Source organism: Streptosporangium sp. NPDC001559 (assembly GCF_042893955.1).
Classification (GTDB): Bacteria; Actinomycetota; Actinomycetes; order Streptosporangiales; family Streptosporangiaceae; genus Streptosporangium.
In genome coordinates, this window is the sequence record NZ_JBIAVG010000006.1 from 57,301 (window position 1) to 415,506 (window position 358,206).

The window sequence follows — 358,206 nt, forward strand, 5'->3', positions numbered from 1 at the left end:
CAGACCGTGGCCGTCGGCACCGACGAGGCCGAGGTCGCGCGCCGTGCCCAGGCCGCGGGCCAGGAGCCGGACACGCTGCGGGCCAGTGGCCTGGCGGGTACCCCGGCCGAGGTGGTCGCCAAGATCGGAGAGTTCGCCGAGCTGGGCGTCGAGCGGGTCTACCTGCAGGTCATGGACCTGTCGGACCTCGACCAGCTCGAACTGATCGCCGCCGAGGTCCTGCCCAGGGTGTAGACCGGGCGCCGGACGCCGGGCGTCCGGCGCGCGGGTAAAGACACGCGCAGCGGAAGGGCATATTCCACGATGTGTCCCTTATCCCTCCCGTATCTCTCCTTACTGTGGTGAGAACCCGACCATCAGGGGAGGCGCCGTGGAATTCGAGCGATTCGGCCGTGCAGCTCTGCGGGAGGTCGTCTCCATGCACGACGAACTGGGGGTGCTGTCGTTCTACGTGACCGCCTCCCCGCAGGAGGAGGCGGCGGTCAAACCCGCCTGGCGGATCCGCTTCGGCAACGAGCTGTCGGAGCTGCGGGAGCAGATGACGGCCGTCAGGGACAGGGAACGGCGGACGGCCCTGCTGAACCGGCTCGACGAGCTGGAGACGGACTTCGAGCAGCTGCTCGACCCGACGGAGTCAGGCCTGGGACGCGTCATGTTCGCGCCGGTCGGCGACGGCCGGGCGCGGTCGTTCTCCTTCCAGGTGCCGGTCGCCGACCAGATCGTCATGGAGTCGACGGCCTACGTGCGCCCGCTGGTCAACGCGGTCGAGGCCGCGCCTCCCGCGGGCTTCGTCGTGCTCTCCAGGGACGGCCTGAAGATGATCGACTACCGGTACGGCCTGACCGAGGAGCTGGGCGGTACCTCCTTCGAGATCCCCGTGGAGGAGTGGAAGCAGATGCGCGGCCCGGCCACCGCGGAGCTCGCCAGGTCGGCCGCGACGCACCGCGACAAGTTCGAACGCCGCGTCGAGGAGAACCTCACCCGGCAGCTGCGCGCCGCGGCTCCGGGAGTGGCCGAGGAGGCCAGGCGGCGCGGCTGGCAGACGGTCGTGCTCCTCGGCGACGTCCAGCTGACGGAGATCGTGGCGCCCCTGGTCGGCGGGGACGTCCTCCAGGTCGACGCGGTCGTCGACTCGCTGCCCCCGGCCAAGCTCGCCGAGTACGTCGAGCCGCAGCTGCGGGCCGCCCGTACCAGGCACGGCGTCGAGCTGACCGAGCGGGCCAGGGACGCCGCCCTGTCCGGCGGTCCCGGCGCCCTGGGTCTTGAGGCGACGCTCGGCGCGCTGAACGACAGCCGGGTGGCACAGCTGCTGCTGGACGAGTCCGCCGAGTGGGACGGCGGCCGTACGGAGGACGGGCGGCTCTACGCCCGGAGAGACGTCCCGCAGGGCCAATCGGGGGAGGAGGTCGTGCCCGATCCCACGATGGGGGAACGCATGATCGAACGCGCCCTCGACATCGACGCCGAGGTGATCGTGCTGGACGGAGAGGCCGCACAGGACCTCGCCGAGTCCGGCGGGGTGGCCGCGATCCTGCGCTGGTGAGCCCCGTACGGGCGGGCCACGAGGGAGCCGGGTGAGTCGCGCCGCCGGCGTGGGGGGCGGCGTGAGAGACTCAGAACAGGGATGTTTCCGCAGTTCAGGGCAGGTTCGGAAAGCGAGGGGGCATCGCGGGGCGGCCCGTTAGGCACGTGGGTTTCGGGGAAAGGACTGTCATGGTCGGTACCACCCCTTCGGGCACCCCCAAAGAGAACCTCGGGCACGTCGTCTTCATCACCGCCGCGGCCGCCATCGGTGGGTTCCTCTTCGGCTACGACAGCGCGGTCATCAACGGCGCCGTGACCGGCATCCAGAAGTACTTCCGGGTCGGCCCCGTCCAGATCGGGTTCGTCGTCGCGATCGCATTGCTCGGCTCGGCGCTGGGCGCGTGGATCGCCGGGCGCATCGCCGACCGCTGGGGACGTACCAGGACGATGCAGGTGGCCGCGTTGCTGTTCGCGGTCAGCTCCCTCGGTCAGGCGCTGCCGTTCGCGATCTGGGATCTGGCCCTGTGGCGGGTGCTCGCCGGTGTCGGCATCGGCATGGCCTCGGTGATCGGCCCCGCCTACATCGCCGAGGTCGCGCCGCCCGCCTACCGGGGGCGTCTGGGTTCCTTCCAGCAGCTCGCGATCGTGCTGGGCATCGCGGTCTCCCAGCTGGTCAACTTCGCGATCGCGCAGCTCGCCGGGGGAGACGTCAACAACAGGCTGCTCGGCCTGCAGGCCTGGCAGTGGATGCTGGGCGCCTGCCTGGTGCCCGCCCTGCTCTATCTGCTCTTCTCGACGATCATCCCCGAGTCGCCGAGGTTCCTCGTCGCCATCGGCAGGACGGAGATGGCGCGCCGGGTGCTCAAGGAGGTCGAGGGGGACAGGACCGACCTTGAGGACCGGCTCAAGGAGATCCAGGCCTCGCTGCGCCTGGAACACCGGCCCCGGCTCAGCGACCTGCGCGGCCCGGCGCTCGGCCTGCTGCCGATCGTCTGGATCGGCATCCTGCTCTCGGTGTTCCAGCAGTTCGTCGGGATCAACGTCATCTTCTACTACTCGGCGTCGTTGTGGCAGTCGGTCGGCATCAACCAGAGCGACTCGCTGCTGATCAGCTTCTCCACCTCGATCATCAACATCGTCGGCACGTTCATCGCCATCGCGCTGGTCGACAGGATCGGCCGCAGGCCCCTGCTGCTGATCGGTTCCGCGGGCATGGCGGTCGCGCTCGCCGTCGCCGCGTGGGCCTTCAGCGCGGGCGTCCACATCGGCGACACCGTACGGCTGCCGTCGGTGCAGGGCACCGTCGCCCTGGTCGCCGCGCACGTGTTCGTGCTGTTCTTCGCGCTGTCGTGGGGTGTCGTGGTCTGGGTGCTGCTGGGAGAGATGTTCCCCAACAGGATCAGGGCGGCCGCGCTGTCCGTGGCCGCCGCCGCCCAGTGGGTGGCCAACTGGCTGATCACCGTCTCGTTCCCGTCCCTGGCCGAGTGGAGCCTCGCGGGCGCCTACGTGGGATACGCCTTCTTCGCCGTGCTCTCCTTCGTCTTCGTGCTGTTCAAGGTGCGTGAGACCAAGGGCAGGAAACTGGAGGAGATGGGTTAGGTTCGTTCCGTGCCCCCGGTCCCGGAAACCCCGCCATCGGCGAAGCCGACGAAGTCGCCGCGGCCGACGAAGGCCGAGCTGGCCGCCGCGGCCGACCTGACCGTCGACGACGTGCTCGGCCCCTCGATCGAGGTGCTGTTCTGCGGCATCAACCCCGGTCTGTACTCCGCGGTGACCGGTCACCACTTCGCCAGGCCCGGCAACCGCTTCTGGCCGGCGCTGCACCTGTCGGGCTTCACCCCCAGGCTGCTGGCCCCCGCTCAGCAGTGGGAACTGCCCTCCTACGGCCTCGGGATCACCAACGTGGTCGCGCGGGCCACGGCCCAGGCGGCGGAGCTGTCCGCCGAGGAGTTCCGTGAGGGAGGGGTACGGCTGGCCGGGCTGGTCGCCGAGGTCAAGCCGAAGGTGCTGGCCGTCCTGGGCGTCACCGCCTACCGGACGGCCTTCGCCGAGCGCGGAGCGGTGATCGGGCCGCAGGACAGACGCATCGGCGAGACGGCCGTGTGGGTGCTGCCCAATCCCAGCGGGCTGAACGCCCACTGGACACTGGACCGGATAGCCGGGGAACTGCGGCTGTTGAGGGAGTCTCTGGCCTGACCCCTCCCTGGACGGAAGAGGTCAGGCCAGGGGATTCACCTGCGGCCGTGGCCCATCCGGTGGTGCCAGTGCTTGCGGTGCAACACGCCCGCCACGGCCATCACGATCCAGGCCAGGAACAGGATCTTGAAGACGCCGAACCCCATGATCGCCGTCAGGGCGACCACCCCGATCAGTACCGGTACGAACGCGGCCCCGCCCCGGTGGTGCCCCGGCCGGTGATGCCGGGTCGCGGCCCACCGCTGGGCGGTCAGCCGCTGTAGCGCCGCCTGCTTCCGCCACTGCTCGTTCCACTGTTGCTGCCACTGTTGCTGCCACTGACCGGAGTGGGACCAGCCGTGATGGGCGTGCCGGTGGAGTCTGCGGGCCTCACGCCACTGATTGCGCCACTGTCTGCGCCACTCCCGCTGGTCCCATGAGTGATGGTCCCACCGCTCCCCGTCGCCCTCCGCGACGGCGCCGGGGCCGCCGTTCTCGGTGGCGCCGAAGCCGTACATACCGGGCAGGTCGGGCAGGTCGGCGCCCGCGCGGGCCAGATCACGACCTGTGCGCGCCGTCATGATCACGTCGAGGCGTTCCTCGAACTCCTCGTGGTTCAGCCTGCCCTGCGCGTAGTGCTCACGCAGGGACTCCATGGCGGCTTCGCGTTCGGCGTCTCCGATGCGGAGATCGTCGGGAAACGTCATCGTGGGATCACTCCTCGCCGGGTTCGCCGTCTGCCAGGATCTGGTAGAGCTTGCGGCGCGTGTCGATCATGATCTGCCGGGCCTGGCGGATCTGCGCCTCACTGCCATTCTGCAAGACCTGGAAGAGGGCGACGGCTGACTGGCGGGCCAGATCCATCAGTTCCCAGGAACTCTCTCCGAGATCGGGGGTCATCTCCTCCCACGGCGCGCGCAACTCCTCCTGATGCTCGGCGACATAGGCCCTGCCCGCCTCGGTGAGCTGGAAGGACTTGCGCCCGTCGGTCTCCTCGGACAGGACGAGGCCCTCGTCGGTGAGCTGCTGGAGCGCCGGGTAGACCGCGCCGGGACTGGGCTTCCAGCCTCCCTGGCTGCGCTTGGCGATCTCCTGGATGATCTGGTAGCCGTTGCGCGGCTCCTCGGAGAGCAGCGCGAGGATCGCGGCGCGGACGTCGCCCCGCTTCGCCTTGCGCCCTCGCCCGAAGGGGCCGCCCCCGCCGAACGGGCCCCCTCGCCCGAACGGACCGCCCCTGCCGAAGTCCCAGGGGAAGGGGCCACCGGGGAACGGCCCGCCGCGGCGGCCACCGCGCTCCCTGTGCTCCCGGCGCTCTCCGTGCTCCCTGTGCTCCCTGTGCTCCCTGTGATGGTGCTCGTGCGGCCCGAAGGCGTGCGGGCCGTGCTCACGCGGGCCCGGGCCGCCGTGGTGCCAGGCGGTGGCCATGCCCCTGAAGACCTCCCTGGCGGCGCGCTTCATCTCGTGCCTGATCTCGTGCGGCACGGCCCCCGAGGCCCAGCCCCCCATCGCTTCCGCCGACATGTCGGTACCCCCTGTTCTCAGCGATCGTCCACCGACCGCTCTTGATGTGTCAAAGATATATCGAGAGCGTTCTAAGAACAACCCCTCGTTTCGCATCCCGGGCTTCGGGGCTACCCTGTAACCTTCTAAAGTGTTTTGGGGGTTAGCTGATGATGACTTACGCGGAACGGGCGCCGCGGCGCAACGAGACGGTGCTCATCGGTTTCACCGTCGCGACCAACCTCGCCGACGGGGTGGCCAAGATCGCGCTTCCCCTGCTCGCCGTCGAACTGACCGACTCACCCGGCCTGGTCGCCGGGGTCGGGCTGACCCTGACGCTGCCGTGGCTGCTGGCCTCCCTCCACGTGGGCGTGCTCGTCGACCGGGGCGACCGCAGACGCCTGGCCGCCCTGGCCAACCTGGTCAGGCTCGCGGTCGCGCTCGCCCTGCTGGCCGCGGTCACGGCGGAGGCGTTGACCCTGCCACTGCTCTACCTGTCGGGAGCCCTGATCGGCCTGGCCGAGGTCGTCGCGAACTCCGCGGTCGGCGCCCTGGTCCCCGCCGCGGTGCCCAGGCAACGGCTCGGCCGGGCCAACGCCTGGATCGCGGGCGCGGAGACCGTGGCGAACGAGTTCGCCGGGCCGGCCGTCGGCGGCCTGCTGGTCGGCGTCGGCGCGGCCTTCGCCCTCGGCTCCTCCGCCGGGGCCTTCGCGCTCGGAGCCGTACTGCTCGCCCTGCTCGCGGGCCGCTTCCGCGTCGCCCGCCCGGCCGGTACGGCCACGCGATCAAGCGGGGTGCGGGGGGAGATGGTCGAGGGGCTCGCCTTCCTGTGGCGGCACCGCCTGCTGCGCACGATGTCACTGACCATCGCGGTGCTCGTGGCCTGCTGGAGCGCCTGGCTGGCCCTGCTGCCCTCCTACGCCGTGCGGACCCTCGGCCTCGACCCCGCTGCGTACGGCCTGCTGCTCGGCTCGATCGGCGTCGGCGGCCTGGCCGGCGCGGTGCTCACGGCCCCGGTCAACCGCCTGCTCGGTGTGCGGTGGGCGCTGTTCCTCGACCTCGTCGGCACGATCCTGATGATGGTCGTCCCCGCGGTCCTTCCCCAGGCCTGGGCGGTGGGCGCGGCCGCGTTCCTGGGCGGCATGGGAGGCACTCTCTGGACGGTCAACAGCCGCACCCTGGCACAGCTGATCGTCCCCGATCACCTGCTGGGACGCTACTCGGCCGCCTCACGCCTGCTGAGCTGGGGAACCCTGCCCGTCGGTGCCGGGCTGGCCGGGCTGCTCGCCGAACTGGCGGGGGTGAGAGCCGCCTTCGCGGGCTTCGCCGTACTGGCCGTCGTGCCGGTCGTGCCCTTCCTGCTGACCGTCACCGAGGGCGAACTCTCGGCTGCGAGACGAGAAAGTGAGATAGATCACGTAATTCCCGGCTGAAATTGGAACAACTCCTGAGACCTGCACGTTACAAAGGACATAGACGGGATTCGTTCCGCGCCGGAAGGGCTGGGGGGTGCTTTCGGCACGGAACGGTCCCGTCTGTCGTTTGTGGAGAAACGGGCGGCCTGAGGGAGATCTTCCCCCGGGTCGCCCTTCTCATGCGTGGCGCCGCGCCCTTCTCGCGTCCGTTAGCCGTTCCCGGCCCCCGGGTAGAACGTCTGTGGAGATCTGCCCCCTGAAGATCGGACGGACCAAGGGGGAGGATCCGGATGGACATGATGCGCGCCGGGCTGCTGGCCGTACTCGTGGGGACCGCGGCCGTGGGAGCCACGCAGTACTCGAAACCGGGGCACGGCAGCTCCACCGGCTGGACGGTCGAACGGCAGGGGCCCCCGGCCGGTGAACACGCCGGAAGGCGGACCACCGGACGGACGAACCCGGGGGCCGGCCGACGCGGCTGGCGGTGGGGGCACGACCGGGGGAACAGGCGCTCCGCGGGCACCGAGTGGGCCGACGAGTGGCAGGCCGGGTGGTCGAGGAAACACCGGGCGGGGCGGAACACCCGGCGGGTCGGCGGGCTCGACGGGACACACGCCAGGGGCGGACCGCACGGGGGAACGCGCTCCAGGAGATGGACGTTCGAGGGCTCCGGCGGCCGGGCAGCCGCACGACGCGGCGGCCGGGGTGCCGGACGGTCCGCGGACCACGGATACGACCGTTCCCGGGGCGGCGAGCGGTCCGTCGGGGGCAACCGGTACTGGAGCGGTGACCGGCTCGGCCGGAGAAGCCACGGCGGGTATGACCGGGCCGGCGACCGGAACGGCGGGCGTCTCCCCGGCTGAGGCCCGGGGGATCACGACAGCCGTTCCCTGGACGAGGCCTCGGCGGATCACGCCGGGCGTTTCCTCGGGCAGGGCCTTCCGTGGGTCCGGGATCAGGGGCGGCGAGGGGCCTCTGGAAGACCCGCTGAGCGCCGGGCGGGCTTCCCTGTCGCCTGCCGGCGCACGTGGCCGGTACGGCCCTCATACGGACGGATCCGGGGGAGTGGCTTCAAGCCGCTCCGCCCGGCTCCGGCCATGCGTACGTTTCCCATCGAGCACTTACGGCCGACACGCCGACGGTGAAGAATGACTTGATCCTCTGTTTGGGCGGGCTTTGCCGTACAGTCGATCAAAGTGATCTTGATGGGAGTGTTTGGCCGATGATGGGGCACACGCACGCGCTGACGGGGGCGGTGGCGTGGCTGGGGGTGGCGCCGACACTGGCGGCCCTGCCGCTGCTCACCGAGTCCTCCAGGTTCATCGAGACCGGGGTCATGGTGCACGCGCTCACCCCGGCGGAGTTCATCGCCGGGACGCTGGTCTGCGCCGGGTCCGCGATGCTGCCGGACCTGGACCATCCGAGCGCGACGATCGCCCAGACCTTCGGGCCGGTCACCTGGGGGCTGAGCAAGGCGGTCTCGTGGCTGAGCGGGGGGCACCGGCACGCCACCCACTCGCTGCTGTTCGCGGTCGCCGTCGGGTTCGGGGCGCACTATCTGGCCAACACCTATCCGATCGGCAGGGACATCCTCGTCATACTGCTCATCGGCCTGGCGTTGCGGGCCATCGGCATCGGCGTCCCGGGTAAGAAGGTCGCCTCCGCGATGGTCAACATCGGCCTGACCTTCGGGCTGTTCGTGGTCTTCCGCAATGAGAACGTGGGGTACGCCTGGCTGGGGGTGGCGGTCGCGGTCGGCTGCCTGGTACACGTCGTGGGAGACTGCTGCACGGAGAAGGGCTGCCCGGTGCTGTGGCCGTTGCGTCAGCGCTGGCTGCTGCCCTGGAAGATAGGCATCAAGACGGGCCGTGCCTTCGAGCAGAAGTTCCTCGCCCCGGTGCTCTCCGTGGTCGTCCTGGGGTTGCTCTACTTCCGCCTCGTCCAGGCTTGACCCTACTCACGGGTAACTTGATATCGAGATACATGCCCATATATCTTGATATCGAGACAACCGCTGCAACCTGATGGCGGCCTGCTGGTTAGGCATACCTAACCGAATGAGGCGATCCGGCGGTGCGGCAGGATTCAGGTGCGCCCTTTTCGTGTGGGTGCTTCAGACAACACAGGGTGACAAGGGAGGCGAACCGTGTCCGCGAACAGCTTCGGCAGCCGTGACACGCTCCGCGTCGGAGACGCGGAATACGAGATCTACCGGCTGGACGCCGTCGAGGGGTCGGGGCGCCTCCCGTACAGCCTGAAGATCCTCTTGGAGAACCTGCTCCGCACCGAGGACGGCGCCAACATCACCGCCGACCACATCCAGGCCCTCGGCCAGTGGGACCCGACCGCCGCGCCCAGCGTGGAGATCCAGTTCACCCCGGCCCGCGTGATCATGCAGGACTTCACCGGTGTGCCCTGCGTCGTGGACCTGGCCACCATGCGTGAGGCCGTGCGCGAGCTCGGCGGCGACGCCGCCAGGATCAACCCGCTGGCCCCCGCGGAGATGGTCATCGACCACTCCGTGATCGTCGACTTCTTCGGCGGCCCCGACTCCTTCCAGCGCAACGTGGACCGGGAGTACGAGCGCAACCGCGAGCGCTACCAGTTCCTGCGCTGGGGCCAGACCGCCTTCGACGAGTTCAAGGTCGTCCCGCCGGGCACCGGCATCGTGCACCAGGTGAACATCGAGCACCTCGCCCGCGTCGTGATGATCCGCGACGGCAAGGCCTACCCGGACACCTGCGTCGGCACCGACTCCCACACCACCATGGAGAACGGCATCGGCGTTCTCGGCTGGGGCGTCGGCGGCATCGAGGCGGAGGCCGCGATGCTCGGCCAGCCGATCTCCATGCTCATCCCGCGTGTGGTCGGCTTCAAGCTCACCGGCAAGCTCCCCGCGGGCGCCACCGCGACCGACCTGGTCCTCACGATCACCGAGATGCTGCGCAAGCACGGCGTCGTCGGCAAGTTCGTCGAGTTCTACGGCGAGGGCGTCTCCAGCGTGCCGCTGGCCAACCGCGCCACCATCGGCAACATGAGCCCCGAGTTCGGCTCGACCTGCGCCATCTTCCCGATCGACGGCGAGACGGTCGGCTACCTGAGGCTCACCGGCCGCTCCGAGGAGCAGGTCGCGCTGGTCGAGGCCTACGCCAAGGCCCAGGGCCTGTGGCTCGACCCGTCCGCCCCCGAGCCGGTCTTCTCCGAGTACATCGAGCTCGACCTGGCCACGGTCGTCCCGTCGATCGCCGGCCCCAAGCGCCCGCAGGACCGCATCGCGCTGTCCGACGCCAAGCGGGCCTGGCGGGCGGCCGTCAAGGACTACGCCCCCAGCATCCAGGGACCGGTCGACGAGGCCTCCGCCGAGTCCTTCCCCGCCTCCGACTCCCCGGCGGTCGGCCACGACGGCAACGGCGACAAGCCGCACGCCGCCGGGCTCAACGGCGAGCGTCCGCACCGGCCCGTCGAGGTCACCCTCTCCGACGGCACGAGCTTTGAGATCGACCACGGCGTCGTCACGATCGCGGCCATCACCAGTTGCACCAACACCTCCAACCCGTACGTCATGATGGGCGCCGCCCTGCTGGCGAAGAACGCGGTGGACAAGGGCCTGACCCGCAAGCCGTGGGTGAAGACCTCCCTGGCCCCCGGCTCCCAGGTCGTGACCGGCTACTTCGAGCGCTCCGGGCTGCAGCCGTACCTCGACAAGATCGGGTTCAACCTGGTCGGCTACGGGTGCACCACCTGTATCGGCAACTCCGGCCCGCTGCAGGAGGAGATCTCCGCCGCCATCCAGGCCAACGACCTGGCGGTCACCGCGGTGCTGTCCGGCAACCGCAACTTCGAGGGCCGCATCAACCCCGACGTCAAGATGAACTACCTGGCCTCGCCGCCGCTGGTCGTCGCCTACGCCCTCGCGGGCACGATGGACATCGACCTGAACAACGAGCCGCTGGGCACCGGCGTGGACGGCGAGCCCGTCTTCCTCGCCGACATCTGGCCCTCGCCCGAGGACGTCTCCGCGGTCGTGGCCTCCTCCATCGACCAGGACATGTTCCTGCGCGACTACGCCGACGTGTTCAAGGGCGACGAGGCCTGGCAGTCGCTGCCGATCCCGACCGGCGACACCTTCGAGTGGGACCCGGCCTCGACCTACGTCCGCAAGGCCCCCTACTTCGACGGCATGCCGCAGGAGCCGGACCCCGTCACCGACATCACGGGTGCCAAGGTCCTGGCCAAGCTGGGTGACTCGGTCACCACCGACCACATCTCCCCGGCGGGCTCCATCAAGGTCGGCACCCCGGCCGCCGACTACCTCAAGGCCAACGGTGTCGAGGTCAAGGACTTCAACTCCTACGGCTCTCGCCGCGGCAACCACGAGGTGATGATCCGCGGCACCTTCGCCAACATCCGGCTGAAGAACCTGCTGCTGGACGGCGTCGAGGGCGGCTACACCCGCGACTTCACCGTCGAGGGCGGCCCGCAGGCCTTCATCTACGACGCCTCGGTCAACTACCAGGCCGCGGGCGTCCCGCTCGTCGTCCTGGCGGGCAAGGAGTACGGCTCGGGCTCCTCGCGTGACTGGGCGGCCAAGGGCACCGCGCTGCTCGGCGTCCGCGCCGTCATCGCCGAGTCCTACGAGCGCATCCACCGCTCCAACCTCATCGGCATGGGTGTGCTGCCGCTGCAGTTCCCCGAGGGCGAGACGGTCGACTCGCTGGGCCTGACCGGTGAGGAGACCTTCGACATCGTCGGTGTCGAGGAGCTCAACGGCGGCGGAATCCCGCAGACCGTGACGGTCAGGGCGGACGGCAAGGAGTTCCAGGCGGTCGTGCGCATCGACACGCCCGGAGAGGCCGACTACTACCGCCACGGCGGCATCATGCAGTACGTCCTGCGCTCCCTGATCGCCAAGTAACACCTGCCGAAAGGGCGGGTGAGACCTTCACGGGTCTCACCCGCCCTTTCCTCGTTCGCAAGGATCGTTCCCGCCGGACCCGTTTCTCGCCAAGGGGAGACCGTTCCCGAGGGTGATGGGGTGTTCACTAAGGGCTCTGACTGTTCCGGAAGTCTTCGGCTGTTCCAAGAGGCGAGGTCTCCTCGAAGAGGCGGTTTCGAAGGAGGCTTTCCCGAGCGGTTTCCCGTAGGGCTTTCCAGGGCTTCTCAAAGAGCGGAGCTTGCTCTCGAAAAGCGAGGTCGTTCGCGGAAGGAGTTGTCTCGAAGGCGGATTGTCGGGACAATCTTCTGAACGGGGAAGGGGAGTACCCTCACGCTGCCTGGTCGTCAATACGGCCAACGCCCGGTCAGGCAGGGTCCGCGCGGACCAGGGGAGACCTTCCGGCTACGTCGACGTGGCTGGAAGGAGAGGCATGCGCGGCCTGTACGTCCGGATGTTCGTCTCGCTGACGTTGCTCGGTGCGCTCTACGCGGTCCCGGTGGCCGTCACCCTGCGGTGCGGGGTTCCCTCACCCGTCGTCGCCGTACTGGCCGCGCTGACCGTCGCCCTGCAGTGGTTCGGCACCGAGCGGCTCGCCCGGCGGGTCGCGGGGGCCAGGTTCGTCGACGCCGAGCGCGAGCCCGAACTGCACGCGGTGCTCGACCGGCTCTGCGCGCTCAGCGGACTGCCCAAACCCCGTGTCGCCGTCAGCCTCGACCCCGTCCCCAACGCCTTCACCGTCGGCCGCTCCCGCAGGCACACCACCCTGATCGTCACCAGCGGGCTGCTGCGCGTCCTGGAACCCGACGAGCTCGCCGCGGCGCTGGCCCACGAGATCGCGCACATCCGTCACCGCGACGTCGCGGTGACGACGCTGGCCGGCTCGTTCGCCATCGCGCTGGCCTGGGCCGGACGCGGTCTCGGCGAACTGTTCGAGACAGGGCTGCCCATCGCGGTGGCCGGTGTCCTCATCGCCCTGGCCCAGCTTCCGCTGCGACCGCTCAGCCGTTACCGGGAACTGGCGGCCGACCGCGGCGCCGCCGTACAACTGGGCCGCCCCGCCCTGCTCGCCTCCATGCTCGTGAAGGTTCACACGACCCCGAGGCCGCAGACCCTTCGGCTCCCCGCTCTCGGCCTGGTGTCCTCCGGCCCGGGTCGTTCCATGTTGATCCAGCGGGTGAACGGTCTGAGATCCCTGGCCCGCGAGTGAAGCTTTTTCACCTTCTGGGGACGGCCCTACTGGTCACAGCATGATCGCGACTCTGACGTTCGCCTGATGGCGTAGAAAGCTCCTGGTAGACGGATTGATCACCACAACCAGACCCGTCACAACCAGGAGCCTCAGGTGCTGTTCTACCGTGCCGCGGTCGATGTGTCGCGTTCAACGCTGAACTACATGGCCGGGCTGATCCGTCGGCGGCGCAAGGCGATCGGATCGATCTGGCGGCGGCTGAATCCAGGACAACAAACCCTGCTCGCCCTGGTCTACCTGCGCAAAGGCGAGACGTTCAGCGAACTGGCCGCCGGGTTCGGAGTGTCGACGGCAACCGCCTGGCGCTCCGTGGAAGAGACGGTGAGGCTGCTGTCGGCGCGGTCTCCGAAACTCCGGCAGGCGGTACGCAAAGCTAAGAAGGACGGGCTGCACTATCTGGTGCTGGACGGCACGCTGATCCGCACCGACCGGGTGAAAGCCGACCGGCCGTACTTCTCCGGCAAGCACCGCGTGCACGGGATGAACGTCCAGGTCATCGTCACCCCGGACGGGACGATCCTGTGGACGTCCGGAGCGCTGCCCGGCAAGGCGCACGACCTGAGCGCCGCCCGGATCTGGGGCGTTCTGCGCGAGCTGGAGCGGGCCGGCATCGTCACGCTCGCCGACAAGGCCTATCAGGGGGCGGAAGGCCCGGTCATCACCCCGTACCGAGAGAGAAGCAAGCCAGAGTCCCAGAAGTGGGCCAACCGGTCACACGCCCACTTTCGAGGCCCGGGTGAGCGGGCGAATGCCCAGCTCAAGAGCTGGCGCATCCTCCGCAAGCTCCGCTGCAGCCCCAACAAGGCCGGGCACCTGTGCAAGGCCGTCGCCGTCCTGCAGGACCACCGGATCGTTCAATGATGAAAAGGTTCATGTGTCGGTCGGTACTGCGAGCATGACGAAATGATCGCGACCCCTGACAACTATGCCTGGTTCTCCTACGAGCGCTTCCCCGACCTGGCGGAGGCCTACTGCTTCACCTACGTCCGCGGCCTGACACCCGAGCAACTGGTGACCCGGCTCGGTGGCCGACCGGAGAATTTCACACCTATGACGCTCGATGAGCTGATCAAGGCTTCCTACTCCGGACCCGGCACCTATGGCACCTGGGACGACATGTTCTTCGGCGCCGTCGCCATCGGCGACTGGGTGTTCATCGTCGAACCCAACGGCGGGCTCGGCGCCGATGAAGCAATCATCACGTCGTTGTCGTCGGGAACCCGCCTCGTCTCCCACTTCCGCGACGTCGAAGGCGTCGAGTACTTCTACTGGATCGAAGACGGAGAGATCCGGTTCTGCTTCATTGCTGATGACGGTTACTCGGAAGAGGTACCGGACGAGGTCGCGGAGAGCATGCGGCGGATCGAATCCGACTACAGAGATCTCTACCCCAGCGAGTGGCCAGCGTTTCTCCTGGCCGAGCGTCTCACCGGAATCACGCTGACACCGGAGCTGCTGGAGGGGTCCACCTACCTGTGCGGAGCCGCTCCCGAACTGAGGTGAGCAGGATCCACCTCTATGGTCCCGCAGGCCGGCCGCAGCCGGTGGATCGCTCCTCTACAAGCTTCCTGTGAGATTCGCCGGGGCACCGTTCCGCGAGGACCTGCTGCACCGGACCATCAGGATGAAAAAGCTTCACTGTTCGGGCAGGCTGACCGCCGGACGGTTTCATCGCAGACATAAGCCGGGTCGTGGATACTGGGGATCCAGGGATGTCGTTAAGGCAGGCAGGGCTATGTCCAGGGAAGGGCTTTATTGAACATCAGAACGGTGCTGATGCCTACCGCGTCGAAGACGCGTATGAGAATGTGAGTCCTCGCCATGAGCGGTGACAGTACTGACCGGAAGGGGCGATCTGAGCTACACTATGCCGCCCTGGAAGGAGATTCAGGCAGGGTCTCGGAGCTTCTTGCAAGCGGTTTTGATCCGAATCTTGCAGATGGCGACGGCTTCACCCCGTTGCATATGGCGGTACAGGAGTGGCGTCTTGGTGCTGCTCGAGTTCTCCTCGAAAACGGGGCGGAAGTGGACTCTGTGACGCGGCATGGGAACACGCCCCTGGGTGACGCGGTATTCCAATCCCGTGGAAGAGGTGAGTTGATTAACCTCTTGAGGGGGTGGGGTGCCGATCCGTATCGAGAAAATAATTACGGTCAGACTCCCGTAGGGCTGGCCAAGCTGATCAATAATTATGACGTGGCGCAGTACTTCGCAGATCTATAGGCCGGAACCGGCGCCCCTTGCGATGGTTTCATCCGGGGCGCCGGACCTCGTTCGACGACCAGGTTGACGGAGTCACGCTGGAGGCGGAGCCGGGTGTCTCCCCAGAGACCCAGGAGGGTCCGGCCCATCAGGACCTGGTGAAGTCCTTTGGTCAGAATCTGGCCGGATGACGCTCCCGAGGCCGGACGGCGTCAGGCGACCTTGGCGGCCGGGGCGGTGAAGGTGTTGCAGGCGTCGGGGGAGTCGGCGGCGAAGCCCCGGCGGATCCAGTAGGCGATGTTGGCGTGTTTGCCGTGGGTGGCGTTGCCGATGGCGACCTTGATCATGTAGTTCAGGTCCCTCTTGCGGCGGCCGAGGGACATCCAGACGCTTCCGATGAAGGCGCCACCGAAGCACTCGGCCTGGAGCTCCAGTCTGCGGGTCGCGTCGAGCTTCGCCGCCTTGTTCCTGTACTTGCGGTTGAGATACGACGGCATGATCCCGGTGAGCTGCTGCACGTGGTGGCCGTACTCATGGGCGATCGTCGCGAACAGGAACAACTCCGTCTGCTCGGCGAGGATGCTCTGGTTGAGCAGAAAGGTGATCCTCTGGTTGTTCGGGCAGTAGACGGCCTGGGCGGTCCCGGGATACCTGCCGCAGCCGGTCTCCAGGTTCGTCCGGGTGGTGGTGACGAGCTTGGGCTTGGCGAAAGGGAAATTCGCCTCGGTCAGATGGTCTCCCCAGCCGGTGTTCAGGCAGTCGAGCAGGAACTCCAGGTCGACCCGGGCGGTGTCGAGGTCGTCGGGCTGGGTGGGCTGCTCGTCGCACGACTTGATCCTGAACTGCCCGCTGTCGTAGATCGGGTTGCTCTTCGTGGGGTCCTTGCCCACGGACGCCTGCGCGAAGGGGGCCGCGCCGGCCGTACCGGCGAACAGCAGGCTCGCCAGCACACCGGAAACAAGGGAGATGGCGGGGATACGCATGATCCCGAACCTTAATGGAGGTAAAGAGGAGGGTAAAGCGAAATGCCCCTGGTGGGTATGGTCTACGAAACGGGGGATATCGGATGTTAAGCCTGATAGACGGCTTGGGGATGGTTTAAAGACGGCCGAAAGCTGGGATAAGAGGCATCCGAAGAAGCTGGGGGAATAAAGCGAAAAATCCTGAAAGCGACAGAAGAGGCCAAGAAGGGAGGTCAGGAGACCGTGCCCGTGGAGGCGGACCAGGTGTTGCACGCCGACGGGGAACCCACCTCGAAGCCGCGCTGCATCCAGTAGGCCTGGCTGCGACCCCTCCCGTGGTCGTTCCTGATCCAGTTCTTGTGGCCGTTGGCCGTGACCCACTCGATGATCGAGTCCCAGTCGGCCTGTTCGACGGACAGGTCGGTGGAGACCTGACGGAGGAAGGCCGAGCCCAGGCAGTCGGCCTGCAGTTCGAGGCGGCGGGAGAAGGCGAGCTTGGTCGAGAGCCTAGCGTTCCAGACGCTCCTGCCGTAGTAGTCCATGACGCCCATGAGCTTCTGCACGTGGTGACCGTACTCGTGGGCCATGAACTGGGCGTGGTTGATCGGGTAGGGGTTGCTCAGCGCCTCGCGGAGCACACCGATGTAGATCGTGCGGTTGGTCGAGCAGTAGAACCCCGCGGCCTTGGCCGGCCACCGTCCGCACGGGCTGGTCACCTTGGTCGTGGTGGTGAAGCGCAGGGCCGGGCGGGAGAAGGGCAGACCGGCGGCGGTGAGCCGCGCCTTCCACACCCGGTCGAGACAACGGGTGATGCGGGTCATGAACATCCGGTACGAGGAGGCGCTTCCCTCACGGATTCCCCCCGCCGCGCATCGTGAGGACGAGGAGACGCCGCGCACCCGGTAGAGAGGGCTGGTCGTGGCGGCGGCACGCCCGGTGGGCGCCTCCCGCTGCGCGCCCCCGGAGACCCGGGAGGGCTGGGGAGACGGCTTGGCCGCCGGCGAGTCGGCAGCGGGGGTGCTGAGGTTCGTGGTGGCAGAGGCGGCCGTGGCGGGCTTGGCGCCACCGAGGGGGCCGGTGAAAGGACCGATGGGAGCGCACGCACTCACGGCGCCGACGATCACGAGCAGGAGAGATGCCGTGATCGCGGTGATGAGTGATGGTTGTTGCCCGGAGGGGGAAGTGCGCATGGTGAGGCAAAGAGTATTGCAAGTGTGGATAAAGTGTGCAGAATCGCCGTCCCCGGGGGAGGTGTCCGTCATGCGAACTAGACTCGGCTCTGACGCTGACCGACAGAGGGGATGATTCCGTGAGCGAGCGGACCGGACGGCCTGGCAGTCTGCTGGATTCGGTCAAGGGACCACGGGACCTGAAGGCGCTGGGGGCGGACGAGTTGCCCCGGCTCGCCGCGGAGATCCGGGATCTGCTGATCAGTTCGACGGCGCGTGGCGGCGGTCACCTGGGCCCCAACCTCGGTGTGGTCGAGCTGACGATCGCACTGCACCGGGTCTTCGACTCCCCGCGCGACCGCATCCTGTGGGACACCGGTCACCAGGCCTACGTCCACAAGATGCTCACGGGCAGGGCGGCGGGGTTCGACCGGCTCCGGCAGGAGGGCGGCCTGTCCGGCTACCCCAGCCAGGCCGAGTCCGAGCACGACGTCATCGAGAACTCGCACGCCTCGACCGCGCTGTCCTACGCCGACGGCCTGGCCAAGGCCCACCGGCTGCGCCGTGAGAACGACCGCACGGTCGTGGCGGTGATCGGCGATGGAGCGCTCACCGGCGGCATGGCGTGGGAGGCGCTCAACAACATCGCGGCCCACAAGGACCTGCCGCTGATCATCGTGGTCAACGACAACGGCCGCTCCTACTCGCCGACCATCGGCGGTCTCGCCTCGCACCTGGCCTCGCTGCGCGCCACTCAGCGCTACGAGGACATGCTGGAGTTCGTCAAGGACAACCTGGCGAAGGTGCCCGTGGTCGGCTCCCCGGTCTACGACGCGCTGCACGGCGTGAAGAAGGGCATCAAGGACGTCCTGGCCCCGCAGGTGATGTTCGAGGACCTCGGCCTGAAGTACATCGGCCTGGTCGACGGCCACGACGAGCAGGCCGTCGAGGCCGCGTTGCGCAAGGCCCGCGACTTCCGCCGCCCGGTCATCGTGCACGTCCTGACCAAGAAGGGCTTCGGCTACTCCTTCGCGGAGAACCACGACGAGGACCGCTTCCACTCGCCCAGCGCCTTCGACCCGCTGACCGGCGAGGAGAAGCCCAAGCCGCACGGCTGGACCAACGTCTTCAGTGAGGAGATCGTACGGCTGGCCGCGGAACGCCAGGACATCGTGGCCATCACCGCCGCGATGCTCGGCCCGGTCGGCCTGATCCCGTTCTCCGAGGCCTACCCCGAGCGCCTCTACGACGTCGGCATCGCCGAGCAGCACGCGCTGACCAGCGCGGCGGGCCTGGCCCTCGGCGGGCTGCACCCGGTCGTCGCGCTCTACTCGACCTTCCTCAACCGGGCCTTCGACCAGCTGCTCATGGACGTCGCCCTGCACCGCCTGCCGGTCACCGTCGTGCTCGACAGGGCGGGTGTGACCGGTGACGACGGCGCCAGCCACAACGGCATGTGGGACCTGTCGATCCTGCAGGTCGTCCCCGGCCTGTCGATCGCCGTGCCGCGTGACGAGCCGCGCCTGCGCGAGCTGCTGGCCGAGGCGGTCGCGATCGAGGACGGCCCGAGCGTGGTCCGCTACCCCAAGGGGCCGGTGTCCACGGAGATCGAGGCGGTCGGACGGCTCGGCGAGATGGACGTGCTGCGCCGGGGCCGGCAGGACGGCGACCCCGACGTGCTGCTGGTCTGCGTCGGCCCGATGGCCGAGCTGTGCGTCGAGGCGGCCGCGCTGCTCGACGCCCAGGGCATCTCGGCGACCGTGGTCGACCCGCGCTGGGTCAAGCCTCTCGACGAGGAGGCCCTGGTCAAGGCGGCCTCCGCGCACAAGCTGGTCGTGGTCGTCGAGGACAACGGCAGGGTCGGCGGCGTCGGCGACGCGGTGGCCAGGGTGCTGCGCGACGCCGACGTGGACGTCCCGGTCCGCACCCACGGCATCCCGCAGCGCTTCCTCGACCACGCGAAGCGGGCGAAGATCCTCGGCGACATCGGGCTGACCGCGCAGGACATCGCCCGTCAGATCACCGAGGCGGTCGCGCGGCGCTCTCCGGCCCTGGAGAACCAGCCGGCCCGCTGACCGCCGTCGCCTCGGCGGCCGGTGAGACGGCCGCCCTGGCGGTGCGGCTGCGCCGTACGATCACGAACAGGCCGACGGCCAGTACGGCGGCGCAGGCGGCGATCGGCACCAGCAGGTGCTGGTGCTCACGGGCGAAGGTGCCCGCCACGGAGCCGAGCGTCAGATAGGTCGTCACCCACAGGGCGCTGCCGGGAACCGCCCAGCGGATGAACCGCCTGTACGGCACGCCGAGGCTCCCCGCCAGGACCGGGGTCAGCCCGTTGACCAGCGGCAGGAAGTAGGAGGCGGCCAGGGCGGGGCCGCCTCCCTCGCTCCTGGCCACCCGCTCGGCCTTGCTCCAGCGGCGTTCGCCGATCCACCGGCCCGCCCTGCTGTGACGCACGCGCGAGCCGTACCGGCGGCCGATCAGCCAGCCGCCGGTCGAGCCGAGGAAACAGCCCACGACCCCGGCCAGCGCCGCGACCGCGATCTCGGCGGGGCCGGTCAGCGCGGTTCCCGCCACGACGATCGCGGCGTCCCCGGGGACCACGGTCCCGATCAGCAGGGAACCGTCCAGCGTGAGCAGCGCCAGCAGCACCGCGCCTACCAGAAATGGGTCCAGCTGGCCCAGTGTGTCCAAGAGCATGACCCCATGCTTCCTCTGGACGGGCAGGCGGACATCGGGATTTTCCCCTAAAGAACCCCGAGTATCACCGTTCAGCAACTGATCGGTTGGGCATGACTTGCTCCATAAAGGTGGGCGACTGTGGATGGTCAAGGAGGACCCCATGGGTGCGCAACGTGCCAGAGGAGTATTACGCGTAAAGTCGGTCGAGCAGTCGATCAGGGACACCGAGGCCCCCGAGCACCGGCTTCGCAAGGACCTCTCCGCGATCGACCTGACGGTCTTCGGGATCGGCGTCATCGTCGGCACCGGAATCTTCGTGCTCACCGGGCGGGTCGCCAGAGACCTGGCGGGACCCGCGGTCGCGTTGTCGTTCGTGGTGGCCGGGGTCGTCTGCGCGCTGGCCGCGCTCTGCTACGCGGAGTTCGCCTCGACCGTGCCCGTCGCCGGTTCGGCCTACACCTTCTCCTTCGCTACACTCGGCGAGTTCCCCGCCTGGATCATCGGCTGGGACCTGACGCTGGAGATGGCCCTGGCGGCCGCGGTCGTCGCGGTCGGCTGGTCGGGCTACCTGACGTCGTTGCTGACCTCCTACGGGATACATCTGCCCGACGCGATAGCGGGGGAGGGGGCGACCTTCAACCTGCCGGCCGCGTTGATCGTGTTGCTCCTCACCGCGGTCCTGGTCGCCGGGGTCAAGCTGTCGTCCCGGGTGAACCTGATCATCGTCGCGATCAAGATCGCCGTGGTGTTGCTGGTCATCGTCGCCGGGCTGTTCTTCCTCAACACGGAGAACTACACGCCGTTCGTCCCGCCGGCGCAGCAGACGCCCGCGGTCGAGGGCCTGGCCGCCCCGCTGATCCAGGTGTTGTTCGGGGTCACCCCGGTCGCCTTCGGCGTCTTCGGCGTCTTCGGCGCGGCGGCGATCGTGTTCTTCGCCTACATCGGCTTCGACATCGTCGCGACCGCCGCGGAGGAGACCCGCCGCCCGCAGCGCGACCTGCCGATCGGCATCATCGCCTCACTGGCCATCTGCACGGTCCTGTACGTCGCGGTCTCCCTGGTCGTCGTCGGCATGCAGCCGTACTCCACGCTCAGTGAGGCCGCGCCGCTCGCGGACGCCTTCAAGGCCGTCGGCCAGACCTGGGCTGCCACGCTCATCAGCGTCGGCGCGCTGGCCGGTCTCACCACCGTCGTGATGATCCTCATGCTCGGCCAGTCGCGGGTGCTGTTCGCGATGTCCCGCGACAACCTGCTGCCGCGGAGCCTGGCCAAGGTCCACCCCAGGTTCGGCACCCCGGCCAGGATCACGATCATCATGGGCGTCGTCGTGGCCGTGCTGGCGGGGCTGGTCCCGCTGTCCACGATCGCCGAGCTGGTCAACATCGGCACGCTCTTCGCGTTCGTGGTCGTCTCGATCGCGGTGGTCATCCTGCGCCGGACCCGCCCGGATCTGCCGCGTTCGTTCCGTACGCCGCTGGTTCCGCTGGTGCCGATCCTGTCGGTGCTGGCCTGCCTCTACCTGATGCTCAACCTGCCGGTGGAGACCTGGCTCAGGTTCGTGGTGTGGATGATCATCGGAGTCGTCATCTACGCCCTGTACGGCTACCGCCACAGCCGCGTCGCCCATTCGGCCGAGACCGGCTCGTAGCAGGTCAGAAGGAGAACACCGGGCCGGTGAGGGCCGTCATCTCACACCGATTGTCATAGGTGTGTGTGAAACGCACCGGCCTGCCCTCCCACCTCCCCGAGGCGCTCACGGCGTGCGCCACGTGCTCCCTGCCGCAGACCATGTCGACGTCGTAGGTCATCCTCGCCAGGTCGCCCCCGAACCTCCCGAGCATGCCGCAGGCGGTGGCGAAGGAGGGGCGGGAGGCGGCCCGGCCGCAGCGCAGCAGGACGCTCCTGGCGGGAGCGCCGCCGACCGACAGACTGAGCACGACCGTGGAGCCGGGGAGCGCCCCGGAGACCGCGCCGGAGAGTGAGGACGGCGCGGTCGCGGCGGCGAACGTCAGGACGGCGGACACGATCTTGACGGTTCTCATGCCATCCGTTGTTCCCGGTCACTCCCGCCCCCGGGCAAAGATCGGAACCGGATCGTCCCAAGGATCACCCGGCGGTGGCCGCCCCCGTGCGGGACGGCCACCGCGCGCGTCACGCCGGGACGGAGGCGACGCCGGGGGGAAGGAAACGGGGCTCGGCGACGCCCGTACGGTCGAGATAAGGGGTGACGCCGCCCAGGTGGAACGGCCAGCCCGCGCCGAGGATCATGCACAGGTCGATGTCCTGGGCCGCCGCGACCACGCCCTCGTCGAGCATGAGACGGATCTCCTCGGCCAGCGCGCGCAGGGCGCGAAGCCGTACCTCCTCCGCGGTCGAGGGGGAGGACCCGCCGGAGAAGAGGGCCGTGGCCTGCGGATCCAGCGACAGGTCGGGGGCGTAGACCCCCGGCCTGCCCTCGGCCACCAGCCGGGCGAGGTTCTCCGAGACGCCGTAGCGGGACGGGAAGGCGTCGTGCAGGGTCTCGGCGACGTGCAGCGCGACGGCGGGGCCGACGAGCTGGAGCAGCGTGAACGGGGTCATCGGCAGGCCGAGCCCGTCGAGCGCGTGGTCGGCGACCTCAAGCGGGGTGCCCTCGTCGACGGCGGCGATGATCTCGCCCATGAACCGGGTGAGCAGCCGGTTGACCACGAAGGCGGGCGCGTCCTTGACCAGCACCGACGACTTCTTCAGCGTCCTGCCGACGGTGAAGGCCGTGGCCAGGGTGGCGTCGTCGGTCTCCGCGGCCCGGACGATCTCCAGCAGCGGCATCATGGCGACCGGGTTGAAGAAGTGGAACCCGACGACCCGCTCCGGGTGCCGCAGGCCCTCGGCCATCTCGGTCACCGACAGGGAGGAGGTGTTGGTCGCCAGCACGCACTCGGCGGAGACGACCTCCTCGACCTCGGCGAACACCTTCCTCTTGACCCCGAGGTCCTCGAAGACCGCCTCGATCACGAAGTCGGCGTCGGCGAAGGCGTCCTTGGTCAGCGAGCCGGTCACCAGGCCCTTGAGCCGGTTGGCCTGGTCGGCGGACAGCCGGCCCTTGCCGAGCAGCTTGTCGATCTCGGCGTGCACGTGGCCGACGCCCCGCTCCAGCCTGTCCTGGTCCAGGTCGGTCAGCACGACCGGAACCTCGAGACGGCGGGCGAACAGCAGCGCCATCTGGGAGGCCATCAGGCCCGCGCCGACGACGCCGACCTTGGTGACCTTGCGGGCCAGCTCCCGGTCCGGGGCTCCGGCGGGCCGCTTGGCCCTGCGCTGCACCAGGTCGAAGGAGTACAGGCCCGCGCGCAGCTCGTCGCCCATGAGGAGGTCGGCCAGGGCCCGGTCCTCGGCGGCGAAACCCTCGTCGCGGGAGGCGGTACGGGCCAGTTCGATCAGGTCGAGGGCGCGGTAGGGGGCGGGGGAGGAGCCGCGCAGCTTCATGTCGACCAGGAAGCGGGCGTCGGCGAGGGTCTTGGACCAGTCGCCGGCGGTGTGGTCGGTCCGGGAGACGGTCGCCTCGCCGCGCAGCACCCGGGCCGCCCAGCGCAGCGACTCCTCAAGGAAGTCGGCGGGCTCGAACATCGCGTCGGCGACGCCCGCCTCGAAGGCCTCCCGGCCCTTGATCATGCGGTTCTGGGAGAGCGGGTTCTCGATGATCAGCTTGATCGCGGCGGCCGGGCCGACGAGGCGGGGAAGCAGCTGGGTGCCGCCCCAGCCGGGCACCAGGCCGAGGAAGCACTCGGGCAGCGCGACAGCCGTCACGCCGGAGGAGATGGTCCGGTAGGTGCAGTGCAGGGCGATCTCCAGGCCGCCGCCCATGGCCGCGCCGTTGACGAACGCGAACGACGGCACGTCCAGCTCGCCGAGGCGGCGGAACACCCGGTGGCCGAGCTCGCCGATCCGCAGCGCCTGCTCATGGCCGGTGATCACCGGGAGGCCCTTGAGGTCCGCGCCGACCGCGAAGATGAACGGCTTGCCGACGACGCCGACGGCCGCCAGGTCGTTCCTGGCCGCGACCGCGTCGAGCGCCTCGTCCAGAGACGCGAGCCCCGCCGGGCCGAAGGTGGACGGCTTGGTGTGGTCGAAGCCGTTGTCCAGGGTGATCAACGCCATGAGACCGGCGCCGTAGGGCAACTCGACGTCGTGGACGATCGCCTTCGTGACGACCTCGTCGGGGAACAGTTCTTCGAGGTTCTTTCCGTTGCCGGTCACTTCGTGCCCTCCCAGGCGAGGTTCTCCCAGACGACCGTTCCGCCCATGCCCATGCCGACGCACATCGTGGTCACGCCGTACCGTACGGCGGGGCGCTCGCCGAACTGACGAGCCAGCTGCGTCATCAGCCGTACCCCCGAGGAGGCCAGCGGGTGGCCGTAGGCGATGGCGCCGCCGTACGGGTTGACCCTGGGGTCGTCGTCGGCGATGCCGAAGTGTTCGAGGAAGGCCAGAACCTGCACGGCGAAGGCCTCATTGATCTCGAACAGGCCGATGTCGGAGACGGACAGCCCGGCCAGGCGCAGCGCGCGCTCGGTCGAAGGGATGGGGCCGATCCCCATGACCTCCGGATCGACACCGGCGAAGGCGTAGGAGACCAGGCGCATCCTGGCCGTCAGGCCCAGCTCCTCGGCGACGTCGGCGGCGGCCACGACGCAGCCGGTCGCCCCGTCGTTGACGCCGGAGGCGTTGCCCGCGGTGACCCGGCCGTGCGGGCGGAAGGGGGTCTTGAGCGGGGCCAGCCCGTCGAGGGTGGTGCCGGGGCGGGGAGCCTCGTCGGCGGTGGCCAGCCCCCAGCCCCGTTCGGCCGAGCGGGTCGCCACGGGGACGAGGTCGGGCTGGATGCGGCCGTCGGCGTAGGCCTTGGCGGCCTTCTCCTGGGAGGCGACGGCGAAGGCGTCCGCGCGTTCCCTGGTGATCGACGGGTAACGGTCGTGCAGGTTCTCCGCGGTCATGCCCATGACCAGGGCCGAGCCGTCCACGAGCCGCTCGGCGAGGAAGCGGGGATTGGGGTCGACGCCCTCGCCCATCGGGTGGCGGCCCATGTGCTCGACTCCTCCGGCGATGGCCACGTCGTAGGCGCCGAAGGCGATGCCCCCGGCGACCGAGGTCACCGCCGTCATGGCGCCCGCGCACATCCGGTCGATCGCGTAACCGGGCACCGTTTTGGGCAGCCCGGCCAGGACGGCGGCCGAACGACCAATGGTCAGGCCCTGGTCGCCGATCTGCGTGGTGGCCGCGATCGCCACCTCGTCGACGCGCTCGGGCGGCAGGTTCGGGTTGCGCCGCATCAGTTCGCGGATGACACGGATCACCAGGTCGTCTGCGCGTGTCTCGGCGTACAGACCCTTGGGGCCCGCCTTGCCGAAGGGCGTGCGCACACCGTCGACGAATACGACGTCACGAGACGAAGGCACGGGTTCGCTCCTCGTTGCTGGGTGGCTACCCGTCCATGCTACTCGTCGGTAACAACCTCTGGCACGACCGGGCGCGCCACGTCCCTGTCGCGGCGGACATCGAACGGATGCTGATATATCGGATTTCAAAATGAGATGACGATTGAGGGTATTTCTCGGAAATATCGATTAACCGGGAATTCGCTCCATGTTTGGGGTGGTAAAAGGCATCCGTCCGACGGGTTTTTCGGGTGTCGCCGCAGGTAGAGGTTCCTTTTTGGATGGTTGGCGGCATTATCCGCCTAATCGATATCCATATCATCGTCAAACACTGATATTTGTGTGGTTATTCTCGCTTGAGAAGTTCCGTCTGTTCCCGCCTCGCGAAGCCCAGACCTCCCACTGGCCGGGGCGGGAGACAGAAGGGGCCACTCGTGAGACGAGTCGTCACCGCGGCTCTCGCCGCTCTCACCGCCGTTCTCCTCACCTCCACCCTCACCACCGGTACGGCATGGGCCGTCCCGCCCGGCATCCCCTCGCCGTCCACCGCCTCCGCCAGGCTCGACGCGCTCACCGTGGAGAGCGAGTCGCACCAGGACACCTACAGTCGCACCCTCTTCCCGCACTGGATCACCATCAGCGGCACGTGCAACACCAGAGAGACCGTGCTCAAGCGGGACGGCTCCGACGTGGTCGTCAACTCCAGCTGCGCGGCGACCTCGGGAAGCTGGTACTCCCCCTACGACGGCGCCACCTGGACCGCCGCGAGCGACATCGACATCGACCACATGGTCCCGCTCGCCGAGGCGTGGCGGTCGGGGGCCTGGGCGTGGACCACCACCCAGCGGCAGGCCTTCGCCAACGACCTGGACGGTCCCCAGCTGTGGGCGGTCACCGACAACGTCAACCAGCAGAAGAGCGACCAGGACCCCTCGACCTGGCAGCCCTCCCTGCCCGGCTTCCGCTGCGCCTACGCCTCGGCCTGGATCCAGGTGAAGTGGACCTACGACCTGACCCTGCAGAGCTCGGAGAAGGCCGCCCTGCAGGACATGCTCTCCTCCTGCTGACCCCCTCCGGGTACGGCCGCCGCTCCGCAACGGGCGACGGCCGTACCGAGGGGGTCCCCGATCTCGACCGTGAAATCCGGACCTCCGGGGGCGTTTCTCGACCGCCGTTTCACTTTCGCCGGAAAAGCGGGCCTTGCTACCGTCCACCGCTTCGACAACCCTGTGAACGGATGCCCGTTCCAGATGCCGTGACAGCGAGGAACGCACGCGTGAAGTACATGCTGATGATCTACAACAATCCCGAAACCTGGGAAGTCCTGTCGAACGTGGAACAGGACGGTCTGATGGACGAGGCCAGGAAACTGGCGGCGGAACTGACCGCCTCGGGGGAGTGGGTCGGCGGGGACGCCCTGGCCGACAGGTCACGGGGCAGGACCGTCCGGGTGCGCGACGGGGACCCGATGATCACCGACGGGCCGTTCATCGAGGCGAAGGAACACCTGGCGGGTTACTGCGTGATCGACTGCGCCACCGAGGAACGCGCCCTGGAGATCGCCGCCCGCTGGCCCGACGCCAGGATCTGCGCGGTGGAGATCCGGCCGATCGAGCCCCCGGAATGACGGCGCCCGCACCGCCGCGCGGACGAGCCGATCGGACCGTCGAAAATGACGGCGCCCCTCGGGCCGTGACGGCCTGAATCAGCCGAGAACGGCCCCGAGGGGCACAGCCGTGCGAACGGCCTGGATCAGGCCTCGCCCTTGGTCTCAAGGCGGAGCAGAGCCTTGGCCATCGGGTGGGCGGTCAGTCCGATCTGCCACTCCCGCGCGCCCAGCTCGCGCAGCCGGGTCGCGACGGTCTCGTCGTCGATGACGGCCGGCGGCTCCCAGGTCAGGCGGCGGACGGCGTCCGGCTGGACGAGGTTCTCCGTCGGCATGTGGTGCTCGTCGGCGAGCGCGGCCACCACGGTCCGCGCGGCGGCCAGGCGCCGCGCGGCGGCCGGGTCACGGTCCATCCACCGGTTGGCGGGCGGCGGCCCGTCACCCGGCGCGCTCGGCTGCGGGAGCTGGGCCTCGGGCAGCGCGCGCGCCCTGCCGATCGCGGCCAGCCAGTCACGCAGGTGCCTGCGGGCACTACGGCCGGTGAACGGGGGGATCTCGGTGAGCGCCTTGGTGGTGCGGGGCTGTTCCAGGGCCGCGGTGACGATCGCCGCGTCGGGCAGGACCCGGCCGGGCGCGAGGTCGGAGTCCCTGGCCAGCCGGTCGCGGAGCGTCCACAGCTCCCTGACCACGGCGAGCCCGCGCAGCGAGCGGACCTTGTGGATGCCCGAGGTGCGCCGCCACGGGTCGGAGCGGGGCGCGGGGGACTTGTGCGCCAGCACCGCGGAGAACTCCTCCTGGGCCCAGGACAGCTTCCCGCTGGCGTCGAGTTCCTGGTAGAGGACGTCACGCAACTCGACCAGGACCTCGACGTCGAGCGCCGCGTAACGCAGCCAGTCCTCGGGCAGCGGCCGGGTCGACCAGTCGGCGGCCGAGTGGCCCTTCTCCAGCCTCAGGCCGAGGACGTTCTCCACCATCATCCCCAGGCCGACCCGTTCGTAGCCGAGCAGCCGCCCGGCCAGCTCGGTGTCGAACAGCTCCCGGGGATGGAAGTTCAGCTCGGCCAGACACGGCAGGTCCTGGGAGGCGGCGTGCAGCACGATCTCGGCGTCGGCGAGCGCCTCGTCGAGCCCGGACAGGTCGGGGCAGTGGGTCGGGTCGATCAGCGCGCTGCCCGCACCGGCGCGGCGCAGCTGTACCAGATAGGCACGTCCGCTGTAGCGGTACCCCGAGGCGCGTTCGGCGTCGACGGCGACCGGCCCGGTGCCCTCGGCGAAGGCGCGCACGACACGTGCGAGGTCGGCTTCGTCCTCGATGACGGGTGGGATTCCCTCTCGCGGCTCCAGCAGCGGAACGATGGTTGTCTCGTCGGTCACGTTCGGAAGGACTCCGGATCTTCGCGACGGCGTGGCGGCAGGCTCGCCACGTCGGGTGGCAGGGGTGGTATACCGGCCGCGAGGCACATCAGATCGCACCAGGCGGCGACATGGCCGGAGAGGTCCTCCTCCAGCGGAGACCAGGAGGCGCGCAGCTCCAGTTCCGTGGTCACCGGATCTCCGTCCTTGTTGCCGAAGCCCTCGGAAACCGCCTTGGTGACGGTGCCTCCGGCGGCGGCGTAGGCGACGCCGTGCGCGTCGAGTGACTCGGTGAGCCAGCTCCACGCGACGGGGCCGAGCAACGGATCCTCGGTGATCTCGGGTTCCATGTCGGCCCGGACGTAGGCGACCAGCCGGAACTGGCCGTCCCAGCCGCGCTGGCCGTCCGGGTCGAAGAGCATGATGAGGCGGCCGACCGCGAGTTCGTCGTCGTCGCGGTAGACCGACGCGCCGATGGCGGCCGAGTAGGGGGCGAGGCGCTGTGGCGCCGGGATGTCCTCCAGCTCGATCTCCGGTCTGACCTCGGTGGGGCGCATGCTGGCTGCCGCGCGCGTGAAGGCGGCGGGAGCGGGCGGCGCGTCACCGGCGGTCATACCGGAAGCGTAGGTCGGAACTGAACGCATGGGGACCACTGGGGTGTGTGTAGGAGCCATCGGGACCGATCAAGCCACTGCCGCCGCCCGGTGGGGGGCGGGCGCGTCCGCATAGTGGGGGAAGGCATGGGGGGGCTGCCCGGACACCCGCTCGTCGGCACAGGAAGCGCAGTGCTCACCGCGGTGCTCAGGTGAACTCCACATCGTGGACATCGCACAGGCCTTTCGTCGGGTCGTGGTCCGACGTTGGCACGTCGCGCCGACATTTCCGCGCAACGTGCTCGGCGTGTCCCGAAAGTGGTGCCGGAATGATGCCGCGCGGTGACTTGGCGAACATTTGGCTCAGCCGAGGGCTGGGCCAGGTTCGTCAATGGGAGGAACTGTACCCGGAAACATGATCGCTTCGCGCGGCCCGGGGCCTCCCGGGGCGCTCCGCTCCAGGATTCCAGCCGACGGGGCTGCGGACGAAGCGCTCGAAACAGGTGGAACCCTATCGTCATCATGACTTGAAGCTGTCTAGGTGTTGTTAGGTGTGATCTCATTTAATAACCGGTGATTTCATACCCAGAACGACGCTCAGCAGCCGTGAAGAACGGACCACGTCACCGGCATGGCACCCTGGTGGGGTGACTCCCGAGCTCGCCGACTCTCCGTTCCTGCGCGCATGCCGCCGCCAGCCCGTCTCCCGCACTCCCGTGTGGTTCATGCGGCAGGCCGGCCGTTCGCTGCCCGAGTACCGGGCGGTGCGCGGTGAGGTGCCCATGCTCACCGCCTGCGCGACCCCGGATCTGATCGTGGAGATCACCATGCAACCCGTGCGCCGCTACGGCGTCGACGCGGCGATCTTCTTCAGTGACATCGTGGTGCCGCTCAGGGCGATCGGGATCGACCTCGACATCAAGCCAGGCGTCGGCCCGGTCGTCGCGGAGCCGATCAGGGACGCCGCGGGGATCGGCAGGCTCCGCCCGATCGAGCCCGGAGACGTCTCCTACGTCACCGAGGCCGTCGGCGCCCTGACCGCCGAGCTGGGCTCGACCCCCCTCATCGGCTTCGCGGGCGCGCCGTTCACCCTGGCCTCGTACCTCATCGAGGGCGGTCCCTCCAAGAACCACGACCACACCAAGGCCATGATGTACGGCAGGCCCGACCTGTGGCACGCCCTGATGGAGCGGCTGACCGGCATCACCGTCGGCTTCCTGCGCGTCCAGGCGGACGCCGGGGTCTCGGCCGTACAGCTCTTCGACTCCTGGGTCGGCGCCGTGGCGCCCGACGACTACCGCGAGTTCGTCATGCCCTACACCACCCGGATCTTCGAGGGACTGGCCGACCTGAACATCCCGCGCATCCACTTCGGCGTCGGCACCGGTGAGCTGCTCGGGCTGCTCGGCGAGGCAGGGGCGGACGTGGTCGGCGTCGACTGGCGGGTCCCGCTCGACGAGGCCGCCAGGCGCGTCGGACCGGGCAGGGCGCTGCAGGGCAACCTCGACCCGGCGATCCTGCTGGCCCCGTGGGAGGTCGTCGAGCGCAGGGCCGCCGACATCCTGGCGCGCGGCGCCAAGGCCGAGGGGCACGTCTTCAACCTCGGCCACGGCGTGCTGCCCTCGACCGATCCCGACCAGCTCGCCCGCCTGACGGACTTCGTCCACGAGGCCTCGGCCCGCTGAGGCCGTCAGGCCTCCTCGGCCTCGGCCCGCTCGGCGGGTTCGGAGGGCTCGACCGGCTCCCGATCCGGTACGGCGGGCGCGGACCCGCCCCTGAACAGGCGCCGCAGGAGGACCACGGCCAGCCCGATCAGGCCCAGTACGGCCAGCCAGGGCAGCAGCGCGCCCAGGACGACGAGACCGATCCCGACGGCCGCGACGAGGGACCGCCAGCCGGAGCGCAGGCCACCGAGGAAACCGGGGGACTCCTCCTCCGGCTCCTCGACGGTGACCTCGGGACCGATCAGGTTCAGCGTCAGCGTCGCCATGCTCGTCTGCGAGGCGAGCGTCTTCTGCCGGGCCTGGAGGGATTCGAGGTCGGCCTCGCGCGCCGAGACCTCCCGTTCGACGTCCAGCACCTCACCGATCGTCTTGGCCTTCTTCATCAGGGAGCGCAGCGAGTCGAGCGCGGCCTGCGAGGACCGTAGCCGGCTCTCCACGTCGGCGACCTGCTCGGTGACGTCCTCGGTGTTCTGCTGCAGCGACTCACGCCTGCCCAGCTCCCCGCCCAGGCGCTGCAGCACCCCCGGGTAGGCCGAGGGCGGGACCTTGAAGGTCAGGCTGGTCGAGGCGCGGTCACCGTAGCCGGTGTCCGACTTCTCCGTGGACAGGTGGCCGCCCGCCGCGGTGACGATCCGCCGCGCCGTGTCGGCCGCGGCGACGACGTCCTTGGCGCGGACGGTCAGCTCGGCCGTGTAGATGATCGCCCGATCCTGCGCGACCAGCTTCACCTGTTCGTCCCGCTTGGGTGCGGCCTCCTTCCTCGGCCGGGGGGACGACTCGGCCATCGCCGGTGCGGCCTGGTTCTCGGCGGAGCCGCCCGAGTCCGGGATCGATCCCGTGCTCTGTCCGGCGCAGGAGGACAGGGACAGCGCGATGGCCGTCACGCACACGCCGTACGCGAGTTTTCTCATGCCCCTGGAGACGGTTCCGGCGGTGGCGCGGTTTTGCCGGAGGGATCACGATGGCATCACGTTCCGGTACGGCCCGCCACGGGACGGGGGAAACACGCGGGCGGCCATGGCGGGAGGTACGGTCAGGAGTCATGGAAGGCAACCGGTGCCATGTGGTGGTCGTCGGCGGGGGGATCGCGGGTCTGGCGGCCGCGTGGTACCTCAGGCAGGGCGGTGAGGGCGTCCGGGTGACCGTGCTCGACGGCGCCCGGCGGATCGGCGGCAAGCTGTTCGCCTCCGAGGTCGCGGGCGTCCAGGTGGACGCCGGGGCGGAGGCCATGCTCGCACGGCGCCCCGAGGGTAAGGCACTGGCCGAGGGCGTCGGCCTCGGAGGGGAGCTACGCGACCCCGCGACGACCCGGGCGGCCATCCTCAGCAGGGGCGCGCTGCGCGCCATGCCCGCGGGGCAGGTCATGGGTGTCCCCTCGGACCTGGCCGCGCTGGTCAGGTCGGGCGTGCTGAGCCCCGCCGGTCTCGCGCGTGTCCCGCTGGATCGCGTCCTGCCCGCCACCCTCGTCACGACCGACGTCTCCGTCGCCTCCTACATCCGGGCCAGGATGGGCGAGGAGGTGGTCGAGCGGCTGGTCGAGCCGATGCTCGGCGGCGTCTACGCGGGCCGGGCCGAGCGCCTGTCGCTTGAGGCGACGATGCCCGGGATCGCCGCGGCGGCCAGGTCGGAGCGGTCACTGCTCACCGCCGCCCGCGAGATCGTCACCGGGGCGCGGCAGGAGGGGCCGGTCTTCACCACGCTGCGCCGGGGCATGGGCTCCCTGCCCGCGGCCGTCGCCGAGGCCTCCGGCGCGGAGATCAGGACCGGTGTCACGGTCAGGGAGCTGCGCCGTACCGAGAGCGGCTGGCGTCTCGTCGCGGGGCCGGTGCCCGAGCCCGAGGTGATCGAGGCGGACGCCGTGGTCGTCGCGGTGCCCGCTCCGGCGGCCGGTCGCCTGCTCGCGGCCGAGGTGCCCGGGGCCGCGGCCGAGCTGGCCAGGATCGAGTACGCCAGCATGGCCGTCGTCACGCTCGCCTACCCCAGGGAGGCCTTCCCCGAGCCGCCGACCGGCAGCGGTTACCTGGTCCCGCCCGTCGAGCGGCGCGCGGTCAAGGCCGCCACGTTCAGCTCGGTCAAGTGGCCGCACCTGGCCGAGGCCGACCCCGATCTGATTATGCTGCGCTGCTCCGTCGGCCGCCTGGGCGAGGAGGCGCTGCTCCAGCGCGACGACGCCGAGCTGGTCGCCCTGGCGGTGGAGGAGATGGCCGAGGTCGCCGGGGCGCGCGGGCTGCCCCGCGACTCCAGGGTGACCCGCTGGGGCGGCTCCCTGCCGCAGTACGACGTCGGCCACCTCGACCGGGTGGCCCGCGTCCGCGCGGCCGTCGCCTCGCACCCCGGCCTGGCCGTGTGCGGCGCCGCCTACGACGGCCTCGGCGTCCCCGCCTGCGTGGCGACCGCCCGTACCGCGGCGGCCCGGATTCTGGACCACCTGGATCCGGCGGGACAATGGCATGGGAAAGCTGATTCGCTGACGAAGGGGTGAGGACGACGGACGGGAACCCGCGGCCGAAGGCACGCGACCTGAACCAGGTGATCCGCTACACCATGTGGTCGGTCTTCCGGCTGCGCGAGCGCTGCCCGGCCAACCGCGAGGGAATGGCCGACGAGGTCGAGGACCTGCTGGCCCAGGTGGCGGAGAAGGACGTGGTCACCCGGGGTCTGTACGACGTCGCCGGGTTCCGCGCGGACGCCGACTTCATGTTCTGGTGGCACGCGCCGTCCGCCGACGACCTGCAGGAGACCTACTCCAGGTTCCGCCGCACCGAGCTGGGGCGGCTGGCCGAGCCCGTCTGGTCGGTCATGGCGCTGCACCGGCCCGCCGAGTTCAACAAGTCGCACATCCCGGCCTTCCTCGCCGAGGAGGAGCCGCGCGGATACGTCTGCGTCTACCCGTTCGTCCGCTCCCTCGAGTGGTACCTCCTGGAGGACGCCGAGCGCCGCGCGATGCTGGCCGAGCACGGCAAGATGGCCCGGGAGTACCCCGACGTCAGGGCGAACACCGTCGCCTGCTTCGCGCTGAACGACTACGAGTGGATGCTCGCCTTCGAGGCCGACGAACTGCACCGCATCGTCGACCTCATGCGAACCCTGAGGGGAGCGCGGGCACGGCTGCACACCCGGGAGGAGATCCCCTTCTACACGGGCGTCCGCAAGCCGGCCGGAGAGCTGATCGCCGCGCTGCCGTAGTGGCGCCATGACACCGCCGCCGGGGGACGCCCGGGGAGAACGACGCCGTCTGTGAGGCCGAGGATGGAAACGGGCGGGAACCGCCGCAGGAGGAGCCGGAGCCGGTCCCGTCTCCCCGGGACGCTCCGGGCGCTGGTCGGGGCGGCCGCGCTGGTCGCGGCGCTGCTGGTGCTCGGCGGCTCGCTGCTGCGGCCGGGCGCGCGGACGCAGGAGCAGGAGATGGGGCGGGCGCTGGTGACCGCCCCCGTGGCGGCGCCCGCCGAGACGGGGGGTTCGGCGAAGGACCCTGGGAAGGCCGCTGAAAAGGCCGCGGCCGACAAGCCGGGTAAGGCGAAGAAGGGTCAGGAGGCCAAGGCCGGGGGGCTGTCCAAGCACACCGACAAACAGGCGCTGGCCTACTTCATCGAGCACAAGGCGACCAAGCGGCTGAAGGACATCCGGATCGTCGGCGGCTACCTGCGCATCTACACCGACCTTCCCGACTCCGCGAGCAACTCCAAGCAGGCCCTCAAGCTCTGCGAGACGGGTCGTGACTACCTCGTCGGAGAGGTCGGCGATCCGAACCCCGTGGTCTTCGTCCAGGCGAGGTTCGGCGAGAACGGCAACCCCGTCCTGGCGAACATCATCGGCTCCAAGGACCGTGACTGCCGCCTCACCTACCCCGAGCCGAAGTGACGACGGGTCATCTCACCCGGACCCTGGTCCTGCCGCAGACCCTGCAGCGCTGGGTGATCACCCGGCCAATGGTCTCGACGATCTCCCACCTGTGCCGGAGGTGCACGGTTGCTCCCTGAGCAAGAACACGTTGCGGAGGCGGTCGCGTACTTTGAGTTATGGTGCCGTGCCGTGCCGGGCGCCCGCGCTCTCCGTCGGGGATCACGTCGCGGGGCGCCGGGCGCCGGTTACTCGGCGGGTTCGAGCCGCAGGGACACGGAGTTGATGCAGTAACGGTCGTCGGTCGGGGTGCCGTAGCCCTCGCCGTGGAAGACGTGGCCGAGGTGGGAGTCGCAGGTCGCGCACCGGACCTCGACCCGGACCATGCCCAGTGAGCGGTCCTCGATCAGGGTCACCGCCTCCGACTGCGACGGCTCGTAGAAGCTGGGCCAGCCGCAGTGGCTGTCGAACTTGGTGTCCGAGCGGAACAGCTCGGCCCCGCAGGCCCGGCAGCTGTAGACGCCCTCGGTCTTGGTGTCGACGTACTCACCGGTGAAGGGGCGCTCGGTGCCCGCCTGGCGGAGCACGTGGAACTCCTCGGGAGAGAGCTGGACGCGCCATTCGGCGTCGCTCTTGACCACCTTTTCCATCCCTCAAGCCTATGCGCTCCCGGCGGTGTCCCCGGGTGGTTCCCGCCGTACACCCCTGGAGGAAAAATCTTGGGGGCGAAGCATCCATTTATGCCCGATTTGGCGTCTTTAGAGATGTGGGGGGTATTTCACCTTCCTGTTGAAGGGTGAGATCGTCCGCCCGGTCGTCCGAGGATCAACGGGACGGCCGAGAACGCCGCCGGCCGAGTGACGCGCCAGCGCTCGGACCGGAGAGCAGGCGGATGGTCACGTGGTCCGTCCCGTCGAGTACGCGGTCCCGCCGCCGCGGCGGCTCCGGGACGGACCCACCCCGCGACCCACTGCACGGAAGCGGGTCCCGGAAGGCCCACAAGGGGTACGGTCGGACGTATGCCGTCGCCGTACATCGAACTCACTGTCGAAGACAGGGTGATCAAGGTCACCAATCCCGACAAGGTCTACTTCCCCGAGATCGGGGTGACCAAGCGAGAGCTCGTCGAGTACTACGTGAGCGTGGGCGAGGGGGCGCTGCGCGCCCTCCGTGACCGCCCCACCCACCTCAGGCGCTACCCGGACGGGGTCGAGGGGGAGGAGATCTACCAGAAGCGGATGCCCGTCAAGCGGCCCGACTGGGTGCGCACGGCCACGGTCCGCTTCCCCAGCGGGCGCACCGCCGACGCGTTGTGCGTGACCGAGGTCGCCTCCCTGGCCTACTGCGCCAACCTGGGCACCATTGACTTCCACCCCTGGCAGGTGCGCTCCGGTGACACCGAGCACCCCGACGAACTGCGTGTCGACGTCGACCCGCAACCGGGAACGGGCTTCGCGGAGGCGCGGCAGGTGGCCTTCACGGTCCGCGACGTCCTCCAGGAGCTCGGCGTGACCGGCTTCGCCAAGACCTCGGGCGGCCGGGGCGTCCACGTGGCCGTGCGCATCGAGCCGCGCTGGGACTTCATCCAGGTGCGCCACGCCGGCATCGCCCTCGCCCGCGAGGTCGAGCGCCGGGTACCCCACCTGGCCACCACCGCCTGGTGGAAGGAGGAGCGGGGCGAGCGGATCTTCATCGACTACAACCAGAACGCCCGCGACCGGACCCTGGCCGCCGCCTACTCGGTGCGGGCCAGGCCCAACGCCCCGGTCTCGGCCCCGCTCACCTGGGAGGAACTGGCCGACGCGGACCCGCGCGACTTCGACATCCGTACGGTCCCGGCCCGCTTCGCCAAGCTGGGCGACGTGCACGCCGCGATCGACGACCAGGCCTTCTCGATCGAGCCACTGCTCGAATGGTACGAACGCGACGGCGCGCAGGACCTGCCCTATCCCCCCAACTATCCCAAGATGCCCGGCGAGCCGAAGCGGGTGCAGCCGAGCAAGGCGCGAGACTGATCCACCGGTCCCTCAGCGGGCCAGGATGTCGTCCAGGTCATAGGAGACGGGCTGTTCGAGCTGCTCGAACGTGCACGACTCCGGAGTCCGGTCGGGGCGCCAGCGGCGGAAGTGGGCGGTGTGCCGGAAACGCGTGCCCTCCATGTGGTCGTAGGCGACCTCGATCACCAGCTCGGGCCGCAGCGGCACGAACGACAGGTCCTTGGTCGCGCTCCACTTGGAGATCGCCCCGGGCAGGGACTCGGCGCTCCACGGGTGACCGTCCTGGCTCACGTACGGCGCCAGCTCCTCGACCAGCTCCGCCCTGCGCTTCATCGGGAAGGAGGCCGCGACGCCGACGTGCCTCAGGGCGCCCTCGGCGTCGTAGAGGCCGAGCAGCAGAGAGCCGACCACCGGCCCCGACTTGTGCTCGCGGTAGCCCGCGACCACGGCGTCCGCCGTGCGCTCGTGCCTGACCTTGAACATCACCCTCTTGTCCGGCTGGTACGGCAGGCCGCCGGGCTTGGCCACGATGCCGTCGAGCCCGGCGCCCTCGAACGTCTCGAACCACTCGGCCGCCCGCTCCTGCGAGGTGGTCACCGGCGTCAGCCGTATGCTCCGGCCCGCGTTGCCGAAGATCGACTCAAGGCGTGCCCTGCGCTCGGCGAAGGGGACCTCCATGAGGGACTCGTCGCCGAGGGCCAGCAGGTCGAAGGCGACGAACGAGGCGGGCGTCTGCTCGGCCAGAAGTCTCACCCGGGAGGCCGCGGGGTGGATGCGCTGCTGCAGGGCCTCGAAGTCGAGTGTCTGGCCGCCGCGGATGACGATCTCCCCGTCCACCACCACCCGCTCGGGCAGCTCCGCCCGCACCGCCTCCACCAGCTCGGGGAAGTAGCGGGTGAACGGCCGTTTGTTGCGGCTGCCGAGGTAGACCTCGTCGCCGTCGCGGAAGACGACGCACCGGTAGCCGTCCCACTTCGGCTCGTAGAGCATGGTGCCGTCCTGCGGCGGCAGGGACTTGACGGCCTTGGCCAGCATCGGCGCGACCGGGGGCCGCAGCGGCAGGTTCATGTCACTCCTCGTCGTCCGTTCGTCGGGCTAGCCTGACCTTTCTACCGGAGAGGACGGACATACCTGGTGAACAGGAAACCGTCCTCCTCCAGGACATGGGCCAGATCCAGCCGGACCGACGCCGGGGGACCGTTGAGGATGCGCGCCGCGGCGCCGCCGGTCAGCAGCGGGCTCACCGTCAGGCACAGCTCGTCGACCAGGTCGGCCTCGGCGAGCTGGGCGTTGACCTTGGGGCCGCCCTCGCACAGCACCCGCCCCAGGCCACGTGAGGCCAGCTCGGCCAGCGCCGCGGCCAGGTCGATCCGGTCGCCGCCGGCCACGATCACCTCGGCCACCTCGGCCGTCTCCTCACGCCGCTGCGCGGGAGCCGCCTCACAGGTGACCACGATCGTCCTGGCGTACGGCTCGGCCTCGGTGAACAGCGGGCTTCCGAGGTCCAGGTCGAGCAGCCGGGTGAGCACGGCCACCGGTGGCGCCGCGGGACGCCCCTCACGCAGGTGACGCCACGACTCCCGGGGCCTGGCGGGGCCGTACCCCTCGGCCCTGACCGTCGTGGCGCCTGCCAGGACGACGTCGGCCTGCCCGCGCAGCACCCCGAAGACCCGCCGGTCGCCACGGCCCGACAGCCCGCCGGACAGCCCGTCGAGCCAGGCGGCCCCGTCGGCGCTGGCCACCATGTTGAGCCGGACGCACCGTTCGCGGGGGTAGGCGTAGAGCCGGGCGAGATCGACCTCGTCGGAGGTGGCCGGGTGGATGAGACGCATCCCCCTACCTTCGCACAGGGGACCGTACGGCCCTCCCGCGAGAACGTTCGGTAACGGATTCGACACTTCCGGTGAAACCGGGGCGAGTGGCGTTACATGATGCGGCAAAAGAGACGGGGGAGGCAGTGTGGGGCTGGCCGCGATCGTGACGTGGTTGATCACCGCGATGTTCGGTATCCGCCTGTTGCGGCTGTGGCTGCTCCACGGCGGGCCGCGCAGCCAGGCGGCGAAGGTCACCCGTTTCCCCACCGCGCTGCTCTTCGCCCACCCGATGCTCGCCATGTCGGCCCTGAGCTGCTGGGGCGCCTACCTGGTCACCGACCGCCGGGCGCTGGCCTGGGTGGCGTTCGGGGCGCTCGCGCTGACGGCCCTGCTCGGCTTCACCATGTCCACCCGCTGGCTCGGCGGCGGCCGTCACGCCCGCGGCGCCGATCAGCGCCCGCCGGTCCTCACGATCCTGCTGCACCTTCTCGCGGGGCTGACCACCTTCGTCCTCATCCTGCTGTCCAGACCCTAGGGGCGGCGGCAGCGCAGGATCCTGATCGAGCGGGAGGTCACCGGGACGTGGGCGTCGGCGGGCCAGGGCCCCTCGTGGGAGGCCTCGTCGCCGCCCTCCCGCGCGGTGTCCAGCACGGACAGCCAGCGCGCGCCGTACCTGGCGTCGGGGACGGTGAAGGTCAGGTCCTCGTGGTGGCCGTTGATCAGCAGCAGGAACGAGTCGTCCACGATCGGCTCGCCACGCGGGCCGGGCTCGGTGATGGCCGAGCCGTTCAGGAAGACCGCCAGCGACTTGGCGTAGCCGGTGTGCCAGTCGGCGGCCGACATCTCCTCGCCCGAGGGGGTCAGCCAGACGATGTCGCGGGTGCCGTCCTCGGCCCTGCGACCGTGGAAGAACCGGCGCCGCCGGAAGACGGGGTGCTCGCGCCGCAGCTCGGAAAGGCCCCTGACGAAGTCCAGCAGCTCCTTGTCGGTCCCGGCCGGGGACCAGTCGATCCAGGAGATCTCGTTGTCCTGGCAGTAGGCGTTGTTGTTGCCGCCCTGGCTCCTGCCGAACTCGTCGCCGGCCAGCAGCATCGGCACGCCCTGCGAGACGAACAGGGTGGTCAGCAGGTTGCGGCGCTGGCGGCGGCGCAGGGAGGTGATCTCCGGGTCGTCGACCGGTCCCTCGGCGCCGCAGTTCCACGAGCGGTTGTCGTCGGTGCCGTCCCGGTTGTCCTCCCCGTTGGCCTCGTTGTGCTTGCGGTCGTAGGAGACCAGGTCGGTGAGGGGGAACCCGTCGTGGCAGGTGACGAAGTTGATGGAGGCGACGGGACGGCGCCCGGAGGTGGCGTACAGGTCGGCGGAACCGGTCAGCCGTGAGGCCAGCTCGGGCAGCGCCGAGCCGTTGCCGCGCCAGAAGTCGCGCACGCTGTCGCGGTACTTGCCGTTCCACTCGGTCCACAGCGGCGGGAAGTTACCGACCTGGTAGCCGCCGGGCCCCACGTCCCACGGCTCGGCGATCAGCTTCGCCTGGGAGATGACCGGATCCTGCTGGATCAGGTCGAAGAAGGCGCTCAGCCGGTCCACGTCGTGCAGCTCACGGGCCAGGGCGGAGGCCAGGTCGAACCGGAAGCCGTCCACGTGCATCTCCAGGACCCAGTAGCGCAGCGAGTCCATGATGAGCTGCAGCGCGTGCGGGGAGCGGACGTTGAGGGAGTTGCCGCAGCCGGTGTAGTCGAGGTAGTAGCGCCGGTCACCGTCGTGCAGCCGGTAGTAGGCCGCGTTGTCGATGCCGCGGAAACCCAGCGTCGGCCCCATGTGGTCGCCCTCGGCCGTGTGGTTGTAGACCACGTCCAGGATGACCTCGATCCCGGCGTCGTGCAGGGCTCGCACCATCGCCTTGAACTCCAGCACCTGCTCGCCGCGCTGCCCCGAGCTCGAGTAGTCGGCGTGCGGGGCCAGGTAGGCGATCGTGTTGTAGCCCCAGTAGTTCGTCAGTCCCCGGGCGACCATCGCGTGCTCGGGCACGAACTGGTGCACCGGCATCAGCTCGACCGCGGTGACGCCCAGGGTCAGCAGGTGGTCGATGACCGCCGGGTGCGCCAGGCCCGCGTAGGTGCCGCGCTGCTCGGGCGGCACCGCGGGGTGGCGCATGGTGAGCCCCCGCACATGCGCCTCGTAGATCACGGTCTGGTGGTACGGCGTGCGCGGCGGCCGGTCGTTTCCCCAGTCGAAGAACGGGTTGACCACCACGTTCTTCGGCATGAAGGGGGCGCTGTCGTCGTCGTTCCTGCTGGCCGGGTCGGTGAAGGGGTAGGAGAACAGCGACTCGTTCCACCTCAGTTCGCCCTCGACCGCCTTGGCGTAGGGGTCCAGCAGCAGCTTGGCGGGGTTACAGCGGTGGCCGCGCGAGGGGTCGTGGGGGCCGTGCACGCGGTAGCCGTACCGCTGGCCGGGGGCGACCCCGGGGAAGTAGCCGTGCCAGACGAAACCATCCACCTCGGGCAGGTCGACGCGCTCCTCACGGCCGTCGTCGTCGAACAGGCACAGCTCGACGCGCTCGGCGATCTCGGAGAACACCGAGAAGCCGGTGCCCGCGCCGTCCCACGTGCCGCCCAGGGGGTAAGGCTCTCCTGGCCAGATCTCGCGCATGCGGCCCTCAATCTCCCTCAGCTAGCCCTCGTGCGCACAGGTGCCGTCGCCTTCCTCACCCTGGTTCGGGGGGACACGAACGGTCGGACGCCCGGCCCCTCCTGAGGGGTGGCGGGGGCTCACAAGGTGTGCGGACTTTCCTCTGACGGTCTCGGCGGTCTCGGCCGGACGGTGGCCGTGAAAGAGGGACGGCCCGCCCGGCTGAATGGGGGTCGCCTGAGTGTACGCGCCCGGGGTCACCGGGTGGAACGCCTGGCCGCAAGGCTTTAACCTGCGCTTTTCCCGCCTCGCGGGGTGGGGACACAGGTCTTCCGGCCGTGCCGCTGAGGCGGGCACGGCCGGAAGACACGGTCGATCAGCCGACCAGTTCGGCGTTGAGGCTGATCGTGGTGCCGGAGAGGGCCTTGCTCACCGGGCAGTTCGCCTTGGCCGTCTCGGCGGCCTTCTGGAACTCCTCCGCCGACAGGCCCTCGACCTGACCGCGGACGGAGATGACGATCCCCGTGATGCCCTCGCCCGGCTGGAAGGTCACCTCGGCCTTGGTCTCCAGGGACTGCGGCGGGGTGCCCGCCTGGGCCAGGCCGTGGGACAGGGCCATCGAGAAGCAGGAGGAGTGCGCCGCAGCGATGAGCTCCTCAGGCGAGGTCTTGCCGTTGGCCTGCTCGGCCCTGGAGGGCCAGGACACGTCGAAGGTGCCCACCTTGGACGAGTCCAGCGAGACGGTGCCCGATCCGTCGAGGAGCGAGCCCTTCCACTGGGTCGTCGCGGTACGTGTCGTCGCCATGGCGATGTCCTTTCGATCACGAAGCGTTAACCAGGAACGACCCTACTCGCCGAGATCACGAGGCTTGTCCCCGGAGCCGTCCGTCGCCCCCGTTCCTGCGGCGATTCGATTACCCGGCGTTACTCTCCGGATGGAATCTGTAATCGATCCCTTGGTGGTGGACGTAAGAAACATGACGCCAGGTGGGGAAGGGGCGACCGTGCCGGAGGAGGACGAGGAGAAGTGGTTCGAGGAGATGTTCCGCGCCTTCTACGAGCCCGTCTGGGCCTACGCCGCGCGCCGGGTCGGCTTCACCGGGGCCGACGACGTCGCCTCGTGCACCTTCCAGACGGCCTGGCGCAAGAGGAACAGGATTCCCAGGGACGACGACCGCGCCGTCGTCGCCTGGCTGTACCGCGTCGCCTGGGGGCACGTGCGCAACGCCACCCGTGGCGAGGGGCGCAGACAGCGCCTCATGGCGCTGCTGAGACAGCTGCCACCGGAGCTGTCCGGTGACGGGACACACGACGAGGAAGAGGTCAGGACCGCGATGGAGACGGCCATGGCGCGCCTGCGCCCCAAGGACGGAGAGGTCCTCCGCCTGCACTACTGGGAGGACCTCGCGATCGATGAGATCGGCGGGGTTCTCGGTCTGACGCCGAACGCGGTCAGGGTACGGCTGTGCCGGGCCCGCATGAGGCTGGCGGACCTGCTGCGGGGCATGTGCCTGTGGTGCGAGGAGGCGGGCCGGTGAGGGCGCGGGGACGAGACCGGTTCCGCCAGCTCATGGTCCGCTGCAACCCCGTGCCCCCGCACGAGGCACGGCGGATGATGGGCGACGGGCAGGAGGAGGTCCTACGGAGGATCATGAGCGAGAGCGCCCCCCGGCGGGGGCGGGGCAGGGGATCGGTCCTGGTGGTGGCCCTGCTGGCGACGGCCGTCGCGGTGGCGGTCCTGCCGAGGGTCGTGCAGCGGGGCCAGCCGGGAGACCGGCAGGGGGCGGGGGAGGGCCCGCCGACGGGCGCCGCCGCCTCGCGCACCGGTCCGCCCATCACCGCGGACCTGGCGCGGATCGTCCACCTGTCGGCGGTCGAGCCGCTGCGCGGCCATCCGCTCCCGATGTCGTCCTTCCCCCGGGCCTCGGCCGGGCTGCTCGGCCTGGCCCGGCTCGCCGGTTCCCGCCCGGGCAGGCAGGAGGGGCCGTGGAGCTACGTCGAGACCGAGGAGTGGCTGCTGGCCACCAGCGTGACCCGGGACGGCACGACCTCGCGGATGACGCCGTGGGTCGTCAGCCGCTGGACGCCGCAGGACGATCGGGGCACCTACCACAGGACGCGCAGCCCCGGCAGGCCGTTCGGGGGCGGCTGGGCCGGCATCACGCCCACGGTCGACCAGTCGACGGCCGGCGAGGCCACCGGGGGCGGAGAGAACAGTGAGACCGGTGCCGCGGCGGACCTCGGCCCCAGGGCGGCCGCTCTGTCGCGCTCCGAGGAGGAACTGCGCGACCAGCTGCTCAGCGGTGAGCCGCGGGCGGGCATGACGCGCACGCACCGCCTGGTCAGGGCCGTCGAGGACCTGCACTCCCACGACGTGGTCGAGCCCGACCTCCGCGCGGCGCTGTGGCGGACGCTCGCCGCCCAGGACGACCTGCGGGACATCGGGCAGGTCAGGGACCGCAACGGCAGGCCGGGGCGGGCCTTCGGGTTCGAGGACGGGCCGCTGCTCGGGGTGTTCGTCGTCAGCTCGGCGACCGGGGGGCTGCTGGCGACCGAGCTGATCAGGCTCAGAGGCTCGGGGGAGCCGCGCCCGGCCGTCGAGGAGTACCGGACCTACCTCACCGCCCGGTGGGTCGCCGGTCCCGGCCGGACCTCATGACCGGCGGCGGCGCCGTACGGTGCGATCCCGCCCAAACCGTACGGCGCCGTCGCCCTCTCACCGGCCGGGGCACTCACGCAGGCTGGGATGGGCGTTGACCCAGTGCCGGTCGGCGACGCCCCGGAGATTGCCGTATCCCGACCCGCCGGGAAAACAGGCCCCCTCCTCGTCCCGGTTCCTCTTGACGAGGAAGACGAAGGGGCGGTCGTTCCTGAGGGACATGAAGAGGCCGATCCCGTCGACCCTCCTCGTACCCGGCACCTTGATGGCCTGCCGTGACCCCTCGTAGGCCCTGCGGTCGTAGAGGCAGACCGCGTTGCCGGGAACGCCGTCCTCGTCACAGTCGTGCTCGGCGCCGCGCCTGGCCGGGCCGCACGACGGAGGCCGGAAGGTGATCACCTCGGCGCCGTCGTCGTAGGAGACCGTGTCCGGCGGGACGAAACGCCCGCCTGGCGCCTTCGCGAGCTGTCCGGCCACCGCCTGTGCGACGTCGGCCTGACACGGGGAGGGACGTTCGACGGAGGGCGGTACCGGCGTGGCGGGCGGGCCGGTGAGCAGGCAGGAAAGCGCGCCGCACACCGCTCCCAGGGCTTTCAGGCTGGTCGTCATGTTCGATCCTTTTGGTGGGGGTGAAACCGGCCGTCTTCCGAGGGCGGGGACGGGCCGGAAACGACGCGTCCACCGGGGAGGGGCCGCTCTCGCGCCCTCGCGGATCAATGAATATCCGGCCGCCGCTCGTAATGAACTCCGCTGCGACGGACGTTTACCACCGGAGAGCAATTCTTTGTCAGGACGGAGCGCTTCGGATGAGGACCCCCGGATCGGCCCGCACGGGCCACCGCGATCCGCTGCCGCGGGACGGCAGCCGTGACTGCGGCGTGCTGGAACGGGTGATCCACCGGCGTTGGACGGGGACACCGCGCAGGGAACTCGTCGCCGCGATCGACGAACTGGCGAGCATGCCGGTCCACCTGGCGACCCGGCTGTCCGAGGACCTCGACGGGATCTGGCTCGGCGCCGACCTGCTGCCCGAGCCGCCGGAGCCGGACGACTCCTGCGACGCGCGGGTCGCCGCGGAGTCGGCGGGCATCCACATGGGACGCACGATCGTCGTCACCGGAGGGGCGCACTCGTCAGGCTCGCTGGTCCACCACATGATCGGTCACGCCCTGTGCCAGATGGACGAGATGGACCAAACCCCTGAGTGGCGCCGGATCATGCGCTTCTGCCGCCCCCTGCTGGTTCTCGATCGCTACCGCGACTGCCCGGCCGAGTGGTGGGCGGAGAGCTACGCGCTGTGCGCCGCCAACCGGCTCGACCGGCTGACCAGACTGCTCGCCGACGACGTCCAGAGCGCGGCGGCCGTCGCCGCCTACCACCAGAGACGCCAGGGATGGGTCAGATGACGGCCCGGCCGATGACGGCCTCCAGGTCGAGACCGGGTGGCAGGGTGCCGAGGGCACGGCCCCCCTCACCGGCCAGCCGGGAGGCGCAGAAGGCGTCGGCGACGGCCGCCGGCGCCAGCCGTACGAGCAGGGAACCCTGCAGGACCAGGGCCATGTCCTCGGCGAGGCGGCGGGCGCCCTCCTCGGCGGCGGAGGGGTCGCCGAGCGCGCCCAGCAGGCCGCGCAGCCGTACGACCGCCGCGTCGAGACGCCGGTCGGCCCCCTTGGCGAGCGCGACCTCCGTGAGGAACGCCTCGACGGCCTCCGGCTCACGCCCCAGGGCACGCAGCACGTCCAGTGCCGCGACGTTTCCCGAGCCCTCCCAGATGCCGTTGAGCGGTGACTCGCGCAGCAGCCTGGGCATCTGTGAGTCCTCGACGTAGCCGTTGCCGCCCAGGCACTCCATCGCCTCTGCCGCGTGGGCGGGGGCACGCTTGCACACCCAGTACTTTGCGACCGCCAGCGCGGTACGGCGCAGCGCCGCCTCCGCCCGGTCCCCGGCGACGGCCCGGTCGGTGGCCCCGGCGAGCCTGGTCATCAGCGTGGTCGCCGCCTCCGACTCCAGGACGAGGTCGGCCAGGACGTTGCGCATCAGCGGCTGGTCGGCCAGCCTCCTGCCGAAGGCGGCGCGGTGCGCGGCGTGGTGGACGGCCCTGACCGCGCCGTACCTCATCCCGGCGGCCGAGCCGATCACGCAGTCGAGCCGGGTCATGTTCACCATCTCCAGGATGGTCCGCACGCCCCGGCCCTCCTCGCCGACCGGCCAGGCGAACGCCCCCTCGTACTCCACCTCGGCGCTGGCGTTCGACCGGTTGCCCAGCTTGTCCTTCAACCGCACCAGACGCATGGCGTTACGGGTGCCGTCCGGCAGGACGCGGGGCAGCAGGAAGCACGACAGGCCTCCCGGCGCCTGGGCGAGCACCAGGAACGCGTCGCACATCGGGGCGGAGTTGAACCACTTGTGGCCGGTCAGCGCGTAGCCGCCGCCGGCGAGGGGCTCGGCCCTCGTGGTGCCCGCGCGGACGTCTGAGCCGCCCTGCTTCTCGGTCATCGCCATCCCGGCGAGCACCCCGCGCTTGCCCAGCGGCGGCCGGAGCCCGAAGTCGTAGCTCCTGGACGTCAGCAGCGGCTCCCACTCGGCGGCGAGGGAGGGGGCGTGGCGCAGCGCGGCGACCGAGGCGTAGGTCATCGAGATCGGGCAGCCGTGCCCCGCCTCGACCTGGCTCCAGAGGTAGAACCCGGCCGCGCGGGCCACGTGCGCGCCGGGCCTGGCGTCGGCCCAGGGCGCGGCGTGCAGGCCCTCTCCGACCGCGACGGCCATCAGTTCGTGCCAGGCGGGATGGAACTCGACCTCGTCGATCCGGTGGCCCCGGGCGTCGTGGGTGCGCAGGACCGGCGGATGCTCGTTGGCCAGCCGCCCCCACTCGGCGGCCCGCTCGGAGCCCGCGAGCACACCCAGAGCCCGCACCTCCCCCGTGGCCCAGCCCGCCCCCTCACGCTCGACGCCGGCCAGGAGGGCGGCGTCGTCGGACACGTCGTGCCCGACGAGCGGCGGAACCTGGTTGAAGACGTCGTGGGTCATCCAGTCAGGCCTCCTTGACCAGGTCACGCAGGTAGTCGTCGTCCTCGTCGCTCTCGGCGAGGACCCGCTCGACCCCCTGCTTGGCCCGCGGGTCGCCGCGCACCAGCAGGCCGCGCGTCGCCTCGGCCACCGTGCCCAGCTCCTCGTCGCCGAGTCGCGCAGCCAGCGCGTCGCGGATCGGCTCGCCGTCCTCGGACAGCCCGGCCAGGCCCATGGTCGCCCACTCGCGCACCTCCTCGTCGGGGTCCTCGCTCATCGAGATGAGCAGCGCGAGCCCCTCGGCGTGGCCGGGCGGCAGCACGGCGGCCAGCGCGGCCGGGTCGGCCTGGGTGCGGGTCCAGCCGGGGGCGGTGATGATCTCCAGCACCTCGGACAGGGAGCGGGGGTCGGCGTGGTGGCCGAGCGCGCCGAGCACCGAGCGCAGCACCCGTTCGTCGCCCTCGGTGGCCGCCATCCGCCGCAGGATCGGCAGGGTCCGGTCAAGGAAGGGCCGCTCGTCGTCGGTGAAGCCGAACTCGGCGAGCACGTCGACGCCGAACTCCCGCCTGCGCGGGTCCTCACTGACGCACAAGCGCGCCACGGCCTCGAACGTCTCCTCGTCCGCGCGCTTGCTCAGCGCGCCCGCGATCGTCCACCAGGTCTCCGCCTCCTCGTCGACGTCCCGGTACGGCAGCGCCCGCTCGACCAGCGCCTCGACGCCGGGAAGCTGACCGGTCGCCTCCTCCAGAAGGGTCGCGACGGCCGCGTGGCCGCGCTGGCAGCGCAGCTCGGCCAGCCGTTCCCCGTCCTGGCTCACGGCGGCGACGGTCACCAGATCGGTGCCGTCGGAGGCCCGGCTGCGGCCGACGACGAACTGGGAGTCCTCGGGGACCTGCTCGGTGAGCTGCTCGAGCAGTGCGCTCTCCAGCTGGGTGCCCAGCCAGTCGTAGGCGATGGCCAGCGGGGTGTCGCCCTCGCCGTCGGGCCTGTCGGCCTCTGCCCCGCGCTCCAGGAGCACCCGCGTCGCGCCGAGCGCCCCGCGCCTGGCGGCCAGGGTGAGCGCGGTCTCGCCGCTCTCGTTGGCCTCCTCCGGGTCGGCCCCGGCGTCCAGCAGCGCCGTGAGGGCCTCCTCCCGGCCGTTCGAGGCGGCCCAGAGCAGCGCGGTCCAGCCGTCCTCCTCCCTGGCCGAGGGGTCGGCTCCGGCGCGGAGCAGCGCCCCCACGGTCTCGACGCGGCCCAGGGCGGCGGCCGCGCACAGGGGCAGGCCCTCCTCCTCGCCGCCGCTGATCCTGCCGGGGTCGGCCCCGTGCGCCAGCAACGCCTCGACGATCGCCGTCCTACCGCTCGCGGCGGCGGCGTACAGCGCCGTGCTGTGCCCGGCCGCCTCAGGATCGGCGCCGAGGCCGTCCCGGAGCAGGTGCTCGACGCGCTCGACGTCACCGCGGGCGACCGCCTCAAGAAGTTCTTGGTACATGAGGGGACCCTAACCTGTTCCCGCCCTTCTCAGGGGCGGTCATGTCCTCCTCAGGGAGGAGTCGTTGACCGGACAACTCGCGATATGTTGTGAGTTATGAGCGATCCCGGTGCGATGCGAATCTCGGACGCCGAGCGGGAGGCCACCGTCGAGTGGCTACGTGTCGCCTCCGTCGAGGGGCGGCTGACGCTCGGGGAGCTGACCGAACGCACCGAGGCTGCCTACACCGCCGTCACCCAGGCCGAGCTGGCCGTCATCACCTCGGACCTGCCCGGCACGGGACGCTCGGCCCCGGCTCCCGCCCCCGCCTACGAGCCGCAGGGACGGCCCCCGGGAAGGGTGCGGAAGTGGTTCGTCGCGGTGATGAGCGAGTCGAAGCGCCGCGGCAAGTGGCGCATCGACCAGGGGCTCGGCGCCGTCGCCGTGATGGGCGGGGTCGTGCTCGACCTGCGCGAAGCCGAGGTCCGCACCGACGTGGTCGACATCGTCGTGACCGCGGTCATGGGCGAGGTGAAGATCATCGTGCCGGACGGCGTGGACGTCGAGCTGGACGGTATCGCGATCATGGGGGAGAAGAAGGTCAAGGTCAACGAGGCGCCGCCCGGCGTGAACGCGCCGCTGATCCGGGTCAAGGCGTACGTGCTCATGGGCGACCTCAAGGTGATCGGCGACTCCAGGACCAAACCCCTGAAGAAGCAGTGGGCCGCCTGGCGGGAGCAGTGGCGGGAGATGCGCGGAGAGCTCATGGGAGAGCAGCACGGGCCCCTGCCGCAGTCCTGGCAGCACGGTCCCGGCTCGCACGACCCGTACGGCCGGCACGGTTCGGACCGCCGCGACGACCGGCGCTAGCCTCCCTGCGCCGTTCCGTACGGCCGTGCAACGTTCCCGGGGGTCCGGACGGTAGTGATCGGTGAACATCACCGATCAGTGAGGACCATCGGATGCGAGACCGGGCCGACTTCGAAGGCTACGTCGCGCAACGCTCGGCCCGTCTGCTGCGCACCGCCTATCTGCTCTGCCGCGACTGGGGGCAGGCGGAGGACCTGACGCAGACGGCGCTGGCCAAGGCGTGGCTCGCCTGGCGCAGGGTGCGGGACGACCCCGACCCGTATGTGTACCGGATCCTGGCCAACACCCACGCGAGCTGGTGGCGCAGGAGATGGCGGTCGGAGGTCCCGACAGGGATCCTGCCGGAGAACGTCCTGGAGGACCCCTCGGACGGATTCGGCGTCCGCGAGGAACTCCGTACGGCGCTGGCCGCCCTGCCCGCCAAGCAGCGGGCGGTGCTGGTGCTGCGTTACTACGCGGACCTGCCGGACGGGCAGATCGCCGAGATCCTCGGCTGCTCGGCGGTCACCGTACGCAGCCAGGCCGCCAGGGCGCTGGCCAAGCTGCGCGTCGATCCCGCGGCCAGGGCCGCGGCCACCCTCGGGGAGCTGACATGACGAACATCGAATCCGAGCTGCGCGACCTGCTGCGACAGGACGCCGAGCGGTGGGAGGGCGCCGGGGGAGGCGTCACCGCCGCCCGGGTCCACGAGCGCGTCCGTAGGATCAGACGACGCAGGATCGGCCTGCTCGGCGGCGCCGCAGGGGCGGGGCTCGCCGTCGCCGCCACCCTGATCCCGCCGGCCACCGGGGCCCCCGGGACCACGGGCGGCACCTGGAACGGCGTCATGTCCGCGGCCTCCTCCTCACCCGGCTACGGGGTCGCCTTCAGGAGCAAGGTCGTCCTCGACAAGCGGTTCACCAGGATGGGCGAGCGCGTCGCCTTCGACATCCCCAGGAAGACGGACCGGGGCAACGCGACGGCGATGATCTCCTGCCCGCGCGGGAAGGAACTGCTCTACTGGGAGGACGGCGCCTACCGCAACGCCCTGCCATGCGCCGAATGGCTGCCCCACATCGACAAGAAGTACAGAAGCGGCGTCAACCTGACCGTGCGGCGGGGGTCGCGCTTCGAGGTCGCCGTGCTCCCGGCGGGTTCCGTCGCCAGGCTGGGCAGGACGCTCGTCACCGGGGAGGACGCGCGCCGGGTGCTCGACCTCGCGGACGGGGGGCGGGCCGACATGCGGTTCAGGGTCACCGACGCGTGGATCGAGCCCTGCGAGAGCGGGCCAGGCTGCACCTTCGCGGACGAGAGCACCCCTGAGCCCACGGTGACCGTGACCGTCACTCCCGGCCCCGTGAAGCCTTCGCCCACCGCCACCGTCACCGTCACTCCCGTCTATCCCGCCACGGGCGGAACGGGGTCAGGCGGTGGCTGAGCGCTCCAGCCCGCCCAGGGCCTGCTCGTAACGTTTGATTAACACGGTGGCCAGCTCGGGGGCGGCGCCGAGGACGTCCGCGACGACCTCGGCGCCAACGGCCAGCGTGTCACGGCGGATCTTGTCGGCGAAGTAGCCGGGAGCCAGCAGGTAGGGGGCCACGACCACCCGCGGGGCTCCCGCCCGCAGCAGCCGCACGACCTCCTCCTGCGGCGTCGGCTCCGCGGCCGTGGCGTAGGCGGCGGTCACCGACCACCAGCCCCGGCGCCGTCCCCACTGGGCGGCGACCCCGGCGACCGTCGCGTTGGCACTGCGGCTGCTCGACCCGGCCGAGACCAGCACGACCGCGGTCGAGGGGTCTCCGGCCTCGACACCCGCCTCGGCCAGACGCCGCTCAAGGGCGGTGACCAGCAGCGGGTGCGGGCCGAGCGTCGCGCCCCTGTGCACACGCAGCCTGGGGTTACGGGCCGTTGCCTCGGCCAGCGCGCCGGGGATGTCGACCCGGCTGTGGTAGGCCTCGGTGAGCAGCAGCGGCAGCACCGCCGCCTCGCCCAGCCCCGAGAGCGCCATGGCGAGCGTCGGCGGAGCGTGGTCGAGGTAGGCGGTGCGCACCGGGATCTCGGGGCGGGCGCGCCGTACGAGGTCAAGGAGTTCCTCGACCGTCGCGGCGGCGCGCGGGTCGCGGGACCCGTGCGCCACCGCGATCAGGGGCGGTGCCGACGTCACGCCACGCGGGCGCCACGTCACGGACGTCATAGATGCAGCCCGCATTCCGTCTTGCCCATCCCCGCCCAGCGGCCGCTGCGCGGGTCCTCGCCGGGCGCCACCTGACGGGTGCAGGGCGCGCAGCCGATCGAGGGGTAGTTGTCGTAGTGCAGCGGGTTGATCAGCACGCCGTTGTCGGCCATGTAGTTGTCGACGTCCTCCTGCGTCCAGCGGGCGATCGGATTGATCTTCACCATCTGGCGCTTGGCGTCCCACTCGACGACCTTGACCCCGGCGCGGGTGCTGGCCTCGTCACGGCGGATGCCGGAGATCCAGGAGAGGTACGGCTCGAGGGCGCGGTTGAGCGGCTCGACCTTGCGCAGGTAGCAGCACAGGTCGGGATTGCGCCCGAACAGGCGGGGACCGAGGTCGCGCTCCTGCTCGGCCACCGTCCTGGACGGCTTGACGTCGATCACGTTCACGTCGTAGACCTGCCGCACCGCGTCACGGGTGCCGATCGTCTCGGCGAAGTGGTAACCGGTGTCGATGAACAACACGTCGATCCCGGGCTTGACCCGGCTCACCAGGTCGATCAGCAGGGCGTCACTCATGGAGGAGGTGAGGCACAGCCGGTCGCCGAACGTGGCCGCCGCCCAGCGGATGATCTCAAGCGCGGAGGCGTCCTCAAGGAAACGGGCCGCCGACTCGACGATGTCCTGCAGGTCAAGCGTGCCGCGCTGCTGCCGTAATCCGACTTCGATGTCCACCAGGCTCATGACCGCACTCCGATTCCGAGAAACTTCAGCTTGAAGGCGCGGGCGCACGAACGGCAGTACCAGCCGCCGTCGCCCTCGTAGGGTTCGAGATCCTCTTCGCCGCAGTAGGGGCAGTGGAAGGGGACGGCCCGCTCACTCATCTCCGGCCCTCCCCGTACGGCAGGCCGGTCACTTGAGGTCCGCCTCGTCGGCCCGCTGGACCCACTCGGAGAAGGTCTCGCCCTCGTTTCGCTGCTTGTCGAAGTTGCGCACCACGCGCTCGACGTAGTCGGGAAGCTCCGTGGCCGTCGTCTTCAGGCCGCGGACCTTGCGGCCGAAGCCCGAGCTGACGCCCAGCGAGCCGCCCAGGTGGATCTGGTAGCCCTCGACCTGCTCGCCCTCGTCGTTGACGATGAGCTGGCCCTTGAGGCCGATGTCGGCGACCTGGACGCGCGCGCAGGAGTTCGGGCAGCCGTTGAGGTTGATCGTCAGCGGCTGCTTGAAGTCGGGAAGGCGCCTTTCGAGCTCGTCGATCAGGTTGGCGCCCGCCCCCTTGGTCTCGACGATCGCCAGCTTGCAGAACTCGATGCCCGTGCAGGCCATGGTCTGGCGGCGGAAGGTGGAGGGGTTGACCCGCAGGTCGTTCGCCTCCAGTTCGGCCACGATGCTGTCGACCTGGTCGGGGGCGACGTCGAGGATGACCATCTTCTGCTCGGCGGTGGTGTGCACCCGGCCCGAGCCGTGCCGCTCGGCGATGTCGGCGATCAGGTGCAGCATGTCCCCGCTGAGACGGCCGACCTTGGGGGCGAAGCCGACGTAGAAGTTGCCGTCCTTCTGCGGGAAGACACCCACGTGGTCTCTGCGCCCGTTGCGGGGCGGCTCGGGCGCGGGGCCGTCGGGAAGCGCGTGGCCGAGGTACTCGGTCTCCAGGATCTGCCTGAACTTCTCCGTGCCCCAGTCGCTGACCAGGAACTTCAACCGGGCCCTGTGCCGCAGGCGGCGGTAGCCGTAGTCACGGAAAATGCCGATCACACCGGCCCAGACCTCGCTGGCCTGCTCGGGGGTGACGAAGACGCCCAGGCGCTTGGCCAGCATCGGGTTGGTCGACAGGCCACCGCCGACCCACAGGTCGTAGCCCGCCTCACCCTTGTCGTTGACCACGCCGACGAAGGCCACGTCGTTGATCTCGTGCACCGTGCAGTGCGCCGGGCAGCCGCTCACCGCGGTCTTGAACTTGCGGGGCAGGTTGGAGTAGGCCGGGTCGCCGATGTACTTGTCGCGGATGTCCAGGACCGTCGGGGTGCCGTCCAGGACCTCCTCGGTGTCGATCCCGGCCAGCGGGCAGCCGAGGAAGGCGCGCGGGGTGTCGCCACAGGCCTCGGTCGTGGACAGGCCGACGGCTTCCAGGCGCTCCCAGATGTCGGGGACGGACTCGATCTCGATCCAGTGGAGCTGGATGTTCTGCCGGTCGGTGACGTCCGCGGTGCCCCGGCCGTAGAGGTTGGCGATGTCGGCGATGGTGCGCAGCTGCGCCAGGCTGAGCCTGCCGCCGTCGATCCGGACCCGCATCATGAAGTAGCGGTCGTCGAGCTCCTCCGGCTCCAGGATCGCGGTCTTGCCGCCGTCGATCCCGGGCCTGCGCTGGGTGTAGATCCCGTACCAGCGCATCCGGCCCCGCAGGTCGGCGGGGTCGATGGAGTCGAAGCCCTGCTTGGAGTAGACGTCGATGATGCGCTGGCGGACGTTGAGCCCGTCGTCGTTCTTCTTGAGCTCTTCGTTCTTGTTGAGCGGTTCGCGGTAACCGAGAGCCCACTGACCTTCGCCTCGCGGGCGCTTGTGGTGGCGGTTAGCCGGCCTGGCCGGGGTCGTCATGTGCGCGTCCTTTGTAAATCGGTGGAGTGATTTCCGGACACGCGCAGACGTTGCCTGCCGCCTCTTCATTGAGTGCGGGGGAGTGCCGCTCACAGAGCGATGACGTCTGTCACGCGCCCGAGCTGGATGAAATCAGCGGAGGGCGACGGTCAACGGACGTCACGACAGATGGCGCTGCGGACACGAAGCAGGTCGACGTGGCGTCGCACGACGAGCAATGGGTCCGCTGGCATGTCCATGACGATACCTTGGCGGCCCGAGATGTCCAATGCGGGGTCCGGAATCTGGACTTTCCGCACCCTGCTCTGGCGCCGTCCGCCCAGCCCTGGCGCGGCCGGGCCCACCGGGGTGGGAACAGCCGGAGATCACCCCTGTCTCAGCCAGTTCGTCGCGGGCTCCGCGGGAGGTTCCTCCTCCCGGTCCCGGCGGGTCTCCGGCTGGTGCTGGCAGTCGCACCACGAGCCGCCCCTGCACTCGCCGTGCCTGCGTTCCTTGCAGCTCGCGCAGATCACCTCTCCATTGTGCGGCGGCGCGGGGCGTAACCCGTGGAGCGGCACTCCGTCCGGATCAGGGGCTTTCCAGGGTTTCGCCAGGGCTGTGCCCGATGGAGCCGTCTGTCCGGTCATTGAGATGATCGGAACATGCGCACGTTGTTGAACGTCATCTGGCTGGTGTTCGCGGGGATCTGGCTGGCTCTCGGTTATGTCGTCGCGGGCGTCATCTGCTGTGTCCTGATCATCACGATCCCGTTCGGCATCGCCTCCTTCAGGATCGCCGCCTACGCGTTGTGGCCCTTCGGGCGGACCGTGGTGCGCGACCCCGAGGCGGGTTGCCTGTCGACCGTCGGGAACGTCATCTGGTGCGTCGTCGCCGGAATCTGGCTGGCCATCGGCCATGTGCTCACCTCGATCCCGCTGTTCCTGTCGATCGTCGGCATTCCGCTGGCCGTCGCGAACATCAAGCTGATTCCCGTCTCCCTGCTGCCGCTGGGCGCCCGGATCGTCGACGTGGACGACGCGGAGGCGTTCTACCGCAGGTGACGACGCGACCGCCCCGAGACTCGATCGTTGCCGCGTGAGCTCGTGATCAAGGGGCGCTGCGCATACCGTGGTGTGCCATGACCTCCACCGACGCGCCGGCGCGCAGGCGAGGGCCACGCAGGCGCGAGCCGGGCGCGGCCAGGGCACGGCTGCGCGCGGGCCTGTCCTGGGTGGGGGGAACGGACGCCTGGGCCCTGGCACGGGCGACCACCGGAGCGGGTGTCGCCTACCGCGTCACCGGGCTGGCGGGGGAGGCCGCCTTCTTCGCCCTGCTGTCGCTGCCGCCGTTCATGCTCGGCCTGATCGGCGTGCTCGGCCGCTTCACGCGGGTCTTCGGCCCCGAGACGGTCAAGGACGTCAGCGACTGGATCGAGACGCAGGCGCACCTGCTGTTCACCGACAACGCCGTCGACAAGGTCGTCTCCCCGCTCATCGACGACGTGCTGAAACCGGAGAACCAGGTCTCCCTCATCTCCCTGGGTTTCCTGCTGGCCCTGTGGTCGGGCTCACGGGCGCTGTTCGTCTACGTGGACCTGATCTCCCTGGCGTACGGCCTCGGGGAGGAACGCGGCATCATCCGCACCCGCCTGATGTCCTTCGGGCTCTACCTGGCGGGCCTGCTGATCGGGCTGCTGGTCATGCCGGTCCTCGTGCTCGGCCCGGTCGCGCTGCGCAGCGCCCTGCCCCCCGACTACGCGGGCCTGGTCACCGGCCTGTACTGGCCGGTCGTCGTCGCGGGCTCGGTGTTCTTCCTCACCCTCCTGTACCACGTGAGCGTCCCGGTGCGCACCCGCTGGTGGCGGGAGACGCCGGGGGCCGTGCTCGCGCTGATCATCTGGATCGCCTGCGCCGCCGTGCTGCGTGCGGTGCTGGCCGCCTGGTTCTCCCCCGTCTCCATCTACGGCTCCCTCGCCGCCCCCATCGCGGTCCTGCTGTGGCTGTACATCACCGCCCTGGCCGTGCTCATCGGCGCGACGCTCAACGCGGAGGTCGACAGGCTCTGGCCGGTCGACGGTGCGGGCCGCGCAGCGCGTGCGGGGTGAGCACGAAGGGTCCGCTATCGTCTAAAGCGCGACTGGCGCATTGGGTGGGAGCGACCACCGGGGAGCGAAAAGCGGAGGCCGTACGCCTGGGTCTTCGCAGGTTGTCAACGATGACAGGGGAGTGAAGGCGCCATGGGTTCTCTATCCGACGTCGATCCGCAGATCGCCGAGCTCATCAAGGCCGAGGAGCGCCGCCAGGCCGACACGGTGAAGCTGATCGCCTCGGAGAACTACGTCTCCAAGGCGGTCCTCGAGGCCACCGGCACCGTCCTCACCAACAAGTACTCCGAGGGGTACGCGGGCAAGCGCTACTACGAGGGCCAGCAGGTCATCGACCAGATCGAGACCCTCGCCGTCGACCGCGCCAAGTCCCTGTTCGGTGTGGAGCACGCCAACGTCCAGCCCTACTCGGGCTCGCCCGCCAACCTCGCCATCTACCTGGCCTTCCTGCAGCCCGGTGACACCGTCATGGGCATGGGCCTGCCGTTCGGCGGCCACCTGACCCACGGCTGGTCGGTCTCGGCGACCGGCAAGTGGTTCAACCCGGTCCGTTACGGCGTGCGCAAGGACACCGGCCGCGTGGACATGGACGAGGTCCGTGAGATCGCCCTCCGCGAGCGCCCCAAGCTGATCTTCTGCGGCGGCACCGCCATTCCGCGCACCATCGACTTCCCCGCCTTCGCGGAGATCGCCCGTGAGGTCGGCGCCGTGCTGGCCGCCGACATCGCCCACATCGCGGGCCTGGTCGCCGGTGGCGCCCACCCGTCGCCGGTCGGCCACGCCGACGTCATCTCGACCACGACCCACAAGACCCTGCGCGGTCCCCGTGGCGCGATGCTCATGGCCAGCTCCGACGAGCACGCCGTCGCGCTCAACAAGGCCGTCTTCCCCGGCCTGCAGGGCGGTCCGCACAACCACACCACCGCGGCCATCGCGGTCGCGCTGAAGGAGGCGGCGACCGACGACTTCAAGGACTACGCGCGTCAGGTCGTCCTGAACGCCCAGGCGCTGGCCGAGGAGCTCAAGAGCCGCGGCTTCGACCTGGTGTCCGGTGGCACGGACAACCACCTCATCCTGTTCGACCTGACCCCCAAGGGCATCGGCGGCAAGCCCGCCGCGCAGGCCCTGGACAAGGCCGGGCTTGAGACCAACTACAACACCGTGCCCTTCGACACGCGCAAGCCCTTCGACCCGTCCGGCATCCGCATCGGCACCGCGGGCGTGACCAGCCGCGGCATGGGCGTCACCGAGATGCGGCAGATCGGCGCCTGGATCGACCAGGTGGTCAGCGCCCTGGCCAAGGACGAGGACGAGGCCAAGCACGTCATCACCCGGGTGCACGGCGAGGTCCGTGAGCTGACGAGCCACTTCCCGGCCCCCGGCCTGTAGCCCGCACGAGAGAAAGCCCCGGAGCCCGTGGTTCCGGGGCTTTCGCACGCCGTACGGCCCTGCTTCTCCGGCTCGCCGGAAAAAGGTTTGCGCGTGATGGGGGAGATCGCGCTAATGTTCTGCGAGTGGGCGTTGTCGCGCCCGTGGGCGACGCCACCGCCGCAAGCGGTGGCCGAGAGATGAGGAGGTGAGGACATGCGGGTCTTCTTCTTCGGCATGCCTTCAGTCTTCCTCCGGGTGCCCGCCTAGCCGACTTCCTTCACCGGGCACCCGACCTTCCTCGAAAAGGGTGTACCCACGTTGTCAGCTTCACGTTTTCCCGTCTCGTCCGACCTTTCCGCGCTCGGCTGGGACGACTCCCACGCCGCCTCGCTGCCCGACGGGCTGATCCCCGCCAGGGTCGCGCGCGTCGACCGGGGGGCCGCCGAGATCCTGTGCCTCGAAGGCCACTTCCAGGCTCACTACGGCGCCTCCGTACGGCGGGCCGCCGCGGCCGACCCCGTCGCCCTGCCCTGCGTCGGGGACTGGGCCGGGCTCAGGAAACTCGCCGAGGGCCGTTACGAGCTCGAGGCACTGCTGCCCCGCCGTACGGCGTTCGTGCGCGGCGGCGTCGCCAGACTCTCGCGCGGCGGCCTGTCGGGCGACTCAAAGGGGCAGGTGCTCGCGGCCAACGTCGACGTCGTCTTCGTCGCCGAACCAGCCCTGCACGCCACGGACACCGCCGACCTCGGCCGGATCGAGCGGCTGCTCGCCCTGGCCTGGGAGAGCGGCGCCCATCCCGTCGTGCTCGTCACCAAGTCCGACCTCGCAGGGGCGAGCCTGTCCTTCCTGATGGAGGAGGTCGCCGCGGCGGCGCCCGGCGTCGAGGCGCACGCGATCTCCTCCATCACCGGCGAAGGGGTGGACATCGTGCGCGGGCACCTGGGCGGTACGCGCACCGCCGTCGTGCTCGGTGCCTCGGGCGCGGGCAAGTCCACCCTGGTCAACGCGCTGGCCGGCGCGGAGGTCATGGAGACCCAGCAGGTCAGGGCCGCCGACGGCCGGGGCCGTCACACCACGGTCCACCGCGAGCTCATCCCGTTGCGCGACGGCGGGCTCATCATCGACACCCCCGGTATCCGCCGTATAGGCCTGTACGACATGGGGGAGGGCGTCGACATGGTCTTCTCCGACATCGAGGAGCTGGCCGAGCGGTGCCGCTTCGCCGACTGCGGGCACGACAGCGAGCCGGGGTGCGCGGTGATCGCCGCCATCGAGGACGGCACGCTTCCCGAACGGCGGCTGGAGAGCTGGAACAAGCTCCAGCGCGAGGCCCTGTGGATGGCGTCGCGGACCGACGCGCGTCTTCGCAAGGAGATGCAGAGCCGGTGGAAGACCATCCACAAGGAGATGCGTAAGCCGGGGCGTAACCGTCCCTGATGCCCGGGTCGCCACAGGCCGTGACGAACGGGAAAGACCCGGGGCGGGAGGCCCCGCCCCGGGTCCGGCACGGCGCCGTGTGTTTCAGCGGACCGGAGACGGTCGCGTTCCTCCGGGCACCATGTCGGTCACCGTGGGTCGTGTTTCGTTGACCGAGAGTAGGCAAACCTTGTAGGTGTGATCGCCGGTTCGTATTCGGGAGCGCCCTCGCGGCGCCGCTGGACGATGCCGTGGGTCCTGCTCGCCGTCTGCCTCGGGCTCTGTCTCGGCTGGCAGCCGGGTGGCCTGGCGGGCCTGGTGGCCGAACGCCAGTGCGTCGAACGGGTGGAGGAGGCCCCGCACCCGGTCGACGACGCGCCCGTCTCGCCCCTGGCGCACGACACCGGGCGTGGACGTGAACCGCGCCTGCCCGCGCCTCGCCCCGCCGGGGACGCGCGGACGCCGCAGGGACGGGGGCCGGAGTGGAGCGGGAACCGGGAGGACCTTCCCGCCGCCCTGTCCGCCGGAGCCCGCAGGCTGATCATGATCGGTGTGTCTCGCATATAGGCCGACGTCCTGCCCACAGGCCAGTACGGAACCCATGCGAGAAGAGAGCACATGCGAGAGATCAACACTGTCGCCGAGGCCTGGGACTTCCAGTGCCTGCGTTGCCAGCACGTCTGGGGAGACCTCTACGAGACCTGCCACGCCGACGACGGGCGTCCGGTGGTGTGGCGCAGGAGGGGGATCATCACCACTCCGCCGTGGGTGGACCAGAGTTGCCCCGAATGCTCGGCGTCCCACGTCAAACCGCTGCCCTCGCGCGGGCACCGGGACACACCGAAGATTCCACCGCGGAACTGACCACCCGCGCGTATCCATCCCTTACACGACAACGTGTGATCTCGCAGGGGAATCAGCGAGATCACACGTCAGGGGGAAGCCGGGTGGAGGTACTTGCTCAGGCGACGGCGCTGATGCCGGCGCTGGCGGCGCGGCGCATGCGACGGCGACGCTCGGAGGCGCGCTCGTCCTCGTTCAGACCGCCCCAGGTGCCGTACTTCTCCGGACGGGACAGCGCGTAGTCCAGGCACTCCGCGCGGACCGGGCACTGGGCGCAGATCGCCTTGGCCTTCCGCTCGCGGATGTCACGCTCAGGCTGACGCTCCCCGTCAGGACCGAAGAAGAGCACGAGGTCCTCACCCCGGCACGCGGCGTCATCCTGCCAGCCCCAGCTGGGCCGGGGCCGGGCGGTCTGCCGACGTACCTGAGACATGAGAAAACCACCTTTTAGTGAGAGGTATTTCGGGTTGATGCCGCATTGGACGTTTCCGGCGTCCTTGGGTCCAACGCCTGGATAGGCCGTGATGTTCCCCAGGTCAGGTCAGGACGGGCGTGGCGTACCGCACAGGGGTGAGCCTGTCCAGCGCGACCAGCCGATAGGTAGTGATCTCCTCGGCGCAAGCCGTACCACATGGCGTCGTCAACGTCATGGGTTCAACCACTACCCGAAAACGAACGCCACTACCGCGCACAAATGCCTCGGTGGTGGCGCCGTCCGACCTGGAGGACTCCACGGCCACTCCGCCAACCGAGAGCTCGCCCGTGTGGGCGCGGACGAAATGCTCGGCGGCCTGCAGTGGCTCAGGGATGCCTGAACGTCCCCGGAAACGGTCGAGAGTGATCTCGCCGGACCGGTACGCATCGGCTGCCGCGATCGCAGCAGCCTGAGACATGCTGCCGTAGTAGAGGCCGTGTGGCAAGCACACAAGGTTGGCGGCGTAGCGATCGCCGCCAACATGTGATGTTTCCCATACTCTGTCCGGCAAAACCTTCGCCAGGGAACGAGCTAGGGGAAGTCCAATGCGGGCGCAGCACGCGTTGCGTTTGGCATGCGTGCAGACCAGAAAAACCGGCTCACTCACAAGTATGCAGGACTCCGGGACCACTCCGGCCATCAAGGCGTCCATGTCAAGATCGTCTGGACCTGCGATGACGCCCTCGGCGAGCCAGGGTTCGGCGGCGGTCGAGTCGGCGACCATGACGTGGATGCCGCCTTCCACGGGTCTGCGGCGTCCTGGGCGGCGGATGAGCTGGGGTCGGACACCGGCGGCGACGGCCCTGTCGACGAGGGCGCGCACCCCGGAGGGAAGGCGGCATTCCTCCAGGTGGGAGGCCCAGGGGCCGGGATGCTCGACCAGCAGCCAGAAGCGGGCCCCGACGGTGGCGCTCGCCAGAACGGGCAGGTCGCCGATATGGCAGCCCTCGGGATGCTCGCAACCCCTGAGTGTCATATCCGGAACGCTCCCCCCCGGCGACGTCTTCCCAATGCTTACTTAGGTAAGACTAACCTAAGGGTGTTGTGAGCGTGACGGAGGAGGAGCGGGGCGATCCCTGAGCGAATCGGACGTTCACTAAATCCTGCGGTGTCCCGCTGTCAATGGAAACCTCGAATAAAGCCGTTCCCCCGTGCGGGCGCCCACACCCCTGCTTCAATGGGCCCTGTCAACGGGCTCACACCGGCGGGCGGTCGTCCGCCGTCCCGAGCCGGCGGTCATGGGGTGGTGGTGGGCCACCGCTCCAGGTTCGCCGGGAGGGGCCCGTCGCCCCGAGTCTCCCCCAACCTCTTCTCCGTTCTTCTGTGATCTTTTCCGTGGTCTTTCCGTGATCCCAGGTGACCCCCGCGTGGGCGCACGGAAGTCGTCATACGGCGCCGCCGTTCAACGGTCGAGCGCCGCCCGCGCCGCGGGCAGGGCCACGGCCCTGTCCTCGGCGACCAGCCCGATACGGGTGCGGCGGTCGAGCAGGTCGTCGACGTCGAGGGCACCTTCGTGCCTGACGGCCCAGACCAGCTCGGCCCGGGTCACCCCGGTCGGCAGCGGTTCGGCCAGTGCCGGGTCCTCCCGTGTCAGTGCCTGTACCGCCGCCGCCTCACTCCCGTAACGCTCGGCCAGCCGTCCGGGTGTCCCGCTGTCCCCGGTCGCGCCGACCAGGGGCAGGCGGTCCGTACGGCTGCCGCCCGCCGGCAGGTCACGCAGCCGTACCGCCAGGTCGACCGCGTCCTGCGCCATCCGCCGGTAGGTGGTCAGCTTGCCCCCGGCGATCGTCACGACCCCGTCGCGGGAGACCGAGAGCGCGTGCCTCCTCGACAGGTCCGCGGTGCGTCCCTCGGCGTCGAGCAGCGGGCGCAGCCCGGCGTAGGCCCCGGCCACCTCCCGCCTGCCGATCGCCGTTCCGAGCACCGAGTTGAGCACGCCGAGCAGGAACGTCACGTCCTCCTCCGGGACCGAGGGCACGTCCGGCACCGGGCCTTCGACCGGCTCGTCGGTGAGCCCCACGTGAATCCTGCCGTCGGCCTGGGGAAGCACCAGGACGAACCGGTTGGCCTCGCCCGGGATGGGTACGTGCAGCCCGGCGGACAGGCCCGGCAGGGTCTCGGGACGCAGCACCAGATGGCTGCCGCGTGAGGGCCGCATCCGGACCTCGGGGACCAGTGTGCCCGCCCAGACGCCGGTCGCGTTGACGACCGCCCTGGCCCGGACCGTCAGGACCTGACCGGTCAGCTCGTCGCGGACCAGTGCTCCGTCCCCCGTCAGTTCGAGGGCCCGGCACCGGGTCAGGATCCTGGCCCCGTGCGCGGCGGCCGTCCTGGCCAGCGCGACGACGAGCCTGGCGTCGTCGGTCAGCCGCCCGTCCCAGGACAGCAGCGCGCCGCGCAGACCCCGGGACTCCAGGCCGGGCACCAGGCGCAGCGCCGTCCTCGCGGAGATCCTGGAGGGGCCGGGCAGCAGGCGCCTGGGCGTGCGCGCGGCGATCCGCAGCCCGTCGCCGAGCCGGTAGCCGGTCATCACCGTCGCCGCCCGGCCCCGGGAGACGGCCGGGGTGAGCGGCAGCAGGTACGGCTGCGCCCGTACCAGGTGGGGAGCGGTGCGGGTGAGCAGGACGCCGCGTTCGACGGCGCTCTCCCGCGCCACCCCGACCTGCCCCCTGGCCAGGTAGCGCAGGCCGCCGTGGACCATCTTCGAACTCCACCGCGAGGTGCCGGAGGCCAGGTCGCCCGCGTCGATCGCCGCGACGGACAGGCCCCGCGAGGCCGCGTCGAGCGCGGCGCCCGTCCCGGTGACGCCGAGTCCGACGACCAGCACGTCGACCACGAGGCCGGGTAGTCCGGCCAGTTCGCGGGCCCGCCGCGCCGCGTTGAGGGAGGAGTTCACGGCCGCAGATACCTTTCCAGGAGTTCGGTCAGCTCGGCGTCGAGGGCGTCCTCGGTGAGCGGGGCCAGCAGCACGGGGCCGGACAGCAGGAACGACTGGGCGGTGAGCACGACCGTCCCGGCCAGCCGCGCCGGGTCGCCGGGCCGTACGGTGCCCCGCTCCTGGCCCGTGGCGATGGCCGAGCCGACCAGCGAGAGCATCACCTCGTGGCTGGCGCCCCTGCGCCACAGCAGGTACGGCAGGAGCAGTTCGGGGTCCACCTCGACGATCTTGCGCCAGAGCGGGTGGCCGCGCAGCGCGCCGACGGTCGCGACCGCGGCGGTCACCGGGTCCTCGGTGGCGAAGCGGCCCGCGACGCGCAGCCACTCGCGGGTCATCAGGTCGGCGACCAGGGCGTGCACGTCGGGCCAGCGCCGGTAGATCGTCATGCGGGACAGCCCGGCCCTGCGGGCCACGTCGGTGAGCGTGGTCCGTCTGACGCCGACGGCGAGCACCACCTCCCTGGCCGCGTCGAGCACCGGGTCGGCGGATGTTCCGCCCTCTACGGGGTCATTGTGACGAATGGACGCCATATGTCACAGTGTAGAGGTGGACACTCCCAAGGAAACCGCCGAGCCCATGCTCTGGTCCGGATGGGGCGACCCCGCCGGGGCCGTCGAGCTGCCCGAGGCCGTACGGTCGCTGCTGCGCGACCTGCTGGGGGTGCGCGCGCCGAGCACCCCCGCCGTCGGGCTCGAAGAGGTGAGGCCGCCCGAGGCCGTGCTCGCGCCGTCCGTCCTCGACGAGCTGTGCGCGGCCGTCGGCGCCGAGCATGTCCGCTCCGACGACGAGAGCCGGATCCGGCACACCCGGGGCAAGTCGACCCCCGACCTGATCCGCCTGCGCGCCGGGGACGCCTCGCGGGCGCCGGACGCCGTGGTGCTGCCCGGCTCCCACGATGAGGTGCTCCGGGTGCTGCGGGTGTGCTCGGACCACCGGGTCGCGGTCGTCCCGTTCGGCGGGGGCACCTCGGTCGTCGGCGGTCTGAGCGCCGACGGGCACGGCTTCGCCGGGGTCGTCGCGCTGGACGTGGGCAGGCTCGACCGGCTCGTCTCCCTCGACACCGAGTCGATGGTCGCCGAGCTGGGGCCGGGGCTGCGGGGGGCCGAGGCCGAACGGCTTCTGGGCGAGCGCGGGCTCACCCTTGGGCACTTCCCCCAGTCGTTCGAGTACGCCACACTCGGCGGTTTCGCCGCGGCGAGGTCGAGCGGCCAGGCCTCCGCGGGCTACGGCGGGTTCGGCGACATGGTGGCCGGCATGACGGTCGCGACCCCGCGCGGCACCCTCGACCTCGGCCGCGCGCCCAGATCGGCGGCGGGCCCCGACCTGCGCCAGGTGATCCTCGGCTCGGAGGGCGTCTTCGGCGTGATCACCTCGCTCCGGCTCCGGGTACGGCGCGCGCCCACGGAACGCCACTACGAGGGATGGCGCTTCGCCTCCTTCTCCGAGGGCGCCGTGGCACTGCGGCGGCTGGCCCAGGACGGGCCGCTGCCGACCGTGCTCAGGCTCTCCGACGAGACCGAGACGATGATCGGGCTGGCCAAACCGGAGGAGATCGGCGAACCGGCGGCCGGGGCGGGCTGCCTGGTCGTCGCGGGCTACGAGGGCGGGCCGCCGGAGGCCGGGGAGACGCGGGAGCGGGCCGCCGCGGTGCTGTCCGAACTCGGCGGAACCTGCCTGGGAACCGAGCCGGGACAGGCGTGGGCGCGTGGCCGCTACGCGGCGCCGTACCTGCGGGACGCGTTGCTGGCGGAGGGGGCGACCGTGGAGACGCTGGAGACGGCGGGCTTCTGGGCCGTTCTGCCCGGGCTCTACGAGGCGGTGCGCACGGCGCTGACCGCCTCGCTCGGCGCGCCGCTGGTGATGTGCCACATCTCCCACGTGTACGCCACGGGCGCCTCGCTCTACTTCACGGTCGTCACGGCGCAGGAGGAGGACCCGGTGGCGCAGTGGGAGCGGGCCAAGCGCGTGGTGAGCGAGGTGATCGTGGCGGAGGGCGGCACGATCTCGCACCACCACGGGGTGGGACGCGACCACCGGGAGGCCTACGCGGTGGAGATCGGCGAGCTGGGCGGGGAGATCCTGCGCGGGATCAAGGAGCGGCTCGACCCGGAGGGGATTCTCAACCCCGGGGCGCTGATCCCCGACTCTTGATCTACAACGTAAAGGAGTCGGGTCGTCGTGATGGGCGGTTTCGCCACGAAACGGATGCGTCTCCGTAAGATCAACGCCAAGATATGACCATGGTCGATGTCGGGCGGGCCGCCAGGCGCGGGCGTGAGGTCTCCTCGCGGGTCTCCGAGGAGGGCGCGGGCTGGTCCTGCGCCCAGATGGGCACCTTCAGGGCCCTGGTGCCCGACAGGAAGACCTTCAGCTGGCTCAGCCCGCGCGTGCTGTGGAAGTCGAGGAACCAGGTGCTCGCCGGTCTGTTCGGCGACCCCTCGGGGCAGGCCAGGGCGCGCTGGGTCGCCGCGCAGCTCGAACGGGGGGTCGACCCCTCCCTCCGCGTCCCGATGGACGTCGGGCCCGAGTTCTCCTTCCTCCTCCTCGGGGACACCGGGGAGGGGGACCTGTCGCAGTACGCCGTCGTCCCCGGCATGCTCAAGATCGGGGCGGACACGGCCTTCGCGGTCATCGCCAGCGACGTGATCTATCCGGCGGGGGCGGGCGACGAGTACGAGGACAAGTTCTTCCGCCCCTACCAGGACTACCGGGCGCCGATCTACGCGGTCCCCGGCAACCACGACTGGTACGACGGGCTCGGCGGCTTCATGCGGGTGTTCTGTGAAGCGCCCGCGCTCGAACAGGAGCGGCGGCGCGGGTTCAGGATGTCGCCCTCGGGGGTGCGCGGCACGCTGTGGCGGGAGCCGGAGGCGATCGACGAGGTCCGCCTGACCGGCGCGCGCAAACTCAGGGCCCGCCCCGAGCAGCGTACGGCCCAGCCCGCGCAGCCGGGGCCGTACTGGGCGATGGAGACGCCGAGCCTGCTGATCGTCGGCGTCGACACCGGCATCCACGGCGACCTGGACCGGGAGCAGGGGCGCTGGCTGCGCGAGGTCTCCCGGGACCCGCGGCCCAAGGTCCTGATCACCGGCAAGCCGATCTACGTCCGCAACGACTACAAGCCGTCCAGGATCGAGGGCGGCGGGACGATCGACGACGTCGTCACCGACCCGGCCAACAACTACGTCGCGGCCATCGGCGGTGACGTGCACAACTACCAGCGCTTTCCGGTCAGGGTCGGCGACCGGACGATCCAGTACATCGTGGCGGGCGGTTCCGGGGCCTTCATGCACGCCACCCACACCACCCCCAGGATCACCGTCGGCGGGGTGAACGAGGACGACTACCGGTGCTACCCGCTGCGCGGCGACTCGCTGTCGTTCTACAGCAAGCTCTACAGCGAACGGCTGCGCATGCGCTGGCTCTACCTCACCCCGGAGGAGGGGCTGGCGCTGATGTCGCGGCAGATCGGCAACACCCCGCCGAGGGACATCGGGCCGGTCCCCATCACGCGCAGGATGCGCTGGGCGGCGCGGATCCTGGGCGGCTGGCCCATGCCGTTGCGGCTGCCCGTCGGCAAGACCTTCCACCGCTACCTGTCGGAGCTGTCCGACTGGGACACCCCGCCGTTCTTCAAAAGCTTCCTGCACGTGTCCGTGACCCCGGCCAGTCTGCGGATCCGCTGCTTCGCCGCGACCGGCTGCCTGCCGCAGGAGATGGAGCCGCCGCTTGAGGACGAGGTCGAGATCCCGCTCACCTGACGGGAAGCGCCTGGCCGGAAGTGTCGGTCCCGCGTGACAGGCTGGCCGGATGAACGTGGCAGTCGCCGCGGGGCCCGGCACCTCGGGGGTGCTGCGCCCCGACGGGCAGGGGTCCCGTACGGTCGCCGATCTGGCGGCGGCCGTACGGGAGCTTGAGACGGGGGCGGGGACGGCGACGCCCCGCTGGGTCTGGGCCGACACGCGGGAGGTCTACCCCGCGCTGTTGCGCGAGGGGGTGAGGCTGGGGCGCTGTCACGACCTGGCCCTCACCGAGGGGCTGCTGCTGGGCTACGAGGGGCGCCACGGCGAGCCTCGTTCGGCGCGGGCCGCGCACGCCAGGCTGCACGGCCTGCCGGTGCCCGAGGAGCACCCCGGGCCGCAGGCCAGGCAGGCGACGTTGTTCGACGAGGAGGCGCCCCCGCCGGACGCGGATCTGGTGGCCGAGGTCCACGCCGACCAGCTCAGGCGGATCGAGGCCCTTCCCGAGCCGGGACGGTTCCGGCTGCTGGTCGCCGCGGAGTCGGCGGGGGCGCTGGTCGCGGCCGAGATGGCCCACGAGGGCATGCCGTGGCGTCGTGACGCGCACGACGAGCTGCTGACCGGCCTGCTGGGGCCGCGTCCCGTGCACGGCATGCGCCCGGCCAGGCTCCAGGCTCTGGCCGACGAGGTCGCGCGGGCCTTCGGCGGCCCGTTCAACCCCGACTCCCCGCAGCAGATCGTCAAGGCGTTCAAGTCCGCCGGTCTGTCGGTGACCTCGACCAGGGCGCGGGAGATCAAGGAGGTCGACCATCCCGGGGTCGCGCCCCTGCTCGCCTACAAGGAACTGGCCAGAATCCACAGCTTCCACGGCTGGACCTGGGCCGACCAGTGGGTGCGCGAGAACCGCTTCAGGCCCGAGTACGTCGTGGCCGGGGTGGTCTCGGGGCGCTGGGCGACCAACGGCGGAGGGGCGTTGCAGATCCCCAAGGTGATGCGCAGGGTCGTGGTCGCCGACGAGGGCTGGACGCTGGTCGTCGCCGACGCCGCCCAGCTGGAGCCCCGGGTGCTGGCCGCGATGGCGGGCGACCGGGGCCTGGCGGCCGCGGCCGGGCAGATCGACCTCTACCAGGCGCTGGCCCGGGCGTTCGGCGGTGAACGCGACCACGCCAAGATCGCCCTGCTGTCGGCGATGTACGGCGGGACCAGCGGCGACGCGCCCAAGCTGCTGGCGGTGATGCGCCAGCGCTTCCCCAGGGCCTACCGGTTCGTCGAGGACGCCGCCAGGGCGGGGGAGGAGGGCAGGCTGGTCCGTTCCTGGCTGGGCCGTACCTCGCCGCCGCCCTCGGCGCGCTGGCGGGAGCTGGTCTCGGGGCCGGAGGGGGCCAGGGCGGCGCGTGACTGGGGACGTTTCACCCGCAACTTCGTGGTCCAGGCGACCGCGGCGGAGTGGGCGCTGGCGTTCATGGCCGTCCTGCGCGGCCTGCTGCCCCCTCCGGCGGCGCTGGTGTTCTTCCAGCACGACGAGGTGATGGTGCACTGTCCCGCCGAGCTGGGCCAGGAGGTGGTCGAGGCGGTCGGCAGGGCCGCGGAGGAGGCGACCGGGCTGCTGTTCGGGGACACGCCGGTGCGTTTCCCGATGCACGCCGTCGCCGTGCGCTGCTACGCCGACGCCAAGTGAACGGGCCGCAGGGCCAGCCAGGCGCCGGTGACGGTCACCATGACCGCGACGGCCGTACCGAGCACCCCGTAGGACAGGGTGCCGACGACCACTCCGGCGAGCGCCGCGCCCACCGCGCCGCAGACGTTCATCAGCAGGTCCGAAACGCCCTGTACGGCGGGGCGGTCTTCGAGCCGTACGGCCTCGCTGAGCATCGCGGAGCCGGAGATCAGCCCGCAGGACCAGCCGAGGCCGAGCAGCGTGAGCCCTGCCGCCACCCGGGCGACGTCGTGGGGTCCGGCCCCGCCCGCCAGGACCGCGGCGGCCAGCAGGAACCCCATGCCGAGCACGAGCACTCTGACCCGGCCGATCCGGTCGGCCAGCCAGCCGACCACCGGGGACAGGATGTACATGCCCGCGATGTGCAGGCTGAGCACGATGCCGATGACCGAGTAGTCCGCGCCGCCGTGGCCCAGGTGGACCGGCGTCATGGACATGATCGACACCATCGCCGTGTGGCTCACCGCGATCGCGGCCAGCGCCCGGGAGGCGCTTGGCTCCCGGCGAAGGGCCCGCCAGGCGGTGCGCGGTGTGCCGCCCCGCTTGGGGCCTCCCGTTTCCGGGGCCGCCGGGTTCTCCGCGGGGGCCAGGGAGCGGGCCAGGAGCAACGGGTCGGGGCGCAGACCGGCCAGGATGACGACCAGGGCGACGGCGAAGGCGATCAGGGAGAGCACGAAGGGGCCGGTGTCCGGTGCCAGGCCGAGGGAGCGGCCGAGGCGTTCCACGGGTTCGGCCAGGTTGGGGCCGGCGACGGAGCCGATCGTCGCGGCCCACACCACCCACGCCAGGTGCCGGGCGGTGTGCCCGGGCGGGGACAGGTCGGTCGCCGAGTAGCGGGAGGCCAGGCTGCCCGCGCTGGCGCTGCCGAACAGCACGAGGCCGCCGAGCAGCAGCGGCCACGACCGCACGGTGATGGCCGCGATGGTGATCACGCATCCCACCAGGGCGCAGCCGTAGGCGAGGGCCAGCCCGGCCCGCCGTCCGCCCCTGCCGGAGGTCCTGGCGGTCGGCAGCGCGAGCAGGGCGGCGCCGAGGACGGTCGCGGTCCCGGCGAGCCCGCTGATCGTCTCCGAGCCCGACAGCTGTGCGACGACCAGGGAGCTCAGGGAGAAGCCGACGGCGGTGCCGATCCCGCTGGCGATCTGCGCGGTGGACAGTACGACGAGCGTTCGCCGCTGCACCGTGGCTGTTTTCCGTGTTTCTTTATAGGAAATGGCGCTATTTGTGGGGGTTGCGGTCACAAATGGATTTTGTCATCACTTATAACGCTTTATCGGGCGGGATGGTGGGATCCGCTCAGGCGTTGGGCTGGAACGTCGAGAAGAAGACCCGCCGTGCCTGGGTGCCCCGGTCCCAGTCGAGATCCTGGGCGGTGAACGAGATCAGGTAGGCGTTCTGCCCGTCCACCGCGACATAGCGTGTCAAACCATGCATGGGGACGGCCCCGGGAGACTTGACGTAGGTGTACTCCCAGTCGGCCGCCCGCCATGAGCCGTACGGCACCGTCTCGACCCCGACCTCGGTGTACTCGTCCAGGTCGTCCTTGGTGATCCCGTCGAGCGCCGCGACCGGGTCGGTCACCGCGGTCTGGGAGACGACGACGCTCTGCCCGCTGTTCCTCGGCCCGTGGAAGGTCACGACCCCGTCGGCCTCACGCACCGTCCAGCCCCCGGGCAGAGCCGCCGAGACGCCCCCGGCGCCCAGCGTCCGGTAACCGCCGGGGATCTCGGCCCGGGACGGAGAAGGCGCGGCCGACGAGGGGGCCGAGGGAGCCGAGGCGGCCGGGGCGGGAGCCGCCTGCGGGGTGGCCGAACCGGGGAAGAACAGCAGGAACAGCACGGCGGCGACCGCGGCCAGCGCCGTGACCGCGCAGACCGCGATCAGCAGGGGAGCCGGACGGCCCCCGCGCATCCAGGGACCCTCGTTCACGGCCCTGCGCCGCGCGCTCCTGCGGCCGCCCGCCGCGGGAAGCCGTGTCCCGGCCAGGGTGTCCTCCTCGTCACGCCCGCGCGCCGAACGCCGCGCCGAGGCGGGAGGAGCCTCGGGAAGGTCGACGAAGGAACCACGCCCGAGACCGGAGGCCGGGCTGCGTAACGCGTCGTACCCGCGGCCGTGCCCCGTCTCCTGGCCGTCGGGGCGGGCGGTGGGGTGGCCGTCGGGGTGGACGGCCGGGACCCCGGAGGCGAGCCCGGGCGCGTCGTAGGGCACCCGGACGGGCCCGGAGGGGGTCTCGATGATCCGCGAAGGCAGTGGCCCCGTCGGCCCCGTCGGCCCCGTCGGCCCCGTCGGTCCCGGAGGCTGGGCGGGCGCGGACTGAGTGAACGAGGTCTGTGAGAACTGTGAGAACTGCGCGGGCTGCGGGGGCGCGGGCCGTACCGGGGTGAGGACCTCGGGCGCGGGCGGCACGGCGGGCAGCTGGTCGTGGGTCACGGAACCGTGGCTGCGCAGCACCCGGCCCAGCAGCTCGGAGACCTGCGTGGCGGTCATCCTGTCCGCCGGGTCCTTGCGGAGCAGACCCTCGATGACGGCGATCAGCGCCCCGGCCCGTTGCGGCCGGTTGGGCTCCTGGGTGAGGATCGCGCCGAGCACGGCCACCGCGTCCGGCCCCTCGTACGGCGGCCGCCCCTCGACCGCCGTGTACAGCGTCGCGCCGAAGGACCACAGGTCGGCGGCCTGGGTGATCGGCTTGCCGGACAGGCGCTCCGGCGGGATGTAGGCGGGCGAGCCCATCAGCAGGCCCGTCTGGGTGACCGAGACGTCGCCCTCTATCGCGGCGATGCCGAAGTCGGTGAGCACCACCCGGTCCGAGGTGAGCAGCACGTTGCCCGGCTTGATGTCGCGGTGCAGCACCCCGGCGCCGTGCGCGTGCCGCAGCGCGTCGAGCACCCGGACGGCGATCTCGGCGGCCTGCACGACCGGCAGCGGACCGTTGCGCCGTACGGCCTGCTCAAGGGACCAGGCGCGGACCAGCTCCATCACGATCCAGGGACGGCCGTCCTCCTCGACCACGTCGTGGACCGTGATGATCCCCGGGTGGCTGAGCCGGGCGGCCGAGCGCGCCTCGCGCAGCATGCGCCGGTGCGCGGCGTGCATGCCCTCCTCGTCCAGACCGGGCGGAAGGATCAACTCCTTGACCGCCACGTCACGGTCGAGCAGCACGTCGTGCGCGTGCCACACCACACCCATACCGCCCCGGCCGACCGGTGAGATCAGGCGGTAACGCCTGCCGACCAGCCTGCCCTGCGCCTCCGCCTCGGTCGTGCCGATGGTGTCGCCCTCCGAACCCATGGGGGGCACTCCCGGCAGACGATCGGTCGTCCTGCCTCGTCCCCGCAACCAACCCTATGCGCAAGGTTGGACACGATATCGGGATCGCGTCAGGCAACGGAAGTCGGCGGCCCGCCGGTGACGGCGACCTCGGCGACCTCGGCGAGCGCGGCCAGCGCGGAGGCGAAGGCCGAGACCGGTGGGGTCACCAGGCCCGCGCCGACCTGTCCCGTGCCCGCGACCCTGCCCGCGATGCCGGTGTTGACGACCGGCAGCAGGCCGGTCCTGGCGACCAGCGTCACGTCCACGCCGACCGGGGTGCCGCGGAAACCGAGCCCGGGGATCCGGTAGACCGGGTGTTCGGCGAGGGTGATCTCGTACATGGAGAGGGTCGCCTCCGTCGCGGCGGCCACCTCCCCGCCGACGAACCGGACGATCGCCGGGGCCGCCGCCATCGCGAAGCCGCCCAGGCCCGCCGTCTCGGTGATCGTGGAGTCACCGATGTCGGGGTTGGCGTCCCGCGGGCCGTACGCGCCGAGGTAGAGGCCGTCGGGTACGGCGGCGGGGCCGGTGAACCAGCGCTCGCCGAGTCCGGAGACCTGCACGCCGAAGTCGGTGCCGTTGCGGGCCATCGCCACGACGAGGCTGGAGCCGGGGACGTCCCTGGCGGCGTCCGCGCTCACCTTGCACGCCGCCATGGCCGCGTTGAGGAAGAAGTGGTCGTTGCCGCCGACGAAGCGCAGCACCTCGGCCGCGTGCAGGGGAGCCGTCTCGACCAGGCCGCAGGCCAGCTCCCGTACCAGCAGCGAGGTGGCGGCGCGGTTGCGGTTGTGCAGTTCATCGCCCATCTGCAGGGCCTGCGCCATCAGCGTTCCGAGGTCGAGCGGTCCGGCCGCCCGCAGCGTCTCGCGCAGCGCGGGGCCGAGCACCTCGCCCATCCAGCGCAGCCGCCGCAGCACCCCGTCGTCGTAGGCGCCGTAGCGCAGCACCCTGCCCAGGCCCTCGTTGAGCGAGCAGTAGGCGGTGCCGCCGTTCTCCGCGTCACGCACCTCGAACATCCACATGGACGGGCTGACCACGCCCGCCATCGGCCCGACCGCGCCCCGCCCGTGGCAGGGCTCAAGGCGGACATGTCCCTGTTCGAGCAGCCGCAGCGCCTCCTCGGCGTCCCCGGCCAGCCCTTCGAGCAGCACCGCCCCGGTGAGCGCGCCGCGCAGCGGTCCCGAGGCGCGTTCCCAGCAGATCGGCGGGCCCGCGTGCAGGAACGTGCCCGGAGGCAGGCCGAGGGCCTCACCCGCCCGCCGTACCCCGACGAGGTGAGGCCTGGCCGACGTCATGCGGCCGAGCGCCGTCTCGTTCGCGCGGGACCTGCGGGGGTCGGCCAGCACCCGTGCGACGTCGTCCCCGGTGCCCGGTAGCGGCGGGCGCCAGTCGACGGCCCTCCTCGGTACGGCCTGCGCGTCCAGCGCCTCTCCGAACACCTCGGCTCCGGCCGTGACCACCCTGGGTTCCCCGTAGAGGGCGGGCAGCAAAGCCGGAGTCGCCGGAGTCACCGCGCACCCGCCAGGAGGGCCGCCGCGTACCCGGCCGCGTGGGCGTTGGAGACGAAGACCGAGGCGCCAGCCGACCGCAGCGCCTCCGCCTGGGCGGTCAACCCCTGCGGGTCGTCGCGCGAGCCGACCAGCGCCACCACGACCGGCACGCCCCGGGCCACGGCCGAGGCGATCCCGGAGGCGAGCCCGGTGGCCGGATCGGGGTCGGCGGCGTGTCCGAGGACCACGTCGAGCAGCACGACGTCCCCTGGAGGCACCCGTGCGAGGGCCTCAAGGCGCAGGGAGGGATCGATCATCGGGTGCGCCCTGCCCCGGGTGTAGGCGTCGTCACCGAAGTCGGTGAACTCCCCGGTCCCGGCGACCGTCCTGGCCTCCGCGCACAGCGTGCCCCCCGAGTAGACGCCGCGCAGCGTCCCGGCGGGGCCCGCCCGCGGGCTCACGGGCGCGGGCCATGAGGGCCACACCGGGACCGGGACGCCCAGGGCCCGCAGTACGGCCTCCGCCGCCCGGGTCAGGTCGCCGGAGTCGCCGCCGGAACCGAGCAGTGCCGTCACCACCGGGGTGGACAGCGCCCTCGCGGCCCGCCGTACGGTCAGGCCGGTCTCGGGGGCGGGCGGTTTGGAGACCAGCACGATCAGCTCGGTGGCGGGATCGGCGTCGAGCGCCGCCAGGGCGCGCAGCGTGGACAGCCCGGCGACCTCGGCGGACAGGTCCCTGCCGCCGACGCCGAGCACGTGGCTGACCCCGACACCGGCCAGGTCCAGCAGGCAGGTCACCTGCTGGGCGCCCGTCCCCGAGGCGGCGACGACGCCGACGGGACCGGGCCGCAGCACGTTCGCGAAACCGAGACCCGCGCCGCAGATCACCGCGGTGCCGCAGTCAGGCCCCATGACCAGCGGGCCCAGCTCGGCCGCGCGCCTCTTGAGCAGCACCTCCTGCTCGACGGGGACGTTGTCGCTGAAGATCATCACCGAGAGGCCGGCCTCGATCGCGTCCATCGCCTCGGCGAACGCGTAGGGCCCCGGCACCGAGACCAGCGCCAGCGTGGCAGCACCCTCGCCGCCTCCACCGGCCCCGCGCAGCGCCGCCGAGCGCACGGTGCGCGCGGGCCGTTCCCCGCCGCCCTCCTGAACGGTTCGCGCGGTGAGGCCCGCGAGCAGCCGGTCCAGCTCGGCCCGCGCCGTCTCCAGGTCCTCTGGGCCCGCGCCGCGCAGCGCGACCAGCAGGTCGCCCTGTCCCGCCTCGGGCAGCGCGAAACCCAGCCCGGCGGCGAGGCCGAGGTTCAGTTCGGTGGCCATCGCCACCACCGCCACCTCGATCCCGGGCAGCGCCGACAGGGCCCCGCTGACCCGCATGAGGCTCACCGAGTCGTGGTAGACCCCGGGGCGCACCCGGACCAGGTCGGCGCTCAACGGCCCGCTCCCGCAAGCCCGGCCACCGCGGCGAGACCGGCGCGCACCCCCCACGCAAGGTCGGCTCCCGAGGTGTGGCCGATCTGGAACAGCCGGTGCAGCGCGGGTTCGAGCGCCTGCCGTCCGGCCAGGCCCCGCAGTACGGCCAGCACCTCCCCGCACGCCTCACCCCTGGCGGCGCAGTGCAGCAGCGCCGCGGAGATGGGCGTCGTCCGCTCACGGGCCTCGAAGGTGACCGCCGCGGCCAGCCAGTCGGCCAGCCACACGGCCCGGCCGACGCCCGAGGCGGTGCCGAGATGGCGCAGCGCGACCAGCAGCCCGGCGATCATGTCGTCTCCGCTCGGGGTGAGGCCGGGGCCGAGACCCACGAGCTGCTCGGCGGCCGTGACGCCGCGCAGCAGCGAACCCTCGGCGCACCCGAGCGCGAGCCGTACGGCGGCGTCGTTGCCCTGGAGGCCGGGGCGTCTCGGCGAACGCTCGCACAGTCCGGACAGCACCGGCAGCCAGGAGGCCAGCAGCGCGGGCTCGACGGGGCCGAGCGGCGGCGCCGCGTCCCACCAGCGGTGCGCCCGCAGGCCGAGGCCGCCGAGCTCGATGGAACCGTCACCGACCCACGCCTCCTCGCCCACGGAGACCCGGGGCATCGGGCCGTTGATCACCATCGCGTTGGGCAGCCGGACCGCGTCCCCGGAGAGCACCGCGACCACGTGGGGCTCCAGCTCCGTGCGGACCTCAAGGTAGATCCCGGCGGGGAAGGCCGCGAGCACCCGCGCGGGGCGGCGGGGCGACTCCAGCAGCGCGCGCAGGGCCGTGCTGGCCGCGCCCGTCGCGTGCGCCCGTACATGTCCTGGCTGGACGCCCCGGCCCCGCCGGGCCCTCGGACGCGCTCCGACGGTCATGAGCCCCCTCGCCTGCCTTTCACCGTGCCGTGCTGTGCCGTGCTGTGTCGCGGTCGTGCCGTCACCGTGCCGCGCGGCTGTGACCGGCCAGGACGCCCCCGTTCCACTGAGCCGACGGTAGAACGCCCGGCGAGCTCGCCGTACGGAGAAAGGTGCCAACAGAAACCCCAAAGGTTGGTTCTTCCTGACAGACGGCCTTATCGGTGACAATCACGTCATGGAACCTCCTGTACGGCTGGCGAGCACCGGAACCATCACCCACGGCGTGGCCGTAGGCGAGGTACTGGGCGTCTCGACACTCGCCGGGGCCAGGCTGCTGGCCGGAGGACGCGGCCTCGGCAGGATCGTGCAGCGGCTCAACGTCATGGAGGTTCCCGACATCCTCGCCTGGGTGAAGCCGAACGAGTTGCTGCTCACCACCGGCTACCCGCTGCGCAACACCCCGCAGTCACTCGACCGGCTGGTCAGCGACCTGGACGAACGCGGCCTGGCCGCGCTGGGCATCAAACTCGGCCGCTATCTGGACCGGCTGCCCGAGGAGATGGTCGAACAGGCCGACCGGCTCGGGTTCCCGCTCATCCAGCTTCCCGAGGACGTCGGCTTCGACGACATCCTCAACCAGGTCCTCACCGATATCCTCAACCGGCAGGCCGCGGCGCTGGCCAGGGCGGAGGAGGCGCATCGGGCGCTGGTCCAGGTCGTGCTCGCGGGCGGCGGGCTGGGCGAGGTGACCGAGGAGGTGGCCGGGCTGCTCGGCGCCGCAGTCGCCGTACTGGACGGGGCGGGGCAGATGCTGGCCGCGGCGGGCCCCGCCGAGCAGGTGGCGGGGCTGCGCGCGTCCGGAGCGCGGGACCGGGGGGAACACCTTTTCGTCCCCGTCGTCGCGGGCGGCCACCACCACGGGCGGATCGTCGCCTGCGCCCCGCCGAGGCCGGGGGAGAACGACATCGGCATCCTGGAGCGCGCGGCCACCGTGGCCGCGCTCGTGATCACCAGGCAGGAGGCGGTGAACGCCGTCGAGAGCAAGTACCGCGCCGACTTCCTGCGCGACGTGCTCACCGGCAGGGCGGGCAGCGCCGAACGGGTCGCCGCGCGGGCCAAGGCCTTCGGCTGGGATCTGCGGCGCCCGGTGACCGTCCTGGTCGCCGAACTCGACCCGGACGGCGACGAACGCGTCGCCCAGGACAGGCTGGTCACCTGCTGGACCAGCGCGATGCGCCGCCACGACGGGCACGGCGCGGTCGCGGGCTTCTCCCACGAGGTCGTCGCGGTCGTGGACGCCGCCGTGGACACCACCCGCCTGGCCAGGGACGCCGTCGCCGCGTTCGCCGAGTGCCTGCCCGCGACCTTCTCGACCGGCGCGAGCCGTACGGCCGCCGGGATCGAGGTCCTGCCGGAGGCGTACGGCCAGGCCGTGAAGGCCGCCAGGGTCGGCCGCCAGCTCCACGGCCCCGGCGCGGTCGCCCACTTCGACCAGCTGGGGGTCTACCGGCTGCTCTCCCTGGTCAGCGACACCGAGGAACTGCACGCCTTCGTCCGTGAGACCCTCGGCCCGCTCGCCTCCGACACCGACGCGGACAACGGCGATCTGCGCAGGACCCTGCAGGTGCTGCTGGAGACCAACCTCAACGTCGCGGAGACGGCCAGGCGGCTGCACTTCCACTACAACACCCTGCGCTACCGGATCGGCAAGCTGGAGCGGATGCTCGGCGACTTCACCGAGGACGCCCATCTGCGGCTGAACCTGACCCTGGCCCTGCATGTCCTGAGGATGCGCGGCATCTAGACTCACGGGCGTGGACGAGACCTTTGAGCTGGAAACCGACTACATCCCGTTGTGCGACCTGCTGAAGTACTGCGCCGTGACCGACACGGGCGGCCAGGCCAAGCACTTCATCGCCGAGGGCAACGTCACGGTCGACGGGCAGGTCGAGCTCCGCAAGACCTGCAAGATCCGCGCCGGACAGGTCGTCGCCGGGGACGGCTTCGAGATCCACGTGGTCGCCCCCGGCGGCTGACCGTCACGCCGGGCCGCTCCCCGAGGGGGACGGTACGGGGACCGGGGAGAGCCTGGCCGCGGACGTGCCGAGCCCGGAGGGCCTCCTGAACGCGGCGACCCCCGCCGGAGCCGGTGCCACCGGTGCCGCTGCCGGTGCGGCCGGAGCCGCCGAGGAGGGCACGTCGTGCGAGGCGGCGGCGGGGCGGAGGCGGAGCGCCGAGGTGCCCGGCCCCGAGGGCAGGAACCGGGAGATCACCGTCGCGGGCACCACCGCGGACACGGAGCCGTGGTGGTGGCGGCGCAGTTCGGCCTCGGTGTACCGCGCGCACCTGCGGTGCCACTCCAGGATTCCCGACATCCACTCCTTGAGGCCGTCGGCGTGCCGGGTGAGGACGCCGCGGACCTCGTCGCCGAGGTCGAACTCCTCGAACATCGCGGGCAGGTCCTCCTCGACGATGTGCTGGAACTGCCGCATCCGCGCCGTCATCAGGTCCGCCACGACGTCCCTGGCGGTCAGCCGGTCCACCTGGAGGAAGTTCTCCACGACCAGCACCATGTTGTGGACCTCACCCTCGAACTCGACCTCCTTCTGATAGGAGAACAGGTCGTTGGTGAAGGTCGCGTAGTCCTGGGCGGCGGTGTCCAGCTCACGCATGACCCTGGTGTGGTACAGCTCGGCGGGCACCAGGTCGTAGTGCGCGAGCTTGGCCAGGCTCATCGTCAGGCCGGAGCCGAACGTGTCGCGGCGCATCTCGACGTAGTCGACGGGGTCGGGGACCCGGTTGCCCGTCTGGTTGCCCAGCTCCCACAGCCAGCTGCTGGTCATCGCCTCGATCGCCGCGCGGAAGTCACGCCTGGCGGCCTCGTTCATCGGTGCGGCCGTACGGCGCCACAGGTCGGCCAGGCCCCGTTCGAGCGGGTTGAGCGGCTCGGGGACCGCGCCCAGGTCGATCGGCATGAACAGGCCGAGCCGTTCGTCGCAGAGCTTGGCCGCGACCAGGTCACGGGAGGAGCCGAAGACCACGGGGTAGTAGTCGTCGCCGTAGGTGCCCCAGGCCAGCCAGTCGGACGACAGGTTGAGCTGTTCGAGACTCGCGTCGGCGTGGATCATCGAGGCGCAGTGCGCCAGGTCGAAGAGCAGGAAACGCCGCTCGTCCCAGACGCAGCCCGCCTCGACTCCGGGGATCGCGTCGAACAGGCCGACCCGGCGCGCCCAGCCGACCGAGTCGCGGCGGGCGGCGTCCAGGTGGGGGCTGATGCGGACGGGATAGGGCATGTGGAAGTCGGGCAGCGGCAGGTGCCCGACCGGCTCGAAGGGCCGGTGGGACTGCTGGCGCGTCCTGCGGGCCAGACCCGGCGTCAGCGCCGCGGTCGGCAGCCGCGCGGCCGAGGTGCCCAGGCCGAGGGGTCCCCTGGAGACGCCGGGGGAGGTGACGGCCCCCTCGTTCATGTAGCGGCTCGACCTGGCGTGCCACTCGTGGCCGCCCGACTGCCAGTCCTGCAGGCCCTTGACGTACAGGCCGACCGCGACCTGCTCGTCCGGGGGCAGGGCGTGCTCGGCCAGCAGCGCCGGGATCTCGGCGAGCGCGGTGTCCTCGAACTGCAGCAGCCGTGAGGTCAGCAGTTCGTTGACCAGTTCGGCGGCCTCCTGGGTGGGGCAGTCGAGGAAGCGCTCGAAGACCAGGACCGCGTTGGAGTTCTCCCCCTCCTCACGGACCTCGCGCTGGTAGGAGAACAGGTCGTTGCGCAGGTGCACGGCGTCGGAGAAGGTGTCGCACAGCACGTGCAGCGGCCTGGTCCCGGCCAGGACGTCGGGGATCTCGGCGCCGACGGCGTACTCGACGAGGTTGGCCGACCAGGGCGCCCCGCCGACCCTGCGCCGCATCTGGATGTACTCGATGGGGTTGGCGATCCTGCCCTGGTCGATGTTGTTCAGCTCCCACATCGACTCGATCATCAGGTTGTGCGTGCTGGTGATGAACCGCCGCCGCCACCCGGACGACATCGAGGGGATCGTCCGCCTCCACAGGTCCTTCAGCCCGGCCTCCGCGGGGTTCTCCGGCTCGGGCGGCTCCTGGCCGTCCACGGTCATGAACAGTTCGAGCCGGTCGAGGTGCGCCTTGGCGCCGCGCAGGTCACGCGAGTGCTTGAAGTGCTCAAGGAAGTGGTCGTCGAAGAAGAACACCCAGACGTACCAGTCGGTGATCAGGTCCAGGGCGGGGCCGTCGCAGTCGGGGTGGGTGTAGGCGCACATCAGCGCGTAGTCCATCTTCGCCAGCGCCTGCTCGTCCCAGACAAGACCGCCACCGGGCTTGGGCGAGTCGAGCATGCCCATCTCGCGGGCCCAGGCGTTGCTGTGCGCGCGGGCACGTTCCAGATGCGGATTGAGCCTGGCGGGGTGCGGGATGTAGAAGCCGGGCAGCGTGAAAGCCTGCATGGGGGCGCGCCTACTCTTCTCTGGGGCCGATCAGGACGGTTCACTCAAAGTCGCGAAAGCGCCACTCACCGTACTGCATCACATGGTCGTACCGGGAGTTCTCTGACCAATCTCTCCAACCTCCCCATGATCACACAGCTGGGTTTCGCGCGTGGTGCCTACGGGAAACCCTCCGTAGACCCCCGCCCGTCCGTGGCGCGGGCCGCGACGACGGCATGGGAGTTCGCCGGAGGGAAGCCTGCGGGGCGGCCGCCGACCGACGGCCCGGTGAGAGGTGGGGCTTGATGGTTGCGAGGTGGACCAAACACGGGGACGGCAGGACCCTCGCGCCCGGTGAGGTCGTCAAACCGGACGAGCGGATGTCCTGGCCGCGCATGGTCGGCTTCGGCGCGCAGCACGTCGTGGCGATGTTCGGCGCGACGTTCGTCTTCCCGCTGGTCATGGGTCTCGACCCCAACATCGCCATCATGTTCTCCGGCGTCGCGACGATCATGTTCCTGCTCATCGTGAACGGCAGGATCCCCAGCTACCTCGGCACCAGCGCCTCCTTCGTCGGCGGGGTGCTCGCCATCAGGTCCCTGTACGGCGGGGACACGCCCGCGGCCGACGCGATCGTCACCGGCGCCGTCCTCGTCGTCGGGCTGGTGCTGGCCCTGGTCGGCCTCGCCGTACAGCGGCTGGGCGTGCGGGTCATCAACCAGGTCTTCCCGCCGGTCGTCACCGGCGCGGTCGTCATGCTGATCGGCTTCGGGCTGGCCTACGTGGTCGCCGACGTCTACTGGCCGCAGGACCAGTGGATCGCGCTGGTCACGATGACCGCGACCTTCCTTTTCCTCGTGGTCCTGCGGGGCTTCGCCGGCCGGATCGCCATCCTGCTCGGCCTGGTCCTCGGCTTCGCGCTGTCCTGGGCGGCCGACCGGGTCCTCGGGGACGTCACCGCCTACAACGCGGTGACCCAGCGGATCGACACCCACCCCAGGGTGAACCTCTCCGCGGTCGCCGACGCCGCCTGGGTGGGGTGGCCGGACACACACCTGCCGGACATCAGGGTCTCCGCCGTGCTGCTGGTGCTGCCCGCGGTGATCGCGCTCGTCGCGGAGAACGTCGGCCACGTCAAGGCCGTCGGCGAGATGACCCGCACCGACGTGGACCCCTACCTGGGCAGGGCCGTCGCGGCGGACGGCCTGGCCACCGCCGTCGCCAGCGCCTTCGGCGGCTCCCCGACGACCACCTACGCGGAGAACATCGGCGTCATGGCCGCGACCAGGGTCTACTCGACGGCCGCGTACTACATCGCGGCCCTCATCGCGATCCTGTTCGGCCTGTGCCCCAAGTTCGGCGCGCTGATCGCGGCGACCCCGGGCGGTGTGCTCGGCGGCATCACGGTGATCCTCTACGGCATGATCGGCCTGCTCGGCGCGAAGATCTGGGTGGAGAACCGCGTCGACTTCTCCGACCCGGTCAACATGGTGCCGATCGGGGCGGGGATCATCCTCGCCATCGGCCCGGTCAGGCACACCTTCGGCTCGGCCTTCACGCTTGAGGGCATCGCGCTGGGCACCGTGGTGGTCGTCGGCGGTTACCACCTGCTGCGGGTGCTGCGGCGCGGAGACCGGGCGGGCGGGGGAGCGACCGGCGGCCAGGACGGTGGAGGACAGGATGGCGGGGGAACGGGCGAGGGAAGGGCGGTCGGGTGAAGCCGCCCCCGTTCGACTACCACGCCCCCCGTTCCGTCGGCGAGGCGCTGGAGATCCTCGCCGCCGCAGGGCAGGAGGGCAAGGTCCTCGCCGGGGGGCAGAGCCTGATCCCGATGCTGAACATGCGCCTGACCCATCCCCGGCACGTCGTGGACGTCAACGGGCTCACCGAACTGGCCACCGTGGAGGCCGGGCCCGGCGGCGTCCTGGTCGGCGCGCTGGCCAGGCACGCGCAGGTCGAACACTCCGAGCCGGTCGCCGCAGTACAGCCCCTGCTGCGCAGGGCGCTCAGGCTGGTCGCCCACCCGGTGATCCGCAACCGGGGCACCGTGGTCGGCAGCCTGGCGCACGCCGACCCCGCCGCCGAACTGCCCGCCGTGCTGGCCCTGCTCGGCGGTTCGGTACGGCTGGCGAGCCCGGACGCGACCAGGGAGGTTCCCGCGGGCGCCTTCTTCACCGGTCCCCTCGAATCGGCGTTGCGGCCGGGAGAGCTGGCCGTCTCGGCGCTGTTCCCCGCCCTGGCGCCGCGTTCGGGCACGGCCTTCCACGAGGTGGCCAGGCGGCACGGCGACTACGCGGTGGCCGGGGTCGCCGCGCTGGTCGTCCTGGACGAGGACCTTCGGGTCGTCACGGCCAGGGCGGCGTGCGTGAGCGCCGGGCCGGTCCCGGTGGTCGTGGACGTCTCCGGGGCCTGCGGTCACCGCCCGTGGGGCTCGGCCGACTGGCGGGGCGCGGCGGCGGCCGTACGGGACGGGACGGAACCGGAGACCGACATCCACGCGAGCGCGGACTACCGGCGGCACCTGCTGGGGGTGCTGGCCGAACGGGCGCTGACAGAGGCGGCCCGGGAAGCGGCGCGGGAAGCGGGACGGAAGGCGGCGCGCGGGTGAGGGACATCGCGATCACCCTGACGGTCAACGGGGTCGTACGGCGGGTCACGGTGCCGGGGCGGCGGCTGCTGTCGGACTGCCTGCGGCACGACCTCGGGCTGACCGGCACGCACGTCGGATGCGAGCACGGCGTCTGCGGCTGCTGCACGGTGCTGTTCGACGGGCGGCCGGTGCGCTCGTGCCTGATGTTCGCGGCGAGCGCGGACGGGCACGAGGTGACGACCGTGGAGGGGCTCGCGGAGCCGGACGGCACGCTCTCCCCGGTGCAGCGGGCCTTCGCCGAGTGCCACGGCCTGCAGTGCGGGTTCTGCACGCCGGGGTTCCTGTGCACGGTCACCGCCCTGCTGCGTGACAACCCGGCACCGGGCGAGGAGGAGGTGATCGAGGGGCTCTCCGGCAACCTGTGCCGGTGCACCGGCTACCAGAACATCGTCAGAGCGGTCCACCGGGCCGCCGAGATCCTGGCGGAGGAGCGGTGACGACACGGCTGTTCGGGGAGCCGGTACAGCGCAGGGAGGACCCCAGGCTGCTGACCGGCCGGGGCCGCTACCTGGACGACATCGGCGAGGGCGCCTTCGAGGCGGCGTTCGTCAGGTCCCCGCACGCGCACGCCGTGATCCGCGACATAGACGTCTCGGCGGCGATCGACGTCGAGGGGCTGGTGGCGATCTACACCTGGGAGGACCTGCCCGCCCGGCTGGCCGAGCCGCTGCCGCTGCTGATCCCGCACCCGGCGCTGACCCACGGCCGCACCGCCCACCCGCTGGCGCGGGACGTCGTCAGGCACGTCGGCGAGCCCGTCGTGATGGTCGTCGCCCGCGACCGCTACCTCGCCGAGGACGTCTGCGCGCTGATCGAGGTCGACTACGAACCGCTCACGCCGGTCGTCGGCATCGAACGGGCGAGGCGCGCCGAGACGCTGGTCCACCGGGACGTGCCGGGCAACGTCGGCGCCCACCTGGTCCAGGAGGTGCGCTCGGCGACCGGCCTGGGCGCGCGGGAGGCGATCGAGGCGGCGCCGTACCGGCTGGAGTTCGGGCTGGACATCGAGCGCAGCGCCTCCACGCCCCTTGAGGGGCGCGGGGTGCACGCCCGCTGGGACGCCGGGGACCGGTCGCTGCGGGTGCATTCGAGCACCCAGACCTCCACCAGCGTCAGGATGGCGATCGCCGCCAAGCTCGACCTGCCGCTGCCCCAGGTCGAGGTGGTCGCCCCGGACGTGGGCGGCGGGTTCGGCGTCAAGATCGTGCACCCCTGGCCGGAGGAGGTGCTCGTCCCGTGGGCCGCCATGCTGCTCGGCCACGAGGTCAGATGGACCGAGGACAGGCGTGAGCACTTCGTCTCCTCGGCGCACGAGCGGGCCCAGACGCACCGTGTCCGGGTCGGCTTCGACGACCGGGGACGGGTGCTCGGGCTCGACGTGACGATCCTGCACGACCACGGCGCCTACACGCCGTACGGGATCATCGTGCCGATCATCACCTCGACCCAGCTTCCCGGCCCCTACAAGCTGGGCGCCTACCGGGTGGAGTTCTCCTCCCTCTACACCAACACCGTGCAGGTCACGCCGTACCGGGGGGCGGGGCGCCCACAGGCGGTCTTCTGCATGGAACGGACGATGGACCGCATCGCCCGGCACCTGGGCCTCGACCGTACGGCGGTGCGCGAGGCCAACTTCATCCAGCCGGAGGAGTTCCCCTACGACCAGGGCCTGACCTTCCAGGACGGCCGTCCGCTGATCTACGACAGCGGCGACTACCCGGCGTCGCTGCGCATGCTCAAGGAACTCGTCGGCTGGGACGACTTCCCCGCGCTGAGGGAACGGGCCGCGGGACAGGGACGCAGGCTCGGCATCGGCATCGGCTGCTACGTGGAGGGCACCGGGGTCGGGCCGTACGAGGGGGGTCACGTCCAGATCACCTCCGACGGCCGGGTGCACGTCTCGACCGGCCTCACCTCGCAGGGCCAGGGCCATGAGACGGTGTTCGCCCAGATCGCCGCCTCCGAGCTCGGTGTGCCGATCGAACGGGTCAGCGTGGTCACCGGCGACACCCGCAGGTTCGGTTACGCGGTCGGCACGTTCGCCTCGCGGGCGGCGGTGATGAGCGGCAACGCCATCGCCCTGGCCTGCGGGAAGGTCAGGGAGAAGGCGCTGCGGATCGCCTCGGACGCCCTGGAGGCCGACCCGGGCGACCTGGAGATCGTCGACGGCGTGGTGCGGGTCGTCGGCTCGCCGGGCACGGGTCTGCCACTGGCCACGGTCGCGGTGCTGTCCAACCCGCTGCGCTACGCCTTCGACGCGGAGGCGGGCCGGGCGACCCAGTTCGCGGGTACCCCGTCCCCGGACAGGCCGCCGGTCGCCGAGGGGGACGAACCGGGGCTTGAGGGCCGTGGCTACTACTCGCCGATCCGCTCGACCTTCGCCTCCGGCATGCACGCGGCGATCGTGGAGACCGACCCGCTGACCGCGGAGATCCGCATCCTGCGCTACGCCGTGGTCCACGACTGCGGCAACCTGATCAACCCGATGATCGTCGAGGGACAGATCCACGGCGGGGTCGCCCAGGGCGTCGGCGGCGCGCTGTACGAGCGGATGGTCTACGACGAGCACGGCCAGTTGCTGAACGCCTCGTTCATGGACTTCCTGATGCCGTACGCGACCGAGGTCCCCCATGTGGAGACCGCCCACCTGCGGACGCCGTCGCCGTTGAACCCGCTCGGCGTCAAGGGGGCGGGGGAGGCGGGGGTCATCCCGGTCTCCGCGGTGATCGCCTCCGCCGTCGAGGACGCGGAGGGCATCAGGATCGACAGGATGCCGATCTCCCCGTCGGAGCTGTTCGACCTGCGCCGCTCCACCGCCCCCGGTTTCTCCGGTCTCTCCGGCCGAGGGGCCGCTCAGACCGGCTCGGCGACCAGCCGCCTGCGGAACACCCAGTAGGACCAGGCCTGGTAGCCGAGCACGAAGGGCAGCGCGGCCAGGCCGATCCAGGTCAGCACGCCCAGCGTGTACGGCCCGGAGGCCGCCCCGGCGACGGTGAGGCCGGGCAGCGGGGCGGGCCACAGGGCGCCGAACAGGGCGACGCCGCCCAGCGCGAGCGAGGAGGCGGTCGCGGTGAACGCCCAGCCCTCCCTGCCCCGCCAGACCAGCGCGACCCCGGCGGCCAGGGCCGCCATCGCGGTCAGCGCGCAGACCCACAGCCACGGCGCGGCGGTCCAGTCGGCCACGGCCGTACGGGCCGCGGGGATGCCGGACAGGGCGACGACCGCGGCGGGCACCGCGACCGCGGAGACCGCCATCGCGGTACGGCGGGCCCTGGCCCGTACGGCTCCGGTCGTCTTGAGGGCGACGAAGACCGCGCCGTGCAGCGCGCAGACCGACAGCGAGAACACCCCGCCGACCAGCGCCGCCAGGGCGCTGCCGTGCAGCAGGTCGGCGAAGACGGCGCCCCACAGGAAGGCGGTCAGCCCGCTGCCGACCATGACGCCCAGGTCGCACCAGGCGCGGTCGGAGGCGTGCTGGACCTTGCCCCGCCACTCAAGGCCGACGCCGCGCACGATGAGCCCCGCCAGGATCAGCGTGAGCGGCAGGTAGAAGGTGCTGAGCATCCCGGCGTACCAGGCGGGGAAGGCGGCGAACATCGCGCCGACCGCGGTGATCAGCCAGACCTCGTTGCCGTCCCAGACGGGGCCGATCGTGCCGAGCACCTGCTTGCGCTCCGCCTCGTTCCTGGAGAGCACCGGGGCGAGCAGCCCGACTCCGAAGTCGAACCCCTCAAGGACGAAGTAGCCGGTCCACAGGAACGCGATGATCGCGAACCAGAAGGTGGTGAGTTCCATGATCTTGACGCCTCAGTACATCAGGGTCGGCTGGAGGTCGGCGGTCGCGTTCCCGCCCACGCCGGAGGGCACGTCCGGACGGCGCGCGGGAACGGGTTCTGGACCCGCCTTGACGTGCCGGACGATCAGTACGGCCTCGGCCAGCGCGAGCGCGCCGTACAGGGCGGTGAACAGGGCGAGGGAGACGGCGACCTGGCCGAGTCCGACGCCGGGGGAGACGCTGGCGGCGGTGAGCAGTTCGCCCTGGACGGTCCACGGCTGGCGGCCGATCTCGCTGAGCAGCCAGCCCGCGATGATCGCGAGGGTCGGCAGCGGCAGGGCCAGCAGGAACGCGCGGGCCAGCCACGAGGGCACCTCACGCGGCGGCCCCTCCCCGCGGCGTCCGCGGCGGCGCCCCCGGGTCAGCCACAGGCCGAGTACGGCCAGGCCGACCGTGGTCATCCCGAAGACGATCATCACGCGGAAGGACCAGAAGACCACCGGCAGGTTGGGGCGGTAGTCGGCCGGGCCGAACTGCTCGGTGAAGCGCTTCTGCAGGTCCTCGGTGCCCTGCACCACGGCCTGCGGGTCGTTGGTCGCCAGGAAGCTGAGCAGCATGGGCACCTCGACGCCCGGCACCGGGGAGAAGGGCGCTCCGGCGGTGTCGTGCCTGAGTCCCTCGGCGGCGGCGAGCTTCATCGGCTGCTGCTCGTACATCAGCTTGGCGGAGGTGTCGCCGCTGACCGCGACGACGGCTCCCGCGATCGCCGTCATGACCAGGGCCGCCCGTACGGGGGTCCGCCACATGTCCGCGCCACGCCGCACGGGCCTGGTGCGGTCGGGGTCGCGCCGTTCCCGCAGGACGCGGTATCCGCACACGGCCAGCACGAAACCGCCCGCCACCACGAACGACGCCGCCACCACGTGGGGCACCTGGGCGGTCGCGGTCGGGTTGGTCAGCACCGCCCACAGGTCCGTCATGCGGGCCTTGCCGTCCACGACCTCGTAGCCGACCGGGTGCTTCATCCAGGCGTTCGCGGCGAGGATGAAGTAGGCCGACAGGTTGGAGCCGATCACCGCGGCCCAGATGGTCGCCAGGTGGACCCGCTTGGGGAGCCGGTCCCAGCCGAAGATCCACAGGCCGAGGAAGGTCGACTCGAGGAAGAAGGCGAGCAGTGCCTCAAGGGCGAGCGGCGCGCCGAAGACGTCGCCGACGAAGACCGAGTACTCGCTCCAGTTCATCCCGAACTGGAACTCCTGCACGATGCCGGTGACCACGCCCATCGCGAAGTTGATCAGGAACAACTTCCCGAAGAACTTCGTCAACCTCAGGTAGTGCTCCTTGCCGGTACGGTGCCAGGCGGTCTGCAACCCGGCCACGAAGACACCGAGGCCGATCGTCAGAGGTACGAAAAGAAAGTGATAAACGGTGGTGACCCCGAACTGCCACCGTGCCAGGTCTAGTGCGTCCATCTTCCCCTCGCGGGCTGGAGCTCTACAACTCGTAGTTCTACTACTAGTAGTACTACAAGGCGTAGAGCATTGAGAGGGGTTGGCGCCGCGAGCACATGCGATCTCTGTCACATGGCCGGTGGGAGACCGCACATCTCCTCCGGACCAAGATCGTCCCCTCCGGCTCGCGGCGCCTGCTTTCCCCGTGCCACCGGGGCTCCGGGCCCCGGTCGTCCCGGCGGGCGAGGTGCGCGCCCCACCCGCCGGGGAGGGCTCGCGGGTCACCAGGTCCCGCGAGCACACGACCATCGTCGGTCACGTGACCCCCACGGGTCGTCAGCCGCCGGAATGACTCCGGCGTACGCCGGGCGGCGGACCCGCCTCCTCATCGAGACCGGGACGACCCTCCCCACACGGGTGACCGGGACCTGTTCCGCGGGTCGCCGGCCGGGTGGGCGTGACGGTCCCCGGAACAGGCCCTAACGCAGCGCGGCCTTCAGGTAGGCGTCCAGGTTGCCGAGCTCGAAGCCCCTGCGTTCGATCTTGTCGACCAGGATGCGGAAGTCCCGCGACAGGTTGGGCCTGAAGTGCATCAGCAGCACGTCTCCCGGGCGCAGCCTCTTGTCCGGCACCTGGTAGGCGATCTTCCCGCCGGGCTGCACGGTCGCGGTCCACAGCAGCAGGGCGTCGACGCCGCAGGACTTGGCGGCCTTGCGGGTCAGGGAGTTCTGGTTGCCGAACGGAGGGCGCAGGAGCGCCGGTTTTCCGCCCGTCTGCTTGCGGATCACCGTGGAGGCGCCGCAGATCTCGGCCCGCTGTCCCGCGTAGCCCAGCGTGGGCAGGTTCGGGTGGGTCAGGGTGTGGTTCTCGATCGGCACCCCCGCGTCGCGCAGGTCGCGCATGTAGCCCCACTTGCCCGCGCCGAGGAACCTGCCGCCCTGGGCGGTCGGGTCGGTCGCACCCCTGGCCTCGACGGCGTCGCGGGTGACGAAGGCCGTGATCGGGATCCGCCGGTCGCGGACCCGTGCGAGGAAGCCGGGGTCCTGCTCCCAGCCGTCGTCGATGGTGAGGAAGACCACCTTCCTGGTGGTCGGGATCGAACTGATCACCGGCGGCAGCCCGTCGGCGGGCCGGGGGATCCTGCCGACCTCCCCGGGCCTGGGCAGCGCGCCGGGCGGCCCCTGCGGGCGGGCCGGGGCCGTGGTGGGGGTCGTTCTCGCGGAGGGCTCCCCGGCGGCCCGCCCGGCCGTTCCCGGCCTCGTGTCGCCGCCGGTCCCCGCCGCGCATGCCGCGCTCGCCGCCAGGGCCGTGAACACGGCCGCCGTCCTGATCGCCCACGACGTCCCCGAAGTCATGGGGCACCATCCTGCCAGTAACAGAAGCCTCAACTGGCTGGTAAACCCCTGATCTCCCTGCGAAACCCCTCATAACCGGTGCACCAGGGGTGGGGTCAGCACTACCTTGATCCGGGGTGGCGGCGGGGGTCCGCGCCCCCGGCCACTGCCGCGATCCTGTGGCGGGTGCCACCCAGGCACTCCACAGATATAGGGGGAAGTGTGACCGAAACGACCACGCTCGGGAGCACCAGGGGCAGCGACTTCGCGCGCCTGTCGCGCCGCGTCACGGAGGCGGGGCTGATGAACCCACGGCCGGGTCACTACGTCCTGCGCCTGGGGATCGTCGGCGGTCTCTACGCCGTGGGCTGGGCGGCCTTCCTCACGGTCGGCGACTCCTGGTACCAGCTCCTCGTCGCGGTCTTCCTCGCCGTGGTGTTCGCCCAGGTCGCGCTGGTCGCCCACGACCTGGCCCACCGGCAGGTCCTGCGCGCCAGAAGCGCCGCGGAGGCCGCCGGCCTGGTCGCGGGCAACCTGGCGATCGGCATGAGTTACGGCTGGTGGATGGACAAGCACACCCGCCACCACGCCAACCCCAACCACGCCGACCACGATCCCGACGTCGCCCCGGACGCCCTGGTCTGGTCGAGGGAGCAGGCCGTCGAGAGCCGGGGCCTGGCCAGGCTGATCGGCGGATGGCAGGCCTACCTGTTCTTCCCGCTGCTCACCCTGGAGGGGTTCAACCTGCACGTCTCAAGCTTCAGGGCGCTGACCCGCCCCAGCCTGCGGCGCAGGGGGCTTGAGGCGGCACTGCTGGCCGTACACGTCGTGGCCTACCTCGGCGCGCTGTTCGCCGTGCTCTCCCCGGGCAGGGCGGTGGCCTTCCTGCTCGTGCACCAGGCGGTCTTCGGCGTCTACCTGGGCTGCACCTTCGCCCCCAACCACAAGGGGATGCCGATGCCGACCGACGAGGACGGGCTCGACTTCCTCAGGAAGCAGGTGCTGACCTCGCGCAACGTGCGCGGCGGTCGGGTGATCGACGTCCTGCTCGGCGGGCTGAACTACCAGATCGAGCACCACCTGTTCCCCGGCATGCCGGCCCCCAACCTGCGCCACGCCCAGCCGATCGTCAGGAGGTACTGCGCGGAACTGGGCATCCCCTACCTGGAGTGCGGCCTGATCGAGTCGTACGGCCAGGCCCTGCGGCACCTGCACGAGGCGGGTGAGCCGTTGCGGACGGGGAGGGCCTGACGGCCTATCGTGCTGGAGTGAAGGTCACAGGCAGTGCCGTACTCGGCATCGACAGAGAACGCGTGTGGTCCGCGCTGCAGAACCCGGCCGTGCTCGTACGGACGATCCCCGGCTGCGAGCGCCTTGAGGAGACGGGGCCCGGGGTCTACCGGATGACGGTCACCGCCGGGGTGGCCTCCGTCAAGGGGGTCTACCGGGGGGAGGTGGCCCTGCTCGACCCGCAGGCCCCGCACCGGTTCGTGCTCAGGGCCAGGGGCCAGGGCGCGCCGGGCACGGTGGAGGCGACCGTCGAGGTACGGCTCAGCGAGGTCGAGGACGGCACCCGGGTCGACTACGACGCAGAGGCCGTGGTGGGCGGCATGATCGGCGGCGTCGGCCAGCGGGTGCTCGGCTCGGTGGCGAAGAGGACGGCCGGTGACTTCTTCTCCGCCGTCGAGACCCACCTGTCCGGCACCCCCGTGCCCGCCCTTGGGGCCGTGCCCGAGGAGGTCCTTGAGGCCGCGACCGGGGAGCCCGCCCGGGTCTTCGAGCGGCCCGCCGTACGGCACCGCGAGAACGGTCCCGCCTGGCCGGTCCTGGCGGCGTTCGGCATGGGGGCGGGGGTCGCGCTCGGCAGCGCCGTGATCGGCTGGCTGCTCGGCCGGACCGGCAGAGGACGCTGACCCCGGGGGCGGACCGGGGATTGATCAGGGAGCGGTGAAGGCGGGGCGCTTTTCGGGTCAAGACGCCGGTGCGCCGGGCCAGGAAACATCCGGCTTCTGGGACTTTGGGCTGTGCCGACACGGTGCCGACGCTGTGCCGACCACGACGGTGCCCGGGGGAACATGGAGTCGCTGCTGATCCTGCACGCCGTCGCGGCGATGTGCGCCCCGGCGCTGGCCCGTTGTCTCGGGCGCGGCGCCTTCCCCGTGCTCGCCGTCGCACCCGCCTGCGGGTTCGCCTACACGCTGTGGATCGCCCTGACGGGCGTCCCCGCCGGGTCGAGCCACACCTGGGCGCCCGCCCTCGGACTCGACCTGGACTTCCGCGCCGACGCGCTCGGCGTGCTCATGATGGCGCTGGTCACCGGGGTCGGCGCGCTGGTGCTGGTCTACTGCTCGCGTTACTTCGACGCGGGCGAGGAGGGGCTCGGCCGGTTCGGCGGGGTCCTCGTCGCCTTCGCCGGGGCGATGCTCGGCCTGGTCGTCGCCGACAACCTGCTGCTGCTGTACGTGTTCTGGGAGCTGACCACGGTCTTCTCCTACCTGCTGATCGGCCAGGACCCGCGCAGCAGGCAGGCCCGCAGGGCGGCCACCCAGGCGCTGACCGTCACCGCCGCCGGAGGACTGGCCATGCTGGCCGGGATGGTCATCCTCGGCGAGAGCGCGGGCACCTACCGGATCTCGCGGATCGTCGCGGACCCGCCCTCCGGCGCGCTGGTCCCGGCGGCGGTCGTCCTGCTCCTGGCCGGGGCCCTGTCGAAGTCGGCGATCTTCCCGTTCAGCATGTGGCTGCCCGCCGCGATGGCGGCCCCGACCCCGGTCTCCGCCTACCTGCACGCCGCCGCGATGGTCAAGGCCGGGGTCTACCTGCTGGCCAGGTTCGGCCCCGCCTTCGGCACGCTGCCCGTCTGGCGGGCGGTCGCCGTACCCCTCGGTCTGCTCACCATGCTGCTGGCCGGATGGCGGGCGCTGCGCGAGTACGACATCAAACGGCTGCTCGCCTACGGCACGGTCAGCCAGCTCGGCTTCATGACGGCGCTGTTCGGCGCCGGGACCCGGGACACCGCGCTCGCGGGCGTGGCCATGCTGCTCGGGCACGCCCTGTTCAAGGCGTCGCTGTTCCTGGTCGTCGGCGTCGTCGACCACGCGACCGGCACCCGTGACCTGCGCGAGCTGAACGGCCTGTGGCGTTCGGCGCCGTGGCTGTGCGCGGTGGCCGCGGCCGCGACGGTCTCGATGGCCGGGATACCGCCGACGCTGGGGTTCGTCGGCAAGGAGGCGGCCTTCGAGTCGCTGCTGACCGGGCGGGCCGCCGACACCGTGGCGCTCGCGGTCGTCGTCGCCGGCTCCATGCTCACCGTCGCCTACAGCGCCAGGTTCCTGTGGGGGACCTTCGGCGGCGGACGCGGCCGCGCGCCGACCCCGGCGAGCCCCGCCGCCGCGGCGACCTTCACCCCGCCCGCGCTGCTGGCCGCACTGGGCGTGGTGCTCGCCCCCCTCGCCTCCCGGTACGACCGGGCGATGGAGGGCTACACCGGCACCTTCCCCGGCACCGGGCACGTCCACCTCGCGCTGTGGACCGGGGCGCTCACACCGCTGCTGCTGTCGGCCGCGGCCCTGTGCGGCGGGGCGCTGCTGTTCGCGGCGGGCGGGCTCGTCGAACGGGTGGGACGGGTACTGCGGCTCGTGGACTCGGGACGGGTCTACTGGGCGCTGATGCGGGGCCTGGAGCGCTTCTCCCTGCAGCTGACCGGGGTCACCCAGCGGGGCTCGCTGACCGACTACCTCATCATCGCGTTCGTCTCCGTCGCGGGCATCGGGGTCTTCGCCGCGCTGTACGGCCCCGCGCCGGACGTCCACCTCGACGTCGCCTCCTGGACCCGCCCGGAACAACCCCTGGTCGGGGCGCTGCTGGTGGCCACCGCCGTCCTCGCCCCGCGGATCCGCACGCACATCGTGCTCGCCCTGGTCGCGGGTCTGACCGGTTACGGCACGGCCCTGCTGTTCCTCGTCCACGGCTCACCCGACCTGGCGCTCACCCAGTTCCTCACCGAGACGCTGAGCCTGGTGGTCTTCGTGCTCGTGCTGCGCAGGCTCCCGCTCGGACCCAGGGAGGGCAGGCCCAGGGTGCCCCTCGGCGTACGGCTCGGCCTCGGCGCGGTCAGCGGTGTTGTCGTGACCGTCGCCGGGATGCTGGCCGTCTCCGCCCGCCAGGCGCCCCCCGTCGGGGCGCTGATCCCCGAGGCCGCCCGCAGAGCCGGGGCCTCGAACGCCGTCAGCGCGCTCCTGGTGGACATCCGGGCCTGGGACACCATGGGGGAGAGCTCCGTGCTCGTCGTCCTCACCCTCGGCGTCACCAGTCTGGTCTTCCTGCGCCGCCGCACCTACACGCTGGAACGCCCGTCGGGGGAACCCGGCCCCGAGCGGGGGCCGCACTGGCTGGCGGCCACGCTGCCGAAGGGGGAACGGGCCGCGGTCCTGGAGATCGTGGCCCGGCTGATCTTCCACACCGTGCTGCTCATCTCGGTCTTCCTGCTGTTCACCGGGCACAGCGCGGTCGGGGGCGGGTTCGCGGGAGGCATCGTGGCCGGGCTGGCGCTGGTGGTCCGCTACCTCGCGGGCGGACGTTACGAACTGGCCCTGGCCGTGCCCGCGCACGCCGGGGTGCTGATCGGCTTCGGCCTGCTGCTCTCGACGGTCACCGCCCTCGTCGGGCTGCTGTTCTCCGGGACCCCGCTGACCATGCTCGCGGCCGACGTGAAGGTCCCGCTGGTCGGCACGCTCCACCTGTCGACCGTGCTGCTGTTCGACGTCGGCGTCTACGCCGCGGTCGTCGGCATGGTCCAGGACTTCCTGCGCAGCCTGGGCGGCGAGCTCGACCGGCAGATCGAGGAGGAGGGCCGATGACCGTCTCGCTGGTGCCGTTCGTCGCCTCGGGCACGATGGTCGCGGCCGGGGTGGCGTTGCTGCTCGAACGCAGCCTGGTGCGCCTGCTCGTGGGTGTCATCCTGCTCGGCAACGGCGTCAACCTGCTGATCGTCCTGACGGGCGGCCCCGCGGGCGAGCCGCCGATCCTCGGCGTCTCCCCCGTCGAGCGGATGGCCGACCCGCTGCCGCAGGCCATGGTCCTCACCTCCCTGGTGATCACTCTGGGCGTCACCGCGTTCCTGCTGGCCATGGTCCACCGGTCCTGGCAGCTCACCGGCGGCGACGAGGTCCAGGACGACACCGAGGACCGCAGGGTACGGCTGCGCGCCCGCAGAGGGGAGCTGGCCAGGTCCGTGCTCGCCAGGCGAGAGGCCTACCGGCGCCTGGTCAGGCAGCAGCGGGCCGAGCTGGCCCGCCTCGACGAGGCCAGGCGCGAACGCGAACGCCGCGACGCGGAGGAGGCCTCGAAGGAGGGCGGCGGCGAGCGGGCCGCCAGGCTGCGCGCCGAGTTCGCCCGCAGGGAGCGGGAGCAGGCCGCGCGGGAGCGCAGGATCCGCAGGAGACTGCGCGAACGGCGCCGCCAGGCGCGCGCCGAGATGCGGGAGGCGATCAGGCAGGACAGGGAACGGCAGGCCAGGGCACAGGACCCGGAGCTGGAGGGGGACGACTGATGGCGCAGGCGGTGGAGGGGGTGGCACGCGAACTGGTCGCGGTGCCGGTACTGCTGCCGCTGTTCGCGGCCGGGCTCAAGCTCGCCATCGGCGGCAGGCCGCGCAGGCTCCAGGCGCTCATCAGCGTGGTCACGCTCACCGCGGTGCTCGTGGTCTCGGTGCTCCTGCTGGCCGCGGCCGACGGCGGCGGGCCGCTGGCCACGCACCTCGGCGGCTGGGCCGCCCCGGTCGGCATCGCCCTGGTCGCCGACCGCCTCTCCTCGCTGATGCTGGTGGTCTCCTCGGCGGTGACGCTGTGCGTGATGGTCTACTCGCTGGCGCAGGCCTACGCCGACCAGGAGTACGCCGCCCCGCTGGCGATCTTCCACCCGGCCTACCTGATCATGGTGGCGGGAGTCTCCGACGCCTTCCTCTCCGGTGACCTGTTCAACCTCTTCGTCGCCTTCGAGATGCTGCTCAGCGGCTCCTACGTGCTGCTCACCTTCGGCGGGACCGAGTCCCGCATCCGCGCGGGCGCCACCTACGTGGTGATCGGCCTGGCCTCCTCGCTGCTGTTCCTGGTCGGGATCGCGGTCTCCTACGGCGCGACGGGCACCGTGTCGATGGCCCAGCTCGCCGAACGGTTCCAGGTGCTGCCCGAGTACCTCAAGCTGCTGGTCGAGCTGACGCTCCTGCTGGTCTTCGTGGTCAAGGCCGCGATCTTCCCGATGTCGGCGTGGCTGCCCGACTCCTACCCGACCGCGCCCGCCCCCGCCACGGCCCTGTTCGCCGGGCTGCTCACCAAGGTCGGCATCTACTCCGTCATCAGGCTGGAGGCGCTGCTGTTCCCCGGCGGTCCGGTCAGCGTCCTGCTGATGTGGGCGGCGCTGCTGACGATGCTGGTCGGGATCTTCGGCGCCGTCGCCCAGACCGACATCAAACGGATGCTCTCCTTCACGCTGGTCAGCCACATCGGCTACATGGTCTTCGGGGTCGGGCTCTCGACCGCCGCGGGCATGTCGGGGGCGGTCTTCTACGTCGTCCACCACATCACCGTGCAGACCAGCCTGTTCCTGGTGACCGGGCTGATCGAGCGGCGCGCGGGCACCACCTCCCTGGACGACCTCGGCGGCCTGATGCGGCTGGCCCCGGTCATCGCGGTCCTCTTCTTCGTCCCCGCGATGAACCTGGCCGGCATCCCCCCGATGTCCGGCTTCCTGGGCAAGCTCAACCTCGTCCAGGCCGGGATCGCCGCCGGGGGAGCCCTGCCGCTCATCCTGGTGGCGGGCGGCCTGGTGACGAGCCTGCTCACCCTGTACGCCATGTCCACGGCCTGGAGCAAGGCGTTCTGGCGGGCTCCGGCCCCGGGTACGGCCGACCGGCCGGGAACCGTGCTGGAGAGTGAGGAGACCCCGCTCACCAGGGCGCCCGGCACCGAGGGGATCACCGGGCGGGAGATCGTCACCAGCGCCACCATGCCCGCGCCGATGCTGGGCGCGACCACGGCCCTGGTGGCGCTGGGCCTCTCCTACACCGTCCTCGCCGGGCCGCTGTCCGCCCTGACCGGCCGGACGGCCGAGGAACTGCTCGCCCGCGAGCCGTACATCTCGGCGGTCCTGGGGCGCGCGCGGTGAGGGCGGCGGGCGGGGGAGGACGGGTGCCGCGACTGCTGGGCAGACCGGTCCCGCCGGGCGAGGTGGTCTGGCTGACCGTGGTCTGGCTGCTGCTGTGGGGCGATCTGAGCGTGGGCAACGTGCTCGGCGGCCTGCTGGCCGCCACGGTCATCGTCTGGGCGCTGCCGCTGCCCATACTCGACTCCGGCGTCAGGATCCACCCGGTCGCGGCGGCCGTCTTCCTGGCCCGCTTCGCGGGCGACCTGGTGATGTCCAGCTTCAGGGTCGCCCTCTGGGCGCTGCGCCTGGGCGTCCAGCCGCCCGTCGAGGTGGTCACCGTACGGCTGCGCACCTCGTCGGAGGTGATGACCGTGCTGATCACGATCGCCCTGTCGGCGCTTCCCGGCAGCCTGGTCCTCGAGGCGCGCTTCGCGGACAGGCGACTGGTCCTGCACGTGCTCGGGGTCGAGGGGGACGTCCCCGCCACGGTCCAGGCCGACGTGACCCGTCTGGAGGGCGCCATCGTCGCGGCCTTCGGCACCTCACAGGACAGGGAGGAACTGCGGTGACGGCGGTGTACCTGACGGCGCTCGCGTTGCTCGGCTGCGCGGCGGCGCTGACGCTCACCAGGCTGGTGCGCGGCCCGTCCATGCTGGACAGGGCGGTCGCGCTCGACGTGCTCACCGCCGTGGTGATGTGCGGGATCGCGGCGGGGGCGACGGCCCTGGGCGCCTACTCCGCGCTGCCGGTGCTGCTGGTGCTGTCCCTCGTCGGGTTCGTCGGGTCGGTCTCGCTGGCCAGGTTCTTCTCCGGGCGGGCCCGGTGACCCCGCTCGAGGTGGCCGCGGCGGTGTGCGTGTTGCTCGGCGCCGCCTTCGCCCTGGCCGCCGGGGTGGGGATGTTCAGGTTCCACGGAACCCTGTCGCGCATGCACCCGGCGACCAAGCCCCAGGTGCTCGGTCTGCAACTGGTCCTGCTGGCCATGTGGCTGCGCCACCCCACCTGGACCGTCGCGGGGACGCTGCTGCTGACCGGGGTGTTCCAGGTGATCACCGCGACCGTCGCCGCCTACATGGTCGGCCGCGCGGCCCACAGGAACGCCTCCTCGGTCGGCGGTGACGGCGACGGCACAGCCATCCCGGGCGAGGACGCCGGTAGGTGAGCGACGGCGCGGAGCCCTCGCGCGGGGTTGGCTCCCGGCGTAATCTGACGCGTATGCGCGAGGAACGTGCGGAGGACGCCCGAACCGAGGCCAGAAGACTCGTTCGTGACCTTTTCGGAGCAGGGCAACCCGACGCCGTGACGCTGCTCGGCGAGGCGCGGGCCGTGCTCGGCGCCGAACGGGCCGCGCTCTGCGCGGACCTCGTCAGGGGGGTCGCGCTCACCCGCAGGTCGGCCGAGCTGGCGGCGCTCGCCGCGCTGCTGGTCGGCACCCGGGACCTCGGCGAGGAGTGGTGGTCGCGGTCCAGAGGGGAGAAACTGCCCTCCCCGGACGAGGTGCTGCGCACCGCGACCGCGATCGACCCGTGGACCGACCTGACCGTGCTGGAGATGCTCGCCGCCTGGATCGCCGACGACGCCGCGGACGAGCAGTGGGGGCGCCCCACGGCGGCGACCGACCTGAACTCCTGGCAGGCGGAGGACCGGATCGACCTGCCGGGGAACGTACGGCCCGGCGAACGGGTCCTGGTCTCCTTCGACGTCGGCGGCAGGCTCGACGCGGTCGTGGTCGCCCGTACGGACGACACCCTAGGCTCCAACCTGGACTTCCACTCGCTGCGCTACTCCCGTCCTGCGGAGGCGCAGTGGAGCTGGGGCGTCGCCGCGGGGCTCGGCCCGCACCGGCTCGCCGGTGAGGACCCCGACCCCTACGCGCAGCCGGTCGACCCCGCCGCCGCCGAGGTCCTGCGCGCCTGGGCGCTGCGCCACGGGGCGCACCCCGAGGACGTCGGCGAGGCCTGGCGGGACAGGGGCGACGTCGTCGCCGCGATCGAGCGGGCCGACTGGATGTGGCGCAGCGGCGAGTGGTTCGGCTGGTGGCGCGCCGCCGCCGCGCTGGCCGAGGGAGACAGGGACCGTCTCGCCGCCCGTCTTGAGGACATCGCCTCGGCCATCTGACCCTGTTCCCGGAATCAGTGGGGCTTCGCCCTGGTTGCAGCCTTCTGTGAAGGTTGAAATCTACTCGGACGTGGTCTGTCCCTGGTGCTACATCGGTCACACCCGCTTCGCCCGCGCCGTCGAGCGCTACCGGGCCACCGGCGGCGAGGTCGAGATCGGGCTACGGCCCTTCCAGCTCGCGCCGGACGCCGAGTCCACCGGGTCACCCCTGCTCACCTGGGCCGCGGCCAAGTTCGGCGGCCAGGAACGCGCGCGGCAGATGTTCGCCCACGTGACCCAGGTCGCCGCCCAGGACGGCCTTGAGATGCGCTTCGACCGCGCCGTCCACGCCAACACCCTCGACGCGCACCGGCTCATCCAGATCGCCGACGAGCAGGGCAGGGGGGAGGAGGCGCTGTACCGCCTGTTCGCCGCCCACTTCACCGACGGCCTCGACGTCGGCTCCCGCGAGGTCCTGGCCACGATCGCCGCGGACCTGGACGTCAAGGCCGACCTCGCCGGCCCCGGCGGGACGGAACAGGTGCGCCAGGAGCTGTCCAGGGCCCGCTCCCTGGGTGTCTCCTCAGTCCCGCTGTTCCTGTTCGAGGGCCAGTTCGCGGTCTCCGGCGCCCAGCCGGAGGACACGCTGTTCGCCGCTCTGGAGGAGGTCGCCGAACGGACCGGGCAGACCCCCGGGACGGAGAGGACCGGCGAGGCCTGCGACGACGGCCACTGCGCGATCTGACGTCCCGCCGGCGCCTGACGTCCCGCCGGATCCCGGCCGGACGTCAGGTGTCGCCGAGATCGCCCGCGCGGTAGTGGCGGCGGCAGAGCACCTGGTAGCGGATCGGCGCCTCACCCGTGTCGCCGATGACGACCTGCTCCCCGGTGCGCACCAGCCTGCCCCCGACCACGCGGGCGTTCAGCCGGCCGGGCCTGCCGCACCAGCACAACACCTCGACCTGCAGCCGGTTGATCTCGTCGGCCAGCTCGAACAGGCGCTGGGCGGCGGGGAACATCTGCGACCGGAAGTCCGAGGCCAGGCCGAAGGCGTAGACGTCGATGCCGAAGTCGTCGGTGAGGTCGGCCAGCTGCTCGATCTGCTCGACCGTGTAGAAGCACGCCTCGTCGCAGATCACGTAGTCGACGCGCCGCTGTCCGCGCACCAGCTCGACCAGGTCGAGACCGTCGACCACCTCGACGGCCTCGCTGCCCAGGCCGATCCTGCTGGTCACCCTGGCGTCGCCGGAACGGTCGTGCTTGGTCAGCACCAGACCGTGCCTGCCCTGACGCCGATGGTTGTAGTTCATCTGCAGGGCCAGTGTGGACTTGCCGCAGTCCATCGGGCCGAAGTAGAAGCGGAGCACCCCGTCCCTGGTTCCGGTGGGGACGGCGGAGAGCGCGGACGGTTCGGTCACAGGCGGCCAGCCTAGTGGTTCTTCGACGGGGGTTTGGGGGCGCGGTACACCGGTAAGGGAGTCAGGTCCCGCGCGACACCTTTCGATTGGCTTGTTCGTGTAAAGCGTGGGAGCCTCGTTGAGGCTCTAACGAGAAGTGGGAGAACCCGTGACGACCACCAAGAACTCCGCTCCGCCCGTCATCAAGTCACCCGCGGTGAGCACCTCCGCGGTTCCCCCGACGGCCCCGACCGGCGAGACCGTCGAGATCCCCGTCGCGCTCGCGGCGATGATGACCGAGGACGAGGCCGTGGCCGCCAAGGCCGAGGCGGCCCGCTGGCGCTACGGGTTCTACGTCGTGGTGACGGGCCTCGTCGTCATCCTGGTCGCCTTCGTGGTGATCGCCATGCGCGGCGGCGACTCGACCGCCCCGTTCGCCGGGCTCGTCGGCGTCTCCGGCGCGATCATCGGCGCCTACTTCGGCGTCCAGGTCGGCCAGTCGGGCAAGGACCGGGTCGAGGCCGAGCTGCGCCGTACGAGCGAGATGGCCATCCGGCTCGCGGCCAAGGTGCACGCCCACGACGCGGACTCGGTGATCGGCTCGACCATGGGCCCCCGCCGCCGCTGAGACCGGGTCCGTGCCCGGTGTCAGCTCTGGACGAGCGGCGGGCGCTCCGCCGGGGCGACCGCGTAGCCGGGCACGGACGGCCACCTGACCGTCAGCACGACCGACTCCTCCTCGGCGACCCAGGAGTGGTCGACGCCCCTGCCCCACACGACGTAGTCACCCTGGCGTTCGAGCAGGACGCTGCGGCCGGGCAGCTCCACACGGAAACGACCGCTGACGAGCACCAGGAGCGCCGTGCGCTCCTCGCCCCGCACCCACCGGGCCCGCCGGTCGCCGGGCGGGTGGACCCCCCACTTGATCTCCACGTCCTCGCTGTGCCGCGGGTCGCCGGCCTCCTTGAAGTGCCCCAGGATCCATCCCCGGTCCAGCGCCGCGTCCTCGCCCGCGTTGCCCGTGTAAACGCCGTCGTCCATGTGACCGGACGTTAGCAGCCGGGTCTTGCGCGGACGTTCACGGCGAGGTTGGCTGAGGGCATGCCCTCGATGATCACCGCGGTGCGTCACGGCCAGAGCGAGTCCAACGTGGCCTACGCCAGGGCGCAGGCGAGCGGGACGGCCGTCGTCCTGACCGGCGCCGACGAGGACGTCCCGCTCACCCCGCTCGGCAGACGGCAGGCGAGCGCCCTCGGCAGGCGCCTGGCGCGGGAGCGGGGGCCCGACGTGGTGTGGTGCTCGCCGTACCGGCGGGCCGTGCAGACCTGGGAGCTGGCCGCCGCCGAGCTGAGCGCCGTCCCCGAGGTGCGGTTCGACGCCAGGCTCGGCGACCGCCTGATGGGCGAGCTCGCGGGGATGAACCTGGCCGCCATCATGCGGCGCTTCCCCGAGGAGGCGCGGTCGCTGCTGCGGGCCGAGTACGGCTACCGCCCTCCCGGAGGCGAGTGTTTCTCCGACGTCGCGGACCGGGTGCGCGCGGTGGTCGGCGACATGCGCGCCGGGTACGCCGGGCGGCGGGTGCTGGTCGTCGCGCACGACGCGGTGGTGCTGATGCTCAAACACGTGATCGAGGGGGTCGCGCTGGAGTCGGTCGCCGCGTTCGCGCCGGTCACGAACGCCTCGGTCTCGGTCTGGCGCGGCTCGCGGGCCGAGATCTTCAACGACGACGGGCATCTGAGGGACATATCACTCTGAACCCATTCGGCGATCACCCATTGACGGACGGTCTTTCCTGCGGTCTGCTGCGCTAGTCACGGGTGTCCGGCACCGGCGAGGCTCAGGGAGGCACAGGCATGCGTCCGCGCGCGATGGTGGTGAGTCTCGTGCTGGCCGTGATCTCGGCGATGGGCCCCAGGCCCGTACTGCCCGTCCTGGCCCCCGCCCCGCCGTCCGACTCGGTCCCGGCCGCCTCCTCGACGTCCGCGCCGCCGGCCGCCGCTCCCGGTGCGGAGAACGCGGGCTGCGACCCGGTCGCGGGCCCCGAGTGCCTGCTGCCCTTCCCCAACGACTGGTTCACCGTGAACGCGCGCACCGCGACCGGCCTGCGGGTCGAGCTGTCCGCCGGCGCCATGCCCCGCAACAAGGAAGGCACCCCCGTCGACCCGGCGTCGTGGAACACCGCCGACGGCTTCTCCCCGGGGTCCATGCTGCTGGCCCACGCGCCGGGTCTCGACCTCGTCAGGACGGGGGCGGCGCCCGTCACCGACATCGGGTGGTCCCTGCGGCGCGACGCCCCCATCGTGATCGTGGACACCGTGACCGGGGAGCGCTGGCCGTACTGGGCGGAGCTCGACGCGGGGGCGACCGATCCGGCCCGGCGGGCGCTGATCGTCAGACCGGCGAGGAACCTCATCGAGGGCCACCGCTACGCCGTCGCGCTGCGCGGCCTGAAGGACGCCTCGGGCGTCCCCCTGCGGGCCCCGGAGACCTTCACCAGGCTCACCGGCGCGGTCCTTCCCCCGGGGGACCCGCTCGCCGTACGGCAGCGCGCGCTGCGCAGGACCCTCGCCGACCTCGCGACGGCCGGGGTCGACGGGCGGGGGCTCTACCTCGCCTGGGACTTCACCGTGGCCAGCGCGCGGGGCCTGGCCGGTCCCGTGCTGAGCATGCGCGACGAGGCACTGCGCGCGCTCAAGGGGGCCGCGCCGCGCTTCACCGTCGAGTCCGTGACCGACCTCACCGAGGCCCAGGACCCCGACATCGCCCGCGAGGTCACCGGGGAGATCCAGGTCCCGAACTACCTCGACAAGCCCGGAGCGCCGCCGGGGGCGCGCCTCAACCGGGACCAGGACGGCAGGCCGCGCGCGCTCGGCGACACGCTGCGGACGCGCTACCAGTGCGTGATCCCGCGCTCGGCCTTCACCAGGCCCGCGGCCCCCGCCCTGTACGGCCACGGCCTGCTCGGCAGGGCCGCCGAGGTGCGTTCCCGTGACGTGCGGGAGATGGCCGGGCAGCAGGGATTCGTCTTCTGCGCCACCGCGTGGATCGGCATGTCGGAGGAGGACGTCCAGCATGTGGCGGGCGTGTTCCGTGACCTGTCCGCGTTCGGCACGGTTCCCGACCGGCTGCAGCAGAGCCTGCTGAACTTCGTCCTCCTCGGCCGCGCCATGACCGGCAGGGACGGGTTCACCGGTCACCGGGCGTTCAGGGACGAACGGGGCAGGCCGCTGTTCGACCGGCGGACCGGGCTCGCCTACGACGGCAACAGCCAGGGCGGCATCTCGGGTGGCGCGCTGGTCGCGGTCTCCCCCGACGTGCGCAACGCCGTGCTCGGGGTGACGGGCATGAACTACAGCACCCTGCTCAACCGCAGCACCGCCTTCCAGCCGTTCCAGCGGATCATGGACGAGGCCTACCCCGACCGGCTGACCCAGCAGGTCTGCTTCGCGCTCATGCAGATGCTCTGGGACCGGGGGGAGACCGACGGCTACGCCCAGCACCTGACCGACGACCCGCTGCCCGGCTCACCCAGGCACCGGGTGCTGCTGCACGTCGCCTACGGCGACCACCAGGTCTCCACCGTGACCGCCCAGGTCGAGGCGCGGACGATCGGGGCCCGTGTCCACCAGCCCGCCGTCGCCGCGGGCCGCGACCCCGACGTCGCCCCCTACTGGGGGATCAGGGCGCTGCCGCCCCGCCCGTACGCCGGGTCGGCGCTCATCGTCTGGGACAGCGGGGCCGTCACCCCGCCGCGGACCAACACACCGCCGCTGGGCACCGCCTACGGCAGGGACCCGCACCACGACCCGCGCAACTCCCCGGAGGCCCGCGTGCAGAAGGCCCACTTCCTGCGGGAGGGCGTGGTCGTCGACGTCTGCGGCGGCGCCCCCTGCGCGGCGGAACCCGTCTCCGCGGTCCCGGACGCTCTCCCGATCACGGCTTCGGGGGAGACGCCGGGAACGGTTCACGCGAGGCCCTGACGGACCCGGTCACGGGGCACCCTGACGAACTCCCCGGGGATCCGGGCCCCGTCGACCAGCAGGTCCGCCCTGGCGCGGGTGTCGTCGGCGGCGAACCACGTCTCCTCGGCCCGCCACCAGCGCCGCCACTGCTCGGCCAGATGCGCGCCGTCCCTGGCCAGCACCCGGGCCCGGCGGACCTCGGCGGACGCGCACACCCACACCGCCAGGGCGGCCGGGGCCGTACGGCGGGCCGTGCTCACCCCTTCGAGGACCAGCGCGGGCGAGACGGGCACCTCGACCCGCTCCGCGTAACCGCCACCGGCCCAGTCGAAGCGCCGGTAACCCCCCGCCTCACCCGCGGCGAGCGGGCCGAGCACCTGCTCCTCGACCAGCCGGAACCACTCCCTGGGCACCTCGTCCCACGGCACGGGGAAGTCGTCGCTGGAGACGACCTGCGCCCCGAGCGCCGCGCCGAGACGCCGCGCGAAGGTCGTCTTGCCCGACCCGGCGGGACCGTCGACCGTGACGAGCCGGACGGGGCCGCACGACGGGGGAAGCCGCAGGATCGTGTCCGCCAGCCGCTCGAAGGAGACGATCTCGTCCATCCCTCCATGATGGCCCCCACGACGGCCCCAGGCCGGATGGAGGGGCCGGGCGGAGGGCTGGGAAGATCTTCGATGGGCGGGGCGGCCGGTGGCGGGGGACACCCCTTTCCCGTCCCGATTCGGCTAGGCTCGGCGACCACCAATGGAGGTTGATCTTGCACGGAGCCCTCGGCGACATCGTCGTACTCGACCTCTCCCGCGCTCTGGCGGGACCGCACGCCGCACAGATGCTCGGTGACCTCGGAGCCCGGGTGATCAAGGTGGAACAGCCGGGGGCGGGCGACGAGTCCCGGAGCTGGGGACCGCCCTTCGTCGGTCCCGGCCATGACATCTCCACCTACTTCCTCGCGGCCAACCGCAACAAACGCTCCATCACCGTGGACATGAAGTCCGCCGAGGGCAGGACCCTCATCGAACGCCTGGTACGGCAGAGCGACGTCCTGGTCGAGAACTTCCGCACCGGTGTCCTGGACCGTCTCGGGTTCGGCGTCGAGCGGCTGCACGAACTCAACCCCCGCCTCGTCGTGCTGTCGATCACCGGGTTCGGGCACGACGGCCCCGAGGGCGGCAGGCCCGGCTACGACCAGATCGCCCAGGGCGAGGCGGGGCTGATGAGCCTGACCGGCCCCTCGCCCGCGGAGCCGTACCGGGTGGGGGCCTCCATCGCCGACCTGCTCGGCGGCATCCACGGCGCCTACGGCGTGGTCGCCGCGCTCTACGAGCGGGAGCGGACCGGGCGGGGCAAGGTCGTGCGAACCTCGCTGCTGGCCGCGGTGACCGGCGTGCACTCCTACCACGGCACGGCCTGGACGGTCGGCGGGCAGGTGCCCGGCGCGGGCGGCAACCACCACGCCTCCATCGCCCCCTACGGCGCCTTCCGCTGCGCCGACGGCATGCTCCAGATCGCGGTGGCCAACGACGCCCAGTGGCGCAAGGTCGCCGATCTGCTCGGCATCGACCCGCTGACCCCGGAGTACGCGACGAACAGGGAGCGCTTCGCGCACCGCCCCCGCCTGATCTCCGACATCGAACGGGCCCTGGCCGGGCACGACCGCGCCCACTGGCTGGCGGCGTTCGCCGGGATCGGGGTGCCCGCCGGGGCGATCAGGACGATCGACGAGGTCTACGCCTGGGAGCAGACGCGCTCCCAGGGCCTGGTCGTCGAGGTCGACCACCCGGTCCTGGGCACGATCGAGCTTCCCGGGCCGCCGTTGCGCTTCGACGGCGACCCGCCCATGCGGCACACCGCCCCGCCCGCGCTCGGCGAGCACAACGACGAGGTCCTCGCGTGGCTGGAGGAACGTGAAGGATGACGACCTCTTCCTCGTACCCACCCTTCCGCGCGGGCCGGAGAGCCGGGGTATGAACCTCGTGCGTCCCGACGCCCGCGCGCTGATCGACGCCTTCCTCGACCCCGGGACGTGGCGGTCGTGGGACCGGACGCCCGCCGACCCCGCACCCGAGGGTTCCGGCTACGCGGAGGAGCTGGCCCAGACCCGCGCCAGGAGCGGCTACGACGAGTCGGTCGTCACCGGGGAGGGGCTGCTCGACGGCCGCAGAGTGGCCTTCGCCGCCTGCGAGTTCTCCTTTCTCGCCGGATCCATCGGGTTCGCCGCCGCCGAACGGCTCACCGCCGCGATCGAGCGGGCGACCGACGAACGGCTTCCGTTGCTGGCCGCCCCGGCCTCGGGCGGTACCCGGATGCAGGAGGGCGCCCCGGCCTTCGTGCAGATGGTGAAGATCACCGCCGCGGTCGCCGCCCACCGCGCCGCGGGCCTGCCGTACCTGGTGTATCTGCGGCACCCGACCACGGGAGGGGTCTTCGCCTCGTGGGGGTCGCTCGGGCACGTCACCATGGCCGAGCCCGGAGCCCTGATCGGGTTCCTGGGCCCCAGGATCTTCGAGTCGCTGCACGGCTACCCCTTTCCCGAGGGCGTCCAGGTCGCGGAGAACCTCCTGGCCCACGGCCTGCTCGACGCGGTCGTGCCCGCCCCCGAGGCCAGGCGGCTCGCCGTCCGGGCCCTGTCCGTACTGTGCGCCCCGCGTGAGGTACGGCCCGCCGGGCGGGAGCCGGACGAGCACGTCCCACCGGTCCAGGCGTGGGACGCCGTCACCCGTTCCCGCAGGGACGACCGCCCCGGCGTGCGCGAGCTGCTCGGGTACGGCGCCCGCGACGTGACCCCGCTCAACGGCAGCGGCGAGGGGGAGGCGGATCCCGGCCTGCTCATCGCCCTGGCCAGGTTCGGTGAGGCCCCGGCCGTCGTGCTCGGCCAGGACCGGGGCCGCAGAAGGGTCACGGCCCCCTTCGGTCCCGCCGGGCTCAGGGTCGCCCGGCGGGGGATGCGCCTGGCCGCGGAACTGGGTCTGCCGCTGGTCACGGTGGTCGACACCCCGGGGGCCGCGCTGTCCAAGGCGGCAGAGGAGGGCGGCCTGGCCGCGGAGATCGCCCGTTGCCTGGCCGACCTGGTCACGCTCGGGGCGCCCACGGTCTGCCTGCTGCTCGGTGAGGGCGCGGGCGGCGCCGCCCTGGCGCTGCTGCCCGCCGACCGGGTGCTGTGCGCCCAGCACGCCTGGCTGTCCCCGTTGCCGCCGGAGGGCGCCTCGGCGCTGCTGTACCGGAGCGTCGACTTCGCCCCGGAGACCGCCGCCGCGCAGCGGGTGAAGTCGACCGACCTGCGGCGCGACGGCATCGTCGACCGGATCGTCCCGGAGCTGCCCGACGCGGCCTACGAGCCGGAGGCCTTCTCCCGCCGGGTCGCGCACGCCTTGGAACACGAGATCGCCGGACTGCTGCGGACGGCCCCGGCCGACCGGCTCACCGCCCGCCTGGCGCGCTATCGGGCGCTCGGCGCGCGGGCGGAGCCGGCCTGAGGCAGGGCGTCACGACTCCGGCTCGGCCGGGGCCGGGGTGAGGGACAGGGGGACGCGCTCGACACGGATGGAGAAGACCTCGTCACGGGGGACGACGACCTCGTAGGCGCCGTGGTCGACCATCCAGTAGCCGAGCGCCTCGGCCTTCAGCCCGCTGTGACCGGTGTAGGCGATGTGCAGGCTCTCCTCGCCGTTCTCCTCGGAGACGTCGAGGACCAGGCACGGCTCGCCGCCGAACGCCCCGACCGTGCGGACCAGCACCAGCCACTCCAGCTCCTCGCGGGGCACCACGGCCCGCCAGTAGCCGGAGAGACGTTCGAAGCCCTGCCGGGCCTCCTTGGCGAACAGCACGACCTCGGAGTCGCCGGGGCCGAGTGCCGCGACGTGGGTCCGCTCGCCGTAACGCGCCAGGAAACCGGATGCCACCGGCTCGATCACGTCGCTCACGAGGCCCGCCGCCAGGTGAGGCCGTCGTAACGGCCGAACAGGCGCTCTTCGCCGGGTGTCACGTGGATGATCTCGGCTCCCGCTGGGATCGGCACGGGTGTGGTGTGGAACTGCGGCACGACGTGCTCGCGCGAGGTGGTGAAGCCGTTGCCCGCGAACGGGGGCACGTCGTTCCAGTCGCCCCCCATGTGCGGGCCGTAGGGGACGGCGTAGGCGTCGACGTCACGGGCGAACCAGCGCATGAGGTACAGCTCCGGGACGGCCGTGGTCAGCTCGGAGCCCTCGAAGCCCAGGTCGAGGCCCGCGAAGAGCTGGGCGGGCGTTGTCAGGCGGGCGCAGTCCTGCACACGGTAGACATATCCCGATATGACGCTGCGCCTGCCCGCGAGATAGGGCACGAGCAGTCGGGGCGGGATGACCTTCTGCATCTGCGTTCTACGCCCAGGTGGCTCACTCACGGTCGCATTTTACGATCTGCCGACCTGAAGCCGCCGGTGTTCCAAGCAGGGCAGGGCATTCCGGGTGGCAATCGTGACCTGGGGGTCGAGCACGCACGTCCGCACCGCGGGCGCGGGCCCCAGGTCGGTGTGGACGACGCCCATCGGGTCGACGAGCATGCTCCTGCCGATCCCGAAACCGTCGGCGGCCTCGGGGTTCGGCGCCTGCCCGACGGCCGCGACCCAGGTGGTGTTCTCGATCGCGCGGGCCCGCACCAGGGTCGCCCAGTGCTCCTCCTTCATCGGGCCCGACCCCCAGGCGGCGATCACCGCGAACAGGTCGGCCCCCCGGTCGGCCAGCGCCCTGCCCAGCTCGGGGAAGCGGACGTCGTAGCAGGTGACCAGGCCGACCCGCAGCCCGGCCAGCTCGACGACCACCGGCTCCTCACCGGGGACGACCAGCTCCGACTCCTTGGCGCCGAAGGAGTCGAACAGGTGGATCTTCCGGTAGGCGGCCAGGAGCGCGCCCGTCTCGTCGAGGGCGACGGCGGTGTTGTACACCCGGCCCCGCCCTGTCTCTCCGGACCCGGTCTCTCCGGTCTCGAACACCCCGGCGACGACCGCGAGGCCGGACTCCTTGGCGGCGTCGGCGAGCCCGGTGACGAACGGCCCGTCCAGGGGCTCGGCCAGGTCGGTGATCCGCCTGCCGTACCGGGTGAGGGTGGCCTCGGGGAGGATCGCCAGCTCGGCGCCGTCCTCGGCGGCGGAGCGCAGGGCCTCGCGGGCGCGGGACAGGTTGACGGCGGGGTCCTCGGAGACCGGGATCTGGCACAGTGCGATGCGCGTCACACCCTCGACCCTATCCGGCGGTTGGGCACCCGTTCCAGCCACGTCAGGCATCGCCACCCCCACTCCAGCGGGCCGTAGCGGTGCCCCCGCAGCCACGCCCTGCTGAGGAACGCCTGCGCGGCCAGTACGGTGACCGTCAGCGCGATCACCGTGATCCTGGTCGGGTCCGCGGCCAGCAACGGCAGCGCCGCCAGGATGACCAGGGTGCTCGTCAGATAGTTCGTCAGCGCCATCCGGCCGAGCGGGGCCAGGACCGCCAGCAGCGGCCCGCGCGCCCGGGTCCGCAGGAGAAGCAGCAGCCCCGTGCAGTAGGCCGCCGCGGCGGCGAGCCCGGCGGTGGGGTAGAGGCCGCGGAAGTAGAACGTGCGGTCCCCGGCCGTCGCCCTGACCCACAGGTAGCCGAGCACGACGGCCAGCACCGTACCGGCCACGAAGACGGGCCCCGCGAGCCACCGCGGCGGCTCGTACTCCATCGTCGCCATGCCCAGCAGGAACAGCCCGGGGATGAGGATGACGCCGCCGCCCTCGCGCACCCCCCACACCGTCACGACGATCCCGAGCAGCAGCACCCCCCGGCGTGGCAGGAACGAGGCGGGCAGCAGCACCAGCGCCCCGAAGATCGCGTACGGCAGGAGCACCTCGCCCGGGTTCACCGTCTGGTGGAGCAGGCCGAGCACCCCGAGCACGGCCAGGCGGCGCAGCAGCACGAGCCTGGGACGGCCGGTGCGTCCGGCGGCCGAATTGAGGAACAGCACAAGGCTCATCCCGAAAAGCACGGAGAAGATTGGATAGAACCGGCTCTGTCCAAGATTCTCCACGACCCAGTCGACGGCACCGCGCTGGGCGCCGGGCACGCGCTCACGAAGGTGCTGCCAGGTGTTGACCAGCATGATCCCGCACACCGCGAACCCGCGTAGCGCGTCCAGCTCGTGGAGCCTTCCGGATGCGGGAGCCGTATGGGTCACAGGAAACAGACGTATCACCGCGCAATCCATCTCGCCTAGACGACCTCTGTCATAAGACGACAAGCCCATACAAATCTAGGTCGTCGGGCTGGCACTCGATCTGTCACGCGCCCCGGTCTACTGTTGCCGTGTGAACGATCCTCTGGTGGCGCGGATGCGCGCGTTCGGCACGACGATCTTCTCCGAGATGTCGGCGCTCGCCGTACGGACCGGTTCGATCAATCTGGGACAGGGCTTCCCCGACACCGACGGGCCCGCCGCGATGCTGGAACGCGCGGCGGCGGCGATCAGGGAGGGGGCCAACCAGTACCCTCCCGGCCCCGGCGTCCCCGACCTGCGCCAGGCCGTCTCCGAGCACCGCAAGGCCTGCTACGGCCTCGACTACGACCCCGACGGCGAGATCCTGGTCACCGTCGGCGCGACCGAGGCGATCGCGGCCTCGATCCTGGCACTGTGCGAGCCGGGAGACGAGGTGATCGCCTTCGAGCCCTACTACGACTCCTACGCCGCCGCCATCGCCCTGGCCGGAGCCGTGCTGCGCCCGGTCACCCTGCGCCCGGTCGAGGGACGCTTCACCTTCGACCCGGCGGAACTGCGCGCCGCCGTCGGCCCGCGTACCAGGGCGATCCTGGTCAACTCACCGCACAACCCGACGGGGACCGTCCTCACCCGCGCCGAGCTTGAGGAGATCGCCCTGCTGTGCAGGGAGCATGACCTGGTGGCCGTCACCGACGAGGTCTACGAGCACCTCACCTTCGACGGCGTCGAGCACATCCCGCCGGCCACCCTGCCCGGCATGCGCGAGCGCACCGTGATGATCTCCTCGGCGGGCAAGACCTTCTCGGTCACCGGCTGGAAGACGGGCTGGGTGTGCGGGCCGCCCCCGCTCGTGCGCGCCGTGCAGACCGTCAAGCAGTTCCTCACCTTCACCGCCTCGGCCCCCTGGCAGCTGGCCACCGCCCACGCCCTGCGCCACGAGATGGAGTGGGTCTCCGGGCAGCGCGCGGCCCTGCAGGCCAAGCGCGACCGCCTGACGGCCGGGCTGTCCGCGGCGGGCTTCGAGGTCTACCGTCCCTCGGGCACCTACTTCGTCCAGACCGACATCCGCCCCCTCGGCTTCACCGACGGCCTCACCCTGGCCCGTGAGCTGCCGGACCTGGCGGGCGTGGTGGCCATCCCCACCCAGGTCTTCTACGCCGACCCCGGACGCGGCAGCCACTTCGTCCGCTTCGCCTTCTGCAAGAAGGAGGAGGTCATCGACGAGGCCGTCGCCCGTCTCGGCCGTCTGGCGGGCCGGTGACCCCGCCGTTCAGCCGACGATCCTGACCGGCAGGCGTCTGGCGCGCAGCGCCGAGCGGATGGCCCCGGCGAGCAGGCCGTACTCGGCGGACCTGGCCGAGCTGGCGCGGTAGGCCAGGCCGATGGTCCTGCCGGGGGCGGGGTCGGCGAAGCGGCGCAGCGCCAGCCGTACCCGCTTGCCCGTCTCGACCGGGACCGCAGACTCGGGCAGCAGTGTCACCCCGAGGCCGCCCGCGACGAGCTGGACCAGGGTCGGCAGGCTGGTGGCGTAGGTGGCCGCCGTCGCCCGCGCGCCGACCTCACGGCACACGTCGATGGCCTGTTCGCGCAGGCAGTGGCCCTGGTTGAGCAGCACGATGTCCAGCCCCTTGAGCGCCTCGCGGTCCAGCGGCGTGTCCGCCCCGGCCATGGGATGGTCCGGGGAGAAGGCGAGCAGGAACTCCTCCTCGTAGAGGGGCTCCTCGACCAGCCCGGTCACCTCGGTCGGCAGCGCGAGCAGCACCATGTCGAGACGGCCCTCACGCACCTCCTCCAGGATGGTCTCGGTCTTGGCCTCGTGCACGGTCAGCTTGAGCCTGGGGAAGCGCCGCGAGAACATCGGCAGCAACGCGGGCAGCACGTAGGGGGCGACCGTGGGGATCACCCCCAGGTGCGCGGGGCCGTTGAACGGCTCCCGGTTCTGGGCGACCTCGCCCATGAGGTCCTCGACCGCCTTGAGCACCCGCGCCGCGTGCACCGCGACCCGCTCGCCGGAGGGGGTCAGCAGGACCTTCCTGGTGGTCCGTTCGAGTAACCGGGTGTGCAGGGTCTCCTCAAGGGCGGAGACGGCGCTCGACAGCGCGGGCTGGCTCATCCGCAGCGCGGAGGCCGCCTCCCTGAAGTGCAGATGATCAGCGACTGCGAGGAATGCCCGCAGTTGAGCGAGGGTGGGGGTTGGCTCACTGATAAGGATCACCTGTCAGATTCGTTCGACTGCTCGATTTCTCGAATCAATGCTAAGTGCGGCAGTGTGGGCTCCGACAACGACGTCCCCTGTGAAGGAGAACCGGACTTGCTCACCATCGGTGACCGCTTCCCTGAGTTCGAGCTGACCGCCTGTGTCTCCCTGGACGCGGACAGCGCGTTCGCCCAGATCGACCACAAGTCCTACGAGGGCAAGTGGAAGGTCTACTTCGCGTGGCCCAAGGACTTCACCTTCGTCTGCCCGACCGAGATCGCCGAGTTCGGCCGTCTCGAGGGCGAGTTCGCCGACCGTGACGCCCAGGTCCTGGGCTTCTCGGTCGACTCCGAGTTCGTCCACCACGCCTGGCGCAAGGACCACCCCGACCTGCGTGACCTGCCCTTCCCCATGCTGTCCGACATCAAGCGGGAGCTGTCGTCGGCGCTGGGCATCCTCGGCTCCGACGGTGTCGCCCAGCGCGCCACCTTCATCGTCGACCAGAACAACGAGATCCAGTTCGTCATGGTGACCGCCGGTTCGGTCGGCCGCAACGTCAAGGAGGTCCTGCGGGTCCTCGACGCCCTCCAGTCCGACGAGCTGTGCCCCTGCAACTGGAACAAGGGAGAGGCCGGTCTGGACGCGAAGCAGCTGCTGGCCGGCGTCTGATGTCCGTCGACAACCTCAAGGGCGCCCTTCCTGACTACGCCAAGGACGTCAAGCTCAACCTGGGCTCGCTCGTCACGACCTCCTCGCTCGGCGAGCAGCAGCTCTGGGGGACGCTGCTCGCCTGCGCGGCGGCGACGAGGTCCCAGCGCGTGATCGCCGAGATCGCGGCCGAGGCGGCCGACGTCCTGTCCGCCGAGGCGTTCAGGGCGGCCAAGGGCGCCGCCGCGATCATGGCGATGAACAACGTCTATTACCGGTCGATGCACCTGATCGGTGACGAGACCTACGCGACCATGCCCGCCAAGCTCCGCATGACCATCATCGGGAACCCGGGCGTGGACAAGGTCGACTTCGAGCTCTGGTCGCTCGCGGTCTCCGCGATCGGCGGCTGCGGCCGCTGCCTGGAGTCCCACGAGCAGGTGCTGCGCAAGGCGGGGCTGCCCCGCGAGCAGATCCAGGAGGCCATCCGGATCGCCGCGGTCGTCAACGCCGTCGCGGCGGTGCTGGAGACCGAGGCCGCCCTGGCCACGGTCTGAGACGGCAGCGAAAAAGGGGCGGGTGCGTACCCGCCCCTTTTTTCGTGCCTGCCGTCAGCTCGCGTCGGCGAGGTCGCTCTGCGCCGCGGGCGCCGCGCTCCGTGCCGAGCGCAGCGGGAGCTCCTTGAGCATCAGCGCCGCCAGCGCGGCCAGTACGGCGATCGGCACGCCGACCAGGAAGACCGTGTGGATGGCCCGGGTGAAGGCCTCAAGGATCACTTCGAGCATCGGTGCCGGCAGACGGTGGATGGCGGCGGGGGAGCCGAGGCTGGGCGCCGCGCCACCGGTCAGGGGCAGGTGGGCGGCCTTGGCGAGGGAGACCAGCTCGGAGGTGAGCCGGTTGGACAGGATCGCGCCGAACGCGGCCACGCCGACCGCGCCGCCGAGGGAGCGGAAGAACGTCACGCCGGAGGTGGTCGAGGCCATGTCGGCGCGGGTGACGGCGTTCTGCGCGGCCAGGATCAGGATCTGCATGGAGGCGCCGAGCCCGACACCGAGCACCGTGATGTCGACGCCGACGCTCACCAGTGAGCTGTCGACGTGCAGCCGGGAGAGCAGGAACAGCCCGAGGCCGACCAGCAGCATGCCCACGACGGGGAAGGCCTTCCAGCGGCCGGTCCTGGTGACGAAGCGGCCGACGGCGATGGAGGAGGCGAGCAGGCCGAGCACCATGGGCAGCGTCATCAGGCCGGAGGCGGTCGGGCTCATGTTCTTGACGATCTGCAGGTACTGCGGCAGGAACATCAGCGCGCCGAACATCGCGGCGCCGACCAGCAGCGAGGCCAGGCAGGTGAGCACGAAGGTGTGGTTGCGGAACAGGTGCGGGGGCAGGATCGGGTCGGCCGCCCGGCGCTCGGCGACGACGGCCAGGCCGAACAGGACCAGGCTCAGCGCGCCGAGCCCGTAGGTCCAGCCGGAGCTCCAGGCGAACTCCTTGCCGCCGAGTGACAGCAGCAGCATCAGCGCGGTCGTGCCGCCGGTGATGAAGGTCGCGCCCCACCAGTCGACCTTGGCCGCGCGGCGGGACGGCGGCAGATCGAGCACCCGCTGGATGACGAAGAAGGCGACCACGGCCAGCGGTACACAGATCCAGAACGTCCAGCGCCAGGACATGTTGTCCACGACGAACCCGCCGAGGAGCGGTCCCGCGACGGTGGAGACGCCGAAGACCGCGCCGATGTAGCCGGAGTAGCGTCCCCGCTCCCTCGGCTCGACCACGTCGCCGAGGATGATCTGCGGCAGCGCCGCCAGGCCGCCCGCGCCGATCCCCTGTACGGCCCTGGCCGCGATGAGCTGGCCCATGTCCTGGGAGAAGCCCGCCGCGACCGAGGAGAGCGCGAAGACCAGCAGGGCGGCCTGGAACATGAACTTGCGACCGTACAGGTCCGACAGCTTGCCCCACAGCGGGGTCGAGGCGGTCATGGTCAGCAGCGTCGCGCTGGCGACCCAGGCGAGCTGGTCCTGGCCGCCGAGCGTGCCCACGATCGTCGGCAGCGCGGTTCCCACCACGGATGTCGAGATCATCGACGTCAGCATGGCGAGCATCAGGCCGGCCAGGATCTCCAGCACCTGTCTGTGGGTGAACCTCGGGGCCGCCTCGGCTTGGACCTGTTGTTCGGTCAGCATGGACCATCCCCCAATGTATGTACGATACACATGAAGTTAGTAGACGCTTGTTTACCCGTCAAATCTGGAAGGAATGGAAAAGTGGACGAGATACGGCGTCGTGACAGGGAGGGCACAAGGTGCCGCATCCTGGACACCGCCCGCCGTCTGTTCGCCGAACTCGGCTACGACCAGGTGACGATGCGGCTCATCTCCGCCGAGGCGGGGGTCAACATCGCCCTGATCAACCGCTACTTCGGCACGAAGCGGGAACTGTTCGCCGAGGTGCTGGCCGTACGGGGACGCTTTCCCGGGGTACTGGACGTCCCGCGTGAACAGCTGCCCCGGCGCCTGGCCGAGTACGTGGCCGACCTGCTCGGCTCGCGGGAGGAGGGGCCGGTGCTGGCGACGCTCAGCCGTTCGACGGTCTGCCCGGAGATCCACGAGATCGTCAGGGACCGGGTCCGCTCGGCGATCCTGGAGCCGCTGGCCGCGTGCCTGCCCGACCGGGACGCCCTCCTCGGGGCGACCGCCGCCACCGCGCTCGTGGCGGGCGCGGGCACGCTGCGCCAGCTCTTCGGGCCGGGCGCGTTCGACGAGGCGGGCAGGGAGGCCGTGGTCGCGCGGTTCACGAAGGTCTTCGAGGCCTGCCTCGTGGAGGCGTCAGGCTGACCTGTCGCGGCCCGCGGCGATCCGGCAGGCGGTGCCCGGGACGTGGTCGACCTGCAGCGTGCTGTGGTCGATGTGGAAGCGCTCGTGCAGCAGGTCGGCCAGCTCGCGGCGGACCCGGTGGCAGTCACCGCCGGGCGCGACGGTCACGTGCGCCGACAGCGCGGACAGCCCGCTGGTCACGGTCCACACGTGCAGGTCGTCGACCGCCGTGACCTCGGTGTGGGCGGTGATGGCCGCGCTCACCTCCGCCGGTGGCGCGCCGGGGGGCGCCGCCTCGAACAGGATGCGCCCGGCCTCACTCAGCAGGCCGTAGGCGGCCTTGCCCATCAGGGCCGCGACGACCAGGGCGGCGATCGCGTCCGCCCTGCCCCAGCCGGTGAGCCAGACGACCGCCCCCGCGACCGCGGTCGCCACGAAGGCGTACATGTCGTTGAGGATGTGCTGGAAGGCGCCCTCGACGTTGAGGCTGCCGCGATCGGCCCTGGCGATGAGCCAGGCCGCGGCGGCGTTGACCCCGATGCCGACCAGCGCCGTGCCGAGGACCAGCGCCCCCGTCACCTCCGGGGGCTGCAGGAGCCGCCGGACGCCCTCGTAGACGAAGTAGACGACGAGCGCCACGAACGTCAGCCCGTTGATCGCGGCCGAGAGGATCTCGGCGCGTTTCCAGCCGAAGGTGTAGGCGCCGCTGGCGGGGCGGGCCGCCATACCCATCGCCACCAGGGCCAGGGCGATGGAGGCCGCGTCGGTGAGCATGTGTCCCGCGTCCGAGACCAGCGCGATGGAGTTGGCGATGACGCCGACCACGACCTCGCCCGCCATGAAGACCGTCAGCAGAACGAGTGCCGCGACCAGGTAACGGCGGTCGGAGTTCGCCCCGTGCCCGTGCCCGTGGCCGTGCCCATGCCCATGTCCGTGGCCGTGACCCATCCCGAGACCCGCCTCATCAACACTTGAACAGTTGCTCAGACGTTAAGAAAGGTAAGCCTAACAGAACAAGATCTGAAGCGCGGAGGCACCGGCAGGACAGGAAATGCGCGACCCGCACAACACTGGTTCCCCACGCGTCACCCGGGAATCCCCGCATCCGGCGCTGTCCGGTGCCGGTCATCTCCGAAACGGCCCAAGTGGCCATCCCCCTCGCGCCGGCCGCACCCGGGGGGCGATCATGGAGGGACGGCCGCCGCGCCGCCCCCGTCCACAGCATGGAAGGAACCGACATGACCTGGCTGCGTACCCTCAAGCCCAGGCCGAGGGCCACCACGCGGCTGATCTGCTTCGCGCACGCGGGCGGCTCGGTCACCGCCTACCGCGACTGGCCCGACCTGCTCCCCGGATCGGTCGAGCCGTACGGCGTGCAGCTGCCGGGCAGGGCGGACCGGTTCGGCGACCCCATGCCCGCCGACATCCACGAGATCGTCGGCCCCGTCGTCGAGGAGATCCAGCCTCTGATGGACCGGGACGTCGTGCTGTTCGGGCACAGCATGGGCGCGGTCGTCGCCTACGAGACCACCAGGGCCCTCGAAGCCAGGGGAGACGGCCCCGTCCGGCTGTTCGTCTCGGGAAGCGCCGCCCCGCACGAGCCCAGACGCAGGCGGGCGATCTCCTCCTGCGACGACGAGACCTTCCTGGCCGAAATGACCAAACTCGGCGGCACCGAACTCGAGATCCTCTCCCACCCGGCGATGAGGGAGGTCGTCTTCCCCTACATCAGGGCCGACTTCCGCCTGGTCGAGGAGTACCGCCACACCCCCGGGCCCGCGCTGCGCACCCCCATCTCCGTCATCGTCGGCGACACCGACCCGGTGGTCACCCCGCTGCAGGCCAAGGAGTGGCAGGCTCGCACGGAGTCCGGCTTCTCCCTGACGATCCTGCCCGGCGGCCACTTCTACCTCCAGCCCCAACGCGCCGCCGTGGTGGCCGAGATCCTGCGGAGGATGGGGTAGGGCTGTGTTTCTTTGCTCCGCCTGCGGCGTCGCGGGCTTGGGCGCTTTCGGGTCGGTGTCTTCCCTCGTCACTCCGTCGCTTCGCTCCTGCGTTCCTCAGTCCAGACACCGACGCGCCCAAGCCGGACACTCTTCGCGCTTGGGGGTGTTCATGCCTTGGGGGCGGGTTTGGTCTTCACCGAGACGTAGTCGATGAGCATGGGGCGGCCGGGGGCGGTGGCGGGGGTGGGGCCGCCGCCGAAGGCGTTGGGGAGGCCGCCGCCAACGGCGACGTTCAGGATCAGGAAGAAGCCGTGCGCCGTCGCCCTGCCCCAGGTCTGCGGGTCCATCCGGGTCGCGGCGACGGTCAGGACCGGGGCGTCGTCGAGATACCAGCGGATCTCCCTCTCGTCGATCTCCACGGCGTAGCGGTGGAAGCTCCCGTGACAGGACGGGCAGGGACGCTCACCGGAGCCGATGCCCGACGGCTCGCCGCACGGCCCGCCGGGCATCACACCGCAGTGCATGGCGGCCATGACCGAGGGACGGCCGTTGACCGCCTCCATCACGTCGATCTCGCCGATGGCGGGCCAGCCGGTGTAACCGTCGCGCAGCGGGGCGCCCAGCATCCAGAACGCGGGCCAGTAACCCGCGCCGTCCGCCGGGGTCACCGCGGGAAGCCGGATCCTGGCCTCCACGCGCAACACGCCTCCCGGCGGGGGCCTGAAGTCGGAGCGGGCGGTCTCCACCCGTCCCGACGTCCAGGCCCCCTCGCGCAGCAGCGGGGTGATGGCCAGGTTCCCCTCACCGTCGAGGGAGACGTTCTCCGTCGAGTCGGTCATCGTCTCGATCTCCCCGGTGCCCCACCGGGGGGCGGGGCAGCCGGGATAACAGGTACCGAGGTCGTGCAGCCACCCCGGGGGCAGCGGGGATCCGGCGGCCCCGGAGAAGTCGTCACGGAAGATCTCGGCCCACCGTGCCTCCCGTGCCTCCCGGCCGGGCCCCGAGCACCCGGCCAGGAGGACGACAAGGGCGAGGACCACCCGGGTGGCGGGCCTCACAGCACCGTGGGGATCAGGTCGAGGTCCTCAAGGTCCTGCTCGATTCGGGGAGCGAGCCGTACCGCGAGGGTGTCGGTGATGTGCGCGTCGTCGCGGTAGAGCACGATGCCGTCGAGCGCCGCGGGGCAGGTGGCGGAATCCCCGGAACCCTCCGGGCACAGCAGCGGCGTCACGTCCAGCAGACGGACCCCCGGACGTTTCCCCGCGGTGATCTGCTCGGCCAGCGGGTCGGGGCGCAGGCCGGCGACGCGCGGGAACGCGCAGCCGGAGACGGGACCGCCGGAAAGACAGGCCGGCACGTCCTTGCCGGGCAACGGCGTGTCACGCAGGTAGACCAGCGAGGCGCCGAGCCGTGACAGCGGGGTGAGGGTCGAGTCCCAGGCGCGGGTCAGCGCGGCCCTGTCGGTGGTGTACGCGTTGAGCGAGGCCAGCAGGATCAGCCGGGGCGGAGCCTCGCTCGCCAGCCGTTTCATCGCGTACTCCCGCCAGGCGTCGCACTCGCGGTACTCCCTGCCCAACCGGGGGTCGACGACCGTGAGCCGGGGCAGCGGGCAGCCGGGCTTGGTGAGGACCTCAAGGGCCCACCCTCTCCGCGCGGCGATGCGCTCGGCCGCGGCGAACCACTGGCCCGCGTGGGAGTCACCGATGAGGACGACCCTGTCCTTGGAGGAGGTGTCGCCGAACAGGCACGGCGGGCTCGTCGTCGCGGTCAGCGCGATCTCGCAGCCCTGGGACTTGGGGAAGTCGGTCCTGGCCTGCGCGGGCGACGGGCGCAGCGCCGTACCGGGGGCGTCCGGTGTCTCGGCCGACTGCGCCACGGTGACCGTGGTGGTCGTGGCGCCCTGCACGATCCCGCCGTTGAGCAGGAGCGCGGCGGCGACGGGCACGGCCATCGCGCTGGTGCCCAGGGCCAGGCCGCGCCTGGGCAGCGCCGCCACGACCCGCGACGTCCGCAGCGGCTGTTCGACCAGCCTCAGCGTCAGGGCCGCGGGAAGCGCGCAGGCCAGCACCAGCGCCAGCCGTACCGGCCACGACTGCTCGCCGAGCGCGGCCTCGGTGAGGACCAGGACCGGCCAGTGCCACAGGTACCAGGAGAACGACAGCCGCCCCGCCAGACGGACCGGCGCCCAGGACAGCGCCGCGGAGACCGGCGAGCGGAACACGATGACCGCCGCCGTGCCGAGCGTGGGGACCAGCGCGGCCGTTCCCGGATACGGCGTCTGCGGGCCGAGCGCCACGATCGACCAGGCGACCGCGGCCGCTCCGGCCAGGCCGAGCACCCCGGAGACGACCCGCAGGGAGAAGCGCGGGACGTCCCGGTGGCCCTCGCCGCCTCCGGGACGCGCGCCGAGACGCCCGCCGTACGGCGTGAGCAGGGCGGCCAGGGCACCCACGCCGAACTGCCAGGCGCGGGAGGGGGAGGACAGGTAGGCGAGCGGGGCGCTGGTTCCCGTCCACCACAGCGCGAGCGCGAACGAGACACCGGTCAGCGCCACGACGGCCACCGTGATCGCGGGCAGGGGGCTGCGGCCGAGACGGCGCGCCACCAGCACGAGCACCAGCAGCAGCGGCGCCCACAGGAGGTAGAACTGCTCCTCGACGGCCAGCGACCAGTAGTGCAGCAGAGGACTCGGGTCCCGCGCGGCGGCCAGGTAGTCGGTCTGGCCCGCGACGAATCGCCAGTTGGCGAGATACAGGGCGGCGGAGACGACGTCACCGGCGACGTCGGTGCCGCGCAGCGGCGGCAGCAGCAACCAGGCCCCGGCCGTCGTGGCGAGCAGCACGACCCCGGCGGCGGGCAGGATGCGCCTGGCCCTCCTGGCGTAGAAGTCCGCCAGCGAGAAACGGCCCTCGGCCGAGATGTCGCGCAGCAGCAGACCGGTGATCAGGAACCCGGAGATGACGAAGAACACGTCCACCCCGGCGAACCCCCCGGCCATGCCGGGCACGGTCGCGTGGAAGGCGAGCACGGCCAGGACGGCGACCGCCCGGAGCCCCTCGATGTCCGGCCTGAAGCCGAGACGGTAGCGCGGCGTCACGGCAGCAGCGGAGGCAGTACGGCGAGGCCTGAGGCGAGCAGCACGCCGAGCAGCAACAGGACGGTGATGGCCAGGGCCTCTGGCCAGCGCAGACGGTGGTTCATCGGAGAATCCTCCACAGATCACGAATGAGGGGGAGGGCGATGTAGGTGGTGCCGACGGCGAACAGGGTCAGCGCCCAGTACTCACCCCACCCGTAGACGGACGCGCGCAGCGCGATGCCGATCCAGGTGGCGGCCGTGGTGACGGTCAGCCAGACGAAGGCCATGCGGGCGACGGTCGAGACGAGCGTGCTCTTGCCCGCGGCGGCGCCGCTGGGCACCCACGCCGCGGCCTGGTTGCGCACCGCGTGCACGATGGAGATCAGGTGACAGTAGGCGTACAGGGTCTGGGCGCGGGTCACCTCGAAGCGCCAGCGGCTCACCGAGACCGCGGGCAGCAGCACCAGCGCCACCCAGAGGGGCCCCACGAACGGGATCATGTGCCACGCCCTGACCTCGTCCGGATAGAAGGCGAGCATGACGAGCCCGGGCAGCGGGACGGCCGCGATGTTGGCGGCGGAGACGAAGTAGCTCAGGAAACCGCTGTAGTAGGACAGCCGTACCCGCCACGACATCGGCGTGCGGTGGAAGTCACGGTCGAACAGCAGGCTCATGCAGCCCATCGCCCACCGGTACTGCTGGGCGATGTAGGAGGCGACGTTGTCGGGGGACAGGCCCTTGGCCAGCAGCACCGGGACGTACTTGGTGCGGTAGCCGTGCTTCATCAGCTCGACACTGGTGTAGATGTCCTCGCTGTGGTCGATCTTGGGGAAGCCCCCGATCTCCTCAAGCGTCGCGCGCCGGTAGACCACGTTCGTGCCCACGCAGATGGCGCCGCCGTCGGCGTCCCGCGACGGTTGCAGCCACCGGTAGAACATCTCCTGTGCGGCCCCGGCCGTACGCTGCAGCCAGGGCATCTCCTCCGTGGTGTCGAAGTACTGCGGCGACTGGGCCACGGCGATCCTCGGGTCCTCCAGATAGGGGACCAGGTGGGACAGGAAGTCGGGCCTCGGGCAGAAGTCGGCGTCGAAGACCGCGACGACCTCGCCCGAGCTGATCGACAGGCCGTGGTTGAGGTTGCCCGCCTTCTTCAGGTACCCCTGGTCGGGCCGCGCGCTGTACCGGAAGCCGTGCCGTACGGCCAGCTCCTCCACCTCGTCGCGGGCGGCGTCGTCGAGCACCCAGACCGTGACTGGACCGTTCCACCGCAGTGCTCCCACGTGGCGGAAGGTGTTGCGCAGAATCTCCATGGGTTCGCCCCTGGTCGGCAGGAAGACGTCCACGGAGGGCAGGCGGGCGGGCCGCCAGGAGCGCACGAGCAGCTCGTGGGACTCCCAGGTGGTCAGCCGCTGACGCTGCCCGTCGACGAACGACATCGTCCATCCACTGAGGTTCAGCAGCAGGGCCACGAAAAACGGCCACAACGCGGGATGACGCATGGAGAATAGGAAAAGAGTCCCTGCGGTTAATGTCAGGGAAAGGGGCACGGACAGAAGCACCCAGCGCTTTTGTGGCCCGAAATACAGTTTCAGCTCGTCGTCGGACGGAGGCTGTGGAAGATATTGATCGGCCTTGTCAGGAGGCGCGTCAAGTAATGCAAGCATGCGGAGAACCCCGTTTTCTCAGCTGCGTGGAGCGGCTCGTTTTCCACCGCTGGATCAACTGTAAACAAAGTTATTGGTGTCGCGTGCGCGGGCAGATGATCTAGCGGGAAACGTGACGTTAACTGAACGTCATTCGGTGCTGTGAAATATCCGCCGATGTTGTGAGAAGTGGCGATATGTCCAAAATCATCGGATGTTTGGATGTGTCGCAGATCACAGGTTTGAAGCGCCCCGCGGGCGGGGCCGTGCCGTGCGGGGGGCCGGGGCGCGGACCGCCTCAGGAGAACGATTACCGATCAAGGAAGCCCTGGGCGCGCTCCTCACGCGTGTCCGCCCCCGGCCGGGGAAACCGCTCCCCGCGCCGGTGCCTGCCCCGCGCGGTGGGTATCGCAACGGGTGTCGCGACCCCGGGGCCGGTCCGGACCGGAGGTCGCGAGGCCACAGGGAAGTCACAGGACCGAGAGGTGACAGGGATGCCGGAACCGATTGAAGTGCGCAAGGTGGCGATCGAGAGCGTGACCGACGCCTCCGGGCTGTCCCGGCTCATCGACGACGGGGTGATCGAGGCGCACCGGGTCCTCGCCGTGATCGGCAAGACCGAGGGGAACGGCGGGGTGAACGACTACACCCGCATCCTGGCCGACCGCGCCTTCCGTGAGGTGCTCGCGGAGCGGGGGCATCCGGCGCCCCAGGACGTCCCGCTGGTCTGGTCCGGCGGCACCGACGGCGTGCTCAGCCCGCACGCGACGATCTTCGCGACCACGGCGGCCGCCGAACCGAGCCAGGAGCCGCGCCTGAGCGTCGGCGTCGCGATGAGCGAGGTCATCCTGCCCGAGGACATCGGCCGCCCCGCGATGGTCGAGAAGGTCGCCGCGGGCGTCAGGAAGGCCATGGAGGCCGCCGGGATCGACGACCCCGCCGACGTCCACTACGTCCAGACCAAGACACCCCTGCTCACCCTCGCCACCATCAACGACGCCAGGTCCCGGGGCCGGGACGTGGTCGTCGAGGACACCGGGCCCTCGATGGACATCTCCAACTCGACCACCGCCCTCGGCGTCGCGGTCGCGCTCGGCGAGATCGGGACGCCCACGGCCGGGCAGATCCACCGGGACCTGTCGCTGTACTCCTCCGTCGCCTCCTGCTCCTCGGGGGTCGAGCTGGACAGGGCGCAGATCGTCGTCGTCGGCAACGTCAGGGGCATCGGCGGGCGCTACCGGATCGGCCACTCCGTCATGCGGGACGCGCTGGACGCCGACGGCATCTGGGCGGCCATCCGGTCGAGCGGGATCGACCTGCCGGAGCGCCCGCACCCCTCCGACCTGGACGGCAGGCTGGTCAACGTGTTCATGAAGTGCGAGGCGGACCCCTCGGGCAGGGTCAGGGGCAGGCGCAACATCATGCTCGACGACTCCGACGTGCACTGGCACCGCCAGATCAAGGCGACCGTCGGCGGTGTCGCGGCCAGTGTCACCGGCGACCCCGCCGTCTTCGTCTCGGTCGCCGCCGTCCACCAGGGCCCCAGCGGGGGCGGCCCGGTCGCCGCCATCGCCGATCTGGGCTGAGCGCCGGGGCTTTTGTCCCCGGTGTCGGTGTTTGATCGTAGGGTGACTCCGGTGAACGTGATCGGCGGATACGTGCTCAGGCGTGAGCTTGGCCGGGGCGGCATGGGCGTGGTGCACCTCGCCACCACCCCGACCGGCGGCCTGGCCGCGGTGAAGGTGATCCATCCCCGGCTCACCCACGATCCGGCCTTCGTCCGGCGCTTCGACCGTGAGGTGGCCGCGGCGCGCAGGGTGGCCAGGTTCTGCACCGCCCCCGTCCTCGACGCCGGGATCGACGGGGACGTCGCCTACCTCGTCACCGAGTACGTCAAGGGCCCAAGCCTGGCGCAGGCCGTACGGGAGCAGGGGCCGCTGACCGGCGCCAACCTGGAGGCGCTCGCGGCCGGGATCGCCACCGCGCTCCACGCCATCCACGAGGCCGGGGTGATCCACCGCGACCTCAAGCCGTCGAACGTGCTGCTGTCCCCGCTCGGCCCGCGGGTGATCGACTTCGGCATCGCGCAGCTCGCCGACGAGGAGAGCCTGGCCAGCCAGGCGATCCTGGGCACACCCGCGTTCATGGCGCCCGAGCAGGTGCGCGGTGAGCCGCCGACCCCCGCCGCCGACGTCTACGCGTGGGGCGGGGTGATCGCGTTCGCGGGTACGGGCCGTCTGCCGTTCGGCGGAGGCTCCCCGCCCGAGGTCCTGTACCGGATCGTCAACGAGGGGCCGAACCTCGACGGCCTCGAAGACCGGATGCGCGCGGTCGTCGAACGGGCCATGGCCAAGGACCCCGCGCGCAGGCCGAGCGCCGGGCGGCTGCTGGGCGAGCTGATCGGCGGCAGCCCGACCCCGGCGACCGCCACCCAGGCCGTCGAACGCTCCTGGACGGTCACCGCCCCGGAGGAGACCGCCGTCCCTGACGGGCCCGTCGCCGTCGAGCCGGGGAAGAGGGCCCGGCGCCGGTGGCCGTGGGTTCTGGGCGCGGTCGCGCTCGCCGCGGCCGTCACCGCCGGCGTGGCCGTCCAGGCCGGTTTCGGCAAGGCGCCCGCCCTGCCCTACCGCGCGGACTTCGCCGACTCCTGGGAGGTCGGCGTGACCGAGGGCGGCCGGAGCGAGCGGGACGGCGCCGCCTACCTGCTGACCGCCAACCCCGGATGGCGGCTGTGGAAGTCCGCCCCCTTCCCCGGCGAGCGAGCGGAGGACGTCGTGGTCAGCTCCTCGGCCCGGATCGAGGCGGGGTCGGGGGAGTTCGGCGTGTGGTGCCGTGGCGACCTGGGCACCGGCGACCGGTACGAGTTCACGGTCGCGGGTTCCGGCGACGCCTCCATCGTCAAGCGGCACGCCGGGCGGGGCGTCGTCCTGGACGGGCCGGTCCGGGTACGGGGAACGGCGGACGGCCGCGTCGTGGCCCGGTGCGGGCGACGGGGTACGGGAACCACCCTGAGCATGTGGGTCGACGACGTCCTGGTCGCCGAGGCCGTCGACACACGCGATCCGTACGGCCCCGGCGCGGCCGGAGTGCACGCGGCGCCGGACACCGGCGCCCCGGTCCGGGTCAGGTTCCGCTCGTTCGAGCTCAGCGGGCCGAAGGGCTGAGACGGTGCGGTTCGGCGTGCTGGGGCCGCTGCTGGTCCTCGACGGTGATCACGACCTGACCCCGGGGCCCGCGAAACACCGCGCGCTGCTGGCCGCCCTGCTGCTGCGGCCCGCGCGGGCGGTGGCCGCCGACCGGCTGATCGACGAGGTGTGGGACGGACGGCCGCCGGCCTCGGCGGAGGCGGTGCTGCGGGTCTACGTCAGCGCCCTGCGCAAGGTGGTCGCGGGGATTCGCACCGTGCCCGGCGGATACCTCCTCGACGTCGACCCCGACCGGGTGGACGCGCACCGGTTCGAGCGGCTGGTGGCGGAGGCCACGCGAGCCGGGGAGGCAGGCGGGCGGGCCGAGGCGGCCGAGGGGCTGCGCGCGGCCCTCGCGCTCTGGCGGGGGCCCGCGCTGGCCGACGTCGAGTCGGACACGCTGCGGCGCGCGCACGCCGTACGGCTTGAGGAGCTGCGGCTGACCACGGTCGAGGAGCGGGTCGAACTGGACCTGACGCTCGGCCGGGGCGCGCGGGTGACCGGGGAACTGCGCGCGCTCGTGGCGGCCTACCCGCTGCGGGAAAGGGCGTGGGGGCAGCTCATCACGGCCCTCGGCCAGGCGGGACGCAGGTCGGAGGCACTGGGCGCCTACCAGGAGGCACGACGGCTGCTGGTCGGGGAACTCGGCCTTGAACCGGGGGAGGCGCTGCGCGAGGCGCACGAACGTGTGCTCGCGGGCGCCTCGACCCGGGCCGGACAGGTGCCGAACGAGACACCTCCGGACATCGCCGACTTCACCGGACGTGAACACGTGCTGGACTGGATTCGCCGGTCGGTGCCCGACGCCGCGGGCGCGCCCGTCCACCTGGTGCTGCACGGTCCGGCGGGGGTGGGCAAGTCCGCGGTCGCGGTCCACGCGGCCACCTCGCTCGACTTCCCCGGCGGGCGGCTGCACGCCTCGCTCGGCGGCAGGACGCCGGAGGCGGTGCTCGAGGACCTGCTGCGCTCGCTCGGCTGCCAGGAGACGGCGATCCCCGCCGGCCTCGACGGGCGCGTCCGTCTCTACCGCAGCACGGTGAGCGGTCGGCGCCTGCTGGTGGTGCTCGACGACGCGGAGCGGGAGGCCCAGGTACGCCCGCTGCTGCCCACCGGGCCCGGTTGCCTGACGCTGGTGACCAGCCGCTCGCCGCTGCACGGCCTGGAGGCGGCGCGTGCCCGCGAACTCGGCGTGTTCGACCGGGACGAGTCCGTGGCGATGCTGGCCGGGGTGGCCGGGCGGCGTCGTGTCGAGGCGGAGCCGCGGGCGGCGGCGCGGATCGCCGAGCTGTGCGGCGGGCTGCCGCTGGCGCTCAGGATCGCCGGGTCCAGGCTGGCCAGGCGCCCCGGCTGGACCCTGGAACACCTGGCGGGACGTCTTGAGGACGAACGCGGACGCCTGGACGAGCTCAGCGCGGGCGACCTGGCCGTGCGCGGCAGCCTGGCGCTGGGCTACCGCGCCCTCTCCGACGGGGAACGCCTGCTGCTGCGTCGTCTCGGCGCGCTGTCCGCCCCCGACTTCGCCCCCTGGGCGGCCTCGGCCGTCCTCGGCGCGCCCGCGGAGGAGACGCTTGAGGCACTGGCCGGGGCGGGCCTGTTGCAGGCGCGGGGTCTCGACCCCACGGGCCAGGAGAGGTACGGCTGGCACGACCTGACCAGGCTCTACGCGGCCGAGCGCCTGGCCGAGGAGGAGGGTCCGCCCGCCGGGGTCCTGGCCGTCGCGGTCCCGGAGATCCTCGACCGCGCCCGGCGGGCCAGGACGCTGCTCCTGCCCGCGGAGCCGGGCTCGGGCCTGACCCTGGCCCGTACGGCAGAGCAGGCCGCGGCCGCGGAGACCGCGCTCCTCAGGGAGTCGGCCCGCTGGCTGGCCGCGGAACGGAGGTTCCTGGTCGCGACCGTCGCCGACGCGCGGCGGGCGGGCCTGGACGAGGCGGCCTGGCGGCTGGCCTTCTACCTGACGCCCTTCTTCGAGCTGGGCGCGCACCGCGAGGACTGGCGCTCGGCCGTGGAGGAGGGGCTGCGGGCCGTACGGCGCGCGGGGCACCGCAACGGCGAGGCGCTGCTGCTGAGATCCCTGGCCGACCTGCACCGGGTGGAGGGCAGACTGCCCGAGGCGGCCGAGGCCCTGCGGCGGGCGCTCGGCCTCGCGGAGCCGGGGGAGGCGGCCCGCGTCCGGTACCGGCTCGGGCTGGTCCACCTCGCCGGGGAGCGGCCGTCCGAGGCGCAGGCGTGTTTCGTGGCGTGCCTGGCCGCCTTCTCCGCGGCGGGAGACCGGCGGGGCAGGGCCGACGCGCTGCGCGCCCTCGGCGGGCTGCGCCGGGACGGGGAACTGCTCTCAAGGAGCCTGGAGGCCTACCGCGAGCTGGGCGACCCACGGGGTGAGGCGGCGGTCTCGCTCGACCTCGCCGGGCTGTTCCTGGACACACGGCGGCTCAGGGAGGCGAACGAGCGGGCCGAACACGGCCTCGGCCTGGCCAGGCGGCTGGGGGACCGGCTGCCCGAGGCCGCGGCGCTGACGGTCCTGGCCGGGATCGCCCTGGCGGAGGGCAGGGCGGACGTCGCAGGGCAGAGCGCCCGGGAGGCGCTGGAGACCTTCCGCGAGCACGGGGACCGCGCCGGCGCCGCGCGGGCGACGCTCACCCTGGCGGAGGCGTCGCTCGGGCTAGATGAGATTGATGAGGCGTTTGATGGAGTAATGCGAGCTATGGGAGAGTTTGACGCTCTCGGTGACAGGCGAGGCCGCGCCGCGGCGGAAGAGCTCGCCGACGAGATACGACGCCGCCGTGGCCTGCGCGTATAGCGCGCTATACGCGTCCTGAAGGTGGCCCGCCTACGGTCGGGGCCGACGCGAACCACGACGGGCAAGAGGTGGAAGCACGATGGCAAGAGGGATCACACCGGCGCTGGCCGCCGCCGTACTGGCGGCGGTGCTGAGCGGGTGCGGGGCGCTCCCCGGGCAGCGGGGCGGCGGCGGTGAGGAGAGGCAGCCGCTCCCCGTCTCCGCGGCCTCGACCCCGGCCGGGAAATCCGCGGAACAACCGGCCGAGCAACCCGCGGAGCAGCCGGACGAACAGCCGGCGGAGCAGCAGGACCCGCCCATCGAGCAGGACAGGGTGATCGCCGCCAGGAAGGTCAGGACGGGCGGCGCCGAACTGGTCGTACGGATCACCGGCCTCAGACGGCAGGGCAGGCTGGCCACGCTGACCTGGACGGTCACCAACACGGGTGGCGCCAGGTGGCAGATGAACAGCGGCATGGGGGACACTCCGGGCGGCCTCGGGCTCACCGTCGCGGGGGTCAGCCTGATCGACCCGGTCAACGGCAAGCGCTACACCGTCGCGCGCACCGGCGCCTACCCCAAGGCCACATGTCTCTGCTCGAACTACGACGTGTTCACCGAGCCGGACGAGGTGCTGCCGCTGAACGCGACGTTCGCCGCCCCGCCGCCGGACATCACGAAGATCAACGTGGACCTCAAGGTGCTGGGCGTGTTCGCCGATGTCCCGATCTCCTGAACGCCTCACGGTCCTGGCGCTCACGCTCGCCCTGGTGGCGGGGCACCCGGGGACCGCGTGGGCCGACCCCGCCGATCCCGCCGACCCCGTGGAGGCCACGGCCGGGGTCGAGGACGTCGTCGCCCGCGTCGAGGACGTCATCGCCGAGGTCGAGTCGCTCGACGGCGCCGAGAGCGAGTCGAAACGCGGGGAGCAGATCACCGTCGCGCTCACCAGCGACGTGCTGTTCGCCCTCGACAAGGCCGTGCTGACCACCGGGGCGAAGCTGCGCCTGCGGCGGATCGCCGAGCGCGTCCGCGCCGAGTCCGCGGGCGGCGAGGTCAGGATCGAGGGGCACACCGACGACCAGGGGAGCGACGCCTACAACGACGCGCTCTCGCTCAGACGGGCGCGGGCCGTGGGGCAGGTCCTGCGGGCCGCCCTCGCGGGCACCGGGACGACCCTGCTGGCCAAGGGGTTCGGCGAGTCCAGGCCCAAGGTGCCCAACATCGTCGACGGCGCTCCCGTCGAGGCGAACCGCGCGAGGAACCGGCGGGTCGAGATCGTCTTCGACGCCGCCCGGTGACCCTCCCTCGGCCGAGGACCCGCCGGTCACCGAGGGTAGGCTTCGGGGTCGTGCCGAGCATTCCCCAGCCACTGGTCCCCGGCGACGACGGCTCAGCCGACGCCGCCGTCTCGTCCGCGCTCGCCGCCTTCTCCGCGGGCACGGCCGACGTGGGCGCGGTGATCGCCGCCCTCGGCGGGGCACGGCTGCTCGTCCCGGTCGTGGCCCTGCTGACGGAGTCCGAGGTCGGCGAGCACGGGCTGCGGCAGGAGAAGGAGAGCGAGATGGCCCTGCCGAAGCTCGTCGGCAAGGACGGCAGGCAGGCGGTGCTCGCCTTCACCGGGACCGGCCCGCTGAAGCTGTGGCGTCCCGACGCCCGCCCCATCCAGGCGACGACCCCGCAGGTCTGCCAGGCGGCGGCGCACGAGGACGCCGCCGCCGTGGTGATCGACGTCGCGGGCCCGGTGCCGTTCGTGATCGAGGGAGCCGTGCTGCAGGCGTTCGCCGCGGTCGGGGCGGGCACCCTCGACCGGCTCGGCTCCGAGACCCCCGGGATCACCGTGGCCCGAATGGAGGCCCGCACGGGAGCCCGCACGGAGGCCGGGCCCGAGACGGCCGCCCCCCGGCGCCGCCGCCTCGGCTGGCCGCTGACCGGCCGGTCGTCACGCGGCCGGGACTGACCTTCCCGCGTTAGGGTTCGGGCCGTGGACGAACACGGCCGACCTTCCCCGGGGGCGCGGTGAACCACCTCCTGCCCCTCGCCGCCGCACTGGCCGGGCTGCCGCTCGGCTTCTGGGCGAGAGACCTGGCCATCCGCCACTCGGTCGGGGAGGACACCCTCCTCGGGCACGCCTGCCCGCGCTGCGCCACGGCGGTCGGAGGCGGCCCGGCCGCGTCCCTGAGACTCGCGACCGGGCGCTGCCCGGGGTGCCGGGCACGGATCGGACCGCCGCCGCTGGTGGCCGAGGCCCTCACCGCGGTGACGCTGGCAGCCCTCGCGTCGCGGTACCCGTGGCCAGAACTGGCCGCCTACGGGTGGCTCACGGCCGTCACGGTCGCCCTGGTCGTCGTGGACGTCGCCGTCCACCGGCTGCCCGACCGGCTCACCGCCGCCGCCTTCCTGGGCACGGTGGCGCCGCTGGCGGTCACGGCCCTGACACGGGACGGCGTCCAGGACCTGGCCAGGGCACTGCTCGGCGGCCTGGTCCTGACCGGCCTGTACCTCCTGCTCTTCCTGGTCAACCCGGAGGGCATGGGGCTCGGCGACGTCAAGTTCGCGGCGGCGCTGGGTGTGGCGCTCGGCCGGCTCGGCTGGGACGCCCTGGTCACCGGCGCCTTCCTCGGCTTCCTCGCCGGAGGCCTGTACGGCGGCGCCCTGGTGGCCGCGCGCCGGGCGGGACGCGGCAGCGAGATCCCCTTCGGCCCCTTCATGGCCGCCGGCGCCTTCGCGGTCATCCTCACGGCCCAGGCGATCCGCTGACATGCGGGAGCGTCTCAACCAGTGAGCCTCGGCCATTCCAGTGGGCGGCACATGGAAGACTTGTCACCATGTTGCGCTGGTTGACCGCCGGAGAATCCCACGGCCCCGAGCTCGTCGCGATCCTTGAGGGCCTGCCCGCAGGGGTGGAGGTGACCACGGCCGACATCGACGGGGCACTGGCCAGACGCCGCCTCGGTTACGGCCGCGGCGCGCGGATGAAGTTCGAGCAGGACGTGGTGAACATCGTGGGCGGCGTACGGCACGGCCGCACGCTCGGCAGCCCGGTCGCCATCCGCGTCGGCAACACCGAATGGCCCAAGTGGGAGACCGTCATGGCGGCCGACCCGGTCGATCCCGCGCTGCTGGAGGGGCAGGCGCGCAACGCGCCGCGCTCACGCCCCCGGCCGGGCCACGCCGACCTGGCGGGCATGCAGAAGTACGGCTTCGACGACGCCCGCCCCGTGCTCGACCGGGCCAGCGCCCGCGAGACCGCCGCCAGGGTCGCCCTGGGCCAGGTCGCCCGCGCCTTCCTCAAGCAGGCCCTGGGCGTCGACATCGTCAGCCACGTCGTCTCCATCGGAGGGACGCAGGCGACGCCGGGCGTCCTGCCCGGCCCCGAGGACATGGCCGTCGTCGACGCCGACCCGGTGCGCTGCGCCGACCCCGAGGGCAGCGCCGCGATGGTCGCCGAGATCGACAAGGCCCACAAGGACGGCGACACCCTCGGCGGGGTCGTCGAGGTCGTCGCCTACGGCCTGCCGCCGGGCCTGGGCAGCTACACCCACTGGGACCGCCGTCTCGACGCCCGCCTGGCCGCCGCGCTGATGGGCATCCAGGCCATCAAGGGCGTCGCCGTCGGCGACGGCTTCGAGACCGCCCGCCGCCCCGGCTCCCGGGCCCACGACGAGATCGAGAACACCTCGGACGGCGTGCGCCGCATCACCAACCGCGCGGGCGGCGTCGAGGGCGGCATGACCAACGGCGAGCCGCTGCGGGTCAGCGCCGCCATGAAGCCGATCTCCACCGTGCCCAGGGCGCTGGCCACCATCGACGTGCTGACCGGCGAGGCCGCCAAGGCCCACCACGAGCGTTCCGACGTGTGCGCCGTGCCCGCCGCCGCGATCGTCGCGGAGGCGATGGTCGCGCTGGTCCTCGCCGACGCCGCGGTGGAGAAGTTCGGCGGTGACTCCGTCGAGGAGGTCGCCAGGAACCTGTCCGGCTACCTCTCCTCGATGGTGATCAAGTGAGCGTGCGAACCGAGGAGGAACGGTGAGTCCCCGCGTAGTCCTGGTCGGCGCCCCCGGCGCGGGCAAGTCGACCGTCGGCCACCTGCTCGCCGAACGGCTGGGGGTCGCCTTCCGCGACACCGACGCCGACGTCGAGGTCACGGCGGGCAAACCGGTCGGTGACATCTTCGTCGAGGACGGCGAGGAACACTTCAGGGAGCTTGAGGCGCGGGCCGTACGGCTGGCGCTCGACGAACACGACGGCGTGCTGTCCCTGGGCGGCGGCGCGGTGCTGGCCGAGGCGACACGGGAACTACTCGCCGGTCACCCCGTGGTCTACCTGGAGGTCGGCCTGGCGCAGGCGGTGCAGCGGGTCGGTCTGGCCTCGGCCCGGCCGCTGCTGGTGCTCAACCCGCGCAGCCAGCTCAAGAAGCTCATGGAGGCCCGCCGCCCGATCTACGAGGGTCTGGCCGTCCTCACCGTGGCCACCGACGAACGCGACCCGGAACAGGTCGTCGACGAGATCGTGAAGGGACTCGGATCATGACGACCTCCAGGATCAAGGTGTCCGGAGAGTCCCCCTACGACGTGGTGATCGGCGCCGGGGTGCTCGGGGAGCTTCCCGCCCTGCTCGGTCCCGCTGTCCGCACCGTCGCGGTGGTCCACCCGGCGAGCCTGCCGGAGATCGCCAGGCCCGTGTGCGGGGCGATCGAGGCGGCCGGTTACCAGGTCGTCGCGCTGCCGGTACCCGACGCCGAACAGGCCAAGACGGTCGAGGTGGCCGCCGGGCTCTGGTCGGCCTTCGGCGCGCACGGTGTCACGCGCTCCGACGCGGTCGTCGGCGTCGGCGGCGGGGCGACCACCGACCTGGCGGGCTTCGCCGCCGCCACCTGGCTGCGCGGCGTCAAGGTCGTGCAGGTGCCCACCACGCTGCTGGGCATGGTCGACGCGGCGGTCGGCGGCAAGACCGGGATCAACACCCCCGAGGGCAAGAACCTGGTCGGCTCCTTCCACCCTCCGGCGGGCGTGCTGTGCGACCTGGCCACGCTGGTCTCGGTGCCCCGTGACGACTACGTCGGCGGCCTGGCCGAGGTCATCAAGGGCGGCTTCATCGCCGACCCGGTGATCCTCGACCTCATCGAGGAGGCCCCGCAGGAGGCCAGGCACCCCGAGGGACGGCACACCCGCGAGCTCATCGAGCGCAAGGTGCAGATCAAGGCCGACGTGGTCGGCGCCGACCTGCGCGAGGGCGGCCTGCGGGAGATCCTCAACTACGGCCACACCCTGGCCCACGCCATCGAACGGGCCGAGGGATACCGGATCCGCCACGGAGAGGCCGTCGCCATCGGCATGGTCTACGCCGCCGAGCTGTCCCGCCTGGACGGCCGGATCGGCGCCGCCGTCGTCGAGCGCACCCGGTCCATCCTGACCTCCGTCGGGCTGCCCACGGCCTACCGCCGCGACGCCTGGCCCGGTCTGCGCGAGCACATGCGCCTTGACAAGAAGAGCCGCGGCGCCAGACTGCGCTTCGTCGTCCTCGACGACCTGGCGAAGGTGTCCCCGCTTGAGGACCCGCCGGAGGAGCTGCTCGAAGCCGCCTACGAGGAGATCGCCAGGTGATCGGATGAGACCTGTCTACGTGCTCAGCGGCCCCAACCTGTCGCGGCTCGGCACCAGGGAGCCCGACGTCTACGGCGCGGAGACCCTGGCCGACCTGGCGGCGCTGTGCCGGGAGACGGGCCGGGGGCTGGGCCTGTCCGTGGACGTCAGGCAGACCGACGACGAGGCCGAGATGATCTCCTGGCTGCACGAGGCGGCCGACGGCCGGATCCCGGTGGTGCTGAACCCCGCGGCGTTCACCCACTACTCCTACGCGCTGCGCGACGCCATCGCCCAGCGGACCGCGCCCCTGGTCGAGGTGCACATCTCCAACCCGGCCGCCCGTGAGGAGTTCCGGCACAACTCGGTGGTCGCGGGAGTGGCGACCGGCACGATCGCGGGCTTCGGGCTGAGGTCCTACGTGCTGGCGCTGCAGGCCGTGGCGGAGCTCGTGTAGTGGGCCGCCGCGCCTTCACCTCCTTCGCCGCGCTGGGCGACAGCTTCACCGAGGGGCTGAACGACCCCGGCCCCGACGGCGAGGGAGGACCCTTCAGAGGCTGGGCCGACCGGGTCGCCGAACGGCTGGCCGCGCTCGAACCGGAGTTCCGCTACGCCAACCTCGCCGTGCGGGGCAGGCTGCTCGGCCAGGTCGTCGAGCAGCAGGTCCCCAGGGCGGTCGAGATGCGGCCCGACCTGGTCAGCCTCTGCGCGGGGGGAAACGACCTGCTGCGCCCCGGCTGCGACCCGGACGCGATGGCCGGGCTGCTGGCGGGAGCCGTACGGGATCTGCGGGCGACCGGCGCGGAGGTGCTGCTGTTCACCGGCGTCGACCCGCGTGACACTCCGATCATGCGCCGCGCCCGCGGCACCTTCGCGATCTTCTACATGCACGTCAGGTCCATCGCCGACCTGTACGGCTGCCGCCTGGTCGACCAGTGGTCGATGCAGGGCCTGCGCGACTGGCGCGCCTGGAGCGAGGACCGGCTGCACATGAACGCCGAGGGGCACCGGCTGGTGGCCGCCAAGGTGTGCGACGTCCTGGGGGTCGAGTGCGCGGACGAGTGGCGCAAGCGGTGGCCGCCGCGTGAGCGGGTCACCCCCGGTGAGCGGCGGCGCGAGGACGTCCGGTGGGTCAGAGAGCACCTGGGCCCCTGGGTCGTCCGCAGGCTACGCGGACGCTCCTCAGGCGACGGCCTCGACCCCAAGCGCCCCGACCTGGGCCTTCTCGATCTCTAGAGCCTGTTCTGCGGACCCTCACCACGGTGAGGATCCGCGCGGAACAGGCTCTAGCCCTTCCCGAGGCGCCTGAGCGCGTCGCGGACCTTTCCCGGGTCGTTGGTCGGCCAGAAGGGCGGCAGCGAGTCGCGCAGGAAACCGGCGTAGCGGGCGGTGGCGAGGCGGGGGTCGAGGACCGCGACCACACCCTTGTCGTGCTGGCTGCGCAGCAGGCGGCCCGCCCCCTGGGCGAGCAGCAGGGCCGCGTGGGTCGCGGCGACCGACATGAAGCCGTTGCCGCCCCTGGCGGTCACGTGGCGCTGCCTGGCGGAGCTCAGCGGGTCGTCGGGACGCGGGAACGGGATGCGGTCGATGATGACCAGCCGCAGGGAGGGGCCGGGCACGTCCACGCCCTGCCACAGGGTCAGGGTGCCGAACAGGCAGGTCGGCTCGTCCTCGGCGAACTGCTTGACCAGCAGCATCGTTGAGTCGTCGCCCTGGCAGAGCAACGGCACGCTCAGCCGCTCCCGCAGCGCCTCCGTGGCGGCCTTGGCGGCCCGCATCGAGGAGAACAGGCCCAGGGTGCGGCCCCCCGCGGCCTCGATCAGCTCGGTGATCTCCTCGAGGTAGGCCTCGGGAAGACCGTCACGCCCCGGCTGGGGCAGGTGCTTGGCGACGTAGAGGATGCCGCTGCGCGCGTGGTCGAAGGGGGAGCCGACGTCCAGCCCCCGCCAGCCGTCCTTGGCGCCCTTGCCGTCCCCTGAGCCGAGACCCCACTGGCGGGCCAGGCCGTCGAAGGCGCCGCCGAGCGCCAGCGTCGCCGAGGTGAGGACCACCGTACGGTCGCCGAAGAGCTTGTCGCGGAGCATCCCGGCCACGGTGAGCGGGGCGATCCGCAGCAGAGGCGGGCGCCGGTCGGTCGCCGCCTCCAGCCAGACCACCTCGGCCCGGTCGACCTCCTCCGCGTGACCGAAGGCGTCAAGCATCCGCTGCGCGGTGTCGTGGATCTCGTCGAGGGCGGTGAAGGCCGCCTTGCGCAGGCCCGCGCCCTCCGGGTCGTCCTTGTCGCCGCCGGACCTGGGGCCGAGCGCGGTGATGCAGGCCCAGGCCGCGTCGCGCACCAGGGCCAGGGTCATCCCGAGCACCGGGGGCAGCTCGTCGAGGCGCCCGGCAGGGGCGGCGGCGAGCAGGTCCTTGAGCTGCTCGCCCGCCTCCATGAGCCGGTCGGAGATCGCCTGCTCGATCAGCCGCCCGACCCGGCGGACCGTCACCGAGACCATGGTCTCCGACAGCTCGCCGCTCACCACCGAGGTGACCCGGTCGACCAGCTCGTGCGCCTCGTCGACCACGACCACCTCGTGCTCGGGCAGCAGGGAGAAGTCCTCCATGGCGTCGATGGCCAGCAGCGCGTGGTTGGTGACGACGACGTCGGACTCGCCCGCGCGGGCCCTGGCCAGCTCGGCGAAGCACTCGGCGCCGCTGGGGCAGCGGGCGGCGCCCAGGCACTCGCGTGAGCTCACGGAGAACTGCCGCCAGGCCTGCTCGTTGACGCCAGGCACCAGCTCGTCGCGGTCGCCGGTCTCGGTCTCCTGGGCCCACTCCTGGATGCGCTGGACCATCCGGCCGGTCGCGTTGACCTCGCGCGGGTCGAAGAGCTGGTCCTGCTCCTCCTCGGGCCAGCCGGCCGCGGCCTTGTAGCGGCACAGGTAGTTGCGGCGGCCCTTGAGGATGGCGAAGGTCGGCTGGTGCGGCAGCTGGGGGGCGAGAGCCTCGGAGAGCCTGGGCAGGTCGCGGTCGACGAGCTGACGCTGCAGCGCGATGGTCGCCGTGGAGACGATCACCGCGCCTTTCGATGACATCGCGTGCCGGATGGAGGGGATCAGATAGGCCAGGGACTTGCCGGTGCCGGTGCCCGCCTGGACGGCGAGGTGGTCGCCGGAGGAGATCGCCCGCTGGACCGCCCGCACCATCTCGATCTGGCCGGGGCGCTCGACCCCGCCGACCGCCTCGACGGCGGCGCTCAGCAACTCCTCGACCTGGGGCAGGTCAGGCGCGGTCGCGGGGACCGCCGTGGGGGCGTCTTCGGCGGAGGTGATCGAGTCGGTCGGCACGACAGCCAACCGTACCGGCTTCCCCCGACAGACGCGGCTGGCTCCGGTGAGTGACCCCGTGTGCGCATCCCGGCATTCCGGGACGCGAGGCTCGCGGCGCGTGGCAGACTTGGCTGGATCAATCCGGATCACCGCCCTCGTATGGTCAAAGAAGATCGCCCGTTTCGGCTCACCGGGATGGAGGATGGGGGTGGAAAGACCGGTTCGGTAGGGTTTTCCGGGGTTGAGTGGACGAATAAAGGCTGGTTAAAGCACTATGTCCTCTATGTCGGAAGTTGTCCCCTTGCCGTCGTTCGGTGAGGTGTTCTTCGACGAGCGTGGCCAGGAGCGGGTGCTCCGGGTCACCTGGCACGAAGGCACCCTGGTGCTGAGCCTGTGGCGCGGCGAGATGTGCACCGCTAGTTTTCGCATGCCCATGAACGACGTCGGGCGCCTGGTCGACACCCTTGACGAGGGGTTCGTCGAGGCCGGGGGACAGTACCCCGACGAGGTCGGCGAGACGACGGGGCAGGGCGGCTACCAGGATCCCAACGGGTTCCCCGGGACCGGGCAGTACGCCAGGCCGGCGCCTGAGGACTACGCGAGCCCGCCGCAGCAGTACACCGACCCCGCGGCCACCCAGGTGGTCCCCGCCGCCGAGGAGCCGCGCCCCGCCGCGCTCAGCCCGACCGACGTGCTCGTCGCCAGAGGCGCCGTCCCGCCCGTCGAGCGCCCGCCCGCGGGATACGGTCCCGACGGCGTGGTGCCCCGCGAGAACATGATCGTCAACGACAGCCTGTCCTACGGTCAGCCCGCCGAGCAGACCGGGCACGGCCAGGCGGAGCCGGTCTACCAGATGCCGGGCGACCTCTACCCGCCTCAGCAGCCCGCCGCCCCCTACGGCGGAGCGGCCCCGCAGGGGTACGGCGCGCAGCCCCAGGACCCGTACGGCGCGGCCAGGCAGCCCGATCCCTACGCCACGGCCCCCGCCCAGCAGGCCGACCCCTACGGTGGCCCGGCTCAGCAGGCCGACCCCTACCCCGCCGCTCCCGTTCAGCAGCCCGACCCGTTCGCCCAGCAGCCAGACCCGTTCGCGCCGCAGCACCGCCCCGACCCGTACGGTGCCACGGCTCCCGCCCCGCTGCCCGCCGACCCCTATGCGTCCCAGGGCCCCGGACAACGCTCCGGACAGCGCCCCGCCGACCCCTACGTCCAGGCGGGCACGACCGACCCCTCGGGCTTCCCGGCCCACTCCTACCCTCAGGCGCAGCCCGACCCCTACGGCTATCCGGCCCCGGCGCAGCCCGACCCCTACGCCTTCGGCGCCAGGCAGGCGGGGCACCCGGCGGACCTGAGAGACCTGTACGGCCCGCAGGGCTACCAAGAGCAGCCGGGCTACCAGGAACAGCCGGTTTACCAGGAGCAGCAGACCTCCTACCAGGAGCCGCCCGCCTACCAGCAGGACGTCGACCCGTCCGACCCGCTGGGCATCTTCGGAGGCCAGCAGCAGGACAGGCGCTCGCGCTCACGCTCCCAGGAGTCGCCGCACTCGACCGGTGAGCGGCTGCGCCCGGAGCACGAGGAACGCCGCGACTGGTGACCTGACGGATCACCGAAGGGCCATCCCGTAGTCTGATCACCCGAACGGGTGAGGAGTGGGATGAACCAGGCGTCCGCCGTACAGCTTCTGGTCGTTCCGATCATCGCGATCGCGGTGGCGGCCGTGGCCAGGCGCCGGGGGTGGCCGTCGCCGCTGCTGCTGGTGTTCGCCGGGCTGGTGCTGTCGCCGTTCGTACCCGGTTACCAGCTGGACCCCGAGCTGGTCCTGCTGGTCTTCCTGCCGCCCCTGCTCTACTCCGCGGCCATCGACAGCTCCTACATGCGACTCAAGGCGGTACGGCGCCCGGTCGCGTTGCTGTCGATCGGGCTGGTGCTGTTCACCACGCTCGTCATCGGCTGGGTCGTCCACCTGCTCATGCCGTCGCTGCCGCTGGCCGCCGCCTTCGCGCTCGGCGCGATCGTGGCGCCGCCGGACGCGGTGGCCGCCGTCGCGGTCGCCCGCAGGCTCGGGCTGCCCCGCAAGGTGGTCACCATCCTGGTGGGGGAGAGCCTCTTCAACGACGCGACCGCGCTGACCGCCTACCGGGTGGCCGTGGCCGCCGCGCTCGGGGAGGGGATCAGCTGGCTGGACGCCGTGGGACGGTTCCTCTACGCGGCCGTCGGCGGCGTGGTCGTCGGGCTGGTGCTCGCCTGGTGCCTGGCCAGGATCCTGCTGGTGCTGCGGGACGCCCTGGTCGAGAACACCGTCATGCTGCTCATCCCGTTCGGCGTCTACCTCGCCGCGGAGGCCGTACACGTCTCGGGTGTGATCGCGGTGGTGATCGTCGGCCTCTACGTCGGCCACCGCATGCCCCGCGCGGGCTTCGGCACCCGCCTGCTGTCCGGTGCCGTCTGGCGGGTCGTCGACTTCTTCCTGGAGACGATCGTCTTCGCCCTGATCGGCCTGCAGCTGTGGCCGATCATGACGGAGCTGAGGGACGCCGACCCCTGGATGCTCGCGGGCATGGCGGTCGCGGTCTTCGCCGCCGCGGTGCTCTCCAGGGCCGTCTGGGTCGTGCCCAGCATCTACCTCCCCCGGGTGCTGTCGGCGGGGGTGCGCAGGAACGAGCCGAACGCGCCGTCGTGGCGCAACACGGTCGTCGTCAGCTGGGCGGGAATGCGCGGCGTCGTCTCACTCGCCGCCGCCTTCGCCATCCCGCCGGACTTCCCCGGGCGGCCGACGCTGCTCTTCCTCACCTTCGTCGTGGTGATCGGCACCCTGCTGATCCAGGGGTTGACGTTCCCCGCGCTGATCAGGCGGCTGCGGATCTCCAACGCGGAGGAGGTCTTCAACGACAACCTCACCGAGGCCGCGGCCCAGCAGGCGGCCGCCGCGGCCGAGCTGGCCCGCCTCGACGAGCTGGTCGCCGAGGGGATCGACGAGGTACACCGGGAGGTCGTCGACCAGCTCAGGTCGCGGGCCGAGCGCCGCGCCCTCACCGCCTGGGAGCGCCTCGGCGGCGGCACAGGGCCGAGGGGTGAGGAGACGCCGAGCACCGTCTACCGGCGGCTGCGCAGGGAGATGCTCGCCGCGGGCCGCGAGGTGTTCGTGCGGCTGCGCGACGAGGGGCGTCTCGACGACGAGGTGCTCAACAGGGTCATGCACGAACTCGACTTCGAGGAGGCGACCCTGGAGCGGGACTGAGGGGTTCCCCTCAGCCGAGGATGTCGTCGATGTAGCACCACCGCCAGCTCTCGCCGGGCTCGAAGGAGGCGACGACCGGGTGCCCCTCCTGGGCGAAGTGGGCGCTGGCGTGCTTGTTCGGCGAGGAGTCGCAGCAGCCGATGTGCCCACACGACAGGCATCTGCGCAGGTGGACCCAGCGGCTTCCGATCGCGAGGCACTCCTCGCACCCCTCGGGAGTGCGGGGAGCCGGGTTCTGGGCCTGGGTGAGGTGGTCGCAGGTGGACATGGTTCCTCTCGGTGGATCGTCGTGCCGGCCGTACGGCCGGAGCCGTCGCGCGGCCCGGCCCGCGAACCCGCCCCTGCGAGATCCACGGACGGCACCGTGGCGGGCCAGTCCACTCTACTTACCCCGAGGACACCCCCAAGGGCGCGGGGACCGGGCATGGGGAGTCTCCGGGGGGTGACAAGGCCGATACGGCGGCGCCTGCCTGGCCGGGCACTTGGGTAGGGTCGGGGCATGCGACCCCTTCCGCGACGAATCCCCGCCATCGCCGCCTCCGGGCTGGCCGCCGTCCTCCTCCTCTCCGGCTGCGCGGAGATCCAGCAGGTCTCGGACGGCGTCGACAAGGCCCAGCAGTGCGTGCAGGCAGCGGGCATCGTCACCGACACGGTGAAGAAGCTCGCCACCCTGGTCGACGACCCCGGTGCGGCGGAGAAGGCACTGAACGACGGGGCCGCGAAGCTGGGAGAGCTGGCGGACAAGGCGTCCAACACCACGCTCAAGCAGGCCGCGGACGACGTCTCAGAGAGCCTGAAGAATCTGAACGTCACCGACACGCAGAGCGCCGTCGACGCCGTGCAGAAGGCGGGCAGCGATTCGGTGGCCTGGATCAGGAAGTTGACCGAAGCCTGCAGCTGAGAGGCGATTTTCCCGGCGGAGAAAAGGGGAAAGCCTCCCGCATTCCCGGGTTCTCTATGGGAAATATGGCTGAACTAGCGTCGTCAATATGGACCTATCCAGGGACGAACCGGACCCCCGATTCACCCTCGCGAACGAACGCACGTTCCTCACCTGGCTCAGCACGTCGCTCGCCCTGAGCGCGGGCGGCGTCGCCATGGCCGCCGTCTCCGCCGACGTCTTCGTCCCGTGGATGAGGACCGTACTGGCGGTCACCCTGGTCTCGCTCTCGGCCCTGTGCGCCGCGATGGCCTACCCGCGCTGGCGCAGGGTGCAGCGCGCCCTGCGCCAGGCGGCGCCACTGCCCGAACCCGCCATCGCCCCCCTGCTGGGGTACGGCGTCGCGGCCGTGGCCGTGCTCGCCATGGTTCTCATCCTCCTGGGCCGATGATCCCCATCTGGGACGAGGGGCTGCAGAACGAGCGGACCCGGCTGGCCTGGGTCCGCACCGCCGCGGTGCAGGCGGTCGGCGGCCTGGGGGCGGGCGGTGTCGCGCTGCGCGCCGGGGTGCCCCCGGCGGCCGTCGCCCCCTTCGTCCTCTCCGCGGCCGCGGGCGCCCTCCTGCTGGCCCGCACCGGCGTCCGCTACCGGCGCGTCCAGCGCGCCCTGCACGAGGGCGGTCCCCTCGATGTCCGGGCGGACGCCCTCGTCGCCTGGCTCGGCACGATGGCCGCCGCTCTCGGGGCCGCCGTCTTCGTCATCGTCAGATAGCCACGGCGTTCGGCGCGAATATCCGGCCGGTCGGCTGTTTCCGCTGCCTAAGTACTCCTGCTTCAAGGAAAATACGGCAGGATAGCGCAGCATGTCACGGTTCGATGACCTGCCTGGCTACGCCGCGTCGATCGCCCCGCTGATCGACGCCGTCCACCTCGGTGTCCTCATCGCGGGCAGGCCGCTCGGCCGGGAGCTCGTCGAACGGTCAGGACTGCAGGCGGACCTGCTGGTCGACCTCCGGTACGTGCTCCCCGCCCGGCCGCTCACCCGGCGAGGGCTGGCCGCGCTCTACCGGTACAACCCGTTCGACGACAACGAGATCGGGGTCCAGCTCGCCCAGGGGACCCTCGTCACGGACCACGACGGCGCCCTGCGCGCCACTCCCAGGGCGCTGGCCTTCATCACGGAGCTGTACGGCCTGCACACGACGGTGACCGGGGAGATGTGGGCAGGACACGCCGAACGACTGCCCGAACTGGCCGGTCTCGCCGGGCGGCTCGTCGCGGCCTCGGCGGACAGCGGTGGTGAGGCCTTCGCCCAGGCGGCGCCGCCGTACGAACCGGAGGGCGTCTCCGAGGGGGTGCTGCTGTTCAACCGGCTGGCCGCGCTGCGCTACCACCGGGCCGACGCCCACGCCGCCGCGTGGGAGGAGGCCGGTCTCACCGCCACCCAGATCGTCGGCCTGTCCTCCGGCCCCTCCCGCGAGCGCATCGAGGAGGACACGAACCGCAGGGCCGCCGTGCCGTACGAGGTCCTGACCACCGGAGAACGGCAGTCACTCCTGCTGGGCCTGAGCGCCCTCGGCCACTAGGACCCGCCCTGACACCCGTTGGCCGCCGGATACGGCGATCACGGGCTCGTCGGCCCTGCCCGCCGGGCCGTACGGGGACGTGAACGGGGTGGCGTCCGGGACCTGTGGGCCCCGGACGCCGGGGGAGTGTTCCCTTCCCCTGGACACTCCCCAGGTCAGTACCAGTTTCTTGACCGGAAATGACCCCACGCGCCGCACGGTGACCCGTAGCGGCTCTTGATGTAGCGCAGACCCCAGTGGATCTGCGTGACCGGATTCGACCGCCAGTCCCCGCCGACGCCCCTCATCTTCGAACCAGGCAGGGCCTGGGGAATGCCGTAGGCACCCGAAGAGGGGTTGTGCGCCTGGTGGTTCCAGTTGCTCTCCCTGGTCCAGAGACTGTCCAGGCACTGGAACTGGTCGCGCGACCACGAACGGCGCGCGACGAGGCGGGACGCGATCGCCTTGTTCCTGCTTTTCGATGTTCTGGCGGCCGTTCTGACCTTGGGCACGGTCCTGGTGACCCAGACGGCCCGGTGGACCCTCCTGACCTGAGGGCTCACGGCCACGGCCGCGACCTTCCCGGTCTGGGTGGCCTCCTCGGAGGCCGCGGGGCCGCCGGCGGTGCCGGGCGCCTCGGCGGTGCCGGCGCTCGTGGTCGTCGCGATGTCGTCGGCCCGTCCGATGGACGCCGAACCGACCACGGTCGAGGCGGCGATCATGCTCAGAACGGTGTTGCGCAGAACACGGTTTCTGTCCACTTTCATCCTTGTCCGCTGGCCGCGTGCGGGAAGGCGCGTGGAACCGGAGTCCCCCGCGCGCTTGACGATCCGGCACCCGTGGCTCGGGCGGGGACGCCCGCGTGGTCTCGCCGGCCCGTTTCCGGCATGAGACACCGCGACGTGTTTCCTAGGCGGCTTTCTAGTACGCCGGAGGAGCGGCGACGGGCGCCTGGGACACGTGAGGGGAAGGTGTTTGCCCGATCTTCGCGGCATGCGGGTGGTTCGGCGGTGATCACCTGACCGGCGGTGATCTGCCTGGAGACCGGCGGGAGACGAAAATCACCCCGCCTTGGGGTTTGGATCTAGTACCAGCCGTGGGAGCGGAAGTGCGCCCATGCTCCGCACGGCGAGCCGTAGCGTTGCCGGATGTAACCGAGGCCCCATCTGATCTGTGTCCTGGGGTTGGTCCGCCAGTCCCGGCCCGCGTCGGCCATCTTCTTCCCGGGCAGTGCCTGGGGGATTCCGTACGCGCCGGAGGAGCGGTTGTGCGCCCTGTGGTTCCAGTTGCTCTCCCTTGTCCAGAGTCGCCGGAGGCAGTCGAAGTTGACGCGGCTCCAGCCCCTGGCGGCCACCATGGGCGCCGCGAGGGCCTGGTTGCCGCGCAACGCGGACGACGAGGCGGCCGCGGGGGAGACGTTGACGACCGTGGCGGTGGTGCTGACGGCGAGCGCCATGAGGCCCAGCGACAGGCTGGTACGGCGTGGCGTCGGCATAGGAAAGTGACCTTTCGCCGGTTTCGGGGGACGCCGTCACGATGCCCCAGTGATTTCCCGGTGGGCCAGCCGACAGGCTTTGTCAAGCCTTCTGTCAAAGATCGGTTAGAAAAGGATCAAGTGCCTGCTCAGGGGGCCGTCGAACCACCTGTGGCGTCCGTCACATTTCATTTCCCGGGTGTCATAACTCTTGGATGTGACAGCGGGTTTAGGGTGCAGATCATGAGCATTCGTGATATTCCTCTGCGCACTCTCGCCGACGCGCCGACGACCCTCGCCGAGCTGGCCGGGGACGGCGCCGCCCTCGTCGTGAACGTCGCCTCCCGCTGCGGCCTCACCCCGCAGTACTCCGGGCTCGTCGAACTCCAGCGGACCTACGGCGGGGCGGGTCTCACCGTCGTCGGGGTCCCCTGCAACCAGTTCATGGGGCAGGAGCCCGGCAGCCCCGAGGAGATCCAGGAGTTCTGCTCGACCACCTACGGCGTGGACTTCCCGCTGCTGGCCAAGACCGATGTCAACGGTGAGGAGCGGCACCCGCTGTACGCCTCGCTCACCGAGACTCCGGACGCCGAGGGGACGGCCGGGGACATCCAGTGGAACTTCGAGAAGTTCCTGGTCTCGCGTGAGGGGGAGGTGCTGGCCAGGTTCCGGCCGGGCGTCGAGCCCGGCGACCCCGCCGTCATCGCGGCGATCGAGAAGACCCTCTAGGTCCGCAGCTTCCCCTCACGATCAGCTCGGTCGGCAGAAGCACACCGCGCGGGCGCCTGCCGCCCGCGCGCAGCACCAGCTCGGCCGCCCGGTAGCCGATGTCCCGCGCGGGCTGGGCGATCACCGTCAGCGGGGGAGAGCACAGCTCGGCCCAGGGGACGTCGTCGAACATGATCAGCGACAGGTCCCTGGGCACCCGCACGTCCAGCTCCCTCGCGGCGAGCACGGCCGCCTCGCCCAGCAGGTTGCCCCCGGCGAGCACGGCGGTCAGGTCGGGCCGGTGCTGGAACAGCCCGGCCGCCGCGGCGTAGGCGGAGTCCCTGGTGCCGCGCGCCAGCACGATCAGCTCCTCGTCGACCAGGGGGCCCAGCGCCTGGCGGAAGGCGGTCAGGCGCTGGGACTGCCCGGGGCCGCCGAGATAGGCGATACGCCGATGGCCCAGGCCCGTCAGATAGTCGATCGCGGTCCGCACGCCCGCGCGGTCGTCGGCCAGCACCGAGGGCACCTCGTCGCGCCCGCCCGCGCTCCGGTGCGCGAACACCGTGGTGAGCCCGGCCCGTAGCGTCGGCGCCCAGATCTCACCCTCACCCGAGGGCACCGCGATCACCCGGTCGACGCCCTGTTCGACCAGCATGCCGATCAGCTCGCCCTCGCGCTCCTCGTCGTCGCCCGTGGCGCCCAGGATCACCGGCTCGCCCGCCGAACGGGCGCAGGCGAGCACGCCGTCGGCCAGCCGGCCGTAGAAGGTGTCGGTGATGTCGGGCAGCAGCAGCCCGATCCCACCCGAGCGCTGCTGGCGCAGGTTACGGCCGAGCGCGCTCGGCCGGTAGTCGAGCTGGGCCGCGACGGTCAGCACCCGCTCCCTGGTCTCGGGGCTGGCCGACCCCCCGGACAGAACCCGCGAGACCGTTGCCACCCCGACCCCCGCCGCCTCCGCGACGTCCTTGATGGTCGTACGACGCATGCTCATGGAAACGATTCCATCATGTTTTCAGTATTCGATCCAGCGCGGAGAGATAACGGAAGCGCCGTTGACAAGGTAGTACCGGCCGAGGGGTTGACAGGGATCTTCGTTTCCGGTGAGATGCATGAAAACGTATCCACATCGGGTGAACGCGGGTTTGGCCCGAGGCGCTAAGGATTTCCATGGCATCCATCGTTCTCAGCAAAGTCGACAAGATCTACGCAGGCGGTGTCAAAGCCGTGAACGGCCTTGACCTTGAGATCAAGGACGGCGAGTTCATGGTGCTGGTCGGCCCGTCCGGCTGCGGCAAGTCCACCGCTCTGCGCATGATCGCCGGCCTTGAGGACATCAGCGGCGGCGAGATCTCCATCGGGGGCCGGGTGGTCAACCACCTGCCGCCGAAGGACCGCGACATCGCCATGGTCTTCCAGAACTACGCGCTCTACCCGCACATGACGGTCGAGGAGAACCTCGCCTTCGGCCTCAAGCTCCGCAAGATGCCCAAGGCGGAGATCTCCAAGAGGGTCAACGAGGCCGCCAAGATGCTCGGCCTCGAGCAGTACCTCAAGCGCAAGCCCGCCGCCCTGTCCGGTGGTCAGCGCCAGCGTGTCGCGATGGGCCGCGCCATCGTGCGCGAGCCGCAGGCCTTCCTCATGGACGAGCCGCTGTCCAACCTGGACGCCAAGCTCCGTGTCTCCATGCGCGCCTCCCTCAACACGCTGCACGACCGCCTCGGCGTCACCACCGTCTACGTCACCCACGACCAGGTCGAGGCCATGACCCTCGGCGACCGGGTCTGCGTGCTTCGCGACGGTCTGCTCCAGCAGGTCGACACCCCGCAGAACCTCTTCGACAGCCCGGTCAACCTCTTCGTCGCGGGCTTCATGGGCTCACCGTCGATGAACCTCGTCAACGCCGAGCTCGTCCGCGGTGACGGCGGCGCCTTCGTCTCGTTCGCCGGCATCAAGCTCCCGGTGCCCAACCAGAGCTTCACCGACAAGCCCGGTCTCGACCAGTGGCTCGGCAAGAAGGTCATCCTGGGCGTCCGGCCCTCCGACTTCGACGACGCGGCCGCCGCCAGTGGCGCTCCGGGCCACTGGAGCCGCCTGCAGGTGCGCGCCGAGGTCACCGAGGAGCTCGGCTCCGAGATCAACGTCCTGTTCCTGATCGACGCCCCGCCGGTCCAGCACCAGGACACCGTCGCCGCCGCGGACGCCGGTGAGGACGAGGAGACGACGCTGCCGCTGGTCGGCGACAAGTCGCTGTGGACCGCCCGCGTCAACTCCCGCAGCCACGTCCGTCCCGGCCAGAACGTCGAGCTGGTCGTCGACACCCACAACCTGCACTTCTTCGACCCGGTCTCCGGTCTGTCGATCGGCCACCCGGCCAACCTGCACGTCTGACCGATCCGAGTACCGGAAGGGCCCGCGCCGCAACCCCCTCCTGCCGCGCGGGCCCTTCCTTCTGCGTTCTTCCGGGTAGTCTCCGGTCCTGCCGGCTACCTCCGGCCGAGACGCCGGGAGACACCGGCCGCGAGGCCGCGGGGCACCAGCCTGCTCACCCCGACGATGACCTTGTAGCGCAGGTCGGGCACGCTCACCCGCTTGCCGAGCGCCAGGTCGCGCATGGACTCGTTCACCACGTCGTCGGCCGACAGCCACAGGAAACCGGGGATGCCCGAGGTGTCCATCGAGGCGCGCTCGTGGAACTCGGTCCTGACGAACCCCGGGCACAGCGCCATCACCCGCACGCGCGTCCCCACCAGCTCGGCGGCCATCGACTCGCTGTAGTTGACGACCCAGGCCTTGGAGGCGCTGTAGGTGCCGCGGTTGAGGAAGGCCGCGACCGACGCCACGTTGATCACCGCGCCCCGGTTCCGCTTGCGCATGCCGGGCAGCGCGGCCATCGTCAGCCGCAGCACCGCCTCGCAGTGCACCTTCAGCATCCGCAGCTCGTCGGGGACCGGGACGTCGAGGAACGAGCCGGGATGGCCGAAGCCCGCGTTGTTCACCAGCAGGTCGACCCCCTGGCGCAGCCGCGCCTCGACTCGCTCAAGCCCCTCGTCGGTCGCCAGGTCGGCGGCGAGCACCTCGGCCTCGACCCCGTACCGCAGGCGCAGGGACTCGGCGGCGGCGGTCAGTCGTTCCTCGTCGCGGGCGACCAGGACGAGGGAGAACCCGTCGGCGGCGAGTCGTCGCGCGAAGGCGGCACCGATGCCGGCCGTCGCGCCCGTGATCAGTGCTGAAGGCATGCCCGCAGTCTAGTTCCTGTGATCGGAAACGCTCGCGGGCCCACGACGCATGATTGGGACATGAGGAATGTGTCGATCTCCCGTGGGACCGGGCCGGGAGCGGCCGCGTTATGCGCGGCCCTGTTGGTCTCCGTCTCGGCCTGCTCCACCCCCACCCCCACCGCGGCCCCGGCCGCCGCCTCGCCCGTACGGTTCACCGAGCTGGCGCGGCTCGACATGCCGGTGGCGATGGCCGTACGCAAGGGCGACCAGACGCTCTACGTCGCCGAGCAGACCGGGCGGCTGCGCGCGGTGAAGGACGGCAAGGTCGCGCCGGAGCCCGTGGTCGACCTCTCTTCCGAGGTGAGCGGGGGAAACGAGCAGGGCCTGCTGGGCGTCGCCTTCCATCCGGACGGTGGTCACCTCTACCTCGACTGGACCGACGCCGAGGGACACACCCACGTCACCGAGTGGGCCTTCGACGGCGTCAGGGCCACGAACCGCAGGGACGTGCTCTTCCAGCGGCAGCCGTACGCCAACCACAACGGGGGGCAACTCGCCTTCGGGCCGGACGGCTACCTCTACATCGCCCTCGGCGACGGGGGCAGCGGGGGAGACCCGCAGGGAAACGGCCAGAACACCGGGACCTGGCTGGGGAAGATCCTCAGGATCGACCCGCGTGGCACGCCGTACCGGGTGCCGGAGGACAACCCCTTCACGGCCACCCAAGGAGCGAAACCCGAAATATGGGCGTACGGCCTGCGGAATCCCTGGCGGTTCTCCTTCGACAGGAAGACGGGCGACATGTGGATCGGGGACGTCGGCCAGGACTCCTGGGAGGAGGTCGACTTCGCCCCGAAGGGCAAGGGCGGTGTGAACTACGGCTGGAACCGCAGGGAGGGCAAACACGACTTCCGAGGCGGCCAGGCCACGGGAACGGCCGAACCGGTCATCGAGTACCCCCTGCACGAGGGCGGGAACTGCTCGGTCATCGCCGGGCACGTCTACCGGGGAACGCGCGTCCCCGCCCTGTCCGGGCGCTTCCTCTACGGCGACTTCTGCGCGGGCTGGGTCAAGACGACCCCCGCCGACCGCCCCGGGGCGGGTGAGGAGGTGGGCAGGATCGAGCAGCTGTCCTCCTTCGGCGAGGACCACGACGGCGAGCTGTACGCCCTGAGCCTGTCCGGTCCCCTCTACCGGATCGAGGCGGCGACCGGCTGACCGGCGTCAACACCCGGAGAACAGTCCGCGATCCTTCGGCAAGCACCTCGCGGGTCGTACGGGCCGCCCCCGGCCGTGGCCGATACCACGGACTGCGGGGAGGCCCCACCCGGGTCTCCCCTGAAGTTCACCACCGGCGGGGGAGTTCGAGATGACCGCGAGACGTGTGACACCCATCCTTCTCGGCATGGCCCTGGTCACGGCCGGACCGATGTTCGCGGCGACCGGGGCGGGCGCGGAACCCGTCCCCGAGCCGACCGCGCACGTCCAGCCGTCGCCCCGGCTGGGCGACGACGGCCAGAATCTCGCGGAACGCGAGTTCACCGGCCGCCACTTCGCCGACCGCAAGCTCTCCAGGAGGTTCGCCGCCTACCTGAGGAAGCGCTCCGGCAGGCAGCACCCCGGCGGGTTCACCCTCTCCCCTCCGCGGAAGCCGTGACCCTTCCCAGGCGGCGGGCCCGGAGCGGGGCGACGGGATAGCGTCCCGGCATCCGTACCAGGAACGCCAGAAGCCCGGCACCGGCGCAGACGACGCCGGGGAGCGCGACGGCCCCCGGCACCCGGCCGAGCATCACGTACATGCCGAGCAGGCCCGTCGCCGTGGCCGCGGCGCTCATGACCAGGGCGACCTGCCGCGCGGTGAGGCCCGCGGCGACGCAGCGGTGCGCCAGGTGGTCCGGGCCCGCCAGCAGCCAGGGACGGCCGGCCCGCTGACGTGTGGCGACCGCCAGGCAGATGTCGAGCACCGGGACGAAGGCGAAGAGCAGCAGCGCAGGGACGACCGTGACCGGTCCCGCCTGGCCGGAGACCGCGACCGCGCTCGCCGCCAGGGTGAAGCCGATGAACAGCGGGCCCGCCTTGCCCATGCGAATGCGGGCGGGGCTCCAACCGTGGGCGGCGAAGCCCACGCAGCCGCAGGCCAGCGAGAACAGGAACAGGGCGAAGGCGGTCTGGCCCGAGGCGAGCGCGGTGACGGCCAGGATGCCCGCGCCCACGGCGCCGACGCCTCCGAGCACGCCGTCGGTGTTGTCGATCATGGCGAACGCGTTGGCGACGAACACGATCCACAGCAGCGTGCCCGCCATGTCGATCCAGGCGCCGAAGATCTCGACGCGCACCCCGGACGCCACGACCAGGGTCGCGGCGACGCTCTCGATGGCCAGCCGCCACGCGGGCCGCAGCCGCCTGCAGTCGTGGATCACCCCGAGCAGGGCGACGAGGACGCCGCTCATCATGATCATGATGAGCTGGAGGTTCCACTCACCGGCCAGCGCCGTCGTGGGCAGCAGCGTTCCCGCCGCGACGGCCGGTCCGCCGAGCCGGGGAGTCGGGCGCCGGTGCGGCCGATACGCCCCGGGACGATCGACGATCTTCAGTCGCAGGGCGAACCGCCGGGTGAACTCGGTGAACACGGCCACCAGGACGAACGCCGCCGCGCCCGCGGACGCGACGACGGTGAGGGACTCCCCGGAGACCACCGCGGAGATCACCGGGCGCTCCCGGCTCCCGGCACCCGGCGGACCGTTCCGCGGGGCACGTTCCTCACCGAGACGCCGGAACACCGCGGTCCCGCACAAGGCTTCGCACGGGCGGCCCCGGTTCCGCCGGTCGCAACGATCTTCACGGTCAGTCACCTCTCGCTAGCTCGGCGGCCGTGCGCACGACGGACACGTTCCCCCGGCTCCCTCGCGGGCGCCGTTCTCGTGCCGGTCCGGGTCGGTGACGTGGCCGGCCGTAAACCCACCCGGTGCCCCGCACCGGGTGCCTCTCACCGACGGGCCCGTCCGGTGCATCTCACCGACGGATCACGGACGTGCTGGAGAAGTTAGCCGGGAGTCCGGCCGCTTCTTCGCGGCTATGGCGATGGTGGGGAGATGTTTTCCCATCCCCTGCCGACGCATGGCCGGGGCATGGCGGGAGGTGCGGGGGAGGCCGTGTGACCGGGATGCCGCCGGGGGCTTTCCGGGGGAACCGGATGCCCGGTCCCCCCGAGGGTGAATCAGCCGAACTCGCCGTCCTTCACGCCGCCGACGAAGGCGTCCCACTCACCCTGAGTGAAGGCCAGCGCCGGGCCGCCGGGGTCCTTGGAGTCACGGACGAGGTAGAGCGCGTCGGCGTCGGCCTTGTGCGCCGCCAGGGCCGGGTCACCGGGGACGACCGCGACCTCCACGCAGTCTCCTCCGTTGGTGCTGCGGCTGCTCTTGCGCCATACGACGCTGGACAGATCCATCGATGGTCCTCGCACTCTCTTTCTATGGACTGGAACATCGCCTCGCCATCTGGGCGATGAAGGTGGCCGACGCCTCCGCGCCGAGAGCCAGTGCCGACAGGCTGCCGAACATGAGGGTGTAACGGCGCACCTCCTCCGGGTCCTCGGGCATGAGCCCGCTCGTGGCCTGCTCTAGGTAGACCAGATCGGGATCTTCGGGCGCGGGGAAGCTGAGCAGGCAGAACTTGCCGTCCATCGCGGCGTGCGCCCCTGAGGAGAAGGGGATGACCCTGATCTCCACGTTCGGCAGCCTGCCGAGCTCGACGAGGTGTTCAAGCTGCTCGCGCATCACCGCGCGCCCGCCGATCTGACGCCGGAGTACTGCCTCGTCGAGTAAAGCGACGAGCTGGATCGGGTCACCGGGGCCGTGCAGCAACTGCTGCCGCGAGATGCGCACGGAGACCTTCTCATCGACCTCGGAGGGGGCCTGGGTCATGGCGGTCGCCTCGATGACGGCGCGTGCGTACGGCTCGGTCTGCATCAGGCCGGGCACGACGAGCGGTTCGTAGGTGCGCACCACCGACGCCTCCGCCTCAAGCCCGATGTAGGAGTCGAAGCCGGGTTTCAGCGCCTGCCGGTGCCGGTGCCACCAGCCCCGCTGGCGGGCCTCCCTGGCCATCTGGATCAGGGAGTCGCGGGCCTCCCCGGTCACGCCGTACACCTCGGTGAGGACCGACACGTCTGAGGGTTTCGGACGGGTCAAACCCGTTTCGTATCTCCAGAGAGTGGTGTCGGTGGAGCCGATCCGTTCAGCCACCTCCACCCGCGTCAGTCCACTGTTCTCTCGCAGACGGCTCAGCTCAGCCATCAGACGGCGGTGCCGCGCCGTTGGACTACGCCGGGGAGCCATGGTGCATACCTCCGTTCCAATGACAACGAAACTGAGGAATCTCAATATGAGCTATTGAAGTCCCTGATAGAACAGTTCACCGTGAGTGAGTGTGCCATCTCAGAGCGCGACGCGCATGGGAATGTGTGTGTCGGGGAGCGAGGCCAATCATGGCGGTCGTGCAACGGATCCTGCCGCTGCGGTCAACGATGTTCCTGCGGGGTGTGCCGGAGGCCGTCTCCGAGGCGAGGGACCGGGTCAGGGGCTTTCTCGGTGAGGGACACCCCGTGTCGGAGGACGTCGTCCTCCTGGTCAGCGAGGTGGTGACGAACTCGGTGGTCCACTCCGCCTCCGGTGCGGGCGGGCGGGTCGCGATGACCGTCGAGCTCGGCGCGCGGAGCGTGCTGGTCGAGGTGTCCGACGCCGGATCGGGCGCGTCCGCGCCGCACGTGCGCAACGACCCGCAGGCCGAGAACGGCCGGGGGATGTTCCTCGTCGACCTGCTCGCGAACCGGTGGGGCGTCAAGGACGACCGCCGGGGCGGACGGCGGACGGTCTGGTTCGAGATCGGCTTCTGACCGGGGTGCTTTGCTCTGCGGAGTCGATGCCTGACTCTCGGTTGAGGCGCGTGGATTCCGAGACGCGCCGGGAGAGGAGATCAGGTGAGACACCGTTCGATCATGGTGCTCGTGGTCCTGGCGCTGTCGTGTCTGGGCGTCACCACCGCGGGCGCGTCCGGTGACCCGCCGCCGAGCGGCCGGTACCGCGTCCAGGGACCCAGTGATCCGCACCAGCGCAGCGCCGTCGCGGCCACCGGAGCGGTGATCGACCACGTCGAGGAGGCCTCGGTCGTGATCACCGCGGGAGACGCGGAGGTCGAGGCGATCAGAAGGCTGGGCTACACGGTCACGAGGATTCAGGGACCCCCCTCCCGTGAGGCGAGGCCGTTCGACTTTCCCGCCGCGGACTCCGGCTACCACAACTACGCCGAGATGACCGCCGAGATCGACCGGATCGTCGCCGCCCATCCCTCGATCGCGCGCAGAAGCAGCTACGGCACCTCCGTCCAGGGACGCGACCTGATCGCGGTGAAGATCAGCGACAACGCGGGAACGGACGAGAACGAGCCCGAGGTGCTGTTCACCCACCACCAGCACGCCAGGGAACACCTGACCGTGGAGATGGCGCTGTACATCCTCCACCTGCTCACCGACGGCTACGGCGCCGACTCCAGGATCACCTCACTGGTGAACTCACGGGAGATCTGGGTCATGCCGGACCTCAACCCGGACGGCGGCGAGTACGACATCTCCAGCGGCTCCTACCGGCTCTGGCGTAAGAACCGCCAGCCCACCGCGGGCTCGTCGTACGTGGGGACCGACCTGAACCGCAACTGGGCCTACCGGTGGGGCTGCTGCGGCGGCTCGTCGCGCTCACCGTCGAGCGAGTCCTACCGGGGCCCGGCGCCCGAGTCCGCGCCCGAGGTCAGGGCGGTCGCCAACTGGGTGCGCGGCAGGGTCGTCGGCGGCGTGCAGCAGATCAAGGCGAACATCGACTGGCACAGCTACAGCGAACTGGTCCTTTGGCCGTACGGCTTCACCTACGACGAGATCGCCCCCGGCATGACGCGGGACGAACACGACGCCCTCGCCAGGCTCGGCGCGAACATGGCCTCCACCAACGGCTACGAGGCCATGCAGTCCAGCGACCTCTACATCGTCGACGGAGCGATCGACGACTGGCTGTGGGGCACCTACAAGATCTTCAGCTACACCTTCGAGATGTATCCGGCCGACTCCCCGCCGGGCTTCTACCCGCCCGACGAGCAGATCCGCCCGCAGACGACCCGCAACAGGGAGGCCGTGCTCCGCCTGCTGGAGTACGCCGACTGCGTCTACCGGATCATCGGCAAACAGTCCCGGTACTGCGGCACCCGGCAGACCTGACGCGGGCCGTACGGCGGGGCGGGATCAGGGGCGGCAGATCAGCTCACCGTGGAGGATGGACAGCCAGCCGTCCCGCTCGGCGGCCCAGGCCAGCCAGCCACGGGAGATACGGCGCAGGTCCTCCTCGGTCGCGATGCCCGAGGCGAGGGCCTGACCGGCCATGTCGGACTTCAGGATGCGTTCGGCCCACATGCCGCCCCACCAGTCGCGGTCCTCGGGCGTCGCGAAGCACCAGGCGGAGGCGGAGGCGGTGACGTCGGAGAACCCGGCCTGGTGCGCCCAGGAGAGCAGCCGCCGTCCCGCGTCCGGCTCGCCGCCGTTGGCCCTGGCCACCCGCTGGTAGAGGCTCAGCCACTCGTCGAGCTCCGGGGGCCTGGGGAACCAGGTGAAGGCGGCGTAGTCGCTGTCGCGGACGGCGACGACCCCACCGGGCGCGCAGACCCGGCGCATCTCCCGCAGCGCCTGGACGGGGTCGCCCACGTGCTGCAGCACCTGGTGGGCGTGGACGACGTCGAAGGCGTCGTCGGGCAGGTCGAGGGCGTGCACGTCGGCGACGGCGAACTCGACGTTGGACAGCCCCCGGCGCTCGGCCTCGGCCCTGGCCAGGGCCAGCGCGTCCTCGGTGACCTCCACCGCGGTGACCGTTCCCGGCGCGACCAGGGCGGCCAGTTCCGCGGTGATGGTCCCCGGCCCGCATCCCACGTCCAGCAGGGACATCCCGGGGCGCAGGTGCGGCAGGAGGTAGGCCGCGGAGTTCTCCACCGTGCGCCAACGATGGGAGCGCAGCACCGACTCGTGGTGCCCGTGGGTGTAGACGGCGTTCTTGAACGTCATGGCGGATCACTCCTTCGGTCGATCTACCCGAACCGTAGCATCGATCTCATATTTCAAGAAATATCGTCTCATTATGTGGTCGTTACGGATTTCGCATCATTCGGACACTTGCTGTCACAGCGGGGCGCGCCCACACTCGGGTCCGGTACCGGCGTTCCGGTACCGGTGTCGCCGTGGGGGTGGTCCTCGTGACCGAGGAGTTCAGCACAAGTGAGACCTGGCCGATGGAGTGCCTGCGTTGCTGGCACGTCTGGCAGGAGAAGTACGTCGTCCGTCATCTGACCGACGCGCACGGCCACGACGTCGTCGTGTGGCTGCGCGGGGGAACGCCGGTCCAGCCGCCCTGGTCGGGAACGAGCTGTCCCGGCTGCGGGCACAGCCGCGTGGCGGCCTTCCCGCCGGGAAGCCGCCCGATCCCGGTGGCGGAACCCGCCGCCGTGGCCGTCCAGCCCGTCCCGGCTCCGCTTCCCGCCCCGGCGCACGACCGCACGGGCGGCCGACGGCGGAGAGGCATCGGAGAAAGGGCGGTCTACGGCCTGATCCGGCAGCCCGCCCTGCTGTGCGCCCTGCTGGGGATCGTGTTCCTGCTGGTCACAGGCTTCGAACTGGTGGAACGAGTGGTGATCCACCACTGATCCCCGCGACCGGTAACCCGACCGGCCGCGGCTTCGCGGGCCTGACACGGGACCCCGTTCCGAACCCCTCAACGTTCGGGAAGGTTTGGCCTTGTGCTTTCCCAGCCCAAGCGTGAAGGGGTTTGGTTCGGGCTTTCCCGGTGCCATGCGTGAGGAGTTTGACCCTGGCCCTACCGGCGCCGTGCGTGAGGAGTGTCGGCTTGGGCGCGTCGGTGCTTGGACTGAGGAACGCAGGAGCGAAGCGACGGAGTGACGAGGGAAAGCGCCGACTCGAAGGCGCCCAAGCCCCGCGACGCCGCCAGGCGGAGCAAGGAGACACAGTCCGCGACGCCGCCAGGCGGAGCAAAGGGACAGGGGGGGCCGCGCCGCAGCACGCGGCCCCTCGTGTGCCCCCGGCAGGGCTGCGGCCCTTCCAGGCGGGTGACGTCGCGCCCCGCCGTACCGGAGAGTTCCGGTACGGCGGGCACGCCGTCGCATGGGGACGGGCCGGCGCCGTCACCCGCGTGGCGGGGCCACGCGGGGAGGCCGCTCGCCTCTCGGGGCCCGCAGGCCGCCGGGGGCGTCCGCCCGTCTCACCGGAAGACATCCCGCGATCATGATGGGGAGAATCTCCCGGATGGGCAAAGTCAGAGCCTGAAGTCCAGATCGGGGATGATTTCGGCGACGTCCATCTGGGCCTTCTGCAGCCTGCCGGAGTAGTCCCAGTTCAGTGCCTGCCAGCGGGTGAACTGGTCGAGCACCCACACTCCCGACTGGCGGCTGCCGTTGCCGGACTTGCCGTTTCCGCCGAAGGGCAGGTGCGCCTCGGCGCCCGAGGTGGAGTTGTTGACGCTGACCATGCCCGCGCCGATGCCCGAGCGGAACCGGAAGGCGGCCTTCGGGTCGGTGGTGTAGATGGAGGAGGAGAGCCCGTAGCCGGGCCGGTTGGCGAGTCCGATCGCCTCCTCCAGGGTGGTGAAGCCGGTCACACCCACGATCGGGCCGAACGTCTCCTCAAGGAACAGCCGGTCGTCGGGCCGCACACCGTCCACGACGACGGGGTGGTAGTAGAGGCCGCCCTCGCCGGTGAAGTTCCTCCGGGGGTTGTCCGGGGTGATCCTGCCGACCGGCCCGGAGACGACGCTGTGGTGCGGCCCGATCCAGCCGAGATACTCCTCGAAGCGGGCGGCGAACCTCTCGTCGAGCAGCGGCCCGCACAGCACGTCTCCCGCGGGGTCGCCGATCACGGCGTCGGCGACGGCGCGTGTGTAACGGGCGAGGAACTCCTCGCGGACGCTCTCGTGGACGATCACGGTGCCGAGCGAGGTGCACCGCTGCCCGGCCGTACCGAATCCGGCGAACAGGGCTCCCTCGACCGCCAGGTCCAGGTCGGCGTCGGGCATGACCACCATCGGGTTCTTGCCGCCGAGTTCGAGGCAGGGCGACTGCAGGTGCCGTCCGCACAGCTCGCCGATCCTGCGGCCGACCTCGGTCGAGCCGGTGAAGCCGACCTTGTGCACGGTGCCCTCGCCCAGCGCGGTCTCCAGCCCCCGGTAGGCGGCGGCCCCGTCGGTGAGGACGAGGTTCAGCACGCCGTCGGGCAGCCCGGCCGCCGTGAACAGCCGGTGGAGCGCGTGCGCCGAGGCGGCGGCGTACTCGGCGGGCTTCCACACGACGGTGTTGCCCGCCAGCAGCGCCGGGACCAGGTACCACGAGGGCACCGCGACCGGGAAGTTGCCCGCCGTGATCACCGCGGCGACCCCGACCGGGACCCGGAAGGTGAACAGGCTCTTGTCGGACATCTCAGAGGGGACGGTCTGCCCGTAGAGCCGCCTTCCCTCGCCGAGGAAGAAGTCGCACGTGTCGACGATCTCGCGGACCTCGCCCAGCGCCTCCGCGTACGGCTTGCCGATCTCCCGGGTGACGAGCCGGGCGAGCGTCTCGGCGTTCGCCTCGACCAGCCGTCCGATCGAGGCGATCACCCTGCCCCTGACGGGCGCGGGGACCGCGGCCCACTCGGTCTGCGCGGCGGCGGCCGTACGGCAGGCGGAGGCGAACGTCTCCGCGTCCGCGAGCCCGACCCGTGCGACCACCTCGTCCAGGCGGGCGGGGTTGACCGACTCGTAGACGTCGCCGGGCGTTCCTGACGTCTGTTTCCCCCCGATGACAGAGATGATCTCATCGGTCACCGTTGACCTCCTCGTATCGTTGTGGTCGCATTCTTCCCCCGGGGAGCTGGGCCGTCACGCCCACGCGACCCGCGTCAGACCATACGGAAGTCGGCGAAGTCGAAGCCGGGGGAGACCACGCAGCTCACCAGCACGCCCTCCTCCCCCGTGGGCCGGGCGGCCTGCCAGGTTCCCGCGGGAACCAGCGCCTGCGGAACCTGGCCCTGCTCGACCAGTGGACCGAGCACGATCGTCTCTGCGGGCTGTCCCTCGTGGCCGCCGAGGGTCAGGGCCAGCGGGCCGCCCCTGTGCCAGAGCCACACCTCGTCCGAGCGGACCACGTGCGGACGCGACTCCTGCCCCGGTTCGAGCAGGAAGTAGATGCCGGTCGCCGTGGCGCGGGGGCCGTCGTAGCCGGCCGGGGTGAGAGCGACGGAGGTTCTCCAGGTCTCCCGGTACCAGCCTCCTTCGGGGTGAGGCAGCAGATCCAGGGTCTCGGCGAGCGCGGGACGCGTTGTCGTCATTGCACCGATCTTAGGCCGCTCTTTTTGTCGGCGACGTTGGTTAGCGTTCGGCGTGTGATCGAACGGTGGAACCGGGATCAGGTGCTCGCACTCGCGCCTGACGCCCCGTCGAGAAAGGCGGCCCAGGGGGTCTCCTCACCCGGCAAGTGGTCGGGTGCGGGCGCCACGGCCGAGGCGGTGTGGGGCGAGTGCGCGGGCAGCGGCTCCAAGCCGTACCGCGCGTGCGTCGACCTGTCGGAGCCCGCCTACCGGTGCAGTTGCCCCAGCAGGAAGTTTCCCTGCAAGCACGCCCTGGGCCTGTTGCTGCTGTGGTCGGCCGACGCCGTCCCCGCTGCGGAGGAGCCCGCCGACTGGGTGGGCGAGTGGCTCGACCAGCGCCGGACGCGGGCGGAGAAGGCCGCGACCGCCGCCACCTCGGCTGCCGAGGGCGGTAAGGGGAAGGCCGTCCCCGACCCCCGCAGGGCCGAGCAGCGTGAGCAGCGCGTGAGCGCGGGCCTGGCCGAGCTCGAACTCTGGCTCGCCGACCAGGTCAGGCAGGGCATCGCCGGGTCACGGCGGCACGACCACTGGGACGACCTCGTCAAACGTCTCGTCGACGCCCAGGCCCCCGGGGTCGCGGGCACCGTCTCCCGCCTCGGTGACGCGCTGGCGGGGGAGGACTGGCCCGCCCGGCTCCTCGGCGAGTACTCCCTGCTGCACCTGCTCTCGGTGGCGCACCGCCGTATGGCCGCCACACAGCCGTACGGCGCCGGCCACGGTGGCGGGGAGGGCGACGGTGGTCTGGTCCGTACGGTCCGTGACCGGATCGGCTTTCCCGTCGCGAAGGAGGAGGTGCTCGCCGAGCCCGCGGTCCGCGACGTGTGGGACGTGCTGGGGCGCCGCGACTCCGAGCAGGACAGGTTGATCACCCGCCGGGTCTGGCTGCGCGGCAGGAACACGGGCCGAGCCGCCCTCGTGCTCTCCCACGCCCCCGTGGGACAGGCGCTCGACGCCTCCCTGGTCACCGGTGTCTCCCTCGACGCCGAGCTGGCCTTCTACCCGGGCTCCACGCCGCTGCGCGCCCTGGTCGCGGCCCGTCACGACGGCGCCGTCCCCGTGCTCCCTCCCGCGGGACGCACCCCGGGGGAGGCGCTGGAGGAGGTGGCCCGCGCGCTGGCGGGAGATCCGTGGCTCGACTCATGGCCCGTCGTGCTGGGGGAGGTGACCCCCATGACGGCTCAGGAGAAGACCGGGTCCTGGCTGCTCGGCGGGCCGGACAGGGGCCCGGACGGTGGTCTGGACCGTGGCCTGCCGCTGCACCCGTCGGCGGGCACACCGTGGCGGCTCGTCGCGGTCTCCGGCGGGCGCCCGCTGACCGTCGCCGCGGAATGGACCCCGCGGGGGCTGCTTCCCCTGACGACCTGGGACGACCAGGGAAGGGTGATCGTGCTGTGAACTCCTCGTGGAACCCCGCGCACGGCTGGGAGGACCTCGTCTCGGCCGCGCTCGTCGGCACCGACCGCCGTCCCCTCCCCTCGGGGGCGGCCACCCCGGAGGCGGAGCTGCTCGACCACGCCGCGCTGCTGACCGTCAGGGCGCGCGCCGGTCAGACGCCGCGCGAGGGCCGTCCGCTTGAGGCCGCCCCGCAGGAACGGCAGCCGGAGGTCTCACGGGCGGCCGGTGACAGGCTCGCCCGCATTCTGGGCGGTGAACGGCCGAGACTGCTCACCGAGTGGCTGCAGGCCGCCGCCGCACGCGGTCACCGGCTCAGCCCGCACCTGCTGCCCGAACTGCTCGACCAGGCGGCCAGGGACCGGTCGATCCGCCCTCACCTGGGCGTCCTCGCGGGAGCCAGGGGCCGCTGGCTGGCCGGGCTCAACCCCGCCTGGGGCTTCCTGCTCGAAGAGGTCACCGCGCCGGGAGCCGCGCACGAGACGTGGGAGCTGGGCACCTCGGGTGACCGTAAGGCCCACCTCGGCGCGGTGCGGGCGGCCGACCCCGCACGGGCCAGGCTCCTGCTTGAGGAGACCTGGGAGAAGGAGACCCCGCAGGACCGCGCGGCCTTCCTCGAGATCCTGGCAGACCGGCTGTCCCTCGACGACGAGCCGTTCCTGGAGAGCGCGCTCGACGACCGTCGCCGGGAGGTCCGTCACGAGGCGGCCGACCTGCTCACCCGGTTGCCCGGCTCCCGCCTCGCGCTGCGCATGGCCGAGCGGGCCGCCGCCTGCCTGCACACGGAGAACGGTGAGCTCCACATCGCCCCGCCCCTGGCCTGCGACGCCGCGATGGAGCGTGACGGCGTCAGGGCCAAACCCCCCAGGGGGACCGGCGAGCGGAGCTGGTGGCTCCAGCAGATAGTGGCCAGGACACCCCTTGAGATCTGGTCCAGGCTGTTCGGCCGCCCGCCCGGAGAGCTGGTCCGGATGAAGATCCCCGACTGGGGACGCGAGGTCATGGCGGGCTGGGTCAGGGCGACCGTGCTGCAGGGCGACCCCGAGTGGGCCCGTGTCCTGTTCGCCTGGGACCCGCTCGCCGACCTGCTGGCCGTACTGCCCAGGGAGGACCGGGAGGACGTGGCGGCCGGGTTCGTCCGCAGACACGGCCTCGACGGACAATTGATCATGGTTCTCGGGGGCGCCGCGGCGCCCTGGGGGCCCGACCTCGCGCTGGCGGTGCTGGAGAAGATCCTCCAGGTCTCCGGCACCCAGCCGTGGAACCTCAGCGAGCTGAGCAGGCTCGCGGGCGAGCGCATCGACCCCGCCCTGTACGGCATGGCCGAACGCCTCTCACCCGAACCCCCCATCCAGGAGGTCGCCGCCCTCCTGCGTTTCCGTGACGACATGTTGAAGGAGCTTCAGTGACGACGGTCCTGCGGGCCCACGCCGAAGACCAGTACGCCGACGAACTGGCGATCCTGGCCAAGGACGACGACCGGCCCCGCCCTCCGGGCTGGAAGCTGTCCCCCTGGGCGGTGACCACCTACATCCTGGGCGACGGCGACCGGATCACCCCCAAGTACATCGGCCCGAGGCGCATCGTCGAGGTGGCCGTCGCGACCCTGGCCACCGACCGGGCGCTGCTGCTGCTCGGCGTCCCCGGCACCGCGAAGACCTGGCTGTCGGAGCACCTGGCGGCGGCGGTCAGCGGTGACTCGACCCTGCTCGTCCAGGGCACCGCCGGCACCGCGGAGGAGGCCGTCCGCTACGGCTGGAACTACGCCAGGCTGCTCGCCGAGGGGCCCTCACGGCAGGCCCTCACCCCGAGCCCGGTGATGCGCGCCATGTCCGAGGGGCGCGTCGCCAGGGTCGAGGAGCTGACCCGCATGCCCTCCGACGTCCAGGACGCGCTGATCACCGTGCTGTCGGAGAAGACCCTGCCCATCCCCGAGCTGAACGAGGAGGTGCAGGCCACCCGGGGTTTCAACGTCATCGCCACCGCCAACGACCGCGACCGGGGCGTCAACGAGCTGTCCAGCGCGCTGCGCCGCAGGTTCAACACGGTCGTGCTGCCGGTCCCGGCGACCGCGGAGGAGGAGGTGGACATCGTCTCCCGCCGCGTCGAGCAGCTCGGCCGCTCACTGGAGCTGCCGCCCGCGCTGACCGGCCTTGAGGAGATCCGCCGCGTCGTCACGGTCTTCCGTGAGCTGCGCTCGGGGGTCACCGAGGACGGCCGCGCCAAGGTCAAGTCCCCCAGCGGCACGCTCAGCACCGCCGAGGCCATCTCGGTCCTCACCAACGGCATCGCGCTGGCCGCCCACTTCGGCGACGGCGTGCTGCGCCCCGCCGACGTGGCCGCCGGGATCGTCGGCGCCGTGGTGCAGGACCCGGTCTCCGACCGGGTGGTCTGGCGCGAATACCTGGAGACCGTCGTCCGTGAACGCCAGGACTGGCGCGACTTCTACCGGGCCTGCCGTGACGCGGGCTGAGAGGGCCGTCGTGACGCGGACCGCCGGGGTGCGGGGCGCTGTGACGCGGACCGCCGGAGCGCGGGCCGGGACGGTTCGGGCCGGGGCGGGGCCCGCCGGAACGCGGGACCTGACCGTCGGGAGGCGCCGGTGAGCGTCTCCGTGCTGGGAGTCCGGCACCACGGTCCCGGCTCGGCGCGTTCCCTGCGGGAGGAGCTGACGCGCCTCAAGCCCGACATCGTGCTCATCGAGGGGCCGCCGGAGGCCGACGACCTGGTCGGGCTGGCCAAGGATCCCGAGCTTCGGCCCCCGGTCGCACTGCTGGCCCACGTCCCCGGTGAGTCGTCCAAGGCCGCGTTCTGGCCGTTCGCGGTGTTCTCCCCCGAGTGGCAGGCGATCCGGCACGCGGTCGAGGCGGACGTCCCCGTCCGTTTCTGCGACATGCCCGCCGCGCACAGCCTCGCCCCGGCCTCCGAGGAGCGGGACGAGGCAGAGAACGAGGAGGACGATCGGGCGCCCGCCGTACGGGCCGATCCGATCGGCGCGCTCGCCCACGCCGCCGGATACGACGACCCGGAACGCTGGTGGGAGGACGCGGTCGAGCACCGGGGGGACACACCGTTCCAGGTGATCGCCGAGGCGATGGCCGCGGTCCGGGAGGGGCACGTCCCCGGCGAGGAGGAGGCCAGGCGGGAGGCCTTCATGCGGCGTGCGATCCGTACGGCGATCAGGGACGGCCACGAGCGGATCGCCGTCGTCTGCGGCGCCTGGCACGTGCCCGCGCTGGCCGGGCCGCCGGACGCCGGGTCCCACGGCGGCGTCTGGGGGTCGGGGCTGCCGACGGCCAAGGCCGACGACGCGCTGCTGCGCGGCCTGCCGAAGGTCAAGGTCGAGACGACGTGGGTGCCGTGGACGTACGGGCGGCTGGCCGCCTGGAGCGGATACGGCGCCGGGGTGACCTCACCCGGCTGGTACCACCACCTGTTCACCGCGCCCGACCGCCCGGTCGAGCGCTGGTTGACCGAGGCGGCGGGCACACTGCGCGCCGAGGACCTGCCCGTCTCATCCGCCCACGTCATCGAGGCGGTACGGCTCGCCCGGAGCCTGGCCACGCTCAGGGGAAGACCGCTGGCCGGGCTCGCCGAGGCGACCGAGGCGGTCAGGGCGGTGCTCTGCGAGGGCGACGACCTGCCGGTCGAACTGGTCCAGCGGCGCATGGTCGTGGGAGAGCGACTGGGCGCGGTCCCCGACTCGACCCCGATGGTCCCGCTGCAGCGTCACCTGCGTCAGGAGCAGCGACGGGTACGGCTCAAGCCGGAGGCCCTGGACCGCGAGCACGACCTCGACCTGCGCAAACCCCTCGACCTGGAGCGCAGCAGGCTGCTGCACCGGCTGCGTCTGCTCGGCGTCGGCTGGGGGACGCCGAAGGAGAGCCGGGGCAAGGGCACCTTCCGTGAGTCGTGGACGCTCGCCTGGCGGCCCGAGTTCGACATCGACCTGATCGAGGCGGGCGTGTGGGGCACGACCGTCCCCGCGGCCGCCGTCGCCCGGGTCCGTGACCTGGCACACGGCGGCCAGGAGAAGCGGGAGGTCCCGCTGGCCGTCCTGACCGGCCTGGTCGAGCAGTGCCTGCTGGCCGACCTGCCGGACGCGTTGCCGTACGTGATCGAGGTGCTGTCCGAACAGGCCGCCCTGGACGGCGACGTCACGCACCTGATGGCCGCCTTCCCCGCGATGGTGCGCGCCCAGCGCTACGGTGATGTGCGCGCGACCCCCGCAGAGGGGCTGGCGGCCGTCGCCGACGCCATGCTCACCAGGATCTGCCTCGGGTTCGGCGGTGCCGCCGCCGGGCTCGACGAGGACGCCGCCCGTGACCTGCTGAAGCACGTCGACGCGGTGCACGCTGCCGTGACCCTGCTCCAGGACGCCCCGGTGCCCGAGGGGGAGGAGTCGCCGGCGGCGCGCTGGCTGGGTGCGCTGCGCGGAGTCTCGGGACGTTCGGGCCTGCCCGGGGTGATCGAGGGGCGCCTCACCAGGCTCCTGCTGGACGCAGGGGACCTCGAGGCGGGCCAGGTGGGAGCCGTCATGGCCAGGGCCATGTCCGCCGGGCATCCTCCGGCCCGCGCCGCCGCCTGGGTCGAGGGTTTCCTGTCCGGGGGCGGCCTGCTGCTGGTCCATGACTCCCGGCTGCTGGCGCTGATCGACGAGTGGCTGACCGGGCTGGCGCCGGAGACGTTCGTCGACGTGCTGCCGCTGCTGCGCCGTACGTTCGGCGCCTTCGCCGCGCCCGAGCGGCGCTCGATCGGCTCCCGGGTCAGGTCGCTCGGCACCGGGGGAGACCCCGCCACGGCCGGGGACGCCGAGGAGATCGACGAGGAACGCGCGGCGGCGGCCACGCGTACCGTGCTGGCACTTCTGGGAAGGACGGAGATCGCGTGACGGACGAGAGGCTGCGCCGCTGGCGGCTCGTGCTCGGCGGCGACGCGGACGGCACCGGATGCGCGCTCGGCGGGGCGGACGCGCAGATGGACGGCGCCTTGGCGGCGCTCTACGGCGGTGGGGAAGGCGGCAGGGAGGGCGGCGAGCGGAGCGCGGGTCTCGGCGGTTCCGCGCCCAGGGTGGCGCGCTGGCTGGGAGACATCCGCTCCTACTTCCCCTCGACCGTCGTGCAGGTCATGCAGAAGGACGCGGTCGAACGACTGAACCTCACCCGGCTGCTGCTCGAACCGGAGATGCTCGAGGCGGTGGAACCGGACGTCCATCTGGTCGGCACGCTGCTGTCCCTCAACCGGGTGATGCCGGAGAAGGCCCGCGAGTCGGCCAGGGCGCTGGTCGCGAAGGTGGTGGCCGACCTGGAGCGCCGTCTCAACCAGAAGACGAAGGCGGCGGTGACGGGGGCGCTCGACCGCGCCGCCAAGACCAACCGGCCCCGCCGGGTCGCCGACATCGACTGGAACCGCACCATCCGGGCCAACCTGCACAACTACCTGCCGGAACGCGGCACCGTCGTGCCCTCAAGGCTCGTCGGGTACGGCAGGCGCCAGCGCGCGGTCCAGCGGGAGGTCGTGCTCTGCATCGACCAGAGCGGGTCCATGGCGGCCTCGGTCGTCTATTCGAGCGTGTTCGGCGCGGTCCTCGCCTCGATGCGCTCGCTGAAGACCTCGCTGGTGGTCTTCGACACCTCGATCGTCGACCTGACCGAGCAGCTCCACGACCCGGTCGAGCTGCTGTTCGGCACACAACTCGGCGGCGGCACCGACATCAACCGGGCCATCGCCTACTGCCAGGGGCTCATCACCCGGCCCACCGACTCGATCTTCGTCCTGATCAGCGATCTCTACGAGGGAGGCGTCAGGCAGGAGATGCTCCGCAGGGTGGCCCAGATGACCGCGGCGGGTGTCCAGGTGATCGTGCTGCTGGCGCTGTCCGACGAGGGCGCGCCCTTCTACGACCACGAGAACGCCGCGGCCCTCGCCGCTCTCGGCGTGCCCGCCTTCGCCTGCACCCCCGACGCCTTCCCGGGACTCATGGCCGCGGCCATCGAGCGCCGTGACGTCGGGGTGTGGGCCGAGCGGGAGCTGGGGATCGCGGCCACCTGACCCGGTCCCGGCGGGGGCGGTACGGAGGCCCGGCCCCGCCGAAGGACAGCGGAAACGATCAGGGCGCGGGGCAGAGCAGGGGGCCGACGGCCTCGCGCAGGTCGGGGGAGATGGGGGAGGGGCGGAGGGTGGCCGGGTCGAGCTTCACCTGGACCCGGCGGCCCTCGGCGTGCACGACCGACATGTCGGCCGACAGCACACGGAAGCCGTACACGAGGCTGGTCGTGCCGAGGTGCTCGACCCAGAAGTGCACGGACGCCTCGCCCACTTTGGAGATGGGGGCGTGGTAGGTGACGGAGAACTCGCGCACCACGAAGAACAGGTCCGCGAAGTGCGGCTCCGAGGGGTCGAAGGCCCAGCCTCGTGCGGCCCAGTAGCCCGAGAGGGCCCGTTCGAGCAGCAGGACATACCGGGCGTTGTGCACCACGCCCATGGCGTCGAGGTCCTCGAAGTGGATTTGGACGGGGTGGACGTGCCCGGGTAGCAGGGCGGTCGTCATGTCAGGCCTCCGGGAGGATGCTGGGGTCGGTCGCCAGGGTGCGGAGCCGGTCGAGCACGGCCCGGCGGGCGTGCTCACGGCTCCGTTCGTGCTGGAGCAGGCGGGTGTGGACGACCACCACCGCGCCGAGTGCCTCGATCTCGAAGGCGAGCTGCCGGGGGTCGGTCCCGGGCCGGAGCTGGCCCAGGGCGACGGCCCGTTCGGCGAGCCCGGCCAGCAGGTCCATCCAGTCGTCGATCGCGGCGGCGACGGCGTCACGCACCGGCCCGGGCCGGTCGTCGAACTCACTGCCGACGGCCTGGAAGAAGCAGCCGCCGGGCAGCCGCTCCGAGGCGTAGAAGTCCAGGCGGAGCTCGTGCAGGGCCAGCAGCCTGGGCAGCCCCCGTGGCATGCTCAGGGCGGGCTCGACGATCTGCTCGATCCACTGCCGCCGGGCGTGCTCCACGATCGCGAGCTGCAGGGACCGCTTGTCCGGCCAGTGCGCGAAGAGCCCGGACTTGCTGACGCCGAGCGTCTGGGCGAGCCGGGCGAGAGAGAGGCCTTCGAGACCCTCGACCGAGGCCAGGCGGACGGCGGCGTCGAGCACCGTTCCGCGAGTTCGCTCGCCACGCAGAAGCCGTCCGTCGATCACGCGCCCACCCTAGCAAACAATATGACCGATCGGTCGTACACATTTTCTCGCCCGGCTCTACGGCGCACGGTTCCACGAGGCGTGGTTCTACGGCGCGGTCCTACGGCGCGTGGTCCTACGACCAAGGGCCGACCCGCGGGGCCGATGCCGGGGCGGGGCGGCGACCGTACCGTCCAGTGCATGACTTCCACGGTGGTCGAAGCCCCTCAGGAGGGGATGTTCGCCGAACGTTATCGCGCACTGACGGTCGGTATGGTCGCATTGATCGTTCTGGTCGCCTTCGAGGCGCTCGCGGTCGCCACCGCGATGCCGGTCGTGGGCCGCGAACTCGACGGGATCGCGCTCTACGCCCTGGCCTTCAGCGGGGCGCTGGCCGCCGGGATGGTCGCGACCGTGCTCGGCGGGCGCTGGGGAGACCTGCGCGGGCCGGTAGCCCCGCTCTGGACCGGAATCGCGGCCTTCGCCGCCGGACTGGTCGTGGCCGGGATCGCGCCGACCATGGACGTGTTCGTCCTCGGCCGGTTCATCCAGGGATTCGGCGGCGGAATCTTCCAGGTGGCGCTGTACGTGCTGGTCTCCCGGGTCTATCCGGCACCGATGCACCCCAGGGTGTTCTCGGCCCTGGCCGCGGGCTGGGTCGTGCCGTCCATGGCCGGGCCGCTGGTCGCGGGCGTCGTGGTCGAACATCTCGGCTGGCGCTGGGTCTTCCTCGGCGTGCCGATGTTCGTCCTGCCCGCCGCGCTGCTGCTCTGGCGGGGCCTGGCCGTCGTCCCCGCAGGGGAACGGGAAGAAGAGACGGGCAGGCGCACCCCCATCGCCAGGCGTCTCGGCTGGGCCGCGCTGACGGCCGTCGGCGCGGCCCTCATGCAGTACGGCGGAGCGGCCCGCGGCGTCGGGCTTGTCCTGCTGGCCGCCGGGCTGGCCGTACTGGCCCTGTCACTGCCCAGGCTGCTGCCGCCGGGCACCCTCAGGGCCGCGCGGGGCCTGCCGTCGGTGATCGCGCTGCGCGGCGTCGTCGCCGGCACCGCCCTCGGCGCTGAGGTCTTCCTGCCGCTCATGCTCACCGGGGAACGGGGACTGTCGCCGGCCGCGGCCGGGATGGTGCTCACCGCGGGCGCGCTGGCCTGGGCGTTCGCCTCGTGGGTCGTCGGACGCGGCTGGATCGGCAGGGTGCTGATCCTGCGTGCGGGACCCGTCATGATCGCCCTGGGCATCGCGCTGATGGCCCTGACGATCTTCCCCGAGGTCCCGGTCGTGCTGGCCGTCGCCGGGGAGACGATCGTGGGACTCGGCATCGGAAGCGTCTACCCCACGCTGTCCGTGCTCGTCCTGGAGCTGTCGAAGCCGGGGGAGGAGGGGGAGAACAGCGCCTCGATGGGCATCGGCGAGTCGGTCTTCACGGTGGTCGTGGTCGCGGTCGTCGGGGCGATCGTCGCGGCCTTCGGCGCGACCGGGCCGGTGTACCTGGCCTGCTTCGCGCTGACGGCCCTCGTGGCCGCCACGGGTACGTTCGCCGGGGGTCGCTTCAGGACCTGAGCGGGGCGGTTCGGGTCTGAGCGTGGACCACGGCCGGGGGCGGGTTGGAGGGTTGAGGGGACGCGGCCGGGACCGGGTCGCGGCAGGGCCGGGGTCCGGCCGGTTCGGGGCTGCGTGTGGGGCGGCTCGGGGTTTGAGCGAGGGACGCGGCCGGGGTTTCGGGAGCCGGGGACGGCCGGGGCCTGGGCGTGAGGCGCGGCCGGACGGGGAGGTCCGTGGCCGTGACACCATGGGAAGACGCCGAGCGCCTTTCGTGTTGGGAGAAGGAGTCCTGCCCCAGAGCGGGACTCATTGTGTTTCCGAGACGTCTCCCAAGGCGTTTTCCCGATCTGTACGGAATCGAGGGGGTCCATGCCGCGCGTACGTGAGCTTGAGGTGTTCCGGCTGGTGCTGCCCTATGGCAGGCGTCCCGAGGCGGTCCTCGTCCGGCTCACCGACTATGGGGGCATGACCGGGTGGGGAGAGATCGTCGACCCGGGCCCCAAGACCTGGAGGCTCCTGCAGGAAGAGCTGAGCGGCGCGCTGATCGGCCTCGACTGGGAGCACCCCGACGAACTGGGCGACGTTCCCGGCGGACCGGCCGCCGACATGGCCTGCTGGGACCTGTGGGCGAGGATGCGCGGGGTGCCGCTCTCCCACGCGCTCGGCGGTAGCCGTACCTCGCTGATGGCCACCGTCAGGATCGGCGCGGAACGCAACCTGGAAAGCCTGGTCGCACGGGTCAACCGGCACGTCTGCGCCGGATATGCCCACGTCACCCTGGACGTCCATCCCGGCTGGGACGTCGAGCCGCTGCGCGCGGTGCGTCAGGCCTACCCCGCCCTCGGCATCGGCGTCGACGCGCGTGGGGGTTACACCGACGCCAAGGCCCTCGAGGCGATGGACGCCTACACGCTCTCGTCCATCGAGCGCCCCTTCACCGGCCTCGCGGGCCACGCCGACCTGCAGGAACGCGTCGCCGCCCCGGTGCTGGTCGAGGTCTCCTCGGCCGCCGAGCTCGACGAGGCGGTGGTCACACGTGAGGGCCGGGCGCTGCTGCTGCGGCCCTCGGCCATCGGCTCCCTGCGTGAGGTACGGCGGATGCACGACATCGCCGCCGCGGCCGGATGGGAGATCGCCTGCTCTGGAGGCCAGGGCACCGGCCTGGCCAGGGCGGCGACGGTCGCCGCGGCCAGCCTGCCCGGCTGTGGGCTGCCCTGCGACGTGGCCGAACCCCCGCGCAGCGCGCAGATCGTCACACCGCCGGTGGGCGCCTCGGACGGCGTGATCGCCGTACCCTTCACCCAGCCGGGCCTGGGCCACACGGTCGACGTGAACCGCGTCCGCCGCCTGGCCAAGGAGACCTACGCCGTCTGAGCGGTGGCTCAGTTCATGATCACCGAGTCACGGCTCGGTCGGTCGGTCACGACTCATGAGCCGGGGCGGTCACCGTTCGCGTTCCCGTCGCAACCTCTGGATCTCGCGGTGCAGCTCACGCTCACGGTTCGCCCGCAGCCGCTCGTGCCACTGGGTCCCCCGTTCGGCGGCCTCCTGGTCCATACGCGCCTGGGCGTCCGCGACCTCGTTCAGGATGAGCCCGGCGCCGATGAGGGCGGCCAGCACGACGAGTGTGAACCACCCCACCGGGCCGGTGACGAATGTCAGGGCGAGAATCGCGAGGCTTCCGAAGAATACGATTTTTGCGGCGTTTTCTATCGCGTCGATGTTTCTGTCGAAGAACGACATTCGGTAACGCTCTCCTCGCGGGGGAGTGGCCTGTGTTCGGGTTCGCGGGTTCGCAGCGGGATGGGAACGGTTTTGACGGCTGATGGAGTTCCTGAGGATGGATTACGGTCTTTCTGTGCCGTTTCCGGGTGATGGGCGATTGCTTTCCGGCCACAGCCTGTGCGCGTACTCCATGAGGTCCTCGGTGACGACGCGACGGTGCCTGCCACCAGCCGGTAGGGGATCAAGCCTGCTCAGGTAGGGGCGCGACACGCGCAGCACGTTGGGGCCTCGTGTGACCTGCGTCGGAACGTGGGCGAGCAGGAGGAGGGCCTCGCGCGGGAGAACCAGCGGACTTTCGTCACCGGGCTCGGCGATGAACCGGACACCGCTCTCGCCGGGGTGTCGCCCGAGAATCTCTTCGAGCCGTTCGATGACGTCGGTCGCTTTTCGGGCGTCCATCGATCCGGAATCGACCGAGAACTTGACGTGAATGCCAGGCACGTCTATCTTCCCCTCGTAATCGCACTATCTGAAACAGGCGAATCAATCGAAATGACAACGGCGGCGGCGCGGCACTGACGGGGGCCGGCCTTGCTGCCGTAAATGTCCGGCGTTTAGTGTGATATCCAGCTTTTCCATCCACGGTGAGCTGGGGGAGACGGGGTGGTGTGACCGAGCGGATGGTGCCCAACCCTCGGCACGAACGGCTGAAACAACTTCTGAGAGAGGCCGAGTACGGTTCCCAGGAGGTTCGGCAGGCCTACCAGCGCGCCGTTGGAGCGATGCAGTCGGGAAAGGTCTGGACGGGGCCGACGGCGACCAAGTGGAGCGCTGAGTTGGAGACACGGCACCAGCGACTGGGACAGCTCGCCCGGCGGGTCGTGGAGGCGATCGAGGAGGAACTGCGCAGGCAGCCTCCGCTGGTGACCGAGTCCGAGGCGACCGGCGAGAGTCGACGCTGGGACTTTTCCGAGTACTCGTGACCGTTGCGACCGCGAAGGGGAGCGTCCTATGGCGTCCACCGGTGAGTTCTGCGGTATCGATCCTGATGAGATGGGGCGGCTGGCCGTCTCCCTGGACGGTGCCGCCGCGCGGCTGACCAGGTTCTGTCATGAGCTTGGGGTGAGGCTTCAGCAGGAGAAAGCCGATGTCCCCGCGTTGCGGGAGATAGCCACCATCGCTGAGTGGGGCAAGAGTCAGTGCTCCATGCTCTTGGGGCGGGCCGATCTGATCAGAAACCTGAGTACCGGCGCTCCCGAACTGGGAAGTGCCGTCGCGGTGACGGGCGGCCAGGGACTTGTTCACCTGCCCGACGACCTGGAGTCGATGGAACTCGCACAGGAACTGGCCAGGATGTACGAAAACGACATCCTCACCAGGAGCGACGGCGACGCTCTGGCCGGGCTCATCCACGAGCACGCGGACGAGGTCACCGCACTGGCCGACCACCCACAAGCCGCCGCCGCCTTCTTCGCCATGTTGCCCGCCAAGTCTCGTGACAAGCTGCCAAGCCTGCTTACGATCACCGGTAGCGAGACCGCCAAACAGGACCTGGCCGCCTTCAGCAAGGCTCTGGGGGCGGCCCTGAACGCGCCTCCGCTGGTCCCGGCGTTCGCCAAGGTCAGAGAGGATCTGACCAAACCAGCCGGAAGCAAGATCGTCGCGTGGAACCGTCTCACGCTGCTCAAGGGCACGAACGCCCCCGCCAGGGTGCGTAGCGCGGTGGCCCGCGCGCTGGTGCTGGACGACTTCATGAAAAATCCCAAACAGGACTGGCGGGCGAACTTCGACGAGGCCAAGAAGTACGACTTGCCCCCCGACCTGGTGGCGATGGCCCTCGAGGTGCTTGCAGGGGACGGCGCGGCGGTGCGTGAGGCGTTCGCGGGTATGGGCGGGCCGGACGTCAAACTCAGTCGGGTCGAGAAGATGAAGCTCTTCCTCGACTACGCCGATCAAGTGGGCGCCGGGGACGAGGTCGCTGACGCTTTCGGCCGGGTGCTGGAGTCCGGCGCCGAGGCCACAACCGAGAAGCCGGGACAACATAGCCAAGCTGCAGCCGCCTTCGCTCTGGACGCGATGCTGGTCACAGGGCCCTTCGGCGTGGCCTTGCCAGCGACCGCCAAGGATTCTATGGGCGTGATCGGCAGGTCGTACGTTCATGAGCTGGCCTCGGGGGCCCGTTTCGATAAGGCCGCGAACAGAGCGTCGGGAATGCACATCCCGGAGCATTGGGTTTCCCTTCCAGGGGTCACCCCCGCGTTCTATCTCAGCCCTGGTGACGCCTACCGGTTCATGAAAACCTTCGTCGAAGAAGAGAATTCTGTCGCCGATTTCAACTCGGCAATGGCCAGATTCCGACATGACACCCTGCTGGCCGCCGCCCGGCTGGACGCACAGAGTGACAACAACTATTTTCGTGACGTTTCCATGATGTTTGGGGACTTCAGTAGTGTCATGTTCAAGGCGACGAAGGATGCGCTTGGTGAAGAAGACGCCGCAGGTGAACATGCCCGCAATTTCATCAAGAACACCTCAGGCTTCCTGATGGGCGGATTCTCCTTCACGAATGAGTTCATTGACCTCGGCTGGGAGGTCTTTCAGGCATACGGATTCAGTGACCTGGGAGACAGGTGGGACGACAGCTTTGAGAAGCAGGTGGAAAAGGCCACGGGGCAGCGAGCCGACCTCGCGAGGCGTATGAAGTTCGACATGGCTTATCTTCTCTACAGCGGAGGCTACCCAACGAGTAGACCGCCCCAGGAGCTCGTCAACACCGCCACGGGTACCCTCAAAACATATGAAGAACTTGTGATCGATGCCAAGCGCGAAGCAGCCGGTGAAGGGAAGTGGGAGGAAGTGCTCCGAGTGAAACTGTCTGCCTATGAGAACTGGATGGACGAAAATGGCAAACTCGACGGCAAGGTCGAAGACGCAGCTCGATTTCAGACCAGTGATTTAGCTGAAAATTCATTGAGAGATTAGACCGATGAATGGCGTTGTATGGTTCTTCAGTATTTTAGGCAGGCGGTCTGTGCGTGCAGCCGCCAGGTTGGGGCTTCGGGAGAGACGTAAACGTTTACGGTAACACCTAACTTCTTGCTGCCTTGAACGAATCGCCCTTCGGGGGCGTCAACTTGACTGGGGTCGTATTCTATATCGTATCCTAAGGTCTTTGAGAGAGTGTTCTCTATGAGTCTCTCGGCTCCGTCCAGATGAGAGTCCAGGGCCTCTCCATTTCCGCGCTCATAGTCTGCTGTTGCCCGTAGAACGCGCCGAAACCCATCCTTGTCGCAGGGGATGTCCTTGTCCGGGCGCTGGATGATGTGCAGTTTCTTGAGGGGGTTTTTGAAGACGTCATCGGTTTCCAGGAGGCGGGTGTCCTTCTGGAGTTCTGCTGTGGCTTCCTTCAGGGAGGGTTCGGAGGTGGTGCATCCCGAGGTCGCGATTATCAGCGTCAAGCCGATGGCCAGTGATCGGGCGACGCGCATGCCTTACCTCCGAAAGTGCGGTTGACGCTGAGACATACCGATCTTCGCCTAGTCGGATCGCCTCCGCCACGTTCTTGACCGCATTCGGTGTCAGAAGCCGGAGATTCGGAACCAGACCGATCGGGTGGTCTCGCCGCGATGTGCGCCCCATGTGGTCGCGAGCAGATTCACCGGCCAAAGGCCGCGTCCGCCGTCCTCGTCGAGACCGGGCGTTCGGACGATTGGCGCACTGGCGGACGAGTCGTCGTCGGTCACCTGTACGTGGACGTCGCCGGGAGCGTACGTCATTCGTACGGTCACCTGCCCGCTCGGCGCGCGTCCCGAGTTCGAGTGGGTGACCACCTCACTCAGCAGGAGTAACACGTCGTCGAGAACCGGAACGGCGATTTGCCCGGTCAGTAGGTCGCGTGCCCATTTTCGGGCGATGAGAATGGATATCTCCTTTCCCGGGAAGTTCCGCTACCAGGTGTCGTGAGGCGCCTTCGGCCGGGTGTCGCCGTAATGGCCGATCGGATTGTTGCCTCTCATGCGCCCACCTCCGCCATGACGTTGTCGGCGTGGGCCGCCACCCATTTGTCTCCCGGCCACATTCGAGCTCACCACGGACGCCAGGTGAAGGCCCGGCCGGAACGCCATATGACGATGACGCGGGCCAGGGCGCCGGACGCCGACCGCACTTCCAGGACCGGTTCACCCGCTGTGGGGAGGACCAGGACGACGCAGGAGCCGAGGGCGTGCATCGCCCGGCCGAACCGGGCCGGGTGGTCGAAACTCTCGCGCTGCTCGCCAGGCGTCACGGCCGGGAGAATGAATTTCATCGGCGTATTCATTGGAGGACTTCTTCCTTCCCGGTGTGAAGGTGATTGATTGCTTTCTTATTCGCTCCTCCCGGCGATAGGGGAGTGTGTTTTACGGTGCTCCCCTGATGCCTGGTCCGGTATCCGTTCCGCAGTCCAGGGCAGGGCGGATGATGACAGCCGTTGGTCTGTCCGGGACTGAATTCGGTATCACCGGCCGGGTAATAGGTCCGTTTTTATAATTCGGGAGGGAACGCGATGGAAGTGGTGCCGGCGCTCGATCCCGCGTCTCCGCGTGTGCGGTTCGGTGCCGAACTGCGCCGTCTGCGGGAGGGCGCCAGCTCTCACGGCGGCCGTGGGGCTGCACCCGGACCCAGGTGAGTCGCCTGGAGAAGGCCACCCGGAGCCCGTCGAAGTCCGACGCCGAACGGCTGGACCGGCTCTTCGGCGCCGAGAGCGGCGTCTTCTTCGTCCGGCTCTACGAGCGCATCACCGCCCGACCCGGTGGCCCGGTCTGGTTCCGGAGCCGGGCCGAGGAGATCGAGTCCACCGCTCGCGTCCTACGATCCTGGGACCCTCTTCTGGTTCCGGGACTCCTCCAGACGGAGGCTTACGCCCGGCACCTTTTCGGTTTGGAGCTCAGGGCCACCGCCGAAGTGGTTCAGGATCAGGTCGAAGCGTGCATGAAGAAGGCTTCACCAATGCGCCGTTCCCCTTCGCCGAGGTCGGTCGCGAGCCCCACAGAGGACACCTGGGAGCCTCCCCTCCGGGGTCGTCCGCGCCCCATGATCCTCGCCGAGGTCATTCGCGAGCGCGATGACGCCGACCGGCGTGGAAGGGAGGGGCGAGGCGTGCGCCGTACATAGCCGCGTTCAAAGGTTGGGCGCCGATGATCCAGCGTGTGGAAGGGCATGCCTGGAAGGGGGCGGTACGCAGCCGTGCTTCGAGGTCAGGCGCAGCCTTCGTTGATCTCCTTGACCGGGGCCGGTTCCGTCGGCTTGGCCGTCTTGGAGGCGGTTCCGGTGTTCCGCGCGCGGCTCGGGCCGGCGGTGGCACTCGAAGAGGCGGTGGTACCCGAAGAGGCAGTGGCACTCGGAGAAGCGGTGGCTCCGGAAGAGACGGTGGCACCCGGAGAAGCGGTGCCCCTCGGCGTGGCGGTGGCGCTCGGGGAGACCGTGGCACCCGGTGTGGCGGCGAGCCGTTCCCGGGACGCCGAAGCGGTGGACGAGGTGTGGACGGCCTTGGCGGTGATGGCGCGGATCTTGGTCCAGTCGGGGTAGCCGGTGCTGATCAGCGGCGGGACGAACTGGACGCTGGTCACCTCGGCGCTCTTCACCTTCAGGGCCAGCGGCACCAGGTGCTCCAGCATCGGCCGTGGGATGTCGGTCCGGAGGAGTTCCCTGGTGGCCAGCGCGATGCGGTTGAACCGGGAGAGCACGGTCGCCGGGTCGGCCTGCTGGAGCAGGGCGCTCAGCACGCAGCGCTGGCGGCCCATCCGGGTGTAGTCGTCGCTGAAGGTGCGCGAGCGGGCGAACCACATGGTGTCCGCCCCGCCGAGCCTGCGGGTTCCGGCCTTGACCAGGCCCTCGTTGTACTTGCCGAAGACGATGTCCTGCGGCACGGTCAGCCGCAGGCCGCCGATGGCGTCGATCAGCCGGGCCAGGCCCCACATGTTCACCAGGGCGTACCAGTCGACCCGCAGGCCGAATGTGTATCCGACCGTCTCCATGAGGGTCCTGGCGCCCTGGTTCTTACGCCCCCCGAAGAGCTCCGGGTGGGAGTCGGCGTACTCCCAGACCGAGAACAGCAGGTCCTCGCGGGAGCCGTCCGGGTTGGCGGGCAGCCGGAAGCCGTTGGGAAAGCGCTTGGCCATCGGGGAGCCGGGGACGAACCGGATGTTCTCCAGGTTGCGCGGCAGGCCGAGCAGTACGGTGTTGCCGGTTTTGACGTCGATGCTGGCCAGGTTGACGCTGTCGGTCCGTACGCCGATCCGGTGGGTGTCGGCGTCGCCGCCGAGCAGCAGGATGTTCACCCGGGTCCTGCCCTCCCACGGATCGCTCTCCTGGGAGGAACTGGCCCGGGGAGCGGGGGTGGTCGGCGGGGCGCTGAAGATCCGGTCGAGCGCCGACTGCGAGACCGTGGCGTACTGCCCGGCCAGGCCGAACGGCAGCACGACCGTGATGGCGAGCAGGCCCGCGATCACCCCCGCGACCGCCTGTGCGGGGCCGCGGAGCATGCCGGGCCGAAGCACCGTGAAGGAGTGCACGACCAGGACGAACCAGGCCAGGCCGAGGACCGGGGCGCCGATCGTGATGGCGGACAGCCAGGTCGAGGTGACCAGCAGTCCGGCCAGGTCTCCGAGGTCGGTGGTGAGCAGTACCCACAGCACGCCGAGCAGCAGCAGGGCGTAGACCGACAGCAGGGTGATCCCGGTCCTGCGCCATCCCGCCCGTAGGTGCCCCACGCCGGGCAGTACCGCCGACAGGGCCGTCCAGCCGACGACCGCACCGAGCCTCCGCGGCCCCCGTGGTCTCGGTCGCCTTGATCCGTCCTGCACCCGCTTCCCCGATCTCCCCAAGCGCTTGAGCGCCGCAGGGGAGATGGTAAGACGGGCGCCGAGGCCGAGGGGCGACGTACGGATGAACACCTTGGAAAAGAAATCCGCCTTTATCCTGACATATTTCCTAAGGCTGTGACTTCCTTGGCCGAAACCCGGTCCGGAGGTGACCATGCGCTCCGGCGAACCAGACCTTTCCGGAGGGCCTCTACCAGGGGAACTCCTACCAGGGGAAGGAGAACAGGTCGTAGTAGGCCGCGGCGACCAGCAGCAGGCCGGTCCCGCCGAGCACCCCGGTGATCGCGGTCCACTGCGGACGGCTCGGCCGCCAGCCCTCCCGCAGTCCGGAGACGACCGCCGCTACGGCCGTGACCTCCTGCACCAGCATGAGTACGGCCAGCATCCTGATGACCAGCCACCCGGCGAGCACCGCGGGCCAGGCTCCCGCCTGGTTGACCGAGAACAGCACCAGCAGGGTGATGAGCGCGACCACCGAGACCAGCAGCCCGGCGCCGGTCCACGCCATCCGCCGGAACCTGCGCCTGACCGGTGGCCAGACCCTGGCGCCGGTCTCGCCGGACGGCCGCCCGCGCAGCCGTAGCACCATCTCGGTCACCGGTCCGACCACGTAGCCGACCGCGGCCAGGCACAGCGTCATCCCCAGGACCGCCCCGCCCGCGTACCACGGCGCCGCGGGGACCTCGCTGGCCTCATAGCGCTGTACGGGCGTCGCGCCCGCGATGTGCACGGCGGGCCTGGCGGTCCCCGGCAGTCCCGTGACCCAGTTGGCCAGCGTCTCCAGATAGCCGGGAGCGAAGGGACCGCCGTGCAGGCGCATGCCGTGGTCGGCGTCCTTCAGGTAGCGGATCGTGTAGTCGGGGTTGCCCCCCTCGGCGAGCGCGCCGGTCAGGGCCTTGCTGCTCTCGACGAACGGGATCGACGGGTCGCTCGTGCCGTACAGGGCCAGGACGGGGGCGCGCACCCTGCGCAGCGCGGGCATGCCGTCGTAGCGCAGGAAGTTCATGTGCACCGCGCTCATCGCCCTGACCAGCAACTCCCTGGTCCCCGCGGGAGCGTGCAGCCGGTCGAGCTGCTCACCGAGAGCCCAGGTGACCTGGCGTAACGGTGAGACGTTCGGCGCGGAGACCAGCACGGTGAACCCGACGTCCCGGCTCCTGGCCGCGGCGATCGGCGCCACCCAGCTGCCCTCGCTCACCCCCCACAGGCCGGTCCTGGCGGGATCGACGTCGGCGCGAAGCCGCAGCCTGGCCAGCAGGCGCAGGGCGTCGTCGGCCAGCAGCTCGAAGTCGCGGTTGCGGAAGTCGTAGCGGACGCTCCGTTTGTCGTAGACGAGCGTGACGATCCCCGCCCCGGCCAGCCACTCGGCCTGGTCGGTGAACTCGTCGCGTACCCCGGGACCCGCTCCCTGGACGAAGACCAGGGCGGGATGCCTGCCGGGGGACAGCGGCGCGCGGATCGTCGCGTCGAGCGTCGTGTCCCCGGCGTCGACGGTGACGTCCTCCACGGAGAAGCGCCCGTTCGCCGAGACCGGCCTGATCTCCGCGGCGGGCTGGGCGGGGAGGCTCTGGAAGATCGGGTCCACGTTCAGCGGCGGCGGATCGAAGGGAGGCGGCAGGGTGTAGCCGACCGTCGCCAGGGCCAGCAGGACCACGCCCGCGGCCACGCCCACCACGCCTCGGCCAGCTCGCATGCCGATCGCTCCCTGATCGTTGTTCGCCTCCGGGAGAAACGTACGATCTTCAGCGTACCCACGGCCGGTCACACCCGACAGGACGAATGGGAGCAGAGTGGTCACAGTGGTCTCGTGTGCGTTCGAGGCCTGTTAGCTTCACGTGACATGCGAGTGCTCCACACCTCTGACTGGCACCTGGGCCGCTCGTTCCACCGCGAGAGCCTGCTGAGCGCCCAGGGCGCCTTCGTCGACCACCTGATCGAGACGATCAGGAGCGAACGGATCGACGTGGTCGTCGTCTCCGGCGACGTCTACGACAGGGCGCTGCCCTCGGTCGACGCGGTCGACCTGTGCAACCAGGCCCTGCGGCGGCTGGTCGGCGAACGGGTGCGCACCGTGCTGATCAGCGGCAACCACGACTCCGCGCGCAGGCTCGGCTTCGGCGCGGACCTGATCGACGCGGCGGGCGTCCACCTGCGCACCGACCCCGCCCGGGCGGGCGAGCCGGTCCTCGTCGAGGACCCCTCGGGCGACGGGCAGGTGGCCTTCTACGGCATCCCCTACCTGGAGCCCGAGCTGGTGCGCGAACCGTGGGAACTGCCGGAACGCACCCACACCGCGGCGCTCGGGCACGCCATGTCCCTGGTCCGCGCGGACCTGGCCCGCAGGGGGACCCGCTCGGTCGTGCTCGCCCACGCCTTCGTCACCGGTGGGCAGGCCAGTGAGAGCGAGCGCGACATCAGCGTCGGCGGGGTCGAGCACGTCCCGCTCTCCGTCTTCGACGGCGTCGACTACGTGGCGCTCGGCCACCTGCACGGCCGCCAGCGGATGAGCGAGACCGTACGGTACTCCGGCTCCCCGATCGCCTACTCCTTCTCCGAGGAGCACCAGGTGAAGGGCTCGTGGCTGGTGGAGGTCGACGCGCGGGGGCGGGTGAGCGCGGAGTTCGCCGAGGCTCCCGTCCCCCGGCCGATCGCCAGGCTCAAGGGGCGTCTCGACGATCTGCTGACCTCCGTGGAGCACACCCGCCACGAGGACCACTGGCTCCAGGTCACGCTGACCGACCCGGTCAGGCCGAAGGAGGCCATGGAACGCCTCAGGACCCGCTTCCCGCACACCCTCAGCCTCTCCTTCGAGCCCGAGGGCGGCGCCCAGCAGAGCGCGGTACGGCCGAGGCTCGCCGGAAAACCGGAGATCGAGGTGGCGCTCGACTTCGTCCGTGAGGTCCGGGGCGAGGAGGCCGACCCCGAGGAGACCACGCTGCTCCGCGAGGCCATTGAGAACTGCCGAATCAGGGAGGCGATGGCGTAGATGCGCCCGCACCGTCTGTGGATCACCGCGTTCGGCTCCTTCCCGGGTGAGGAGGAGATCGACTTCGACGCCCTCGCCGAGGCGGGGCTGTTCCTGATCCACGGCCCGACCGGCGCGGGCAAGACCACCGTGCTGGACGCGCTCTGCTACGCCCTGTACGGCAGGGTGCCCGGCAGGCGCGACAACGCCAAGAGCCTGCGCTGCGATCACGCCCCACCCGGCAGGGGGCCCTCGGTCGCCCTGGAGGTCACCCTCAGGGGGCGGCGGCTGAAGATCACCCGTTCCCCGGCCTGGCAGCGCCCCAAGCTCAGGGGAGAGGGCATGACCGGGGAGAAGGAGAAGGCACTCGTCCAGGAGTTCACCCCCTCGGGCGAGTGGACCGGGCTGACCACGCGGGTCGACGAGGCGGGCGAGCTGATCGGCACCCTGCTGGGCATGAACGCCGACCAGTTCTTCCAGGTGGCGATGCTCCCGCAGGGGGACTTCGCCAGGTTCCTGCGCGCCGACGGCGAGGACCGCCGCAGGGTGCTCGAACGGCTGTTCTCCGTGAAGGTCTACGCCGGCGCCGAGGCGTGGCTCGCCGACAGGCGCACCGAGGCCTTCCGTGAGCAGCAGAGCCTGCGCACCGAGGTCGACTTCGCCGTCAAACGCATCGAGGAGGCGGCGGGCCCCGAACTGCTCGCCCTCCTGGCCGAGAACGCCGAGAACGCCGGGGGCCCCTCCAGCGAGGAGGACCCGCTCGCCTGGGCCGCCGCTGTCGAGGCGCTCGCCGCCGACGCCGAGGCCAGAGCGGGCCGCGACAACGACGGCGTCCTGGAGACCGTACGGCTGGCACGGGCCGCCCTTGAGCAGGGCACCGCGCTCGCCGACCGGCGCCGCCGCCACGCCGAGGCGGTGGCGCGCGAACGCGCCCTCGGGGAGACCGCGCAGGAACGGGCCGACCTGGAGGACGTGCTCGCCGAGGCCGCCAGGGCCGACCGGGTGCTGCCCATGGTCCGGGCCGCCGAGCAGCGGGATGAGGCGGCGACCAAGGCGCACCGGATGGCCGCCGACGCCGTCGCCCGAGCCCTGCCCCTGATCGGGACGGCAGCCGGGACGGCGGACGAGAACGCGGCCGGCACCGAACGGCTGACCGCGATGGTGCTCGACCGGCGGGAGGAGATCACCAGGCTGGAGGAACTGCGCACGCAGGAACCGCTGCTGTCGAAGGACCTCCTGGAGCGTGCGACGCTCGCCGGGGAGATCGCGGAACTGGAGCTTCGCCAGAAGGAGACCGACAGCCGCCTTGAGGTCCTGCCCGGCCTCAGGCGCGAGGCGGAGGCCGGCCTTTCCGCCGCCCGCCTGGACGCCGCGAGGATCCCGGCCGCCGAGTCGGCGCGCGACGCCGCGCTGGCCCGCCTGAAGGCCGTGGAGCGGCGGGACGGCCTGGCCGTCGCCCTGGAGGAGGCGCGAGGGCACCTGGCCACGGCGCTGGGCAGGCTGCCCGATCCGGCGGAGCACGACCCGGGGGACGAGGCGCGCGCCCGCGAGCTGCTGGCCGTACGGGAACGGGAGCACGGGCGGCTGCTCGCCGGGCTTGAGGGGTTGCGCGGCGACGAGGCCAGGCTCGCCGAGCTGGCCGGGCTGCTGACCGCGCTCGACGCGGAACTCGCCGAGGCGCAGGAGCGGGAGACGGCCCTCAGCGCGCGGTGCGCGGAACTCCCGGCCGGGCTCGCCGAGGTCACCGCGGAGCTCACCGAGGTCAGGGCCAGGGCGGCGGAGATCCCCGAGACGCGGGCACGCGCCGACGCCGCCGCGGCCGGACTCGACGCGGCCAGGCGTCGCGACGGCCTGCGCGCCGAACTCGACGCAGCCAGGACGCTCCAGGCCGAGGCCGTCGACCTCGCCCAGCGGCTTCGCGACCGCCTCCAGGACCTTCGGCAGGCCAGGATCGACGGCATGGCCGCGGAACTGGCGGCCGAGCTCGTTCCCGGCGAACCCTGCGCCGTCTGCGGCTCCCCAGAACACCCTCGCCCGGCGGCCAGGTCGGGGCGGGCCCCGACCCCCGAGGACGAACGCGCCGCCCAGGCCGACCACGACGCCGCCGCGGAACGGCGCAGGAGCGCCGAGGCCGCGGTCGCCGCCCTCACCTCACGCCTCGAAGAGGCCCTCGCCGTGGCCGGGGACACGCCCGTGGAACAGGCGCGGGAGACCCTCGACGAGGTACGGCGCGCACTGGCGGGCCTGACGGCGGTCGCGGAGACGGAGAGCGCCCTCGCCGAGAAGGCGGAGCGTCTGACGGCCGAAATCGACGAGGCGCGGGCCGGGGCGGCCGACGCCGCGCGGCTGCTCGCACGGGGCCGCGCCCGCCAGGAGGAGTGGCGGGCGGAACGGGACAGGCTGACCGGCCGGCTCGACGAGGCACGCGGCACCGACCCGACCGTCCAGGCCCGCAGGGAGCGCCTGACACGGGAGGCGGCCCTGTTCGCCGCGGCGGCGGAGGCGGCCGGTCGCGCCGCGGAGCTGGCGGCGGCGCACCGGGAGGCGTCCGGGGAGACGGACGTTCCGGCCGAGCAGGCCGCGCGGGAACTCGCGCGGGCGCAGGAGGCGCTGGCCGGTCTCACCGAGTCGGCGCGGGCCGAACGCGCGCTGGCGGAGAAGGCCGCGCGGGCCGCGGCCGAACAGGCCGGGCTTGAGGAGCTCTCGCGTGAGCTCGCGGTCACGCTGGCCGCCCGCCGTACGCGGCAGGAGAGGCTGGCCGCGGACATCGAGCGGCTGACCGCGCGCCTGGACGAGGCACGGGGCGACGACCCGACGCTGGCCGCCAGGCTGGACCGGCTGGCGGACGAGGCGGGGCTGATCACGGAGGCCGTCGAGGCGACCCGGCTGGAGCGGACGGCCACGGCGGAGCTGGCGGCGGCCCGTGCCACGGCCACGGCCGCGGCCGTCGAGGCGGGCTTCTCCGGTGTCGAGGACGCGCTCGCGGCCTTCCGCCCGCCGGCCGAGCAGGAGGAGAAGGCCGAACGGCTGCGCGGGCTCGAAAGGGAACGCGTCGCGGTCACCGCCCTGCTGGCCGATCCCGAACTGGTCGCCGCCGCCGCGGAGCCCGAACCCGACCTCGACGGGCTGCGGGCCGCGCGTGACGCCGCGGAAGCCGCCCAGGCGGGGCTGCTGTCCGCGGCGAACCAGGCGCGGGCCCGGCTCGCCAGGCTCGTCACGCTCGGCGCCGAGCTGGCGGGATGTCTGGACCGCTGGGGTCCCGCGCGGCGGCGCCACCACGTCGCCGAGGGGCTGGCGGCCCTGACCGGCGGGACCTCGGGCGACAACCGCTGGAAGATGCGCCTTTCCGCCTTCGTGCTCGGCGAACGTCTGCGGCAGGTGGTCGACTCGGCCAACGAGCGGCTCGACCGCATGTCGGGCGGCCGCTATCTCCTCGAACACGGCCTCGGCCGTACGGCGGGCGACCGCAGCAGGTCGGGAGGCGGGCTCGGCCTGCGGATCGTGGACGGCTGGACCGGCAGCGACCGCGACCCGGCGACCCTGTCCGGCGGCGAGAGCTTCATCACCTCGCTGGCGCTCGCACTCGGCCTGGCCGACGTGGTCAGCGCCGAGGCCGGGGGAGTCGAGATCGGGGCGCTGTTCATCGACGAGGGGTTCGGCACCCTCGACGAGGAGACCCTCGACGGGGTGCTGGACATCCTCGACGGCCTGCGCGACGGCGGCAGGGCCGTCGGCATCGTCAGCCACGTCACCGAACTGCGCTCCCGCGTCCCGGCGCAGCTACGCGTCAGCAAGGGCCGCAAGGGCTCGACCGTCGAGGTCGCCGTGCCTTGACGGGCCCTGACGAGCCCTGACCGGCGGCGCGGGCCGGGCGGTAGGGTATGCGGAGGCGGTCTCCGAGTAGATGTGCGGGGAACGCCGGGAAAGTGAGGAGTCAAGGTGGCGACCACCCAGCGCCCCATGCGGGCCGACGCGCGGCGCAACTACGAGCGACTGCTGGCCGCCGCGCGGGTGGCCTTCGCCGAGCAGGGCACCGAGGCGTCCCTGGAGGAGATCGCGAGGGCCGCCGGGGTCGGCATCGGCACCCTCTACCGGCACTTCCCCACCCGCAGGGCGCTGCTGGAGGCCGTGCTCCACGACGGCCTGGTCACCCTCGACACGCAGGCCCGCGAACTGCTCGGCGCGGACTCCCCGCAGGAGGCGCTCCTTGAGTGGACGCGCCACCTGATGGCCCACGCCACCGTCTACCGGGGACTGGCCGCGACACTGATGAGCAGCCTCAACGACCCGGCCTCAGAGCTGTACGGCGCCTGCCAGCAGACCCGCGCGGGCGGGTCCGCGCTGCTGGCCGCCGCCCAGCGGACCGGCACCGTACGCGACGACGTCACCGGGACCGACCTGATGAGACTCGTCAACGCGGTCGCCTGGATCGGCGAGCACTGCGGCGACGACACCGCCGAACGCCTCCTCGGCCTGGTGATGGACGGCCTTCGGGCTCAGTAGCCCCGGGTACGGCGGGCGGCGGGACGGCTGATGAACGCCCGGGTGCGGCCACCCCGTCGCCTGACCCTCCTGGTCAGGTCGGAACCGGTGACCGCGCGCACGACCTCCCCGCCGAGGATGACGCCCGCGCCCAGGGCGAGCGCGGTCGACAGGGCCTGGAGCAGGCTCTCCTGTCCCGCGCCCCCGTGGCCCAGGTTGACCTCGAGCATGCCCCGGTAGAGCGCGGTCCCCGGCAGCAGCGAGCCGATGGCCGGGATCGTGATCACCATCGAGGGGACCCGGGCCCGCAGGGCGTAGGCGCCGCCGAACAGCCCGACGACCGCCGCGGCGACGGCGGTGGCCAGGACGACCGGCACCTGCCAGACGTGCAGCTGTACGAAGACCACCCAGACCATCGCGCCGCCGAGCGCCGCCGCGAACAGATGGCGGGGCGGCACGAGCAGCGCCACCGCGAACGACAGCGTCACCCCCACGGCCCCGAGCAGCTGCTCAGGCCTGATCAGCAGCGGCGCGGACGGCACGTTCTCCACGGTCAGCGGCACCCCGAGACGGACGGCGGCGTACAGCGTGATGCCGATGCCCGACACGATCGCGGTCAGGATGAAGAAGATCTCGAACAGCCGCCCGGTCGCCGTGACGTACTCGCCCGCGATGCCGTCCTGCACGCAGGCGACCATCGGCCGTCCGGGCAGCAGCGCGACGACCGCGCCGACCACGACGGCCTCCGCCCGCACCGGCGCGCCGATCGCGAGCATCAGCACCGCGACCAGCGAGCCGAGCATCGCCGCGACCGTGAGCTGGAAGAACTCCGCGACTCCGCGTCTGGCCAGCCAGGCGCTCGCCCGGTCGCCGAGCACGGTCGCCGCGAACGCCGCCGTCGCGACCAGCGCGCCGCCGCCGACCAGGATGCTCGCCGAGGCCGCGATCAGCGCGAGCGCCGTGACCAGGAACCAGTCGGGATAGACCCTGACCCGGCGGGTGACCTTCCGCAGCCGGGACTCGGCCTCCTCAAGCGGCATGGACCCGCCCGCGGTCTCCCTGATCATCTCGTGGACCGCGATCAGCCGGTCGTAGTCGGGCAGGCGGCGCCGTACCCGGCGCTCCGCGGTGACCGGGACGCTTCCGTCGGAGGGGACGTGCGAGAGCGTGATGGCCGACAGGTTGACGTCCGCCTCGCAGTGCGGCACGCCGTAGGCGTTGGTGATCCTGCGCATGGCGCCGGAGACCGTCTCGGTGCTCTCACCGCTGCCGAGCAGCAGCTCACCGACCCGTAGCGCCAGCGCCATCGCCCGGTAGAGGTCGTGTTTCGGGGGTGTCCGATCCAGCGGCGACGCCGACACCGATCCTCCCTGACCCTCCCGGCCGTCACCGGCCGCACCTCATGCGAGATTATCTGGTTCGCCGCCCGTCTCTCACCGTTCGTCCCTCATCACCTGTTCCGCACCGTCCGTCTCCGGTGTCCGCCTGCCCACCGCGGCGGCCAGCGCCCGGACCCGCTCCGCGTGGGCGTCATGACCGACGATCACCGGCGGCTCGTTGTACGGCATGGCGTCGGAGGAGCGGCGCAGCTTGATGTACTGCCCGCAGGCGTCGACCGCGTAGGGCTCCATGTCGTCCTGGAGCGCGCCGATCACGGTGATGCCGTAGGTCTCGCCGATCTTGCGGAACAGCGCCACGGCCTCCCTGCGGTGCTCCTTGCCCAGGTTGCGGCCCAGCTCGTCGAGGACGAGGCACAGGTGGCCGCCGCCGGAGGAGGCGATCGCCGCCGCGCAGACCAGCTTGACCGCCTTCTCGTCCATCAACGCCGTGTTGGCCCGCCGGTTGTACGGCACGAAGCCCTGACCCTCGCCCCTGCGCCACCTGGGGGTGACCCGCCACGCCCAGCGCTGCTCGGGGTCGGCGGGCGCGGGCGGCACGGGAAACTCCAGCGTCGCGCCGTAGCCGCCGTAGGAGGTGTCCAGCCGGTCGAACTCCTCGGCGACCCGGGTGAGGCGCGCCTTGATCGCCGCGCTCAACGCCGCCCGGTGCACGGCGGTCGACTGCGCGGCCTCCTCGGCGCCCTTCGCCGCGGCGGCGAGGTCACGCTGCCTGGTGGCGAGCTGGGACTCGATCTGACGGCGCTGGTGACGTTCGTACTCCTCCTGGCCGCGCAGGTAGGACGCCAGGGCGGCGCAGACGCCGGGGAAGGTCGTCTGTTCACGCGCGGTGCGCCCGGCGCCGGGCTCGGTGCGCCGCCGTACCAGGAAGGCGAGCTCCTCGGGCATCTCGTCGTCCTCGCCGGGGAAGGTGTCGCGCAGCGCCTCGTCGAGGCGGCGTTCCGCGGCCCGCCACCACTCCTCGGCCGTCAGCGGGGACTCCTGCTCGCCCAGTGCCTCCAGCCACTCGCGGGCGCTCTGCGCGGTGCCGCCCCACTCGGCGGCCAGCGCCTCGATGCCGAGCGCCTGCCGCTCCGCCGTGATCGCGGCCGCCCGCTCGGCCGCCCGGTCGCGCTCCGCCTCGTGCCCGGCCCTGCGTCCCTCGAGGCGCTCGATCTCCATGTTCCTGGTCCTGGCGCGGAAGTCGAGGGCGCCTGCCCGTCGCTCCGCCTCACCCACCTTCGGCCCGGCCTCGGCCAGCGCCTCGGTGAGGCCGGTGAGAGCGGCCCGCCGTTCGGCCAGCCGCCGCTCGACGTCGGCCAGCCGTACGGCGGCCCTGGCCCCCTCCAGCCGCCGCCCGGCCTCCGCGACGCCGTCCTCCGCGGCGCGCACCGTCTCCGCGGCCACCTCCTGCGCGTCACGCGCCCGGTGCAGCCGCAGCTCGGCGGCCTTGATGCGGGCCTCCCTGCCGGTCGTGACCGCCTCGAACGCCCCGACGACGGTGACGCCCGCCGCGCTGACCAGCACGGAGCCGGGCAGAGCGGCCAGCGCCCGCGCCGCGGACGCCAGGTCGGCGGCGTCCACGACCACGGCGTGCTCCCTCGGCCAGCCACGGGCACCGAGGGCCGCGGCGACCGCCCGCCCCGCGAGGCCGTCCGTGTCGTCCCTGGCGTGCTCGGCGACGTCGAGCGCGTCGAGCAGGCCGCTCGCCTCGACCCCCGCAGCGGCGAGCGCGTTGAGCTGCGCCGCGGCCGGGCCGCCCTCGGCGTCGTCGAGCGCGGCCTTGGCCCCCTCAGCCTCACGGTCGGCGACGCCCAGGGCCTTCAGCGCCTCGTTGAGCCTGAGCCTGGCCTGCCCGAGTTCGTCCTCGGCGGTCCGCACGTCACGGCCGTCGGCCAGCCGCCGCTGTTCCTCAAGGCCGGGGATCTGCCCGCGCAGCTCGTCGACCGCGTTCTCCGTGACCGCGCGGTCGGCGTCCAGCTTGGCCGCCCGCGCCTGGAGGGCGGTCAGCTCCCTGCGGGCCTCGGCCAGGCCCCGGTCGAGCGTGTCGTCCTTCAGGGTCGCGATCTCCGCCCGAACCTCGGCGACGGCCTCGGCCGCCCGCTCGCCCTCCGCCGCAGCCCGCTCCAGGTCGGCGGCGAGAGCCTCGTCCCGCCGCGCGGTGTCGGCCAGCCTGCGCGCCAGCCGTCCACGCCAGCCGCGCATCCCCTCGGCCAGTCGTATCCTGGCCCGGTCGCGCCGGTCGAAGGTCTCAAGCAGCGCCCGCGACTCGTCCTCGAACTCCCTGAGCAGCTCGGCGGCCCGTGCCGCCCGCACCCGTTTGGCGTGCTCGTCGCGCCGGGCGTCGCGTTCCTGGTCCAGCTCGGTGTCCAGGCCGGTCAGCGCGGCGATGGCCTCGAAGACCCGCTCGGGGGAGATCTCGTTGAGCGGCTGGGACAGCAGGTTCGTCGCGACCTTGCTGCGCACCGAGGTGGACAGGAACGACACGCACCTGACCCGGTCGCCGTACAGGAACCTGGTCAGGTCACGGGCGACGACGTCCCTGCGGCCCGCCGAGCGGGGCAGCGTCGCCCACAGGTGGTCGGCCCGCGTCACCCGTTCGGCCTCCGAGGAGGCCGAGGCCACGCACACCCCGGGGGTCCAGCGGATCTCCAGGTGCGGGGCCTCCTGGTTGACCCGCAGCCACACGGTCAGCGCGTCGTCCAGCCCGCCGGCGCCCGTCTGCCCGGCGCCGGCGTTCGCGAAGACGCCCACGATGTAGCCGTGGTCGGCGCTCGCCCACGTTCTGCCGCCCCCGCCCGCGGCGAGTTCGGCGTTGAACAGCAGCTCGGAGACCGCCTTCGCCCCGGAGGCGAAGCGCCACTGCTCGTCGCCGAGCAACGCGGTGATCATCGCGATGAACGAGGACTTGCCCGCGCCGTTGGAGTCCTTCGGGCCCGCCCCGGCGACCACGATCAGCGTCCCCGGCACCGTCGGCACCGGGTGGGTGGACAGCCGGGAGATGTTGACCGCCTGCACGGCGATCAACACCCGGTCACCGACCACGTTCTCACCCGGCGCCGCCACCCTGGCCTCGACGGGCACCAGACTGGCCTGCCCCGCTCGCCCGCCTGCGTTGTCCGGTGAGTCCCCGACTGACGGGTCCGGCTGCTCGGTCACCCCTGTCGTTCCCTTCTTCTGTCTCATCGGCGGTTGGCCCTCACGGCCGCGGCCAGCGGGGTGTGCGGCCCCGCGGCGAGGATCAGCTCCTCCTGCAGACGGCGCCTGGCCTGCGGGGTCAGCCGGTGGAACTGCGGCCCGGGGACGTATCCTCCGGCCTCCTCTCCCGCCTTGACCTGCGTGACCAGGCCCGCGTGACGCAACGTCCGCAGCGCCGCGTCCAGCTCGCCGACCGGCAGCCTGGTGTGCCTGCGCAGTTCGTCGGCCTGGGCGGGGAACGGAGACAGCCAGCTGTCGGCGGGCAGCAGCCCGTCGGCGCGGGGGATGGCCACCGAGTGGACCAGCACCAGCACCAGCACCGCGCGCTCGGCCTCCCCGAGGGAGGACCCGGCCAGCGCGGCCGTGCCGTCCTCGTAGCCGGAGGTCCACCGCTCACGGTCCTGGACCAGGACGCGGCCCCGCCGCCGCAGCATCTCCGCGACCGTACGGCGCGGCGCCGGATCGCGCAGCGCGGGGAAACGCGCCTCGCCGACCGGTTCGGCCGCGTGCTCGACCGCCATGAAGGCGGCCACGATCTCGGCCCTGCGCCGCTCGTCGAAGGGGGCGAGCAGGTCCTCGTCGACCCCGTCGGGCTCGGAGACGCTCGCGGTCGCGCCCGCCCCGGCCTCCTCCCCGGCGGCCTGCCGTCCGGTCCTGTCCTGTGCCCCGTCCGGGGCGGGCAGGACGTCGAGTCCGGCGGAGCCGTCCTCTCCCGAGGGGAGACGCCGCAGCAACTCCCTGAGCTGGGCGTGGGAGGCGGCGGGCCAGCAGGCGCAGCGGGGGCCGAGCCGTACGAGACCGGCGTCGACCTCAAGCCAGGCCGAGTCGTGCAGGCGGCGCAGCGCGCCGATCGCCCAGTTGCGCATGAGGTCGTCACCGCGGCCGATCAGCGCCCGGTAGGCGGACAGCACGTCCTCGACCGGCGCGGCGGAGCCGGGCCACGGATCCGCGGACAGGTCGTTCCAGCAGCACTTCAGCGCCGCGGCCAGCACCCGCCTCGTCTCCCCGGCCCGTTCCACGTTCACCGGTGCGACCTGGTACTCGTCGAGGAGGGACGGCGTCGCCCCGTCGGGCCAGGCGGGCAGCGCCGTACCGGTCCCGTCGGGGTTGCCGAGCCGGATCATCCCCGGGGGAGCGGGTTCACCCGCGCCGAGTGCGAGGGGGCCGGTCGCCCTGGCCCGCGCGTGCGCCAGCTCAGATGTCATGGCCCGTCCTCTCCAGGAGCCCGTGCGAGAGCCATGACGGCTCCCCGTCAGGGTCCGCGGTGAGGGCGTCCGACCAGCGCAGCCGGTAGGGGGACTCGGGACGGAGGTCGGCCGAGACGAGGTCGGCCAGCAGCCTGCGCGCGGAGACCCACTCGCCGTCCGCGGTGAGCAGCTCCTCAAGCCGGGCGCTCGGCCGCCCGGCGAGGGCCGCCTCGGCGACGGCGGTGAGGTGGTCGAGCCCGCCGCCACCGGGCTCGTGGGAGTCGGCGGGACCGGGATCGGGCAGCGCGGAACGCGGCGGCGTCGGCTGCGCGGGGGCGGGACGGGGGCTCTCGTCAACGGCCCTGACGATCGCCGCCGGATCGTGCCACGGCGCGGGGACGTCGAAGACGAACCCGTCGAGCACGGCGGCGAGCCGCTCTCTGGACGCGGTCTGGGCGAACGTCCGCCAGGTCTCGGCGGGCAGCAGGGTGAGGTTCCTGGTCGTGCCCGCGGAGTCGGCCAGACGGCCCGCGGCCCGGCGGGAGGCGTCGCTGTAGGAGTAGATCGAGGCGCGCAGCTCGGTGCAGGTGCGGTCCAGGTCGGGCCAGCGGGTGAGGATCGTGGCGTGCAGGCTCTGTGCCCTGCGGGCGATCTCCTCGGTGCCCCAGAGCTTGGGCGCCTGCTCACGCAGCTCCTCGATGGTGCCGCCGGTCAGCGTGATCAGCTCAAGCGCCCACAGCCTGAAGGCCCGTGACAGGTTCTGCGCGCTGAGCCGCGCCTCCTCCATGGTCGTGCGGGGGTCGGCGACGTTGAGGTCCTCCAGGGCGAGCAGCCGGTGCATCTCCGACTGGCCGCCGTCGTCCATCATCCGCCGGACGAACATCAGCCCGACCACGCTGGTGAACGACGCCCGGTAGCGGAGCTGGTTCGGTTTGGGGAAGACCTCACGGATCGCGCCGAGACCCCTGAGCACCCGCAGGCGGTTCTCGAACAGCTCAAGGGGGTAGGCCCGGCAGACGTGCCGCATCTGCTCGTGGGTCAGCCACTCCTCGCCCGCCTCGGCGAACGCCGCGAACAGCGTCTCGGCGATGTCGACCAGCACGGGGTCGTCCACCACGGCGCCGCTGTCGCGCGCGAGCGCGGCGAACATGCGGCGGTAGGTGGCGAGCACGGCCTCCTCGGAGAGGGCCGAGTCGAGCGTGATCTCGTGGTTCGTCTCTGGCACGCGCCCTACCGTAAGGCTTGGGCCCGACAATCACGGCCCTGACGCCGTACGGCACCGGGCCCGCGGTGGGGCCGTACGGCACGTGAGACGCACGAAGATGATCGACGGGAAAGGGGACGGGGGTTCCGGCTGGTTCACAAAGGATAATGGATCAGGGTGAATTCCCGATCATGCGTGATATTTCCTGATATCTGCCGTGCTTAACGGATTGTTGCAGTCGTTGAACGTTTGCGTTTGAGGTCCATTTTGTGATCGTGGACGGGGCGGAGGCGGCCGTGGACTGGACCGTGGGCGCAGGCCGGGGCAGGATGGATTTCACCTGGTCTGGGGGTGGGAGGGCCGTTCCGGCTATCCGATTGTTTGGATTCGCGCCCCCGGGGAGGCGTAATTCGTGGGGGGTGGGTACTCGTCTGGCCTATCCGGGTGGCGAACGGTTCCGGCGGGTAGCACAATGATTTCCGCGGGTGACATCCGGAGCAATTAACACATAAGCTTCCCGCCGAAAAGGGGACACGACCCGTGATAAGCGTCCTGATCGCCGAGGACATGCACCTCGTTCGCGGAGCGATGGCCGCGTTGCTCTCCGTCGAGCATGACATCAAGGTGGTCGAGGAGGTCGGTCACGGCGACGACGTGGTGCCCTCCTGCCTGCGGGCCAGGCCGGACGTCGCCCTCCTCGACATCGGACTGCCCGGCACCGACGGCCTGTCGGCGGCCTGCGAACTGGGCAGGGTGCTGCCCTCCTGCAAGGCCGTCATGCTGACGGGCCTGGCCACCCCCGCCGCGTTACGGCGCGCGCTCGACGCCGGGGCGCGCGGCTTCGTCGTCAAGGACGCCCCGGCGGGAGAGCTCGCCGAGTGCGTGCGCAGGGTCGCCGCGGGCGAGCGGGTCATCGACGCGGAGCTGGCCGTCGCCGCCCTCCACGCGCGGGAGAACCCGCTCACCGCCCGCGAGCTCGAGGTGCTCAAGGTCGCGGCAGAGGGGGAGCCGGTCAACGAGATCGCCAAACGGCTCTTCCTCTCCGGCGGAACGGTCCGAAACTACCTGTCGCGGATCCTCGCCAAGATGGGGGCCAGAACCAGGGTCGAGGCGGTCACCATCGCCCAGGAGTCGGGCTGGCTGTGGCCCGAGGACGTCAGGCGGATCGGCCTGATCCGCTACCGCTCACGGGCCTGATCCAGGCGACCTCCCGGTTCGAGACCGGTGTGCCGGGCGAGGAAGGCCAGCATGTCCGCGGCCAGGCCGACCGACCGGCTGACCGACCTGGCCCCGTGTCCCACGCCGTCCTCGTGGCGCAGCACGACAGGCCTGTTCCCCGAGGTCGCCCACTGCAGGGCCGCGCACATCTTGCGGGCGTGGAGGGGGTCCACCCGGGAGTCTCCGCCGAAGGTGGTCAGCAGCGTCGCCGGATAGTCCGTCCCCTTCTCGACCCGGTGGTAGGGGGAGTAGCCGAGCAGCCAGCCCAACTGCTCGGGGTCGTCTGCCGAGCCGTACTCACCCCGCCAGGAGGGACCGAGGCCGGAACGCTCGTAGCGGACCATGTCGAGCAGCGGGGCCGAGCAGACCACGGCGGCGAACAGGCCGGGACGCTGCGTCAGCACCGCGCCCGCCAGCAGGCCGCCGTTCGACTCGCCGCACACGCCCAGCTGGGCGGGGGTGGTCCAGCCCTCCGCGACGAGATGTTCGGCCACGGCGACGAAGTCGTCGAAGGTGTTCTGCTTGCGGCCGAGCGTGCCCGCCCTGTGCCAGTCGGCTCCTTCCTCGCCGCCGCCCCGCACCTGGGCGAACGCGAAGATCCCGCCCGCCTCCACCCAGGGCAGCACGTAGCCGGAGTACGACGGCGCCAGCGGGCGCCCGAATCCGCCGTAGCCGTACAGGACGGCAGGCCGGGGACCCACGCCAGGGCGGGCGAGGACGACCACCCGCACCGGGGTGCCGTCGGCCGAGACGCAGACGAACCGGTGGGACTCGACCTCGGGCACCTCGACGGCGCCGGGTGCCGCCTCCCAGAGCGTGGTCCGCCCGGTGCGCGCGTCGTAGCGGTGGACGCCGACCGGGGTGACGCCGTCGGTGTAGGTGAACCAGACCTCGTGTCCCCCCTCAGGACGGGTGGACATGTGCCCGACGGAGCCGAGGCCGGGCAGGGGGACCAGGCCGAGCCGTTCCCCGGTCACCGGGTCGTGGACGCCGATCTCGCCGGTCGCGTGCCGGGTCCGGCCGACCAGCAGCACCGGCCCCCCGGCTCCCTCCGCGATCGCGAAGTCCCCGATCACCGCCTCCGGGTCGGGGCCGACCAGTTCGCTCCAGCCCTCGGGTGAGGGGCGCTCCGGGTCGGCGACGCACAGTCGGCCACGGGGCGCGTCCCGGGTGGTCAGCAGGTACAGGCGGCCGTCGGGACCGACGGCGGCGACCGTCACCGCGTCCGTCCCCTCCTGGACCGTCCGCAGCGCGGGCCGTTCGGGGGACGAGGCGACCAGGTCGGCCAGCCACAGGTCGTTGCCGCCGGGACGGCCCGCGGAGACCGTGAGCCAGCGCCCGTCCCCGCTGATCCCCAGGCCGTAGGAGCGTTCCTCGGCACGGACCACGATGTCGTCGTCGGCGGGGGTGCCGAGCCGGTGCAGGCAGACCCTGCGCCCGCGCACGTAGAAGAAGGCCTTCCCGCCGGGCAGCCACGCGACCGGCGAGTAGCGGCAACGGTCGATCGGCCCGTCCACGACCTCGCCGGTCACGACGTCCGCGACGTACAGGCGCGAGTGCTCGTCCCCGCTCCTGGACAGCTGGAAGGCCAGCAGACGGCCCTCCGCGTCCGGCTGCCAGTGGTCGAGCGTGACCAGGCCGCCGGGGTCGAGCACCCCCGGGTCGACGAGCGCCCTGACGTTCTCCCCCGCGGCGGCGGTGTACAGCACGGCGTGCTCCTGCCCGGCCGTGCGGCGCAGGAAGAAGCGGCGCCCGCCCCGCCACATCGGCGTCCCCGCGGTTCCCGCCTCGGTGAGCGAGGCCACCCTGGCGTGCCACCCGTCGCGGTCGGGCAGCGTGGCGGCGTGGGCACGCCACAGCTCGTCCTGGGCGGCGAGCCAGTCGCGTGTCCTCGGGTCGTCCCCGTCCTCGAGCCACCGGTACGGATCGGGTACGGCCCGCCCGCACAGAAGGTCGACGACCGGTTCCCGCTCGGCGGGCGGATAGATCATGGGACGAGCTCCTGGTTCTCGGCGGGGTTCCAGTGCCCGGCCAGTTCCGCGTACGGCGGGCACGAGGCGAGCAGTTCGTCGTGGGTTCCCATCCGGACGTCGACGCCGTCCATGACCAGGATCCGCCGGGCCCTTCTCGCGGAGGTCAGCCGGTGGGCGACGACCAGCAGCGTGCCGCCCCTGCGGGCGAAGGCCTCCTCCGCGACGGCCTCGGCGACCGGGTCCAGATGGCAGGTCGCCTCGTCGAGGACCACCAGGCGGGCGGGGCTCAGATAGGCGCGGGCCAGGGCGACGAGCTGGCGTTCGGCGGGGGAGAGCAGGCCCGGATCGACCTCGGCCGAGTGGCCGCCGAGCCTGGCGACCAGGGCGGTCAGCCCGACCGCGTCCACCGCCTCCTCGACGGCCTCGACCGGCGTTCCCGCAGCGGCCAGGTAGGTCAGGTTCTCCAGCAGCGTTCCCCGGAAGACGTAGGCCTCCTGGGGGATCAGCACCCGGCTCGCCGGATCGAGCAGGCCCGCGGGGACGCCGCCGACGAGGACCTCGCCCGCGTCCGGCGGCAGCACCCCGGTGACGAGCGCGGCCAGCGTCGACTTGCCGATGCCGCTGGGGCCGACGACCGCGACGTGGTCGCCGTCCGGGATCGACAGGCCGAGGCCGGCGATCACCGGCTCGGCGTGCGGGCCGTAGGCGAACCGCACGTCGCGCAGCCGTACCCCGGCGTCCCCGGGGGTGCGCCGTTCCACCTCGGGGAGGGGAGGGGCGCCGTGGCGCAGGACGCGTTCGAGCGAGACCCGCAGCCGGACGCCGCTCATCCCGAGCCCCTGCACGAGGTTGCCCAGCGCGGGAGCGAGCGACTGGGTGACGTAGACCAGGGCGCCGAGGATCACCCCGGCGCCGGCCCCGCCGCGTACCAGCCAGGGGGTGCCGGCCAGGATCAGCAGCACCGGCAGCCAGCCTCCGACGGCGAGCGAGGCGGTACGCAGCGCGGTCACCCCGGCCAGGGCGCGCCCGGCCCGTTCCTGCAGCCGCACCTGACGGCCGAGGCCGTCGGCCACCCGCGACCCGGCGCGGCAGGCGGTGATGTCACGCAGCGCGCCCGCCATGTCGGCGAGCGACTCGGCGGTGCGCTCGTCGGCGAGGATGAACTCCCGCTGTCGCCGGGCGAGCGCGGGCAGCGAGAGCAGGAACAGGCACAGGCCCGCGGCGAACGGAGGCAGGACCAGCACGAGCACTCCGGGGGCGAGGGCGCCCAGACCGAGCACGACGCTCACCACGGTGAAGGCGAAGGACCTGACGACCGTGATGACCGAGGCCAGGGCGTCCCTGGCCAGCTCGACCTGGAGGTTGGCCCGGGCGACGGAGGCGGTGCCGGGGCCGTTCCCCGCCGTGGCCGAACGGCGCAGCGCGCCGCCGACGACGTGGTCGAGCAGCTCCTCGCGGAAGGGTTCGACGACGGCGCCGACGGCCAGCACGACCTGGCGCGCGCCCACCGCCGCCACCAGCCAGGCGCCGCCCAGCACGGCGAGCCAGGCGAAGCCGATCCCGGCCCGGCCCGCGGCGAAACCGTCGTCGATGGCCCTGGCCACGGCCAGGCCGACCACGAGGGCGGGCGCGGTCTCGGCGACCGACCAGGCGCCCAGCCTCAGCAGCAGGCGGGGGTCGCGCAGCAACGCCCGGCGGACGGGGCCGCCCGGTACGGCCCTCACGACGCACCGACCCCGGCGCCTGGAGCGCTCAGCGAGGGGTCCCGCGGGCCCTGTGAAGGGTTCTGCGCAGGCTGGAAGACGGCCCGGTAGGCGGGGTCCCGCCACAGCCTGGCGTGCGTGTCGCAGGCGCGCACCCGCCCCTCCTCCAGCCAGACCACCAGGTCGGCGGAGGCGGCGGTCGCGGCCCGGTGCGCCACGATCATCCGGGTACGGCCTCCCAGCTCGCCCGCCAGTGCCCGGCTGACCTGATGCTCGGTGACGGTGTCCAGGCTGGAGGTGGCGTCGTCGAGGACGAGCAGGCGACGACCGTGCGCGAAGGCCCTGGCCAGGCCGAGCCGCTGCCGTTCCCCGCCGGACATGGGGGCCTCGCGCAGCGGCGTGCCGTACCCGAGGGGGAGCCTGCGCACGAAGCCGTCGGCGCACGCGGCACGGGCGGCGGCGTGTACGGCCGTCTCACGACCGTCCGTCTCGGCGACGCCGAGGCCGACGGCGTCGGAGATCGTCTCACCGGCCAGGACCGGGCGCTCGAAGGCGTAGCCGACGGCCGCGCCGAGCGCCTCGGCGGACAGGTCGGGCAGCGGCACGCCGTCCAGGCGGACCTGCCCGGTCTCCGGGTCGGTCAGCCGTCCCGAGAGGGCGGCGAGGTGGGACTTGCCCGAGCCGGACCTGCCGACGACGGCGACCGAGGAGCCGCCGGGGACGACCAGGTCGATCCCGCTGAGCACACCCGCGCCGACACCGCGCAGCTCCAGGGTGCCGGGGCCCTCCGGCAGGGACAGGCCGCCGTAGGCGATCACGGGCTCCTCGGTCAGCTCCGCCAGGCGTCCCGCGGCGGCGCGTGCCCTGGCCAGGCGGCCGACGTGGCCGAGCGCCGCGCCGAGCCCGGCGCCGAGCACGACGTAGCGGGCGGCGGCGTACAGCTCCCCGGCGGTGAGGTCGCCCGCGGCCAGCCGTAGCCCGCCGACGCCGAGCACGGCCACTTCGAGCAGCGGTATCACGGCTCCCGCCCGCACCCCCGCCTGGGCGTTGGCCCGCCACATGTCCATGGCGTGCGCGCGCAGCCGGGGCAGGGGGGCGAGCACCCGGGCCCGCTCCCGCTCCTCGGTGCCCGCCGCGGCGATCGTGCGCGCCCCGGAGAGGGCGTCGACCAGGCGCGCGGCGATGTCGGCCTGCGTCCGCTGGTAGTCACCGGCGAGGGAGGTGGTCGTGCTGAGGAAGGCCCGCAGGACGAGCGCTATGAGCACCAGACCCGCGACCAGGGTCAGGGCGAGCCAGACGTCGATGAGGACGAGAGCGACCAGGCCGCCCGCGGTGGGGACGAGCAGCGCGGCCCCGGTGACGATCGACTCGGGTGCCCGCCCGGTCTCGTCGGCGTTGACGCCCATCCGGGTGACCAGGTCCCCCTCGGGGAAACGGCGGGTCATCGCGGGACCTGCCCCGAGCACGTGCCGCAGGATTCGCAGCCGCAGCCACCGGGTGGCCCGCGCGCCGCCGCCCCCGGCCGCCCAGACGCCCAGCACGTCGCAGGCCGCGATCAGAACCACCACGGACCCGCAGACCATCAGCCAGGTACGGCTCGCGGGCCCGGCCGCCACCAGCGTGTCGACGGTCCTGCCCAGGACGTAGGGGAGCGCGAGCTCGCCGAGCGCGCCCGCCAGGGAGGTGAACGCCAGCACGTACAGCCAGGGACCGCTGTGCCTCAGCGTCCGCGTGACCAGCCGATCCGCCGTCCGCACCGTTCCTCCTTCGCCGCGGGTTCTCGTGGAGGGCTTCCTTGTATTTCCTGCTATTTCCTGAGATTTCTTGGTATTTCCTGGAAAGGGCGATGCCCGGGACGGCTGCCGTCGCCGGCCGTCCCGGGCATCCGCTTGACTAGTGGCAGAGCAGGAGGCTGAGATTGCTCGGCGTGTGGGACTCGCAGCCGAGAACGGTCAGCGTGCTGCCGCCGCCGCCACCGTGGCCGCCGCCGGGGGTCTCCAGGGTCTGCAGGTCGAGAAGAACCATGGTGTAACTCCACTTCTGGGGGAAAAGCGCTTACCGGGGGATACGCGAAGAACCTCGGGGGAGGCTCAGTGGCAGAGCAGGAGGCTGAGGTTGCTCGGGGTGTGGGACTCGCAGCCGAGAACGGTCAGCGTGCTGCCGCCGCCGCCACCGCCGCTGCCGCCGCCGGGGGTCTCCAGGGTCTGCAGGTCGAGAAGAACCATGGTGTAACTCCACTTCTGGTGAGCTGGAAGGGTGAGGGGGTCAGTGGCAGAGCAACAGGCTGAGGTTGCTCGGCGTGTGGGACTCGCAGCCGAGAACGGTCAGCGTGCTGCCGCCACCGCCGCCGTGGCCGCCCCCGGGGGCTTCCAGGCTCTGCAGGTCGAGAAGTACCATGTGATCTACACCTCCTTCGATCTTGGTGTTCGTGGGAGTCGAGGTCGCTCGGCGGTTCACACAGGCGTTGCCTTGGTCAGGGAGCCTGCGCCGCCGGGCGGCCCGGTAAAGGGGAGGAACACCGGCTCGTCGCGCAGCACGGTGCTCATCGCGAAGAGGACTCCGGCCGTGCCGGTCGCGAAGTCCATGGAGAGCCGCATCAGCTGGTCACCGGGGAAGGCCAGGCCGCCCGCGTACGGCAGGGCGTGCCAGCCGAGCCCGCTCAGCTGCGCGGACACGAGGTCGTTCAGGGCCGTCGAACCTCCGGCCCTGGCCCGTCCGGCGCCCAGGGCCACGATCATGCCGGCGCGGCCGGTGAACAGGCCCGGCTGGACGTAGAAGCCGGCCCCGGTGACACGCTCGCAGCCGTCGAGGGCGGTCCTGAGGTCCGCGTCGTCGCGGTGGGCCAGATAGCGGCCCAGCGCCAGGGCGATGCCCACGGACCCCTCGTCGAGATAGGGCAGGACGCGCCAGCCCTGGGTGACCTGGAGGGAACCGTCCTCGCTCGTGGTGCACCGCCGCAGGTCCTGGCGGAGCGCGACGGCCGCGCCGTCGAGCATCGAGGGGTCGCCGCCTCGCTCGTAGGCGTGGGTGAGGAGCAGCGCCGGTCCGCTTGAGCCGTACATCAGTCCCGCGCGGGGGTTGCTCCCGCCGCTGATCTCGGGCACGTCGCCGGGGCCGCCGAGCCGGTCCGCGCAGACACGGGCGATCCGGTGGGCCAGCTCGGTCAGGCCCGTCTCGCCGGTCGTCTCGCCCAGGTGGAAGAGGGTGAGCCCGATGCCGGACAGGCCGCCGAACAGGCCCAGGTCCAGGGCCTCCCACTTCTCCCGCATGCACCGTTCGACGATGTCGAGCGCGTCCTGACGGTGCCCGAGCAGGTCGAGCACGTACGCCACCCCGTGCAGGCCGTCGTAGAAGCCGAGGCCGGTGCCCGGCTCGGGGTCGAGCGCCCCGCGCCGCAGCCACTCCTCGTACTCGGGGAAACGACCGCAACCCGCCCGTTCCAGGGCGTAGAGCACGCCGGCGGCGCCGTGGGCGACGCCGAGACCGCCGCCGGGACGGAACTGGGCGATGTCGCCGGGGAAGAGACGGTCCTTCCGCTCGGGGGTCGCGCTGGCCAGGATGGCCCTGGCCAGCGACTCCCTGACCTCCGGCCAGCCGTCGCTCTCCGGCCGGGGGATCGGGGCGGGGGTCGTCTCCGTCGTGCCGAGGATGGTCGTGACGGCCTCCTCGACCACCTCGGGAGGCACCGGGAAGGTCCGGGTGACGAGCTCGCCCAGGTGCAGGACCTTGGCCCGGTCGAGCGGGAGCATGATGGTCAGCTGTGGCGCGAACAGCCCGAGGCACAGACAGGCCAGGGCGTATTCGTCGATCTCGACGCCGTTGCGGTCGCGCGGAGCCCCGAAGGCCGGGTGGCCGAGACTGGCGCGGGCGTTGTCCTCGGCGAGCGTCGCCACCTCGTAGTCGATCAGGACGAGGCGTCCCTCCTCGGTGACGAGGATGTTGTTCGGGTGCAGGTCGCCGAAGACGACGCCGCGCTCGTGCAGCGCCCGGACCGCCTGCCTGACCTTGGGAAGCATCTCCAGCGCCCAGGCGGTGTAGTCGGCGACGGCCTCCTCGTCGCGGACCGCCCTGGTCAGGGGGTAGCGCTTCACCAGGTGCCGCTGCAGGGGGTTGCCGTCGACGAACTCCTGCACCAGGAAGTGGTGCTCGCCCAGCGTGAAGTAGTCGACCAGCTTGGGCACCGCGTCGAGACCGGCCAGCCTGCGCAGCATGTCGCGTTCGTGTGCCAGCCGTGCGACCGCGTCCCGCCCCGCGGCGTCGAGCCCGGCGTGCGGGCGCCCCTCCTTCAGCACGACCCGCCGCCCGGTGTCCCGGTCCCGTCCCAGGTAGACGCCCCCGCCGTTGGAGAACTGCAGCACACTCTCGATCTCGTACGGCAGGCCGCCGGTGGTGACCGCGTTGCGGGCGGCGAGGTGGGATTCGAGGAAGGCGGGCAGCCGTACCCAGGAGGGGAGGCTGAAGGCGGGGCCGCGGACGTCGGGCACGAGACGCCCCGCGTCGTCCTCGACGGCCAGCACCAGTTCGCCGTTGTCGGCCACGCAGTGCCTGGGCACGAAACCCCCGTAGCGCACGAACAGCGGGCCGTCGCCGTAGCGCAGGTCGCTGAGCACGTAGGGGCCCCTGACGCCGCGCAGCAGCTCGTCGAGCTCCTTCAGGACCAGTTCGAGCTGGGCCTCGTCGACGGGATAGATCGTCACGAGCTTGCCGCTCGACCCGCGGGCGGCGGCCTTGGAGTTCAGCATGGCCATGATCGGCAGGCTGCGCAGGAACTTGAACGCCACACCCCGGGGCACGCAGTAGTCCCACACGACCTCAAGGGCGCGCTCGGCGTCCTCGACGCACGCCGAGACGTGGATCTTCCACCCCTGGGCGGGCGTCCTGCCGTCGGCGGGCGCGTAGTGCATCCAGGTGTCTCCGGCCTGGTGCCTCCAGCCCGGCGGCACCTCCCGGGTCGCCTGGGGGAAGTCGGTGTGCTCTCCCCGGGAGCCGTCGAGGGTGTCGTAAAAGATCCGGTCAGCGAGACAGTAAACCTCATACTGGGCATTCACGGCATTCTCCCTGCTGTCTTCCAGAAGGAAGAATTCCGGATAACCAGAGAAATGACTAGTTACAAACTCCATGGGTCGCATATGTAAAATTCACAGGTTTAATCGTGAGATTGGGTGCTACCTGGGCATTTAGGGTATAAGTGAAAATTATTCAGAAAAACTTTTCCGGCACCTCGGCGACGAGCCGGAACCAGCCGTCCTCGCCGGCCGTCGCCCGCAGTGTGCCGCCGATCCCGGTGACCCGGTGCCGCAGGTTGCCCAGCCCGTTCCCCGCGGTCTCCTCGCCGCCCGGCCGCTCCTCGGGCGGTGTACCGTCCGGTGCCTTGCGCGGCGCTCCGTAAGGCGCTCCGTCGTTGGCCACGCTCAGCCGCAGCAGGCCGTCCCGTCCGGTCAGCTCGATCACGCATCTGCCCGGGTCGCTGTGCCTGAGCATGTTCGTGACCCCCTCACGGACCACGGTCCCCAGCACCGCGCTGACGTCCTCCGGCAGTCCCGGCCGCCCGAGGCTGACCGAGCAGTCGATGCCGAAGCCGGTCAGCAGGGCCTGTGCCCGGGTGCTCTCCCCCCGCAGCGACAGCCGCCGGCTCCCCCTGGAGACGTGACGTACGGCGTGCGCGGCGCGCCGTACCGCCTGGAGCGTCTCGGCCAGTTCCTCGCGCAGCCGTTCGTCGTCCGCCGCGTGCCGGTAGGCCAGCTCACTCTTGATCGAGGCCAGCCAGAGCCAGTGCCCGGCGAGATCGTGGATGTCGCGGGCCAGCTCCTCCTTGGCATGCCGTACGGCTCTGTCCCGCTCGGCGCGCAACCGTCTGACCCTGAGCGCCAGGGCGATCGTGACGCCCAGCGAGACCAGCAGGACCCCCACCGCGACCGCCGTGACGGCGTACGGCTGGTGCGGCATCAACGACCCTTGCGCGGCAGGTGCATATACGGCAATAAAGGCAAAAAACCGTTTAACTGTCAATGAATGAGAACATCATTCGGCGGTGAACGGCGTGAAACGGCGACGCAGGCCGTGCCCTTTTCCCCGCCTTCGTCCTCCTTCTCCGGTGGAACGCGAGGGTCAGCGCGACGGCCAGGCCGGCAGCGGGCTCAGCAGCCAGGCGCCGAAGGCCAGGCAGACGATCGCGACCAGCAGGAAGAGGAAGATCCAGAACCCGGCGGGCAGGACGGTCAGCCGGGCGAGCTGGTCGGCGTCGGAGTCGGGCGTACGGCTGTGGCGGCGCTTGCGGCGCAGCTCCAGGATCGGCCTGACCCCGCCGAACAGCAGGAACCACACGGCGAGCTGGGCCAGGACGGCGTCGACGGCGGGCGGGGAGTACCACGTGAGGGCGAAGATCGCCCCGCCGGTCGCCAGCAGGCTCACCACGCCGAAGAGGTTGCGGATCAGCAGCAGCATGCACAGCAGCAGGGCCAGCACGATCGTGATCAGCGCCGTCACGTGCCCCGCGGAGACCAGCCACGCCCCGCCGAGCCCGAGCAGGGAGGGGGTGACGTATCCGGCGGCGGCGGTCAGGATCATCCCCGGCCCCGTCGGCCTGCCCCGGGTCAGGGTCACACCCGAGGTGTCGGAGTGCAACCGGATGCCCTGCAGCTTGCGCCGGGTCAGCAGCGCCATCAACGCGTGCCCGCCCTCGTGCGCGATCGTGACCAGGCCACGGGACAGCTGCCACGAGGTGGGCCAGGTCACCACGGCCAGGGCCACCAGCGCGGACAACAGCACGGCCCATCCGGGCGGCTCCGTCTGGACCCTGGTCAGGGCCCTCCAGACCTCCGACAACGACCATCTCTCCTTTGAATCTTCCGAACCCTTCGAGTTCCCTGACTCCTTCAGGCCTTTCGCGGTGCCGGAGCAAAGCGTCCCACGACATCCGGTGTGCTGGCGATAAAGCCGTGACGGGACGGTCCCGGCCGGTTCGCCCGCCGTATTCCCGGGCGTTCCTCGACGGTCACCTTCACCCCTGAACCTGGAGTTCCCAATCTCGCTTTCAGGGCTGTCACCAGGCCCGGTCCCCGCTTAAACTCGGTCAGCGGAACATCCGTGATCGGGGGAAATCACGTGAACGATCAGAACGCCGGGCTCATCAAGAGCTTCTACGCGGCCTTCGCCCGCGCCGACCTCGACGCCATGGAACGGTGCTACCACCCGGAGGTCACCTTCGGCGACCCCGTCTTCCTGGAGCTCGAAGGCAGGGGCAGGGTGATGGGCATGTGGCGGATGCTGCTGAGCGGTGAGGGCGGCGTCGCCGTGTCCGTCAGGGACGTCACCGCCAGGCGCTACGACGGCGCGGCGCACTGGACCGCCCGCTACGTCTTCGGCAGGACCGGCAGGCCGGTGATCAACGAGATCGACGCCCTGTTCAGGTTCGAGGACGGCCTGATCGTCCGGCACCACGACGAGTTCGACTTCAGGCGCTGGTCCAGGATGGCGCTGGGCAAGCCGACCGGCCTGCCGTTCGGCTGGACGTCGGTGTTCCGGGACACGATCCGGGGCAGGGCGATGCGGTCACTGGAGGACTTCATGAGGGCCGGATGAGCCGGATGAGGAGACAGGCGTGGCCGATCGGCAGATGCGCAGCATACTGAGCCTGGTACGCGGGCGTTCCGGAGGAGAGCGTGACTCTCCCGAGCGCTCCATGGACCCCCGGGCGGACGATCAGCTACCCCCACCTCGCTCACACGTCATCGACAGCGCGATCTACGTGAACGGCCTCAGGGACGTGACCCCCGAGTCCCTGCCCGAGGCCTTCGCGTTCCTGAAGAAGACGCCGGGCAGCATGGCCTGGATCGGCTTCTACCGGCCGGAGGACTCGGTCATCGTCAACGTGGCCGAGGAGTTCGACCTGCACGAACTGGCCGTCGAGGACGCCATCGTCGCCCACCAGCGGCCCAAGGCCGACCGTTACGGCGACACGCTGTTCGTGGTGCTGCGCCCCGCGAGATACCTCGACGAGGACGAGGAGGTCGACTTCGGCGAACTGCACGTCTTCGTCGGCCAGAACTTCGTGATCACCGTACGGCACAGCGAGACCCCGGACCTGTCCCAGGTCCGCAGGAGGATGGAGAGCGACTCCGAACTGCTCGCCAAGGGGCCGCAGGCGGTGTTCTACGCCATCCTGGACGCGGTCGTCGACGGCTACGCGCCGGTGGTCGCGGGGCTGCAGAACGACATCGACGAGATCGAGGTCGAGGTCTTCAGCAACAAGCCCGGCGTCTCCCGCCGCATCTACGAGCTGTCCCGCGAGGTGATCGAGTTCCAGCGCGCCACCCAGCCGTTGCTCGGGATGGTCGAGGGGCTCATCGCCGGGGCGCCCAAGTACGGGATGGACGAGGAGGTGCAACGGCACCTGCGCGACGTCGCGGATCACGCGATCACCGTGGCCGAGCGGGTCAGCGGCTTCCGGCAGATGCTCCACGACATCCTCGTGGTCAACTCGACCATGGTCGCCCAGGCCCAGAACGAGCACATGACCAACCTCACCGAGGTCAGCAACGCCCAGAACGAGGAGGTCAAGAAGATCTCCGCCTGGGCCGCGATCCTCTTCGCCCCGACCCTCGTCGGCACCATCTACGGCATGAACTTCGAGGTCATGCCGGAGATCCACTGGTGGTTCGGCTACCCGTTCGCGGTGCTCCTGATGGCGGCCGTCTGCGTGACCCTCTACATCGTCTTCAAACGCCGCGACTGGCTGTGACCGAACCGGCCGCCCGCGGTTTCCGTGTTTTCCGCCCGCTGTGAAATGCCTTTCCCGTACGGCGCAGCCGCCGGGCGGACGGGGTTCTCACCGGGCCGGATAAATGAATTTGTCGACATTTCTGTGAAACCCGGCGTCATACCGGGGACACGACAGGGCCCCGGCACGCGGCCGGGGCCACAGGGGATTTGCGGAGCCGCTCAGCCGAGCTTGGCCAGGATCAGGTCGAGCTTGTCGTCCATGGAGTCCATCCGTTTCTCCATGGCGTCCATCCGGCCGCCCAGGGCTCTCACCTCGGTCTCCAGGCCGTCCACCTGCTCGTCGTCGCCACGTCGGTCATGCCATCTCCTGATCGGGGGGAGCCTCCGTCGAACGGCGGACCGGGCGACGGAGGCGTCACATTGCGTGGCCAATTGAACACCACCGACGACGGGGCGGGGATGGTTTCGCGAGGTCAGCCCAGCAGTTTGCGGGCGGCGTCCTCGATCTCGGCCTCGGAGAGCAGCACGTGCCTGGCGGCCTCCCCAAGCGGGACGAAGCTGTCGGAGGAGGTCACCCGGGCGATCCGGCCGGTGAACCCGGCGTCGAGCAGCTCGGCCACCACACTCTCCGAGACGCCGCCCGCGCGCCGGGTCTCGTCGGCGATCAGCACCCGGCCGGTCAGCTCCGCCGCGCGCAGCAGGTCCTCGACCGGCAGCGGGGACAGCCAGCGCAGGTCGAGGACGCGGCAGCCGTACCCCTCGGCGGTGAGCCTGACCGCGGCGCGCAGGCTCATCCGCAGGCCGTTGCCGAAGGTCACGATGGTCAGGTCGCGGCCGTCGCCGTAGCTGCGGGCCCTGCCGATCGGGACGTGCGTCTCGGCCCAGCGCGAGGGCGGCGCGTACGGCGAGAGCCAGCCGTTGTCGCCCTCCTCGAACAGGTCACGGGTGTTGTACAGGGCGATCGGCTCAAGGAAGACGCACACACTGCCGTCGGTCCTGGCGGCGGCCAGGCAGGTGCGCAGCATGGAGGCGGCGTCGTCGGGCCTGGCGGGGGAGGCGACCACGAGACCGGGGATGTCGCGGAGGGCGGCCACGGAGTTGTCGTTGTGGAAGTGACCGCCGAAGCCCTTCTGGTAGGCGTAGGCGGCCACCCGCACGACCATCGGGTTGCGGAAGGCCCCCCGGGAGAAGAACGACAGCGTCGCCGCCTCACCCCTGATCTGGTCGAGCGCGTTGTGCAGGTAGGCGAGGTACTGGATCTCGGGCACCGGCAGCAGGCCGGAGACGCCGGAGCCGAGCGCGAGGCCGAGCACGGCCTGCTCGTCGAGGAGCGTGTCGAAGACCCGCCCGGCGCCGAAGCGCTTCTGCAGCCCCCGGGTGACCCCGTAGACGCCGCCCTTGCGGGCCACGTCCTCACCGAAGACCAGCACGTCGGGGTGGGCGGCGAGCTGGTCGGCCAGCGTCCGGTTGATCGCCTGGGAGAGGGTGAGCGGGCCCTCCTGCTCGGGCAGCCTGCCCGCGAAGGCCTTCTCCCTGGAACCGGAGGAGACCGCGCTGGCCGGGGCGACGGTGCGCGGGGTCCGGGGGGCCAGCGGCTCCATGACGTCGGCGGCCGAGGTCAGACGCGGGCGGCGCGAGCTCTCCAGGGCCATCTTGAGCAGGTGCTCACGCGTCGTCTCGTAGTGCAGCAGCAGCTCCTCCGGCGTGGCCAGGCCCGCCTCGACGAGCAGCCCGGCCGTGGCGACGAGAGGATCGCGCTCCAGATCGGCGTTGATCTCCCGCTTCGTCCGGTAGGACAGCTCGACGTCCGAGCCCGCGTGCCCCATCAGCCGGACGGTCCGGACGTGCAGCAGGGCGGGGGAGCGGTGCTCGCGGACGTGCTGGGCGGCGGCGAGGGCCACGTCGTGGACGTCGGCCAGGTCGCAGCCGTCGGCGGCGAAGTAGGTCAGCCGCGGATGGCGTGCCGCCTCGACCCAGCCCTGCGGCGTCCGCACGCTGATGCCCAGGCCGTTGTCCTCGCAGACGAGCAGCAGGGGCAGCGCCACTCCCTGGTAGGAGACGTAGCCCGCGGTGTTGAGGGCCGACAGCGCGCTGGCGTGGTTGACCGACGCGTCGCCGAAGCTGCACACCGTGATCGCGTCGTCCGGCCAGGCCGAACGCAGGCCGAGTGCCCGGGCGCGCTCGACGGCGAAGGCGACCCCGACCGCGCGCGGCATGTGACTGGCGACCGTCGAGGTCTGCGGGATCACCGCCAGGTCGGGGTGGCCGAAGACCTTGTGGCGGCCGCCCGCGATGGGCTCCTCCGCCGAGGCTGTCAGGCCGAGCAGCACGTCGCGCAATCCCTGCTCGGGCAGCCGTCCGGCCATCGCGGACCTGGTCAGGTAGAAGGCCCCCGAACGGTAGTGCAGGAGCGCGGGGTCGGTGACGCGCAGCGCGGCGGCGACCGCGGCGTTGCCCTCGTGCCCCGAGGAGCCGATGGTGTAGAAGCCCTCCCCCTGGGCGCGCAGCCAGCGGGCGGCCACGTCCAGGAGCCTGCTGCCGAGCTGGAACTCGAACAACTCCCGGCAACGGGCCCCGGTCAGGCTCGTGCCCTCACGCACGGGAAGGCCGGGATCACGCGGGGCCCCCGGAGACAGGGCGGCCACCGCCTCGGTGAAATTGGTCTCAACTGCGTCGCGCGCCACAGCCCGATTATGTCCCCATCGGAGAGTGCCGCACCGGCACCTTGACGTCTTTGGCGTCACGCCCCGCCCGTTTTGCGGCGTCGTGCCTGATGGGAGGTGTCGTCGGTGAAAACTCACACCATCTGCCGGATTTATCAACCAATAGACCGAATTGTGTGTCTATTTGACCTAATGATGCTTAGGTTTCGGCTGGGCGTACCAATGGAAGAGTGAGGGGCCGAAAGGAGACGCATTCCTTCCCGGACGACCGGGACATGCGGTCCCGTTCGCCTCACTGTTAACGATCGCTAACTTTCGTCGTCGTTCAGCGTGGCGAGGGCCGTACGGGCCATGCCGAGCAGCAGGCGCGCCATCGCCTCTCCGGGCAGCTCGCCCGCGCTGTGCGGGGTCGAGTTGAGCAGGCCGAAGACGGCGTGCGTCGCGGCGCGCAGACGGGCGGGCGGGCACGCGGGGTGCAGTTCGCTCAGCACCGTGACCCACTCCTCGACGTAGAGGCGCTGGAGCCTGCGGATCTGGCGCCGGGCGGGCTCGGGGACGTTGCCCAGCTCGCGGTCGTGCACGGTGATCAGCGAGGGATGGCTGAGGGCGAACTCGATCTGGCCGCTGAGCAGGGCGTTCAGCGCGGCCTCAGGGCCGGGGGCGGTCGTCACCCGGTCCGCGGCCGAGGCGTGCAGGCGCTCGCTCACGTCGAGCAGCATCTCGGCGAGCAGTGCCTCCTTGCCGCTGAAGTGCCGGTAGAGGGCGGGGCCGGAGACGCCGACCGCGCCGCCGATGTCCTCGATGGAGACGCCGTGGAAGCCCCGTGCCGCGAACAGCTGTGCCGCGGCGTCCAGGATCTCCACGCGTCGCGTCCCTCGGTTGCGGGCAGGGGTCCGAGCGGCTGTCACATCTCGCATAGTAGACGCTGACGTTAATGGTGACTAACATCGGCGATGACGTTAGCGACCGTTAACCCGCGACGACGGAGTCGGGGACGGCCCGGACAAGGGGGCTCGCATGAGTGGCTGGCCGGTGCTGCGAAGCGCCTGCGATCCTGGCGGTGAGGGGTTCAAGGGCAACGCGGAGACCAACGAGCGGCTCGTCGCCGATCTGGCCGAGCGCGTCGCCGCCGCGGGGGAGGGCGGTCCCGAGCGTTCACGCGCCAGGCACGTCGCCCGGGGCAAGCTGCTGCCCCGCGACCGCGTCGGCACCCTGCTCGACCCGGGCTCGCGCTTCCTTGAGCTCTCCCAGCTCGCCGCGACCGGAATGTACGGTGACGAGGCCCCCGCGGCCGGGATCATCACCGGCGTCGGCCGGGTCTCCGGGCGCGAGTGCGTGGTCGTCGCCAACGACGCCACCGTCAAGGGCGGCACCTACTACCCCGTGACGGTCAAGAAGCACCTGCGGGCCCAGGAGGTCGCCCTCCACAACAACCTGCCGTGCCTGTACCTCGTCGACTCGGGAGGCGCGTTCCTCCCCAAGCAGGACGAGGTCTTCCCCGACCGAGAGCACTTCGGCCGCATCTTCTACAACCAGGCGACCATGTCGGCGCGCGGCATCCCGCAGATCGCCGCGGTCCTCGGCTCCTGTACGGCCGGCGGCGCCTACGTCCCGGCGATGAGCGACGAGGCGGTGATCGTCCGCAACCAGGGCACGATCTTCCTGGGCGGCCCGCCGCTGGTCAAGGCGGCCACGGGGGAGGAGGTCACCGCGGAGGAGCTAGGCGGCGGCGACCTGCACGCCAGGGTCAGCGGCGTCACCGACCACCTGGCCGAGGACGACGCGCACGCGCTGCGGATCGTCCGCGACATCGTGGCCACCCTGGGCCCACGGTCCCCCGCCCCCTGGGAACGCGTCCCCGTAGAGGAACCCGCGCACGACCCCCGCGACCTGTACGGCATCGTCCCGGCCGACACCCGTACGCCGTACGACGTGCGGGAGATCATCGCCCGCGTCGTGGACGGCAGCCGCTTCCTGGAGTTCAAGGCCGAGTACGGCTCCACGCTCGTCACCGGTTTCGCCCACATCCACGGTCACCCCGTCGGCATCGTCGCCAACAACGGGATCCTGTTCGCCGAGTCCGCGCTCAAGGGCGCCCACTTCATCGAGCTGTGCGACCGCAGGGGCGTCCCGCTGGTCTTCCTGCAGAACATCAGCGGCTTCATGGTCGGCAGGGCCTACGAGGCGGGCGGCATCGCCAAGCACGGCGCGAAGATGGTCACCGCCGTCGCCTGCGCCAGGGTGCCGAAGTTCACCGTGGTCGTCGGCGGCTCCTTCGGGGCGGGCAACTACGCGATGGCGGGCCGCGCCTACTCGCCCAGGTTCCTGTGGATGTGGCCGAACGCCCGCATCTCGGTCATGGGCGGTGAGCAGGCCGCCAACGTGCTCTCCACGGTCGGCGGCGCCGACCCCGAGGCCATCCGCAGGCAGTACGAGGAGCAGGGCAACCCCTACTACTCGACCGCCCGCCTGTGGGACGACGGCGTCATCGATCCCCTCGACACCAGAACGGTCCTCGGCCTGGCCCTGTCGGCCGCGGCCAACGCCCCCCTCGACCCCGTCGGCTACGGCGTCTTCCGGATGTGATCACCTCATGACACCTGTGACCCAGGCACCCACTCCGCGCGGCATGTTCGGCACCGTCCTGGTCGCCAACCGCGGTGAGATCGCCCTGCGCGTCATCCGCACCCTTGCCAGGCTCGGCGTCCGCTCCGTCGCGGTCTTCAGCGACGCCGACGCCGACGCCCGCCACGTCAGGGAGGCCGACGTCGCGGTACGGCTCGGCGGCGGCTACCTCGACATCGACGGGATCCTGGCCGCCGCGGCGGCGACCGGAGCCCAGGCCGTGCACCCCGGATACGGCTTCCTGGCCGAGAACCCCGTCTTCGCCCGCGAGTGCGCGCGGGCGGGCCTGGTGTTCGTCGGGCCGCCGCCGGAGGCCATCGAGGCCATGGGCGACAAGATCCGCGCCAAGGCGACCGTCTCCGCGGCGGGCGTGCCCGTCGTGCCCGGCGGCGCCGAACCGGACGACGACCTCGCCGAGGCCGCGGGCCGCGTCGGCTTCCCGGCGCTGATCAAGCCCTCGGCGGGCGGCGGCGGCAAGGGCATGGTGCTGGTGCGCTCGGCCGCCGAACTGCCCGAGGCCCTGGAGTCGGCCCGCCGTACGGCCGCGGCGGCGTTCGGGGACGCGACCCTGCTGATCGAACGGTTCGTCGAGGGACCACGGCACATCGAGATCCAGGTGATGGCCGACGCCCACGGCAACGTCGTCCACCTGGGCGAGCGCGAGTGCAGCCTCCAGCGCCGCCACCAGAAGATCATCGAGGAGGCGCCCTCCCCGCTGCTCGACGAGGAGTCCAGGGCGCGGATGGGCGCGGCGGCCGTCGAGGCGGCCAGGGCCGTCGGCTACACCGGCGCCGGGACGGTCGAGTTCATCGTGCAGGGCACGACCGGCGACTACTACTTCATGGAGATGAACACCAGGCTCCAGGTCGAGCACCCCGTCACCGAGCTGGTCACCGGCCTCGACCTGGTCGAACTGCAGCTCAGGGTGGCGGCGGGCGAGCCCCTGCCGCTCACCCAGGACCAGGTACGGCTGCGCGGCCACGCCGTCGAGGCCCGCGTCTACGCGGAGGACCCCGCCAGGGGCTTCCTGCCGACCGGAGGCCGGGTGCTGGCGTTGCGCGAGCCCGAGGGAGTCGTCGAGGGGGTCAGGGTCGACTCGGGCCTGGCCGAGGGCGGGGTCGTCGGCAGCGGCTACGACCCGATGCTGTCGAAGATCGTCGCCTGGGGGCCGGACAGGGACAGCGCGCTGCGGCGCCTCGACGGAGCGCTCGCCGCCACCGCCGTGCTCGGTGTCCCGACCAACATCGCGTTCCTGCGGGCGCTGGTCACCCACCCCGAGGTGGTCGCCGGAGACCTCGACACCGGCCTGGTCGAACGCAACCTGGACTACCTCCTGCCCGAGGGGGGCCTGCCCGAGGACGTGCCGGTCGCCGCGGCGCTGCTGCTGCACCACGGGCGGGTGCCCGCCGTAGCGGCGGTCGCCGACCCCTGGGAGGTGCCGGACGGCTGGCGTCTCGGCGAAGCCGCCTGGACCGTCTGGCGGCTGGAGAACCGGGGCGAGGTCGTCGAGGTCGGGGTGCGCGGGCTGCCCGCGCGCGGCGCCGAGGTCCGGCTGCCCGGCGGAAGCACCGCGCGGGCGAGCCTCTCCCTGGACGGGGGCGAACCGCTGGTCACACTGGACGGGGTCGGCAGGCGCTACAGCTGGGCCCAGGGGGCCGGGGACACGCTCTGGCTGGGGCGTGACGGGGACGCCTGGGCGCTGACCCGCCACCACCTGAGAGACCCGGGAGACCGGGCGGGAACCGGCTCGGGAGGCGACGGAGTCGTCCGCAGCCCGATGCCGGGAACGGTACTGCTGGTCAAGGCCGTGGTCGGGGAGCGGGTCGAACGGGACCAGCCGCTGCTCGTCGTCGAGGCCATGAAGATGGAGCACACCGTGACCGCCCCGGCCGCGGGAACGGTCACGGAGCTGCGGGTCAGGGCCGGGCAGGCGGTCGACATGGACGCCGTGCTCGCGGTCGTCGACGTCGCCGAGGTCTCCGGCGAGGGCGGGGAGGACCGGGCATGATGCGTGAGCCGTACAGGATCGAGGCACGGGGGCTGCCCGAGCGGGTCACCGTCTACGAGGTCGGCCCGCGTGACGGGCTGCAGAACGAGGCGGTCACGGTCCCGGTCGAGGTCAAGGCGGAGTTCGTCGCCAGGCTCGCCGCCGCGGGCCACCGGGTGATCGAGACGACCAGCTTCGTGCACCCGAAGTGGGTTCCCCAGCTCGCCGACGCCGCCGAGCTGCTGGAACGGGTGGAACGGGTGCCCGGTGTGCGCTACCCGGTGCTCGTGCCCAACGAGCGGGGCCTCGACCGGGCGCTCGAACACGGCGTCGAGGAGATCGCGATCTTCGCCAGCGCCACCGAGACGTTCGCGAACAGGAACCTGAACCGGACGCTTGAGTCGCAGTTCGAGATGTTCGAGCCGGTGGTCGCGCGGGCGCTCGGCAACGGCCTGCGCGTCAGGGCGTACGTCTCGATGTGCTTCGGCGACCCGTGGGAGGGGCCGACCCCCGTGGCCCAGGTGGTCTCCGTCGGGCGCAGGCTCCTGGAGCTCGGCTGCTACGAGCTCTCGCTGGGCGACACCGTGGGAGTGGGCACCCCCGGGCACGTGGCCGCCCTCATCGAGGCCCTCACCGGGGACCTCGGCGGGCCGGAGCGGCTCGCCGTGCACTTCCACGACACCTACGGCCAGGCCCTGGCCAACACCCTCACCGCCCTGCGCGAGGGCGTGACCGTGGTCGACGCCTCGACCGGCGGCATCGGGGGCTGCCCGTACGCCGAGAGCGCGACCGGCAACCTCGCGACCGAGGACCTGGTGTGGATGCTGCACGGTCTCGGCGTGGAGACCGGGCTCGACCTTCCCTCGCTGGTGGAGACCAGCACCTGGCTGGCGGAGCGGCTCGGCCGCCCCAGCCCCTCCCGGGTCGTGCAGGCCCTGGGAACGGCCCCGGACGTCAAGGAGTGACGATGCCCAAGCTCGCTGAGGAATACGAGGACCTTCGCAAGACCGTCGAGGAGTTCGCCCGCGACGTGGTGGCCCCGGTGATCGGGGACCTGTACGAACGTGAGGAGTTCCCCTACGACATCGTGCGGCAGATGGGCGCGATGGGCCTGTTCGGCCTGCCGATCCCGGAGGAGCACGGCGGCATGGGTGGCGACTACTTCGCGCTCTGCCTGGCCCTTGAGGAGCTGGCCCGGGTCGACTCCAGCGTCTCCATCACCCTTGAGGCCGCGGTCTCCCTGGGCGCCATGCCGATCTACCGCTTCGGCACGGACGAGCAGCGCGCCACGTGGCTTCCCCGCCTGGCCTCGGGCGAGACGCTGGGCGCCTTCGGCCTGACCGAGCCCGGCGGCGGTTCGGACGTGCCCGGCGGCATGCGGACCACCGCCGTGCTCGACGGGGACGAGTGGGTGATCAACGGCTCCAAGGCGTTCATCACCAACTCCGGCACCGACATCACCGGCGTCGTCGGCGTGGCCGCCATCACCGGGGAGCGGGAGAACGGCAAGAAGGAGATCTCGACCATCCTGGTGCCCTCGGGGACGCCCGGGTTCACGGTCTCGAAGAAGTACTCCAAGGTCGGCTGGAACTGCTCCGACACCCGTGAGCTGTCCTTCACCGACTGCCGGGTCCCGGCGGCCAACCTCCTCGGCCAGCGAGGGCGGGGCTACGCGCAGTTCCTGCAGACCCTCGACGAGGGCCGCATCGCGATCGCCGCCCTGTCCGTCGGCCTGGCCCAGGGCTGCGTGGACGAGTGCCTGCGCTACGTCCACGAGCGCCGGGCCTTCGGCCACCCGATCGGCCACTACCAGGCCATCCAGTTCAAGATCGCGGACATGGAGGTCCGCACTCACACCGCCCGCCTGGCCTACCACCACGCGGCGGAGCGGATGCTGGCGGGCGAGCCGTTCAAGAAGGAGGCGGCCATCGCCAAGCTCGTCTCCAGCAACGCGGCCATGGACAACGCCCGCGACGCCACCCAGATCTTCGGCGGCTACGGCTTCATGAACGAGTACCCCGTCGGCCGTTTCTACCGCGACGCCAAGATCCTGGAGATCGGCGAGGGCACCAGCGAGGTCCAGCGCATGCTGATCGCCCGCGAGCTGGGCCTGTCCAGCCTGTGATATCCCGGCCCCGGCGCCGCCTGGACGGCGGTGCCGGGGTTCGTGCGTGATCTCCATGTTTTCCACACGGAATCTGCATGTGTCCGTGCTTGGCTGGCCTCATGGAGGTCCCCGGGCGTCTTCGGCCGGTGCCGGTCAGGACGGACACGGCCCATGACAGGGCGGGGTGCGCCGTCCTGGTCGCGATCGCGGCGCTGCCGGTGATCGCCCTCGCCGACTGGACGCTGCTCGCCTGGCTCCTCGACCACGGCTCCTGCACCCGGGTGTACCAGGGGTCCATGGAGTGCGGGTACCCCGGCATGATGGAGGCCCTCCTTGTCGCGGCGCCGCTGACCCTGCCGCCACTGGCCGTGCAGATGCGGCTGATCGCCCTCGCCGTACGGCGTGCGACGCGGGGGTGAGGTCCCTCAGGCGGGGTCGACCTGTGACGGGCTCGGCCGGTCTCCGTTCGGGGAGCCGCCCTGCGACCCGCTCCGGAGGCCGTTCTGCGACTCGCTTCGGGACCCGTCCCAGGAGCCGGGTGGTGAGCCGTGCGAGCCGTTCGGGGACATCGCCGCGGCGGCCTTCGACATGATACGCGTCATGGTCGCCAGTTCCTCGGGGGTCAGCTGGTCGATCAGGAAGGCGCGGACGACGGCCACATGGCCGGGCGCGGTCTTCTCAAGGCAGCGCACTCCCTCGTCGGTGAGCACCGCGAGCACGCCCCGTTCGTCGGAGGGGCAGTCCATCCGCTCGACCAGCCCTCGTTTCTCGAGCTGCCCTATCTGGTAGGTCAGCCCGCTCTTCGAGACGACCAGCCTGCGGGCGAGGTCGCTCATGCGCAGCCGCCGCTGCGGCGCGATCGAGAGCTTGGCGAGAATCTCGTAGTGGGGATGGGTAAGTCCAGAGTCGGCCTTCAATTGCTCCTCGATGCGCCGCTCCAGCAGGTGCGTCGCCCTGAGGTAGGCCATCCAGGCATCCAGTTCACCTTCACTCAACCATCTCGTGTCCGCCACTTTTCCAGTGTATGGGTTGTTCGAATTTGAACCAGGGGGTTAAGGTGGTGGTTCAAATTCGAACGACCATGGGGAGTCCTCATGCTTTGGCTTGAGCGTGCGAGGCCGATCGCGCTGCTGCTGGCGCGGATCGGCGTCGGAGTGATCTTCGTCGTCCACGGCTGGCAGAAGTTCGCCACCATGGGCCTGAGCGGCACGACGGCCTTCTTCGAGCAGATCGGCGTACCGCTGCCGGGCCTGGCGGCACCGGCGGTCGCCGTGATCGAGCTGGTCGGCGGCATCGCGCTCATCCTCGGCGCCGCCCTGCCGATCGCCGCGATCCTGCTCGTCCTGGACATGCTCGGGGCGATCGTCTTCGTCCACGGCGCCAACGGCTTCGACGCCGCCAAGGGGGGCTACGAGTTCGTCCTGGCCCTGATCTGCGCCCTGCTCGCCATCGCCTTCAGCGGTGGCGGCGCGCTCGCCCTCGACGACCTCTGGCAGCGGCGCCGTACGGCCGGCGTCTCCTGACGGCCCGCCGAACCGGGATGTCACCTCCGGCTCCATGGATCGCCGGTCCGGTGCGGGCGACAATCGGCACCACGACCGGGGACGACCGAGGAGCCGGGGGGCGAAGTGGGATGGCTGCGGCGGGTCGCCGGCGACCTCAGGAAGCGGCGGAACATCGACGCCCACGCCCTGACCGTCGTCGCCGTCCTCTACGCCCTGGTTTCGCTCTTCAGCGACAGGCTGGACGACGACTTCAGGTGGGCGGTGCTGCTGTCGGGACTCGGCCTGCTGATCTACCGCTCGCTTCCCGATGAGACCCCCGAGATGGCCGAGGGCGTCCTGTACGACCGGTCGGTCTACGACACGGTCCCGGCGGCGTCGTTGTTCGCCGGGGTGCGCGACGTCCGGGTCTTCGCCCCCTCGGCCGTCAACCTGCTGTCGGCGCAGACCTGCGAGATCCTGCGCAACAGCGTGCTGCGGCGCGAGAACGGCAGGGTCAGGATCGTCGTCCTCGACCCCCGCGAGGAGGCGTCGGTCAGACAGGCGTCAAGGCAGCTCGACGAGTCGGTAGAGTTCCCCGTCCAGCGACTGCCCGCCGCGCTGGAGACCACGATGGAACGGCTGCGGCTGATGAGCCGCTGGAAGACCGCGGGGGCCTTCGACTACCGCCTGCTGTCCTACAGCCCCGGCTTCAGCCTCGTGCTCCTCGACCCGGACACCCCGGCGGGCCGGGTGATCGTGGAGATCCACGGCTTCCACAACCTCTCGACCTCCTCCCGCATGCACCTGGAACTGACCCGCGGGCGCGACGAGCGCTGGTACGGATACTGGGTCGAGCAGTTCGACCACATCTGGAACGCGGCCCGGCACGACGTCCTCCCGGTCCCCGTTCTCCCCGCCGAGACGGCGGAGGCCGGGGAGCGAGCCCTGCAGAACCCGGCGCCGGGCGTCAGGCGGACCTGAGCAGGAGCTGTCCTGCCTGCCCGCGCAGGTGCGGCGGAAGCCCGGGATCGCCCGCCTCCAGCGCGCGGACGGCCAGATCCGCCGCGACCCCCGTCCTGCCGAGCAGCGCGTTGACCCGCGCGGCCCGCAGCAGCACCGGCCCGTTGCGCGGTTCCGCGCCCGTGGCGTCCAGGATCTCCTGCTCGGCGGCGTCGAGCCGCTGCGCCTGGGCGAGGGCCAGAGCCCTGGCCGCGACCGTGCCGGCCCGCTGATGGTGCCGCACCCGGTTCAGGTCACGCAACGCCTCATCGGACCTGCCCAGATCGGCGAGGATCTCACCGCGCAACGCCAGCGCCTCGACCGGCGGCTCCCCGGCGAGGTTCACCGCTCCGTTGAGCATCGCGAGGGCGGCGAGCGGCTGCCCGAGCCACCACAGGGCCTGCCCCAGCGCCGACTGGACGAACATGTCGTTCGGGGCCCACGACAGGGCGGACTTGAGCACGTCGACGGCCTCGGCGTACTCACCCTGCGCCATGCTGAGCCGCCCGTCGGCGGTCAGCGCCCGCGCCACCCCGTCGAAGCGCTGGAGCACCGCGAACGTCTCAGCGGCCTCCCTGAGATGCGCGCGGGCGGTCTCCACCTCGCCCCGGGCGGCGGCGACCTCCCCCAGGATGGCCTTCACCTCGGCCCGCACCCACACCTCGTCGAACTCCGCGACACGGGCCGCCTCCTGGGCGAGCCTCCCCGCGCTCTCCCAGCTCTGCCTCGCCAGCAGCTCCCGCGCGTCCCTGAGGTAGGAGGCGGGGCGTTCCGGTCCGCGGACGGAGCTGATGAGACGATCGTGCTGCAGTTCGTACCAGCGGATTCCCAGCCGGTGCTCGGCCTTCAGGACATGACGGTCCTCCAGGGCCCTGGCGACGGCGTTGGGCATGCCCGCGGTCTCCTGAAGGCCCTCGTAGACCGTGTTGCGGGTGCCGTGCTCGGTGACGAAGGCGTTGCGCAGCCAGTATCCGAGCTCCGCGGGGGGCACGTCGTGCTCGGCGGCGACGGCGTCGAGAGCCGTCCTGCAGAACCCGGTGAGGAACCGGTCGACGTTCACGTGCAGGTTCACGTGCTCGGAGGTGATCTCGCGCAGGGAGGGGGGCAGGGACTCCCACAGCGCGGAGCAGACGACCTGGAGCTGGACCGGCTCTATGGACTTCAGGGTCAGCGTGGTCCGGTCCCCCTCGTCGTTGGCGATCACGGTCGTCTGGAGGTCGTTGACCAGCAGTTCGGCCGCGCCCCTGGCGAAGAACCGTCCTGTGCCCTCGATCGGCTTCGTCACGGCGTCCAGGGCCGCGGCGGGGGTGAAGGGCAGCAGGTGGAAACGCGCCCGCGATCCCCGGCCCAGCGGGCGTTCGTACGGAAGCACGGCGGCCAGGTGCTCCTCGCGCAGCGACAGCAGCAGGTGGAGTCCGGGATGTTCGTCCACGGCCTGGACCAGCTGGGCGAGCAGGGCGCCGCGGTCCTCCTCCCCGCGAAGCGGGCCGCCGAACAGCTCCTCGGCCTGGTCGACGGCCGCCAGGGTCGGTACGGGGTCACCGTACCGGTCGGTCCGCTCGGGGCGCCTGGCGAGGAACTCGGAGACCGTCAGCCCGGCGAGCACCGACAACGGTTCGTCCGGCGCCCACGCGGACAGCAGCGCCAGGACGTACGGGTTGGCCGTCCCCCTGGGGGAGAGCCCGCGCGGGGAGACCCGGGCGATGGGCAGCACGTCCGCCCGCTCGGTCTCGATGCGGGACAGCACCCCGGCGTGCAGCAGGGAGGTCTTGCCGACCCCCGACGCTCCGAACAGCACGGTCAGCCCGGCGGCCTGCCAGATGGTCGCGACCTCACGGGTCTCCCGTTCGCGTGCGAAGAAACGCGCGTGGTCGGCCCGCAGATAGGGACGCAGCCCCACGTAGGGCTGGACGGGTTCGCTTCTCACCTGCGCCGGGTCCGTCATGGCGCCCGTCCGTTCTTGTCTCCGCCGGGGCCGTTGGGGAGCTCCGGCGCGGTGGCCAGGAAGATCGAGCCGTACGGTCGTTCGGGATGGAGCGGCTTTTCGCACGATAAGGCGGACGAGAAGAACGGGCCAGTCGCCGGGGGGATCGGTTCCGGTCTCCTCCGTCGGCGGGAGAGGCGATCGCCGCCGGCCGGGTTCGGAAAGCCCGGCCTCACGGCCGCCGGGCGCATTTCCCGGCCGGATGGAACGGCGTTATATGGCCGACTGGAAACCGGCGACCGGACCGGTTTCCTCGGTGTCGAGCAGTCGCCGCAAGGCCTGGCTGAGGCGAGAGTCGTCGACCCGGTCGAGGTCGGCGAGGTTCAAAGAGGTGACGTCAATCAGGCCGTTGCTGAAATCTGTGGCCTTTTCGCTCATCTGGACTCCTGGCGCTTGGAGGCGAGGCCGGCGTCCGTGCCGTTTTCCGCCCGCTCGGCTTACCCGGTCATCCTTCCATGTCCGGCCGGGGGCTCCTAACATCGGGGGACCGGCGACCCGCGCTCACCAAAGAAGTCGGGCGATTTGCTCCCTAAAACATATTTAGCGGCATTGAAACGGGAGTCTGGCCTCTTTGTATGGGTGCGCGCCGTGTTCGGAAGTCTAAACTCATCTCGGATCGGGCGAGTGGAGGCGGTCGCGTGTCCGTTGCACAATCGTCGGAGGGTTCCCGGACACCGGGACGCCAGCCCCAGGTCTGGGGCAAGGTGCCGCAGCAGAACAAGAACTTCACCGGCCGGGAGAGCCTGCTCGAAAGACTGCACGAGTCGGTCACGTCCGACGTCACCGCGGTCGTCCCCCACGCCCTGCACGGCTTCGGCGGAGTGGGCAAGACACACGTGGCCATCGAGTACGCCTGGCGCTTCCGCCACGAGTACGACGTGGTCTGGTGGATTCCGGCGGACCAGCCCATACTGGTGCGCTCCTCGCTGGCCGGTCTCGCGCCGCACCTCGGGCTGCCGTCCCTGACCACGACCGGGATCGAGGACGCGTTCACCGCCGTGCTCGACGCTCTGCGCAGGGGCAGGCCGTACTCCAAGTGGCTGCTCATCTTCGACAACGCCGAGCAGCCGGAGGAGATCAACGAGATCGTGCCCCGAGGGCCGGGGCACGTGCTGATCACCTCGCGCAACCATTCGTGGGGGAGCGTGGTCGAGACCCTGCCCGTCGACGTGTTCAGCAGGCAGGAGAGCGTCGAGTTCCTCGGCAAGCGGCTGCCGGGGAAGGTCGGCGCCGAGGAGACGGAGCGGCTGGCCGAGGAACTGGGTGACCTGCCGCTGGCCCTCGAACAGGCGGGGGCGTTGCAGGCGGAGACCGGGATGTCGGTCGACGAGTACTTCCGGCTGCTCCGTGAGCAGACGACCCAGTTGCTCGACGCCAACAAACCCTCGGACTACCCGCTGTCCATGACGGCGGCGTGGTCGCTGTCGGTCTCGCAGCTCCAGGCGAAACTGCCCGAGGCGGTCGAACTGCTGCGATGCTGCGCCTTCTTCGGCCCCGAGCCCATCCCCAGGGACGTGTTCAAGGGACTGCCGGAGGACCTCGCCTCCGACTCCAAGCTCGGCGCGCTCCTGGCCAACCCGATCCTGCTGAGCAAGGCGATCAGGGAGCTCGGCCGCTACGCCCTGGCGCGCATCGACTCGGACGCGCGGACCATCCAGGTCCACCGGCTGGTCCAGGCGCTGCTGCGCGACGGCCTCGACCCCCGGGAGCACCCCGCCTACCGCGACGAGGCGCACCTGCTTCTGGCGGCGGCGGCGCCGGGCCTTCCCGACGACAACGCCCTGTGGCAGGGATACTCCCAGCTGCTGGGGCACGTGACGCCCGCCGACGTGGAGAGCAGCAGAAAGCCCGGCATCCGCGGTTTCGCCCTCGACATGGTGCGCTACCTCTACTCCTCGGGGAGCTACCAGTCGGCCAGCGACCTGGTCGGCCGCCTCATCGAGAGGTGGCGGGCCGACAGCGGTCCCGACGACCAGTACGTGCTCTCCGCACAGCGGCACTTCGGCATCGTCCTGCGCGAGCTCGGCGACTACCGCGCCTCCTACGAGCTCAACCGCAGGACCCTCGACCGCATGCGGACGATCCTCGGCGAGCAGCACGAGGAGACCCTCCTGCTCACCAACAGTCACGGCGGCGACCTGCGGACCCGGGGGGACTTCGCCGCCGCGCTCAGGCACGACGAGGAGTCCTGGCGCCAGCACGAGATCGTCTTCGGTCCTCGGCACCGCCGGACCCTGCGGGCGATGAACAACCTCTCCATCGACTATCTCCTGCTGGGCAACTACGTCGAGGCGCGCAAACTCCAGGAGAACGCCTACAGATTGCAGAGCCTGGCCAACTCGGACGCCAGCACCTCCAACGTGCTGTCCTCCTGGAACGGCCTCGCCCGTGTCGTCAGGCTCAGCGGGAACTACTCGGAGGCCTGCGACCTCGGTCAGGACGCCTACGAGTTCGGCGTCCAGGAACTGGGCGGCGACCACCCCTGGACCCTGCGGACGGCCAAGGACCTGTCCATCGCCAAACGCAGGGCGGGGCTCACCGACGAGGCCCTGGAGATCGCCCAGCGGACCTTCGAGCGCGAGGAGCGCACCTTCGGCAGGGACCATCCCGACACCCTCGCGGCGGCGCTGTGCCTGGCCAACGCGCAGCGCGCGACGGGGGAGGTCACCGCGGCGCTCGAACTGCTGCGGGACACCGCCGACCGCTACCCCCGCATCTACGGCGGCGACCATCCCTTCAAGTACGGCTGCGACATGAACCTCGCGCTGCTGATACGCGTCAACGGGGACGTCGACGAGGCCGCGGAACTCGACCGCAGATCACTGGCGGGCTTCGACGCGAGACTCGGCAGGGAGCACCACTACTCGCTCACCTGCGCCATCAACCTGGCCAGCGACCTGGCCGCCCAGGGCGACACGCACACCGCGAGAGAGCTGGGCGGACGGACGCTGGAGCAGCTGCGGGCGCTGCTGGGCACCGACCATCCGCTGACCCTGGCCTGCGCCATCAACCTGATCGCGGACCTGCGCGCCGAGGGCGAGCAGGAATGGGCCGACATCCTGGCGGTCGACACCTTCGAGCGCTACCAGCGTGTGCTGACCAACGAGCATCCCGACGTGAAGGTGGCGATGCGCGGTGAGCGGCTCGACTTCGACTTCGACCCGCCCGCGCTGTGACTCACGTGCCCGGGGGAGGGGGCACGGGGGAGATGTCCGCCCGCCCGTTGTTCCTGAGCCAGCGCGCGCGGTGGCGGCTCGCGCGCTCCTCACCGATCGCCCGCGCGCCCGCGGGGACCGGTTCGCCCGCCCAGTCGTCGAGCCGGTGCGCCATCTCGGTGACGAAGGTCCTGCCCGGGGCGGTCAGCCTTCCGCTGTCGATGAGGGTCCGCGCGACCATGGAGGCCGCCTCACGCCACCGGGAGAACTCGGCGTCCGCGTGCACCCGGGCCTGGCCCGTCTCCAGGTGCCGCTGACGCCGCCAGAAGTCGGTCACCCCCAGATAGGCGTAGGCGCCCTGGAGAAGACCGGGAACCGGGCGGGGGTCCTCACGCCAGGGGGCGTAGTAACGCGACCCGTCGTCGGGCATGGTCAGCGGGACGAGGTCGAGAAGGGCCGAGAGCTTGGCGTGCTGGGTCTCGTGCGCCAGGGTGACGGCCAGGGTCGAGGCGTCGGGCGGGGCCGACAGCGCGACGCAGCCGAAGGTCTCCCTGGAGGTCGAGCTCGACTGTCCCAGCGCCGGGGGCCGCAGAGGGGTCAGCACCGTTATGGCCGCGGCCACCTCCTCCGCGGTGGTCCGATGGTGACGGACCAGCAGGTCCCACGCCCTGTGCAGCGTCGACTGCCAGCGCCCCGCCTCGGCGTGGGTGAGGCGCTCGCCCATGTTCGTGGTCTCCGGCATGCGGTAGGGGTCGATGTCGTCGATGACGACGTTGATCGGGGTGCCGTCCGTCTCCGCGGACAACGCCCGCATCCCCCGCCAGCCGGGGGCGTCCTGCCGGGGGTCGGCGGGAATGCGGACGATCACCCCCTCCGCCGTGACCTCGGCGCACTCCGGATCGCACTGGACCGTCACGCAGGAGACGGTCGGCGACAGGACGGCCTGTCCCAGGGACGGCAGGGTGACCACCCCCTCGACCGCGGGGACGTCGATGTCGCAGGTCGTGCCGGAACGGATCGCGGCGACCGCGGCGAGCGCGGCGAGCCGGCCGGGCGCGGCCTCCGGAGCCCCGGCCTCAAGGGCCTTGATCGTACGCCGTGCCCAGGCGCCCACGGCCGGATGGCGGACGACGGCGTTGACGACGTCGGGGTGCGCGCGCTGGATCGTGGCCAGCAGGTCGTAGGCACGGCGGGTGGCGGCGGCCTCGGGATGACCGCACGCCCGCGCGGCCTCCAGCACCCCGCGCACGAGGAGGACGTGCTTGCTGTGCTGGGCCGCGGCCAGGCACGTGACAGCCGCGGTCCCGCCGCCGCCCCGGGCGAGCTCCGCGAACATCTCTCCCGGAATCCGGTGTTCACGCAGGTTCATCGTGCTCCTTCGTCTCGCGCTCTCTCGGCTGCGGCTCTCACCCGGGCCGCCAGGTCCTTCTCCACGGTCTTCCTGACGTGCCCGACGAGGTGGAGCAGGTCCGGGCAGTAGACCGACGGGTTGGCGAAGCCGCTGCCCGCGCGGTAGCGGTGCGCGTAGAGCCCGCCCCCGCACACCCCGCCCACCGGGCATTCACGGCATTCGGCGGCCAGCGCGAGGGCGCCGATCTGGCGGGCGGCGATCGCGGGCAGCGCGAGAGCGGCGTCGAAGGGGTCGCGGGTCACGTGCAGGCCCGTCTCGGGAGCACCCTGGTAGGCCGACTTGAGCAGGTCGGACTGTTCGACGCCGCCGTCGGTCTCCACGACCACCATCGCGACCGGGGACAGCCCCACCTGCTCGCTCGCGGAGGAGCCGCCGAGAAGCAGGTGGATGATCTCGCCGAACAGCCGGACGTCCGTGCGCCGGCGCGGCGTACCGTACCAGTGGTCGAACACCCGGATCAGCCAGTCGGCGTACGGTGTGCCGGGGGCGTCCGCCTCCCGGCCGGGCGGGGGCGCCGACCAGTTGCCGTGCGGAAGCAGGAAGTCGACGGCGGGCGGATCGAAGGCGGCGAGGGCCTCGTAGGCGCCGACCGGGTCGTTTCTGAGGTCGACGGTGCACAGCAGGCCGCCGAAGAGATGCCGGAAGTCCGGCGAGGTCAGCAGCCCGAGGGCCGTCATGACCGCCGCGTGGCTGCCCTGGCCGTTGGCGCGGCGGCGGCTGCGGTCGTGCATCGCCTCGTCGCCGTCGAGGCTCACCCCGACCCGGACCCCCAGCTCGTCGAAGAGCCTGAGATAGCGAAGGTCGAGCAGGGTGGCGTTGGACTGGAGGCTGACCTTCAGGCGGGTGCCGTGACCCGTCTCCGCGCGGACGCGGGTCACGATCTCGCGGATCGGCTCCGGACCGGCGAGCAGCGGTTCGCCGCCGTGCAGGACGAGTTCGACGGAGTCGAGGTCGTGGGCGCGGGCGTGCTCGCCGATTCTCGCCGCGGTGGCGGCGAGAATCTCGGCTGACATGACTTTGGGACGGTCACGCCAGCTTGAATCCGCCATTTCGTACACATAGCAGTACTTGCATGCCAAATCACAACGGCTGTGAATCTTGACTACGAACTGGCGGAACGGAGTCGGCTGCCAGCCTCCGGCCGTCAGACCCTCGACATCCAGATTCGAAGGCCACTCGCGCACCGCTGATCAGCCTCCGCTTCGAGACCAGGTCGTGTGACGCCTCAGGAGGATTACAGCATAGGGGAAAAGTGCCCGGGGGCATTGAGGAGGGCGGGCCGAACGCCTGTACGGAAATTCGCGGCGTCCCGATCGGGACGTGAGCCGCTGTTCGGGATGAAGTTTCCGGTGGGGGCGGAGTTGGCATCGGTAAGTATGTTGTACGGATATACAGGATATTTCGTAAAATAGAGTGATTTTCGGGCGCCGGGGCCCGTTCTCGGGAAGCGGGCCCCGCGTGCCGCAAGGCCACGGAGGCGGATCCCTCTCCCCGCGGTGAGGTGTCCTCCTCCCGGGGAAAGCGCCGTCGGCGCCGGAGGTTGATTTACGGGATGGGGTATTACAGAATCGCGTAAGCCACTAAAAGGTGCAGGCTCCCTTGAATAGCGTCATGGTGTTCTTTTGGTTGACCGAAATCTGAATGTGAGGCGCGATGGGGCGTGAAGATCATATATTCACGGCGTTGAGAAGAGGCCGATCGCTCCCCAGGTTCCGTGCCTCGTTGACCGAACACCGGGAAAACGCGAAAACGCCGGGGCCGCGATACGGGGAAGAGGCGTGAGGTGAACCCCTCCCTCGCCCCCGGACGTTCACGTCGGTCGAGAAGGCGGGCGCGGCCGCGTTCCGCCCCTCCCCTACGGCAAGGCGGCGCGCTCCACGGGTGGAGGGGCGCCGTACCCGCGGAAACGTGCCGCCGGGGAGCCGTTTCCGCGGGAATCCCGGTCTCCGAGGTGGTGCCCTAGGTGCACGACATGGGGGAGGCCGAGTGGGAACGCCTGCTCGACCAGCTGAAGCACGGGGACTGCACACCGTTTCTCGGGTCGGGCGCCTGCGCCGGTGTCCTTCCCACGGGGACGGCGCTCAGCCGGAACATGGCACGCCGGTGGGATTATCCATTCGACAACGACTACGACCTTCCCCGGGTCGCGCAGTTCGCGGCCATGCGTTACGGCGACCCCGTGTACGTCAAACGGCTGGTCTGCCAGGAACTGGACGCCGGGGCGGTACCCGATTTCCTCGATCCGCTGGAACCGCACAGCCTGCTGGCGAGTTTTCCGCTGCCGGTTTATCTGACGACCAACTACGACGACTTCATCTTCCGGTCGCTTGAGGCGGCGGGGAAAAGCCCCGACGTCGCGGTGTGCGCCTGGAACGACGGGCTCGCCTACGCCAAGGACCTCTTCGCAGGGGACGGGAGCGGTCCCCGGCCTGACAGGCCGCTCGTCTACCACCTGCACGGCAGGCTGGGGGACCCGGCCTCGATCGTGCTGGTGGAGGACGACTACCTGGAGTTCGTCGCCAACCTGGCGCTGGACAGCGCGGCCGACGGGCAGCGGATGCTGCCCACCTCGATCCTGGAGGCACTGACCAGGAGGCCCATCCTCTTCATGGGGTACAGCCTGCAGGACTGGACCTTCCGCTTCCTGTTCCACAGCCTGGTGAAGGCCGTGCCCGGCATCAACCGCCGCAGACACGTGAGCGTGCAGCTCGCGCCGTCCCCCGCCGGCGCGAGGGCGGACATCCTGCAGATCCAGCGGGACGTGGCCCGTTACTACGAGGACTGGCGGATATCCATCTTCTGGGGGACGGCCAGGGATTTCTGCCGCGAGCTGCGACGGCGGATGGGGCCGGTCCCGTGAACCCGGTGGGCGGCGACCGCCGCCCACCGTCCGCCTCCTCAGGACGGCAGCTGGGCGTCCAGGCGGTAGCCGTCGACCGTGACGTACACCTGGTCCCCGGGGCGCGCGTTCAGGCGCATCAGTACCGGCTGCAGGGAGTCGAAGACGGGGTGGTCCCGCCACACCAGCACCACCGCGTTGTCACCGGGGCCGGTGACCGAGAGCAGGGTGCCGGGACGCATGCCGAGCTGGGTGGCGTACCCCTCGGGCACCGCGACCGGGGCGCCGCGCAGGTGCTCGCTGGTCACCTCTATCCGCTGCCAGCGGCTCGGGTCGGTGGCAGGGCTGGTCGGCGGGTGGAGCGGGGCGCGCTGGCTGGTGATGAGGTGGGGCCTGGTGTTGCCGGACAGGGCCGACAGCGTGGCCAGGGCCGCGCGGGGGTCGATGGCGTTGGCGTTCACCTGCGGGATCGGCTGGCCGCCCCGGTGGTGGTGGTGTCCGTTGGCTCCGGGGGTACGGCGGGGCAACTGCCTGTTGCCGGGCTCGGCGGCGGCCTCGGGGACGGCCGCGCCCCGTTCCGCGCTGGCGGCCAGGGCGTCGAGCCAGGCCTGCGCGGAGTGGGTGCGGATGCCGAGCCGCTGCTCCATCAGAGAGACCGTCTCGGAGTCGGCCGGTTTGCCGCCCATGAGCTGCCGGGTGCGGTCCCGCAGACCGCCCAGGTCGCCGACGACGAGCCAGCCGTCCTGGAGCCGCCGGTCGGGCATGAGGGTGACCAGCACCCGCCACAGCGGGGTGCGCAGTGTGGGCACCTCGATGGGATGAGCCGGGTCGGCGCCGATGAGCTGCTCCTGGGTGGCGGCGGCGCCGAGCCACTCGGTGAGCCCGAACATGTGGCCGGTGAGCGGGGCCGACTCCGAGGAGCGCAGCCACAGCAGGATGCGTTCCTCGGCGGCGCGCTGGGCGACCGACAGCGCGCCGAGGTCGGCGTTGAGCTTGTGGGCGAGGGCACGCAGGCTGATCGGGTCGACGGCGAACAGGCGGTCGACGGCGACCGCGCGTTCGAGCGGGCCCCAGTCGCGGAACATGTTGTCCACCAGGCCGACCAGCGGGTAGTCGCTGAGCCTGACCTGAGGCTCGGGCGCGGGGGCCTGCTGGGGTACGGCGGGTGCCTGCGGCTCCTGCTGCTCGGCCTGTGCGGGCGCCCCTGCCGGTGCCGCTGCGGGGGCCGCCGTGGGTGCCTCCGCAGCGGGCCGTTCCGCCTGCGCGGGCGCCTCGGTGGCCGGGGGGACGGCGATCCCGGGGATCTGGCTGAGCACCTCACGGAAGACCGCGGTCATCACGATCTCCGGGGTGGTGGGCAGGGAGGAGCCGCCCAGGTCTCCGGCGGTCAGGCGGCGCAGCCTCGACCAGCCGCCGAGGCCGGTGATCGCCGCGCGGGCGGGTTCCGGCCAGCCGGGCAGCGTGGGATCGACGGTGTGCACGTGCAGGGCCGGCAGGACGTCGCTCAGGGGGAGGTGGTCCCATCTGGACATCGAGAGACGGGCCAGCCGGTCGCAGACCCAGTCGAGTCCGGCCGAGTTCAGGGCCTTGGGCAGGGTGACCGAGGACCACCATCCCGCGGGCAGGCGGGGATCGGCCAGGGCTTCGGCGACCTGCTGTGCTCTGCTCCAGCGCAGGGCCGGGACCAGATCGCTCAGGCAGATCGATGACTCGGCATCCATCGGCGGACCGCAACCTCCCCAAAGTGACACATGTGGCTAATGGTGCAGCCTACGCCGCAAGCTATCAATTAGCATGAGAGTGGGTAAAGCCGGTGGACGCCAAACCAGACGTGAGAATACGCGGCCGACCGCCGACCGCTGTCACGGCCTCGGCTCCGGCGCGGCGTCCCGCGTCCAGCGCGGCCTCGTCGTCGTCCCCTCTCAGGAGGGCGGTCAGCAGACCGGCGGCGAACGCGTCACCCGCTCCCGTCGAGTCAACCACTTCCGCGGTGAGTCCGGGAAGCCGTGCGGTCAACTTTCCTTTCCGCGCCAGCAACGCCCCGCCGGGGCCCAGCTTGACCGCCGCGGCGCCGTAGCGCAGGCTCAGCCGGCCCGCGGCGCTCTCCGGGTCGTCCGCGCCGGTCAGCAGCCGCGCCTCGTCCAGGTTCGGGATGACCAGCTGGGCGGCCGAGGTCTCCCTGACGAACCGCTCGGGACCGAAGGAGCGCAGGAACCCGGTGGAGGCCGGGTCCACGCTGATCGACACGCCGTTCCGCACGGCCTGCTCCAGGGCGAGCCTGGACAGCTGCAGGCCCGGTTCGGCGAACAGGGTGTAGCCGGACAGGTGCAGGTGACCGACCCCGTCGAGCAGGTCCTCCTCCCAGTCGTCGGCGCAGATGTGCCCGCCGGCGCCCCGGTTGGTGAGCATGGACCGCTCACCCGTCGGATCGACCATGGCGATGACCACGGCGGTCGGGCGCTCGGGGTCGACGCGCAGGTGCGTCCTGACCCCGCCGCGGCGCAGTTCCGCGGCGTGCCACTCCCCGGTGTCGTACCCGACCCTGGTCAGGATCCGCGCGTCCGCGCCCAGGTGGGCGGCCCAGGAGGCGGTGTTGGCCCCAGAGCCCCCCGGGCGCAGCACGATGTCGGCGGCGGTGTCCGTGCCGACGGCCAGTCCGGAGAGCGCCGGACCCTCGTGCAGCGCGACGACGTCGGTGACGACGTCACCTATGACCAGCAGACCCGATCCGGCCACGATCGCCTCAGTTTCCCCGGCTCCAGGCCGCCGCGATCCGTCCCGCGAGGCGGACGTTGCCGCGCACCGCGGCCAGGTTCGCCTCGAGCGAGGCGCCGTCCGTCCCCTTGACCAGGTACTCCAGCAGGAACGGGGTGATGGCCTGGCCGGTCACCCCGCGCTGCCGCGCCTCCGCGAGCGCCTCGGCCAGGACCCGGTCGTGCAGGGCCGGGTCGAGCTGCTCGTCCACCGGGACCGGGTTGGCCACGATCAGCGCGGACTCGGGCCCGTCGAGCGCGTCCTGGGCCCGCATGATCTCCGCGGCCTGCTCGGGCGTCTCGATGCGCCAGTCGACGGGCTGACCGGAGGTGTGCAGATAGAAGCCGGGGAACTCGCCGGTGCGGAAGCCCGCGACGCCGACGCCCCGGGTCTCCAGGCGCTGCAGGGTCGCCGGCACGTCCAGGATCGACTTCACGCCCGCGCAGACGACGGTGATCCGCGTACGGCTCAGCGTGTCGAGGTCGGCCGACTCGTCCTGGGTCTCGGTCCACTCACGGTGCACCCCGCCGAGCCCGCCGGTGGCGAAGACGCGGATGCCCGCCCTGGCGGCCAGGAAGGAGGTCGCCGAGACCGTCGTGGCGCCGCTTGAGCCGAGCGCGGCGGCGACCGCCAGGTCGCGGAAGCCGAGCTTGCGCAGGCCGGGCTCGGTGGCGATCCGCTTGAGGCCGTCCTCGTCCAGGCCGATCCGCGCCACGCCGTCGAGCACCGCGATCGTCGCGGGTACGGCCCCGGCCTCGCGGACGAGCCCCTCAAGTTCCCGCGCGACCTCCAGGTTGCGGGGCTGGGGCAGGCCGTGCGAGATGATCGTGGACTCCAGTGCCACGACCGGGGCGCCCTGCGCCAGTGCCTCGGCCACCTCGTCGGATGGGCGGAGCACGCTGTCGATGGGCTGCTCGGTGGTACGCATGAGCGGGTTCTGTCTCCTCGTCCTGCCTGGATGGCTGCTCGGTGGAACCGGGTAAAGAAGCTGCTTGTTCCAGAAAGAGCACGTTACGGGGGATATCGGATGGCGTCTACCGGGACATCAGCCGATGGCGAGGACGCCGATCAGTGAGATAGCGCCGATGACAGCGGTCGCCAGTCCGCCGAGGGCCAGGGAACGGCCACCGCGCGCCAGCGTCCTGAGATTCACCCCGGTCCCCAGCGCGAAGAGTGCCGCCGCCAGCGACAGCGCGGTCACCTGGGGGACGATCTCGACGACTCCGCCGGGTACGACTCCCAGGCTCCTGACCGCGGCCGCCGCCAGGAAACCCAGCACGAACAGCGGCACCGGCGGCGGGCGCCGTGTCCCGCTCCGGTCGCCGCTCCGATCACGGTCTCGGGCACGGTCCGGGCGGCGCAGGGTGAGGGAGGTGAGGGCGACGAGCGGGGCTAGCAGCGCGACCCTGGCCAGCTTGACCATGACCGCGCAGGCGAGCACCCCCGCCCCGGCGGTCGCGCCTATGGCCGCGACCTGGGCGACCTCGTGCACCGAGGCGCCCGCCCACAGGCCAAGCCGGTACGGCGAGAGCCCGGCGAGCCGCGCGAACACGGGCAGTACGACGAGGGCGGCGCTGCCGTACAGGACGACGACGCCGACCGCGCCGGCCACGTCGTCGTCGTCTCCGTCGGCCACCTCGCGCATGGCGGCGATCGCCGCGGCGCCGCAGACCGAGACGCCGGTGGCGATGAGCAGCGACCTGCGCGGGCTCACCCCCATTCGCGGGCCGATCCACCGGGTGAGGGCGAACGTGCAGACCGTCGAGACGGCGACCAGCGCCAGGGGCCGCCAGCCGAGCGCCAGTACCTCGGGCAGCGCGACCTGCAGCCCGAGCACCACGATCGCCAGGCGGAGCAGCCTGCGGGAGGCGAAGCGCAGTCCCGCGCCGAACACGGCGGGCGGTGTGGTGAGGTTGCCCAGCGCGACCCCGAGCACCACCGCGACCACGGCCGGGCTCACCCCGGGCAGCGCGCGGCCCGCCCACTGGGCGACGGCCACGGCGCACGCCGTCAGGGCCAGACCGGGCAGGAGACGCAGGATCGCCGTGACCTGGGGCGGGCCCGCGAGGAGTCCGGCCGGGGGCGGGCGGCGACGGGAGGCGGAGAGCGGGAGGAGGGACATGTTCCGAGTCTCAAACCGGACAGGGGTGGCCGGTAGCCGCGCTCTACCTGGAAGGTCATAGCCTAGGGCTATGAGTGACCTGCCCGATCTGGAGTCCCTGCGGCTGCTTGTCGACGTCGAACGCCTGGGCAGTCTCGGCCAGGCGGCGAGGGCGGTGGGCATCGCCCAGCCGTCGGCGAGCAAGCGGATCATGCTGCTTGAACGCCGCCTCGGGCTGCCCCTGCTCGAACGCACCCCGCGCGGCTCGACCCTCACCCCGCAGGGCGTGATGATCGCGGCCTGGGCGTCGCAGGTGCTGGCCGCCGCGGAGGAGCTCATGCGCGGCGCGCGGGCCGTACGGCACGGCAGGGAGGCCCACCTGCACATCGCGGCGAGCATGACCGTGGCCGAGTACCTCCTGCCGCGCTGGCTCGGGGAGCTGCAGACCCGCGAGCCCCAGGTGCAGGTCGGGCTGGACGTGCAGAACTCGGCCGAGGTGGCCAGGCTGATCGGCGCGGGCATCGAGCTGGGCTTCGTCGAGGGTCCCTCGGTTCCGCAGGGACTGGCCTTCAGGGTGGTCGCGACCGACCGGCTCGTCGTCGTGGTCGCGCCCGGTCACCCGTGGGCGCGCCGCCGTACGGCGCTGCTGGCGGCTGAGCTCGCGGCGACGCCGCTGGTCGTCCGCGAGCGGGGCTCGGGGACCAGGGAGACCCTGGATCGCGCGCTGGCCGGGCACGAGGTGGCCGCGCCCCGGCTCGAACTCGGCTCCAACGCCGCGGTCAAGGGGGCGGCCGGTGAGGGGGCCGCCCCGGCGGTGCTCAGCGGCTACGCCGTCGAGGGCGAGCTGGCCACCGGACGCCTGATCGAGGTCGTGACGAAGGGCATCGACCTCGAACGCCGGTTGCGCGCGATCTGGCGGCGGGGCCGTACGCCGACGGGGCCGGCGGCGACGCTGCTGAGGATCAGCCTGGCGACCGCACGGGAGTGAGCCTCGGGAGGGCGGCGTTCCCTTCGCCGTGGGACTCCGGGGGAGGGCGCCCCACCTTGGCATGGGAGCCGGAGCGCCGCGGGTGAACCGGCCGTCCCGCTCGGCGAACAAAACCATCTACCTGCTGAATTGGTTCCCTTATATAAATTCGCCGGACATTTATTGCCATTATGCACTTTCTGGTTTATGTCATACCTTGACGGCCATTGCCCCCGTCCCTACTTTCATGTGGTAAGTGGAGTGGCTCGGTCCGTGAGGAGTAAGCCTTATGACCCAGAGTTTTCCCATCCCCCGTACCTGTCCGTACGCGCCGCCGCTCGAGTACGCGCGCCTCCGGGAGGAGGGTCCGCTGGTCAGGGCGGAACTTCCCGGCGGTCGGGTCTGGCTCGTGACCCGGCACAGCGAGGCGCAGCAGGTTCTCATTGACCCCCGAATCAGCACTAATCCGACCAATCCGGGACATCCGATGGCCGCCCTGGTGATCGAATCCCCTTCCGAGGAGGAACTGCGCTTTCGGGAAAAGTATCAGCAGGGACATTTCGGTGATATGGATCCGCCCGGGCACACTGTCTACCGGCGGCTGCTGATCCCCGAGTTCACCGTCCGGCAGGTCAAGGAGATGCGCCCCGGCATTCAGGAGGACGTCGACCGGCTCATCGACGACATGCTCAAGCAGGGCTCCTCCGCCGACCTCGTCGAGGCGTTCGCGCTGGCCGTGCCGTCGCTGACGATCTGCAGGATGCTCGGGCTGCCCGAAGCGGGCGGCGACTTCTTCCGCGACCGGATGAACACGATGATCGCCGTCGGCAGCAGTTCGACGCAGGAGGCCGTCACGGCGGCCGCGGAGGTCTGGGAGTATCTCGACGTCCTGGTCACCAAGGCCGAGCGCGAGCCGGGGGACAACCTCGTCGGACGGCTCGTGACGGCCGCCCAGGAGAGTGAGGAGATCTCCCACGACGCCCTGGTCGGCATGACGATCCAGCTGCTCGTGGCGGGGCACGAGACCACGGCCAACATGATCTCGCTCGGTGTTCTGACGCTGCTGCGCAACCCCGGCCACCTCGCCGCGCTGCGCGACGACCCGGCGGGCTGGCCGACGGCGGTGGAGGAACTGCTGCGCTATCTCTCGATCGTGGACTGGGTGGGCTTCGACCGGGTCGCGACCGAGGACGTGGAGATCGGCGGCCAGGTCGTCAGGGCGGGTGAGGGCCTGTTCGTCCTGGGAGCCTCGGCCAACCGGGACGCCCGCGTCTTCGACCGGCCCGACGACCTCGACCTCCGGCGCGGCGCGCGCAACCACATGGCGTTCGGGTACGGCGTGCACCAGTGTCTCGGGCAGAACCTCGTCCGCGCCGAGCTGGAGATCGCCTACCGCACCCTCTTCGAACGGATCCCCGGCCTGCGCGTGGTGGGCGCCGACGACGATCTGCCGTTCAAGTACGCCGGTGCGATCTTCGGCGTCCGTGAGCTGCCGGTGGCGTGGTGAACGCGAGGATCGTCGTCGACAGGGAGCGCTGCGTCGGCGCGGGGCAGTGCGTGCTCGCCGCGCCGGAGGTCTTCGACTCCGGCGACGACGGTCTGGTCAGGCTGGTGGGCGACACCGAGACCGAGACCGGCACCGCCGTCGCCGACGGCATCCGCCACGCGGTGCGGCTCTGCCCGGCCAGGGCCCTCAGCCTGCGTGAGGACGGCTGAGGTCCTCATCCGTCTCTCATGAGAGCGGTCTACCGTTGGGGGCATGGGCGACGGTGAGACGGCGCGGGTGCTGGTCGTTGACGACGAGCCCGCGCTGAGGGAGGCGCTGCAGAGCAGCCTGGAGTTCGAGGGTTACCGGGTCGGCCTGGCCCAGGACGGTCAGGCCGCACTCGACGTCCTGCGGCGGGAGCCGTACGAGCTGGTCCTGCTCGACGTGATGATGCCGAGGCTGGACGGGCTGACCGCCTGCCGCAGGCTCAGGGCGGCGGGCAACCACGTGCCGGTGCTCATGCTCACCGCCCGCGACGCCGTCGGGGACCGGGTCTCCGGGCTGGACGCGGGGGCCGACGACTACCTGGTCAAGCCGTTCGAACTGGACGAGCTGCTGGCCAGGGTCAGGGCGCTGCTGCGGCGCGGGGCGCTGGCCGCCTCCGCCGCGCACGACGACGGTGACGACGCCGTGCTCGGCTACGGCGACCTGCGGATGGACACCGCCAGCCGGGAGGTGACCAGGGCGGGCGAACCGCTCGAACTGACCAGGACCGAGTACCTCCTGCTCGAACTGTTCATGCTCCACCCCCGCCAGGTGCTCACCCGCGACCAGATCCTCAGCCAGGTCTGGGGCTTCGACTTCGAACCCTCCTCCAACTCCCTCGACGTCTACGTCATGTACCTGCGCCGCAAGACCGAGAGCGCCGGGCTGCCCCGCGTGATCCACACCGTCCGCGGCGTCGGCTACGTGCTGCGGGCCTCCTGAGCCGCCGGTGGGAACATGAGAGGGAAACGCCGCTCCCTGCGCTCCAGGCTCACCCTGCTGGTGGCGACGGCGGTCGCGATCGCGATCGCGGTGTGCGCGGCCGTCTGCTGGTTCATCGTCAGGTCCGAGCTGCTCGACCAGATGGAACGCTCCCTGAAGGCCCCCAAGGGCCCTCAGGGCACCGAGTGGATCGAACGCAGCTGCGCGAGCCCTCCTCCCGAGCACCAGCCGCCCTTCCCCCGCTTCCAGCTCCTGCAGGCGATCGACACCGACGGCGAAGTGTGCGTCATCGGCTACACCGGGGTCCGGCTCGTGCCCGGCGACCAGGCCGTGGCGAAGGCGCCGGAGGGGACGCAGCGCTTCCGCGACGGCGTGACGGACGAGGGCGCCCCGGTCCTGGTGCTCGTCAGGAGCGTCGGCTCGGGGCTGGCGGTGATGGAGTCCCGGCCGCTGGCCGAGTTCCAGTCGACTCTCGCCACGCTCGCCTGGATACTGGCCGGGGTCGCCGCGCTCGGCGTGGTCGGCGCGGCCTCGGCCGGTCTGTTCGTCTCCCGTACGGCGCTGCGCCCGGTCGGCCGCCTCGCGGAGGCCGTCGAACACGTCGCCAGGACCGAGGACCTGCAGACCCGCCTCCCGGTCGAGGGAACCGACGAGATCGCCCGCCTCGGCGCCTCCTTCAACGCGATGACCACCGCCCTGGCCGCCTCCCGCGAGCGCCAGCGCAGGCTGGTCGCCGACGCCGGGCACGAGCTGCGCACGCCGCTCACCAGCCTGCGCACCAACATCGACCTGCTGCTGCGCAGCGAGAACGCCGGCCGCCCGCTTGAGGCCGCCCCGAAACGCAGGCTGCTGGCCGGTCTCAAGGCCCAGTTCGAGGAGATGTCCACGCTGGTCGGAGACCTGTTGCAGCTGTCGCGCTCGGAGAGCGAGCACGAACCGCACGTCGAGGTCGCCTTCCACGAGGTGGTCGAGACCGCCGTGCGCAGGGCCAGGCTGCGGGCCCAGGAGAGCCCGATCCGGGTCGAGCTCGAACCGTGGTACGTGCGGGGGGAGCGGGCCGCCCTGGAACGCGCCGTGGTCAACCTGCTCGACAACGCGGTGAAGTTCTCCGAGGGTCCGGTCCTGGTACGGCTCGCGGCGGGGGAGCTGTCCGTCAGGGACCACGGCCCCGGCATAGCGGGGGAGGACCTGCCCTACGTCTTCGACCGTTTCTGGCGCTCCTCGTCGGCCAGGAGCATGCCGGGCTCCGGGCTGGGACTGGCCATCGTGGCGCAGGCCGTACGGGACGCCGGGGGAGAGGTCGTCCTGGAGAACGCGGAGGGCGGCGGTGTCCTGGCCAGGGTACGGCTTCCCGGCTCTTAGGGATCGGCCTGACCCGGGCTCTCGACCCCCTGCTTGTCCCGAAATTTCCTGAAAAGTCCCAGGAAAGGGGCCTGGTTCGCGGGGACGGCTTCCCGGTTGTCTCGGGGTGGCCCGCGTCGCCCGTGGGTCCGCCGGTTTTCTCACCGGTCGTTAACGATCGGCTCAGGATCGCCCAAGGTCACCCGATGAGCCTGGGGGACATGAGAGATCCGAGTCGTCACCCATGGGAGGCAGCGTGAAGCAGATGTCCGCGTCCGTGCGCACCCGCCTGGTCGAGATCGTCGTCCCCGTGCACAACGAACAGCGGGTGCTCGCCGAGAGCGTGCGCCGCCTGCACGCCTACCTGTCGGGAAACCTTCCCTACGGCTTCCGCGTCACGATCGCGGACAACGCCAGCACCGACGCCACCTGGGAGATCGCCGTCGGCCTGGGCCGGGAACTGCCCCACGTGCACGTCGTGCACCTGGACGACAAGGGACGCGGGCGGGCGCTGCGCAGGGTGTGGTCGGCCAGCGACGCCGACGTGGTCGCCTACATGGACGTCGACCTCTCGACCGGCCTGGACGCCTTCCTGCCGCTGGTCGCCCCGCTGCTGTCCGGGCACAGCGACCTGGCCATCGGAACCCGGCTGTCCCGGGGAGCCAACGTCGTCAGGGGCCCCAAGCGGGAGATCATCTCGCGGACCTACAACCTGCTGCTGCGCTCGGCCATGGGAGCCCGCTTCTCCGACGCCCAGTGCGGCTTCAAGGCCGCCCGCACCGAGATCGTCCAGGCGTTGCTGCCCGCCGTCGAGGACGAGGAGTGGTTCTTCGACACCGAGTTGCTCCTGCTGGCCGAACGGCACGGCCTGCGCATCCACGAGGTGCCCGTCGACTGGACCGACGACCCCGACAGCCGGGTGGACATCCTCAGGACCGTCCTGGACGACCTCAGAGGGATGGCCAGGGTCACCCGCAAGACCCTGTCCGGCGCGGCCAGGATCCCGGTGCCGCCGAGGATCCAGCGAGCCCGGCTGCCCACCGGCATGGCCGGGCAGCTGCCCAGCTTCGCGGTGATCGGCGCGGTCAGCACCCTGGCCCACCTCGGGTTGTTCGTCCTGCTGCGGCTGCTGATGCCGGCGGTCGCGGCCAACGCCGTCGCCCTGCTCGTCACCGCCGTGGCCAACACCGCGGCCAACCGCCGCTTCACCTTCGGCGTCACCGGCCGCACCGGCGCGCTGCGCCACCAGTTCGAGGGCGGCGTCGCCTTCCTGGCCGGTCTGCTGCTGAGCACCGGCGGCCTGGCCCTGCTGCACCGCCTGGCGCCGGGCGCCCCGGCCGCGGCGGAGGTCACCGCCGTCGTCGCGGCCAACGCCCTGGCCACCCTGATCCGTTTCCTGCTGCTGCGCACCTGGGTCTTCAACCCGCGCCGCACGAGGAGGCCGGGCCGATGACCACCACGGGGAACGACTCACCCGTCATCGGCGACCCCGTCTCGGAGCCCCCGGTCCCGCCCGCGACCCGGACCGGGACGCTCCGCCGGATCCTCCTCGGCGCCCCCGGCGACCCCCCGTGGGCGCGTCCCGCCCTGTGGGCGGTCATGGCGCTGGCCGCCGTACTGCACCTGTGGGCGCTCGGCCGCAACGGCCACGCCAACTCCTACTACTCGGCGGCCGTGCTGTCCGGCACCCACAGCTGGAAGGCCTTCTTCTTCGGGGCACTGGACGCGGGGTCGTTCATCACCGTGGACAAGCCGCCCCTGGCGCTGTGGGTGATGGGGATCTCCGCGCGGATCCTCGGGTTCGGGACCTGGAGCCTGCTGCTGCCCCAGGCCGTCGCGGGCGTGGCCGCCGTCGGCGTGACGCACTCGGCCGTACGGCGGGCCCTGCCCGGTACGGCGGGCCACGCGGCCGCGCTGATCGCGGCGCTGGTGATGACGCTGACCCCGATCACCGTGGCGATCAACCGGGACAACAACCCCGACACCGTCCTGGTGCTGCTGCTGGTGCTGGCGGCCTGGTGCTGTCAGGAGGCGATCCGTACGGGCCGTACCCGCACCCTCGTCCTGTCGGCCGTGCTGGTCGGCCTGGCCTTCAACACCAAGATGCTCCAGGCCTACCTGGTGCTGCCCGCCTTCGCCCTCGTCTACCTCGCCACGGCCCCCGGCACGGTGCCGCGCCGCCTCGGCCGCCTGCTCGCCGCGGGCGCCGCGCTGGTGGTCTCCAGCGCCTGGTGGATGGTGGTCGTCGACCTGTGGCCCGCCGAGCGGCGCCCCTACATCGGCGGCAGCACGGACAACTCCGTCCGCGACCTGGTCGTCGGCTACAACGGCCTCGGCCGGATCCTCGGGCAGAACTTCGCCGGGGGAGGTTCGGGAGAGGGAGGCCCCGGGGGCGGCGGCTTCGGGGGAGCGGGCTTCGGCGGCGCGCCCGGGGCGGGCCGGCTGTTCAACGACATCATGGCCGGGCAGATCTCCTGGCTGCTGCCCTTCGCCGCCGTCGCCCTGGTCGCCGGGCTGGTGCTCACCGCACGGGCCTCCCCGTGCCCCGCCCGGGTGGCGCTGCCGCTGTGGGGCGGCTGGCTCGCGGTCCACTACGCGGTGTTCAGCTTCTCCGGCGGCACCTTCCACCCGTACTACTCCACCGCCATGGCCCCGGCGGTCGCGGCGCTGACCGGGCTGGGCGGGGTGCTGATGTGGCGCGCGGGCCGGACCCGGCGGGCCTGGGCCTGGGTGCTGCCCGCCGCCCTGGCCGTCACCGGGGCGTGGGCGTTCACGGTGCTGCGCCGTACACCGGACTTCGTGCCCTGGCTGGCCTGGGCGGTCGCCGGGGCGACGGCGGTCGCGGTGGCGGCCACGGCGCTGTCCGGAGCGCTGTCCGGGCCGAGGCCGGGACCCCGGCGGGGCCGCGCCCGGCTCCTGGCGGCGGCCGGCGTGGTCGCGGCGCTGTTCGCCGGGCTGGCGGGTCCCGCGGCGTACGCGCTGACCCCGCTCGGCTCTGCGGTCAACGGCACCAACCCCACCGCGGGGCCACAGGCCGGCGGGTTCGGCGGGACGCGGGCCGGTTTTCCGGGAGGGTTCCCCGGCGGCCGCCGGGGAGACCGTCCGGAGGGCCTCCCCGAGGGATTCCCCAAGGATCTTCCCGAGGGCCTTCCCGGTGGTTTCCCCGGCGGGCCGGGAGGTGGCATGAGCGAGAAGACGATCGCCTACCTGAGGAAGAACATGGGCGGCGCGACCTGGCTGGTCGCGGTGAGCAGCGCCCAGGGCGCCTCCTCGGCCATCCTGTCCACCGGCCTGCCGGTCATCGCCATGGGCGGCTTCGTCGGAAGCGACCCCGCCATGACGGTCGAGCGGCTCAAGGCGCTGGTGGCCTCGGGGGAACTGCGCCACGTCATCCCCGGCGGCGGCCGGGGCGGTCCCGACTCGGGCGGCTCCGAGGTCACCGCGTGGGTGAGCGCCAACTGCGCCGTCGTGGCCCCCGCCGAGTACGGCGGAGACACCCAGGACGGCCGGTCGCTCTACCGCTGCGGAGACTGACGACCTGGAACCGGGGCCTCTTGACTGGGCGGCCAGTCAAGTAGTACGGGGCCCCGGTGCCCGCTGCTGTAGTCTTGCGCAGTGCAGAGCGGAGGAGGGGCGCGCGGCAGCCGCGCGGACCAGGCCGACCAGCGCCGGGCCGAGCTTCTTGAGGCCGCCCGGCGGGTGGTGCTGGAGCGCGGGCTCGCCAGCACCCGCGTCGCGGACATCGCCAAGGCCACCAACGTGAGCGGCGGGCTGATCCACTATCACTTCGCCACCAAGGACGACCTCATCACCGAGATGCTCCGCAGCACCAGCGAGTCGGAGATCCAGCGGCTGAGAGAGATCGCGGCGGAGCGGGGCGGCGCCGTCGAGCGGCTCGACCGGGTCCTGCGTTTCTACATCCCGGCCTCCCGCTCCGACCAGAGCTGGATCCTCTGGCTCGACGCCTGGGCCGTCGGGGTGCGCGAGGCGCACGTCAGGACCATCCTGCTGGAGCTTGAGGGCGCCTGGATCGAGATCCTCGCCGAGGTGATCTCACAGGGGGCCGAGACGGGCGAGTTCACCTGTGACGACCCCCAGGGGGCGGCCGAGCGGATCGACGGGATGCTCGACGGCCTGGTGGTCCGCTACACCCTGCACGCGGGCGGCATGTCCCGGAGCAGGTTGCTGCACCACGCCAGGGTCGCCGCCGCCCGCGAGGTCGGCCTGAGCCCCGCGGTCTTCGAGGAGCAGTCTCCCGCTCCCGAGGACTGACCCCTCACCTCCCTCGTCCTCGCCTCAGCCGAGGACCGGGTAGTTGGCGCGCAGCACGCCACGGGGGTCACGGGCCCGCTTGACGTCCCGCAGCCGGGCCAGGACGTCGCCGGGGAAGGCCGCCGCCGCGCGCTCCCCGACCCCCAGGAAGGTGTACGGCTTGCGCCCGCTGGTGTGCGGCACGAACTTCCCGGCGATCTCCTTGAGCCGGGTCTCCACGGCGGCCGTGGCCTCGGGGCCCGGGGTGACGCCGAACATGTAGAGCGAGTAGGGCTCCGTCAGATGGCCGCAGGCGCCGCCGCCGGGCACGGGACGGGCGAGCGCGCCGCCCAGGTGCCGGACCTGCAGGCTGACCAGCGGGGCGATGGGCTCCGACAGCAGCGCCCCGGCCACGGCGTCGTCCAGGCCGGTCAGCAGCTCCGCGTGCCCGAGGGCGGGCGCGGGGTCGGACGGCTCTTCGCAGACGTTCCCCAGGGCGGCGACGGGCAGCGGCCCCCGCGTGTCGGAGACCGCCCCGCCGATCGCCTCGAAACGGCGCAGCAGGTCGCGCCCCTCGGCCGCCTCCCCCAGGAAGGTGGTGTCGATCGTCACCATCGACCTGCCGCGCAGGTGATCGGGCAGGAAGTCGAACGGGGGGAAGTTCAGCAGTGTGAACCAGACGGAGAGCTCCTCGGGGGCCGAGGCGGTGACCTCCCGGAAGGCGGCGAGCACCTCGCCCGCCCGCTCGGCGGGCCACATCAGACGCCCGCCGTACAGGTGGGGAGCGGGGTGCAGACCGAACTCGACGGCCGTCACCAGCGCGAAGTCACCGCCGCCGCCGCGCAGGGCCCAGAACAGCTCGGGGTCGGAGTCCGCGTCCACCCGGAACGCCTCCCCTTCGGCGTCCACGACGTCGAGGGCACGGACGGAGTCGGCGGCGTGCCCGTGACGGCGGCTGAACCAGCTCAGCCCGCCGCCCAGGGTGTAGCCGACCACGCTGGGCGCCGTGGAACTGCCCGCGAGACCGGTCAGGCCGTACGGGCTCACGGCGGAGAGCGCCTCGCTCCACCGCACGCCGGCCCCGACCCGGGCCAGCCGCTCCTCGGGTCGCACCTCGACACCGCCGAGCGCGCCGGTGCGCAGCAGGATCACTCCCTCGACGTCGCCGGTCGCGCCGTGGCCGCTCGGCTGGGCGGAGACCGAGAGCCCGGCCAGCCGGGCGTAGCGGACCAGGGCGCCCACGTCGGCGGCGTCCCGCGCCTCGACCACGGCCAGGACGGGCTGGTCCACGGCCAGGTTCCACGCGGCCCTGGCCCGGTCGAAGCCCTCCTCGCCCGAGGCGAGCACCCGCCCCCTGACCGCGCGCCGCAGGTCGTTCCCGATTGTCATGATCTATCCCTTCGGTCGATGCCTCGACTCTGGCGTGACCGATTTGGAGACGACTTGGGGTTGGTTTGAGGTCGACCGCAAACGGGAGTTCGCCATTTGGCCGGTTACGGACAGTTCCGTGGCGTGACGCCGGGAAGACGGGGAGTGGGCCATGCTTGTGCCGCCGGTCGGGACGGCCCCGCCGGGACGATCTCGAAGGGGAGGCGGGAGTGGACGCCCTGCGGAGACTGCGGATCAGGGGAACGCTGTCGGCGCTGGTGATCCTGGCCGCGGGGGCCACCGCGACCGCGACCGCGGCCGACACCCGGGCGGACGGGCGTGCCTGCGAGCCGTGGACCCTGTGCCTCCAGGCGCCCGCCGTACCGTCCGCCGTGACTCCCGGGCCCGCGGGTCACCGGTCGTGGACGATCGGCGACATCACCGGCGACAGATGGTGCCTGTACGCGCACCCGCGGGGGCGGACGGACCTCGTGGGAATCCTCGGCGGCCGCGAGGGCAACCTCGAACGCTGGATCAGGAACAGGGGAGCCAGGGCGCCAGGACCCTGCTGACGGGGCGCCGACCAGGTCCGGAGACCGGGGGAGGGGTCAGGCGGGCAGCGCGGCGAGCAGGAAGGCGAGCCGGGCGGCGGCGTCCTCGATGTTGTCGGCGCTGCCGAGCCGGTAACCCCACGAGGTGATGAACCCGCCGTCCTGGGAGCAGGTCACGGTCTCGGTCAGGGTGCTGCTGAAACGGTTGCGCACCGAGACGTAGGCGGGGTCGTCGAACGAGACCCGCTGCACGGCCAGATCGGCGTGCTGCCGCGCCGCAGCGGCGAACTTCTCAAGGCAAGACAGCGTGTCCAGCATCGTGCATCACCTCCGTCTCGACAGAGAATTGCACGATCTTGGGAGGTTAATCAAGCAATTGCGGATACTAATCCCGAGATTGTCTTGCGAAATCCTCCAATACCTTGACGATCACCGCTCTGGCGTCCTCTCTGAAGGCCGCGACCTGGTGGAACTCCTCGAAGCTGTGCTCGTAGAACGCGATGTCCTCGGGGTCGCGCAGGATCAGGTCTCGGGTCCTGGTCGGCACCGCCACCTGCCCCCTGTCGTAGATCCAGAAGCCGTTGATCGGGGCCGCGGGCAGCGGGGCCTCGAAGGGCAGGACGCCGAACTCCACGTTCGGCAGCGCGGTGACCGCGAGCAGCCGGTCGAGCTGGCCGCACATCACCTCCGGCGGCGCCAGGCGGTAGCGCAGCGCGGCCTCGGACATGAGGAACCGGAACGTCCTGCTCGGGTCGTAGAGGATCTCCTGGCGCCGCATCCGCACCCTGATGGCGGCGTCGACCTCGTCGGGCGCGTTGTACAGGCGTTTGATCCTGGTGAAGACGCTGCGGGCGTACTCGGTCGTCTGCAGCAGGCCGATGATCACGCCGGGCTCGACCACCCGGAACGTCTGGGTCCGCGACTCCAGGTCGCGGATGTCCTCCTGGAGCGTGGCCAGGCCGGTACGGTGCCGCTGCCGCCAGGAGTCCTGACGTTCCAGCAGGACGCAGGCCTGCTCGATCAGCTCCTCGACGACCTCGGGGGTGGCCTCGACGGCCTGGCCCCAGAGGGTGACGTCGTCCTCGGTGGCGGTCTGCCGCGCGTTCTCGATGCGGGAGACCTTGGACGGCTGCCACCTCAACCGTTCGGCCAGCTCCTTGCCGGACAGCTGCGCGGCCTCGCGCAGCTGCCTGAGCCGGGCGCCCAGCTCGGTGCGGACCTGCTGGAACTCGCTCACCCGATCTCCTCCGCGGATCGCGGGGGGCGGGGCGCCCGCGCGCCCACCGGCTCGCCCGTTCCGCGCGCCCGTCGAATCTCCCGCATGGTTCGCACGAGGGTAGACCGAGCGCGCGGATCGTGCCATAGCCGTCTCCCCAATCGTGATCAATATGTGTGGGAACGTCCGGCGAGCGGCCTCCTGGCTCCGTCTCCCAGGGCGCGGCGCGGGCCGGAGAGGGTCGGAAAGCGCGAACGCATGACTGATTCCTTCCCCAATCCAGCACCTTCGGACAATTGCGCGCAATCCTAGACTTCGGAAGGTTGCATGAGGGTTTCAAATCCCGAAATATCCATATTTCATGAAATATGGGACTAATTGGACTTTTGGCGCGCGACCGCCGTACGGCTCAGGATCGCTCGGGCACCCAGGAGGGGGCACGCTTCTGCATGAAGGCCGTGATCCCCTCCTGCCCCTCGGCGGAGGTGAACCGCTGCGCCGACAGCTCGGTCATGCGCCGCGTCCCCTCCTCGAAGGACAGCGCGGGCACCTCGCGCACCAGCCGCTTGGTGAGCGCCAGCGCCTCAGGGCCGCCGCGCAGCAGCATCCCGGCGTAGTGGGCGACCGTCTCGTCGAGCAGTTCCTCGGGCACCGCCCTGGTCAGCAGGCCTATCTCCTGCGCCCTGGCCGCGTCGAAGGTCTCACCCGTCAGGAAGTACTCGGCCGCGGCCCTGGGGTCGAGCCTGCGCAGCACGGTCACCGAGATCATCGCCGGGACCACGCCGAGCCGTACCTCGGTGAACGCGAACGACGCCGTGTCGGGGGCGATCGCGAAGTCGCAGGCCGCGACCAGGCCGAGACCCCCGGCGCGGGCGGTGCCGTTCAACCGGCAGACGACCGGTTTCCGGCTCTCCCAGATCAGGCGCATGATCTCCGGGAACGAGGCGGTCACCGGGGCCCCGGGCGCGCCGCCGGGCTCGGTCCGCTGCTCCTTCAGGTCCGCGCCCGCGCAGAAGACCGGCCCCGTCCCGGTGAGCACGACGACCCGCACCTCCTCGTCGGCGAGCGCCTGGGTGAGCCGGTCCTCCAGGTCGCCGAGAAGCCGCACGGACAGCGCGTTCCGGTTGCGCGGGGAGTCCAGGGTGATCGTGGCGATCCCGCCGGACACCTCCTTGCGCACCAGGCGCTCCGTCGGCCGGTCCGTGTCGGTGTTCATCCACGCTCCTTGGTCGCTCCCGGCCCCGGTTCGGCGCCGACGCGCAGAACGGTACCCGGCGCGGCCCGGGGCGAGGCGGGCGGGACTCCTGTCAGCCGCAGTGACTCCAGCCGCTCTTCCAGGTCGCCGTGCCGTACGTGCCGCCCCAGATGACGCACTTCTTGACGGCGGCGATCCGCACCGGGCCCGCGTAGGCGGTGAAACTGCCCGGGTTCGCGCCGGACGCTCCCCCCTTCACCTGGAGGATCGCGTTCATCTTGATCTTCCCGGGGACCATGTACCTCGACATGGTGACGACGCAGTTCTTGCCCGCCGCGGAGTTGTAGAGCAGGTAGACGGTCGCGGCGCCGATCCCCCTTGAGTCGATCACCTTGTAGCCGGAGCCGCAGACACCGGTCGCGGTGTAGATGTTCGGGGTCGGCTTGGGCGTCGGCTTCGGGGTGGGTTTCGGCGTCGGCTTGATCGTGGGCTTGGGCGTCGGCTTCGGCGTCGGTTTCACCGTCGGCTTGGGCGTCGGCTTCACCGTGGGTTTCACGGTGGGGGCGACGGTCGGTTCGACGGTGGGCTTGACCGTGGGTTTCGGTGTGGGCTTCTGTGTGGGTTTGGGGGTGGGGTCCGGGGTCGGCTTCACGCTGGGCTCACGGGTCGCCCGAGGCGGGCCGGACGGCTGCCGGGACCGGTCGGTGCCGGGCTTCGCGGTGAGGCGGCCGACGGGCTCGGTGCTCCTGCGCTGCCGCGGGCGGGGCGTCGCGGACGTCCAGGCGGAGGGCGGGTCGGCGGGGGAGAGCACGGGGTCCGGCGACGGCGACCGCACCGTGACGGGCGGGGAGACCGCGGCCCGCGTGCTCGCGGCACCCCAGTCGCCCTGCAGCACCACGACGGCGCCCGCCGTCGCGCCGAAGACGACGATCGCGGCGGTTCCGGCGAGCAGCATCCCGGAGGGGCGCCGCCGGACCGGTGGAGCCACGGGAGCGGGAGCGGGGGCCGGGGCTGCGGGCGCGGCGTTCCTGACCGGGGAGGGGACCGTGGCCCCCATCAGATGACCGACCAGCTCCTCGGCGGTCGGGCGCGCCGCAGGGTCCTTCGACAGGGAGGCGGCGACCAGCTCGCGCAGATGCCCCTCAAGACCGCCCAGGTCGGGTTCGACGGTCAGGATGCGGTTCATCACCACGGCGATGGAGTCGGCGCCGAACGCGGGCCGCCCGGTCGCGGCGAAGACCATCGTGACGCCCCAGGCGAACACGTCGGCCGCCGCCGTCACCTCACCCCCGCCGAGCTGCTCGGGAGCGAGGTAGGAGGGCGTCCCCATCGTCGTCCCCGTCGCGGTGGTCCCCGGCGAGTCCAGTGCCCTGGCGATGCCGAAGTCGATCACCACGGGGCCCTCGGGTCCCATCAGCACGTTGGCGGGCTTGAAGTCCCGGTGCAGGATGCCCGCCCGGTGGATGGCCGAAAGGGCGGTGGCCGTGCTGACCGCCAGGCGTTCGAGCGCCGCGCCCCGCCTGGGGCCCTCCCGGTCGACGAGCTGGCGCAGGGAGGGGCCGGGCACGTACTCGCTCACGATGTACGGCTGGCTGCCCGCGAGGTCGGCGTGGAGCACCGGGGCGGTGCAGAACCTCGCCACCCGCCGGGCGACGGAGACCTCGCGCAGGAAGCGCGTCCTGGCCTCGGGGTCGGTGGCGAGCCCGTGGTGGAGAAGCTTGACGGCCACCTGCTCGCCCGCGGGCCCCCTGCCCAGATAGACGACGCCCTGGCCTCCTTCGCCGAGCCTGCCGGTCAGCTCGAACGGCCCGAGCCGCGGAGGATCCCCCGACGTGAGCGGCTGTACCACGATGCCCCCCGACAAACACCTACGAATTGGGTTATGTGGTGCAGAACGCTACCAGCGTGGGCCGTGGTCCGGATGGTGCACCGGAGACGCCCCTCAGATGGCCTTGCCGGGATTGAGGATGCCGAGCGGGTCGAAGACCCGCTTGATCCCGTGGTGGACCTCCTCGGTCACGGGCCCCGCCTCCAGGGCGAGCCAGCGCCGTTTCAGCAGCCCGACCCCGTGCTCGCCGGTCAGCGTGCCGCCCATCCCGAGCGCCTCCCTGAAGACCTCGTCGGCCGCCGCCCACACCTGGGGCGGCGGTTCCGCCAGGCCGCGGTCGAAGACGAAGACGGGGTGCAGGTTGCCGTCGCCCGCGTGCGCGACCGTGGCGATCAGCACCCCGTGCCTGGCCGCGATGGCCTCGATCTTCTCGATCATGTACGGCAGCGCGGAGCGGGGCACGCACACGTCCTCGACCAGGCACTTGCCGAGCCGTTCCTTGGCCTGGTAGGCGAGCCTCCTGACCCCGACCAGCTCCTCGGCCTCCCGCTCGGAGGAGGAGACCGCGACGAAGGGCGAGCCGTTCTCCGCGCACAGCCGGGCCATCCGCTCGGCGACCGAGGGGCCGTCCGCGGCGTCGGACTGCGCGATCAGCATCGCCTGGGTGCCGGCCTCGAGCCCGATGTTGCGCCAGTCGTCGATGGCCTTGAGCGTCGTGCGGTCGAGCATCTCAAGCAGCGAGGGCTGGCACCCCGCCGCGATGATCGCCGCGACCGCGGCGGCCGCGTCCCTGAGCGAGGTGAACTCGGCCGCGATCGTCGCCGGATAGACGGCCGGAGCCCGGCGCAGCCGCACGGTGGCCGAGGTGATCACTCCGAGTGTCCCCTCGGAGCCGATGAACAGGCCGGTCAGGTCGTAGCCCGTCACCCCCTTGACCGTGCGCCTGCCGGTCTCCAGGACCCGCCCGTCCGCCAGGACGACCTCCAGGCCGAGCGCCGAGTCGCGGGTCACGCCGTACTTCACGCACCGCAGGCCGCCCGCGTTCGTGGCCAGGTTGCCGCCGATCGTGGAGATCTCGTGGGAGGAGGGGTCGGGCGCGTACATCAGCCCGTGCGCCCTGGCGGCCCTGTCCAGGTCCGCGGTGATCACGCCGGGCTCGACCACGGCGATCTCGTCGGCGGGCGAGAGCTCCCTGATCGCCGTCATCCTGTGCAGCGTCAGGACGACGCAGCCCTCGACCGACGTCGCTCCGCCCGCCAGGCCGCTGCCCGCGCCCCTGGGCACGACGGGCACCCGGTGCTCCGTGGCCCACCTGAGCGTGGCCACCACGTCCTGCCTGGTCTCGGCCGGCACGACGGCCAGCGGCCTGCCCGGTTCGAGGAAGGTCCTGTCCCGCGCGTAGGAGTCCGTGACGTCAGGGTCCGTCAGGACCTTCTCCGGCGAGAGGGCGGCGACGAGTTCGGAGATAACGCTCACAGGGGGACTGTACGGGGCCCGGCCAGAGGGGGGACCACACGGGATGTCACGTGATGATGCGGGCGAGGCTCGGTGAGGGTTCTGCCAAATGTGGTGACGTGACGGCCAGGTGAGGAGAAGTCTCGGTTCGTACGGCTGTCGCCCAACCGAAGGGAGCCTCGCTGTGACGACTGTGCAACAGCGGGCCGCGGCCGAGCCCGTCCGCGCGGGGAAGGTGGTCGTCTCGTGGCTGACGTCGACGGACCACAAGGTCATCGGAGACCTCTACATCATCACCGCGTTCGTGTTCTTCCTGATCGGCGGCGTGATGGCCCTGGTCATCCGGGCCGAGCTGGCGCATCCCGGGTTGCAGCTCGTCAACACCGTCCAGTACAACGCGCTGTTCACCATGCACGGCACGCTGATGCTGCTGTTCTTCGCCACCCCGCTGTTCGCCGGGTTCGCGAACGTGATCATGCCGTTGCAGATCGGCGCGCCGGACGTGGCCTTTCCCAGGCTCAACATGGTCAGCTACTGGCTGTTCCTGTTCGGCGGGATCATCGCGCTCGGCGGGTTCGCCACCAACGGCGGAGCGGCCGACTTCGGCTGGACGGGCTACACCCCCCTGTCGGTCGCGACCTTCTCCGGGCAGGTGGGCGGTGACCTGTGGATCGTCGGCCTGGTGCTGTCGGGCCTCGGGACGATTCTCGGCTCCGTCAACTTCATCACCACGATCATCTGCATGCGCGCTCCCGGCATGACGATGTTCCGCATGCCGCTGTTCACCTGGAACGTGCTGCTCACCGGCCTGCTGGTGCTGATCGCCTTCCCGGTGCTGGCCGCCGCGCTGCTGGCGCTCGAGGCCGACCGCAAGCTCGGCGCGCACATCTACGACGCCGCGACCGGTGGGCCGATGATCTGGCAGCACCTGTTCTGGTTCTTCGGCCATCCCGAGGTGTACATCATCGCGCTGCCGTTCTTCGGCATCGTCACCGAGGTGATCCCGGTCTTCAGCCGCAAGCCGCTGTTCGGCTACATCGGCCTGGTCGGCGCGACCATCGCCATCGCGGGGCTGTCCGTCACGGTCTGGGCGCACCACATGTTCGCCACCGGCCGGGTGCTGCTGCCGTTCTTCTCCTTCATGACGTTCCTCATCGCGGTCCCGACGGGGGTGAAGTTCTTCAACTGGGTGGGCACGATGTGGCGGGGACACCTGACCTTCGAGTCGCCCATGCTGTTCTCGGTCGGCTTCCTGGTGACCTTCCTCCTGGGCGGTCTGACCGGAATCATCCTGGCCTCCCCGCCGCTGGACTTCCAGGTCACCGACTCCTACTTCGTGGTGGCCCACTTCCACTACGTCGTCTTCGGCACCGTGGTCTTCGCGATGTTCGCGGGCTTCTACTTCTGGTGGCCGAAGATGACGGGCCGGATGCTCAACGACACGCTGGGGAAGATCCACTTCTGGCTGTTGTTCATCGGCTTCCACGCGACCTTCCTGGTGCAGCACTGGCTCGGCGCGGCGGGCTTCCCGCGCCGGTACGCCGACTACAGCCCGGCGGACGGCTTCACCTTCCTGAACCTGGTCTCCTCGGTCGGCGCCCTCATCCTGGGCGTCTCCACGCTGCCGTTCCTCTACAACGTCTGGTGGACCGCCAGGAACGCGCCGAAGGTGACCGTGGACGACCCCTGGGGATTCGGCAACTCGCTGGAGTGGACGACCTCCTGCCCGCCGCCGCGGCACAACTTCACCTCGCTGCCGCGCATCAGGTCCGAGCGTCCCGCGTTCGACCTCAAGTACCCCAGGGTCGAGGCACAGCCGCGCCAGCTCGATCCGACCGCCCCCGGCGAGGAGGTCTGAACCGGGGCCGCCGGAGAGCGAGCCACCGGATTCCCGACTCGGGGTCGTCGGCGGGCCCGGGGAGCCGTGGGAGCGGTTCCCCGAGGCCCGCCCTCCGGCTTTCACCGCGCTGACCTGCTGTGAAAGCGCTGTCAACAGAAAAATAGTGGAAATCATCACCATTTCCTGTGAAGTGATGATTCATTACAGTTTTACAACATCATTCAGCGGCTTTACTCCTGCTTTACCTTCTCGTCTAACGTCCCGCTCGGTGCGTACATAAGGCGCATCTGGGACGTTCGCGCCCGGCGAACCCGGGCAGGGAGGGTAAGCGTTGTCCAGCAAAGGCAGGGGTGCTCGAAGGCGCCTGCTCGCGATAGTGCCCGTCGTGGGCCTGGCCGCTGCGGGACTGGCGGCGGGAGGAGTGTCGGCTCAGGCGGACACCACGGTGGACACCACGGTCGCGAGTTATCAGCCGACCGCAGCCGACTACTACATCAACTACGCCACACCCAGGGACGAGCCCGAGGTGCAGGACCCGGCCGCGCCGAACTCCAAGGAGCGCCGGATCAGCCCGACAAGGCAGATCGCCCACAAGTATTCCGAGGGTAACCCCGCCGCGGCACGCGTTCTGGCCGCGCGCGAGGCGGAGGCGATCAGGACCGGCATCAACCCCGCCGACTTCCTGTTCAAGAAGGCCAAGGTCGCCAAGCAGGCCAAACTCCTCACCGTCCTGGTGGAGTTCAACGACAAGGCCAACGACGACTTCTCGGGCTTCAAGCGCCCGCCGAACGTCAACGACGACGACCCGGCGAACTGCGTCACCGAGCCGGCGGGCACCCTGCTCAACGGCCCGCTGCATAACAAGATTCCCGACCCGGCGTCCTTGGCACACAAGGACAACAACAGTTTCTGGGTGCCTGATTTCAGCCCGGACCACTTCAACAAGATGCTTTACAGCAAGGAAGGCATCACCAAGAGGGTCCGTACCGACCTGACCGACCCCCGGGACGGTCGCAAGGGCATCAACATCGCCGGCTCCACGATGCGGAACATGTACGAGGAGCTGTCCAAGGGCGCTTACACGGTCACCGGACAGGCCACCCCGTGGGTCAAGGTCCCGCACTCCGAGGCCTACTACGGCGCCCGCGCCTGCGGCAAGGAAGCGCAGGACATGAGCGGCCACCCGAGCAACCCGCTCGGCCCCGGCCAGCTCGCGATCGACGCGGTCGACACCCTGGCCGCCTCCAACCCGAACTTCCCGTGGGCGGACTACGACGTCGAGGACGTCGCCGACTCCGACGGTGACGGCAACTTCGCCGAGCCGGACGGCGTGGTCGACCACCTCGTCCTGGTCCACGCGGGCAAGGACAAGTCCTCCGACGGCGGCGCCGAGGGCACCTACGCGATCTGGGCGCACTCCAGCGCCGTCGCGGGTGGCTACAAGGTCCCCGGCAAGGACGTGAAGATCTCCAACTACATCGTCCAGCCCGAGGACTCCGGCGTCGGCGTCTTCGCCCACGAGTACGGTCACGACCTCGGTCTGCCCGACCTCTACGACACCACGGGCAACGCCTCCTCGGCCGTCGACTTCTGGGACCTCATGTCGGCCGGCTCGCACAGCGGCCCGATCTTCCAGTCGATGCCGACCCACATGGGTCTGTGGGACAAGTGGATCCTCGGCTGGGCCAACCCCAAGGTCTTCAACCCCGGTGACCGCAGCCGCGTCGTGACCGTCGGTCAGTCCTCGCGCACGCCCAAGTTCACCGAGGACGGCGTCCGGGTGAACCTGGCCAGCGCGCCGCTGAAGATGGTCGAGCCGCACAGCGGCACCAAGATGTGGTGGTCCAACCTCGACCAGGAGTGGGCCGACGTCAAGCTCACCCGCGACATCCAGGTGCCCGCCGGCACGGACGTGAAGTTCCGGCTCTGGAACAACTACGAGATCGAGGAGGACTGGGACTTCGGCTTCATCGAGGTCTCCACGGACAACGGCGCCACCTGGAGCCAGCAGAAGGTCTACACCGAGGGCGGCGCCCTGGTCTCCACCGGTGACGACTACCCGGACCCGAACAAGAACCTCTCCAAGTTCAACAACAGGAAGTACGCCCTCACCGGCAACACCAACGGCTGGCGGCACGACTACGTCGACCTGGCCCCCTACGCGGGCAAGACGGTCAAGCTCAGGCTCGTCTACAACACCGACGCCGCCTTCACCCCGCGCAGCTGGCACGCCGACGACTTCTCGCTGACCAACGGCGCCCAGACCGTCTGGAGCGACGACGTCGAGGGCGGCAACCAGGGCTGGACGGCCAGTGGTGGCACCTACACCAACACCCACGGCCAGGGCTGGGGCATCAACGACGGCTTCCGTGAGGTCTCCCGGTTCTACCTCGCCGAGTGGCGTAACTTCGACGGCTTCGACAAGGGCCTGCAGTACACCTACACCACCGACTACTCGCGTGACGGCGCGTGGAAGGTGGAGAAGGTCAAGTACAACGCCCCCGGCCTGCTCGTCTGGTACCGCGACTCGACCTACACCAACAACGTCCTGAGCAACAACCTCGAGCTGTCGCCGAGCATCGGCTCCAAGGGCAGCCTGCTCCTGGCCGACTCCCACTTCGACCCGCTGCGGCGGACCGGCGTGGCCGCGACCAAGGACCCGACGATCCTGAAGAACATGCAGGGACGCGTGCAGAGCTCCAACGCGGCCTTCACCTTCGGCAAGACCTACCCGTTCAAGGAGTGCATCGAGGGGCCGAACGAGCCCTTCAGCGAGTACTGCACCAACACCGGCGCGCTGCCCGGTGTGCGCGAGTTCACCGACGCCAAGACCTGGTACCCCGGGTTCGAACTGCGTGACGGCAGCCTGTACTACCGTGACTTCGACGCCTCGGTGGTCGTCCCCTCCAAGGGCGACCAGCAGTACAGCACCCGGGTGGTCAACCCCGACGGCACCCCCGCGACCGACGTGTACGGCGTCGACCTGGGCAACGGCAACGTCCTGGGCAGCGGTAACCCCGGTGACGAGGGCAAGGCTCTGGGCGTGAAGTTCAAGCTGCTCGCCCCGCTCCCCGGCAACCTCGGTGTCCTCCTCCAGGTGACCCCGCCCAAGAAGTGACCCGGCGCGTCCCCGTCCGGGCTCGCCCGGGCGGGGACGACCCCGGCACACAGTGAGACACCAGGACGCCCGGCCGGACATCTCCGGCCGGGCGTCCGCCGTACCAGGCCACGGGCGGAGCCCCACGATCCGGCGGGCCCTACGATCTGACGGGAAGGCAGTGGACCGGAAGGGGCAGCGTGGGCGAGTTACGAGGCAAGGCAGAGCACACCGAGGCCATCAGGACCGGGCGCAGGGTCTGCGTGGTGGTCAACACCCACTCGCGCCGGGGCCGCCGCCTCTACCCCCGGGTGGTCGCCACGCTGCGCGCCGAGGGCTTCGAGCCGATCCGCACCTTCGCCGTGGTCGACCCCCGCCGCCTGCGCGCCACCCTGGACACGGCCCTGGCCGAACGGCCGGACCTGCTCATCGTCGGCGGCGGGGACGGCACGCTCAGCGCCGCCGTCAAGCACGTCGCGCACCGGGACGTGGCCCTGGGCGTGCTGCCGCTCGGCACGACCAACAACTTCGCCCGCAGCCTCGGCCTGCCCCTCGACCTGCCGGGCGCGATCAGGGTTTTCCGTACCGGCAAGGTCGCCGACATCGACCTGGGCGTCGCGGGTGACAGGGAGTTCGCCAACCTGGCCAGCTTCGGCGTCTCCGTCGAGGTCGCGGGCACCGTGAGGCCCTGGCTCAAACGTCTGCTCGGGCGGGCCGCCTACCCGCTCACCGCGCTGACGATCCTGCCCCGCCACCGGCCCTTCCGCGCCTTCATCACGGCCGACGGCCGCCGCCACGAACTGCTCACCCACCAGCTCAACATCGCCAACGGCCGTTTCCACGGCGGCTGGCAGGTGGCCAGGGACATCAGCATCGACAACGGCAGGCTCGTGGCCTACCAGCTCGGTTCGGGCAAACGGCTGAGGCTGCTGGTGGAGACCCTGGTACGGGCGACGACCGGCCGCTGGCGCAGCCTCGCGGGCGGCCCCTTCGTCGTCGGTCAGGAGATGTACCTGGAGACCGACCCGCCGCTGGCGGCCGACGTCGACGGCGAGGTGCGCCTGATGACCCCGATCACGATCAGGACCGTTCCCAACGGCCTGCGCGTGATGGTCACGGACGACTTCGTCGACTCCTGACGCGCGGCGCCGTACGGAGGCGGGGCTAGCGGCGGGAGGACCGCAGGAAGCGGTTGCGCAGCCTGCCGAGCAGCATCGGCTCCCGCGCGGGGGGAAGCCCCTCCCGTGCCCTGCGCAGGCCGTCGAGGGCCTCGGCGGCCGAGGGGCGCCCGGCGGAGGAGGGATCGCGCATCCGGCGCAGCAGCTCCATCACCTCGGCGGGCACGCCGGGACGCGCCTGGCCCACGGCGTCCGAACCCGGCGCGGGCAGCCCGCCGGTCAGCAGCTGGAAGGAGATCACCCCCGCCGCGTACACGTCGGCGGCGGCGGTCATCCGCTCCGGCCTGGCCTGACACTCGGGGGCGACGTAGTGGGTGTCGAGCACGTTGGGCAGCTCGTTGGCCACCGTGTGCGGGCGCGGACCGGGTTTGGCGTAGTCGAACCCGGTCAGCATGGCCCTGCCGTCCTCGGTGACCAGGACGCGGGCGGGACTGAGCGCCCGGTGGATGACGTTGTTGGCGTGGACGTGGGCCAGCCCGAGCAACATGTCCTCGACCACGTCGAGCTCGGCCTCGACCGACGGCCGCCTGCCCGACCGGGACATGTACAGATGCAGCGCCTGGCCGTGCACGTCGTCCAGGACCAGTACGAACCGGCTCTCGTCGTCGATCGCGAAGAAGTCACGCGAGCGCACGACGCACGGGTGCGGGGGGATGCGGGTGAGCGACTGGTAGGCGTTGGCGATCAGCCGCCGTTCGGCCGCCCTGGGCTCCTCCTCGGCCAGCGGGTCGGCACGGTAGACCCGCAGCAGGACCGTCTCGCTGCCCGGCAGCGTCGCGTTGATCGCCCGGTACTCGGTGGTCCGGTTGTCTCCGCCGAGCTGCTCCTCGACCTCCCAGTTGCCGAAGCGCGGCGGCGAGGTCGACCGCCGCACGCTGCCGTTCAGCGCCTCGATCACCGCCGTGCGGTACGGCCTGGCGTCCGGGGTGTAGCCCCGCCTGACCCGGGAGACGTCGCTCAGCATGGCGACCAGCCCCGCCAGGTCGGTGACGTGCCGCGCGTCACGGCCCGCCGGGTCGACGAGTTCGGCGTCGGCGCCCGTCAGCACGACGACGCTGTCGACGTAGACCCGCTCGAGCTCCCGGTGGCTCTGGGTGAGAAGGCCCTTCAGCGCCCGCCCGTTGCCGCGCAGCTTGGCCACGGGGGAGCCGAAGGCGTCCCGCCGCGCGGGGAACCACCGCGTCCCGGCCACCTCGATCCTGCCCCGGGTGCCCTTGACGTCGATGACACAGAGCGAGTGGCCGGTCACGACGATCAGGTCGACCTCGAAGGCGTCGTCGCCCCGGGGCACCTCGATGTTGTGCAGCAGCAGCCAGTCGTCCGGCGCGTTGTCCCGCAGATGCGCGATGACCCGCCGCTCCGCGTCGTTGACCGGGCGCCCGCCACCGACGATCTGTGCCATCTCTAGCGTGCCGCCCTTCTTCTCTGTACTTGAAGTAGGGCAAGGGTCTCATGATCTCGCCTGTCACTACTTTTCGCCACTCCGCGAAAGTAGGCTCGGCGGACGTGGAGCCCATGGAGATCACCGCCGGAGCGTTACACCTGCGTCCGTGGAACCTGTCGGAGGCCGACGCCGCGGCGGCCGCGCTGGCCCTGCGAGATCCACGGATCCGCCGCTGGGCGACCGGCCTGCCCGAGGGAGCCGACGAGCGGGCCTGGCTCGCCCAGCGCGCGCTCGGCTGGTCCGACGGCTCGGAGGCCTCCTTCGCCGTCACTGGCGCGACGACCGGCGAGGTGCTCGGCCACATCAGGGTCAGGATCGGCACCGGCGCGGACGGCGGCCACGGGGAGGTCGGCTACTGGGTGCTGCCCTCCGCCAGGGGCCTCGGCGTGGCCACCCAGGCGCTGGGCGTCGTCGGCCGCTGGGCGTTCGGCTTCCTCGGCCTCTCCCGCCTCGACCTGCGGCACGCCACGGGCAACGCCGCCTCGTGCCGGGTCGCGGTCAAGGGCGGGTTCGCCCTGACCAGGCTCCTGTCGGAGCCCTCGTGGGTCGAGGAGGAGGGGATGGAGGAGTTCCACCTGCACACCCTGACCCCCGGAGACACCCCCTGACCCGGGCCGTGCGGCGGGGCGCTCAGCGGCCGTGCCGCGGGCTGACCAGGCCGGTCTCGTAGGCCAGGGCGACCACCTGGGCGCGGCTCGACAACCCGAGCTTGGTCATCGTCCGGTTCAGGTGGGTCTTGACCGTCGCCTCGCTCACCTGCAGCTCGTCGGCGATCTCCCCGTTCGACAGCGCCCTGCCGACCAGGCGCAGCACCTCCGTCTCCCTGGCGGTGAGCGTGTCGAGCCCCGTCCACGAGATGAGCGCGGTGTCCTTCTCCCTGGTGTAGGCCTCGACCAGGCGGCGCGTCACGGTCGGCGCGAACAGCATGTCCCCGGCGGCGATGGTGCGCACCGCCGCGATCAGCCGCTCGGGAGGGGTGTCCTTGAGCAGGAAGCCGGACGCCCCGGCCCGCAGCGCGTCGTAGACGTACTCGTCGAGGTCGAAGGTCGTCAGGATCAGCACCTTCGGCTGGGCCGGGCCCGTCGTGGCCAGGATGCGCTCGGTCGCCGCGATGCCGTTCAGGTCGGGCATCCGCACGTCCATCAGGATCACGTCCGGACGGGTCGAGCCCGCCATGGCGACGGCCTCCCGCCCGCCGGAGGCCTCCCCGGCGACCTCCAGGTCGGGGGTGGCCCGGATCAACGCCGCGAACCCGGCCCGCACCAGGATCTGGTCGTCGACGACCAGTACCTTGATCATTGGTCTCCTCGCTCCTGAGGGGCTGAGAGCGGCAACGTCACCGTGACCTCGAACCCGCCCCCCGGCAGCGGTCCCGCGCGCATCTCGCCCCCGTAGAGCCTGACCCGTTCGCGCATCCCGATCAACCCGAGGCCGCCCCCCTCGTCCCCCTGCGGGACGGCGCCGTCGTCGGTGACCGTGATGATCAGCTCCTCGCAGTCGTAGCGCAGCCGTACCGAGGCCTGGGCGGGCAGCGCGTGCTTGATGACGTTGGTCAGGCTCTCCTGGACCACCCGGTAGGCGCACAGCTCGACCCCGGGGTTCAGCCGCCGCGCCTTGCCCGACACGTCGAGGGCGACCTCGACCCCGGCGGCGCTGACACGCTCGACGAGCTGACCGAGCTGGGGCAGGCCGGGGGTCGGGTCGTAGACGCCGTCGATGCCCGGCCGCCGGTCGACCCTGAGCACCGCCAGCAGCCGCCGCATCTCCTCAAGGGCCTCGTGGCTGGTGTCGGCGACCGTGGCCAGCGCCGTCCTGGCCGTCCCCGGGTCGCTGGCGAACACGTAACGGGCCAGCCCCGCCTGCACCGAGATCACCGACATGTGGTGGGCCACGATGTCGTGCAGCTCCCTGGCGATGCGCACCCGCTCCTCGGTGACCGCGCGCCTCGCCCGTGCCTCCTGCTCGTATCCGAGCCGTTCGGAGAGGTCGGCCAGGCGCCTGTTGCGGTCGGCGAGCCTGCGGGTGCCGAGGCCGAGCGTCCAGGCCGTCAGGACGATCAGCACGCTCTGCGCCAGGTTCAGCGCCGCCATGTCCTTCGACGCCGCGAGTGAGGACCACCACCAGACCGAGGCCGCGGCCAGGACCCCGGCGACCCCGGCCGCGAGCGAGCGCCGTACGGTCACGGTGTAGAGCGTCAGCAGGACGGAGAAGTTGTTCACGTTCGGCTGGTAGCCCAGACTGTGGTGCCACAGGGACGCGGCGACGCACAGCAGGAGCGCGGTCATGGGCGCGTGCCGCCGTACGGCGACGGGGAGGTTGGCCGCGCAGGTCAGCAGGATCGCGACCGTGTCGGGGCGCAACCAGGTGCCGCTCTGGTCCTTGACGGCCCACACCAGGGTGATCCCGGTGAGCGCGACGGCCAGCAGGGTGTCGACGATGCGCGGATCGACCTCGCCCACCCGCCGCGCGAGTGCCGTCACTGTTGCCCGCATGCGCGGCATGCTAGCCAGGCGCGGACCGTCCTCTCATCGAGCCGGTGGATGAGTGACCGTACCGCGGAAGTTGTACGGCCGCGCCGCGCCTACCGCACGGGTCACGGTCGCATCCGCCCGCGGGCCGATGTGGACCGGGTCTCGCGCGGCTTACGGTAAGTCCGCTGTGGGATGACGGCCTCGTTGTCAGGGGCCGTCTGACGTGGGTTCCGCCGGCGGCTCCGGCGTCCACGGCCGGCGCCCCGGAGCTCTCCACCCGGGGCGCCGGCCGTGGGCGGGCCCTCGAAGGCGTGCACGGGGGCGGCTTTCGAGGCCACGGGCCGGTGCGGCCGGTGTGGCCCGCGCCGTGACGCGCCGGGAAAGGGCGCGCGTGGCCGTGGGAAAGGACGGGCAACGGCCCGATCAATCGTCGGTGACCTGGGGTTTGCCGTCCCGCCACAGGGTAGGCGCCTTCTCCTGTAGGGAGGAGGAACGCCATGATCGGCAATCCCAAGGACACACTGTCGACCGCCGAGCTGATCCGGCGGATGTCACAGGAGGTCTCCCGCCTCGTCAGGGACGAGCTTCGCCTGGCGAAGCTGGAGTTCGCGGAGAAGGGCAGGCACGCCGGGCTCGGGGCGGGGCTGTTCGGCGGGGCCGGTGTGGTGGCCCTGTACGGCGGCGGCTGCCTGGTGGCCGCGGTGATCCTGCTTCTCGCCCTGGTGATGCCCGCCTGGGTCGCCGCCGCCGTCGTGGGCGTCGTGCTGCTGGCCGTGGCCGCCGTTCTGGGGCTCCTCGGCAAGCGGCAGGTGTCCGAGGCCGTTCCACCCGCTCCCGAGCTGACCATCGAGAGCCTCAGGGAGGACATCGGCATGGTGAAGGAGAGTGCGCACCGATGAGCGAGAGCGACAACGGAAGGCCGAAGGACGAGATCTGGGACGCGGGCACGGTCGGCGCCCACAGACAGCGGGTCGGCGCCCCGGTGGCCCCCGACGAGAGGATGTCGCTGAACGTTCCGCCCAAACAGCCGGGCGGGACCCCCTCCTCCGCGTCCACGGGTGAGGGGGGCGACGGCACGCCCAGCCTCGTCGAGGGGGACGGGGGCACCGGACAGCCCACAGCCGTCCGCCGATCCCCGGAGAAGGCCACAGAGAAGGCCACAGAGAGGGCCGCAGGGACTCCGGCGCGGGTTCCGGAGAGGTCTCCGGAGAAGGCCCACGGGAAGGAGACGGGCGAGGCCGGGGGAACGAGCCGGGAGTCCGTACGGCGGGACATCGAGCGGGACCGCCGCGAGCTGGGGGAGACCGTGGAGGCACTGGTGCGCAAGACCGACGTGCGGGGGCGCGTGCACGAGACGGCCGCCCAGGTCGGCGACGAGCTGCGCCGGGCGGGCGCGGCGACCGCGGCCACCGCGACCGGGGTCGTCGAGCGGGTCAGGCGGACCACCCCGGCCGACGTGCGGCGGGCCGCCGACGAGGTCACCACGCGGGCGGCCAGGCGTCCCGTCGCGGCCGCGGCCGTGGCGACCGTCACGGCGGCCCTCGGCCTGGTCGTGTTCCGCCTGCTGAGGCACGGCCGGAGGAGGTAGAACGCTCCACAGGCCCGCCGCCCGGGACCCGGTGATGTTTTGGGATGGGCGGATTCGGGGGGCGGCGGGGTAATCTGGCCGTTTCCGGGTGGGCGGCGGACCCCCTCCTTTCCGCCCGCCCGGTATCCGAGGGATCGGTGACTCCCCGCTGAACCGTTCCGGCCGTCCATACGTAGTGATCGGTGCGGGAGGTCTTGTCCGCCGCGACGCGGCCGCGGCCTCCCGATGCGGCGCCTCCCGAGTCCGGAGCGGGGATCGCCGCAGGCACGGACCCCCTCTCCGGCCGATCCCCCAGGAGGACTCATGCGCCGAGCTCTCGGCCTCACCGCGGGCCTCGCCCTCGTCGCGGTCGCCCTGTCACCCATCGTCCCCGCGCAGGCGGCGACCTGCGCCAGCACGGTGAAGAAGTGCGAACGGGACCCCCTCGTCAAGATCAAGCTCAAGGCCAAGGGGACCCCGCGCGTCCACCAGGGCGGGCGCGTCACCTACACCCTCGACTACTCCATGACCTGGATGGAGTCCTTCGCCCCCTACTGGGCCTCCTTCTGGGTCGGCGGCACCCTCCCCAAGGGCGCGAAGGCCCCGCGCACGGCCACTCTCGTGGACCCGTCGGGCAGGAAGGTGGTCACCTTCCCCTGCCACAAGTACCGTGACGGCCTGTGGTGCGAGGTTCCCAGCGACGTCTCCAAGCCGGTTCCGCACCAGGGCAGGATCGTCCTGAGCACCACCCTCGCCCGCCACGGCGGCAGGACGGCGGTGGCCAGGCTGGGCTTCGACAGCGTCGACGGCCTCGGCCAGAAGGACTTCGAGCGGCACTACGGCCGCGCCACCGCGCGTGACCGGTTCTGCTCCTTCCGTTTCAGCAAGACCGTCGTCACGAAGGTGCGTTCCTGACGCCGGCCGCCGCCGGGGCCCGCGGGAGCCCCGGCGGCCGGCTCTCAGGACCCGGCGGCCATGTCGAAGAAACGCAGCTCAAGCCGTACGGCCCGGCGGAAGACGTCGAGTACGCGGGCCTGCTCCCCCGCGGGGAGCGCGGGGCCGAGGCGGTCGAGCTCGCCGCGCAGGAAGGCCACCCAGGCGCGGAACGCGGGCCCCTCGTGCAGTTCGATCCACTCACGGTGCACGAAGCTCCCCGGACCGCCGGGACCGCCGGGCAGCGGCTCCTCGGCCAGGCTCGCCCAGCCGAGATAGCTCCACTCCGCCACGCACAGGACCGCCAGGATGGCCGGGTAGTCCAGGCTCCTCCTGGCCTCGTCCATCAGCGCGCGGAAATCGGCCGTCACCGGTTCGAGCGGGGGAGCGGTCAGCTCGGCCTCGCTCGCGCCGAGGGCGGCCAGCGCCCGGTGGAAGTAGGTCTTCTCCTCCGTCGTCGCGGTCTCGCCGAGGAAGCGGCCGAACGGCACCCGTGACTCGAAGGTGTCCGCGGCGGCGACGGCGGCGCCGAGCAGCGCGGTGAAGGAGTCGACGAACTGGAAGTCCTGCACCAGATAACGGCGCATGGCCTCCTCCGGGGTCAGTCCCCGGGTGATGGAGGCGGCGAACGGGTGGGTGACGACCGCCGTCCACTCCGGCTCGGAGCCGGAGCGCAGCCACTCGCTGAAGGCCGGGTCCGCGGCGTCCGCCCGCCACTCGTCGTAGGAGTCGCTCCAGGAGGTCTGACGGGGTTCTGCGGACACGGGTTTCTCCTCGCGGACGGGAACACGACCGGGGTGAATGCTAGTCGCGCCCCCTCTATCCTGGGGGGATGCCAGCCGAGGGATGCCTGTTCTGCGCCATCACGACGGGGGAGCGGCCGGGAGAGGTGGTGTTCTCCGACGAGGTGGCCACCGCCTTCCTGGACATCCGGCCCGTCTTCAAGGGGCACGTCCTGGTCGCCCCCGCCGCGCACGCCGAGACCCTCACCGACCTGCCTCCCGCCTCGGTCGGCCCGTTCTTCCAGCGGGTCCAGGCGGTCGCCGCCGCCGTTGAGCGGGGGCTCGGCGCGGGCGGCACGTTCGTCGCGATGAACAACCGGATCAGTCAGAGCGTGCCGCACCTGCACGTCCACGTGGTGCCCCGCAACCGCAAGGACGGCCTGCGCGGCTTCTTCTGGCCCCGGACCGCCTACGACGGCCCGGGGGAGGCCGCGTCGTACGCCCTGCGCGTCCGTGAGGCCCTCACCCCTTTCCGCCCCTCGGCGCGGACGTCCTGAAAGCGGTGTTCGGGAAGGGGGCCACCGGGTGAGGTCCGGGCCGGTCGGCATGTCTTTGATCTACAACGTAAAGGCATGGGGAGGGGATCTGATCTCCGTCGGAGGGGCGCCGACCCACGTGCGAGGATAGGGTCCGGGACGTGGAACCCCTCGTCGCCGCGCTGCTCGTAGCCGCCCTGGTGGGCGTCCCGGCCCTGGTGCTGTGGCGCGTGCTGCGCGGCAGGCGCGAGCTGGGCAGCAGCCCGGCCGAGCGCGCCACCTTCGAGACCCTGCACACCGCCTCCCTGGCCGCGCCGCCGCTGCGGGCCGGGCTCACCGAGGCGGGCACCCAGAAGGCCTCGCGGCATCTGCGCGAGCTGCTGGGCTCCCCGGCGCTGGCCATCACCGACGGGCAGCGCCTTCTGGTCTACGACGGCGAGGGGGAGCACCACGCCGCCGAGGCGTTCGCCTACGCGGCCAAGACCCTCGGCGGGGGCCGTACACAGGTGCTCGGCCCCGAGGTCGTCTCGTGCGACATCCCGGAGTGCCCGATCAGATACGCCGTCGTGGTGCCGCTCACCACGGACGGCCGGGTGGTCGGCTCCCTGGCGGCCTACGGCGGGCACGCCTCGGCCGGTCTGGTCAGGGCCACCCACGAGGTGGCCAGCTGGGTCGACTCCCAGCTGGAGCTGGCCGAGCTCGACCGTTCGCGGACACGGCTGATGGAGGCCGAGGTTCGCGCGTTGCGCGCGCAGATCTCCCCCCACTTCATCTACAACTCGCTGACGACCATCGCCAGCTTCGTGCGCTCCGACCCCAACCGCTCCCGTGAGCTGCTGCTGGACTTCGCCGACTTCACCCGCTACTCCTTCAGGCGGCACGGGGAGTTCACCACGCTGGCCGAGGAGCTGCGTTCCATCGACCGCTACCTGACCCTGGAACGCGCCAGGTTCGGCGACCAGCTCCAGGTGACGCTGCGGATCGCCCCGGAGGTGCTCGCGGTCGCCGTGCCGTTCCTGTGCCTGCAGCCGCTGGTGGAGAACGCGGTCAGGCACGGCCTGGAGAGCAAGCCGGGCATCGGCCGCATCTCGATCATCGCCGAGGACGCCGGGGCCGAGTGCCGGATCAGCGTGGAGGACGACGGCGTCGGCATGGACCCCGAACGGCTGCGCCGCATCCTGGCCGGGGACGCGGAGGAGCGCTCGGGGACGGGCGGGGTCGGCCTGGCCAACGTGGACGAGCGGTTGCGTCAGGTCTACGGTGACGAGTACGGCCTGGTGGCCGAGACCGGCAAGGGCGCGGGAACCAAGGTGAGCGTCCGTGTGCCGAAGTACCACCCGGGCGTCTCCGCCCACTGAACACCTTTCTGTGGATTCGGCAGGTCAGGAACTGTTGACAGGTGATGTCTGATTCATCACCCTCTAGGGATTCCCCCTCGACGATCCGGAGGAGCGCCCGTGACCGGTCTTCGAGTCCTGGCCGTCGACGACGAACTTCCCGCCCTGGAGGACCTGGCCTACCTGCTGCGGGACGACCCGAGAATCGGAGAGGTCGCGCAGGCGAGGGACGGCGCCGCGGCGCTGCGCGTGCTCGACCGGGCGATCGCCGACGGGCGTCCGATCGACGCCGTCTTCCTCGACATCCGGATGCGCGGCCTGGACGGGGTGGTGCTGGGCAGGCTGCTGTCGCAGTTCGCCAACCCGCCCCGGGTGGTGTTCGTGACCGCCTACGAGGAGCACGCGGTGGACGCCTTCGAGATCAAGGCGGAGGACTACCTGCTCAAACCCGTCAGGCCCGAACGGCTGGCCGAGGCCGTACGCCGGGTGTGCGTGTCGGCCGAACTGCCTGACGGGGACGGGGCGAGCCGGGCGGGGCCGGGCACGATCCCGGTCGAGCTGGGCGGGGTGACCCGCTTCGTGGCCAGCACCGAGGTGCGCTACGTCGAGGCGCAGGGCGACTACGCGCGCCTGCACACCGCGGGCGGCAGCCACCTGGTCCGCATCTCGCTGGCGACCCTGGAGGAGCGGTGGTCGTCGGCGGGGTTCGTGCGCGTGCACCGCAGCCACCTGGTGGCCGTCAAGCACATCGACGAGCTGCACATCGACTCGGGGCGGTGCGTGGTGCGCGTCTGCGGGACCGAGATCCCGGTCAGCCGCAGGCACACCCGGGAGCTTCGCGACCTGCTGGTCCGCAGGGCGCGCAAGGGCAGGCCCGAGTGAGCAGGGCAGGGGCGGAGCACCCGCGCGGGGACGAGGGCCGCCGGCGCCGCGAGGTGGTGACCAGCCCGCGCACCACGGCCGCCCGCAATCCCCGTTACCCGGTGACCAGGGAGATCGACGAGCAGACCAGTCTCGGTGAGGTCTACATGCGCTCGCTGGTGCGCACCCAGTTCCGGCTCGCCCTGTTCGTGTGCACCGTGCTGGCCTGCGTGGTCGGCGGCCTGCCGCTGCTGTTCCTGCTCGTGCCCGAGCTGCGCGCGGTCCTGGTGCTGGGCGTCCCCCTGCCGTGGGTCGTGCTGGCGGGCCTGATCTACCCGGTCTTCGTCACCGGCGCGTGGCTCTACGTACGGCAGGCGGAGCGCAACGAGCGTCACTTCGCCGACCTGGTGGACAGGGCGGGGTGAACGTCGTCTACGGTGTGGCCGCGGTCGTGCTGGTGATGCTCACCACGGTGCTGATCGGGGCGTTCGGCATCCGCCTGTCCCGCACGACCTCCGACTTCTACGTCGCCTCCCGCACGGTCTCCCCGCTGTGGAACGCCTCCGCGATCGGCGGGGAGTACCTGTCGGCGGCGAGCTTCCTGGGCATCGCGGGGCTGATCCTGCTGTACGGCGCGGACATGCTGTGGCTTCCCGTCGGCTGGACCGGCGGTTACCTGGTGCTGCTGGTCCTGGTCTCCGCGCCGTTGCGCCGCTCCGGCGCCTACACGCTGCCCGACTTCGCCGAGGCGCGCCTGGAGTCGATGGCCGTACGGCGGATGGCCGGGGTGCTGGTCGTGCTGATCGGCTGGCTGTACCTGATGCCGCAGTTCCAGAGCGCCGGACTGGTGCTGCGGGCCGTCACCGGGGCACCCGACTGGGCGGGCGGACTGGTGGTCGCGTGCGTGGTCGGGGTGAACGTGCTGTCGGGCGGCATGCGCTCGATCACGTTCGTGCAGGCCTTCCAGTACTGGCTCAAGCTCACCGCGCTGGCCGTGCCGCTGGTCTTCCTGGTGCTGGCCTGGCGGGCGGACGGCGCGCCCGGCCTGAACGCGCGGGACGTGGCCACCTGGGCGCTGCCGCTGTCCGGCGGCAGGGAGTACGGCCTCTACTCGACCTACTCGCTGATCCTGGCCACGTTCCTGGGGACCATGGGCCTGCCGCACGTGCTGGTGCGCTTCTACACCAACCCGGACGGGCGGGCGGCGCGCCGTACGACGCTGGCGGTGTTGTCGTTGCTGGGCCTGTTCTACCTGATGCCGGCCGTCTACGGCGCGCTGGGCCGGGTCTACCTGCCGGGGCTGCGGGGCAGCGACATGGTGGTGCTCACGCTGCCGGGGCGGCTCGTCGGGGGCGTCGCGGGCGACCTGCTGACCGCGCTGGTGACGGCGGGGGCCTTCGCGGCGTTCCTGTCCACCTCCTCGGGACTGACCGTCTCGGTCGCGGGGGTCATCGGGCAGGACATCCTGCGGGGCGGGGTCCGCTCCTTCCGCGTCGCGGCGGTGGTCGCGGTCGCCGTACCGCTGGTGCTCGCCTCGTCGGCGCGTTCGCTGCCGGTCGCCGACGTGGTCGGGCTCGCCTTCGCGGTCTCGGCCTCCTCCTTCTGCCCGCTGCTGGTGCTGGGCATCTGGTGGCGGCGCCTGACGCCGCCGGGGGCGATGGCGGGGCTGGTCGTCGGCGGCGGCCTGGCCTGCGGGGCGGTGCTGCTGACGATCGGGGAGGGGCCGCACACCGGGCTCGCCGGGGCGCTGCTGGCCCAGCCCGCGGCGTGGTCGGTGCCGGTCGCCTTCACCGTCATGGTCGTGGTCTCGTTGCTGACCAGAAGCCGTATTCCGCCCGGTGTGGCCAGGACGATGGTCCGCCTGCACACGCCGGAGACGCTGGATCTCGACCGGGGTGACTGGCACCCCCGCTCTACTTGACAATGATCTATGACTTATGTCGAAATGACCTGTAATATAAGGACATTTCTGTTATTCGAGTGACAACAGGAGCGTGCGATGGGCAACAGCAACTCCAACGGCCAGTCGCTTCTCAAACCGGATGGGTTCCAGCTGGAGGACAACTTCTCGGTGACCCTGTCCGAAAGGGTGCTCCTCGACGAGTTCTTCACCGTCCGGTTCGCTCCCGGAACCCTCTGACGACGATGGCGCGCGCCCAGCGCGAGCGCGGCACCGGCCTGACCGGCGCGCTCGCCGTCATCGAGTCCGTACTCGCCGACCGCGGGCTCTCGGCCGAGCTGGTCTCGGCGGGGTCGGCGGAGTTCCCCGTGCACCGCTGCACCGTGCGCGACCCCGAGGGCCGCGCGGTCACCGCCTCCCTCGGCAAGGGAGCGGGCGCCCAGAGCACGGTCAGCGCGCTGTTCGAGGCCTGGCAGCACCTTCAGCACGAGGAGGGGCAGGCGGCGCTCGCCCACGACAGCGGGCGGGTGCGGGCCATCCCGGTCGGGACGGTGGTCTCCCAGCCGGAGCTGCGCGGTGAGGAGATGATCCAGCGTCTGGCCCGCGACTACCCGGACGCCGGTCTCGCCTGCCTGCGGGCCGAGCCGCTGAGCCCGGGACGGTCCCCGGTGTGGTACCCGGCCTTCTCCCGCTCGCCCTCCTGCCGCAGCCACCCGATCCCCGGGGACGACCTGCGCTACGAGCCCTACCTGCGCTACGCCTACGACAACGGCACCGCGGCCGGGGTCAGCGAGCAGGACGCCCTCCTGCACGGCCTGCTGGAGGTCGTCGAACGGGACGCGCTGTCACACGCGCTCCTCGACTGGTACCTCGGCGGGAGGTCGAGGCTGTCCGCACTCGACCCGGAGAGCCTCCCGCCCGATCTGCGACGCCTGCACGATGAGGCCGCGACCTATCTGGGAGCGCTCCCCATCATCATCGACATCACCTCCGACCTGGGCATCCCCGTCTACTGCGCACTCCCCTCCCGGGCCGGGCCGTACCCGGGGGTGATCGGCTCCGGTGCCTCCCTCGACCCGGAGTACGCCGTCGAGCGGGCGCTGACCGAGGTGGTCCAGTCGTCGTTCAACCTCTCCCTCGGCGTCGACCTGACCCTGGGCCGCAGGCTGGAGAGCCTGCGGCGCTGGCCGCTGCTCGAACGCTGCGCCCGGCTCGACCCCGCCCCACTGCTCGACCGGGTCGTCTTCGACGCGAAGCTGCCGGAGGCCGGTCCCGAGGACGGCGGGGAGGGCGTCGGCGAGCAGATCGCCGTGATCCTGCGGACGCTCGGGCACGCCGGGTTCGGGGCCTACTCCTTCCGGTGGAACCCGGAGCACGACAGGTGCCCGGTCCTCACCGTGATCGTCCCCGGCCTTGAGGCGTTCTCCATGGTGCACAGCGCGGTGCCCGTCCTGCCCACCGGCCGGGCCCTGCGGCGCCTGGCGGGCCGCCGCTGACGGGCCCGCCCGGCCGCTCGGCGCACGGAAAGGACCTTTCACCGCAGACCATTACCAACTTGCCGCGACGCGACGCCACCTGGGCGAAGAGCCCCTCGGCGGTACTCCACGCGGGGTACCGTCCCCTCCTACGTTATCCGTGATCCACATCACATATGCGGGAGGTCCGATGACCGCCGGGCGTAAAGAACCATCGGTGTACGAACGGATAGAGGGTGAGGAGGGCTTCCAGGAACTCAGACGGCGCTTCCGGTCCTGGGCCTTCCCGATGACCGCGGCCTTCTTCGCCTGGTACCTGCTGTACGTGGTGCTGTCCGGGTGGGCTCGTGACTTCATGGGCGTCAAACTCTTCGGCAACGTCAACGTGGCACTGATCCTCGGCCTGCTCCAGTTCGTCTCCACCTTCTGGATCGCCTGGGCCTACTCCCGCTACGCCGAGCGCAGGCTGGACCCGCTGGCCGAGGAACTCCGCCGTGAGGCCGAGCGTGAGAGGGAGGCGGCGTGAGCCACCAGACGCTCTCCACGGCCCTGTTCCTGGTCTTCGTCGCGGCGACGCTGGGCATCACCTTCTGGGCCAGCCGCAACACCAAGGACGCCGCCGACTTCTACGCGGGCGGGCGTTCCTTCAGCGGCCTGCAGAACGGCCTGGCGATCGGCGGCGACTACATGTCGGCCGCCAGCTTCCTCGGCATCGCGGGCATCATCGCCCTGTCGGGCTACGACGGCTTCCTGTACTCGATCGGTTTCCTGGTCGCCTGGCTGGTCGCGCTGCTGCTGGTCGCCGAGCTGATGCGCAACTCCGGCAAGTACACCATGGCCGACGTGCTGGCCTTCCGGATGAGCCCGCGCCCGGTCCGCACGGCCGCGGGCGTGTCGACCATCACCGTCTCGATCTTCTACCTGCTGGCCCAGATGGTCGGCGCGGGCGCACTGGTCGGCCTGCTGCTCGGCATCACCTCCCCGACGGGCAAGGCGCTGACGATCGTCGGCGTCGGCCTGCTGATGGTCATCTACGTCGTCGTCGGCGGGATGAAAGGCACCACCTGGGTGCAGATCGTCAAGGCCGTGCTGCTGATGACCGGCGCGGCCCTGGTCACCCTGCTGGTACTCGGCCGGTACGGCTTCAACATCTCCGGGCTGCTCGGCTCCGCCGCCACGGGCAGCGGCAAGGGCGACGCCTTCCTCATCCCCGGCCTGAAGTACGGCACCGCGGCCCAGGGCCTGGCCGGGAAGATCGACCTGATCAGCCTCGGCCTGGCGCTGGTGCTCGGCACCGCGGGCCTGCCGCACATCCTGATCCGCTTCTACACCGTCCCCACCGCCAAGGAGGCCCGCAAGTCGGTCCTGTGGGGCATCGGCATCATCGGCGTCTTCTACCTGCTGACCCTCGTGCTCGGCTTCGGCGCGGCGGCGATGGTCGGCGGCGAGGCGATCGCCGGGCAGGACAAGGCGGGCAACACCGCGGCGCCACAGCTCGCCGAGGCGGTCGGCAGGGCCGTCTTCGGCGAGGTCGGCGGCACGATCCTGCTCGCGGTCATCGCCGCCGTCGCCTTCGCGACCATCCTGGCCGTCGTCGCCGGTCTGACGCTGGCCTCCTCCTCCAGCTTCGCCCACGACCTGTACGCCCACGTGTTCAAGCGCGGCAAGGTCACCGAGGGGGAGGAGATCCTGGTCGCCAGGATCTCGGCCTTCGTCATCGGCGCGGTCGCCATCGGGCTCGGCATCCTCGCCCAGGGGCAGAACGTGGCCTTCCTGGTCTCGCTGGCCTTCGCGGTCGCCGCCTCGGCCAACCTGCCCGCCATCCTCTACAGCCTGTTCTGGCGGCGCTTCAACACCGCGGGGGCGGTCTCGGCCATCTACGGCGGCCTGCTGTCGGCCCTGATCCTGGTGATCTTCTCCCCGGTCGTCTCGGGAAGCGCCACCTCACTGTTCCCCGACGCCCACTTCGCCTGGTTCCCGCTGAGCAACCCCGGCATCGTCTCGATCCCCCTGGGCTTCCTGGCGGGCTACGTGGGGGCGCGGCTCAGCAAGGAGTACAACCCGGGCAAGTACGCCGAGATCGAGGTCCGCTCGCTCACCGGCATCGGCGCCGAGCAGGCCGTACGGCACTAGGAACGGCACCGGAGAACGTCCGGGCACCGGCGGGCGGGGGCCCGTCGGTGCCCGGATTCTCAGCGTGAGGCCTCATCCAGCAGGGCCAGCTCCTCCTCGCCCAGCTTCAGGTCGGCGACGGCGAGCAGCTGGTCCAGCTGCTCCACGGTGCGGGCGCTGGCGATCGGCGTCGCGACCGTCGGCTGGGCGGCCAGCCAGGCCAGGGCCACCGTCGCCTGGGCCACCCCGCGCTCCGCGGACACCCTGTCCAGCGCGTCGAGCACCCTGAGGGCACGCTCGGAGGCCAGGTACGGCGTCGCCCCGCCCGCGCGGGCGCTGCGCACTTCGACACCGGGACGGTACTTCCCGGTCAGGAACCCCCTGGCCAGCCCGAAGTACGGCGTGCTGACCAGGCCGTTGGCGGCGACCACCTCGCGCAGCCCGCCCTCGTAGTCGCGTTCGAGCAGGTTGTAGTGCTGCTGCAGAGCGACATAACGGGCAAGGCCCTCCCGCTCGGAGATCGCCAGCGCCTCGGTGAGCCGCTCGGCCCCGTAGTTCGAGGCCCCGATGTCGCGAACCTTGCCCTCGCGGACCAGGGCGTCGAACGCGCCAAGGGTCTCCTCAAGCGGCGTCTCAGGGTCGTCGACGTGCGCCCAGTACAGGTCGATGTAGTCGGTCCGCAGCCGCCGCAGCGAGTCCTCGACGGCCAGGCGGATGTTCGCCGCCGACAGGCCGGCCCGGCCGCTCATCGAGCCGACCTTCGTCGCGATCACCATCCGGTCGCGGTTGCCCCGGGACTCGAGCCACTCGCCCAGGACGGTCTCCGACTCGCCCCCGGAGTGACCCGGGATCCACTCGGAGTACACGTCGGCGGTGTCGACGAAGTTCCCGCCCGCCTCGGCGTAGGCGTCCAGGACGGCGAAGGATTCGTCACGGTCCGCGGTCCAGCCGAAGACGTTGCCGCCGAGACAGACGGGAAAGAGGCTCAGTTCGGAGAAGGTCATGCTGATCAGGGTAGGTGTCCGGCGATCACGAACCGCACCGGGCACCCTTTGACGACGGTCCGGAAACGGTCGCGAAGGGTGACGGCGGGTCAGAGGGGAACCGATGAGGGGACGCTTTCCCCGCGGTAGGGAAACCAGCGGGAAACCGGCATGGAAAACCGCGCCACCAGGCGGTTATCGTCTGGCTGTGGGCAGCCTCAGACCGCGCTCCGGCGACGCCCCGGGCCCGGACGCGCGCACACGCATCCTCGACGCCGCGGAGAAACTGTTCGCGGGCGGCGGCTACGAGGCCACACCGACCGCGGCGATCGCCCGCCTGGCCCGGGTGCCGAAGGGGCTCGTCTTCCACTACTTCCCCAGGAAGATCGACGTGCTGGTCGCGCTGGTCGACGAGCGCACACTCGTCGAGGAGACCCCCGAGGTCGAGGCCGTCCCCGGCGACGCGGCCAAGAGCCTGTCCCGGCTGGCCCGCCGCCTGCCGCTGCGGGCCTCCCCGGCGATGCGGCGCATCCTGTTCCGCGAGGCCGACACCCACGGCTCGGTCCGCGACCGGCTCGGCAGGCTGAACGGGGAGATCGTCAGGCGCGCCAGGTTCGCCCTGGAGCTGGCACTGCCCACCCCGCGCGGCGACGCGGCCCGGCTTGAGGTCGCGGCGGTCACCTTCGCCGCCGTGCTGCTGCACCAGGAGAACCTCTGCCAGCTCACCGGCCACCACATCGACCCCGACGCCGTCGCCGAACTGATCGCCCACGCCCTGGGATGAGGACGGTCAGGAACGCGGGTCCAGCGCGGCCAGCTCCTCCATCGCCTCCCGCAGGTGGTCCATCAGCCGCCACACGTCCTTCACCCGATCCGGGCAGGCGAGGACCCCGAAGTCCAGCGACCCGTCGTAGGAGAAGCAGGTGATGTTGAGGCCGCCGCTCATGTCGCTCAGCGCCGAGACCGGATGATAGGCCAGCAGCCGGGCCCCGCACAGGTAGAGCGGCAGCTGGGGGCCGGGCACGTTCGACACGATCAGGTTGATCGGCGGCAACGTGACCGAGGCCAGCCGGGAGATCGCCGGGGTCGCCACCGAGGTGAGGACGGTGGGCAGCAGCGTGGAGAGCCCGTCGAGCCAGGTGGCCGGTGACTCGGCGAACCGGCGCTTGGCCACGCGCATCGTCGCGCCCATGGCCCGCAGCCGCTCCAGCGGGTCGGCCACGTCCGTCGGCAGCTGGGTGACCATGACGGACAGCCGGTTGCCGATCACGCCTCCGGCCCGCGCGGCGGCCGTACGGACCGAGACGGGGACCGCGGCGACCAGCGGCCGGTCCGGCAGCGCGTGGTGCTCGCGCAGCCAGGCACGCAGCGCCGAGGCGCACACCGTCATGACCACGTCGTTGACGCTGAGGCCGAAGGACTTGGCGACGTGCCTGACCTCGGTGAGCGGGATCGAGCCGTAGGCGAGACGCCGCTTGGCGCTGATCGGGCCGTTGAACGGCGTGCGGGGAGCGGCCAGCGGCGGCAGCTCGGGCAGTTCCGCCTGGTTCCCGGTGAACGTCCTGGCGGTCTCGGCGACCGCCCGCGCGCCGGGCAGCGCCGAGACCCCCGGTATCGCGTCGAGGTCGGTCATCATCCGGCCGAGCGCGCGCAGCGCCCTGCCCGGGTACGTCACCGACCTGCCGGCCGCGGCGGTGAGCATGGCCAGCGGCCCCAGCACCTCCTCGCCCTCCGGTACGGCGAGCGTCCCCTGGGCGGGGTCGGCCTCGGCCTTGGGGGCCCTGGCTTTGGAAGCCTTGCGGGCCTTTGGGGCTTCGGGAGCCTCGGGGGTGAGGTCGAGCATGGCCGCCAAGGTCTCCGCGCCGGTGACCCCGTCCAGGGCACAGTGGTGGATCTTGGCGTAGAGCGCGACCCGCCCCCCGGCCAGCCCGTGGATGAGATACATCTCCCACAGCGGGCGGCCACGGTCGAGGCGCCGTTCGTGGAGCCTGGCGACCTTCCTGGCGAGCTGCCTGTCGTCCCCGGGCGCGGGGAGGGTCAGCTCGTGGACGTGGCCGGCGACGTCGAGGTCGGCGACCTCCTCCCAGTACGGCCTGCCAAGGCCGAAGGGCACCTCGGCCAGGCGCAGGCTCAGCACGGGCGCCAGGTGTAGTCGTTCCCTGAGCCGGTCGACCAGCGCCTCCCTGGTCAGCGTGCCTCCGGGGCACCCCGCCGGGTCGAGGATCGCCAGCCCGGCGACATGGGTCGTGGTCGTCGCCGTCTCGGCGTGCAGGAACTGTGCGTCGAGGGCGGTCAGCTGGCGCATCGGTCGGACCTTCTCACGGAAAACAGACTGTTCACGTCCATCATCGCCCCGCTTCGCCCCGGGGCCTCAGGACGCCCCCGCTCTTCACCACACTAAATACGCATGCCGTACAGGAAGGACGTTCCATCCCCACCCGGTCAGGTAAGGGTTGCGCATGCGAACGGCATGAAGCGCCGCAGGTCATGGACGCAGCAGGTCCAGCAGCCGTTCGACCGGCCAGGTGTTGACCACGTCCTCGGCGGTCAGCCAGGCGCGCTGCGCGACGCCGACCCCGAAACGCTGGTTGTCCAGGTGGGGCACGGCGTGGGCGTCGCTGTCGATCGAGAAGCGCACCCCGTGGTGGCGCGCCAGCCGTACCAGGTCCGAGGGCAGGTCGGAACGGTCGGGGAAGGAGTCGATCTCCATCACGGTTCCGGTGCGGGCCGCGGCGCGGAACACCTCGTCCCAGTCGGCGTCGACCGGAGGGCGCCTGCCGATCCGGCGCGTCGTCGGATGGCCGATCACGTGGACGTGCGGGTTCTCGCAGGCGGTGACGAACCGCCTGGTCATCTCCTCCCGAGACTGGGTGAAGTGGGAGTGCACGCTCGCCACGCACACGTCGAAGCCCGCGAGCACCTCGGCGGGCCAGTCGACCGAGCCGTCCGGGGCGATGTTGAGCTCGGTGCCGTGCAGCAGCCGCATGTCCGGATAGTCCTCCTGGAGCCGCCGCAGCCGCTCGCGCTGCTCCAGGGCCTTGTCCAGGGTCATCCGCTGCATCGCCAGGTCGGGGGCGTGATCGGTCACCGCGTAGTAGGAGTGGCCGCGCGCGTGGGCGGCGGCGACCATCTCCTCAAGCGAGGCGATGCCGTCTGTCAGGTCGGTGTGGGTGTGCAGGTCGCCCCGCAGGTCACGCTCGGTGACCAGGACGGGCAGCCCGTCCCTGAGCGCGGCGTCGATCTCACCGCCGTCCTCCCGCAGCACCGGGGGAATCCACTCCATGCCCAGCGCCCGGTAGACGTCCTCCTCGTGCTCGGCGGCGATCACCCGGCCACCGTCGAACAGACCGTACTCGGAGAGCTTCCAGCCCCTCTTCACCACGATCTCGCGCAGGTGCACGTTGTGCTCCTTCGAGCCGGTGAAGTACTGCATCGCCGCGCCCCACGACTCCGCGGGAACCAGGCGCAGATCGACCTGGAGCCCCTCGTGGGTGCGCACCGAGGTCTTCTTCTCGCCCGAGGCGATGACCTCCGCCACGTACGGCTGCGCCCTGAAGACCTCCATGAGGCTCTCCGGCCCGACCGCCAGGATGTCCACGTCGCCGACGGTGTCCCTCATCCGGCGCAGCGACCCGGCGTAGGCGATCCGCTCGGCGGGCAGCGAGGCGATGATCCGCTCGGCCAGCTCCATGGCCACACCGATGTGCACCCGCCTGCTCGCCACCTCGAGCTGCTCGATCCCCCTGAGGAGGTTCTCCTCGGTCTTGGGGCCGAAGCCCCGCACCCCCCGCAGCCGCCCCTGCCCGATCGCCTCGGCGAGCGCCTCGGGTGAGTCGATCCCGAGCTCCTGGAACAGGAAGACCGCCTTCTTCGGGCCGAGGGAGGCGATCCTGGTCAGCCGCCGCACCCCCTCGGGAATCCGCGCCCGCAGCTCGTCGAGCTGACGGAAGCCACCCCGTTCGAGGTACTCCTCGACCTTGCCCGCGATCGCCGCACCGACGCCGGGCACGTTCCTGACCGGGGTGGCCGCGATGTCCTCGGGAAACCCGGCGATCGCCTTGGCCGCCTTCTGGTAGCTGCGCACCCGGAAGGCGTCGCCGCCCGCCATCGCGAACAGCTCGGCGTACTCCTCAAGGGCCGCCGCCACGGCGTCGTTAGCTCGTGCCATGACAGAAGCCTAGATCTCCCGGGCTACGCCACGGGCGCACCGCCGATGGCGCACGCCCGGCACGGAGGCCGCCCGCAGGTGCACTGCGTGATGGCGCCCAAGACGTCGTGGTCGTGGTAAAGGCACTGGTCCCGGCAGGTGTGGCGCGGAATGAACCCCGCCTGGATCTCGTCCGGCCAGGGCTCCTCGCCGTCACGGCAGCGCAGGAACAGCTCGGGATCGGCCACGTGCAGGTCCTCCATGCTCGCCCTGGCCTGGCTCTCCAGCCCCCGGGCCTGCGCGGTCACGGCCTTGAGCTGGTCGGCGAGACCGGAGTAGCGCTCGTCACCGGTCCGCACGTGCGCGGCCCGCAGAGCCATCACCGCGTTGCCCAGGAAGCGGCTCGCGTCCTGCAGGTCCGTGGTGTGGTGCATCTGGACGCCGGTGACGCCCCGCACCCAGACGGCGTCATTGTTCATGAAAGAACCTTTCCACTTTCGACTGGGTGCCAGCATAACCGGGTCTTTGCATCTCCTTGGTGCCGCGGCGACATTCTTTACGTTAGGCCTCGGGATGCGGCGGTCATTCGATCACCGGCCCCCTGCTTTTCTTAGGTGGGTCGTTGAGCTGGGAAGGCGATTGAATCCGACCGACCGGGCCGCCCCTTTCGGAGAATTCTCGATCATTTTTGGGAAGGCCCGGCCGGGAAACGATCCTCCTCCCGGAGAGAGTTTCACCCCCTGGTGTAACGGTGCTTTCCGCCGGGCGGGAAGTACTCCGGGTCGCCCTTCTCCCTCAGGGAGACGACCGGGTGCCGCCGCGCCGGGGGCACGTACGCGGCGAACTCGCTGTTGAGGCGCAGCAACTGGGCCAGGATCGACTCGCCGACCAGGCGCTCCGTCTCCTCGGAGCCGCGCACCCCGGCCGCCAGCTCGACCGCGACCGCCAGCCGCCGGTCGTGCCCGGCGTCCTCGGTCACCTCAAGAACGAACCTGCCCGTCACCAGGGAGCTGACCTGCGGCTGTTCGAGCCCGGCCGAGATGTTCTCCGGATAGACGTTCGCGCCGTAGTAGGAGACCGTGAAGTGGCTGCGGCCGAAGACGTAGGCGAACGGCAGGCGCGGCTCCGCCGAGGCCGGGCGGAAGCCGTGTCCCGCCAGGAAGCCGAGCATCCGGTCATGGGGGACCAGGCCGCCCTCGTCGGCGATGTGGTAGCGGACGAGCGGGACGCCGTTGTCACCGGAGAATAGCAGGGTCCCCTCGTGCTCCTCGAAGAAACGCACGGCCGGGTCGTACTGCAGGAGGGTCGGCAGCCGCTGCCGGCCGAACAGCTCCTCGGCCACCTCGGGGCGCTCGGCCAGGAAACGGCGGATGCGGATGGACAGCGGCGTCTCGTTGCCGAGCACCCCGGCGTCCGCGGTGCCGTACAGGGAGGCGGTGTCGAGCGCGGGGTCGGTCATCCCCGCCCGTTCGGCGACCAGGGTGCGCCACTGCTCGCTGAACACCTCCCCGGCGGTGACCAGCTTGATCGAGTAGTCGGCCCAGGGCACCCCCTCGGCGATCCCGGCGTCGATGACGTCCTTGAGGAAGGGGGGATAACCGAGCAGCACGACCTGGTCGAAGTGCGGGGCCAGCTCGGGGACCACCCGCAGGATCTCCCGCCGGTCGCTGCCGGGCGCGACGCAGGTGATCGGATACCCCCTGGCGGCCAGGTGGCGGCAGCAGGCCAGGGTGAACAGGCCGCCGACCCAGGTGCCGAGCGCGAAGCAGACGACCGCCAGCGTACGGCGCCCCGCCGCCCCGAAGGCGTCCCTGAAGACCTCCTCGAAGCGTTCGGAGATCACCTGCTCGTCGGCGACGGAACGAGGCCAGAACGACGGCGTCCCCGTCGATCCCGACGAGACCGAGATCATGTCCCCGATCACGCCGTCCCGGCACAGCTCGGGCAGGGGATAGCGGCGGGTGTAGGTGTCCTTGCTGGTCAGCGGCAGCTGTACGAAATCATCAAATGTCTTGATCCGGGCGGGATCGATGTCCCGCTCCCTGAGGAACGCGCCATAGGCGGGCACCGACGCCGCCACCCGATGAAACAGCTCGATCACGCGGTCACGAGGGTTCATCGCTCGACTGTACGGTCCGGCGCCCCGGCCGGGCGAGCACCCGGCCGGACGGGCCGGCGGCCCCCGGTCAAGGTGTCGATCAGGAGCCGGCGGCCACCCGGCCGGGACCACCTCAGGGGTTGCCCGCCCGGCGGTCGGGGGTCAGCAGGACGACCGTCCGCCGCTCCTCGGCCATGACCCGGTCATAGGTCGCCCAGTCGTCGTGGGTCCCGCCCGCCGCGCCGAAGACGAACCGCAGCAGCAGCCGCAGCCCCTCGGCGTCGATCCCGGGCAGCGGATCGTCCGGCCCGGCCAGCTCGACCGGCCCGTCCGCCGACGCCCACCGCCAGCCCGCGCGCAGCACCACCGAGGCGTACGGCCTGGCCCGCAGGTCGGCGAGCTTGCGGGAGTCACCCCTGACGACGAACCCGACGATCGGCCGCCCTGTGACGGGGTGGTCGAGCACCCCCGCGTTGACAACGGAGGAACGGATCGTCCCGTCTGAGCGGAAGGTCGAGACGACGGCCAGGCCGTGGTCGCCGCCGACCAGTTGCGCGAGGTCCGTGAGATCGGTCACCGTCCGACCCTAACCCTCCTCCTGGATCACGAAGGACTCGGTGCTCTCGGTGCTCTCGGTGCTCTCGGTGCTCTCGGTGGTTCCGGTGCTCTCGGTGGTCCCGGTGGTCCCGGTGGTCCCGGTGGTCCCGGTGGTCCCGGTGGTCCCGGTGGTGGTCTCGGCCGTGGCCCGGCCCGGCCTGCCCGGCTCGCCGTCCGTCGCGCCGCCGCCCGAGTGGCGCCGCAGCAGTTCGAGGTGCCTCAACAGGACGGGCCTGGCGTCGACGGCCAGCCGCTTGACCTGCGCCGAGGAACCGTCGGCCAGCTCCCTGGCCCCCCGGGCGAGCGACGCACGGCGGTCGATGGCCGCGACGGACAGCCACGCCCAGTCGAAGGCGTCCCCGTTCCTGGCGGAGATCCGGTTGTACTGGATGCGCTGCGCCGTGGTCGCCTCCTCGGGCAGGGACACCGCGAGCAACTGGGCCACCTGCCTGACCTCCGCGTCCAACCGCGTGTGATCGGCGACCAATCGCCTGCCCAGGGCCCGCACGTCCCGGTCGTGACCCTTGCGGACGGCGACCCTGCCCGCCGTGATCCCGGCCAGGTTGTCCTGGTGAGCCTGGACCAGGAACCTCCTGTCCTGCTCGTTGGTGCCCGGCGGCGCCGTGGACGCGACCGCGCCCGCGGTCGTACCGCTCAGCGCCATGACGGCGACGGCTGACAGGGCGATCATCTGCTGAATCATGCTGGCCTTTCCCCGCTGATCCGTGCTTGGAGACGTCACCTCCCTGCTATACGCGGCTCCCGATCTAGAGACCGGCACGTGGACGGCAAGCCCGGGGAAAGATCGCCGACGACTCCGGTGCGCTCAGTGGATGGCGACCCGGGGCCGGTACGGCTCGGCCAGGAAGGCGATCTCCTTGTCGGTCAGGGCCAGGTCGATCGCGGACACCGCGTCGTCCACGTGCCCGGTCTTGGTGGCGCCGACGATCGGGGCGGACACGCCGGGCTGCCGCAGCACCCAGGACAGCGCCACCTGAGCTGCGGGAACCCCACGCTCGGCGGCCACCTGGGCGACGCGGTCGAGGATCTGGCGGTTGTTCTCCACGTCGCTGTACAGGGCTCCGATCCGGGTGGCGTCGCTCTCCTCCCGCACGCTGCCCGGCTCCGAGCCCGCGCGGGCGAGCAGGCCCCTGGCCAGCGGGCTCCACGGGATCAGCCCAACCCCCTGGTCCGCGCACAGCGGGATCATCTCCCGCTCGTCCTCCCGATAAATCAGGTTGTAGTGATTTTGCATCGCGACGAATTTGGTCCAGCCGTTGGTCTCGGCGACGTGCTGGGCCTTGGCGAACTGCCAGGCGCTCATGCTGGAGGCGCCGATGTAGAGGGCCTTGCCGGAGGTGACCACGTCGTGCAGGGCGCGCATGGTCTCCTCGATCGGAGTCTCGGGGTCCCAGCGGTGGATCTGATAGAGGTCGACGTGGTCGACGCCCAGACGGCGCAGTGAGCCGTCGATGGCGGAGAAGACGTGCTTGCGGGACAGGCCCCGGTCGTTGACGCCTTCGCCGACGGGCAGGAAGACCTTGGTGGCCAGGATGTAGTCGTCCCGGTTCGGGAAGATCGCACGGAGCAGGTTTCCGGTGATCTCCTCGCTTCTGCCGCCCGAGTAGCCGTCGGCGGTGTCGTAGAAGGTCACCCCGGCCTCGGCGGCGTGCCGCACGATCGGCTCCGCCCGTTCCTCGTCGAGGATCCACTCACGCCACCGGGACGGGTCACCGTAGCTCATCATGCCGAGACAGATTCTCGACACCTTCATCCCGGTACTGCCCAGCCGTACATAGTCCATGTGGAACAACCTATTGGCCCTCCTTCTCGGAGGTCCTCGCTGGTCGGGGCCCGGCTGGAGTCCTCGCCGGGTACGGCGAGGCCGGGAGTGTTCGGTCGCAGGAGGGTTCATGCGGATGCCGGGGCTTGACCGGCCACCGGGACCGGTCAAGCCCGGGGGAGGGATCAGCTCACGTGCGCGTCGACGGTGGCGTTGTCGCCGTTTCCGCCGGTGTAGCGGGTGGTGAAGGCACCGTCGGTGCCGTCGAAGTCGTAGCTGTTACGGCCGTAGTAAGGGTTGTCCCAGTGGAAGCGGACCTGCTTGCCCGCGCGGGAGCAGTTGTCGGCGCGATACTTGATGGCGGCCTCGGTGCCGGTGAGGACGCCGTCGGACTCGGTCTTGAAGTAGTCGCTGCTGTGCGGGGCGATGCTGGAGTTGGGCTCGATCACCCAGATGCCGTGGTAGGTCTCCTTGCCGATCTGGGTCAGTGTGCAGTCGGTGTCGTTGTGGAAGACGACCTTGGTGCTGCGGGCGGCGTTGGACGCGGACTCGGAGGAGGCGTTGGCGGTGACCGGCGTCAGCAGGGTGACGGCGGCGATGCCGACGAGGGACCAGGTGACGATTCTCATGGAGATCCTTTCTGCGATTACCTGAGATGTGGCGCCAGTTCGATTACCGCGAGTAAAGCTAGCAGCACGGTGAGTTATCTCATCAGGCAATGGATCTGTGTTTCCCGGTAATCATTACCTGGCGTCACCGGGATTGGATCGGCCCTGGCCGCCGTGCCTGACCGTTGAAATCAGGGCGGGTCTTGCTCATCCGTATAAATATCGATTCGGGGCCGTTCCTGGACGATGAACAATCACACGAGACCGACGGTGAGTGATTCGTTTTGGTCGGGGTGGAACGTGCGAGACGGCAGGCGCCGTGAGCGGGCGGGAGAGGGTGGGTTCTTCTCGGTTGACCGGGGCGCCCCCGCGGGCGGCGTGGTTCGCTCACCCTGGACTTGATCTTCGATGACAGGTCCGGCAGCCTTTTCAGGAGGGCGATGCGTACCTGGGTTCTGGAGGGGTCGAATCGGATGGTTCTTGGAGCCGTGCAGTGGATCGCGCTGGGGGCCGGATGCCTCAATGTCGCATTGGGCGTCTACGCGCTGGCGACGAACCGGCTTCCTCGTGTTCCCTTCCTTCATCGGGGTTTTTTGCCTCGCCGATATGGATGGGGGCAACTGATGATGTCCCTCTTCGTATTCGTCGTCGCGTTGGAGCCGGCGATGATGGAATGGCCGTACGAGCTGCTCATCGCAGTGCTCATGTTCGGGTTCGGGGCCTGCCTCGCAGGAATGTGGACGATGTGCTCGGGAAAGCGGGCCCGGCAGACCCCCTGAACCCTTTTGGGATCGGAATCCGGGACGACACGGGAAGACCGCAATCGCGGCCTCGCAGGTGAGAGGGGCCTTTCCGGTGGGCGTGTGTACCGATCCGGAGAGCTTTGTAGGCTGCCTCCATGGCTCACCTTCTCTCCGTCAACGCCGGGCGCGGCCGTCCGGCGGACTACACCGACGCCGCCCTCACCGGGATCGACAAGCGCCCCGTGGCGGGGCCGGTGGCCGTGGCCGCGCCGGGCGGGCCGACGGGCACGGCCGGAAGCGGCGTCGCCGGGGACGTGATCGGGGACCTGCGTGACCACGGCGGCGACGACCAGGCGGTCTACGCCTACGCCAGGGAGGACCTCGACCTCTGGGAGACGGAGCTCGGGCGTGAGCTGTCCAACGGTGTCTTCGGGGAGAACCTCACCACCTCTGGCCTGGACGTCAACGGGGCGCTGATCGGCGAACGCTGGCGGATAGGGGCCGATCTGGTGCTCGAGGTCACCTCCGCGCGCATTCCCTGCCGGACCTTCGCGGGCTGGCTCGCGGAGAAGGGATGGGTACGGCGGTTCACCCAGGCCGCCAGGCCCGGCGCCTACCTCAGGGTCATCGAACCGGGGCGGATCGAGGCGGGGGACCGGGTCGAGATCGTCGCGCGTCCCGACCACGACGTGACGGTCGAGGTCCTCTTCCGTGCCCTGACCACCCAGGCGGAGTTGCTGCCCCGCACGCTCGCCGCGGGTGAGGCGCTCAACGTGTTGTCCGCCGAGCGGATCCGCAGGCGGCTCGAACGAGGGAACAGCGTGCCCTCCTGATCACGGGTCGCCGGTTCAGGCCCGACAATGCCGTTATGAGCTCATCTCCACACGACCATCCCCTGCCACCCGCCCGGATCGAGGAGGTCTCGGACGGCGTCTACGCCTACGTTCAGCCCGACGGGAGCTGGTGGGTCAACAACACCGGCTTCCTGGTCGGTGAACGCGGGGTGATCAGCGTGGACTCCTGCTCGACCGAACGCCGCACGCTGGCCTACCGCGAGGCGATCAGGTCGGTCACCGCGAACCCGATCACGACGCTGGTCAACACCCACCACCACGGCGACCACACCTTCGGCAACTTCGCCTTCCCCGAGGCGACGATCGTCGGCCACGAACGGACCAGGGAGGCGATCCTCGCCGAGGGCATCCCCGCCTACCGCACGATCGCCTGGACCGAGGTCGACTGGGGCGACCTGCGGGCCTGCCCGCCGTTCCTCACCTACACCGACGGCGTGACCGTGTACTCGGACGAGCTGCGCTGTGAGGTCCGGCACATCGGTGTACCCGCGCACACGACCAACGACTCCATCGTGTGGATCCCGGAGCGGTCGCTGCTGTTCGCGGGGGACCTGGTCTTCAACGGCGGTACGCCGTTCGTGCTGATGGGGTCGGTCCTGGGGTCGCTCGAAGCCCTCGACCGGATCGAGGAACTGGGCGCCACGACCATCGTCCCCGGGCACGGCGACGTCTGCGGCCCCGAGGTCATCGGCCGGGTGCGGGGATACCTGCGGTTCGTGATGGAGACCGCCGAGCGCGGCAGGGCGGCCGGTCTCTCGCCGCTGGAGACCGCCAGGGAGACCGACCTCGGCGAGTACGGCGGGCTGCTCGACCCCGAGCGGATCGTCGGCAACCTGCACCGGGCCTACGCCGACCTGGACGGGGCCTCCCTCGGCGGACCGGTCGACCTGACCGCCGTGATCACCGACATGCTGGCGTTCAACGGCGGCAAACCGCTGACCTGCCTGGCCTGACAGCGGCCTGACAGTGGCCCGAGCGGGGCCCGAGCGGGGCCCGAGCGGGGTCCGACCGCATCGCCGTACGGCGCGGCACTTGCGCGGTGGGCTGATTAGAACCGTCCAGCCGGGACAGGGAGGAGGCAACAGCAGGAGCGACTGATCGGACGGTGCCGATGGGCCAGCAAGTCGACAAGGACCGCTTCACCGAGGCGGAGTTCGCCCGCTTCGGGAAACGGCTGGAGGAGCAGCTCGACCAGCTTCGGGAGCTGCTCGCCAGGCCGGGCTTCGGCGCGGGACCGGCGACGATCGGGGCCGAGCTTGAGCTTTTCCTCGTCACCCCGGAGGGCAGGCCGCTTCCCCGCAACCACGAGGTGCGCGAGGCGGCGGACGACGAGCGCCTCGTGCCCGAGCTGGGCAGGTTCAACCTGGAGGTCAACCTCACGCCGCTGCCGCTCGCCGGGCGCCCGTTCACGGGGCTGGTGCGCGAGCTGGAGGAGACCATGGCCATGGCGGACGCGGCGGCGGCGACCCAGGGCGGCCGGGTCGTGGCGATCGGAATCCTGCCCTCGCTCAGCGAGTTCGACTTCACCCACGAGGCGCTCAGCGACGAGAGCCGCTACCGGGCGCTGAGCCGGGGGATGCGGCGGCTGCGCGCCGAGCCGTTCCGGGTGAGCATCGAGGGGGCCGAGCAGCTGGAGCTCGAAGTCGAGGGGGTGATCCTGGAGAGCGCGAACACCTCCTGGCAGGTGCACTTCCGCACGCCTCCGGGTGACTTCGCCCGCGTCTACAACGCCTCCCAGCTGGCCATCGGGCCCGTCCTGGCGGTGAGCGGCAACTCGCCGGGCTTCCTGGGCAGGCGGTTGTGGGAGGAGACCAGGATCGCCCTGTTCGAGGAGGCCGCCGACGACCGTGACGTGGAGCGGCGCGACCGCAGGGACAGGCGGGTCGCCTTCGGCTCCGGGTGGGTGACCGGGGCAGGGGAGATCTTCGAGGCGTGTGTCCGCGACTACGAGCCGGTGCTGCCGATGACCTGGAAGGAGAGCCAGGAGCGGGAGGTGCCCGAACTGGCCGAGCTGCGGCTGCACCAGGGCACGGTGTGGCAGTGGAACAGGCCTGTCTACGATCCGGCGGACGGCGGTCACCTGCGGGTGGAGATGCGTTCCCTGCCCGCGGGGCCGACGCCGCTGGACATGGCGGCCAACAGCGCGTTCCTGCTCGGACTCACCGCCGCCCTGGCCGTCGAGCCGGTCGAGGAGTTCCCCTTCTCCGCCGCCTACCGCAACTTCTACCGGGCCGCGATCCACGGCCTGGACGCGCCACTGGCCTGGCCGGGCAGGCCGGGGGAGATCCCGGCGGCGCGGCTGGCGCTCGACCTGCTCCCCGCGGCCGCCGCCGGGCTCGAACGGGTCGGTGTGCTGCCCGAGGAGGCCGAGTGGACGTTGAACATCATCCGGGAGCGGGTCGGGCGGCGCCGTACCGGGTCGGTCTGGCAGCGGGAGGCGCTCGGTGACCTCGCCGGGGACCCGGCGGCACGGGCCAGGATGGTGGCCCGCTACCGGGAACTGGCGCTGACCGGCGCGCCCGTGCACACCTGGCCGGCATGATCCCCCAGAAATGATCACAAAAGGGACCCGAGACCGGCATACTCGTGAACTCCACATCTCGACCGCCTGCCAGGACGGCCGTCGGAGAAGGAGAATCCCCTTATGAGCGCGATGACGGCCACGGCGGTTGAACCGTTCGAGCTGAGACGTGACGACGGCGACCTGGCGGCCGGAGCCGTGGCACTGGGGAGATGGCTCAAGCGGGTCCCCCTGGAGACCGTGCTGACCAAGGCGAACCGGGTGGCGATCAGGAAGGGAGCGGCCGGGACCAGGGCGTTCGGCACGATGAACCCCAAACCGGTCGACTGGTACTGCTTCGACGCCGCGGACAACGAGGTCACCGACTGGTACCCCCAGGGCCTGACCTGCTCCTCCGACGCGGGCCTGGCCAGGAACGCCTTCGTGGTGAGCTGGTACTTCAAACCCCAGTCCACGCCGGAACGGGGCATCCGGCTGTCCTTCCTCGACCCGGCCACGTTGCGCTACCGGCACGTCCTGCTCGTGGTGGCCGACACCGCCGGCGGCATCTCCCCGATCAACATCCACGCCGGAGGCGTCGCCTGGTACGGCGACCTGCTGTACGTCGCCGACACCGAGCGGGGCATGCGGGTGTTCGACACCCGGCAGATCTTCGAGGTGAACGGCGACGGCACGACCACGATCGGCAGGAGGGGCGGGGTGTACACCGCCTTCGGCTACCGCTACGTGATGCCGCAGACCGGCGCCTGGAGCCGTACGGGCGAGGCCAGGTTCTCCTTCGCGGCCGTGGACCGGAGCACCGCCCCCGGCACGCTGGTCTCCGGAGAGTACGTGGAGACCCGGCAGGAGGGCGGCAGGGTCGCCCGCTGGGCCTTCGACCAGGACGGCTCCCTGCGGGCCGACGACGCCGGGGTCGCCAGGGCCGTGGACGCCCACCTCCTGCCCGAGCCGAAGATCCAGGGCGCGCTCTCCTGCAACGGGACCTGGTACCTCAGCCAGGGCGCGGGCTCCACCAGGAACGGCGCCCTGCTCGTGGCGGGGGAGACGGTGGCCAGGCGGCCCTACCCGAGCGGTCCCGAGGACCTCACCTGCGTCCGGGACGGGAACACGCTGTGGAGCGTCACCGAGTTCGCGGGACGCCGCGCGGTCTTCGGCGTCCCCCTGTAGACCGGCCCCCGCGGCGAGGCTCAGTGCAGGGAGCCGCCGACCAGGCGCAGGTCGTCACCCACGGAGACGGCGGCGGTCACGATGGCGGTCAGCGCCGTCGCCGCCGTCGCCGAGGGCATCGAGGGCGCAGCGGGCACGCCGCGGCCCAGGGCCTGCTCCGGGGTGAACGGCAGGTGCACGAACCCGCCGCGCATCCTGGGCCGCTCGGTGGCGATCAGGTGCATCAGGCCGTAGAAGAGGTGGTTGCAGACGAACGTCCCGGCGCTCTGCGAGACGCTCGCGGGCACCGAGGCGGCCCTGGCCGCCGCGACGCACGCCTTGACCGGCAGCGTGGCGAAGTAGGCCGCTGGACCGCCGCGCACCACGGGCTCGTCGATCGGCTGCCGTCCCGCGTTGTCCGGGATGCGGGCGTCGTCGAGGTTGACGGCCACCCGTTCGACCGTCACGTCCGGTCTGCCCCCGGCCTGGCCGACGCAGACGACCACTGACGGGTCGTGCTCGGCCACCGCCGCCCGCAACCGCTCCAGCGACTCGCCGAACACGCACGGCAACCGTACGGCCCGCACCCCCGGGACGAGGCTGACCGCCTCCCAGGACGGATTGACCGAGGAGCCGTCGAACGGCTCGAAGCCGGTCAGCAGGACGGTCATCGTCGTTTCGCGGGCAGGGCACAGGCGGGGGTGCCGCCCGGCAGGCGATGGCGGTTGGCCGCGACGAGCCGGTAACCCCAGTGGGCCACCCAGCGCAGCGGCGGGACCCGCAGCGCGTGCCCGGCCAGGCTCCACGGCCTCCCGGCGGCCAGGAACAGCCGGGCGACGGCCTGCGCGCCGCCGTACAGACGGCCGTCCTCGGCCCACAGGACCTCGTGCTCCGCGCGTTCCCGCGTGGTGCCGAACTCGGCGAGGTCCGCGAACTGCCAGGGGACCGGGCGCGCGCGCAGACCGATCCTGCGTTCGGCGAACCCGATGCAGGTGGCGCAGAAACCGCAGTCGCCGTCATACAACAGCACTGGTTGTCCCGTCATGGGAAAAAGGTACCCATCCGGCGGGAGGGGATACCGATGCAGGGTCAACGGGAGAGGGGGCCGTCGAGGTAACGGAACGCCTCGTGGGCGGAGCGGAGACTGTCCCGCAGGGCACGCCGCAACTGCTCGGCGTCCTCGCTGAGGTTGCCGATCTCCGGGGCGAGGAACCGGGCGGCGCCCGTCTCGGCGACCAGTTGCTCGTACTCGGGAAGCTGCGCGCGCAGCACCTCGATCTGCCCCTGGGAGACGAGGGCGTGGTCGGCCTGCGTCACGTGGGCGGCGTATCGTTCGAGCGCCTCGACCCGCGCGACGACGGCCGCCTCGCTGGCCGCGAGGGCCCGCTCCATCGGCGCCATGGCGGCGGCGACCTCGGGGGTCCTGCCGCCCCTGGCCATGTGACGGTGCCTGGCCCGCAGCTCCGACAGCTTGGTCAGCAGCCGGGCGATCTGCCACTCCTCCGCCGGGAGCATCACCGCGTTGCGCACGCTGTCGAGCATGCCCATGACGTTGACCCGGGAGCGGAGGATGTGGTCGATCGCCCGCTGTGCCCGGCCGAGCAGTTCCCTGGCGCCGTAGTCGAAGTCCTCAATGATCAGGTAGCCCCCCTGGTAGTGCCGGGCGTGCCGGTACAGGACGCGCTCGACCGAGTCGGCGGGGGCGGGCTTCGTCGCCAGGTAGATGACACCCAGGACGGTCAGGCAGATGACGGCGGCGGTGATGGAGAAGGCCAGCGGGACTCCGACGAGGAGCGTGCCGCCCAGCCCCGCCAGCATCGTGGCGCCGAAGGTGGCCGTGATCACCGCCGGGACGCGTGCGGCACCGTCCGGTTCGGGATTCCAGCCGGATCTGAACCGGGAGAGCAGGCGTCCGTTCCGGCGCATGAGGCTGGCGACTTCGGCCGGTACCTCCGGATCGACCACCACGCGATGCACAGGCTCGCCCCTTCCACCACGGCTGACGAACGTGGCGATCAACCGTTTTTTTGCATTATGTGTCCCTCTATGGTGCCTCCTCAGCGGTAAGAACCGCGTGTGAAACGTGACGTTGAGTTTTCGATCAGCGCGGCGGGGGCCTCCAGGACCACCGGAGACCCCCGTCGCGAGCTGCTCAGACGACCCCGAGCGCCGTCTTCCCCACGACGTCGTGGACCAGGTTGGCGTTCGGCGGGTGGAAACCGCCCGCCCTGACGTCGCGGTAGAGACGTTCGAGCTCGTTCCTGCGGAAGAACGCGCCGCCACCCGCGACACGCAGGGCCAGGTCGACGACCTCCTTGGCCCCCTCGACCGCGTTGTACTTGGCGCCGAAGAGCCTGGCGGGCCAGGTGGCGCCGTGGTCGGCGCCCCGCGCCCAGTCCCTGGCGACGGCGTCGATCTGGGCCTCGACGGCCTGCAGCCTCAGCGCCGCCTCGGCGACGTTCCACTGCACCAGCGGGTGCTCGGCCAGGGACCTGCCCCCGAGCTCCAGGGAGGTGGCCCGCCTGACTCCCGCCACGGCAAGGTCGAGGGCGCGTTCGGCGATGCCGTAGTAGACGTTGCCGAACAGCGGGAAGACCCAGCCGAAGACGCTCGCGACGAACGGGTCGCCCGTCGGCCCCGCGGGCAGCACCCGCGTGACGTACGGGGCGGCGGCCTCGACGCCCTCAAGGATCGTGTCGTGGCTGCTGGTCGCCCGCGCCCCCAGGGTGTCCCACACCTCCTTGGTCCGGTGGCCGGGGTCCTCACGCCTGATGAAGGCGTGCACGACCTTGGGGGCGTCCGGGTCGGTCGTGTCCAGGGCGTGCAGGCCCAGCCAGTCCCAGATGGGGGACAGGGAGGTGAAGGTCTTGCGGCCGTGGAAGCGGTAGCCCCCGTCGCCGGTCGGCTCCGCCCTGACGACGGAGTACCCGAGTCCCAGGTCGTTGCCCGCCTCGCCGTGCCCGGCCGCGATCACCCTGCCCGCCGCCGCCTCGCGCAGCAGCCAGTCAAGCGAGTCGTCCCCGGCGTGGTGCAGGTCGGCGGCGACGCCGGTCCAGTAGAGGTGCATGTTGATGCCGAGAGCGGTCGCCCCCGCGCGGTAGGCGAGCCTGCGCTGTTCGAGCGCGACCTCGGGCAGGGTGAAGCCGTGCCCGCCCAACTCCTCGGGCACGGCGATCCCGAGGTATCCGAGGTCCCGCAGCTCCTCGAAGTCCTGGGTGAAGAAGACGTTGTCCCGGTCGTATTCGGGGGCGCGCTTGGCGACCCCTTCGAGCAACTCGTCGGTGAGCAGCCTTCTGCCTTCCTGGTGACCCATGGTGCCTCGCTTTCGACGCCCTTCACTGCTCGCCATCGAAACATCGCAGGCTCGGGAAATCAATAAAACCGATAGGTAATACATGGATTTGTCGGGATTCGCCCGCCGAGGCGTGCGTGGGCCGATATCCAAGAGGACCCATGGGGAAATGTCGCTTCATGTCCGAAAGCAGGATTGGATGCCGCAAGTTCGGACGACGTGGTGACCCACGCGATCGCATGAGCGGCCGTGGGTCACCGGTACGTGGGAAACGAAAAACCCCGGACCCTTGCCGGGCCGGGGTTTCGTTGTCGTGGTGGACGATACAGGGATTGAACCTGTGACCTCTTCCGTGTCAGGGAAGCGCTCTCCCGCTGAGCTAATCGTCCTTGGGGAACATCAGAGCGGAAGACGGGATTCGAACCCGCGACCCTCACCTTGGCAAGGTGATGCTCTACCACTGAGCCACTTCCGCACAACCGCCTCGGGTCTCCCCTCGGCCGCACTCGCGCTACCTTACCGGATGCCGTAGGCCCCGATGTCGGCGCACTGAGGTGGAGACGGGATTTGAACCCGTGTACACGGCTTTGCAGGCCGTTGCCTCGCCTCTCGGCCACTCCACCAGTCAGGCCCTCGCGGACCTGCCGGAGCGGAAGACGGGATTCGAACCCGCGACCCTCACCTTGGCAAGGTGATGCTCTACCACTGAGCCACTTCCGCGTGTCGCCCGGAACGATGTCCGGTGCACGGGAAAACTCTAGCGCCTCCGGCGGGCGGATGCGCGCAACCGAGGCGGTGTACGGAAGATCGTCATGGTGAGATCACCTGGACGTCGGAGGCGCGGACGAACATCACCCGGTGGCCGAACTGGATCTGCCGGTAGCGCGCGTCCCCCGTGACGACCCGGTGCCGCACCGCGGCCGTGGCGGACGAGCGCAGGTAGGACCCCCTCGTCGTCAGCCCCAGGCTGTAGAACTGCCCGGCGGGCAGGGAGTACTGCAACGGGACGAGTCGCTGCGCGGACACGCCTCTGGGGTAGGCGGAGCGCTCGGGATAGGCCCTGCCGTACAACCTGACGGAGGAGCGGCCGGGCTTCGGGGTCACCAGGCTTCCCGAGGCGGGCACCGAGGCCGGTTCGCCGGCGGGGTCGTGGAACCAGGCCTTCTGGCCCAAATACCAGATGGCCGTCCAGTCGTCCTCGCGGCCCGCCAGGGCGTAGCGCTGACCGGTGGAGGCGCGGGCCGCGTGGTCGTAGACGTTGTAGGTCGAGTCGCCGCCGGGGTGCCTGCCGATGTCCCTGACCAGCGGCGCCTCATCGGAGGGGGCGCTGTACAGCCAGACCGAGGCCGCGCTCGCGGGCACGCACTCCCCGGAGGGGAGACAGCCGGTGAGATAGGGCTGGTTGAGGACGTAGTCGGGCTTGATCATCACCGAGCGCGCGTCCTGGTCCCCTGAGGCGGTCAGCGGGTGGCCGAGCAACTCGAAGTAGTGGGCCCAGTCCCAGTAGGGACCGGGGTCCTGGTGCATGCCGCGGACGGTCTCCGGGGTGGTGCCCGGCACGTTGTCGTGGCCGAGGATGTGCGCCCGGTCGAGGGGGATGTCGTAACGCTCGGCGAGATGCGCCACCAGCCTGGCCGACGCCTGGTACATCGCCTCGGTGAACCAGGCCCCCTTGGCGAGGTAGCCCTCGTGCTCGATGCCGATCGAGCGGGAGTTGAAGTACCAGTTGCCGGCGTGCCAGCCGATGTCGTCGCACCTCAGGTGCTGGGCGATGTGCCCGTCGCCGGAACGCACGGTGTAGTGCCAGCTCAGGTAGTCGGGGTTCTTGACGAGCCTGGTCATCGCGTCGTAGGAGGTCTCCCCGTCGTGGATGACGATGTAGTCGACCTGGCGGTGGCCGTCGTAGCGGTCGTGGTTGCCGTGCCCGCCGTTCCTCGTGCGCCGGTAGGCGGCGGGAATCCACTCGCAGGAGACCTCGGGGGGGCAGTCGGGCGTGACGGTGCCGGACGCGCGGCGCAGCCCGGGTGTCCCCGTCCCGGCCGGTCCCAGGCCGGGCGCGGGCGGCAGGACGATCCGCTCGCCGCTGTCGGTCACGCGGGAGGCCCCGGTGCGCATCGTCGCGTAGACCGCGTCGGCGAAGGCCCGTCCGGCTTCGGTCTCGCCGGGTCCCGCGTACCGCGCGACCGCGGCGTACCAACCGGCCGCGCCGGCGTCCGGCCTGCCTCCGGAGCGCCGTCGGTGGTCGGCGAGCAGCGCCGCCCCCGCCCGGATGTTCGCGGCCGGGTCCGCGCGCAGCACGCCGGGGGCGATCCCGGTCAGCTCGGCGGCCCGGCGCAGGGTGTCCTCGGGTGGCGCGGGCGCCACGTCCCGGGTCCTGACCCGGTACGGCCTGCTCTCGTCGCCTCGGGGGTCACCCTCGGCGTCCCGGTGGACGCCGTCCTCTGCGGAGGCACGGGAGGCGGCCCGGGTGACGGCCCGGCCGTCGACCAGGTGCATGGGGCCGTAGCCGCCCGCGACGCTGGGCAGCCCGCCGTTGACGTCCCAGCGGGACTCCAGGTAGGACACGGCCAGCAGCACGTTCTCCGGCACGCCGTATTCTCCGGCCGCCCGGGCGAAGGCCTCCCGCAGGCTCGCGGGGGCGGCAGGGGACGCGGAGCCGTACGGCGGGGCCTGCCAGGCGGGTGCCGGAGCCGCCACCGAGAGGGCGGCGACGATCGATATCCCCGGCAGACGGCGCATGAGGTTCCCTTCCGGCGTGATCACTACCCAGAGTTATGGGTGATCGCGGATCGTCTTATGGCCGGGCGGAGGGAGATCCACGGCAATCTTTTCTGCCCGGAATCGGGCAGAAAACTTGGTAAACGCCAACATGGCTGCGTATGGTCCTCCTCTGTGTCGACGGCATGGCATCCCCACGAGGACCTCATCGCCCACCTGACCCGGACGAGCGCGCTCGGCCCGGGGGAGGCCGCGAGGGTGGTGGCGGACGTGCTGGCCTACTTCTCCGAGCCCACCGAGGAGTTCGTCCGGCGGCGTCACGCCGAGCTCAAGTCCAGGGGGCTGGTCAACGACGCGATCTTTCCCAGGATCGCCGCCGAGCTGAGCTCCCGCCGTGTCGCCGCACCGGAACTCTCCCTGCGCCAGTTGCGCCGGATCGTCTACGGGTAAGGAGCGGTCAGATGTGCGGAATCGTGGCCTATGTGGGGCCGAAGGACGCGGCCCCCATCCTGCTTGAGGGCCTGCAGCGCCTTGAGTACCGCGGCTACGACTCGGCCGGCGTGGTGGTCTCCAACAGAGGCCTGAAGATGCGCAAGGTCAAGGGCAGGGTCGCCGACCTGGCGGCCGTGGTGCCCGCCAGGTTCAAGGGAACCCTGGGCATCGGGCACACCCGCTGGGCGACCCACGGCGCGCCCAGCGACGTCAACGCCCACCCGCACCTGTCCGCCGACGAGCGCGTCGCCGTCGTGCACAACGGCATCATCGAGAACGCCGACGAGCTGCGGGCCAAGCTGGAGGCCGACGGCGCGGTCTTCCTGTCGGAGACCGACACCGAGGTGCTCGCCCACCTGATCGCCCGCACCGTCGAGGACACCGACTCGCTGGCGGAGGCGGTCCGCGCCGCGCTCAAGCGGGTCGTCGGCACCTACGGCGTCGCGGTGGTCGACGCCCGGCGCCCCGGCGAGGTGGTCGTGGCGCGCAACGGCAGCCCGATCGTGCTGGGCATCGGCGAGAAGGAGATGTTCGCCGCCTCGGACGTGGCCGCGCTGGTCCGCTACACCCGCCAGGTGGTGCACCTGGAGGACGGTGAGCTCGCGGTGCTGAAGGCCGACGGCTTCAACACCTTCTCCAGCGACGCGCGGGAGACGGCCAAGGAGCCGCTGACGGTCGACTGGGAGGCCGGGCACTACGACACCGGCGGCTACGAGCACTACCTGCTCAAGGAGATCTCCGAGCAGCCGGAGACGGTCGCCAGGACGCTGCGCGGGCGCCTCGACGACCGCTTCCACATCGCCCATCTGGGCGGGCTCAACATGGACGCGCGCGAGAGCCGCTCCTTCCGCCGGGTGAAGATCATCGGGTGCGGCTCGGCCTACTACTCGGGCCAGATCGGCGCCCAGCTCATCGAGGAGCTGGCGCGCATCCCGTCGGACGCCGAGCCCGCCAGCGAGTTCCGCTACCGCAGCCCGGTCGTCGAGCCGGACACCCTCTACGTGGCGATCAGCCAGTCGGGGGAGACCTACGACACCCTGGCCGCCGTCCAGGAGCTCAAGCGCAAGGGCGGCCGGGTGCTCGGCATCGTCAACACCGTCGGCAGCGCCATCGCCAGGGAGGTCGACGGCGGTCTCTACCTGCACGCGGGCCCCGAGGTCTCGGTGGCGAGCACCAAGGCCTTCACCTCGACCGCGGTCGCCTTCGCGCTGCTCGCGCTGCACCTGGGACGGGTGCGCGACCTGTCGCCCGCCGACGGCCGGCGCATCGTGGAGGGCCTTCGCGCGCTGCCCGGCCAGATCGAGGAGATCCTCGCCCTCGAACCCCGGATCAAGGAGCTGGCCGGCAAGTACGCCGACTCGCCGAGCATGATGTTCGTCGGCAGGGTCAGGGGATACCCGGTGGCCAGGGAGGGCGCGCAGAAGCTCAAGGAGGTCTCCTACGTGCACGCCGAGGCCTACCCGGCCAGCGAGCTCAAGCACGGGCCGCTGGCGCTGATCGGCCCGGAGATGCCGACCGTGGCGGTCGTCCCCGACGACGAGCTGCTGGACAAGAACCTCACCACGCTGGGGGAGATCCGCGCGCGCGGCGGGCGGGTGCTCATGGTCGGGCACCGGGAGGCCGATCCCAAGCTGGCCGACGACTGCCTGGTGGTGCCCAGGAACGAGATCGAGCTCGACCCGATCCTGCTGTCGATCCCGCTGCAGCTGTTCGCCTACCACGCGGCCGTCGCGCTCGGCCGCGACGTGGACAAGCCGCGCAACCTCGCCAAGAGCGTCACCGTGGAGTGATCGCGGACCATCCCTGATGCCCCAATTGCGGTGCAGAGAGTGACATATCTGCAACGTAGGGTATCGAGAGATCTGGGGGATCTCGGCGGAAGGGACGCTTATGCACCGTAGGCGATTCCTCGCGCTCGCGCTGGGGGTCATGGCCGCCGGGGGCTGCGGTGACATGGGCGGCCCCGGCGCGGGGTGGGCGCGCAGACTGACCATCGTCGCGCCGGTCGTCCGCGGGCGGCGCTGGGACCAGGCCGCCCGCGCGCTGGCCGCGATCCTGACCGGGGAGGGAATGGCCGGGGCGGTGGAGGTGAGTGGCGCGGGCGCCCAGGGGATGGCCGCGCTGACCGCGTTCGCCGCCGTCAGGGGCTCCTTCGCGCGCGAGGGCAGGGTGTTCCTGGCGGGCGTGCCGATGCTGGCGGGCGGCGAGACCGCCGACGCGGACTCCGTGCTGGCGGCCTCGACGCCGCTGGCCAGGCTGGCCGGAGACTGGTCCGTCCTGGCCGTCTCCCCGAACTCCCTGCTGCGGACCTTCGAGGACTTCGCCGCGGCGCTGCGCCGCGACCCGGTGCGGCTGGTGGTCGGGGGAGGGGCCGAGGGCGGCTCCGACCACGTGCTCTACGGCATGATCGGCAAGTGTCTCGGCGTCGACGTCAGGCTGATGGAGTACGCGGGCTACCCGACCGAGTCGGAGGCCGTCGAGGCGCTCAACGAGGGGCGGGTGGCCGCGCTTCTCGGCTCGGCGGGCTCCCTCCTGCCGAAGATCGCCACGGGCCGGCTGATGCCGCTCGCGGTCTCCTCGGGGGAGCGGATCGACGGCATCGACGCGCCGACGCTGATGGAGCGGGAGGTGCGCCTTGAGTACGCCGACTGGTGCGGGGTGCTCGGCCCCCGGGCCATGAGCCCCGGCGACCGGGACGAGGCGGTCGCCCTGTGCGACCGGATCGACGCCTCGCCCCGATGGCAGGCCGTGTGCGCGGCCAACGGCTGGCACCGGGCGTACCTGAGCGGTGACGACTTCCGCCAGTGGCTGGTCACAGAGACCCGCCGTACCCGCGCGGTGCTCAACGAGCTCGGGTTGCTGAGCATCCCCGACACAAACTGTTGGGGCGGTTGCGTCAGGCGGCACTAGATGTAGGATCCTGGTCGTCGCTGGTTCGCCCACGAGGGCGAGGCAACAGGGAACCCGGTGAGAGACCGGGACTGCCCCGCAGCGGTGAACGGGAACGAAAGCCGTCAACTGAGCACTGGGTGAACCACGCCCGGGAAGCGACGGCCGGTAGGAGCGCGCGTCACGCCCGTGAGTCCGAAGACCTGCCCGCGGTGTGTGGAGAGGGGACCGATCAGGTCCCCGCTCGGCACGAGAGTTGTCCAGGGCTTCGAGGGAGAGCCGCGGGACGAGGCGGTCCGGCGTGCCCGGGAGCCGCCCGTTGACGCGCGCCCTGCTCCGTGAGCCGTACGGGGATTACCTGCACGAGGGGTGGCACGTGACACAGACCTTGGCCGAGAAGGCGGAGAAGACCGGGCACTCGCCGGACGATCGCAGGCGGGCGATCGAGGAGGCCGCGGCCCGGGTGATCACCGACCCGGAGAACTCCAGGGTCGCCGCCAGGCTGCTGACCGGCCTGATCGCCGAGGAGGCCGCCGAGCACGGCGTCACGACCTTCTCCGAGTCGATCGCCGCGTCCCACGGCGTCGGGCTCCTGCAGGACGGGCTGGCCGCCTTCGTCGCCGCCAACGCCGCCGCCCTCGACGCGCTGGTCGACCCGGCCGCCGACGACCGGTTCGAGTACTTCGGGCTGCGCACCGTCTACGACCGCTACCTGCTGCGCCACCCGAGCACCCGCAAGGTCCTCGAACGCCCCCAGCACTTCCTGCTGCGCGTGGCCTGCGGCCTGTCGGAGACGGTCGAGGAGGCCGCCGAGCTGTACGGGCTCATGGCCACCCTGTCCTACCTGCCCAGTTCGCCCACCCTGTTCAACTCCGGTTCCCGCAGGCCCCAGCTGTCCTCCTGCTTCCTGCTCGACTCGCCGAGGGACGAGCTCGAGGCCATCTACCAGCGCTACGGCCAGGTCGCCCGCCTGTCGAAGTACGCCGGGGGCATCGGCATCGCCTGGACCCGGGTCCGCTCGCGCGGCTCGCTGATCCGCGGCACCAACGGTCACTCGAACGGCATCGTGCCGTGGCTGCGCACCCTCGACTCCAGCGTCGCCGCCGTCAACCAGGGCGGTCGTCGCAAGGGCGCCGCCTGCGTCTACCTGGAGCCCTGGCACGCCGACATCGAGGAGTTCCTCGAACTGCGCGACAACACCGGTGAGGAGGCGCGCCGTACGCACAATCTGAACCTCGCCAACTGGATCCCCGACGAGTTCATGCGGCGGGTCGAGGCCGACGAGATGTGGTCGCTGTTCGACCCCAAGGAGGTCCCGCACCTCACCGACCTGTACGGCGAGGCGTTCGAGGAGGCCTACCGCAGGGCGGAGGCCGAGGGCGGGTTCGTCAGGCAGGTCCCGGCCCGCGCCCTGTACGGCCGCATGATGCGCACGCTCGCCCAGACCGGCAACGGCTGGATGACCTTCAAGGACGCCTCGAACCGGACCTCGAACCAGACGGCCCGCCCGGGCAACGTCATCCACCTGTCGAACCTGTGCACCGAGATCCTGGAGGTCACCAGCGACGCGGAGACCGCCGTCTGCAACCTCGGCTCGATCAACCTGGCGGCCCACCTGACCGTGGACGGTGTGGACTGGGAGCGGCTGCGCCGTACGGCTCGCACCGCGGTCAGGTTCCTGGACAGGACCATCGACCTGGGCTTCTACCCGACACCCGAGGCCCGCGCGGCCAACGAGCGCTGGCGGCCCGTCGGGCTGGGCGTGATGGGGCTGGCCGACGTCTTCTTCGCGCTGCGGCTGCCGTTCGACTCGCCGGGGGCGCTTGAGCTGTCGACCCGGATCGCCGAGGAGATCGCGCTGGCCGCCTACGCCACCTCCAGTGACCTGGCCGCCGAGCGGGGGCGCCATCCCGCCTACGGGGACACCCGCGCCGCCGACGGCGTGCTGCACCCCGACCACTACGGGGCCGCCCGTTCGGCGGAGTGGACGGCGCTCAGGGAGCGGATCGCCGTGACCGGCCTGCGCAACTCGCTGATGATCGCGATCGCCCCCACGGCCACCATCGCCTCCATCGCGGGCTGCTACGAGTGCATCGAGCCCCAGGTGTCGAACGTCTTCAAGCGCGAGACCCTCTCCGGGGAGTTCCTCCAGGTCAACCGCTATCTGGTCGCCGACCTCACGGCCCGGGGCCTGTGGACCCCGCAGATCAGGGACGCGATCAAGCGGGCGGACGGCTCGATCCAGGACGTCCCGGGCATCCCCGACGACCTCAGGACGCTCTACCGGACCGCGTGGGAGCTGCCGCAGAAGGCGCTGATCGACCTGGCCGCGGCGCGCGCGCCGTACATCGACCAGTCGCAGTCGCTCAACCTGTTCATGGCGACCCCGACCATCGGCAAGCTCTCCTCGATGTACGCCTACGCCTGGCGCTCGGGCCTGAAGACCACCTACTACCTGCGTTCCCGCCCGGCCACCCGCATCGCGCAGACCACCGTTTCAGCCGCGGCGGCCGTCGCCGGAACCGAGCAGGACGTGATCGCCTGCTCGCTGGAGAACCCCGAGTACTGCGACGCCTGCCAGTAGGCCCCGTGACCCAAGCCGAAAGGTCATTCTCCGAATGCTGCTCGACCCCGGTATGAACCTCACCCTGCGTCCCATGCGCTACCCGGACTTCTACGAACGCTACCGGGCGGCCATCCGCAACACCTGGACCGTCGAGGAGGTGGACCTCAACTCCGACGTGGCGGACCTGGCCAGGATGACACCGGAGGAACGCCACCTGATCAACCGTCTCGTCGCGTTCTTCGCGACCGGTGACTCGATCGTGGCCAACAACCTGGTGCTCAACCTCTACCAGCACGTCAACGCCCCCGAGGCGCGCCTGTACCTCAGCAGGCAGCTCTACGAGGAGGCGGTGCACGTCCAGTTCTACCTGACCCTGCTCGACACCTACCTGCCCGACCATGAGGAGCGGGCCAGGGCCTTCGCCGCGATCGAGCACATCCCCTCGATCAGGGACAAGGCCGAGTTCTGCTTCCGGTGGATCGACTCGCTCGGCGGGCTGACCAGCCTGCAGACGAGGGACGACCGGCGGGCGTTCCTGCTCAACCTGATCTGTTTCGCCGCGTGCATCGAGGGCCTGTTCTTCTACGGGGCCTTCGCCTACGTCTACTGGTTCCGCTCGCGGGGCCTGCTCGGCGGCCTGGCCACCGGGACCAACTGGGTCTTCCGCGACGAGTCCATGCACATGGAGTTCGCCTTCTCCGTGGTGGACACCGTACGGGCCGAGGAACCCGGCCTGTTCGACGACGAGCTCGGCGCCCAGGTCACCCGGATGCTCGAGGAGGCGGTGGCGGCGGAGCTGGCCTTCGCCGAGGACCTGTGCGGCGAGGGCCGGTCCGGGATGGACCCCGACCAGATGAGGCAGTACCTCGAATACGTGGCCGACCAGCGGCTGACCCGGCTCCGGCTGCCCGTCCGGTACGGCACCGCCAACCCCTTCGCGTTCATGGAGCTGCAGGACGTCCAGGAGCTCGCGAACTTCTTCGAGCGGAGAGTTTCGGCCTATCAGATAGCAGTTGAGGGAACTGTCGCTTTTGACGAGGCCTTCTGAATAGGCCGCGCGTCCCGGGGCATCGACCCGGCAAGCGACCGTCAGGGGGGAAGAGCGTCCGTGTCCAGATGGATCATCCTGATCGCCTCGATGCTGGCCGCCGTCGCCTGCGTGGAGATGGTACGGCGGGCACTGCGCTGGAGGCTGATCGGCGAGCGGTGGGTCCTGGCCGGGCCGCTCGTGCGCCGCTGTACCTGGCCCGCCTTCGCCCTGGCGGTCGTGGCGACCGCCAACACGCTCTACCTTCCCGGCATGGCCAGGGGGACGGTCGACGACGCGATCGAGCGGACGATCACCCTTTTCATGATCGGATGCGTCACCTGGCTGGCCATCCAGGCCGCCTACGCGGTCACCGACGTGGTCCTCGACCGCCTGGTCAGCGTCGAGGGGGAGCGCAACCGGCGGGCCAGGAGGATCCGCACCCAGATCTCCCTGGTCCGCCGGGTCGCCTCAGCGGTGGTCGTCCTGGTGGCGCTGGGCGCCATGCTGTTCACCTTCCCGCAGGTGCGCGCGCTCGGCGCCGGACTGCTCGCCTCGGCGGGCATCGCGGGCGTCGTCGTCGGCATCGCCGCCCAGTCGATGCTGGGCAACCTGCTGGCCGGCCTGCAACTGGTCTTCAGCGACGCGCTCAGACTCGACGACGTGGTGGTCGTGCAGGGGGAGTGGGGGCGGATCGAGGAGCTCAGCCTCACCTACGTGGTGCTGCGCCTGTGGGACGAACGCAGGCTGGTGCTCCCGGTCTCCTACTTCACCACCAACCCGTTCGAGAACTGGACCAGGCACACCAGCCGGGTGATCGGCGCGGTGATGCTCAGGATCGACTGGACCGTCCCCGTCGAGGAACTGCGCGTCGAGCTCTACCGGGCCCTGCGCGAGCATCCGCTGTGGGACCAGAAGGACTGGACCCTCCAGGTCACCGACACCCTGCCGAACGGGCTGCTCGAAGTGCGGGCGCTGATGAGCGCCGCCGACTCGCCGAGCGCCTTCGACCTCAAGTGCGACATGCGCGAGCACCTGGTGAGATACGTCAGGGAGAAGTACCCGGAGGCGCTGCCCAGGCTCAGGGTGGACATGGCGTGACCCCGGGCCCGGCCCGGTCAGGACGGTGGCTCAGGAGGGTGGGCTCAGGACGACGGGCCGGGGCGCAGCACCCGGGCCGCGCCCGCGATCAGGGCGGTGGCCAGGATCCAGCCCGAGGCGATCAGCGTCCAGGCCAGCCACCGCGTCCAGCCGGTCGGGTCCCACGCCCCCCGCTGCTCGAAGACGCTCACCGGAGCCAGCAGGTCCAGCGTGTAGACGAACGGCTGGAAGACCCTGATCTCCTCCGGGTCGATCTGCGTCGGGGGGACCGCGGCGAAGACCCCGGTGCCCGCGGCCAGCAGCACCGCGACCCACAGCCCGGCGAGCCAGGGGCGGTAGCCGTACCCGACGACGAGGTCGAGCAGCCTGCCCCAGATCCGGCCCGCGGGCCTGAGCGTACGGCGGCGCCGCCGCTGCTTGGCCAGCAGCACCCGCCGGGCGTCCTGCTCGTGGCCGATCCGGCGGAACCACGCCGCCAGTTGCTCGTACGGCTGCGGCCGGTAGCCGTAGGAGTCCTTGTCCACCCAGACCAGGCGGTCGTTGACGCTCCAGGCCGAGCCGCGCAGCGCCTCGTAGACGAGCCCGTTGAGATACACCGCGCCCGGATAGTCCGCCGGGGTGTCGAGCAGCACGCCGATACGGGAGTAGGCGAGGTTGACCTCGCCCTCGATGGAGTCGGGCCGCAGGATCAGCTCGTCCATCTGGGCGTGACTCAGGTGCAGCACCCGGCCGGGAGCCCGCAGCGTCGCCCCGTCGAAGGACAGGACGCCGTTGACGCGCGAGTTGCGCATCCTGATCGTGCCGGTCGCCTGGAAACCACGGCTCAGCTCGGCGGCCCCCGCCTCCATGAAGTCGGCCTGGATCGCGTAGGGGCCCGTCGCGGTGATGACAGACCGCTGCAGGTAGACGCCACCCCGGAACTTCGCGCCGATGATCCGCAGGCCGCCGTTGACCCGCATGTCCCGCATGAACGTCCCGCCCTCGACGGTCATGCCGCCCGCCCACAGCGCCCACTGCCCGTGGCGGTGACCCCGCTCCCTGAGCTCCTCCTCCGACATCCTCCTGCGCACGTCCCGGACCGCGTTGTCGGACGCCTCGGTGGTCTCCTCGGCGCTCACCCGTAGTCCCGCGAACCGGACCTGTCCCTTGACCTGGGCGTTGTCCAGCCGGATACCGCCGTGGACGGTCGAGCCGTCGAAGTCGAGCATGGCGTTGACCGTGCACCCGGCCGCCCTGATCCGCGCTATCTCGCACCCGCGCAGCCGTACGCCGACGGCGACCGTGTCGGTCATGGAGACGCCCCCGGGCAGATAGCAGTTGACCATGTGCAGCTTGCCGGTCAGCGTGGCGTCGGAGAGGTCGAGCACACCCGTGACGTGGGCGCCCGCCAGCCGCAGCCCGGGGCTCCTGCCCGGCTCCGGCTGCCGCGCACCCCGCAGCAGCGCCGCGACGACCTCCGCCCTGACCGTCCGTTCCGGTCCCCATTCGGGGCCGTTGGCAGGGTCGTCGGCCTGGTCGTCCCCGCTGCGCAGATCGACCCAGGAACCCGAGGGGTAGGCGTCCCAGACGCGGCGCTCGGCGGAGTTCATCCTCGGGAAGGGGGGCTTCAGCCGCATCCGGCCTCTCAGGTTCGGGGGTGCCTCGGCGCTGTGTGAAATGTCCAGGAAGAATCTATCTCGTGGAGATCTTTAATGGTTTCGAATTGTCCGTCGACGGCGATGTCGCGACCCTGCGGATCAACCGTCCCGCCAAGCGCAACGCGATGACCGCGGCGATGTGGCGGGCGCTGCCCACGATCCTGGCGTCGCCGGCCGCCGATCCGGCCGTGCGCGTCCTCGTCCTCACCGGCGCGGGCGGCACCTTCTGCTCGGGGGCGGACATCTCCGAGATCGCCGGGCTGGCCGAGGCGGGCGACGACACCGGCCTGACCGTCGTCGCCGAGGAGGCCCTGGCGGGCTTCCCCAAACCGACGATCGCGATGATCGAGGGCTTCTGCGTGGGCGGGGGCTGCCAGCTCGCCATGGCCTGCGACCTGCGCCTGGCCGCCGACGACGCCCGTTTCGGGATCACCCCGGCCAGGCTCGGCGTCGTCTACCCGCTGAGCGCGACCCGCCGCCTGGTCGGCCTCGTCGGCCCCTCGGCCGCCAAGCTCCTGCTCTACTCGGCCGATCTCGTCGACGCCGCGACCGCGCTGCGCACCGGCCTGGTCGACGAGGTCCACCCGCCCCGCGGACTTCAGGAACGCGTGTACGGCCTGGCACGCACCTTCGCGGGGCGCTCCCAGCTCACCCTGGCCGCCACGAAGGAGATCATCGGCGACATCGTCGAGGGAGGCGACGCCGAGACACGCGTGCGCGACTGGCAGCGGCGCTCCGGCGCGGAACGGGCCGAGGGGATCGCCGCCTTCCTGGAGGGAAGGCCCGCCCGCTTCCCGTGGCGCCGGTGACCCTCGCTCACTCCGGGGACATGACCTCGTAGAGGTGGCCGTTCTCGTCCCTGAAGAACAGCCCGCGAGGGCAGAGCGGATGGTCGACGCGGCCGTTGTCCGGGGCGTCGGGGCGGCTGCCGTACGGCACGCCTCCGGCACGCAGCCGGGCCAGGACGCCGTCGAAGGTCGCCGGGTCCACCTCGAAGGCGAGGTGGACCGCGTGGGGCTCCTCGACCGTCATGTAGTCGAGGGTGAGGGAGCCGTTGACCCGCACCGGGGCGAAGTGGCCGCGCGATCCCATGGGCGGCAGGCACTCCAGCCCCATGACGTCGGCGAGGAAGCGGGCGGCCCGTCCGTTGTCCGCGGCGGGGACGATGGTGTGGTTCAGGGTGACGGTCATGACTGTCCTTTCGCCTCGGTCACTTAAGGATTCCGTGGACGAACACGTCCACGATCTCGGCGACGCTCGGTTCGACGTCGGCGGCCGAACCGCGGGCGCCGGCGAACGTCAGGCTGAGGAAGAGCGCCGCCAGCCGCTCAGGGGGCAGCCTCAGCCGGTCGCCCTCGGGTTCGAACAGCTCGGTCAGGGCGTCGCGGGTCGCCTTGAACGAGGCGGCGCGGCCGGACGGGGCTCCGGCCCCCTCCTCCTGCGTGTGGGATCCGCGTGAGCGGCGCCCCGAGGCGTGCAGGGCGCCCAGGACCGTGCCGATCCGCGCCATGTGCGCCCGCATGGCCTCTGCCGCCTCGGTCAGCCGCTCGGTCAGCGGCTGGTCGAGGGGGACGGAGGCGAGCTGTTCGAGCACGTGGTCGGGGCGCAGCACCTCCACGACACAGGCGTCGAGCAGCTCCTCCTTGTCGGTGAAGGCTCTGAAGACGGTGGCCTCGCCGATCCCGGCCGCCCTGGCGATCTGCGCGGTGGTGACGGCGGAGCCGTGCTCCGCGACGAGGGGGAGCGCGGCCATGACGATCATCTCCCGGCGGCGTTCCTGGCTCATGCCCGGAGCACGCCGCCGGGCCGGGGCGGGTGTCGCGTTCTCTTTGGGTCTCATGCCTCCCATGATGCGGAGTGAGTACTCACTCCGTCAACGGAAATATTGAGACCCCTGGCACGGGGTGCCCAGAAATATGTTCTTTTCGCAGGTCAGAACATCGGGGAAAAGAGGAAGGTTCTTCGGCGAAGTGGCCGCGCGACGCCCCGGGAGGGACCAAGCTGAGACCCGCGAGAACTCACCCCTCGCGTTCCCACTCTCGCCGGCGTGGCCTGACTACGCTGGACTACGACGTACGGAGCCCCCCATGCTCACCCCCACCATCGAGGACCGGGTCACCCGCCTGGAGGAGGATTTCATCGTGCTCGGCACCAGATGCGGACAGCAGGCCTCGGTGCGGGCCTACGAGGCGCTGACACCCGTCTACACGAAGCTCGACGTGCTGACCGACCGGGTCGACCTGCTGGCCGACGGGCTCAAGCAGGTCGGACGGCGCGTCGAGCGGGTCGAGCGGCGGGTCGAGCAGGTCAACGCCAAGGTGGACCTGCTCCGCGACGAGGTGCGCGAGCGCTTCGACGCCGTCGACCGGCGCTTCACCGCGATCGACGAGCGGTTCGTCGCGATCGACGGGCGCTTCGCCGCGATCGATGAGCGCTTCGCGACCATCGACGGGCGTCTCGACGCCATCGACAAGAGGTTCGAGGCCGTTGACGAGCGTTTCGAGGCCATGGACCGGCGCTTCGTCGCGATCGATGAGCGGTTCGACGCCGTCGAGCGGCGTTTCGAGGCCATGGACAAGAGGTTCGAGGCCCTCGACGGGCGTCTTGACGTGATGGACCGGCGCTTCGACCGGCTTGAGGGGCGGATGGACGAGATGGCCGCGACCAGCGCCGCCATGTTCCAGGCCATCCTCGACCGGCTCCCCGCCGGGGCCTGACCGAAGGACCGTCCCGCGCGCCGTCCGACGGCGCGCGGACGCTAACGTTCGATGACCTCGTTCTTGCCGATGACCACGATGCCGTTCTGGGTCACCGCGAAGCGGCTGCGGTCGTATTCGAGGTCGAAGCCGATCCTGGCGCCGTCCGGGATGACCACGTTCTTGTCGATGATGGCCTTGCGGACGACGGCGCCCCGCCCGACCTTCACGTTGCCCATCAGCACCGAGTCCTCGACCCTGGAGTGGGAGTGCATCACCACGCCGGGGGACAGGACGGAGCGCTCGGCGAGGCCGCCGGAGACGATCACACCGGCGGAGACGAGCGAGTCGACGGCCCGCCCGATCCGGTCGCCGTCGTTGTGCACGAACTTGGCCGGGGGCAGCGGGTCGTGGCCGGTGTAGATCGGCCACTGGGCGTTGTAGAGGTTGAAGACCGGGTGCGCCGAGATGAGGTCCATGTGGGCCTCGTAGTAGGCGTCCAGGGTCCCCACGTCCCGCCAGTAGCCCTTGTCCCGGTCGGTCGAACCGGGCACGACGTTGTCGGCGAAGTCGTAGACCTCGGCGCTGCCCGACTTCACCATCATCGGGATGATGTTCCCGCCCAGGTCGTGTTTGCTGGTGGGGTCGAGCGCGTCCTCCCGCAGCGCGTCGAGCATCGCCTGGGTCCTGAAGACGTAGTTGCCCATCGAGGCGTACACCTGGTCGGGCGCGTCGGGAAGGCCGACGGCGTCCTTGGGCTTCTCCCGGAAGGCGACGATCTTCCGTCCCGCCGGGTCCGTCTCGATCACGCCGAACTGGTCGGCCAGTGAGAGGGGCTGCCTGATCGCGGCGACCGTCACCTCCGCGCCGGAGTCGACGTGCTGGGCCACCATCTGGCGAGGGTCCATCCGGTAGATGTGGTCGGCGCCGAACACGATGACGTGCTCGGGCATCTCGTCGTAGACCAGGTTCAGGTTCTGGAACAGCGCGTCGGCGGAGCCGGAGAACCAGTGCGGGCCGAGGCGTTGCTGGGCCGGCACCGGGGTCACGTAGTTGCCCAGCATGGACGTCAGCCGCCAGGTCTGGGAGATGTGCCGGTCGAGACTGTGGTTCTTGTACTGCGTCAGCACCACGATCTGCAGGTAGTTGCCATTGGCCAGGTTCGACAGGACGAAGTCGACGAGCCGATATATCCCCCCGAAAGGTACTGCGGGCTTGGCCCGGTCAGCCGTCAACGGCATCAGCCGTTTGCCTTCACCACCGGCGAGCACGATCGCGAGGACTCTCATATGCAGGACCCTAACCTGACGCACTGGGATGAAACACTAGGGTGATCGCATGCGCGTTGATCTGCTGAGCCGTGAGTATCCGCCCGAGGTGTACGGCGGGGCGGGGGTTCACGTCGAGTACCTCGCCCGTGAACTGCGCCGGCTTGCGGACGTCCGCGTCCGGTGTTTCGGTCCGCCACGTCCCGAGGAGGGGGTCACGGGTTACCGGGTCCCCGAGGGGCTCCAGGAGGCCAACGCCGCGCTGCGGGTGCTCGGTGTCGACCTGGAGATGGCGGCGGGCTGCGCGGGCGCCGACCTGGTGCACAGCCACACGTGGTACGCCAACTTCGCCGGTCACGTCGCCAAGATGCTGTACGGCACGCCGCATGTGGTCACCACGCACAGCCTGGAGCCGCTGCGCCCGTGGAAGGCGGAGCAGCTCGGCGGCGGCTACACGCTGTCGTCGTGGGCCGAGCGCGGCGCGCTGGCGACCGCGGACGCGGTCATCGCCGTCTCCGAGGGGATGCGCCGTGACGTGCTGGCCTGCTACCCGGAGATCCCGCCGGAGCGGGTCAGCGTGATCCACAACGGGATCGACACCGGCGAGTACGCCCCGGACCACGGCGTCGACGTGCTGGCCCGGCACGGGATCGACCCGGGCAGGCCGTACGTGGTCTTCGTCGGGCGGATCACCAGGCAGAAGGGGCTGGTCCACCTGCTCCACGCGGCCAGGGACTTCGACCCGGGGGCGCAGCTCGTGCTGTGCGCGGGCGCGCCTGACACCCCGGAGATCGCCGAGGAGGTCGCCGGGCTGGTGCGGGGGCTCGAACAGGAGCGGGAGGGCGTCGTGTGGATCTCGGAGATGCTGCCGCGTCCCGAGGTGATCCAGATCCTCACCCACGCCACGGTCTTCGTCTGCCCGTCGGTCTACGAGCCGATGGGCATCGTCAACCTGGAGGCCATGGCCTGCGAGACCGCCGTCGTCGCCACCGCGACCGGGGGCATCCCCGAGGTGGTCGCCGACGGTTCGACCGGCCTGCTGGTCCCGATCGCGCAGTCGGCCGCAGACGGCACCCCCGACGACCCCGAGCGGTTCGCCGCAGACCTCGCCGAACGGGTCAACCGGCTGCTCGCCGACCCCGCGCTGGCCGCCGAGCTGGGGGCCGCCGGGCGGGTCAGGGCCGTCGAGCACTTCTCCTGGCCCAGGATCGCCGAGCGGACCATGGATCTGTACCGCTCGCTCACCCGTCCCTGACCGCCGGCGCGCCGGGGGCTCAGGATCCGGTGATGAAGTGCAGGATCACGTTGTGCGCGTGGTGGGCCTTCCCGTCGCCGCGGAACTCGACCTCGTAGGTGTGGGTTCCCACGTGGACGGCGATGGCCCCGGAGGAGAAGAACGATCCGGCGAAGGACCGGTTGCTCACCACGCTCACCGCGGAGATCCTGGCATAGGGGATGCTGGTGAGGGCCATCCGCTTGCCGACGAAGGACTTGTCCTGCACGATCACCCGTTTGTCGGTCAGCCCGAGAAAACCGGTGCCGGTGCCGATCGCGTCGTAGACGGCGATGATCTGTTCCCCCGGCAGCAGGCCGCTCTCGATCTGCTGCAGTTGTTCCTTCCGGTCATAGGCGATCTTCGTCATCGGACTCCCGTTCCGTGGGGATGCGTCGTCCGGAGAAACGGATGGGACCGGGAGGGCGGTTCCATCGGTCGGTAAGGTCGGGGCCGTGAAATTTCAGATGAGGATCACCGACCGCCACGGCGGTGTCAGCGCGGAGCCGTACCACGGCCGCAATCTCGGCGGCCTGTGCGGCGACGCCCCGGAGGCGGTGGCCGCCAACCGGGCCACGACGGCCGCGGAGTTCGGCCTCGAACGGGTCGTGTTCATGCGGCAGGTGCACAGCGCCGACGTCCGTCACGTGACCGAGCCCTTCGGAGACGATCCGCCGCCGCTGGACGGCGTGTGCACCGACGTTCCCGGCCTCGGCCTGGCGGCGTTGTGCGCGGACTGCGCCCCCGTCCTGCTGGCCGACCCGGTGGCGGGGCTGGTCGGGGCCGCGCACTCGGGCAGGGTCGGCACCGTTCTCGGCGTCGTCCCGGCCCTGGTCGAGGAGATGGTCCGGCGGGGCGCCGATCCGGCGCGGATGACCGCTCTGATCGGCCCGATGGCCTGCGGCAGCTGCTACGAGGTGCCCGCGGCCCTGCGCGCCGAGGTCGCGGCCGTGCTGCCCGAGGCGTGGTCGATCACACGCGACGACACCCCCGCCCTCGACCTGCGTGCCGCGATCAACTCCCAGCTGGGCAAGGCCGGGGTGCGTGAGGTCACCCACGACACCCGCTGCACCATCGAGACCGAGGACCTGTTCTCCCACCGCAGGGACGGGAGGACCGGCCGCTTCGCCGGCTACGTCTGGCTGGAGCCCTGACCCGAGGGGAGAGGGCCCCGGCGTCAGCCCGCGGCCAGGACGCTTCCGTAGGCGCGGGCGGCGAGATCGGCGATGAGGCCGTGCGCGCCCAGCGGGGCGGCGCATTCGGCGTCGATTCGCGCGGCGGTGGCGTTGGCGAGGTCCGCGTCGGCCTCGGGGCCGATGAGGCAGGGGGACAGCGCGATCCGCTGCGCGCCGATCCCGCGCAACCGTGTCGCGGCGTCCGCGGCGTCGGGGGCGCTGTCCAGCGAGGCGACCAGGACGGGCAGCGTCAGCCGGGAGGCCAGCAGCACAGCGGTCGGCTGTGCCTCGGCCGCCGCGGCCTCCCCGCCGACCGTGGCCAGGATGACCGCGTCGACCGGGCTGGACACGTTGAGCAGCCGCATCCGGTCGGCCCTGGCGAGGTCCCGCTCCGCGAGGCGGATGTGCAGCGCCTCCGCCAGCAGCGGGTGCGGCCCCAACGGCTCGGTGACGGTGACCGTGACCCCGCTCGCCGCGACCGCCCCGGCGATCAGCGGGTCGGCGACCGGGTGCGGACCGGTCAGCAGCGGAACCACGACGGCGGCGGTGCCGTCCTGCGGCCGTTCCCGGCCGGAGGCCTCCAGCGCGGCGACCAGCTCCTTGCCGTCCTCGCCGAGACCGACGAGACGGACCTCGATCTGCGGGTTGTCCCCTCGGATCAGGGCGGTCAGTTCGGCGGCGACACCGGAGCCGTCACCGAGCGTGGTCAGCACCAGCGCGGGTGCCTCCGGCGGAAGGTGGGAGGGCACGGGTCTGCGGTGCCTGCCTGACGGCCGCACGGCGCGCCCGCGTACGGGGAGGATGGAACTCTCACTCACATGCGCGGACTCTAGGCCCATTTCACGCTTTCCGTCGGCGAAAAAGGCGGCAATTCCGTCACGACATTTCCGAGGGCGGAGGAACACGCCGTTCGACCGTTCCAAGTTCGCTGAGCAGCGCCTGACTGCGTTCCGCCCAGTGGGCCAGACCGAGCGCGCGGTGGGCGGCGACGGCCGCTCGGGCGTGTTCCCGCGCCGCCTCGGTACGGCCGAGCCGCGCGGCCAGCCCGGCCAGCACATGGTGGGTCGAGCCCCACGCGACACAGCCCGTGCCCGCCACGACCAGCTGGTCGGCCCAGGGCAGGAGCGCCTCGTAGAGCGGCCCGGGCTCCGGCACGCCGATCCCGGCGGAGACGGCCCCCCAGACGGGCAGCAGGAAGTCGGCGATCCAGTCCCGTCCGACCTCGGTGCCCCAGCGCTCGGCCAGCTCCCGCGCCAGGTCCGGCCTGCCCGCCTCGACCGCGGCCAGCACGGCGACCGGGCGCAACGGGACCATCGGCGCCCGCTCCGCCGCCTCGACCAGCTCGCCGAGCACGAGCAGCGGTCGTCCCCGCCCGCTCTCGCAGACGAACCTCGTCAGCAGCCTGCGGAACTCGGCGCCCTGCCACAGGCTGGAGCCGTACCGGACGTCGTCGAAGGCGCCGATGAGCGCCTCGGCGTCCGCCCAGCGTCCCTCCAACGTGCACCTGGCGGTCTCGGCGATGCGCACCATCGCCTCAAGCTCGGGACGGCGCACCTCGTCGAGGAGTTCCTCGCAACGGGCCAGGTCGCGGTCCCAGGCCGCCAGGTCGCCCGCGCGCAGCAGGCAGGCCATCCGCAGCACCCGCGCCACGAGCTCGGCGGCCTTGGTCAGCCCCGGTACGGCCAGCATCTCCCCGGCCACGGCGAGCCGTTCGGCGTTGCGCCCGGGGACCCAGCTGACCAGCAGGTGGTTGTTCAGGGTGCGGGCGAGCAGCCCGGGGTCGCCCAGGGTGCGGGCGATCTCCACCGCCCGCGTGGCGTGCAGCTCGCCCTCGGCGCGCCGGGGCCCGTAGTACAGCTCCATGCCCAGTGTGCCCAGCAGCGCGGCCCGGTCGTGCTCGGTGAGCGGCCCGTCGAGCAGGTCCTCCAGGACGGAGATCATCCGCTCGTCGACCACGCCGTACGGCCGCCAGTTCCACACGGCGAGCCCGCCGAAGACGGTGACCGCCGAGACCAGCGCGGCGCGGTCGCCGGTGCGCAGGGCCAGGCCGATCGCCTCCTCCAGGTCGTCGAAGGCACCCTCGGCGTCCCCCACGGTACGGCGGGCCTGCCCAAGTTCGGTCAGCACCGCGCACCGGCCCGCCTCGTCGCCGGGGGGAAGACAGGACAGCGCCAGCTCCCACAGCTCGACGGCCTCGGCGTAGGCGAGCCGCTCCACGGCCTGCCGCGCCGCGTGCCCCGCGTGTTCGACGGCCCCGGCCGCCCCGCCGACCGAGGAGGCGGCGGCGAAGTGGTGGGCCAGCCGTACCGGCTCGGCGCCCGGTGTCCGTTCGAGGCAGCGGCCGATCCTCAGGTGCAGCCGGGCGAGCGCGAGGCGGCTCAGGTCCGAGCAGAGCGCGTCACGCACCAGGGCGTGGGAGAAGCGGTAGTCGAGGCCGCCGGGCACCTCGGCCAGCAGCCCGGTCGCCACCGCGGGCTCGAGCAGGGACATCACCTCCTCGACCGGGACGTCCGTCACGGCTTCGAGCAGGCCCGCCTCCACGTCGCGCCCGGCGACCGCGGCGACGCCGAGTAACTCCCGCGTCCGTTCGGGGAGCCTGGCGACGCGCCGGCCGATGACGTCGCGCGCCCCGGGCGGCAGGGCGGAGGACAGTCCCCGCTCGCTCTGCCTGAGGCGCACCAGCTCGCCCAGGTAGAAGGGGTTGCCCCCGCTGCGTTCCAGCAGCGCGGCGGCCAGGCCGGGGGTCTCCTCGACCCGGTGCCGCCGCAGGTAGGCCGAGACCTCCTCGGCGCCGAACGGCGTCAGCTCGATCCGCTCCGTCGCCGGCTGCCCGGCCAGCGCGCCGAGCGTGTCGCGCAGCTGCCTGGGATGCTCGCCGGGCTCCGGGCGCAGCGTGGCCAGCACCAGCACGGGGCGCCGGGCCAGCTCGCCCGCGACGAAGCCGAGCAGCCGCAGTGAGGAGACGTCGGCCCAGTGCAGGTCGTCGAGGATCACGAGCAGCGGGCCGCCGGCTCCGGCCAGCGCGGAGACGACCGACTCGTACAGCTCGAACAGCGCGGCGTCGGGGTCGGACCCGCCCGCGAGGCCGCCGGGCGGCCAGGACCCGGCACCGCACTCCCGCAGCACCTGCCGCCAGGGCCAGAAGGCGGGTGCTCCGCCGTCCAGGCAGCGTCCCCAGGCCACCGTGAAGCCCCGTGCCTCGGCCTCCTCGGCGGCGGCCTGGGCGAGCCTGGTCTTGCCGATCCCGGCCTCCCCGGTGACCAGCAGCACGCCGCCGGTGCCGCGCCGTACCGAGGCCAGCCGTTCCCCGACGGACCGGAGCTGGGCGGAGCGCGCGACCAGCTCCTCGCCCGCGGCGGGTGCGACGGCCCGCACGACCACGGGCGGCGCGGGGGCCTCCAGTTCGGGGGCGTGCCCGAGCACCGCCTCCTCAAGGCGCCTGAGCCGGGGGCCCGGGTCGATGCCGAGGTCCTCGGCGAGCCGTCGTCTGGCCCTGCGCAGCGCGCCGAGCGCGTCGGCCTGCCTGTCCGCGCGGTACAGGGCGAGCGCGAGCAGCCTCCACGACCGTTCCCGGTAGGGGAACTCCTCGGTCAGCGCCTCCAGGGCGGGTACGTGCGCGGCGTCCTCGCCCAGGGCGAGCAGCGCCTCGAAGCGGTCCTCGACGGCCGTGGCCCGGATCTCGGTGAGCCGGGCGACCGGGGGCCTGGCGAAGGCCAGTTCGGCGAACTCCCCGAGCGGTTCGCCCCGCCACAGGGAGAGCGCCCGGTCGAGCGTCTCGCGGGCCTCGGTGTGGTCTCCCCGGGTGAGCGCGCGGGCGCCGTCCTGCGCCCAGGCGGTGAAGCGTGTCAGGTCGACCTGCCCGGGGGCGACGGCCAGCAGGTAGCCGGGCTCACGGGTGAGCAGCACCGAGGGCGGGGTGCGAGGTCTGCGGCCGGGTTCGAGCACCTTGCGAAGGTGCGAGACGTAGGCCTGGAGGGTGCCCGTCGCCCCGGAGGGGGCCTCGCCGGCCCACAGCTCGTCGATCAGCCGGTCGAGCGGGATCACCCGGCCGGGGTCGAGGGCCAGCATCGCCAGTACGGCGCGCTCCTTGCGGGTGCCCAGACCGAGCGGCCGGTCTGAGGCGTCGCGGACCTCCATGGCGCCGAACAGGCGAAAGGTCAGCCCTGTTGTCATTTGCCCTCGTATGTCGGCTGTGGTGGTTCGCCACACCCTACGCTCAGAGAGGGGTCAGACGTCCCGGTAGCCCTCCCACTCGTCCTCGATCGCCGAGTGGACGACGGAGTCGCGCCAGGTGCCGCGGGCCCGCACGTGATGCCTGATCCTGCCCTCCTCGACCATCCCGGCCATCAGCATGGTGAGCTGGGCGGCGGTGTTCGCCGGAGACCTGGCGCCCCAGACACGGTGCAGGCCCAGGTGACGGAAGCCGAAGACCAGCAGCAGCCGGACCAGGTCGGTGCCGATGCCCCTGCCCCAGTGGTCGGGGCGCAGACCCATGCCGATCTCGGCGCTGTGCGGGTGGTCGTGCTCGATGTGCAGTCTTCCGACGCCGATGGTCCGGCCCTCGGCCACGTCGGTCACCGCCAGGACGTACAGCCTGCGTGGTTCCGTCTCCGCGGCCCGCATCGCCTCGGCGACGATCTCCTCGACCTCCTCGCGCGTCCTGGGGTCGAAGGGAAGGTGCTCGGTCGCCGTGGGGTCGCCGTAGACGGCATGCAGCGCGTCCACGTCGTCCACGGTGACCTCTCGCAGCCTGAGCCGCCTGCCCGGTATGTCAACGTGGCGCATGCGCAGACGCTAACGCCTTTCCGAGGTCCGCCGCCAGAGATCATTCCGCACGGCAACTATCCCGCAGGTAACAAATGTCGCGTGCGCCCGGCTCAGTCGTGCTTCGCCGGAGAGAGGGCACGCCAGGGGACCGGGCTGGACAGGACCATCATGCTCGACGGGTGACCGTACGGCGCGAGCCTGTCGATCAGCTCCTCGAAGGCGATCATGGAGGACGCGGCGACCCGGATCAGGCAGCAGGTGTCGCCGGTCACCCGGTGCACCTCCAGGATCTCCGGCCAGGCCAGCGCCTGCTCGTCGCGGAGCACGCAGCGCGGTCCGTAGCACGCCATCCTGATCAGCGCGGCCACCCCCCGCCCGGCCAGCGCCGGATTGACCCGCGCGTGATAACCGGTGATCACTCCTGTCTCCTCAAGGCGCCGCACCCGCTCGGCGACGGCCGGGGCCGACATGTGCACCCGCCGGGCCAGCTCGCTGTAGGACAGCCGCGCGTCGCTCTGCAGCTCCGCCAGGAGTGTCCAGTCCATCGCGTCCACTATCACGCTCCGTTATCCATTAACCGATCGGCTTCGCGACCTTCTGCTCGGAAGGTAGAGGGCGTCGACCACCTTTCTTTATTATCCCGATGCCGGACAATGGTGGTGCACTTCAGAAAAGCCCCTCGCCGGAAGTGTGGGGCGGTGCCTCACCTTTCATATCACATCAGGTGACCAGCCGATTACCTGGAGAATTCCCGTTGCCGCCCGCCGTCCGTCCCCCGGGGGAGCGAGGAGCGCAACGCCAGGGTGAGGGCCGCCAGCGCCGGGTGCGCCGAGGCCCCCCGCCGGAAGGCGATCCGGGTACGGCGACGCGTCGGCAGCTCGGTGAGCCGGACGTTCCCCGGCGGGTCGGCCGCTCCAAGCCCGGGCACGAGCGCGACCCCCTGCCCCGCGGAGACCATCGCGAGCACGGCGGTGAAGTCGTCGATGTGGTGGCGGATCCTGGGGGAGAACCCGGCCGTCTGACAGGCCCGCATGGTCATCTCGTAGCAGAGCGTCCCCGGCTTCGACACGATCCACGGGGCGTCGTGCCGCTCCGCGAGCGAGTCGCCCGCCCGGTCGGAGGCCAGATACATCGGCTCGTCGAGCAGCGGCTCGGTGTCCAGCGTCAGGTCGGGCGCCGCGGGCACGAGGTCGTACTCGTGGATCAGCGCGGCGTCCAGGTCGCCCGACCTGAGCCGGGGGGCGACCTCGGCGGGGTCGATCTCGTCGACCATCGGCTCAAGACGCGGATGGTCGCGGCCGAGCGCGGCCAGGGCCGCGGGCAGGATCGTGCGGGTCGCGACCGGGAAGGCGCCGATCCTGATCGTCCCCGCCAGTCCGGTACGGGCGGTCGCCAGCTCCGCCGCCGCCTGTTCGAGCCGCTCCAGCACGGCCTCGGCGTGCCGTACCAGGGCGGCTCCCGCAGGGGTGAGCGCCACCCGCCTGCCGGTCCGTTCGAGCAGCGCAACACCCGCCTCCCGTTCGAGCGCGGCCAGCTGCTGGGAGACCGCGGACGGGGTGAACATCAGGGCCTCGGCCACCGCGGCGATCGTGCCCCGATGGGAGAGTTCGCGGAGCAGACGGAGACGGCGCACATCGAGCATCAGTTCAGCTTAACGGTTTCTGAAGGAAACAGAACTGGACCTGTATGGTCGTCGGCCGGAAAGCTGGGGGCATGACTCTCAGCGGTGTTTACCTTCCCCTGATCACCCCGTTCGACGGGAACGGCGAGATCGCCCTTGGCGCGCTGGAGGACCTGGCGCACGCCGCCCTTGAGGAGGGAGCCGCGGGACTGGTCGCGCTCGGCACCACCGCCGAGGTCGCCATGCTCGCCGAGGAGGAACGGCGGGCGGTCGTCGAGGTGTGCGCGAAGGTGTGCGGGGAACGGTCAGCCGAGCTGATCGTCGGTGCGGGTTCGAGCGACACCCGGGGCTCGGCCGAGGCACTGCGCGCCCTGAAGGCCTGGCCCGAGGTGACCGGCGCGCTGGTCACCGTGCCCTCCTTCGTCCGCCCCTCCGAAGCCGGGGTGCTGGCCCACTTCACCGCCCTGGCCGAGCAGACGCCGGTGCCGATCGTCGTCTACAACATCCCCTACCGGACCGGCCAGTCCGTCGGCGCCGCCACCCTGCGGCGGGTCGGGGAACTGCCCATGGTCGCCGGGGTCAAGCACGCCGTCGGCGGCGTCGACCAGGACACCCTCTCGCTGCTGGCGGACCCGCCGGAGGGCTTCGCCGTACTGGCCGGGGACGACCCGTACCTGTCGGCGCTGCTGGCCCTGGGCGGCTCCGGCGGCATCCTCGCCTCGGCCCACCTGCGCACCGGGCTGTTCGTCGAACTGGTCGAGGCCTGGCGCTCGGGGGAGGTCGCCCACGCGCGAGCCCTGGGTCACCGCCTGTCCGCCCTGTCGGCGAGCGTGTTCACCGAGCCCAACCCCACCGTCATCAAGGGCGTGCTGCACGCCCAGGGGCGCATCCCGACCGCCTCTGTCCGCCTCCCGCTGGTCCCGGCGGGACAGGACTCCGTCGAGGCGGTGCTGCGCCTGCTCTGACGCCGTCCGGGCCTCAGCCGCCCTGGCAGCCGGGGCACCAGAAGAGGTTGCGCCCCGCGAGCACCCCGGTCCTGACCTCGGAACCGCACAGGAAACACGGCATGCCCGCCCGCCGGTAGACGTAGACCTCGCCTCCGTGATCGTCGACGCGGGGCGGGCGGCCCATCGCCTCAGGGGTGTGCTCCGGCCTGACCGTGTCGATGTGCCCCAGGCGCACCCCCTCGGCCATCAGCAGCACCAGGTCGTCCCAGATCGCCGTCCACAGCTCCCGGGTGAGGTCACGCCCGGGCAGCGCGGGATCGACCCCCTGCCGGAACAGCGCCTCCGCGCGGTAGATGTTGCCCACGCCCGCCACGACCGACTGGTCCATCAGCAGCGCCCCGACGGCCGTACGGCTGCGCCCGATCCGCCGCCAGGCGAGCTCGGGGTCGGCGTCGGCGCGCAGCGGGTCGGGACCCAGTCTGGCGTGCAGGGCCTTCTTCTCCACCGGGTCGATCAGTTCACAGGTGTTGGGGCCGCGCAGGTCGGCGTACTCGGCGGTGTTGCTCAGGCGCAGCCGTACCACGCCGGTCGGGGCGGGCGGCGGCGCCTGACCGAAGGTGTACTTGCCGTAGATGCCGAGGTGGATGTGGACCCACCGGTCGTCGTCGAAGCCCAGCAGCAGGTGTTTGCCGTGGGCGTCGGTCTCTCTGAGCACCCGGCCGTCGATCTGGGCCGCTCCGGCGGCGAACCTGCCCTGCGGGCTCAGCGCGCTGACGACCGTGCCGGCGAACGCCTGCCGGTGCAGCCCGGCGAGCCGGTGAATGGTGTGTCCTTCAGGCATGGTCCACACATGGTACGGCCCCGGCGTCCCGCTCACCCACGGCGAAGGCGCGGGGCGAAGGCGTGACCGGCCCACGACAGGGCGGCGCCGGCGGCGTAGGCCACCAGGTCGGCGACGCCGAACGTGCTGCCGAGGACCAGCCTGGCCAGCACGTTCGCCTCGGACAGCGCGGCGGGCACCGGGGTCAGCTGGGCGAACTCGACCGCCCAGCTGACGGCCAGGGCCCACGACGCGGCCCGGCCCGCGGGCAGGCGCGGCGCCACGACCACCACCAGCGTGTGGACGAGCACGGTGTACAGGGCGTCCCCGGCGTACTTGCCGAACCAGCCGCCGGTGACCGCGCGGACCGTGAGCCCGGCGGCCACGGTCACGACGGCCGCGGCCACGGCGGCGAGCCGGACACGGGTGGCGGGGGACAGACGGGCGGGGAGGACTGGCACCCGCCCACCCTAGTGAACCGCTCACCCCAGCCGGGCGGCCCGTGTCTCCAGATAACGCCGCTCGGGCAGGCTGGTGGTACGGCGCGCCGCCGTCCGGTAGCGCTCCCTGGCGGCATCCCGTTCCCCGGCCATCTCCAGCAGGTGGGCGCGCACCGCGTCGAGCCGGTGGTGACCGGAGAGCCGCCCGTCGGAGTCGAGCGTCTCCAGCAGGGCCAGCCCCGCCCTCGGCCCCCGGACCATCGCCACGGCGACCGCGTGGTTGAGCGTGACCACGGGGCCGGGTGAGAGCCGGGAGAGCAGCTCGTACAGGGCGAGGATCTGCGGCCAGTCGGTCTCCTCGGGGCACGCGGCCTCGGTGTGGACCGCGGCGATCGCCGCCTGAAGCTGGTAGGGACCGACCACGGAGCGGGACAGCGCGTTCGTGACGAGCGTGACGCCCTCCTCGATGCGGACGCGGTTCCACAGGCCGCGGTCCTGTTCGGCGAGCGGGACCAGGGCGCCGTCGCGGCCGGTGCGCGCGGGCCGCCGCGCGTCGGTGAGCAGCATGAGCGCCAGCAGCCCGGCGACCTCACCGTCGCCGGGCAGCAGCCGGTGCAGGGCGCGGGTCAGTCTGATCGCCTCCCCGGTCAGCTCCCCGCTGTGCAGGTCGGGGCCGGAGGTCGCGGTGTGCCCCTCGGTGAAGACCAGGTACAGCACGTGCAGGACCGCCCGCAGCCGCTCGGCCCGCTCCTCACGCGGAGGCATGCCGAAGGGGATGCCGGTCGACCTGATGCGCTGCTTGGCCCGGCTGATGCGCTGGGCCATGGTCGCCTCGGGGATGAGGAAGGCCCGGGCGATCTGCGCCGTGGTCAGCCCTCCGACGGCGCGCAGGGTGAGCGCGACCTGGGAGGGCGCGCTCAGCGCCGGGTGGCAGCACAGGAACAGCAGGGTGAGCGTGTCGTCCTGGCCGGGATGCCGCTCCTGTTCCGGGCTCGGCACGACCGACTCGTCGGCGGGCGCGCGGGAGGCGGCCGTGACCTCCCTGCGTCTGCGCGCCCGCTCGCTGCGCCACTCGTCGGCCAGCCTGCGGGAGGCGACCGTGACCAGCCAGCCCCTCGGGCTCTCCGGCACCCCCTCCTTCGGCCACCGTACGGCCGCGGCGAGCAGCGCCTCCTGAACGGCGTCCTCACACGCGTCGAAGTGCCCGTGGCGGCGGACGAGCGCGCCCAGGACCCGCGGCGCCAGCTCGCGCAGCAGATCCTCGACGTTCACATCCCGGCAGGGATCGTCAGTGACCACCTCTCCACCCTCGCCGCCGCGGGGCCGGGCTGTCGACTCCGCGTGTGCCGGTCTCAGGGCAGCGGGGGCAGGCGGGAGCCGTACAGCCAGGCGGACAGGACACCGTCGAAGGAGCGCGTCGTGTACTGCAGCGCCAGGTCCAGGAACGCCTCGGTGCTGACGTTGCCGTGCCGGTTGGCCGTGGTCCACTCGCGCAGCAGCGCGAAGAACATCCGGTCGCCCAGGATGCGCCGCAGCGCGTGCAGGGTGAGCGCGCCGCGCTTGTAGACACGGTCGTCGAACAGCCGCCGCGCCCCGGGATCGGCGAGCACGAAGTCCTGGGGAAGCACGGACAGGCGCCGGTGCCAGCGCGCCGCGTGACCGTCCGCGCTCTCCTCGCCGCAGGACTCCGACCAGATCCACTCCGCGTAGCAGGCGAAGCCCTCGTGCAGCCAGATGTCACGCCAGTCGGCGGCCGTCAGACTGTTGCCGAACCACTGGTGCGCCAGCTCGTGGGCGACCAGCCGTTCCTCACCGCGCCTGCCGTCCACGTGGTTGAGACCGAAGATCGACATGCCCTGGGCCTCGATCGGGATCTCCAGCTCGTCGTCGACGACCACCGCGGTGTAGGAGCCGAACGGGTACGGGCCGAACCGCTCGGAGAAGACCGCGAGCATCCGCTCCTGCCTGCCGAAGTCGTTGCGGGCCCTGGCCGCCGCCCCCTGCGGAAAGGCCAGGCGCACCCCCTCTCCCGTCTCGGCCAGCTGGTAGCGGCCGATCTGCACGCTCGCCAGATAGGTCGCCATCGGCTCGGCCTGCTCGTAGACCCACGTGGTCGCCGAGGAGGCCCGCCGTTTGCCGGTCAGCTTCCCGTTGGCGATCACCGTGTACGGCGAGGCCGTCGTCACCGAGATCCGGTAGGAGGCCTTGTCGTCCGGCCGGTCGTTGCACGGGAACCACGAGGGAGCCCCGATCGGCTGGCTGGCCACGATGACGCCGTCGGTGAGCTGCTCCCAGCCCAGTTCACCCCAGTGGCTGGCGACGGGCCGGGGAGTGCCCGTGTAGCGCACCTCGACGGTGAGCGGGCCCGGTTCGATCCGCTCCCGTCCCTTCGGGGAGACGTGCAGCTTGCCGCCGTGGTGGGCGAAGCGCGCCGCCCTGCCGTCGAGCAGCACCCCGTCGACGCGCAACGCCCCCAGGTCCAGGGACAGGCGGGTGAGCGGCCGCAGCGCCCGCGCCGAGATCCTGGCCACGCCGCCCAGCCTGTTGGGACCGACCCGGTAGTCCAGGGAGAGGTCGTAGTGCTCGACCCGGTAGGCGTCGTCGCCGTGCGAGGGAAAGTAGGGGGGACAGGGGGTGTTCGCGACCACGTACTTCCTGTGTGCCTTCCTGCGACGCGGGGACGCCTACGCGCGCTTGTGCCACGCCGCGATCGGGTTGCCGAACCAGCGGGTCGCCCGAGGCACCGACTCGCCGCGCATCACCAGGGACGCCGGTCCGACCGTGGTGTTCTCCCCGATCGTCGCCGCGGGCAGCACCACCCCGTGCGGGCCGAGCGTCGCCCCGTCCCGCAGAACGACAGTATCGATGCTCATGACCCGGTCATGGAACAGGTGGGTCTGCAACACGCAGCCCCGGTTCACCGAGACCCCGTCGCCCAGGGTCACCAGGTCGATCTCCGGCAGCCAGTACGTCTCACACCACACGCCCCGGCCGACGCGCGCGCCCATCGAACGCAGCCACAGGTTCAGCGGCGCGGTACCCAGCCACATCCTGGCGAACCAGGGCGCGGCCAGCACCTCGGTGAAGTTGTCCGCCAGCTCGTTGCGCCAGACGAACGAGCTCCACAGCGGCCGGTCGCCCACCGCGATCCGGCCGAGCAGGACCCACTTGGCCACGGTGGTGACCGCGGCGGCCAGCACCCCGGCGCCGAGGAGGACCACCCCGCCCAGCAGCGCCGCGACCGCGAAGCCGTACGAACGGGTCAGCCACAGCAGGCACAGCGCCACGAGCACGGCGAGCGCGACCGTGCACATCGCGGGCACGACACGGCACAGCTCGACCGCGGCACGGGCGGCCCGCAGCCGGGCGGGCGGGTCGTAGGTGCGGCTGCGGTCGGTCTCCTCGGCGGTACGGCGCAGCTCGACCGGAGGCATGCCCAGGTAGGACGAACCGGCCTTGGCCTTCTTCGGCGCGGCGGACAGCACCGCGACCAGCCCGTCCTTGGGCACCTTGCGGCCGGGGGCGGTCATCCCCGAGTTGCCGAGGAAGGCGCGCTTGCCGATCCGCACCTGGCCGACCCGCAGCCGCCCGGCGTCCAGTTCGTACGGCGCGACCATCGTGTCGTCGGCGAGGAACGCGCCGTCCCCGACGGAGGTCATCGAGGGAAGCGCCAGCACCGTGGACAGCTCGGCGTCCCTGCCGACCCGCATGCCGAGGGCGCGCAGCCAGACGGGGGTCGCCATGCTGGCGTACAGCGGGAACAGCCAGACCCGGGCCATCGACATCAGCCGCCCCGTCGCCCACGCCTGCCAGGCCTGGCGGCTGTGCACCGGGTGACTGCCCGGCCGCAGGCCGATCGCGAGCAGCCGTACCAGGACCAGGATCGACAGGGCCGTGCAGGCCATCCAGACGAGGGTGGCGACCGGCACCCGGTACAGCAGTTCGGCGGGTGAGGCGGGGGCCCCGCCCATCAGCACGACCAGCGCGGGCAGCGCGGCGACGACGGGAACCAGGCCGAGCAGCGGCGCGGACAGGCCGTAGACGGCGGCCCAGCGCGGGGAGCGCGGCGGCCTGCTTCCCGAGGTGTGGCGCGCCTTGCCCATCCTGATCGCGGGAGCCCCGGCCCAGCGCTCCCCGGCCGGGACGGCGCCCGCGACCGCCGAGCCCGGAGCGACCTGCGCGTTCTTGCCGACCCTCGCGCCGGGGAACAGGGTCGAGCGGGCGCCGATCGTGGCGGAGGCGCCGATCTTGATCTCGCCGACCCGCACCCGGTCGCCGTCGATCCAGTAGCCGTTCAGATCGACCTCGGGCTCGACGGCGGCGTTCCTGCCCAGTTTGAGCATGCCGGTGACGGGCGGGGCGGAGTGCAGGTCGGCGTCCGCGCCCACCTGGGCGCCGAGCGCCCGCGCGTAATGGGTCAGGAAGGGCGCGGCCGACAGTTCCATGACCCCGAGCCGTTCGGCGAGCCGCTCGGCGAACCACAGTCTCAGGTGCGTCGAGCCGCCCCGCGGGTAGGAGCCGGGGCGCAGGTTCCGCAGCAGCAGCCTGGCCGTGCCCGCGGCCAGCGCGATCCGCCCGGCGGGGGAGACGAAGAGCACCGTCCCGGCCAGCACCCACCACCACGAGACGACGGGCGCGCCGGGCACGATCAGATTGGTCAGCGCGACCAGGCCGACCAGCCAGCGCAGCACGCCCGCGGTGAGCAACGGCACGGTGAGCGCCGCCTGCACGAGCGAGGCGCGGCGCGGCATCGGCGCGACGACCCGCTTCGTGGTCGCCGTCTCCGTGGAGTCCCCGGCCGACAGGTGCGCGGCGAGCCGCCGCAGCGTCGGGTGCTCGTAGACGTCCCCGACGGTCACCGAGGGGTGACGCTCACGCAGCGCGGAGACCAGCCGGGCCGCGGCGAGGCTGGTGCCGCCCTCGGCGAAGAAGTCGCCCTCGGTCCCGCCGAGGACGTTCTGCCAGCACTCGGCCACCCACGGGTCCACGTCCACCTGCTGCTGCGTCCGCCGGGGCAGCGGCCAGGGCAGGGCGTCACGGTCGATCTTGCCCGAGGTGCGGGTCGGCAGCTCCTCGACCAGCGCGATACGCGGGACCAGCGCGGCGGGCAGCGCTTCGAGCAGCCTCTTCCTGGCGTCCGCCTGGTCGAACCCCTCGCCGGGCACGACGTAGCCGACGAGCAGCTGGTGCCCGCCACCGGTGGTGCGCACCGCGGCCGCGGCCCCCGCGACGCCGGGCAGCGCCTGCAGGGCGGAGTCGACCTCACCCAGCTCGATCCGGCGTCCGCCCAGTTTGACCTGCTCGTCCGCCCGGCCGACGAACAGCAGCCCCTCGGGTTCGGCCCGCACCAGGTCACCGCTGCGGTAGGCGCGCTCCCAGCCGAGGGAGACCAGCGGGGCGTACCGCTCGGCGTCCTTGGCCTGGTCCAGGTAGCGGGCCAGGCCGACGCCGCCGATGACCAGCTCGCCGGTCTCGCCCATGGGCAGCGGGTCGCCGCCCGCGTCGACGACGGCCAGTTCCCACCCGGCCAGCGGCAGGCCGATCCGCACCGGCCCCTCCCCGGTCAGCGGGGCGGCGCACGCCACCACGGTCGCCTCCGTGGGCCCGTAGGTGTTCCACACCTCCCGCCCCGGTACGGCCAGCCGCTCGGCCAGCTCGGGCGGGCACGCCTCCCCGCCGAAGATCAGCAGCCGGACGTCGTCGAGTGTCTCGACCGGCCAGAGCGCGGCCAGCGTCGGCACCGTGGACACCACCGTGATGCCCATCTCGGTCAGCCATGGGCCCAGGTCCATGCCGGTGCGCACCAGTGCGCGGGGCGCGGGGACCAGGCAGGCTCCGTGCCGCCAGGCCAGCCACATCTCCTCACAGGAGGCGTCGAAGGCGACGGAGAGCCCGGCCAGTACCCGGTCTCCCGGTCCCAGCGGCTCGCCGGTCAGGAACAGGCCGGCCTCGGCGTCGACGAACGCCGCCGCGCTGCGGTGGGAGACCGCGACGCCCTTCGGCTTGCCCGTCGAACCCGAGGTGAAGATGATCCACGCGTCGTCGTCGGGGCCGGGAGGCGCGGCCGACTCCTGACTCAGGGAACCGCCGAGGGGACCGGAGATCGTGATCGCCGCGCCCTCGCCCACGACGGCGCTCACCGCGGCCTCGCCGAAGACCAGCTCGGCCCGCTCCTCGGGGTCGTCCGCGTCGACCGGCACGTAGGCCGCGCCCGCCGTCAGCGTGGCCAGGATCGCGACATAGAGGTCGACGGTGCCGGAGGGCACCCGGATGCCGACCCGGTCGCCGCGTCCTACGCCCGCCGCGCGCAGTTCCCGCGCCATCCGGTCCACCCGCTCGCGCAGGCCGGTGTAGTCGAGCCTGGTCCGCCCGTCGTCGAGGGCGGCGGCGTCGGGGTGGCGCCGCGTGGTCTCGTCGAGGATGTCGATCAGCGTGCGGGCGGGCGCGGCGGGCCCTCCCGAAAGGGTCGCCTGGGCCGGGGCGTGCTCGATGTCCACCGTGGTCGGATGCAAGGTCTCTCCAGTCGGACGACCGAGGCGCGCGCCGGATTACGCTCGCCGCATGTGACTCCCTGTGAGTCCACTCGTTGCCGTCGCCATCCGACGATCCTAGAACACCCGCTATTCAGACATTTTCGGGTTTTTGACGTTATGGCTGGTCAATGGGGGTCACGACTTCCCCGGATCAAAGCGATCATGGTGTGTGGGGCTGTACGGGAAGTGTGATTCCTACCACTTTCCGTAGGTGGGCCAGGAAGCAGGCCGGGTGACGTTGTCGCAGGTCCGAAGGCTTTCCCGGAAGTTAACCCGATTGTCGGCGGCTGTTCTCCCCGTTGTGTGTGACGAGAAACTCCCGCGTCTTGCCGCCGTCGTGGGCACACGATGCCCCGTCGATCACCGTGGCAATTATTTGTTCACACTTTAGGAAGGCAAGGTTAATTAAAGAGAGAGGAGAGCCGATATTTCCGGACGTGGGAGATTGGGATCTTCCCCGGTTCCGGAGGACCAGGGCCCCCGCCCCGGTCACACCTTCCGGGCTATCGTACGGTGGCGCCGCGCAGCAGCGGCAGGACGTGCGCCCCGACCCGGTAGGCCTCCTCGAGGTGAGGCACCCCGCCCAGGACGAACGCCTCGACGCCGAGCCCGATCAGCTCGTCGAGCCGCGCCGCCACCTGCCGGTAGTCACCGACCAGCCCGAAGGCGGGGCCCGCGCGCAGCACGTGGAACCCGCCCCACACGTTGGGTGAGGTCTCAAGCGCGCGGTAACCGTCCCGCGCGCCGTTCCCGCCGGAGCCCATGTTCTGACCCCGCTGCCAGCCAACGGAGTCGCCCAGCCCGACGTAGGCCGGGGTCGCGGCGGGGCCGGGCTGCGACCAGCCGCGCTCGACCTCCTGCCAGGCCTCCTCCTCGGTCTCCCTGGCCAGCACGTCGAGCCGTACGGCGAACCTCGGAGCACGGCCGACGCCCACACTGTGCTCGCGCACCTGCTCGAACTTGGCGGCCAGCGCGGCCGGGGGCTCCAGCCAGGACAGGTAGTAGTCGGCGTGCCTGCCCGCCGCGGCGATCGCCGCCTTCGACGAGCCGGTGAAGAAGACCTCGGGGAACGGCTGCCCGGCCAGCGCCGGGGGCAGGCCGCCGCCCCGCACCCGGTAGAAGCGACCCTCGTGGTCGTAGGAGTGGTCGGCGGCGTACCAGACCCCCCTGAGCACGTCGAGGAACTCCGAGGTACGGGCGTAGCGGTCGTCGTGCTCGACCTTGTCCCCCCACCACAGCTGCTGCGGGCCGCCACCGCCCGAGATGACGTTGTAGACCGTCCTCCCACCGGTGGCCAGCTGCAGGCTCGCCGTCATCCGCGCCGCCTGCACCGGGTGCAGGAACCCGGGCTGGAAGGCGATCATGAACCGGTAGGTTCTGGTCTCCCTGGCGAGCGCCGCCGCGGCGGCCCACGGGTCGTCGGTGTGCGGGAAGGAGGGCAGCAACGCCCCGACGAAACCGGACGCCTCCGTCGCCTTGGCCACCTCCGCCAGATAGTCGATGTGACTGTAGCCGTCGGGCTTGCCGTGCCTGAGGCCGGGCGCCAGCCCGCCGACCGCGCCGGGGGTGAAACCGCCCCGGCTCGCGGTCCCCTTCCTGCGCAGCGACGGCTGGTCGCCCTCCATGGCCATTCGCCAGTAGAAGTCAACCGGCATTATGGATCTCCTTAGCCAACAGCGGGAGCAGGTGTTCTCCCAGCCGGTAGGTCTCCTCCAGGTGTGGTTCCACCTCCAGGAAGAACGCGGAGACACCCCTGTCGAGGTAACCGCGGATCGCCGCGGCGACGTTCTCGTAGGACCCGACCAGGCCCGCACCCCCGAATCCGTGCCACAGCCTCGTGCCGCGTTCCGGCTCGGGGAAGGTCTCCCGTGTTCCCGAGCGCAGGAGCCACAGCCGCAGGGCGTCTCTGCGCGCCTCGTCGTCGTCCTCCCTGGCCAGCACCGGCAGGCGCAGGCCGTACGCCAGGTCGCGGCCGAACTGGGCGGCGAGCGTCTGCAGTTCGGCGATCGCGGCGTCCAGGTCGTCCTCGGGGCCGAAGACGTGCAGGTCGGCGTGGCGCGCGGACAGCGACATCGCCTCGGCCGAGGTGCCGGAGAGCTGGACGCGGGGAAACTCCCGGCCGGAGAGGGGGAACAGCAGGCCTCCGCCGAGCACCTCGTAGAAACGCCCGGCGAAACCGTAGTCCTCCTCGTGCCACACCCCCCTGGCCACGGTGAGGAACTCCTCGGCGCGGGCGTAACGTTCCGTGCCCTCGACGAAGTCGCCCTGGGAGCGGGCCACCCGGGGATCGAGGTCGACGGCCAGCCGCCAGTCGAGACGGTCGCCGGAGAAGCGTTGCAGCGACGCCGACAGCTTGGCCGCGTACACCGGGGTCGCGATCCCCGCGTGGAACTCCGCCGCGACCCGCATGTGCCGGGAACCGCGCAGCAGCCCTCCGGCCACGATCAGCGAGTCCTGTCCCGCGGGGGCGAAGGGCGCCAGTACCCCGCCCAGCCCGGCCAGCTCGGCCGCCCTGCCGATCCTGGCCAGCCGCTCGTAAGGCCCCGACGCGCTGGGCCGTACGTCGGTGACGAACCCCGGCAACGTGGGGAAGGTGCTCGTGCCGTCCTCTGCGGGCAGGGTCAGATGGAACTCGGGTCTCACGTGCGAGCCCCCTGCTGAATCGCCACGGAAAACCTCGGAGCGGCGAAAGGGGACGTAAGCGCGTCACTCCGGTGCATACCGGAACGAACAGTCATCGAAATCCTTTCTGCGTAGGGACTTCAGGGTTCAGTCCTGCGGAAACGTGTTTCGGTGCTGCGTCCGGCGAGGAGGGCTCACTTTTCCCGCCGCCGGACAGGGGTCCCCAGACAGTGATCGTAAGATAAAAACCCACAAAATCCACGAAGAGCCCGATATTTCCCACAAAAGATGGCGGTTGTGAGGTTTCAGACACCCCGCCTCTTCCACCGACCACTGCCGAAGCCTTCAGGGTCACCCGCCACACGCCGCCGCCAGGGCGAACCCCCGTGACGTCGGTCCACGTCACGGCTCCCGGCGGGACGCGGCGACCGCGTGGCGGCAGGCTCCGCGATTCCGTTGAGCGCGCTCCGCGGTAGATGTCTCTTCGATGCTCCGCGGGCTTTACGGACAGGACGAAATCGACTTTCTCCGCCACGTCCTACCAGGCCCGCCGCCGGTCGCCCTTGCGGGCCCTCCGTCGTCATCGCCCGGGGCTCTGAGAAGGCCGATGCGTCCTTCGGCCCTCGCCGACCGAGGCGACCTCGGCCGTCGAGTACGGCTACGGCCTGGCGCTCATGCGAACCCTCGTGGTGGCCCGGTGGCCGCCGTGATCGTCAATAAGGTGACAATTCCATCCGCGGGGGGTGCCGCGAACGAATCCATCCGCTCTTCTCGTCGGTTGTATACGTCTGGTGATTTCCAGATCTCCGACGGGGGAGCCAATGAGGCTTGTGAGATGAATTATCGGTTTAGTGACTTCAGGGCCAAGCTTGATCTTCATGGGCCTGTATGGGACCCTGACGCACTGTGGCGGGGAACGCGACGGGGGAATTGGAAGCCGCGTTATCGCGGATTGTACGGCTGGGAGCAGACCACGCCTCGATGCTCGACTCGTGCGCGCGGTGCATGGCCGCCCACGCATGGGTCGGCGGAGGCGCTCCGAAGTTCCACGAAATGCTCACCACCCGGCGTACGGCCCTCCAGGCGGCCTTCACGGAGGCGGCCCAGGAAATAGCCCAGCGGATCAGACGACTCGGCGGACAGGCGTACGTCCCCTCCTTCTCGACCTCGATCAGCGTGATGGCCCCTGTGCCGGGAGCGTTCTCCGGAATGGACATAGCCGCCATGACCCGCATGGTGGCCGACCTCCAACGCGCAGGGCAGGAACTACCTCGCGCGGGGCAACGACTCGGCGCCGAGTTGTCCGCGCTCTGCGTTTCCTCCCCCTCCGGAAGCCAGGTCCTCGACGCCGGGGTCTGGGCGGACGAACAGGCGCGTGACCTGCGTCAGCGGCTGACCACGATCCAGCAGACGCACGACGTCGGTACGGCCAGCAGGGCGACGGCCGCCTTCGGGCTCTTCGGCGGGCACGCACCAGTCCCGGGCGAGATCAACAGGCTGATGTCCACCGCCGGGAGGGGGGACGTCACGGCGCTGAAAACGCTGAAGGACCTGCAGGACACGGGGGAGGACGCGACTCTGGCCGCCAGGCTCACCGTGTGGTGGCGTGAACTGGACAAGACCGCCCAGGACCGGTTGATCGCCGCCTCTCCAGGCCTGCTGGGCGCCCTGAACGGCCTCCCCGCCACAGTCCGCGACCAGGCCAACCGCAAACACCTGGCCGACCAGAAGGCCACGATCAAACCAGAGCTGGAGCGGTTGCGTGTGTCGTCGGCGGAGCTGGAGAAAACGTTGAGAACCCTGGTGGAACAGCAGAGCTCAACGCGTGACCCACGTCAGATATCCGCTAATCCTGTGCAGAGAGCACAGGCGCTGCAGTCTCTCGGGAAGAACGCCGCAGCCATCAAGGACCTGGAGCTGAGACTGCGGCAAATCGCATCCGTGGAGGAAAGCCTGGCACTCGGGGGCCAGAACGGTCGCCCCCCTGTCATGCTGTTACAACTGGAGCTGGGGGGCCTGGGGAAGACCGCTGTTTCATTTGGGAATCCCGACGATGCGGACAACGTAGCCGTATACGTCCCTGGAACCGGAACCAAGTTGGATGGTTTTGGGGATGCTAAATCCGATGCCTACCGTGCGGCCATCACCTGGGACCAGGCGAACGAGTCTAGCGGGGGAAAGAAAGTCGCCTCCATCGCATGGCTGGGATACGAGGCGCCGCAGTGGGGCAGTATTGCGGAACCGAGCGGGACACCCGCTCTACCGCTGGCCGCGATTAACGGAGCTCCATTGCTTGCCAGCTTCACCGACGGGCTACGCGCCGCGCACGAAGCTGCCTCCGATGCTCGATTTACCGTCTTGGGGCACAGCTACGGTTCGACGGTGACCGGCCTGGCAGCTCAGAAACGCCGACACGCATTCGCGGATCAGCTGATTTTTGTGGGAAGCCCGGGAGTCGGGGCCCTGAAGGCCAAAGATCTGGGAGTTGACTCCGTTTGGGTGGGGGAAGGGCCAAACGATCCGGTGGGTGATCTAGGGGTCAACGCCGATTTTCTCAAGTCTATTTTCTCCAGCCTGGGCCTCAAGATTGAAGGAGGCGCGCTTGGGGTCGATCCCAGCTCTCCTTCATTCGGTGCGGCGCGATTCTACGTCACGGGAAAGCTTGGTCTTTACAGCGGTGAGACGCACTCCAAGTACTGGGAGAGCGACTCTCCTTCGCTCAAGAACATTGGATATCTGATCAATGGGCAGTACGGTTACGTCACCCAGCCTTCGGGGATGTTCGGAACGAAAGAGATCGCTCCTGACGCCGCTGCCGTATCTGAACCTTAGGGATGGGGAAATGCGTTGTCGTCCAGGTTTGGATCGCCTCCATGTCAGGCATCTTCTTTCCTCACTTAGAGGGAGAGAAGCGCGCCTTTTGGTAATGGCTCTATCTGTCGTCTTCCTGGTTGTCGGATGTACCGGAGAGCAGGCTGTGAACAAACCCACGATCACCCAGGATCAGGCGTTGGCCAGGGTTGAAGAACTCATCAAGGAGACAGTTGGTGCGATCAGTCCCGAACCCCGGATGAGGCTCTATCCTCCCAGCCTCAACGTCAATCCCTGCCTGGACCCCACCGACGAGGGGTCGGAGAAGCGTGTAGTGATCAACCGGTCGTACTACCTGGATGGAATTGCCAAAGACCAGGTTCTGGAGGTCGCCAAACAGGTCAGGCGATATTGGGAAAAGCAGGGCCACTACATTGAGGTGGCTTCGGCGAACGGTCTCAACGTCTCAGGGCGTTCCAAACCTGATGACTTCTTGCTCTCCCTGTCTCCCACCGGTCCCGAAGACGACACCGTGCTGAGCCTGGGAGTTACCTCGTACTGCGTCTGGCCGAACGGAACACCGGAGCCGTCGTCTGGCCCCTGACCTCTTCTCTGACCGCCATCGGGCTGTCCCCGGGGCGAACGGCTGTGCACCAAGGCTCTGCCTAGTCGAAAACAGCCCGGAGCCCGGCCGTCCGGTGAAACGGCCGGGCGGTTCGGGGGCCTCAGGCGGTGGTGCTGGTGATGACGGCGAACAGGGCGCCGTGGTGGTCGGCGAGCACGGCGAAACGGCCGACCCCGGGCACATCCGAGGCGGGCACATGGACGGCCCCGCCGAGCTGCTCGGCCAGGGCCACGGTCGTGTCACAGGAGGGGACCTCGAAGTAGGGCAGCCAGTGCGGCCTGCCACCCTCCTGAAGCGGCATGAGCCCACCCTGGTCGGCGTTCTCTCCCTCGGCGGGGGAGACCACGACGTAGGTCATGTCGCCGAACGGCGTCTCCTGAGTCCGCCACCCGAAGACCGTCTGGTAGAAGGAGCGGGCGGCGTCGGGATTCGGGACGTACAGTTCGGTCCAGGTCAGGGAGCCGGGAGCGGTGACCAGGTCGAAGCCCGTGGTCGCGATGGGCTGCCAGACGGCGAACTCGGCCCCCTCGGGGTCGGTGAAGCCGGCCATCCTCCCCTCGCCGAAGACGTCGTGGGGACCGAAGCGCACCGTGCCGCCCGCCTGCTCGACGGCCTTGGCCGTGGCATCGGCGTCGTCGGTGCCGAAGTAGAGCGTCCAGGCGGAGGTCGCCCCCGCGTCGAGCGGCCCGACGGCGGCGACGGTCCTCCCGTCGAGCTGGAGGAAACCGTAGTCTCCGGCCTCGGGGCCGGCGGCCTGGAAACTCCAGCCGAACAGGGAGCCGTAGAAGGCGGCAGAGGCCGCGACGTCGGGAGACCCCAGGTCGATCCAGCCGGGGGCGCCGGGAACGTGGTCAGTGGTGATCATGGTGTGCTTCCTGAGGAGGAGGATCAAGGACGTGTCCTCCGGGGACCACTACTGCGGGAAGCGCCCCCTTCGGATCGCGCACAGCCTCGCAGAGACGACCGACAATTCCCGGCGCGCGCTCAGAGGGCCCAGGTCAGCCGGTATTCGACGTGCAGACTGCCCGAGCGTCTCCGCCGACCGAAGTCGATCTCCGCGCAGAAGTGGCCGTCCGGCCGTTCCGCCAGATAGGAGGGGGCCTCGGTGACCAGCGGGCGGATCATGGTGGCGCCCGTGCGCCGGAACGCCTCGGGACCGCCGACGACGAAAAGCGTCCTGGCGGCCACGGCGAAGTCGAGGTGGTCGCGATACTCCCGGTGGGCGACCCTGTCGTGGTCGATCACGTCCGCGTCGGGGAAGACGTCCTCGGGAAGCGACACGGTGTGCGGGAGCCCCGTCCCCAGCCTGGCCCGTACGGCGGGCCAGCGCGACGGGGGGAACCGCATGGAGTGGTGGACGAGCACCAGGTCCAGGGGCTCCACAGCGGAGTCAGGAACCGGTTCCTCCGGCGGGAGGTTGGCCCGCACGGGCAGGTGGACCAACGAGTGACGGGAACGCGCGGCCAGGCCCCACGCCACGGCCAGTACGGCCGCCGCCTCACGATCCACGTGCATGGTCAAGGCCCAGCCCCCGTCGTCGTAGAGGAAGGCGCGTCGTGGTGGCCGGTCGGGCCGCAGCACCCGGTACTCGTCGCGGCCGAGCCGTACACGGCTGATCCGCATCCGCTGTCCCGTCCGGGAAGAGCGTGTCATCCGGGAAGGCGCAGGAACGACGGGGGAACGTGGTCGGTGAGCCAGACGCCGTTGGCGCTGATCCGGAACTCGTGACCCGCGGCTCGCATCGCCGCGGCGTCCACGACGAGGACGACCGGGACACCCCTGCGGGATCCGACCCGGGTCGCGGTCTCCCGGTCGGGGGAGAGGTGCACGTGGTGGCGGTTCATCGGCCGCAACCCCTCGGTGCGGATCGCGGCCAGATTGCGCGCGACCGTGCCGTGGTAGAGAGCCGCGGGCGGCTCCGCCACGGGAAGGCCGAGATCGACGGTGACGGAGTGGCCCTGGTTGGCCCGGATGCGGCCGTCCTCGATGACGTATCTCCGTTTGTCGTTGTCGGCGACCACCTGCTCCAACTCGGCCGGGGAGAAGGGGAAGCCGTGCGCGGCGGCGGCCGTCAGGAGCGTGTCGACCCCGACCCAGCCACCGGCGTCGAGGGTGATCCCGATCCGCTCCGGCCGGTGCCGCAGGTGCTTGGCGAGATATTTGGAGATCCGCACCGTCCGCCGTTCGTCCATCACAGCCTTTCCAAGACGCCGCACCCGTGCTCCGAGTGGACGGCTTCCACCGTTTCCCATGGATTCTCACGCGTCCGCACGGGGCGGGCCAACACGTTTTCGCGCTCGCCCGCCCCGGCGTTCGTCCGGTTACCGGTCCCGGAGGAAGGCGAGCATCTCGGTGCGGGTACCCTCGTCCGGCTCGACGCCCGCCGTACCCAGTCCTGGGCCTGATCGGGTACGGCCTCCTCGGGCCAGACGGCCAGGGCGGCCAGGGCGGCCAGGGCGGAGCGCCGGACCCGGGTGACCCGGTTGCGCAGCGCCCGTCGATCAGCGGCAGCTCTTACCGGGAAGGCGTCCAGCCCACTCACGACGGCTTCCAGAGGCCGGTCCGGCCCGTACCCGTCACCGAACCCGTAATGTCCGCCAGGTCGGCCAGGCGGCTGAGCCGTTCGGCCTGCGGCGGGAGCGGCGGCTCCCGATCGCGTTCGTCACCGCAGGCACCGAGCAGCACGACGCCGATCTCGACGGTGTCACGGCGGGTGCCGTGTTCGGCCAGACGCCGCCCGACCTCGCGAAGACGGTTCACGGGTAGCCGCCGTGAACCGATCCGTTCCACCAGGTCGTCGGCGATGCCGAGCGCCGAGACGGTGGCGAGCCGTTCGTGCGGCCGCTACCAGGCCGGCGTGGGCCGGGTCGACGACCAGCACGGCGAGCAGGTCGGCGACCTCGGTGACGGCGTCGGTGTCGGGGCCGCTGCCGAAGTGGTGGGTCCGGATGCCGTCCATGACGGCGTCGCTGATGAACGGCGCCTCGTCGGCGGGGTGAGGCGGGTCGTCGGGGAGCCGGCAGACGTCCGGAGGCCAGGGGCCGGACCGTACCGCAGGGACATCGTGAGCGCGTGAGCCAGGAAGGTGGGGTGATCGTCGCCCGGCTTCCACGTGCCGGGGTTCACCGGCTGGGGCGGCGGCCACCCTTCCTATAGATCATGTTCGTCATGATGGGCCGGCACGCTCCCGGGCCGCAAGCCGTGGGCGCCGGGGATTCCGGCCGTCGCCCGGTCGCAGGAGGAGAGCCGGGCGGTGGGGTCGGCCGGGAACGACAAAAAGCCCCAGACTCTCGGCGCGCGCCGAGAGTCTGGGGCTTCGTCTTCTGTCGACCAGGCCGGGCCTGGCGGTGAATTCTGGTGGACGATACAGGGATTGAACCTGTGACCTCTTCCGTGTCAGGGAAGCGCTCTCCCGCTGAGCTAATCGTCCTCGTCGAAGAACCAGAGGTGGAGACGGGATTTGAACCCGTGTACACGGCTTTGCAGGCCGTTGCCTCGCCTCTCGGCCACTCCACCGGAGTGAGAGCCCGAAGACCCTTCGAGCGGAAGACGGGATTCGAACCCGCGACCCTCACCTTGGCAAGGTGATGCTCTACCACTGAGCCACTTCCGCGTGTTTTCGCCGGGTGTTCTCCCTGCGGCAACGAGAGAACTCTAGCGGGTTTTCCGAGTGCTTGCGTAACCGCGGTCAGCCGGAGCCGCGGAGACGACGGGCGAAACCGCGTTCGACGGAGGGCAGGGTGAGGAAGATCTCCAGGATCCGGGTGAGCCGGTGCACCTCGATACGGTGGAAGGCGGGACCCTCGGCGCGGGCCAGCAGCAGGGTCAGGGCCAGCGGTGGCAGCGGGGCCGCGACCACGTGCAGACCGCCGAGAGTGAAGGCCGTGGGACGCCCCGGAGACTCGGCGGGAAAGGGGACCTGTGAGGGTGCCCGCCAGCTGGCGTGCACGACGACGTGGGGTTCCTCCTCGGTTCCCACGGCCGCCCAGTCGGCGCTGAACAGCACCGGCATGGAGTCGATCAGCGTGGCCAGGGCACGGTCTCCCGCCGTGGTGACGTATTTGAGGATCTCCAGCTCGGGGTAGGTGCCCGGCGCCTCCCGGGTGCCCCAGACACCCTCGACGACGACCCCGGGCACCTCGCGCAGGCTCTCCGTCAGCGACTCCCTGGGCGAGGCGTCCGGCCAGAAGACGGTGACGTCGTCCACCGCCTGCCCGTCTCCGCGCTCAAGCACGACGATCTGGGTGATGTCCGCTCCGGCGGCGCCGAGGGCACGGGTGACCCTTCCCAGGGATCCCGGCTGGTCGGGCAGGGTGATCCGCAGCCGCAGGAGCATCCTGTCCTCCACCGTCAGCCACTGTCAGCGTGGGTCCACCCTATCCAGGCGGAATTCGTCCCATCGGGCTTGGTGCGGTAAAAACACCAGGTGGAGTCGTTGAAACTGGGGTCGCTCGAGGTCTGGCCTCCGGTGGTCCTCGCCCCCATGGCGGGCATCACCAATGCGCCGTTCCGTACGCTGTGCCGGGAGCAGGGCGGGGGGTTGTTCGTCTGCGAGATGATCACCACCAGGGCGCTGGTCGAGCGCAATGCCAAGACGCTCAAGATGATCCGCTTCGGTCCCGGCGAGAGTCCGCGCAGCCTCCAGCTCTACGGGGTCGATCCGGTGACCGTGGGCAGGGCGGTCCGCATGGTCGCGGAGGAGGACCTGGCCGACCACGTCGACCTCAACTTCGGCTGCCCAGTGCCCAAGGTGACCCGGCGAGGCGGTGGGTCGGCGCTGCCGTACAAGCGGAACCTGCTGCGGGCCATTCTGCGTGAGGCCGTGCGCAACGCGGGGACACTGCCGGTGACGATGAAGATGCGCAAGGGCATCGACGACGACCACCTCACCTACCTGGACGCCGGGCGCATCGCCGTCGAGGAGGGGATCGCCGCGGTCGCCCTGCACGGCCGTACGGCGGTGCAGCACTACGGCGGGACGGCCGACTGGGACTCCATCGCGCGGCTGAAGGAGGCGGTGACCGAGATCCCGGTGCTCGGCAACGGTGACATCTGGAGCGCCGAGGACGCCATGCGGATGATGGCGCGGACGGGCTGCGACGGTGTCGTCGTCGGCCGGGGCTGTCTGGGGCGTCCCTGGCTGTTCGCGGACCTGGCGGCGGCGTGCGCCGGCGGTGCCGAACTGGCCCGGCCGACGCTGGGACAGGTCGCCGCGACGATGGACCGGCACGCGACGCTGCTCGCCGAGTGCTTCGGCAGCGAGCAGCACGCCGTCGCCGACTTCCGCAAGCACGTCGGCTGGTACCTCAAGGGCTTCGTGGTCGGCGCCGACCTGCGCCGCCGCCTGGCCACCACGGAGAGTCTGGCCGATCTCAGGCAGGGACTGGCCGAGTTGGACCCCGTCCAGCCCTGGCCCGAGGGCGCCGACACCCCGCGCGGCAAGACCCATCCGCGCGAGCGCGTCCACCTGCCCGCCGGCTGGCTGGACGACCCCTACGAGATCGTCGTTCCAGACGCCGAACTTGAGGTCTCGGGCGGCTGACCGGAGCCCACGACCCGGGCCCGGTCAGCGGACCGTGTCGACCGGGCCGCCGCTGCGCCAGTAGACGTTGTTCTCCCGGCTCAGCAGCCCCTCGTCCACCAGATAGCGGCGCAGCGCCGCGTAGTCGTCGTGGAAGGCGCGCAGCGTGACGTCCACGTCCTTCTCCGGGTAGCGGACCCCGGGTTCGAAGACCTGGACGATGTAGTTCAGCACGACCAGCTGCTTGTCCCGTTTGCTGGGGATCGCCCTGAGCCGTCCCTCGACGAGGAAGGACCGCAGAATCCTCTCCTCAGCCGAGACCGCGGGTTCGGCGGGTTTGGCCGAGGCGTGCAGCAGCTCACGGAACCGTTCCCGCCGCACCTCCCAGTTCCCCTTCTCATCCCGTACGGCAAGCCCGCCACGCTCCAGCCTGTCCAGCGCCCGCCGCACGACCTGCCTGTCGGGCCCGGCCTCCTCGGGGGCGCCTCCCAGGACCAGGGTGGAGAAGACTCGCAGCGTGTCCTCCTGGTAGAGCAGGCCGAGCGCCTGCCTGATCGCCTCGTCGCTCATGCCCCCATTCTTGTCGGTCCCCTCTGGTAGTTCTGCACCATGCACAGTCGCGGAGTGAGCCCTGATGAGTTCCTGCGGATCGCGTCCTCGCTGCCGGAGGTCGAGCTGGTCCAGCACAGTGAGGAGTGGGTCGGGCTCAGGGTGAGGGGCAAGGGGTTCGGCTACCTGTCGGAGGCCAAGCAGAGCGCGCAGCTCAAGGCGACCCTGGCCGAGCAGGCGGCGATGGTCGGCGAGAACCCGGAGGTCTACGGGCGATCGTGGACCAGCGGCCAGTTCGGCTGGGTCGAGATCCGCCTGTCGCTGGCCGACCCCGAGGAGCTGACCGAGGCGGTCACCGAGGCCTGGTGCCTGACCGCCCCCCGCTCTCTGGCCGCCGACCACGAACGCCGCCTGGGCCTGGTCCCTCTGTCCCCGGACCTCGTGGACGACTGAAACCCCGGCGAACACCACCGACCGCCTCCCGCCCGAGCCCCCCGGCGTCATGCCCGAGGTTCGCCCCGGTGCCGTGCCTGAGGGGTTTCGGCTTGGGCGCGTCGGTGTCTGGACTGAGGAGTGAGGGAGCGCAGCGGACGAACGACGAGGGAAGACACCGACTCAGGGCGCCCAAGCCCGCGACGCCGCCAGGCGTCGCAAAGGGACACAGCCCGCGACGCCGCCAGGCGGAGCAAAGGATCACAGCCGGTTCAGGCCGATCACATGCACGACGGCGCGTCCCTCCTCGTCGGAGGCGCCCAGGTCGACCTGGGCGTCGATGCCCCAGTCGCCGTCGCCCGCCGGGTCGGCGATGACCTGGCGGACCCGCCAGAACTCCTTCTCCTCCTCGATGCGGAGCAGGCCGGGGCCACGGGCGTCGGGGCCGGTGCCGATCTCGTCGTGGTCGTCGTAGTAGGCGTCGAGCGCGGCTCCCCAGTCGACGTCGGGGGCCAGCTCGGCCAGTTCCTCCTCCTTCTCCACGGCGGCCAGCTCGACCAGCCGGAACATCGCGTTGCGCACCAGCACCCGAAAGGCGCGGCTGTTGGCGGTGACGGGCTTGGTCCTCTCCTCAAGGGAGGGCGCCTCGATCTCGCCGGAGGGGTTCTGCAGCTGCTCCCACTCGTCCAGGAGACTGGAGTCGACCTGTCGGACCAGTTCGCCGAGCCATTCGATGAGGTCGATGAGGTCCTCGGTCTTGAGGTGCTCGGGGATGGTCCGTGACAGGGTGCGGTAGGCGTCGGCGAGATAGCGCAGTACGGTGCCCTCCGACCTGGCCAGCTCGTAGAACTGGACGTAGTCGGCGAAGGTCATCGCCCGTTCGTACATGTCCCTGACGACCGACTTCGGACTGACGGTGTAGTCGCCGACCCAGGGGTGGCCGCGGCGGTAGGTCTCGTAGGCGCCCAGTAGCAGGTCGGCGAGCGGCATCGGGTAGGTGACCTCGTTGAGGAGTTCCATCCGCTCGTCGTACTCGACGCCGTCGGCCTTCATCTGCGCGACGGCCTCCCCCCTGGCCTTGTTGAGCTGGGCGGACAGGATCTGCCTCGGGTCGTCGAGGATGGACTCGATGATCGAGACCATGTCCAGGGCGTAGGAGGGCGACTCCATGTCCAGCAGTTCGAGGCTGGCGAGGGCGAAGGTGGACAGCGCCTGGTTGAGTGCGAAGTCCTCCTGCAGGTCGACGGTGAGCCGGGCCATCCTGCCCTGTTCGTCGGCCTCGGGAAGCTTCTCGACCACGCCGCCGGCCAGCAGGGAGCGGTAGATCGCGATGGCCTGGCTGATGTGCCGCCGCTGCAGCCTGCGGTCCTCGTGGTTGTCGGTGAGCAGGTGTTTCATCGCCGCGTAGCAGTCGCCCGGCCGGTTGATCACCGCCAGGAGCATCGCGTTGCTGACCTTGAACCGGGAGGTCAGCGGTTCGGGTTCGGCGGTCTGCAGCTTCTCGAAGGTCTCCTCGCTCCAGCCGACGAAGCCCTCCGGGGGCTTCTTGCGGGAGTAGCCGCGCCGCCGCTTGGGGTCGTCACCGATCTTGGCCAGGGCCCGTTCGTTCTCGATGACGTGCTCCGGGGCCTGGCAGGCGACGTAACCGATGGTGTCGAAGCCCGCCCGGCCCGCGCGTCCGGCGATCTGGTGGAACTCGCGGGCGCGCAGTCGCCGTACCTTGTTGCCGTCGTATTTGCTCAGCGCGGTGAACAGCACCGTCCTGATCGGCACGTTGACGCCGACGCCGAGGGTGTCGGTGCCGCAGATGACCTTCAGCAGGCCCGCCTGGGCGAGCCGTTCGACCAGTCTGCGGTACTTGGGCAGCATTCCCGCGTGGTGCACGCCGATGCCGTGCCGTACGAGACGGGACAGGGCGCGGCCGAAGCGCGTGGTGAACCGGAAGTTGCCGATCATGGCGGAGATGGCCTCCTTCTCCGCCTTGGTCGACATGTTGATGCTCATCAGGGCCTGTGCCCGCTCCATGGCCGCGGCCTGGGTGAAGTGGACGACGTAGACCGGGTACTGGTTGGTGGTGAGCATCTCCTCCAGGGTCTCGTGGAGGGGGGTGAGCCGGTAGGAGTAGATCAGGGGCACCGGGCGCTCTGCGTGCTTGACGACCGCGGTCGGCCTGCCGGTGCGGCGGGTGAGATCGGCCTCGAACCTGGTGACGTCGCCCAGCGTCGCCGACATCAGGATGAACTGCACGTTCGGCAGTTCGATCAGCGGCACCTGCCAGGCCCAGCCCCGGTCGGGTTCGGCGTAGAAGTGGAACTCGTCCATCACGACCTGGCCGATGTCGGCCTGGGCGCCGTCGCGCAGCGCGACGTTGGCGAGGATCTCCGCGGTGCAGCAGATGATGGGGGCGCCGGGGTTCACGCTGGCGTCCCCGGTCATCATGCCGACGTTCTCGGTGCCGAAGATCGCGCACAGGTCGAAGAATTTCTCCGAGACCAGGGCCTTGATCGGCGCGGTGTAGAAGGTGCGCACGTCCCGGGTGAGCGCGACGAAGTGCGCTCCGGCCGCGACCAGGCTCTTTCCCGAGCCGGTCGGGGTCGACAGGATCAGGTTGTTGCCCGAGACGACCTCTATCAGCGCCTCCTCCTGGGCGGGATAGAGGGTGAGCCCACGCTCGGCGTTCCACTCGACGAAGGCGTCGAAGATGGCGTCGGGGTCGGCGTCGATCTCTTCTGGCAGGCGATCTACAAGGCTCACGGTTCAATACTGCCGAAGAACTGGAGGTGGTCGGACCGGCCCGGCGGCCACCACACGCCGGAACCGCCCCACTTAATCCTGATAAATCGGGATTTGACGGGGCTTTGAAACCGGGGAGTGGCCGAGCAACAGGCCCGTCACCAGTATGCCCGCCCCCACCATCGGCACCGGCCCGGGAACGAAGCCCATCACGGTGAAGATCAGCAGCCCCGCCCCGGTCAGCGCCCCGGCCACCACGATCCTGGCCATCCCGCCCCGGTACGGCGAGGCCGCGCCGGGCGCCTCGAACCTGGCGAACCCCCGAAGCAGCGGCCACAGCGCCAGGACGAGCATGAGCAGCCAGTGCGGCCATCCGGACAGCCACGCGGACGTCCCCGGCTCCGGCGTCGAGACACCGAGACCCACCACGACCACCGCGGCCACCACGAACAACGCGCTCATGTGCCACAGGTAGACGGTCATCATCCTGGAACCGGCCCAGCGCAGCGCCCTGGCGACCCCCGGCCATCCCGCGAACTCCGTGATCCACGGGCGCAGCGCGGCGGTGAGCCCGATCTGGCCGACGCCGACCGCCAGCAGCGCGATCGTCGGCGGCGCCATGTTCGAGACGGCGGCCCCCGGCATCCCGATCATGCTGCCCGGGTACGGGCCGAAGGCCACCAGGGCGGCCGCCGTGCCGTACCCGGCGAGCGCCAGCAGCCAGGGGCGGCCGAGGCGCCCGTCGGCGTAGAGGAAACCGAGCTGGTGCACGGCCAGCCAGACCAGCCCGACGTTGACGAACCCGATCACCTCAAGCCCGCTGGTGAAACGCGCGACGTCGACCAACACGGCCCCGGCGGACAGGGCCACGGGCACGCGCCAGCCGTACACCATGTTGAGCCTGAGCATCCGCGGGGTCAGCGCGACCACGACCAGGTAGACCGCCAGGAACCACAGCAGCTGCCCGGCCAGGCGTGCGGCGGTGACCACCGGCTGCTGCGGAATGCCCAGGGCGAGCAGCAGGTGCGGCAGCGGGATCCAGACCGCGGCCAGCGGCACGACGGGCAGGGCCAGCCTGCGCAGCCGCGCCGCCAGCCAGACCGGGATCGTCTCCCCGCGCCGTACGGCCGCGCGCCAGCTGATCGCGTTGGCCGCGCCCCCGGCGAAGAACACCAGCGGCATCACCTGGCTGATCCAGGTGATCGCCCACGCCCAGCCCGTCGCCAGCGCGTTCCCCGTGGTGATCCGGCCCTCGGCGAACGAGAGCACCGGCATGCTCCAGTGCTGGAGCACGACCAGGGCCATGCCGAACACACGCAGAACGTCCAGGAACGGGTCACGTCCCGGAGGAGGCGGTGCGGAGCGGGCCGTCGGACGGGGGGCGATGAGGGTCACGGGGATCTCGATTCTCGGAAGAACTCGGGGAGGGGCCGGTGAGACGACCCTCCCGCGCGGCCCCGTGCCGGCGCAGTAACGCACGCATCCGTCTTGACCTCGCCGTCACCCCCCTGTCCGGGGTAGGGAAAACCCCACCCCTCGACACCGGCACGCAGGGTCGAAGGACCGTTACGGCGCTCATACGGTTGGCGGCATGAGAACCGTCTTGCGCCGCATCGGCTCCGACACCCGGTATCTGATCGCCGGATTCCCGCTTTCCCTCGTCTTCTTCGTCCTGGCGGTGGTGGGTTTCTCCGCGGGTATCGGAACGGTGGTCGTCTGGGTCGGTCTGCCGATCCTGGCGGGAACGCTCATGATGGCGCGCGGCATGGCCGACGTGGAGCGAAGGATGTTGCCCGAGATTCTCGGCCGTCCCGTGCCCAGGCCGCGCTACCGGCCGGCACCGGAGCGCGCCGGAGCGTTCCGCCGCATGGTGAACCCGCTGACCAGCGGGCAGTCGTGGCTCGACCTGCTCTACGGGATCGTGTCCCTCCCGCTGGCCATCCTGACCTTCGTCGTCGCGGTCGTCTGGTGGGCGGGCACGATCCTGGGGCTGACCTACCCGATCTACGGATGGGCCATCGCCAGGATGCCGGACAACCACGGACTCGCCGAACTGCTCGGGTTCGGCGACAGCGCCGTGGTCGAGGTGGCGTTCAACACCGCCATCGGGGTGCTGTTCGCCATCACCCTGCCGTTGATGCTGCACGGCGCCGCGCTGGTGCGGGCGGGCCTCGGCCGCGCCATGCTGACCGGCGTCGCCGAACTGCACGAGCGCATCGACGACCTGGCCCAGGGCCGGGCGGCCGCGGTCTCCGCCGAGGCGAACGCGCTGCGCCGTCTCGAACGCGACATCCACGACGGGCCGCAGCAGCGCCTGGTCTCCCTGGCCATGGACCTGTCCCGGGCCCAGCGTCAGCTCAAGCGCGACCCGCAGGCGGTCGAGCAGATGCTCAGCCAGGCCATCACCTCGACCAGGGAGACCCTGGACGAGCTGCGGGCCCTCTCCCGGGGCATCGCGCCCCCCATCCTCACCGACCGGGGACTGGCCCCCGCCCTCGCCGCGCTGGCCGGCCGCTGCACGATCCCGGTCGAGCTCGACATCCAGATCACCGGCCGCTTCGCCGCCGCGATCGAGAACACCGTCTACTTCGTGGTCGCCGAGTCCCTGACCAACGTGGCCAAGCACAGCCACGCGAACGTCTGCACGGTGACGCTGAGCAAGGCCGGTGGCGTCCTCATGCTGACCATCGGGGATGATGGGGTCGGCGGTGCGCACACCGCCAAGGGACATGGCCTGTCCGGCCTGACCGACCGTCTCAAGGCGGTCGACGGGACACTCGCGGTCGACTCACCGCTGGGCGGGCCGACGGTGATCGTGGCGGAGGTTCCGTGCGGGTAGTCGTGGCCGACGACGCAGTCCTGATCAGGGAAGGCCTGATCAGGCTGCTCGAGGAGTTCGGATGCGAGGTGGTGGCGGCCGTCGGCGACGGTGACCGGCTGATCGAGGCGGTCGCCGAGCACAGGCCCGACGTCTCGGTCGTGGACGTCAGGATGCCGCCGAGCTTCACCGACGAGGGCCTGCGGGCGGCCGTCGAGGCGCGCAGGCGGGTGCCGGGCGCGCCGGTGCTGATCCTGTCCCAGTACGTGGAGGTCTCCTATGCCGACGACCTGCTCGCCGACGCCAGGGGCGCGGTCGGCTATCTGCTCAAGGACCGGGTCGTCGACGTCGACGACTTCATGGCGGGCCTGCGCGCGGTCGCGACCGGGGGCACCGTCTTCGACCCGCAGGTGGTGGCGCAGCTGATGGTACGGCGCCGCCGCGACGACCCGCTCGCCCAGCTCACCCCGAGAGAGCGCGAGGTGCTCGGCCTGATGGCGGAGGGCAGGTCGAACCCGGCCATCGGCCGCCAGCTGGTGATCAGCGATGGCGCGGTCGAGAAGCACATCCGCAGCATCTTCGCCAAGCTCGGCCTCTACGCCGAGGACGGCGACCAGCACCGCCGCGTCCTGGCCGTCCTGGCCTACCTGCGCTCCTAGGAACATGCGGGCCCACGACCTGTCCGCCGGAGAGGCGGTGCTGGCCCGGGTGCACGGCGTCGCCCGTGAGGCGGCCCGCCTGTACGGCCTGCCGGACGCCGAGGTCACGCTGATCAACGTCTCGGAGAACGCCACCTACCGGATCGACGATCCGGTGACCGGGGAACGCCGGATCCTGCGGGTGCACCGGCTCGGCTACCACTCGGCCCCGGCCATCATGTCGGAGCTGGCGTGGCTGGAGGCGCTCAGGCGCGAGGCCGGGGTCAGGACCCCCGAGGTGATTCCCACGCCCGGGGGACGGCGGGTGCTGACCGTTCCCGGCGCGCAGCCCCGCGACTGCGTGATGTTCGAGTTCCTGCCGGGCGCCGAACCGCCCCAGGACGACGCCTTGGTGGCCGGGTTCGAGCGGCTGGGCGCGCTCACCGCGCGGATGCACCGGCACGCGCGCGCCTGGCGGCCCCCCGCCTGGTTCACCCGTTTCCACTGGGATCACGACGCGGCCCTGGGCGTCGAGTCACGCTGGGGCCGCTGGCGGGACGGGGTGGGCGTCGACGACCGGGCCCGTGCCGTCCTGGGGAGGCTCGACGCGCGGCTGCGGGAACGGCTGCGCCGCTTCGGCCGTGGCCCGGAGCGCTACGGCCTGATCCACGCGGACCTGCGCCTGGCCAACCTGCTGGTGACCGGTGGCGGGGAACCCAGTGTGATCGACTTCGATGACTGCGGTTTCGGGTGGTACCTCTACGACCTGGCCGCGGCGCTCAGCTTCATCGAGCACGACCCCAGGGTCCCCGAACTGGTCGACTCCTGGCTGCGGGGCTATCGCGCCGTCACCCCCCTGCCCGCGCGGGACGAGGCGGAGGTCTGGACGTTCGTCATGTTCCGCCGTCTGCTGCTGGTCGCCTGGATCGGCACGCACACCGGCGTGGACACCGCCGCCGAACTCGGCGCCGCCTACACCGAGGGAACCTGCGAGCTGGCCGAGCGCTACCTGTCCGGGAGGCTGTGAGGCCCGCGGCAGCTGTCGCACCTTCCGGCCTCGCCGTACTCGCGGAAGACGAGCTGGTCGGGCGCGATCAGGTTGACGCCGTGGATGAAGTTCGCGTGGATCTCGGGGACGCGGGTGATGGTCCTGACGACCGCGTTGGCGACCAGGTGACCGGAGATCCCGGCGGAGGCGGCCGTGACGCCGGGGCCGCCGAGATCGACGGACAGGCCAAGGGAGTCGGCGTGCAGCGGGGTCTGGAGGTTCCTGTGCCGTTCCTGCGCCTCGATGACGCACTCGTAGCAGAGCCCGTGTCCGGGCAGGAAGACGCCGACCGTCACGAAGGGGCCGTTGTAGCCGCCGCCGACCCACGGCAGCCCGGCGGCCGCGCATGCCCGGCTCGTCCACACCCTGATCCCGCCGGGCCCGCCGGGTTCGTCGGCGCACAGCGCCACCACGTCGTAGCCGTCCATCAGCCGGGCCAGGTCCTCCTGGGAGGTGGTCCGCGCCCGCTCGCCGGTGATCCGCACGTCGGAGTTGAGGGCGCGCAGCCGTTCCAGGGCGGTCTCGGCCTTCGGCCTGCCCACGTCCCGTTCGGAGTAGAGGACCTGCCGGTTGAGGTTGGAGAGTTCGACCAGGTCGGGATCGACGCAGTGCAGGGTCCCGACGCCGGAGGCCACCAGGGCCTGCGCCGCCGTCGCCCCGGTGCCGCCAAGGCCGATCAGGAGGACCCGGGCACGGCGCAGCCGCAGCTGAGCCTCCCAGCCGTGCTCTCTCGGGGTGAGGTCGGCCCAGCGGAAGAAGGCGTGGCTGCGGCTGTAGCGCTCCCTTTCGCGGGGGGACAGCTCCTCGGGCGCGCTCGCCCCCGCGTCCTCGACGTGACCGGAGCGGATCAGTTCGCCGACCAGTTCGGCCGCCTCGGCGGGGGGCAGGCCGGTCAGGAGTCCGGCTATCTCCGCGGGGCTTCGGGTGCCGTCCATCGCCCGTAGCGCCTCCCACACCAGGCCGTCCGGATCCTCGATCTCCTCCGCCACACCGTAGACCTGGCCGCCGATCCGGATTCTGCCGTCCGCCAGCCGGTAGGCGGTGTGCTCCTTCTTCACTCTCGGTAACCGCACGGCCTCCCCCGGAGGACCTCACTGGGCCGGTCCGGCGTCACTCGGGAGACACCGGACCGGCCGGAACCCTAGGTGTCAGTTGCCACTGGAGTTGCTGGCGACGTTACCGGCCATCTCGATCTTGTCGAGCCTGCGGATGCGGATTCTTCTCTTGATCTGTGCCGCACCCGCGGTGGGCCTCGGGCTCTTGTCGTTTCCGGCCATCACGCACTCCATCCGAATCGGTCGTGCTGGTCTTTCCTTCGAGCTGTCCCGTCTTACTGATGATCATAATGGGAGGCGACGGAAACGACTTCAACCCTCTTTCTCGCTTTAGTGGGATTTGGACGGTATTTACTTCTGAAGTATGTCGTTCCCGAAGTCAGGAAGGCCGTCAATGGCAGAGCGACACCCGCGAAACCGGCCATCAGAAGAACCGGCGCGCTTCCCAGAGCCGCCTCGGCGGGGCCGGTGAGAATCAGGCCGAGAGGAGTGAGCGCGGAGGCGGCGATCCAGTCGAGCGAGACCACGCGCGCCAGCCGTTCCGCGGGCACCTCGCGCTGGAGCGAGACCACCCACTGCACCGAGAAGACCTCGATCCCGAACCCGGCCAGGGCGAAGCAGACGTAGACGATCCACGGAGCCTGTGAGAAGCACAGGGCCGGAGGCACCAGCCCGTACGCCGTCAGTCCCGTGATCGCCGCGAGCCCCGGCCGCCGGGGCTTCCAGAGCATGCTGAACACCCCTCCCGCCAGGCCGCCGACGGAAAGCAGGGCGAGACCGGTCCCGTAGAAGGCGTCGCCCCCGAAGCTCTCCCTGGCCAGGACCGGGAGCAGGACCTGCGCCGGGGCGATCGTGAGCATCGACTGCAGCGCGGTCACCACGATGACGGTCCCGATCCAGCGCCTCAGCCAGACCTCACGCACCCCCTCGGCGATCTCCCGCCAGGCCGAGGCCCTGGCCGTACGGACGACCACGGGCTCCCGCAGGAGGACCAGGGCGCACAGGCTGAACGCGAAGGCCCCCAGAGCCGCGACGAAGGCCGCCCTGACCGGGGCCGACGAGACCAGGAGGGCGCCCAGACCGGGACCGGCGATGGCGCCGACACGCCAGGAGACGGCGTTGAGGGCCGCCCCCGCGGGCCGCTGCTCCGGGGTGAGCACCGACCCGAGGCACGCCTGGAAGGCGGGGCGGAAGAAGGCCTCGGCCGCCCCGGCGAGGAAGACCATCCCGCCGAGCACCCAGGCCGAGGTGACGCCCGCCAGGCCGGCCATGACCACGCAGCACAGGAACGCCTGCGAGGCGAGCATGACGTGCCGTCTGGGCAGCCGGTCGGCCCACACGCCGCCGAAGAGCCCGAACAGGACCAGAGCCGCCCAGCGCGAGGCGAGCACCGCCCCGACCTCCGTGGCGGTGCCGCCCGCGTCGAGCAGTGAGACGACGACCGCGACGGGAAACACCTGGTCTCCGGCCACGGAAGCGATAAGGCTTATCCAAAGAGTCCGGAATTCCCGATTTCCTAATACCGAGCCGGTGAGCCACTTTGGGATAAGCCTTCGGAGGGCGCTCATGCTGGTGAATGATGCGCTATTTCCCCGTGGGTAACAAGGTTGTCAAGGACGCTGTAGCGCCTCTCTTATCTCAGCGTCGTCAGGAGCGAGATCCAGCGCCCGGGTGAGGTCGGCCACGGCCTCCTCCTCCCGTCCGGCGGCACGCAGCGCCATCGCCCGGTTGAACAGCAACGCCGGGTCGGCGCCGGGTTCGAGGGCCCGGGTGAAGTCGGAGACCGCTCCCTCGGGGTCGCCGGTCTCGAACGCCAGCATCCCCCGGCTCGCCCAGGCCGCCATCAGCGAGGGGGAGAGCTCAATGGCCCTGTCGAAGGCGGCCCTCGCCCGTTCGGCACGGCCCTGCGCCATCTCGATCTGGCCGAGCGCGCACAGCAGGTACGGGTTGAGCGGGTCGATCCGCAGCCCCGCCTCCGCGTCGGCCCTGGCCCTGCCGTACTCGCCGAGCGCGGCCAGCAGGCCCGCCCGGTTGGCGAGCCCGTCCACGAACTCCGGGTCGAGTTCGAGGGCGTGGTCCAGGTCGGCGAGCGCCCCCTCGTGGTCACCGGCCGAGAAGCGGATCTCGGCCCGGTTGTAGTACGGCTCGGGGAAGGGCGGCCCGACCCGCATCGCCGCCTCGTAGTCGGCGATCGCCTCCTGGCTCCTGCCCAGCCGGTGGAGCAGGTTCCCCCGGTCGATGTAGTAGTCGGGATAGCCGGGATCGATCCCGATCACGGTGTCCAGGTTCTCCAGGGCCTCCTCGGGGCGGCCCAGCGCGACGGCCAGCTGCGCCCTGTTGGCCAGCAGCACCATCCGGTGGATCGGGTGCTCGCCGGGCGGCAGGTCCCGCTCCGCCAGGCCGATCGCCTCCTGGACGAGATCGAAGGCCCTGCCGGGACGGCCGAGGCGCAGCTCGACCAGTGCCCGGCCGTTGAGGTCGAAGCCCAGTCTGAAGGCCCGTTCGCGGGGGTCGGGGAGCAGCCCGGAGATGGCGACGGCCTGGTTCACCCAGCCGAGCGCGGCCTCGGGGTCGCGCCTCGCCGGATCGTGGTCGCGGACCTTGAGCATGGCCGTCGAGTAGGCCGCGGAGGCGTGCGTGACGGGGGAGACGCTCTCTCTTCTGGCCCGGTCGAACAGGGCCAGGGCCTCGGGTTCGCGGCCGAGCGCGCCCAGTGCGGTCGCGGTGTCGTGCACCAGCCGCCACCAGGTCTCCTCGGGGGTCTCCCGGGTCTCGGCGGGACCGGCCAGGGCCAGCGCGCGTGACCCCAGTTCGGCGGCCGCGTCGTGACAACCCGCCTCAAGACACCACTCGACGGCGAAGCACAGCGCCTCGACCGCGCTGTGCGGCCGCGTGCCGTGCTCACGGTGGTGCGGGATCGCGCCGAGCCGCGCCCCGATCGTTCCATCCCGCTCCAGCGCGTCGGCGAGCGCGTCGTGCTCCTCGGGACTGAGGGCCTTCTCCGGCACGACCTGCCCGCCGGTCACCACGGTCAGCAGCCCGGGGTCGATCCGGCGGCGCAGCACCGCCAGCAGCTCCCTGTCGGTCGGGTCCGCCTCGTGGACGTTCTCCACGACGAGCGTCCTGGGCCCGGTCTCGGCCAGATGCTCGTGGAGGAACTCGGCGAACCCGTTCGACAGGCGCAGGGTACGGCGGGGCGCGTGGACCAGGATCCGCTCCGCCTTCGGCAGCAGACCGGTCAGTGACCGGCGTCTGAGCGGGATCAGGTGCCGCGCGTCGGGCGCCACCGCCCGCAGCTCTATGTCGTAGCGGGCCACCAGCTCGGGCCGCGCGACGGGCACGAGAGCCGAGACGATCGCGCTCGCGGCCGTGTACGGCCCGCGCAACCGCCGGTCGGCGTCCACGGGGGGCAGGAGCAGCGGGGCGAGGGGCGGGTCCTCCTGGGGGAACGATCCCAGACTCACCGGTCTCCTTTAAGTCACCTGTGCGTTCGTAAGGGGCCGGCGCCCACCACTGGGCGCCGGTTCCGTTGGCTCGACGTCAGCCGACATGCTTGGGGCTGGCGGCTCCGCTGAGCGTAATCGTGCCGGGCTTGTGAACAATTACTCGCTTCATTGCGTTGCCTCTCCCATAAATAAGAACAAATCGCAAGTATTCGCACCAAGCATATGGATTGACAAGGTATATCCCTCAGACTGGCCGAATCAGGACACGCCTCTGGACAAACCAGTTCAAGGGGCATATTTCTGGCGAGGTCGTGTCCGGGGGAAAGCCCATGCGCGCCTGAGTGGAGGAGTAGGCATGACGGGTCGCCTGAGCCCGTACGTGTCCGATCCGACGGGGCCGGGTCCGGCCGGTCACACGGTGTGCTCGTACGGCAGGGCCCTTCCTCGCCGTGAGGCGGGGCGGGAAGCGGGCGCCGGGGTCGGAGTCACCTGGTGTGGGCACGCTCCCAGAGTACGACGGGCTCCGGCGCGGAGCCGCGCGGGTGCCGGAAACGACCCCTGACCTTCCCGTGGGCCATGCACCCGGCGGGACCTCCCGGATGCCGGCGATCCGTTCCGGCGGCGCGGCGCCGGAACGAGAGGGAGGGAAGAGGGGCCCGTCCCCGTGGGGGACGCCTCTGCGGGAACGGGTGCGAGAAGAGGTCCCGGAGGGCGGCGGGGCGCCTCATGGGAGGAAAGCATCTTCTGGGGAACGAGGGACTCAGCGGGAAATTCGCCCCTTCTGGTGGAGGAATCGAGATAAGTCCCCGGGGGTTTATTTCAAGGAAAAGTCAAGTGTTGGGATGGCTTTTCTGGAAAAGCATGGATATGGGGGAGAAGGCCCGGAAACCGCTCCACGGACGGTCCTGGCCCACGGCCCGCCGTACCGGAGCGTGACCGGCCCTGGCGCGCCTCAGCCGGGCAGCGCCGTCCGTTCCCCGGGGACGTCGCCGGGACGGGAGCGGCGCCTGCGCCTGAAGGGGACGCCGGGGAGGGCGACGTTGATGAAGGCCTCGGCCTGGAGGGCGGCTATGCCGATGCGCGGCAGGTCGCGGGCGGCCGGATAGACCACGAACCTGGGGACCCACAGCGGGTGGAACTTCGCGTTGAACCTGTACAGCGACTCGATCTGGAACCACCGGGACAGGAAGACGAGCACGGCGTGCCAGGCGCGGAGCACGGGGCCCGCTCCCAGCCGTTCGCCCCTGGCCAGCACCGCCCGGAACATCGCGAAGTTGAGCGAGACCCTGTTCACCCCGAGCTCGGGGGCGGCCTGGAGGGCCTTGACGATCAGCAGTTCGTTGAGCCCGGGATCGGCGTCGCGGTCACGGCGCATCAGGTCCAGGGAGATGCCGTCCTGCCCCCACGGCACGAAGTGCAGCACGGCCCGGATGTCCTCGCCGGGCGGGGTGGCGCCGTCCTCGGAGGACCGGTGCGCGGTGACGACGACGCACTCGTCGTCCGCGGGATCGCCGAAGCGGCCGAGCGCCATGGAGAAACCCCGTTCCGTCTCCGTTCCGCGCCAGGAGTCCGCGGCCTCGCGGATGAGCCTCCTCTCGGTCTCGGAGAGGGTCCCGACCCGTCGTACCCGGCAGGTGTAGCCCGCGCGTTCGATGCGGTTGACCATCTGGCGGACGTTGCGCATCGCCCTGCCCTGGAGGGTGAAGTCCGCCGTCTCGACGACGGCCTCGTCGCCGATCTCCAGGGCGGACAGGTCGCCCTCCCGCGTCCAGACCTCGCCGCCCGCCTCGCTGCACCCGATCACGGCGGGCACCCAGGCGTGCCGGGTCGCCTCGTCGAGGAAGCGCCTGATCGCGCCGGGCCACGCCTCGATGTCACCGACGGGGTCGCCGCTTGCGAGCATGACCCCGGCCACGACCCGGTAGGCGATCGCGGCCTTGCCGGAGGGGGAGAAGATCACGCTCTTGTCGCGGCGCAGCGCGAAGTAGCCCAGCGAGTCGCGGGCGCCGTGCCGGGCGAGCATCTCCCGCACGGTCTCCTCCTGCTCCTTGCTGAGCTCGGCGACCGGCTTCTCCGGGCGCAACGCCAGGTAGGCGGTCGTCACCGCGGTGAGCAGCCCGAGGCCGGTGAGGGAGAAGTAGACCAGGTCGGCGGTCCTGTCGGAGGAGTAGACGACCGGTCCCTCCAGGCCGACGAGCCCCAGCAGCACGTGCTGGAGCCGGTCGCTGAGACTCGGGTCCCCGACGATGGTGTGCGGGTGGGTGTTGACCACGACCCAGCCGATGGCGACGTCCAGGACGAACATGAGCAGGAAGTTCCACACCGCGCGCCAGCGCGTCCTGGGGTCGGAGAGGGCGTGGAACTCGCGGCGGTTGACGACGAGCACCGCGAAGACCAGCATGCTGATCGCGGCGCCGACGATCCGGTGCATGTGCACGAGTTCGATGAGGGCGCTCAGCGGAAGAAGCAGGACCACGGTCCGCCACGCCCGCACCTTCCTGCGCTTGAGGGCGTGCGCGAGCATGACGAGCAGGATGCCCATGACGAGAGAGGCCGCCTGGGCGATCGAGGTGACCGTTCCCGGCAGGAAACCCGCGATCTCGCTGACCCGCGTCCCCCTGAACGGGGGGACGACGGCCTTGACGATGTCCAGAATCCCGATCGTCAGCGACGCGTAGCCCGCCGCGGTGGGCACCCAGGGGCGGGCGATGGGTGGACGCTCCCTCATGAGAGGAGGCTAAACGGTGACGACCGCCGCTCCGCGCAAGCCCGGCCAACACGACGCTAACCGCGGCCTTACCCGCGCTGAGTAAATTTGCGCGTAGATCGAACGGGGGACGCGGTAACCAGGTGAGGGGCGGCATGGGGATCACCGCAGTCGGGGTGCAGTTTCTCTTCGGCCTGCTCGCCGTCGTGGCGCTGGCGGCGTCGGTCTGGGCCTGGCCGCTGCTGAGCGGGCGGACCTGGCGTTCGATCCTCGGCAGGGTCGGGGTGCTCGCGGGAAACCAGGTTCTCACCCTGGTGGCGCTCGGCCTGGTGGCGAACGCCTACTTCGGGTTCTACGGCTCCTGGGGTGACCTGCTCGGCACAGAAGGCGATGCGGCGCCGCCCATCGTCGCCGGGGACGGCCGGACCGCCGCCTCGGGACGTCCCGGCCGGGGAGTGACCGAGGTCGGCCAGGTCGCCCTGCCCCCGGGTACGGCGGGCAGGCTGGAGCAGGTCGTCATCTCGGGTGGGGAGACCGGGATCTCCTCTCCCGGATACGTCTACCTGCCCCACGAGTACTTCGAGAAGAAGTACGCCGACCGGCGCTTCCCGGTGATCCTCGCGCTGACCGGCTACCCGGGGGACGCCAGGAACCTGATCACCAGGCTGAACCTTCCCGCCATGGCCGCGAAGTCGGTCGCCGAGAAGCGGATGCCTCCCACGATCATGGTGCTCATGCGTCCGACGGTCGTCCCGCCCCGCGACACCGAGTGCGTGGACGTGTCCGGCGGGCCCCAGGTGGAGACGTACTTCACCAGGGACCTGCGGGCGGCCGTCGCCGCCTCCTACCGGACGGGTCTCGACGCGCAGAGCTGGGGCGTCTTCGGCGGTTCGACCGGCGGCTACTGCGCGCTGAAGATGTCCATGCGCCATCCGGAGGCGTTCTCGGCCGCGGTCTCCCTGTCCGGCTACTTCCGCACGGCCGTCGATGTGACCACGGGCGACCTGTTCGGCGGGAGCGCGAGGCTGCGCGATGAGAACGACCTGATGTGGCGGCTGCGGAACCTGCCGGTCCCGCCCGTCTCGGTGCTGGTCACCAGCAGCGAGAAGGGGGAGAGCGACTACGCCGACACCCGCGCGTTCCTGGCGCTGGCGAGGGATCCGATGCGGACCGCGTCGCTGATCCTGCCCAGCGGCGGCCACAACTTCAACACCTGGAACCGGGAGATCCCCCAGGCGCTGCCCTGGCTGGGCAAACAGCTGCACACCCCGGCGGCTCCCGGGAAGTACCCCGTCCAGGCGGGCGGCCGGGCCGTACGGCAGGGGCGGAAATGAACGATCCCCCCGGGCCGTGGCCCGAGGGGATCGCTGAGATGGTGGACGATACAGGGATTGAACCTGTGACCTCTTCCGTGTCAGGGAAGCGCTCTCCCGCTGAGCTAATCGTCCTCGTCGAAGAACCAGAGGTGGAGACGGGATTTGAACCCGTGTACACGGCTTTGCAGGCCGTTGCCTCGCCTCTCGGCCACTCCACCGAGCGGGGCCGTGGCCCCTGTTCGAGCGGAAGACGGGATTCGAACCCGCGACCCTCACCTTGGCAAGGTGATGCTCTACCACTGAGCCACTTCCGCGTGTGTTTCCGGACGAGCCGGTCTCACGGACAGAACTCTAGCGAATACTCGCCGACTCCCCAAACCGGATCCCGCTGTCGCAGGGGGTTCGTGACCCCCGCGGACACTTCGATACCGGGCGAAAGATGTGAAAGGTAACGTCGGAGCATGGTCGCCGAACGCATCGCCGCCGACGCTGACATCGCCCCCGTCGCCGCCCTCATCGCCGATCCGGCGAGGGCCGCGATGCTGACCGCGCTGCTGGACGGCCGCGCGCTGGCCGCCGGTGAGCTGGCCGGGCTCGCCGGGGTGAGCCCGCCGACAGCCAGCTCCCACCTGGCCAGGTTGCTGGAGGGCGGGATGGTCGACGTCATCGCCCAGGGAAGACACCGTTACTACCGCCTGGCGGGCCCCGAGGTCGCCGAGGTGCTCGAGGTCCTCGCGCGGGTGGGGGCGCGTCCCGAGGTCCGTTCCCTGCGCCAGTCCCGCCAGGCGCGGCTGCTGGGGGAGGCGCGGACCTGTTACGACCACCTGGCGGGCCGGGCGGGGGTCGATCTGCTCGGGGCGCTCAAGGCCGCCGGATACCTCGCCGGGGAGGAGTCCTTCGAGGTGACCGGCCGGGGCAGACGGGAGCTCGGCGGCCTCGGCGTGGACGTGGACGCGGTCCGGGACACGCGGCGCAGATTCGCCCCCGGGTGCCTCGACTGGACGGAACGCAGGTTCCATCTCGGCGGAGCCCTCGGCGCGGCTGTGACCTGCGCTCTTATGGAGCGCGGATGGTACAGACGTGGGGTGGTCCGCAGAGTGGTCGAAGTCACAGAAAAGGGCAGAAAAGGCATAGCGGCGATCTATGCATGTAAGGAGCTAACATCGCATGCACTAGTTACTGAGATGCGCTGAGACGCGTTGAGTTCGAGAGAGTGACGCCATGGGTGACAGAGCGGTCGTGAACGTCGGGCCGGAACCGCTGAGCTTCGACGAGGTGACCATGGTGGCCCGGCACGGCGCCGAGGTACGCCTCACCGACGACGCCGTCGCGGCCATGGCCGCGGCCAGGATCCGCGTGGACGAGCTCGCGGAGAGCCCGACCCCCGCCTACGGCGTCTCGACCGGCTTCGGAGCGCTGGCCACCCGGCACATCGACCCCTCACTCCGCGCCCAGCTCCAGCGCTCACTCGTCCGCTCGCACGCCGCCGGCTCCGGTCCCGAGGTGGAGAGGGAGGTCGTCAGGGCGCTGATGCTCCTGCGCCTGCACACCCTGGCCACCGGCCACACCGGGGTGCGCCCGAAGACGGCCAAGGTCCTGCAGGATCTGCTCAACGCCTCGATCACCCCCGTCGTGCACGAGTACGGCAGCCTGGGCTGCTCGGGCGACCTCGCCCCGCTCTCCCACGTGGCCCTCACGATCATGGGGGAGGGCGTCGTCCGCGACGCGGCCGGAGACCTGCGCGACGCCGCCGAGGCGCTCAAGCAGGCGGGCATCGAGCCCGTCGAGCTGGCGGCCAAGGAGGGCCTGGCGCTGATCAACGGCACGGACGGCATGCTGGGCATGCTCATCCTGGCCATGGACGACCTGGGCCGCCTGTTCAGGACGGCCGACGTCTCCGCCGCCATGAGCGTCGAGGCGCTGCTCGGCACCGACCGCGTCTTCGCCGCCGACCTGCAGGCGCTGCGCCCCCACCCCGGCCAGGCGGCCAGCGCCGCCAACCTCAGGGCCCTGCTCAAGGACTCGGGGATCATGGAGTCCCACCGGGACGGCACCTGCACCCGGGTCCAGGACGCCTACTCCCTGCGCTGCGCCCCCCAGGTGGCGGGAGCCGCCAGGGACACCCTCGCCCACGCCGCCGTCGTCGCCGAACGCGAGCTGGCCTCCGCGGTCGACAACCCGGTGGTCCTGGCCGACGGACGGGTCGAGTCGAACGGCAACTTCCACGGGGCCCCCGTCGGCTACGTGCTCGACTTCCTCGCCATCGCGGTCGCGGACGTGGCGAGCATCTCCGAGCGCCGTACCGACCGGATGCTCGACGTGGCCCGCAGCCACGGCCTGCCCGCCTTCCTGGCCGACGACCCCGGCGTCGACTCCGGTCACATGATCGCGCAGTACACCCAGGCCGCGATCGTCTCCGAGCTCAAGCGACTGGCGGCACCGGCCAGCGTCGACTCCATCCCCAGCTCCGCCATGCAGGAGGACCACGTCTCCATGGGCTGGTCCGCCGCGCGCAAGCTGCGCCGCGCGGTCGACGGCCTGACCCGGGTGCTGGCGGTGGAGATCCTCACCGCGGCCAGGGCGCTTGACCTCCGCGCGCCGCACCGGCCCGCCCCCGCGACCGGGGCCGTTGTCGCCGCGCTGCGCCAGACGGTCGCGGGCCCGGGCCCCGACCGCTTCCTCGCCCCCGAGATCGAGGCGGTGACCAGGCTCGTGGCGAGCAACGCGGTCGTCGCCGCCGCCGAGTCCGTCACCGGGCCGCTGGAATAGCCGCCACCACCTCGATCTCGATCATCAGGCCCGGCATGAACAGCCGGGACACCTCGACGGTCGTGCTGGCCGGGGGCTCACCGGTGATGTGACGCCCCCGGACCTCGCCGTACTCCCGCAACCGTGACATGTCGGTGAGGAAGGTCCGGATGTGGGTCACGTCGTCGAACGAGCACCCCTGGTCGGCGAGGACGCGTGCCAGCATCTCCATCACGTACTCCGACTGGCGGGTCATGTCGCCCTCGCCGACCACCCGGCCCTCCTCGTCGAGCGCCACCTGGCCGGAGACGAACAGCAGGTCCCCGGTCCTGGTCGCGTGGGAGTAGTACCCGTTGGTCGCGGGCACCGAGGCCGGGTTCACCTTCCGAACCCCCGGGCTCCCCGTACGGCCCGCCGCCACGTATCCGAAGACGGCCGTCAGGTCCTGGTCGCCGAGCCCGGCGGATACCGCCCCGAGCAGCCGTTCCTCGGCCGCCGCCGCCAGCGTCCGCGTCCCGTGCCCGGCCAGCCCCAGGTCCTTGGCGGCCAGCCCCAGGTCCTTGGCGGCCAGCCCGAGGGAGTAGGCGGTCCGCCGCGGCCCGTTCTCGACGACGGGGCGTACCCGTTCGACGAGTGAGGCCAGCGGGGTCCCGCCGAGCACGTCCAGCAGCGTCCCGGTGTCCACACCGGTCGCCGCCGCGTGGGCCAGGTTCTCCGCGAGCAGCACCTGCGCCGGGACCAGCGCGCCCATCACCGCAAGCTTCAACGCCGCCCCGGAACCGGGACCGCCGGTCTCCCGTACCCGCCCGAACACCTCGAGCACCTCGCGGCAGCGGGCCAGGTCTCCGGCGTCGCCGCCGGCCAGCACCGTCAGCGTGCCGTCCGCGGCGGGTCCCACGCTGCCGAGCACCGGCGCGTCCACCAGCCCGACCCCGGGGGGCAGCAGGTCACGGAGCCCGGCGACCGCCTCGGGGCCGATCGTGGACATCTCGACGACCAGGGCTCCCGGCCGCAGCTCCGGGGCCGCCGCGGTCAGCACCTCCCGCACCGCCGCCGGGCCGGTGAGCATCGTGATCACAAGGTCCGCCTTCGCGACCGCCTCGCCCGCCGTCGCCGCGCTCCCGGCTCCCTCGACCGTACGGGGAGTGCGGTTCCAGACCGTGACCTCGTGCCCCGCCGCCACGAGCCGTCGTGCCATCGGGGCGCCCATACGCCCCAAACCCAGGAAGGAAATCATGCCGCTCACGCTATGAGGGGCCAAAGCATTCCACCAGCGACTAGATTTCATACATCCCATGCGAAGGAGGAATGTGTTCGACATCGACGCCCTGCGCCTCATGGACGCCGTCGTCAGAACCGGCTCGTTCACCGGGGCCGCGGCCCTGCTCAACTACACCCAGTCCGCGGTCTCCCGGCGCATCGCCTCCCTCGAACAGCGGGCGGGCGGCCCGCTGTTCGAACGCCTCGCCAGAGGAGTACGGCTCACGCCCGCGGGCCAGGCGCTCCACCTGCACGCGCTGGCCGTGCTCAACCGGCTCGCCATGGCCGAGGAGGAGCTGGCGGGCATCCACGGCGGCTACCGGGGGCGGCTGCGCGTCGGCGCCTTCGCCACCGCCAACGTCGCGCTGGTCCCCAGGGCCCTGCGGGTCTTCGGCCACGAGTTCCCGGGAGTCGCGCTCACCGTGGTCGAGGGGCCCAGCGCGGGCCTGCTGCGCCGTATGCGGGAGGGAGCCCTCGACATCGCCGTGATCAGCGACTACCCGTCGGGCCTGCCGTACGAGGAGGAGGTCGAGACCGTCGAGCTGGTCGATGACGAGCTGCTGGTCGCGCTGCCCAGGGACCATCGGCTCGCCGCGGGGCCGGAGGTGGACCTGCGGGAGCTGCGGGAGGAGACCTGGATCGAGGCGCCCCCTCCCGGCGGGACGACCATGCTCGACGTGGCCTGCGCCAAGGCGGGCTTCAGCCCGCGTGCCAGGCTCAGGATCGCCGAGTGGACCGGGAAGTTCGGCTTCGTGGCCGCGGGGCTCGGGGTCACGCTGGTCCCCGGCATCGCCGCGCACGCCGTACCCGGCGACCTCGTCCTGCGCTCGCTGGGCGACCTCGCCCCGCGCAGGACCGTGTACGCCGCGCTGCCACGCGCCACCCCGCCCTCGGTCCTGCCCGCGGCCCGCGCGCTGGCCGGATTCCTGGCCGACGCCGTGGGGACGGCGGCGTTCCCGACGGCGGGATCCGCACCGCCGTCCGCGCGGGCATAACCTGGGGCGGCGTCCCGTGAGGAACGACACTTGTTCCACCATCAGATCCGGCAGTTTCAGGAGGAGCCCGATGAACGTCCCCGTCTGGGTCAACGGGCGGCTCATAGAGCCAGAGAAGGCGACGGTCTCGGTCTTCGACCACGGCCTGCTGGTCGGCGACGGCGTGTTCGAGACCGTCAAGTGCGTCGGCGGCGTCCCCTTCGCGCTCACCCGGCACCTCGACCGGCTGCTGGTCTCCGCGACGCGGATGGGCATGGCGGAGCCGGACGTGGAGTTCGTCGCGGAGGGTGTGCACGCCTGCCTGGCGCAGGCGCCGTCGTGGCCGCTCGGCCGGATCCGCATCAGCTACACCAGCGGCCCCGGCCCTCTCGGCTCGGACCGGGGCAAGACGGACGGCACCTTCGTCGTGATCGTCTCGGACCAGAAGCCCTTCCCCGCGACCGCGGACGTCACCGTGGTGCCGTGGGCCCGCAACGAGCACGGCGCGCTGGCCGGGGTCAAGACGACCTCCTACGGCGAGAACGTCCTGGCCCTGGCCTACGCCAAGGCCAGGGGAGGCGGCGAGGCGATCTTCGGGAACCTGGCGGGAAACCTGTGCGAGGGCACCGGCAGCAACGTCTTCGTCGTCCGTGACGGGCGGATCGTCACCCCCACGCTCGCCTCGGGCTGTCTGGCCGGGATCACCCGCGCGCTCACCCTCGAATGGTGTGGGGGAGCGGAGGAGGACCTTCCCCTCTCCGCGCTCGCCGAGGCCGAGGAGGCCTTCCTGACCTCGACGACCCGCGACATCCAGCCGATCAGGACGGTCGGAGAGACGGTGCTCCCCACGGTCCCCGGCCCGGTGACGGCCAAGGCGATGCGGGTCTTCGCCGAACGGAGCGCGGCCGACGTCGACCCGTGATCCGTCACGGGAACGCCGGAAACGCGACGCCGCCCGCGGGCCTGAAGCCCACGGGCGGCGTCGGACGGAGCCTCAGGAGCTCCAGAGCATGTTGCTGAGCTCGGCGTCGAGGTCCATGAAGTCGGTCTCACGGCCCGCGGGGACCAGCTCGTAGGTCCGGTGCAGGAACTCGGTGAGAGGCGCGAGAGGCACCTCGAACAGAGCCTGCCCGAAGGGCGAGGTGAGACTGATGTGCAGTGTCCGCTCGCCGTCGGCGCGCGCGGGCCACACCTGGACGTCTCCGTCGCCGACCCGTCGCACGATGCCGACGGTCAGCAGTTCACGGGCGAAGATCCACTCGACCGGTTCGTCGTTCCCCACATGGAAGGCCATTCTGATCGCGTAGGGATCATCGGCCGTGTAGCTGAGTCCGGCGAGCAGGGGGACGGTGGTACGGTCGGGGACCACAAGCCGAAGGCCCAGCTCGGCAGAGACGGTGGAGCTGTTCATCGTCAGCCAAACCTTTTTCGTCGTCGGTCCCCTCTGCGGGGCTTTCACTGCTCTGGCGGACTCTTCGTCCCGAGCTATGACGCGGAACAAAGAAACCTGTAGGGAAGATTCCGCCTCCGGGCCCTTCTGTAACGCACATCACAGCGCGACATTTGGGTCTCTACCTGGCTAAACATCACCAACAGGGCCATATTTGCAAGGGTTTTGCGTATCGTTTTGGTCACCGTCGACTCCCCCTGCCGGGGCGTCTCGGGCCATAGAGGTTGAGCCTGGGTCGTACAGTGCTTCTACGGATCAGGACGATGCTATGACACCGTAGCCCCCTGCTGGACGCATCCACGGACCTTTGGTTCGCGTCCGTGTCGCGCCTTCAAGATCGTCTCCTCTCCCGCGTCGCTTCGCCAGTGCTCTCGGATTGCTGTATGGTTTTCCACGTCGGCACCGCGAGGAGCCGACAGGGCGGGCGATTAGCTCAGCGGGAGAGCGCTTCGTTCACACCGAAGAGGTCACTGGTTCGATCCCAGTATCGCCCACGCGAGTAGGACGCAGGTAGGAGCCCTCTGGATTACATGATCCGGGGGGTTTCTTGCTCTCCCGGCTCAGCCGGTGCCCGATTCTGGGAGCAAAGTGGGAGCGGAGATCGAAAACCCGCTCCTCAGGGCAGTGTGTGACTCATCTCACCCTCCTCCCGCTGGAAGCGCGGGCTGCCGGGCGAGTCGGCCGGATCGCCGTCGCAACGTCCTCGGCTGAAGCTGTGTCACGGCAGCGTCCCGGTACGGCTCCAGGAGCCGATCCAGAAGTGGCACCGTAGACTGCCTGCCTGCCCCCACAGCACCTCCAAGGCGGTTCGCTCCATGAGCGCGGTCTCCCACCGCTTCTGCGGCGCCTCCACTGCCTCTCCCCGCATCCGCTCTGACACGTGCGTGTAGTGGTCCCGCATCGATGAGGCGATACGCACGTCGTCTTCCACCGGGTGGCCCATCCGTTCATCCCGTAGGACATCGGCGACCCGATCCTCACCCATCCAGGTCTGGTTGGCGTGGCGCAGGCCGTGCGTCGTCAAGCCAAGTCGCGATCGGCGTGTCCGCCGGTAGCGTTCGGCGTCCTCGGCTCCGTTCGGCGAGACGGGGAGCCGTGAACGCCTGGTCCCGCTCCAGGGCAGGCCAAGGAACAACTGGGACTCCGGACCATCCTTGTGAAAGATCTACAAGGACAGGCAGGGCTGGCCGAGGCATTTTCCCGCCTTCTTCTGGATATCGGCCGTCGGCCGCAGGCCGGATAGTTCGGCGCCAAAGTTGCTGCGCCTTGGATGTCCGCTTTCCGGTCCCAGGAAGAGGTAACCCCTCCTTCGCACCCCTCCTTCTAGTGGTCGTCGCAACACCCCAGCTTGGGGAGTGCGATGGGGTTCGAGATCCGAGTGGATCGAAAGCCGCAAGGGCCCAAGAAGCT

General features: G+C 71.2%; 320 protein-coding genes, 11 tRNA genes, 1 pseudogene and 2 riboswitches (1 of these 334 only partly in view). Of the genes and pseudogenes, 170 read left to right on the forward strand and 162 right to left on the reverse strand.

Annotated features, from left to right (window positions below):
- The 4 genes from ACFYY8_RS15355 to mug form a co-directional block, all read left to right on the forward strand.
- Nucleotides 1-234 carry the 3' end of an LLM class F420-dependent oxidoreductase gene (locus ACFYY8_RS15355; RefSeq protein ID WP_390041073.1) on the forward strand. 693 nt of this gene lie to the left of the window's left edge, so the window shows 234 of its 927 coding nt (coding positions 694-927); its start codon lies beyond the left edge, outside the window; its stop codon occupies nucleotides 232-234.
- 136 nt (nucleotides 235-370) lie between these two features.
- Nucleotides 371-1,543, forward strand: coding sequence for a VLRF1 family aeRF1-type release factor (locus ACFYY8_RS15360; RefSeq protein WP_390041076.1), 1,173 nt, complete (start codon nucleotides 371-373; stop codon nucleotides 1,541-1,543).
- Between the two features lie 170 nt (nucleotides 1,544-1,713).
- Entirely contained in the window at nucleotides 1,714-3,123 is a 1,410-nt protein-coding gene (locus tag ACFYY8_RS15365; RefSeq protein ID WP_390041078.1) for a sugar porter family MFS transporter, read from the forward strand.
- Nucleotides 3,124-3,132: 9 nt separating this feature from the next.
- On the forward strand, nucleotides 3,133-3,720 hold the full coding sequence (gene mug, locus ACFYY8_RS15370; RefSeq protein WP_390041080.1) for a G/U mismatch-specific DNA glycosylase: 588 nt from the start codon (nucleotides 3,133-3,135) through the stop codon (nucleotides 3,718-3,720).
- A 35-nt stretch (nucleotides 3,721-3,755) separates the two neighbouring features.
- On the opposite strand, the gene ACFYY8_RS15375 is transcribed toward mug, so the two are convergent.
- Together ACFYY8_RS15375 and ACFYY8_RS15380 are read right to left on the reverse strand one after the other, a co-directional pair.
- Nucleotides 3,756-4,406 (reverse strand): DUF1707 domain-containing protein, encoded by a 651-nt coding sequence (locus tag ACFYY8_RS15375; RefSeq protein ID WP_390041082.1) that lies wholly within the window; start codon nucleotides 4,404-4,406, stop codon nucleotides 3,756-3,758.
- A gap of 7 nt (nucleotides 4,407-4,413) precedes the next feature.
- Nucleotides 4,414-5,220: a PadR family transcriptional regulator gene (locus tag ACFYY8_RS15380; protein ID WP_390041084.1), complete on the reverse strand. Its 807-nt coding sequence runs from the start codon at nucleotides 5,218-5,220 to the stop codon at nucleotides 4,414-4,416.
- 149 nt (nucleotides 5,221-5,369) lie between these two features.
- Here ACFYY8_RS15380 and ACFYY8_RS15385 point away from each other — a divergent pair, with 149 nt between their 5' ends.
- The 8 genes from ACFYY8_RS15385 to ACFYY8_RS15420 all read left to right on the forward strand — a co-directional run bounded on the left by ACFYY8_RS15385 (nucleotide 5,370) and on the right by ACFYY8_RS15420 (nucleotide 15,022).
- Nucleotides 5,370-6,632, forward strand: a complete 1,263-nt coding sequence (locus ACFYY8_RS15385) for an MFS transporter (RefSeq protein WP_390041086.1) — start codon at nucleotides 5,370-5,372, stop codon at nucleotides 6,630-6,632.
- A gap of 272 nt (nucleotides 6,633-6,904) precedes the next feature.
- Nucleotides 6,905-7,477, forward strand: a complete 573-nt coding sequence (locus ACFYY8_RS15390; protein ID WP_390041088.1) for a hypothetical protein — start codon at nucleotides 6,905-6,907, stop codon at nucleotides 7,475-7,477.
- Nucleotides 7,478-7,836: 359 nt separating this feature from the next.
- Entirely contained in the window at nucleotides 7,837-8,565 is a 729-nt protein-coding gene (locus tag ACFYY8_RS15395) for a metal-dependent hydrolase (protein ID WP_390041090.1), read from the forward strand.
- Nucleotides 8,566-8,760: 195 nt separating this feature from the next.
- Nucleotides 8,761-11,529 (forward strand): aconitate hydratase AcnA, encoded by a 2,769-nt coding sequence (gene acnA, locus ACFYY8_RS15400; RefSeq protein ID WP_390041091.1) that lies wholly within the window; start codon nucleotides 8,761-8,763, stop codon nucleotides 11,527-11,529.
- 451 nt (nucleotides 11,530-11,980) lie between these two features.
- A complete protein-coding gene (locus ACFYY8_RS15405; protein ID WP_390041093.1) occupies nucleotides 11,981-12,757 on the forward strand; it encodes a M48 family metalloprotease in 777 nt (258 codons plus the stop codon).
- 135 nt (nucleotides 12,758-12,892) lie between these two features.
- Complete coding sequence (locus ACFYY8_RS15410) at nucleotides 12,893-13,660, forward strand: transposase family protein (protein WP_390041095.1); 768 nt, start codon at nucleotides 12,893-12,895, stop codon at nucleotides 13,658-13,660.
- Between the two features lie 42 nt (nucleotides 13,661-13,702).
- Nucleotides 13,703-14,302 carry a DUF6461 domain-containing protein gene (locus ACFYY8_RS15415; protein ID WP_390041097.1) on the forward strand — a complete coding sequence of 200 codons (600 nt, stop codon included), beginning with the start codon at nucleotides 13,703-13,705 and terminating at the stop codon, nucleotides 14,300-14,302.
- A 318-nt stretch (nucleotides 14,303-14,620) separates the two neighbouring features.
- On the forward strand, nucleotides 14,621-15,022 hold the full coding sequence (locus ACFYY8_RS15420; protein ID WP_390041099.1) for an ankyrin repeat domain-containing protein: 402 nt from the start codon (nucleotides 14,621-14,623) through the stop codon (nucleotides 15,020-15,022).
- A gap of 191 nt (nucleotides 15,023-15,213) precedes the next feature.
- On the opposite strand, the gene ACFYY8_RS15425 is transcribed toward ACFYY8_RS15420, so the two are convergent.
- Both ACFYY8_RS15425 and ACFYY8_RS15430 read right to left on the reverse strand, forming a co-directional pair.
- Nucleotides 15,214-15,984: a neutral zinc metallopeptidase gene (locus ACFYY8_RS15425; protein ID WP_390041100.1), complete on the reverse strand. Its 771-nt coding sequence runs from the start codon at nucleotides 15,982-15,984 to the stop codon at nucleotides 15,214-15,216.
- A 212-nt stretch (nucleotides 15,985-16,196) separates the two neighbouring features.
- Nucleotides 16,197-17,153 (reverse strand): neutral zinc metallopeptidase, encoded by a 957-nt coding sequence (locus tag ACFYY8_RS15430; RefSeq protein WP_390041102.1) that lies wholly within the window; start codon nucleotides 17,151-17,153, stop codon nucleotides 16,197-16,199.
- Between the two features lie 119 nt (nucleotides 17,154-17,272).
- Here ACFYY8_RS15430 and dxs point away from each other — a divergent pair, with 119 nt between their 5' ends.
- Nucleotides 17,273-19,207, forward strand: coding sequence for a 1-deoxy-D-xylulose-5-phosphate synthase (dxs, locus tag ACFYY8_RS15435; RefSeq protein ID WP_390041103.1), 1,935 nt, complete (start codon nucleotides 17,273-17,275; stop codon nucleotides 19,205-19,207).
- Here dxs and ACFYY8_RS15440 read toward each other — a convergent pair.
- Complete coding sequence (locus ACFYY8_RS15440; RefSeq protein WP_390041105.1) at nucleotides 19,152-19,832, reverse strand: DedA family protein; 681 nt, start codon at nucleotides 19,830-19,832, stop codon at nucleotides 19,152-19,154. The genes dxs and ACFYY8_RS15440 overlap by 56 nt on opposite strands.
- Nucleotides 19,833-19,974: 142 nt before the next feature.
- On the opposite strand from ACFYY8_RS15440, the gene ACFYY8_RS15445 reads away from it, so the two are divergent.
- Nucleotides 19,975-21,462 carry an amino acid permease gene (locus tag ACFYY8_RS15445; protein WP_390041107.1) on the forward strand — a complete coding sequence of 496 codons (1,488 nt, stop codon included), beginning with the start codon at nucleotides 19,975-19,977 and terminating at the stop codon, nucleotides 21,460-21,462.
- Nucleotides 21,463-21,466: 4 nt separating this feature from the next.
- Here the strand turns inward: ACFYY8_RS15445 and ACFYY8_RS15450 are convergent, their stop codons facing one another.
- The 3 genes from ACFYY8_RS15450 to ACFYY8_RS15460 form a co-directional block, all read right to left on the reverse strand.
- On the reverse strand, nucleotides 21,467-21,856 hold the full coding sequence (locus tag ACFYY8_RS15450) for an SSI family serine proteinase inhibitor (RefSeq protein ID WP_390041109.1): 390 nt from the start codon (nucleotides 21,854-21,856) through the stop codon (nucleotides 21,467-21,469).
- Nucleotides 21,857-21,965: 109 nt separating this feature from the next.
- On the reverse strand, nucleotides 21,966-24,050 hold the full coding sequence (locus ACFYY8_RS15455) for a 3-hydroxyacyl-CoA dehydrogenase NAD-binding domain-containing protein (RefSeq protein ID WP_390041111.1): 2,085 nt from the start codon (nucleotides 24,048-24,050) through the stop codon (nucleotides 21,966-21,968).
- Nucleotides 24,047-25,246: a thiolase family protein gene (locus ACFYY8_RS15460; RefSeq protein ID WP_390041113.1), complete on the reverse strand. Its 1,200-nt coding sequence runs from the start codon at nucleotides 25,244-25,246 to the stop codon at nucleotides 24,047-24,049. The genes ACFYY8_RS15455 and ACFYY8_RS15460 overlap by 4 nt, the downstream gene beginning before the upstream one ends.
- Before the next feature lie 413 nt (nucleotides 25,247-25,659).
- On the opposite strand from ACFYY8_RS15460, the gene ACFYY8_RS15465 reads away from it, so the two are divergent.
- Both ACFYY8_RS15465 and ACFYY8_RS15470 read left to right on the forward strand, forming a co-directional pair.
- Nucleotides 25,660-26,292: an HNH endonuclease family protein gene (locus ACFYY8_RS15465; protein ID WP_390041115.1), complete on the forward strand. Its 633-nt coding sequence runs from the start codon at nucleotides 25,660-25,662 to the stop codon at nucleotides 26,290-26,292.
- Nucleotides 26,293-26,510: 218 nt separating this feature from the next.
- Complete coding sequence (locus tag ACFYY8_RS15470) at nucleotides 26,511-26,852, forward strand: YciI family protein (RefSeq protein WP_390041643.1); 342 nt, start codon at nucleotides 26,511-26,513, stop codon at nucleotides 26,850-26,852.
- A 125-nt stretch (nucleotides 26,853-26,977) separates the two neighbouring features.
- Here the strand turns inward: ACFYY8_RS15470 and ACFYY8_RS15475 are convergent, their stop codons facing one another.
- Nucleotides 26,978-28,204 (reverse strand): HRDC domain-containing protein, encoded by a 1,227-nt coding sequence (locus ACFYY8_RS15475; RefSeq protein WP_390041117.1) that lies wholly within the window; start codon nucleotides 28,202-28,204, stop codon nucleotides 26,978-26,980.
- Nucleotides 28,201-28,797: a DUF3000 domain-containing protein gene (locus ACFYY8_RS15480; protein ID WP_352011302.1), complete on the reverse strand. Its 597-nt coding sequence runs from the start codon at nucleotides 28,795-28,797 to the stop codon at nucleotides 28,201-28,203. Before ACFYY8_RS15480 ends, ACFYY8_RS15475 begins: the two co-directional genes overlap by 4 nt.
- A 626-nt stretch (nucleotides 28,798-29,423) precedes the next feature.
- On the opposite strand from ACFYY8_RS15480, the gene hemE reads away from it, so the two are divergent.
- Nucleotides 29,424-30,461, forward strand: coding sequence for a uroporphyrinogen decarboxylase (gene hemE / locus ACFYY8_RS15485; RefSeq protein WP_390041119.1), 1,038 nt, complete (start codon nucleotides 29,424-29,426; stop codon nucleotides 30,459-30,461).
- Between the two features lie 5 nt (nucleotides 30,462-30,466).
- Here hemE and ACFYY8_RS15490 read toward each other — a convergent pair whose 3' ends face one another.
- Nucleotides 30,467-31,411 (reverse strand): DUF4349 domain-containing protein, encoded by a 945-nt coding sequence (locus ACFYY8_RS15490; RefSeq protein ID WP_390041121.1) that lies wholly within the window; start codon nucleotides 31,409-31,411, stop codon nucleotides 30,467-30,469.
- Nucleotides 31,412-31,542: 131 nt separating this feature from the next.
- Between ACFYY8_RS15490 and hemG the strand changes: the two genes are divergently transcribed.
- From hemG to ACFYY8_RS15505, 3 genes are all read left to right on the forward strand, one after another.
- Nucleotides 31,543-32,982, forward strand: coding sequence for a protoporphyrinogen oxidase (hemG, locus tag ACFYY8_RS15495; RefSeq protein WP_390041123.1), 1,440 nt, complete (start codon nucleotides 31,543-31,545; stop codon nucleotides 32,980-32,982).
- A gap of 62 nt (nucleotides 32,983-33,044) precedes the next feature.
- Nucleotides 33,045-33,686 carry a hydrogen peroxide-dependent heme synthase gene (gene hemQ / locus ACFYY8_RS15500; protein WP_386190635.1) on the forward strand — a complete coding sequence of 214 codons (642 nt, stop codon included), beginning with the start codon at nucleotides 33,045-33,047 and terminating at the stop codon, nucleotides 33,684-33,686.
- Nucleotides 33,687-33,749: 63 nt separating this feature from the next.
- On the forward strand, nucleotides 33,750-34,361 hold the full coding sequence (locus tag ACFYY8_RS15505) for a hypothetical protein (protein ID WP_390041125.1): 612 nt from the start codon (nucleotides 33,750-33,752) through the stop codon (nucleotides 34,359-34,361).
- Nucleotides 34,362-34,588: 227 nt separating this feature from the next.
- Here the strand turns inward: ACFYY8_RS15505 and msrB are convergent, their stop codons facing one another.
- The gene (gene msrB / locus ACFYY8_RS15510; RefSeq protein WP_352011308.1) at nucleotides 34,589-34,990 is read right to left on the reverse strand and encodes a peptide-methionine (R)-S-oxide reductase MsrB; all 402 of its coding nucleotides are present in this window, start codon (nucleotides 34,988-34,990) and stop codon (nucleotides 34,589-34,591) included.
- 369 nt (nucleotides 34,991-35,359) lie between these two features.
- Here msrB and ligD point away from each other — a divergent pair, with 369 nt between their 5' ends.
- A complete protein-coding gene (gene ligD, locus ACFYY8_RS15515) occupies nucleotides 35,360-36,355 on the forward strand; it encodes a non-homologous end-joining DNA ligase (RefSeq protein ID WP_390041127.1) in 996 nt (331 codons plus the stop codon).
- A gap of 12 nt (nucleotides 36,356-36,367) precedes the next feature.
- Here ligD and ACFYY8_RS15520 read toward each other — a convergent pair whose 3' ends face one another.
- Together ACFYY8_RS15520 and ACFYY8_RS15525 are read right to left on the reverse strand one after the other, a co-directional pair.
- Nucleotides 36,368-37,405, reverse strand: coding sequence for an ATP-dependent DNA ligase (locus ACFYY8_RS15520; RefSeq protein ID WP_390041129.1), 1,038 nt, complete (start codon nucleotides 37,403-37,405; stop codon nucleotides 36,368-36,370).
- Nucleotides 37,406-37,446: 41 nt separating this feature from the next.
- On the reverse strand, nucleotides 37,447-38,169 hold the full coding sequence (locus ACFYY8_RS15525; protein ID WP_390041131.1) for a pyrimidine reductase family protein: 723 nt from the start codon (nucleotides 38,167-38,169) through the stop codon (nucleotides 37,447-37,449).
- 127 nt (nucleotides 38,170-38,296) lie between these two features.
- Between ACFYY8_RS15525 and ACFYY8_RS15530 the strand changes: the two genes are divergently transcribed.
- Complete coding sequence (locus tag ACFYY8_RS15530) at nucleotides 38,297-38,686, forward strand: hypothetical protein (RefSeq protein WP_390041132.1); 390 nt, start codon at nucleotides 38,297-38,299, stop codon at nucleotides 38,684-38,686.
- On the opposite strand, the gene glgX is transcribed toward ACFYY8_RS15530, so the two are convergent.
- Together glgX and ACFYY8_RS15540 are read right to left on the reverse strand one after the other, a co-directional pair.
- Entirely contained in the window at nucleotides 38,683-40,800 is a 2,118-nt protein-coding gene (glgX, locus tag ACFYY8_RS15535) for a glycogen debranching protein GlgX (protein WP_390041133.1), read from the reverse strand. The genes ACFYY8_RS15530 and glgX overlap by 4 nt on opposite strands.
- A 355-nt stretch (nucleotides 40,801-41,155) precedes the next feature.
- Nucleotides 41,156-41,584 carry an OsmC family protein gene (locus ACFYY8_RS15540; RefSeq protein ID WP_352011314.1) on the reverse strand — a complete coding sequence of 143 codons (429 nt, stop codon included), beginning with the start codon at nucleotides 41,582-41,584 and terminating at the stop codon, nucleotides 41,156-41,158.
- A 199-nt stretch (nucleotides 41,585-41,783) separates the two neighbouring features.
- On the opposite strand from ACFYY8_RS15540, the gene ACFYY8_RS15545 reads away from it, so the two are divergent.
- Nucleotides 41,784-42,317 carry an RNA polymerase sigma factor gene (locus ACFYY8_RS15545; RefSeq protein WP_390041135.1) on the forward strand — a complete coding sequence of 178 codons (534 nt, stop codon included), beginning with the start codon at nucleotides 41,784-41,786 and terminating at the stop codon, nucleotides 42,315-42,317.
- Nucleotides 42,314-43,438, forward strand: coding sequence for a hypothetical protein (locus ACFYY8_RS15550; protein ID WP_390041137.1), 1,125 nt, complete (start codon nucleotides 42,314-42,316; stop codon nucleotides 43,436-43,438). The genes ACFYY8_RS15545 and ACFYY8_RS15550 overlap by 4 nt, the downstream gene beginning before the upstream one ends.
- A gap of 57 nt (nucleotides 43,439-43,495) precedes the next feature.
- Here the strand turns inward: ACFYY8_RS15550 and ACFYY8_RS15555 are convergent, their stop codons facing one another.
- Nucleotides 43,496-44,047 carry a hypothetical protein gene (locus ACFYY8_RS15555; protein ID WP_390041139.1) on the reverse strand — a complete coding sequence of 184 codons (552 nt, stop codon included), beginning with the start codon at nucleotides 44,045-44,047 and terminating at the stop codon, nucleotides 43,496-43,498.
- A gap of 197 nt (nucleotides 44,048-44,244) precedes the next feature.
- On the opposite strand from ACFYY8_RS15555, the gene ACFYY8_RS15560 reads away from it, so the two are divergent.
- Nucleotides 44,245-44,844: a hypothetical protein gene (locus ACFYY8_RS15560; RefSeq protein ID WP_390041141.1), complete on the forward strand. Its 600-nt coding sequence runs from the start codon at nucleotides 44,245-44,247 to the stop codon at nucleotides 44,842-44,844.
- On the opposite strand, the gene ACFYY8_RS15565 is transcribed toward ACFYY8_RS15560, so the two are convergent.
- On the reverse strand, nucleotides 44,837-46,465 hold the full coding sequence (locus ACFYY8_RS15565) for an isovaleryl-CoA dehydrogenase (protein WP_390041143.1): 1,629 nt from the start codon (nucleotides 46,463-46,465) through the stop codon (nucleotides 44,837-44,839). The genes ACFYY8_RS15560 and ACFYY8_RS15565 overlap by 8 nt on opposite strands.
- 4 nt (nucleotides 46,466-46,469) lie before the next feature.
- Nucleotides 46,470-47,918, reverse strand: a complete 1,449-nt coding sequence (locus ACFYY8_RS15570) for an ankyrin repeat domain-containing protein (RefSeq protein WP_390041145.1) — start codon at nucleotides 47,916-47,918, stop codon at nucleotides 46,470-46,472.
- Between the two features lie 96 nt (nucleotides 47,919-48,014).
- Between ACFYY8_RS15570 and ACFYY8_RS15575 the strand changes: the two genes are divergently transcribed.
- The 3 genes from ACFYY8_RS15575 to ACFYY8_RS15585 all read left to right on the forward strand — a co-directional run bounded on the left by ACFYY8_RS15575 (nucleotide 48,015) and on the right by ACFYY8_RS15585 (nucleotide 50,184).
- A complete protein-coding gene (locus ACFYY8_RS15575; protein ID WP_390041147.1) occupies nucleotides 48,015-48,767 on the forward strand; it encodes a DUF1707 domain-containing protein in 753 nt (250 codons plus the stop codon).
- Nucleotides 48,768-48,859: 92 nt separating this feature from the next.
- Complete coding sequence (locus ACFYY8_RS15580; protein WP_390041149.1) at nucleotides 48,860-49,363, forward strand: SigE family RNA polymerase sigma factor; 504 nt, start codon at nucleotides 48,860-48,862, stop codon at nucleotides 49,361-49,363.
- The gene (locus ACFYY8_RS15585) at nucleotides 49,360-50,184 is read left to right on the forward strand and encodes a hypothetical protein (protein WP_390041151.1); all 825 of its coding nucleotides are present in this window, start codon (nucleotides 49,360-49,362) and stop codon (nucleotides 50,182-50,184) included. The genes ACFYY8_RS15580 and ACFYY8_RS15585 overlap by 4 nt, the downstream gene beginning before the upstream one ends.
- Here ACFYY8_RS15585 and ACFYY8_RS15590 read toward each other — a convergent pair.
- From ACFYY8_RS15590 to ACFYY8_RS15615, 6 genes are all read right to left on the reverse strand, one after another.
- Entirely contained in the window at nucleotides 50,170-50,940 is a 771-nt protein-coding gene (locus tag ACFYY8_RS15590; protein ID WP_390041153.1) for a sirohydrochlorin chelatase, read from the reverse strand. The genes ACFYY8_RS15585 and ACFYY8_RS15590 overlap by 15 nt on opposite strands.
- Entirely contained in the window at nucleotides 50,937-51,665 is a 729-nt protein-coding gene (locus ACFYY8_RS15595; protein ID WP_390041155.1) for a phosphoadenylyl-sulfate reductase, read from the reverse strand. The genes ACFYY8_RS15590 and ACFYY8_RS15595 overlap by 4 nt, the downstream gene beginning before the upstream one ends.
- A complete protein-coding gene (locus ACFYY8_RS15600; protein WP_184616917.1) occupies nucleotides 51,662-51,805 on the reverse strand; it encodes an Insertion element protein in 144 nt (47 codons plus the stop codon). Before ACFYY8_RS15600 ends, ACFYY8_RS15595 begins: the two co-directional genes overlap by 4 nt.
- Nucleotides 51,806-51,833: 28 nt before the next feature.
- Complete coding sequence (locus ACFYY8_RS15605; protein ID WP_390041157.1) at nucleotides 51,834-53,516, reverse strand: nitrite/sulfite reductase; 1,683 nt, start codon at nucleotides 53,514-53,516, stop codon at nucleotides 51,834-51,836.
- Nucleotides 53,517-53,665: 149 nt separating this feature from the next.
- A complete protein-coding gene (locus tag ACFYY8_RS15610) occupies nucleotides 53,666-53,755 on the reverse strand; it encodes a putative leader peptide (protein ID WP_390041159.1) in 90 nt (29 codons plus the stop codon).
- Nucleotides 53,756-53,881: 126 nt separating this feature from the next.
- Nucleotides 53,882-54,028: a hypothetical protein gene (locus ACFYY8_RS15615; protein WP_352011327.1), complete on the reverse strand. Its 147-nt coding sequence runs from the start codon at nucleotides 54,026-54,028 to the stop codon at nucleotides 53,882-53,884.
- Nucleotides 54,029-54,157: 129 nt separating this feature from the next.
- On the opposite strand from ACFYY8_RS15615, the gene ACFYY8_RS15620 reads away from it, so the two are divergent.
- The 6 genes from ACFYY8_RS15620 to ACFYY8_RS15645 all read left to right on the forward strand — a co-directional run bounded on the left by ACFYY8_RS15620 (nucleotide 54,158) and on the right by ACFYY8_RS15645 (nucleotide 59,250).
- Nucleotides 54,158-54,556 carry a YccF domain-containing protein gene (locus tag ACFYY8_RS15620; protein WP_352011328.1) on the forward strand — a complete coding sequence of 133 codons (399 nt, stop codon included), beginning with the start codon at nucleotides 54,158-54,160 and terminating at the stop codon, nucleotides 54,554-54,556.
- A 77-nt stretch (nucleotides 54,557-54,633) separates the two neighbouring features.
- Entirely contained in the window at nucleotides 54,634-55,599 is a 966-nt protein-coding gene (locus ACFYY8_RS15625; RefSeq protein ID WP_390041162.1) for a YihY/virulence factor BrkB family protein, read from the forward strand.
- 18 nt (nucleotides 55,600-55,617) lie between these two features.
- Nucleotides 55,618-55,698: riboswitch (ZMP/ZTP riboswitch) on the forward strand.
- Between the two features lie 33 nt (nucleotides 55,699-55,731).
- Nucleotides 55,732-56,988: a serine hydroxymethyltransferase gene (gene glyA, locus ACFYY8_RS15630; protein ID WP_390041164.1), complete on the forward strand. Its 1,257-nt coding sequence runs from the start codon at nucleotides 55,732-55,734 to the stop codon at nucleotides 56,986-56,988.
- A gap of 300 nt (nucleotides 56,989-57,288) precedes the next feature.
- Nucleotides 57,289-58,407 carry a ribosome small subunit-dependent GTPase A gene (gene rsgA, locus ACFYY8_RS15635; RefSeq protein ID WP_390041166.1) on the forward strand — a complete coding sequence of 373 codons (1,119 nt, stop codon included), beginning with the start codon at nucleotides 57,289-57,291 and terminating at the stop codon, nucleotides 58,405-58,407.
- A gap of 177 nt (nucleotides 58,408-58,584) precedes the next feature.
- The gene (locus tag ACFYY8_RS15640; RefSeq protein ID WP_390041168.1) at nucleotides 58,585-58,953 is read left to right on the forward strand and encodes a hypothetical protein; all 369 of its coding nucleotides are present in this window, start codon (nucleotides 58,585-58,587) and stop codon (nucleotides 58,951-58,953) included.
- Between the two features lie 51 nt (nucleotides 58,954-59,004).
- Complete coding sequence (locus ACFYY8_RS15645) at nucleotides 59,005-59,250, forward strand: hypothetical protein (RefSeq protein ID WP_390041170.1); 246 nt, start codon at nucleotides 59,005-59,007, stop codon at nucleotides 59,248-59,250.
- Nucleotides 59,251-59,347: 97 nt separating this feature from the next.
- Here ACFYY8_RS15645 and ACFYY8_RS15650 read toward each other — a convergent pair whose 3' ends face one another.
- From ACFYY8_RS15650 to ACFYY8_RS15665, 4 genes are all read right to left on the reverse strand, one after another.
- Complete coding sequence (locus tag ACFYY8_RS15650) at nucleotides 59,348-59,662, reverse strand: WhiB family transcriptional regulator (protein ID WP_012893126.1); 315 nt, start codon at nucleotides 59,660-59,662, stop codon at nucleotides 59,348-59,350.
- 103 nt (nucleotides 59,663-59,765) lie between these two features.
- Complete coding sequence (locus ACFYY8_RS15655) at nucleotides 59,766-60,680, reverse strand: sucrase ferredoxin (RefSeq protein WP_390041171.1); 915 nt, start codon at nucleotides 60,678-60,680, stop codon at nucleotides 59,766-59,768.
- A gap of 426 nt (nucleotides 60,681-61,106) precedes the next feature.
- Nucleotides 61,107-62,600, reverse strand: coding sequence for a glycerol-3-phosphate dehydrogenase/oxidase (locus ACFYY8_RS15660; RefSeq protein ID WP_390041173.1), 1,494 nt, complete (start codon nucleotides 62,598-62,600; stop codon nucleotides 61,107-61,109).
- Complete coding sequence (locus ACFYY8_RS15665) at nucleotides 62,597-63,172, reverse strand: TetR/AcrR family transcriptional regulator (protein WP_390041175.1); 576 nt, start codon at nucleotides 63,170-63,172, stop codon at nucleotides 62,597-62,599. The genes ACFYY8_RS15660 and ACFYY8_RS15665 overlap by 4 nt, the downstream gene beginning before the upstream one ends.
- A 46-nt stretch (nucleotides 63,173-63,218) precedes the next feature.
- Here ACFYY8_RS15665 and ACFYY8_RS15670 point away from each other — a divergent pair, with 46 nt between their 5' ends.
- The 3 genes from ACFYY8_RS15670 to ACFYY8_RS15680 all read left to right on the forward strand — a co-directional run bounded on the left by ACFYY8_RS15670 (nucleotide 63,219) and on the right by ACFYY8_RS15680 (nucleotide 68,060).
- A complete protein-coding gene (locus tag ACFYY8_RS15670; protein ID WP_390041646.1) occupies nucleotides 63,219-64,793 on the forward strand; it encodes an FAD-binding oxidoreductase in 1,575 nt (524 codons plus the stop codon).
- Nucleotides 64,794-64,882: 89 nt separating this feature from the next.
- Nucleotides 64,883-66,403: a metallophosphoesterase family protein gene (locus ACFYY8_RS15675; RefSeq protein ID WP_390041177.1), complete on the forward strand. Its 1,521-nt coding sequence runs from the start codon at nucleotides 64,883-64,885 to the stop codon at nucleotides 66,401-66,403.
- A gap of 49 nt (nucleotides 66,404-66,452) precedes the next feature.
- A complete protein-coding gene (locus ACFYY8_RS15680; protein WP_390041179.1) occupies nucleotides 66,453-68,060 on the forward strand; it encodes a bifunctional 3'-5' exonuclease/DNA polymerase in 1,608 nt (535 codons plus the stop codon).
- Here the strand turns inward: ACFYY8_RS15680 and ACFYY8_RS15685 are convergent.
- From ACFYY8_RS15685 to ACFYY8_RS15705, 5 genes are all read right to left on the reverse strand, one after another.
- Nucleotides 68,042-69,280 (reverse strand): MFS transporter, encoded by a 1,239-nt coding sequence (locus tag ACFYY8_RS15685; protein ID WP_390041181.1) that lies wholly within the window; start codon nucleotides 69,278-69,280, stop codon nucleotides 68,042-68,044. The two genes, ACFYY8_RS15680 and ACFYY8_RS15685, sit on opposite strands and share 19 nt — an antisense overlap.
- Before the next feature lie 115 nt (nucleotides 69,281-69,395).
- Nucleotides 69,396-71,387: a serine/threonine-protein kinase gene (locus ACFYY8_RS15690; RefSeq protein ID WP_390041183.1), complete on the reverse strand. Its 1,992-nt coding sequence runs from the start codon at nucleotides 71,385-71,387 to the stop codon at nucleotides 69,396-69,398.
- Nucleotides 71,388-71,476: 89 nt separating this feature from the next.
- The gene (locus tag ACFYY8_RS15695) at nucleotides 71,477-72,919 is read right to left on the reverse strand and encodes a DUF1116 domain-containing protein (RefSeq protein WP_390041185.1); all 1,443 of its coding nucleotides are present in this window, start codon (nucleotides 72,917-72,919) and stop codon (nucleotides 71,477-71,479) included.
- Nucleotides 72,916-74,331 carry an FdrA family protein gene (locus ACFYY8_RS15700; RefSeq protein ID WP_390041187.1) on the reverse strand — a complete coding sequence of 472 codons (1,416 nt, stop codon included), beginning with the start codon at nucleotides 74,329-74,331 and terminating at the stop codon, nucleotides 72,916-72,918. The genes ACFYY8_RS15695 and ACFYY8_RS15700 overlap by 4 nt, the downstream gene beginning before the upstream one ends.
- Nucleotides 74,328-75,230 carry a DUF2877 domain-containing protein gene (locus tag ACFYY8_RS15705; RefSeq protein ID WP_390041189.1) on the reverse strand — a complete coding sequence of 301 codons (903 nt, stop codon included), beginning with the start codon at nucleotides 75,228-75,230 and terminating at the stop codon, nucleotides 74,328-74,330. The genes ACFYY8_RS15700 and ACFYY8_RS15705 overlap by 4 nt, the downstream gene beginning before the upstream one ends.
- 217 nt (nucleotides 75,231-75,447) lie before the next feature.
- Here ACFYY8_RS15705 and ACFYY8_RS15710 point away from each other — a divergent pair, with 217 nt between their 5' ends.
- Nucleotides 75,448-77,016: a PucR family transcriptional regulator gene (locus ACFYY8_RS15710; protein ID WP_390041190.1), complete on the forward strand. Its 1,569-nt coding sequence runs from the start codon at nucleotides 75,448-75,450 to the stop codon at nucleotides 77,014-77,016.
- A 10-nt stretch (nucleotides 77,017-77,026) separates the two neighbouring features.
- Nucleotides 77,027-77,248 (forward strand): RNA-binding S4 domain-containing protein, encoded by a 222-nt coding sequence (locus ACFYY8_RS15715; RefSeq protein ID WP_390041192.1) that lies wholly within the window; start codon nucleotides 77,027-77,029, stop codon nucleotides 77,246-77,248.
- 3 nt (nucleotides 77,249-77,251) lie between these two features.
- On the opposite strand, the gene ACFYY8_RS15720 is transcribed toward ACFYY8_RS15715, so the two are convergent.
- Nucleotides 77,252-79,666, reverse strand: coding sequence for a germacradienol/geosmin synthase (locus tag ACFYY8_RS15720; RefSeq protein WP_390041194.1), 2,415 nt, complete (start codon nucleotides 79,664-79,666; stop codon nucleotides 77,252-77,254).
- Between the two features lie 284 nt (nucleotides 79,667-79,950).
- On the opposite strand from ACFYY8_RS15720, the gene ACFYY8_RS15725 reads away from it, so the two are divergent.
- From ACFYY8_RS15725 to cutA, 4 genes are read left to right on the forward strand one after another with little or no spacing between them, the layout of a single operon-like run.
- Nucleotides 79,951-81,363 (forward strand): uracil-xanthine permease family protein, encoded by a 1,413-nt coding sequence (locus ACFYY8_RS15725; RefSeq protein WP_390041196.1) that lies wholly within the window; start codon nucleotides 79,951-79,953, stop codon nucleotides 81,361-81,363.
- A complete protein-coding gene (locus tag ACFYY8_RS15730; protein ID WP_390041198.1) occupies nucleotides 81,360-82,253 on the forward strand; it encodes an FAD binding domain-containing protein in 894 nt (297 codons plus the stop codon). Before ACFYY8_RS15725 ends, ACFYY8_RS15730 begins: the two co-directional genes overlap by 4 nt.
- Nucleotides 82,254-82,258: 5 nt before the next feature.
- The gene (locus ACFYY8_RS15735) at nucleotides 82,259-82,732 is read left to right on the forward strand and encodes a (2Fe-2S)-binding protein (RefSeq protein ID WP_390041648.1); all 474 of its coding nucleotides are present in this window, start codon (nucleotides 82,259-82,261) and stop codon (nucleotides 82,730-82,732) included.
- Nucleotides 82,729-85,191 (forward strand): aerobic carbon-monoxide dehydrogenase large subunit, encoded by a 2,463-nt coding sequence (cutA, locus tag ACFYY8_RS15740; protein WP_390041200.1) that lies wholly within the window; start codon nucleotides 82,729-82,731, stop codon nucleotides 85,189-85,191. The genes ACFYY8_RS15735 and cutA overlap by 4 nt, the downstream gene beginning before the upstream one ends.
- Here the strand turns inward: cutA and cydB are convergent.
- From cydB to ACFYY8_RS15755, 3 genes are all read right to left on the reverse strand, one after another.
- Nucleotides 85,149-86,090: a cytochrome d ubiquinol oxidase subunit II gene (cydB, locus tag ACFYY8_RS15745; RefSeq protein WP_390041202.1), complete on the reverse strand. Its 942-nt coding sequence runs from the start codon at nucleotides 86,088-86,090 to the stop codon at nucleotides 85,149-85,151. The two genes, cutA and cydB, sit on opposite strands and share 43 nt — an antisense overlap.
- 12 nt (nucleotides 86,091-86,102) lie before the next feature.
- Nucleotides 86,103-87,542, reverse strand: a complete 1,440-nt coding sequence (locus ACFYY8_RS15750) for a cytochrome ubiquinol oxidase subunit I (RefSeq protein ID WP_390041204.1) — start codon at nucleotides 87,540-87,542, stop codon at nucleotides 86,103-86,105.
- Between the two features lie 458 nt (nucleotides 87,543-88,000).
- On the reverse strand, nucleotides 88,001-88,876 hold the full coding sequence (locus ACFYY8_RS15755) for a polysaccharide deacetylase family protein (RefSeq protein ID WP_390041206.1): 876 nt from the start codon (nucleotides 88,874-88,876) through the stop codon (nucleotides 88,001-88,003).
- A 282-nt stretch (nucleotides 88,877-89,158) separates the two neighbouring features.
- Between ACFYY8_RS15755 and ACFYY8_RS15760 the strand changes: the two genes are divergently transcribed.
- The 10 genes from ACFYY8_RS15760 to ACFYY8_RS15805 all read left to right on the forward strand — a co-directional run bounded on the left by ACFYY8_RS15760 (nucleotide 89,159) and on the right by ACFYY8_RS15805 (nucleotide 98,839).
- Nucleotides 89,159-90,106 (forward strand): fatty acid desaturase family protein, encoded by a 948-nt coding sequence (locus tag ACFYY8_RS15760; RefSeq protein WP_390041650.1) that lies wholly within the window; start codon nucleotides 89,159-89,161, stop codon nucleotides 90,104-90,106.
- A 17-nt stretch (nucleotides 90,107-90,123) separates the two neighbouring features.
- The gene (locus tag ACFYY8_RS15765) at nucleotides 90,124-90,768 is read left to right on the forward strand and encodes a carbon monoxide dehydrogenase subunit G (RefSeq protein WP_390041208.1); all 645 of its coding nucleotides are present in this window, start codon (nucleotides 90,124-90,126) and stop codon (nucleotides 90,766-90,768) included.
- Nucleotides 90,769-90,930: 162 nt separating this feature from the next.
- Complete coding sequence (locus tag ACFYY8_RS15770; protein WP_390041210.1) at nucleotides 90,931-93,714, forward strand: Na+/H+ antiporter subunit A; 2,784 nt, start codon at nucleotides 90,931-90,933, stop codon at nucleotides 93,712-93,714.
- Nucleotides 93,711-94,406, forward strand: a complete 696-nt coding sequence (locus ACFYY8_RS15775) for a Na(+)/H(+) antiporter subunit C (RefSeq protein WP_390041212.1) — start codon at nucleotides 93,711-93,713, stop codon at nucleotides 94,404-94,406. The genes ACFYY8_RS15770 and ACFYY8_RS15775 overlap by 4 nt, the downstream gene beginning before the upstream one ends.
- Nucleotides 94,406-96,019: a Na+/H+ antiporter subunit D gene (locus ACFYY8_RS15780; RefSeq protein WP_390041214.1), complete on the forward strand. Its 1,614-nt coding sequence runs from the start codon at nucleotides 94,406-94,408 to the stop codon at nucleotides 96,017-96,019. Before ACFYY8_RS15775 ends, ACFYY8_RS15780 begins: the two co-directional genes overlap by 1 nt.
- Before the next feature lie 23 nt (nucleotides 96,020-96,042).
- Nucleotides 96,043-96,567 (forward strand): Na+/H+ antiporter subunit E, encoded by a 525-nt coding sequence (locus tag ACFYY8_RS15785; RefSeq protein ID WP_390041216.1) that lies wholly within the window; start codon nucleotides 96,043-96,045, stop codon nucleotides 96,565-96,567.
- Nucleotides 96,564-96,824, forward strand: coding sequence for a monovalent cation/H+ antiporter complex subunit F (locus tag ACFYY8_RS15790; protein ID WP_390041218.1), 261 nt, complete (start codon nucleotides 96,564-96,566; stop codon nucleotides 96,822-96,824). The genes ACFYY8_RS15785 and ACFYY8_RS15790 overlap by 4 nt, the downstream gene beginning before the upstream one ends.
- On the forward strand, nucleotides 96,821-97,159 hold the full coding sequence (locus ACFYY8_RS15795) for a cation:proton antiporter (protein ID WP_390041221.1): 339 nt from the start codon (nucleotides 96,821-96,823) through the stop codon (nucleotides 97,157-97,159). Before ACFYY8_RS15790 ends, ACFYY8_RS15795 begins: the two co-directional genes overlap by 4 nt.
- Nucleotides 97,160-97,212: 53 nt before the next feature.
- Complete coding sequence (locus tag ACFYY8_RS15800) at nucleotides 97,213-98,115, forward strand: hypothetical protein (RefSeq protein ID WP_390041223.1); 903 nt, start codon at nucleotides 97,213-97,215, stop codon at nucleotides 98,113-98,115.
- 46 nt (nucleotides 98,116-98,161) lie between these two features.
- Nucleotides 98,162-98,839 (forward strand): DsbA family protein, encoded by a 678-nt coding sequence (locus ACFYY8_RS15805; protein WP_390041224.1) that lies wholly within the window; start codon nucleotides 98,162-98,164, stop codon nucleotides 98,837-98,839.
- A 43-nt stretch (nucleotides 98,840-98,882) separates the two neighbouring features.
- On the opposite strand, the gene ACFYY8_RS15810 is transcribed toward ACFYY8_RS15805, so the two are convergent.
- The gene (locus ACFYY8_RS15810) at nucleotides 98,883-99,512 is read right to left on the reverse strand and encodes a thymidine kinase (RefSeq protein ID WP_390041226.1); all 630 of its coding nucleotides are present in this window, start codon (nucleotides 99,510-99,512) and stop codon (nucleotides 98,883-98,885) included.
- Nucleotides 99,513-99,660: 148 nt separating this feature from the next.
- Here ACFYY8_RS15810 and ACFYY8_RS15815 point away from each other — a divergent pair, with 148 nt between their 5' ends.
- The gene (locus tag ACFYY8_RS15815; protein ID WP_390041228.1) at nucleotides 99,661-100,119 is read left to right on the forward strand and encodes a hypothetical protein; all 459 of its coding nucleotides are present in this window, start codon (nucleotides 99,661-99,663) and stop codon (nucleotides 100,117-100,119) included.
- A gap of 20 nt (nucleotides 100,120-100,139) precedes the next feature.
- Here ACFYY8_RS15815 and ACFYY8_RS15820 read toward each other — a convergent pair whose 3' ends face one another.
- Nucleotides 100,140-100,532: a signal peptidase I gene (locus tag ACFYY8_RS15820; protein WP_390041230.1), complete on the reverse strand. Its 393-nt coding sequence runs from the start codon at nucleotides 100,530-100,532 to the stop codon at nucleotides 100,140-100,142.
- 60 nt (nucleotides 100,533-100,592) lie between these two features.
- On the opposite strand from ACFYY8_RS15820, the gene ACFYY8_RS15825 reads away from it, so the two are divergent.
- Nucleotides 100,593-101,246: a histidine phosphatase family protein gene (locus tag ACFYY8_RS15825; RefSeq protein ID WP_390041232.1), complete on the forward strand. Its 654-nt coding sequence runs from the start codon at nucleotides 100,593-100,595 to the stop codon at nucleotides 101,244-101,246.
- 98 nt (nucleotides 101,247-101,344) lie between these two features.
- Nucleotides 101,345-103,471, forward strand: a complete 2,127-nt coding sequence (locus tag ACFYY8_RS15830; RefSeq protein WP_390041234.1) for a hypothetical protein — start codon at nucleotides 101,345-101,347, stop codon at nucleotides 103,469-103,471.
- Here the strand turns inward: ACFYY8_RS15830 and ACFYY8_RS15835 are convergent.
- Complete coding sequence (locus ACFYY8_RS15835; protein WP_390041236.1) at nucleotides 103,456-104,058, reverse strand: uridine kinase; 603 nt, start codon at nucleotides 104,056-104,058, stop codon at nucleotides 103,456-103,458. The two genes, ACFYY8_RS15830 and ACFYY8_RS15835, sit on opposite strands and share 16 nt — an antisense overlap.
- A 155-nt stretch (nucleotides 104,059-104,213) precedes the next feature.
- On the opposite strand from ACFYY8_RS15835, the gene ACFYY8_RS15840 reads away from it, so the two are divergent.
- Together ACFYY8_RS15840 and ACFYY8_RS15845 are read left to right on the forward strand one after the other, a co-directional pair.
- Nucleotides 104,214-105,371 carry a CaiB/BaiF CoA transferase family protein gene (locus tag ACFYY8_RS15840; RefSeq protein WP_390041238.1) on the forward strand — a complete coding sequence of 386 codons (1,158 nt, stop codon included), beginning with the start codon at nucleotides 104,214-104,216 and terminating at the stop codon, nucleotides 105,369-105,371.
- Nucleotides 105,372-105,420: 49 nt separating this feature from the next.
- Nucleotides 105,421-106,929: a carboxyl transferase domain-containing protein gene (locus ACFYY8_RS15845; RefSeq protein WP_390041652.1), complete on the forward strand. Its 1,509-nt coding sequence runs from the start codon at nucleotides 105,421-105,423 to the stop codon at nucleotides 106,927-106,929.
- 9 nt (nucleotides 106,930-106,938) lie between these two features.
- Here ACFYY8_RS15845 and ACFYY8_RS15850 read toward each other — a convergent pair whose 3' ends face one another.
- From ACFYY8_RS15850 to ACFYY8_RS15865, 4 genes are read right to left on the reverse strand one after another with little or no spacing between them, the layout of a single operon-like run.
- Complete coding sequence (locus ACFYY8_RS15850; protein ID WP_390041240.1) at nucleotides 106,939-107,376, reverse strand: hypothetical protein; 438 nt, start codon at nucleotides 107,374-107,376, stop codon at nucleotides 106,939-106,941.
- Nucleotides 107,373-107,834, reverse strand: a complete 462-nt coding sequence (locus ACFYY8_RS15855) for a hypothetical protein (protein WP_390041242.1) — start codon at nucleotides 107,832-107,834, stop codon at nucleotides 107,373-107,375. The genes ACFYY8_RS15850 and ACFYY8_RS15855 overlap by 4 nt, the downstream gene beginning before the upstream one ends.
- A 9-nt stretch (nucleotides 107,835-107,843) precedes the next feature.
- The gene (locus ACFYY8_RS15860; protein WP_390041244.1) at nucleotides 107,844-108,662 is read right to left on the reverse strand and encodes a carbon-nitrogen hydrolase family protein; all 819 of its coding nucleotides are present in this window, start codon (nucleotides 108,660-108,662) and stop codon (nucleotides 107,844-107,846) included.
- Complete coding sequence (locus ACFYY8_RS15865) at nucleotides 108,659-109,645, reverse strand: DUF418 domain-containing protein (RefSeq protein ID WP_390041246.1); 987 nt, start codon at nucleotides 109,643-109,645, stop codon at nucleotides 108,659-108,661. The genes ACFYY8_RS15860 and ACFYY8_RS15865 overlap by 4 nt, the downstream gene beginning before the upstream one ends.
- A gap of 112 nt (nucleotides 109,646-109,757) precedes the next feature.
- Between ACFYY8_RS15865 and ACFYY8_RS15870 the strand changes: the two genes are divergently transcribed.
- Nucleotides 109,758-110,927: a pyridoxal phosphate-dependent aminotransferase gene (locus ACFYY8_RS15870; RefSeq protein WP_390041248.1), complete on the forward strand. Its 1,170-nt coding sequence runs from the start codon at nucleotides 109,758-109,760 to the stop codon at nucleotides 110,925-110,927.
- 9 nt (nucleotides 110,928-110,936) lie between these two features.
- Here the strand turns inward: ACFYY8_RS15870 and ACFYY8_RS15875 are convergent, their stop codons facing one another.
- Entirely contained in the window at nucleotides 110,937-111,881 is a 945-nt protein-coding gene (locus tag ACFYY8_RS15875) for a LysR substrate-binding domain-containing protein (protein WP_390041250.1), read from the reverse strand.
- 96 nt (nucleotides 111,882-111,977) lie between these two features.
- Between ACFYY8_RS15875 and ACFYY8_RS15880 the strand changes: the two genes are divergently transcribed.
- Together ACFYY8_RS15880 and ACFYY8_RS15885 are read left to right on the forward strand one after the other, a co-directional pair.
- Complete coding sequence (locus ACFYY8_RS15880) at nucleotides 111,978-112,532, forward strand: peroxiredoxin (RefSeq protein WP_352011374.1); 555 nt, start codon at nucleotides 111,978-111,980, stop codon at nucleotides 112,530-112,532.
- Entirely contained in the window at nucleotides 112,532-113,068 is a 537-nt protein-coding gene (locus ACFYY8_RS15885; RefSeq protein WP_390041253.1) for a carboxymuconolactone decarboxylase family protein, read from the forward strand. Before ACFYY8_RS15880 ends, ACFYY8_RS15885 begins: the two co-directional genes overlap by 1 nt.
- Nucleotides 113,069-113,122: 54 nt before the next feature.
- On the opposite strand, the gene ACFYY8_RS15890 is transcribed toward ACFYY8_RS15885, so the two are convergent.
- Nucleotides 113,123-114,694 carry an MDR family MFS transporter gene (locus ACFYY8_RS15890; RefSeq protein ID WP_390041255.1) on the reverse strand — a complete coding sequence of 524 codons (1,572 nt, stop codon included), beginning with the start codon at nucleotides 114,692-114,694 and terminating at the stop codon, nucleotides 113,123-113,125.
- A gap of 81 nt (nucleotides 114,695-114,775) precedes the next feature.
- Between ACFYY8_RS15890 and ACFYY8_RS15895 the strand changes: the two genes are divergently transcribed.
- A complete protein-coding gene (locus tag ACFYY8_RS15895; protein ID WP_390041257.1) occupies nucleotides 114,776-115,345 on the forward strand; it encodes a TetR family transcriptional regulator in 570 nt (189 codons plus the stop codon).
- On the opposite strand, the gene ACFYY8_RS15900 is transcribed toward ACFYY8_RS15895, so the two are convergent.
- A complete protein-coding gene (locus ACFYY8_RS15900; protein ID WP_390041259.1) occupies nucleotides 115,337-116,272 on the reverse strand; it encodes a cation diffusion facilitator family transporter in 936 nt (311 codons plus the stop codon). The genes ACFYY8_RS15895 and ACFYY8_RS15900 overlap by 9 nt on opposite strands.
- A gap of 290 nt (nucleotides 116,273-116,562) precedes the next feature.
- Between ACFYY8_RS15900 and ACFYY8_RS15905 the strand changes: the two genes are divergently transcribed.
- Entirely contained in the window at nucleotides 116,563-117,288 is a 726-nt protein-coding gene (locus ACFYY8_RS15905; protein ID WP_390041261.1) for a thioesterase II family protein, read from the forward strand.
- 149 nt (nucleotides 117,289-117,437) lie between these two features.
- Here ACFYY8_RS15905 and ACFYY8_RS15910 read toward each other — a convergent pair whose 3' ends face one another.
- The 3 genes from ACFYY8_RS15910 to ACFYY8_RS15920 all read right to left on the reverse strand — a co-directional run bounded on the left by ACFYY8_RS15910 (nucleotide 117,438) and on the right by ACFYY8_RS15920 (nucleotide 121,847).
- Entirely contained in the window at nucleotides 117,438-118,328 is an 891-nt protein-coding gene (locus tag ACFYY8_RS15910; protein WP_390041263.1) for a glycoside hydrolase family 16 protein, read from the reverse strand.
- The gene (locus ACFYY8_RS15915; protein WP_390041265.1) at nucleotides 118,325-120,367 is read right to left on the reverse strand and encodes an acyltransferase family protein; all 2,043 of its coding nucleotides are present in this window, start codon (nucleotides 120,365-120,367) and stop codon (nucleotides 118,325-118,327) included. The genes ACFYY8_RS15910 and ACFYY8_RS15915 overlap by 4 nt, the downstream gene beginning before the upstream one ends.
- A 100-nt stretch (nucleotides 120,368-120,467) precedes the next feature.
- Nucleotides 120,468-121,847 (reverse strand): glycosyltransferase, encoded by a 1,380-nt coding sequence (locus ACFYY8_RS15920; RefSeq protein ID WP_390041267.1) that lies wholly within the window; start codon nucleotides 121,845-121,847, stop codon nucleotides 120,468-120,470.
- Nucleotides 121,848-122,485: 638 nt separating this feature from the next.
- On the opposite strand from ACFYY8_RS15920, the gene ACFYY8_RS15925 reads away from it, so the two are divergent.
- The 12 genes from ACFYY8_RS15925 (at nucleotide 122,486) to ACFYY8_RS15980 (ending at nucleotide 134,773) form a co-directional block, all read left to right on the forward strand.
- Nucleotides 122,486-123,577: a ring-opening amidohydrolase gene (locus ACFYY8_RS15925; protein ID WP_390041269.1), complete on the forward strand. Its 1,092-nt coding sequence runs from the start codon at nucleotides 122,486-122,488 to the stop codon at nucleotides 123,575-123,577.
- Nucleotides 123,578-123,628: 51 nt separating this feature from the next.
- On the forward strand, nucleotides 123,629-125,155 hold the full coding sequence (locus tag ACFYY8_RS15930) for a serine/threonine-protein kinase (RefSeq protein ID WP_390041271.1): 1,527 nt from the start codon (nucleotides 123,629-123,631) through the stop codon (nucleotides 125,153-125,155).
- A gap of 4 nt (nucleotides 125,156-125,159) precedes the next feature.
- Nucleotides 125,160-127,973 (forward strand): BTAD domain-containing putative transcriptional regulator, encoded by a 2,814-nt coding sequence (locus tag ACFYY8_RS15935; RefSeq protein WP_390041273.1) that lies wholly within the window; start codon nucleotides 125,160-125,162, stop codon nucleotides 127,971-127,973.
- Between the two features lie 79 nt (nucleotides 127,974-128,052).
- Nucleotides 128,053-128,688 carry a hypothetical protein gene (locus ACFYY8_RS15940; protein ID WP_390041275.1) on the forward strand — a complete coding sequence of 212 codons (636 nt, stop codon included), beginning with the start codon at nucleotides 128,053-128,055 and terminating at the stop codon, nucleotides 128,686-128,688.
- Entirely contained in the window at nucleotides 128,672-129,253 is a 582-nt protein-coding gene (locus tag ACFYY8_RS15945; RefSeq protein ID WP_390041277.1) for an OmpA family protein, read from the forward strand. The genes ACFYY8_RS15940 and ACFYY8_RS15945 overlap by 17 nt, the downstream gene beginning before the upstream one ends.
- A gap of 50 nt (nucleotides 129,254-129,303) precedes the next feature.
- A complete protein-coding gene (locus ACFYY8_RS15950; protein ID WP_390041279.1) occupies nucleotides 129,304-129,912 on the forward strand; it encodes an SseB family protein in 609 nt (202 codons plus the stop codon).
- A 59-nt stretch (nucleotides 129,913-129,971) separates the two neighbouring features.
- Nucleotides 129,972-130,712, forward strand: coding sequence for a prepilin peptidase (locus ACFYY8_RS15955; protein ID WP_390041281.1), 741 nt, complete (start codon nucleotides 129,972-129,974; stop codon nucleotides 130,710-130,712).
- A gap of 68 nt (nucleotides 130,713-130,780) precedes the next feature.
- Nucleotides 130,781-131,959, forward strand: a complete 1,179-nt coding sequence (gene aroC, locus ACFYY8_RS15960; protein WP_390041283.1) for a chorismate synthase — start codon at nucleotides 130,781-130,783, stop codon at nucleotides 131,957-131,959.
- Nucleotides 131,960-131,981: 22 nt separating this feature from the next.
- On the forward strand, nucleotides 131,982-132,485 hold the full coding sequence (locus tag ACFYY8_RS15965) for a shikimate kinase (protein ID WP_390041285.1): 504 nt from the start codon (nucleotides 131,982-131,984) through the stop codon (nucleotides 132,483-132,485).
- The gene (aroB, locus tag ACFYY8_RS15970) at nucleotides 132,482-133,558 is read left to right on the forward strand and encodes a 3-dehydroquinate synthase (RefSeq protein ID WP_390041287.1); all 1,077 of its coding nucleotides are present in this window, start codon (nucleotides 132,482-132,484) and stop codon (nucleotides 133,556-133,558) included. The genes ACFYY8_RS15965 and aroB overlap by 4 nt, the downstream gene beginning before the upstream one ends.
- 4 nt (nucleotides 133,559-133,562) lie before the next feature.
- Nucleotides 133,563-133,994, forward strand: coding sequence for a type II 3-dehydroquinate dehydratase (aroQ, locus tag ACFYY8_RS15975; RefSeq protein ID WP_352011393.1), 432 nt, complete (start codon nucleotides 133,563-133,565; stop codon nucleotides 133,992-133,994).
- Nucleotides 133,994-134,773 (forward strand): SGNH/GDSL hydrolase family protein, encoded by a 780-nt coding sequence (locus ACFYY8_RS15980; protein ID WP_390041289.1) that lies wholly within the window; start codon nucleotides 133,994-133,996, stop codon nucleotides 134,771-134,773. The genes aroQ and ACFYY8_RS15980 overlap by 1 nt, the downstream gene beginning before the upstream one ends.
- A 50-nt stretch (nucleotides 134,774-134,823) precedes the next feature.
- Here the strand turns inward: ACFYY8_RS15980 and ACFYY8_RS15985 are convergent, their stop codons facing one another.
- Complete coding sequence (locus tag ACFYY8_RS15985) at nucleotides 134,824-136,863, reverse strand: ATP-dependent DNA helicase (protein ID WP_390041291.1); 2,040 nt, start codon at nucleotides 136,861-136,863, stop codon at nucleotides 134,824-134,826.
- A 265-nt stretch (nucleotides 136,864-137,128) separates the two neighbouring features.
- Here ACFYY8_RS15985 and ACFYY8_RS15990 point away from each other — a divergent pair, with 265 nt between their 5' ends.
- Both ACFYY8_RS15990 and ACFYY8_RS15995 read left to right on the forward strand, forming a co-directional pair.
- The gene (locus ACFYY8_RS15990; RefSeq protein WP_390041293.1) at nucleotides 137,129-138,442 is read left to right on the forward strand and encodes a hypothetical protein; all 1,314 of its coding nucleotides are present in this window, start codon (nucleotides 137,129-137,131) and stop codon (nucleotides 138,440-138,442) included.
- 60 nt (nucleotides 138,443-138,502) lie between these two features.
- The gene (locus ACFYY8_RS15995; RefSeq protein WP_390041295.1) at nucleotides 138,503-140,086 is read left to right on the forward strand and encodes a Na+/H+ antiporter; all 1,584 of its coding nucleotides are present in this window, start codon (nucleotides 138,503-138,505) and stop codon (nucleotides 140,084-140,086) included.
- A 10-nt stretch (nucleotides 140,087-140,096) separates the two neighbouring features.
- Here ACFYY8_RS15995 and ACFYY8_RS16000 read toward each other — a convergent pair whose 3' ends face one another.
- A complete protein-coding gene (locus ACFYY8_RS16000) occupies nucleotides 140,097-140,354 on the reverse strand; it encodes a ubiquitin carboxyl-terminal hydrolase 14 (protein WP_390041297.1) in 258 nt (85 codons plus the stop codon).
- Between the two features lie 231 nt (nucleotides 140,355-140,585).
- Here ACFYY8_RS16000 and ACFYY8_RS16005 point away from each other — a divergent pair, with 231 nt between their 5' ends.
- The 4 genes from ACFYY8_RS16005 to ACFYY8_RS16020 all read left to right on the forward strand — a co-directional run bounded on the left by ACFYY8_RS16005 (nucleotide 140,586) and on the right by ACFYY8_RS16020 (nucleotide 142,551).
- On the forward strand, nucleotides 140,586-140,987 hold the full coding sequence (locus tag ACFYY8_RS16005; protein ID WP_390041299.1) for a hypothetical protein: 402 nt from the start codon (nucleotides 140,586-140,588) through the stop codon (nucleotides 140,985-140,987).
- Nucleotides 140,988-141,075: 88 nt separating this feature from the next.
- Nucleotides 141,076-141,417 carry a DUF202 domain-containing protein gene (locus ACFYY8_RS16010; protein ID WP_352011476.1) on the forward strand — a complete coding sequence of 114 codons (342 nt, stop codon included), beginning with the start codon at nucleotides 141,076-141,078 and terminating at the stop codon, nucleotides 141,415-141,417.
- Nucleotides 141,414-141,737: a DUF202 domain-containing protein gene (locus ACFYY8_RS16015; protein WP_390041302.1), complete on the forward strand. Its 324-nt coding sequence runs from the start codon at nucleotides 141,414-141,416 to the stop codon at nucleotides 141,735-141,737. The genes ACFYY8_RS16010 and ACFYY8_RS16015 overlap by 4 nt, the downstream gene beginning before the upstream one ends.
- Before the next feature lie 91 nt (nucleotides 141,738-141,828).
- Nucleotides 141,829-142,551, forward strand: a complete 723-nt coding sequence (locus ACFYY8_RS16020) for a hypothetical protein (RefSeq protein ID WP_390041304.1) — start codon at nucleotides 141,829-141,831, stop codon at nucleotides 142,549-142,551.
- A 155-nt stretch (nucleotides 142,552-142,706) separates the two neighbouring features.
- On the opposite strand, the gene ACFYY8_RS16025 is transcribed toward ACFYY8_RS16020, so the two are convergent.
- A complete protein-coding gene (locus ACFYY8_RS16025; RefSeq protein ID WP_390041306.1) occupies nucleotides 142,707-143,291 on the reverse strand; it encodes a lytic transglycosylase domain-containing protein in 585 nt (194 codons plus the stop codon).
- A 323-nt stretch (nucleotides 143,292-143,614) separates the two neighbouring features.
- Nucleotides 143,615-143,890, reverse strand: a pseudogene (locus ACFYY8_RS16030) (transglycosylase SLT domain-containing protein); the annotation flags it as partial.
- Nucleotides 143,891-144,247: 357 nt separating this feature from the next.
- Between ACFYY8_RS16030 and ACFYY8_RS16035 the strand changes: the two are divergent.
- Complete coding sequence (locus tag ACFYY8_RS16035; RefSeq protein WP_390041308.1) at nucleotides 144,248-144,733, forward strand: glutathione peroxidase; 486 nt, start codon at nucleotides 144,248-144,250, stop codon at nucleotides 144,731-144,733.
- On the opposite strand, the gene ACFYY8_RS16040 is transcribed toward ACFYY8_RS16035, so the two are convergent.
- Complete coding sequence (locus ACFYY8_RS16040; protein ID WP_352011482.1) at nucleotides 144,705-145,703, reverse strand: LacI family DNA-binding transcriptional regulator; 999 nt, start codon at nucleotides 145,701-145,703, stop codon at nucleotides 144,705-144,707. The genes ACFYY8_RS16035 and ACFYY8_RS16040 overlap by 29 nt on opposite strands.
- Nucleotides 145,704-145,879: 176 nt before the next feature.
- On the opposite strand from ACFYY8_RS16040, the gene ACFYY8_RS16045 reads away from it, so the two are divergent.
- Nucleotides 145,880-147,100 (forward strand): sn-glycerol-3-phosphate ABC transporter ATP-binding protein UgpC, encoded by a 1,221-nt coding sequence (locus ACFYY8_RS16045; protein WP_352011483.1) that lies wholly within the window; start codon nucleotides 145,880-145,882, stop codon nucleotides 147,098-147,100.
- A 95-nt stretch (nucleotides 147,101-147,195) separates the two neighbouring features.
- On the opposite strand, the gene ACFYY8_RS16050 is transcribed toward ACFYY8_RS16045, so the two are convergent.
- On the reverse strand, nucleotides 147,196-147,948 hold the full coding sequence (locus tag ACFYY8_RS16050) for an SDR family NAD(P)-dependent oxidoreductase (protein ID WP_390041311.1): 753 nt from the start codon (nucleotides 147,946-147,948) through the stop codon (nucleotides 147,196-147,198).
- Between the two features lie 60 nt (nucleotides 147,949-148,008).
- Between ACFYY8_RS16050 and ACFYY8_RS16055 the strand changes: the two genes are divergently transcribed.
- The gene (locus tag ACFYY8_RS16055; RefSeq protein ID WP_390041313.1) at nucleotides 148,009-149,148 is read left to right on the forward strand and encodes a PQQ-dependent sugar dehydrogenase; all 1,140 of its coding nucleotides are present in this window, start codon (nucleotides 148,009-148,011) and stop codon (nucleotides 149,146-149,148) included.
- Nucleotides 149,149-149,299: 151 nt separating this feature from the next.
- Complete coding sequence (locus tag ACFYY8_RS16060; RefSeq protein WP_390041315.1) at nucleotides 149,300-149,587, forward strand: hypothetical protein; 288 nt, start codon at nucleotides 149,300-149,302, stop codon at nucleotides 149,585-149,587.
- Here ACFYY8_RS16060 and ACFYY8_RS16065 read toward each other — a convergent pair.
- The 3 genes from ACFYY8_RS16065 to ACFYY8_RS16075 form a co-directional block, all read right to left on the reverse strand.
- Complete coding sequence (locus ACFYY8_RS16065; protein ID WP_390041317.1) at nucleotides 149,559-150,638, reverse strand: glycosyltransferase family 4 protein; 1,080 nt, start codon at nucleotides 150,636-150,638, stop codon at nucleotides 149,559-149,561. The two genes, ACFYY8_RS16060 and ACFYY8_RS16065, sit on opposite strands and share 29 nt — an antisense overlap.
- A gap of 509 nt (nucleotides 150,639-151,147) precedes the next feature.
- Entirely contained in the window at nucleotides 151,148-151,378 is a 231-nt protein-coding gene (locus tag ACFYY8_RS16070) for a DUF397 domain-containing protein (RefSeq protein WP_352011488.1), read from the reverse strand.
- Nucleotides 151,379-151,400: 22 nt separating this feature from the next.
- On the reverse strand, nucleotides 151,401-152,267 hold the full coding sequence (locus ACFYY8_RS16075; RefSeq protein WP_390041319.1) for a helix-turn-helix domain-containing protein: 867 nt from the start codon (nucleotides 152,265-152,267) through the stop codon (nucleotides 151,401-151,403).
- A gap of 149 nt (nucleotides 152,268-152,416) precedes the next feature.
- On the opposite strand from ACFYY8_RS16075, the gene ACFYY8_RS16080 reads away from it, so the two are divergent.
- Together ACFYY8_RS16080 and ACFYY8_RS16085 are read left to right on the forward strand one after the other, a co-directional pair.
- Nucleotides 152,417-152,824: an ATP-binding protein gene (locus ACFYY8_RS16080; RefSeq protein WP_390041321.1), complete on the forward strand. Its 408-nt coding sequence runs from the start codon at nucleotides 152,417-152,419 to the stop codon at nucleotides 152,822-152,824.
- Between the two features lie 84 nt (nucleotides 152,825-152,908).
- On the forward strand, nucleotides 152,909-154,192 hold the full coding sequence (locus ACFYY8_RS16085; protein ID WP_390041323.1) for a M14 family metallopeptidase: 1,284 nt from the start codon (nucleotides 152,909-152,911) through the stop codon (nucleotides 154,190-154,192).
- A gap of 24 nt (nucleotides 154,193-154,216) precedes the next feature.
- Here ACFYY8_RS16085 and ACFYY8_RS16090 read toward each other — a convergent pair whose 3' ends face one another.
- The gene (locus ACFYY8_RS16090) at nucleotides 154,217-155,026 is read right to left on the reverse strand and encodes a class I SAM-dependent methyltransferase (RefSeq protein ID WP_390041325.1); all 810 of its coding nucleotides are present in this window, start codon (nucleotides 155,024-155,026) and stop codon (nucleotides 154,217-154,219) included.
- Nucleotides 155,027-155,214: 188 nt separating this feature from the next.
- Here ACFYY8_RS16090 and ACFYY8_RS16095 point away from each other — a divergent pair, with 188 nt between their 5' ends.
- Nucleotides 155,215-155,661: a hypothetical protein gene (locus ACFYY8_RS16095; protein ID WP_390041327.1), complete on the forward strand. Its 447-nt coding sequence runs from the start codon at nucleotides 155,215-155,217 to the stop codon at nucleotides 155,659-155,661.
- A 626-nt stretch (nucleotides 155,662-156,287) separates the two neighbouring features.
- Here ACFYY8_RS16095 and ACFYY8_RS16100 read toward each other — a convergent pair.
- Both ACFYY8_RS16100 and ACFYY8_RS16105 read right to left on the reverse strand, forming a co-directional pair.
- A complete protein-coding gene (locus ACFYY8_RS16100) occupies nucleotides 156,288-157,829 on the reverse strand; it encodes an aldehyde dehydrogenase family protein (RefSeq protein ID WP_390041329.1) in 1,542 nt (513 codons plus the stop codon).
- A 74-nt stretch (nucleotides 157,830-157,903) separates the two neighbouring features.
- Nucleotides 157,904-158,332 (reverse strand): cupin domain-containing protein, encoded by a 429-nt coding sequence (locus ACFYY8_RS16105; protein WP_390041331.1) that lies wholly within the window; start codon nucleotides 158,330-158,332, stop codon nucleotides 157,904-157,906.
- Nucleotides 158,333-158,386: 54 nt separating this feature from the next.
- Between ACFYY8_RS16105 and ACFYY8_RS16110 the strand changes: the two genes are divergently transcribed.
- From ACFYY8_RS16110 to ACFYY8_RS16130, 5 genes are all read left to right on the forward strand, one after another.
- Nucleotides 158,387-159,766 (forward strand): SWIM zinc finger family protein, encoded by a 1,380-nt coding sequence (locus ACFYY8_RS16110; protein ID WP_390041333.1) that lies wholly within the window; start codon nucleotides 158,387-158,389, stop codon nucleotides 159,764-159,766.
- On the forward strand, nucleotides 159,763-161,172 hold the full coding sequence (locus ACFYY8_RS16115) for a DUF5691 domain-containing protein (RefSeq protein WP_390041335.1): 1,410 nt from the start codon (nucleotides 159,763-159,765) through the stop codon (nucleotides 161,170-161,172). Before ACFYY8_RS16110 ends, ACFYY8_RS16115 begins: the two co-directional genes overlap by 4 nt.
- The gene (locus ACFYY8_RS16120; protein ID WP_352011498.1) at nucleotides 161,169-162,236 is read left to right on the forward strand and encodes an AAA family ATPase; all 1,068 of its coding nucleotides are present in this window, start codon (nucleotides 161,169-161,171) and stop codon (nucleotides 162,234-162,236) included. The genes ACFYY8_RS16115 and ACFYY8_RS16120 overlap by 4 nt, the downstream gene beginning before the upstream one ends.
- Nucleotides 162,237-162,365: 129 nt before the next feature.
- Nucleotides 162,366-164,654, forward strand: coding sequence for a DUF5682 family protein (locus ACFYY8_RS16125; RefSeq protein ID WP_390041338.1), 2,289 nt, complete (start codon nucleotides 162,366-162,368; stop codon nucleotides 164,652-164,654).
- Nucleotides 164,651-165,814 carry a VWA domain-containing protein gene (locus tag ACFYY8_RS16130; RefSeq protein WP_390041340.1) on the forward strand — a complete coding sequence of 388 codons (1,164 nt, stop codon included), beginning with the start codon at nucleotides 164,651-164,653 and terminating at the stop codon, nucleotides 165,812-165,814. The genes ACFYY8_RS16125 and ACFYY8_RS16130 overlap by 4 nt, the downstream gene beginning before the upstream one ends.
- Nucleotides 165,815-165,872: 58 nt before the next feature.
- Here the strand turns inward: ACFYY8_RS16130 and ACFYY8_RS16135 are convergent, their stop codons facing one another.
- Together ACFYY8_RS16135 and ACFYY8_RS16140 are read right to left on the reverse strand one after the other, a co-directional pair.
- Nucleotides 165,873-166,313, reverse strand: a complete 441-nt coding sequence (locus tag ACFYY8_RS16135) for a thioesterase family protein (protein ID WP_362775643.1) — start codon at nucleotides 166,311-166,313, stop codon at nucleotides 165,873-165,875.
- 1 nt (nucleotide 166,314) lies between these two features.
- Nucleotides 166,315-166,944: a TetR family transcriptional regulator C-terminal domain-containing protein gene (locus ACFYY8_RS16140; protein ID WP_390041342.1), complete on the reverse strand. Its 630-nt coding sequence runs from the start codon at nucleotides 166,942-166,944 to the stop codon at nucleotides 166,315-166,317.
- Between the two features lie 180 nt (nucleotides 166,945-167,124).
- Here ACFYY8_RS16140 and ACFYY8_RS16145 point away from each other — a divergent pair, with 180 nt between their 5' ends.
- The gene (locus tag ACFYY8_RS16145) at nucleotides 167,125-168,480 is read left to right on the forward strand and encodes an MFS transporter (protein WP_390041344.1); all 1,356 of its coding nucleotides are present in this window, start codon (nucleotides 167,125-167,127) and stop codon (nucleotides 168,478-168,480) included.
- Between the two features lie 351 nt (nucleotides 168,481-168,831).
- Nucleotides 168,832-169,836 carry an enolase C-terminal domain-like protein gene (locus ACFYY8_RS16150; RefSeq protein WP_390041347.1) on the forward strand — a complete coding sequence of 335 codons (1,005 nt, stop codon included), beginning with the start codon at nucleotides 168,832-168,834 and terminating at the stop codon, nucleotides 169,834-169,836.
- A gap of 69 nt (nucleotides 169,837-169,905) precedes the next feature.
- Here ACFYY8_RS16150 and ACFYY8_RS16155 read toward each other — a convergent pair whose 3' ends face one another.
- Nucleotides 169,906-170,205 (reverse strand): hypothetical protein, encoded by a 300-nt coding sequence (locus ACFYY8_RS16155; RefSeq protein WP_390041349.1) that lies wholly within the window; start codon nucleotides 170,203-170,205, stop codon nucleotides 169,906-169,908.
- Between the two features lie 291 nt (nucleotides 170,206-170,496).
- Here ACFYY8_RS16155 and ACFYY8_RS16160 point away from each other — a divergent pair, with 291 nt between their 5' ends.
- The 3 genes from ACFYY8_RS16160 (at nucleotide 170,497) to ACFYY8_RS16170 (ending at nucleotide 173,169) form a co-directional block, all read left to right on the forward strand.
- Nucleotides 170,497-170,766, forward strand: coding sequence for a hypothetical protein (locus ACFYY8_RS16160; RefSeq protein WP_390041351.1), 270 nt, complete (start codon nucleotides 170,497-170,499; stop codon nucleotides 170,764-170,766).
- A gap of 89 nt (nucleotides 170,767-170,855) precedes the next feature.
- On the forward strand, nucleotides 170,856-171,170 hold the full coding sequence (locus tag ACFYY8_RS16165) for a hypothetical protein (protein WP_390041352.1): 315 nt from the start codon (nucleotides 170,856-170,858) through the stop codon (nucleotides 171,168-171,170).
- Between the two features lie 28 nt (nucleotides 171,171-171,198).
- A complete protein-coding gene (locus ACFYY8_RS16170; RefSeq protein WP_390041354.1) occupies nucleotides 171,199-173,169 on the forward strand; it encodes a hypothetical protein in 1,971 nt (656 codons plus the stop codon).
- A gap of 26 nt (nucleotides 173,170-173,195) precedes the next feature.
- Here ACFYY8_RS16170 and ACFYY8_RS16175 read toward each other — a convergent pair whose 3' ends face one another.
- The 3 genes from ACFYY8_RS16175 to ACFYY8_RS16185 all read right to left on the reverse strand — a co-directional run bounded on the left by ACFYY8_RS16175 (nucleotide 173,196) and on the right by ACFYY8_RS16185 (nucleotide 174,493).
- Nucleotides 173,196-173,675, reverse strand: coding sequence for a hypothetical protein (locus ACFYY8_RS16175; protein ID WP_390041356.1), 480 nt, complete (start codon nucleotides 173,673-173,675; stop codon nucleotides 173,196-173,198).
- Between the two features lie 90 nt (nucleotides 173,676-173,765).
- Nucleotides 173,766-174,113 carry an ATP-binding protein gene (locus ACFYY8_RS16180; protein WP_390041654.1) on the reverse strand — a complete coding sequence of 116 codons (348 nt, stop codon included), beginning with the start codon at nucleotides 174,111-174,113 and terminating at the stop codon, nucleotides 173,766-173,768.
- 158 nt (nucleotides 174,114-174,271) lie between these two features.
- Complete coding sequence (locus tag ACFYY8_RS16185; protein WP_390041358.1) at nucleotides 174,272-174,493, reverse strand: hypothetical protein; 222 nt, start codon at nucleotides 174,491-174,493, stop codon at nucleotides 174,272-174,274.
- 356 nt (nucleotides 174,494-174,849) lie between these two features.
- Here ACFYY8_RS16185 and ACFYY8_RS16190 point away from each other — a divergent pair, with 356 nt between their 5' ends.
- Nucleotides 174,850-175,338 carry a Scr1 family TA system antitoxin-like transcriptional regulator gene (locus tag ACFYY8_RS16190; RefSeq protein WP_390041360.1) on the forward strand — a complete coding sequence of 163 codons (489 nt, stop codon included), beginning with the start codon at nucleotides 174,850-174,852 and terminating at the stop codon, nucleotides 175,336-175,338.
- A gap of 83 nt (nucleotides 175,339-175,421) precedes the next feature.
- Here the strand turns inward: ACFYY8_RS16190 and ACFYY8_RS16195 are convergent, their stop codons facing one another.
- Together ACFYY8_RS16195 and ACFYY8_RS16200 are read right to left on the reverse strand one after the other, a co-directional pair.
- Complete coding sequence (locus ACFYY8_RS16195; RefSeq protein ID WP_390041362.1) at nucleotides 175,422-176,936, reverse strand: LCP family protein; 1,515 nt, start codon at nucleotides 176,934-176,936, stop codon at nucleotides 175,422-175,424.
- 316 nt (nucleotides 176,937-177,252) lie between these two features.
- Nucleotides 177,253-178,740: an alpha/beta hydrolase family protein gene (locus ACFYY8_RS16200; RefSeq protein ID WP_390041364.1), complete on the reverse strand. Its 1,488-nt coding sequence runs from the start codon at nucleotides 178,738-178,740 to the stop codon at nucleotides 177,253-177,255.
- Nucleotides 178,741-178,887: 147 nt separating this feature from the next.
- On the opposite strand from ACFYY8_RS16200, the gene ACFYY8_RS16205 reads away from it, so the two are divergent.
- From ACFYY8_RS16205 to ACFYY8_RS16215, 3 genes are all read left to right on the forward strand, one after another.
- Nucleotides 178,888-180,033: an exonuclease SbcCD subunit D gene (locus ACFYY8_RS16205; RefSeq protein WP_390041366.1), complete on the forward strand. Its 1,146-nt coding sequence runs from the start codon at nucleotides 178,888-178,890 to the stop codon at nucleotides 180,031-180,033.
- Nucleotides 180,034-183,846, forward strand: a complete 3,813-nt coding sequence (locus ACFYY8_RS16210) for an AAA family ATPase (protein ID WP_390041368.1) — start codon at nucleotides 180,034-180,036, stop codon at nucleotides 183,844-183,846.
- Nucleotides 183,847-183,951: 105 nt separating this feature from the next.
- The gene (locus tag ACFYY8_RS16215; RefSeq protein ID WP_390041370.1) at nucleotides 183,952-184,515 is read left to right on the forward strand and encodes a TetR/AcrR family transcriptional regulator; all 564 of its coding nucleotides are present in this window, start codon (nucleotides 183,952-183,954) and stop codon (nucleotides 184,513-184,515) included.
- On the opposite strand, the gene ACFYY8_RS16220 is transcribed toward ACFYY8_RS16215, so the two are convergent.
- The 4 genes from ACFYY8_RS16220 to ACFYY8_RS16235 form a co-directional block, all read right to left on the reverse strand.
- Complete coding sequence (locus tag ACFYY8_RS16220) at nucleotides 184,509-185,855, reverse strand: threonine/serine exporter ThrE family protein (RefSeq protein WP_390041372.1); 1,347 nt, start codon at nucleotides 185,853-185,855, stop codon at nucleotides 184,509-184,511. The genes ACFYY8_RS16215 and ACFYY8_RS16220 overlap by 7 nt on opposite strands.
- Before the next feature lie 72 nt (nucleotides 185,856-185,927).
- Nucleotides 185,928-189,029, reverse strand: a complete 3,102-nt coding sequence (locus tag ACFYY8_RS16225) for a chromosome partitioning protein ParA (protein ID WP_390041374.1) — start codon at nucleotides 189,027-189,029, stop codon at nucleotides 185,928-185,930.
- A 23-nt stretch (nucleotides 189,030-189,052) separates the two neighbouring features.
- Nucleotides 189,053-190,273: a hypothetical protein gene (locus ACFYY8_RS16230; RefSeq protein WP_390041376.1), complete on the reverse strand. Its 1,221-nt coding sequence runs from the start codon at nucleotides 190,271-190,273 to the stop codon at nucleotides 189,053-189,055.
- Nucleotides 190,263-191,480 (reverse strand): hypothetical protein, encoded by a 1,218-nt coding sequence (locus tag ACFYY8_RS16235; RefSeq protein WP_390041378.1) that lies wholly within the window; start codon nucleotides 191,478-191,480, stop codon nucleotides 190,263-190,265. The genes ACFYY8_RS16230 and ACFYY8_RS16235 overlap by 11 nt, the downstream gene beginning before the upstream one ends.
- Nucleotides 191,481-191,999: 519 nt before the next feature.
- Here ACFYY8_RS16235 and ACFYY8_RS16240 point away from each other — a divergent pair.
- Complete coding sequence (locus ACFYY8_RS16240; protein ID WP_390041380.1) at nucleotides 192,000-192,656, forward strand: DNA-binding response regulator; 657 nt, start codon at nucleotides 192,000-192,002, stop codon at nucleotides 192,654-192,656.
- Here ACFYY8_RS16240 and ACFYY8_RS16245 read toward each other — a convergent pair.
- The 9 genes from ACFYY8_RS16245 to ACFYY8_RS16285 form a co-directional block, all read right to left on the reverse strand.
- Nucleotides 192,638-194,668 carry a prolyl oligopeptidase family protein gene (locus ACFYY8_RS16245; protein ID WP_390041382.1) on the reverse strand — a complete coding sequence of 677 codons (2,031 nt, stop codon included), beginning with the start codon at nucleotides 194,666-194,668 and terminating at the stop codon, nucleotides 192,638-192,640. The genes ACFYY8_RS16240 and ACFYY8_RS16245 overlap by 19 nt on opposite strands.
- Nucleotides 194,665-196,374 carry an ATP-binding cassette domain-containing protein gene (locus ACFYY8_RS16250; protein ID WP_390041384.1) on the reverse strand — a complete coding sequence of 570 codons (1,710 nt, stop codon included), beginning with the start codon at nucleotides 196,372-196,374 and terminating at the stop codon, nucleotides 194,665-194,667. The genes ACFYY8_RS16245 and ACFYY8_RS16250 overlap by 4 nt, the downstream gene beginning before the upstream one ends.
- A complete protein-coding gene (locus tag ACFYY8_RS16255) occupies nucleotides 196,371-198,110 on the reverse strand; it encodes an ABC transporter ATP-binding protein (RefSeq protein WP_390041386.1) in 1,740 nt (579 codons plus the stop codon). Before ACFYY8_RS16255 ends, ACFYY8_RS16250 begins: the two co-directional genes overlap by 4 nt.
- 136 nt (nucleotides 198,111-198,246) lie before the next feature.
- Nucleotides 198,247-198,378: a SapB/AmfS family lanthipeptide gene (locus ACFYY8_RS16260; protein ID WP_366280410.1), complete on the reverse strand. Its 132-nt coding sequence runs from the start codon at nucleotides 198,376-198,378 to the stop codon at nucleotides 198,247-198,249.
- Nucleotides 198,379-198,443: 65 nt separating this feature from the next.
- A complete protein-coding gene (locus tag ACFYY8_RS16265) occupies nucleotides 198,444-198,578 on the reverse strand; it encodes a SapB/AmfS family lanthipeptide (protein WP_390041389.1) in 135 nt (44 codons plus the stop codon).
- Between the two features lie 40 nt (nucleotides 198,579-198,618).
- Nucleotides 198,619-198,750, reverse strand: coding sequence for a SapB/AmfS family lanthipeptide (locus ACFYY8_RS16270; protein ID WP_352011529.1), 132 nt, complete (start codon nucleotides 198,748-198,750; stop codon nucleotides 198,619-198,621).
- 56 nt (nucleotides 198,751-198,806) lie between these two features.
- Nucleotides 198,807-201,401 (reverse strand): class III lanthionine synthetase LanKC, encoded by a 2,595-nt coding sequence (gene lanKC / locus ACFYY8_RS16275; protein WP_390041391.1) that lies wholly within the window; start codon nucleotides 201,399-201,401, stop codon nucleotides 198,807-198,809.
- 151 nt (nucleotides 201,402-201,552) lie between these two features.
- Nucleotides 201,553-202,299, reverse strand: a complete 747-nt coding sequence (locus ACFYY8_RS16280) for a sensor histidine kinase (protein ID WP_390041393.1) — start codon at nucleotides 202,297-202,299, stop codon at nucleotides 201,553-201,555.
- Between the two features lie 162 nt (nucleotides 202,300-202,461).
- Nucleotides 202,462-203,178: a M50 family metallopeptidase gene (locus ACFYY8_RS16285; RefSeq protein WP_390041395.1), complete on the reverse strand. Its 717-nt coding sequence runs from the start codon at nucleotides 203,176-203,178 to the stop codon at nucleotides 202,462-202,464.
- A gap of 279 nt (nucleotides 203,179-203,457) precedes the next feature.
- Between ACFYY8_RS16285 and ACFYY8_RS16290 the strand changes: the two genes are divergently transcribed.
- Entirely contained in the window at nucleotides 203,458-203,934 is a 477-nt protein-coding gene (locus ACFYY8_RS16290; RefSeq protein ID WP_390041397.1) for a nuclear transport factor 2 family protein, read from the forward strand.
- Between the two features lie 19 nt (nucleotides 203,935-203,953).
- A complete protein-coding gene (locus ACFYY8_RS16295) occupies nucleotides 203,954-205,093 on the forward strand; it encodes a magnesium and cobalt transport protein CorA (RefSeq protein WP_390041399.1) in 1,140 nt (379 codons plus the stop codon).
- Nucleotides 205,094-205,547: 454 nt separating this feature from the next.
- Here ACFYY8_RS16295 and ACFYY8_RS16300 read toward each other — a convergent pair whose 3' ends face one another.
- Together ACFYY8_RS16300 and ACFYY8_RS16305 are read right to left on the reverse strand one after the other, a co-directional pair.
- Entirely contained in the window at nucleotides 205,548-207,758 is a 2,211-nt protein-coding gene (locus tag ACFYY8_RS16300) for a thiamine pyrophosphate-dependent enzyme (protein WP_390041401.1), read from the reverse strand.
- Nucleotides 207,759-208,045: 287 nt separating this feature from the next.
- Nucleotides 208,046-208,654: a TetR/AcrR family transcriptional regulator gene (locus tag ACFYY8_RS16305; RefSeq protein ID WP_390041403.1), complete on the reverse strand. Its 609-nt coding sequence runs from the start codon at nucleotides 208,652-208,654 to the stop codon at nucleotides 208,046-208,048.
- A gap of 100 nt (nucleotides 208,655-208,754) precedes the next feature.
- On the opposite strand from ACFYY8_RS16305, the gene ACFYY8_RS16310 reads away from it, so the two are divergent.
- The 5 genes from ACFYY8_RS16310 to ACFYY8_RS16330 all read left to right on the forward strand — a co-directional run bounded on the left by ACFYY8_RS16310 (nucleotide 208,755) and on the right by ACFYY8_RS16330 (nucleotide 214,875).
- Nucleotides 208,755-210,323, forward strand: coding sequence for a carboxyl transferase domain-containing protein (locus ACFYY8_RS16310; protein ID WP_352011538.1), 1,569 nt, complete (start codon nucleotides 208,755-208,757; stop codon nucleotides 210,321-210,323).
- A 7-nt stretch (nucleotides 210,324-210,330) separates the two neighbouring features.
- On the forward strand, nucleotides 210,331-212,370 hold the full coding sequence (locus ACFYY8_RS16315; protein ID WP_390041405.1) for an acetyl/propionyl/methylcrotonyl-CoA carboxylase subunit alpha: 2,040 nt from the start codon (nucleotides 210,331-210,333) through the stop codon (nucleotides 212,368-212,370).
- Nucleotides 212,367-213,314 carry a hydroxymethylglutaryl-CoA lyase gene (locus ACFYY8_RS16320; RefSeq protein ID WP_390041407.1) on the forward strand — a complete coding sequence of 316 codons (948 nt, stop codon included), beginning with the start codon at nucleotides 212,367-212,369 and terminating at the stop codon, nucleotides 213,312-213,314. Before ACFYY8_RS16315 ends, ACFYY8_RS16320 begins: the two co-directional genes overlap by 4 nt.
- A 2-nt stretch (nucleotides 213,315-213,316) precedes the next feature.
- Nucleotides 213,317-214,474 (forward strand): acyl-CoA dehydrogenase family protein, encoded by a 1,158-nt coding sequence (locus tag ACFYY8_RS16325; RefSeq protein WP_390041409.1) that lies wholly within the window; start codon nucleotides 213,317-213,319, stop codon nucleotides 214,472-214,474.
- A gap of 101 nt (nucleotides 214,475-214,575) precedes the next feature.
- Complete coding sequence (locus ACFYY8_RS16330) at nucleotides 214,576-214,875, forward strand: hypothetical protein (RefSeq protein WP_390041411.1); 300 nt, start codon at nucleotides 214,576-214,578, stop codon at nucleotides 214,873-214,875.
- A 6-nt stretch (nucleotides 214,876-214,881) separates the two neighbouring features.
- On the opposite strand, the gene ACFYY8_RS16335 is transcribed toward ACFYY8_RS16330, so the two are convergent.
- Nucleotides 214,882-215,469 carry a MarR family winged helix-turn-helix transcriptional regulator gene (locus tag ACFYY8_RS16335; RefSeq protein WP_390041413.1) on the reverse strand — a complete coding sequence of 196 codons (588 nt, stop codon included), beginning with the start codon at nucleotides 215,467-215,469 and terminating at the stop codon, nucleotides 214,882-214,884.
- A gap of 81 nt (nucleotides 215,470-215,550) precedes the next feature.
- On the opposite strand from ACFYY8_RS16335, the gene ACFYY8_RS16340 reads away from it, so the two are divergent.
- On the forward strand, nucleotides 215,551-215,979 hold the full coding sequence (locus ACFYY8_RS16340; RefSeq protein ID WP_390041415.1) for a DoxX family protein: 429 nt from the start codon (nucleotides 215,551-215,553) through the stop codon (nucleotides 215,977-215,979).
- Nucleotides 215,980-216,084: 105 nt separating this feature from the next.
- Nucleotides 216,085-216,921 carry a hypothetical protein gene (locus ACFYY8_RS16345; protein ID WP_390041417.1) on the forward strand — a complete coding sequence of 279 codons (837 nt, stop codon included), beginning with the start codon at nucleotides 216,085-216,087 and terminating at the stop codon, nucleotides 216,919-216,921.
- Here the strand turns inward: ACFYY8_RS16345 and ACFYY8_RS16350 are convergent.
- Nucleotides 216,908-218,866 (reverse strand): tetratricopeptide repeat protein, encoded by a 1,959-nt coding sequence (locus tag ACFYY8_RS16350; protein WP_390041419.1) that lies wholly within the window; start codon nucleotides 218,864-218,866, stop codon nucleotides 216,908-216,910. The genes ACFYY8_RS16345 and ACFYY8_RS16350 overlap by 14 nt on opposite strands.
- A 270-nt stretch (nucleotides 218,867-219,136) precedes the next feature.
- Complete coding sequence (fxsA, locus tag ACFYY8_RS16355; RefSeq protein WP_352011547.1) at nucleotides 219,137-219,301, reverse strand: FxSxx-COOH cyclophane-containing RiPP peptide; 165 nt, start codon at nucleotides 219,299-219,301, stop codon at nucleotides 219,137-219,139.
- Nucleotides 219,302-219,561: 260 nt separating this feature from the next.
- On the opposite strand from fxsA, the gene fxsT reads away from it, so the two are divergent.
- The gene (gene fxsT / locus ACFYY8_RS16360) at nucleotides 219,562-222,099 is read left to right on the forward strand and encodes an FxSxx-COOH system tetratricopeptide repeat protein (protein ID WP_390041422.1); all 2,538 of its coding nucleotides are present in this window, start codon (nucleotides 219,562-219,564) and stop codon (nucleotides 222,097-222,099) included.
- Between the two features lies 1 nt (nucleotide 222,100).
- Here the strand turns inward: fxsT and ACFYY8_RS16365 are convergent, their stop codons facing one another.
- Both ACFYY8_RS16365 and ACFYY8_RS16370 read right to left on the reverse strand, forming a co-directional pair.
- Nucleotides 222,101-223,447 (reverse strand): HEXXH motif domain-containing protein, encoded by a 1,347-nt coding sequence (locus tag ACFYY8_RS16365; RefSeq protein ID WP_390041424.1) that lies wholly within the window; start codon nucleotides 223,445-223,447, stop codon nucleotides 222,101-222,103.
- Nucleotides 223,444-224,673 (reverse strand): FxsB family cyclophane-forming radical SAM/SPASM peptide maturase, encoded by a 1,230-nt coding sequence (locus ACFYY8_RS16370; protein ID WP_390041426.1) that lies wholly within the window; start codon nucleotides 224,671-224,673, stop codon nucleotides 223,444-223,446. The genes ACFYY8_RS16365 and ACFYY8_RS16370 overlap by 4 nt, the downstream gene beginning before the upstream one ends.
- A 788-nt stretch (nucleotides 224,674-225,461) precedes the next feature.
- Here ACFYY8_RS16370 and ACFYY8_RS16375 point away from each other — a divergent pair.
- Complete coding sequence (locus ACFYY8_RS16375; RefSeq protein WP_390041656.1) at nucleotides 225,462-226,349, forward strand: SIR2 family protein; 888 nt, start codon at nucleotides 225,462-225,464, stop codon at nucleotides 226,347-226,349.
- 38 nt (nucleotides 226,350-226,387) lie between these two features.
- Here ACFYY8_RS16375 and ACFYY8_RS16380 read toward each other — a convergent pair whose 3' ends face one another.
- From ACFYY8_RS16380 to ACFYY8_RS16395, 4 genes are all read right to left on the reverse strand, one after another.
- Complete coding sequence (locus tag ACFYY8_RS16380; protein ID WP_390041428.1) at nucleotides 226,388-228,049, reverse strand: hypothetical protein; 1,662 nt, start codon at nucleotides 228,047-228,049, stop codon at nucleotides 226,388-226,390.
- 64 nt (nucleotides 228,050-228,113) lie between these two features.
- Nucleotides 228,114-229,064, reverse strand: a complete 951-nt coding sequence (locus ACFYY8_RS16385; RefSeq protein ID WP_390041430.1) for a carbohydrate kinase family protein — start codon at nucleotides 229,062-229,064, stop codon at nucleotides 228,114-228,116.
- Nucleotides 229,065-229,071: 7 nt separating this feature from the next.
- Nucleotides 229,072-230,010 carry a pseudouridine-5'-phosphate glycosidase gene (locus tag ACFYY8_RS16390; protein WP_390041432.1) on the reverse strand — a complete coding sequence of 313 codons (939 nt, stop codon included), beginning with the start codon at nucleotides 230,008-230,010 and terminating at the stop codon, nucleotides 229,072-229,074.
- Between the two features lie 117 nt (nucleotides 230,011-230,127).
- A complete protein-coding gene (locus ACFYY8_RS16395; protein WP_390041434.1) occupies nucleotides 230,128-231,204 on the reverse strand; it encodes a YeiH family protein in 1,077 nt (358 codons plus the stop codon).
- Between the two features lie 70 nt (nucleotides 231,205-231,274).
- Between ACFYY8_RS16395 and ACFYY8_RS16400 the strand changes: the two genes are divergently transcribed.
- The 8 genes from ACFYY8_RS16400 (at nucleotide 231,275) to ACFYY8_RS16435 (ending at nucleotide 240,236) form a co-directional block, all read left to right on the forward strand.
- Nucleotides 231,275-232,171, forward strand: coding sequence for a LysR family transcriptional regulator (locus tag ACFYY8_RS16400; protein ID WP_390041436.1), 897 nt, complete (start codon nucleotides 231,275-231,277; stop codon nucleotides 232,169-232,171).
- A gap of 547 nt (nucleotides 232,172-232,718) precedes the next feature.
- Nucleotides 232,719-233,657 (forward strand): cytochrome P450, encoded by a 939-nt coding sequence (locus tag ACFYY8_RS16405; RefSeq protein ID WP_390041438.1) that lies wholly within the window; start codon nucleotides 232,719-232,721, stop codon nucleotides 233,655-233,657.
- Nucleotides 233,654-233,866: a ferredoxin gene (locus ACFYY8_RS16410; protein ID WP_390041440.1), complete on the forward strand. Its 213-nt coding sequence runs from the start codon at nucleotides 233,654-233,656 to the stop codon at nucleotides 233,864-233,866. The genes ACFYY8_RS16405 and ACFYY8_RS16410 overlap by 4 nt, the downstream gene beginning before the upstream one ends.
- A gap of 43 nt (nucleotides 233,867-233,909) precedes the next feature.
- The gene (locus ACFYY8_RS16415) at nucleotides 233,910-234,623 is read left to right on the forward strand and encodes a response regulator transcription factor (RefSeq protein WP_390041442.1); all 714 of its coding nucleotides are present in this window, start codon (nucleotides 233,910-233,912) and stop codon (nucleotides 234,621-234,623) included.
- Nucleotides 234,624-234,638: 15 nt separating this feature from the next.
- Complete coding sequence (locus ACFYY8_RS16420; RefSeq protein ID WP_390041444.1) at nucleotides 234,639-235,985, forward strand: sensor histidine kinase; 1,347 nt, start codon at nucleotides 234,639-234,641, stop codon at nucleotides 235,983-235,985.
- Nucleotides 235,986-236,229: 244 nt separating this feature from the next.
- Nucleotides 236,230-237,417 (forward strand): glycosyltransferase, encoded by a 1,188-nt coding sequence (locus ACFYY8_RS16425; RefSeq protein ID WP_390041659.1) that lies wholly within the window; start codon nucleotides 236,230-236,232, stop codon nucleotides 237,415-237,417.
- Nucleotides 237,414-239,498, forward strand: coding sequence for an ArnT family glycosyltransferase (locus tag ACFYY8_RS16430; RefSeq protein WP_390041446.1), 2,085 nt, complete (start codon nucleotides 237,414-237,416; stop codon nucleotides 239,496-239,498). The genes ACFYY8_RS16425 and ACFYY8_RS16430 overlap by 4 nt, the downstream gene beginning before the upstream one ends.
- 81 nt (nucleotides 239,499-239,579) lie before the next feature.
- Nucleotides 239,580-240,236, forward strand: a complete 657-nt coding sequence (locus tag ACFYY8_RS16435; RefSeq protein ID WP_352011561.1) for a TetR family transcriptional regulator C-terminal domain-containing protein — start codon at nucleotides 239,580-239,582, stop codon at nucleotides 240,234-240,236.
- Nucleotides 240,237-240,260: 24 nt separating this feature from the next.
- Here the strand turns inward: ACFYY8_RS16435 and ACFYY8_RS16440 are convergent, their stop codons facing one another.
- Complete coding sequence (locus ACFYY8_RS16440) at nucleotides 240,261-241,604, reverse strand: FAD-binding oxidoreductase (protein ID WP_390041448.1); 1,344 nt, start codon at nucleotides 241,602-241,604, stop codon at nucleotides 240,261-240,263.
- A 209-nt stretch (nucleotides 241,605-241,813) separates the two neighbouring features.
- Here ACFYY8_RS16440 and ACFYY8_RS16445 point away from each other — a divergent pair, with 209 nt between their 5' ends.
- Complete coding sequence (locus tag ACFYY8_RS16445; RefSeq protein WP_390041450.1) at nucleotides 241,814-242,155, forward strand: hypothetical protein; 342 nt, start codon at nucleotides 241,814-241,816, stop codon at nucleotides 242,153-242,155.
- A gap of 36 nt (nucleotides 242,156-242,191) precedes the next feature.
- Here ACFYY8_RS16445 and ACFYY8_RS16450 read toward each other — a convergent pair whose 3' ends face one another.
- From ACFYY8_RS16450 to ACFYY8_RS16470, 5 genes are all read right to left on the reverse strand, one after another.
- Nucleotides 242,192-242,452 (reverse strand): hypothetical protein, encoded by a 261-nt coding sequence (locus ACFYY8_RS16450; RefSeq protein ID WP_352011564.1) that lies wholly within the window; start codon nucleotides 242,450-242,452, stop codon nucleotides 242,192-242,194.
- Between the two features lie 67 nt (nucleotides 242,453-242,519).
- The gene (locus ACFYY8_RS16455; protein WP_390041452.1) at nucleotides 242,520-243,371 is read right to left on the reverse strand and encodes a helix-turn-helix domain-containing protein; all 852 of its coding nucleotides are present in this window, start codon (nucleotides 243,369-243,371) and stop codon (nucleotides 242,520-242,522) included.
- Between the two features lie 388 nt (nucleotides 243,372-243,759).
- Entirely contained in the window at nucleotides 243,760-244,566 is an 807-nt protein-coding gene (locus tag ACFYY8_RS16460) for an enoyl-CoA hydratase family protein (protein WP_390041454.1), read from the reverse strand.
- A 91-nt stretch (nucleotides 244,567-244,657) separates the two neighbouring features.
- Nucleotides 244,658-246,394, reverse strand: a complete 1,737-nt coding sequence (locus tag ACFYY8_RS16465; protein ID WP_390041456.1) for a serine/threonine protein kinase — start codon at nucleotides 246,392-246,394, stop codon at nucleotides 244,658-244,660.
- A 93-nt stretch (nucleotides 246,395-246,487) separates the two neighbouring features.
- Nucleotides 246,488-247,849, reverse strand: a complete 1,362-nt coding sequence (locus tag ACFYY8_RS16470) for an FAD-binding oxidoreductase (protein ID WP_390041458.1) — start codon at nucleotides 247,847-247,849, stop codon at nucleotides 246,488-246,490.
- A 163-nt stretch (nucleotides 247,850-248,012) separates the two neighbouring features.
- On the opposite strand from ACFYY8_RS16470, the gene ctaD reads away from it, so the two are divergent.
- The 3 genes from ctaD to ACFYY8_RS16485 all read left to right on the forward strand — a co-directional run bounded on the left by ctaD (nucleotide 248,013) and on the right by ACFYY8_RS16485 (nucleotide 253,904).
- Nucleotides 248,013-249,686: a cytochrome c oxidase subunit I gene (gene ctaD, locus ACFYY8_RS16475; RefSeq protein WP_390041460.1), complete on the forward strand. Its 1,674-nt coding sequence runs from the start codon at nucleotides 248,013-248,015 to the stop codon at nucleotides 249,684-249,686.
- Between the two features lie 367 nt (nucleotides 249,687-250,053).
- Nucleotides 250,054-252,786: an immune inhibitor A domain-containing protein gene (locus tag ACFYY8_RS16480; protein WP_390041462.1), complete on the forward strand. Its 2,733-nt coding sequence runs from the start codon at nucleotides 250,054-250,056 to the stop codon at nucleotides 252,784-252,786.
- Nucleotides 252,787-252,965: 179 nt separating this feature from the next.
- A complete protein-coding gene (locus ACFYY8_RS16485) occupies nucleotides 252,966-253,904 on the forward strand; it encodes a diacylglycerol/lipid kinase family protein (RefSeq protein ID WP_390041464.1) in 939 nt (312 codons plus the stop codon).
- A gap of 25 nt (nucleotides 253,905-253,929) precedes the next feature.
- On the opposite strand, the gene ACFYY8_RS16490 is transcribed toward ACFYY8_RS16485, so the two are convergent.
- Complete coding sequence (locus tag ACFYY8_RS16490) at nucleotides 253,930-255,345, reverse strand: NERD domain-containing protein kinase family protein (RefSeq protein WP_390041466.1); 1,416 nt, start codon at nucleotides 255,343-255,345, stop codon at nucleotides 253,930-253,932.
- 113 nt (nucleotides 255,346-255,458) lie between these two features.
- Here ACFYY8_RS16490 and ACFYY8_RS16495 point away from each other — a divergent pair, with 113 nt between their 5' ends.
- Complete coding sequence (locus ACFYY8_RS16495; RefSeq protein ID WP_390041661.1) at nucleotides 255,459-255,995, forward strand: GNAT family N-acetyltransferase; 537 nt, start codon at nucleotides 255,459-255,461, stop codon at nucleotides 255,993-255,995.
- A gap of 22 nt (nucleotides 255,996-256,017) precedes the next feature.
- Here the strand turns inward: ACFYY8_RS16495 and ACFYY8_RS16500 are convergent, their stop codons facing one another.
- Complete coding sequence (locus tag ACFYY8_RS16500; RefSeq protein WP_390041468.1) at nucleotides 256,018-256,686, reverse strand: response regulator; 669 nt, start codon at nucleotides 256,684-256,686, stop codon at nucleotides 256,018-256,020.
- Entirely contained in the window at nucleotides 256,683-257,879 is a 1,197-nt protein-coding gene (locus ACFYY8_RS16505) for a sensor histidine kinase (protein WP_390041470.1), read from the reverse strand. Before ACFYY8_RS16505 ends, ACFYY8_RS16500 begins: the two co-directional genes overlap by 4 nt.
- A 476-nt stretch (nucleotides 257,880-258,355) precedes the next feature.
- Between ACFYY8_RS16505 and ACFYY8_RS16510 the strand changes: the two genes are divergently transcribed.
- The 3 genes from ACFYY8_RS16510 (at nucleotide 258,356) to ACFYY8_RS16520 (ending at nucleotide 260,340) form a co-directional block, all read left to right on the forward strand.
- The gene (locus ACFYY8_RS16510) at nucleotides 258,356-258,757 is read left to right on the forward strand and encodes a phage holin family protein (protein ID WP_352011575.1); all 402 of its coding nucleotides are present in this window, start codon (nucleotides 258,356-258,358) and stop codon (nucleotides 258,755-258,757) included.
- Nucleotides 258,754-259,446: a DUF3618 domain-containing protein gene (locus ACFYY8_RS16515; protein ID WP_390041473.1), complete on the forward strand. Its 693-nt coding sequence runs from the start codon at nucleotides 258,754-258,756 to the stop codon at nucleotides 259,444-259,446. The genes ACFYY8_RS16510 and ACFYY8_RS16515 overlap by 4 nt, the downstream gene beginning before the upstream one ends.
- Before the next feature lie 303 nt (nucleotides 259,447-259,749).
- Complete coding sequence (locus tag ACFYY8_RS16520) at nucleotides 259,750-260,340, forward strand: hypothetical protein (protein WP_390041475.1); 591 nt, start codon at nucleotides 259,750-259,752, stop codon at nucleotides 260,338-260,340.
- A gap of 44 nt (nucleotides 260,341-260,384) precedes the next feature.
- Here ACFYY8_RS16520 and ACFYY8_RS16525 read toward each other — a convergent pair whose 3' ends face one another.
- Nucleotides 260,385-261,122 carry a TenA family protein gene (locus ACFYY8_RS16525; RefSeq protein ID WP_390041477.1) on the reverse strand — a complete coding sequence of 246 codons (738 nt, stop codon included), beginning with the start codon at nucleotides 261,120-261,122 and terminating at the stop codon, nucleotides 260,385-260,387.
- A 68-nt stretch (nucleotides 261,123-261,190) separates the two neighbouring features.
- On the opposite strand from ACFYY8_RS16525, the gene ACFYY8_RS16530 reads away from it, so the two are divergent.
- The 9 genes from ACFYY8_RS16530 to ACFYY8_RS16570 all read left to right on the forward strand — a co-directional run bounded on the left by ACFYY8_RS16530 (nucleotide 261,191) and on the right by ACFYY8_RS16570 (nucleotide 269,322).
- Nucleotides 261,191-261,637: an HIT family protein gene (locus ACFYY8_RS16530; RefSeq protein ID WP_390041479.1), complete on the forward strand. Its 447-nt coding sequence runs from the start codon at nucleotides 261,191-261,193 to the stop codon at nucleotides 261,635-261,637.
- Nucleotides 261,638-261,777: 140 nt separating this feature from the next.
- Nucleotides 261,778-262,974: a histidine kinase gene (locus ACFYY8_RS16535; protein ID WP_352011580.1), complete on the forward strand. Its 1,197-nt coding sequence runs from the start codon at nucleotides 261,778-261,780 to the stop codon at nucleotides 262,972-262,974.
- A 99-nt stretch (nucleotides 262,975-263,073) separates the two neighbouring features.
- Complete coding sequence (locus tag ACFYY8_RS16540) at nucleotides 263,074-263,835, forward strand: LytTR family DNA-binding domain-containing protein (RefSeq protein WP_352011581.1); 762 nt, start codon at nucleotides 263,074-263,076, stop codon at nucleotides 263,833-263,835.
- Nucleotides 263,832-264,239: a hypothetical protein gene (locus ACFYY8_RS16545; RefSeq protein WP_390041482.1), complete on the forward strand. Its 408-nt coding sequence runs from the start codon at nucleotides 263,832-263,834 to the stop codon at nucleotides 264,237-264,239. Before ACFYY8_RS16540 ends, ACFYY8_RS16545 begins: the two co-directional genes overlap by 4 nt.
- Complete coding sequence (locus ACFYY8_RS16550; protein ID WP_390041484.1) at nucleotides 264,236-265,735, forward strand: cation acetate symporter; 1,500 nt, start codon at nucleotides 264,236-264,238, stop codon at nucleotides 265,733-265,735. The genes ACFYY8_RS16545 and ACFYY8_RS16550 overlap by 4 nt, the downstream gene beginning before the upstream one ends.
- Nucleotides 265,736-265,813: 78 nt before the next feature.
- Nucleotides 265,814-265,954, forward strand: coding sequence for a hypothetical protein (locus ACFYY8_RS16555; RefSeq protein WP_352011584.1), 141 nt, complete (start codon nucleotides 265,814-265,816; stop codon nucleotides 265,952-265,954).
- Nucleotides 265,955-265,959: 5 nt separating this feature from the next.
- On the forward strand, nucleotides 265,960-267,210 hold the full coding sequence (locus ACFYY8_RS16560; RefSeq protein ID WP_390041486.1) for a YcaO-like family protein: 1,251 nt from the start codon (nucleotides 265,960-265,962) through the stop codon (nucleotides 267,208-267,210).
- A gap of 196 nt (nucleotides 267,211-267,406) precedes the next feature.
- Nucleotides 267,407-267,715 (forward strand): DUF485 domain-containing protein, encoded by a 309-nt coding sequence (locus ACFYY8_RS16565; protein WP_386194638.1) that lies wholly within the window; start codon nucleotides 267,407-267,409, stop codon nucleotides 267,713-267,715.
- Nucleotides 267,712-269,322, forward strand: a complete 1,611-nt coding sequence (locus ACFYY8_RS16570) for a cation acetate symporter (protein WP_390041489.1) — start codon at nucleotides 267,712-267,714, stop codon at nucleotides 269,320-269,322. The genes ACFYY8_RS16565 and ACFYY8_RS16570 overlap by 4 nt, the downstream gene beginning before the upstream one ends.
- Nucleotides 269,323-269,381: 59 nt before the next feature.
- Here the strand turns inward: ACFYY8_RS16570 and ACFYY8_RS16575 are convergent, their stop codons facing one another.
- Complete coding sequence (locus ACFYY8_RS16575) at nucleotides 269,382-270,305, reverse strand: aldo/keto reductase (RefSeq protein WP_390041491.1); 924 nt, start codon at nucleotides 270,303-270,305, stop codon at nucleotides 269,382-269,384.
- A gap of 187 nt (nucleotides 270,306-270,492) precedes the next feature.
- Here ACFYY8_RS16575 and ACFYY8_RS16580 point away from each other — a divergent pair, with 187 nt between their 5' ends.
- Entirely contained in the window at nucleotides 270,493-271,068 is a 576-nt protein-coding gene (locus tag ACFYY8_RS16580; RefSeq protein WP_352011589.1) for a TetR/AcrR family transcriptional regulator, read from the forward strand.
- Between the two features lie 6 nt (nucleotides 271,069-271,074).
- Here the strand turns inward: ACFYY8_RS16580 and ACFYY8_RS16585 are convergent, their stop codons facing one another.
- The 8 genes from ACFYY8_RS16585 to ACFYY8_RS16620 all read right to left on the reverse strand — a co-directional run bounded on the left by ACFYY8_RS16585 (nucleotide 271,075) and on the right by ACFYY8_RS16620 (nucleotide 279,538).
- Nucleotides 271,075-272,589, reverse strand: coding sequence for a wax ester/triacylglycerol synthase family O-acyltransferase (locus tag ACFYY8_RS16585; RefSeq protein ID WP_390041493.1), 1,515 nt, complete (start codon nucleotides 272,587-272,589; stop codon nucleotides 271,075-271,077).
- Nucleotides 272,590-272,769: 180 nt separating this feature from the next.
- Nucleotides 272,770-274,452, reverse strand: coding sequence for a DNA polymerase/3'-5' exonuclease PolX (polX, locus tag ACFYY8_RS16590; RefSeq protein WP_390041495.1), 1,683 nt, complete (start codon nucleotides 274,450-274,452; stop codon nucleotides 272,770-272,772).
- A 23-nt stretch (nucleotides 274,453-274,475) separates the two neighbouring features.
- Complete coding sequence (locus ACFYY8_RS16595; protein ID WP_390041498.1) at nucleotides 274,476-274,910, reverse strand: hypothetical protein; 435 nt, start codon at nucleotides 274,908-274,910, stop codon at nucleotides 274,476-274,478.
- Nucleotides 274,911-275,164: 254 nt separating this feature from the next.
- On the reverse strand, nucleotides 275,165-276,550 hold the full coding sequence (locus ACFYY8_RS16600; RefSeq protein WP_390041500.1) for a phenylacetate--CoA ligase family protein: 1,386 nt from the start codon (nucleotides 276,548-276,550) through the stop codon (nucleotides 275,165-275,167).
- Between the two features lie 112 nt (nucleotides 276,551-276,662).
- Nucleotides 276,663-277,106, reverse strand: coding sequence for a pyridoxamine 5'-phosphate oxidase family protein (locus tag ACFYY8_RS16605; RefSeq protein WP_390041502.1), 444 nt, complete (start codon nucleotides 277,104-277,106; stop codon nucleotides 276,663-276,665).
- A 9-nt stretch (nucleotides 277,107-277,115) separates the two neighbouring features.
- Nucleotides 277,116-277,817 (reverse strand): DUF4142 domain-containing protein, encoded by a 702-nt coding sequence (locus tag ACFYY8_RS16610; RefSeq protein ID WP_390041504.1) that lies wholly within the window; start codon nucleotides 277,815-277,817, stop codon nucleotides 277,116-277,118.
- A gap of 135 nt (nucleotides 277,818-277,952) precedes the next feature.
- Complete coding sequence (locus tag ACFYY8_RS16615) at nucleotides 277,953-278,930, reverse strand: aldo/keto reductase (RefSeq protein ID WP_390041506.1); 978 nt, start codon at nucleotides 278,928-278,930, stop codon at nucleotides 277,953-277,955.
- A gap of 164 nt (nucleotides 278,931-279,094) precedes the next feature.
- Nucleotides 279,095-279,538 (reverse strand): aegerolysin family protein, encoded by a 444-nt coding sequence (locus ACFYY8_RS16620; RefSeq protein WP_390041509.1) that lies wholly within the window; start codon nucleotides 279,536-279,538, stop codon nucleotides 279,095-279,097.
- A 419-nt stretch (nucleotides 279,539-279,957) separates the two neighbouring features.
- Here ACFYY8_RS16620 and ACFYY8_RS16625 point away from each other — a divergent pair, with 419 nt between their 5' ends.
- The 5 genes from ACFYY8_RS16625 to ACFYY8_RS16645 all read left to right on the forward strand — a co-directional run bounded on the left by ACFYY8_RS16625 (nucleotide 279,958) and on the right by ACFYY8_RS16645 (nucleotide 284,802).
- On the forward strand, nucleotides 279,958-280,296 hold the full coding sequence (locus ACFYY8_RS16625; RefSeq protein WP_390041511.1) for a hypothetical protein: 339 nt from the start codon (nucleotides 279,958-279,960) through the stop codon (nucleotides 280,294-280,296).
- Nucleotides 280,297-280,415: 119 nt separating this feature from the next.
- Complete coding sequence (locus ACFYY8_RS16630; RefSeq protein WP_390041513.1) at nucleotides 280,416-281,093, forward strand: MOSC domain-containing protein; 678 nt, start codon at nucleotides 280,416-280,418, stop codon at nucleotides 281,091-281,093.
- A gap of 35 nt (nucleotides 281,094-281,128) precedes the next feature.
- Nucleotides 281,129-282,067, forward strand: a complete 939-nt coding sequence (locus ACFYY8_RS16635) for an MBL fold metallo-hydrolase (protein ID WP_390041515.1) — start codon at nucleotides 281,129-281,131, stop codon at nucleotides 282,065-282,067.
- 158 nt (nucleotides 282,068-282,225) lie between these two features.
- The gene (locus ACFYY8_RS16640; RefSeq protein WP_390041517.1) at nucleotides 282,226-283,656 is read left to right on the forward strand and encodes a glutamate--cysteine ligase; all 1,431 of its coding nucleotides are present in this window, start codon (nucleotides 282,226-282,228) and stop codon (nucleotides 283,654-283,656) included.
- 102 nt (nucleotides 283,657-283,758) lie between these two features.
- The gene (locus ACFYY8_RS16645) at nucleotides 283,759-284,802 is read left to right on the forward strand and encodes a hypothetical protein (protein ID WP_390041519.1); all 1,044 of its coding nucleotides are present in this window, start codon (nucleotides 283,759-283,761) and stop codon (nucleotides 284,800-284,802) included.
- Nucleotides 284,803-284,822: 20 nt separating this feature from the next.
- Here the strand turns inward: ACFYY8_RS16645 and pcp are convergent, their stop codons facing one another.
- The 9 genes from pcp to ACFYY8_RS16690 form a co-directional block, all read right to left on the reverse strand.
- Nucleotides 284,823-285,452: a pyroglutamyl-peptidase I gene (pcp, locus tag ACFYY8_RS16650; RefSeq protein WP_390041521.1), complete on the reverse strand. Its 630-nt coding sequence runs from the start codon at nucleotides 285,450-285,452 to the stop codon at nucleotides 284,823-284,825.
- On the reverse strand, nucleotides 285,449-285,826 hold the full coding sequence (locus ACFYY8_RS16655) for a DUF393 domain-containing protein (RefSeq protein ID WP_352011603.1): 378 nt from the start codon (nucleotides 285,824-285,826) through the stop codon (nucleotides 285,449-285,451). The genes pcp and ACFYY8_RS16655 overlap by 4 nt, the downstream gene beginning before the upstream one ends.
- Before the next feature lie 44 nt (nucleotides 285,827-285,870).
- Nucleotides 285,871-286,758, reverse strand: coding sequence for a hypothetical protein (locus ACFYY8_RS16660; RefSeq protein ID WP_390041523.1), 888 nt, complete (start codon nucleotides 286,756-286,758; stop codon nucleotides 285,871-285,873).
- A gap of 175 nt (nucleotides 286,759-286,933) precedes the next feature.
- Nucleotides 286,934-288,094 (reverse strand): acyl-CoA dehydrogenase family protein, encoded by a 1,161-nt coding sequence (locus ACFYY8_RS16665; RefSeq protein WP_390041525.1) that lies wholly within the window; start codon nucleotides 288,092-288,094, stop codon nucleotides 286,934-286,936.
- A 293-nt stretch (nucleotides 288,095-288,387) separates the two neighbouring features.
- Nucleotides 288,388-288,462: transfer RNA gene (locus tag ACFYY8_RS16670), tRNA-Val, on the reverse strand.
- 14 nt (nucleotides 288,463-288,476) lie between these two features.
- Nucleotides 288,477-288,548, reverse strand: a tRNA-Gly gene (locus ACFYY8_RS16675).
- 77 nt (nucleotides 288,549-288,625) lie between these two features.
- A tRNA-Cys gene (locus tag ACFYY8_RS16680) sits at nucleotides 288,626-288,696 on the reverse strand.
- 25 nt (nucleotides 288,697-288,721) lie between these two features.
- Nucleotides 288,722-288,793: transfer RNA gene (locus ACFYY8_RS16685), tRNA-Gly, on the reverse strand.
- Between the two features lie 90 nt (nucleotides 288,794-288,883).
- Nucleotides 288,884-290,812, reverse strand: a complete 1,929-nt coding sequence (locus ACFYY8_RS16690; protein WP_390041527.1) for an N-acetylmuramoyl-L-alanine amidase — start codon at nucleotides 290,810-290,812, stop codon at nucleotides 288,884-288,886.
- Nucleotides 290,813-290,965: 153 nt separating this feature from the next.
- Between ACFYY8_RS16690 and ACFYY8_RS16695 the strand changes: the two genes are divergently transcribed.
- The 6 genes from ACFYY8_RS16695 (at nucleotide 290,966) to ACFYY8_RS16720 (ending at nucleotide 298,866) form a co-directional block, all read left to right on the forward strand.
- Entirely contained in the window at nucleotides 290,966-291,241 is a 276-nt protein-coding gene (locus tag ACFYY8_RS16695; protein WP_352011606.1) for a hypothetical protein, read from the forward strand.
- Nucleotides 291,242-291,252: 11 nt separating this feature from the next.
- Nucleotides 291,253-293,073 (forward strand): glutamine--fructose-6-phosphate transaminase (isomerizing), encoded by a 1,821-nt coding sequence (glmS, locus tag ACFYY8_RS16700; RefSeq protein ID WP_390041530.1) that lies wholly within the window; start codon nucleotides 291,253-291,255, stop codon nucleotides 293,071-293,073.
- A 100-nt stretch (nucleotides 293,074-293,173) separates the two neighbouring features.
- Nucleotides 293,174-294,193, forward strand: a complete 1,020-nt coding sequence (locus ACFYY8_RS16705) for a Bug family tripartite tricarboxylate transporter substrate binding protein (protein WP_390041531.1) — start codon at nucleotides 293,174-293,176, stop codon at nucleotides 294,191-294,193.
- Nucleotides 294,194-294,197: 4 nt separating this feature from the next.
- Nucleotides 294,198-294,398, forward strand: a riboswitch (cobalamin riboswitch).
- Between the two features lie 150 nt (nucleotides 294,399-294,548).
- Nucleotides 294,549-296,756, forward strand: coding sequence for a ribonucleoside-diphosphate reductase subunit alpha (locus tag ACFYY8_RS16710; protein WP_390041533.1), 2,208 nt, complete (start codon nucleotides 294,549-294,551; stop codon nucleotides 296,754-296,756).
- A gap of 34 nt (nucleotides 296,757-296,790) precedes the next feature.
- Entirely contained in the window at nucleotides 296,791-297,786 is a 996-nt protein-coding gene (locus ACFYY8_RS16715) for a ribonucleotide-diphosphate reductase subunit beta (protein WP_390041535.1), read from the forward strand.
- Between the two features lie 60 nt (nucleotides 297,787-297,846).
- The gene (locus ACFYY8_RS16720) at nucleotides 297,847-298,866 is read left to right on the forward strand and encodes a mechanosensitive ion channel family protein (RefSeq protein WP_390041537.1); all 1,020 of its coding nucleotides are present in this window, start codon (nucleotides 297,847-297,849) and stop codon (nucleotides 298,864-298,866) included.
- A gap of 44 nt (nucleotides 298,867-298,910) precedes the next feature.
- Here ACFYY8_RS16720 and ACFYY8_RS16725 read toward each other — a convergent pair whose 3' ends face one another.
- Nucleotides 298,911-300,482 carry a hypothetical protein gene (locus ACFYY8_RS16725; protein WP_390041539.1) on the reverse strand — a complete coding sequence of 524 codons (1,572 nt, stop codon included), beginning with the start codon at nucleotides 300,480-300,482 and terminating at the stop codon, nucleotides 298,911-298,913.
- A 62-nt stretch (nucleotides 300,483-300,544) separates the two neighbouring features.
- Between ACFYY8_RS16725 and ACFYY8_RS16730 the strand changes: the two genes are divergently transcribed.
- Nucleotides 300,545-301,312, forward strand: coding sequence for an enoyl-CoA hydratase/isomerase family protein (locus ACFYY8_RS16730; RefSeq protein WP_390041541.1), 768 nt, complete (start codon nucleotides 300,545-300,547; stop codon nucleotides 301,310-301,312).
- A 7-nt stretch (nucleotides 301,313-301,319) separates the two neighbouring features.
- Here ACFYY8_RS16730 and ACFYY8_RS16735 read toward each other — a convergent pair whose 3' ends face one another.
- Nucleotides 301,320-301,694 carry a VOC family protein gene (locus ACFYY8_RS16735; protein WP_390041543.1) on the reverse strand — a complete coding sequence of 125 codons (375 nt, stop codon included), beginning with the start codon at nucleotides 301,692-301,694 and terminating at the stop codon, nucleotides 301,320-301,322.
- 19 nt (nucleotides 301,695-301,713) lie between these two features.
- Complete coding sequence (locus ACFYY8_RS16740) at nucleotides 301,714-302,343, reverse strand: TetR/AcrR family transcriptional regulator (RefSeq protein WP_390041545.1); 630 nt, start codon at nucleotides 302,341-302,343, stop codon at nucleotides 301,714-301,716.
- A 247-nt stretch (nucleotides 302,344-302,590) separates the two neighbouring features.
- Between ACFYY8_RS16740 and ACFYY8_RS16745 the strand changes: the two genes are divergently transcribed.
- Nucleotides 302,591-303,220, forward strand: a complete 630-nt coding sequence (locus ACFYY8_RS16745) for a hypothetical protein (RefSeq protein ID WP_390041547.1) — start codon at nucleotides 302,591-302,593, stop codon at nucleotides 303,218-303,220.
- A 41-nt stretch (nucleotides 303,221-303,261) separates the two neighbouring features.
- Here ACFYY8_RS16745 and glgC read toward each other — a convergent pair whose 3' ends face one another.
- Nucleotides 303,262-304,512 (reverse strand): glucose-1-phosphate adenylyltransferase, encoded by a 1,251-nt coding sequence (gene glgC / locus ACFYY8_RS16750; RefSeq protein ID WP_390041549.1) that lies wholly within the window; start codon nucleotides 304,510-304,512, stop codon nucleotides 303,262-303,264.
- A gap of 25 nt (nucleotides 304,513-304,537) precedes the next feature.
- Between glgC and glgA the strand changes: the two genes are divergently transcribed.
- Nucleotides 304,538-305,722, forward strand: a complete 1,185-nt coding sequence (gene glgA / locus ACFYY8_RS16755; RefSeq protein ID WP_390041551.1) for a glycogen synthase — start codon at nucleotides 304,538-304,540, stop codon at nucleotides 305,720-305,722.
- A gap of 19 nt (nucleotides 305,723-305,741) precedes the next feature.
- Here the strand turns inward: glgA and ACFYY8_RS16760 are convergent, their stop codons facing one another.
- Nucleotides 305,742-306,110 carry a PH domain-containing protein gene (locus ACFYY8_RS16760; RefSeq protein WP_390041553.1) on the reverse strand — a complete coding sequence of 123 codons (369 nt, stop codon included), beginning with the start codon at nucleotides 306,108-306,110 and terminating at the stop codon, nucleotides 305,742-305,744.
- Nucleotides 306,111-306,207: 97 nt separating this feature from the next.
- Here ACFYY8_RS16760 and pgeF point away from each other — a divergent pair, with 97 nt between their 5' ends.
- A complete protein-coding gene (pgeF, locus tag ACFYY8_RS16765; protein ID WP_390041663.1) occupies nucleotides 306,208-306,894 on the forward strand; it encodes a peptidoglycan editing factor PgeF in 687 nt (228 codons plus the stop codon).
- Nucleotides 306,895-306,917: 23 nt separating this feature from the next.
- Here the strand turns inward: pgeF and ACFYY8_RS16770 are convergent, their stop codons facing one another.
- The 5 genes from ACFYY8_RS16770 to ACFYY8_RS16790 form a co-directional block, all read right to left on the reverse strand.
- A complete protein-coding gene (locus tag ACFYY8_RS16770) occupies nucleotides 306,918-307,733 on the reverse strand; it encodes a sirohydrochlorin chelatase (protein ID WP_390041555.1) in 816 nt (271 codons plus the stop codon).
- Nucleotides 307,734-307,791: 58 nt separating this feature from the next.
- Complete coding sequence (locus tag ACFYY8_RS16775; RefSeq protein ID WP_390041557.1) at nucleotides 307,792-311,088, reverse strand: BTAD domain-containing putative transcriptional regulator; 3,297 nt, start codon at nucleotides 311,086-311,088, stop codon at nucleotides 307,792-307,794.
- A 54-nt stretch (nucleotides 311,089-311,142) separates the two neighbouring features.
- Nucleotides 311,143-311,700, reverse strand: coding sequence for a GNAT family protein (locus tag ACFYY8_RS16780; RefSeq protein WP_352011622.1), 558 nt, complete (start codon nucleotides 311,698-311,700; stop codon nucleotides 311,143-311,145).
- A gap of 92 nt (nucleotides 311,701-311,792) precedes the next feature.
- Nucleotides 311,793-312,227, reverse strand: a complete 435-nt coding sequence (locus tag ACFYY8_RS16785) for an Lrp/AsnC family transcriptional regulator (RefSeq protein ID WP_390041560.1) — start codon at nucleotides 312,225-312,227, stop codon at nucleotides 311,793-311,795.
- A 191-nt stretch (nucleotides 312,228-312,418) separates the two neighbouring features.
- Nucleotides 312,419-313,324: a LysR family transcriptional regulator gene (locus tag ACFYY8_RS16790; RefSeq protein WP_390041562.1), complete on the reverse strand. Its 906-nt coding sequence runs from the start codon at nucleotides 313,322-313,324 to the stop codon at nucleotides 312,419-312,421.
- Between the two features lie 71 nt (nucleotides 313,325-313,395).
- Between ACFYY8_RS16790 and ACFYY8_RS16795 the strand changes: the two genes are divergently transcribed.
- The gene (locus ACFYY8_RS16795) at nucleotides 313,396-314,268 is read left to right on the forward strand and encodes a 4-hydroxy-tetrahydrodipicolinate synthase family protein (protein ID WP_390041564.1); all 873 of its coding nucleotides are present in this window, start codon (nucleotides 313,396-313,398) and stop codon (nucleotides 314,266-314,268) included.
- A 13-nt stretch (nucleotides 314,269-314,281) separates the two neighbouring features.
- Here ACFYY8_RS16795 and ACFYY8_RS16800 read toward each other — a convergent pair whose 3' ends face one another.
- The 7 genes from ACFYY8_RS16800 to ACFYY8_RS16830 form a co-directional block, all read right to left on the reverse strand.
- Nucleotides 314,282-315,091 (reverse strand): Fpg/Nei family DNA glycosylase, encoded by an 810-nt coding sequence (locus ACFYY8_RS16800; protein WP_390041566.1) that lies wholly within the window; start codon nucleotides 315,089-315,091, stop codon nucleotides 314,282-314,284.
- A 32-nt stretch (nucleotides 315,092-315,123) separates the two neighbouring features.
- The gene (locus ACFYY8_RS16805; protein WP_390041568.1) at nucleotides 315,124-315,531 is read right to left on the reverse strand and encodes a DUF2809 domain-containing protein; all 408 of its coding nucleotides are present in this window, start codon (nucleotides 315,529-315,531) and stop codon (nucleotides 315,124-315,126) included.
- A 21-nt stretch (nucleotides 315,532-315,552) separates the two neighbouring features.
- Complete coding sequence (locus ACFYY8_RS16810; protein ID WP_390041570.1) at nucleotides 315,553-316,809, reverse strand: RNA polymerase sigma factor; 1,257 nt, start codon at nucleotides 316,807-316,809, stop codon at nucleotides 315,553-315,555.
- Between the two features lie 53 nt (nucleotides 316,810-316,862).
- Nucleotides 316,863-318,158, reverse strand: a complete 1,296-nt coding sequence (locus ACFYY8_RS16815) for a M1 family metallopeptidase (RefSeq protein ID WP_390041572.1) — start codon at nucleotides 318,156-318,158, stop codon at nucleotides 316,863-316,865.
- A 36-nt stretch (nucleotides 318,159-318,194) separates the two neighbouring features.
- Nucleotides 318,195-322,022 (reverse strand): Pls/PosA family non-ribosomal peptide synthetase, encoded by a 3,828-nt coding sequence (locus ACFYY8_RS16820; protein WP_390041574.1) that lies wholly within the window; start codon nucleotides 322,020-322,022, stop codon nucleotides 318,195-318,197.
- Between the two features lie 524 nt (nucleotides 322,023-322,546).
- A complete protein-coding gene (locus ACFYY8_RS16825) occupies nucleotides 322,547-323,698 on the reverse strand; it encodes an LLM class flavin-dependent oxidoreductase (protein WP_390041576.1) in 1,152 nt (383 codons plus the stop codon).
- Entirely contained in the window at nucleotides 323,688-324,686 is a 999-nt protein-coding gene (locus ACFYY8_RS16830) for an LLM class flavin-dependent oxidoreductase (protein ID WP_390041578.1), read from the reverse strand. Before ACFYY8_RS16830 ends, ACFYY8_RS16825 begins: the two co-directional genes overlap by 11 nt.
- A 1,032-nt stretch (nucleotides 324,687-325,718) precedes the next feature.
- Between ACFYY8_RS16830 and ACFYY8_RS16835 the strand changes: the two genes are divergently transcribed.
- Together ACFYY8_RS16835 and ACFYY8_RS16840 are read left to right on the forward strand one after the other, a co-directional pair.
- On the forward strand, nucleotides 325,719-327,497 hold the full coding sequence (locus tag ACFYY8_RS16835) for an alpha/beta hydrolase (RefSeq protein ID WP_390041580.1): 1,779 nt from the start codon (nucleotides 325,719-325,721) through the stop codon (nucleotides 327,495-327,497).
- Nucleotides 327,498-327,591: 94 nt separating this feature from the next.
- The gene (locus ACFYY8_RS16840) at nucleotides 327,592-328,080 is read left to right on the forward strand and encodes a hypothetical protein (protein WP_390041582.1); all 489 of its coding nucleotides are present in this window, start codon (nucleotides 327,592-327,594) and stop codon (nucleotides 328,078-328,080) included.
- 121 nt (nucleotides 328,081-328,201) lie between these two features.
- Here the strand turns inward: ACFYY8_RS16840 and ACFYY8_RS16845 are convergent, their stop codons facing one another.
- From ACFYY8_RS16845 to ACFYY8_RS16860, 4 genes are all read right to left on the reverse strand, one after another.
- Nucleotides 328,202-328,966: a VOC family protein gene (locus ACFYY8_RS16845; protein WP_390041584.1), complete on the reverse strand. Its 765-nt coding sequence runs from the start codon at nucleotides 328,964-328,966 to the stop codon at nucleotides 328,202-328,204.
- Nucleotides 328,967-329,085: 119 nt separating this feature from the next.
- Nucleotides 329,086-329,724 (reverse strand): hypothetical protein, encoded by a 639-nt coding sequence (locus tag ACFYY8_RS16850; RefSeq protein ID WP_390041586.1) that lies wholly within the window; start codon nucleotides 329,722-329,724, stop codon nucleotides 329,086-329,088.
- 26 nt (nucleotides 329,725-329,750) lie between these two features.
- Nucleotides 329,751-330,293 carry an RNA 2'-phosphotransferase gene (locus ACFYY8_RS16855; RefSeq protein ID WP_390041588.1) on the reverse strand — a complete coding sequence of 181 codons (543 nt, stop codon included), beginning with the start codon at nucleotides 330,291-330,293 and terminating at the stop codon, nucleotides 329,751-329,753.
- Nucleotides 330,294-330,639: 346 nt separating this feature from the next.
- On the reverse strand, nucleotides 330,640-330,861 hold the full coding sequence (locus tag ACFYY8_RS16860) for a hypothetical protein (RefSeq protein ID WP_390041590.1): 222 nt from the start codon (nucleotides 330,859-330,861) through the stop codon (nucleotides 330,640-330,642).
- A 43-nt stretch (nucleotides 330,862-330,904) separates the two neighbouring features.
- Between ACFYY8_RS16860 and ACFYY8_RS16865 the strand changes: the two genes are divergently transcribed.
- Nucleotides 330,905-331,177 carry a hypothetical protein gene (locus ACFYY8_RS16865; RefSeq protein ID WP_390041592.1) on the forward strand — a complete coding sequence of 91 codons (273 nt, stop codon included), beginning with the start codon at nucleotides 330,905-330,907 and terminating at the stop codon, nucleotides 331,175-331,177.
- A 279-nt stretch (nucleotides 331,178-331,456) separates the two neighbouring features.
- Here ACFYY8_RS16865 and ACFYY8_RS16870 read toward each other — a convergent pair.
- The 4 genes from ACFYY8_RS16870 to ACFYY8_RS16885 all read right to left on the reverse strand — a co-directional run bounded on the left by ACFYY8_RS16870 (nucleotide 331,457) and on the right by ACFYY8_RS16885 (nucleotide 332,449).
- Nucleotides 331,457-331,531, reverse strand: a tRNA-Val gene (locus ACFYY8_RS16870).
- A 15-nt stretch (nucleotides 331,532-331,546) separates the two neighbouring features.
- Nucleotides 331,547-331,617, reverse strand: a tRNA-Cys gene (locus tag ACFYY8_RS16875).
- Nucleotides 331,618-331,642: 25 nt separating this feature from the next.
- Nucleotides 331,643-331,714 (reverse strand) — tRNA-Gly (locus ACFYY8_RS16880).
- A 75-nt stretch (nucleotides 331,715-331,789) separates the two neighbouring features.
- Nucleotides 331,790-332,449 (reverse strand): ACT domain-containing protein, encoded by a 660-nt coding sequence (locus ACFYY8_RS16885; RefSeq protein WP_390041594.1) that lies wholly within the window; start codon nucleotides 332,447-332,449, stop codon nucleotides 331,790-331,792.
- 78 nt (nucleotides 332,450-332,527) lie between these two features.
- Between ACFYY8_RS16885 and dusB the strand changes: the two genes are divergently transcribed.
- The gene (dusB, locus tag ACFYY8_RS16890) at nucleotides 332,528-333,643 is read left to right on the forward strand and encodes a tRNA dihydrouridine synthase DusB (RefSeq protein ID WP_390041597.1); all 1,116 of its coding nucleotides are present in this window, start codon (nucleotides 332,528-332,530) and stop codon (nucleotides 333,641-333,643) included.
- A gap of 24 nt (nucleotides 333,644-333,667) precedes the next feature.
- On the opposite strand, the gene ACFYY8_RS16895 is transcribed toward dusB, so the two are convergent.
- Nucleotides 333,668-334,192 (reverse strand): DUF2087 domain-containing protein, encoded by a 525-nt coding sequence (locus ACFYY8_RS16895; RefSeq protein ID WP_390041600.1) that lies wholly within the window; start codon nucleotides 334,190-334,192, stop codon nucleotides 333,668-333,670.
- 54 nt (nucleotides 334,193-334,246) lie between these two features.
- On the opposite strand from ACFYY8_RS16895, the gene ACFYY8_RS16900 reads away from it, so the two are divergent.
- Nucleotides 334,247-334,624, forward strand: a complete 378-nt coding sequence (locus tag ACFYY8_RS16900) for an MmcQ/YjbR family DNA-binding protein (protein ID WP_390041602.1) — start codon at nucleotides 334,247-334,249, stop codon at nucleotides 334,622-334,624.
- 240 nt (nucleotides 334,625-334,864) lie between these two features.
- Here the strand turns inward: ACFYY8_RS16900 and ACFYY8_RS16905 are convergent, their stop codons facing one another.
- Both ACFYY8_RS16905 and ACFYY8_RS16910 read right to left on the reverse strand, forming a co-directional pair.
- Complete coding sequence (locus tag ACFYY8_RS16905; protein WP_390041604.1) at nucleotides 334,865-337,357, reverse strand: DEAD/DEAH box helicase; 2,493 nt, start codon at nucleotides 337,355-337,357, stop codon at nucleotides 334,865-334,867.
- Nucleotides 337,358-337,429: 72 nt separating this feature from the next.
- Nucleotides 337,430-338,731, reverse strand: a complete 1,302-nt coding sequence (locus ACFYY8_RS16910; protein WP_390041606.1) for an acyltransferase family protein — start codon at nucleotides 338,729-338,731, stop codon at nucleotides 337,430-337,432.
- 196 nt (nucleotides 338,732-338,927) lie between these two features.
- Here ACFYY8_RS16910 and ACFYY8_RS16915 point away from each other — a divergent pair, with 196 nt between their 5' ends.
- Genes ACFYY8_RS16915 through ACFYY8_RS16925 form a run of 3 tightly spaced genes read left to right on the forward strand, consistent with a single transcriptional unit; the run spans nucleotide 338,928 to nucleotide 341,819 of the window.
- Entirely contained in the window at nucleotides 338,928-340,175 is a 1,248-nt protein-coding gene (locus ACFYY8_RS16915; RefSeq protein ID WP_390041608.1) for a sensor histidine kinase, read from the forward strand.
- Nucleotides 340,166-340,813: a response regulator transcription factor gene (locus ACFYY8_RS16920; protein WP_352011643.1), complete on the forward strand. Its 648-nt coding sequence runs from the start codon at nucleotides 340,166-340,168 to the stop codon at nucleotides 340,811-340,813. Before ACFYY8_RS16915 ends, ACFYY8_RS16920 begins: the two co-directional genes overlap by 10 nt.
- Nucleotides 340,814-340,817: 4 nt before the next feature.
- On the forward strand, nucleotides 340,818-341,819 hold the full coding sequence (locus ACFYY8_RS16925; RefSeq protein ID WP_390041611.1) for a phosphotransferase enzyme family protein: 1,002 nt from the start codon (nucleotides 340,818-340,820) through the stop codon (nucleotides 341,817-341,819).
- Here ACFYY8_RS16925 and ACFYY8_RS16930 read toward each other — a convergent pair.
- From ACFYY8_RS16930 to ACFYY8_RS16950, 5 genes are all read right to left on the reverse strand, one after another.
- Nucleotides 341,798-342,898 carry a HesA/MoeB/ThiF family protein gene (locus ACFYY8_RS16930; protein WP_390041613.1) on the reverse strand — a complete coding sequence of 367 codons (1,101 nt, stop codon included), beginning with the start codon at nucleotides 342,896-342,898 and terminating at the stop codon, nucleotides 341,798-341,800. The two genes, ACFYY8_RS16925 and ACFYY8_RS16930, sit on opposite strands and share 22 nt — an antisense overlap.
- A 90-nt stretch (nucleotides 342,899-342,988) precedes the next feature.
- Nucleotides 342,989-343,117, reverse strand: coding sequence for a hypothetical protein (locus ACFYY8_RS16935; protein WP_352011646.1), 129 nt, complete (start codon nucleotides 343,115-343,117; stop codon nucleotides 342,989-342,991).
- Between the two features lie 53 nt (nucleotides 343,118-343,170).
- A complete protein-coding gene (locus tag ACFYY8_RS16940; RefSeq protein ID WP_390041617.1) occupies nucleotides 343,171-344,463 on the reverse strand; it encodes an MFS transporter in 1,293 nt (430 codons plus the stop codon).
- Nucleotides 344,464-344,505: 42 nt separating this feature from the next.
- Entirely contained in the window at nucleotides 344,506-346,359 is a 1,854-nt protein-coding gene (locus ACFYY8_RS16945) for a tetratricopeptide repeat protein (protein ID WP_390041619.1), read from the reverse strand.
- A gap of 934 nt (nucleotides 346,360-347,293) precedes the next feature.
- A complete protein-coding gene (locus ACFYY8_RS16950; RefSeq protein ID WP_390041621.1) occupies nucleotides 347,294-349,069 on the reverse strand; it encodes a phosphatidylglycerol lysyltransferase domain-containing protein in 1,776 nt (591 codons plus the stop codon).
- A gap of 134 nt (nucleotides 349,070-349,203) precedes the next feature.
- On the opposite strand from ACFYY8_RS16950, the gene ACFYY8_RS16955 reads away from it, so the two are divergent.
- On the forward strand, nucleotides 349,204-350,382 hold the full coding sequence (locus ACFYY8_RS16955; protein ID WP_390041624.1) for an alpha/beta hydrolase: 1,179 nt from the start codon (nucleotides 349,204-349,206) through the stop codon (nucleotides 350,380-350,382).
- Between the two features lie 39 nt (nucleotides 350,383-350,421).
- Here the strand turns inward: ACFYY8_RS16955 and ACFYY8_RS16960 are convergent.
- The 3 genes from ACFYY8_RS16960 to ACFYY8_RS16970 form a co-directional block, all read right to left on the reverse strand.
- Nucleotides 350,422-350,496: transfer RNA gene (locus tag ACFYY8_RS16960), tRNA-Val, on the reverse strand.
- A 15-nt stretch (nucleotides 350,497-350,511) separates the two neighbouring features.
- A tRNA-Cys gene (locus ACFYY8_RS16965) sits at nucleotides 350,512-350,582 on the reverse strand.
- A 24-nt stretch (nucleotides 350,583-350,606) separates the two neighbouring features.
- Nucleotides 350,607-350,678: transfer RNA gene (locus ACFYY8_RS16970), tRNA-Gly, on the reverse strand.
- A 147-nt stretch (nucleotides 350,679-350,825) separates the two neighbouring features.
- On the opposite strand from ACFYY8_RS16970, the gene ACFYY8_RS16975 reads away from it, so the two are divergent.
- Complete coding sequence (locus ACFYY8_RS16975) at nucleotides 350,826-351,557, forward strand: ArsR/SmtB family transcription factor (RefSeq protein ID WP_390041626.1); 732 nt, start codon at nucleotides 350,826-350,828, stop codon at nucleotides 351,555-351,557.
- Between the two features lie 28 nt (nucleotides 351,558-351,585).
- Nucleotides 351,586-353,133, forward strand: a complete 1,548-nt coding sequence (gene hutH / locus ACFYY8_RS16980; protein ID WP_390041627.1) for a histidine ammonia-lyase — start codon at nucleotides 351,586-351,588, stop codon at nucleotides 353,131-353,133.
- Here the strand turns inward: hutH and ACFYY8_RS16985 are convergent.
- Nucleotides 353,114-354,451, reverse strand: a complete 1,338-nt coding sequence (locus ACFYY8_RS16985; protein WP_390041629.1) for an NAD(P)-binding domain-containing protein — start codon at nucleotides 354,449-354,451, stop codon at nucleotides 353,114-353,116. The genes hutH and ACFYY8_RS16985 overlap by 20 nt on opposite strands.
- On the opposite strand from ACFYY8_RS16985, the gene ACFYY8_RS16990 reads away from it, so the two are divergent.
- A complete protein-coding gene (locus tag ACFYY8_RS16990; protein ID WP_390041631.1) occupies nucleotides 354,423-355,367 on the forward strand; it encodes a LysR family transcriptional regulator in 945 nt (314 codons plus the stop codon). The two genes, ACFYY8_RS16985 and ACFYY8_RS16990, sit on opposite strands and share 29 nt — an antisense overlap.
- Before the next feature lie 70 nt (nucleotides 355,368-355,437).
- On the forward strand, nucleotides 355,438-356,268 hold the full coding sequence (locus ACFYY8_RS16995; protein WP_390041633.1) for an aminotransferase class IV: 831 nt from the start codon (nucleotides 355,438-355,440) through the stop codon (nucleotides 356,266-356,268).
- Nucleotides 356,269-356,340: 72 nt separating this feature from the next.
- Here the strand turns inward: ACFYY8_RS16995 and ACFYY8_RS17000 are convergent, their stop codons facing one another.
- Nucleotides 356,341-356,757, reverse strand: a complete 417-nt coding sequence (locus ACFYY8_RS17000; RefSeq protein WP_089210725.1) for an SsgA family sporulation/cell division regulator — start codon at nucleotides 356,755-356,757, stop codon at nucleotides 356,341-356,343.
- Between the two features lie 461 nt (nucleotides 356,758-357,218).
- Here ACFYY8_RS17000 and ACFYY8_RS17005 point away from each other — a divergent pair.
- Nucleotides 357,219-357,290, forward strand: a tRNA-Val gene (locus ACFYY8_RS17005).
- 224 nt (nucleotides 357,291-357,514) lie between these two features.
- Here ACFYY8_RS17005 and ACFYY8_RS17010 read toward each other — a convergent pair.
- Complete coding sequence (locus ACFYY8_RS17010; RefSeq protein WP_390041635.1) at nucleotides 357,515-357,820, reverse strand: hypothetical protein; 306 nt, start codon at nucleotides 357,818-357,820, stop codon at nucleotides 357,515-357,517.
- Nucleotides 357,821-358,206 lie beyond the last annotated feature (386 nt).

What these genes read in the sequence shown, in the direction of transcription:
- ACFYY8_RS15365 (WP_390041078.1), top strand. Translation starts at nt 1,714, where the DNA reads ATGGTCGGTACCACCCCTTCGGGCACCCCCAAAGAGAACCTCGGGCAC.
- ACFYY8_RS15375 (WP_390041082.1), bottom strand. Translation starts at nt 4,406, where the DNA reads ATGACGTTTCCCGACGATCTCCGCATCGGAGACGCCGAACGCGAAGCC.
- ACFYY8_RS15380 (WP_390041084.1), bottom strand. Translation starts at nt 5,220, where the DNA reads ATGTCGGCGGAAGCGATGGGGGGCTGGGCCTCGGGGGCCGTGCCGCAC.
- ACFYY8_RS15385 (WP_390041086.1), top strand. Translation starts at nt 5,370, where the DNA reads ATGATGACTTACGCGGAACGGGCGCCGCGGCGCAACGAGACGGTGCTC.
- ACFYY8_RS15390 (WP_390041088.1), top strand. Translation starts at nt 6,905, where the DNA reads ATGGACATGATGCGCGCCGGGCTGCTGGCCGTACTCGTGGGGACCGCG.
- ACFYY8_RS15395 (WP_390041090.1), top strand. Translation starts at nt 7,837, where the DNA reads ATGATGGGGCACACGCACGCGCTGACGGGGGCGGTGGCGTGGCTGGGG.
- ACFYY8_RS15405 (WP_390041093.1), top strand. Translation starts at nt 11,981, where the DNA reads ATGCGCGGCCTGTACGTCCGGATGTTCGTCTCGCTGACGTTGCTCGGT.
- ACFYY8_RS15415 (WP_390041097.1), top strand. Translation starts at nt 13,703, where the DNA reads ATGATCGCGACCCCTGACAACTATGCCTGGTTCTCCTACGAGCGCTTC.
- ACFYY8_RS15420 (WP_390041099.1), top strand. Translation starts at nt 14,621, where the DNA reads ATGAGCGGTGACAGTACTGACCGGAAGGGGCGATCTGAGCTACACTAT.
- ACFYY8_RS15425 (WP_390041100.1), bottom strand. Translation starts at nt 15,984, where the DNA reads ATGCGTATCCCCGCCATCTCCCTTGTTTCCGGTGTGCTGGCGAGCCTG.
- ACFYY8_RS15430 (WP_390041102.1), bottom strand. Translation starts at nt 17,153, where the DNA reads ATGCGCACTTCCCCCTCCGGGCAACAACCATCACTCATCACCGCGATC.
- ACFYY8_RS15440 (WP_390041105.1), bottom strand. Translation starts at nt 19,832, where the DNA reads ATGCTCTTGGACACACTGGGCCAGCTGGACCCATTTCTGGTAGGCGCG.
- ACFYY8_RS15445 (WP_390041107.1), top strand. Translation starts at nt 19,975, where the DNA reads ATGGGTGCGCAACGTGCCAGAGGAGTATTACGCGTAAAGTCGGTCGAG.
- ACFYY8_RS15450 (WP_390041109.1), bottom strand. Translation starts at nt 21,856, where the DNA reads ATGAGAACCGTCAAGATCGTGTCCGCCGTCCTGACGTTCGCCGCCGCG.
- ACFYY8_RS15470 (WP_390041643.1), top strand. Translation starts at nt 26,511, where the DNA reads ATGCTGATGATCTACAACAATCCCGAAACCTGGGAAGTCCTGTCGAAC.
- ACFYY8_RS15480 (WP_352011302.1), bottom strand. Translation starts at nt 28,797, where the DNA reads ATGACCGCCGGTGACGCGCCGCCCGCTCCCGCCGCCTTCACGCGCGCG.
- ACFYY8_RS15490 (WP_390041121.1), bottom strand. Translation starts at nt 31,411, where the DNA reads ATGAGAAAACTCGCGTACGGCGTGTGCGTGACGGCCATCGCGCTGTCC.
- hemG (WP_390041123.1), top strand. Translation starts at nt 31,543, where the DNA reads ATGGAAGGCAACCGGTGCCATGTGGTGGTCGTCGGCGGGGGGATCGCG.
- hemQ (WP_386190635.1), top strand. Translation starts at nt 33,045, where the DNA reads ATGTGGTCGGTCTTCCGGCTGCGCGAGCGCTGCCCGGCCAACCGCGAG.
- ACFYY8_RS15505 (WP_390041125.1), top strand. Translation starts at nt 33,750, where the DNA reads ATGGAAACGGGCGGGAACCGCCGCAGGAGGAGCCGGAGCCGGTCCCGT.
- msrB (WP_352011308.1), bottom strand. Translation starts at nt 34,990, where the DNA reads ATGGAAAAGGTGGTCAAGAGCGACGCCGAATGGCGCGTCCAGCTCTCT.
- ligD (WP_390041127.1), top strand. Translation starts at nt 35,360, where the DNA reads ATGCCGTCGCCGTACATCGAACTCACTGTCGAAGACAGGGTGATCAAG.
- ACFYY8_RS15520 (WP_390041129.1), bottom strand. Translation starts at nt 37,405, where the DNA reads ATGAACCTGCCGCTGCGGCCCCCGGTCGCGCCGATGCTGGCCAAGGCC.
- ACFYY8_RS15525 (WP_390041131.1), bottom strand. Translation starts at nt 38,169, where the DNA reads ATGCGTCTCATCCACCCGGCCACCTCCGACGAGGTCGATCTCGCCCGG.
- glgX (WP_390041133.1), bottom strand. Translation starts at nt 40,800, where the DNA reads ATGCGCGAGATCTGGCCAGGAGAGCCTTACCCCCTGGGCGGCACGTGG.
- ACFYY8_RS15540 (WP_352011314.1), bottom strand. Translation starts at nt 41,584, where the DNA reads ATGGCGACGACACGTACCGCGACGACCCAGTGGAAGGGCTCGCTCCTC.
- ACFYY8_RS15555 (WP_390041139.1), bottom strand. Translation starts at nt 44,047, where the DNA reads ATGACGACCAGCCTGAAAGCCCTGGGAGCGGTGTGCGGCGCGCTTTCC.
- ACFYY8_RS15560 (WP_390041141.1), top strand. Translation starts at nt 44,245, where the DNA reads ATGAGGACCCCCGGATCGGCCCGCACGGGCCACCGCGATCCGCTGCCG.
- ACFYY8_RS15565 (WP_390041143.1), bottom strand. Translation starts at nt 46,465, where the DNA reads ATGACCCACGACGTCTTCAACCAGGTTCCGCCGCTCGTCGGGCACGAC.
- ACFYY8_RS15570 (WP_390041145.1), bottom strand. Translation starts at nt 47,918, where the DNA reads ATGTACCAAGAACTTCTTGAGGCGGTCGCCCGCGGTGACGTCGAGCGC.
- ACFYY8_RS15575 (WP_390041147.1), top strand. Translation starts at nt 48,015, where the DNA reads ATGAGCGATCCCGGTGCGATGCGAATCTCGGACGCCGAGCGGGAGGCC.
- ACFYY8_RS15580 (WP_390041149.1), top strand. Translation starts at nt 48,860, where the DNA reads ATGCGAGACCGGGCCGACTTCGAAGGCTACGTCGCGCAACGCTCGGCC.
- ACFYY8_RS15585 (WP_390041151.1), top strand. Translation starts at nt 49,360, where the DNA reads ATGACGAACATCGAATCCGAGCTGCGCGACCTGCTGCGACAGGACGCC.
- ACFYY8_RS15590 (WP_390041153.1), bottom strand. Translation starts at nt 50,940, where the DNA reads ATGACGTCCGTGACGTGGCGCCCGCGTGGCGTGACGTCGGCACCGCCC.
- ACFYY8_RS15595 (WP_390041155.1), bottom strand. Translation starts at nt 51,665, where the DNA reads ATGAGCCTGGTGGACATCGAAGTCGGATTACGGCAGCAGCGCGGCACG.
- ACFYY8_RS15600 (WP_184616917.1), bottom strand. Translation starts at nt 51,805, where the DNA reads ATGAGTGAGCGGGCCGTCCCCTTCCACTGCCCCTACTGCGGCGAAGAG.
- ACFYY8_RS15605 (WP_390041157.1), bottom strand. Translation starts at nt 53,516, where the DNA reads ATGACGACCCCGGCCAGGCCGGCTAACCGCCACCACAAGCGCCCGCGA.
- ACFYY8_RS15610 (WP_390041159.1), bottom strand. Translation starts at nt 53,755, where the DNA reads ATGGACATGCCAGCGGACCCATTGCTCGTCGTGCGACGCCACGTCGAC.
- ACFYY8_RS15620 (WP_352011328.1), top strand. Translation starts at nt 54,158, where the DNA reads ATGCGCACGTTGTTGAACGTCATCTGGCTGGTGTTCGCGGGGATCTGG.
- ACFYY8_RS15625 (WP_390041162.1), top strand. Translation starts at nt 54,634, where the DNA reads ATGACCTCCACCGACGCGCCGGCGCGCAGGCGAGGGCCACGCAGGCGC.
- glyA (WP_390041164.1), top strand. Translation starts at nt 55,732, where the DNA reads ATGGGTTCTCTATCCGACGTCGATCCGCAGATCGCCGAGCTCATCAAG.
- ACFYY8_RS15645 (WP_390041170.1), top strand. Translation starts at nt 59,005, where the DNA reads ATGCGAGAGATCAACACTGTCGCCGAGGCCTGGGACTTCCAGTGCCTG.
- ACFYY8_RS15650 (WP_012893126.1), bottom strand. Translation starts at nt 59,662, where the DNA reads ATGTCTCAGGTACGTCGGCAGACCGCCCGGCCCCGGCCCAGCTGGGGC.
- ACFYY8_RS15655 (WP_390041171.1), bottom strand. Translation starts at nt 60,680, where the DNA reads ATGACACTCAGGGGTTGCGAGCATCCCGAGGGCTGCCATATCGGCGAC.
- ACFYY8_RS15665 (WP_390041175.1), bottom strand. Translation starts at nt 63,172, where the DNA reads ATGGCGTCCATTCGTCACAATGACCCCGTAGAGGGCGGAACATCCGCC.
- ACFYY8_RS15670 (WP_390041646.1), top strand. Translation starts at nt 63,219, where the DNA reads ATGCTCTGGTCCGGATGGGGCGACCCCGCCGGGGCCGTCGAGCTGCCC.
- ACFYY8_RS15675 (WP_390041177.1), top strand. Translation starts at nt 64,883, where the DNA reads ATGGTCGATGTCGGGCGGGCCGCCAGGCGCGGGCGTGAGGTCTCCTCG.
- ACFYY8_RS15680 (WP_390041179.1), top strand. Translation starts at nt 66,453, where the DNA reads ATGAACGTGGCAGTCGCCGCGGGGCCCGGCACCTCGGGGGTGCTGCGC.
- ACFYY8_RS15690 (WP_390041183.1), bottom strand. Translation starts at nt 71,387, where the DNA reads ATGGGTTCGGAGGGCGACACCATCGGCACGACCGAGGCGGAGGCGCAG.
- ACFYY8_RS15705 (WP_390041189.1), bottom strand. Translation starts at nt 75,230, where the DNA reads ATGACCGTCGGAGCGCGTCCGAGGGCCCGGCGGGGCCGGGGCGTCCAG.
- ACFYY8_RS15710 (WP_390041190.1), top strand. Translation starts at nt 75,448, where the DNA reads ATGGAACCTCCTGTACGGCTGGCGAGCACCGGAACCATCACCCACGGC.
- ACFYY8_RS15720 (WP_390041194.1), bottom strand. Translation starts at nt 79,666, where the DNA reads ATGCAGGCTTTCACGCTGCCCGGCTTCTACATCCCGCACCCCGCCAGG.
- ACFYY8_RS15725 (WP_390041196.1), top strand. Translation starts at nt 79,951, where the DNA reads ATGGTTGCGAGGTGGACCAAACACGGGGACGGCAGGACCCTCGCGCCC.
- cydB (WP_390041202.1), bottom strand. Translation starts at nt 86,090, where the DNA reads ATGGAACTCACCACCTTCTGGTTCGCGATCATCGCGTTCCTGTGGACC.
- ACFYY8_RS15750 (WP_390041204.1), bottom strand. Translation starts at nt 87,542, where the DNA reads ATGGACGCACTAGACCTGGCACGGTGGCAGTTCGGGGTCACCACCGTT.
- ACFYY8_RS15755 (WP_390041206.1), bottom strand. Translation starts at nt 88,876, where the DNA reads ATGACTTCGGGGACGTCGTGGGCGATCAGGACGGCGGCCGTGTTCACG.
- ACFYY8_RS15760 (WP_390041650.1), top strand. Translation starts at nt 89,159, where the DNA reads ATGAACCCACGGCCGGGTCACTACGTCCTGCGCCTGGGGATCGTCGGC.
- ACFYY8_RS15770 (WP_390041210.1), top strand. Translation starts at nt 90,931, where the DNA reads ATGGAGTCGCTGCTGATCCTGCACGCCGTCGCGGCGATGTGCGCCCCG.
- ACFYY8_RS15775 (WP_390041212.1), top strand. Translation starts at nt 93,711, where the DNA reads ATGACCGTCTCGCTGGTGCCGTTCGTCGCCTCGGGCACGATGGTCGCG.
- ACFYY8_RS15780 (WP_390041214.1), top strand. Translation starts at nt 94,406, where the DNA reads ATGGCGCAGGCGGTGGAGGGGGTGGCACGCGAACTGGTCGCGGTGCCG.
- ACFYY8_RS15800 (WP_390041223.1), top strand. Translation starts at nt 97,213, where the DNA reads ATGCGCGAGGAACGTGCGGAGGACGCCCGAACCGAGGCCAGAAGACTC.
- ACFYY8_RS15820 (WP_390041230.1), bottom strand. Translation starts at nt 100,532, where the DNA reads ATGGACGACGGCGTTTACACGGGCAACGCGGGCGAGGACGCGGCGCTG.
- ACFYY8_RS15825 (WP_390041232.1), top strand. Translation starts at nt 100,593, where the DNA reads ATGCCCTCGATGATCACCGCGGTGCGTCACGGCCAGAGCGAGTCCAAC.
- ACFYY8_RS15830 (WP_390041234.1), top strand. Translation starts at nt 101,345, where the DNA reads ATGCGTCCGCGCGCGATGGTGGTGAGTCTCGTGCTGGCCGTGATCTCG.
- ACFYY8_RS15835 (WP_390041236.1), bottom strand. Translation starts at nt 104,058, where the DNA reads ATGGACGAGATCGTCTCCTTCGAGCGGCTGGCGGACACGATCCTGCGG.
- ACFYY8_RS15845 (WP_390041652.1), top strand. Translation starts at nt 105,421, where the DNA reads ATGAACCTCGTGCGTCCCGACGCCCGCGCGCTGATCGACGCCTTCCTC.
- ACFYY8_RS15885 (WP_390041253.1), top strand. Translation starts at nt 112,532, where the DNA reads ATGTCCGTCGACAACCTCAAGGGCGCCCTTCCTGACTACGCCAAGGAC.
- ACFYY8_RS15890 (WP_390041255.1), bottom strand. Translation starts at nt 114,694, where the DNA reads ATGCTGACCGAACAACAGGTCCAAGCCGAGGCGGCCCCGAGGTTCACC.
- ACFYY8_RS15900 (WP_390041259.1), bottom strand. Translation starts at nt 116,272, where the DNA reads ATGGGTCACGGCCACGGACATGGGCATGGGCACGGCCACGGGCACGGG.
- ACFYY8_RS15905 (WP_390041261.1), top strand. Translation starts at nt 116,563, where the DNA reads ATGACCTGGCTGCGTACCCTCAAGCCCAGGCCGAGGGCCACCACGCGG.
- ACFYY8_RS15920 (WP_390041267.1), bottom strand. Translation starts at nt 121,847, where the DNA reads ATGCGTCATCCCGCGTTGTGGCCGTTTTTCGTGGCCCTGCTGCTGAAC.
- ACFYY8_RS15925 (WP_390041269.1), top strand. Translation starts at nt 122,486, where the DNA reads ATGCCGGAACCGATTGAAGTGCGCAAGGTGGCGATCGAGAGCGTGACC.
- ACFYY8_RS15940 (WP_390041275.1), top strand. Translation starts at nt 128,053, where the DNA reads ATGGCAAGAGGGATCACACCGGCGCTGGCCGCCGCCGTACTGGCGGCG.
- ACFYY8_RS15945 (WP_390041277.1), top strand. Translation starts at nt 128,672, where the DNA reads ATGTCCCGATCTCCTGAACGCCTCACGGTCCTGGCGCTCACGCTCGCC.
- aroC (WP_390041283.1), top strand. Translation starts at nt 130,781, where the DNA reads ATGTTGCGCTGGTTGACCGCCGGAGAATCCCACGGCCCCGAGCTCGTC.
- aroB (WP_390041287.1), top strand. Translation starts at nt 132,482, where the DNA reads ATGACGACCTCCAGGATCAAGGTGTCCGGAGAGTCCCCCTACGACGTG.
- aroQ (WP_352011393.1), top strand. Translation starts at nt 133,563, where the DNA reads ATGAGACCTGTCTACGTGCTCAGCGGCCCCAACCTGTCGCGGCTCGGC.
- ACFYY8_RS15990 (WP_390041293.1), top strand. Translation starts at nt 137,129, where the DNA reads ATGTCGGAAGTTGTCCCCTTGCCGTCGTTCGGTGAGGTGTTCTTCGAC.
- ACFYY8_RS15995 (WP_390041295.1), top strand. Translation starts at nt 138,503, where the DNA reads ATGAACCAGGCGTCCGCCGTACAGCTTCTGGTCGTTCCGATCATCGCG.
- ACFYY8_RS16000 (WP_390041297.1), bottom strand. Translation starts at nt 140,354, where the DNA reads ATGTCCACCTGCGACCACCTCACCCAGGCCCAGAACCCGGCTCCCCGC.
- ACFYY8_RS16005 (WP_390041299.1), top strand. Translation starts at nt 140,586, where the DNA reads ATGCGACCCCTTCCGCGACGAATCCCCGCCATCGCCGCCTCCGGGCTG.
- ACFYY8_RS16010 (WP_352011476.1), top strand. Translation starts at nt 141,076, where the DNA reads ATGGACCTATCCAGGGACGAACCGGACCCCCGATTCACCCTCGCGAAC.
- ACFYY8_RS16015 (WP_390041302.1), top strand. Translation starts at nt 141,414, where the DNA reads ATGATCCCCATCTGGGACGAGGGGCTGCAGAACGAGCGGACCCGGCTG.
- ACFYY8_RS16020 (WP_390041304.1), top strand. Translation starts at nt 141,829, where the DNA reads ATGTCACGGTTCGATGACCTGCCTGGCTACGCCGCGTCGATCGCCCCG.
- ACFYY8_RS16035 (WP_390041308.1), top strand. Translation starts at nt 144,248, where the DNA reads ATGAGCATTCGTGATATTCCTCTGCGCACTCTCGCCGACGCGCCGACG.
- ACFYY8_RS16040 (WP_352011482.1), bottom strand. Translation starts at nt 145,703, where the DNA reads ATGAGCATGCGTCGTACGACCATCAAGGACGTCGCGGAGGCGGCGGGG.
- ACFYY8_RS16045 (WP_352011483.1), top strand. Translation starts at nt 145,880, where the DNA reads ATGGCATCCATCGTTCTCAGCAAAGTCGACAAGATCTACGCAGGCGGT.
- ACFYY8_RS16050 (WP_390041311.1), bottom strand. Translation starts at nt 147,948, where the DNA reads ATGCCTTCAGCACTGATCACGGGCGCGACGGCCGGCATCGGTGCCGCC.
- ACFYY8_RS16055 (WP_390041313.1), top strand. Translation starts at nt 148,009, where the DNA reads ATGAGGAATGTGTCGATCTCCCGTGGGACCGGGCCGGGAGCGGCCGCG.
- ACFYY8_RS16060 (WP_390041315.1), top strand. Translation starts at nt 149,300, where the DNA reads ATGACCGCGAGACGTGTGACACCCATCCTTCTCGGCATGGCCCTGGTC.
- ACFYY8_RS16070 (WP_352011488.1), bottom strand. Translation starts at nt 151,378, where the DNA reads ATGGATCTGTCCAGCGTCGTATGGCGCAAGAGCAGCCGCAGCACCAAC.
- ACFYY8_RS16075 (WP_390041319.1), bottom strand. Translation starts at nt 152,267, where the DNA reads ATGGCTCCCCGGCGTAGTCCAACGGCGCGGCACCGCCGTCTGATGGCT.
- ACFYY8_RS16080 (WP_390041321.1), top strand. Translation starts at nt 152,417, where the DNA reads ATGGCGGTCGTGCAACGGATCCTGCCGCTGCGGTCAACGATGTTCCTG.
- ACFYY8_RS16090 (WP_390041325.1), bottom strand. Translation starts at nt 155,026, where the DNA reads ATGACGTTCAAGAACGCCGTCTACACCCACGGGCACCACGAGTCGGTG.
- ACFYY8_RS16105 (WP_390041331.1), bottom strand. Translation starts at nt 158,332, where the DNA reads ATGACGACAACGCGTCCCGCGCTCGCCGAGACCCTGGATCTGCTGCCT.
- ACFYY8_RS16135 (WP_362775643.1), bottom strand. Translation starts at nt 166,313, where the DNA reads ATGACGACCGCCCTGCTACCCGGGCACGTCCACCCCGTCCAAATCCAC.
- ACFYY8_RS16145 (WP_390041344.1), top strand. Translation starts at nt 167,125, where the DNA reads ATGACTTCCACGGTGGTCGAAGCCCCTCAGGAGGGGATGTTCGCCGAA.
- ACFYY8_RS16150 (WP_390041347.1), top strand. Translation starts at nt 168,832, where the DNA reads ATGCCGCGCGTACGTGAGCTTGAGGTGTTCCGGCTGGTGCTGCCCTAT.
- ACFYY8_RS16155 (WP_390041349.1), bottom strand. Translation starts at nt 170,205, where the DNA reads ATGTCGTTCTTCGACAGAAACATCGACGCGATAGAAAACGCCGCAAAA.
- ACFYY8_RS16170 (WP_390041354.1), top strand. Translation starts at nt 171,199, where the DNA reads ATGGCGTCCACCGGTGAGTTCTGCGGTATCGATCCTGATGAGATGGGG.
- ACFYY8_RS16175 (WP_390041356.1), bottom strand. Translation starts at nt 173,675, where the DNA reads ATGCGCGTCGCCCGATCACTGGCCATCGGCTTGACGCTGATAATCGCG.
- ACFYY8_RS16185 (WP_390041358.1), bottom strand. Translation starts at nt 174,493, where the DNA reads ATGAAATTCATTCTCCCGGCCGTGACGCCTGGCGAGCAGCGCGAGAGT.
- ACFYY8_RS16200 (WP_390041364.1), bottom strand. Translation starts at nt 178,740, where the DNA reads ATGCGAGCTGGCCGAGGCGTGGTGGGCGTGGCCGCGGGCGTGGTCCTG.
- ACFYY8_RS16205 (WP_390041366.1), top strand. Translation starts at nt 178,888, where the DNA reads ATGCGAGTGCTCCACACCTCTGACTGGCACCTGGGCCGCTCGTTCCAC.
- ACFYY8_RS16210 (WP_390041368.1), top strand. Translation starts at nt 180,034, where the DNA reads ATGCGCCCGCACCGTCTGTGGATCACCGCGTTCGGCTCCTTCCCGGGT.
- ACFYY8_RS16230 (WP_390041376.1), bottom strand. Translation starts at nt 190,273, where the DNA reads ATGACATCTGAGCTGGCGCACGCGCGGGCCAGGGCGACCGGCCCCCTC.
- ACFYY8_RS16245 (WP_390041382.1), bottom strand. Translation starts at nt 194,668, where the DNA reads ATGATCTATCCGCCCGCCGAGCGGGAACCGGTCGTCGACCTTCTGTGC.
- ACFYY8_RS16260 (WP_366280410.1), bottom strand. Translation starts at nt 198,378, where the DNA reads ATGGTTCTTCTCGACCTGCAGACCCTGGAGACCCCCGGCGGCGGCCAC.
- ACFYY8_RS16265 (WP_390041389.1), bottom strand. Translation starts at nt 198,578, where the DNA reads ATGGTTCTTCTCGACCTGCAGACCCTGGAGACCCCCGGCGGCGGCAGC.
- ACFYY8_RS16270 (WP_352011529.1), bottom strand. Translation starts at nt 198,750, where the DNA reads ATGGTACTTCTCGACCTGCAGAGCCTGGAAGCCCCCGGGGGCGGCCAC.
- ACFYY8_RS16280 (WP_390041393.1), bottom strand. Translation starts at nt 202,299, where the DNA reads ATGCCGCACCAGCCGTACGCCGTCACGGCGGTCGCGGTGGGGGTCCTG.
- ACFYY8_RS16305 (WP_390041403.1), bottom strand. Translation starts at nt 208,654, where the DNA reads ATGCGAGATGTGACAGCCGCTCGGACCCCTGCCCGCAACCGAGGGACG.
- ACFYY8_RS16310 (WP_352011538.1), top strand. Translation starts at nt 208,755, where the DNA reads ATGAGTGGCTGGCCGGTGCTGCGAAGCGCCTGCGATCCTGGCGGTGAG.
- ACFYY8_RS16315 (WP_390041405.1), top strand. Translation starts at nt 210,331, where the DNA reads ATGACACCTGTGACCCAGGCACCCACTCCGCGCGGCATGTTCGGCACC.
- ACFYY8_RS16320 (WP_390041407.1), top strand. Translation starts at nt 212,367, where the DNA reads ATGATGCGTGAGCCGTACAGGATCGAGGCACGGGGGCTGCCCGAGCGG.
- ACFYY8_RS16325 (WP_390041409.1), top strand. Translation starts at nt 213,317, where the DNA reads ATGCCCAAGCTCGCTGAGGAATACGAGGACCTTCGCAAGACCGTCGAG.
- ACFYY8_RS16330 (WP_390041411.1), top strand. Translation starts at nt 214,576, where the DNA reads ATGGAGGTCCCCGGGCGTCTTCGGCCGGTGCCGGTCAGGACGGACACG.
- ACFYY8_RS16340 (WP_390041415.1), top strand. Translation starts at nt 215,551, where the DNA reads ATGCTTTGGCTTGAGCGTGCGAGGCCGATCGCGCTGCTGCTGGCGCGG.
- fxsA (WP_352011547.1), bottom strand. Translation starts at nt 219,301, where the DNA reads ATGAGCGAAAAGGCCACAGATTTCAGCAACGGCCTGATTGACGTCACC.
- ACFYY8_RS16365 (WP_390041424.1), bottom strand. Translation starts at nt 223,447, where the DNA reads ATGAACCTGCGTGAACACCGGATTCCGGGAGAGATGTTCGCGGAGCTC.
- ACFYY8_RS16375 (WP_390041656.1), top strand. Translation starts at nt 225,462, where the DNA reads ATGGGGGAGGCCGAGTGGGAACGCCTGCTCGACCAGCTGAAGCACGGG.
- ACFYY8_RS16380 (WP_390041428.1), bottom strand. Translation starts at nt 228,049, where the DNA reads ATGGATGCCGAGTCATCGATCTGCCTGAGCGATCTGGTCCCGGCCCTG.
- ACFYY8_RS16390 (WP_390041432.1), bottom strand. Translation starts at nt 230,010, where the DNA reads ATGCGTACCACCGAGCAGCCCATCGACAGCGTGCTCCGCCCATCCGAC.
- ACFYY8_RS16395 (WP_390041434.1), bottom strand. Translation starts at nt 231,204, where the DNA reads ATGTCCCTCCTCCCGCTCTCCGCCTCCCGTCGCCGCCCGCCCCCGGCC.
- ACFYY8_RS16400 (WP_390041436.1), top strand. Translation starts at nt 231,275, where the DNA reads ATGAGTGACCTGCCCGATCTGGAGTCCCTGCGGCTGCTTGTCGACGTC.
- ACFYY8_RS16405 (WP_390041438.1), top strand. Translation starts at nt 232,719, where the DNA reads ATGGATCCGCCCGGGCACACTGTCTACCGGCGGCTGCTGATCCCCGAG.
- ACFYY8_RS16415 (WP_390041442.1), top strand. Translation starts at nt 233,910, where the DNA reads ATGGGCGACGGTGAGACGGCGCGGGTGCTGGTCGTTGACGACGAGCCC.
- ACFYY8_RS16420 (WP_390041444.1), top strand. Translation starts at nt 234,639, where the DNA reads ATGAGAGGGAAACGCCGCTCCCTGCGCTCCAGGCTCACCCTGCTGGTG.
- ACFYY8_RS16425 (WP_390041659.1), top strand. Translation starts at nt 236,230, where the DNA reads ATGTCCGCGTCCGTGCGCACCCGCCTGGTCGAGATCGTCGTCCCCGTG.
- ACFYY8_RS16430 (WP_390041446.1), top strand. Translation starts at nt 237,414, where the DNA reads ATGACCACCACGGGGAACGACTCACCCGTCATCGGCGACCCCGTCTCG.
- ACFYY8_RS16440 (WP_390041448.1), bottom strand. Translation starts at nt 241,604, where the DNA reads ATGACAATCGGGAACGACCTGCGGCGCGCGGTCAGGGGGCGGGTGCTC.
- ACFYY8_RS16450 (WP_352011564.1), bottom strand. Translation starts at nt 242,452, where the DNA reads ATGCTGGACACGCTGTCTTGCCTTGAGAAGTTCGCCGCTGCGGCGCGG.
- ACFYY8_RS16460 (WP_390041454.1), bottom strand. Translation starts at nt 244,566, where the DNA reads ATGAACACCGACACGGACCGGCCGACGGAGCGCCTGGTGCGCAAGGAG.
- ACFYY8_RS16490 (WP_390041466.1), bottom strand. Translation starts at nt 255,345, where the DNA reads ATGGCACAGATCGTCGGTGGCGGGCGCCCGGTCAACGACGCGGAGCGG.
- ACFYY8_RS16495 (WP_390041661.1), top strand. Translation starts at nt 255,459, where the DNA reads ATGGAGATCACCGCCGGAGCGTTACACCTGCGTCCGTGGAACCTGTCG.
- ACFYY8_RS16500 (WP_390041468.1), bottom strand. Translation starts at nt 256,686, where the DNA reads ATGATCAAGGTACTGGTCGTCGACGACCAGATCCTGGTGCGGGCCGGG.
- ACFYY8_RS16505 (WP_390041470.1), bottom strand. Translation starts at nt 257,879, where the DNA reads ATGCGGGCAACAGTGACGGCACTCGCGCGGCGGGTGGGCGAGGTCGAT.
- ACFYY8_RS16510 (WP_352011575.1), top strand. Translation starts at nt 258,356, where the DNA reads ATGATCGGCAATCCCAAGGACACACTGTCGACCGCCGAGCTGATCCGG.
- ACFYY8_RS16515 (WP_390041473.1), top strand. Translation starts at nt 258,754, where the DNA reads ATGAGCGAGAGCGACAACGGAAGGCCGAAGGACGAGATCTGGGACGCG.
- ACFYY8_RS16520 (WP_390041475.1), top strand. Translation starts at nt 259,750, where the DNA reads ATGCGCCGAGCTCTCGGCCTCACCGCGGGCCTCGCCCTCGTCGCGGTC.
- ACFYY8_RS16530 (WP_390041479.1), top strand. Translation starts at nt 261,191, where the DNA reads ATGCCAGCCGAGGGATGCCTGTTCTGCGCCATCACGACGGGGGAGCGG.
- ACFYY8_RS16555 (WP_352011584.1), top strand. Translation starts at nt 265,814, where the DNA reads ATGGGCAACAGCAACTCCAACGGCCAGTCGCTTCTCAAACCGGATGGG.
- ACFYY8_RS16560 (WP_390041486.1), top strand. Translation starts at nt 265,960, where the DNA reads ATGGCGCGCGCCCAGCGCGAGCGCGGCACCGGCCTGACCGGCGCGCTC.
- ACFYY8_RS16575 (WP_390041491.1), bottom strand. Translation starts at nt 270,305, where the DNA reads ATGACCTTCTCCGAACTGAGCCTCTTTCCCGTCTGTCTCGGCGGCAAC.
- ACFYY8_RS16585 (WP_390041493.1), bottom strand. Translation starts at nt 272,589, where the DNA reads ATGCGCCAGCTGACCGCCCTCGACGCACAGTTCCTGCACGCCGAGACG.
- polX (WP_390041495.1), bottom strand. Translation starts at nt 274,452, where the DNA reads ATGGCACGAGCTAACGACGCCGTGGCGGCGGCCCTTGAGGAGTACGCC.
- ACFYY8_RS16595 (WP_390041498.1), bottom strand. Translation starts at nt 274,910, where the DNA reads ATGAACAATGACGCCGTCTGGGTGCGGGGCGTCACCGGCGTCCAGATG.
- ACFYY8_RS16600 (WP_390041500.1), bottom strand. Translation starts at nt 276,550, where the DNA reads ATGAACCCTCGTGACCGCGTGATCGAGCTGTTTCATCGGGTGGCGGCG.
- ACFYY8_RS16610 (WP_390041504.1), bottom strand. Translation starts at nt 277,817, where the DNA reads ATGATCGCCCTGTCAGCCGTCGCCGTCATGGCGCTGAGCGGTACGACC.
- ACFYY8_RS16615 (WP_390041506.1), bottom strand. Translation starts at nt 278,930, where the DNA reads ATGGACTATGTACGGCTGGGCAGTACCGGGATGAAGGTGTCGAGAATC.
- ACFYY8_RS16620 (WP_390041509.1), bottom strand. Translation starts at nt 279,538, where the DNA reads ATGAGAATCGTCACCTGGTCCCTCGTCGGCATCGCCGCCGTCACCCTG.
- ACFYY8_RS16625 (WP_390041511.1), top strand. Translation starts at nt 279,958, where the DNA reads ATGCGTACCTGGGTTCTGGAGGGGTCGAATCGGATGGTTCTTGGAGCC.
- ACFYY8_RS16630 (WP_390041513.1), top strand. Translation starts at nt 280,416, where the DNA reads ATGGCTCACCTTCTCTCCGTCAACGCCGGGCGCGGCCGTCCGGCGGAC.
- ACFYY8_RS16635 (WP_390041515.1), top strand. Translation starts at nt 281,129, where the DNA reads ATGAGCTCATCTCCACACGACCATCCCCTGCCACCCGCCCGGATCGAG.
- ACFYY8_RS16640 (WP_390041517.1), top strand. Translation starts at nt 282,226, where the DNA reads ATGGGCCAGCAAGTCGACAAGGACCGCTTCACCGAGGCGGAGTTCGCC.
- ACFYY8_RS16645 (WP_390041519.1), top strand. Translation starts at nt 283,759, where the DNA reads ATGAGCGCGATGACGGCCACGGCGGTTGAACCGTTCGAGCTGAGACGT.
- pcp (WP_390041521.1), bottom strand. Translation starts at nt 285,452, where the DNA reads ATGACCGTCCTGCTGACCGGCTTCGAGCCGTTCGACGGCTCCTCGGTC.
- ACFYY8_RS16655 (WP_352011603.1), bottom strand. Translation starts at nt 285,826, where the DNA reads ATGACGGGACAACCAGTGCTGTTGTATGACGGCGACTGCGGTTTCTGC.
- ACFYY8_RS16665 (WP_390041525.1), bottom strand. Translation starts at nt 288,094, where the DNA reads ATGGGTCACCAGGAAGGCAGAAGGCTGCTCACCGACGAGTTGCTCGAA.
- ACFYY8_RS16690 (WP_390041527.1), bottom strand. Translation starts at nt 290,812, where the DNA reads ATGCGCCGTCTGCCGGGGATATCGATCGTCGCCGCCCTCTCGGTGGCG.
- glmS (WP_390041530.1), top strand. Translation starts at nt 291,253, where the DNA reads ATGTGCGGAATCGTGGCCTATGTGGGGCCGAAGGACGCGGCCCCCATC.
- ACFYY8_RS16705 (WP_390041531.1), top strand. Translation starts at nt 293,174, where the DNA reads ATGCACCGTAGGCGATTCCTCGCGCTCGCGCTGGGGGTCATGGCCGCC.
- ACFYY8_RS16715 (WP_390041535.1), top strand. Translation starts at nt 296,791, where the DNA reads ATGCTGCTCGACCCCGGTATGAACCTCACCCTGCGTCCCATGCGCTAC.
- ACFYY8_RS16725 (WP_390041539.1), bottom strand. Translation starts at nt 300,482, where the DNA reads ATGCGGCTGAAGCCCCCCTTCCCGAGGATGAACTCCGCCGAGCGCCGC.
- ACFYY8_RS16735 (WP_390041543.1), bottom strand. Translation starts at nt 301,694, where the DNA reads ATGACCGTCACCCTGAACCACACCATCGTCCCCGCCGCGGACAACGGA.
- ACFYY8_RS16740 (WP_390041545.1), bottom strand. Translation starts at nt 302,343, where the DNA reads ATGAGACCCAAAGAGAACGCGACACCCGCCCCGGCCCGGCGGCGTGCT.
- ACFYY8_RS16745 (WP_390041547.1), top strand. Translation starts at nt 302,591, where the DNA reads ATGCTCACCCCCACCATCGAGGACCGGGTCACCCGCCTGGAGGAGGAT.
- glgA (WP_390041551.1), top strand. Translation starts at nt 304,538, where the DNA reads ATGCGCGTTGATCTGCTGAGCCGTGAGTATCCGCCCGAGGTGTACGGC.
- ACFYY8_RS16760 (WP_390041553.1), bottom strand. Translation starts at nt 306,110, where the DNA reads ATGACGAAGATCGCCTATGACCGGAAGGAACAACTGCAGCAGATCGAG.
- pgeF (WP_390041663.1), top strand. Translation starts at nt 306,208, where the DNA reads ATGAGGATCACCGACCGCCACGGCGGTGTCAGCGCGGAGCCGTACCAC.
- ACFYY8_RS16775 (WP_390041557.1), bottom strand. Translation starts at nt 311,088, where the DNA reads ATGACAACAGGGCTGACCTTTCGCCTGTTCGGCGCCATGGAGGTCCGC.
- ACFYY8_RS16780 (WP_352011622.1), bottom strand. Translation starts at nt 311,700, where the DNA reads ATGCGCCACGTTGACATACCGGGCAGGCGGCTCAGGCTGCGAGAGGTC.
- ACFYY8_RS16785 (WP_390041560.1), bottom strand. Translation starts at nt 312,227, where the DNA reads ATGGACTGGACACTCCTGGCGGAGCTGCAGAGCGACGCGCGGCTGTCC.
- ACFYY8_RS16790 (WP_390041562.1), bottom strand. Translation starts at nt 313,324, where the DNA reads ATGCTCGATGTGCGCCGTCTCCGTCTGCTCCGCGAACTCTCCCATCGG.
- ACFYY8_RS16795 (WP_390041564.1), top strand. Translation starts at nt 313,396, where the DNA reads ATGACTCTCAGCGGTGTTTACCTTCCCCTGATCACCCCGTTCGACGGG.
- ACFYY8_RS16800 (WP_390041566.1), bottom strand. Translation starts at nt 315,091, where the DNA reads ATGCCTGAAGGACACACCATTCACCGGCTCGCCGGGCTGCACCGGCAG.
- ACFYY8_RS16825 (WP_390041576.1), bottom strand. Translation starts at nt 323,698, where the DNA reads ATGCCGGTTGACTTCTACTGGCGAATGGCCATGGAGGGCGACCAGCCG.
- ACFYY8_RS16835 (WP_390041580.1), top strand. Translation starts at nt 325,719, where the DNA reads ATGCTCACCACCCGGCGTACGGCCCTCCAGGCGGCCTTCACGGAGGCG.
- ACFYY8_RS16840 (WP_390041582.1), top strand. Translation starts at nt 327,592, where the DNA reads ATGGCTCTATCTGTCGTCTTCCTGGTTGTCGGATGTACCGGAGAGCAG.
- ACFYY8_RS16845 (WP_390041584.1), bottom strand. Translation starts at nt 328,966, where the DNA reads ATGATCACCACTGACCACGTTCCCGGCGCCCCCGGCTGGATCGACCTG.
- ACFYY8_RS16850 (WP_390041586.1), bottom strand. Translation starts at nt 329,724, where the DNA reads ATGCGGATCAGCCGTGTACGGCTCGGCCGCGACGAGTACCGGGTGCTG.
- ACFYY8_RS16855 (WP_390041588.1), bottom strand. Translation starts at nt 330,293, where the DNA reads ATGGACGAACGGCGGACGGTGCGGATCTCCAAATATCTCGCCAAGCAC.
- ACFYY8_RS16865 (WP_390041592.1), top strand. Translation starts at nt 330,905, where the DNA reads ATGCCGAGCGCCGAGACGGTGGCGAGCCGTTCGTGCGGCCGCTACCAG.
- ACFYY8_RS16895 (WP_390041600.1), bottom strand. Translation starts at nt 334,192, where the DNA reads ATGAGCGACGAGGCGATCAGGCAGGCGCTCGGCCTGCTCTACCAGGAG.
- ACFYY8_RS16915 (WP_390041608.1), top strand. Translation starts at nt 338,928, where the DNA reads ATGAGAACCGTCTTGCGCCGCATCGGCTCCGACACCCGGTATCTGATC.
- ACFYY8_RS16925 (WP_390041611.1), top strand. Translation starts at nt 340,818, where the DNA reads ATGCGGGCCCACGACCTGTCCGCCGGAGAGGCGGTGCTGGCCCGGGTG.
- ACFYY8_RS16935 (WP_352011646.1), bottom strand. Translation starts at nt 343,117, where the DNA reads ATGGCCGGAAACGACAAGAGCCCGAGGCCCACCGCGGGTGCGGCACAG.
- ACFYY8_RS16940 (WP_390041617.1), bottom strand. Translation starts at nt 344,463, where the DNA reads ATGAGCGCCCTCCGAAGGCTTATCCCAAAGTGGCTCACCGGCTCGGTA.
- ACFYY8_RS16950 (WP_390041621.1), bottom strand. Translation starts at nt 349,069, where the DNA reads ATGAGGGAGCGTCCACCCATCGCCCGCCCCTGGGTGCCCACCGCGGCG.
- ACFYY8_RS16955 (WP_390041624.1), top strand. Translation starts at nt 349,204, where the DNA reads ATGGGGATCACCGCAGTCGGGGTGCAGTTTCTCTTCGGCCTGCTCGCC.
- ACFYY8_RS16975 (WP_390041626.1), top strand. Translation starts at nt 350,826, where the DNA reads ATGGTCGCCGAACGCATCGCCGCCGACGCTGACATCGCCCCCGTCGCC.
- hutH (WP_390041627.1), top strand. Translation starts at nt 351,586, where the DNA reads ATGGGTGACAGAGCGGTCGTGAACGTCGGGCCGGAACCGCTGAGCTTC.
- ACFYY8_RS16985 (WP_390041629.1), bottom strand. Translation starts at nt 354,451, where the DNA reads ATGAGGCGCAGGGCGTCGATGTCGAACACATTCCTCCTTCGCATGGGA.
- ACFYY8_RS16995 (WP_390041633.1), top strand. Translation starts at nt 355,438, where the DNA reads ATGAACGTCCCCGTCTGGGTCAACGGGCGGCTCATAGAGCCAGAGAAG.
- ACFYY8_RS17000 (WP_089210725.1), bottom strand. Translation starts at nt 356,757, where the DNA reads ATGAACAGCTCCACCGTCTCTGCCGAGCTGGGCCTTCGGCTTGTGGTC.